The organism is Xanthomonas axonopodis pv. maculifoliigardeniae (genome assembly GCF_041519315.1).
Lineage (GTDB): Bacteria > Pseudomonadota > Gammaproteobacteria > Xanthomonadales > Xanthomonadaceae > Xanthomonas > Xanthomonas euvesicatoria.
The window spans coordinates 3040246-3501618 of record NZ_CP167998.1 but is presented as its reverse complement, the minus strand read 5'-3'; the positions used below and the strand labels follow the sequence as shown (position 1 = coordinate 3501618).

374 protein-coding genes, 1 tRNA gene, 1 other RNA gene, 7 pseudogenes and 1 riboswitch (2 of these 384 cut by a window edge) are annotated in these 461373 nt (G+C 65.6%); of the genes and pseudogenes, 198 read left to right on the top strand and 185 right to left on the bottom strand.

Annotated features, from left to right (window positions below):
• Together ACDH77_RS15080 and ACDH77_RS15075 are read right to left on the bottom strand one after the other, a co-directional pair.
• Nucleotides 1–185, bottom strand: the 5' end (the start) of a protein-coding gene (locus tag ACDH77_RS15080; RefSeq protein ID WP_057681846.1) for a TonB-dependent receptor domain-containing protein. It extends 2272 nt beyond the left edge of the window; 185 of the gene's 2457 nt are visible here — the first part of the coding sequence; its start codon is at nucleotides 183–185; its stop codon lies beyond the left edge, outside the window.
• 405 nt (nucleotides 186–590) lie between these two features.
• Entirely contained in the window at nucleotides 591–1829 is a 1239-nt protein-coding gene (locus ACDH77_RS15075) for an MFS transporter (RefSeq protein WP_372353528.1), read from the bottom strand.
• Nucleotides 1830–2300: 471 nt separating this feature from the next.
• Between ACDH77_RS15075 and ACDH77_RS15070 the strand changes: the two genes are divergently transcribed.
• Nucleotides 2301–2594, top strand: coding sequence for an FmdB family zinc ribbon protein (locus tag ACDH77_RS15070; protein WP_008578079.1), 294 nt, complete (start codon nucleotides 2301–2303; stop codon nucleotides 2592–2594).
• 468 nt (nucleotides 2595–3062) lie between these two features.
• Here the strand turns inward: ACDH77_RS15070 and ACDH77_RS15065 are convergent, their stop codons facing one another.
• The gene (locus ACDH77_RS15065; RefSeq protein ID WP_014090810.1) at nucleotides 3063–3830 is read right to left on the bottom strand and encodes a DUF3011 domain-containing protein; all 768 of its coding nucleotides are present in this window, start codon (nucleotides 3828–3830) and stop codon (nucleotides 3063–3065) included.
• A 157-nt stretch (nucleotides 3831–3987) separates the two neighbouring features.
• On the opposite strand from ACDH77_RS15065, the gene aspS reads away from it, so the two are divergent.
• From aspS to ACDH77_RS15050, 3 genes are all read left to right on the top strand, one after another.
• Nucleotides 3988–5754 (top strand): aspartate--tRNA ligase, encoded by a 1767-nt coding sequence (gene aspS, locus ACDH77_RS15060; RefSeq protein WP_008578077.1) that lies wholly within the window; start codon nucleotides 3988–3990, stop codon nucleotides 5752–5754.
• A gap of 437 nt (nucleotides 5755–6191) precedes the next feature.
• A complete protein-coding gene (locus ACDH77_RS15055) occupies nucleotides 6192–6719 on the top strand; it encodes a GNAT family N-acetyltransferase (protein ID WP_031423781.1) in 528 nt (175 codons plus the stop codon).
• 11 nt (nucleotides 6720–6730) lie between these two features.
• Nucleotides 6731–7402, top strand: coding sequence for an esterase/lipase family protein (locus ACDH77_RS15050; protein ID WP_031423779.1), 672 nt, complete (start codon nucleotides 6731–6733; stop codon nucleotides 7400–7402).
• A gap of 645 nt (nucleotides 7403–8047) precedes the next feature.
• Here ACDH77_RS15050 and ACDH77_RS15045 read toward each other — a convergent pair.
• Nucleotides 8048–10240, bottom strand: a complete 2193-nt coding sequence (locus ACDH77_RS15045) for a ricin-type beta-trefoil lectin domain protein (protein ID WP_031423777.1) — start codon at nucleotides 10238–10240, stop codon at nucleotides 8048–8050.
• Nucleotides 10241–10975: 735 nt separating this feature from the next.
• On the opposite strand from ACDH77_RS15045, the gene ACDH77_RS15040 reads away from it, so the two are divergent.
• From ACDH77_RS15040 to queE, 14 genes are all read left to right on the top strand, one after another.
• Entirely contained in the window at nucleotides 10976–11704 is a 729-nt protein-coding gene (locus tag ACDH77_RS15040; protein WP_218558952.1) for a YebC/PmpR family DNA-binding transcriptional regulator, read from the top strand.
• A 113-nt stretch (nucleotides 11705–11817) separates the two neighbouring features.
• Nucleotides 11818–12342, top strand: coding sequence for a crossover junction endodeoxyribonuclease RuvC (gene ruvC, locus ACDH77_RS15035; RefSeq protein WP_011348275.1), 525 nt, complete (start codon nucleotides 11818–11820; stop codon nucleotides 12340–12342).
• 157 nt (nucleotides 12343–12499) lie between these two features.
• Nucleotides 12500–13084, top strand: a complete 585-nt coding sequence (ruvA, locus tag ACDH77_RS15030) for a Holliday junction branch migration protein RuvA (protein WP_008578070.1) — start codon at nucleotides 12500–12502, stop codon at nucleotides 13082–13084.
• Between the two features lie 196 nt (nucleotides 13085–13280).
• Nucleotides 13281–15185 carry a potassium transporter Kup gene (locus tag ACDH77_RS15025; protein WP_008578069.1) on the top strand — a complete coding sequence of 635 codons (1905 nt, stop codon included), beginning with the start codon at nucleotides 13281–13283 and terminating at the stop codon, nucleotides 15183–15185.
• Nucleotides 15186–15187: 2 nt separating this feature from the next.
• Entirely contained in the window at nucleotides 15188–16306 is a 1119-nt protein-coding gene (locus ACDH77_RS15020; protein ID WP_372353527.1) for an SMI1/KNR4 family protein, read from the top strand.
• Nucleotides 16307–16345: 39 nt separating this feature from the next.
• Entirely contained in the window at nucleotides 16346–17386 is a 1041-nt protein-coding gene (gene ruvB / locus ACDH77_RS15015; protein WP_031423772.1) for a Holliday junction branch migration DNA helicase RuvB, read from the top strand.
• A 52-nt stretch (nucleotides 17387–17438) separates the two neighbouring features.
• Complete coding sequence (gene ybgC / locus ACDH77_RS15010; protein ID WP_008578064.1) at nucleotides 17439–17897, top strand: tol-pal system-associated acyl-CoA thioesterase; 459 nt, start codon at nucleotides 17439–17441, stop codon at nucleotides 17895–17897.
• 11 nt (nucleotides 17898–17908) lie between these two features.
• Entirely contained in the window at nucleotides 17909–18688 is a 780-nt protein-coding gene (gene tolQ, locus ACDH77_RS15005) for a protein TolQ (RefSeq protein ID WP_008578063.1), read from the top strand.
• 157 nt (nucleotides 18689–18845) lie between these two features.
• Nucleotides 18846–19295 (top strand): protein TolR, encoded by a 450-nt coding sequence (gene tolR, locus ACDH77_RS15000; protein ID WP_005913652.1) that lies wholly within the window; start codon nucleotides 18846–18848, stop codon nucleotides 19293–19295.
• On the top strand, nucleotides 19285–20325 hold the full coding sequence (tolA, locus tag ACDH77_RS14995; RefSeq protein WP_008578062.1) for a cell envelope integrity protein TolA: 1041 nt from the start codon (nucleotides 19285–19287) through the stop codon (nucleotides 20323–20325). The genes tolR and tolA overlap by 11 nt, the downstream gene beginning before the upstream one ends.
• A 188-nt stretch (nucleotides 20326–20513) precedes the next feature.
• On the top strand, nucleotides 20514–21833 hold the full coding sequence (gene tolB / locus ACDH77_RS14990) for a Tol-Pal system beta propeller repeat protein TolB (protein WP_003482565.1): 1320 nt from the start codon (nucleotides 20514–20516) through the stop codon (nucleotides 21831–21833).
• Nucleotides 21834–21890: 57 nt separating this feature from the next.
• Entirely contained in the window at nucleotides 21891–22409 is a 519-nt protein-coding gene (gene pal, locus ACDH77_RS14985) for a peptidoglycan-associated lipoprotein Pal (RefSeq protein WP_003482562.1), read from the top strand.
• Nucleotides 22410–22415: 6 nt separating this feature from the next.
• Entirely contained in the window at nucleotides 22416–23234 is an 819-nt protein-coding gene (gene ybgF / locus ACDH77_RS14980; protein WP_007971751.1) for a tol-pal system protein YbgF, read from the top strand.
• 41 nt (nucleotides 23235–23275) lie between these two features.
• Nucleotides 23276–23959: a 7-carboxy-7-deazaguanine synthase QueE gene (gene queE / locus ACDH77_RS14975; RefSeq protein ID WP_008578060.1), complete on the top strand. Its 684-nt coding sequence runs from the start codon at nucleotides 23276–23278 to the stop codon at nucleotides 23957–23959.
• Between the two features lie 249 nt (nucleotides 23960–24208).
• Here queE and ACDH77_RS14970 read toward each other — a convergent pair.
• Both ACDH77_RS14970 and queC read right to left on the bottom strand, forming a co-directional pair.
• Nucleotides 24209–24284 (bottom strand) — tRNA-Lys (locus ACDH77_RS14970).
• A 48-nt stretch (nucleotides 24285–24332) separates the two neighbouring features.
• The gene (queC, locus tag ACDH77_RS14965; protein ID WP_008578058.1) at nucleotides 24333–25007 is read right to left on the bottom strand and encodes a 7-cyano-7-deazaguanine synthase QueC; all 675 of its coding nucleotides are present in this window, start codon (nucleotides 25005–25007) and stop codon (nucleotides 24333–24335) included.
• Between the two features lie 276 nt (nucleotides 25008–25283).
• Here queC and ACDH77_RS14960 point away from each other — a divergent pair, with 276 nt between their 5' ends.
• Both ACDH77_RS14960 and ACDH77_RS14955 read left to right on the top strand, forming a co-directional pair.
• Entirely contained in the window at nucleotides 25284–26291 is a 1008-nt protein-coding gene (locus ACDH77_RS14960; RefSeq protein ID WP_031423766.1) for a sensor histidine kinase, read from the top strand.
• A complete protein-coding gene (locus ACDH77_RS14955; protein ID WP_218488489.1) occupies nucleotides 26288–26647 on the top strand; it encodes a response regulator in 360 nt (119 codons plus the stop codon). Before ACDH77_RS14960 ends, ACDH77_RS14955 begins: the two co-directional genes overlap by 4 nt.
• Before the next feature lie 270 nt (nucleotides 26648–26917).
• On the opposite strand, the gene ACDH77_RS14950 is transcribed toward ACDH77_RS14955, so the two are convergent.
• On the bottom strand, nucleotides 26918–27820 hold the full coding sequence (locus ACDH77_RS14950) for a LysR family transcriptional regulator ArgP (RefSeq protein ID WP_372353526.1): 903 nt from the start codon (nucleotides 27818–27820) through the stop codon (nucleotides 26918–26920).
• A gap of 101 nt (nucleotides 27821–27921) precedes the next feature.
• Here ACDH77_RS14950 and ACDH77_RS14945 point away from each other — a divergent pair, with 101 nt between their 5' ends.
• Nucleotides 27922–28548 (top strand): LysE/ArgO family amino acid transporter, encoded by a 627-nt coding sequence (locus ACDH77_RS14945; protein WP_033479514.1) that lies wholly within the window; start codon nucleotides 27922–27924, stop codon nucleotides 28546–28548.
• Between the two features lie 358 nt (nucleotides 28549–28906).
• Here the strand turns inward: ACDH77_RS14945 and ACDH77_RS14940 are convergent, their stop codons facing one another.
• Both ACDH77_RS14940 and ACDH77_RS14935 read right to left on the bottom strand, forming a co-directional pair.
• Nucleotides 28907–31075: a methyl-accepting chemotaxis protein gene (locus ACDH77_RS14940; protein WP_372353525.1), complete on the bottom strand. Its 2169-nt coding sequence runs from the start codon at nucleotides 31073–31075 to the stop codon at nucleotides 28907–28909.
• Nucleotides 31076–31590: 515 nt separating this feature from the next.
• Nucleotides 31591–31797 carry a hypothetical protein gene (locus ACDH77_RS14935; RefSeq protein ID WP_008578051.1) on the bottom strand — a complete coding sequence of 69 codons (207 nt, stop codon included), beginning with the start codon at nucleotides 31795–31797 and terminating at the stop codon, nucleotides 31591–31593.
• A gap of 231 nt (nucleotides 31798–32028) precedes the next feature.
• Here ACDH77_RS14935 and ACDH77_RS14930 point away from each other — a divergent pair, with 231 nt between their 5' ends.
• A complete protein-coding gene (locus tag ACDH77_RS14930; protein ID WP_372353524.1) occupies nucleotides 32029–32739 on the top strand; it encodes an rRNA pseudouridine synthase in 711 nt (236 codons plus the stop codon).
• An 895-nt stretch (nucleotides 32740–33634) separates the two neighbouring features.
• Here the strand turns inward: ACDH77_RS14930 and ACDH77_RS14925 are convergent.
• From ACDH77_RS14925 to ACDH77_RS14900, 6 genes are all read right to left on the bottom strand, one after another.
• Nucleotides 33635–34030, bottom strand: a complete 396-nt coding sequence (locus ACDH77_RS14925) for a hypothetical protein (protein ID WP_244669578.1) — start codon at nucleotides 34028–34030, stop codon at nucleotides 33635–33637.
• Complete coding sequence (locus tag ACDH77_RS14920) at nucleotides 33993–34340, bottom strand: hypothetical protein (RefSeq protein ID WP_235658039.1); 348 nt, start codon at nucleotides 34338–34340, stop codon at nucleotides 33993–33995. Before ACDH77_RS14920 ends, ACDH77_RS14925 begins: the two co-directional genes overlap by 38 nt.
• Nucleotides 34341–34558: 218 nt before the next feature.
• Nucleotides 34559–34963 carry a response regulator gene (locus ACDH77_RS14915; protein WP_008578047.1) on the bottom strand — a complete coding sequence of 135 codons (405 nt, stop codon included), beginning with the start codon at nucleotides 34961–34963 and terminating at the stop codon, nucleotides 34559–34561.
• Between the two features lie 78 nt (nucleotides 34964–35041).
• Nucleotides 35042–35539 (bottom strand): hypothetical protein, encoded by a 498-nt coding sequence (locus ACDH77_RS14910; protein WP_008578046.1) that lies wholly within the window; start codon nucleotides 35537–35539, stop codon nucleotides 35042–35044.
• Nucleotides 35540–35677: 138 nt separating this feature from the next.
• Nucleotides 35678–37474, bottom strand: coding sequence for a DNA helicase RecQ (recQ, locus tag ACDH77_RS14905; RefSeq protein WP_372353523.1), 1797 nt, complete (start codon nucleotides 37472–37474; stop codon nucleotides 35678–35680).
• 223 nt (nucleotides 37475–37697) lie between these two features.
• A complete protein-coding gene (locus tag ACDH77_RS14900) occupies nucleotides 37698–38246 on the bottom strand; it encodes a Dps family protein (protein WP_218504460.1) in 549 nt (182 codons plus the stop codon).
• A 102-nt stretch (nucleotides 38247–38348) separates the two neighbouring features.
• Here ACDH77_RS14900 and hrpA point away from each other — a divergent pair, with 102 nt between their 5' ends.
• Nucleotides 38349–42470: an ATP-dependent RNA helicase HrpA gene (hrpA, locus tag ACDH77_RS14895; protein WP_218488492.1), complete on the top strand. Its 4122-nt coding sequence runs from the start codon at nucleotides 38349–38351 to the stop codon at nucleotides 42468–42470.
• Nucleotides 42471–42685: 215 nt separating this feature from the next.
• On the opposite strand, the gene ACDH77_RS14890 is transcribed toward hrpA, so the two are convergent.
• From ACDH77_RS14890 to pqqA, 9 genes are all read right to left on the bottom strand, one after another.
• Nucleotides 42686–45322 carry a TonB-dependent receptor gene (locus ACDH77_RS14890; RefSeq protein ID WP_031423749.1) on the bottom strand — a complete coding sequence of 879 codons (2637 nt, stop codon included), beginning with the start codon at nucleotides 45320–45322 and terminating at the stop codon, nucleotides 42686–42688.
• A 102-nt stretch (nucleotides 45323–45424) separates the two neighbouring features.
• Nucleotides 45425–46459: a glucokinase family protein gene (locus ACDH77_RS14885; RefSeq protein ID WP_031423747.1), complete on the bottom strand. Its 1035-nt coding sequence runs from the start codon at nucleotides 46457–46459 to the stop codon at nucleotides 45425–45427.
• 292 nt (nucleotides 46460–46751) lie between these two features.
• Complete coding sequence (locus tag ACDH77_RS14880) at nucleotides 46752–48266, bottom strand: PhoPQ-activated pathogenicity-related family protein (RefSeq protein ID WP_008575228.1); 1515 nt, start codon at nucleotides 48264–48266, stop codon at nucleotides 46752–46754.
• Nucleotides 48267–48694: 428 nt separating this feature from the next.
• Nucleotides 48695–49207, bottom strand: a complete 513-nt coding sequence (locus tag ACDH77_RS14875; protein ID WP_014090790.1) for a hypothetical protein — start codon at nucleotides 49205–49207, stop codon at nucleotides 48695–48697.
• Nucleotides 49208–49268: 61 nt separating this feature from the next.
• A complete protein-coding gene (pqqE, locus tag ACDH77_RS14870) occupies nucleotides 49269–50387 on the bottom strand; it encodes a pyrroloquinoline quinone biosynthesis protein PqqE (protein ID WP_008575225.1) in 1119 nt (372 codons plus the stop codon).
• Nucleotides 50384–50662 carry a pyrroloquinoline quinone biosynthesis peptide chaperone PqqD gene (pqqD, locus tag ACDH77_RS14865; protein ID WP_008575224.1) on the bottom strand — a complete coding sequence of 93 codons (279 nt, stop codon included), beginning with the start codon at nucleotides 50660–50662 and terminating at the stop codon, nucleotides 50384–50386. Before pqqD ends, pqqE begins: the two co-directional genes overlap by 4 nt.
• Nucleotides 50659–51411, bottom strand: coding sequence for a pyrroloquinoline-quinone synthase PqqC (gene pqqC, locus ACDH77_RS14860; RefSeq protein ID WP_008575222.1), 753 nt, complete (start codon nucleotides 51409–51411; stop codon nucleotides 50659–50661). Before pqqC ends, pqqD begins: the two co-directional genes overlap by 4 nt.
• On the bottom strand, nucleotides 51408–52307 hold the full coding sequence (pqqB, locus tag ACDH77_RS14855; RefSeq protein ID WP_008575220.1) for a pyrroloquinoline quinone biosynthesis protein PqqB: 900 nt from the start codon (nucleotides 52305–52307) through the stop codon (nucleotides 51408–51410). Before pqqB ends, pqqC begins: the two co-directional genes overlap by 4 nt.
• An 81-nt stretch (nucleotides 52308–52388) precedes the next feature.
• A complete protein-coding gene (gene pqqA, locus ACDH77_RS14850; RefSeq protein ID WP_002812057.1) occupies nucleotides 52389–52469 on the bottom strand; it encodes a pyrroloquinoline quinone precursor peptide PqqA in 81 nt (26 codons plus the stop codon).
• Nucleotides 52470–52760: 291 nt separating this feature from the next.
• Here pqqA and ACDH77_RS14845 point away from each other — a divergent pair, with 291 nt between their 5' ends.
• Together ACDH77_RS14845 and ACDH77_RS14840 are read left to right on the top strand one after the other, a co-directional pair.
• Nucleotides 52761–54947, top strand: a complete 2187-nt coding sequence (locus ACDH77_RS14845) for a RelA/SpoT family protein (RefSeq protein ID WP_014090786.1) — start codon at nucleotides 52761–52763, stop codon at nucleotides 54945–54947.
• Nucleotides 54948–55235: 288 nt separating this feature from the next.
• A complete protein-coding gene (locus tag ACDH77_RS14840; RefSeq protein ID WP_218196398.1) occupies nucleotides 55236–56678 on the top strand; it encodes a hypothetical protein in 1443 nt (480 codons plus the stop codon).
• A 355-nt stretch (nucleotides 56679–57033) separates the two neighbouring features.
• Here the strand turns inward: ACDH77_RS14840 and ACDH77_RS14835 are convergent, their stop codons facing one another.
• Entirely contained in the window at nucleotides 57034–59136 is a 2103-nt protein-coding gene (locus ACDH77_RS14835; RefSeq protein ID WP_031423740.1) for a glycosyltransferase, read from the bottom strand.
• A 237-nt stretch (nucleotides 59137–59373) separates the two neighbouring features.
• Between ACDH77_RS14835 and mrcB the strand changes: the two genes are divergently transcribed.
• The 6 genes and pseudogenes from mrcB to ACDH77_RS14805 form a co-directional block, all read left to right on the top strand.
• The gene (gene mrcB / locus ACDH77_RS14830) at nucleotides 59374–61818 is read left to right on the top strand and encodes a penicillin-binding protein 1B (protein WP_008575205.1); all 2445 of its coding nucleotides are present in this window, start codon (nucleotides 59374–59376) and stop codon (nucleotides 61816–61818) included.
• Between the two features lie 13 nt (nucleotides 61819–61831).
• Nucleotides 61832–62356, top strand: a complete 525-nt coding sequence (locus ACDH77_RS14825; RefSeq protein ID WP_008575203.1) for a hypothetical protein — start codon at nucleotides 61832–61834, stop codon at nucleotides 62354–62356.
• Between the two features lie 270 nt (nucleotides 62357–62626).
• Nucleotides 62627–64615 (top strand): ATP-dependent DNA helicase, encoded by a 1989-nt coding sequence (locus ACDH77_RS14820; protein ID WP_372353522.1) that lies wholly within the window; start codon nucleotides 62627–62629, stop codon nucleotides 64613–64615.
• A gap of 164 nt (nucleotides 64616–64779) precedes the next feature.
• Nucleotides 64780–65499: a tRNA (adenosine(37)-N6)-threonylcarbamoyltransferase complex dimerization subunit type 1 TsaB gene (gene tsaB / locus ACDH77_RS14815; protein WP_031423735.1), complete on the top strand. Its 720-nt coding sequence runs from the start codon at nucleotides 64780–64782 to the stop codon at nucleotides 65497–65499.
• A pseudogene (locus ACDH77_RS14810) lies at nucleotides 65496–65852 on the top strand (ADP-ribosylglycohydrolase family protein); the annotation flags it as partial. The gene tsaB and the pseudogene ACDH77_RS14810, both read left to right, overlap by 4 nt.
• Nucleotides 65853–66122: 270 nt before the next feature.
• Nucleotides 66123–66680, top strand: a pseudogene (locus ACDH77_RS14805) (ADP-ribosylglycohydrolase family protein); the annotation flags it as partial.
• A gap of 342 nt (nucleotides 66681–67022) precedes the next feature.
• On the opposite strand, the gene ACDH77_RS14800 reads toward ACDH77_RS14805, so the two are convergent.
• A complete protein-coding gene (locus ACDH77_RS14800; RefSeq protein ID WP_005913700.1) occupies nucleotides 67023–67898 on the bottom strand; it encodes a cell envelope integrity protein TolA in 876 nt (291 codons plus the stop codon).
• Nucleotides 67895–68845, bottom strand: coding sequence for a glutathione synthase (gshB, locus tag ACDH77_RS14795; protein WP_008575184.1), 951 nt, complete (start codon nucleotides 68843–68845; stop codon nucleotides 67895–67897). Before gshB ends, ACDH77_RS14800 begins: the two co-directional genes overlap by 4 nt.
• Nucleotides 68846–69081: 236 nt before the next feature.
• Between gshB and pilG the strand changes: the two genes are divergently transcribed.
• From pilG to ACDH77_RS14745, 10 genes are all read left to right on the top strand, one after another.
• On the top strand, nucleotides 69082–69483 hold the full coding sequence (gene pilG / locus ACDH77_RS14790; protein ID WP_005913706.1) for a twitching motility response regulator PilG: 402 nt from the start codon (nucleotides 69082–69084) through the stop codon (nucleotides 69481–69483).
• A gap of 17 nt (nucleotides 69484–69500) precedes the next feature.
• Nucleotides 69501–69863, top strand: coding sequence for a PleD family two-component system response regulator (locus tag ACDH77_RS14785; RefSeq protein WP_005913708.1), 363 nt, complete (start codon nucleotides 69501–69503; stop codon nucleotides 69861–69863).
• Nucleotides 69863–70393, top strand: coding sequence for a chemotaxis protein CheW (locus ACDH77_RS14780; RefSeq protein WP_003482487.1), 531 nt, complete (start codon nucleotides 69863–69865; stop codon nucleotides 70391–70393). Before ACDH77_RS14785 ends, ACDH77_RS14780 begins: the two co-directional genes overlap by 1 nt.
• A gap of 39 nt (nucleotides 70394–70432) precedes the next feature.
• Nucleotides 70433–72469 carry a methyl-accepting chemotaxis protein gene (locus ACDH77_RS14775; RefSeq protein ID WP_008575181.1) on the top strand — a complete coding sequence of 679 codons (2037 nt, stop codon included), beginning with the start codon at nucleotides 70433–70435 and terminating at the stop codon, nucleotides 72467–72469.
• 113 nt (nucleotides 72470–72582) lie between these two features.
• Nucleotides 72583–79755: an Hpt domain-containing protein gene (locus ACDH77_RS14770; protein ID WP_372353521.1), complete on the top strand. Its 7173-nt coding sequence runs from the start codon at nucleotides 72583–72585 to the stop codon at nucleotides 79753–79755.
• A gap of 7 nt (nucleotides 79756–79762) precedes the next feature.
• The gene (locus ACDH77_RS14765; RefSeq protein WP_277574824.1) at nucleotides 79763–80950 is read left to right on the top strand and encodes a chemotaxis protein CheB; all 1188 of its coding nucleotides are present in this window, start codon (nucleotides 79763–79765) and stop codon (nucleotides 80948–80950) included.
• 33 nt (nucleotides 80951–80983) lie between these two features.
• A complete protein-coding gene (locus ACDH77_RS14760) occupies nucleotides 80984–81460 on the top strand; it encodes a chemotaxis protein CheW (RefSeq protein WP_008575177.1) in 477 nt (158 codons plus the stop codon).
• 229 nt (nucleotides 81461–81689) lie between these two features.
• A complete protein-coding gene (locus ACDH77_RS14755) occupies nucleotides 81690–82313 on the top strand; it encodes a GNAT family N-acetyltransferase (protein ID WP_008575175.1) in 624 nt (207 codons plus the stop codon).
• Between the two features lie 452 nt (nucleotides 82314–82765).
• Nucleotides 82766–83830 (top strand): N(4)-(beta-N-acetylglucosaminyl)-L-asparaginase, encoded by a 1065-nt coding sequence (locus ACDH77_RS14750; protein WP_011348236.1) that lies wholly within the window; start codon nucleotides 82766–82768, stop codon nucleotides 83828–83830.
• On the top strand, nucleotides 83827–84558 hold the full coding sequence (locus ACDH77_RS14745) for a copper homeostasis protein CutC (RefSeq protein ID WP_014090772.1): 732 nt from the start codon (nucleotides 83827–83829) through the stop codon (nucleotides 84556–84558). The genes ACDH77_RS14750 and ACDH77_RS14745 overlap by 4 nt, the downstream gene beginning before the upstream one ends.
• A gap of 101 nt (nucleotides 84559–84659) precedes the next feature.
• Here ACDH77_RS14745 and xopL read toward each other — a convergent pair whose 3' ends face one another.
• Together xopL and ACDH77_RS14735 are read right to left on the bottom strand one after the other, a co-directional pair.
• Nucleotides 84660–86342, bottom strand: coding sequence for a type III secretion system leucine-rich repeat domain-containing effector XopL (xopL, locus tag ACDH77_RS14740; RefSeq protein ID WP_218498620.1), 1683 nt, complete (start codon nucleotides 86340–86342; stop codon nucleotides 84660–84662).
• A 385-nt stretch (nucleotides 86343–86727) separates the two neighbouring features.
• Complete coding sequence (locus tag ACDH77_RS14735) at nucleotides 86728–87888, bottom strand: exo-alpha-sialidase (protein ID WP_372353520.1); 1161 nt, start codon at nucleotides 87886–87888, stop codon at nucleotides 86728–86730.
• A gap of 394 nt (nucleotides 87889–88282) precedes the next feature.
• Here ACDH77_RS14735 and ACDH77_RS14730 point away from each other — a divergent pair, with 394 nt between their 5' ends.
• A complete protein-coding gene (locus tag ACDH77_RS14730) occupies nucleotides 88283–88612 on the top strand; it encodes a RebB family R body protein (protein WP_031423716.1) in 330 nt (109 codons plus the stop codon).
• 57 nt (nucleotides 88613–88669) lie between these two features.
• Here the strand turns inward: ACDH77_RS14730 and ACDH77_RS14725 are convergent, their stop codons facing one another.
• Nucleotides 88670–88870 (bottom strand): hypothetical protein, encoded by a 201-nt coding sequence (locus ACDH77_RS14725; protein ID WP_008572048.1) that lies wholly within the window; start codon nucleotides 88868–88870, stop codon nucleotides 88670–88672.
• 506 nt (nucleotides 88871–89376) lie between these two features.
• Here ACDH77_RS14725 and xopK point away from each other — a divergent pair.
• The gene (xopK, locus tag ACDH77_RS14720; protein WP_268258118.1) at nucleotides 89377–92028 is read left to right on the top strand and encodes a type III secretion system effector XopK; all 2652 of its coding nucleotides are present in this window, start codon (nucleotides 89377–89379) and stop codon (nucleotides 92026–92028) included.
• 46 nt (nucleotides 92029–92074) lie between these two features.
• Here the strand turns inward: xopK and ACDH77_RS14715 are convergent, their stop codons facing one another.
• From ACDH77_RS14715 to ACDH77_RS14675, 9 genes are all read right to left on the bottom strand, one after another.
• A complete protein-coding gene (locus tag ACDH77_RS14715; RefSeq protein ID WP_031423712.1) occupies nucleotides 92075–93910 on the bottom strand; it encodes a glycoside hydrolase family 35 protein in 1836 nt (611 codons plus the stop codon).
• A 282-nt stretch (nucleotides 93911–94192) separates the two neighbouring features.
• On the bottom strand, nucleotides 94193–96535 hold the full coding sequence (locus tag ACDH77_RS14710) for a GH92 family glycosyl hydrolase (protein WP_031423710.1): 2343 nt from the start codon (nucleotides 96533–96535) through the stop codon (nucleotides 94193–94195).
• A gap of 106 nt (nucleotides 96536–96641) precedes the next feature.
• Nucleotides 96642–98105, bottom strand: a complete 1464-nt coding sequence (locus tag ACDH77_RS14705; protein ID WP_008572053.1) for a glycoside hydrolase family 125 protein — start codon at nucleotides 98103–98105, stop codon at nucleotides 96642–96644.
• A 476-nt stretch (nucleotides 98106–98581) separates the two neighbouring features.
• Nucleotides 98582–101251, bottom strand: a complete 2670-nt coding sequence (locus ACDH77_RS14700; protein ID WP_031423707.1) for a glycoside hydrolase family 3 C-terminal domain-containing protein — start codon at nucleotides 101249–101251, stop codon at nucleotides 98582–98584.
• A gap of 208 nt (nucleotides 101252–101459) precedes the next feature.
• The gene (locus tag ACDH77_RS14695) at nucleotides 101460–104141 is read right to left on the bottom strand and encodes a glycosyl hydrolase 2 galactose-binding domain-containing protein (RefSeq protein ID WP_372353519.1); all 2682 of its coding nucleotides are present in this window, start codon (nucleotides 104139–104141) and stop codon (nucleotides 101460–101462) included.
• 21 nt (nucleotides 104142–104162) lie between these two features.
• Nucleotides 104163–106613 carry a family 20 glycosylhydrolase gene (locus ACDH77_RS14690; protein WP_372353518.1) on the bottom strand — a complete coding sequence of 817 codons (2451 nt, stop codon included), beginning with the start codon at nucleotides 106611–106613 and terminating at the stop codon, nucleotides 104163–104165.
• A gap of 257 nt (nucleotides 106614–106870) precedes the next feature.
• Nucleotides 106871–107938: a glycosyl hydrolase family 18 protein gene (locus tag ACDH77_RS14685; RefSeq protein ID WP_014090759.1), complete on the bottom strand. Its 1068-nt coding sequence runs from the start codon at nucleotides 107936–107938 to the stop codon at nucleotides 106871–106873.
• 3 nt (nucleotides 107939–107941) lie between these two features.
• A complete protein-coding gene (locus ACDH77_RS14680; protein WP_031423701.1) occupies nucleotides 107942–109627 on the bottom strand; it encodes an alpha-L-fucosidase in 1686 nt (561 codons plus the stop codon).
• Between the two features lie 206 nt (nucleotides 109628–109833).
• Complete coding sequence (locus ACDH77_RS14675) at nucleotides 109834–112506, bottom strand: TonB-dependent receptor (RefSeq protein ID WP_031423700.1); 2673 nt, start codon at nucleotides 112504–112506, stop codon at nucleotides 109834–109836.
• Between the two features lie 729 nt (nucleotides 112507–113235).
• Between ACDH77_RS14675 and ACDH77_RS14670 the strand changes: the two genes are divergently transcribed.
• Nucleotides 113236–114234, top strand: a complete 999-nt coding sequence (locus ACDH77_RS14670) for a glucokinase family protein (protein WP_029819962.1) — start codon at nucleotides 113236–113238, stop codon at nucleotides 114232–114234.
• Nucleotides 114235–114534: 300 nt separating this feature from the next.
• On the opposite strand, the gene ACDH77_RS14665 is transcribed toward ACDH77_RS14670, so the two are convergent.
• Together ACDH77_RS14665 and bioA are read right to left on the bottom strand one after the other, a co-directional pair.
• Nucleotides 114535–115269, bottom strand: a complete 735-nt coding sequence (locus ACDH77_RS14665; protein WP_031423698.1) for a 16S rRNA (uracil(1498)-N(3))-methyltransferase — start codon at nucleotides 115267–115269, stop codon at nucleotides 114535–114537.
• Complete coding sequence (gene bioA, locus ACDH77_RS14660; RefSeq protein ID WP_031423696.1) at nucleotides 115260–116678, bottom strand: adenosylmethionine--8-amino-7-oxononanoate transaminase; 1419 nt, start codon at nucleotides 116676–116678, stop codon at nucleotides 115260–115262. The genes ACDH77_RS14665 and bioA overlap by 10 nt, the downstream gene beginning before the upstream one ends.
• 41 nt (nucleotides 116679–116719) lie before the next feature.
• Here bioA and nudE point away from each other — a divergent pair, with 41 nt between their 5' ends.
• From nudE to gcvH, 8 genes and pseudogenes are all read left to right on the top strand, one after another.
• Nucleotides 116720–117268: an ADP compounds hydrolase NudE gene (gene nudE / locus ACDH77_RS14655; protein ID WP_031423695.1), complete on the top strand. Its 549-nt coding sequence runs from the start codon at nucleotides 116720–116722 to the stop codon at nucleotides 117266–117268.
• The gene (gene cysQ / locus ACDH77_RS14650; protein ID WP_008572065.1) at nucleotides 117265–118065 is read left to right on the top strand and encodes a 3'(2'),5'-bisphosphate nucleotidase CysQ; all 801 of its coding nucleotides are present in this window, start codon (nucleotides 117265–117267) and stop codon (nucleotides 118063–118065) included. Before nudE ends, cysQ begins: the two co-directional genes overlap by 4 nt.
• Before the next feature lie 189 nt (nucleotides 118066–118254).
• Complete coding sequence (gene mazG, locus ACDH77_RS14645) at nucleotides 118255–119259, top strand: nucleoside triphosphate pyrophosphohydrolase (protein WP_029819958.1); 1005 nt, start codon at nucleotides 118255–118257, stop codon at nucleotides 119257–119259.
• Nucleotides 119256–119591: a YnfA family protein gene (locus tag ACDH77_RS14640; protein ID WP_008572067.1), complete on the top strand. Its 336-nt coding sequence runs from the start codon at nucleotides 119256–119258 to the stop codon at nucleotides 119589–119591. The genes mazG and ACDH77_RS14640 overlap by 4 nt, the downstream gene beginning before the upstream one ends.
• A gap of 124 nt (nucleotides 119592–119715) precedes the next feature.
• Nucleotides 119716–120021 (top strand): annotated as a pseudogene (locus ACDH77_RS14635) (SPFH/Band 7/PHB domain protein); the annotation flags it as partial.
• Between the two features lie 6 nt (nucleotides 120022–120027).
• Nucleotides 120028–120461, top strand: a pseudogene (locus tag ACDH77_RS14630) (NfeD family protein).
• A gap of 170 nt (nucleotides 120462–120631) precedes the next feature.
• On the top strand, nucleotides 120632–121741 hold the full coding sequence (gcvT, locus tag ACDH77_RS14625) for a glycine cleavage system aminomethyltransferase GcvT (protein ID WP_008572070.1): 1110 nt from the start codon (nucleotides 120632–120634) through the stop codon (nucleotides 121739–121741).
• A 147-nt stretch (nucleotides 121742–121888) separates the two neighbouring features.
• On the top strand, nucleotides 121889–122284 hold the full coding sequence (gene gcvH, locus ACDH77_RS14620) for a glycine cleavage system protein GcvH (protein WP_003482419.1): 396 nt from the start codon (nucleotides 121889–121891) through the stop codon (nucleotides 122282–122284).
• On the opposite strand, the gene ACDH77_RS14615 is transcribed toward gcvH, so the two are convergent.
• Nucleotides 122278–122655 (bottom strand): hypothetical protein, encoded by a 378-nt coding sequence (locus tag ACDH77_RS14615; protein ID WP_109290802.1) that lies wholly within the window; start codon nucleotides 122653–122655, stop codon nucleotides 122278–122280. The two genes, gcvH and ACDH77_RS14615, sit on opposite strands and share 7 nt — an antisense overlap.
• Before the next feature lie 639 nt (nucleotides 122656–123294).
• Between ACDH77_RS14615 and ACDH77_RS14610 the strand changes: the two genes are divergently transcribed.
• Entirely contained in the window at nucleotides 123295–123762 is a 468-nt protein-coding gene (locus ACDH77_RS14610) for a hypothetical protein (protein ID WP_008572071.1), read from the top strand.
• 622 nt (nucleotides 123763–124384) lie between these two features.
• On the opposite strand, the gene ACDH77_RS14605 is transcribed toward ACDH77_RS14610, so the two are convergent.
• Entirely contained in the window at nucleotides 124385–125728 is a 1344-nt protein-coding gene (locus ACDH77_RS14605) for a serine hydrolase domain-containing protein (protein WP_014090748.1), read from the bottom strand.
• 369 nt (nucleotides 125729–126097) lie between these two features.
• Here ACDH77_RS14605 and ACDH77_RS14600 point away from each other — a divergent pair, with 369 nt between their 5' ends.
• Nucleotides 126098–127459, top strand: a complete 1362-nt coding sequence (locus ACDH77_RS14600; protein WP_031423689.1) for an NTP/NDP exchange transporter — start codon at nucleotides 126098–126100, stop codon at nucleotides 127457–127459.
• 179 nt (nucleotides 127460–127638) lie between these two features.
• Nucleotides 127639–127992, top strand: coding sequence for a DUF1304 domain-containing protein (locus tag ACDH77_RS14595; protein ID WP_008572074.1), 354 nt, complete (start codon nucleotides 127639–127641; stop codon nucleotides 127990–127992).
• Between the two features lie 290 nt (nucleotides 127993–128282).
• Here ACDH77_RS14595 and ACDH77_RS14590 read toward each other — a convergent pair whose 3' ends face one another.
• Nucleotides 128283–130757: an acyl-CoA dehydrogenase gene (locus tag ACDH77_RS14590; protein WP_008572075.1), complete on the bottom strand. Its 2475-nt coding sequence runs from the start codon at nucleotides 130755–130757 to the stop codon at nucleotides 128283–128285.
• Nucleotides 130754–131677, bottom strand: coding sequence for an alpha/beta fold hydrolase (locus ACDH77_RS14585; RefSeq protein ID WP_218488502.1), 924 nt, complete (start codon nucleotides 131675–131677; stop codon nucleotides 130754–130756). The genes ACDH77_RS14590 and ACDH77_RS14585 overlap by 4 nt, the downstream gene beginning before the upstream one ends.
• A 136-nt stretch (nucleotides 131678–131813) precedes the next feature.
• On the opposite strand from ACDH77_RS14585, the gene ACDH77_RS14580 reads away from it, so the two are divergent.
• Entirely contained in the window at nucleotides 131814–132422 is a 609-nt protein-coding gene (locus tag ACDH77_RS14580; protein ID WP_003482399.1) for a TetR/AcrR family transcriptional regulator, read from the top strand.
• A 114-nt stretch (nucleotides 132423–132536) separates the two neighbouring features.
• Here ACDH77_RS14580 and ACDH77_RS14575 read toward each other — a convergent pair whose 3' ends face one another.
• The 3 genes from ACDH77_RS14575 to ACDH77_RS14565 all read right to left on the bottom strand — a co-directional run bounded on the left by ACDH77_RS14575 (nucleotide 132537) and on the right by ACDH77_RS14565 (nucleotide 137509).
• Nucleotides 132537–135389 carry a TonB-dependent receptor domain-containing protein gene (locus ACDH77_RS14575; RefSeq protein ID WP_071118557.1) on the bottom strand — a complete coding sequence of 951 codons (2853 nt, stop codon included), beginning with the start codon at nucleotides 135387–135389 and terminating at the stop codon, nucleotides 132537–132539.
• A gap of 242 nt (nucleotides 135390–135631) precedes the next feature.
• Entirely contained in the window at nucleotides 135632–136465 is an 834-nt protein-coding gene (locus ACDH77_RS14570; protein ID WP_029819951.1) for a hypothetical protein, read from the bottom strand.
• Nucleotides 136466–136618: 153 nt separating this feature from the next.
• Nucleotides 136619–137509: an Hsp33 family molecular chaperone HslO gene (locus tag ACDH77_RS14565; RefSeq protein ID WP_109290808.1), complete on the bottom strand. Its 891-nt coding sequence runs from the start codon at nucleotides 137507–137509 to the stop codon at nucleotides 136619–136621.
• Nucleotides 137510–137583: 74 nt separating this feature from the next.
• Between ACDH77_RS14565 and mtgA the strand changes: the two genes are divergently transcribed.
• From mtgA to ACDH77_RS14550, 3 genes are read left to right on the top strand one after another with little or no spacing between them, the layout of a single operon-like run.
• Nucleotides 137584–138330, top strand: a complete 747-nt coding sequence (gene mtgA, locus ACDH77_RS14560) for a monofunctional biosynthetic peptidoglycan transglycosylase (RefSeq protein WP_109290810.1) — start codon at nucleotides 137584–137586, stop codon at nucleotides 138328–138330.
• Nucleotides 138327–139373, top strand: a complete 1047-nt coding sequence (locus ACDH77_RS14555) for a glycosyltransferase family 2 protein (RefSeq protein WP_372353517.1) — start codon at nucleotides 138327–138329, stop codon at nucleotides 139371–139373. The genes mtgA and ACDH77_RS14555 overlap by 4 nt, the downstream gene beginning before the upstream one ends.
• Nucleotides 139333–139761, top strand: a complete 429-nt coding sequence (locus ACDH77_RS14550; RefSeq protein WP_109290815.1) for a CBS domain-containing protein — start codon at nucleotides 139333–139335, stop codon at nucleotides 139759–139761. The genes ACDH77_RS14555 and ACDH77_RS14550 overlap by 41 nt, the downstream gene beginning before the upstream one ends.
• Nucleotides 139762–139773: 12 nt before the next feature.
• On the opposite strand, the gene ACDH77_RS14545 is transcribed toward ACDH77_RS14550, so the two are convergent.
• The 4 genes from ACDH77_RS14545 to ACDH77_RS14530 all read right to left on the bottom strand — a co-directional run bounded on the left by ACDH77_RS14545 (nucleotide 139774) and on the right by ACDH77_RS14530 (nucleotide 145156).
• A complete protein-coding gene (locus ACDH77_RS14545; protein ID WP_372353516.1) occupies nucleotides 139774–141729 on the bottom strand; it encodes an AsmA family protein in 1956 nt (651 codons plus the stop codon).
• 58 nt (nucleotides 141730–141787) lie between these two features.
• Nucleotides 141788–142432 carry a PAQR family membrane homeostasis protein TrhA gene (trhA, locus tag ACDH77_RS14540; RefSeq protein WP_008572085.1) on the bottom strand — a complete coding sequence of 215 codons (645 nt, stop codon included), beginning with the start codon at nucleotides 142430–142432 and terminating at the stop codon, nucleotides 141788–141790.
• Between the two features lie 75 nt (nucleotides 142433–142507).
• Nucleotides 142508–144112, bottom strand: a complete 1605-nt coding sequence (locus ACDH77_RS14535; protein WP_008572087.1) for a peptide chain release factor 3 — start codon at nucleotides 144110–144112, stop codon at nucleotides 142508–142510.
• Between the two features lie 138 nt (nucleotides 144113–144250).
• Nucleotides 144251–145156 (bottom strand): M23 family metallopeptidase, encoded by a 906-nt coding sequence (locus tag ACDH77_RS14530; RefSeq protein ID WP_109290817.1) that lies wholly within the window; start codon nucleotides 145154–145156, stop codon nucleotides 144251–144253.
• A gap of 127 nt (nucleotides 145157–145283) precedes the next feature.
• A riboswitch (SAM riboswitch) is annotated at nucleotides 145284–145404 on the top strand.
• Nucleotides 145405–145473: 69 nt separating this feature from the next.
• On the opposite strand from ACDH77_RS14530, the gene ACDH77_RS14525 reads away from it, so the two are divergent.
• From ACDH77_RS14525 to ACDH77_RS14515, 3 genes are read left to right on the top strand one after another with little or no spacing between them, the layout of a single operon-like run.
• Nucleotides 145474–146505 carry a homoserine O-succinyltransferase gene (locus tag ACDH77_RS14525; RefSeq protein ID WP_011348198.1) on the top strand — a complete coding sequence of 344 codons (1032 nt, stop codon included), beginning with the start codon at nucleotides 145474–145476 and terminating at the stop codon, nucleotides 146503–146505.
• Nucleotides 146502–147719 carry an O-succinylhomoserine (thiol)-lyase gene (locus tag ACDH77_RS14520; RefSeq protein ID WP_029819947.1) on the top strand — a complete coding sequence of 406 codons (1218 nt, stop codon included), beginning with the start codon at nucleotides 146502–146504 and terminating at the stop codon, nucleotides 147717–147719. The genes ACDH77_RS14525 and ACDH77_RS14520 overlap by 4 nt, the downstream gene beginning before the upstream one ends.
• Nucleotides 147716–148804: a homoserine dehydrogenase gene (locus ACDH77_RS14515; protein WP_181388251.1), complete on the top strand. Its 1089-nt coding sequence runs from the start codon at nucleotides 147716–147718 to the stop codon at nucleotides 148802–148804. Before ACDH77_RS14520 ends, ACDH77_RS14515 begins: the two co-directional genes overlap by 4 nt.
• A 152-nt stretch (nucleotides 148805–148956) precedes the next feature.
• On the opposite strand, the gene ACDH77_RS14510 is transcribed toward ACDH77_RS14515, so the two are convergent.
• Both ACDH77_RS14510 and ACDH77_RS14505 read right to left on the bottom strand, forming a co-directional pair.
• The gene (locus ACDH77_RS14510; RefSeq protein WP_109290823.1) at nucleotides 148957–149964 is read right to left on the bottom strand and encodes an alpha/beta fold hydrolase; all 1008 of its coding nucleotides are present in this window, start codon (nucleotides 149962–149964) and stop codon (nucleotides 148957–148959) included.
• 331 nt (nucleotides 149965–150295) lie between these two features.
• Nucleotides 150296–151678: an L-serine ammonia-lyase gene (locus ACDH77_RS14505; protein WP_011348195.1), complete on the bottom strand. Its 1383-nt coding sequence runs from the start codon at nucleotides 151676–151678 to the stop codon at nucleotides 150296–150298.
• A gap of 87 nt (nucleotides 151679–151765) precedes the next feature.
• Between ACDH77_RS14505 and ACDH77_RS14500 the strand changes: the two genes are divergently transcribed.
• On the top strand, nucleotides 151766–152005 hold the full coding sequence (locus ACDH77_RS14500; RefSeq protein WP_029819944.1) for a glutaredoxin family protein: 240 nt from the start codon (nucleotides 151766–151768) through the stop codon (nucleotides 152003–152005).
• Nucleotides 152006–152151: 146 nt separating this feature from the next.
• On the opposite strand, the gene ACDH77_RS14495 is transcribed toward ACDH77_RS14500, so the two are convergent.
• From ACDH77_RS14495 to ACDH77_RS14485, 3 genes are read right to left on the bottom strand one after another with little or no spacing between them, the layout of a single operon-like run.
• Complete coding sequence (locus ACDH77_RS14495; protein ID WP_011348193.1) at nucleotides 152152–152721, bottom strand: YceI family protein; 570 nt, start codon at nucleotides 152719–152721, stop codon at nucleotides 152152–152154.
• A 9-nt stretch (nucleotides 152722–152730) separates the two neighbouring features.
• Nucleotides 152731–153294: a cytochrome b gene (locus ACDH77_RS14490; protein WP_008575305.1), complete on the bottom strand. Its 564-nt coding sequence runs from the start codon at nucleotides 153292–153294 to the stop codon at nucleotides 152731–152733.
• Nucleotides 153291–153953, bottom strand: coding sequence for a YceI family protein (locus ACDH77_RS14485; RefSeq protein WP_031423663.1), 663 nt, complete (start codon nucleotides 153951–153953; stop codon nucleotides 153291–153293). The genes ACDH77_RS14490 and ACDH77_RS14485 overlap by 4 nt, the downstream gene beginning before the upstream one ends.
• Before the next feature lie 96 nt (nucleotides 153954–154049).
• Here ACDH77_RS14485 and ACDH77_RS14480 point away from each other — a divergent pair, with 96 nt between their 5' ends.
• From ACDH77_RS14480 to ACDH77_RS14465, 4 genes are all read left to right on the top strand, one after another.
• Nucleotides 154050–157625 (top strand): hybrid sensor histidine kinase/response regulator, encoded by a 3576-nt coding sequence (locus ACDH77_RS14480; RefSeq protein ID WP_109290825.1) that lies wholly within the window; start codon nucleotides 154050–154052, stop codon nucleotides 157623–157625.
• 301 nt (nucleotides 157626–157926) lie between these two features.
• Complete coding sequence (locus ACDH77_RS14475; protein ID WP_218488532.1) at nucleotides 157927–161454, top strand: hybrid sensor histidine kinase/response regulator; 3528 nt, start codon at nucleotides 157927–157929, stop codon at nucleotides 161452–161454.
• 204 nt (nucleotides 161455–161658) lie between these two features.
• Nucleotides 161659–165228: a two-component regulator propeller domain-containing protein gene (locus ACDH77_RS14470; protein WP_014090728.1), complete on the top strand. Its 3570-nt coding sequence runs from the start codon at nucleotides 161659–161661 to the stop codon at nucleotides 165226–165228.
• 393 nt (nucleotides 165229–165621) lie between these two features.
• Entirely contained in the window at nucleotides 165622–169167 is a 3546-nt protein-coding gene (locus tag ACDH77_RS14465; RefSeq protein ID WP_218488505.1) for an ATP-binding protein, read from the top strand.
• Between the two features lie 34 nt (nucleotides 169168–169201).
• On the opposite strand, the gene mdtD is transcribed toward ACDH77_RS14465, so the two are convergent.
• From mdtD to ACDH77_RS14440, 5 genes are all read right to left on the bottom strand, one after another.
• Nucleotides 169202–170623 (bottom strand): multidrug transporter subunit MdtD, encoded by a 1422-nt coding sequence (mdtD, locus tag ACDH77_RS14460; protein WP_218488506.1) that lies wholly within the window; start codon nucleotides 170621–170623, stop codon nucleotides 169202–169204.
• A gap of 363 nt (nucleotides 170624–170986) precedes the next feature.
• The gene (gene hemE / locus ACDH77_RS14455; RefSeq protein ID WP_008571718.1) at nucleotides 170987–172051 is read right to left on the bottom strand and encodes a uroporphyrinogen decarboxylase; all 1065 of its coding nucleotides are present in this window, start codon (nucleotides 172049–172051) and stop codon (nucleotides 170987–170989) included.
• Between the two features lie 14 nt (nucleotides 172052–172065).
• On the bottom strand, nucleotides 172066–172320 hold the full coding sequence (locus tag ACDH77_RS14450) for a WGR domain-containing protein (protein ID WP_014090725.1): 255 nt from the start codon (nucleotides 172318–172320) through the stop codon (nucleotides 172066–172068).
• 292 nt (nucleotides 172321–172612) lie between these two features.
• Nucleotides 172613–173725 carry a 3-dehydroquinate synthase gene (gene aroB, locus ACDH77_RS14445; RefSeq protein ID WP_033478539.1) on the bottom strand — a complete coding sequence of 371 codons (1113 nt, stop codon included), beginning with the start codon at nucleotides 173723–173725 and terminating at the stop codon, nucleotides 172613–172615.
• Nucleotides 173722–174264, bottom strand: coding sequence for a shikimate kinase (locus ACDH77_RS14440; protein WP_109290835.1), 543 nt, complete (start codon nucleotides 174262–174264; stop codon nucleotides 173722–173724). The genes aroB and ACDH77_RS14440 overlap by 4 nt, the downstream gene beginning before the upstream one ends.
• Nucleotides 174265–174431: 167 nt before the next feature.
• Between ACDH77_RS14440 and pdxH the strand changes: the two genes are divergently transcribed.
• The 8 genes from pdxH (at nucleotide 174432) to ACDH77_RS14400 (ending at nucleotide 180390) form a co-directional block, all read left to right on the top strand.
• Nucleotides 174432–175031, top strand: a complete 600-nt coding sequence (gene pdxH / locus ACDH77_RS14435; RefSeq protein WP_008571714.1) for a pyridoxamine 5'-phosphate oxidase — start codon at nucleotides 174432–174434, stop codon at nucleotides 175029–175031.
• 179 nt (nucleotides 175032–175210) lie between these two features.
• Nucleotides 175211–175627 carry a YjfI family protein gene (locus ACDH77_RS14430; RefSeq protein WP_041469747.1) on the top strand — a complete coding sequence of 139 codons (417 nt, stop codon included), beginning with the start codon at nucleotides 175211–175213 and terminating at the stop codon, nucleotides 175625–175627.
• Nucleotides 175628–175639: 12 nt separating this feature from the next.
• On the top strand, nucleotides 175640–176413 hold the full coding sequence (locus ACDH77_RS14425) for a PspA/IM30 family protein (RefSeq protein ID WP_011348181.1): 774 nt from the start codon (nucleotides 175640–175642) through the stop codon (nucleotides 176411–176413).
• Between the two features lie 25 nt (nucleotides 176414–176438).
• Nucleotides 176439–177521, top strand: a complete 1083-nt coding sequence (locus ACDH77_RS14420; protein WP_046931902.1) for a potassium channel family protein — start codon at nucleotides 176439–176441, stop codon at nucleotides 177519–177521.
• The gene (locus ACDH77_RS14415; protein WP_171309888.1) at nucleotides 177518–178195 is read left to right on the top strand and encodes a YjfK family protein; all 678 of its coding nucleotides are present in this window, start codon (nucleotides 177518–177520) and stop codon (nucleotides 178193–178195) included. The genes ACDH77_RS14420 and ACDH77_RS14415 overlap by 4 nt, the downstream gene beginning before the upstream one ends.
• Before the next feature lie 37 nt (nucleotides 178196–178232).
• Nucleotides 178233–178637 (top strand): DUF350 domain-containing protein, encoded by a 405-nt coding sequence (locus ACDH77_RS14410; RefSeq protein WP_003489536.1) that lies wholly within the window; start codon nucleotides 178233–178235, stop codon nucleotides 178635–178637.
• A 12-nt stretch (nucleotides 178638–178649) separates the two neighbouring features.
• Nucleotides 178650–179222: a DUF1190 domain-containing protein gene (locus ACDH77_RS14405; RefSeq protein WP_008573065.1), complete on the top strand. Its 573-nt coding sequence runs from the start codon at nucleotides 178650–178652 to the stop codon at nucleotides 179220–179222.
• Nucleotide 179223: 1 nt separating this feature from the next.
• Nucleotides 179224–180390: a glutathionylspermidine synthase family protein gene (locus tag ACDH77_RS14400; RefSeq protein WP_109290838.1), complete on the top strand. Its 1167-nt coding sequence runs from the start codon at nucleotides 179224–179226 to the stop codon at nucleotides 180388–180390.
• 566 nt (nucleotides 180391–180956) lie between these two features.
• Here ACDH77_RS14400 and ACDH77_RS14395 read toward each other — a convergent pair.
• Nucleotides 180957–182330 carry an MFS transporter gene (locus ACDH77_RS14395; protein WP_031423644.1) on the bottom strand — a complete coding sequence of 458 codons (1374 nt, stop codon included), beginning with the start codon at nucleotides 182328–182330 and terminating at the stop codon, nucleotides 180957–180959.
• Nucleotides 182331–182429: 99 nt separating this feature from the next.
• Between ACDH77_RS14395 and soxR the strand changes: the two genes are divergently transcribed.
• The 6 genes from soxR to ACDH77_RS14365 all read left to right on the top strand — a co-directional run bounded on the left by soxR (nucleotide 182430) and on the right by ACDH77_RS14365 (nucleotide 192999).
• The gene (gene soxR, locus ACDH77_RS14390; protein ID WP_031423642.1) at nucleotides 182430–182876 is read left to right on the top strand and encodes a redox-sensitive transcriptional activator SoxR; all 447 of its coding nucleotides are present in this window, start codon (nucleotides 182430–182432) and stop codon (nucleotides 182874–182876) included.
• 230 nt (nucleotides 182877–183106) lie between these two features.
• Nucleotides 183107–185116, top strand: a complete 2010-nt coding sequence (locus ACDH77_RS14385; protein WP_031423640.1) for a M1 family metallopeptidase — start codon at nucleotides 183107–183109, stop codon at nucleotides 185114–185116.
• A 1030-nt stretch (nucleotides 185117–186146) separates the two neighbouring features.
• Nucleotides 186147–189305, top strand: coding sequence for a TonB-dependent receptor (locus ACDH77_RS14380; protein WP_008573056.1), 3159 nt, complete (start codon nucleotides 186147–186149; stop codon nucleotides 189303–189305).
• Nucleotides 189306–189631: 326 nt separating this feature from the next.
• Complete coding sequence (locus ACDH77_RS14375) at nucleotides 189632–190390, top strand: SapC family protein (protein ID WP_011348172.1); 759 nt, start codon at nucleotides 189632–189634, stop codon at nucleotides 190388–190390.
• 4 nt (nucleotides 190391–190394) lie between these two features.
• Nucleotides 190395–191441: a cupin-like domain-containing protein gene (locus tag ACDH77_RS14370; RefSeq protein WP_031423634.1), complete on the top strand. Its 1047-nt coding sequence runs from the start codon at nucleotides 190395–190397 to the stop codon at nucleotides 191439–191441.
• A 40-nt stretch (nucleotides 191442–191481) separates the two neighbouring features.
• Entirely contained in the window at nucleotides 191482–192999 is a 1518-nt protein-coding gene (locus tag ACDH77_RS14365) for a tryptophan halogenase family protein (protein WP_031423632.1), read from the top strand.
• 302 nt (nucleotides 193000–193301) lie between these two features.
• Here ACDH77_RS14365 and ACDH77_RS14360 read toward each other — a convergent pair whose 3' ends face one another.
• The 3 genes from ACDH77_RS14360 to ACDH77_RS14350 form a co-directional block, all read right to left on the bottom strand.
• Complete coding sequence (locus tag ACDH77_RS14360) at nucleotides 193302–194309, bottom strand: MBL fold metallo-hydrolase (RefSeq protein ID WP_031423631.1); 1008 nt, start codon at nucleotides 194307–194309, stop codon at nucleotides 193302–193304.
• 136 nt (nucleotides 194310–194445) lie between these two features.
• Nucleotides 194446–194844 carry a hypothetical protein gene (locus tag ACDH77_RS14355; RefSeq protein ID WP_031423629.1) on the bottom strand — a complete coding sequence of 133 codons (399 nt, stop codon included), beginning with the start codon at nucleotides 194842–194844 and terminating at the stop codon, nucleotides 194446–194448.
• Between the two features lie 412 nt (nucleotides 194845–195256).
• Complete coding sequence (locus tag ACDH77_RS14350; RefSeq protein WP_372353515.1) at nucleotides 195257–196654, bottom strand: serine protease; 1398 nt, start codon at nucleotides 196652–196654, stop codon at nucleotides 195257–195259.
• A gap of 475 nt (nucleotides 196655–197129) precedes the next feature.
• Here ACDH77_RS14350 and xopAP point away from each other — a divergent pair, with 475 nt between their 5' ends.
• Nucleotides 197130–198410: a XopAP family type III secretion system effector gene (gene xopAP / locus ACDH77_RS14345; RefSeq protein WP_372353514.1), complete on the top strand. Its 1281-nt coding sequence runs from the start codon at nucleotides 197130–197132 to the stop codon at nucleotides 198408–198410.
• Between the two features lie 101 nt (nucleotides 198411–198511).
• Here xopAP and ACDH77_RS14340 read toward each other — a convergent pair whose 3' ends face one another.
• The gene (locus ACDH77_RS14340; RefSeq protein ID WP_228729601.1) at nucleotides 198512–198685 is read right to left on the bottom strand and encodes a hypothetical protein; all 174 of its coding nucleotides are present in this window, start codon (nucleotides 198683–198685) and stop codon (nucleotides 198512–198514) included.
• 76 nt (nucleotides 198686–198761) lie between these two features.
• On the bottom strand, nucleotides 198762–200144 hold the full coding sequence (locus tag ACDH77_RS14335; RefSeq protein ID WP_031423623.1) for an APC family permease: 1383 nt from the start codon (nucleotides 200142–200144) through the stop codon (nucleotides 198762–198764).
• Nucleotides 200145–200336: 192 nt separating this feature from the next.
• On the opposite strand from ACDH77_RS14335, the gene ACDH77_RS14330 reads away from it, so the two are divergent.
• Together ACDH77_RS14330 and ACDH77_RS14325 are read left to right on the top strand one after the other, a co-directional pair.
• Nucleotides 200337–201101, top strand: a complete 765-nt coding sequence (locus ACDH77_RS14330) for a LuxR family transcriptional regulator (protein ID WP_008573033.1) — start codon at nucleotides 200337–200339, stop codon at nucleotides 201099–201101.
• 381 nt (nucleotides 201102–201482) lie between these two features.
• On the top strand, nucleotides 201483–202424 hold the full coding sequence (locus ACDH77_RS14325) for a proline iminopeptidase-family hydrolase (protein ID WP_008573030.1): 942 nt from the start codon (nucleotides 201483–201485) through the stop codon (nucleotides 202422–202424).
• A gap of 342 nt (nucleotides 202425–202766) precedes the next feature.
• Here ACDH77_RS14325 and ACDH77_RS14320 read toward each other — a convergent pair.
• Nucleotides 202767–202978, bottom strand: a pseudogene (locus tag ACDH77_RS14320) (hypothetical protein).
• 240 nt (nucleotides 202979–203218) lie between these two features.
• On the opposite strand from ACDH77_RS14320, the gene ACDH77_RS14315 reads away from it, so the two are divergent.
• From ACDH77_RS14315 to cydB, 5 genes are all read left to right on the top strand, one after another.
• Nucleotides 203219–204280 (top strand): polysaccharide lyase family 1 protein, encoded by a 1062-nt coding sequence (locus ACDH77_RS14315; RefSeq protein ID WP_008573029.1) that lies wholly within the window; start codon nucleotides 203219–203221, stop codon nucleotides 204278–204280.
• A 411-nt stretch (nucleotides 204281–204691) separates the two neighbouring features.
• Nucleotides 204692–206080 carry an amino acid permease gene (locus ACDH77_RS14310; protein ID WP_014090703.1) on the top strand — a complete coding sequence of 463 codons (1389 nt, stop codon included), beginning with the start codon at nucleotides 204692–204694 and terminating at the stop codon, nucleotides 206078–206080.
• Between the two features lie 596 nt (nucleotides 206081–206676).
• Nucleotides 206677–207906 (top strand): dipeptidase, encoded by a 1230-nt coding sequence (locus ACDH77_RS14305; RefSeq protein WP_372353513.1) that lies wholly within the window; start codon nucleotides 206677–206679, stop codon nucleotides 207904–207906.
• Nucleotides 207907–208183: 277 nt separating this feature from the next.
• On the top strand, nucleotides 208184–209584 hold the full coding sequence (locus ACDH77_RS14300) for a cytochrome ubiquinol oxidase subunit I (RefSeq protein WP_122272505.1): 1401 nt from the start codon (nucleotides 208184–208186) through the stop codon (nucleotides 209582–209584).
• The gene (cydB, locus tag ACDH77_RS14295; RefSeq protein WP_209261411.1) at nucleotides 209584–210600 is read left to right on the top strand and encodes a cytochrome d ubiquinol oxidase subunit II; all 1017 of its coding nucleotides are present in this window, start codon (nucleotides 209584–209586) and stop codon (nucleotides 210598–210600) included. The genes ACDH77_RS14300 and cydB overlap by 1 nt, the downstream gene beginning before the upstream one ends.
• A gap of 60 nt (nucleotides 210601–210660) precedes the next feature.
• On the opposite strand, the gene ACDH77_RS14290 is transcribed toward cydB, so the two are convergent.
• The 15 genes from ACDH77_RS14290 to ACDH77_RS14220 all read right to left on the bottom strand — a co-directional run bounded on the left by ACDH77_RS14290 (nucleotide 210661) and on the right by ACDH77_RS14220 (nucleotide 223944).
• Entirely contained in the window at nucleotides 210661–211398 is a 738-nt protein-coding gene (locus tag ACDH77_RS14290) for a prolyl oligopeptidase family serine peptidase (RefSeq protein ID WP_228729624.1), read from the bottom strand.
• A gap of 201 nt (nucleotides 211399–211599) precedes the next feature.
• On the bottom strand, nucleotides 211600–212961 hold the full coding sequence (gene mgtE / locus ACDH77_RS14285) for a magnesium transporter (protein WP_003487859.1): 1362 nt from the start codon (nucleotides 212959–212961) through the stop codon (nucleotides 211600–211602).
• Between the two features lie 407 nt (nucleotides 212962–213368).
• The gene (gene ptsP / locus ACDH77_RS14280; RefSeq protein WP_014090700.1) at nucleotides 213369–215099 is read right to left on the bottom strand and encodes a phosphoenolpyruvate--protein phosphotransferase; all 1731 of its coding nucleotides are present in this window, start codon (nucleotides 215097–215099) and stop codon (nucleotides 213369–213371) included.
• Between the two features lie 58 nt (nucleotides 215100–215157).
• Nucleotides 215158–215427, bottom strand: coding sequence for an HPr family phosphocarrier protein (locus tag ACDH77_RS14275; protein ID WP_005913389.1), 270 nt, complete (start codon nucleotides 215425–215427; stop codon nucleotides 215158–215160).
• Nucleotides 215420–215812 (bottom strand): PTS sugar transporter subunit IIA, encoded by a 393-nt coding sequence (locus ACDH77_RS14270; RefSeq protein WP_003487850.1) that lies wholly within the window; start codon nucleotides 215810–215812, stop codon nucleotides 215420–215422. Before ACDH77_RS14270 ends, ACDH77_RS14275 begins: the two co-directional genes overlap by 8 nt.
• A 523-nt stretch (nucleotides 215813–216335) precedes the next feature.
• Nucleotides 216336–217208 carry an RNase adapter RapZ gene (rapZ, locus tag ACDH77_RS14265; RefSeq protein WP_008572674.1) on the bottom strand — a complete coding sequence of 291 codons (873 nt, stop codon included), beginning with the start codon at nucleotides 217206–217208 and terminating at the stop codon, nucleotides 216336–216338.
• Nucleotides 217205–218155: an HPr(Ser) kinase/phosphatase gene (hprK, locus tag ACDH77_RS14260; protein ID WP_003487845.1), complete on the bottom strand. Its 951-nt coding sequence runs from the start codon at nucleotides 218153–218155 to the stop codon at nucleotides 217205–217207. The genes rapZ and hprK overlap by 4 nt, the downstream gene beginning before the upstream one ends.
• Nucleotides 218152–218610: a PTS sugar transporter subunit IIA gene (locus ACDH77_RS14255; RefSeq protein WP_122272508.1), complete on the bottom strand. Its 459-nt coding sequence runs from the start codon at nucleotides 218608–218610 to the stop codon at nucleotides 218152–218154. Before ACDH77_RS14255 ends, hprK begins: the two co-directional genes overlap by 4 nt.
• 21 nt (nucleotides 218611–218631) lie before the next feature.
• Complete coding sequence (gene hpf / locus ACDH77_RS14250) at nucleotides 218632–218949, bottom strand: ribosome hibernation-promoting factor, HPF/YfiA family (protein WP_005913379.1); 318 nt, start codon at nucleotides 218947–218949, stop codon at nucleotides 218632–218634.
• 87 nt (nucleotides 218950–219036) lie between these two features.
• On the bottom strand, nucleotides 219037–220434 hold the full coding sequence (locus ACDH77_RS14245) for an RNA polymerase factor sigma-54 (RefSeq protein WP_372353512.1): 1398 nt from the start codon (nucleotides 220432–220434) through the stop codon (nucleotides 219037–219039).
• 82 nt (nucleotides 220435–220516) lie between these two features.
• Entirely contained in the window at nucleotides 220517–221236 is a 720-nt protein-coding gene (gene lptB / locus ACDH77_RS14240) for an LPS export ABC transporter ATP-binding protein (protein WP_008572666.1), read from the bottom strand.
• Nucleotides 221236–221796 (bottom strand): lipopolysaccharide transport periplasmic protein LptA, encoded by a 561-nt coding sequence (gene lptA, locus ACDH77_RS14235; protein WP_011348149.1) that lies wholly within the window; start codon nucleotides 221794–221796, stop codon nucleotides 221236–221238. The genes lptB and lptA overlap by 1 nt, the downstream gene beginning before the upstream one ends.
• A complete protein-coding gene (lptC, locus tag ACDH77_RS14230; RefSeq protein WP_008572662.1) occupies nucleotides 221774–222349 on the bottom strand; it encodes an LPS export ABC transporter periplasmic protein LptC in 576 nt (191 codons plus the stop codon). Before lptC ends, lptA begins: the two co-directional genes overlap by 23 nt.
• The gene (locus ACDH77_RS14225; RefSeq protein WP_008572659.1) at nucleotides 222346–222894 is read right to left on the bottom strand and encodes a KdsC family phosphatase; all 549 of its coding nucleotides are present in this window, start codon (nucleotides 222892–222894) and stop codon (nucleotides 222346–222348) included. Before ACDH77_RS14225 ends, lptC begins: the two co-directional genes overlap by 4 nt.
• A 48-nt stretch (nucleotides 222895–222942) precedes the next feature.
• On the bottom strand, nucleotides 222943–223944 hold the full coding sequence (locus ACDH77_RS14220; protein WP_008572656.1) for a KpsF/GutQ family sugar-phosphate isomerase: 1002 nt from the start codon (nucleotides 223942–223944) through the stop codon (nucleotides 222943–222945).
• Between the two features lie 53 nt (nucleotides 223945–223997).
• Between ACDH77_RS14220 and ACDH77_RS14215 the strand changes: the two genes are divergently transcribed.
• The 3 genes from ACDH77_RS14215 to ACDH77_RS14205 all read left to right on the top strand — a co-directional run bounded on the left by ACDH77_RS14215 (nucleotide 223998) and on the right by ACDH77_RS14205 (nucleotide 226061).
• The gene (locus tag ACDH77_RS14215; protein ID WP_014090695.1) at nucleotides 223998–224225 is read left to right on the top strand and encodes a BolA family protein; all 228 of its coding nucleotides are present in this window, start codon (nucleotides 223998–224000) and stop codon (nucleotides 224223–224225) included.
• Nucleotides 224226–224466: 241 nt separating this feature from the next.
• Complete coding sequence (gene murA / locus ACDH77_RS14210) at nucleotides 224467–225741, top strand: UDP-N-acetylglucosamine 1-carboxyvinyltransferase (protein ID WP_031423607.1); 1275 nt, start codon at nucleotides 224467–224469, stop codon at nucleotides 225739–225741.
• On the top strand, nucleotides 225738–226061 hold the full coding sequence (locus tag ACDH77_RS14205) for a hypothetical protein (protein ID WP_031423605.1): 324 nt from the start codon (nucleotides 225738–225740) through the stop codon (nucleotides 226059–226061). Before murA ends, ACDH77_RS14205 begins: the two co-directional genes overlap by 4 nt.
• 563 nt (nucleotides 226062–226624) lie before the next feature.
• On the opposite strand, the gene ACDH77_RS14200 is transcribed toward ACDH77_RS14205, so the two are convergent.
• The 5 genes from ACDH77_RS14200 to purM all read right to left on the bottom strand — a co-directional run bounded on the left by ACDH77_RS14200 (nucleotide 226625) and on the right by purM (nucleotide 230520).
• Nucleotides 226625–227308 (bottom strand): DUF3108 domain-containing protein, encoded by a 684-nt coding sequence (locus tag ACDH77_RS14200; RefSeq protein WP_008572650.1) that lies wholly within the window; start codon nucleotides 227306–227308, stop codon nucleotides 226625–226627.
• Between the two features lie 3 nt (nucleotides 227309–227311).
• Nucleotides 227312–228139 (bottom strand): DUF3108 domain-containing protein, encoded by an 828-nt coding sequence (locus ACDH77_RS14195; protein WP_008572646.1) that lies wholly within the window; start codon nucleotides 228137–228139, stop codon nucleotides 227312–227314.
• Between the two features lie 66 nt (nucleotides 228140–228205).
• Complete coding sequence (gene purN, locus ACDH77_RS14190; protein WP_031423600.1) at nucleotides 228206–228874, bottom strand: phosphoribosylglycinamide formyltransferase; 669 nt, start codon at nucleotides 228872–228874, stop codon at nucleotides 228206–228208.
• A gap of 23 nt (nucleotides 228875–228897) precedes the next feature.
• Nucleotides 228898–229374, bottom strand: coding sequence for a hypothetical protein (locus ACDH77_RS14185; RefSeq protein ID WP_372353511.1), 477 nt, complete (start codon nucleotides 229372–229374; stop codon nucleotides 228898–228900).
• A 12-nt stretch (nucleotides 229375–229386) separates the two neighbouring features.
• Nucleotides 229387–230520 carry a phosphoribosylformylglycinamidine cyclo-ligase gene (gene purM / locus ACDH77_RS14180; RefSeq protein WP_031423598.1) on the bottom strand — a complete coding sequence of 378 codons (1134 nt, stop codon included), beginning with the start codon at nucleotides 230518–230520 and terminating at the stop codon, nucleotides 229387–229389.
• Nucleotides 230521–230542: 22 nt separating this feature from the next.
• Here purM and ACDH77_RS14175 point away from each other — a divergent pair, with 22 nt between their 5' ends.
• The 3 genes from ACDH77_RS14175 to hda are packed head-to-tail and all read left to right on the top strand — an operon-like array spanning nucleotide 230543 to nucleotide 233522.
• Entirely contained in the window at nucleotides 230543–231655 is a 1113-nt protein-coding gene (locus tag ACDH77_RS14175) for a DUF2066 domain-containing protein (RefSeq protein WP_031423596.1), read from the top strand.
• Nucleotides 231652–232818 carry an AI-2E family transporter gene (locus ACDH77_RS14170; RefSeq protein WP_014090688.1) on the top strand — a complete coding sequence of 389 codons (1167 nt, stop codon included), beginning with the start codon at nucleotides 231652–231654 and terminating at the stop codon, nucleotides 232816–232818. Before ACDH77_RS14175 ends, ACDH77_RS14170 begins: the two co-directional genes overlap by 4 nt.
• Nucleotides 232815–233522 (top strand): DnaA regulatory inactivator Hda, encoded by a 708-nt coding sequence (hda, locus tag ACDH77_RS14165; RefSeq protein WP_005913349.1) that lies wholly within the window; start codon nucleotides 232815–232817, stop codon nucleotides 233520–233522. Before ACDH77_RS14170 ends, hda begins: the two co-directional genes overlap by 4 nt.
• 91 nt (nucleotides 233523–233613) lie before the next feature.
• Here hda and murU read toward each other — a convergent pair whose 3' ends face one another.
• The 4 genes from murU to ACDH77_RS14145 form a co-directional block, all read right to left on the bottom strand.
• On the bottom strand, nucleotides 233614–234327 hold the full coding sequence (murU, locus tag ACDH77_RS14160) for an N-acetylmuramate alpha-1-phosphate uridylyltransferase MurU (protein WP_031423594.1): 714 nt from the start codon (nucleotides 234325–234327) through the stop codon (nucleotides 233614–233616).
• Complete coding sequence (locus ACDH77_RS14155) at nucleotides 234324–235343, bottom strand: aminoglycoside phosphotransferase family protein (RefSeq protein ID WP_031423592.1); 1020 nt, start codon at nucleotides 235341–235343, stop codon at nucleotides 234324–234326. The genes murU and ACDH77_RS14155 overlap by 4 nt, the downstream gene beginning before the upstream one ends.
• A gap of 57 nt (nucleotides 235344–235400) precedes the next feature.
• The gene (locus ACDH77_RS14150) at nucleotides 235401–235673 is read right to left on the bottom strand and encodes a GlsB/YeaQ/YmgE family stress response membrane protein (protein ID WP_005913344.1); all 273 of its coding nucleotides are present in this window, start codon (nucleotides 235671–235673) and stop codon (nucleotides 235401–235403) included.
• A gap of 507 nt (nucleotides 235674–236180) precedes the next feature.
• Nucleotides 236181–237674 (bottom strand): M20 family metallopeptidase, encoded by a 1494-nt coding sequence (locus ACDH77_RS14145; RefSeq protein ID WP_008572625.1) that lies wholly within the window; start codon nucleotides 237672–237674, stop codon nucleotides 236181–236183.
• Nucleotides 237675–237831: 157 nt separating this feature from the next.
• Between ACDH77_RS14145 and ACDH77_RS14140 the strand changes: the two genes are divergently transcribed.
• The 3 genes from ACDH77_RS14140 (at nucleotide 237832) to xopAW (ending at nucleotide 240315) form a co-directional block, all read left to right on the top strand.
• Nucleotides 237832–238206 (top strand): ComEA family DNA-binding protein, encoded by a 375-nt coding sequence (locus ACDH77_RS14140; protein ID WP_008572623.1) that lies wholly within the window; start codon nucleotides 237832–237834, stop codon nucleotides 238204–238206.
• 426 nt (nucleotides 238207–238632) lie between these two features.
• A complete protein-coding gene (locus ACDH77_RS14135) occupies nucleotides 238633–239496 on the top strand; it encodes a HutD family protein (RefSeq protein ID WP_372353510.1) in 864 nt (287 codons plus the stop codon).
• Between the two features lie 153 nt (nucleotides 239497–239649).
• Entirely contained in the window at nucleotides 239650–240315 is a 666-nt protein-coding gene (gene xopAW / locus ACDH77_RS14130) for an EF-hand domain-containing protein (protein ID WP_008572619.1), read from the top strand.
• A gap of 170 nt (nucleotides 240316–240485) precedes the next feature.
• Here the strand turns inward: xopAW and ACDH77_RS14125 are convergent, their stop codons facing one another.
• The 15 genes from ACDH77_RS14125 to ACDH77_RS14055 form a co-directional block, all read right to left on the bottom strand.
• Nucleotides 240486–242306, bottom strand: a complete 1821-nt coding sequence (locus tag ACDH77_RS14125; protein WP_372353509.1) for a flavodoxin domain-containing protein — start codon at nucleotides 242304–242306, stop codon at nucleotides 240486–240488.
• Nucleotides 242303–243277 carry an FAD:protein FMN transferase gene (locus tag ACDH77_RS14120; RefSeq protein WP_031423584.1) on the bottom strand — a complete coding sequence of 325 codons (975 nt, stop codon included), beginning with the start codon at nucleotides 243275–243277 and terminating at the stop codon, nucleotides 242303–242305. The genes ACDH77_RS14125 and ACDH77_RS14120 overlap by 4 nt, the downstream gene beginning before the upstream one ends.
• Before the next feature lie 67 nt (nucleotides 243278–243344).
• Nucleotides 243345–244148, bottom strand: coding sequence for a DUF4198 domain-containing protein (locus ACDH77_RS14115; protein ID WP_372353508.1), 804 nt, complete (start codon nucleotides 244146–244148; stop codon nucleotides 243345–243347).
• Between the two features lie 181 nt (nucleotides 244149–244329).
• Nucleotides 244330–244845 (bottom strand): DUF2271 domain-containing protein, encoded by a 516-nt coding sequence (locus ACDH77_RS14110; RefSeq protein ID WP_014090678.1) that lies wholly within the window; start codon nucleotides 244843–244845, stop codon nucleotides 244330–244332.
• A gap of 21 nt (nucleotides 244846–244866) precedes the next feature.
• The gene (locus tag ACDH77_RS14105; RefSeq protein ID WP_031423580.1) at nucleotides 244867–245508 is read right to left on the bottom strand and encodes a PepSY-associated TM helix domain-containing protein; all 642 of its coding nucleotides are present in this window, start codon (nucleotides 245506–245508) and stop codon (nucleotides 244867–244869) included.
• A 7-nt stretch (nucleotides 245509–245515) separates the two neighbouring features.
• On the bottom strand, nucleotides 245516–246274 hold the full coding sequence (locus ACDH77_RS14100; protein WP_031423578.1) for a tetratricopeptide repeat protein: 759 nt from the start codon (nucleotides 246272–246274) through the stop codon (nucleotides 245516–245518).
• Nucleotides 246267–246953 (bottom strand): Fe2+-dependent dioxygenase, encoded by a 687-nt coding sequence (locus tag ACDH77_RS14095; protein WP_008571846.1) that lies wholly within the window; start codon nucleotides 246951–246953, stop codon nucleotides 246267–246269. Before ACDH77_RS14095 ends, ACDH77_RS14100 begins: the two co-directional genes overlap by 8 nt.
• A gap of 48 nt (nucleotides 246954–247001) precedes the next feature.
• Nucleotides 247002–249320, bottom strand: a complete 2319-nt coding sequence (locus tag ACDH77_RS14090; protein WP_372353507.1) for a TonB-dependent receptor — start codon at nucleotides 249318–249320, stop codon at nucleotides 247002–247004.
• A 348-nt stretch (nucleotides 249321–249668) separates the two neighbouring features.
• Nucleotides 249669–249998, bottom strand: coding sequence for a non-heme iron oxygenase ferredoxin subunit (locus tag ACDH77_RS14085; RefSeq protein ID WP_031423573.1), 330 nt, complete (start codon nucleotides 249996–249998; stop codon nucleotides 249669–249671).
• On the bottom strand, nucleotides 249995–250534 hold the full coding sequence (locus ACDH77_RS14080) for a GNAT family N-acetyltransferase (RefSeq protein ID WP_008571841.1): 540 nt from the start codon (nucleotides 250532–250534) through the stop codon (nucleotides 249995–249997). The genes ACDH77_RS14085 and ACDH77_RS14080 overlap by 4 nt, the downstream gene beginning before the upstream one ends.
• A 150-nt stretch (nucleotides 250535–250684) precedes the next feature.
• Nucleotides 250685–251929 (bottom strand): cysteine desulfurase, encoded by a 1245-nt coding sequence (locus ACDH77_RS14075; protein ID WP_005913317.1) that lies wholly within the window; start codon nucleotides 251927–251929, stop codon nucleotides 250685–250687.
• Nucleotides 251926–253188, bottom strand: coding sequence for a Fe-S cluster assembly protein SufD (gene sufD, locus ACDH77_RS14070; protein WP_031423569.1), 1263 nt, complete (start codon nucleotides 253186–253188; stop codon nucleotides 251926–251928). The genes ACDH77_RS14075 and sufD overlap by 4 nt, the downstream gene beginning before the upstream one ends.
• Entirely contained in the window at nucleotides 253188–253952 is a 765-nt protein-coding gene (sufC, locus tag ACDH77_RS14065; protein WP_008571840.1) for a Fe-S cluster assembly ATPase SufC, read from the bottom strand. Before sufC ends, sufD begins: the two co-directional genes overlap by 1 nt.
• A gap of 155 nt (nucleotides 253953–254107) precedes the next feature.
• Complete coding sequence (gene sufB, locus ACDH77_RS14060) at nucleotides 254108–255565, bottom strand: Fe-S cluster assembly protein SufB (protein WP_372353506.1); 1458 nt, start codon at nucleotides 255563–255565, stop codon at nucleotides 254108–254110.
• Nucleotides 255566–255580: 15 nt separating this feature from the next.
• Nucleotides 255581–256039 (bottom strand): SUF system Fe-S cluster assembly regulator, encoded by a 459-nt coding sequence (locus ACDH77_RS14055; protein WP_011348117.1) that lies wholly within the window; start codon nucleotides 256037–256039, stop codon nucleotides 255581–255583.
• A 172-nt stretch (nucleotides 256040–256211) separates the two neighbouring features.
• Between ACDH77_RS14055 and ACDH77_RS14050 the strand changes: the two genes are divergently transcribed.
• Entirely contained in the window at nucleotides 256212–256679 is a 468-nt protein-coding gene (locus tag ACDH77_RS14050; RefSeq protein ID WP_003487757.1) for an SET domain-containing protein, read from the top strand.
• A gap of 102 nt (nucleotides 256680–256781) precedes the next feature.
• On the top strand, nucleotides 256782–257324 hold the full coding sequence (locus ACDH77_RS14045) for a type 1 glutamine amidotransferase domain-containing protein (protein ID WP_008571835.1): 543 nt from the start codon (nucleotides 256782–256784) through the stop codon (nucleotides 257322–257324).
• A 112-nt stretch (nucleotides 257325–257436) separates the two neighbouring features.
• Here ACDH77_RS14045 and ACDH77_RS14040 read toward each other — a convergent pair whose 3' ends face one another.
• From ACDH77_RS14040 to ACDH77_RS14010, 7 genes are all read right to left on the bottom strand, one after another.
• Nucleotides 257437–258033: a DUF1439 domain-containing protein gene (locus tag ACDH77_RS14040; protein ID WP_008571834.1), complete on the bottom strand. Its 597-nt coding sequence runs from the start codon at nucleotides 258031–258033 to the stop codon at nucleotides 257437–257439.
• Nucleotides 258034–258088: 55 nt separating this feature from the next.
• Nucleotides 258089–258631: a hypothetical protein gene (locus ACDH77_RS14035; RefSeq protein WP_014090670.1), complete on the bottom strand. Its 543-nt coding sequence runs from the start codon at nucleotides 258629–258631 to the stop codon at nucleotides 258089–258091.
• A 55-nt stretch (nucleotides 258632–258686) separates the two neighbouring features.
• Nucleotides 258687–259028, bottom strand: coding sequence for a DUF3861 family protein (locus ACDH77_RS14030; RefSeq protein WP_003489901.1), 342 nt, complete (start codon nucleotides 259026–259028; stop codon nucleotides 258687–258689).
• Nucleotides 259029–259085: 57 nt separating this feature from the next.
• Nucleotides 259086–259727, bottom strand: a complete 642-nt coding sequence (locus ACDH77_RS14025; RefSeq protein WP_014090668.1) for a M23 family metallopeptidase — start codon at nucleotides 259725–259727, stop codon at nucleotides 259086–259088.
• Between the two features lie 106 nt (nucleotides 259728–259833).
• Nucleotides 259834–260259: an HU family DNA-binding protein gene (locus ACDH77_RS14020; RefSeq protein WP_008571830.1), complete on the bottom strand. Its 426-nt coding sequence runs from the start codon at nucleotides 260257–260259 to the stop codon at nucleotides 259834–259836.
• Between the two features lie 559 nt (nucleotides 260260–260818).
• Nucleotides 260819–261673, bottom strand: coding sequence for a pyrroline-5-carboxylate reductase (gene proC / locus ACDH77_RS14015; protein WP_011348110.1), 855 nt, complete (start codon nucleotides 261671–261673; stop codon nucleotides 260819–260821).
• A gap of 43 nt (nucleotides 261674–261716) precedes the next feature.
• The gene (locus tag ACDH77_RS14010; RefSeq protein WP_008571828.1) at nucleotides 261717–262409 is read right to left on the bottom strand and encodes a YggS family pyridoxal phosphate-dependent enzyme; all 693 of its coding nucleotides are present in this window, start codon (nucleotides 262407–262409) and stop codon (nucleotides 261717–261719) included.
• Nucleotides 262410–262826: 417 nt separating this feature from the next.
• Between ACDH77_RS14010 and ACDH77_RS14005 the strand changes: the two genes are divergently transcribed.
• From ACDH77_RS14005 to ACDH77_RS13995, 3 genes are all read left to right on the top strand, one after another.
• Nucleotides 262827–263864 (top strand): type IV pilus twitching motility protein PilT, encoded by a 1038-nt coding sequence (locus ACDH77_RS14005; protein WP_003489919.1) that lies wholly within the window; start codon nucleotides 262827–262829, stop codon nucleotides 263862–263864.
• A gap of 112 nt (nucleotides 263865–263976) precedes the next feature.
• Nucleotides 263977–265107, top strand: a complete 1131-nt coding sequence (locus ACDH77_RS14000) for a PilT/PilU family type 4a pilus ATPase (RefSeq protein ID WP_008571827.1) — start codon at nucleotides 263977–263979, stop codon at nucleotides 265105–265107.
• 503 nt (nucleotides 265108–265610) lie between these two features.
• Nucleotides 265611–266285 (top strand): YitT family protein, encoded by a 675-nt coding sequence (locus ACDH77_RS13995; protein ID WP_008571826.1) that lies wholly within the window; start codon nucleotides 265611–265613, stop codon nucleotides 266283–266285.
• 173 nt (nucleotides 266286–266458) lie between these two features.
• On the opposite strand, the gene ACDH77_RS13990 is transcribed toward ACDH77_RS13995, so the two are convergent.
• Nucleotides 266459–267385 carry a DUF72 domain-containing protein gene (locus tag ACDH77_RS13990; RefSeq protein ID WP_014090666.1) on the bottom strand — a complete coding sequence of 309 codons (927 nt, stop codon included), beginning with the start codon at nucleotides 267383–267385 and terminating at the stop codon, nucleotides 266459–266461.
• A 7-nt stretch (nucleotides 267386–267392) separates the two neighbouring features.
• The gene (locus tag ACDH77_RS13985; RefSeq protein ID WP_184419895.1) at nucleotides 267393–267965 is read right to left on the bottom strand and encodes a DNA-3-methyladenine glycosylase I; all 573 of its coding nucleotides are present in this window, start codon (nucleotides 267963–267965) and stop codon (nucleotides 267393–267395) included.
• A gap of 276 nt (nucleotides 267966–268241) precedes the next feature.
• Between ACDH77_RS13985 and ACDH77_RS13980 the strand changes: the two genes are divergently transcribed.
• From ACDH77_RS13980 to ACDH77_RS13960, 5 genes are all read left to right on the top strand, one after another.
• Complete coding sequence (locus ACDH77_RS13980) at nucleotides 268242–268808, top strand: YqgE/AlgH family protein (RefSeq protein ID WP_003489930.1); 567 nt, start codon at nucleotides 268242–268244, stop codon at nucleotides 268806–268808.
• A complete protein-coding gene (gene ruvX, locus ACDH77_RS13975) occupies nucleotides 268801–269268 on the top strand; it encodes a Holliday junction resolvase RuvX (protein ID WP_218488519.1) in 468 nt (155 codons plus the stop codon). Before ACDH77_RS13980 ends, ruvX begins: the two co-directional genes overlap by 8 nt.
• Before the next feature lie 13 nt (nucleotides 269269–269281).
• Complete coding sequence (locus ACDH77_RS13970) at nucleotides 269282–270229, top strand: aspartate carbamoyltransferase catalytic subunit (RefSeq protein WP_008571822.1); 948 nt, start codon at nucleotides 269282–269284, stop codon at nucleotides 270227–270229.
• Between the two features lie 304 nt (nucleotides 270230–270533).
• Nucleotides 270534–270968: an OsmC family protein gene (locus ACDH77_RS13965; RefSeq protein WP_005913281.1), complete on the top strand. Its 435-nt coding sequence runs from the start codon at nucleotides 270534–270536 to the stop codon at nucleotides 270966–270968.
• 152 nt (nucleotides 270969–271120) lie between these two features.
• Nucleotides 271121–271720, top strand: coding sequence for a glycine zipper 2TM domain-containing protein (locus ACDH77_RS13960; protein ID WP_008571821.1), 600 nt, complete (start codon nucleotides 271121–271123; stop codon nucleotides 271718–271720).
• 263 nt (nucleotides 271721–271983) lie between these two features.
• Here the strand turns inward: ACDH77_RS13960 and ACDH77_RS13955 are convergent, their stop codons facing one another.
• Complete coding sequence (locus tag ACDH77_RS13955; RefSeq protein WP_218488520.1) at nucleotides 271984–272865, bottom strand: PhzF family phenazine biosynthesis protein; 882 nt, start codon at nucleotides 272863–272865, stop codon at nucleotides 271984–271986.
• Nucleotides 272866–272896: 31 nt separating this feature from the next.
• On the bottom strand, nucleotides 272897–273775 hold the full coding sequence (locus ACDH77_RS13950; RefSeq protein WP_008571818.1) for a PhzF family phenazine biosynthesis protein: 879 nt from the start codon (nucleotides 273773–273775) through the stop codon (nucleotides 272897–272899).
• Between the two features lie 211 nt (nucleotides 273776–273986).
• On the opposite strand from ACDH77_RS13950, the gene ACDH77_RS13945 reads away from it, so the two are divergent.
• From ACDH77_RS13945 to ACDH77_RS13925, 5 genes are all read left to right on the top strand, one after another.
• On the top strand, nucleotides 273987–276596 hold the full coding sequence (locus ACDH77_RS13945) for a bifunctional aspartate kinase/diaminopimelate decarboxylase (protein WP_046931898.1): 2610 nt from the start codon (nucleotides 273987–273989) through the stop codon (nucleotides 276594–276596).
• Nucleotides 276580–277038, top strand: a complete 459-nt coding sequence (locus tag ACDH77_RS13940; RefSeq protein ID WP_218488521.1) for a hypothetical protein — start codon at nucleotides 276580–276582, stop codon at nucleotides 277036–277038. The genes ACDH77_RS13945 and ACDH77_RS13940 overlap by 17 nt, the downstream gene beginning before the upstream one ends.
• The gene (gene murL, locus ACDH77_RS13935) at nucleotides 277035–278390 is read left to right on the top strand and encodes a UDP-N-acetyl-alpha-D-muramoyl-L-alanyl-L-glutamate epimerase (protein ID WP_218488523.1); all 1356 of its coding nucleotides are present in this window, start codon (nucleotides 277035–277037) and stop codon (nucleotides 278388–278390) included. The genes ACDH77_RS13940 and murL overlap by 4 nt, the downstream gene beginning before the upstream one ends.
• Nucleotides 278371–279777 carry a UDP-N-acetylmuramoyl-L-alanine--D-glutamate ligase gene (murD, locus tag ACDH77_RS13930; protein WP_372353505.1) on the top strand — a complete coding sequence of 469 codons (1407 nt, stop codon included), beginning with the start codon at nucleotides 278371–278373 and terminating at the stop codon, nucleotides 279775–279777. Before murL ends, murD begins: the two co-directional genes overlap by 20 nt.
• 321 nt (nucleotides 279778–280098) lie before the next feature.
• A complete protein-coding gene (locus ACDH77_RS13925; RefSeq protein ID WP_008572408.1) occupies nucleotides 280099–280899 on the top strand; it encodes a dienelactone hydrolase family protein in 801 nt (266 codons plus the stop codon).
• A gap of 204 nt (nucleotides 280900–281103) precedes the next feature.
• On the opposite strand, the gene ACDH77_RS13920 is transcribed toward ACDH77_RS13925, so the two are convergent.
• On the bottom strand, nucleotides 281104–282102 hold the full coding sequence (locus ACDH77_RS13920; RefSeq protein ID WP_011348098.1) for a polyprenyl synthetase family protein: 999 nt from the start codon (nucleotides 282100–282102) through the stop codon (nucleotides 281104–281106).
• Between the two features lie 275 nt (nucleotides 282103–282377).
• Here ACDH77_RS13920 and ACDH77_RS13915 point away from each other — a divergent pair, with 275 nt between their 5' ends.
• A complete protein-coding gene (locus ACDH77_RS13915) occupies nucleotides 282378–282911 on the top strand; it encodes a single-stranded DNA-binding protein (RefSeq protein WP_008572410.1) in 534 nt (177 codons plus the stop codon).
• A 285-nt stretch (nucleotides 282912–283196) separates the two neighbouring features.
• Here ACDH77_RS13915 and ACDH77_RS13910 read toward each other — a convergent pair whose 3' ends face one another.
• Entirely contained in the window at nucleotides 283197–284744 is a 1548-nt protein-coding gene (locus ACDH77_RS13910) for a sensor domain-containing diguanylate cyclase (RefSeq protein WP_218560231.1), read from the bottom strand.
• 224 nt (nucleotides 284745–284968) lie between these two features.
• Between ACDH77_RS13910 and ACDH77_RS13905 the strand changes: the two genes are divergently transcribed.
• From ACDH77_RS13905 to ACDH77_RS13870, 8 genes are all read left to right on the top strand, one after another.
• A complete protein-coding gene (locus ACDH77_RS13905; protein WP_372353504.1) occupies nucleotides 284969–285976 on the top strand; it encodes an NAD(P)-dependent alcohol dehydrogenase in 1008 nt (335 codons plus the stop codon).
• Nucleotides 285977–286404: 428 nt separating this feature from the next.
• Nucleotides 286405–287055, top strand: a complete 651-nt coding sequence (paoA, locus tag ACDH77_RS13900; RefSeq protein ID WP_372353503.1) for an aldehyde dehydrogenase iron-sulfur subunit PaoA — start codon at nucleotides 286405–286407, stop codon at nucleotides 287053–287055.
• Nucleotides 287052–288002: an FAD binding domain-containing protein gene (locus tag ACDH77_RS13895; protein ID WP_071117639.1), complete on the top strand. Its 951-nt coding sequence runs from the start codon at nucleotides 287052–287054 to the stop codon at nucleotides 288000–288002. The genes paoA and ACDH77_RS13895 overlap by 4 nt, the downstream gene beginning before the upstream one ends.
• Before the next feature lies 1 nt (nucleotide 288003).
• Nucleotides 288004–290211: an aldehyde oxidoreductase molybdenum-binding subunit PaoC gene (gene paoC / locus ACDH77_RS13890; RefSeq protein WP_126952683.1), complete on the top strand. Its 2208-nt coding sequence runs from the start codon at nucleotides 288004–288006 to the stop codon at nucleotides 290209–290211.
• On the top strand, nucleotides 290208–291212 hold the full coding sequence (locus ACDH77_RS13885; RefSeq protein WP_109291352.1) for an XdhC family protein: 1005 nt from the start codon (nucleotides 290208–290210) through the stop codon (nucleotides 291210–291212). Before paoC ends, ACDH77_RS13885 begins: the two co-directional genes overlap by 4 nt.
• A 402-nt stretch (nucleotides 291213–291614) precedes the next feature.
• Nucleotides 291615–292223 carry a nucleotidyltransferase family protein gene (locus ACDH77_RS13880; protein ID WP_057681453.1) on the top strand — a complete coding sequence of 203 codons (609 nt, stop codon included), beginning with the start codon at nucleotides 291615–291617 and terminating at the stop codon, nucleotides 292221–292223.
• 667 nt (nucleotides 292224–292890) lie between these two features.
• A complete protein-coding gene (locus ACDH77_RS13875) occupies nucleotides 292891–293106 on the top strand; it encodes a hypothetical protein (RefSeq protein ID WP_372353502.1) in 216 nt (71 codons plus the stop codon).
• Nucleotides 293107–293273: 167 nt separating this feature from the next.
• Nucleotides 293274–294524: a DUF819 domain-containing protein gene (locus tag ACDH77_RS13870; RefSeq protein WP_011348089.1), complete on the top strand. Its 1251-nt coding sequence runs from the start codon at nucleotides 293274–293276 to the stop codon at nucleotides 294522–294524.
• A gap of 331 nt (nucleotides 294525–294855) precedes the next feature.
• Here the strand turns inward: ACDH77_RS13870 and ACDH77_RS13865 are convergent, their stop codons facing one another.
• Complete coding sequence (locus ACDH77_RS13865) at nucleotides 294856–296040, bottom strand: XVIPCD domain-containing protein (RefSeq protein ID WP_184419907.1); 1185 nt, start codon at nucleotides 296038–296040, stop codon at nucleotides 294856–294858.
• Nucleotides 296041–296076: 36 nt separating this feature from the next.
• The gene (locus ACDH77_RS13860; protein ID WP_029819871.1) at nucleotides 296077–296886 is read right to left on the bottom strand and encodes an ankyrin repeat domain-containing protein; all 810 of its coding nucleotides are present in this window, start codon (nucleotides 296884–296886) and stop codon (nucleotides 296077–296079) included.
• A gap of 223 nt (nucleotides 296887–297109) precedes the next feature.
• On the opposite strand from ACDH77_RS13860, the gene ACDH77_RS13855 reads away from it, so the two are divergent.
• Nucleotides 297110–297814, top strand: coding sequence for an HAD family hydrolase (locus tag ACDH77_RS13855; RefSeq protein WP_008572438.1), 705 nt, complete (start codon nucleotides 297110–297112; stop codon nucleotides 297812–297814).
• Nucleotides 297815–298424: 610 nt separating this feature from the next.
• Here ACDH77_RS13855 and ACDH77_RS13850 read toward each other — a convergent pair.
• Together ACDH77_RS13850 and ACDH77_RS13845 are read right to left on the bottom strand one after the other, a co-directional pair.
• Entirely contained in the window at nucleotides 298425–298649 is a 225-nt protein-coding gene (locus tag ACDH77_RS13850; RefSeq protein WP_003488133.1) for a YbdD/YjiX family protein, read from the bottom strand.
• Nucleotides 298649–300721: a carbon starvation CstA family protein gene (locus ACDH77_RS13845; RefSeq protein WP_008572442.1), complete on the bottom strand. Its 2073-nt coding sequence runs from the start codon at nucleotides 300719–300721 to the stop codon at nucleotides 298649–298651. Before ACDH77_RS13845 ends, ACDH77_RS13850 begins: the two co-directional genes overlap by 1 nt.
• Before the next feature lie 230 nt (nucleotides 300722–300951).
• On the opposite strand from ACDH77_RS13845, the gene ACDH77_RS13840 reads away from it, so the two are divergent.
• Both ACDH77_RS13840 and ACDH77_RS13835 read left to right on the top strand, forming a co-directional pair.
• Nucleotides 300952–301809 carry a pirin family protein gene (locus tag ACDH77_RS13840; protein WP_014090644.1) on the top strand — a complete coding sequence of 286 codons (858 nt, stop codon included), beginning with the start codon at nucleotides 300952–300954 and terminating at the stop codon, nucleotides 301807–301809.
• A gap of 31 nt (nucleotides 301810–301840) precedes the next feature.
• A complete protein-coding gene (locus ACDH77_RS13835; RefSeq protein WP_218488732.1) occupies nucleotides 301841–302275 on the top strand; it encodes an OsmC family protein in 435 nt (144 codons plus the stop codon).
• A 408-nt stretch (nucleotides 302276–302683) separates the two neighbouring features.
• On the opposite strand, the gene ACDH77_RS13830 is transcribed toward ACDH77_RS13835, so the two are convergent.
• Both ACDH77_RS13830 and ACDH77_RS13825 read right to left on the bottom strand, forming a co-directional pair.
• Nucleotides 302684–303145 (bottom strand): hypothetical protein, encoded by a 462-nt coding sequence (locus ACDH77_RS13830; protein ID WP_031423535.1) that lies wholly within the window; start codon nucleotides 303143–303145, stop codon nucleotides 302684–302686.
• A 247-nt stretch (nucleotides 303146–303392) separates the two neighbouring features.
• Complete coding sequence (locus ACDH77_RS13825; RefSeq protein WP_372353501.1) at nucleotides 303393–304283, bottom strand: pirin family protein; 891 nt, start codon at nucleotides 304281–304283, stop codon at nucleotides 303393–303395.
• A 715-nt stretch (nucleotides 304284–304998) separates the two neighbouring features.
• On the opposite strand from ACDH77_RS13825, the gene ACDH77_RS13820 reads away from it, so the two are divergent.
• On the top strand, nucleotides 304999–305379 hold the full coding sequence (locus ACDH77_RS13820) for a hypothetical protein (RefSeq protein WP_031423533.1): 381 nt from the start codon (nucleotides 304999–305001) through the stop codon (nucleotides 305377–305379).
• A gap of 70 nt (nucleotides 305380–305449) precedes the next feature.
• Here the strand turns inward: ACDH77_RS13820 and nfi are convergent, their stop codons facing one another.
• Nucleotides 305450–306163, bottom strand: coding sequence for a deoxyribonuclease V (gene nfi / locus ACDH77_RS13815; RefSeq protein ID WP_031423532.1), 714 nt, complete (start codon nucleotides 306161–306163; stop codon nucleotides 305450–305452).
• Between the two features lie 102 nt (nucleotides 306164–306265).
• On the opposite strand from nfi, the gene gpmA reads away from it, so the two are divergent.
• The 4 genes from gpmA (at nucleotide 306266) to ACDH77_RS13795 (ending at nucleotide 311660) form a co-directional block, all read left to right on the top strand.
• Nucleotides 306266–307015: a 2,3-diphosphoglycerate-dependent phosphoglycerate mutase gene (gpmA, locus tag ACDH77_RS13810; RefSeq protein ID WP_008572455.1), complete on the top strand. Its 750-nt coding sequence runs from the start codon at nucleotides 306266–306268 to the stop codon at nucleotides 307013–307015.
• 146 nt (nucleotides 307016–307161) lie between these two features.
• Nucleotides 307162–307476, top strand: a complete 315-nt coding sequence (locus ACDH77_RS13805; protein ID WP_029819865.1) for a hypothetical protein — start codon at nucleotides 307162–307164, stop codon at nucleotides 307474–307476.
• A 283-nt stretch (nucleotides 307477–307759) separates the two neighbouring features.
• Entirely contained in the window at nucleotides 307760–309862 is a 2103-nt protein-coding gene (locus tag ACDH77_RS13800) for a M13 family metallopeptidase (RefSeq protein ID WP_218488730.1), read from the top strand.
• 235 nt (nucleotides 309863–310097) lie between these two features.
• A complete protein-coding gene (locus tag ACDH77_RS13795) occupies nucleotides 310098–311660 on the top strand; it encodes a phospholipase D family protein (protein WP_122272534.1) in 1563 nt (520 codons plus the stop codon).
• A gap of 291 nt (nucleotides 311661–311951) precedes the next feature.
• On the opposite strand, the gene ACDH77_RS13790 is transcribed toward ACDH77_RS13795, so the two are convergent.
• The 7 genes from ACDH77_RS13790 to ACDH77_RS13760 all read right to left on the bottom strand — a co-directional run bounded on the left by ACDH77_RS13790 (nucleotide 311952) and on the right by ACDH77_RS13760 (nucleotide 320302).
• Nucleotides 311952–313079, bottom strand: a complete 1128-nt coding sequence (locus ACDH77_RS13790; RefSeq protein ID WP_029819861.1) for a chemotaxis response regulator protein-glutamate methylesterase — start codon at nucleotides 313077–313079, stop codon at nucleotides 311952–311954.
• Entirely contained in the window at nucleotides 313076–313882 is an 807-nt protein-coding gene (locus ACDH77_RS13785; protein ID WP_039417054.1) for a protein-glutamate O-methyltransferase CheR, read from the bottom strand. Before ACDH77_RS13785 ends, ACDH77_RS13790 begins: the two co-directional genes overlap by 4 nt.
• Before the next feature lie 4 nt (nucleotides 313883–313886).
• Complete coding sequence (locus ACDH77_RS13780; protein ID WP_031423523.1) at nucleotides 313887–315170, bottom strand: EAL domain-containing protein; 1284 nt, start codon at nucleotides 315168–315170, stop codon at nucleotides 313887–313889.
• A 26-nt stretch (nucleotides 315171–315196) separates the two neighbouring features.
• Entirely contained in the window at nucleotides 315197–315712 is a 516-nt protein-coding gene (locus tag ACDH77_RS13775; protein ID WP_011348073.1) for a chemotaxis protein CheW, read from the bottom strand.
• Between the two features lie 10 nt (nucleotides 315713–315722).
• Entirely contained in the window at nucleotides 315723–317879 is a 2157-nt protein-coding gene (locus tag ACDH77_RS13770) for a methyl-accepting chemotaxis protein (protein ID WP_031423520.1), read from the bottom strand.
• Between the two features lie 65 nt (nucleotides 317880–317944).
• Nucleotides 317945–319954: a chemotaxis protein CheA gene (locus ACDH77_RS13765; RefSeq protein WP_029819857.1), complete on the bottom strand. Its 2010-nt coding sequence runs from the start codon at nucleotides 319952–319954 to the stop codon at nucleotides 317945–317947.
• A gap of 18 nt (nucleotides 319955–319972) precedes the next feature.
• Entirely contained in the window at nucleotides 319973–320302 is a 330-nt protein-coding gene (locus ACDH77_RS13760) for a lipid asymmetry maintenance protein MlaB (protein WP_003488096.1), read from the bottom strand.
• A gap of 39 nt (nucleotides 320303–320341) precedes the next feature.
• On the opposite strand from ACDH77_RS13760, the gene ACDH77_RS13755 reads away from it, so the two are divergent.
• Nucleotides 320342–320533, top strand: a complete 192-nt coding sequence (locus tag ACDH77_RS13755; RefSeq protein WP_143030764.1) for a hypothetical protein — start codon at nucleotides 320342–320344, stop codon at nucleotides 320531–320533.
• 238 nt (nucleotides 320534–320771) lie between these two features.
• Here the strand turns inward: ACDH77_RS13755 and mfd are convergent, their stop codons facing one another.
• The 3 genes from mfd to ACDH77_RS13740 all read right to left on the bottom strand — a co-directional run bounded on the left by mfd (nucleotide 320772) and on the right by ACDH77_RS13740 (nucleotide 326710).
• Complete coding sequence (gene mfd, locus ACDH77_RS13750; RefSeq protein WP_031423516.1) at nucleotides 320772–324236, bottom strand: transcription-repair coupling factor; 3465 nt, start codon at nucleotides 324234–324236, stop codon at nucleotides 320772–320774.
• Nucleotides 324237–324888: 652 nt separating this feature from the next.
• The gene (locus ACDH77_RS13745) at nucleotides 324889–325431 is read right to left on the bottom strand and encodes a GNAT family N-acetyltransferase (protein ID WP_003488532.1); all 543 of its coding nucleotides are present in this window, start codon (nucleotides 325429–325431) and stop codon (nucleotides 324889–324891) included.
• Nucleotides 325432–325801: 370 nt separating this feature from the next.
• Entirely contained in the window at nucleotides 325802–326710 is a 909-nt protein-coding gene (locus ACDH77_RS13740; protein WP_042774112.1) for a 23S rRNA (adenine(2030)-N(6))-methyltransferase RlmJ, read from the bottom strand.
• Between the two features lie 178 nt (nucleotides 326711–326888).
• On the opposite strand from ACDH77_RS13740, the gene creB reads away from it, so the two are divergent.
• The gene (gene creB, locus ACDH77_RS13735) at nucleotides 326889–327593 is read left to right on the top strand and encodes a two-component system response regulator CreB (protein WP_008576101.1); all 705 of its coding nucleotides are present in this window, start codon (nucleotides 326889–326891) and stop codon (nucleotides 327591–327593) included.
• 48 nt (nucleotides 327594–327641) lie between these two features.
• Nucleotides 327642–329090 (top strand): two-component system sensor histidine kinase CreC, encoded by a 1449-nt coding sequence (creC, locus tag ACDH77_RS13730; protein ID WP_031423511.1) that lies wholly within the window; start codon nucleotides 327642–327644, stop codon nucleotides 329088–329090.
• 124 nt (nucleotides 329091–329214) lie between these two features.
• On the opposite strand, the gene ACDH77_RS13725 is transcribed toward creC, so the two are convergent.
• Nucleotides 329215–330027 (bottom strand): C1 family peptidase, encoded by an 813-nt coding sequence (locus ACDH77_RS13725; protein WP_011348066.1) that lies wholly within the window; start codon nucleotides 330025–330027, stop codon nucleotides 329215–329217.
• Between the two features lie 420 nt (nucleotides 330028–330447).
• Here ACDH77_RS13725 and creD point away from each other — a divergent pair, with 420 nt between their 5' ends.
• From creD to ACDH77_RS13690, 7 genes are all read left to right on the top strand, one after another.
• Entirely contained in the window at nucleotides 330448–331767 is a 1320-nt protein-coding gene (gene creD / locus ACDH77_RS13720) for a cell envelope integrity protein CreD (RefSeq protein WP_011348065.1), read from the top strand.
• A gap of 7 nt (nucleotides 331768–331774) precedes the next feature.
• Nucleotides 331775–332197: a hypothetical protein gene (locus ACDH77_RS13715; RefSeq protein ID WP_031423506.1), complete on the top strand. Its 423-nt coding sequence runs from the start codon at nucleotides 331775–331777 to the stop codon at nucleotides 332195–332197.
• A 43-nt stretch (nucleotides 332198–332240) separates the two neighbouring features.
• Nucleotides 332241–332843, top strand: coding sequence for a GNAT family N-acetyltransferase (locus ACDH77_RS13710; RefSeq protein ID WP_029819849.1), 603 nt, complete (start codon nucleotides 332241–332243; stop codon nucleotides 332841–332843).
• A gap of 124 nt (nucleotides 332844–332967) precedes the next feature.
• Nucleotides 332968–333852, top strand: coding sequence for a carbon-nitrogen hydrolase family protein (locus ACDH77_RS13705; RefSeq protein WP_011348062.1), 885 nt, complete (start codon nucleotides 332968–332970; stop codon nucleotides 333850–333852).
• 21 nt (nucleotides 333853–333873) lie between these two features.
• Nucleotides 333874–334965 carry a DUF3616 domain-containing protein gene (locus ACDH77_RS13700; RefSeq protein WP_372353500.1) on the top strand — a complete coding sequence of 364 codons (1092 nt, stop codon included), beginning with the start codon at nucleotides 333874–333876 and terminating at the stop codon, nucleotides 334963–334965.
• Nucleotides 334966–335032: 67 nt separating this feature from the next.
• Nucleotides 335033–336436 carry a glutamate--tRNA ligase gene (gene gltX, locus ACDH77_RS13695; protein ID WP_372353499.1) on the top strand — a complete coding sequence of 468 codons (1404 nt, stop codon included), beginning with the start codon at nucleotides 335033–335035 and terminating at the stop codon, nucleotides 336434–336436.
• Nucleotides 336437–336449: 13 nt separating this feature from the next.
• Nucleotides 336450–336956 carry a transcriptional repressor gene (locus tag ACDH77_RS13690; protein ID WP_005912830.1) on the top strand — a complete coding sequence of 169 codons (507 nt, stop codon included), beginning with the start codon at nucleotides 336450–336452 and terminating at the stop codon, nucleotides 336954–336956.
• A gap of 313 nt (nucleotides 336957–337269) precedes the next feature.
• Here the strand turns inward: ACDH77_RS13690 and ACDH77_RS13685 are convergent, their stop codons facing one another.
• Nucleotides 337270–337911: a TetR/AcrR family transcriptional regulator C-terminal domain-containing protein gene (locus tag ACDH77_RS13685; RefSeq protein ID WP_372353911.1), complete on the bottom strand. Its 642-nt coding sequence runs from the start codon at nucleotides 337909–337911 to the stop codon at nucleotides 337270–337272.
• 106 nt (nucleotides 337912–338017) lie between these two features.
• Between ACDH77_RS13685 and ACDH77_RS13680 the strand changes: the two genes are divergently transcribed.
• The 5 genes and pseudogenes from ACDH77_RS13680 to ACDH77_RS13660 all read left to right on the top strand — a co-directional run.
• Nucleotides 338018–339232 carry an efflux RND transporter periplasmic adaptor subunit gene (locus tag ACDH77_RS13680; RefSeq protein WP_184419930.1) on the top strand — a complete coding sequence of 405 codons (1215 nt, stop codon included), beginning with the start codon at nucleotides 338018–338020 and terminating at the stop codon, nucleotides 339230–339232.
• Between the two features lie 16 nt (nucleotides 339233–339248).
• Entirely contained in the window at nucleotides 339249–342392 is a 3144-nt protein-coding gene (locus tag ACDH77_RS13675) for an efflux RND transporter permease subunit (protein ID WP_218488720.1), read from the top strand.
• Nucleotide 342393: 1 nt separating this feature from the next.
• On the top strand, nucleotides 342394–343899 hold the full coding sequence (locus tag ACDH77_RS13670; protein WP_218488719.1) for an efflux transporter outer membrane subunit: 1506 nt from the start codon (nucleotides 342394–342396) through the stop codon (nucleotides 343897–343899).
• A complete protein-coding gene (locus tag ACDH77_RS13665) occupies nucleotides 343892–344575 on the top strand; it encodes a TetR/AcrR family transcriptional regulator (protein ID WP_031423495.1) in 684 nt (227 codons plus the stop codon). Before ACDH77_RS13670 ends, ACDH77_RS13665 begins: the two co-directional genes overlap by 8 nt.
• A 1-nt stretch (nucleotide 344576) precedes the next feature.
• A pseudogene (locus ACDH77_RS13660) lies at nucleotides 344577–344687 on the top strand (aldo/keto reductase); the annotation flags it as partial.
• A 60-nt stretch (nucleotides 344688–344747) separates the two neighbouring features.
• On the opposite strand, the gene ACDH77_RS13655 reads toward ACDH77_RS13660, so the two are convergent.
• A complete protein-coding gene (locus tag ACDH77_RS13655; RefSeq protein WP_218488717.1) occupies nucleotides 344748–345647 on the bottom strand; it encodes a LysR family transcriptional regulator in 900 nt (299 codons plus the stop codon).
• Nucleotides 345648–345847: 200 nt separating this feature from the next.
• Between ACDH77_RS13655 and ACDH77_RS13650 the strand changes: the two genes are divergently transcribed.
• The gene (locus tag ACDH77_RS13650; protein WP_039417041.1) at nucleotides 345848–346318 is read left to right on the top strand and encodes a cupin domain-containing protein; all 471 of its coding nucleotides are present in this window, start codon (nucleotides 345848–345850) and stop codon (nucleotides 346316–346318) included.
• Between the two features lie 108 nt (nucleotides 346319–346426).
• Here the strand turns inward: ACDH77_RS13650 and ACDH77_RS13645 are convergent, their stop codons facing one another.
• Nucleotides 346427–347335 carry an AraC family transcriptional regulator gene (locus ACDH77_RS13645; protein WP_011348053.1) on the bottom strand — a complete coding sequence of 303 codons (909 nt, stop codon included), beginning with the start codon at nucleotides 347333–347335 and terminating at the stop codon, nucleotides 346427–346429.
• Nucleotides 347336–347559: 224 nt separating this feature from the next.
• Between ACDH77_RS13645 and ACDH77_RS13640 the strand changes: the two genes are divergently transcribed.
• Entirely contained in the window at nucleotides 347560–347763 is a 204-nt protein-coding gene (locus tag ACDH77_RS13640) for a hypothetical protein (protein ID WP_014090619.1), read from the top strand.
• Nucleotides 347764–348077: 314 nt separating this feature from the next.
• Here ACDH77_RS13640 and ACDH77_RS13635 read toward each other — a convergent pair whose 3' ends face one another.
• On the bottom strand, nucleotides 348078–348992 hold the full coding sequence (locus tag ACDH77_RS13635) for a LysR family transcriptional regulator (RefSeq protein WP_008571887.1): 915 nt from the start codon (nucleotides 348990–348992) through the stop codon (nucleotides 348078–348080).
• Between the two features lie 99 nt (nucleotides 348993–349091).
• On the opposite strand from ACDH77_RS13635, the gene ACDH77_RS13630 reads away from it, so the two are divergent.
• Entirely contained in the window at nucleotides 349092–350309 is a 1218-nt protein-coding gene (locus ACDH77_RS13630) for an MFS transporter (RefSeq protein ID WP_031423484.1), read from the top strand.
• A 156-nt stretch (nucleotides 350310–350465) separates the two neighbouring features.
• Nucleotides 350466–351497, top strand: coding sequence for an aldo/keto reductase (locus tag ACDH77_RS13625; RefSeq protein ID WP_031423482.1), 1032 nt, complete (start codon nucleotides 350466–350468; stop codon nucleotides 351495–351497).
• An 82-nt stretch (nucleotides 351498–351579) separates the two neighbouring features.
• Here ACDH77_RS13625 and ACDH77_RS13620 read toward each other — a convergent pair whose 3' ends face one another.
• From ACDH77_RS13620 to ACDH77_RS13595, 6 genes are all read right to left on the bottom strand, one after another.
• On the bottom strand, nucleotides 351580–352176 hold the full coding sequence (locus tag ACDH77_RS13620; protein ID WP_372353498.1) for a hypothetical protein: 597 nt from the start codon (nucleotides 352174–352176) through the stop codon (nucleotides 351580–351582).
• Nucleotide 352177: 1 nt separating this feature from the next.
• Nucleotides 352178–353998, bottom strand: a complete 1821-nt coding sequence (locus ACDH77_RS13615; RefSeq protein ID WP_008571882.1) for a S8 family serine peptidase — start codon at nucleotides 353996–353998, stop codon at nucleotides 352178–352180.
• A gap of 109 nt (nucleotides 353999–354107) precedes the next feature.
• Nucleotides 354108–354716, bottom strand: coding sequence for a hypothetical protein (locus tag ACDH77_RS13610; protein WP_029819832.1), 609 nt, complete (start codon nucleotides 354714–354716; stop codon nucleotides 354108–354110).
• A 1-nt stretch (nucleotide 354717) separates the two neighbouring features.
• Nucleotides 354718–356520, bottom strand: a complete 1803-nt coding sequence (locus tag ACDH77_RS13605) for a S8 family peptidase (RefSeq protein ID WP_031423476.1) — start codon at nucleotides 356518–356520, stop codon at nucleotides 354718–354720.
• Nucleotides 356521–357376: 856 nt separating this feature from the next.
• The gene (locus ACDH77_RS13600; protein WP_218488714.1) at nucleotides 357377–359758 is read right to left on the bottom strand and encodes a TonB-dependent receptor; all 2382 of its coding nucleotides are present in this window, start codon (nucleotides 359756–359758) and stop codon (nucleotides 357377–357379) included.
• A 392-nt stretch (nucleotides 359759–360150) separates the two neighbouring features.
• On the bottom strand, nucleotides 360151–362214 hold the full coding sequence (locus ACDH77_RS13595) for a TonB-dependent receptor (RefSeq protein ID WP_031423473.1): 2064 nt from the start codon (nucleotides 362212–362214) through the stop codon (nucleotides 360151–360153).
• Nucleotides 362215–362376: 162 nt separating this feature from the next.
• On the opposite strand from ACDH77_RS13595, the gene ACDH77_RS13590 reads away from it, so the two are divergent.
• From ACDH77_RS13590 to ACDH77_RS13580, 3 genes are all read left to right on the top strand, one after another.
• Nucleotides 362377–362793, top strand: coding sequence for a MerC domain-containing protein (locus ACDH77_RS13590; protein WP_008571877.1), 417 nt, complete (start codon nucleotides 362377–362379; stop codon nucleotides 362791–362793).
• Between the two features lie 61 nt (nucleotides 362794–362854).
• Nucleotides 362855–362931, top strand: a non-coding RNA gene (locus ACDH77_RS13585) — sX9 sRNA.
• 306 nt (nucleotides 362932–363237) lie between these two features.
• Nucleotides 363238–363420: a 30S ribosomal protein THX gene (locus ACDH77_RS13580; RefSeq protein ID WP_008571876.1), complete on the top strand. Its 183-nt coding sequence runs from the start codon at nucleotides 363238–363240 to the stop codon at nucleotides 363418–363420.
• A 299-nt stretch (nucleotides 363421–363719) separates the two neighbouring features.
• On the opposite strand, the gene ACDH77_RS13575 is transcribed toward ACDH77_RS13580, so the two are convergent.
• From ACDH77_RS13575 to ACDH77_RS13560, 4 genes are all read right to left on the bottom strand, one after another.
• Entirely contained in the window at nucleotides 363720–365111 is a 1392-nt protein-coding gene (locus tag ACDH77_RS13575; protein ID WP_372353497.1) for a chloride channel protein, read from the bottom strand.
• 124 nt (nucleotides 365112–365235) lie between these two features.
• Nucleotides 365236–366534, bottom strand: a complete 1299-nt coding sequence (locus ACDH77_RS13570; RefSeq protein WP_372353496.1) for an ectonucleotide pyrophosphatase/phosphodiesterase — start codon at nucleotides 366532–366534, stop codon at nucleotides 365236–365238.
• Between the two features lie 36 nt (nucleotides 366535–366570).
• Nucleotides 366571–367116, bottom strand: coding sequence for a methylated-DNA--[protein]-cysteine S-methyltransferase (locus tag ACDH77_RS13565; protein ID WP_031423466.1), 546 nt, complete (start codon nucleotides 367114–367116; stop codon nucleotides 366571–366573).
• The gene (locus ACDH77_RS13560; protein ID WP_008575644.1) at nucleotides 367113–368576 is read right to left on the bottom strand and encodes an AlkA N-terminal domain-containing protein; all 1464 of its coding nucleotides are present in this window, start codon (nucleotides 368574–368576) and stop codon (nucleotides 367113–367115) included. Before ACDH77_RS13560 ends, ACDH77_RS13565 begins: the two co-directional genes overlap by 4 nt.
• A 147-nt stretch (nucleotides 368577–368723) precedes the next feature.
• Here ACDH77_RS13560 and ACDH77_RS13555 point away from each other — a divergent pair, with 147 nt between their 5' ends.
• The 4 genes from ACDH77_RS13555 to ACDH77_RS13540 all read left to right on the top strand — a co-directional run bounded on the left by ACDH77_RS13555 (nucleotide 368724) and on the right by ACDH77_RS13540 (nucleotide 371647).
• Nucleotides 368724–369950: a hypothetical protein gene (locus ACDH77_RS13555; RefSeq protein ID WP_031423464.1), complete on the top strand. Its 1227-nt coding sequence runs from the start codon at nucleotides 368724–368726 to the stop codon at nucleotides 369948–369950.
• Between the two features lie 76 nt (nucleotides 369951–370026).
• Entirely contained in the window at nucleotides 370027–370281 is a 255-nt protein-coding gene (locus ACDH77_RS13550; protein WP_005912872.1) for a hypothetical protein, read from the top strand.
• Between the two features lie 402 nt (nucleotides 370282–370683).
• Entirely contained in the window at nucleotides 370684–371220 is a 537-nt protein-coding gene (locus ACDH77_RS13545) for a DUF4019 domain-containing protein (protein WP_011348040.1), read from the top strand.
• Nucleotides 371221–371245: 25 nt separating this feature from the next.
• Entirely contained in the window at nucleotides 371246–371647 is a 402-nt protein-coding gene (locus ACDH77_RS13540; RefSeq protein ID WP_017155823.1) for an MAPEG family protein, read from the top strand.
• A gap of 26 nt (nucleotides 371648–371673) precedes the next feature.
• On the opposite strand, the pseudogene ACDH77_RS13535 reads toward ACDH77_RS13540, so the two are convergent.
• The 4 genes and pseudogenes from ACDH77_RS13535 to ACDH77_RS13520 form a co-directional block, all read right to left on the bottom strand.
• Nucleotides 371674–371993, bottom strand: a pseudogene (locus ACDH77_RS13535) (hypothetical protein).
• Nucleotides 371990–372232 (bottom strand): RNA-binding S4 domain-containing protein, encoded by a 243-nt coding sequence (locus tag ACDH77_RS13530; protein WP_005912879.1) that lies wholly within the window; start codon nucleotides 372230–372232, stop codon nucleotides 371990–371992. Before ACDH77_RS13530 ends, ACDH77_RS13535 begins: the two are co-directional and overlap by 4 nt.
• Nucleotides 372233–372268: 36 nt before the next feature.
• Complete coding sequence (locus tag ACDH77_RS13525; protein WP_031423461.1) at nucleotides 372269–372916, bottom strand: hypothetical protein; 648 nt, start codon at nucleotides 372914–372916, stop codon at nucleotides 372269–372271.
• 29 nt (nucleotides 372917–372945) lie between these two features.
• Entirely contained in the window at nucleotides 372946–373464 is a 519-nt protein-coding gene (locus tag ACDH77_RS13520) for a sigma-70 family RNA polymerase sigma factor (RefSeq protein ID WP_008576880.1), read from the bottom strand.
• A 148-nt stretch (nucleotides 373465–373612) separates the two neighbouring features.
• Between ACDH77_RS13520 and ACDH77_RS13515 the strand changes: the two genes are divergently transcribed.
• The 4 genes from ACDH77_RS13515 (at nucleotide 373613) to ACDH77_RS13500 (ending at nucleotide 380374) form a co-directional block, all read left to right on the top strand.
• Nucleotides 373613–375511, top strand: coding sequence for a DEAD/DEAH box helicase (locus ACDH77_RS13515; protein ID WP_031423459.1), 1899 nt, complete (start codon nucleotides 373613–373615; stop codon nucleotides 375509–375511).
• Between the two features lie 261 nt (nucleotides 375512–375772).
• Nucleotides 375773–378178 carry a bifunctional diguanylate cyclase/phosphodiesterase gene (locus ACDH77_RS13510; RefSeq protein ID WP_145589940.1) on the top strand — a complete coding sequence of 802 codons (2406 nt, stop codon included), beginning with the start codon at nucleotides 375773–375775 and terminating at the stop codon, nucleotides 378176–378178.
• A gap of 139 nt (nucleotides 378179–378317) precedes the next feature.
• A complete protein-coding gene (locus ACDH77_RS13505; protein WP_014090599.1) occupies nucleotides 378318–379040 on the top strand; it encodes a pseudouridine synthase in 723 nt (240 codons plus the stop codon).
• 206 nt (nucleotides 379041–379246) lie between these two features.
• Nucleotides 379247–380374 carry a diguanylate cyclase gene (locus ACDH77_RS13500; protein ID WP_031423454.1) on the top strand — a complete coding sequence of 376 codons (1128 nt, stop codon included), beginning with the start codon at nucleotides 379247–379249 and terminating at the stop codon, nucleotides 380372–380374.
• Between the two features lie 164 nt (nucleotides 380375–380538).
• Here the strand turns inward: ACDH77_RS13500 and ACDH77_RS13495 are convergent, their stop codons facing one another.
• Nucleotides 380539–381486 carry a DMT family transporter gene (locus ACDH77_RS13495; RefSeq protein ID WP_003487571.1) on the bottom strand — a complete coding sequence of 316 codons (948 nt, stop codon included), beginning with the start codon at nucleotides 381484–381486 and terminating at the stop codon, nucleotides 380539–380541.
• Between the two features lie 376 nt (nucleotides 381487–381862).
• On the bottom strand, nucleotides 381863–382705 hold the full coding sequence (locus tag ACDH77_RS13490; RefSeq protein ID WP_031423452.1) for a DUF72 domain-containing protein: 843 nt from the start codon (nucleotides 382703–382705) through the stop codon (nucleotides 381863–381865).
• 532 nt (nucleotides 382706–383237) lie between these two features.
• Between ACDH77_RS13490 and rraA the strand changes: the two genes are divergently transcribed.
• The 3 genes from rraA to ACDH77_RS13475 all read left to right on the top strand — a co-directional run bounded on the left by rraA (nucleotide 383238) and on the right by ACDH77_RS13475 (nucleotide 386767).
• Nucleotides 383238–383738 carry a ribonuclease E activity regulator RraA gene (gene rraA / locus ACDH77_RS13485; RefSeq protein ID WP_031423448.1) on the top strand — a complete coding sequence of 167 codons (501 nt, stop codon included), beginning with the start codon at nucleotides 383238–383240 and terminating at the stop codon, nucleotides 383736–383738.
• The gene (locus ACDH77_RS13480; protein WP_031423447.1) at nucleotides 383680–385356 is read left to right on the top strand and encodes a serine hydrolase; all 1677 of its coding nucleotides are present in this window, start codon (nucleotides 383680–383682) and stop codon (nucleotides 385354–385356) included. The genes rraA and ACDH77_RS13480 overlap by 59 nt, the downstream gene beginning before the upstream one ends.
• Nucleotides 385357–385501: 145 nt before the next feature.
• Entirely contained in the window at nucleotides 385502–386767 is a 1266-nt protein-coding gene (locus tag ACDH77_RS13475) for a cation:proton antiporter (protein ID WP_031423445.1), read from the top strand.
• Between the two features lie 63 nt (nucleotides 386768–386830).
• Here the strand turns inward: ACDH77_RS13475 and ACDH77_RS13470 are convergent, their stop codons facing one another.
• Nucleotides 386831–388024, bottom strand: coding sequence for a cell wall metabolism sensor histidine kinase WalK (locus ACDH77_RS13470; RefSeq protein ID WP_031423443.1), 1194 nt, complete (start codon nucleotides 388022–388024; stop codon nucleotides 386831–386833).
• A complete protein-coding gene (locus tag ACDH77_RS13465) occupies nucleotides 388021–388710 on the bottom strand; it encodes a response regulator (RefSeq protein WP_005912893.1) in 690 nt (229 codons plus the stop codon). Before ACDH77_RS13465 ends, ACDH77_RS13470 begins: the two co-directional genes overlap by 4 nt.
• Nucleotides 388711–388815: 105 nt before the next feature.
• Here ACDH77_RS13465 and ACDH77_RS13460 point away from each other — a divergent pair, with 105 nt between their 5' ends.
• The 6 genes from ACDH77_RS13460 to ACDH77_RS13435 all read left to right on the top strand — a co-directional run bounded on the left by ACDH77_RS13460 (nucleotide 388816) and on the right by ACDH77_RS13435 (nucleotide 398131).
• Entirely contained in the window at nucleotides 388816–390285 is a 1470-nt protein-coding gene (locus ACDH77_RS13460) for an efflux transporter outer membrane subunit (protein WP_071118638.1), read from the top strand.
• A 19-nt stretch (nucleotides 390286–390304) separates the two neighbouring features.
• Nucleotides 390305–391141 carry a MipA/OmpV family protein gene (locus tag ACDH77_RS13455; RefSeq protein WP_029819811.1) on the top strand — a complete coding sequence of 279 codons (837 nt, stop codon included), beginning with the start codon at nucleotides 390305–390307 and terminating at the stop codon, nucleotides 391139–391141.
• A 22-nt stretch (nucleotides 391142–391163) separates the two neighbouring features.
• Nucleotides 391164–392270 carry an efflux RND transporter periplasmic adaptor subunit gene (locus tag ACDH77_RS13450; RefSeq protein ID WP_109291377.1) on the top strand — a complete coding sequence of 369 codons (1107 nt, stop codon included), beginning with the start codon at nucleotides 391164–391166 and terminating at the stop codon, nucleotides 392268–392270.
• Nucleotides 392267–395326 (top strand): efflux RND transporter permease subunit, encoded by a 3060-nt coding sequence (locus ACDH77_RS13445; RefSeq protein ID WP_031423436.1) that lies wholly within the window; start codon nucleotides 392267–392269, stop codon nucleotides 395324–395326. The genes ACDH77_RS13450 and ACDH77_RS13445 overlap by 4 nt, the downstream gene beginning before the upstream one ends.
• A 204-nt stretch (nucleotides 395327–395530) precedes the next feature.
• Entirely contained in the window at nucleotides 395531–396130 is a 600-nt protein-coding gene (locus ACDH77_RS13440; protein WP_008578182.1) for a plasmid pRiA4b ORF-3 family protein, read from the top strand.
• A 168-nt stretch (nucleotides 396131–396298) separates the two neighbouring features.
• A complete protein-coding gene (locus ACDH77_RS13435) occupies nucleotides 396299–398131 on the top strand; it encodes an ABC transporter ATP-binding protein (protein WP_031423433.1) in 1833 nt (610 codons plus the stop codon).
• Nucleotides 398132–398404: 273 nt separating this feature from the next.
• Here ACDH77_RS13435 and ACDH77_RS13430 read toward each other — a convergent pair whose 3' ends face one another.
• Nucleotides 398405–400210: a DUF885 domain-containing protein gene (locus ACDH77_RS13430; RefSeq protein ID WP_031423431.1), complete on the bottom strand. Its 1806-nt coding sequence runs from the start codon at nucleotides 400208–400210 to the stop codon at nucleotides 398405–398407.
• A gap of 341 nt (nucleotides 400211–400551) precedes the next feature.
• Between ACDH77_RS13430 and ACDH77_RS13425 the strand changes: the two genes are divergently transcribed.
• Together ACDH77_RS13425 and ACDH77_RS13420 are read left to right on the top strand one after the other, a co-directional pair.
• Nucleotides 400552–400950 (top strand): GFA family protein, encoded by a 399-nt coding sequence (locus tag ACDH77_RS13425; protein WP_031423429.1) that lies wholly within the window; start codon nucleotides 400552–400554, stop codon nucleotides 400948–400950.
• Nucleotides 400947–401750 (top strand): DUF4349 domain-containing protein, encoded by an 804-nt coding sequence (locus ACDH77_RS13420; protein ID WP_372353495.1) that lies wholly within the window; start codon nucleotides 400947–400949, stop codon nucleotides 401748–401750. The genes ACDH77_RS13425 and ACDH77_RS13420 overlap by 4 nt, the downstream gene beginning before the upstream one ends.
• Nucleotides 401751–401946: 196 nt before the next feature.
• On the opposite strand, the gene ACDH77_RS13415 is transcribed toward ACDH77_RS13420, so the two are convergent.
• The 3 genes from ACDH77_RS13415 to ACDH77_RS13405 form a co-directional block, all read right to left on the bottom strand.
• Nucleotides 401947–402240 (bottom strand): hypothetical protein, encoded by a 294-nt coding sequence (locus ACDH77_RS13415; protein ID WP_005912915.1) that lies wholly within the window; start codon nucleotides 402238–402240, stop codon nucleotides 401947–401949.
• A gap of 76 nt (nucleotides 402241–402316) precedes the next feature.
• Nucleotides 402317–402580 carry a DUF2867 domain-containing protein gene (locus ACDH77_RS13410; protein WP_057681463.1) on the bottom strand — a complete coding sequence of 88 codons (264 nt, stop codon included), beginning with the start codon at nucleotides 402578–402580 and terminating at the stop codon, nucleotides 402317–402319.
• Nucleotides 402581–402636: 56 nt separating this feature from the next.
• On the bottom strand, nucleotides 402637–403629 hold the full coding sequence (locus tag ACDH77_RS13405) for a LysR substrate-binding domain-containing protein (RefSeq protein WP_317718928.1): 993 nt from the start codon (nucleotides 403627–403629) through the stop codon (nucleotides 402637–402639).
• A gap of 170 nt (nucleotides 403630–403799) precedes the next feature.
• On the opposite strand from ACDH77_RS13405, the gene ACDH77_RS13400 reads away from it, so the two are divergent.
• On the top strand, nucleotides 403800–404687 hold the full coding sequence (locus ACDH77_RS13400) for a DMT family transporter (RefSeq protein WP_014090584.1): 888 nt from the start codon (nucleotides 403800–403802) through the stop codon (nucleotides 404685–404687).
• A 52-nt stretch (nucleotides 404688–404739) separates the two neighbouring features.
• Here ACDH77_RS13400 and ACDH77_RS13395 read toward each other — a convergent pair whose 3' ends face one another.
• Together ACDH77_RS13395 and ACDH77_RS13390 are read right to left on the bottom strand one after the other, a co-directional pair.
• Nucleotides 404740–405711, bottom strand: coding sequence for a peptidylprolyl isomerase (locus ACDH77_RS13395; protein ID WP_008573185.1), 972 nt, complete (start codon nucleotides 405709–405711; stop codon nucleotides 404740–404742).
• 69 nt (nucleotides 405712–405780) lie between these two features.
• Nucleotides 405781–406023: a DUF378 domain-containing protein gene (locus tag ACDH77_RS13390; protein WP_011348011.1), complete on the bottom strand. Its 243-nt coding sequence runs from the start codon at nucleotides 406021–406023 to the stop codon at nucleotides 405781–405783.
• Nucleotides 406024–406116: 93 nt separating this feature from the next.
• Between ACDH77_RS13390 and ACDH77_RS13385 the strand changes: the two genes are divergently transcribed.
• Nucleotides 406117–406320 (top strand): hypothetical protein, encoded by a 204-nt coding sequence (locus tag ACDH77_RS13385; RefSeq protein ID WP_164738715.1) that lies wholly within the window; start codon nucleotides 406117–406119, stop codon nucleotides 406318–406320.
• Between the two features lie 146 nt (nucleotides 406321–406466).
• Here ACDH77_RS13385 and xopN read toward each other — a convergent pair whose 3' ends face one another.
• Entirely contained in the window at nucleotides 406467–408668 is a 2202-nt protein-coding gene (gene xopN / locus ACDH77_RS13380; protein ID WP_372353910.1) for a type III secretion system effector XopN, read from the bottom strand.
• Nucleotides 408669–409359: 691 nt separating this feature from the next.
• On the opposite strand from xopN, the gene hap3 reads away from it, so the two are divergent.
• Complete coding sequence (gene hap3 / locus ACDH77_RS13375) at nucleotides 409360–409806, top strand: Hpa3 family type III secretion system protein (RefSeq protein ID WP_057681414.1); 447 nt, start codon at nucleotides 409360–409362, stop codon at nucleotides 409804–409806.
• Nucleotides 409803–411806, top strand: coding sequence for a type III secretion system effector XopF1 (gene xopF1 / locus ACDH77_RS13370; protein WP_372353494.1), 2004 nt, complete (start codon nucleotides 409803–409805; stop codon nucleotides 411804–411806). The genes hap3 and xopF1 overlap by 4 nt, the downstream gene beginning before the upstream one ends.
• A gap of 404 nt (nucleotides 411807–412210) precedes the next feature.
• Here xopF1 and ACDH77_RS13365 read toward each other — a convergent pair whose 3' ends face one another.
• Together ACDH77_RS13365 and trxA are read right to left on the bottom strand one after the other, a co-directional pair.
• Nucleotides 412211–412660 carry a DUF4442 domain-containing protein gene (locus tag ACDH77_RS13365; protein ID WP_029819795.1) on the bottom strand — a complete coding sequence of 150 codons (450 nt, stop codon included), beginning with the start codon at nucleotides 412658–412660 and terminating at the stop codon, nucleotides 412211–412213.
• A 267-nt stretch (nucleotides 412661–412927) separates the two neighbouring features.
• The gene (gene trxA / locus ACDH77_RS13360; RefSeq protein WP_029819793.1) at nucleotides 412928–413785 is read right to left on the bottom strand and encodes a thioredoxin; all 858 of its coding nucleotides are present in this window, start codon (nucleotides 413783–413785) and stop codon (nucleotides 412928–412930) included.
• A gap of 206 nt (nucleotides 413786–413991) precedes the next feature.
• Between trxA and ACDH77_RS13355 the strand changes: the two genes are divergently transcribed.
• From ACDH77_RS13355 to rsfS, 7 genes are all read left to right on the top strand, one after another.
• The gene (locus tag ACDH77_RS13355) at nucleotides 413992–414609 is read left to right on the top strand and encodes a DUF998 domain-containing protein (protein ID WP_008573173.1); all 618 of its coding nucleotides are present in this window, start codon (nucleotides 413992–413994) and stop codon (nucleotides 414607–414609) included.
• Nucleotides 414610–414676: 67 nt separating this feature from the next.
• Nucleotides 414677–417319 (top strand): leucine--tRNA ligase, encoded by a 2643-nt coding sequence (gene leuS / locus ACDH77_RS13350; protein WP_029819792.1) that lies wholly within the window; start codon nucleotides 414677–414679, stop codon nucleotides 417317–417319.
• Between the two features lie 166 nt (nucleotides 417320–417485).
• Nucleotides 417486–417701: a hypothetical protein gene (locus ACDH77_RS13345; RefSeq protein WP_071118627.1), complete on the top strand. Its 216-nt coding sequence runs from the start codon at nucleotides 417486–417488 to the stop codon at nucleotides 417699–417701.
• 168 nt (nucleotides 417702–417869) lie between these two features.
• Complete coding sequence (gene lptE, locus ACDH77_RS13340; protein ID WP_008573172.1) at nucleotides 417870–418514, top strand: LPS assembly lipoprotein LptE; 645 nt, start codon at nucleotides 417870–417872, stop codon at nucleotides 418512–418514.
• Between the two features lie 22 nt (nucleotides 418515–418536).
• Nucleotides 418537–419565, top strand: coding sequence for a DNA polymerase III subunit delta (gene holA / locus ACDH77_RS13335; RefSeq protein ID WP_014090574.1), 1029 nt, complete (start codon nucleotides 418537–418539; stop codon nucleotides 419563–419565).
• Nucleotides 419562–420431, top strand: a complete 870-nt coding sequence (gene nadD / locus ACDH77_RS13330) for a nicotinate-nucleotide adenylyltransferase (RefSeq protein ID WP_372353493.1) — start codon at nucleotides 419562–419564, stop codon at nucleotides 420429–420431. The genes holA and nadD overlap by 4 nt, the downstream gene beginning before the upstream one ends.
• A gap of 56 nt (nucleotides 420432–420487) precedes the next feature.
• Entirely contained in the window at nucleotides 420488–420901 is a 414-nt protein-coding gene (gene rsfS / locus ACDH77_RS13325) for a ribosome silencing factor (RefSeq protein ID WP_005912943.1), read from the top strand.
• Between the two features lie 157 nt (nucleotides 420902–421058).
• On the opposite strand, the gene ACDH77_RS13320 is transcribed toward rsfS, so the two are convergent.
• A complete protein-coding gene (locus tag ACDH77_RS13320; protein ID WP_014090572.1) occupies nucleotides 421059–422594 on the bottom strand; it encodes an alkaline phosphatase PhoX in 1536 nt (511 codons plus the stop codon).
• A 121-nt stretch (nucleotides 422595–422715) separates the two neighbouring features.
• Between ACDH77_RS13320 and rlmH the strand changes: the two genes are divergently transcribed.
• Entirely contained in the window at nucleotides 422716–423186 is a 471-nt protein-coding gene (gene rlmH / locus ACDH77_RS13315) for a 23S rRNA (pseudouridine(1915)-N(3))-methyltransferase RlmH (RefSeq protein ID WP_031423404.1), read from the top strand.
• A 78-nt stretch (nucleotides 423187–423264) separates the two neighbouring features.
• Here rlmH and ACDH77_RS13310 read toward each other — a convergent pair whose 3' ends face one another.
• From ACDH77_RS13310 to ACDH77_RS13300, 3 genes are all read right to left on the bottom strand, one after another.
• A complete protein-coding gene (locus ACDH77_RS13310) occupies nucleotides 423265–423939 on the bottom strand; it encodes an energy transducer TonB (RefSeq protein WP_372353909.1) in 675 nt (224 codons plus the stop codon).
• 310 nt (nucleotides 423940–424249) lie between these two features.
• A complete protein-coding gene (locus tag ACDH77_RS13305) occupies nucleotides 424250–427360 on the bottom strand; it encodes a TonB-dependent receptor (protein WP_031423400.1) in 3111 nt (1036 codons plus the stop codon).
• Between the two features lie 339 nt (nucleotides 427361–427699).
• Nucleotides 427700–428434, bottom strand: a complete 735-nt coding sequence (locus ACDH77_RS13300; RefSeq protein ID WP_008573166.1) for an SIMPL domain-containing protein — start codon at nucleotides 428432–428434, stop codon at nucleotides 427700–427702.
• 138 nt (nucleotides 428435–428572) lie between these two features.
• Here ACDH77_RS13300 and ACDH77_RS13295 point away from each other — a divergent pair, with 138 nt between their 5' ends.
• The 3 genes from ACDH77_RS13295 (at nucleotide 428573) to ACDH77_RS13285 (ending at nucleotide 434705) form a co-directional block, all read left to right on the top strand.
• On the top strand, nucleotides 428573–429145 hold the full coding sequence (locus tag ACDH77_RS13295; protein WP_031423398.1) for a Maf-like protein: 573 nt from the start codon (nucleotides 428573–428575) through the stop codon (nucleotides 429143–429145).
• Entirely contained in the window at nucleotides 429145–430644 is a 1500-nt protein-coding gene (rng, locus tag ACDH77_RS13290; protein WP_031423396.1) for a ribonuclease G, read from the top strand. The genes ACDH77_RS13295 and rng overlap by 1 nt, the downstream gene beginning before the upstream one ends.
• Nucleotides 430645–430784: 140 nt before the next feature.
• Nucleotides 430785–434705, top strand: a complete 3921-nt coding sequence (locus ACDH77_RS13285; RefSeq protein ID WP_372353492.1) for a YhdP family protein — start codon at nucleotides 430785–430787, stop codon at nucleotides 434703–434705.
• A gap of 15 nt (nucleotides 434706–434720) precedes the next feature.
• Here ACDH77_RS13285 and ACDH77_RS13280 read toward each other — a convergent pair whose 3' ends face one another.
• Complete coding sequence (locus ACDH77_RS13280) at nucleotides 434721–435473, bottom strand: DUF6065 family protein (protein WP_218488738.1); 753 nt, start codon at nucleotides 435471–435473, stop codon at nucleotides 434721–434723.
• A 98-nt stretch (nucleotides 435474–435571) separates the two neighbouring features.
• Between ACDH77_RS13280 and tldD the strand changes: the two genes are divergently transcribed.
• Entirely contained in the window at nucleotides 435572–437017 is a 1446-nt protein-coding gene (tldD, locus tag ACDH77_RS13275; protein ID WP_011347993.1) for a metalloprotease TldD, read from the top strand.
• 256 nt (nucleotides 437018–437273) lie between these two features.
• Here the strand turns inward: tldD and yjgA are convergent, their stop codons facing one another.
• Complete coding sequence (gene yjgA / locus ACDH77_RS13270) at nucleotides 437274–437855, bottom strand: ribosome biogenesis factor YjgA (protein ID WP_008573162.1); 582 nt, start codon at nucleotides 437853–437855, stop codon at nucleotides 437274–437276.
• Nucleotides 437856–438002: 147 nt separating this feature from the next.
• Here yjgA and pmbA point away from each other — a divergent pair, with 147 nt between their 5' ends.
• Both pmbA and ACDH77_RS13260 read left to right on the top strand, forming a co-directional pair.
• Entirely contained in the window at nucleotides 438003–439370 is a 1368-nt protein-coding gene (pmbA, locus tag ACDH77_RS13265) for a metalloprotease PmbA (RefSeq protein ID WP_209261214.1), read from the top strand.
• Between the two features lie 326 nt (nucleotides 439371–439696).
• Nucleotides 439697–440158 (top strand): DUF4870 domain-containing protein, encoded by a 462-nt coding sequence (locus ACDH77_RS13260; RefSeq protein ID WP_031423388.1) that lies wholly within the window; start codon nucleotides 439697–439699, stop codon nucleotides 440156–440158.
• Between the two features lie 69 nt (nucleotides 440159–440227).
• Here ACDH77_RS13260 and ACDH77_RS13255 read toward each other — a convergent pair whose 3' ends face one another.
• From ACDH77_RS13255 to ACDH77_RS13235, 5 genes are all read right to left on the bottom strand, one after another.
• On the bottom strand, nucleotides 440228–441316 hold the full coding sequence (locus ACDH77_RS13255; protein WP_011347989.1) for a M35 family metallo-endopeptidase: 1089 nt from the start codon (nucleotides 441314–441316) through the stop codon (nucleotides 440228–440230).
• A 460-nt stretch (nucleotides 441317–441776) separates the two neighbouring features.
• Complete coding sequence (locus ACDH77_RS13250) at nucleotides 441777–442652, bottom strand: polyprenyl synthetase family protein (protein ID WP_014090564.1); 876 nt, start codon at nucleotides 442650–442652, stop codon at nucleotides 441777–441779.
• 1 nt (nucleotide 442653) lies between these two features.
• Nucleotides 442654–442914: an exodeoxyribonuclease VII small subunit gene (locus tag ACDH77_RS13245; RefSeq protein ID WP_003486852.1), complete on the bottom strand. Its 261-nt coding sequence runs from the start codon at nucleotides 442912–442914 to the stop codon at nucleotides 442654–442656.
• Nucleotides 442915–442945: 31 nt separating this feature from the next.
• Entirely contained in the window at nucleotides 442946–444250 is a 1305-nt protein-coding gene (tilS, locus tag ACDH77_RS13240; protein ID WP_209261213.1) for a tRNA lysidine(34) synthetase TilS, read from the bottom strand.
• Between the two features lie 369 nt (nucleotides 444251–444619).
• Nucleotides 444620–446326 carry an alkaline phosphatase gene (locus tag ACDH77_RS13235; protein WP_071117675.1) on the bottom strand — a complete coding sequence of 569 codons (1707 nt, stop codon included), beginning with the start codon at nucleotides 446324–446326 and terminating at the stop codon, nucleotides 444620–444622.
• 143 nt (nucleotides 446327–446469) lie between these two features.
• Between ACDH77_RS13235 and ACDH77_RS13230 the strand changes: the two genes are divergently transcribed.
• From ACDH77_RS13230 to ACDH77_RS13220, 3 genes are all read left to right on the top strand, one after another.
• Nucleotides 446470–447810 carry a dicarboxylate/amino acid:cation symporter gene (locus tag ACDH77_RS13230; RefSeq protein WP_014090560.1) on the top strand — a complete coding sequence of 447 codons (1341 nt, stop codon included), beginning with the start codon at nucleotides 446470–446472 and terminating at the stop codon, nucleotides 447808–447810.
• Between the two features lie 9 nt (nucleotides 447811–447819).
• Nucleotides 447820–448656: a bifunctional 2-polyprenyl-6-hydroxyphenol methylase/3-demethylubiquinol 3-O-methyltransferase UbiG gene (locus ACDH77_RS13225; protein ID WP_031423376.1), complete on the top strand. Its 837-nt coding sequence runs from the start codon at nucleotides 447820–447822 to the stop codon at nucleotides 448654–448656.
• A gap of 248 nt (nucleotides 448657–448904) precedes the next feature.
• On the top strand, nucleotides 448905–449396 hold the full coding sequence (locus ACDH77_RS13220) for an acyl-CoA thioesterase (RefSeq protein ID WP_014090559.1): 492 nt from the start codon (nucleotides 448905–448907) through the stop codon (nucleotides 449394–449396).
• A 199-nt stretch (nucleotides 449397–449595) separates the two neighbouring features.
• Here the strand turns inward: ACDH77_RS13220 and ACDH77_RS13215 are convergent, their stop codons facing one another.
• Both ACDH77_RS13215 and ACDH77_RS13210 read right to left on the bottom strand, forming a co-directional pair.
• Nucleotides 449596–450345: a C40 family peptidase gene (locus tag ACDH77_RS13215; RefSeq protein WP_011347979.1), complete on the bottom strand. Its 750-nt coding sequence runs from the start codon at nucleotides 450343–450345 to the stop codon at nucleotides 449596–449598.
• Nucleotides 450346–450454: 109 nt separating this feature from the next.
• Nucleotides 450455–450997 (bottom strand): C40 family peptidase, encoded by a 543-nt coding sequence (locus tag ACDH77_RS13210; RefSeq protein ID WP_011347978.1) that lies wholly within the window; start codon nucleotides 450995–450997, stop codon nucleotides 450455–450457.
• A 109-nt stretch (nucleotides 450998–451106) separates the two neighbouring features.
• Here ACDH77_RS13210 and ACDH77_RS13205 point away from each other — a divergent pair, with 109 nt between their 5' ends.
• The 6 genes from ACDH77_RS13205 (at nucleotide 451107) to ACDH77_RS13180 (ending at nucleotide 457236) form a co-directional block, all read left to right on the top strand.
• The gene (locus ACDH77_RS13205; RefSeq protein ID WP_014090558.1) at nucleotides 451107–451586 is read left to right on the top strand and encodes a peptidylprolyl isomerase; all 480 of its coding nucleotides are present in this window, start codon (nucleotides 451107–451109) and stop codon (nucleotides 451584–451586) included.
• A gap of 228 nt (nucleotides 451587–451814) precedes the next feature.
• The gene (locus ACDH77_RS13200) at nucleotides 451815–453059 is read left to right on the top strand and encodes a DUF418 domain-containing protein (RefSeq protein WP_031423373.1); all 1245 of its coding nucleotides are present in this window, start codon (nucleotides 451815–451817) and stop codon (nucleotides 453057–453059) included.
• Nucleotides 453037–454317 carry an NAD(P)/FAD-dependent oxidoreductase gene (locus ACDH77_RS13195; protein ID WP_031423371.1) on the top strand — a complete coding sequence of 427 codons (1281 nt, stop codon included), beginning with the start codon at nucleotides 453037–453039 and terminating at the stop codon, nucleotides 454315–454317. The genes ACDH77_RS13200 and ACDH77_RS13195 overlap by 23 nt, the downstream gene beginning before the upstream one ends.
• Entirely contained in the window at nucleotides 454314–455684 is a 1371-nt protein-coding gene (gene gorA / locus ACDH77_RS13190) for a glutathione-disulfide reductase (RefSeq protein WP_031423369.1), read from the top strand. The genes ACDH77_RS13195 and gorA overlap by 4 nt, the downstream gene beginning before the upstream one ends.
• A 408-nt stretch (nucleotides 455685–456092) precedes the next feature.
• Nucleotides 456093–456500 carry an MGMT family protein gene (locus ACDH77_RS13185; RefSeq protein ID WP_042773918.1) on the top strand — a complete coding sequence of 136 codons (408 nt, stop codon included), beginning with the start codon at nucleotides 456093–456095 and terminating at the stop codon, nucleotides 456498–456500.
• 40 nt (nucleotides 456501–456540) lie between these two features.
• Nucleotides 456541–457236 (top strand): rhomboid family intramembrane serine protease, encoded by a 696-nt coding sequence (locus ACDH77_RS13180; RefSeq protein ID WP_014090553.1) that lies wholly within the window; start codon nucleotides 456541–456543, stop codon nucleotides 457234–457236.
• A 208-nt stretch (nucleotides 457237–457444) separates the two neighbouring features.
• On the opposite strand, the gene ACDH77_RS13175 is transcribed toward ACDH77_RS13180, so the two are convergent.
• Both ACDH77_RS13175 and ACDH77_RS13170 read right to left on the bottom strand, forming a co-directional pair.
• Nucleotides 457445–459460, bottom strand: a complete 2016-nt coding sequence (locus ACDH77_RS13175; RefSeq protein ID WP_218488695.1) for a M13 family metallopeptidase — start codon at nucleotides 459458–459460, stop codon at nucleotides 457445–457447.
• A 184-nt stretch (nucleotides 459461–459644) separates the two neighbouring features.
• A protein-coding gene (locus ACDH77_RS13170; RefSeq protein ID WP_218488694.1) for a M13 family metallopeptidase crosses the window boundary here: on the bottom strand, nucleotides 459645–461373 show its 3' portion. It continues 368 nt past the right edge of the window; only the last 1729 of its 2097 coding nucleotides appear in the window; its start codon lies off the right edge, out of view; it ends in the stop codon at nucleotides 459645–459647.

The window sequence follows — 461373 nt, the reverse complement described above, 5'->3', positions numbered from 1 at the left end:
GTGACGGCCGGGTCGGACGTTGCGCCGTCGGGAACCTGCTGTGCATACGCCGGTAGGGTGAGCGAAACCAGCAGTAACGCCAGCGTGGCAGGACGGCGCACGCGCAAGGAGGACATCGAATCCATTGAAATCCACAGCGGGGGAGGGGGTCTGGAAAGACTGCCGCGCTTGCGTTGCGTGATCATGACCGCGCTACAGGCGAGGTCGCGATCACGCGCCGGATGTATGCAACCTCATGGCCAGAGCGAAGACTTGGTTAGCTTGGTTAGCGGCGTTCGGATGCTTCCAGCCGAGCTGACGAGATCTTGGGCCAAGCGGGATGTGGGCTGGTCAACGGGCTGGGTCAAACGCGGAGTCGGTCGATAGCGCGATGCCTCACCGCTTCTGGACACGCCGTGAGCCCATCCCTTGGGGACTCGATGGCGGCATCCATGCCGCCAACGGTCCCGCAATTGGCGAGGCCACCGCACCAGGCAGCGAGCGAAGTTTCGAGATCCAGCACAACCGCGCTGGCCGCAGTCGCAGGTGTGCAGTCCGCTGATCGAATTGTTCGACCATCCTAAAGCCAGCGCGAGAGAGCACGGTCAGCGTTACTTGGTTCGCGGTGGCGTTTCGGTCTGCTGTGTTTCCGGCATCAACTCCAGTGCCGACGGCGTGGTGCGCAGCATCGGGCGGAAGGCGATCGGATGGGGGCGGCGGCGGGTGAAGCGCAGCAGCCGCGACAACGTGAAGCCCGCCAGGGCCAACAACATCACCGCGAAGTACACCGGCAACGCGGCCGGGCCGAACTTCTGCATCGCGCCGCCGGCCAATGCAGGGCCGATCGCCGCACCCACGCCATGCACCAGCAACAAGCTGCTGCTGCCGGAAAGCAGGTCTTCGCGCGGCAGGTAATCGAGCATGTGCGCCACCGCGAACGGGTACAGCGAAAACGCCAACCCGCCATAGACGAAGAACAGCACGAACAGCACGGTGGTCTGTGTCTGCACCATCGGCAACGCGGCAGCGATCGCGATGCCGGCGGCCAGCACGCTCACGGTCACCAGGCCGATGCGGCGGTCATGCCCGTCGCTGATGCGCCCGATCGGCCACTGCAGCACCGCACCGCCCACGATGGCGGTGAGCATGAACATCGCCACGCCGTCGGAATTCAGCCCGATGCGGTTGGCATATACCGGCAGCAAGCCCCAGAACGCACCCATCGCCAGGCCGGAAAGGCCGGCGCCAATCGTGGCCACCGGCGCCAGGGCATACAGCGTGACCAACCGCAGGCGCGATACATGCGGCACCTCGGGCGGGATCAGCCGCGTGGTCATCACCGGCATCACCGCTGCACAGAACAGGATCGCCGTCAGCGTGAACATCGCCGGTGCGCCTGCATCGCCGATGGTGAGCAGGACCTGGCCCAGTGCCAGCGCCGACAGATTGATCGCCATGTAGACCGAAAACACCCGGCTACGCCGGCGCGCGTCGGGCTCGGCGTTGAGCCAGCTTTCGATCACGGTGTACAGGCCGACCAACGCCGCGCCAGTCACCAGGCGCAGCACGCCCCAGCCCCAGGCGTTCAACCAGATCGGATGCAGCAACACCGCAATGGCTGCCAGCGCCGCATAAAACGCAAACGCGCGGATATGCCCGATGCGGCGAATCAGCGGCGGTGCGAAGAAGGTGCCCAGAAAGAAGCCGGCGAAGTAGCCGGACATGATCAACCCCAATGCCCGCGCATCGAAGCCGGCCTGATCGCCACGCACGGCGAGCAGCGTGCCGAGCAACCCGCTACCGGTGAGTAGCAGGGCAACGCCCAGCAGTAAGGCAGTCAACCGCAACATGGATGCGGCCCTCGTGGGGGAAAAGGCGCGTCGATCACGTGTTCGAGTGTAACAGCCTGGTCGGTGCGGCTCGATCGGCGCCGTTGGCGCGTGCGCGGTTTTCGGCGATTGTGCGTGAGGATGTGATTGCCGCGGGGGGTGTTTTGCGATTGCTCGTGCGTTGCTTGGATACGCAACCCATGCATGTGTCGATCGCATGGCGTGCACGCGGAGGTGTTGTGCGCTGCGCTCGCCCCACGCTGCCGACAGCCACGCCTGCGCAGGGTGGGGCGGCATTGCGCCGGTGCGCGCAGCCCATCGGCATGTGCCGGGCGTCGAAGCGGCCACTGCACATTGCCGCCGTCGCCTGGCGCCGGCCATGTAGACGCATCACCGGCCGCCTGCTGCCCGTCGCAGGTGGCGCGCTGCCCTTGCCTGCCCGCATGCGTCTAGAATTTGCGCCCCTTGCAACGTCTTCAGCTGATCCCTGCCATGCCCATCTACGGTTTCCAGTGCACTACCTGCGGCCACGCATTCGACCGCCTGCAGAAAATGGCCGACCCCGATCCGCAAACCTGCCCGGCCTGCGCCGCTGCCACGATCAAGCGCCAGGTCACCGCGCCGTCGTTCCGCCTGTCCGGCAGCGGCTGGTACGAGACCGACTTCAAATCGGCCGGCGAGAAAAAGAAGAACCTCACCGAAAGCAGCAGCGCCGGCGGCGATGCCAAACCGGCGGCAACCGCGGAGAGCAAGCCGGCCGCCAAGCCCGCGTCCGATCCGGCATAAGTGGCCGCGGCGTGCAGGTTGCGCCGCACAGCGCGGTTGCGCGTTGCAACGACTCCACGTCGAGCACCGTGCTGCCGGCTGTGTCGCGGAGGATTGCATGGGTGCTTGCCGCCAACCCGGACGGCTGTGCCATCCCACCGCCGTTCGCCGCGGCCAGGACTGCGTTTCCCGGTAGCGCCCGGCATGCGCGGTGGACGATCTCGCTGGCCGGGCCGGTGTCGATACACCCACGTCAGCCGGGCCAAGTGCAGTCCCGGCAAACTGTGGTGAAGCATGGCGGGTAGCCGCGAGGCTGCAAGGCCCTGACGCACGCGTTGCGCGTGCGGTTTGCCGCCCTTCTATGGATCGCCCCGACTGAGTTGACAGCCGCATCCGCCTGGATGCGTGCCGTGGTCCAGAACGCTGGCGCCGGTGTCTCGCCGACGCGCGCAGGCCTATCTCACCCAGCCAGCCTGCGCGGCCAGTGCATCAACGCGCCTCGAAACGCGCCCGGCAGCCGTCGTTGACCCACACCGTGGCGCGACGATCGTCGTAGCCCCAGGTGCGACCTTCCTCACAGCGGGTGTCCGACAGCTGGCGGGTCAGCACCGGGCGGCCATAGCGGCCATCCCAGGCGCAGGTGCGCAGGCGCCGGTCGTCGCTGGCGCAGGTGATCGCATAGTCGTTGCCGGGGCGGTCATCGCGGCCGGCATAGCCGCCGTCCCAGCCACCGCCACCGCGGGCCTGCGCGAATTCGCCCCGGCAGCCGTCGTCCACCCAGATCCGGCCGCCTTCCTGGCGCCAGTTGCGGCCTTCCACGCAGGGCGTGTTGGAGAGTTGGCGCACCAACATGGCGCGGCGCCAGCCGGTATCGCAGATGTTCTGGCGCTGATCGTTGCTCTCGCAGCGCACCGTTCCAGCGACCCCGCCGACGCCGCCGGGGCCATAGCCGCCGCCCCAGCCGCCACCGCTGCGGGCGTCGACGAAACGGCCGCGACAGCCATTGTCCACCCAGATCCGGCCGCGCTCGCTGCCCCAGTTGCGGCCTTCGATGCAGCGCGTGCCGGAGATGTTTTCCACCAGCACCGCGCGGCCGCGGAACGGCGTATCGCACTCGCGGCGGCGGTTGTCGTTGCTGGAACAGGTGATGCTGGGGCCATTCCAGCCGCGCTCCTGGGCGCTGGCAGTGACGCTGGCAAATGCGCCGGTCAGGGTGATCAGGCCGAAGCCGGAGAGCAGCAGGGCAGTGCGCAGCATCGTGTCGTCCTTGGTGCAGGAGGGGCGTGGCGCCTATTCAGCCGGGCACTGACTTAAGCGCCCATGAGCGCCCGCGCATTTGCTCCTGCCGCTCGCCGGCCCCAGAATATCCGGCTTTCCGGCGCTGTCCTGCGTCGGGTTTTCAGCGGAGCTTTCGATGCGTACCCACTTCTGCGGCCTGGTCGATGAGACCTTGATCGGCCAAACCGTCACTCTCGCCGGCTGGACCGACGTGGCCCGCAACCTGGGCGGGGTGTGCTTCATCGACCTGCGCGACCACGAAGGCATCGTGCAGGTGACGGTGGAGCCGGTGGCCGGCGACGACGCCAGCGCAGAGCTGTTCAAGGTGGCCGCCAGCCTGGGCTACGAGGACGTGTTGCAGGTGGAAGGTGTGGTGCGCGCGCGTCATGCGGTCAACGACAAGCTGCGCAGCGGCAAGGTGGAAGTGATCGCCACGCGCATCAGCATCCTCAACAAGGCCGCGCCACTGCCGTTCCACGCGCACGAAAACCCGGGCGAAGAAACCCGCCTGAAGTACCGCTACCTGGACCTGCGCCGGCCGGAAATGCAGCGCATGCAGCGCACCCGCATCAAGCTGGTGCAGGCGCTGCGGCGGCATCTGGATGCGCGCGATTTCCAGGACATCGAAACCCCGATCCTGACCAAGGCCACCCCGGAAGGCGCGCGCGACTTCCTGGTGCCGGCGCGCATGCATCCGGGCGAGTTCTACGCCTTGCCGCAGAGCCCGCAGCTGTTCAAGCAGATCCTGATGGTGGCCGGCTTCGACCGTTACTATCAGATCGCGCGCTGCTTCCGCGACGAAGCGCTGCGTGCCGACCGCCAGCTGGAATTCACCCAGCTCGACATGGAATTCGCCTTCGTGCGCGAGCGCGACGTGCAGGATTTCGTCGAAGACATGATCCGCGCCATTTTTAAGGAAGTGGTGGATGTCGACCTGGCGGCGCAGTTCCCGCGCATGACCTGGGCCGAGGCGATGCGCCGCTTTGGGTCGGACAAGCCGGACCTGCGTATCGCGCTGGAACTGGTCGACGTGGCCGAGCTGGTCAAGGCCAGCCAATTCCCGGTGTTCACCGCTGCCGCCGACGATGCCGATGGCCGCGTTGCCGCGCTGCGCATTCCCGGTGGCGCCAGCCTGTCGCGCAAGCAGATCGACGAATACGCAGCGCACGCCGCCAAATACGGCGCCAAGGGCCTGGCCTACATCAAGCTGTCGGAGACCGGCGAGGTCAGTTCGCCGATCGCCAAGTTCTTCAGCGAAGAATCCTTCGCCGCGCTGCTCAAGCATGTCGGCGCCGGCAATGGCGACATCGTGTTCTTCGGTGCCGGCGGCTACACCAAGGTGTCCGACTTCATGGGCGCGCTGCGCCTGAAGGCCGGCAAGGACTTCAACCTGGTCGCCGACGGCTGGGCGCCGCTGTGGGTCACCGACTTCCCGATGTTCGAATGGGACGAGGAGGCGCAGCGTTACGTCGCGTTGCATCACCCCTTCACCGCACCGGCGGTGGACGATATTGCCGACCTGCGCGCCAACGCCCGCACCGCGGTCTCGCGCGGTTACGACATGGTGCTCAACGGCAACGAAATCGGCGGCGGCTCGATCCGTATCCACCGCCCGGACATGCAGAGCGCCGTGTTCGAACTGCTCGGCATCGGCGCCGAAGAAGCGCGCGCCAAGTTCGGCTTCCTGCTGGACGCGTTGAACTACGGCGCGCCGCCGCATGGCGGCATTGCCTTCGGTATCGACCGCATCGCCGCGCTGATGGCCGGTACCGAGTCCATCCGCGACGTGATCCCGTTCCCCAAGACCACCGGCGCGCAGGATCTGATGACCGACGCCCCGTCGCCGATCGCTGCCGACCAGCTCGCCGAAGTGCACGTGCAGGTGCGCCCGAAGCAGGTCTGACCCGTCATCGCACACACGGCCACGCCCATTGCGTGGCCGTGCTGTTCATGCGCAGCGGGCAGCTGGCGCAAGGCGTTGCTGGCCGATCTGCGCTGCACGCAACGCGCGTATCGAACCACTGCATGCGCAGCGTGGCGTGCGTAACTAACTGCCAAGCAATCGCGCACCGCGATTTTCCGTCACCCTGAGTGCTTGTCAGCAACTGCACCCAAGCTCTAGCGGGTGACGCAGCGCGTTTTTTGCATGCCGCTCCGATACGCGCGGCAATTCCAACGCACGCGGCAACCAGGCCTCTGGGTGGTAAGACCACCAGCCGAGCAGAAGCATCTGGTGCCCGACTCGCAGGGCGCTCGCCCATTCCCCATTCCCGATTCCCCACTTGCAGCAACGCCGCAGCATGCGAGAAGCTGCCGCGTCGACTTGCCAGAGGGGCCCGCATGACTCGCATTCGCCGCGCCACGCCGGACGATGCCGAAGCGCTGTCGCTTCTGGCCGCGCAGACCTTTACCGAAACCTTCGGGCATCTGTATCCGGAAGAGGACCTGCGCGGTTTTCTGGAAGAGACCTATGCCGTGGAGCGCGCGCGCACCGTGCTGTCGCATCCGGATTACGCGATCTGGCTGCTGGAGATGGACAACCTGCTGGTCGGCCATGCGGCCGCCGGCCCCTGCGGGCTGCCGCACGATCAGGTGCGTCCCGGCGATGGGGAGCTGAAGCGGTTGTATCTGCTGAAGGACTATCAGAACAGCGGCTGGGGCAGCCGATTGTTCGAAACTGCGCTGCAATGGTTGGAGCGCGATGGCCCACGCACGTTGTGGATCGGCGTGTGGTCGGAGAATTTCGGCGCGCAGCGCTTCTACGCCCGCTATGGTTTCGAAAAGGTGGGCGAATACGATTTTCCGGTGGGCAAGATCGTTGACCGCGAATACATCCTGCGGCGGGAACCGAGCCCGTCGCCGCACTGAACGTCCTTCGGATGCCGTCTCCGCCTGCCGTGCCCACGCGCGTGGCTGCATCAGCAGACGCCAGTAGCGGAACGCTGGCCGATGTCCTGCTGGTGCACGGCATCTGGAATTCCCCGCTTTGGTTGCTGCCACTGGCGCGTCGGTTGCGGCAGGGCGGGTATCGACCGGCGCTGTTCGGCTACGCCAGCGTCCTGGGTGGCCCGGCGCAGGCAGTGCCGCAGTTGATCGCCCGCCTGCGCGCGACTGGCGTGCAGGCGCTGGTGTGCCATAGCCTTGGCGGCTTGATCGCCGCGCAGGCCTTGCGTAGTGCGCCTGATCTGCCGGTGCGACGGGTGGTCTGCCTGGGCAGCCCGTTGGCCGGCAGTAGTGTGGCGCGTGGGCTGGCCAGACGCGGCCTGCCACGGGCGATGGGGCGCAGCGCCGACTTGCTGCAACAGGGCCTGGGGTGCTGGGACGGCGCGGCCGAGATCGGCCAGGTGGCCGGCTGCGTGCCGCGCGGACTGGGGCGCTGGTTGGCCCCGCTCGGCGAGGTGTCGGACGGAACCGTGAGCCTGGCCGAAACGCAGCTGCCGGGCCTGCGTGACCACTGCGTGGTCCGCGCCAGCCATAGTGGTCTGCTGCTGTCGCCTGCCGCCGCGCGGCAGACCTTGGCTTTCTTGGATACGGGGCGGTTTCAGCGCTGAGGCCGCCACCGCGTAAGGTGGCGGCAATCAGTCTGTGCGCGGTCTTCAGCGAGCTTGGACACGTCCAAATCTGCTTAGGATCCAGTCGGTCGAGCGCGCAACTCATGCTCGGCTATCCAAGCCATCTGACTAACTGATGAAGCGAAAGGAGCTGCCATCGGCGCATGACGCCACTCTTGCGGCCTCTCGCGTAGCGGCATTCGTCGGGGTGCGCCAGCGCCGCTGTATCCGATAGGCTGGGCCAGCGCTGCGGCTGGCGTAGTGGCGTGTTTTAGATCGCGCCGCAGCGGCTGGGGCGTCAGGTCCCCACTCAGTGGATTGGCGCGTGGCCGGAAACCTCGGCGACCTGTGCTGCTAAGCGCTCAATGGAGTCGTGCAGCTCAACGGCAATCCGCATGACCTTAGCTGCGTGCTGCTGTGCAAGGCTTTCATGGACGCTTGAGCGTCGAAGTAGCTTGATGGGGCATGTCCATGCAGGCGCCGGCAGTTCGGCGTTCGGTGGCCGCGCACACGTTGCGTGGGCCAGTGTAATCGCCTGAAAAGCCGCGGGGCGTACCGTTGCTTCCTGCCAGTATTCGTGTGGATGCACGAAAAAACGGCAATGGAACCAGCGGCACGCCCCTCGGTGTCATCTAACTGGACTAATTAGTTGGGCTGTACTTCCCAGGTTTGGTTGGGATTGCCCAGGCATTCCCACATCTGCACACGAGCGCCGTTGGTCGCGCCACCCGCTGAGTCGTCCAGGCACTTGTTGTTGAGATCACTGCGGATCTGCCCGCGGATACGCCAGGCTTGCGCCGCACTTCCATTGCACGTCGCCATCCGTATGGTATTGCCGTTCGCGCCCGTGGTGCCGCTCGCCTCAAGGCAGTTGCCGCCGTAGCCGATGATCGAGCCGTTCTTGCCCAGTGTCCACTTCTGGAACTTGTTGCCCAAGCAGTCATACAGCTGCACTGCAGTGCCGCTATTCACGCCTCCAGCCATCACGTCTAGGCATCGCCCGCTGGACACCTGGATCGCTCCGGTGGTGGGATTGAAATTCCAGCGCTGGTTTGCGCCACCAAGGTTGTCCCAGGTCTGCAGGCGCGCACCGTTGGCAGAGCTTCCGTTGGTCACGTCCAGGACCTTGCCGCCCGTGGCGATGATGGCGGCCGAGCGGAAGTTCCAGCGTTGGTTTGCAGAGTTCATAGTTTGGTAGAGCTGGATGCTGGCGCCGTTGTTGCTATTTACCCCGGCGATATCCAGCACCTTGTCGGTGCCATTGCTGCGCAGCGAACGGCTGACGTTTTGCCACTGCCACTTCTGCTGCCGCATGCCATTGCATGCCCAGACCTGGGTCTGGGCGCCATTGCCGGTACTGCCGCCCACCACGTCTAAGCACTTGCCGGAAGGTCCGACGATTTGCCCAGGAGAACTGGAGTCATCGAACGGCACGACAGTTGCGCGGAACTGGGTGATGTTGGGAACGGTGAAAATGAAGGCAGTTGCATTGTCGGCTTGGCCGATCACGCCGCAGGCCTGGCCGTAACAAGACATGCTGGCGGGAGTCGAATAGATGTTCACTTCACGCTGGCCATTGATGCCATAGGCCATGACGGTGTGGAAGCTGCCCACATCGCTGCGATGGCCGAAGTTGTAACCCGTCTCGTTTCCGGTTTCCCGCTGGTGCTGCGATCCGAGCAGATGTCCGAGCTCGTGTCCAAGCGTGGTCGAAGGGCAGTAGTAACTGCCGTCGACACCATCGGAAACAATCGCGTACGCATAACGAGAGTCTGTCTGGCCGTTGACCCAGGCGACGCCACAGTTGCCCTGGCTGGTAGCGTCAAAGCGGCGGACCAGACCCACCAGGTCGGCGCCATAGTTCTCGCGAATCTGGCGAATCGGGCGGAAGGCGTCGTTATAGGCCGTTACCCAGGTGAGCTCGTCCAGCGCTTGGGAATTGTCGCTGTTGTTGACGTAGCCGACTTCGATGGTGCCGACCAAGCGATAGCGCGCCTGCACGTTCGCATTGGCAAACGCCTGGTTGGCGACTTCGACCAGATTGGTCAGAACGGTCTCGATGGCCGCTTCGCCACCCCGATACGTCTTGTACTCTGGGGTATAGCCGAGCACGACGTCGATGGTATTGGTCGAGGTCGTACCCGCAGCAGCATTCACCTGATTCAAGCTGGTGAAGTTCGGGACGATGCCAGTGGAAGGTAGGGACGCCAGCGATGAAGCGTTAGCGGTCGGTGGGACCTGCTTGGCGTCGTGGCGCCTGCTGGGGGCAGCCGAGCGAAGGGCTACTTCCGCAGCAGCCATCACATAGGGCTGTCCGTTGACGGTGGAGATTCGATAAACCCGGCCGCCGCTGCTGCCGAGCGAGCCGAAGACCGCTTTCTTGCCGAACGTGATGACCGACTCTTCGCCGACCTGCGCGCCGGGCAAGCGGCCAACCCAGGTCCAATTGCCGTTCTTGCCCTCGGTATGACGGACATAATCCATCTCCAGGCGGGTGCCATCCGGCGCGACGACCGTCATTTTGCCTTCGATCGCGGCCCGCAGCGCGTAGCTTTCGCTGATGCGCGCAGGGTAGAGAGCGAAGGGACCTTCCTTGGTCGGGGTCGCATGTTCGACGTAGGAGACCAGGGTGCCTTGGTCCGGGGCGTCGAAATAGCTCGATGCTGCCGCAGCAAGCTTCGCTGGCGTGGGCTGAGATGTTTTCGAGGGGCCATGGCGCGCTGCGCCGGCGGCGGTGGGTATAGCAGCCGCAGATGCATGATCCCACGCGTGACTTCCAAGCCAGGCACCTGCCGCGACGGCGACGCAGGATGCCAGGACGATTCCCTTTTTATACATGTAACGATTCCCCTTGCTGGCTGCATGACCTGCTTTGCTTCCACTCTTTCGCCAACCGCTGATTTGGCCTCGGCGGGATCCGGAGTTAGTGCTCGCTGGTTTTTGAGCGGTTGTGTGATTGAATTACTTCGCTTCCTGCCGATCCCGCGCGCCCTCTCAGGGCGACCGGAGCAATTGGGCCGAAGAAGGCGCCGTCGATGCGCGCAAGCGCAAAGACAGCCATCTTGCTTAGCGGCTACGGATGAGCTTTCTTAAAAGGACAAACGGACGGCAAAAGAAAATTGTGATATCAATCAAAATAAAACACAATTCTAACAACTAGCCTGCGGCAGCGCGGCCGAGGCCGCATTGCAGGATGGTGGCGGTGAGCGCTGGGCACGCGGCCGTGCCCGCAAGCTATCGGACGGGGTAAGGTCGACGGGGAATGTGCTCCGGGGATGGACGTGGGAGCTGATGCGGTTCTGGCGAGCTTTCGGGTATGGCCATGGACGAGCGAGGGCGCAGTGCGATCGATCTGGTCCACGCCAGCACTCTTGAACAACATCCGGTCGCAAGCTCGTGCACGTGGCGGCTACGTTGACGTCTACCGGCGTGGCTATGGGCTGCGACCGCCGGGACGCGCCAGGCGCTGGCCTACTGGCTAGTCGCGGTTCCAGCAAGGCGACCGCCGCCACGTAATAGGGCGGCATCAGGTAAAATCCGCGCCCTGTCATTGAAGCCAGTCTGGAACCACCCATGGGTAGAGGTCCCTCGATCGAAGGCCGCAAGAACGCCTCCGACGCCAAGCGCGGCAAGATGTTTACCAAGATCATCCGCGAGATCAGCGTGGCGGCCCGCGCCGGCGGCGGCGACCCGTCCAATAATCCGCGTCTGCGGACGGCCATGGACAAGGGCCTGTCGTCGAACATGTCCAAGGACGTGATGGAGCGCGCCATCAAGAAGTCCACCGGCGAGCTGGAAGGGGTGGAATACGAAGAAGTGCGCTACGAGGGCTACGCGCCCGGCGGCGTGGCGGTGATCGTGGACTGCCTGACCGACAACCGCGTGCGCACCGTGGCCGACGTGCGCCATGCCTTCAGCAAATGCGGCGGCAACATGGGCACCGAGGGCTCGGTGGCCTTCATGTTCAAGCGCCTGGGCGTGCTGAGCTTCGCTGCCGGCATCGATGAAGACACCCTCACCGATGCCGCCATTGAAGCCGGCGCCGACGATGTGGTGGTGTACCCGGAAGACGGCGCCATCGATGTGCTGACCGCCCCGGACGCCTTCGCCCAGGTCAGGGACGCCCTGGTCGGTGCCGGGCTGGAACCGGCGCACGCCGAAATCACCTTCCGCGCCGACAACGACATCGCCGTGGACGGCGAGACCGCCGTGCAGGTCCGCAAGCTGCTGGACATGCTCGAAGACCTGGACGACGTACAGGACGTGTATTCGAACGTCGATCAAGCGGCGCTTGGCGCGTAAATGAAGATGGGGATGGCGGGATTGGGCATTCGGGATTCGCAACAGCGAAGCGACCGCTGCATTGTGTGCGTTGCGCCAATCCCCAATCCCCAATCCCCAATCCCGGCTTCCAGATGACCCGCATCCTGGGCATCGATCCCGGTTCGCAGCGCACCGGCATCGGCATCATCGATATCGACGAGGACGGTCGCAGCCGGCATGTGCACCACGCGCCGCTGATGCTGCTGGGGGAGGGTGATTTCTCCCAACGGCTCAAGCGGCTGCTGCAGGGGCTGGGCGAGCTGATCGAGACCTACCGGCCGGATGAGGTGGCGATCGAAAGGGTGTTCATGGGCAAGAGCGCCGCTTCGGCGCTCAAGCTCGGCCACGCGCGCGGCGCGGCGATCTGCGCGGTGGTCATGCGCGACCTGCCGGTGCACGAGTACGCTGCCACCGAAGTCAAGCTGGCGTTGGTCGGCAAGGGCGGCGCGGACAAGGTGCAGGTCCAGCACATGGTCGGCATCATGCTCAACCTGAAAGGCAAGCTGCAGCCCGACGCCGCCGACGCATTGGCGGTCGCCATCACTCACGCCCACGTGCGCGCCACCGCGCAACGCCTGGGCGTCAATACCCAACAGGCCTGGAGCCGCAAGAAATGACAATCGGGATTCGGGATTTGGGATTGGGGATTCGCAACCGCGAGTTCGCGTGCGCTGTACCGCTTCGGCGGTGCGCAGCCGTCGTCAACGGCAGCGAGGGAGTTCGCCAATCCCCAATCTCGAATCCCCAATCCCGGCACCACAACGGCGGTGCCCAATGATCGGCCGTCTGCGCGGGATCCTGGCCTACAAGCAGCCGCCGTGGCTGGTGATCGACGTGGGTGGGGTGGGGTATGAGCTGGAGGCGCCGATGAGCACCTTCTACGATCTGCCCGATGTCGGTCGCGACGTGATCCTGTTCACCCATTACGCGCAGAAGGAAGACAGCGTCGCGCTGTACGGTTTCCTGCGCGAAGGCGAGCGGCGGTTGTTCCGCGATGTGCAGAAGGTCACCGGTATCGGCGCCAAGATTGCGCTGGCGGTGTTGTCCGGGGTCAGCGTGGACGAGTTCGCCCGCCTGATCACCAGCGGCGACATCACCGCGCTGACGCGCATTCCCGGCATCGGCAAGAAGACCGCCGAGCGCATGGTGGTGGAACTGCGCGACCGCGCGGCCGATTTCAGCAGCGGCGCCCCGATCACCGGCCAGTTGGGGCCCGACGCCGTTTCCGAAGCCACCGTGGCCTTGCAACAGCTGGGCTACAAGCCGGCCGAGGCCGCCCGCATGGCGCGCGACGCCGGTGCAGAAGGCGACGAGGTCGCCACGGTCATCCGCAAGGCACTGCAAGCCGCGCTGCGCTGAGCGCGGCCACGAACCATCGCCTGGCCGCAAAGCGGGCGCGGCCGGCACTCGGCATCGACAGGGGCGGCCCGTACACTGCGCATCCTTGCCCGCGGCCAGCCCGTACCTTGGGTGTCTGTGACGTCAGTGCAGGCACCTTCGACAGGTGCTGGCTCCCTCATCATCTTCACGCTGTCTGGCGAAAACTGCCCACCTCATGTCCCACACCCCCAAATCAGCCGGCTCCAGCCACGCGCCCGCCAACAGCCAGACCGCCCTGGTCATCGGCGCGATCGGCGTCGTCTTCGGCGATATCGGTACCAGCCCGCTGTATACGCTCAAGGAAGCGTTTTCGCCGCACTACGGGCTGACCCCGGACCACGACACCGTGCTGGGCATCCTGTCGCTGGTGTTCTGGGCGCTGATGCTGGTGGTCACGCTCAAGTACGTCACCGTGATCATGCGCGCCGACAACGACGGCGAGGGCGGCATCATGGCGCTGACCGCGCTGGCGCAACGCACCCTGCCGGGCGGTTCGCGTTCGATGTACGTGGTCGGCATCCTCGGCATCTTCGGTGCCTCGCTGTTCTTTGGCGACGGCGTCATCACCCCGGCGATTTCGGTGCTGTCGGCGGTGGAGGGCCTGGAGGTGGCTGCGCCCAGGCTGGAGCCGTTCGTGGTGCCGATCACCTTGGTGGTACTGGGCATGCTGTTCCTTGCGCAGCGCTTCGGTACCGAACGTGTCGGCAAGGCATTCGGGCCGATCACACTGCTCTGGTTCTTCGCGTTGGGCGCGATCGGCGTCTACAACATGGCCCGCGCACCGGAAGTGCTGCATGCGCTGAATCCGTGGTGGGGCGTGCGCTTCTTCGCGCAACACAACTGGCATGCGGTGTTCGTGCTGGGCGCAGTGGTGCTGGCAGTGACCGGTGGCGAAGCGCTGTACGCGGACATGGGCCATTTCGGCGCCAAGGCGATCCGCCGCTCGTGGCAGTTCGTGGTCCTGCCGATGCTGACCTTGACCTACCTGGGGCAGGGCGCGCTGATGCTGCGCAACCCGGCCGCGGTCAGCAACCCGTTCTACGAGGCGGTGCCCGAGTGGGCGCTGTACCCCATGATCGTGCTCGCCACTGCAGCCACGGTGATCGCCTCGCAGGCGCTGATCACCGGCGCCTATTCGGTGGCCAGCCAGGCCATGCAGCTCGGCTACATCCCGCGCATGCACATTCGCCATACCTCGCACTCCACCATCGGCCAGATCTATGTGCCGGCGGTGAACTGGTGCCTGCTGGCGCTGGTGGCGGTGGCCGTGATCGGTTTCGGCGACTCGGCCTCGTTGGCCACCGCGTACGGCGTTTCGGTGACCGGCACCATGCTGATCACCACCGTGTTGATGATCATCTACGCGCGTGCCAACCCGCGCGTGCCGGCGCCGCTGCTGTGGTTGTTCGCGCTGGTGTTCCTGGCCGTGGACTGCGCGTTCTTCTACGCCAACATCATCAAGTTCCTGGACGGCGCCTGGTTCCCGTTGTTGCTGGGCCTGATCCTGTTCACCCTGATGCGTACCTGGCGCCGCGGCCGCAAGCTGCTGCACGACGAGATCCGCAAGGACGGTATCAAGCTGGACACCTTCCTGCCCGGGTTGATGCTGGCGCCGCCGGTGCGCGTGCCCGGCACGGCGGTGTTCCTGACCGCCGACCCGATGGTGGTGCCGCACGCGCTGATGCATAACCTCAAGCACAACAAGGTGCTGCACGAGCGCAACGTGTTCCTGACCGTGGAAACCCTGCAGGTGCCGTACGCGGCCGCCGGGAAACGGCTCAAGATCGACGCGATCGGCGACGAGTTCTACCGCGTGCATGTGCGCTTCGGTTTCATGGAGACCCCGGACGTGCCGCTGGCGCTGATGCGCTCCTGCGATCAGGGCGGGATCTATTTCGATCCGATGGACACCACCTATTTCGCCAGCCGCGAAACCATCGTGGCCAGCGCCAATCGCGGCATGCCGATCTGGCGCGACAAGCTGTTCGCCCTGATGCATCGCAATGCCGCTCCGGCCACCGGATTCTTCCGCATCCCCGGTAACCGCCTGGTCGAGTTGGGCGCGCAAGTGGAGATCTGAGCGTGGCCGCGCTCAAGTGGATGGTCTACGGGCGCGCACCGAGCCTGGACACCTTCTGGGATGACGCACTCAACCTCGGGCGCGTGCCGGCCACCGAGGCCGCGATCGCGGCGGCGCAAGCGCGGCTCGGTGTCCGCCTGCCGGCCTGGCTGCGTGAGTTGTACGCACGCTACGACGGCGGCGCGGTGCAGATGGCGCGTGGTCAGTCCCTGGATGAGCCTGGCAACTGGCTCAAGGCCGAATGGCTGTTCCCGCGCGCGCGCCTGCTCGGCAGTGCGGAGCTGTTTTCCTTTGCGCAAGTGCGTGCCCGCGAGGAGTACCGCGACGACGCGTTTGCCGGGCTTGCTGCCGGTGGCGATGATCGCCATCTGATCGTCATCGCGGCCGATGACCGTTCGCCGAGCCGGGCGCTGTGCCTGGACTACTCCGCATCCGGTGCCGAGCCCACACTGGTCTACGTCGATGCAGGCGACAAGCGCCGGTTGGCGGTGTTCGCCAACGTGGAGGACCTGCTGGCGCAGTTGGTCGATGTCCACTATTGGTCCCCCGCGTTGCAGGCCAAGCACGGCGCAGATGTGGTGCAGTGGCAGCCGCAGCCGCCGGCATTGACCACGTTCTGGAGCGGCGCCGATGGGCGGAACGACGGCGGAGCCGCAGCGGACGCCGATGCCTTCGCTGAGGCCGAAGCACGCCTGGGCGTGCGCCTGCCGGCATTGTTCAAGCGTCTCTACAGTGTCCAGGACGGGGGCGATACCGGCTGGTGCTGGGTGCCGCGTACCCGTTTTCCGTCCGATCACTACGTGGATTGGGAATGCGTGCTGGTGGATCGCGATCTATCGCCGCTGGCGCAGATCCGCAGCGTGCTGGATTTTGCCGATGCCTTCGAAGACCGGAGTGACTTCCGCGCTGCGGCCTGCCTGCACGCCGGCCTGGATCAGGTGCTGGTGCTGTCTTGCCATAACGTCGATAGCCTGCTGTGCCTGGACTACCGCGCGCGCGGCCCGCAATGCGAGCCGGAGGTCGTCTATTTCGAGAACTGGGAAGGGCTGGTGCCGACCTGGCGCGCCGCGCGCTTCGATGCCTTCTTCGCAGTGCTGCGCCAGGCCGAGCTTGATGTCTAGATGTTGGGCCATCCGCGCGCGGCATGAGAAGATGGCCGGATGACTGAGCAGCGCATCATCGCCAGCAGCTCCACCCGCGAAGACGACGCCGCCGATGCGAGCATTCGTCCCAAGCGCCTGGCCGATTATCTCGGTCAGCAGCCGGTGCGCGAGCAGATGGAGATCTACATCCAGGCGGCCAAGGCGCGTGGCGAGGCGATGGATCATGTGCTGATCTTCGGCCCGCCCGGGCTCGGCAAGACCACGCTGAGTCACGTCATCGCCAACGAGCTGGGCGTGAGCCTGCGCGTGACCTCTGGCCCGGTGATCGAAAAGGCCGGCGATCTGGCGGCGTTGCTTACCAACCTGCAGCCGCACGATGTGTTGTTCATCGACGAAATCCATCGCCTTTCGCCGGTGGTGGAAGAAGTGCTGTACCCGGCGATGGAAGATTTTCAGATCGACATCATGATCGGCGACGGCCCGGCCGCGCGCTCGATCAAGATCGACCTGCCGCCGTTCACCCTGATCGGTGCCACCACCCGTGCCGGCCTGCTCACCGCGCCCTTGCGCGACCGCTTCGGCATCGTGCAGCGGCTGGAATTCTATTCCCCGCAGGAATTGACCCGCATCGTGATTCGCTCGGCGGCCATTCTGGGCATCGACTGCACGCCCGAAGGCGCGGCGGAAATCGCACGCCGCGCGCGCGGCACCCCGCGTATCGCCAACCGGCTGCTGCGTCGCGTGCGCGACTACGCCCAGGTCAAGGCGGCCGGGCATATCGATCTGCCGGTGGCGCAGGCGGCCATGCAGATGCTGAAAGTGGATCCGGAAGGCTTTGACGAGCTCGACCGTCGCATGTTGCGCACCATCGTAGAACACTTCGATGGCGGCCCGGTCGGCGTGGAATCGCTGGCCGCCTCGCTGTCGGAGGAGCGCGGCACGCTGGAAGACGTCATCGAGCCGTACCTGATCCAGCAGGGCTTTCTGATCCGCACGGCGCGCGGCCGCATGGTCACGCCCAAGGCCTATCTGCATCTGGGCCTGAAGGTGCCGCGCGAGCGCACCCCGGGCATCGGCGAACCGGGAGACCTGTTTTGACGACGCTCTGCTGGTCGCCAACCTGGGTCGTCACGACCGAAATTCCGTGCCCATGACCATCGAATCCCCATTCTCCAATCCCCAATCCCTGCCGGTATTCAGTTGGCCGACACGCGTCTACTGGGAAGATACCGACGCTGGCGGGGTGGTCTACCACGCGCGCTACGTGGCCTTCATGGAACGCGCGCGCACGGAGTGGATGCGTGCGCTCGGCTACGGGCAGGAGCGTATGCGCCAGGAGCACGACCTGGTGTTTGCGGTCCGCGCGATGCAACTGGATTTCCTCAAGCCGGCCCGGCTCGACGACGCGCTGTCAGTGTCGGCGGTATTGCTGCGATGCAGACGGGCCAGCCTGCTGTTCGCGCAATCGGTCCGTCGCGAAGGCGAAGTGCTGCTGACCGCCGAGGTGCGTATTGCCGCGCTCGGTACCAGCGACTTCCGTCCGCGTGGCATGGACGATGCGCTGTATGACGTGTTGAAAGCTCTAGAAACCCCAGAATCCGATTACTGAGGAACGAACGGATGTCGATTGCATTGCTCCTGGCCCTGCAGGACACGGTAGTGGAAGCACTGCCGCAGGACGTCGCCGCTGCCGCGGCGCAGACCGCCAGCGTGGCGCACAACAGCAGCATCAACTATGTAGACCTGATCCTGCGCGCCAGTATCCCGGTCAAGATCATCGTGTTGCTGCTGCTGATCGGCTCGTTCATCAGCTGGGTGATCATTTTCCGCAAGGCGCGTGCGTTCAAGCTGGCCAATCGCGAGGCCGACGAGTTCGAGAACCGCTTCTGGTCCGGTGCGGACCTGGCCAAGCTGTACGCCTCGGCCACCGACCGCAACCGCACCGTAGGCGGTCTGGAATCGATGTTCGAAAGCGGCTTCCGCGAGTTCTCGCGTCTACGCGACCGCCGCCGTCTGGATGCGCGCGTGCAGCTGGAAGGCGCGCAGCGTGCCATGCGCACCGCGTTCACGCGCGAAGTCGACCAGCTCGAGCGCAACCTCGAACTGCTGGCCAACATCGGCTCCACTGCGCCGTACGTCGGCCTGGTCGGCACCGTGTTCGGCATCATGGTGACCATGCACGACATGGTCAGCAGCGGCGAGCAGGCCGGTATCGCCGCGGTGGCGCCGGGTATCTCCGAAGCGTTGTTCGCCACCGCCATCGGTCTGTTCGTGGCGATTCCGGCCGTGTGGGCCTACAACCGCTTCACCACCCGCGTGGAACGGCTGTCGGTGCGCTATGAGACCTTCGCCGACGAGTTCAGCTCCATCCTGCAGCGCCAGGCCGGCGCGGACGAGTGATGCGCGCTGCCGGCATGCCCCCGCATGGCGTGACGCGGGAAGTGTCCGGCAGGGCCAGTCGCGTCGGTGCGCAGTGCCACGTGCAGGTGTCCCTTTTCGGGGCACCGTGCAAGCGCACTGCCAGCCGGCGCCGAGGACTAATTAGGAACGTTTCGCGATGATCTCCGGTATTTCCCGTCGTAAGAAGCGCAAGCTCAAATCCGACATCAACGTCGTGCCGTATATCGACGTGATGCTGGTGCTGCTGATCATCTTCATGGTCACCGCACCGTTGCTGACCCTGAGTACCGACGTCAGCCTGCCCAGCTCGCGCGCCAAGGCGCTGGAAAGCAAGCAGGACCCGGTGGTGGTGGTGGTCGCTGCCGATGGCAAATTGGCGCTGCAGCTGCCCAAGGGCAAGCCGCAGGCGATGGACGTGGCTGCTCTGCAGGCACAGCTGGCTGCCATCGTGGCGCAGGACAAGGACGCACGTGTGGTGGTGGCCGGCGATCGCGCCGCGCCGTACCAGAAGATCATGGATGCCATCGACGTGCTCAAGCAGGCCAAGGTCGAGAAAGTGGGCCTGATTTCCGACTCCGGCGGCACCGCAGGCAGCGATGCACGCTGACGCACTCCCCACGCAGACGGCGCGCGATGACGGCTGGTTTCGACCGGTCGTCCTGGCATTGGTCGTGCACGTCCTGGTCGCGCTGGTGTTTATCGCCGGCTGGCTGTGGTCGCCCGAACGCTCGGTGGAGCCGGCGGCCGGCGACCCCAGCATGGAGGCCTCGCTGGACGTGTCGGCTGCCGAGGCGCGGGTTGCGCGCCAGGCACTGAAGGCCACGCCGGTCGAAACGCCGCCCCCGCCTGCGCCGTTGCCCGAACCCGCGCCGGAAGACAGCGTGCCACCGCCGCAGCCGATCCCCGAGCCGCGCCCGCAGGATGCGCCCACGCCGCAGCAGGCGCAGGCACAGGAGCGCATAGCCCAGCCCGACAAGGTCGACCAGGAGCGCGTGGATGCACTGGCCATTTCCGCCGAAAAGGCCAAGCAGGAACAGGAAGCCAAGCGTCGCCAGGAGCAGATCGACCTGACCGAGCGGAAACGCCAGGAAGAGGCCGAGCAGAAATTGCGCCTTGCCAAGCAGCAGGAAGAGGCCGACGCCAAGAAGAAACAGGCGGCCGCACAGCAGGCGGCGGAAGAAGCCGAACGCCAGAAGAAGATCGCCGACATCCGTCGTCAGCGCGCGCAAGCCGATAAGGAGATGGCGCTGGCCGAACAGAAGTTGCGCCAGGTCGCCGCCGCACGTGCGCAGCAGGCCTCCGCGGCCGCGGCGACCAGCGCGCAACCGACAGCAGGGCAGGGCGGTACCAGTACCGACCTGTCGGCCAAGTACGCCGCGGCGATTCAACAGAAAGTGTTGGCGCAGTGGGTGCGTCCGCCGTCGGTGCCGCCAGGCCAGAAATGCACCATCAACATCCGCCAGTTGCCGGGCGGCAGCGTGATGGAGGCCAAGGTGGCGCCGGGCTGCCCCTACGACGAGGCTGGCCAGCGTTCGATCGAAGCAGCCGTGTTGAGCGCCCAGCCATTGCCTTACCGCGGGTTCGAGTCGGTGTTCCAGCGCAACCTGACCTTTGTGTTCACTGCGCAGGATCAGTAATCGTTGTCGGGCTGCGGCGGCCACTGGCGCCGCAGCCTGGTGCCACCCCGCGTGATCGCCCATGGGGCTGTCCATGTCGCTACACCATCGCTCGCTCCGTTTTCACGTCAACTCATTCACGATTGCGAGTATGTTCACTCGTTGATTGCTATCCCTTGCACACTTTTCCTGCCCGATCCGAGCCGTCCATGAAAAAACCGCTGCGTTGGCTAGCCGCCTTGACCGCCCTGTTGTTGCCGCTGAGCGCACTCGCGCAGCAGCAAGGTCTCACCATCGATATCGTCGGCGGTAGCGCGTCTGCCACGCCGATCGCTGTCATTCCGATGCCGTATCAGGGCTCGGGCACCGCGCCGCAGACCGACGTGTCCGCCGTGGTCGGCGCCGACCTGGATCGTTCCGGGCAGTTCCGCACGTTGCCGGCCGCGCAGATCGTCGAAAAGCCGACCCGTGGCACCGAGGTGCAGTTCCAGACCTGGCGCACCCTCAAGCAGAACTACATCGTGGTCGGCCGTGTCATGGACGCCGGCGAAGGCGCATACCGGGTTGAATACGAGTTGTTCGACGTGGCCAAGGGCGAGCGCATGCTGGGCCTGGCGATGACGGCGCGTGCCAACGCAATGCGCGATGTTTCGCACCAGATGGCCGATGCCATCTACGAGAAAATCACAGGCGTACGCGGTGCCTTCTGGACCCGCATTGCCTATGTGACTGCCAGCGGCAAGGGCGGCGCCATGCGTTATGCGCTGATGGTGGCCGACTCGGACGGCTACAACCCGCAGACCATCGTGCGTTCGGCCGAGCCGCTGCTGTCGCCCAACTGGAGCCCGGACGGCAAGAAGCTGGCGTATGTGAGCTTCGAGCGCGGCAACTCGTCGATCTACCTGCAGGACATCGCCACCGGTGCACGCGAACTGGTGTCCAGCTTCCGTGGCATCAACGGCGCGCCGTCGTTCTCGCCGGACGGACGTCGCCTGGCGCTGGCGCTGTCGCGCAGCGGTAACCCGGAAATTTACGTGATGGACCTGGGGAGCAAGCAGCTCACCCAGCTCACCAACCACTTCGGCATCGACACCGAGCCGACCTGGGCGCCGGATGGCGGCAGCATCTACTTCACCTCCGATCGCGGTGGTCGTCCGCAGATCTACCAGGTGGCAGCCAGCGGCGGCAGCGCCAACCGTGTGACCTTCCAGGGCAACTACAACGCCACCGCCAGCGTGTCGTTCGACGGCAAGAAGATTGCCGTGGCTCAGGGCAGCGGCAACACCTACCGCATCGCGATGATGGACCGCAGCCTGGGTTCGCCCAGCTGGAGCACGCTGTCGCCGGGGTCGCTGGACGAATCGCCGAGCTTTGCGCCTAACGCCAGTATGGTGTTGTACGCCGCACGCGAAGGCGGCCGTGGCGTGCTGTACGCGGTCTCCTCCGACGCTCGGGTCCGCCAGCGCCTGGTGCTGGCCGACGGCGATGTGAGAGAACCCGCATGGGGGCCTTACCGAACCGCGCATTAATGTTAATATTTCGCTGCGTTAAACCACTCATTGGCCCAGAGCCTCCATAGGTACCCCATGAACAAGTCCACCCGCGTCTTGCTTGTCTCCCTGCTGTCCGTTGCTGTGCTGGCTGGTTGCTCGAAGAAGGTGAAGGAAACTCCGCCTCCTGCGACCGATACCACCGCTGGTTCCTCGGTTCCCACCGGCCCGTCCACCTCTGGCCTGTACGGCCCGGGCGACCTGGATACCGATGCCTGCCTGCGTCAGCGCGTTGTTTACTTCGATCTGGATCAGGACTCCCTGAAGCCGGAATTCCAGGCCATCATGGCTTGCCACGCCAAGTACCTGCGTGACCGTCCTTCCTCGCGCATCACCCTGCAGGGCAATGCGGACGAGCGTGGTTCGCGTGAGTACAACATGGGTCTGGGCGAGCGTCGCGGCAATGCCGTGTCGTCCTCGCTGCAGGCTGCCGGCGGCTCGGCCAGCCAGCTGACCGTCGTCAGCTACGGCGAAGAGCGTCCGGTCTGCACCGAGTCGAACGAGTCCTGCTGGTCGCAGAACCGCCGCGTCGAAATCGTGTACACGGCTCAGTAAGAAGCGATGCGCTTTCGAGTGACATCCCTGTTCGTCGCGGCGGCCCTCGTGGTCGCCGCGCCGGCATACGCCCAGCGAGCCAGTCTCGCTGATCGTGTGGCCGTGCTCGAGCAGCAGCAGGCCAATAGTCAGGCCAACAACGATCTCCTCAATCAGCTGCAGCAGGCGCGTTCGGACCTGCAGGCATTGCGGTCGACCGTCGAACAGCTGCAGCACGACAATGAGCAACTCAAGCAGCAGTCCAAGGACCAATATCTGGACCTGGATGGACGCTTGAACCGGTTGGAAGGCGCAGGTGGCGCAACACCGCCATTGCCCCCAGCGACCGGCAGCGTGACCCCGGCCCCGGCACCTGCCGCGCGGCCCGCAGCGGCGGCAACTTCCGAGAAGCCGCCAACCGTCCATGGCGACCCAGGCACCCTGGCCGTCAGCAACGACGAACGTACGGCCTACAACGTGGCCTTCGATGCATTGAAGAACGGCAAGTACGACGATGCGTCGCAGCTGTTCCTGAGCTTTCTGGAGCTCTATCCCAACGGCGTGTATACCCCCAATGCCTTGTATTGGCTGGGCGAGAGCTATTACGCCACCCGTAATTTCCAGCTTGCCGAGGCGCAGTTCCGTGATCTCGTCAGCCGCTATCCCACGCATGACAAGGCCGCCGGCGGCTTGTTGAAGCTTGGCCTGTCGCAGTACGGCGAAGGCAAGAACAACGAGGCCCAGCAGACCTTGCAGCAGGTTGCTTCGCAGTACCCCGGCTCCGACGCGGCACGCGTTGCGCAGGAGCGCCTGCAGTCCATCCGTCTCGGCCAGCAACTGCGCTGAGCCTCGCGTTCGTGCCTGCCGGCACGGCGCATACTTTGCCCATGAATGCCGCCGCCGTCCCCAGCGAGATCGTCCAGTCGCCATTGCCGCGATTGAAGATCACCGAAATCTTTTTGTCCTTGCAAGGCGAGGCCGAAGCAGCTGGCTGGCCTACGGTATTCGTGCGCCTGACCGGCTGCCCGTTGCGCTGCCTGTACTGCGACACCGCCTACGCGTTCCATGGCGGGCAGTGGCATGACATTGACGCAATCGTTGCCGAAGTCGCCAGTCACGGCGTGCGCCATGTCTGCGTGACCGGCGGCGAGCCGTTGGCGCAGAAGCGTTGCCTGGTTCTGCTGGAGAAGCTCTGCGACGCCGGTTACGACGTCTCGTTGGAGACCTCCGGTGCGCTGGACGTGTCTGCCGTCGATCCGCGCGTCTCGCGCGTGGTCGACATCAAGACGCCCGCATCCGGCGAGGAGGCACGCAATCGCTGGGAAAACCTGCCGCTGCTGACCGCGCGCGACCAGATCAAGTTCGTGATCTGCAGCCGCGCCGACTACGAATGGTCGCGCGAGATCGTCGCCGCGCATGCACTGGATCGCCGCTGCACGGTGTGGTTTTCGCCCAGCAAAAGCGAGGTGAGCCCGCGGCAATTGGCCGACTGGATCGTGGCAGACCGCTTGCCGGTGCGCTTCCAGATGCAGCTGCACAAGCTGCTGTGGAACGACGAGCCTGGGCGGTGAGGATCAGGCGCGTAGCGCAGTGCATCAGGCGACTGCCTTGCGCTGGCAAAAAGTCCGGACGGTGTTTTGATTTGCTCAGGCAGCCGGTGATCCCACAAAGTGGCAAAGACCTGTAGCCGCTATGCGGTGATGCGTTAGCGTAACGGCGCACCGGTGTCCGCGCGCTCGTACGGGCGCGCGAATACTGCGCAATTGCCGAGCCGATGCCTTCTGCGGAGCGATGAAGTTCGCTGAAAGCCTTGCTGGAGATGGTGGGCCGTGATGGATTCGAACCATCGACCAAAAGATTAAAAGTCTTCTGCTCTACCGACTGAGCTAACGGCCCACTGACCCCGACATTGCGTCGGGGTGCGCATTCTACCCTACGCGGGCGTCAAGACAAAATGGCGTAGTGCGTGGGGTCGGGAACGCCGGCATCGGCGAAGCCGGCCGCGCGCAGGCGGCAGGCGTCGCAGTGGCCGCAGGCGCGTCCATCGGCATCGGCGCGGTAGCAGGAGACGGTGAGGCCGAAGTCCACACCCAGGCGCACGCCTTCACGGACGATGTCGGCCTTGCTGAGGAACTGCAGCGGTGCGTGCACGCGCAGCCCTGCACCTTCCACGCCTGCCTTGGTGGCCAAGTTGGCCAGCACCTCGAAAGCGCGCACGAACTCGGGACGGCAATCGGGGTAGCCGGAGTAGTCCACCGCATTGACGCCACAGAACAGGTCGTTGGCGCCGACGACCTCGGCCCAACCGAGCGCCAGCGACAGCATGATGGTGTTGCGCGCGGGCACGTAGGTGACGGGGATGCCGTCGCCGCCAGCGTCGGGGACGTCGATGTCGTCGGTCAATGCCGAGCCGCCGATGCTGCGCAGGTCCACGTCGACCACCTTGTGCGCAACGACGCCCTGCGCGGCAGCGACGCGCGCTGCGGCGTCCAGTTCGGACGTATGGCGTTGGCCATAGCGCACGCTCAGCGCGTAGACGGCAAAGCCCTGCTCCTGCGCGAGTGCGATGACGGCGGCGGAATCCATGCCACCGGACAACAGAACAACGGCTTTTTTCATGGCGAATCGGCGATCACTGCGGAATAAGCCCGAAGGCTATCAGGGACGATGGCGCAGGGCGACCAGGGACCGGTCTTCGATCCGGCTCCGGTTGGCGCGGGGTTGGCCGGTGCAGGCACGAAACAGTGGAATGCGCTTACGGTATTGGTCGATCGCAACCGCTTTGTCCGGCGACGGCGCGCGTCTTTGTTGAGCTGGATCCGACGTCAAATACGCATGATCAGGCGTTCACGTAAGTCCATTTATCGTTCGCTTCAATTTTGGAACCATGACGCAATGGCCGAGCATCAGGAAGACGCAGCGAAATCGCGCATTTACGAGGCCCTGCTACAGGCGACACCGGATCTTTTGTATGTGTTCGATATCCAGCATCGCTTCGTCTACGCCAATCAGGCGTTGTTGACGATGTGGGGCATGCGCTGGGAAGACGCCTGCGGCAAAACCTGCCTGGAACTGGGCTACGAGCCCTGGCATGCGGCCATGCACGATGAAGAGATCGAACAGGTGATCGCAACAGGCCAGCCAGTGCGCGGCGAAGTGCCATTCCCGCATACGACCAAGGGCCTGCGCATCTACGACTACATTTTTACCCCGGTGTTCGGACCCGACGGCAAAGTCGAGGCGATCGCCGGCGCCACGCGCGACATCACCGAACACAAGCAGCATGAGCAGCATCTGCAGCTGTTGATCAACGAGCTCAACCACCGGGTCAAGAACTCGTTGGTGATGGTGCAATCGTTGGCGCGGCAGTCGTTCACCAACGCCGGTGGCCTGGCCGACGCACAGGAAAAGCTCGACGCGCGTTTGCTGGCGCTGTCGCGGGCACACGACACGCTGACGCGCGAAAACTGGGTCAGCGCCGACATCCTGGAACTGACCCGCGACGCTGCCGCGCTGTATGAGTCGCACGACAGCCAGCGCTTCACGTTGCAGGGTGATTCCTGTCGGCTTGATCCGCGGCGGGCATTGGCGCTGTCGATGGCGCTGCATGAGCTGTGCACCAACGCGCTCAAGCACGGCGCCTTATCCTTGCCAGCTGGCAATGTGCTGGTTTCGTGGGAGCGCAGCACGCGTGGCGAGCAGGAGCTGCTTGAATTGATCTGGCGGGAAACCGGCGGGCCGCCCGTGCAGCCACCCACGCGCAAGGGGTTCGGCACGCGTCTTCTGGAGCGTGGCTTGAAGCACGACCTCAAGGGCGACGTTGAGCTGTCCTTCGATCCGGCTGGCGTGTGCTTCCGCGTTTCCATCCCGTTGCCGCCCGAGCATGCCGAGGCACGGCCATGACCATGCGCGTACTTTTGGTCGAAGACGAATCGTTGGTGGCGATGCTCTTGGAGGATTGCCTGGCGGAACTGGGCTACGAGGTGGTGGCAACCGTGGCCGACGTGGACGCTGCGTTGCAAGCGGTGCAGGCAGGCAACCTCGACCTGGCACTGCTGGATATCAATCTTGGCGGCACCTTGTCGTTTCCGATTGCGGAAGAACTGGATGCGCGCGGTGTTCCGTATATCTTCGTGACCGGCTATGCGCGGGGTGGGATTCCCGAAAAGTACCGGCACCGGCATGGCCTGCAGAAACCCTTCCATTTTCGTGATCTAAAACATGCGCTATCGCTGTTGCAGCAGCGCAGCGCCGAGTGATCAGCGCGGGTCTTGTTGCAGTTGAACGACATGGGGGCGCTGAGAAGTTCGATATCGCCGACCGCCGCAATGCTCCGACGTGCATGGCACCCCATGCATTCAACCGGTGCGGACAGTGATTGGAATCGGCACTTGGGCCTGCCTGCGCAGCGATTATCCGGCTAGCGTGGCAGGTGTAGCCAATGTGGCGATGGGTGCCGGAATTCGCAGCGTATGCAGATGCATGGCATCCCGGCGACGGGCAGGCGGTGAGAACGATGGCCGTGGTGTCTATCTGCTGCCACGCAAGCTGGTGGCAGCGGCCTCGCGCAGTGCCTGGTTGAGTTGCTGCAACACGTTCGAGCGCACAGCGGCGTACTGCCAGTACAGCGGAACATCGAGCCAGCGGGTGGGGTTGACGATGACGACCTGCTTGTTGCGCACCGCAGGCAGCACCATCGCTTCGGGCGCCAGGCACCAGCCCAGCCCGCGTGCAGCGGCTTCGACAAAACCGGTGGAGGTGGGCAGGTAATGCGTGGGCGGGCTCAGCGGGCTACGCGTGACCCGCCTGACGAAACGCGCCTGCAAGGTGTCCTTGCGATTGAACACCAGCATCGGCGCCTTTCCCAGCGCGTCGGCAGTGAAGCCACCCTGGAAATGCGCAGCGACGAACGCCGCCGATGCGATCGCGTGGTAACGCATCACGCCCAACGCCTGGACATTGCAACCCTGCAGTGGCGCGCGCTCGGAGGTGACTGCGCCCAGCACGCTGCCAGCGCGCAGCAACTCCAGGGTGTGGTCCTGGTCGTCCATCTGCACATCGAACAAGAAGCCGTGCGCCTGGTGGAGCGAAGACAGCGCCTGCAGGAACCAGGTCTGCAACGAGTCGTCATTGACCGCGATGGCGAGGGTACGTGGATGCCCGGCGATGCCATCGCCAGGCAGCAAGTCGGCGATCGCTTCGGCTTCGAGGACCTGCATGGGCTTGAGCCGGCGCAGCAGCCGTTCGCCGGCCGGCGTGGGCCGGCAAGGCGCCGTGCGCATGACCAGTACCTGCCCGAGTCGGTCTTCGAGCGCCTTGATGCGTTGCGAGATTGCCGAGGGCGTCAGTGCAAGACGCTGCGCGGCGGCGTCGAAGCTGCCTTCGTCCAGCACGGCTGCGAAGGCGGCCAATTGCGGATGCAGAAGATCCATGCGTTCACCTGCATTAGAAATGCTAATCAGCATACAGATTATTTAGTTTTCCTAATTCGATGTAAGGGCACACGATGCGCGCCTGCCTCGGAGACACCACCATGATCGTTCAAGCAACAGTGGCCGGTTTTCTTGCCGGTGCCGGTCTCATCGTCGCGATCGGCGCGCAGAATGCGTTCGTGCTGCGGCAAGGGCTCAAGCGCCAGCACGTGGGATTGGTGGTGGCGATCTGTGCACTTGGCGATATCGCGCTGATCCTGCTCGGCGTTGCTGGAATCGGCGCGTTGGCGCAGCAATACGCGGGCCTGCTGCAGCTGTTGCGCTACGCGGGGGCCGCATTTCTGGCAGTGTATGGGTGGATGGCCGCATGCCGTGCCTGGCGCGGAGATGGCGCAATGTCGCCGGCAGAACACGGCGAAGACCGCTGGCAACGCGCCATGCTCACCTGCCTGGGGTTTACCTTCCTCAACCCGCACGTCTATCTCGATACGATGCTCTTGCTCGGCAGCCTGGCCACGCATTACCCCGGCGCGTTGCGCTGGGCATTTGCACTGGGTGCGTGTATCGCCAGCGTGAGCTGGTTCTCTGGCCTGGGCTATGGGGCCCGCTTGTTGCAGCCGGTGTTCCGGCATCCGCGTGCGTGGCGGATACTGGATGGACTGATCGCGGTCTTCATGCTGCTGCTGTGTGTGCTGTTGCTGCTACCCGAGCACGCGGCGCTGCGCTAATCGCTCTGGCTGGACGGTGTGATGCAGTATCGCGCATGACTTGCGACGCATCAGAGCTGGGTATCCCGATCCATCGTGATCTGTTGCCGTACACCGCCAGGCCAGGGCCACCGGATCGTCGCTGACGCTGCGATTGCGCGCCACTTCGCGGTGTTTGGGCCGTTTCATCGGCAGCGAACAGGCGGCATTGCCGTGGATGGTGCCCCTGGGATGTGGACGGCGCCGTTGCAACATCCAGGCGCGCCTCCCAGGGCGCGCTTGGGACGAGGTCAGTGGCGTGTTGCGATTGCCGCCGGCAACCGCTTCGGTGCGCTCACGCCAGCTGCGCCTCTGCAGGGCAGCCAGCGGGCCATGCCACTCAGGCGTGGCGTACCTTGTCCAACAGATGCGCGACCGGCGCGGTAGCGCGGGTGTCTGCGCGGCGCGCGTGCCGTGCATCGATCTTGAAGATGGCGACCGCGTCGGTGAGGTGCACGGCTTGTTCTTCCATGGAGCGGGCCGCGGCAGTGGCTTCTTCCACCAGCGCCGCATTCTGTTGCGTGGTCTCGTCCATGTGCGTGATGGTGTGATTGACCTGTTCGATGCCGGCAGATTGCTCCTGCGAGGCCGCCGAAATTTCGCCCATGATGTCGGTGACGCGCTGGACGCTGGCCACAACCTCGCACATGGTCTTGCCGGCGCTGTGCACCAGTGCCGAGCCTTCGGCCACGCGTTGGACGGAATCGTCGATCAGGTCCTTGATCTCCTTGGCTGCGCCGGAGGAGCGTTGCGCCAGCGTGCGCACTTCCGAGGCGACAACCGCAAAACCACGGCCCTGCTCGCCTGCCCGGGCAGCTTCCACCGCGGCGTTCAGCGCCAGGATGTTGGTCTGGAAGGCAATGCCGTCGATGACGGAGATGATGTCGGCGATCTTCTTGGACGAGGCTTCGATACCACTCATCGTGTCCACGACCTTGCCGACCACATTGCCCCCCTCCGAGGCCACGCGTGCGGCGCCGATCGCCAGTTGATTGGCCTGGCGCGCACTCTCGGCATTCTGCTTGACGGTGGAGGTCAGCTCTTCCATCGAAGCGGCGGTCTCTTCCAGGTTGGCCGCCTGCTGCTCGGTCCGCTGGGACAGATCCTGATTGCCCGCGGCGATCTCGCTGGCCGCCGCGTTGATCGACACGGCCGATTGCTGGATGTTGCCGACGATCTGCGCCAGCTGGCTCGCCGTTGCGTTGGCGTCATCGCGCATCTGTGCGAACACGCCGCGGAAGTCGCCGCTCATGCGTGCGGTGAGGTCGCCCGCTGCGATCGACTGCAGCAGTGCCGACAGCGATTGCAGATTGCCGTCCGCGGTGGACATCAATTGGTTCAGGCTCTCCACCATGATGCGGAAATCGAACTGGAAGCGTTCGACATCGCCACGGGCGCTGAAGTCGCCATTGGCAGCCGCCTGTGCCAGGTGCCTGATTTGGTGATTCATCGCCGAAAGGTTGAGCTTGACCTGCGACATGGTGTTGCTGAAGGCGGCTTTTTCGCCCGGCAGGGGCTGCATGTCTTCGGAGAGTTCGCCGATGGCATAGCGCCCCATGATGCGCGCCAGATCGTTTTGCACGGCGACGTGCGAGGCCACCAACGCGTTGGTGTCGTTGGCCATGCGGCCGTAGTCGCCCGGAAACACGGTTGCGTCGATGCGGAAGCTGATCTGGCCGTTGTCGTGATGCTTGGCCATGTCGGTCTGCGCCGCGATGAGGTTGCGCAGCTGCAGTTGCATCTTGTCCATGGCCTGCAACAGACGACCGGTTTCATCCGTTGCGGTGGTGTGCACATCGTTGCGCAGATTGCCTGCGGCGATGGCTTCGGCAGTGCGCGTGGCCTGGCTCAACGGCGTGGTGAGGCTGCGCGTGATCAACCATGCGAGCAGCGCACTGATCACCAGCGCAGCGATGCCGCCGCTGGCCAGGATGATCTTGCCGTTGTGCATCGATGCAACCGCTGCCGCGTATGCGTCTTTGCTGAGGCGGCGCTCCAAGGCCGCATTTGCAGCAATTGCGGCTTGTTGCTCGTCCATCGCCGCAGCGGCAGCGCCTTGCAACAAGGCCTGCGCTTGCTGATTCTGGTCGCGCATGCCGTAGTCGAGAATCTGGTTGTTGAACTTGACCGAGATGTCGCGCTTTTCCTGCACCAGTGCGAGCGCGCTTTTCTCGAGTTCGCTACTTGGCATCGCAGCCAAGGCATCGTGGGCTTGCTTGTAGCGCGCACGACTCTTTTCGATGATGTCCAGTGCGCGCCGGTTGGCCGCATCGCCGGACACCATCACCACGTCGCGCAAGCCAATCGCCACGTTGGTATTGGCGTCGAGCATTTCGGAGGACAGCCGGATCCTTTCCATGTTGTTGTTGACGATGGTGTCCAGCTCATAACGCGCATTGGACATGGTGATCAGGCCGGTCGCCACCAGCAGGCCCGACAGCAGAATCAAAATGCCGAAGGCCATTCCGAGGCGACGGCCGACATTGAGGCGTTGCAGAAAGTCATTCATGACCGCTTCCAGGTAGTACAGCTGAGCAGCTCGGTGGATGCGGGGTGCATCGACTCAAGCGTCTTGCCCAGCTAGCGGCCGGATTTGAGGGAGCTAAAGACCGTCGATCGAAAATACTTACCGCTGATTCATTACAGATCGGAAGTTTCCTGACAGCAGTTTCCCGCGTCCTGACACGGGCGCCCCAGGGCGCAAATTCGGATGTGTCTGGCCGGATCGAAGCGTGCCAGGAATGCAGCGATTTTCCGACGTCTTGCCGACATGTGCGCTGACCGACAGACGCGTATGACCGGCCGCCGGATTGCATGCAGGGCCCAGTGCTGCATCGAACGCTGGGCAACGATCTGCCGCGAGCCCGTGGGCGGATAGGTCGTGCGAGCTACTTCATTGGAGGTGCGCCACGCCGTATGCCGAGCGGATTGCCGCGCCGCAGCATGCATGCCAGTAAGCACCGCGTGCTGCAGCGTGAGCCATCGCGCGCGCAGCGGCGCGACGCGATGGCGATCACTCTTTGCTCAGGCTTCCAGCGCAGCGACCACGTCTGCGTGCAGTTGCTTGGCGCCACTCTCGCTGTTGAAGCGCGCAAAGACTTCTTCGCCGGAGATCAGCCCGACCCGAACCGAGTGGCAATACGACCCAAAGCTTTCGCCAGCATTGAATGGGTCGCTGATGACAGAGATATGGTTGAGGCGGACCCGGGCGGTGCCGAACTGGATAAACATCTGCGATCTCCTGTGTGAGCTTCGAGTTTCCCACGTTGTCGTGCGGTGCAGAAGCGTTTGCCGGTGCCTGCGTGCACACGGCGTTTGCCGTTGCGTTGGTGGCGGGCAATGCGCAACTTGCGCAGGCGCACCGTCCAATGCATTGGGCAACGCTCATCGCTGCCGTGCAACGACTCACGCGGGCGAGCAGCCAGCACGTACACTGCTGTCCCCTGATGCTGAGCTCGCCCGATGTCCGATCCGATCCGTCTCGATAAATGTGTAGCTGCCGCGATCGGCTGCTCGCGTGGCGAGGCCCAGCAGTACATCGAGGGTGGGTGGGTCAGCGTGGACGGCGTGGTGGTCGAAGAACCGCAGACGCTGGCTACCGCGGCGCAGGTCACCCTGGCCGAAAATGCGGTACTGGCGTCTGCCGAGCCCGCCACCTTGTTGCTGCACAAGCCGGCAGGCATCTGCGTCGATGCCGCGCTGGCGCTGGCCACCCCGGCAACGCGCAGCGCACTGGATCAGGCGGAAGTACGTGTGCTGAAACGGCACTTCCTACGCTTGCACGCACCGCTGCCGCTGGAAGACGCCGCAAGCGGCCTGCTGATCCTGAGCCAGGATGGCCGCGTGCTGCGCCGGTTGAGCGCTGACGCCAGCGCGATCGAGCAGGAATTTCTGGTCGAAGTGCGCGGTGAATTGCGCCCTTACGGCATGGCGCGGCTGGCGCATGGCTTGGTCTATCAGCAGCGCAGTCTGTCGCCCTGCAAGGTGAGCTGGCAAAACGAAGACCGCCTGCGGTTTGCGATCAAGCACGTGCAGCCGGGCCAATTGCGCTACATGTGCGGCGAAGTGGGCCTGGAGGTCGTGAGCATTCGCCGCCTGCGCGTGGGCCGGGTGTCGCTGGGCAAGCTGGCGATCGGCGAATGGCGCTACCTGCCGGCAGGTGAGCGGTTCTGACTGCAGCACGGAGTATGCGGCTGCAGCCGCTGGAATCACGTCGCGCTGTGTGCAAGCGTACTCAGTCACGGCCAGCAGCGCATGCAGCGATTATTTCTTGTTGCGCTTTTTCTTGGCACGCGTGACCAGAAACAGCACAACGGCAATCACACCGATGACCAGGATGATGAAGGCCGGAGATAAAAACGAATTGTCGCCCATGCGGAACTCCTGACAGTCTTGCGCAGCACAGCGCTGCGATGACGTTAGCCTAGCGAGCGGCCTGCTTGATCGCGTGAAATGCATGGCTTGCCGCAGAAGCAAGCACATATTTCTGCCGCATCGATGATCAGCGCATCGACGTAAGTGGCGCGGAAGCTGGCGTTGCCTTGCATCGATCCATGCAGCAATCAATCAGCCACCTGGCACGTGTGGGAGCGTGCCTGTGCAGCGTGATTCGGGAAAGGATGGCCCGGTGCATGAGCGGGTAGCCAAGCAGGCGCTTGCGCAATGATGCGCTCATCGGCATGCCGCGCGGATTGAGTGCCATGAAAGTGATGCGCAATCCCAACGACGGTAGAGCTGCGGTCAATCGCAGGACGGGGCAGGTCTTCCAGGCATCGAACCTGGCGCCAATTCTTTGGTGCTAAGCGACTGCACGGACGAACGCACGCGCAGATCGCAGGGAAGGCTCGGCCGTTCTGTCGCGCCTTTTCATCCGTGTCCCGGCAGGGGCGTGCTCTGCGCCCCGCGAGTTGAGCGGCCCAACAGGCCTCGCGTCCGGTAGCTGCAGTTTAAATGCGACATCTATCACGTAAATCGGGAGCGAGCCGACACGCTGTCGGGGCGTACCCGACAGCCGTCGCGACGATCTGCGCATGACCGTGGGCTTGTGCCCACAGCCCAGCTCACTGCATCACTGAAACGTAGAGGTGCAGCGGAAGCCGGAACAATCGATCTGCACCGTATTGCCGCTGCTGCAGACCGCGCTGAAGCGCGTGGCGCTGGTGGCCTGCATGGTGCCGCATTGCAGGCCATTGCTGATGCCCTGGGCGCGACTTGCCGCCGACGCGGTCGACATCGCCGGGCTTGCAGGCCCAGCGTTGCCCCCGACACTGGCAGACGCTGCCGCAACGTCTGCCTGCTCGGCGGCTGCCGGTTCGCTCGCCAATGGCAGGGTGACCGCCGACCCGTGCGCGGAGTTGCCTGAACTGGGATTGCCTGCAACCACCACACCGTGCGCGTTCTCGCCCTGCAACGGTTGGCCCCGGTCTTCACGATGGCGGTCGAAGCTCAGCGTCTGCCCGAACACCAACTGGATCCGGGTAGGTATAGCCGGTGCCCTTGCTGTGATCGACGATGGCGCCAATCGCCCCGCCGATCAGAATGTTGCCCCAAATGCCCATGTTGGCGCGCGAGATGGAACGGCCGGCGGCATCACGTTGGCCGGGCAGCACACAGGTCACCTCCAGATCGCGCGCGGAACGATGCACTTGTGCGGTCTGGCCGGACTTCACCGTGACGCGGCCCTTGTCGTTGCTGATGGCGCAGTCGGCGCCGGAAACCAGTTGCCCATCGGCCGTCTTGGTGTCGATGCGAATTGGCTGGGTCGCGTCGTTCATGACCGTGGCGCAACCGCTTAGCGCAACCATGGCAATGGCTGCGGTCACTAGATGTCTCATGTTTTCCCCTGGCGTAGGACACGGTACGGCCAGCCGGGCGTTACGCCGCGTCTGTGGTACTACCGTGGTGTGGTCGATCCCCGTTGCCGCCGCATCGCGCGAGGGCTGGCATTTAATACCGGGATTGTGGGCGGCCGTCCAGTCGCGGCCGCTCGTGTTTACGCGACCGGGGTGGCCAGCACGCGGTGCTTGGCCATCACGCTGCGGATCGCACTGAGCAGTTGCTCAGGGGTATACGGCTTTTCCAGAAAGGCCACGCCGTCGGGCAGGATCTCTTCCACGTATTCGACCGCCAGGCCCGAAGTCAGCAGCACCGGCAGGTTGTACGGCGCATGTGCAGTCTTGAGCGCCAGATCCACACCGGTCAGGCCGCCGGGGAAATGGATATCGGAAAACAGCACGTCCACCCGCGGGTCGCTTTCGATCAAGGCCAAGGCTTCTTCGACCGAGCCGGCGCTACGGCAGGTGAACCCATAGCTCTCCAGCACAAGGCAGCTGAGCTGTCGGGTTCCGTCGCCGTCTTCGACAACGAAGACAACCGGCCGTTCCTTGTTCTGTGGCATGAGCTGGTCTCGTAAGGCAGGCCACATTCTCAGCGATGCGGCAGTGAACCCTCTGTCAACGCACACCTCGCCGTATGGTTACCAGCCGAACGGGCCCGGACCATAGCCACCGGGTGCATAACGCGGGCCAAAAATGGAGCCCTCACCACGTCCGACGCTGATGCTGACGCCAATCTGGTGCGCCTTCCCGTCGTCGTCGTAATAGGTCTTGCAGGAATTCAAATTCACCGCCTGCCAGTTGCTGTTGCCGCCGCGGCTGGAGTAGCCCAGGCCGGTTTCGACAGCACCATGCAGCTTGCCCTGGCATTGCTCGGCGCGCTCGGCAGCGATGGAAGCGGCACTTGGCCGGGCCAGCGCCGGCTTGGGGCCGCTCTTGTCGCCGTAGAAGGTGCCCGGCGGGTCGTTGCTGTATTCCGGGTCGGAGCGGAGCTGCACCGGGGCTTGCGGAATGCTCAGGTCCAGCGAACGTGCGCTCGCCGTTTCGGGATTGCCGTCGCTGGCTTGGGCCAACGCACTTCCAGCGGCGACGCTGCCGGTGGCAAACAGAGTGACCAGGACAAGCAGGCTGCGTTTCATCGGTTGGACTCTACGAAGAGGGGCTGGCAGCGCGTGCCGGCTCGCTTTGTGAAACTAGCAACGGCTGATTGAATGCGCGCTGTCGATCCTGCGGATTTTTGTGCCGTCTGCGGTGTTGTGTTGACACATGCTGCTGCATCAGCCCTGTTCGCGCACGATCTCGATCAATTGCGCGCCATAACGCGCCAGCTTGCCGCCGCCGATGCCGCCCACCCGCGACAGCGCATCGATGCTGGTTGGCCGTTGTTCGGCGATGTTGCGCAAGGTGCTGTCGTGGAAGATCACGAAAGCCGGCACGTTCTGTTCCTTGGCCAGATCCGCGCGCAGGCCACGCAAGGCGTTGAACAACGCCAGATCCTGCGGCTGCACCGGCAGGCCGGTGCGCTGCGCGCTGCGCTCGCGCCCGGCAGCCGGGTTTTCGCGGCGCATCATGACCTGGCGCTCGCCCTTGAGCACCTGGCGGCTGGCATCGGTGAGGCGTAGGCCGCCATGACCTTCGCTATCCACCTCCAGCAGGCTGGCGGCCACCAGCTGGCGAAATACGCCGCGCCAGGTGCGTTCGTCCAGGTCGCGGCCGATGCCGTAGGTGCTCAGCTGGTCGTGACCCAGCTGTTTGATACGTTCATTTTCGCTACCGCGCAGGATGTCGATCAGATGGCCCACGCCAAAGCGCTGCCCGCTGCGATACACGCAACTGAGCGCCTTCTGCGAGGCTACCGTGGCGTCCCAGGCGGCGGCCGGGGTCAGGCAGTTGTCGCAATTGCCGCAGGGTTTGGCATAGGTCTCGCCGAAGCCGGCCAGCAGCACCTGGCGGCGGCATTGCATGGATTCGCAATAGCCCAGCAGGTGGTCGAGCTTGGCGCGCTCCAGACGCTTGCGCTCTTCGGCGGCTTCGCCTTGCTCGATCATCTGCTTGAGCAGCACCACATCGCCCAGGCCGTAACACAGCCAGGCTTCGGCGGGGTCGCCGTCGCGGCCGGCGCGTCCGGTTTCCTGGTAGTAGCCCTCCAGCGATTTGGGCAGATCCACGTGCGCCACAAAGCGCACGTCCGGCTTGTCGATGCCCATGCCGAAAGCGATCGTGGCGGCCATGATGATGCCGTCCTCGCGCAGGAAGCGGCGCTGGTTTTCTGCACGCACCTCTGCCGGCAGGCCAGCGTGATAGGGCAGTGCATTGAAGCCTTGCGCGCACAGTTGCTGCGCGGTTTCTTCCACCTTGCGCCGCGACATCGCATACACGATGCCGGCCGAGCCACGATGACGGCCCAGGAATTCCTGCAGCTGTTTGCGCGCGTTGTCCTTCTGCACCACCGTGTAGCGGATGTTGGGGCGGTCGAAGGAACTGACGAAGTGGCGCGCGTCCACCAGATCCAGGCGCTCTGCGATTTCGCGCTGGGTCGGCGGGTCGGCGGTGGCCGTCAGCGCCATGCGCGGAATATGCGGCCAGCGCTCGTGCAGCACGGTGAGCTGGCGGTATTCCGGGCGGAAATCGTGGCCCCATTGCGAGACGCAATGGGCTTCGTCGATGGCGAACAGCGCAATGCGGCTACGTTCCAGCAACGAGAGGAAGCGCTGGGTCAGCAAGCGCTCGGGCGCAACGTAGAGCAGATCCAGGTCGCCGGACAACAGGGCGCGTTCCACGCGCTGGGCGTTTTCTGCATCCAGGGTGGAATTGAGGAACTCGGCGCGTACGCCGAGCTGGCGCAGGGCCTCGACCTGATCCTGCATCAGCGCGATCAGCGGCGAGACCACGATGCCGATGCCGTCGCGTAGCAGCGCCGGCACCTGGTAGCACAGCGACTTGCCGCCACCGGTGGGCATCAGGACCAGGGCATCGTTGCCGGCAGCGACGTGTTCGACAATGGCCTGCTGCGGGCCGCGGAAGTCGTCGTAGCCGAAGACGCGGCTGAGCAGTTCGTGAGCGGGGGAAGACATCGACCTAGGATACCGCGCGGGTCAAGCCCTGGCCGGATGGCATGGGAGCAGCTGCGCGCAATGGCAGATCGGAGATTGCCGCGATGTGCTGTATGTCGGCGCGCAGGGGACGCACTGAAGCCTTATGCGGTTGGGATGACGTGGGCTTCGCACCGTACCCTCACCCCAACCCCTCTCCCGGCGGGAGAGGGGCTCAAACCCGAAGGGGCGAAGCCCAGAGGGTTTACTGCAGCAGCGAGCGCAGCATCCAGGCGTACTTTTCGTGGGTCTGCAGACGCTGGGTCAGCAGGTCCACGGTCGGGTCGTCGCCGGCGTCGTCGGCGGTGCCCAGCACCTTGCGTGCGGTGCGGCAGACGGCTTCGTTGCCGCTGACCAGCTGACGCACCATTTCACGCCAGTCGGCGCTGTCGCTCAGGCCCGGCTCTTCCGGGATCGAGGTCAACGCGACGAATTCGCGGTACGAGCCCGGCGCGTTGTAGCCCAGGGCGCGGATGCGCTCGGCCACCTCGTCCAGCGCCGCCCACTGCTCGGTGTACTGGGTTTCGAACATGGTGTGAAGCGAGTTGAACATCGACCCGGTGACGTTCCAGTGGAAGTTGTGGGTCTTCAGATACAAGGTGAAGGCGTCAGCCATGTAGCGGGCCAGACCGTCGGAGATCTGCTTGCGATCGCTGTCCTTGATCCCGATATCGATATGTTGTGCCGACGCAGCAGCGACCGGCAGGGCATCACTGACGACGACGGGCTTATTGGCGTTTTTTTTCTTGGACATGGGATGGTCCTTGCAGGGTGGATGTCTTGGGGAACTGATATGGCGTCACAATAGACAGGCTAAAGGATCAAACGTCATTCAATTTTTCACATTTTTCCATCGATGAGCGCTATCGACTCCACCCTTGCCGACACCTTGCGTGAGCGCCGCCGTGCCGTGGATGGTGCGATGAGCCGCGACCGTGGCCGCTTGCTGGGCCTATGGTCGCGCTGGCAGGGCAAGCCGGGCAACCCGCAGGTGCGCGATGCGTTCGAGCAGGCGCTGGCGGCATCGCAGGCGCAACGCCAGGCGCGGGCCGAGCAGCAGCCGGCCATCACGCTGGACGACCAGTTGCCGATCGCACGCGAGGCCGAGCGCATCATCGCGCTGATCCGCGACCATCAGGTGGTGGTCATCGCCGGCGAAACCGGCTCGGGCAAGACCACCCAGCTGCCCAAGCTGTGCCTGGCGGCCGGACGCGGAGCCGCCGGGATGATCGGCTGCACCCAACCACGCCGGATCGCCGCGCGTGCAGTGGCCGCGCGCGTGGCCGACGAGCTGAAGACGCCATTGGGCACGACGGTGGGCTTCCAGGTGCGCTTCACCGATCGCGTCAGCGATCAGTCGCGCATCAAGTTCATGACCGACGGCATCCTGCTGGCGGAAATCGCCAGCGACCGTTGGCTGTCGTCCTACGACACCATCATCGTGGACGAGGCGCACGAGCGCAGCCTCAACATCGATTTCCTGCTCGGCTATCTCAAGCAGTTGCTGCGCAAGCGCTCCGACCTCAAGTTGATCGTCACCTCGGCCACCATCGATACCGAGCGCTTTGCCCAGCATTTCGACAACGCGCCGGTGATCAGCGTGGAAGGCCGCACCTTCCCAGTCGAGGTGCGTTATCGCCCGCTGGAAGGCGATACGGGCGACAGCGACGATGGCGAACACGGCAGCGGCCGCGACGGCGAGCGCAGTGTCAACGATGCGATCGTGGCGGCCATCGACGAAATTACCCGCATCGACCCGCGCGGCGATGTGCTGATGTTCCTGCCGGGCGAGCGCGAGATTCGCGATGCGCACCAGTCGCTGGAACGGCGCAAATACCGTGAAACCGAAGTGGTGCCGCTGTACGCGCGGCTGTCGGCGGCCGATCAGGATCGCGTGTTCAACCCGGGGCCGCGCCGGCGCCTGGTACTGGCCACCAACGTCGCCGAGACCTCGCTGACGGTACCGCGCATCCGCTATGTGGTGGATCCGGGGCTTGCCCGCGTCAAGCGCTACAGCCCGCGCCAGAAGCTGGACCGGCTGCATATCGAGCCGATCTCGCAGGCCAGCGCCAACCAGCGCATGGGCCGTTGCGGGCGCATTGCAGAGGGTATCTGCTACCGGCTGTATGCCGAAGCGGACTTTGCCGCGCGTCCGGCGTTCACCGATCCGGAAATCCGACGTTCCTCGTTGTCCGGGGTGATCTTGCGCATGCTGCAGTTGGGGCTGGGCAGGATCGAAGACTTCCCGTTCCTGGAGGCACCCGACGAACGTGCGGTGGCCGATGGCTGGCAACAGCTGCTGGAGCTGGGCGCCATCGATGCGCAGCGGCGTCTGACCGCCACCGGGCGCCAGATGGCGCGCCTGCCAGTGGACGTCAAGCTGGCGCGCATGCTGGTGGCCGCGCAGCAACATGGGTGCCTGCGCGAGATGATCATCATCGCCGCATTCCTGGGCATCCAGGATCCGCGCGAGCGCCCGCCGGAAGCGCGCGAGGCCGCCGATAACGCGCATGCGCTGTTTGCCGACGCGCGCTCTGAATTCGTCGGCATCCTGCGCTTGTGGGATGCGTACCGGCAGGTGCATGAAGATCTCACCCAATCCAAGCTGCGCGACTGGTGCAACCGGCATTTCCTCGGTTTCCTGCGCATGCGCGAGTGGCGCGAGCTGCACCGGCAGCTGCGGTTGCTGTGCGAAGAACTGGGTTGGAGCGAAGAGCCGGCCAATGTGATGCTGGCGCCGTTGCTGGCCGGTGCCAGCGCGCCCGCCCGCGAGGACGGCCACAACGTCAACCGGCCCACGCGTGGCCAACTGCACCGTGCTGCGCGGCTGGCGCGCGAAGGCAAGCCGGATCCGAATGCAGCACCTGCGCAACCTGCGCCTGCTGCGACGAACAAGCAGGCCGAGGCTGCCGAAGCCTCGGCGCGGACCACCGAGCGCGAGCGTGCGGCGGCGTATCAGGCGCTGCATCGTGCCCTGCTGGCGGGCCTGCCGACGCAGATCGGCCATCGCACCGAAAAAGGCGACTATCTGGCCGCGCGGCAACGCCGCTTCGTGCCGTTTCCGGGTTCCGCATTGGCGCGCAAACCGCCGCCGTGGATTCTGGCGGCCACGCTGCTGGACACGCAGAAAGTGTGGGGCATGACCAATGCCGCGATCGAGCCGGATTGGGCGATTGCCGAGCTGCCGCATCTGCTGGCGCGCAAGCATTTCGATGCGCACTGGTCGCGTGCGCAGGGGCAGGTGGTCGCTTCGGAACAGATCAGCCTGTTCGGGCTGGTGCTGGCGCCGAAAAAGCCCGTGCACTTCGGCAAGATCGATCCGGCCGCAGCGCATGACCTGTTCGTGCGCCAAGGCCTGGTGACGGGCGAAATCAATACGCGGGCCGCATTCGTGGCCGACAATCTCAAGGTGCTCGAGCAGGCGCGCGAAGAAGAGGCCAAGCTGCGTCGTGCCGGTATCGTTGCCGACGAAGGCTGGCAGGCGCGCTGGTATCTGGATCGCATTCCGGCCGAGCTGCATTCGGCCAGCGGTCTGGATGCGTGGTGGAAGACCTTGCCGCCGGACAAGCGCCGCAGCCTGCATTGGTCGTTGAACGATCTGCTGCCGGGCGAAGGCAGCGAAGCCGATCGCTTTCCGAAATATTTCCCAATCGGCGATGCGCGCTTGCCGTTGCATTACCGCTTCGAGCCGGGGGCCATCGACGACGGCGTGACGCTGGAGGTGCCGTTGCACCTGCTCAATGCGCTGGATCCGGCGCGCCTGTCGTGGCTGGCGCCGGGCTTCGTCGCCGACAAGGCGTCTGCGTTGATTCGTAGCCTGCCCAAGGCGCAACGCCGCAACTATGTGCCGGCACCGGATTTCGGACGTGCGTTTTACGAGGCATTTAGCATTGCCTCGGCCGACGATATCCGCGGCGAACTGGCGCGCTTTCTGACCAAGGCCACCGGGACGCAAGTGGCAGCGCTGGATTTCGATGAGCAGGCGCTGGACACGCATTTGCTGATGAACCTGCGCCTGCGCGATGACGACGGCAAGGTGCTGGCCGAGTCGCGCGATCTGGACGGGCTGCGTGCGCGCTTCGGCGAGCGCGCGGGGCAGGCATTCGCCGCACGGGCCGGGCGCGCGCTGGCCGCCGAAGGCCTGCGCGACTTTCCGAGTGCGCCGATTCCCGAACAGGTGGCCGGCGAGGCCGGCGTGCCGGCATACCCGGCGCTGGTGGATCAGGGCGACAATGCGGCGCTGCGTATCTTTGCAGACCGCAACGACGCTGCGCGGGCGCATCCGCGCGGCGTGCGGCGCTTGCTGGAAATCGCATTGGCCGACAAGATCAAGCAGGCGCGCAAGCAACTGCCGGTATCGCCCAAGACCGGTCTGCTGTATGCGGCGATTGAATCGCAGGAACGCCTGCGTGGCGATCTGGTCGATGCGGCGCTCAATGCCGTGCTGGCCGATGGCCTGGGCGCCATTCGCGACCCCGGCGCGTTTGCGCAGCGCCGCGACGATGCGGGCAAGCGGCTGTTCGGCGAAGCGATGGAGCGTTTGAAGTTGGCCGAAAGCATCCTGGGCGCCGTGGCCGAACTCAAGCCACTGCTGGAGGCGCCGTTGATGGGCTGGGCACGCGGCAATCTGGACGACATGGAGCAGCAACTGCGCGCGCTGGTGCATGCAGGCTTCCTGCGCGACACGCCGGCCGATGCATTGGCCAATTATCCGCGCTACCTCAGGGCGATGATCCTGCGTACCGAGCGCGCAAAGCGCGATCCTGCGCGCGACCAGGCGCGCATGCTCGAGCTCAAACCGTTCGTGGATGCAGTGGAAGCCGCCGCTGCGCACGGTTTGCAAGACCGCCAAGAGTGGCAGGCGCTGCGTTGGGATCTGGAAGAACTGCGCGTGTCGGTCTTTGCGCAGGAGCTGGGTGCCAAATCCGGCGTTTCGGCGAAGAAACTGTCGCAACGGGTCGCTGCACTGCGCAGTTGAGCCTTCGGTCGGGCATGTATCCGAACAAAGCCGCGTGCGTCTTTATAAGGCACGCGGCGTGCGCCTCCGATGCTGAGAACGGCCCGTATATCGTCGCGAGCAGTCGGCAGATCGGCGCAGACGGTGCGCTCGAAGCCGGGGCGTACAAGCGGTACGCCCGGCTACGAGCACCGACCGCGCCCGCCTGGCGGTGAGCGCAGTCGTTGCTAGCTGCGCTAGAACTTCAGGTGCAGGCTGGCCATGTAGCGGCGTCCGCTCTTGTAGCGTCCGGCCAGGTGGTCCTTGTCGCCCAGATACTGCAGGTATTGCTCGTCCAGCAGGTTCTGCGCATCGACCTGCAGCGACCAGTTCGGGCTGAAGGCATAGCCGATACTGGCGCCGAGTTCGGCGTAATCGTCCACGCTTGCCGGTGCCGCACCGGCCACATAACCGCCGGCCAGATAGCTGTCGCGCCAGTTGTAGGTCAGCCGGGCATTGAGTGGGCCTTTTTCGTAGTAGGGGCTGAAGGCGAGGCTGTTGCGCGATTGGTAGGGCAGGGCATCGCCGGTGTTGTTTTCGCCGGCGGCATAGGTGTAGTTGGCGGTCAGGCCGAAGCCGCTGTCGCCGAACGGTTGCTGGAAGGAGATGTTGAAGCCCTTGACCTTGCCATCGCCGGCGTTGCGCGGCCGCTGGATGCTGTAGTCGCAATAGCCATCGGCGGTACAGCCGTTGCTGCCGAGCAATTGCGCCCAGCTCTGCGGCGCAGTGTCGCGCAGTGCGTTGTACTGGCGCTCCACGCTGGCGCTGGTGTCGATGTAGTTGTCGATCTTCTTGTAGAACACCGACCACGCCACCACCGCTTGCTGCGCGAAATAATATTCGGCAGAGAGATTGAAGTTCCAGGATTCATACGGCGACAGGTCTGCATTGCCGCCGCTGCCGGTCAAGGTGGTGTCGTTGAGGAAGGTGTTGTTGACCATCTGGTTGTACGGTGCCCAGGCGATGACCTTGGCCGCAGCGAAGCGGAATACCCAGTCGTCGCTGGTGTCGTACGACAGCGTCAGCGAAGGCAGCAGAAAGTCTTCCTTGCGGGTGCGGGTCTGCCACAGGCTGCCGGCCTCGGCGAGGGAGGGCGTGCCGCTGTAGACGAAGCCACTGCCTTCGGTCTTGGAATCCACGTAGCGCACGCCGAGATTGCCGCGCAGACCGCCGCCGGAAAAATTCAGCTGCGCGTAGGCCGCATTGTTGGTCTGCTCCAGCGCCCAGCTGTTGTTGAGGTAGCTGGCCGGATCCGGCGCGCCGTAATCGACCGGGCTGTTGCGGATCCAGTTCAGCACGTTGTTGCGACCTGCCTGTATATGTCGGCCGTGATCGGGATAGAACCCCTGCAGATCGGTGAGCCCGATCGTGCCCACGTCGGCCAGGGTGCCGGGGGTGACACCACCATAGACATTGAGCTCGAAGCGCTCGTCATGCTTGCCGTGGCGCACGCCCAACAGCAGTTGATTGAACACGCCATCGAACTGCAGATTGAAATCCAGCTGGCCGTAGGTGTCTTTGCTTTCGGTAGAGAAGATGCCGTTGTTGCCGAACCAGCCGCCGGCCGAACCCCAGTTGGCGGGATTACGTGCCGCTGCGGAATCGTCGAAGCGGATGCCGCGGCGGGTGTCCCAGCTGAAGCCGCCGTTGTAGAACGGCTCGATGAAGTATTGCGAGAGATCGTTGTTCTCGGACTTGCTCTGGCCCACCTGTCCGTTCAAGCCCCAACCCTCGCCGCGGAAGGCGCCGCGCAGGTCCAGTCCTTTGGTGGTCACCTCCGATTCGCGCACGTTGTTGTCGTAGATCACCGTGCCGCCGAGCGGGATCGCATTGGCGCTGGAGTGGCCACTGGTGACCACGCCGTTACGGACGCCGCCAAGTTGGTCCACCGCCGCCACGGTGCCGGCATTCCAGGTCAAAAAGCTGTACATCGACTGGTTGTAGTTGTCGAAGTTCTCATTGATGTACAGGCCGCTCAGATTGAACTCCAGCGCCTCGCTGGGCTTGAGTTGCAGGTTGACCACGGCGCTGTCGCGCTCGCGATCCTGCTGGAACCAGGCCGCGTTGATCGAGTTGGGTACATCCGCATCGGCAGGCACGCCGCCTGCGGCATTGGCGAAAGTGCTGGCCGGTGCGTAGCCGAACACTTCCATGCCGCGGCGGTCGACGCGTTCTTCGTAGTGCTGCGCCGACACCGCAATGCCGAAGGTCTGCGCCGCGTTCTTCCAGCTGTAGAGCAGTGCCGCGTTGGGTTTGCCCTGGCTGGCCTGGTCGCTGTAGCTATAGCCGATGGACGCAGCCACTTCGTTGGCCTTCAGATCCAGCGGCTGCCGCGTGTGCATTAGCACCGTGCCGCCCAGGCTGCCTTCGGTCAGGCGCGCTTCGGAGGATTTGAGAATTTCCGCACGGCCCAGGATCTGCGGGGCCAGCAGGGTGTAATCGAACCCGCGGCTGGGCTGTTCGCCATAAAGCCAGATCGCCTGCGCAACCGGATGCCCGTCCAGGAACGACAGATTGAGGCTGGGGTCGGTGCCGTCGATACTCACGCGCTCGCCTTGTCCGAAGCGCCGGTCCAGGGTGACGCCGGGAATCTGCGAGAGCGCTTCGGCCACGTTGGTGCTTGGGAATTTACCGATGTCTTCGGCGGTGATCGCCTCGGAGATGCCGGTGTTGTTGCGTTTGGTATCGAGCGATTTTTCCAGGCTGGCGCGGATGCCGACCACCTGGACGGCATCCAGGTCGGTGGCTTGCGTGCCAGCGCCGTCCTGGGCTTGCGCAGCGAATGCCAGCGATAGTGCAATGGCGCTGGACAGCAGGGTGGTGCTGTATTTCATGATGTCTCTCCTCATCACGCACAGGGATGGACGGCGGGCTGCCGCTCGCCGGATGCGGGGTCTTGCAGACGCGCGCTCGGGGTGGAACGCGTGGTAGATCGCTTACGACAGCTCGGTGTGGTGTTGCAGATACCAGTTGGCCGCGCCGAGCACGCCCAGTTGCCCGTGCTCGACCAATTTGACCGGGATGCGTTCGAGCACCGCGCGCATGTTTCCCTTGTCCAGGAAGCGCTCGGCGAATGTGCTGCCAGCCAGGAACTGGCCGATCGTCGGCAGGAAGCCCCCGGCCAGATAGATGCCACCGGCAGCGCCGTAGGCCAGTGCCATGTCGCCGACCGCGCTCCCCAGCAGGCCGCAAAAAATTTGCAGGCACTCGCGCACAAGCGCATCGTTTTCGTGCAGCGCTGCGTGCGTCACGGCGGCGGGCAGGCGATGGAGCGGCGTTGCGCCATGCAGCTCGCACACCGCGTGGTAGAGATGCAGTAAGCCCGGGCCGGAAAGCACGTGCTCGAGCGGCAGATAGTGCCGGCCACGCAACAGGCGTTGCAGCAAGGCGTATTCGTGCGGGTGGGTGCTGGCCAGCGCGACCTGGCCGGCTTCGGTAGCCAGCACGATTGCGCGTGGCTTGGCATCGATCCACAGTGCTGCACCCAGACCGGTGCCGGGGCCGACCACCAGAATCGGACCGTTGGCGCGCGCATGGCGCGGCGTGGGCCCGCTCAGCTGCAGCACGGCGCGTTGTTCCATCTGCGGCGCTGCGTAGGCCACCGCCTCGAAATCGTTGACCAGGTGCACGTTGCGCACCGCCAGTGCGGTACCGATGCGGCTGGGCGAAATCGTCCAGGGCAGGTTGTTGCTGATGAAGCTGCCATCGTCCAGCGCTACGCCGGCACTGGCGATGACCACCGCATCGACGCGGCGCCGCTGTTGCAGGAAGTCCTCGAGGATGGCCTGGAGACTGGCGTGTTCGGCGCAGCGATAGGTGCGGTAATGCGAAAGCTCGATGGCTGCATCGCGCGTCTGCAGCATGTGCCCGACACGCACATGCGTGCCACCGACATCGGCAGCGACGAAGCTGGTGGCAACGGGGACATCGGGCGAGGCAGAGGCGTAAGCGGAACGCGAAATCGCAGCCACATTCAGTCCTTTGGTCCGTCTGACCGGCCGATGCCGTCAGCGAGTAGGGGCCTGTGTAGGAGTTAGTGACAACGATGTCAATGGATCAGTCGGGTTGGATCGATCTTGGTGGCGTGCTCAAGTGCAAAACCGTGCCATTTGGCATTGTCTGTGCGGACTTCATTGCGCAACGTGGACAAATGCGTCCAACGTGGCGCGGTGGTTGCCGAAAAGCCGACCCGGCAACTGGCGCATGGCGCTCAATTGCCCGCGAGGTGCTTCAGCCGGCGATCGCCATCGTTCAAGAACTGCGTCAGCGCACGGCGGCAGCGGTGGGCACGCCGGGCAATGTGCTGCAGGCCGCGTTATCGGTGGGCGGTGCCTGGGTGGGGTAACGCTGCTTGCCGAGTACATAGGTCTGGCTGGTGGCAACGAATCCGTCCGCGTAAGTGGCTTCGACGAAATACGCGCTCCAGCCGTTCTCCGGAATCTGCACCGGTACCCGGACCGGGCCGCCGCCGGCAAGCGCAATGGGCGTGGCGCTGTAGCGTATGCCGCAGGCGTAGCGGAAATCGCGCGCGTGCGGATTATGTGCACTCCATAGCTGCACCTGCGTTGGCCGCTCGGAGGAGCGGAAGCGGATCTGCGGCGCTTGGCCCATACGCAACACATCGCTTACCTGCGGTAACGGGCGCTGCTGCTGCAGGCGCGTGATAAACGGCACCAGGGTATCGACGACGGAGGCGCGGATATTGTGCGCACTGTTGGGCAGGACGCGCAGCGCCTTGCTGCCGGGTAGTGCGTCATAGAAGAACTGGGTGTTGTCCGGCAAAAAGAAGTCGTCGCCGCTGGCGTTGACGATGTACTTGGGCACCGCCAGCCGCGTGCGGTACGGCGTGTGCAAATAGCTCAGCGGATCTTGCAGCTGCACCAACTGCGCGAAGGCGGGGGTCTGCAGTTGTGAGGTGATACCCTGCTTTGCATAGGCGTTGAAGGCGATCGGCCAGTTGCCGCCATAGGTGCGGGACATATGCTCCAGCACGGCCGGCATGTTGAGGATGTCGATCACCAATGGCGCCACCGCCTCCACGCGCCGGTCTGCGATGGTGGCGTGCCAGCTGGCCCATCCGCGTTTGGAGGCGCCGGCAAGGACGAAGCGATGGATTCGCAGTGGGGCCAGTTCGCGCTCGGCCAGGCTCATGGTGCGCGCAATCGCGGCCGCCATCGGCACATGCAGCGGCAGTGTCTTGCGCTGCTGCGGCGCCTTGAGAAACAGCGACCAGCTATAGGCCACGCTGTCGTCTTCGCGGCGCGGGGTGGCATCGCCCTGGTAGATCAGCGCCTGGTTGGGGATGTCGCTGAGCGCGATCACCACCGTGCGGGTGCGTTGCGCCAAGGCGGCCAGCGCTTCGGGCGCCAACTCGCTGGCCGGCTGCGCCGCACTGCCATCCGCCGGGTGACGCGTGCCATTGGTTGAGATCAACACCGCGCGCGTGGGCAAGGCCTCTGTCGGCACGTAGATCGCCACGTCATGCTGCCAGCGCGCCGGCGTGACCAGTCCCTCGGGCGACCAGTCCTGCGAGGTCAGCAGGTAGTCGCGCCGCTCGACACCGGCCACGCTGCTGGTGCCAACGCGCGTATAGGTCAGCGGTTGTTGTTCGATGGCATCGTGGTAACACACCAGGGCTTGCCCGAAGCCAACGTCCGGTGCATTGGCGCAGCGCTCCGCCGGCGACGCAGCGGACGCGATGGGATCAGCGGGCGCGACGCCTGCAAAGAGTGTCAGGGACGATAGCAGTGCAAGGCTGCAATAGGTCTTCGAGCGCATGCAGGTTCTCCAGAGTCCGTGCGTGTGGCCAGCGATTGCTGCGACCAATTGCGTGGGAAAAACGCGGTTAGCAGTGGCGTCAGCGACGGGTGGGGGGCGCGGTGTGTGCAGGAGTGTACGCGTGGTCGGAATCGGTCAGTAGGACGGCACCTATCGCTACCGCCAATGGCTGCGTGTGCGCGATGCTGAGTACGATGATTCGGCGCGCCAACGTTGGCTGCGCCTGGGCATGGCGGGTGCGCACTGACGCTTGCGCTCTGTCTGCCGCACCGGCGCCGCCTTGCGCATGCGTTGCTCTACGGCGAGCACATTGCAGCGGCTGGTTGCAATGTCGCATGCGCAACGCGCAGCGGCGGGATACGCGCGGCGCATGCCGATGCCGTGGGTGGCAACCGCTTTCGGCAGCCGCGCAAGCTCGGCGGAGGCGCTTACTTGATCCGCCGCACCTTGGCCGGGGTGTTGTAACCCTCGATCTGCAGATACCACACGCCGACCAGACCCGGCTTGATCTTGACCTTGGGTGCGTCCTTGCGCACGCCAGACAGGCTGGCGGCATCGGTCTGTTCCCACTCCTGACCGTTGGCCAGCGTGTAAACGCGGCCCTTGGCGAAGCCCTTGAATTCGCCAACCATGGTGCTCTCGATCGGCTCCTTGCTGCCGAAGTCGAAGAAGCCGCGGTTCTTGACGATCACTTCCTGGCGGCCGGCTTCCTTGGCCTGTTCGACCACCACTGCGGCCTCCTTGGCGACCTTGCCCTGCAGCCAATCATTGAGCGCAGCCAGTTCGCTCGCATTGAGTTTGTCCAGGCCGGCGGCCTTGAACTGTTCGGCACTCATCTGCGACTGCAGGTCGCCTTGCACCGCGCGTTGCGCCAGGGCAGGGGCGGCATGCAGCGCCAAGGTCAGGCAAACCAGCAAGGGAATGCGGCGCGCGAGCGACATGGAAGCCATCCGAAGAAGAGGAGAGGCTAGTGTAGACGCTGTTGGCGCATGCCGGCGCTGCCTATTCCAGCGGGTCTGCGGTGGCTGCTGCGGGGCGTTCTGGGCGGCGATAGATGAAGGCCGGTGCCGGCGATGCCGACTCCTGCTCGGCGGTTGCGCGCACCTGCGCATGGATGGGCGAACGTTCGCAGACCGGGTCCAGCGTGGCGGCATCGCCGCTGAGCGCCAGCGCCTGGCAGCGGCAGCCACCCCAATCGATCTCGCGCTTGGGGCAGCCCTGGCACACCTCCGGCATCCATGCGGTGCCGCGAAAGCGCACGAATGCCTCGCCGTTGTTCCAGATATCGGCCAGCGAACGCTCGCGCAGATTGTCAAAGCGCAGGCCGTCGATGGTTTCGGCCGCGTGGCAGGGCAGCACGTCGCCGCGCGGGGAGATATTGACGAAGCGTTGGCCCCAGCCGCCCATGCAGGGTTTGGGCTGGCGCGCGTAGTAATCGGGCGTGACGAAATCGATCGCCAGGCGGTCGCCGAGCTGGCGTCGCGCGGTTTCCACCGCGTCGATGGTGGCCAGCAGTTGCTCGCGGCTGGGCATCAGCGCAGCGCGGTTGCGCAGGCCCCAGCCGTAGTACTGGGTGTGCGCCACCTCGATGCGCTCGGCCTGCCATTCCAGCGCCAGCGCGATCATCCCGGGCACGCGTTCGGCGTTATGGCGGTGCAGTACCGCGTTGATCGTCAGCGGCAGGCCGCGGGCGCGGACCGCGGCGGCGAATTCGCGCTTTTTGGACAAGCTGTTGCGGTAGCCGGCGATGCGGTCGGCGCCGGCCGCATCCACGTCCTGCACGCTCAACTGCACATGTTCCAGCCCGGCCGCCTGCAGTTGGTCCAGCATTGGCTCGCCGCCGGCGACGCCGGAGGTGATCAGGTTGCTGTACAGCCCGAGTGCGCGCGCATGTGCGACCAGTTCGGGCAGGTCTTTGCGCAACATGGGCTCGCCACCGGAAAAATGCGCCTGCAGCACGCCCATGTCGGCGGCCTGCTGCAGCAGCGAGCGCCAGCCTGCGGTGTCCATTTCCTCGCGCAGCGCTGCCAGCGCGATCGGGTTGGAGCAATACGGGCACGCCAACGGGCAGCGGTGGGTCAATTCCAACAACACCGATAGCGGTGGCGGCGCGATGCTCATAGCCGCAGCAAACGCTTCTGATGCAGGGTATCGGTGAGTTCGATCACGTCCGCTTCGATTTGGGCCGCGTCCGCATCGAATTCTGCAGCCAGCTCCTGCGCGATCTGCGCCAGCGAGCGCGTGCCGTCGTAGCGCTGCGCGACCACCAAGGCGATGTCGTCCAGCTCGACCACGCGTTCGGGCGCCAGCAATACCCACTGGTCGCGCGCACGGTCATGTTGCAGGCGCACGCCTGCACGCAGGGCCGGCTGGCTATGGCGGGTAATGCCGCTCATGCCGCGACCCGGCCGGCGTCGCGGTCCGGCACGAAGGCATCCGGCCAAACGATGCCTGGCGTCACGTAGGCCACATGCAATGCATCCAGCTGCGCCCACAGCACCGAGCACTTGAAATGCAATGCGGCCTTGACCAGCGCCTGTTTTTCGACCGTATCGGCATGCTGCTTGACGTAATCCAGCGCGAAATCCGAATCGCGTGGCGCCTCGGTCAGGCGATGCTCGAAATAGGCCAACGCTTCGGACGACACGAAGTCGTAATGCTTGAGCATGCCGGCCACGCGCTGGCCGATGATGTTGGGCGCGAACAATTCGGTCAGCGACGAGGCGATCGCTTCGAGCAGGCTTTTTTCGCGCACGAAGTGCAGGTACGCCTGCACCGCAAAGCGCGTGCCGGGCAGCAGCGCGCGCCCGGACTCCACCAGCGTGCGGTCCAGGCCCAGCGCGTCGGTGAGATGCAGCCAGCGTGCGATGCCGCCGTCGCTGGCGCTATTGCCGTCGTGGTCGAGGATGCGTTGCCTCCAGATCCGCCGCAGCGCGGGGTCTTCCATGCGCGCCAGAATCGCCGCGTCCTTCAGCGGAATGCAGCGCTGGTACTCGAAGCGATTCAACGCCCAGGCCTGTACCTGGCCTCGGTCGAGCTTGCCGTGGTGCAACAGCGCGTGAAACGGATGCTGGTCGTGATACAGGCGCGCGCCGATGGCACGCAGGTCTGCTTCCAGTTGGTCGGGGCTGAGCAGCGCAGTCACAGGGCGATCTCCAGGCCGTCATGGGCAACTTCCCAACCGCTGGCGCGCGCGCTGGCGAACTCGGGCGAGAGGGTGTTGAGCACGGGATTGGTGGTGTTGAGATGGATGAAGATCTTGCGCGCCACGTTCAACGGCGCGAACGCGGCGATGGTGCCATCTGGGCCATCGATGCTCATGTGGCCCATGCGTTGGCCGGTCTTCTGGCTGACGCCCAGCTGCACCATCTCGTCATCGCGCCACAACGTGCCGTCGAAGAACACCAATTCGGCGCTTTGCAGGCGCGCACGCAAGGCGTCGGTCATCGCAGCGCAGCCGGGAATGTAATGCATGCGGTGGCGGCCATCGTCGATGGTGAGCCCGAGGGTTTCTTCATCGGACCCCGCCAGGTCGCCGCCGCTGCGCGACTCCATGAACAAGGGCACCTTGCCGGGCACCGAGAAGGGCGTGAGCTGTAATCCGCACAGCACCAGCGGAGTGTCCAGCGCGAACGGCTGCCGGCTCACGTACTGCGGATTGACGGCGTCGAAAATGGGGTTCTGCGCGAGCAGGCCCAACACGCGGTTGCTGGCATGCAACGAGAACCGCTGGCTTTCGCGCATCGAGAGCAGCCCGGCGATGTGGTCGATCTCGCCGCTGGTCAGCAGCACCGCCTCGATCGGCGAATGTCGCAGCCCGTGCTGCGGCCACAAGGCCGGTGTCGCAAGAATTTGTTGGCGGAAATCTGGCGAGGCATTGATCAGCACCCAGCGCTCGCCATCGGCGCTGACTGCGATGCTGGCCTGGGTACGACGCTGGGCACCGTCTGTTTGCTGCCACGCCCGCAGGCTCGCGGGGGTGTGGCAATTCCACTGCGGGTGCCCACCGCCGGCCGCCGATCCCAAGACGATGATACGCATGGAGAACTGGACCTAATCTGCCGGCAACTGCCGGTCATGCATCAAGAGGAAAGCGGCAAGGTAAGCGTGAAACGTACAGGATCAAAACTCGCCGGAGACGTAGCAGTTGATTTCGGCGCCACAATTGACTTCACGAACGACAGGCTTCTTCCAGGTCTTCATACGGCTACCTCAGCAGTTGGGAAAAACGTCGCTGGCTGCAGGATGCAACGCACGACGTGCCCCGAGCATAGGCAGGCGGTCTGGCGCAGTTGTAAAGGGCACGTAAAAAGGTGCGTAGGTTCCGATTCCCGTGCGCAGCGCCGTGCCGCTTTTCGCGCCCGGCGGTTACGAATCAAGACGTTGCGGGGTGAACCTGGCCTAAGCACGCGCGTCCTCCCGCACGGCGAGCGCCGCGGTAAAACGCGTTGTGGAGAAGGTGACGCGCACGTTACCGTAGTCGTCAGCCTCCCGTTGTTGCCCGCCGCCGTGTCCACCGCTGTGACCAGTTCCTCATTTGATCGTCTGCAGGCGCTGCTGCAGCGGCCTGCCGTGGCCTCGATCGCGCCGGCAGTGCGCGACGCGCTGGCGCAGGCCTGGCAGGACCTGCCGCCTACGCAGACCGATCGCGTGCCGTGGGCATTGCTCGGCGACACCCTGGATGCATTGGCGCTGCTGGCCGCCGACGAAGCCACCCTGATTGCGGCGTTGCTGTTCGACTTGCCTGCCTTGCGCGGCGCGATCGCGGGCCTGCCGTGGCAACCGGCGGAGCGGCGGGTGGCGGTGGAAGGCCTGTTGGACGGCCTGGATGCAGCCGATCAGGTCTGGGCGCTGCATGCCGGACGCGAGGCCGGGCGCAACAGCGAAGGGTTGCGGCGTCTGCTGCTTTCCATCATCCACGACCTGCGCGTGGTGCCGATCCTGCTGGCACGGCAGCTGGCGCGCATGCGCGTGGCCGATCGTCTGAGCGAAGATGAGCGCCGCGCGCTGGCCCAGCTCACGCGCGACATCCACGCGCCGCTGGCCAACCGGCTGGGCATCTGGCAGGTGAAGTGGGAGTTGGAGGACCTGGCATTCCGGCATCTGGAGCCGGAGACCTATCGCCGCATCGCCCGCGAAGTGGACGAAACCCGCGTGGCGCGCGAGCGCTACCTGGAAGCGGTCAAGCGCACCCTGTCGGCAGCGCTTGCCCAGCAGGGCCTGCGCGCAGAGGTGAGCGGACGGCCGAAGCACATCTACAGCATCTGGCGAAAGATGCAGAAGAAGCGGCTGTCGTTCGATCAGCTGTACGACATCCGCGCGGTGCGGGTCATGGTCGAGGACGTGGCGGCGTGCTATGCCGCGCTGGGGGCGGTGCATTCGTTGTGGGCGCCGGTGCCGAGCGAGTTCGACGATTACATCGCCCGGCCCAAGGCCAACGACTACCGCTCGTTGCATACCGCGGTGGTCGGCCCGGAAGGGCGCACGATCGAAATCCAGATCCGTACCTTCGAAATGCACGCCCAGGCCGAACTCGGCGTGGCTGCGCACTGGAAATACAAGGAAGGCGGCAAGGGCGGCGAAAAAGCGTTCGATCGCAAGATTTTGTGGATGCGCCAGCTGCTGGAGCAGGTGCAGGAGGGCGAGCATGGCGAACTGGCCGGCGCGCTGGATGCCGAGCTGATCGAAGACCGCGTGTATGCGCTCACCCCCAAGGGCGAGGTGATCGATCTGCCGCAAGGTGCCACGCCGCTGGATTTTGCGTATCACGTGCACACCATGGTCGGGCATCGCTGCCGTGGCGCACGCGTCAACGACCGCATCGTGCCGCTGACCTACCGGCTGCGCAGCGGCGACCGCGTGGAAATCATGACCGCCAAGGAAGCGGACCCGCGCCGCGATTGGCTGCTGGCCTCCAACGGCTTTCTGGCCAGCGGGCGCTCGCGCGACAAGGTACGCGCCTGGTTCCACAAGCTGGACCGCGCGCGCAATGTGCAGGCGGGCAAGGACTTGCTCGATCGCGAGCTCAAGCGCCTGGGCCTGCAGCATGCGGATCTGAGCGTGGCCGCGCGCAAATTCCACGCCGAAAACGTCGACGAGCTGTATATCCAGGTCGCCCTGGGCGATACCGGCCCGAACCAGGTCAGCCGTGCGTTGCTGGAAGCCGAACGTGCCGCGTCCCAGCCGGCGGTACCGGCGCCCCCGCGGCCGACCGCGCGGCGCGATGGATTGGGGAAATCCAAATTCACCGTCGAGGGAGTGGGCAATTTGCTGGTGCAGTTGGCGCGTTGCTGCCAGCCGGTGGCCGGCGAACCGATTGCCGGCTATCTCACCCGCGGTCGCGGCATCACCGTGCACCGCACCGACTGTGCGGCACTGGCGCGCCTGGCCGCCGCCCACCCGCAGCGCGTGTTGCCGGTGGAGTGGGGCAAGGCCGGCAGCGGCTACGAAGTGGATGTGCAGGTGCGCGCGGTGGACCGCCGCTGGCTGCTCAAGGACATCACCAACCTGATCGCCCAGGAAGACGCGCACGTGCTGGAAATCAACAGCGACAACGTGCGCGATACCGGCAGGGCGCAGCTACGGCTGCGCTTGAAGGTCAGCGATTACGACCAGCTGTCCGGCCTGCTCGGCAAGCTGGATGCGCTGCCCGGCGTGAGCGAGGTGCGGCGGCTGGGCTGAGGACGCCGCGCACCTGGCAAGAGCACGCGGTTGAAAACAGACAGCACATGAAAGAGGTGAGCTGTGCTTGCCTGACGATTCCCGATTCCCGATTCCCGATTCCCGATTCCCGATTCCCGATTCCCGAAGAGCCCACACCGCCTTCGCAGCCTCCACCGCTACCATAATGCGGTGAACGCGTCCCCGTCAGGTCGCGCCAAGGATGGACGCCACCGTATGTCTCCGCTCCCGCGCTGGGCCAGATCGCCCCGCCTCTGGGCGCCACTGCGCAGCCGTGCGCTCTGGCGCATGGTGTTGGCGCTGTGCGCCTGCCTGCTGCTCACCGTGGTCGTGCTGCGCAAGCCGCTGGCCGATTGGCTGTGGCCGGACACGCGCATCCAGCAATTGTTGCAGCGGGGCGATGCGGCCCTGGCGCGCGGCCAGCTCAGCGCTGCCAATGGCAGTGGTGCGCGCGAACTGTTCGCCGCCGCGCTTGCACTGGACAGCGACCGTGGGGAAGCCCGTACCGGGCTGGCGCGGACCGGCGCTGCTGCGGTAGTGCAGGCACGTGCAGCGGTTGCAGCAGGCGATGCCGCAGGAGCGCAGCGCGCGCTGGCGCTGGCCACCGCCCTGGAGACGCCGCAGGCGCAGATCGCCCCGGTTGCGGCGCGGCTGCGCGCGCTGCAGGCGCGTCGGGTGGGGCTGGATGCCTTGCTGGCGCAGGCCGCGCTCGCGCAGCAGCAGGGTCGCCTTGACGGCACGCCGGAGAGTGCGTTGCCGCTCTATCAACGCATCCTGACCCTGGCGCCCGACCGCACCGACGCACTGGAAGGCCGCGAGGACGCCCTGACCGATCTGTTGGCGCAGGCACGCCACGCACTGGCGCGCGATGCGCTCGGCGAGGCGTCGGCGTTGCTGGCCGCGGCCAAGCGTTACGACCCCGGGCATGTCGACATGCCGCTGACCGAAGGCCAGTACCACCGCCTGCTGGAACAGCGACGTCAGCGCGCGCAGGCCTTGCTGCGACGTGGCCGCCTGGCCCCGGCTGCGCGCGATTTCAACGCGGTGCTGGCCGCCGAACCGGACGATGCAATCGCCCAGCGCGGCCGCGATCAGGTCGCGGACGAGTACGCCGCACAGGCCAGCCGGCAGGCGGCGGATTTCCACTTCGACGATGCGCTGCAATCCCTGCGTCAGGCACAGCTCCTGGTGCCTGGCGCCGCATCGATCGTGCAGGCCGAGCAAGCGATTGCGCGCGCGCGCGACGCCCAGCGCGGCCCGGACGCGAGCCTGTCGCGGGGCACGCGCGAGCGCCGCCTGCGGGCATTGCTGCAGCGCGTTGCCGATGCCGAAGCGCAGCAACGCTGGATGACACCGCCTGGCGCCAGCGCCTATGACGCCGTGCGTGCCGCGCAGGCGCTGGCGCCACGCGATCCGCGTGTGCTGCAGGCCGCGGCGCGCGTGGTACCGGCCAGCCAACGTTGTTTCGAGGACGAACTGCGCAACAACCGCCTGCGCGCCGCGCGCGGGTGCCTGGATGCCTGGCAGGCGCTGACGCCCAATGCCGATGCATTGGCCGGTGCGCGACGCCGCCTTGCACAGCGCTGGGTGGCGGTCGGGAGCGAACGGCTGGGCCAGGAGGACGCAGCCTTCGCCCGCCGTGCGCAGGACGAGGCGCATCAGCTGGATCCGGGTTTGCCGGAACTTGCCGAATTCACGCGACGGGTCAAGGCGGTGGCCGAACAGCGGTGAGCAGTTGCTGGTGATGTGGGTAACGTGGAAGCCCGCCGAGCGTGTGTCGTCCCACGGTCTGGGGCCCGTGTTGCATCAGGTACAGGCACAGTCCCACGCTCCAAGCCCCCCTATTTGCATCAGATGCAATGCGTGCTGCAGACGCAGGTGAACCAAGCTGTGCAGCCTTTCAACCGGTACGCGATCAAGCTGCGATGCACACTCCCTTCTCCACCGGGAGAAGATGCCGCGAGGGGCAGATGAGGGTGCGAGCGCAGCAGCGTGATGCGGCGCTAGCGGATCAATCGCCCATCATTGCGTGTACTGCGGCGTTTGGTGATGCAAACGATTCAGACGCCAATCCCTAGCCACCTGCTCACCCCGCAATGAACAACTCGCGCACCGTCGCCCGTGCTGCGTCCAGCGAAAAATGTTCGGCCACGTTGCGCAAGCCGTTGTCGGCCAGGCGTTGCCACAGTGCTGCGTCCTGATACAGCCGCACGATTGCAGCGGCGAAGGCGTCCGCATCGTCGGCGACGCACACATCCTCGCCGTCGCGCAAGTGCATGCCTTCCACCGCGCAGGTGGTGCCGACCACCGGCTGGCCGTGCGCCATGCTCAGATTGATCTTGCCTTTCACGCCCGCGCCAAAACGCAGCGGTGCCACTGCGATACGCGCACTGTCCATGAACGGAACCAGATCCGGGACATGACCATGCAACTGCACGCCGGGGCACTCATCGGCCAGCAATTTCAGGGCGTCAGGCAGGTCGGCACCGATGCAGTGGAAGAGCACCTCGGGCAGCTGCGCACGGACCTGCGGAAAGATGGCGCTGATGAACCATTGCACCGCATCCACATTCGGCGGATGACGAAAGCCGCCGACGAAGACCAGGTCGCGGCGTTGCGCAAAGCGATGGCCGCTGCCGGCGACTTCATGCAGGTTGGACAGCAGCGCGGTGCGGATGTGCGGCGCATCTGCGCGCAGTTGCGCCTGTTCTGCGGCCGACACCAGCACGGTGACATCGGTGGCCGCCATGATCTCCAGCTCGCGCAGGCGGGTGCGTTCTGCGCTGCGCAGCAGATTGGCATCGCGGGCCAGCTCGGCACCGCGGCGTTCGCGCAGGTAATGCAGGTCGACGGTGTCGAACAAGGTGCGCGCCTGAGGCGCGTATTGCCTGAGCAATGGCAGGCAGGCATGCGCCACGTGGTGGCGTACCAGCAGCACCACCGCAAACCGCGCACCATGGCTGCGCAGCCAGCTGCCGATGCCTTCGAGAAACGGCGCGTACCAGACTTCGACACCGAGTTGCTGCAATGCCTGGGTGTGGCGCCCGGCGTGTTCGCGGCGTGTCGGCACGAAGACGACATGCGCGCCTTCCTCGCGCAGCAGGCGGATCAGGTTGAACTGCCGCAGCGAGCCTGAGTCGCGGTCCGGCTGCGGCACGCACTCGTCCAGGATCAACACCTGTCGCTGGTGGCGGTGCAGCAGTGCAGGCCCGGGCACGGTGCCGACCGGCAACTGCGTTTTCAGCGGCTGCTGCCATTTTTCGGCGAAGACGCCCTGATTGCGCACCTGGTAGGCCTTCACCCCGGTACGCGTATCGGTGCCGTTGCTGGTGCCCTCGTCATGCACCACCACGCTGGCCGGCTGCACCAGCACCTGATATCCGGCCGCGCGGACGGCAAACGCCAGATCGGTGTCTTCGTAATACGCCGGCATGTAGCGCCGGTCCAGCCCGCCCAGTGTCTGCAACAGCGCGCGCGGCAGCGCGATGGCCGCGCCCGAGCAGTAGTCCATCGCGCGGACATACGCATAGCGCGGGTCCTCGGACGATTCGAAGCGGCCGTAGCTCCAGGCGCTGCCATCGGCGAAGACCACGCCGCCGGATTCCTGCAGGCGCCCGTCCGGATACACCAGTTGCGCGCCGACCAGACCGGCGGCCGGATACCGGGCAAAGGTGTCGATCAACCGGTCCAGCCAGCCAGGCTGCGGAATGGTGTCGTTGTTGAGCAGCACCACGAACTCGCCGCGCGCCAGCGCGATGCCGTCGTTGCAGGCCGCGATGAAACCGCCGTTGCTCGCACGCACGTGGTAGTGCAGGCCGGCGATCTGCGGCAACTGTTCAGCGGTGGCGTCGCTGCTGCCGTCGTCCACGACGATGATGTCCACACTCAGCAGCGGCGGATGCGCCGCCAGCGCGCGCAGGCAGGCCAAGGTGTGCGCAATGTGGTTGTAGACCGGAATCACCACCGTCACCCGCGAGGTAGCGCTGTGCGGCAGTGCGAACGCCGCAAACGGGGCGGCCTGCGGCAGCCACAGCGGCGTGCCCAGGGCGACCGGAGGCGCCTGTGTGTGTACGCGAATGCGCTGCCAGGTGGCGCGCCAGCCGCGCGTGCGCATGCTGGCCACGCTGCGGTGGATCAGGCCGAGGACGCGATTGAACAGATAGCGCGCATCGGCCAAAGACATCGACATTGCGTTGGAACTCCAGCGTGGTATGGCAGTGAACGGTGCGAGCAGCGCGCGGGTCGAGGCAATCGTTGCATCTGCCCGCGCAGTGTACGAACCATGCCTGCTGCTGCCGAGAACACGTCGCGCTTGGCGAAGCGGCGTCGGGCGTTTTGTTAGCCGCTCTTAACGGCCGACGGGGCCGGCAGGTCACAGCCATGACAGCGCTGCTAGACTCGCCGGACTCTACATTCTCGCATTCCTGTGCCCCGACGCCACGACAACGACGCTCCCGACGATTTCGAGGACGACACCAACGCGCAAGGCTCCCGCTGGCAACGCAGACTCATCGTCTGGGGATTTGCCGCGTTCGCGCTGGCGCTCGGTTTCCTGATTCCCTATACGATGTATCTGAACAAGCAGGTCACCCAGCGCTTTGGCGAACTGCGTTGGCAGATCCCGACCCGCGTATACGGCCGGCCGCTGGTGCTCGTGCCGGGCAACGCACTGGATGCGGCCACCCTGAAGACCGAGCTGGACGCGGCGTCGTACCGCGACGACGGTCAGGCGAAGCTGGCCGGCACCTACCAGCAGGACGGCAGCCGCTTCACCATCGCCAGCCGCGGCTACATCGATGTGGATGGACGCGTGCCGCCGCGCCGGGTCGAAGTCAGCCTGGCCGGTGGGCGCGTGGCCAGCCTGCGCGACGCCGGCGATCGCAAGGCGCTCAAAAGCGCACGCCTGGACCCGGCGCGCATCGCCACCCTGTACGGCCAGAAGCAGGAAGAGCGCCGCCTGGTGCGCATGGAAGAAGTGCCCGAGCTGCTGGTCACCGGCCTGCAGGCAGTGGAAGACCGCGACTTCAACAGCCACCACGGCATCGACCTGAGCGGCATGGTGCGCGCGGCCTGGATCATGGCGCGCTCCGGCGGCCAGGTTCGCCAGGGCGCCAGCACCCTGACCCAGCAGCTGGCCCGCAGCGGCCTGCTCGGCATCGGCAAGGAACAGACGCTCACGCGCAAGTTCAACGAGATCCTGTATGCGGTGATCATGGAGGCGCGCTACGACAAGCGCACCATCCTGGAGGCCTATCTCAACCAGGTCTATCTGGGCCAGCGCGGCGGCCAGGCGATCCACGGCGTTTCCTCGGGCGCAGAGCTGTGGTTCGGCCGCGACCTCAATTCAATGACCACCGAGCAGATCGCATTGTTGATCGGGCTGGTCAAGGGGCCCTCGTACTACGACCCGCGGCGTAACCCGGAACGCGCGCTGGACCGGCGCAATTTCGTGCTCGGCAAGCTGCACGAAAACAACCTGATCAACGACGCCGAATACAAGCGCGCACTGGCTGCGCCGTTGGGTGTGCCGACCGAGCCCGGCCTGGTCGCCGCCAACCGCTTCCCGGCGTATGTGGACCTGGTGCGACGCCAGCTGGCGCACGACTATCCGGAAGGCGTGCTGCAGGGCGCCGGCATGAGCGTGCTCACCGGCATGTCGCCGTCTGCGCAGGCGTATGCCGAAGGTGCAGTGACCGGCACCATCAAGCGGCTGGACAACAAGAAGCGACCGCCGCTGCAGGCGGGATTGGTGCTCACCGACGTGCACAACGGCGATGTGCTGGCCGTGGTCGGCAGCCGCGATGTGGCCAAGCCGGGTTTCAATCGTGCGGTGGAAGCGCAGCGGCAGGTGGGCTCGTTGCTCAAGCCGTTCGTCTACATGCTGGCCTTGGCTTCGCCGGACCGCTGGGCGCTGTCCAGCTGGGTCGACGACTCGCCGGTGACCGTGCAGCTCAGCCGCGGCAAGACCTGGTCGCCGGGCAATTCCGACAACCGCAGCCACGGCACGGTGCGCCTGGTCGATGCGCTGGCGCATTCCTACAACCAGGCCACGGTGCGGGTGGGCATGCAGGTCGGCGCGGACCGCATCGCGCAGCTGATCCAGGTCTTGGCCGGTATCAAGGCCGAGCCCAATCCGGCGCTGATCCTGGGTACCACCGACCAGAGCCCGTATGGCATGGCGCAGCTGTACCAATTCCTGGCAGCCGGCGGCGAGATCCAGCCACTGCATGCGGTGCGCGGTGTGCTCGACCCGCAAGGCAAGCTGCTCAAGCGCTACGACAAGACCCCGGCCCCGGCCCAGGAAGGCGACTCGGTGGCCGCCAACCTCATCAGCATCGGCCTGCAGCAGGTGGTCAGCGGCGGCACCGCGCGGCAGTTGCTGAGCGATGGCCTGGGGCGCCTGGCGTCGGCCGGCAAGACCGGCACCTCCAACGACGGTCGCGACAGCTGGTATGCCGGCTACACCGGCGACCATCTGGCGGTGATCTGGATGGGCAACGACCAGAACGCAGAGACCGGCCTGTATGGCGCCACCGGCGCGATGCGGGTGTGGTCGAGCATCTTTGCCCGCCTGCCGAGTGCGCCATTGAAAGTCAGTGGGAAAGGCCTGGATTGGCAGTGGGTGGACGCCAGCGGCACCGGCGTGACCGACCCGGGCTGCCCGGGCGCGCGCCAGTTCCCGTTCGTGGTCGGCTTCACGCCGGCCTACGCGCCGTGCGCGGGCAATGCGCCGTCGATCGAAGCTGCGCCCAGCGAAGCGGCCGCTCCTGCCGAACAATCCAGCGGCGGCGGCTGGCGCCGCTTCTTCGGCCTGGAAAAGAAGCCCGAAGACCCTGCCGCCGCCCCCGCCGCGGCTCCACCCACGCGTTGATTGGAATGACCCCATGAACCGACTGCACCGTTTGCTCGCCCTGATCGGCGTCCTGGCCGCACTCACTGCCTGCATCAGCGCACCGCCCGCGCCGCCGCCGACCCCGGTGGACCCGACCACTCCGACCCAGCGGCTGTTGCTGATCGAACGCGAGGCCGGCGCAGACGACACCGAACTGTCGGTGCAGCCACTGCGCGACCCGCAGGTGGATGATTTGCGCGACACCGCCAAGAGCAAACGCCAAGCCGGCGATCTGGCCGGCGCCGCTGCGGCCCTGGATCAGGCGCTGGGCCTGGTGTCGGGCGACCCGGCGATTCTGCAGGAACGTGCCGAAGTGTCCGTGTTGCAGGCCGACTGGCCGGCAGCCGAACGCTTCGCCAAGCAGGCGATCGACCTGGGGTCCAGGACCGGGCCGTTGTGCCGTCGGCATTGGGCGACCATCGAGCAGTCGCGTCTGGCGCGTGGCGAAAAGGAAAACGCGGCCTCTGCCAAGGCGCAGATTGCCGGTTGCACCGTGCCAGGCGTGAAGCGGTACTGAGGCCGGCGATCGGAGCGACTGCGCATGCCGCAAGGCGGGCACGGTGGATGCCTGGTGTGGCCGTGTCGTCGCGCGCTTTGGATGCCCGAGCACGTCGCGGCCAAGCTGACGAGGTACTCCTGGCTGCGTGGTGCGGTTTCAGCAAGCACAGGCAGGGCGCCCGACGGTTGCTGGCGCAGCCGTAGGGATGTGCGCACAAGCCCAACCCAGGCAGCGTCATCGCGCACGCGCTAGGCTGTCGTGCTTCCTGCCCGCTTTTCGTTCGGTCCCATGTCCCAACTTGCCACTGCCAGCATCGAAGCGCTCAGCGAGGGCGGGGTGCTTGCGCGCCAGCTCGACGCGTTCGCGCCACGCGCTGCGCAGTTGCGGCTGACTGGAGCCATCGCCGAAGCGTTCGAACAACGCGATGTGCTGTTGGCAGAGGCCGGCACCGGCACCGGCAAGACTTACGCCTACCTGGTGCCGGCCTTGCTGTCCGGGCTCAAGACCATCGTCTCCACCGGCACGCGCGCGCTGCAGGATCAGCTGTTCCATCGCGACCTGCCGCGCGTGCGCGCCGCGCTGGGCGTGGGGCTGCGCAGTGCGTTGTTGAAGGGGCGCGCCAACTACCTGTGCAAGTACCGCACCCAGCAGGCGCGTGGCGAACCGCGCTTTGCCACGCCCGAACAGGTCTCGCAGTTCCAGCGCATCGTGACCTGGAGCGGGCGCACCCAGTTCGGCGACATGGCCGAGCTGGAAGCCTTGCCCGACGACTCGCCGCTGCTGCCGATGGTGACCTCCACCGTCGACAACTGCCTGGGCACCGACTGCCCGTTCTACGGCGAATGCTTCGTGGTGCAGGCGCGCCAGCGTGCCCAGGCGGCCGATCTGGTGGTGGTCAATCACCACCTGCTGCTGGCCGATCTGGCGCTCAAACAGGAAGGTTTCGGCGAAATCCTGCCCGGTGCGCAGGCCTTCGTCATCGACGAGGCGCATCAGTTGCCGGAACTGGCGGCCAATTTCTTCGGCGAAAGTTTCGGCATGCGGCCATGGCAGGAGCTGGCGCGCGACTGCATGGTCGAAGCGCGCCTGGTGGCCGGCGCGCAGGCCAGCCTGCAGGCACCGATCCTGGCGCTGGACGAAGCCTTGCGCAGCCTGCGTGCCGGCATGGAAGGGCTGCCGCCGCGCGGCACGCAATGGCGTGCGCTGGCCAAGCCGCAGGTGCGCGAAGGGTTCGACGCCGTGCTGTCGTCGCTGGCACGGCTGGGTGAATCCCTGCTGCCGTTGCGTGAGGCCTCACCGGGTTTCGACGGCTGCACGGCACGTGCGCAGGAAGCGTTGAACCGCCTGTCGCGCTGGCTCGGCGAAGACCAGCCGGTGGCCGATTTCGCGCAGGACCCGCCGGAAGAGGTGGTCGACAACGATGTGCTCTGGTACGAACTCAGCCCGCGCGGCTTCCGTTGCCAGCGCACGCCGCTGGATGTGTCCGGCCCGCTGCGCGAACACCGCGAAAAATCGCAGGCGGCCTGGGTATTCACCTCGGCCACGCTGGCGGTGGGCGGCGAGTTCGACCACATCGCGCAGCGGCTGGGCTTGAGCGATCCGGTGACATTGCTGCAACCCAGCCCCTTCGATTGGGCGCGCCAGGCCTTGTGCTACCTGCCGCCGAACCTGCCCGATCCGGCCGCACGCGGGTTCGGCACTGCCTTGATCGGCGCGCTGACGCCGGTGCTGGAAGCCTCCAACGGCCGTGCGTTCTTGTTGTTCGCCTCGCACCGCGCGCTGCGTGAAGCCGCCGAAGCCCTGCGCGGCGCGCCGTGGCCGTTGTTCGTGCAGGGCGAGGCGCCGCGCGCGACCTTGCTGCAGCGCTTCCGCGATTCCGGCAATGGCGTGCTGCTGGGCTCGGCCAGTTTCCGCGAGGGCGTGGACGTGGTGGGCGATGCCTTGAGCGTGGTCGTGATCGACAAGCTGCCATTCGCCGCACCCGACGACCCGGTGTTCGAAGCGCGCCTGGATGCGATCCGTCGCGAGGGTGGCAACCCATTCCGCGACGAGCAGTTGCCGCAGGCGGTGATCGCGCTCAAGCAGGGCGTGGGCCGGCTGATTCGCAGCGAAACCGACCGTGGCATGCTGGTGCTGTGCGACCCGCGGCTGGTGAACAAGAGCTACGGCCGCACCTTCATGAAATCGCTGCCGCCGTTTGCGCGCACGCATGCCATTGCCGATGTGCAGGCGTTTTTCGCGCCGGAACCGGGGGCCCGGGACCGGGCACCCGGGTAGACGCGTGCGTACCGCTTCCGGCACCCGGGTGGGCGTCGTTGCCGGTTGGTTGGCGGGTGTGCAGCAGTTGTCATCCCAGGTCCGTGCCGGCCACTCGGATCGATCAGTTAAACTTTGCGCCCTCCCGGGTCCCCAGTCCCGGGTCCCCGGTCCCGGCTCCCCCAATGAACGTCCTCGCCTTCGAGACATCCACCGAAGCCTGTTCCGTCGCCTTGCAGGTCGACGGGCGCGTGATCGAGCGCTTCGAACTGGCGCCGCGCCGCCACGCCGAACTGGCGCTACCGTGGGCCGAACAATTGCTGGCCGAGGCAGGCATCACCCGTCGCCAGCTCGATGCGATTGCGGTCGGCCGCGGCCCCGGCGCGTTCACCGGCGTGCGTCTGGCGATCGGCATTGCGCAGGGCATCGCGCTGGCGCTGGATCTGCCGGTGCTGGCCGTTTCCACGCTGCAGGTGCTGGCCTTGCGTGCGCCTGCCGAGGCGAGCCAGGTGCTGGCCTGCATCGATGCACGCATGGGCGAGGTCTATACCGGGGTATTCGCGCGTAACGAGGATGGGTTGCTGGAACTTGCCCCGGAGCGCGTGTGCACGCCCGATGCGGTGGTCATGCCCGAGACGGCGCAGCGCGTGGCTGGGGTGGGAACCGGATTTGCGGCCGCCGACGGACTGCTGCAGCAGCGCCTAGCCACACAACTGAGCAGCGTTGATGCCAGCGCCTTGCCGCATGCCGCCGATCTGCTCACGCTTGCGGTGCCGGCGGTGCAGCGGGGCGAAGGGTTGGCGCCAGAGCGTGTGGAACCGGCGTACCTGCGCGACAACGTTGCACTCACCCTGGTCGAGCAGCAGGCCGCCCGCGCAGCGAAGGCGGCCACCGCCGCGCCATGACACACGGCGATCTCGAACGCGCGCGGTTTCGCGGCTGTCTGCTCGGTCTGGCGGTCGGCGATGCGCTGGGCACCACGCTGGAATTCCAGGCGCCCGGCAGCTTCACGCCGATCGACGACATGCACGGCGGTGGTCCGTTCGCCCTGCGTGCAGGGCAGTGGACCGACGACACCTCGATGGCGCTGTGCCTGGCGCACAGCCTGCTGCATCGGCAAGGCTTCGACCCCGCCGACCAGATGAATCGCTATTGCAACTGGTATCAGCACGGCTACCTCAGCAGCACCGGCCACTGTTTCGATATCGGCAACACAGTCCGCCAGGCGCTGGAGCGCTATCTCGATGGCGGCCCCGCCTAGAGCGTGTCATCCACTTTGAGATGAGTGCGAAGCGGCCTGTGGCGCGTTGAAACAAGGCGTGCGCTGCGGCCCAGGCTGGCTGCCTGGGCAAAGCGCGCAACGCAGTATCGGCGCGCCACAGGCCACTTCCCGGAGGGTTGGCCGTCAGCGGCACGGAGCGGGCGCCGCGCGGCTTGCCTTGGCGGCCAGCCAAGCCGGCGCCACGCAACACCCGCTCCGCACCGCTGACGACCAACGCACCTCATCTCAAAGTGGATGACGTGCTCTAGCGGCAGCGCCGATCCGCGCGCGGCCGGCAATGGATCCCTGATGCGGTTGGCGCCGGTGGCGATGTACTACGCGCATCGCCCCGACGAGCTGGGCGATCGTGCCGCCGACAGCTCGCGCACCACCCATGCCGCCGCCGAGGCGCTGGACGCCTGCCGGTTGTTCGCGGCCCAGGTGCGGGCCGCCTTGCTCGGCGCAACGCGCGAGCAGGTGCTGCGCACGTCTTGCGACGGAATGGTCTCCCCGGCGGTGCATGTCCTGGCCGCGCGCGACCATGCAGCGGTGCCGGCAGTGCAGATTCGCGGCACCGGCTACGTGGTCGACGCGCTGTCGGCCGCACTGTGGTGCTTCGCCACCACCGACACATTCGCCGATGCGGTGTTGCGCGCGGCCAACCTGGGCGACGATGCCGACACCACCGCGGCGATCTGCGGCCAGCTTGCTGGCGCGTTCTACGGTGTCCAGGGCATTCCGGCCGCCTGGCGCGAACGCGTGCAGGATGCAGCCGAGATCATGGCGTTGGCCGACCGGTTGCACGCCGCGGCGCAGGTGGCCTGAGACACTGGCCACCGCGGACCTGCCGCGCCGTCTGCTGCACGCAGCAGATGGCGCAACCGGCCATGTCGTCGCGCGGTCCAGGTTTGTGCGCCAGCCGATCGCAGGTCGTCATTGCCGGCTTGCTGCATGTCCGCGCCGCTATGGCGGGTTGCTGTCGCGCAGGCGTGCAAGAGGGTGACCAGGCTGCGCAGGAGTGCCCGCCTGGCGTCCACGCTCAGGCCGCTGGCATCACGGCACGAGGCGCGCGCGCCGCAGCGCCGCTGATCCTGCGCGTCTGTCTTCTTTCAGGCCTGTGCCACTCGGCTGTGGCGCAGTGCATGGGGCAGTACACGCCTAGGGGGCTCAGCGATCGTCGTGCAGCTCGCCGCCGGGCAGGAACAGCCAGGTGCGCGTGACCTGCAGGATGTCCACGTCGTCCTTGGTCTTGGGCAGTGGCGGAAACGGCTGCGCCAGTTGCACCACGCGCAACGCGGCATCGTCCAGCAACGGAACCCCGCTGGAGACCAGCACGCGGCTGCTTTCCACGCTGCCGTCGCGGCGCACGCCCACGCTGATGACCACCTTGCCGCCCAGCCGGCGGCGGCGCGCGTCGTCCGGATAATTCAGGTTGCCCACGCGCTCGGCGCGGTCCACCCAGGCACGCAGATAGTTCGCGTACGCGTATTCGCGGGTACTGGCCGAGACGAACTTGCGGTTCGGGCGCTTGGCGTACTGCTCCGAGCGCAGATGCACTTCGGCGGCGAGCCGGGCCATTTCGGCATCGCGCTGGATGCGCTGCGCCTCGGCCGGGGTGAGCGGGTCGGTCTGCGGATTGGGCTGCGGCGTCGGCACGGCCTGCTCGCCACGACGGCTGGTCACCACGCGGGTCTGGGTGGGCTCGGGTGCGTTCACGCTGGTGGCGCGTTGCGCCTGTGGCGCCAGCCCGGTGCGGTCCTGCGGCACCACGCCCGGCTGGCTGTCCCGAGGGCGTTGCGCGGTGGCGTGATCGCCGCCGCCCTGCTGGTTGGCCTGGGCCAGGAAGTCGGCCTGCTTGGGCGTCAACGGCGTGCTGGTCTGGCTGAAGATCACATCCAGCGTCGGCACTAACGGTGCGTCCTCGCTGACCGCAAAGCCTACCCCCAGGATCAGCACGCCATGCAGCAGCAGCGAGATCACCAGCGTCATCATCAGCCGGCGACCGTCGTCCATCGGTGCCGGCAGGGCCGCGGCCGTGCTCATTGCGCGGTGCCGGCCTCGATCGCGTCGAACAGCAGTCCGGCGATGTTCAGGCCGAACTGCGCATCCAGCTCGCGCACGCAGGTGGGGCTGGTGACGTTGACCTCGGTCAGGTAATCGCCGATCACGTCCAGGCCGACGAAGCGCATGCCGCGCCGGCGCATTTCCGGACCCACCTGCGCGGCGATCCAGCGGTCGCGTTCGGACAATGGCCGGCCTTCGCCGCGCCCGCCGGCGGCCAGGTTGCCGCGGAATTCGTCGCCCTGCGGAATCCGCGCCAGGCAGTAATCGACCGGCTCGCCGTCCACCAGCAGGATGCGCTTGTCGCCGGCCGTGATGTCGGGGATGAAGCGCTGCGCCAGGGTCAGCTTGCGGTTGCCGTCGGTCAGCGTTTCCAGGATCACGTTGAGGTTGGGGTCGCCGCTGCCGCTACGGAAGATCGAGCGTCCGCCCATGCCGTCCAGCGGCTTGAGTACCGCCTGGCCATGCTCCAGCACGAAGGCCTTGAGCGCGGCGGCATCGCGGCTGACCAGGGTCGGCGGGCAGCATTGCGGAAACAGCAGTGCGGCCAGCTTCTCGTTGTAGTCGCGCAGGCCCTGCGGGTCGTTGACGATCTGCGCGCCGGCGCGCTGCGCCACGCTCAGCACCTGGGTGTCGTAGACGAACTCCGCATCCACCGGCGGGTCCTTGCGCATCAGCACCACCTGGCCGGGCCCGAACGCCCGTTCGGCGAACTCGCCCAGCGTGAACCAGCCGGTCTTGTCCTCGCGCACGCTCAGCGGCGCCACCTGCGCCACCGCGCGCCCTTCGCGCAGGCTGAGCCCGCCGGGGCGCACGTAGTGCAGACGGTGGCCACGGCGCTGGGCTTCCAGCAACATGGCAAACGTAGTGTCTTTGGCGATCTTGATGGAGGCGATGGGATCCATCACCACAACGACGTCGAGCGACATGGGGCTAAACCTTTCGAACAAGCTGCCGATGGTAACTTCAAGCGATGGGCGATGGCGCGCCCGGTGGGTCGTAGTGCGCGACTTGCCGGCCGGGACGCACCCAGACGTGGTCGGAACGTCCGCCTGGCGGGGCCCCGGCAACGCACCCTTGACAGTCGATGCGGGTCTTGGGATATACATGCAGTTTCGTAGCGACGTCGGAAGGGATGAAGCGTCGCGCGCCCGGGGATATTTGCATGAGTGAAAACATTGCTGCGGGTGGGGAACTCGCAGGACTGAAGGTGATGGTGATCGATGATTCGAAAACCATTCGCCGCACCGCCGAAACGCTGCTGAAGCGGGAAGGTTGTGAAGTAGTGACAGCAACGGATGGTTTCGAGGCACTGGCCAAAATTGCGGACCAGCAACCTCAGATCATTTTCGTCGACATCATGATGCCGCGCCTGGATGGGTACCAGACGTGCGCGTTGATCAAGGGCAACCAGCTCTTCAAATCGACGCCGGTGATCATGTTGTCGTCCAAGGACGGCCTGTTCGACAAGGCTCGCGGCCGCATCGTCGGTTCCGAGCAATATCTGACCAAGCCGTTCACCCGTGAAGAACTACTGAGCGCGATCCGCACGTACGTCCACGCCTGACCAGGGGGAAAGGCAACATGGCTCGAATTATATTGATCGAGGACTCGCCCACCGACAGGGCAGTCTTCAGTCAATGGCTGGAAAAAGCAGGCCATACGGTCGTCGCCACCGATAATGCAGAAGAGGGGCTTGAGCTGGTTCGCAGCCAGGCGCCTGATCTTGTGTTGATGGATGTGGTGTTGCCCGGCATGAGCGGCTTCCAGGCAACCCGTGCTCTCGCACGCGACCAGGCAACCAAGGACATTCCCGTGCTGCTGGTCAGCACCAAGGGCATGGAAACCGACAGGGCCTGGGGTCTGCGACAAGGTGCCAGCGACTACATCGTCAAGCCGCCGCGCGAAGACGATCTGATCGCGCGCATCAGACAATTGGTGCGTTGATGCGCTCTCCATTCGACATTCTCGAAGACTACGAGCGTCGTAGTCTGGCGCACGCCACGCCGCTGCCGGAACGCCAGTTCTCGGCCGATATCTGGCGCGGCGTGGGGTATCGCGTCGGGACCCGGCGACTGGTCTCGGACTTCCGCGAAGTTGCGGAAATCGTGCCGATGCCGCCGGTCACTCCAGTGCCGGGCGCACAGCCCTGGCTGCTGGGCGTGGGCAACCTGCGCGGCAATCTGTTCCCGGTGATCGATCTGAAGCAGTTCCTGGAGGGCCGTCGCACGGTGCTGCAGGAAGGCCAACGAGTGCTGATCATGCGTCAGAGCGGCGGCGACGTCGCGCTGACCATCGATGAGCTGTACGGCCAACGCAGCTTCGAGCAGGTCCAGGCGGTGGAACCCGGCGAGCTGGCGCAAGGCCGCTACGCCCATTTCATCGACCGTGCCTTCCGCAACGAGACGCAGGACTGGGGTGTGTTTTCCCTGGCGTTGCTGTCGCGCACTCCTGAATTCCGGCAGGCCGCGGCCTAATCCGCGACCCCGCCACGTCATACAGATCGAGGTCGAACCATGAGTACCGCCCCGGACGCCCGCAAGACCAACAAGCTCGGCAGCGTCAGCACCAGCTTCTGGCTTGGCTTGCTGGTGTTGTCGATGATCGTGTTTGGCGCCAATACCGGCGTCGCGACCTGGCAGGGCAGTCGTCTTGCCGGTGCCGGCACCGGCGCGGCCGACTTGCAGGTGCTCTCGCAGCAGCTGGCCAACCAGGGCCGCGAAGCGGTGTCCGGCGATGCCAAGGCGTTTGCCGCATTCAAGGAAACCAAGGGCCGTATCGACAGCACGGTCAGCGAGCTGGATGGCCGTTACGGCCAGGAAAGCTCGATCGCAAGCTCGATGGCGCAACTCAAGGCGACCTGGGTACCGCTGAGCAAAAACGCCGATCAGGTCATCGCCAGCGAACCGGCGGTGCTCGGTCTGGCCGGCAACGCCGAACGCTTCTCCGGCAGCGTGCCGCAGCTGCAGGCGCAGTTGAACGAAGTGGTGCGCGCGATGACGGTCAGCGGCGCGCCTGCCTCGCAGATCTACAACACGCTGCAGCAGGTGGTGGTCGCCGGCACCATGGCACGCCGGGTCACGGAAATGCGCGCCGGTGGCGCCAATGCGGCCGCCTCGGGCGACGCACTGGCACGCGACTCGGTGGTGTTCACGCAGATGCTGGAAGGCCTGCGCACGGGCAACGAAGAACTCGGCATCGCCGCGGTGCGCAACCCGGCCGCGTTGTCGGCGCTGGAGCAGTCGCAGGCGCAGTGGACGACGATGAAGAAAGACGTCGACGCCATCCTCGCCAGCTCGCGCAACCTGTTCGCCGCACAGTCCTCGGCCGCCGCGCTGACGGCTGGCTCCGGCAAGATGCTCGAAGACAGCAAGAAGCTGTTCGATGCGTTTTCGGCGTTCGGTTCGGTGCGCGACACGCGCCTGTTCCCGAACTTCTGGCTGGGCGTGGTGTCCGGCCTGGTCGCGCTGCTGGCGATCATCGGCTTCGTGTGGAGCTCGGTGCGCGTGCGGACCCGCGAGCAGGACGTGCGCTACCAGTCGCAGGTGGAATTCAACAGCCGCAACCAGCAGGCGATTATGCGATTGCTGGACGAAATCAGCTCGCTCGGTGAGGGCGACCTGACCGTGAAGGCCTCGGTGACCGAGGACATGACCGGCGCCATCGCGGACGCGATCAATTACGCCGTGGACGAACTGCGCCACCTGGTGACCACCATCAACGACACCTCCGCGAAGGTGGCCGTGTCGACCCAGGAAACCCAGGCCACGGCCATGCAACTGGCCGAAGCGGCCGGCCAGCAGGCCAACCAGATCACCACTGCCTCCGAGCGCATCAGCGAAATCGCGGCCAGCATCGAACAGGTGTCGCGCAACTCCACCGAGTCGGCCGAAGTGGCGCAGCGCTCGGTGGTCATCGCCGCCGAGGGTGCCGGCGTGGTGCGCGAGACGATTCAGGGCATGGACCAGATCCGCGACCAGATCCAGGAAACCTCCAAGCGCATCAAGCGACTGGGCGAATCCTCGCAGGAGATCGGCTCGATCGTGGAACTGATCAACGACATTTCCGAGCAGACCAACATCCTGGCGCTCAACGCCGCGGTGCAGGCAGCGTCGGCCGGCGAAGCCGGTCGCGGTTTCGCTGTGGTGGCCGACGAAGTGCAGCGCCTGGCAGAACGCACCTCCAGTGCGACCCGACGCATCGAAGGTCTGGTGCAGACCATTCAGGCCGATACCAACGAAGCGGTCAGTTCGATGGAACAGACCACCTCTGAAGTGGTGTCCGGTGCGCGCCTGGCCGAAGACGCCGGCACCGCGCTGACCGAAATCGAGCGCGTGTCCAACGCCTTGAACAACCTGATCAAGAACATCTCCATCGCTGCGCACCAGCAGTCGGCCGCGGCGACGGATATCACACAGACCATGGGCGTGATCCGTCAGATCACCAGCCAGACATCGCAGGGTGCGGAGCAGACGGCCGAATCGATCGGCAACCTGGCTCAGCTCGCTGCCGATCTGCGCCGTTCGGTCGCCGACTTCAAGCTGCCGGCGTGACCACGACGCGGAACGGGAAAGGATCAGCAGATGGCGCGTAGTAGCGTTACGTCGATGCAGGAAGTGACCGGTTGCCGCGCTGGCGGCGAGTCGGTCGTAGTCAGGGGGCTGCAATGAGCGCGCTTCGCGATGCGATGAGTCACGCCGCACTGGGCTGGGTCAAGCCAGAGCTGGACGAGACGTTGCGCCAGGCGCGCAACGAGATCGAGTACTTTGCCGAAGAACCGTCCGACACCAGTCGGATGCGGTTCTGCGCCGGCTACCTGCACCAGGTGCAGGGCACGCTGCGCATGGTCGAGTTGTATGCGCCGGCGATGGTGGCCGAAGAGCTCGAGCTGCTGGCCCAGGCCGTGCAAGCAGGGGAGGTCGCCGACCGCGATGAGGCCTGCGCGATGCTGATGCGCGGCACCGTGCTGCTGCCCGATTACCTGGAGCGCTTGCAGAACGGGCATCGCGACATTCCGATCGTGTTGCTGCCGCTGCTCAATGAAATCCGTGCCACCCGTGGCCAGCCGGGTCTGAGCGAAAGCGTGCTGTTCGCGTTCGACCCGCAGGCCGGTGTTGCCACCGAGGCCGAGCTGGATCATGCGCGCGGCAGTCTGAGCGGGCGCAATCGCGAGTTGCTCGACACCGTCGGCAATGCGGTCAAGGAAGAATTGCTGCGCGTGAAAGACGCGCTGGACCTGCATCTGCGCACCGGCGGCGAGATCGGCGAGCTGCAGACCCAGGTCAACGATCTGGGCAGCGTTGCCGACACCCTCGGCATGATGGGCCTGGGCGTGGCGCGCAGCGTCGTCGTGCAGCAGCGCGATGCGTTGGCGCGTGTGGTCGATGGCCAGACCCAGATGGACGAAAGCGTGCTGCTGGATATTGCCGGCGCGCTGCTGTACGTGGATGCCTCGCTGGACGATCAGGTCGCCAGCCTGGGCGCCGACCCGGGCGACGGTACCGAAGTCAGCAACAGTGCCAACTCCTCGGAAGTACGCCGCACGGTCGATGTGCTGGCGCAGGAGGCGATCGCCAACTTCGGTGCGGCGCGCGAACATTTCGTCGCCTTCATCGAAACCAACTGGGACCACGCGCGTCTGGCCGAGGTGCCACACCTGCTCGGCGAAGTCGGCGGTGCGTTGCGCATTCTCGAGCTGCCGCAGGCCGCCGATTATCTGGAAGGCGTGCGTCGCTACGTCGATCTGGAATTGATCGGCAAGCAGCGCGTGCCCAGCGGACGCCAGCTGGATACCCTGGCCGATGCGATGGCCAGCCTGGAGTACTACCTGGAAGCCCTGCGCGAGCGCCGTCCCGGCCGCGAAGAGATTCTGGATATCACCCGCAACAGCCTGGAAACGTTGCGTTACTGGCCGCTGCCGTCGGGCCAGCCGTCCGATTTGCCGGTCGGCACGGACCAGCCGGGCAGCGCGGCCGAGCCGCAGCCGGTGGCCGCCCCGCCGTTGCAGCACGCCGACACGCCGCAGGCCGCCAACGATGCGTCTTTGCCGTCGCTGGAATGGGCGAACGAAACCGTCGTCGAGACGCCGTTCGCTGCCAGCGTGGTGCACGACACCGGCGCTGCCGCGACCGATACGGTGTTCTCCTTCGACCCGGTCGCCGCCGAAGAAACCGTGTCCGGCCAGTCGCATGTGCCGTTCACCGTGGCGCCGCTGGATCTTTCGGACGACGGCGCGCAGGCACCTGGCGACTGGCATCTGGAAACCACGGAGCAGGCCGCGCCGATCGCCACCTCTGCGTTCGACCCGGTGTCGGCCGAGCAGGATGGCAACGAGGTCGCGCAGGTCAGCTACACGGTGGATCTGAGCGCGCTGGAGCAGGAGCACGCCGCCGAGCCGGTGCCTGCCGAGGACGCGCCGCTGCAGATCGAGCAGATCGACCTGCCGGGCGATGCCGATCAGACCGAAGCGCCGTTGGAGTTCATCGCCGAGAACGCAACGCGTCGCGCGCAGACCAGCATCGAAGACGCCTTCTCGCCGCCGCCGAGTCCGCCGCAGGAATTGGACGACCCGTTCGTCGAGCCGGTGCAGGAGCCGCAGGACGTCCCGTCCGAAGCGGCATCCGAGCCGGTCGCCCCGCGCGTGCAACAGGCAGTGGTCAGCGAATTCGAGCTGGACGACGCCTCCGCTGCGTTCCTGGCCCAGCTCGATGCAGCAGCCGCGCAGTTCGACGTGGAGCGCCCGCAGGCGCCGGCACCTGCCGCCGATGCGCACACCGCGCAGGCAAGCTCTGAATCGGTGTCCAGCGAACGCGCTCAGGAGGCTGCCGATGCCGGCATTTTCGGCGGCTTCGGCGACAGCGATATCGACGACGATATCCGCGACGTGTTCCTGGAAGAATTCGACGAAGAGTTGGTCAACCTGGGGCAGCTGTTGCCGGTGTGGCGCGCCGCGCCCACCAACCCGGAAGCCCTGCGCCCGATCCGCCGCGTCTTCCACACCCTGAAGGGCAGTGGGCGTCTGGTTGGCGCCAGCGTGCTCGGCGAGTTCAGCTGGAAGATCGAGAGCATGCTTAACCGCGTGCTCGATAATTCGCGGCCGGCCAGCCCGGCGGTCGTGTCGATGGTCGAACTGGCCTACGAGGTGTTGCCGCAATTCAACGCCGCGCTGCGCGACCAGGGCCGCATCAGCGCCGATCTGCCTGAAATCCAGGGCATTGCCGAACGCGTTGCTGCTGGCGAAGAGGTCTATTACGTGCCCGCAGCCGCGGCACCGGTGGCCGAGGCCGTGGCGATTCCGGCGGCAGCCGCAGGCGTGTTTGTCGCCAGCGGCGGAACGCCGGCTTCGGTGGACAGCGTGCTGCGCGAGATCCTGGAAGCCGAGGTCGCCACGCATCTGGACACGGTGAACGGGTGGCTGCAGGCCAGCCAGGCCGAGCCGCAGTTGGCGACCGAAGACGTGCTGCGCGCCGTGCACACGATGAGTGGCGCGTTCGCGATGACCGACGTGCCGGAAATCACCTTGGTGACGACGCCGGCCGAAAGCTACGTCAAGCGCTTGCTGGCCGCCTCGGTCACACCGTCGGCGGAAGGGCTCGAAGCACTCACCGCCACCGCTGCTGCGATTGCCACCACGGTGACCGCGCTGCGTGCCGATGCGCCGTTGATTCCGTCGTTCGCACCGTTGACCGAGCGCTTGCGCACGCTGGTGGACAGCTTGCCGGAAGCGCAGTGGCCGCCGCAGGTGTTCCTGGACGAGTTGGACGATGTCGACGCCCCGAGCGCCACGGTAGACGGCAGCGATGCCTCGGTCGAACTGACCGGTGCGCAGGATTTGTCGCAGTACCTGGATGCCGGCGCGCTACCGTCCGACGCCCCCGCATCGGCGCAAGATGCCGAAGACGCGCAGCCGCAGCCGGACGATGCGCCGATTGCCGTGGACGAGCTGGCCGAAGCCGAAGCCGAGCATGAGTCGGCACTCGCACTGGACGCGCCTGCACCGCATGCGGTCGACGATGCCGGTCATGCCGCCGTGCACGAAGATGTCCACGCCTCTGCCGAGTCCGTGCCTGCATCGAGCGACGACGCGCTGGTACCGGTTGGTGATTCCGAGCTTGCCGATGCGCTGCACGACGATGCTGCGCCAGCCGAAGAGGCAGACCGGGCCGCATCGCAGGGCATCGACGCACACGACCTGCCGGCCGACGAGCCGCTGGTTGAAGCCGAGGCCTGGGATGCCACTGAACTGCAGCATGCGCAGACCGCACCGCACGATCACGCTTCCGGCGAGCACGCGGCAGAGGTGCCCAGTGAGGCATCTGCTGAGCGTGTGTCCGGCGAGCACGACGCCGACGCCACCAGCACGCACGCCGACAGCATTGCGGTAGATGAGCTGGCCGATGCGGAAGCTGCCTTGGGCGATGCGCAGACGCTGGCTGCAGCCGATGCCGAGCAGGCAGTGGACGGGCAGGCACAGCAGGCGCCCGCGCACGACGAGCAAGTTGCAGCAGGCGCTGACGAGGCGGTCGAGAGCATCGAAGCGCTGGAGGCCGTGCACGCCGACGCAGCGTTGGCTGATGACGCCAATGCAACGACCGCGGAAGACTGGACCCCGGAAACCGCGGCGCTGGACAGCGTGTCGTCCGATCAGTCTGGCCATGCCGACACGCAGGAACACGCGGGCGAGCAGTCGGTAGACCAGGCGGTGCAGCACGGCGAGGCAGCGTTGCCGCATGCCGGCGAGCCGTATGCGGGCGAACAGCAACCGCTGGAAGAAGCCGCGCAGCTGGGCGAGCATGCAGAGCTGGAAGCGCACGCATCTTCGAATCAGCAGATGGATTCGAACGACGACGCGCCTGCCGATGCGCAGCCGCACGTCCACGAGCAGGTGCCGTCTGACCAGTACGTCGACGCCGGTGAACAGCTGCAAACGTACGCGCGTTCCGACGAACATGCTAGCGACGCAGAGCACGTGGCCGAACACCTGGACGCCGAAGCCACGCATACCGAAGCGCAGCATTCCGATGCCGAGCATGCAGACGCCGACCGAGTTGACGCCGCACAGGCCGGTGCCGACGTCCTGCCCGATCACACTGTCGAATCGGTGCAGGCATTCGAAATGGCGCATGCGGCCGATCAGGTGGAAGAGGCCGGCGATCCGCAATCGGATACCGCGCCGGAGCTGCACGACACGCAGGCTGTCACCTCCGACGACGCGGCGCAGGCCGATGAGCAGGCCGCAGGCGATGCGTTTGCCGTGGCCGATCACGCCGATCATGCCGCGCGCGCAGAACAGTTCGAAAGCGCAGGACACGCCGCGCACGCGGAACCAACGCAAGCCAGCGACCACGCCGGTGCCGATCAGCATGCCGACGACTCCGCAGATCAGCACGCAACCGACCGCAGCGCCGACGAGCCGGAAGACACCACCACCGCTGCGTTCAGCGCCCCGGTCGAAGATGCGACGCGTGCCGGTGCGGCCAGCAACGATATCGGCGCGGCATTCGATGCCGGCCCGCTGAACTTCGATCAACTCGACGGCGAGCTGGTCGACATCTTCGTCGAAGAAGGGCGCGACCTGCTGGACCATTGCGACGGCCTGATCGCCCGCATGCGCGAAGTGCCGGGAGACCGCGATGTCCTCAATGGACTGCAGCGCGATCTGCACACGCTCAAGGGCGGTGCGCGCATGGCCGGCATCAACGCCATCGGCGATCTGGGGCATGCAATCGAATCGCTGCTCGAAGCCGTGGCGGCCAACCGCACCGACATCGATCGCGACGACGTGCGTCTGTTCGAGCGTGGCTTCGACCGCCTGCATCAGTTGCTGACCCGCACCGGCATGCACCGTGCGGTGACGATGCCGACCGATCTGGTGGAAGCCTTCGAAACCCGTACCCGTGGCCGCAATGCCGCACCGCCTAGCGACGCAGATGTCCGCGCGATCGCCAAGGCGTCGGTGGAACCGGCGCCGCTGTCCGCCCCGGTTCCGGTGGAAGGCCAGGCCGAAGAAGACTTCCTGCCGCGCGTGCAGCAGGAGCAGGTGCGCGTGCGCGCCGACCTGCTCGACCGCCTGGTCAACCACGCCGGCGAAGTGGCGATCTACCGCTCGCGCCTGGAGCAGCAGCTGGGCGCGTTCCGCGGCGCCATGGGCGAACTGGATCGCACCAACGCCCGTCTGCGCGACCAGTTGCGACGTCTGGATCTGGAAACCGAAGCGCAGATCGTGGCGCGTTATCAGCGCGAACAGGACCAGGGCGATCGCACCTTCGATCCGCTGGAACTGGACCGCTTCTCCACCCTGCAGCAGCTCAGCCGCGCGCTGAACGAATCGGCAGCCGACTTGGGCGGCTTGCAGGGTGTGCTGGAAGATCTGTCGCGTCAGTACGACGGCTTGCTGCAACAGCAGTCGCGCGTCAGTTCGGAGCTGCAGGACGGCCTGATGCGCGCGCGCATGGTGCCGTTCGACGGTCTGGTGCCGCGTTTGCGTCGTGTGGTGCGTCAGGCAGCCAGCGACACCGGCAAGCAGGTGCACCTGGTGCTGGAAGGCACCCAGGGCGAACTGGATCGCAACGTGCTCGATCGCATGGTCGCGCCGCTGGAACACATGCTGCGCAACTCGGTGGCGCACGGGCTGGAAACGCCCGAGCAACGCCGCGACGCAGGCAAGCCGGAAGAAGGCAGCATTGCGATCCGTCTGCGCCGCGAAGGCTCGGAAATCGTGCTGGAAGTGGCCGACGACGGCGCCGGGCTGGATCGCGAGGCGATCCGTCGGCGCGGCGAGGAGCGCGGCCTGATCGAACCGGGCCAGGAGCTGAGCGAGGCCGAACTCGATAACCTGATTTTCGCTTCCGGCTTCAGCACTTCCGAGCAGGTCAGCCAGTTGGCCGGCCGTGGCGTGGGCATGGACGTGGTGCGCAACGAAGTGCGTCAGCTCGGCGGCTCGGTGGATATCCACTCGGTACGCGGGCAGGGCGCCACCTTCACCTTGCGTCTGCCGCAAACGCTTGCGGTCACCCAGGCGGTGTTCGTGCGCATCGGCGAAACGACGTTCGCGGTGCCGGTGGGCTCGGTCAGCGGTATCGGCCGCATCTCGCGCGCCCGTTACGAGTCGGGCGAGGGCGGGTATCACTACGCCGGCGAAGAGTACGTGCTGCACGACCTCGGCTCGTTGGTCGGCCAGGCCGCCGCGCGTGCCGATGGCCAGGCGCAGGTGCCGTTGCTGTTGGTGCGGGCGGGCGACCTGCGTGCCGCAGTGGCTATCGATCAGGTGCTGGGCAATCGCGAAGTCGTGGTCAAGCCGGTGGGCCTGCAGATCGCCTCGGTGCCGGGCATCTACGGCGCCACCATCACCGGCGATGGCCGCGTGGTGGTGATCCTGGACGTCGCCCCGCTGGTGCGTCGTTTCCTGGCCCAGCCGGCGCGGCCGTCGCTGGAAACACAGGCCGAAGCACAGCGCCAGGTGCCATTGGTGATGGTGGTCGACGATTCGCTGACCATGCGCAAGGTCACCAGCCGTGTGCTGGAACGCCACAACCTGGACGTCACGACCGCACGCGACGGTGTCGAGGCGCTGGAACTGCTCGAAGAGCGCGTGCCCGACCTGATGCTGCTGGATATCGAAATGCCGCGCATGGACGGCTACGAGCTGGCCACCGCGATGCGGGCCGACCCGCGCTTCAAGGCGGTGCCGATCGTGATGATCACCTCGCGCAGTGGCGAGAAGCATCGCCAGCGCGCCTTCGAGATCGGCGTGCAGCGTTACCTGGGCAAGCCTTACCAAGAGTTGGATCTGATGCGAAACGTGTATGACCTGCTGGGGATCGCCCGTGTCCGAGACTAATGGCGCAATGGGAACTCCGGTTGCTTTGCTGGGTCGTCCCGGTCAGGCGCGCGAGCGCCTGCGCGAGGCGCTTGGCCTGGCCGGCGCGCAGGTGGTGCTGGAAGACGAGCCAGCGGCGGTCGACGTGCAGATGCTGCGCGACGCCGAGCCGGTGGCCGTGCTGGTCGCACTCGAACCGTCGATCGAAGACGCGCTCGAAGCGCTGGAGCCGGCCTTCAACATGCCCGGCGTCACCGTGATCTTCGACGAGGCCGAACTGACGGTGCGCCGCGAGGGCTGGGAAGCGCAGCGCTGGGTGCGCCATCTGGCCGCCAAGCTACACGGCCACGCCGACGTGCTGCCGCCGGGCACCGAAAGCGAGCCCTCGCTGCAGCCCGAGCCCGGCCTGACGCTGGCACCGCAGCAGCATTCGGACCTGCAACTGGATCAACACCTGGAAGCGGCCGCGCACGCGTTCGACAGCGTGCCCGGCGATGCCTTGTTCGCGCATGCCTCCATGCAGGAGGCGGCACCGGCCGCTGTGGAAAAGCCGGGGCTGGCGCTGGGCGATTCCAGCACCTGGGGCCTGGTGGACGAGGTGGCCGTGGTGGTGCGCCCGCGCGCCGAACCCGATGTGGCGGCCCTGTCCACCGGCGGCTTGTCGCTGGTGGATCTGGAGCACAACGGCAGCGTCACCGGCGCTGTGCTGGTCGTCGCTGGCATCGGTGGGCCGGATGCGATCCGTCGCCTGCTGGCCGCCTTGCCGCCGGAATTCCCGCGTGCGGTGCTGGTGCGCATGACCCTGGATGGCGGCCAGTACGGCAACCTGGTGCGGCAGATGGGGCGCGTGTCTGCGTTGCCGGTCGAACTGGGTGAAGCGGGGCAGGTGGTCGCACCAGGCAAGGTGTATGTGCTCTCCGACGAGGTCGGCGTGCAACAGCATGCCGGCGCGCTGGCGTTCGTGGCACCGGCCGATCCGGCCGGGCTGATCGCTGCGCTGCCGCCGGCCGACAGTGCAGTGCTGATGCTCAGCGGTGCCAACGAGGCGCTGGTGGAGGCATCGCTGGCGTTGGCCGAGCAAGGCGGCTGGTTGGCCGGGCAATCCACCGACGGCTGTTACGACCCGGCCGCCGCCGCGCGTCTGGCGCGGCAAGGCATTCTGACCGGCGACCCTGCGCAGTTGGCGCAGGCGCTGGCGCAGCGTTGGCCGGCATAAGCCGGGCGCTCCCATTCGAATCGGAATCATGCGATGAGCTACGCCAATAACGACGAAATCCGCGGCGTCCTGATCCAGGCCGGTAGCGAGCGCGTGCTGCTGCCGAACGCAACGGTGGCCGAGGTGATGTCGCGGGTGGCGGTCGAGCCGCTGCCCGACATGCCGCGCTGGGTGGTCGGGCGCATCGACTGGTACGGCTGGAAGGTGCCGCTGCTGTCGTTCGCGCGCCTCAGCGGCATGGGCGATGAACCCACCGCGGTCAACAACAAGGTCATCGTGTTGAAGGCGCTGGGTGGCAACCCGGCATTGCCGTATTTCGCGCTGCTGACCGCCTCGTTCCCGCAGCTGATTTCGGTGCCGCGCGATGGCCTGCTGGCCGATGCCTCGGAAGATGCGCTGCCCGACGGTGTGCACATGCGCGTGCTGCTGGGCGAGCAAAGCGCGCTGTTGCCGAACCTGGACGCCATCGAAGCGCAGGTCGGCCAGGCGCTTGCGGTCGCTGCCGCCTGAGAGCGGGAGGCCGCCTGCTGCGCTTGCCGTCAGGCGGGTGCAGTGGCCCCGTGCAGCGTGCTGCCGCGCACTGAGCGATGCACAGGGAGGATGTTGCTGACTGTCGGGCGTTCCATCTCACGCACTGGATGACGCCCTGCTTTGGAGACGGCTTGCGGAGCATGATCGGTATGCATCAGCCGGATGCACCTGGCAGCAAGATGACACGCGTGGTTGAGGCGTGGCTGCCATGAGTCCTCCGCTGTTTGCGCCGATCCGCCGCGCCGACGGCGTGGTGCTGTGCGATCTGGCCGTGGTCGATCCGGCTGCAATGGCCGACTACCACACGCGCAACCGCGCTCATCTGGCCGATGCGATGCCGCTGCGGCCGCCCGCGTTCTACACCGTCGAAGGCTGGCGCCGTCTGTGCATGGCATACCGCGGCGCGATCCCTGGCGAGCGCGAGTTGCAACTGGTCTTGTTGCAGGGCGAGCAGGTGATCGGCACCACCGGGTTCACGCAGATCCAGCGCGGCGCCTTCCAGGCGTGCCACATGGGCTATGGCCTGGACGCGGCGCAGCAGGGACGGGGTTTGATCCAGTGGGCAGCCACGCAAGGGATCGCTTTTGCCTTCGGCCAGCTCGGCCTGCACCGGGTGATGGCGCAATACGTTCCGGAGAATCTGCGCAGTGCGCGCGTGCTGCGGCGGCTGGGTTTTCAGATCGAAGGCTATGCGCGGCGCTATCTGCAGTTGAATGGCCACTGGCGCGATCACGTGCTCACCAGCAGATTGCGCGACGACGGCACGCCTGGCGAAGGCGCGGTGGATGATGAGCCGGGTTCAGGGCGCAGCGCTCGAGAGCTCAAGCCGTAATTCATCGGCGGCTAGCGTGCTGTCTTGCGCAAGCTCGATCTGCGTTGGCCGGCCACGTTGTTTGAGTTGATTGCGCAACTGCGCCGCCCAGGTCTGTACGGCCGCTACATTCGGCGTGGCAGCCATGATGCGGATCGTTATCTCGCTCCGACGGAGCTGGCGCGAAGCGCGGATGCTGGGCGACGAAGGGGAAGGCCCAGGCTGGCTCGTCCGTTGGTCCAGCCCCGAGCCAAGCGTGGCTGCGCATCGCATCGTCCGTCGCTTGCCGCCAGCCACATCCATGCATCGGATGCGCAGCGGCCGAGACAGGGTTAGCCCAGCCAAGCAAGGGTTGTGCACGGATCCGCATGCGACAACACCGCAAGAAGGTTTATCCGCACGTCATGCTGTCGCATGATGGAAGGCTGGTACCGCACTGCGCGGCCGCCCGTTTCCGTCATGGAGTCATCCGCATGCTTCAACGTCGTCACTTCCTCAAGAGCGCCACGCTGGGCGCGATTGCGTCCGGGTTGGCCGGCTGGGGCGCCCGCGCGCAAGCCGCGGCAGGCGCCACGCCGGGCGCGCGGCCGACGGCGCTGCCGCGTGGAGCGGCGCGGGTGATTTCCACCTGGGATTTTGGCGTTGCCGCCAATCAGGAAGCCTGGAAGATTCTCAGCAGCGGCGGTCTTGCGCTGGATGCGGTGGAGGCCGGCGTGCGAGTGCCGGAAGCGGACCCGAGCAATCCCACCGTCGGCCTGGGCGGTTATCCGGACCGCGATGGCCGGGTCACCCTGGACGCCTGCATCATGGACCACCTGGGCAATTGCGGCGCGGTGGCATCGCTGGAAGACGTGGTGCACGCCATTTCGGTGGCGCGTGCGGTGATGGAGAAAACGCCGCACGTGATGTTGGTAGGCGATGGTGCGCGTCAATTCGCCTTCGAACAGGGGTTTCCGAAAACCAAGCTGTTGACCCCAAGCTCCGAAGCGGCCTGGAAAGAGTGGTTGAAGACTTCCAAGTATTCGCCAGAAGCCAATGTCGAAAATCGTGCCTGGCGCGATGCCAAGTTGCCCGGCGGCAAGGACAATCACGACACCATCGGCATGCTGGCGCTGGATACGCACGGCAACCTATCCGGTGCATGCACCACCAGCGGCATGGCGTGGAAAATGCACGGCCGCGTGGGCGACAGCCCGATCATTGGTGCGGGCCTGTACGTGGACAACGAAGTGGGCGGTGCGACCTCGACTGGTGTGGGCGAGGAGGTGATCCGCAACGTCGGCAGTTTTGCGGTGGTGGAAATGATGCGGCAGGGCAAGTCGCCGGCCGATGCCTGCCGCGAGGTGGTGATGCGGCTGATCCGTCGCAAGCCGGAGCTGACGCGCACATTGCAGGTCGGCTTTCTGGCAATGAACAAGCGCGGCGAAGTGGGTGCGTTCGCGATCCAGAAGGGCTTCAGTTACGCGGTGTGCGACGCGCAGCGGCAGGATCTGCTGGTGCCTGGGCAGAGCCATTACACCAGCGAGCCGGCGGCATGAGCGGGTTCGGGTTGGAGGTGGCTGCCGATTCGGTGGCCTCGGCATTGGCCGCGCAAGCAGGCGGTGCAATGCGCGTGGAGCTGTGCGGCGGGCTGGATGGCGGTGGGCTGACACCATCGTTCGGCACGTTGGCGGTGGTGCGCGAGCGTTTGCGGATTCCGTTGTATGTGCTGATTCGTCCGCGCGTGGGCGACTTCGTGTTCGACGCCGCAGAAGTCGAGGTGATGCGCCGCGATGTGGAGCAGTGCGTGCGGCTTGGTTGCGATGGCGTGGTCCTTGGCGCGCTGGACCGGCATGGGCAGGTCGATCTGGCGACAATGCGCGTGTTGATGCAGGCAGCAGGGCCGTTGGGGGTGACGTTTCATCGTGCGATCGATGTCAGTGCCGATCCGTCGCGTGTGCTGGAGGATGCGATCGCGCTGGGGTGCGAGCGGGTGCTGACCTCGGGTGCACGTGCGAGTGCGCTGGAGGGAATCGACACCATTGCCGCGTTGGTGCGGCAGGCAGCCGGGCGCATCGGCATCATGCCCGGTGCCGGGCTTTCCGAGCACAACATCCGCACCCTGCGGCAGCACACCGGCGCCCACGAATTCCATGCGTCGGCGCGTGGCGTGATCGCCGCCCAGGTGCCGTCGCCGCACCCGTATATCCGCGATCTGGGCGGCGACTACCAACGGACCGATACCGCGCGGGTACAACGGATGGTAGACGCGTTGCAACAGGCGTGAAACGCGCGCAACGCCCCGTTCGCCAGGGAGGCGCTGCCCGCGTTGCGCAGGCACGCTGAGGGCGATGCTCGATGGGCTGCTGCGCCTGTCGCGTTGGCTCTCTACTGATGGCCTGAAGGTTCCGGGCTTGTCTGCTGTTCGCTATCAGAGTCGTCGCTGACCTGCTCGGGAATGTGCACAGCGAGCTCGGGAAAGCGCGCGCGGTCTTGCGGGTGTGCGTGGACGATCAGCTCACGGGTCTTCCACATCTGCACTGCCTTGGCCAATGTCGCTACGTCGAGCGGGCTTCCTTCGTGATAAACGAACTGCCCGAGATGATCGACGATGCCCAGGTGTGCGCTCTTCTGCGCCTTCCAGTTGCTGACGTTCGTGTAGTGGCGGGCGAGGCCTTCCTCGCTCGGGTCTTCGATTCTGGGGGATGGGCCTGCCATGTCGCTTACCCGTTGCAGGAACTCAAGATCCCTGCTTTCTGCCAGCATGTCCCGCAATGCCGGAACTTGGCCGAAGGTGGTGACATCGGTAGGGCGTTTTCCTGGGAGATAGGATGGAGCACCTTCCAGAAAGGGATTTCTTTCTTCATCGATGACCGTGCTCAGCATGGCCTGTGCGGTGTCTTCGATGCGTTCGAGCGCAGCGGTACGAAGCAGTTCGCTGGCGGTCGCCGAAGAGGATGGCCCGGCGCGGTCGCCGGCAGCAGAGGGCGAGAGAGCTGGGGTGGTCGGTCCGGTCCGCCCTGGTTCGGCGGGGCGCGCAACTGGACGATGCTGGTCGAGCTGCGCTTGGAGATGCGGCGGCACCAGGATGATGCAATTGGCAGGTAATTGGGCGATCAACGAGGGCAGTCTGGAAAGGTTGACGCAACCTCGCAGATCGAGTTTTTCCAGCTGCGTCAGGCGGTGAATGTCCAGTGGCAGCGTGAGCAGGTTGCTGCAGTCTTTCAGAATCAGTCGCTTCAGTGGCGCACGGCCGCCGAAAATCGGCGGATAGTTGCGCAGCGCGGTACAGCCCCGCAAATCAAGCTCCTCCAACTTTGGCAGGTGATGGATGGCCGGGCCAAGGGCGGACAGCGGCGAGTTGCGTATCTTCAGGCTTTTCAGATTTTGCAGGTTGGCGATGGACGCCGGAAGCGATCTGATCCCGGTCCATTCCAGCCGTAGGCTCTGCAGGTTGACCAAGCCCTGGTGCTCGCCGGATGCATCGGTGCTTGCCAGGGGTTCGGGAAGTTCCGTCAATTCCGGGCAGGCGCGGATGGAGAGCTCGCGTAATCGGTTGAGGCTTGCGATGGATGCCGGTAGCGCGCGAAGCGGATTGCGTGCGAGCGTGAGTGTTTCCAGGCCCGCAAATTGCTGCATGGTGTCCGGGAGCTCCATCAACCCTGCCGCGTCGATCGTCATGTGCTGCAGATGCGAAAGACGGAATGCCTGGTCGGGAAATTGCGGCAGCGGAACTGAGCGCAGCTCCAGCGCGACCCGGCCCGGTTGGGTTGCGTCCTCCAGCAGGTCGGCTGTCGCCTTCAGCGCCCGGCCTGTGCGAGTCTCGATCTGCGGGTTGTTGCTGTTGGCCTGGCGCCATGCGCTGTGCCAGCGATTGCGATCTGCGTTGTAGTGGCGTTGCCATTGCGACAGGACGTCGTGGTACGGGCGCAGCGCTGTGGAGCGCCGTAAGGGTGAAGCGCCCACGGGCGGTGGCATACGGGGGCGCACCGGCCGCAAGTGTTGCGAGTCGGTGGTGACGGAGTGGAAGCGAGCGCGTTCTATGTCGCTGAGCTGTGGCAATTGCGGCATCCGCAAAGGATGTCCAGCCGCCTCGTTCATCCGCGCGGCGCTGCCGGATCCGCCGTAGGGAAGCGGGCGGGCGGAGGTGGTTGGCCGGCGAGAGGTCTCGGCAGCGGCAGGCATTGCTGGCGGTCGCCCGGACCGGTCGCCAGGCACATATCTGGTCAGTCCGCCGAGCATGCCGGTAGGGCGCTCGGGCGCGGGGTGTGCGGGTGGGGCAGTGCGCGCGGGCGCATCCGCATTGGACGTAGTCTGCTCCCGCAGTCCGAAAGGCGTGCCCGGCGGGCGTGGTTGATCGACGCGTCGCATCGCATTCCTCGTCTTGGCTGTCGCTCGATGACGATGATTGGCACGCAACGCGATGGGCGAATCCCGAGGCGCGAAGCCATCGTCATCATGGCGAAGGATCAGCCGCGTGGCCGCATGCCGTTGTGCAGCGCTCAGACAGCGTTGCGGGGGCGGGCGCCTGGCAGGGGCTGCATGCGCCGAACCGCGTGGGATCGAGCACCACATGCTTGATCCGTCGCCGCTTCCAGGTGTAGCTGACATGCACCAACCCATCGCGGGTCTGGATCACAGCCGGATAAGAAAATTCATCATGGGCGCTGTCTTCCAGCGTCAGCACGCGTTGCCAGTGCACGCCATCGTTGGAGACGGCAACGGCCAGGGTACCGCGGCCGTCCCACCAGTCCTTGCCGGCAATGGCGGGGTTGTAGACCAGTAACGCACGGCCGTCACGCAGCATCACCGCGTCGGTGCCCGAGTTCGGGTTTTCCACGTCCAGCAAGTGCATGGGCTGCCAATGCAGGCCGCCATCGAGCGAGAACGTGCTGAAAAGCTTGTTTTGCTGGCTGCGGCCCAACGCCTGCAGACGGCCATCCGGATATAGCAGCAGGCTGGGCTGGATCGCACCGATCGCCTTCGCATCGTTGAGCGGCATGCCGCGTTGCCAGTGCGCGCCGTCGTCGTCGCTCCATTCCAGGTGCGCGCGCCAGCCGCGGTCTTCGCTGCTGCTGGGCGCCAGGATGCGGCCGTTCGGCAATTGCACCGGCTTGTTCTTGATCGGCCCGAGAATGCCGTCGGGCAACCGCTGCGGTGGCGACCAGTGCGCGCCATCGTCGGTGGAAAGCAGACGCAGCCCCCACCATTGGCGCGGAGTGGGTCCGAGCTTGTAGTACAGCTGCACCGGCCCGGTGGTCGATTGGAACAACACCGGATTCCATGCCGGCACTGCAACGCCATCCACGCCTGCGTGCGCGCCATCGGCAATGCGGCGTGGTGTCTGCCATTGCTGCGGGCCGCGCTGAGCCAGCCAGATGCCGACATTGGCCGCACCTTCGTGCTCGCCGCCGAACCAGGCGGCCAACAGGCGACCATCGCGCGTTTCCAGCAAGGTGGACGCGTGTGCTTGCGGGGTAGGAGCCGGGTCGGCGATGAACTCGCTGAGCACGATCGGCGAGGGCGGCGACGCAGGCGATTGGGCTTGGGCAGCAACTACACCCAGGCTTGCAGCAAGGCTCGCAACGAGGCGGCTCAGCAGGCGTGGCGGATGCATCGTGGTCCGGTCCTGTGCGAAGTTTGAAAGACCTTTTTATTATCTCTTAAATACCACGTGGTCCGTCCTTCGGGCGGCTTGGTCGAATTGCACTGCCAGACATACAGCGATGTGGCCGCTCTGCGTCGGCCTCTACTGGCTGGTGGCACTTGGCCTGACTGGGCGCGACTGTGCGCACGCGCGCACGATCACACAGATGTTGCGACGTGCGCTGAAGCGTGGCGATGCGAGGGTCGAGTTGCGCGCGGGCCGGCCGCTATCGAGATGGCATCGCGAGCGTGGTGTGGCGGTTTGTCAGCGGGGCGTTGCGGTGACATGACCGCGATGCGCTGTTAGCCCCGCTGGGCCGGTACAACGCAGACCGCCGTGCATCCATTCACTCAGGAGTGCATTGATGGCTTTTCCAACCGCAGTCAATCCGCAGATCACCGATGCCGTCAGCCAGGCCAACGTCAAGGTCGTTGGCGAAGCGCCAGCGTTTGCGATGGGTTCGATTTACCAAAGCGTGGCCCATTCGGCCGGCATCCTGTTTCAGAATGCCCTCGCTGCACAACAGCAGCAAACCCCCTTGGCGCAGGCGGCCAACAACCAAGGCGTGATGCAGACCTACGGTGTCGATACCGGCGCTTGCGCGGCAGATGTCGAGAACGTTGCGCAAGGCGGTGCCGCAGAGAATCTGAACAGTCTGCTCACCGTGCTCACCTCGTTCGACACTGCAAAGTAACCGCCGATGGCGACAGCGTCACAGCTGTCGCCATGCTTGCCTGCGCAAATACCTCGCTCAGGCCGCGTTCTCGTCGCGCGCTTGCGGCGGCAGCAGCGTTTGCGGCTTCTTGGCCGATTCGGTCTGGCACAGGAACGTCATCAGGTGTGCGGCTTCGGCACTGCCCATGGGCTTGCTGTGGATCTGCTCGGCGAAGGCGTTCTGGGTGTGCTCGGCAACGGCGGGAACGGACTCTTGTGCAACGGTGGACGACGACATGCAACGCTCCTGGAACCTGCAATCAAGCCGTCTACGTCGCAAGCAAGCGCATCCGTAACGGAGTCAGCCGGTGATATTGCCTGGAATCTGTGCCGTCCGATACCTCGACGGTATGCGGGCGGCGCAGCGGCACCGGACGTTCTGATAACGGCGGCCGCGGCCAGGTCTAAAGCGCCATCGGCAGAAAACTGTTCCGGCGGTTATTTCTGATTGCGCAACAGGGCCCAAGGCGATGGGGGCGTTGTGCAAGAACGCGGCAGATCAACAGCAGGATCCGTGCCCGCGCCTGTGTGGCGCAGTAGCAACTCCGCCAGCCCATCGGTGCGACGTCTTGCATCTTGCCCATCCGGCGTGGAGGTACCCAATGGCCGGCTTTCTCCGGGATAAATCGCGCCACGCGTGGTTGGGCCGGAGAGTTCGTTTACGGAATCGCGTGTTCGTCGCAACAAGACTGGCTTGAGAGGACAGGCGCACCATCGCCGCTTCGCACCGGTTGGAGTTTGCTCATGCGTGTCCAACGATCCACTGCACAGCACCTTGTCACAGGCGATTCCGCTGCGGCCGTTGAAACGCCGCCCGCAGCGGAATCGCCGCAAGATCGACAGGGTTGGCCACTTGGGTTGAAAGTGCTGCAGACCCGGCCACTGCCCAGACGCACACACCGCGATGAGAGCGAGCGACGAGCGCACCACGGAGACGCCAATGCCCGGGTTGCCGAAGCGGAGACCGCCTATGACGTCTTCGTGGTCGCCAAGTACGTGGCCGACCCCTTGCATGGAACCGCGGACAAAACGGCCGAATTGATCAACGACATTCCCCGCCGCGGCGAACCCGAGCAGTCCGCGGACGCTGGGGATTCGGCGCATCCACCCGAGCACTCACCGGCCGAGCATGCAGCGGCACCGGATGGCCACCATCCGCCGCATCCCGCACAGCCGCACGCTGCAGATGCCCCGCATGCGCCGACGCCTGAAGGGCACCATGGGCCACACGCCGACGCCGGGCATCCGGCGGATCCGCACGTGGTTGGGCATGCAGCGGAGGACGGCGTCCTGCACGCCCTTGCCGAGGAAGGCGCGCCGGCAGGCACATTCGATCTGGCGATGAGCCTGGGCATCAGCGGCGCGATGCTGCCGCTGTCGAGTCTTGCGATCTATGCCGCGTACAAGGAAACCCGCGAAGTTGCCGAGCAGCGCACGCACTTGCGGCAGCAGGAACGCCGCCTGCGCGCGGAGCAGGCGACACTGCAATCCGCCTTGGGCACGACAGCGCCTGCAGGCGCTGCCAATGCTTACGCGCATGCACTGAGCGAGGCGATCGAGACCAACGCCTACCTGCAGCGGCGAAATACGCGGGACGGCGCCATTGCCGCAACCTCCATGGCCTCGGCCGGGGTGATCTTCACCAAGGCAGCGAGCGAACTCGGCATCCAGGGCGGGCTGGCAATCGCCAGCAAGAGCGCAAATGCGGCGGGCCTGGTGGGCCACAGTGCCGCGGCCGCAGGTGCGGCCTCTGCGGCGGGCATCGCCGGCAGCTTCGTGCTCGCGCCGTTGGCGAGCGTGGCGGCCACCGCATTGGGGGGCACCTTCCTGCACCAGTCGCGTCGGGAAAGGACGCGTGTTGCCGTGGATGTCGGCAGGGTCCAGCGCTTCCTGCAAGATCTCGAACCTGGCGAACTCAGTCCTGGCGCACAGCGCTACCAGCACTTTGTTAACACCAAGTTGGGCAAGTACGACCGCTTTGCGCATCGGTTCAACCAGTGGAACAAGGGCTTTGTCGTGGGTGGAGTCACCTACACCGCCAGTACGTTGACCAAGGTCGGCGTCAGCGCGGCCGTCGTTGCCGGCGCCACGGTGGCCGCCCCGGTGGGCACCGGCCTGATCATCGGCGCAGGCCTGCTCGGTGCGGCCACGATGGGGGTCGGCAGCCATCAGTTCCTGCTGGCGCACGGCAAGCAGAAGCGCTATCGCAGGTACCAGACCGAGGACATGCCCGGCGTCGATCGCGCGCTGCTGGCGGTGGCGGATCTGTTGCCTGCACGCGAGGCGGAGGGTGCGCCATCCCGGGAAGCGCCCAACGTCGCCGACCAGTTGCCGCCAACCGCGGTGGACGTTGCACTGACGCCAGTGGCGGAGGAAGCGGAGGGGAGCGATGAAGACGATATCGTTGCAGAACCCGATCCCGGCCTGGAGCCGAAGCATCGCCAAGGCGCCTCTGCCGCAGGTGATGCGCAACCGGCAATGCCGGAACCCGCCGCTTCGACTGCCGACAGGTCGGGCGCAACAGCAGCAGATGACGTGGTGCCCCACCATGGATTCGAGTTGCGGAGCGCGCTCTACGCCTGCATCGACGGGCAGGAAAAGGCGCTGGACGCGTTTGTGCAGGCCGGTGCCGACGACCTGCAGAAATTGCATCCGGCCAAGCCGCGCTCGACGGATCAGGGCAAGGGCTCGGGTCGACCGGCACCTGCGGCGCCGCTGGGTCGGCGCATCAATGCAGCCCTGCGCGCTGCAGCGAACTATGGACGCGCGGTATTGACCGGCAAGCCGCAGGAGGCGCGAGGCAAGGCGATGCGCAGCCATGCCAAGCACAGCGCGGTGCTGACCGAAACCGCGCTTGCGCAGTGGCTGCAAACGCCCGGCTCGGTGAAGTCGCAGATTGCCTACATGCAATGCTGCCTTGAACTGCAAAAGAAGTATCTCGACGCCAAGCTCAGCGCGCAGGCGGACCTTCCGCAGCCCGACGTGCACGATGATCCGCATTCTCATGACCAAACGCCGGTGGCGACGGTCGATCAGGCTTCGGAACGTTTACTGGCGCAATTGCACCAGGTGCGCACGCGCGACGCCACCCAACAGCGCGCGATCAGCCTGATGCTGCAGGAACTGGAGATGGCCGAGCAGGAACTGGCGAGCCCAGATGTGCGAAGCCAGGCGCGCGCCGCCGCCAGGATGCCCGGTTTGCAGCAGCGCCTGATCCGGGTGCTGACCTCGAACGCGATCGTGCCGCAAGAAGGTGTTGCAGGGTTCGCCCGGTTCTGCATGAAACAGGCCCGTCAGCACACCACCCATGTGCGCGGCACGCTGCTGGCGACCGAAGTCCAGGCAGCACGCATCCGCGAACAGGCGGCTGCCGTAGCCCCTGCGTCCACCACCTGATGGCGGCTGTGCGAGCGAGCACGCGTCTGCAGCCGCCTTGCAAGACTCACTCTTTCGGCGTGAGCCACACCTGCTGCTTCAGGCCGCGCACGCTGGGGGTGGCGACATCGTCCAGGTCGAAGACCACCACCGTGTTGTCACCCTTGCGCTGGAACGGCGCGGGGAAATACAGCGCGGTCTGCGGGCCGATGTTCCAATGGCGGCCCAGGTTGACGCCGTTGGCCCAGGCAAAGCCCTTGCCGAAGGCGCGCATGTCCAGATAGGTGTCGGTCGGCGTGCCGATGCGCAGGGCGCCGCGGTGAAACGCCGGGCCTTGCACTGCCTTGCGGGTCCAGCCGCGGATGCTGTCGGGCGTGCGCATCGGCAGCGGGAAGGCCTGCCAGCCGGTGAGCTGCTGGTTGTCCAGTAGCACCGGGTCCACCAGCCCGGCGCGGCCGTCGGCCATGCGCGTGCCGTAGTTGATGCGGCCGCTGTTTTCGACCAGCACATCCAGGGTGTGCTGGCCTGCAGGAATCTCTACCTCAAGCGACACCTGCTGCAAACGCCGCTCAACGCTGCCGACCGGCCGTTGATCCACGTACACGCGTGCCACATCGCGCACGTCGCCCAGATACAGCGGGCCCTTGCGCGGGCCAGTGACCGTGGTGCGGTAGAGGATGTAGCCATAATCCTGGCCGAACTGTTCCATCGGCTGCGGGGTGTCGATGGCGATCGGCGCGGGCAGGTTGTCCCAGAGCGAGGCCGATTCGCGCAGCGGCGTGGCCGGCAGCGTGGCGGTGGCGATCGGTGCCGGTAATGCGGGCGGTTGCACGCCGGTCACGCGGGCGATGGCATCGCGCATCAACGCGAATTTGGGCGTGGGGTGGCCGGCTTCGTCGAGGATGGCGTCGTAGTCGTAACTGGTGGTCTGCGGCGCGTAGTGGTCGCTGGGATTGTTCTGGAAATTGGCGCCATTCATGAAGCCGAAACTGGTGCCGCCGATGAACATGTAGAGATTGGCCGAGTGGCCCTGGCGCAGGATCCACTCGAACTCGTCGGCCTGTTGCCTGGCATCGGTTGCGGCATGCGGCTTGCCCCAATGGTCGAACCACCCGGCCCAGTATTCGCCAACCATGCGCGGTTGATCGGGGCGGAACTTGATCAGTTTGTCGAATGCGCTCTTGGCCTCGCCGGGTGCGAAGTTCACCACCGCCAGGGTGTCGGGCAAGGTGCCGTTGGCGAGCATGTCGGCGCCATCGGAGGTGAACAGCAAGGCCTTGTCGAAGCCAGCCTTGACGTACATGGCGCGGTTGTCGGCCATGTAGGCGTGATCGTCGGCGTAGGAGCCGTATTCGTTCTCGACCTGCACGGCGATGATCGGCCCGCCGTTATGGTTGAGCAGCGGCTGCACCTGTTTGGCCAACGCATCCAGATAGGACTGGCTGGCGGCGAGAAAGCGCGGATCGCGGCTGCGGACGCGAATATTGCCCTTGCCGAACAACCAGGCCGGGTAGCCGCCGGCTTCCCACTCTGCGCAGGCGTAAGGGCCGGGCCGCAGGATGACGTTGAGGCCCTGCGCGGCGGCTTCGCGCACGAACGCGGCCACATCGTTGTTGCCGGAAAAATCGAACTGGCCTTGCTGCGGTTCCACCAGGTTCCAGAACACGTAGGTCTCTACGGTGTTCAAGCCCAGGGCACGCGCTTTTTGCAGGCGGTCTTTCCAGTAGGCGCGCGGAATGCGCTGGAAATGGATGGCGCCGGAGAGCACTTGATACGGCTTGCCGTCGCGCACGAACTGCGTGCCCTGCGTGCCGAAGGCGGGCCAGGGCTCGGGTGTGGCAGCGGCGACGGGAAGCGCGAGCGCCAGGGCCAGAACCAGGGGAGCAAGAGTGGTACGCAGCATGGAGGTCTCGATGTAGGTGGGCCGGTGGTGCGGGTGGATGGCAGGCGGCGGTGCTCGCGTTCTGCCCTCATCCGCCCTGCGGGCACCTTCTCCCGCTTGCGGGAGAAGGAAGAGCAATGCCCGCTTGCGGGAGAAGGGAAGAGCAATCCCCGCCTGCGGAATGAGAAAGCAACTTCCACTGGCAAATGAACAAGCGATCCCTGTTTGCGTACACGGGAAAGGGCGTTCCCCATTCGCGCAGCAAGCACCGAACGCGCCGCTTGTGCAAGCGACGTACTGGCATTACGCGAACGACGGTGGCAGATCCTTCTTGTCTGCGCCGAAGGCCGGGTTAGGCTTGGGCCCCATCGCAAACTCCAGCGTGCCGCCGGCGGCCAGCTCGGTGTGACGTAGCCAGGCGCGGGTGAGCGATTTGCCGTTGAAGGTCAGCGACTGCACGTAAACGTTCTGCGCGCTGTTGTCCTTGGCCACGATGCGCAGCGTGCGGCCATTGCCCACGTCCAGCGTGGCACGCTTGAACAAGGGGCTGCCCACGATGTAGTTGCCGCTGACCGGATCCACCGCATACAGCCCCAGTGCACTGAGCACGAACCAGGCGCTCATCTGCCCGCAGTCTTCGTTGCCGGACAGGCCGTTGCGCGCGTCGTGATACTGCTCGCGCAGCAACCGGCGCACCATCGCTTGGGTCTTGTACGGCTGGCCGGCATAGGCGAACAGATACGCCACATGGTGGCTGGGCTCGTTGCCATGCGCGTACTGGCCGACCATGCCGTCGATATCCGGCGGTGCATCGGCGGGCAGTTCGGAACTGGTGGAAAACAGCTCGTCCAGCTTGGCGACGAAACCGTCGCGGCCGCCGTACAAATCCATGTAGCCGTACAGATCGTGCTGGTTGAGGAAGGTGGCCTGCCAGGCGTTGGATTCGGTGAAATCGCGCCACTTGGCGATGTGGCCCATTCCGCGCGGGTCGAACGGTGTGGCCCAGCTGCCGTCGGCAAGCCGTGCCTGCACGAAGCCGCTGTCGCGATTGAACACGTTGCGGTAGTTGCGCGAGCGTTTGCGCAATGCGCGTGCATCGGCGCTGGCGCCGGCGGCCTGCGCCAGGTGTGCGCAGGCCCAGTCGTCGTAGGCGTATTCGAGCGTGCGGCTGACCGATTCGTCCACTTTGTCTGCGGGGATGTAACCGAGCCTGCGGTACTCGCCCAGGCCGTGGGTGGTGTCGTCCATCGCACGCTTGCGGTACGCCGGCCAGGCGGCCTTGTAGTCGATCCCGGTAAAGCCCTTGGCATGCGCCTCGGCCAGCACCACGGCGGAGTGATAGCCGATCATGCAGCCGGTCTCCACGCCCTGCAGCGGCCAGATGCCCACGCCGTCCGGGCATTCGTTGGCGCCGCGCACCAGGCATTGCACCAGGTCCGGCACGCGCTCGGGCTGGACCAGCGTGAGCAGTGGATGGGCGGCGCGGTAGGTGTCCCACAGCGAGTAGGTGCTGTAGTTGTTGTAGCCCTTCGGCGCGGTGTGGATCTGCAGGTCCATGCCGCGGTAGCGGTTGTCCACATCGGAGAACAGCGTGGGCGCCAGCAGGCTGTGATACAGGCCGGTGTAGAAGATGCGCCGTTGCGCGTCGTCATCGCGGTCGATGCGCACGCGGGCCAGTTCCTTTTCCCAGGCGGCGACCGCTTGCGCATGCACGCGCGCGAAGTCGAAGTCCGGCAATTCGGCGTCCAGATTGGCCAATGCATTGTCGGCGCTGACGGCCGAGATGCCGACCTTGATCAGCAGCGGGGCATCGGCGGCATCGGGGTAATGCAACGCGGCCTTGAGGTGGGTGCCGTCGGTGCTGCGCGTGCCGGCGGGCAGCGGTTGGTCTTCGTTGTACAGCTGCACGTGCTTGAACGGGCGCGACAGGCGCATGGCGAAATAGATGTAGCGGCCCTTGGCCCATTGGTAGACGCGGCGTCCGCCGGTGAGGGTGCGTTCGTCGACCACGCGCAGCTGCGCATCGCTCACGCGGGTGGCAATTTCCGGCTTGTCCTGCATGCCGTGGCACAGGTCCAGCAACACGTGCGCGGGTTTGCCCTTGGGGAAGTGATAGCGGTGCAGGCCGGCCCGCGCGGTGGCGGTGAGTTCGGCATGCACGCCGCTGTCCTTGAGGCGCACGCGGTAGTAACCGGGCGATGCGGCTTCGTCGGCGTGGTCGTAGCGCGAGCGGTAGCCGGCATCCGGGTTGTCGAGCGGGCCGGGCACCAGTTTGACCTCGCCGGTGGCGGGCACCAGCAGGACGTCCAGCATGTCGCCGATGCCGGTGCCGGACAGGTGCGTGTGCGAGAAGCCCATGATCGAGCCATCGGACTCGTGATACCCCGAGCACGAATCCCACACCGCGTTATAGGTGTCCGGGCTGAGCTGCACCATGCCGAACGGCAGCGTGGCGCCGGGGAAGGTATGGCCGTGGCCGCCGGTGCCGATGAACACATCCACATGCCGGGTGAGGTCGGCGCGGGCACGCGCGTCGGCCGGAAGCGCGTAATTGCCGGCGCGCGCGCGCGCCAGGCCGGGCAGACCGACGCTGCCAAACAGGGCTGCGGCGATGGCGCCTTGGAGAAAACCGCGTCGTGTTGCCATGTGTGTGATCTCTGATGTCGCGAGGTGGGTGCGCCGTACCCTCATCCGCCCTTCGGGCACTTTCTCCCCATGAAGGGGACCGAGGTCCCGATGGGAGAGGGGAAGGTCAGGCGCTACGCAGCAGCTGGGGTTTGCGTTGATGCAGGTCGATGATCAGTTCGCCGAACAAGGTATTGGCCCAGGCGAACCAGTCGCGGGTGAAGGTGCTCGGGTTGTCCTTGTCGAAGGCCTCGTGCATGAAGCCGGTGCCGGCGTGGGTGGTTTTCAACCATTGCAGGCATTGGCGCAGTTGCGCGTCGTCGTCGCTGACCAGCGCGTACTGAATGATCGACATCGGCCAGATCGTGCCCATGCCGCTGTGCGGGCTGCCGACGCCTTCGGCCGCTTTGCCGCGCGAGAAATACGGGTTGCGTTCGCTCCAGGCCAGCTGGCGCGTGCGCAGGAACACCGGGTCGGCGCGATCGCAGCAGCCCAGGTAGGCCAGGCTGAGCAGACCGGGTGCATTGGCGTCGTCAATGAATAACTGGTTACCGAAGCCGTCCACTTCAAACGCCCAGTACGCCTGCCCGTCGGCATCGCGCTGCTGGCCGAACCGGCGGGTGGCGGTTTCCACTTCGTCGGCCAGCGCGGTGCACTCGGCGGCGAAGGCGGTGTCGCGATGCAAGGCCGTGCTCATCGTGGCCAGCTGCCGCAGCGAGGTGACTGCGAACAGGTTGGCCGGCACGAACAATGGAAACACGCAGGCATCGTCGGAGGGGCGGAACATCGAGTGGATCATGCCGTTGGGCTTGGTCGGCTGGCCGTAGCCTTCCAGCACCAGGGTTTCGGTGGCCAGTGGCGAGGGCCGCTGGAACACGTACGGGCCGCGGTTGTCCTTGCGCTGCTGCTCGCGGAAGGTCTTGACCACCACGTGCATTGCCGCGCGCCAGTCGTCGTCGAACGGTGCGGTGTCGCCGGTGGCGCGCCAGTATTCGTGCGCAATGCGGATGGGGTAGCACAACGAATCCACTTCCCACTTGCGCTCGCCCACGCCCGGCTTCATTTCGGTGATGTCGTTGAGCGACCACTTCAGGCGCTGGGTCTGGCCGTCGGGCAGGAACGCGTTGGCATAGGGGTCGAGCGTGATGCACGCAGCCTGGCGCTGGATCAGGCCATGGAACATGCGCCGCAACGCCGGGTCGCGCCTGGCCAGCGGCACGTACGGGTGCACCTGTGCGGACGAGTCGCGCAGCCACATCGCGTGGATGTCGCCGGTGATGACGAAGGTGTCCGGCTTGCCGTTGCGGGTGCCGGTTTCCACGGTGGTGTCGAGCGTGTTGGGGTAGCAGTTCTCGAACAGCCAGGCCAGTTCGGGGTCGGCGATGCGCGCCTTGATCTGCGCGATCTGCTGCTCGACCGCCTTGCTGACGAAGCGGCGCTGCGCCCTGGGCGGACGCTTGCTGACAAAGCGGCCGGTTGCACTGGACGCGCCGGTGGCGGGCGCGGCCGCGAACGCGGGCAGGGCGCTGGCCAGCAAGCCGGCACCAGCGCTAGCGCCGAGCAACTGAAGGATGTCGCGGCGGGTATGCATGACCTGGAACTCCTTGGATGTCGACAGCAGGCCCGCACGCCAGTGCCGCTCCAGAGCCGCGCGACCTGCCGGCTGAGGATGAGACCTATGCATGACCAATTCCCGATGACCATACAACGTGTGCGCCGAATGTGCATAGTGCGGTCGCACAATTCGTTGCCGCATGTGGACTATTCGATGGCGCAGTCGCGGGCCGGTCCGCGGTCTGCCCTTCTGGATGCGGGCCGCAAACCGCCTTCGACAACGCCACGCTGGGCACCACGACCTCCGGCCTGCAGCCCGCACGTCGGCACTCGTCCGGCCGCCCTCCAGCGGCATCGTCAGTGCCAATCAACACGCCGACAAGGGCGCGTAGGCATGCACGTCGCTGCCTCCGGCAGCATGGTGCCTCGTCGACACGCCATCGACACCCGCGCCGCTGTTGTCCACCTGCTCCGGCATGGCCGGCGACTGCGTGCGTCAGCGCGATGCGGCGCCTACTTCGGCAACGGCGAACGCCCCTGGATCGAAAACGGCGCGGTATTGCCGGCCGCGCCGGTACCCGGCTGCCCGCCGCCGACGAACAACGTGTAGTTGCCGGCTTCCACCGCGCGCTGCCCGCTGCGATCCACGTCGCTCAACGCGCGTGCATCCAGGTTGAAGGTCAGCGTGCGTTGCTCGCCCGCTGCAAGATGCACGCGCTGAAAACCGACCAGGCTGCGCAACGGGGACTGCGGACGGTCCGGATATTGCAGATACACCTGCGCCACTTCGTCGCCGGCACGTGCACCGGTATTGCGCACGGTCGTGGTTACCTGCAGCGAACTGCCGGCTTGCAGCGTGGTGGTGGACAGCTGCGGCGCGTCATAGGCAAAGCGGGTGTAGCTCAGGCCATAGCCGAACGCAAACAGCGGCTCGCCCTTGAAGTAACGGTAGGTGCGGCCCTTCATGTCGTAGCTGACGTAGGCCGGCAGGTCCTTGGTGGAGCGGTAGAAGGTCACCGGCAGGCGACCGCCGGGATTGTCGTCGCCGGCCAGCATGCGCGCGATCGCGGTGCCGCCGGACTGGCCCGGGTACCACGCGGCCACGATCGCATCGGCATGCGTCTTGGCCCAGTTCAAGGCCACCGCGCTGCCGCTCATCAGCACCACCACCAGCGGTTTGCCGGACGCCTTTGCCCGTTCGAGCAGCGCTTGCTGCGGGGCGGGCAGGGCGATGTCGTTGCGGTCGCCACCGTCGAAGCCGGGAACATCGATCCGCAACTCTTCGCCTTCCACATCCGGCGACAGGCCAACGAAGGCGACCACAGCGTCTGCCTGTGCCACGGCCTGCTCGGCTTCGGCCAGTTGCGCGGCGGCAGGAGCCAGCCATTCCAGGCGCACGCCCTGATCCTGGCCGCGATGCTCCATTTCCAGGCGAATCTTGCGTGGGCGGGTGTCGTCGAAATGCAGCACGGTTTCCACGCTCCGGCCGTCGGCGTTGTGCATGCCGGCCGGCACGTGCTTGTCTTCGGCGTTGCCGGCAACCACCAGCTTGTCGTCGATATACAGGCGTACCGGGTCGTGCCCGCTGCAGTCGAAGCAACGCGCCACGCGCACTGCCAGGGTGTAATCGCCAGCGCTGGGTGGCAGCAGCTCGCCGCTCCAGCGCACGGCATAGCGGTCGGCCGGTACGCCCTTTGCCGGGGCGACCTGATCCCAGTTGAAGCTCACCGTGCGGTCCTGCCGCACCACGCGTGCAGCACCGCTCATGTCGACGTTGTCGAAATATTCGCCACGCAGTCCCGGCTTGCCATCGCTGCGCAGTGCCGTCTCCGGGATCATGCCGGGCACGCCGGCAGCCAACGGTGCGCCTTGTGCGTAGCTCACCTGCTGCGCACCGAAGCGCTGACGAAGGCCCAGCAGCGGCGTCACCGGCGCGGACGAGGTACCCTGATAGTTGGCCTCCAATGCAGCCAGTGCGTCCGCATTCGGGCCGATCACCGCCAGCCGCGTGCCGGCCTTGAGCGGCAACGTGTTGGCATCGTTCTTCAGCAGCACGATCGACTCGGCGGCCGCCTGCAAGGCCAGCGCACGATGCGCTGCGTTGTCCACGTCCTTCGCGCCGAGCCGCGCGTACGGGTCCTTGCGCGGGGCCTCCAGCTCGCCCAGGCGGTAGCGGGCGGCAAACAGGCGCACCAGCGATTGGTCGAGCAAGGCTTCGTCCACTTCGCCGCGCGCGATCGCCGTGCCGAGTTCGCGATAGGCATGCCCGCAGTTGAGATCGTGCCCGGCCTTGAGCACGGCGGCCGACGAGCCGGCGTTGTCCGGGCGGAAATAATGGAACTGGGTCATGTCGTCGACCGCATCGCAATCGGACACCACAAAGCCCTTGAAGCCCCAGTCGCCGCGCACGCGGCCGTTGAGCAACCAGTCGGCCGCGCACGCCGGGGTGCCGTGCAGCGAGTTGTACGCACACATCACCGAGCCGGCCTGTCCTTCGACGATGGCAGCGCGGAAGGCCGGCGTATAGGTCGCTTCCACATCGCGTGGCGAGACATCCACATCGAAGCCATGCCGGCCCGGCTCGGGGCCGCTGTGCACCGCGATGTGCTTGGGCGTGGCGATCGTGCGTGGATGGTTGAGGTCCTCGCCCTGCAGGCCGCGGATAAAGCCCACCGCCATCTGCCCGGTGAGAAACGGATCTTCGCCGTAGGTTTCCATGCCACGGCCCCAGCGCGGGTCGCGGAAGATGTTGATGTTGGGCGACCAGATGGTAAGACCGGCGTAGCGTTTATGGTCCTTGCCCGGACCACCGGCCTGGTTAAACTTGGCGCGCGCTTCGGTGGACACCACCGTGCCCACCTGCTGCATCAGGCGGGTATTCCAGCTCGCCGCCAGGCCAATCGACTGCGGAAACACCGTGGCGTAGCCGTTGCGCGCGATGCCGTGCAGGCCTTCGCTCCACCACTCGTAGGCGGGGATGCCCAGGCGCGGAATCGCCGGTGCATCGTTCATGGCCTGGGCCACTTTTTCTTCGCGGCTCATTTGCGCGACCAGGGCGGCGGCGCGCTGTTCGGGCGTTGCATCGGTGTTTTTTGCGGCCACTGCCGGTGCAGCGATGAGCGGCAGGGCCAGGCTCACACTGAGTGCAGCGGCAAGACGGCACGGAAAGACGGACAACGACATCGGTTCACTCCTGCGCGGCGGCCATGGCCGTCACGCGTTGCGCTTGGGTCGCCCGCAGTGATGCTGCGGGCAGTGGTCATTACAAATCGCTGACTGCCTTGCGTGCGATGCATTGCATGGAGCCGTCAGCGCTACATGCGGTCTTCGCGGATAAAGCAGCGTGCTTACGCGCGTGCTGCGTCGTCTGCTGAGACCTGTTCCTGGCGGTTTACTTTGCTTCGGCAGGCTCCGGCGGCGCGCCAGCCAGCGTGGCGGCCAGGTCGCGCACCTGCAGCGTGGATTGCAACTGCGCCAGTGCCGCCTTGCTGCTCACCCGCACGGTCAGTGGCTCACCCGGCAGCAGGTCGAAGGCGTTGTCCGACAGCGTGGCATCCACATCGCCGAACGACAGCCACACCTCGCGCGCCAGCGTGTTGCTGGTCAGGGTGAGTGCGTAGCCATCGCCATCGGCACGCCACTGGCTGTCGATCTTCGCGGCCGGCAATGCAAGCTGCTTGGCCGGCGCGAAGAACACCACCTCGCGCGAGAGCAACGTGTCGCCGTCGAGCAGCTCGAACACCGCGTAGGTGCGCTTGGGATCGGCGCTGCCCAGCAATTGCTTGTCGCTGAAGTTGCCCACCTGCAGGCTGCTCAGCGGTTTGACGCTGGCTTTTTCTTCGCGCTTGCTCAGCACCTTGCCATCCATGCCCATCACTCGCATGCGCCAGCGCGCTGCCAGCGGGGTGGTGCGGTCGGAGACCAGCGACACCTCGGTCTGGCCCTTGTCGTTGCGCAATGCGGCGATCATTTCCGGCGCGTAGAAGCGCCGTGCGTGGTAATGCAGCGCCTTCCAGCGGCCGTAGTAATCCACGCTGGACCACGACGCGCCCGGCCACACATCGTTGAGCTGCCAGTACAGCGAACCCATCGACTGCGGGCGAGAGGCACGCAGATGCGAAGCGGCGATGTTGATGCCTTCGGCCTGCATCAGCTGGCTCAGGTAGACGAAACTGTCGAAATCCTTGGGCTCGCCGAATTCGCGGCGGATGTACAGCATCAGCCGCTTGTTGCCGTTGCCCTTGTCGAACTTCTGATGCACGCGCATCACCGGCGATTCCGGATCCATGTCGCCGGGCTCGGCAAACGCCCGCACGGTGCGCATATCGGGGAACGACTGCAGGCCGTACTCGGACATGAAGCGCGGGGTGACGTTGAGGTATTCGGTGACCGGCAGGGCAGGGCCGCCCCACACCTTCCAGTAATGCATGTCGCCATCGTTGGTCTGGTCGGCCGCGCCATCGAAATCGGTGCCCGGCGAGGTGGCCCAGTACGGCGCGTCGTTATCGTAGGTGGCCACCACTTCACGGAATACGGTGCCGAACAAGGTGGTCATGCCGCGTTCGATGCGGGCGCGTTCTTCCGGGTCCACCGACTGCTTGAACTTGACCCGGTCGCCCCAGTTTTCCCAGCCGGTCTGCACTTCGTTGTTGCCGCACCACAACACGATGCTGGGGTGATCGCGCAGCCGCTTGACCTGTTCGATCGCCTCCTGCCGGGTGTTCTCGCGGAACTCCACGTCGTACGGCGGCACCGCGCCGCCGAACATGAAGTCCTGCCAGATCATGATGCCAAGCTCGTCGGCGACGTCGTAAAAATAGTCGTCCTGGTAATGCCCGCCGCCCCACATGCGCAGCATGTTCATGTTGGCATCGCGCGCGTCCTGCAAGGTGCTGCGCATGCGCGCGTGCGTGACACGTGCGGGGAAGGCATCCAGCGGAATCAGGTTGGCCCCCTTGGCGAAGATCGGGATGCCGTTGATCACGATCTCCATGCTCTTGCCGTACTGGTCTTTTTCGCGGCGCAGCTCCACCGACCGCAGGCCGGTGACCCGCTTGATCTGCTGGCTGTCGCCATCGGCATCGCGCACGTTGGCCACGAAGGTGTAGCGGTCCTGCGCGCCGTAGCCGGTCGGGAACCAGCGCTTGGGCTTGGCGATGCGCACCGCCAGGTCGATGCGGTTCTGGCCCGGGTCGACGACCGCGTCCTGGGTGAACTGGCCGACTTTTTGCCCATCCGGGCCCAGTACATCCAGCGTCACCTGCACCGGCCCGCTGCGGCCGGCCTGCAGTTCCAGCTGCGCCTGCAATTGCGCGCTATCGGCATCCACGCGTTGCTGGGCGATATGCAGCCCATCCACCCGCACGGCGTCCCACGCTTCCACGCGCACATCCTTCCAGATGCCGGCATTGACCATGCGCGGGCCCCAATCCCAACCGAAGTTGTACGGCGCCTTGCGCACGTAGGTAGAGCTGTGGCGTGCCTCCGGCTCGTCCCCGAACGCCGAATCGTAGGCGCCCGGCAGCGCATACGGTTGCTTGGCCAGCCACGGCTGGATCTTCTTGATCGGCGAATACAGCTTGACCTCGAGCACGTTATCGCCACGCTTGAGCAAGGATTTCGCATCCACGCGCCACTGCCGGAACATGTTGTCGGCGCTGAGCAGCTGCTTGCCATTGAGGGTGACCTCGGCAAACGTGTCCAGGCCGTCGAACACCAGCTCGACATGTTCGCGCTTGAGTGTGGCCGCATCGACATTGAAACGGGTCTGGTACTGCCAATCGCTCAGGCCCGCCCACTGGATCTTGCCTTCGTTATCGCGATAGAACGGGTCGGGCACGATCTTGGCGGCGATCAGGTCGGTCTGCACCGCACCGGGCACCTGCGCCGGCAGCCACGCCGCTGCCTTCGGATACGTCTTGCCCTGCTCCTGACCCGGCACCAGCCGCACCTGCCAGCCGCTGTCCAGATTCACTGCCGTCGGCGGTGCTGCCCAGGCCTGCGAGATAGCGAAGGCCAGGGCAAGCCCGAGACGGGCGGGGGCGGGAACAAAACGATGACGGGACAGGGGCATGCGTGACTCTCCTAGGGTGGCTCAGCGCGTGGCGGCGGGGGGCGCCTGCGCAGTGGTTTCAATCAGTTGGACGGCGCCGATGGCATACAGGGGGCCGCGGATCGGCGCGGTGAAGCGCAGGCAGAGATCGTGGATGCCGGTGCGTGCAGGCAGTGCGGTTTCCAGGGTGAATTGTTCGCCCAGGGTGTCGCTGCGCGGCAGCTGCACGCTGGCGATCAGATCGCCGTCGCAGCCCAGACGCACTTCCAGCTCACCGCCGCGGGTTTTGGCCGGGTATTGCACGACCTTGGATTGCTCGTGCGCCAGGCCGAAGTTGTTGGGCAGGCGTGCGGCGTCGATGCGGATTGCGCCGATACCGTCCAGCCGTGCCTGCGGATACAGGCGGCAGGCATGGAACAGGTCGACGTTGTACACCGGCGTGTCGGCGCCGGTCATCTCCGGCAGCAGCGGCAGCCGCAAGCCGAGCGCGCCGGTTTCGACGCAGTGCTGCAGTCCCTGCGTATCCACCCGCAACAAACTGGCGCGATCGAAGGTACGGCTGCGCGTGGCCGCCAGCGGCGTGCCGTTCGCATCGAACGCCGTGGCCTTGACCGTGGTCGGCAAGCGAATCGTCAACGGCGCGCTGTAGCGCGGCGATGCCGGCGTGGGCTCGCTGCCGTCGATGGTGTAGTGCAGCGTGCCCGCGCCGGCTTGCGTGCTCAGTGTCACCTTGGCCGGCCCGCCGGCGAGCACCGGATTGGGTCCGCCTTCCAGCGCGATATCGGCAGCGAAGGCGCCGTCGCTGTAATCGATGCCCAGCGCCTTGTAGCGCTGCAGCTGCGCCGGCATGCGGGCCAGAAAGCTGTTCCAGTTGCGCGCTGCCGGCGGCGACCAGGTCACTTCCGCTATTGCAGATAACCGCGGGAACGAGGCGTGATCCACATGCCACTGCGAGGGGATGTATTCGGACCACAACGCGCCTTGTGCGCCCAGTACATGCCTGGCCTGTTCGGCGCTGAGCTCGGCCGGTACCGGGTCGAATGCGTAGACCTTCGACAGCGGCAACACCGTGAGGCGACCGTTCGGTTCGTCACTGCGCGTGGTCTGCAGGTTGTCCAGATACAGCCAGTCGCCCGGCGCCAGCACCACATCATGGCCTTGCTGTGCTGCAATCACCGCGCCTTCGATGCCGCGCCACGACATCACCGACGCACTGGCCGGCACGCCGCCTTCCAGAATTTCATCCCAGCCGATCATGCGCCGGCCGTGCTGGGTGAGGTAGGCCGCCAGCTGTTCGTTGAACCAGCCCTGCATCGCATGCGCGTCCTTGACCCCGAGCTTGCGCATCTGCGCGCGCACCGCCGGCGAGGCTTCCCATTGATCCTTCACCGCCTCATCGCCACCGATGTGGATGTAGGTCGATGGGAACAAGGTCAGCACTTCGTCCAGCACGTTGGTGATGAAGGTCAGGCTACGTTCGCTGGTGTTGAACAGGTACGGGTTGACGCCCCAGTCCACGCCCACCTGCGTGCGTGCGCCGGGTACGCCCACTTCTTCGGGGTAGGCGGCAACGGCTGCCTGTGCATGGCCGGGCATGTCCAGTTCCGGCAGCACGGTGATATGCAGGCGCGCCGCATAGGCGACGATCTCGCTGATCTGTTCCTGGGTGTAGAAGCCGCCATAACGCTGCGGCGTGCCGTGCTGGCCGGCGCCGGGCGGTGTGCGCCATGCGCCTACCTCGGTGAGCTTGGGATAGCGCTTGATCTCGATGCGCCAGCCCTGGTCATCGGTGAGATGCCAATGCAGCACGTTGAGCTTGTGCAGGGCCATCGTATCGAGCACATGCTTGACCGTGTCCACATCATGGAAATGCCGGGCCACATCCAGGTGCTGGCCGCGCCAGCTGAAACGCGGCCAGTCGCGAATCGTCACCGCCGGCAGCCGGACCTCGCCCTTGCGTGCATCCGGTGTCATCAATTGCCAGGCGCTGATTGCGCCGTACAACAAGCCGGCGCCATCGCGCGCGGCGATGCGCACGCCCCTGGCGTCGGCCTCCAGGCTGTAGCCTTCCTTGTGCGCTACCGGCGCCTGCGCGCTGCGCTCCAGGCGGATGCTGCCCGGCGATGCGCTGGTTTCGGCGCGCACTTCCAACCGCAGCCCGCGTGTGCGTTGCAGCAAATCGGCCAGATGTTCGGCACTGCGGCGTGCATCGGCATCGCCGGGTACGATCGAGATCACCGTGCCGGCGCCCACCGTGAAGCTGCCGCTACCGCGTTTGACCTCGACTGCTGCGGGAATCAGTGGCAACGGGGTACCCGCAGTGTCTGCGGTTGCGGCAGCAGGTGCGCCGGCGGTGGCAGCGGCCGGCGAGGTGCCTGGCGCACGTTGACCGCAGCCGGCCAGCGACACTGCTGCGAACGCAAGCGCAAGCAGGCGCGAGGAGAACGGCGCGACGGCTGTCAGGCGTGCGGTGGGTGCGGAGTTCGACGTCATGCAATCACATCCCGGTATGGCGGCGGTACACGGCAGCCACGCACAGTAGCAAAGCCGTGTCGGAAGACGCAGTGACTGGCGCACGCTTGGTCCCGCTGCGCAGCGTGGGCACCGCGTGGTCATGCGATCACGTCAGGGGCGTCGGTCGCTGCAAAACGGGCGCGGGCAACGCTGGAATCGGAATGCAGCCACGCAGTCCGATTCCTTGCACCAGCTGCGCCCGCCTGATCACTGTGCCATCGTAGCGTCGGCTGCGCTTAGCGCTGCGCGGTCGGTAGCTCGTCCCACACCTTCGGGTCTTCGGCGCCCAGCACCCAGCAGCTGAAGCCTTCCAGGCCGTATTGCTTGGTCAGCTCGTAACGTGCCTTGAAGCTGCGCGCGTCCGGGCGGAACACCCACTCGCGCATGTCGTCGCGATAGAAGTAGAACCACGATTCCTGCTCGACCGGATCCCACTGCACGGTGGCGTTCTGTTCCTGCGCCAGCGGGAATGACTCGTCTGCATCGATATACGTTGCGGAAATGTTCGATGCCTCGGTGCCGTCTTCCTTCACCGGGTTGCCGGTGTACCAGCGGTAGCCGTAGGTGGCGATGCCCAGCGATAGCTTGTCCTTCGGCACCTGGGTGATGGCGTAATCCAGGTGCTTCTTCATCCACACCATGCCATCGACCGGGCCCGGCGTGGTCCAGCGCGTATGCTGGTCGTAGGTCATCAGGCTGACCAGATCCACCGCCTGGCCCAGCGCCTTGAGGTCGTACGCACCGCGCCAGTATTCCCACATCCACTTGGAGAACTGGCCGCCTTCGGCATGACCCGGTGCATTCGGCACCACGGCGACCGACATCTTGAAACCGGCCTTGTGCAGCGCATCTGCGGTCTGCTTGACCATCAGCGTGTAGGCGTCGCGGTCGGTCCAGGCGATGTTTTCGAAATCGAACTGGAAGCCGTAGTACTTGTGCTGCTTGCCGTGGATGAGCAGCGATTCGATCATGCGCTTCTTGGCGGCTTCGTCATGCATCAGCTTGTGGAAGCCTTCGCGACCGGTCGTCATCGACAGGATCGGCATCACCCGCAGCTTGTGCTGCTTGGCGATGTCGTACAGGTACATGTTGGGGGTGCCGTTGACCAGGCCGTTCTGGTCCACGCCGTACCAGGTGGGCACCACCACATCGATCTTGTCGACGTTGGCAATGAACGAGTTGGTCGATTTCTGCGTGTTCATCAGATAGAACAACGCCGTGGGGTTTTTGGCCAAGGCCGGGGCGCAGGCAAATGCCAGCGCGAGCAACATCCAGGTCAATCGCTTGCTCATGAAAGACAACATCCGTCAGGGAGTGGGGGAGGAGAGGTCGATGCGGAACACATAGGCACTTTCGCCAACCGGCTTGGCCGGCAGGCGCAGATGCAGGCCGTCGGCCCGTTGTTCGAACGGGATCTTCTTGCCGTTTGCCAGCAAGGTCACCGCGCGCACGCCGTCGGCGGCCTTGAGCGAGCGGATCACCGCCTCGCCATTGCTGGGCCAGCCGAGTTCGATCGCATACAGCGCGCCATCGCGGGTGGTGAAGCGGAAATCCTCGGCCGTGTACGGCTTGGTCTTGATGTCCTGGAAAGTGCCGCCCACCACTTCGGTGGGGCCTTCGCCATACACGCGCCACGGCTTGCTGTCGTAGATCGCGCCGCCGTTGGTCTTGAGCCACTTGCCGATCGCCAGCAGGATGCCGCGCTCGGTCTCCGGAATCGAACCATCGGCGCGCGGGCCGATGTTGAGCATCAGGTTGCCGTTCTTGGCCACCACGTCGGCCAGCATGTGGATGATGAAGGTGGGCGACTTGTAGGTGTCGTTTTCGATATAGCCCCACGAGGCGTTGCTCACCGAGGTGTCGGTCTGCCAATGCGTGGGGTGGATGCCGGTGAGCTGGCCGCGCTCGATATCCAGCGTGCCTGCACCTTCGGGGAAGGCGCCCAGCTTGTAGTTCACCACCACGCCGCGGTCTGCTTCGGTACGCGCCGCGCCCTGGTTGTAGTAATACGCCAGCATCGTCGGCAGGCTGCGGCGGAAGGTGGGGTGGGCGATCCACCAATCGAAATAGATCAGGTCCGGTTGATAGGTGTCGATCAACTCGGTGGTGCGTGCCAGCCAATCGTCCAGCCAGGCCTGCGAGACCGGTGTCCAGTCGTTGGCCACATCGGCATCGTCCTTGCCCGGCAGGCGCACCTGCGCCGGACCATACAGCGCGGCGTAACGCGGATCGTTGACGTCCGAATCGAAGGTGCGCCCGCCATCGAAGAACCAGTTGTGTTCGGCACGGTGCGATGACAGCCCGAAATGCAGCCCCTGTGCGCGGATGGCCTTGGACAACTCGCCCAGCAGGTCGCGCTTGGGCCCCATCTTCATTGCGGTCCAGTCGGACAACTTGGAGTCGTACAGCGCAAAACCGTCGTGGTGCTCGGCCACCGGCACTACATAGCGCGCGCCGGATTGCCGGAACAGCTTGGCCCAGCCATTCGGGTCGAACTTGGGCGCGGTGAACTTGGGAATCAGATCCTTGTAGCCGGAACTCGCCTGCGGCCCGTAGGTCGCCACGTGATGGGCGAATTCCTTGGAGCCTTGCAGATACATGTTGCGCGAATACCACTCGCTGCCGAACGCCGGTACCGAGAACACGCCCCAGTGGATGAAGATGCCGAACTTGGCGTTGTCGTACCACGCCGGCGATTGATACGCCTTCAGAGCGGCCCAGTCGGGACGGAACGGGCCCTTGCGCGCGCCGGCTTCGGCTTCGCGCACCAGACGTTCGCGTTCGGGCGCATAGGCAGCGGTGGCATCGAGCCACTGCTGGTCGATCGCCTCGGGGCTGAGCGTGGTGGCGGTAGGGGCGGTGGGCGATTGCGCCGCGTTGACGTGCAGCGCGGGCAGCGCGAGCAACAGAGCGAACGCGAGCATTCGGCTCCTGGGTGCAGCTCCGGCGTGGCGGCGGGATGGAGCCGCGAACTGGCGGCTATCGGTCGTCATGGGAACTGCACTCCTGTAAGCGAAACGCGTCGGTCATGCTGCGGCCGCGCGTAGATGGCGAAAGCGGGCCTGGCCACGCCCCCTCGGCGGCGAAGGGGCGTGGCCAGTACCACTCCTTGTTGCGACATCGACCTGCCGCTGCGGACAGCGACAGGTCCAAAAAAAAGCGCGCCACCGTGGAGGGTCGGTGGCGCGCCGGGACTACATCAGAACTTGAAGTTCAGCTGGGCCTGGTAGCCGCGGCCGTTCTTGTAGAACGCTGTCGGGGTGTCCCTGGTTCCGCTGTACAAGCGGTAGGTGGAATCCAGCAGGTTGGTGGCGCCGAAGGTGAGGCCCATGTAGTCGGTGATCTGATACGAGGCGGTCAAATCCAGCTGCTTGTAGCTGTCTGCGAAGTCTTCCGAGCCCAGGCGTCCGATCTGGGTGAAGTACTTCGAGCGGTAGCTGTAGTTCACACGCACCGTCCAGTCGCCGTGTTCCCAATACGGGATCACGTTGTAGGTGTCGCGCGACAAGTAGGGCAGGTTCAAGCCGGTGCTCGCATCGGATTTGGCAAACGTGTAGTTCGCCTGCAATCCGAAGCCGAGGCCGAACGCCTGCTGATAGTTGATCGATGCGCCCTTGACCTTCGCATCGGAAACGTTGACCGGCGTGGTCACCTGGTAGACGCCCGCCACCGCCGGCGGCGCCGGATTGAGCTGCTGGCTGACCGTGGTATTGACGATGTAGGAGCTGATATCGCGATAGAAGACTTCACCGGACAACATGCTGGACGGCGCGAAATACCATTCGGCAGCCAGATCGTAGTTGGTGGATTCGTACGGTTTCAGATCCGGGTTGCCACCGTTGGCGGTCAGGTTGCCGTTGCCGCTGTTGATGGTGAACGAACCGGCCAGATCGGCATAACGCGGACGTGCGATGACCTTGGCAGCCGAGAAGCGCAGCACGGTGTCGTCGGTGACGTCATAGGCGATGTTGAAGCTCGGCAGCGCCTTGCGGTAGTCGTTGGTTTCGGCAACACGGCTGAAGGTGGTGCCACCGTCCTGGCTCTGCCAGTACTCGGACTTGTCGGTGGTGTCGACCAGGCGCACGCCAACGTTACCGCGCCACTTGCCGGTCTCGTAGTTCAACTGCGTGTAGAAGTTCTGCGTGATTTCCTTCACGTCGAACGAGGAGCCGAAGTCGGTACGGTACGGGCCCTGCGGCTGCGACAGCAGATAGTTGCGGATCGAGCTCAGGCTGGCGGTCGGCCAGGTGGTCAGATCGCCACTTGCACCCAGACCGTCATACAGACCGCTCGGGGTGGTGCCCGGGTTGAACTGGGTCAGCGACACCGGATCGGTGGTGTTGATGCGGTTGCCGCGTGCGTCGACACCATTGTTATGGTTGATGTACTTGTAGCCGAACAGCAGTTTGGTGAACGGGCCAACCGCCAGGTCACGTGCTGCATCCCACTGGAAATATTTCTCTTCATCCTTGCTCTTCTGATAGAAGATGCCGCCAGCCTGCGTGGCGCTGGCATCCTGCGAACCCGGAGCAAGGCCTGCCGGCGAGCCGGGCAGCGTCCAGTTCGATGCACCGCCATTGGCGTAATTGACTGCGGTGTGCGAACCGTCGAAGTCGTAGTTATAGCCGCCATCGGTCATCAGGAACTTCATCAGGTATTCGGGGTTCTTGCCGCCCGTTGCCTGGGTGTCGCCAACCTGGGTGGTGAACACCCACTTTTCACCCGACCAGTCGTGACGCAGGTTCAGGCTCTTGGTCGTGACGGTGCTCTCGCGATAGTTCGCATCCAGCTGCGCGTATGGCTGATCGTTGACGCCACCGCGGGTGTTGTCCGATACCGTGGCCGAGGAGACCACGCCGTTCTCGACGTTGGCGCTGGTGATCTTCTGGATGTCGTTGTTACAGGCCGGGCAGACGTAACGCGATTCGCTGAAGTTGTTGTACTTGCCCTTGATGTACAGGCCGGTCAGGTTGAACTCGTTCTGCTCGTCGGGCTTCCACTGCAACGCACCTTGCACGCCGCTGCGTTCGCGGGTCTGCTGGAAGAATGCGCTGTTGATGCCGGCCGGCACGCGCGCGGTGGCCACATCGCTGCCGTCGCCGGTGATGGTGGCGGTCGGCGGAATGTTGGCACCGGTGGTGTAGCCGAAGTATTCGATACCGGCGCGTGCCAGGTCCTGCTTGTCGTGCGTGGCGGAGATCAACGCGCCGAAGGTTTCGTCGTCGTTCTTCCAGCTCCACAGCGCCGAACCGCGCGGATTGCCCTCTTCGGAGCGGTCGTTGTAGTTGTACCCGACCGAGCCGCGGATGGTGTTCTTGGGCAGGTCCAGCGGCTTGCGGGTGTGCACGATCACCGTGCCGCCGATCGAGCCTTCGTCGATGCGCGCTTCAGGGGTCTTGTAGACCTCCATCAGGCCGATGATTTCCGGCGACAGCAGCGTGTAGTTGAAGGTACGGCCGCTGGTATCGGTCGGGTTGCCGCCCCAGTCGCCCGAGGCGATGGTCTGGCCATTGAGCAGCACGCGGTTCAAGGCCGGGTCGGTGCCGTTGATGCTGACCTTTTCGCCTTCGCCGAACTGGCGGTCGACGCTGATACCCGGAAGATGCGACAGCGATTCGGCCGCATTGACGTCCGGGAACTTGCCGATGTCTTCGGCGCTGATCGCATCGACGATGGAGTTGGCCGAGCGCTTGACTGCCTGGCTCTTCTCCAGCGACGCGCGGTAGCCGGTGACGGTGATGGTATCCAGCTCGGTGGTGGCCGACGGCGTGCTGGCCGGGGCTTGTTGTTCTTGTCCGGCAGCCATTGCAGAGCCGGAGCAGTACAGAGCGGCGGTGATACAGAGTGCTAACGTCGTGGTGCGGCTGTGCATGGCTAAACCTCATTGGTTAGTGCTGTGAGCGTGCTGCCCTGCAATAGGACACAACGCGCTCGGCGTGGCCGGCAAAACAACACGCCCTGACCGATCGCGATGATTGCGCTGGCACGCTTGTTTCGAAGCAGGGTGCAGGCGATTCGCGTGGTGAAGGAGGTGTCCCCCGTGTGGTGAAGCGGTGGAGCTAAACGCACATCAGCGAGCGGGAACGTCGGGCGACGCACGACTCGCGAATCTGGAATGCCAGGCGAGGGAATGCCCGTTCTTCAGTACCGAACAGTCCATGGCCCCTCCTGCCAGAACTCCGATTTGAATCGAGTCTCGCGTAGCCCTGACAGCGTTGTCAACACGTCGTCACAGATCTCTGATGTGGCTGCGATTGCGCTGCAATGCAGCATTTTCAGGCGAAAGCCGACTTTGCCTCGCAGCGGTTTGCGCAATACGCTTTGCGAGCGCGACTGCTACCATCGGCGCATACGATCGAAAATGTCGCAGCTGCCCCGGTTCGCCCTGGGGTTGTGCAGTAATCGCCGTTGCGCCTGCGTATTTTTGGCGAATGACGCGCGCCGTCCCGTCCGGGACGCGTCGCGGTTGCCACGGTTGCCACGGTTGCGTTACAGGGCGATTGCTGACAACGTTGTCTACCCGTTGGCCGTTCGTCGGACAACGCGCGACGACGCCAGCCGCCGCCACTGATCAGGAGAATGCGTGAGCGCAAGCAGTCCAATGGAAGCGGTGGCCTTTCCGCGCCACGAAACCTTCGTTGCCGCCGATGTGGGCGGGACGCACGTGCGCCTGGCGCTGGTGTGCGAAAGCGATGACGCAGGCAAGCCGGTCACGGTGCTGGACTACCGCAAGTACCGCTGCGCCGAGTATCCGGGTCTGGCCGACATCATGACCACGTTCTTCGCGGAACTGGGATGTGCACCAGTCCGCCGGGGCGTGATCGCCAGCGCCGGCTACGCGCTGGAAGACGGCAGCGTGATCACCACCAATCTGCCCTGGGTGCTGGCACCCGAGCAGATCCGCCGCCAGCTCGGCATGCAGGCCCTGCATCTGGTCAATGATTTCGAAGCGGTCGCCTACGCGGCCAATTACATGATCGGCAACCAGGTCATGCAGTTGTCTGGCCCGGCGCAAGGTGCCGCGGGCCCGGCCTTGGTGCTTGGTCCGGGCACGGGCCTGGGCGCGGCGCTGTGGATCCCCAACGGTGCCCATCCGGTGGTGCTGCCCACCGAAGCCGGCCACGCGGCACTGGCGCCGGCCAGCGATCTGGAAATGGCGTTGCTGCAGGAACTGCGGCGCACGCGCACTCACGTGGCTACCGAAACGCTGTTGTCCGGCCCGGGCCTGTTGAATCTGTACACCGCGCTGGCCGCCTTGCGCGGCGACAGCGTGTTGCATGCCACCCCGGCCGACATCACCGCGGCCGCAATGGCCGGCAACGATGGATTGGCGCACGACGCGCTGCAGGCGTTTTGCGGATTTATGGGCAGCGTGGTCGGCGACCTGATGTTGCTGTATGGCGTGCGCAGTGGCGTCTATCTGGCCGGCGGTTTCCTGCCGCAAATCGCCAGCTTCATCGCCGAGAGCGATTTTGTCGCGCGCCTGCTCGACAAGGGCGCCTTGCGTCCCGCGTTGGAGCAGGTGCCGGTGAGCATCGTCGAGCACGGCCAGCTCGGCGTCATCGGTGCTGCCAGCTGGTTCCTGCAGCACGGCCGCTGAGCGCTCGCACATCGGCAGGTGCAGCAATCCGGCTGCACCAGATCAATCACCTCCGCATCCCGCAGGAGCGCACCCGGCGCGATGAGGGGTTACCGATAAACGCCCTGTCGCGCCCAGGTGCGCTCCTACGAGACTGCGCGGGTGTCAGGTCGGGACGCGGTGGACGGAGCCGTCAACATACAAGAGACGACGCCATGCCGAGCAAATTCCCGCATCCCCGTAGGAGCGCACCCGGGCGCGATGAGGCGTTACCGATAAACGCCCTGTCGCGCACCGGTGCGCTCCTACAGTGCCATGGTGCTACAGGTCCCCGAACCGCGACTGCAGCGCCGCAATCGCCGCCAGTCCCGCCGTTTCGGTGCGCAGGATGCGTGGCCCCAGCTGCAGGCCGCTGAAGCCCGCCTCGGCAAGTAGCGCGCGATCGCGCGGCGACCAGCCGCCTTCCGGCCCGATCGCCACGACGACGTGTTGCTGGATGCTCGATGCCAACGTGCCCAGGCGATGCTCGCCCTGTGGGTCCAGCGTCAGCCGGAGCGCATGCGCGTCGCTAGCCTGCGCCGCGTCCTGCAGACCCTGCGGCGCGGCCACGCTGGGAAGACGTGCGCGCCCGGATTGCTCGCAGGCCGACACCACCACGCTGCGCCAGTGCGCCACGCGTTTTTCGGTGCGCGCCGCATCGAGCTTGACCTCGGTGCGCTCGGCGATCACCGGTACGATCGCCGCAACGCCCAGCTCGGTGGCCTTCTGCAGGATCAGATCCATCTTTTCCCCGCGCGCGATGCCTTGCATCAAGGTGATGCGCAGCGGCGATTCGTTGGAGAGCGGCTCGGCGCGTTCCACCAGCGCACGTGCATCGCGCTTGCCCGCCATGGTGATGCGTGCGTGGTAGTCGCTGCCGTCGCCGTTGAACAGGATGCAGGCATCGCCCTCGCGCAGCCGCAGTACCCGCATCAGGTGATTGGCTGACTCTTCCGGCAACGTCACTTCCTGGTCGCAGTGCAGCGGCAGCGCGACATGCGAACGGGTCAGGCGCATGCGACCGCCTCGGTGATGGCATGGCTGGTGGTGTCGGCCAACAACGCAAGCTGCGCCTCGTCCACGCAATACGGCGGCATCCAGTACAGCACGTCGCCGAGCGGGCGCAGCACCACGCCTTTCTCGAGCGCCGCGCGATACGCCTTCAGGCCGACGCGCGCGGCGGACGCAAACGGCGTGCGCTTGTCGCCGCCCTGGGTCAGCTCGAACGCCACGATCATGCCGGCCTGGCGCACGTCCGCCACGGCCGGGTGTGCGCCGATCTGCGCAGCGAGCTCGCGCATGCGCGCGGCGATGGGTTGGTTGCGCGCAATCACGTCGTCGTCTGCGAAGATCTTCAAGGTCGCCAACGCCGCCGCACATGCCAGCGGATTGCCGGTGTAGCTGTGCGAATGCAGAAACGCACGCTCGCGCGAATCGTCCAGGAACGCGTCGTACAACTGCTGCGTGGCCAGCACCGCCGACAGCGGCAGGAAGCCGCCGGTCAGCCCCTTCGACAGGCACAACAGGTCGGGCATCACGCCGGCCTGTTCGCAGGCGAACAGGGTGCCGGTACGGCCGAAGCCGGTGGCGATCTCGTCGGCGATCAAGAATGCGCCATGGGCATCGCACAATTCGCGTGCGCGGCGCAGATACGCCGGGTGGTACATGCGCATCCCGCCCGCGCATTGCACGCGCGGCTCCAGAATCAGCGCACAGATTTCGCCGGGCGAGCGTTCGAACAGTGCTTGCAACGCATCGGCTGCCTGCAGCGCATAGTCTTCGGCGCTTTGCCCCGGTTCGGCCAGGTAGGCATCGGGCGAGGGCGTGAACATTGCCTCCAGCAACAGCGGCGCATACACGCGCCGGTACAGCGGAATATCGCCCACCGATAGCGCGCCGATGGTTTCGCCGTGGTAGCCATTCTCCAGTGCAATGAACCGCGTCCGCCGGTGGTCGCCGCGATTGTGGAAGTAATGAAAGGCCATCTTCAGCGCCACCTCCACGCCCGCCGATCCGTTGTCGGCGTAGAACACCTTGGACAACGGCGCGCGCCCGGCCTGGCGTGGCGCGATCGCCAGCAACTGCTCGGCCAGTTGCACGGCCGGCGTATGCGTGAAGCCGGCCAGCATCACCTGTTCCAGTTCGCCGGCCTGGCGCGCGATGGCCGCGCCGATGCGCGGTTCGGTATGACCGAACAGGTTGGTCCACCAGCTGCTCACCGCGTCCAGATAGCGGCGGCCGTCATGGCCGACCAGCCATGCGCCTTCGCCACGCGCGATCGGCACCAGCGGCAGCGTGTGCGGGTGCTCACGCATCTGCGTGCAGGGGTGCCACACCACGCCGAGATCGCGTTGTCGCCAATGTTCGGCAGTTTGTGCGGCTGCAGGGTCTGCTAGGATTTCGGGTTCATGGACATGTCGATGCATCCGCCTATTCTATCGGCCCGCTTTGCGGCTGCGTGCGACGCATGAGCTCGCGTCTGCCGATCATCCACAAGATCACCGATCTGGGCGACGGGCCGTTCCGTCGGCAGCAGCTGGATCTGGAATTTTCCAACGGGCAGCGCCGCATCTACGAACGCCAACTCAGCCAGGGCCACGGCGCCGTGGTGGTGGTGCCGATGCTCGATGCGCAAACCGTGCTGCTGGTGCGCGAATATGCCGCCGGCGTGCATCGCTACGAGCTCGGTCTGGTCAAGGGCCGCATCGACGCCGGCGAAACACCCGAGCAGGCCGCCGACCGCGAGCTCAAGGAAGAAGCCGGCTATGGCGCACGCCAGGTACGGGTGCTGCGCGCAATGACGCTTGCTCCTACTTATATGAGTCACCAATCCTGGTTGGTGCTGGCATGCGACCTCTACCCCGAGCGCCTGGTGGGCGACGAGCCGGAAGAGATGGACGTGGTGCCGTGGCCGATCGCACGTCTGGACGAATTGATGCTGCGCGAAGATTTCTCCGAAGGCCGCTCGCTGGCCGCCTTGTTCATTGCGCGCGAGTGGCTGGAGCGCAATCCATGATCCGCATCCCGATGGAGCTGCGCGAAACCGTGATCGCCATCGCGCGCGATGCCGGCGCGGCAATCATGGAGGTCTACGCCCAGGACTTTTCGGTGGAGATCAAGGACGACGCCAGCCCGCTGACCCAGGCCGACCTGGCAGCCAACCGCGTCATCGTCGAAGGCCTGCGCCGTGTCACCCCAGATGTGCCGGTGCTGTCGGAAGAGTCTGCGCATGTGGCCTGGGAACAACGCCAGTACTGGACCAGTTACTGGTTGGTCGATCCGCTCGATGGCACCCGCGAATTCGTCAAGCGCAATGGCGAGTTCAGCGTCAACATCGCACTCATCCATATGGGTGCACCGGTGCTCGGGGTGGTGCAGGCGCCGGTCGACGGGCGGGTCTGGTATGCCGCGCGTGGCGAGAATGCCTTCCGCCGCGATGGCGACCGCGACGAAATGCTGCACACGCGCACCCCGGCCGCCACGCCATTGCGGGTGGCGGCCAGCCGTTCGCATCGCGACGCGCGTACTGCCGCCGCACTGGAGCGGATGGGCGAGATCGACGTGGTCGCGCAAGGGTCGTCGTTGAAGTTCTGCCGCATCGCCGAAGGCGATCTGGACGTGTATCCCCGCTTCGGCCCCACCTCCGAGTGGGATACCGCCGCCGGCCAGTGCGTGCTGCATGCGGCCGGTGGCGTGTTGCTGGCCGGCGCCAGCGGCAAACCGTTCCGCTACAACCGCCGCGACACCTTGCTCAACGGCGACTTCATCGCACTGGGCGACCCCAATCTGCCCTGGCGCGATTGGCTGGCCTGAGCGGCATGCGTGCCGTCTTGGCGACGGCATGGCTGCGCAAGGTCCTGACGCCCTGAAAGGTACACTCCGGTATCCCCGCACGCGCTTGCACGCGGCGGCCGTTGCGGTGTGCAACGGCCGCGTACGTCGCTTGCCTCGCGTGGGACATGCGCTGGCGGCGCACTCACTCAGAGGTTCCAGGAATACACGATGTCTCAGACCCCTTCCACCGGCGATATCCAGCAGCTGTTGCACTTGATGGCGCGTCTGCGCGATCGCGAACACGGCTGTCCCTGGGATGTACAGCAGACCTTCGCCAGCATCGCGCCGTACACCATCGAAGAAGCCTACGAGGTGGCCGATGCGATCGATCGCAACGACCTGGCTGGCCTGCGCGACGAGTTGGGCGACCTGTTGCTGCAGGTGGTCTTCCATTCGCAAATGGCGGCCGAGCAGGGAGCGTTCGGCTTCGCCGACGTGGTCGCCACGCTCAGCGACAAGCTCATACGTCGCCACCCGCATGTGTTCGCCGCGCAACCGGCGCCCGATGCGCAGGCGGTGAGCGCCAACTGGGAGCAGATCAAGCGCGAAGAGCGTCGTGCCGCTGGCAACCAGGACGACTCCGCACTTTCCGGCATCGCGCGCGGGCTGCCGGAATGGCAGCGCTCCACCAAACTGCAGTCGCGCGCGGCGCGCGTGGGTTTCGATTGGCCTGGCCCGGTGCCGGTGTTGGAAAAACTGCAGGAAGAAATCGAAGAGTTGCGCGTGGAATTCGCACGCGGCCCGGTGGCCGACAATCAGGCCCGGCTGGAAGACGAATTGGGCGATGTATTGTTTGTCTGCGCCAATCTGGCGCGCCATGCCAAGGTGGATGTCGGCGCCGCGTTGCGGCACGCCAACCTGAAATTCGAACGTCGCTTTCGTGCGATGGAAGCGCGGGCGCGTGCTGCCGGCACGTCGTTGAACGCGTTGTCGCTGGGCGAACAGGAAGCGTTATGGCAACAGGTCAAACGCGAGGAGCGCAGCGGCGATGTGCCGGCCATCGACGGTTCCGCGGGCGACGCATCGGCCTTGCACGCCCCGCTGTCCCACGCACCGCCTGTAGACAGCGCTGCCGGCAGTGACCCGTCCGTTGGCGGTGAGGCTTCCCGCAGCGCACCGGGGTATCAAACCGGCCCTGATGGCGCCGCCTCCGATACGCCCCGGCCGGCATGACGATCGCGCCGACCACGCTACTGCTGTTTGCCGCGACGGCGCTCGCCGAGTTGGTCGGTTGCTACCTGCCTTATCTCTGGCTGCGCAAAGGGGGCAGCGTGTGGCTGCTGCTGCCCACTGCGCTGAGCCTTGCCGTCTTCGTCTGGCTGTTGAGCTTGCATCCGGAAGCGAGCGGTCGCGTGTACGCGGCCTATGGCGGGGTCTACATCGCCAGCGCGTTGCTGTGGTTGTGGTGGGTGGACGGCGTGACGCCGACGCGCTGGGATCTGCTCGGCGCTGCCTGTTGCCTGCTCGGCATGGCGGTGATCATGTTCTCGCCGCGTAGCGCCTGAGCGCGTTTGCATGTGCGCGCACACGCTGATTGCCTTGCGACAGCGGCCGGGTGCAGCGGCTGCGCCCGGGCCTGCCCCGCACGTGGCCGGCGTTGGTTGCCGGGAGCGCTGAGCCATACTCACGGAAGCCGCCTTCCGCGACGCAGAAGCGCGCGAACGTCTGGCCGAAGCCGAAGCACGCACGACGCAGATGGTGTCCGGCGCCATCGCCATCGCCAGCGTGCAGGCGATCAACTATTTCGTCGCACAGAAGTATGTGGAAGCGTCCACGGCGCTGGCCACCGCGCCCAACCAGAAATTGGTGCTGATGCCGATGGAATCCAGCGGCATCATCGGTTCGATCGCCGGCGTTGCCGAGCTGGCCAAGGAGGCGGCCGGCAAGCCCGACGCGCCCGTGCGCGTACCGCCGATGCCGCCGCGCGCGGGAGCCTGTGCCATGCGCTGGGACGTGGAGGTCTGGGCAATGCTGGCGCTGCTGCTGATTGCGGCCGAGACCCTGGTGCCGGGTGCCTTCCTGCTGTGGATGGGGATCGCTGCCGCAGCGGTGTGCGTATTGGTGCTGGTGTTGCCGAACATCGCGTTGCTGTGGCAGATCGTGGCATTCGTGCTGCTCAGCATCGTCTCAGTGCAGGTGTATCGCGCCTGGTTCCGCGGCAATGGCCGCCAGAGTGATCGCCGCTGCACAATCGGCGTGCCGAGCAGTTGATCGGCCGCTGCGTGCTGCTCGATCAGGCCATCCACGATGGTCGCGGCCGCGCCAAGGTCGATGATGCGTTCTGGGTGGTGGCCGGCCCGGATCTGCCGGCCGGCACGCCGGTGCGCATCGTCGGCGCCGATGGCATGGGCTTGCTGGTGCAGCCGGCCGGTTGATGTATGCGGGCAGGGCAGGGCATTGCGGTGCCGACCTCGGCGTTGTTGCAGCGCGGCGTAGCGTCGCGCTGCGTTCGCGCCCGCAGGCGGCGCAACCACACAGCGGTATGCCGTTCCCCCAAGCGTGACAGGACGGCGATAATGGCCGTCTTTCCTTTGGAACGGCGCACATGACCCAGAAGACCATCCTCAACGACACCCATCGTGCGCTTGGCGCCAAGATGGTCGACTTCGGCGGCTGGGACATGCCGATCCACTACGGCTCGCAACTGGACGAGCACCACCAGGTGCGCCGCGACGCCGGCATGTTCGACGTCAGCCACATGACGGTGGTCGACCTGCACGGTGCGCGCGTGCGCGAGTTTCTGCGCTACCTGCTCGCCAACTCGGTGGACAAGCTCAAGGTCTCCGGCAAGGCGCTGTACACCTGCATGCTCAATCCGCAGGGCGGGGTGATCGACGACCTCATCGTCTACTACATGACGGAAGACTTCTTCCGTCTGGTGGTCAACGCCGCCACCCGCGAAAAGGACCTGCAGTGGATCGGCGAGCAGGCCGCACGCTTCGACGTGCGGGTGGAAGAGCGCAGCGACTTCGCCATGATTGCCGTGCAAGGTCCCAGCGCGCGCACCAAGGTCATCGACCTGCTCGACCCGGCCGACACCGCAGCGGCGAGCAAGCTCGGCCGTTTCGCCGCGCTGCAGACGCGTTCGCGCGATGGCATTGATTTGTTCCTTGCGCGCACTGGCTACACCGGCGAAGACGGTTTCGAGATCGTATTGCCGCAAGAGGCTGCCGTCGCATTCTGGAATGCGTTGCTCGCGCAGGGCGTCAAACCCGCAGGCCTGGGTGCACGCGACACCCTGCGTCTGGAAGCGGGCATGAATCTCTATGGGCAGGACATGGACGATGGCGTTACCCCTTACGAGGCCGGGCTGGCCTGGACGATCGCCCTGGACGAAGGACGCGACTTCATCGGTCGCAGCGTGCTCGAATATCAAAAGGCGCAGGGCGCACCGCGTCAGCTGATCGGTGTGGTGATGGACGAGAAGGGCGTGTTGCGGCATGGCCAGACCGTGCTCACCGCCAGTGGCGAAGGCGAGATCCTGTCCGGCACGTTCTCGCCCACGCTGGGCAAGGCGATCGCCTTCGCGCGCGTGCCGGCCGGCAGCATCGAGCAGCTGCGGGTGGACATCCGCGGCAAGCAGGTGCCGCTGCGCGCAGTGAAGTTTCCGTTCGTGCGCGATGGCCAGGCACAGCCCGGCGTGCTCGGCGACTGACTCGTGTAGCGCCGCGTATTGCGCGCGGCGCTGCGCCCGGGTCCGTATCCATATCGCCATCGCCCCACCGCCGTGCGTGCACCTGTCTTGTCGCGCGGTCTAAACTAGCCACCTGTCCCCAACCATCATCTTTCCCGGAGCACACCCATGAGCGAGATCCCTGGCGACCTCAAGTTCCTCAAATCCCACGAGTGGGCCCGCGTCGAAAGCAACGGTCGCGTGACCGTCGGCATTTCCGACCACGCGCAGGGCTTGCTGGGTGACCTGGTTTACGTCGAACTGCCGGGCGTCGGCGACACCGTGCAGGTCGGCAACGGCGCTGCGGTGGTGGAATCGGTCAAGGCCGCCTCCGACGTCTACAGCCCGGTCAGCGGCACCGTTGTCGAGGTCAACAGCGCGTTGAGCGACAAGCCGGAAACCATCAACGAAGACGCCTATGGCGAAGGCTGGATCTTCGTCGTCGAGATCGACGACAAGGAACAGCTCAACGACCTGCTGGACCCGGACGACTATGCCGAGCTGCTCGAAGACGACGATCACTGATCAGGTGTCGTTGCAGCCGGTATCCGATGGCCGCTCATGGAGCGGCCATTTTTTTTGAGCGCGCCTGCGTCGGTGATGCGTGCCTTGGTGCAGCGATGCGGCGCGAGCCGGCGTGCAATCGCAGTGAGGGAAGCGTCGGTCGGCCGACCGCCGACCGCGACGCCGTCGGTGGCATGTCGATGCGGTGGCTCGGCAACGATCCAACGTGCATCCGCTGCTGGCCCACCTGCACTGCGCCGGATTTCTGACGTGAGTCGTTCGTGAGGGTTTGGCGTGTGCCCGGTGAAAAAATTCTGCGCCATGGCGCCTGTCTCGATCATCGGTTGGTGCACGCGATGGATGCGGTCGTCGGTGCGCGCGGGTGCGTGCATGACGCTCTAGGCGCTCAATAAGTTTGCGCATTTCTGCTCATGCGACGCCGGAAGTGCAGCCGTTGGATAAAAAATTTTCAGCTGGCGGACAGGCGGCAAGCAATGCCATCGCATCGGCTTGACCGCCGTGCCGTCCAAGCGCCCAGGCAGGCACGCAAACGCGCGACACAAAAAAAACAGCGGAAAAGAAGCGCTTTTTTGACAACGCTGTTGGGTGAGCGCGCTTCTCGCTTGGACGAGTATGTGCAGACGCGGGGTGATTGGCTGGCGTGGACATGGCACGCAGCGATGGTGGGCAAAAAAAAAATTGCAAAAGAGTGTTGACAGTAAAAAAAAGCGTGATTAGGTTTCGCCCAGCAGACATTGCTGCGGAAGAGAGTGAGCAGAATCGACATCGCGCCGACAAGCTTGTTCCGGATGTCCACCGAAGCGCTAATCACGGTGGAGTCGGGTCCGCTTCTCTCCAAGAAAGCAGTTGTCGTTCCGACTACGCACCCGTGTCGCCGTTCGATGCGGGTGTTTCTGTATCCGTTCCGTCGCGCATCATCTGCGGACGGTTCCCGACGACGGCATGCCGTCGCGGGGTTTGGTTCAACTGGGCGTTTCACCTCCATAGTTCACTGACGAGGAGCCAATTACATGGCCACTGCAAAAGCTGCGAAAAAGAAACCCACTGCCAAAAAGGCAGTGAAGAAGACTGCCGCCAAGAAGGCAGTCAAGAAGGTCGCCAAAAAGGCAACCGCCAAGAAGGCAGTGAAGAAGACTGCTGCCAAGAAGGCCGTCAAGAAGACTGCAAAGAAGGCAACCGCCAAGAAGGCAGTCAAGAAGACTGCGAAGAAGGCAACCAAGAAGACTGCCGCCAAGAAGGCAGTGAAGAAGACTGCAAAGAAGGCGACCAAGAAGACGGCCGCCAAGAAGACCGCCAAGAAGGCCGTCAAGAAGACCGCCAAAAAGGCAGTCGCGAAGAAGGCGACCAAGAAGTCCGCCACTAAGAAGAGCGCTGCCAAGAAGCCTGCCGTGAAGAAGGTCGCCAAGAAGAAGCCGGCCGTTCGCAAGAAGAAGGCCGCTCCGGTCGCGCTGCCCGCAACCCCGGCACCGCTGATCTGATCTTGTAATACCCGATCGCCGTAAACATCGAGCTCTCTCCCCGACGCCCAGCGGGGAGGGAGCTTTTTTATGTGCCTGGCACTGGCGTGGTCGGTGCCAGGCTGCGCGTTGCCAGTCTGCAAACGGTGTAGCTGTTGCGGCCGAGCAACGTCGCTGATTCAAGTTCGCGGCATCGAGGCGCCAGACGCGCATGCCGGTCGGCAGTGCAGACGTCGCCGCGCGATCATTCTGGCTCTGCCGGCCAACCTGGACAGTTGTCGGTCCTTCGCGCGAGGGCACGACAGCACGCCGCCGCTGCCTGACTTGATGGTGGGCCGGCAATGCAGCAGGTCGCAGAGCAAGATCATGCGGCGGACCAAGCCAGGAGATTCCAGAGCCAACCGTTCGGGCTCGCCACGTCGGCACGCCGAACAGATCGGCTCAGTCTCAGCGTTGGTGGCAATGGGCGTTACGCCAGCCAAAGAATTCGGGCATAGCGTGCAATCACGGCCTTGCTCTTGCGCGCCCGGCAGGCATGCCATCGGCGAGCCGCCCAACGCGCATTGGAAACACAGAAACAGCAAAGGCGGCCGAAGCCGCCTTTGCCTACGTCACCGACACGAGGTCAGTGCACGACGTCCACTCAGCGCGGCGAGGCCACCGACTTGCCGGAAGACGCGCCCTTGCCAGCCGGGTCGGGCTTTTCTGCCAGCATGTTTTCGCTGCCGAAGTCGCCATCCACATCGATGTCCAGCCAGCGCTTGGCCGGCAGGCCAAGCGCGCGGTCCAGGATGGTCGGCAGCATGCCCGAGGGCAGGCCGCTTTCGCCGTTCCACAGGATCGCAACACCCAGGTCGCGCTCCGGCAGCAGTGCGACCAAGCCGCGATAACCCTGCACCGCGCCGGCATGGAACACCACTTGATGGCCGGCGTAGTCGAACACGCGCCAGCCCAGCGCATAGCTGGCCGCATCCACGCGCTCGTGGCGCCAGCCCGAACGCATTTCGCCCGGCGTGGAGATCAGCGGCGCGTGCAGCGTCGCCAGCAGCGGTGCAGGCAGCACGTCGGTGCGATGGCCGGTGTGCGCGAGCAGCCACTGCGCCATGTCACTGGCGCTGGCGTTGACGCCCGCAGCGGGCGCCAGACGGTAGTAGGTGGGCTTGGGCGTCAGCGAGACCCAGCCATTGCGGCTGCGCACATGCGGACGTGCCCAGTGCGGGCTCGCCTGGATACCGGCCAGCCCCATGCTGGCGTCGTTCATGCCCAGCGGCTTGAAGATGCGACGCTCTACCGATTGCTCGTAGAAGCTGCCCGATGCGGCGAACACCACATCGCCAACCAGGCTGAAGGCGACGTTTTGATACGCGTAGCAATCGCCCGGTGCGCAACGCAGCGGCGCAGCAGCCAGCTTATGGCTGAGCGAGTAGTAATCGACGTTGGATTCGATATCGCGGTCGTAGGCGTTGCGGGTCAGGCCGACGCGATGGCTGAGCACTTCGGCCACGGTGAGTTGACGGGTGGCGGCGTTGTCGCTGAGCTGGAAGCCCGGCACATAGTCGACCACCTTGCTGTCCCAGCGCAGCACGCCATCGTTGACCAGTAGGCCGGCCATGGTGCCGGCGAAGGCTTTGGACAGCGAAGCCAGGCGAAACACCGTGTGGCCATCGACCGGCTGCGGATGATTGACATCGGTGACGCCATAGCCGCGCGCGCTGAGCACCTTGCCGCCCTGCACGATGGCCATCGCCATGCCGGGCACCCGGTTGCCGTAGGTCAGCTGGTCCGCCATCGATTCGAATGCCGCCACATCGAAACCGGCAGCAGGTGCCAACACTTGGTTGGCCGGCAGCGAGGTGCGATAGGGCAGCGGTGCGGTGGGCGACTGCGCCACAGTGGCCGCCTGCAATGCAGTAGCGGTGAGCGCGGGTGTCTGCGCGGTGGAAGAGAGGGCCAGGGGCAACAACGCCCCGAACAGCCCGATAGCCAACGGTCGGAACCGTCGGCGCGTGCGCATTTCTGTCATGGTTGTCCCGCCTGTTCCGCTGCCTCCGGCGATTCTAGCGCCGCGCTTTGCAATAGCACAAACTGCCGGAAGATGAATGGGCATCACATTGATCCTATTGATGATTTTAGATTCAGAATTCGAGTATTCCGGTGCCGCCGACGCGTTGCCACGCGCTGGTGCGATACAAGAAGCAAGCAGCGTGCTGGCGCGGAGGGCACCCGGGCCGCAGGCTCCTGCGACTGGTCGCTGGTGGCGCTGCCTCGCATCGGCTAACTTGCGCGCTTCTTTCACAGGTGCTGCCGTTGCCATGTTTTTTCTGTCGGGCCCGCCTGTGCGAGCGGCCGTTACCCCATGACCAGCCCCTCTGCGCCGCGATCTGCGGCTGGCCGTTTGAGCGCGGCACTGCGTAGCTCGCCACCATTGGCATGGTCGTTTCTTTACTTTTTCTGTCTGCTCAGCGGTTACTACGTGTTGCGCCCGGTGCGCGAAGCGATGGGCGCCTCGGCCGACGTAGAGGCGCTCTTTCCCACTGGCATGATCGGGTTCTTCGCCGCGCACGGTGTGCCCTTGAAGGAGTTCACGCTGCAGGTGCTGTTTACCTGCACCTTCCTGATCATGGTGCTGCTGCAACCGGTCTACGGCGCTTTGGTCAGCCGCTATCCGCGGCGGGTGTTCCTGCCGGGGGTGTATGGCTTCTTCATCGCCACCCTGCTGCTGTTCTACGTGCTGTTCGACACCGGCGTGCCGGGCCGTGGCATGGCGTTCTTTTTGTGGGTGACCGTCTTCAACCTGTTTGCGGTGGCGGTGTTCTGGAGTTTCATGGCCGATGTCTTCAGCAATGCCCAAGCGCGCAGCTACTACGGCTATATCGGCGCGGCAGGCACGCTGGGTGCGTTTCTGGGCCCGGTCCTGACGCGCGTACTGGTCGAACGTATCGGCATCGCACATCTGATGTTGGTGTCGGCCGGGTTCCTGGCGGTATGCGTGCTCTGCGTGCTGCGCTTGCGGCTGTGGGCCGTTGCGCGCGAACAGGAGGGCCAGCTGAGCTCCGGCGAAGTGCCCATGGGCGGCGATGTGCTCGGCGGCCTCAAGCTGATCGTGCGTGAACCGCTGTTGCGCTGGCTGGCCTTCATGGTGTTGTTCGGCGTGGGCGTGGGGACCTTGCTCTACAACGAACAGGCGGCGCTGGTGCGGCGGCTTTACACCGATGCAGCGGCGGCCACCGCCTATTACTCCAGCATCGACCTGGCGATCAATGCGCTCGCGCTGGTGCTGCAGCTGCTGGTGACGCGCGCGTTGCTGTCGCGCTTTGGTATCGCGCCGGCGTTGTTGATCCCGGGTGTGGCCATCATGCTGGGCTATGCGGCGTTGGCGGCGTCGCCGTTGCCACTAATGATTGCGATCGTGCAGGTGATTACCCGCTCCAGCGAATTCGCACTGGCCAAGCCCGCGCGCGAAACGCTGTACACACGGGTAAATCGCGAGTGGCGCTACAAGGCCGGCGCCGCGATCGATACGGTGGTTTATCGCGGTGGCGATCTCACCTTCGTTTGGGTGCACAAGCTGGTCTCTGCGTTCGGCTCCAGCGCGGTGTTCGGCGTCGGCCTGGTCGTGGCGACCGGCATGACGGTCGGTGCGTTCGGCCTGTTGCGGCAAGCGCGCAAGCTACCCGCCGAGCGCGACGTGGAGACGGACAAGCGCGTTTCCGACTAAGCACCGCGACAGCACATGCGCAGATGCAGCTTGGCGCTCGGCATCGACCAGGCAGGGGGCCTGCGTCTCACACTGGCAGCGCCAGAAGCGCAGGCGCCAGCCCGGTAGTGCAGGTGTGCCGAACAGAACGACCGCAATCGCGGCTATGCTGGCGGCACCATTTTCCGAGGCGGTCTGCCATGTCCCTGTTCGCCATCATTGCCGGCCTGTGCATCGCACTGCTGCACGTCTACATCCTGGTATTGGAAATGGTGCTGTGGACGCACCCGCTGGGTTTGAAGACCTTCCGCAATAGCTTTGAGAAGGCGCAGGCCACCCGCGTGCTCGCGGCCAACCAGGGGCTTTACAACGGCTTTCTGGCCGCTGGCCTGTTTTGGGGCGCACTGGCCGCCCGCGCCGACGTGCTGAGCTTCTTCCTGGTCTGCGTGGTCGTGGCAGGTTGCTACGGCGCCTACAGCGTCAACCGCCGCATCTTCTTCGTGCAGGCGCTGCCGGCGTTGATCGCCTTGGCGCTGGTGTGGCTGCCGTTCTGATCCGGTTGCGGTAGTTGTCCGCTGCACGCAGGAGTGGGGCACTGCTGCGATGAGCTCTTCGTAGCCTCAGCGCCTGACTGCCTCAAGTGCACGACTTGCGCGCGCGTTCGGCCCCTGACACCCGCTCATTCGATGGCCGCCAACTGCGCGGCGTCGCTCACACATGCGTGCTGTCGAAAACTGCATCTGATCAGGTCTGCAGGCAGCATGCCGGAGACAACACCCATCTCCACAAACAACAACGGCGGGCCGAAGCCCGCCGTCGTCCATTCTCGCCCAAGCTTGACGCCTTACGCGGCTTCGCGCGGCTGTTGCGCCTGCGGCTTGTCGTAGAAACTGGCCGCACGCAACTCATGCGGATCGAAGTCGTCCACGGTGATGGTGTCCATCATGATCTCGCGCAGCTCTTCCAGCAGCTTGCGCTCTTCCAAGCTGATCACGCCTTCGGCCACGGCTTCGTCCAGCTGCGCCGGGAAATCCAGCGCTTCGATGCCCTTGGTCTTGAGCGCCTTCAGGAACTTGCGCTCCACCGGCTCGGCCATCACCGCCTTGGTCAGGTAGCTGGCAATACGACCGCCCGGATTGTTGGCGCACGGCGTCAGGAACACGCCCTTGGCCAGACGGTCACGCGCCTCGTTGGGCGTCATCAACAGCGAAGCAACGCGATGGCCGAGGCGATCGCCAGGCGCTTCGGCGCGACGGCCGAGCGGGAAGATCAACACCCACATCAACCAGCCCACCGGGCGGATCGGGAAGTTGCGTAGCGCCGCCGACAGCGCGGTTTCGATCTTGTGCACGCTGTCGTGGAAAGCCCAGGCCAGCAGCGGCTGGTCGCTCGCCGGCGCGCCTTCGTCGTGATAACGCTTGAGGATCGCGCTGGTCATGTAGATATGGCTCAGCACATCGCCCAGGCGACCGGACAGCGACTCCTTGAACTTCAACTTGCCGCCCAGCATCAGCATCGACACGTCTGCCATCAAGGCCAGATTGGCCGAATAGCGATCCAGCTTGCGGAAGAACCGACGGGTATACGCATCGCCCGGCGCCGCACCGATGCGCGCACCGGTCAGACCGAACCAGAACGAGCGCACGGCGTTGGAAATACCGAAGCGGATATGACCGAACAGGCTCTGGTCGAACTGCTCCAGGCCACGACGGGTATCGGGATCCTGTGCGGCCTGCATCTCCTTCAACACCCACGGATGGCACAGGATGGCGCCCTGGCCGAAGATCAGCAGGCTGCGGGTCATGATGTTGGCGCCTTCCACGGTCACGCCGATCGGCGCGGCCTGCCAGGCGCGGCCTGCAAAGTTGCGCGGCCCCAGGATGATGCCCTTGCCGCCGATCACGTCCATCATGTCGCTGACCACTTCGCGGCCCATGGTGGTGCAGTGGTACTTGGCGATCGCCGACGGCACCGACGGCACGTCGCCGCGATCCACCGCCGCGGCCGTGGCCTGCGACAGCGCACTGATCGCATAGGCCTTGCCGCCGATCCGGGCCAGCGCTTCTTCCACGCCCTCGAAACGACCCACCGACAATCCGAACTGCTTGCGGATCCGCGCATACGCACCGGTGACCACCGCCGCGGCCTTGCTACCGCCGCTGGCGGTGGAGGGCAGGGTGATCGAGCGACCGACAGCCAGACACTCGTTGAGCATGTTCCAGCCCTTGCCCACCATCTCCACGCCACCAATCAGCTGGCTCAGCGGGATGAACACCTCTTCGCCATGGATCGGGCCGTTCTGGAACGGCGAATTCAACGGGAAGTGGCGACGGCCGATTTCCACGCCCGGGGTTTCGCGCGGCAGCAGCGCCAGGGTGATGCCGATATCCTTCTTGTCGCCGATCAGACCATCCGGATCGTAGGCGCGGAACGCCAGGCCGATCAGCGAGGCGACCGGTGCCAGGGTGATATAGCGCTTGTCGAAGGTCAGCTTGACGCCCAGCACATTGGCGCCATTCCACTCGCCCTTGCAGACGATGCCGTAGTCCGGAATCGAGGTGGCATCGGAGCCGGCGAACGGACCGGTCAGGCCGAAGCACGGCACTTCCGCACCGACCGCCAACCGCGGCAGGTAATAGTCCTTCTGTTCCGGGGTGCCGTAGTGCAGCAGCAGCTCACCGGGGCCGAGCGAGTTGGGCACGCCCACGGTGGAGCTGACCACGCTGGAGATCGAGGACAGCTTCTGGATCACCTTGTGGTGCGCCAGCGCGCTGAAACCCAGGCCGCCGTATTGCTTGGGAATGATCATGCCGAAGAACTTGTTCTTCTTGATGAAATCCCACAGCTCCGGCGGCAGGTCGGCGTGGACGTGGGTGATTTCCCAGTCGTTGATCATCTTGCACAACTCTTCCACCGGGCCATCCAGGAAGGCCTGCTCTTCGGCGGTGAGTTGCGGCTTGGGATAGTTCAGCAGCTTCTGCCAATCCGGGTCACCGGTGAACAGCTCGCCTTCGAAACCGACCGAGCCGGTCTCCAGTGCAATGCGCTCGGTCTGCGACAGCGGCGGCAGCACCTTACGGAAGAAGCCCATCAGCGGCGTGGTCAGCAGCGGCTTGCGCAGGAACGGCAGCAGCACCGGTGCGGACACCAGCACCACCAGCGCGGCGGCCACGAGGGTGGCGGTGAGATTGGCACCCAGCAGCCAGCACGCCACCAGCACACAGGCGCTGATCGCAACCCACGTGGCAAGGCGCATCCGGTGATAGGCAGCGATACCCGCCGCCAGGATGACGAGGAGGAACGGTGCAATGATGCTCATGGTCTTGCTCCAGTGACATGCTCGGTAGTGTTGGACGCTGCGATGGTGCAAGCCGCCGGCAGTGCGTCCAGATAATGCAACACGGTGGCGGTAAACGTGGTGTTGTCGTCGCCTGCCAGCATGTGCGTGGCATCAGGCAGATGCACATGCTGCGCATGCGGCGCGATGGAGAGGAATTCGGCGATGTTGGCTGGCGTCACAAGATCGCTGCGTCCGCCGCTGATGAGCAGCATCGGGCAACGCACCTGTGCTGCCGCCTCCAGCAATGCATGCTGCTGGAGCTGGGCGTCCTGGCCGGCCAGCTCGTCGACCAGGCGCGGATCCCAGTGCCAATGCCAACGCCCGTCGGCACGTTGCCGCAGCAATGCCTGCAGTTGGCCCGGCGTTTTGCGCGCCCGATGCGGCAGGTAGACGGCAATCGCATCTGCGGCCGCATCCAGCGATGCAAAGCCGTCCGGATGCGCGGTCATGAAGCGCAGGATGCGCTCCACACCCGTAGTGTCCCAGCGTGGCGTGATGTCGACCAGCACGATGGCACGAAACAGGCCGGGCCAGCGCGCTTCGGCCAGTAGCCCGAACAAGCCCCCCATCGACGCAGCAACCAGCACCGGTGGCTCGGGCTGCTCGCCGGCCATCACGATCAGATCGTCGGTGAACTGCGTTGCCGAGTAGGGGTGATCCGCCGCATTGGCGCTGGAATCGCCATGCCCGCGCGCGTCGTACGACAGGGTGCGGTAGCCCCTGTCAGCCAGCGTCGCGGCAGTGGCGTCCCAGGCATGTCGGGTCTGTCCAAAGCCATGTGCGAACAGTACCGACGGCGCGTGTTCGGCACCCCGCATCGACACCGCGAGCACTGCGTCGCCAGCGTTGACGCTGGACAGGGACGCAGTGGAGGCGAGGCTAGCGGGTGAGATGACCATACTTAATGGTATGGATGCACGATGGCGACTGTCAATACTCAATCGTATGGACGGTTAAGCCACTGAATCATGGCGCTGATATGTCAATTTCGTGATGCATACTGCAACTGACACAAGCGTATGGTTAAATCGCGGCATGAACGACACCATCGACTCCAGCCTCACCACGCCCCGCGCCAGCTCCGGTCGCGGCAATCGCCTCAGCGCGGACGATTGGGCACAGGCCGCGCTCGACCTGATCGCCGAACAAGGGGTGGGCGCGGTTGCAGTCGAGCCGCTGGCGCGCCGGCTCGGCGTCACCAAAGGCAGCTTCTACTGGCACTTCCCCTCGCGCGACGCTCTGCTGCAGGCGGCCCTTGAGCGCTGGGAAATCTTCGAGCAAAAAGAAGTGTTCGGCAGCCTGGAAGACGTACCCGACCCCAGCGCTCGCCTGCGCGCGTTGTTTCAGCTGGTTGCCCACGAAGTCAAACCGCACGTCATCTATAGCGAACTGCTCAAGGCACTCGACCACCCGGCCGTGCGCCCGGTCATCGACCGCGTTTCGCAACGTCGCCTCGATTACCTGATCGCCTCGTTCCGCCAAGCCGGCCTGACCCGCACCGACGCCCAGCACCGCGCTCGCCTGGCCTACGCCGCCTATGTCGGCTTCCTGCAACTCTCGCTGCAATTGCAACAGCCCAAGCCGGCCCGGGAAGATTTCGAAGCCTACGTCGAGCATGTGATCCAGACGTTGATTCCGGGGTGAGCTATTGGGCGTGCGTAGCAGCGCCAGCGAGATGTCTGACAGTGAGGACTAACGAAAAGGCCGCGATTCTTTCGAATCGCGGCCTTTTGATACTGACTTTTTCTAAACCAATTATCAGAACTTCTGGGTGTAGCGCATGTAATAGAAGCGACCCGGGATTTCGTACTGCGGATCGAAGCTATTTGCAAACGCCGTAGCAGATTGCGGCGGATCCCGATCAAACGCGTTGTTGACGCCGACCGTGACACGCGCATTCCATGGCGCCTTCCAGTACGCACTGATATCGGTATAGGTCACGCTCGGGATGTGGTTGCGAGGTGCTGCACCTGCACTGGTGACACGATTCGGATCCGAGCAGAGCAGGCCAATGTTGACCGGGTTGCTGACGTTGGCGCCGATGCAGTTTTCGACCTGCGAGCTGTAGTAACGCATCGCCACAGAGCTGCCGATGTCGCCCAATTCCCAGTTGGCCATCAGGTTAGAGCGGATGCGCCAGTTATTGTCCTGCGCCGAGCCGCCCCGATACAGGCCAACGCGGGTTTCCGGATCCTGGAGCGGCTTCTCAACCACGAACTTGCTGAGGTAGGTCGAATCCCACACGAAACTGAAATTGCCCCAGGCCGTATCAGGCAGGCGGTAACCAATCGTCAGGTCGTAGCCTTCTGCTTCGATCCTGGCGATGTTGTTCGGGACCGCCAGCAGGTTCGAAATTTCACCGGTGGCTTCACGCTGGATGAGAGAGCAGGCGTTCGCCACGCCAGCCAAGTAGCAGCTGTTGAGCGTTTCCTGCACGGTTTGAGTGTCGATCGCATCTTCGATCTGAATGTTCCACCAATCGAGCGAAACATCCAGGCCGGTCACCCAGCCCGGGCTGAAAACGAAGCCCAACGTCTTGGAGGTGGACGTTTCAGGCTTCAAACGCTGGTTGCCACCCGTCGCGGTACGGACCTGCGGGTTCGCCTGCGCGTAGGCCGGCACCGAGCCGCAAGACCCAGGACGCGAGGTATTCACTGCGCCAGTATCGTACGAGCCTGCGCAAGGATCGCGGACGTCCTCGAACGTATCGCTGACGCCCTGGAACAGTTCGCTGATCGAAGGTGCACGGAAGCCTTGCGACCAGTTACCGCGGATCATCAAGTCAGTGATCGGCTTCCAGCGGAAACCGAACTTGCTGTTGGTGGTGTCGCCGAAGTTGCTGTAGTCCGAATAACGGGTAGCCAGGCTGAAATCCAGCAGCTGAGCGCCCGGCAGATCGGCGAGAAGCGGCACGGCCAATTCAAGATAGGCTTCGTCGAGCTTGTAACCACCACTGGTGGCGGTGCGCGCGTTGCCGGTGGTATCGCCGGAATTGATCAGCGCATCCGGATCGTCGAAACCGGATTCTTCGCGGTGCTCGACACCCAGCGAGAAAGCGAACGCGCCTCCCTGCATATCGAAGAGTTCGCCGCCGACGTTGCCGTAGTAGGTCTTCTGCTCGTAGCCATAAAGGTCATGGGCATTGAAGCCGGCATACCGCAGCATTTCCGGAGTGAGCGACCCGGGCCCGTGGAGCATGTCCATCGGGACGCAGCCATCGATGGTGTTTGCTGCAGTGCCGCAGCGCGCTGCACCGGAGGCGTCGATGAACGACGGACCGAGGGCGTTACGCAGCGCAGAAATATTGAACAGGCCGGTGGTGCGCTCGGTCTGGTCGTTCTTGCCGTAGAACATGCCTGCTTCCCAACTGAAGAAGCGCTGGCCAACTTCAAAGTCGCCTTCGAATGCACCGTTGAAGCCGAACGTTTTTACGTTCTGGGTGAAGATACGGCCGCCGGTTTCCTCGGCGCGATACTGGATGTAGTCGATATCGCGGCCGGTGTTGTTGTAGATGTTTGCAGCCGAAATGACGATGTCAGCACCGTTGGTGCCGGGCGCCGAACGACCGAGAACGATCGGCATCGGTGCAAGCACCTGCGTCGATTCGCGTTCGTTATAAGTAACAGTCGTCTTGAAACGGACATTGTCGGTGATCGACAGGCCAGCGTCAGCGAAGACCGACTTGCGCTCCTGCGGCGTCACCAAGTAGTTCGCGGGTGCGAAGTTGTAGCTGTCGGCCGCGGTGTAGTTGCGCGAGGTGGTGCCACCATCGGTGGTGATCGAGAAGCCGGGCGTGCCATTGAAGCGGGTTGAGCCGAATGTCGGTGCGCCGGTAGTCGGGTCCGGACCAGTCGATCCGAAAATGCCAAAACGTCCACCCGGAATGGTCGTGCTGTTGCCGGTACGGGGCACAGCGCCAAACACCGGGACGGAGGAGATCTCGCGATTGCCTGCCCAAACCGGCTCTTCCTTGACGTAACCCACGCCCAGGGTGGCGTGCCAACGGTCGCCAGTCGAGCCGATCGTGAAGTCGTAGGATTCGCGGCTGCCATCACCCTTGTCGTACTGACCAAAATAGGCGTTGGCTTCCGCGCCATCGAAATTCTGGCGCAGGATGATGTTGACGACGCCGGCGATGGCGTCCGAACCATAGATGGTGGAGGCGCCGTCCTTCAGGACTTCGATGCGCTCGACGGCAGCAGTCGGAATCGTGTTGAGGTCGACCGCGCCGCCCAGGCCCGTGCCACCAACCCAGCGGCGACCATTGACCAGCACCAGGGTGCGGTTGGAGCCGAGGTTGCGCAGGTTGACGCGGGTTTCGCCGTTGCCACCATTGTTGACGTTAGTGTTGAGCGCGGAACCATTGGTTGCGATGTTCTGGATCACATCGCCGATCGAGGTCAAGCCCTGCGACTCGATCTGCTGACGGCTCATGCTGAAGACCGGCTGCGATGTTTCGACGTCGGCGCGCTTAATGCGCGAACCCGTCACTTCGATCTTGTCGAGGTTGGTGGTGCCGGCTTCCTGGGCGATGGCGGTGCCGGTACCGCCCACACCCACGACGAGCGCGAGGACAACTGCATCGCGCAGCTTGTTGGACTTGCAATTCATTAGCTCTCTCTCCAAGTGATCTTGGGTACTGCCAAGGGTTGTTTGCCTGCCGGGGGTTCCGAAAAAAGCGGATCCAAAACGTCAGGGTGAACCGATGGTATATGCGTTGCGAGAGAAATTAAAGTCCCGTTAACGAAAAAGAAGAAGGCTGTGAAAGTGGCAGCCGGGCGCGTGATCCGCAACGAAAAACGCCACCGGCTGCGGGCCGATGGCGTTATGAGAATTGCTATGGAATCAGTGGGTTACAGATCCTGCTCGTATCTGACGTACGGAACCGTACCGTCGCTGTTGCTCTCGTTACTCGGTGCGAACGGGTTCTTGCCGCGGGAAATGACGTTCTCGGCGCCAACGGTGAGCTGGCCGCTCCAGGGGGTGCGCCACGTCAGGCCCAGGCCCAGGCCTTCCCACTTTTCGGGCTGGCCGGGGACATCGACGACGCGACCAATGACATTTGCGCTAAAGGCACCGTAGCCGCCGCCAACGCTCAAGGTCTTGCTGTCCCACTGGTCGGCAATGGCCGGGGACACATCGGCCAGCGGGACCAGGCGTGCGCGAGCATATGTGCCGCCGATCGAAACAAAGCCTTCGCGGCCGATGTTCTTCTGCCCGAAGACGGTTAGGTCGTTTTGCTCGACACGCGTCAACGGGGCCTTGCCTGCACCGATCAGCCAGGCGGGCAGGGTGTCGCGGCCAGTGCCGGCAGTGACGCCCACCCGGCCAGTGCCGCGATTGAAGCCCAGCGTGCCGGACACGCGGCGCGAGGCAGCCGCGCTGTCTTCTTCGTCATCGCCGATGCCTGCGAGCAGGCAATGGCTGGCAAGACCGCTGATGTTGGTGCCGCGGCTGCTGTTGCAGAGCAGGCCAAGCGAGTCGCCGGAGCTCAGGCCAAACGCCGCATCGAGCGAGTTGCGGCCGAAATGCCAGCGTGCACCGGCTTTCTGCTCACCGGTCGGCTCCAGGTACAGAAAGGCTTCCACCTTGCCGCTGCCCTTGTTCCACACCGGCAGGATCGTGCTTTCGCGCAACTGTTGCGCCGACTGCGCATGCACGCCTGTGGCCGCCGCGAGGGCAACCATCAAAGCTAGCGGGAGGCGCAGGAGGTATCGCATACCAGAGGTCAGACCCAGGGGCAGTTGTTAAGTTCCCGAGAGCGGGCAAGTAGGATGCTAGGGTGTTTATGATTATTTAACAAGTGGTCGCGTGCCCCCAGAACGCAACCGTCATCCTATCTATTGCAACCTTTCCGGCGCTTCCTGCGAGGGCTGCGCCGCGTTGAAAAGTACGTCCAGCGCGGTCAACGGAAAGTGATACTCACGACCGCAGAATTCGCAGCGCACCTCGACTTCGCCAGTGGCCTCGGCGGCCGCACGCGCCTCCTCTTCGCCCAGCGATTGCAGCATCGAGGCAACCCGCTCGCGCGAACAGGAGCAGCCGAAGCTGAGTGGCTTGCTGCCGAGCAACTGCGGCGCTTCTTCGTGGAACAGGCGATGCAGCAGGTCCTGGCCGGCGACCGAGAGCAGCTCCGGTGCGCCCAGGGTGTCGAACAGGGCCCCGATGCGGGTCCAGCCATCGTTATCGCCTTCATCGCCGGGGAGCTTCTGCAGCAGCAGGCCGGCGGCCTGATCCGGGCCAGCGGCCAGCAGCAAGCGCGTCGGCAACTGCTCGGACTGCTGGAAATAGGTTTCGAAGGCTTCGGCCAGATCAGGTGCCTGCATGCCGACCAGACTCTGGTAGCGCTGCGGCTCGCGCGGGTCCAGGCCGGGGTTCTCGATGGTGATCGCCAGCAGCGCGGCCTCGCCCAGTTCGCGCAGGTCGGTCGGCGCATCCGCATCCTCGGCCAGCTGCACGATGCCGCGCAAGGTGCCGGCGGCGGTGCATTCGGCAAACAGGGTGCGCAAGATGTCGTTGCCGCGCAGTTGCACCGACAGGCGCCCGTCGACCTTGGTGTGGCCGGTGAACAGTGCAGCGGCCACCGCAGCTTCGCCGAGCAGCTGGCGCGCGGCGGGTGGGTAGGCGGCGGCACCCTGGATGTCGTGCCAGGCCTTGGTCAGGCGCACATGGACGCCGCGCACGCCGGCGGCGGGCAGCAGGAAACGGGAAAGCTGATCGTGATCGGTCATGGAAACATCGGGCGTAAGGGACGCGGGTTGCCGGATAATGCGGCAGGCATCGGGATTGAAGGTCGTAGCGAACAATGGGGACGGATGCATGGGATGGCAAGCAGGCGACGCCACCGCGGCGCGCGCGGCGCTGGTTGCGCTGGCTGATGGCGGCACCGCTGCTGTTTGCAGCGGCGAGCGTGCTGCAGGTGCTGATCTTGCGGGTGGTCGATCCGCCGATCAGCAGCATGATGGTGGGGCGTTACCTGGAAGCCTGGGGCGAGGGCGACTGGCGTTTTTCGCTGCATCAGCAGTGGCGTGATTACGACAAGATCGCCGCAAGCCTGCCGATTTCGGTGGTGGCTGCGGAGGATCAGCAGTTTCCGATGCACCACGGTTTTGACTTGCAGGCGATCGAGAAGGCGCGCGATCACAATGCCCGCGGTGGACGCGTGCGCGGCGCCAGCACCATCAGTCAGCAGGTCGCCAAGAATGTGTTCCTGTGGCAGGGCCGCAGCTGGGTGCGCAAGGGTCTGGAAGCCTGGTACACGGTGTTGATCGAGCTGTTCTGGCCGAAGCAACGCATCCTGGAGATGTATCTCAACGTGGCCGAGTTCGGCGACGGGGTGTATGGCGCGCAGGCGGCTGCACAGCAGTTCTGGAGCAAGGATGCGGCAGGCTTGTCGCCAAGCGAATCGGCACGCCTGGCAGCGGTGTTGCCATCGCCACGGCGCTATGACGCGCGTCGTCCTGGTGCATTCGTGCAGCGGCGTGCGACGTGGATCCAGCGGCAGGCGCGCCAGTTGGGCGGCCCTGCCTATCTGCAGGGGCCATCACGGTGAGCACGATCGAGACTGCGCAACTGCTGCCGGCACCCGAACGCCTGACGGTGCTCATCGCGGCCTTCAATGAAGAAACCAGCATTCCGCTGCTGCATCCGCGCCTGTGCGCGGTGTTGGCGCAGCTGCCCAGACTTCAGACGCACGTGCTGTATGTCGACGACGGCAGCACCGATGGCACCTGGGAGGTGTTGCATGCGCTGACCGAAGCGGATGCGCAGGTGAGTGCGGTGCGGTTGTCGCGCAATTTCGGCAAGGAAGCGGCGATTTCTGCCGGACTGGACCACGTGCTCCCGGGTGCGGTGGTGTTGCTCGATGCCGATGGCCAGGATCCGCCAGAGCTGATCCCGGAATTCGTTGCGCTATGGCGTGGCGGCTACGACAACATCTTCGGTACGCGGGTCATTCGCGAGGGCGAGAGTTGGCTCAAGCGTAGCGCTGCGCACGCGTTTTATCGGGTGATCCGGCGCTTGTCGCGTACCCCGATTCCTGCCGATACCGGCGATTTCCGCTTGCTGTCACCGCGTGTCGTGCAAGCCTTGCAGCAGCTGCGCGAGCGCCACCGTTTCATGAAGGGGCTCTTCGGCTGGGTCGGGTTTCGCCAAGTAGCGCTGCCGTATCGGCGTGAGCCGCGTCTGTCTGGGCACAGCAAGTTCACGGTATGGCGGCTGTGGAATTTCGCGCTCGATGGCATTACCAGTTTTTCCACGGTGCCGCTGCGCGCGGCAACATATCTGGGCCTGCTGACCGCGGTGCTGGCGTTCCTGTTCGGCGCGTGGGTCGTCATCAAGGCTGCGCTGATGGGCGACCCAGTGGCCGGGTGGCCGACGCTGATGTCGGTGATCCTGTTTCTGGGGGGCGTTCAGCTGATTGCCCTGGGCCTGATTGGCGAATACCTGGGCCGCCTGTACGACGAGGCCAAGCAGCGCCCGCTGTATCTGGTCGATACCCACCGCGGCGCGGTGGGAGTAGTCTGCGATCACCAGACCAAGCGCGGAGCGAGCCATGCAGACCGTACGACAGCTGTTGGGGACCAAGCAGGTTGAGGTATTTGCGGTTGCCGCCGATGCCGCGGTGATCGAGGCGATTCGCCTGATGGCCGAAAAGGCTATCGGCGCGGTCCTGGTGATGGAAGGACCGCGCTTGGTCGGTATCGTTTCCGAGCGCGATTACGCACGCAAGGTGGTACTGCGCGATCGCGCGTCTTCCACGACCAGCGTCGCCGAGATCATGAGCGCCGAGGTGGTGACAGTGACGCCGTCGGACACGGTGGAGCGCTGCATGCAACTCATGACCGACGGACGCTTTCGCCATCTGCCGGTGGTCGAAAACGGCCGCGTGCAAGGCGTGATTTCGATCGGCGACCTGGTCAAGGCGGTGATCGAAGCGCAGCGGCAGGATATCGACCAGCTGCAGCGTTACATCGCCAGCTGACGCTGCGCTGCCTTACTGCGCGTACTTGCCGCCGCAATCGCTGTCCTTGCCCGGGCCTGGTTCGAAGGTCGCAAGCAGGGCAGCGGGCGGTGCGATGCTGCCGAGCGCGACCGCGATCGCGCCGCGCACGCCCAACGCCTTGAAGTCGGGGCGGAAGCTTGGGTCCTTGAAGGTGCCGCCGATCCGCAGCGGCGAGCGCAGGCTGAGGATGCTGCGATCTTTCGGGCGCGGACGCAGCAGCAGATGGAGCGTTTCGTTCTTGAGGCTGATGTTGCCTTCGCCGACGATGATGGTGTCGGTGCTATCGAAGGCCAGTGCCCGCGACTGCATCAGCCCGTCCTGCACGCCGAAGTCGCCGAAGATGCAGCGCACGGGGATCTGCCGGTCCTTGGTGAGCAGGTATTTCAGCGATTCTGCGATGTCCAGGCCAGCCAGCTCCATGATCAGGTTGCCGACATGGCCGCGGCCCATGCCGACGCCGATGCTGCCATCGGCGCTGCCGAGCATCGCGGCGATGGAGTTGCCGCGGCCACGCAGATCCAGCTCGCCGCCGATCGCACCCGAGGCCTGCTTGGCGAGCGCGGCATCGGGAAACAGCTGATCCAGACGAATGCCGCGAATGCTGGCCTTCAGTTGGGTGGTGATGACTGCATTGCGCGCATCCATGCCGATGGTGGAGCGGATGTCGCCGCCGGCAACGCCGAAGTTCAATGGGTCCAACCGCAGCAAGCCGTCTTTCAAAGTCAGCGCGGCATCCATGTCGTCCAGTGGCCAGGACGGCGCGTTGATGCGCTGCGCACGCCAACGGACCTGGGCATCCATCGCACGTAACTTGGACAAGTCGTAAGGCGTTGCCGGTAGAACGCGAGGGCTGGCGGCAAGCTGCGCGGCCTGCCTTTTCTGCTCGGCGTTTGCCGATTCGTTGGTTCCGGTCTTTGGGGGCGCGCCGACGAACCCGGCCAGATCGTCGAAATCCAGCCGCTTGGACGCCAGGTCTGCGCGCAGGAACGGGCGCTTGTTGCGCAGGTCGATCTCTGCAGTGCCGGAAAGATCGCTGTCACCGGCAGTGCCGGTGAACTTTTCATAGCGCCAGACATCGCCGTCGCGGCGCAGGCGGCCGTCCAGCTTGTAAGGCGGCGTGGAGGGCATCGCGACGCCGATCAGCGGGTACAGGTCTTCCATATCCTGCCCGCTGAGCGCCATCTGCAGGTCGAACACCCGGAACTGAAACGGATTGGTCAAGGTGCCGCGCACGTGCGTCCGCGTGGCGCCGGCGCTGCCGCGCAGATCGATGCGGAAGGGGTGTTCGGTCTGGCTCAATTCCAGTGGCGAGGCGGTATTGCCCTTGAGCGAGAACGGGTAGCCTTTCCAGCGACCCTTGCCATCGATGCCGATCGGCGCAGCGCGCTGGTCGCTGCTGGGCGGCGCCAGGCTGTTGATCGCCACATCCACGTCCGAGCGGCTGGCATCGTCGATATATTGCAGCCGCCCGTTGTTCACCAACAGGCGGCCCAGGCGCGGCATGCTGCCGTCGCCATCGCTCTGGTCGAAGACCCAGTTACCCGGATGGCTGTCGTTGCCGGCTTCCAGCAACAGGGTGGGGTGCTCCAGCCGGATCTCCGGCAGCCGCAGACTGCCGCGCAGCAATGGCCAGAATTCGACATCGATCTCGGCCGCGTTCATTTCTGCCATCGCGCCGCGCTTGGACCAAAGCGCATTGCCCAAGCTCAATCGCTCGCCGCGCACCGTGGTGATACGGCCCAGATCGACATCCAGATGGCCCAGATGAAATTCGCGCCCGGTCTTCGCGCTGACCGCGCGTTCGACCGGCCCGCGTAACCAGTTCCAGTCGAACAGCAGGACGAAGATCGTTATGAGGACAGCAACGATGCCGAGCCCGATCCACCAGCGGCGACGGCGCGAGACGCGGGCGGGCGAATGAGCGGGAGAGGAGGGCACGTTGTTCACGTGCGCAATGGTTGGCGATGGCTCGTGCACGGCGCGCGAACGCGCTGTCGGTCACAGATCACATCACCTGCGCGGTCACCGCAACGAAGTGGCAAGCGCTACCGGCGAGCACGAACAGATGCCAGATGGCATGGAAGTAACGCTGGGTGTCGCGCTGATAGAAATACGTGCCCAAGGTGTAGAAGAGCCCGCCAGCCAGCAGCCAGCACAGCGACCAGGTGTCGACAGAGCGCAGCAGCGGCTCGATGGCCACGATGATCAGCCAGCCCATCGCCAGATACAGCACCGTCGAGAGCAATCGAAAGCGACCGGTAAAAAACAGTTTGAAGATCACCCCGGCGGCGGCGATCGTCCAGATGGCGGCGAATAATCCCCAGCCCCAGGGGCCGCGCAGATTGATCAACGTAAACGGTGTGTAGGTGCCGGCGATCAGCAGATAGATCGCGCAATGATCGAGCACCTGCAGGCGCGCCTTGGCGCCCGGATGCGGAATGGCATGGAACAGCGTGGAGGCGACGTAGAGCAATACCAGCGTGGCACTGAACACGATGGCAGTGGCCAGTTGCCAGCCATCGCCATAGATGGCGGCCAGCGTGATCAGCACCGAACCACCAGCCAGTGCGGCAACCGCACCCAGGCCGTGCGTGACGGCACTGGCGATTTCGTCGCGCAGGTCGGTCGAGGGGGAGGCGTCTGCGTTCATGCCAAAAAGGTACCGCAATTGCGAGCAATTCGCATCGCCAGCGGTACCGCACGCTTGCCGCAGGTCATGTGCAGGTCAATCGATCGCCTTGACATGCGCATGTTCGCGGGTGGCCGAAAAGCGCACATCCGGCGCGCGTTCCTGTGCCAGCTGCAGATTCACGCGAGTCGGTGCCAGGTACACCAGCTGGCCGGCCGCGTCGATGCCCAGGTTGCCGGCATTTTTTTCGCGAAATTCTTCCAGCTTCTTGGGATTGTCGCAGTGCACCCAGCGTGCAGTGGTGACGCTCACCGGCTCGAAGATCGCATCCACGCCGTATTCGTCCTTGAGCCGGTACGCGACCACGTCGAACTGCAGTACACCGACCGCGCCCAGGATCAGGTCGTTGCTCATCAACGGGCGGAAGAATTGCGTGGCGCCCTCTTCGGACAGCTGCGCCAGGCCCTTCTGCAATTGCTTGAGCTTGAGCGGATCGCGCAGGCGCGCGCGGCGGAACAGTTCCGGCGCGAAGTTGGGAATGCCGGTGAACGACAGCGATTCGCCTTCGGTGAAGGTGTCGCCGATGGAAATGGTGCCGTGGTTATGGATGCCGATGACATCGCCCGGCCACGCTTCTGCGGCGATCTCGCGATCGGACGCCATGAAGGTCAGTGCATTGGCCAATTTGACGTCCTTGCCGCTGCGCACATGCAGCGTCTTCATGCCGGCAGTGAACTTGCCAGAGCACACGCGCATGAAGGCCACGCGGTCGCGATGCTGCGGATCCATGTTGGCCTGAATCTTGAACACGAAGCCGCTCAATTTGGCTTCGGTCGGCTCCACGCGGCGGCCGGTGGTTTCGCGCGCCTGCGGCGGCGGTGCGTGTTCGACGAAGAAATCCAGCAACGGTTGCACGCCGAAATTGTTGACGCCCGAACCGAAGAACACCGGGGTCTGCTGGCCGGCGCGGTACGCGTCAAGATCGAACGGGTTGCTGGCACCTTGCACCAGTTCCAGCTCCTCGCGCAGCTCGGCCAGCATCTGCTCGCCGATCTTTTCGACCAGGCCGGGCGCCTCCAGCGAGGGGAAGATGGTGGAATCCTGACGGGTGAAATTGCGCCCCTGTTCGTACAGATGCACTTCGCCGGAGATCAGGTGCACCACGCCCTTGAGGCGCTGGCCCATGCCGATCGGCCAGGTGACCGGCGCGCACTGGATGCCGAGCACGGTTTCCACTTCATCCAGCAGATCGATCGGGTTCTTGCCCTCGCGATCGAGCTTGTTGATGAAGGTCATGATGGGCGTGTCGCGCAGCCGGCAGACTTCCATCAGTTTGATGGTGCGTTCTTCCACGCCCTTGGCCACGTCGATGACCATCAGCGCCGAGTCCACCGCGGTGAGCACGCGGTAGGTATCCTCGCCGAAGTCGGCGTGGCCGGGCGTGTCGAGCAGGTTGACGATCTTGCCCTCGTACGGGAACTGCATCACCGAGGAGGTCACCGAGATGCCGCGCTCTTTTTCCAGCGCCATCCAGTCCGAGGTGGCATGGCGTGCGGCCTTGCGGCCCTTCACCGAGCCGGCCATCTGGATCGCGCCGCCGAACAGCAACAGCTTTTCGGTCAGCGTGGTCTTGCCGGCATCTGGATGGGAAATGATGGCGAAGGTGCGCCGGCGCGCGGCTTCGTTGGAGACTTCGGACATGGGCGGGGCGCGCGCCCGGTCGGACGCCTGCGGAAACTGAGGAAGCCGACGATTATAGCGGCTTCGCTGCGGCACGCTTTTGCGGCAGGGGTTGGGCTCGGCGATTTGGGCGGCGGACGTCGGTCAAGCCTGTGGCGGTCAGGGCGCTGGCGAGGGAAACCGCAGCTCGCCCTGCGGGCCGAGCATGCGGAACGGCAACGAGAGCAACTGCATGTCGGCATTGCGCTGGATTGCAAAATGCAGATGCGGCGCGGTGCTGAAGCCGGTATTGCCTGAGGCGCCAAGCCGTTCGCCGGTGCGCACCGCCTGGCCAGGTCGCACCGCCACGCCGTCGGGCGCCAAGTGGGCGTACAGGGCCATGCTGCCGTCGGCATGCAGGACGCGCACCAGGTTGCCGCCGCCAGCGGCGGGGTCGCTTGGGGTGCTGTCGAGGACATCGCGCTGCACTTCCATGACCACGCCCTCGCGCGCTGCCAGCACCGGCGTGCCCTGCGGCATGGCGAAGTCCACCGCATACCAGTTGGGCGGATCGGCGTGGCTGAACTGCCCGCCAAAGCCCTGCGCCACCTGCACCGGCATGTTGTGGAATGGCAATTGATAGCGCACAGGCTGCGGGGCGGCCCTCGGATCGCCCGGCACCACCTCGAGCGTGAGGCCGAAACCGCCCAGGGTGCGCTGATTGCTGGCTGGATACAGCCGGGTCACGAGGCGGCGCTCGTGTGCGGCCAACTCGAGCGTCAGCGGTAATTGCGGCACGGCGCGGTAATCCTCGCTGGGCGGTGCGCTCAGGCGTAGTTGCGCAGGCCCGGCCAGTGGATTGGTGACCCAGGCCAGATACACCGGTGCCTGCCATTCCAGTTGCAGCGAGGCGCCAGTGCCTGTGGCTGCCGTCGCGGGGTGTGCGCCAGGTGCCTGGGGCGAGTGCTTGGCAGCGCCGGGCCAGTGCCAAGGCTGTTGTGCGTGTGCCGCAGGTACCCAGGCCGGCAGCAAGACGCATGCCGCGATCAGGGCGGGCAGGGCAGTACGAGACACGTGGTAGGGCACGCCATCGACTCGAGCAAGGGGGCGCAAGTATGCGGCCCAGCATCGACCCGAGTGGTATCGGATGAAAATATATCTTTCCATCCGCATGAAGAGATTGACATCGCAAGAATCCGGTGGCATCTTTGCCTCACCATCGAGACCGGCGGAGGGACAGGCCCTTTGATGCCGGGGCAGCCAGCGGAGCGCGCAAGCGTCCGCGTTTGGTGCCAAATCCTGCGGGGACCTCCGCGTCCGCCGAAAGATGGTTCGAATCGTGCTTTGCGCACGTCGAACGCGAGCTCCGCGAAGCTCGATGGCCGATCCACCTGGATACCGCCATGAGCCTCGTGAACACAGCATCGCCGTCTACCAACGATTTCGTTGACACCCCCGCCAGCAGCGATGACGGCATCACTGCCGTTCGCGGCGAACGCGTCATCGCCCTGCCGATGCGGCATGCCGGCATGCGCGAGCTGCGGCTGCGCTATGAACTGATCGGCGCGGCCAATGCGCCGGTGGTGTTCGTGGCCGGCGGGATTTCCGCGCACCGCCATCTGGCCGCCAGCGACCTGTTCCCCGAAAAGGGCTGGGTGGATGGGCTGGTCGGCGATGGCCGCGCACTGGATCCTGCCGCGCGTCGCCTGCTGGCATTCGACTTTCTCGGTGCCGACGGCAACCTGGACGCGCCGATCGATACCGCCGATCAGGCCGATGCGATTGCCGCCTTGCTGGACGCGCTGGGCATCGGACGCTTGCATGGCTTTGTCGGCTATTCCTACGGTGCGCTGGTGGGATTGCAATTTGCAATTCGCCATGCGGCCCGTGTCGGCACCCTGGTCGCGGTGAGCGGCGCGCACCGCGCGCATCCGTATGCGGCGGCCTGGCGTGCCCTGCAGCGCCGCGCGGTGGCGCTGGGCCAGCTGCAGTGCGCGGAGCAGCATGGCCTGGCGCTGGCGCGTCAGTTCGCCATGCTCAGCTACCGCACGCCGGAAGAATTCAGCGAGCGCTTCGATGCGCCGCCGGAGGTCATCAACGGCCGCGTGCGTGTGGCCGCCGAGGACTATCTGGACGCCGCCGGTGCGCAGTACGTGGCGCGCACGCCGGTGAACGCGTATCTGCGCCTGTCCGAATCGATCGACCTGCATCGCATCGACCCCGCGCAAGTGCGCGTGCCCACCGTGGTGGTGGCGGTGGAGGGCGACCGCCTGGTACCGCTGGCCGACATGGTCAGCCTGGTCGAAGGCCTCGGCCCGCGCGGCAGCCTGCGCGTGTTGCGCTCGCCGTATGGGCACGACGCCTTCCTGAAAGAAATCGATCGCATCGACGCAATCCTCACTACCGCCCTTCGCAGCACCGGAGAAACCGCATGAGCTTTCGTGACCCCACCGACGCCCCCTGTACTGCTGCCACCGCCGCCGTGCGTGCCGGTATCGATCGCGACACCGCCTACGGGGCAGTGACCCCGCCGATCGTGCTGTCGTCGAATTTCTCGTTCGATGGTTTCGGCAACAAGCGCCAGTACGACTACACCCGCAGCGGCAATCCGACCCGCGACCTGTTAGGCGAAGCGCTGGCCGAATTGGAAGGCGGCGCGGGCGGCGTGATCACCTCCACCGGCATGGGCGCGATCAATCTGGTGCTCAACGCGGTGCTGCAACCCGGCGATACGCTGGTGGTGCCGCACGATGCGTACGGCGGCAGCTGGCGCCTGTTCAATGCATTGGCCAAGAAAGGCCACTTCGCGCTGATCACCGCGGATCTGACCGATCCGCGTTCGCTGGCCGACGCATTGGCGCAGTCGCCCAAGCTGGTGCTGATCGAAACCCCGTCCAACCCGCTGCTGCGCATCACCGATCTGCGCTTTGTCATCGAAGCTGCAAGGAAGGTCGGCGCATTGACGGTGGTGGACAACACGTTCCTGTCGCCGGCGCTGCAGAAGCCGCTGGATTTCGGTGCCGATCTGGTCCTGCACTCCACCACCAAATACATCAACGGCCATAGCGATGTGGTGGGCGGTGCGGTGGTGGCACGCGATGCCCAACTGCATCAGCAACTGGTGTGGTGGGCCAATGCGTTGGGCCTGACCGGCTCGCCGTTCGATGCCTTCCTTACCTTGCGCGGTCTGCGCACGCTGGATGCCCGGCTGCGCGTGCATCAGGAAAACGCCGATGCGATCGCTGCGTTGCTGGACGGCCATGCGGCGGTGAATCGGGTGTATTTTCCGGGGCTGGCCTCGCATCCGGGCCATGCACTGGCCGCGCGTCAGCAGAAGGGCTTCGGGGCGATGATGAGTTTCGAGCTGGAAGGCGGCGAAGCGGCCGTGCGTGCGTTCGTCGATGGCTTGCGTTACTTCACCCTGGCCGAATCGTTGGGCGGCGTGGAAAGCCTGATCGCGCATCCGGCCTCGATGACGCACGCGGCAATGACCGCCGAAGCGCGTGCGGCAGCCGGTATTTCCGATGGCTTGCTGCGCTTGTCGATCGGGATCGAATCGGCCGACGATCTGCTGATCGATCTGCGCGCCGGCCTGGCCCGTGCCGAAGCGACCCTGACCACCGCCAGCCGCAAACAGGTCGACGCGTGAGCAATGTCCTGCCCGTTTCGCGCCGCGCTCCGGTCGCTGCAGTGACGCCCACACCGCGCCTGGCCTTGCTGGGGACCGGCACCGTGGGGCGCGCGTTCGTGACGCGCTACACCGCGCTGCAGCAGCGCCAACTGCGCTTGCCGCGCTTCGATTGGCTGGCCAATTCGCGTATTGCGCAGGATTGTGGCGTCAGCGCCGAGCAGGCCCTGCAGCACGCCAATGCGGCGCCGCGCGGGCAAACGCTCTTGCAGCCCTGGGCAGAAACCACCGCACTGGGTGCCGGCGATGTACTGGTGGATGCGACTGCCAGCGATGTCGTGGCCGATTGGCATGTCGAATGGTTGCAGCGCGGTGTGCATGTGGTCACCGCCAACAAACTGGGCCAGGGCACCGCGTTGTCGCGTGCGCAGGCGCTGCATGCGGCCCGCCATGCCAGCGGCGCGTATTACGGCGACAGCGCCACTGTGGGCGCCGGGCTACCGGTGTTGAGCAGCGTGCGCGCCTTGGTCGCCGGCGGGGATCGCATTCATTCGATCGAAGGCGTGTTGTCCGGATCGTTGGCGTGGCTGTTTCATCGCTACGACGGCAGTGGCGCGTTTTCTGCCTGTGTGCGCGAAGCGATGGCGGCTGGTTATACCGAGCCGGATCCACGCATCGATCTCTCTGGCGAGGATGTGCGGCGCAAGCTGCTGATCCTGGCGCGTGCCGCGGGGTGGCAACTGGAAGCCGAGCAGGTGCATGTGGAATCGCTGGTGCCTGCCGTCATTGCCAAGGCGCCGCTTGCTGAACTGGATGCGCAGTTGGGCGCGCTGGATGCGGTGGTGGGCGCGCGTTGGCAACAAGCGCGTGCGGCAGGGCGTTGCCTGCGCTTTGTCGGCCGTGTGGACGCGCATGGTGCAAGCGTGGGATTGCGTGAGCTGGCGCTGGACCACCCCCTGGCCGGCGGTGCCGGGACCGACAACCGCGTGGCGATCAGCAGTGACCGCTATCGCGCGCAGCCGCTGCTGATCCAGGGCCCGGGCGCGGGCGCCGAGGTGACTGCAGCGGCGTTGCTGGATGACGTGCTGCGGATCGTGGCCGGCTGATGGCGCGACCGAGCTGACGCCGGTGCGTTGCCGTGCGCCTTGCGGCGCTGGAGTGTGCGATCTGCCCATCGGTGCTGGCTGCAGCCGGTTTCGACCGGCCGCGGTGAAGATGCGAGGGCGACCGACCGTTGCCCTCGCATAGACCCACAGCATTACTGCGCGATCGCCTTCAACAGCGCAGCATTGAAGCGGGCCGGGTCCTGCACCTGTGGCGAATGGCCCAGATCGGCGAACTCGATCAGTTTCGCATTCGGAATCGCGGCTGCCGCGCGCTTGCCCAGCTTGGTGTAATCGCCCACACGTGCCTTGACCTCGGGCGGTGCGGTGTCCTTGCCGATGGCGGTGCGGTCCTTGAGGCCGATGAACAGCGTGGTCGGCACCGCAAGTCTGGGCAGCTCGTAGACCACCGGCTGGTTGAACACCATGTCGTAGGTCAGCGCCTGATTCCACGCCACGGCCTGCTTGCCCTTGCCCAGCGACATACCGGCCTGCATGCGCGCCCAGCGTTCGAATGCCGGCTTCCATTGACCGGCGTAGTACACATCCATCTGGTACTTCTTGATCCGTTCGAAGCTGGTCTTCAGCTCGTTGTCGTACCACGCATCCACGCTGCGCCAGGGGACGCCTTCGGCCTTCCAGTCTTCCAGCCCGATGGGGTCCACCAGCGCCAGATGCTCGGTGGCTTGCGGGTGCATCAGCGCATAGCGAATGGCCAGCATGCCGCCCATCGAATGGCCGACCACCACCGCACGTTCGATGCCGAGCGTCTTCAACAACGCATGCGTATTGTCTGCCAGTTGCGCGAACGAAAACTGATAGGCGGCCGGCTTGCTGGACTTGCAGAAACCGATCTGGTCTGGCGCGATGACGCGGTAGCCGGCCTTGCTTAGCGCGGCGATGCTGTCTTCCCAGGTGGCGGCGCAGAAGTTCTTGCCATGCAACAGCACCGCAGTGTGGCCATTGGGCGTGCCGGTTGGCGCAACATCCAGATAGGCCATTTCCAGCGGCTGCTGTTGCGAGGTGAATGCATAAGTCTTGACTGGATGTGGGTAGTCGAAGCCTTCCAGCCGCGGGCCATAACTGGCTTCCTGCGCCAGGAGCGGACTACTGGCCAGGGCGAGCATGAGGGTGCAAACGCGCTTTCGCATCGTGATCTCCATCAATCCAGCCCTGACGGTACAGCGGCGAATGTGGTGGGAACGTACAGCCGGGTGACGGTTGGCGGGCGCTGCAGGCGCGTTGCTGACGATGACTGGCGACCCGGCTCCGATGCGTGCGCCGACCTCTATTGCCCTCATCCGCGCTTCGCGCACCTTCTCCCGCGTGCGGGAGCAGGGCAGCGCGTCCCCGCGGCTGGTGCGTCCCTTGTCTGCATTTCGCGCATCTTCTTCCTGCGTGCACGAGAACGGCAATGCAAGGGCATGCATCCGTGGAGCGGGTTTTTTCGTCGCTGCGCGCGCTGGGTTGAGCAGCACTCCGCCTACGATTGGCTCAGCATTCGATGACGTTCACCGCCAGCCCGCCGCGGCTGGTTTCCTTGTACTTATCCTGCATGTCGCGGCCGGTGTCGCGCATGGTCTTGATGACCTTGTCCAGCGAGACCTTGTGCTTGCCGTCGCCACGCATGGCCATGCGGCTGGCGTTGATGGCCTTCACCGCGCCCATGGCGTTGCGTTCGATGCACGGAATCTGTACCAGCCCGCCGATCGGGTCGCAGGTCAGGCCCAGGTTGTGTTCCATGCCGATTTCCGCGGCGTTTTCGATCTGCCCGGGGTTGCCGCCGAGTGCGGCAACCAGGCCGCCGGCGGCCATCGAGCAGGCCACGCCCACTTCGCCCTGGCAGCCGACTTCGGCACCGGAAATCGAGGCGTTTTCCTTGTAGAGAATGCCGATGGCCGCTGCGGTGAGCAGGAAATCGAAGATGCGTTGTTCGGATGCGCCTGCGCAGAAGCGGTCGAAATAATGCAGCACCGCCGGAATGATGCCGGCCGCGCCGTTGGTCGGCGCGGTGACCACGCGGCCGCCTGCGGCGTTTTCTTCGTTGACGGCCAGTGCGTACAGGTTGACCCAATCCAGCGTGGTCAACGGGTCGCGCATGGCCGCCTCCGGCTTGGAGGACAGTTCGCGGTACAGCGCTGGTGCGCGACGGGAGACATTCAGGCCGCCCGGTAGCGTGCCTTCTTCGCGGATGCCGCGCTTCACGCAGGACTGCATCGCATTCCACAGTTCGCGCAGGCCCGCACGGATCTCCTCTTCGCTGCGCCAGCTCTTTTCGTTCTCGAACATCAGCGCGGCAATGCTCAGGCCGCTGCGCGCGCACTGCGCCAGCAGTTCGTCGCCGCTGAGGAACGGGTAGGGCAGCGGCGTTTCGTCGGCCACGATGCGGTCGTCTGCGGCGTCGTCCTGATTGACCACGAAGCCGCCGCCGACCGAATAGTAATCGCGTGTGGCGATGACGGCTTCATCGGCATCGTAGGCGGTAAAGCGCATGCCGTTGGTGTGGTACGGCAGCTTCTGCCGCTTGTTCATCGGAAGGTCGCGCTTTTCGTCGAAGACGATGGCGTGCTGGCCCATCAAGGTGATGCGCTTGCTGGTACGAATGCGCTCCAGCGTGGCGGGGATGATGTCCGGGTCGATCAGGTTGGGGCGGTGGCCCTCCAGCCCGAGCAGCACCGCCTTGTCGGTGCCATGGCCGCGGCCGGTCAGGGCGAGCGAGCCGAAGACTTCGGCGCGGATGCGCACCACGTCCTGCAGGCGCCCGGCATCGAGCAGCCAGCGATGCACGAAGCGCTCGGCGGCGCGCATCGGCCCCACGGTGTGGGAGGAACTCGGGCCGATACCGATCTTGAACAGGTCGAACGTGCTGACAGCCATGCGTGCCGGAGAGGTGAGCGTAAAGGCGGCTATTCTAGTCGTTCGGCGCTTGCGGCACGGCTGCAGCGCAGCATGAGAGCCCGGCCGATGCCCCTGACCCTGTACCAGCGCGACGATTGCCACCTGTGCGACCAGGCCTTGGAAGTGCTGGCGCAGGCGCGTGCAGGCGATTTCGACAGCGTGTTCATCGACGACGACGCGGCGCTTGAGGTCGTTTACGGCGCGCGCGTGCCGGTGCTGCGCGATGCGCGTGGACGCGAGCTGGATTGGCCGTTCGATCGCGTGCGCTTGCGTGCATGGCTGGACGACGACGTCGCCGAGCGGTAGGAGCGGCACGACAACGCGCCGGCTCCGCAATCTATTGCAGCCGGTGAGCACCGGCTCGCTGTTCCACGCCATGTGGGCACAAAAAAGCGGCGGACCCGACGAGTAGTCCGCCGCTCAGTGGCTGCGTCCGGTTGCAGCCTGTGGCGTTACTTCGCCTTCAACACGACCTTGGTGCTGATCGCGGTTTCGTTGGGAATGGTCTTGGTGTCGGCCCAGTCGCCGCCGCCCACGCCAAAGTCCAGCCGCTTGACGACGGCCTTGCCGGACAGCACCGGCTGCGCGCCGGGCGTCCAGGTAAAGGTCAGCGTCACCGGCTTGCTGACACCGCGCAGTTCCAAGGTGCCATCGGCAGCGTACTGGTTGCCGCCCAGGGCGCGGAACTTGTCGGCGCGGTAGCGCGCAGTGGCGAACTTGGCGACATTGAAGAAATCCGGACCCTGCAGGGTGGAATCGCGATCGTTGTTGCCGCTGACCGCGCTGGCCAGTGGGATGCGCACGTCGAGCTTGGCCCCGGCAAGGTTGGCCGGATCGAAACTCAGCGTGGTGTCGAAGCCGGGGAACTTGCCGGTGAACACTTCACCGTCGTACTTGCTGGCAAATACCAGGCTGGAGCCGGGCGCCTGCACGTAATCGGCGGCCAGCACCGGGGCGGCGGCGAACGTGGCAACCAGCGAGGCCGCGACCAGCATCGGAGAGACAAACAACTTGGACGACATGGGAAATCCTTATGGTTTGGGAGCCAGCCAGCCACGCGGCAACATCCGCGCCAGGGTGGCGTCGCGCTGGAACAGGTGGTGGTAAAACGCAGCGCCGGCATGCGCCAATACCACGGCAATCAGCAACCAGAAACCCCATTCGTGGACGAAGTGCGCAATGGCGCGCAATTGTTCGTCCGGGGGGCTGAGCTTGGGCACATTGAACAGGCCGAACCAGCGAAACGGCCGCAGGCCGCTGGTGGAGTCGTACAACCAGCCCGACAGCGGCATGGCGAAGATCATGGCGTACAGCAGCCAGTGGGTGAACCCGGCGATGCGCTCCTGCCAGCGCGGCGTACCGGCCACCGGCGGCGGTGCGCCGGCGTAAATGCGCCACCCAAGCCGCACGATCACCAAGGCCAGGACAGTCAGCCCCACCGATTTGTGCGCCGTGTACACCCAGAAGTATTTCGGGGTCTTGGGCAGCTCGCCCATGGTCAGGCCGACGATGCCCAGCACCAGGATCAGCAGTGCGATCAACCAGTGCAGGGTCTGGCTCACACCGCCCCAGCGCTCGAGGTTCTTCATGCTCATGTGCCCGATTCCTGGGTGGCGGCGGCGTCCGCAGGCGTGGGTGCGGCTTGCGGCTCGGGGGTCTCGTCGTCGGCGCGCCCTTCGCGCACGGCTTCGGCTTCGATGCGCAACTCCACGCTGTCGCCGATCATCGATTTCCAGGCATCAATCCCGAACTCGGAACGGCTCAGCGTGGCGGTGGCGGAGAAACCGGCCGTACGGCGGAACGGCGGGAGCGGATGGCGCTTGAGCGCGTTGAGGGTGACGTCCAGGGTGACCGGGCGGGTGACCCCGTGCAGGGTCAGGTTACCGCTGACCTTGGCGTGGTTTTCGCCGCTGGCCTCGACGTGCGTGGAGACGAAATGCGCGTCGGGAAAGCGCTCGGCGTCGAGTAGGTTGCGTGCCAGGGTGGCCTGGTTCCACTTGGCATCGCCCAGGTCTGCGCGGTGCAGCGGCACGGTGACATCCAGCCGGGCGGCGGCCCAGTCGTCCGGGTCGAAGACCAAGGTGCCGCTACTTCCGGAAACGGTGCCCAATGCCTTGGAAAAGCCGGCATGTTCCACCGCGAACAACACGCGGGTATGCACCGGATCCAGCGCATACCGCACAGGCGCAGCGGTGGCGGCGAGGCTGGTTGCAACCAGGGCAGAGGACACCAATAGGCGGGCGAGGATTGTCATGGGCGGATTCTAGACATATCCCGGCAACGCGCGCTCGGCTTGCGCTCGCAACGATCCGTTGCGAGCATGCCGGCTGGACGAGGAAAGGATTCCCCCATGCGTGTACTCATCGTGGTGCTGGCCGTGCTGTTGGCGATCTGGCCGTGCGCGGCAAAGATTCCGGAAGTGCCACGCTTTCGGATCGTGGGACCCAGCGAAGGATTGCCTTCGACGATGGTGGTTGCCATCAGCCAGGATCGCGCCGGCTATCTATGGCTTGGAACGCTCGACGGTCTGGTGCGGTACGACGGCGCGGGCTTCAGGACCTGGCGGCACGATCCGGCCGACCCTGGGTCGTTGCCCTGCAACGCGGTGCAGGCATTGCATATCGATGCGCTGGACCGGGTCTGGGTGGGCTGCGGCAAGACGCTGAGCGTGCTGGATGCCGGCCGCAGGCGCTTTGTTCACTATCGCGCTGCAGACTATCCATTGCTGAAGGACGGCGAGATCTTCAGCATCGCCGCATTCGATGGCGGCATCTGGGCCGGCACGACCACCGGTGCGCTGGTGCGCATCGGTGCCGACGGAGGGATGTCGTCGGTGAACCTGGGCGGGATCGAAGGCGCGCTGGATCACGCCATGGTCATGAACCTGGCGGTGGACAACCAGCACCGCCTGTGGATCGGCACCAGCAATGGCCTGGCCTATTACGACGGCACGCAACTGCACCGCCAATACGTCGCGGACGAGCCAAACCGGGAAGCGGCCATCTTCGGTTTGCAGTGGGCCGGGGACCGTTTGTGGCTGGGAAGCGAGTCGGGATTGCACGTGCTGCGCGCCGACGGTCGCTGGCAGCCGCTTGCCTGGTCAACGATGTTCGGCAACGGTAATGAGTTCTGGGGCGCAGTCGCGACGCCGGATGGCGAATTCTGGCTGGGCAGCGGACGTGGTCTTTGGCGCACGCGCGGAGAGCGTCCACCGGTGCCCGCCCTGAGCGGGGAGGGGCCGCTGTCGCGTCGTAACGTGATCGGCTTGATGGGGGCGGCCGATGGCGGCCTGTGGGTGCCCATGCATGGCACCGGGCTCGGGTATCTGCCAGCCGACTGGAAACGCAGTGCCGTGCTCAAGCCCGCGGTGCCGATGGGCGATGCGATCTATTGCAACCTGGCGCCTGCCAAGCGCTCAGGGGGCTTATGGCAGGTCGATGCGCAGGGGCGTCTGTTGCGCGTGGATCCGAGCACCGGCGATTCGTTCCAGACAGGCCTGCAGTCGCCGCAGCTCAAAGGGATGGAGTTGGTGTCGGCATTGGAAGATCGCCTGCAACGGGTGTGGCTGGGGAATTTGACCTTTGGCCTTTCGCGGATGGACCTGCGTACCGGTGACTTCGTGCACTGGCCGTCCGATGGGCCCGAGCCGTCATCGGCGTTGTCGGCGCCGGAATGGATCATGGAGCATGGCGACACCGTCTGGATGGCCTTCATCGACATGGTGCAGCAGCGCGATCTACGCACCGGCAAGGTCTTGCAGCGGATGACCCAACAAGACCTGCATGGCCTACGCGCGATCGACATCCAACAACTGGACCAGGGCCCCGACGGACGCGTCTGGGTGGCCGGCGAGGGCGGCATGTTCGCATGGGACGACGCGACAGGCCGCTTCGTGCCGGTGGCAGGGCTTGAGGGGACGCCGATCCAGGCATTCGCCAGCCAGTCTGCGGACACACTTTGGGTATATCGCGCCTCCGGTGCAGAGCAGTGGCAAAAGCGCGCCGCCGGCTGGAAGCGCGTGCGTCAGGTAGGCGAAGCGGATGGACTGAGTGGGTTCGATGCCTCTGCCATGCAGATCGACCCGCGTGGGCGTGTCTGGATTTCCAGTCTGCGCGGGCTTTGGCGGATCGATCCCTCGGTGAATCCGGCACGGGTCCGCAATATCGGCACGCGCGATGGCCTCACCAGTCAGGAGTTCATCCAGCATTGCCTGTTGACTTCGGGCGACACCTTGATCGGGGCAACCAGCGATGGCTCTACCGTGCTGCTGGATACCGCAATGCCGGATGTTGCCCCGTTCGTGCCGGCACTGCAGCTGGAACACGTCAGCGTGCTGCGCAATGGCGCACGCATCGCCTTGCCGATGGACCGCCCGTTCCAGCTGGGCCCGGAGGACCGCCAGCTGCAGATCGTCAGCCGCCTGCTGTCGTACAGCGACCCGCTGTCCAATCGGTATCGCAGCTTCCTGAAAGGCTTCGATACGGACTGGCAGACCATAGGCAACACCGGCATCCGTGAATTCGCCAGCCTGCCTGCCGGCAACTACGCGCTTGCGCTGCAGGGCATCGACCCGCTGGGCAATCGCTCGCAGGTGCGTTCGCTGCAATTTTCGGTCAGGCCGCCCTGGTGGCGTAGCGAGATCGGGATTGCGGCGATTGGGTTTTCTGGATTGCTGTTGAGCGCCTTGCTGGCCGCCGCATATCGGCGACGTATCCGCATGCGCGCGCAGTGGCAGCTGGCGCAACACAAGCGCGAGTTGGCCGAGCAGGCATCGCTGGCCAAGACGCGCTTTCTGGCAACGTTGGGTCACGAGGTGCGCACGCCGATGACCGGTGTGCTGGGCATGAGCGAGTTGCTGCTGCAGACCCCATTGGATGGCCGTCAGCAAGGCTATGCAAGCGCGATCCAGCTGGCCGGCAAGCACCTGCTGCGTCTGGTCAACGATGCACTGGATCTGGCCCGGATCGAAGCGGGCAAATTGCCGCTGGATTACCGCGATTTCGATCTGCGCCAGTTGGTCGGCCAGGTGGTGGAACTGGTGCGCCCGAGTGCCGAGCAGAAGCAGCTGGCCTTCCAGTGCGAGCTCGACGAGGCATTGCCGCCGGCATTGCATGGCGATGCCAGTCGCGTGCAGCAGATCCTGCTGAATCTGCTGTTCAATGCGGTCAAGTTCACCGAGCGCGGTAGCGTGCACCTGCGCCTTACCACATTGCCGCAGTACACCCGGCAGGGTCTGCGCGTGGAAGTGCGCGACACCGGGCCGGGCATGAGCGCCGAGCAGCGCGGACGGCTGTTCCAGCGGTTTGAACAGGCCGAAGGCGCGCTCACGCTGGCACGGCACGGCGGCAGTGGGCTGGGGCTGGCGATCTGCCGCGAACTTGCCGCGGCGATGGGCGGCGCGGTGACGGTCACCAGTGAATTGGGGCAGGGCGCGTGTTTTGTGGTCGAGCTGCCGTTGCACTGGGTGTCCACGTTGCCTGCGGTCACGCCGCCTGCAGTGCGCGCTCCGTCGCTGCGTGAGCAAGCGCCGTTGCAGCTGCTGCTGGTCGAGGACGATGCGACCGTGGCGCAGGTGATCGTGGGCCTGCTGCAGACGCGTGGGCATCACGTCACGCATGTGCTGCATGGTCTTGCCGCGCTGGCAGAGGTGAGCACGCGCAGTTTCGATGCGGGATTGTGCGATCTGGATCTTCCCGGCCTCGATGGTGCGGCGCTGGTGGCGCAGTTGCGCGCGCGCGGTGTGCGCTTCCCGATCGTGGCCGTGACCGCACGTGCCGACACGGATGCCGAACCGCAGGCGATGGCCGCCGGCTGCAATGGCTTTCTGCGCAAACCGGTCACGGGCGATTTGCTGGCGCAGGCCTTGGCGCGGGTGCTTGCCGATGTCGATGATGGCCAGCGCGATCGCGAGGCCGGCGACGCGTAGGTCCAGGTGCAAGCCAGGCGAGGACGCGACAGCAGCCTCGCGCCGGCGCTGTCTTGGTTCCATGGCAGACAGCAAACCGGCAGTGCGTTCGCCACGACCAGTGCCATGCGCAGCAGATACCTGCTGCACTGGCCGGCCAAGCATTTGGTCGCATGCCGGGTCAGTCGCAGCGGGCAGCAGAACGGCAACTCGGCCAGGGAGCGAGCCAGTTCCTGGGACCAAGAACTGCGGCGTAGCGGGTAAAGTGCAGTCCCAACAAGGAACGCCGGGCGCACACGCGGCGATGGGGACACGGATGACGATGAAGAACGTGCTGATGTCGGTGCTGGCCGTGCTCTTGCTGTTGAGCGGGCTGGATGCGGCGGCGGTGAATCAGATCGAGACCCCGCGCATGCGCCGCTTCGGTAGTGCCGAAGGCCTGCCTTCGCGCATGGTGCTGGCCTTGGCCCAGGATCGGCAAGGCTATGTCTGGGCGGCGACCAGCGATGGCCTTGCGCGCTATGACGGCATCGGTTTGCAGGTATGGCAGCACGATCCGCATGTCGCCAGTTCGATTCCGGGCAACGAAGTGGAAACGCTGTTCGTCGATGATCGCGACCGGATATGGGTTGGCATCAACGGCTCGCCACCGAGCATGCTGGATGCGGCGCGCTCGGCGTTTACGACATTTCCCGACGTTGGCAGCGCATGCGATGGGCAGGTCTGGGCACTGGCCCAGGCACAAGATGCGATCTGGGTAGGAACCAGCAGTGCCGGGCTGTGCCGGCGCGAAGAAAATGGTCGGGTGACGGCGTTCCGTGCCACACCGGATGCGGCGGATGGACTGCCCAGCAACACCATCATGAGCCTGCTGACCGATGCGCGCGGCCGGCTATGGATCGGCACCGACAGCGGGTTGGTGATGCGCGACGGCGAGCGCTTCGTGCGCATCGCGCCAGACCGACTGAGCACGACGGTTTTCAAGCTCAGCAAGGATGCCGACGGTACGGTGTGGGTCGGGACCAGCAATGGCGTGTACAGGGTGACGCCTGCTGGTGCGCTGGAACGTGCGTCCTGGAGCGGGGCCGATGCCCTGCGTGCCGCGACCGTGGTACACGATGTGCACGGTGGCTACTGGATTGGTGCAGCCGACGGATTTTTCCGGGTGGCGCCGGGAGAAACCGCGCTGCGCCTGATGGAAGGCGATCGCGGCAGCGGCTTCCTCACCGCACATAGCGGCGTGCTCGATGTGATGCAGGACCGGCAGGGCGGGCTATGGCTCGGACTGATTTCGCAGGGCGTGGCGTATTTGCCGCCGGACTGGCGGCGGTTCTCCACCATTTTCCAGACCCAGGGCAAGCCGCTGGAGAGCCTGTATCTGGTCAACGCTGCGGCCGATGGCGACAGCTTTCTGGTGACGACCGGCGAAGGCGTCTACCGGCTCGGCAATGACGGTGAGCTGGTGCCGGTCCTGCATAGCGACGCATTGGGCGGCGGCACCGTGCAGTCGGTGCTGCCGGCCGGCGGCGGCAGTTTGTGGATCGCGCTGCGCGATGGCGTGACGCGCTATACCCCGGCGACCGGCCAGCAGCAGAAGCTCGCAATGCAGATCGGTGTTTCCGAAACGCATCGGGTGGAACTGATGACACCCGGCATCGATGGCGAATTCTGGGTTTCGATCGTGGAAGGTGGCGTACAGCGACGTGCCGCGGATGGACGGCTGCTGGCCACGTTCCGCTTCGGCACCGATCTCAGTGAAGTCGGCGGCATGGTGCAGCAACTGACGGTGCGGCCGGATGGCACCGCCTGGGTCGCAGCCGGGGATGGTGTGTGGGTCTGGCAGGGCGAACGCTTTCGCGCAGTGATCGAGGACGCCGACCATGAAGTCTATGCGCTGGCCTTCGTGTCGCCGCGCGAGTTCTGGGTTGGGCGTTCCGGTGCGCTGGAACGCTACGGCTGGGACGGGCGGCAGGCGCGCCTGCTGGAGCGGGTCGGGCACGAACACGGCCTGCCTCCTACCGAGATACGCGGCCTGGCGCTGGGCGGCGACGACACGGTCTGGGCCACCACCTCGCGGGGCCTGTTCGCTTACAAGCGCGGCCAGCCGCAGGTCCGCCGGTTCGGTCCACGCGACGGCCTGCCAGATAGCGAGTTTTCGATGCGTCCGCCGGCGATTGGTCCCAACGGCCAGGTGCTGGCGCTGACGACCAGCGGCATCGTGTTGTTCGATCCGTCGCGGCCATTTGCGCCTGCGCCGCTGGCCCGCCTGGTGATCGAATCGGTGCAGGTGCGGCGCAACGATGCCGAGCGCCCGCAGACGGTTGCCCACAACGCGCCGGTGATCCTGCAGGCGCGCGATCGCGATCTGCGCATCAGCGCACGGCTGTTGTCGTTTGTCGATCCGGCCTCCGCGCATTACCGCTACCGTGTCAATGGCTACGACGAACGCTGGGTGGAGCAGGGTGCCAGCGGCGAGCGCGTGATCTCGCGATTGCCGCCTGGCGACTACCGCATCGAAGTCCAGGCGCGTGCCGGCGATGGCGATTGGGTCGCTGCGCCGGTGTTGCAACTGGAGGTGCGGCCGCCGTGGTGGTTGAGCACGGCCGCGCAATTGGCGGCGGCAGCGCTCTGCATGCTGCTGCTGTACTTAAGTGTTTGGGCCTGGCGAAAGCGCGTGCGGCGGCAGCAGGAGTGGGTGCTGACACAGCAGCGGCAACAGCTGGCCGAGCAGGCATCGATCGCCAAATCGCATTTCCTGGCGACGCTTGGCCACGAAGTGCGTACACCCATGACCGGCGTGCTGGGCATGAGCGAGTTGCTGCTGGCCACGCCGCTGAATGCCAAGCAGCGCGGGTATGTCGATGCGATCCGCAAGGCCGGCACGCATCTGCTGCGCTTGGTCAACGATGCACTGGATCTGGCACGCATCGAGGCCGGCAAGCTGGAGTTGGTACAGCAGCCCTTCGATCCCGCGCAGCTCACCCAGGAACTGGCCGATTTCATGCATCCCATCGCTGACGCGCGCGGCCTGCGCTTGGAGTACCGCAATCAGCTTCCCCCGCATGTGGTGGTCGTGGGCGATGCAACGCGGGTGCGTCAGATCCTGATCAACCTGCTGGGCAATGCGATCAAGTTTGCCGAACGCGGCGAGGTGTCGCTCACCGTCAGCCAGCACGGCGATGCCCTGCGCTTCAAGGTGCGCGATACGGGTCCTGGCATCGGGTCGGAACAGCAGAAGCGACTGTTCCAGCGCTTCGAACAAGGCGAGGGCGCGCGCACCAGTTCGCGCTACGGCGGCAGCGGGCTTGGGCTGGCGATCTGCCAGGAACTCACCGTGGCGATGAAGGGCCGAATCCGCGTGCGCAGCCGGCTTGGCGTCGGCACCCAGTTCACCGTGGATCTGCCCTTGCCGATCGACCGCTCCGGCACACGTATCGCCACCGGCCAGGTGCAGGTGCCTGCAGGCGAGCCGCTGCGCATCCTGCTGGTGGAAGACGACCCGACCGTGGCGGAGGTGATCAGCGGCTTGTTGACCAATCGAGGTCACCGCGTGGTGCATGCCGCGCATGGGCTGGCTGCATTGTCGGAAACGGTGGATGGCAGGTTCGACATCGCGCTGCTGGATCTGGACCTCCCCGGGCTGGACGGCTTTGCCCTGGCATCGCAGCTGCGCCAGCTTGGCCATCGCTTCCCGCTGCTGGCAGTCACAGCACGCGCTGACAGCGCCGCGCAGACCCAGGCCAAGGCCGCAGGTTTCGACGGATTCCTGCGCAAACCGGTCACTGCCGATCTGCTGGTGGAAGCGATGACGGCTGCGCGCGCAGCCGCCGGCATGCAGGCCACGACCTAGCGTGGGTGCACGGCCCCGATGCGTTGACGATGCCGGTGCTCATCGGGCATCGCATCGCGTAAAGACGGCCGTACGATGCCTGCCTGCTGTAACGATCACCGTTGGCGCGCTTCTGTGTGTTGCCAGCATCAGGCAAGGTCCGCACTATGCGTGCAAAGGACACGCGAGCGCATGCTGCTACCACCACAACACCCCAGTCGTCGCATGCCGCTGAAAGCCTTGATGACGCGGGCTCTATTACTGCTTTGCCTGGCCGTCGTGTCAGGCTGGCCGAGTCTTACGCTGGCCGGCGTGCCGGTACTGCCGCAGCCGCGGCAGCTGACCGTGGCCGACGGGCTGCCATCCAACGTGGTGTACGGCTTCGATGAGGATGCCAATGGATATTTGTGGCTGGCCAGCAGCGATGGGTTAGCGCGTTACGACGGGCGAAACTTCCGTATCTGGCGCATCGAAGACGGTTTGCGCGACAACCAGATCTGGGCGGTTCACGTCGACAAGCGCAACCGGGTCTGGATCGGGACCGGCATGGCAGGCCTTGCGATGCTGGACCCCGCACGCCATCAATTCACTTTCTATGATGGTGCGCGCTATCCGGAACTTCGCGGCGCTGCGATCTGGAACATCAAGTCTACCGACGACGGCAGCATATGGTTCGGCACTGAAATGAGTGGGCTATACCGGCTGCGGCCGGATGGTTCGCTGGAGCATTTCGCACATCGTGCCGACGATCCGCGCAGCTTGCCCGACAACGCGATCTATCGGCTCGATGTCGATACCCGCGGCACACTATGGATCGGGACCGCCGATGGTGCTGCGCATTGGACGGGTAATGACTTCGAGCGGCAGGCATTTCCGGATGGCACCGCACAGATCATCACCCGGCTAACTGCCGATGCCGATGGCAGCATCTGGATCGGGACCAGCGACGACAAGCTGTTTCGGCGCGATCCAAGTGGTCATCTCAGTCCGCACCGTTGGCAGGCACCTGCAGAATATCCGGTATTGGGCGTGTTGTTGCGCGACCAGGACGGCAGCTATTGGCTGGACACTCTGGCCGGCCTAGGCCATACGACTGGTGCGGAGGTGCGCAATGTCCCCCTGTACAGTCTGTCTGCGCACGGGCGCATCCGTCCCAACTGGGAATCGGCATATCAGGATCGCGAGGGCGGTGTATGGTTTGCCAGCCCCAACGGCGGGCTCTGGCATCTCCCCTCGAATTGGCATCGTTTCGCGGTTGTTTTCAACTACATGGACGACGGTGGCCAAGGTGGCAACCTGGCGATCCAGGGCACTGCAAAATCGCGCGATGGTCGGATGTGGTTGGTGGGCACCTCGGGCGTGCTCGAACGCGTAGATCCTGCCACCGGCAAAATCGAGCGTGTATTGCCCACCCTGGGGTCTGCCAGCTGGTCCAATAGCGTGCTGGAGGATCGCAAGGGTAACGTCTGGGTCGGGCAGTTTGCCGAGCTGGTGCGCTTTGATCCCGCTACTGGCCAGGTGCAGCACTGGAAGGCTGCAGCAAGCGGCTCGGACGCGGCTGCACAGGACGCGACACTGGACGCTTCCTTGGAAGCGCTGCAGCAGACCGCCGATGGTCACATCTGGGTCCATGCCACGCTTGGGCTACAAGAGCGGGACGAACAAGGTCGCTTGCTGCGCACCATGTTGCGCGGGACCCACGGCCTTGCAGCAGATCTGGTGGTTTACGACCTGCAGGCTGGGCCGGACGGAGCGCTCTGGCTGGCCAGTAATCGTGGTCTGCAGCGCTGGAACGCGTCGGTTGCGCGCTTCGAGCGCATTGCCGGCGCACCCGACGAACCTATCTTCACTTTTCGCTTCAGCGACAACCAGATCGCCTGGTTTGCCGGGCTAGGGAAGCTCCGCCGCTATTTGTGGAAGAACGGCACCCTGCAACATCTAGATACAGTGGGCCCCGAGCAGAACTTCCCTGCGCTTGCGCCACAGGGACTGGTGATCGACCACGACGGTGTTGCCTGGATGTCCAGTATGCGTGGCCTGATTCGCGTTGACCCGGCCACGCGGGGCGTGCGCGTGTTCGGAGTTCATGACGGCCTGCCCAATCCGCAATTCGTTGCGCGTTCTTTGGTGCAATCGTCCAAGGGCATGATCGTCGGCGCGACGCCGGATGGGCTGGTGATCTTCGATCCTGCCGAACTCAAGCCGAATGATCATCGGGTGCCGTTGGTGATCGAACGTGTGGGGCTACGTCGCGGCGAGAGCGGGCTGGATCTGAGTCATGTCACGCCTTTGGTCATGCAGGACGGCGATCGCGACTTGCATATCGTCGCCCGCCTGCTCAGCTTCGCCGACTCCGAATCCAACAGCTACCGCTTCCGCCTGAGCGGCTACGACCCGGACTGGATCGATGTCGGGCCCAGTGGCGAGCGCCTGTTTTCGCGTCTGCCTTCAGGCCGTTACACGCTGGAAGTGCAGGGGCGCACTGCAGACGGGATCTGGTCGGCGAGCCAGACCTTGCGTTTTCAGGTGTTGCCGCCATGGTGGCTGTCGCCGTGGGGCTTGAGCCTGCTGGCCCTGCTGACCGTGTGCGTGATTGCTGCAGCGATCTTGTTGTACCGCCGTCGGTTGCGTCGCTTGAATGCCTGGCAGCTTGCGGTGCACAAACAGGAAGTGGCCGAGCAGGCGTCCCTGGCCAAGACGCGTTTTTTGGCGACCCTGGGCCACGAAGTGCGTACGCCGATGACGGGCGTCTTGGGCATGAGTGAGCTGCTGCTCAAGACCTCGCTGGATCTCAAACAGCGCAGTTACACCGAGTCGATCCGCCGCGCAGGCGCGCATTTGTTGCGGCTGGTCAACGATGCGCTGGATCTTGCGCGCATCGAATCCGGGCGGCTGGAGCTGGATGTGGAGCCGTTTTCGGTGCGTCAGCTGGTGGCCGAAGTGGAGGCGTTGATGGCGCCGCTGGCGCAGGAGCGTGGCCTGCGCTTCAGCCTGGAGATCGGGCTGCTCGGCGATATCACTGCCAGTGGCGATTGCACCCGCATCCGGCAGATCCTGCTCAACCTGCTCAATAACGCGATCAAATTCACCGAGCGCGGCGTGGTCGGGTTGAAGTTGACCACGCTGGGTTCCTATCAAGGCCTGCGCTTTGAAGTGGCCGACACGGGGCCGGGCATCAACGCCGAACAGAAAGCGCGGCTGTTCCAGCGCTTCGAGCAGGGTGATGGTGCCAGAACCACCTCGCGCTACGGCGGCAGTGGTCTGGGCTTGGCGATCTGCCAGGAGCTGGCAATCGCCATGGGCGGGCAGATCGAGGTGATCAGCCGACTCGGTGCGGGGACGCGCTTCGTGGTGGATCTGCCGCTGCGCTGGGTGGCTTCCAACGCCGCGCTCGGTGGCGAGACCGCGCATGCCGAGACGGCTATCGAACCGCAGCGCATCCTGCTGGTGGAAGACGACCCGACCATCGCCGAGGTCATCGTCGGCCTGCTGCAAGCGCAAGGGCATTCGGTCGTGCATGCCCCGCATGGCCTGGCGGCGCTGACCGAAGCGGCCGACAACACGTTCGATCTGGCATTGCTGGATCTGGACCTGCCCGGGCTGGATGGTTTTGCGCTGGCGCGGCAGTTGCGCGTCTTCGGCTACGACATGCCGTTGATCGCCGTGACTGCACGCGCCGACGAGGTCGCCGAACCAAGCGCGCAGGAAGCCGGCTTCGACAGCTTCCTACGCAAGCCGCTCACTGGCGACATGCTGGCCGCCACCATTGCCGAAGCGTTACGCAGCAAGCGCTGACAAGCGCTGCGGATGCTCTGTCACCGGAGCAGGCATCCAAGTATCACGCGGCGTGTTCGTCCGCTCTTGGGCCGCTCGAACAGCGATGCGGGTCGCGATGGTCTGGCCAGGCGGAAGGGCGCTGCAGGTGCCCTGCCACCCGGGGCGCGGCAAGCGGTTGCGTCGCAAGCAAGTGTCGGCGGAAAGAATTGTCGGGCCCGCTTTTCGCAAGCCCTGCAACGTGCAACGGACTGACCAATGACGCTGCCGCGCGGGCGCCTTGCAGCCTGAGCGCGTGCGCGCAACGGGCAGAGCGCGCTTGCCCGCACCGCGCGTGGCCCGCACTATGCGCCGACTTGTCGTGAAGTTGATCCGGTGCGCTTTCTATCCTGCTTGCCCCATCGGCTGCTCGCTGTGCTCTGGGTATGCCTGTGTCTGGCAGTGTTTCCGGTGCAGGCGCGGACGCCTGCAACACCGGTGCCTATCCAGCTGACGATCGCCGACGGGCTGCCGTCGGACACGATCAATCAGTTGGCCGAGGACAGACAGGGATATCTGTGGCTTGCCAGCGATGACGGCCTGGCCAGATTCGATGGCCGCAACTACCGGATCTGGCGGATGGAAGATGGCCTGACCAGCAACGTGGTCTGGACCATCTGTGTCGATGCCAACGATCGGGTGTGGATGGGCTTCGAGGACGGCGGCGTCGGCTATCTGGAAGCGAACACGCGCACGTTCAAACGACTGGAAGATCCGCGGTTCCCGGAATTGCGCGATGCCACCCTGTGGTCGTTGGCACAAACGCTGGACGGGGATATCTGGATCGGCACCGCCAAGCAGGGCCTCTATCGTTATCGCCCCGACGGGCGCATGCAGCACTTTTCTGCCAAGGCGGGCGATGCCGCTAGCTTGCCGTCCGACAATATCGTTGGTCTGGAAGTCGCGCCCGACGGCGGCCTGTGGATCGGCACCTGGGGCGGGCTTGTGCACTGGGATGGTCGGCGCCTGGAGCGCGTGCCGCTTCCGGGCCCGTCCCAGTCGGTCAACCGAATGTACAAGGAGCCCGACGGCAAGGTGCTCTGGGTTGCCGATTTCGACGGCAACCCCGTCCAGTTCAACACGGTCGGGCGGCCCGTGGCCCGCCGCTGGCAAAGCGGTAAGGACACCGCGCAGGTCCGGGGCGTCCTGCTCCGTGACCGGCTCGGGCGCTACTGGCTGGATACCGCCACCGGCCTGGGCATGAGTTCCAGCGACGGTGGCGTCGAACGCGTGCCGGTCTACAGTTTTTCAGCGCACGGTCTGGTCAACCGGAACTGGATCACCGCCTACCAGGACCGCGAAGGAGGTCTGTGGTTCGCCAGCCTGGAGGGCGGGTTGTGGCACCTGCCTCCGCGCTGGGACACCTTCGCGTTGTTTTCGCATCGCGCAGATGATCCGCACTCGCTCGCCAATCCCTCGGTTGTTGCCACAGCGCCTTCGGTCACCGGCGGCATCTGGCTGGTCGGCACGCGTGGAACGCTTGAGCATTTCGATCCCGTCACCGGCCGCGTGGAGCCACGCCTGGCTCCGGTCGATCCGGAACGCATTCCCGATACGGTCATCGAAAGCAGGCAGGGAATGGTCTGGATCGGCGTGCAGGAACGGCTGGTTCGGTACAACCCGAAGACGGGCGAGGCCAGGCGTTGGCCACTGCTCGGGCACCAGGATTCCGCAGCCGATCTCGAAGATGTCGGCAGGCCTGGCAGGATGGCCGAAGATGCACAGGGTCGCATCTGGGTGGCGCTGCTGACGCACGGGGTGCAGCTGTGGAGCAGCGAGGGCCAACTGCTCAGGACGCTCGACTACGGAAGCCACGGGCTGAAGGCGCTGACTGTCCTGGATATGCGGATCGGGCCGGATGGGCAGATCTGGCTGAGCAACAATGCCGGGCTGTGGCGATGGGATCCGCTTGCCGACCAGTTCGTTCCGGTACGCGGCGCGCCGTCCCTGCCAACCTATGTGTTTCGCCAGGGAGATGGTGGCATCGTCTGGATCGGATTGGCCGGACAATTGCGGCGCTATCTCTGGGACGGCAAGCAGCTCACGCATCTGGATACGGTGGGAAAGGACCAGGAATTTCCGATGGTCTCGCCGACCGGCCTGGTGATCGATGCCGGTGGCGTGGCCTGGGTCTCCAGTCATCGTGGGCTGATCCGGGTCGACCCCGGCAGCAAGCTGGTGCGTGTGTACGACGTGCACGACGGACTTCCCAGTTCGCCCATGCAGGTGGCCACGCTGGTGCAGGCAAGCACGGGGCAGATCCTGGGCGGCACATCCGATGGCATCGTGGTGTTCGATCCGGCCACGATGCGTCCGAATCTGCGCCGACCGCAGCTGTTGATCGAACGTGTCAGCCTGCGACGCGGCGAGCGCGAACTGGATGTCACCGGCAAGGCGCCGCTGCAGGTGCAAGACGGCGATCGCGACCTGCATATCGTGGCGCGGATGCCCACGTTCACCAATCCCGAATCCACCAGTTACCGCTTCCGCCTCAGTGGCTACGATCCGGACTGGATCGACGTGGGCTCCACCGGCGAACGCCTATTTTCGCGCCTGCCCTCCGGGCATTACACGCTGGAAGTGCAGGGGCGCACGGCAGATGGCATCTGGTCGGCCAGCCAGATCGTCCGTTTCCAGGTATTGCCGCCGTGGTGGCTGTCACCGTGGGGTCTGGGCCTGTTGGCGGTGCTGAGCGTGTGCGTGATCGCCGCGGCCATCTTGTTGTATCGCCGTCGGCTGCGGCGCCTGAATGCCTGGCAGCTGGCCGTGCACAAACAGGAGCTGGCCGAACAGGCGTCCTTGGCCAAGACCCGGTTTCTGGCGACGCTGGGCCATGAAGTGCGCACGCCGATGACGGGTGTGTTGGGCATGAGCGAATTGCTGCTCAAGACCACGCAGGACGCCACGCAGCGCAGCTACACCGAGTCGATCCGTCGTGCGGGTGCGCATCTGTTGCGGCTGGTCAACGATGCGCTGGATCTGGCGCGCATCGAATCGGGCCGGCTTGAACTGGATTTCCAGCCATTTTCGGTGCGTCAGCTCGTGGCCGAAGTCGAAGCGCTGATGGCGCCATTGGCGCAAGAGCGCGGGTTGCGTTTCAGCCTGGAGATCGGGCTGCTGGGCGACATCACCGCCAGCGGCGATTCAACCCGTATCCGGCAGATCCTGCTCAACCTGCTCAATAACGCGATCAAATTCACCGAGCGCGGCGTGGTCGCGCTGAAGCTGACCACGCTCGGTTCCTATCAAGGCCTGCGCTTCGAAGTGGCCGACACGGGCCCGGGCATCAATGCCGAACAGAAGGCGCGCTTGTTCCAGCGCTTCGAGCAGGGCGACGGTGCCAAGACCACCTCACGTTATGGCGGCAGTGGCCTGGGCCTGGCCATCTGTCAGGAGCTGGCGATGGCGATGGGTGGGCATATCGAGGTGATCAGCCGGCTCGGCGCCGGGACGCGCTTTGTGGTGGATCTGCCGCTGCGCTGGGTGGCGTCGGATGCAACGCTGGACGGCGAGGTGGCACATGCCGCCAGCCCCGTCGAGCCGCAGCGCATCCTGCTGGTGGAAGACGACCCGACCATCGCCGAGGTCATCATCGGCCTGCTGCGCGCGCAGGGGCACTCGGTGGTGCATGCGCCGCACGGGCTGGCGGCGTTGACCGAAGCGGCCGACAACACGTTCGATCTGGCATTGCTGGATCTGGACCTGCCCGGGCTGGATGGTTTTGCGTTGGCGCGGCAGTTGCGCGTCTTCGGCTACGAGATGCCGTTGATCGCAGTGACCGCACGCTCCGATGAAGCCGCCGAACCGAACGCGCAGGAAGCGGGCTTCGACCGTTTCCTGCGCAAGCCGCTCACCGGCGAGATGTTGGCCAATACCATCGCCGAGGCGTTGCGGCATGCCCGCGCGCGCGATGGGGCGTAGCCGCGGCGGAAGTGACAGTGCGCCAGCGCAGCACCTACTCGGCAATCGCTTCCACTTCCTTGGGGTGGGGGCGCGTCTCGGCCAGCTGCCAGAAGATCAACGTCGACGACAAGGTGATGCCGCCCACACACAGGAAGGTGGCATGCAAGGCGGCGGTAGCGCCATGCGTATCGCCCAGATGGGTATTGAATGCCGCCAACAGGCTGCCCGCTGCCGCAGCGCCGAAACCGGTGGCCAACATCATCACCATCGACAGCAGACTGTTGCCGGGGCTGGCCTGGTCGCGGTCCAGATCGCGCAGGGTCACGGTGTTCATGACCGTAAACTGCAGTGAATTCACCGCGCCAAAGCAGGCCAGTTGCACCAGGCGCAGCCACAGCGGCTGGCCGATATCGATGAGCGCAAAGCTGGCCATGGCCACGCCGACCAACACGGTGTTGAGCATCAGCACGCGCCGGTAGCCGAAGCGCCCCACCAGCTTGACCGCCGCGCGTTTGGCGGCCATACCGGCCAGTGCCACCGGCACCATCATCAGCCCGGCATTCATCGGGCTCATGCCCAGGCCCACCTGCAACAGCAACGGGATCAAGAATGGCATCGAGCCGCTGCCCACGCGCGCGAACAAGTTGCCCAAAATGCCGATGCGGTAGCTCGCCACCTTGAACAGCGCCAGCGGAAACAGCGCGTTGGCGGTGTTGCCCGCATGCAGCCAGTAGCCGGCCAGTGCAGCCAGTCCGCCGATGGCCAGCAACATCACGAACGCATGACGCAGGCCGAGTTCCGAGATGCCATCCAGCGCCAGCGACAAGGCCACCATGCCGAACGCCAGCATCAGGTAGCCGACCAGATCGAAGCGCCTGCGTGCATCGCCATAGTGGTCGGGCATGATCTTCAGCGCGGCAATAAACCCGAGCACCCCGATCGGCAGGTTGATCAGGAACACCCAGTGCCACGAGGCGACTTCGACCAGCCAGCCGCCCAGGGTGGGGCCGATCAGCGGGCCGATCAGGGCGGGAATGGCGATAAAGCTCATCGCGCGCAGGAAGTCTGCGCGTGCCACCGTCTTGAGCACCGCCAGCCGCCCGACCGGCAGCAGCATCGCGCCGCCGATGCCTTGCACCACGCGTGCGGCCACCAACTGCGGCAGGTGCTGGGCTGCCGCGCACAGCAGCGAGCCCAAGGTGAACACGATGATCGCGGCGAGGAAGGTGCGCCGCGTACCGAAGCGGTCCGCGATCCAGCCCGAGGCAGGGATGAACATCGCCACTGCCAGCGCATAACTGAAGACCACCGACTGCATCTGCAGCGGGCTTTCGCGCAGGCTGCGCGCCATCGACGGCAACGCCGTGTTGACGATGGTCGCATCCAGCATCTGCATGAAGATGGCCAGCGACACCAGCCACAGCAGCGGCTTGATGGTGGCGTAGGCGCGCAAGGTGGGGACGGGCTGAGACATGGGGGCTTGGCCGGGGGAACGCTGCATTATCGTCTCCCTGCTGTGCACGGCACGGAACGCTGTGTGCGACTCCCGGGAATGCCTGCGTTGGCAGCCTGCGCCGCGTGCACGCGTAAGGCCCCCCGCTGCACGTTCAGGCAGATCGCGTCATCGCATTGGCGGTTTGGGTGCAGGAGTGAATCGCGCGACGCGTTTCATGACACAACGCGTCCGGCACCGATATATCTGGCGGCGGAGTGAACGCGCAGAGCCAGTGGGTCGGTTCAGTTGCGAACTAGCTGGCTCGGCAGTGCCTACATGCACGCGGGAACTGGCACTGGCACGGGCCGGGTCCGTGCGACCCGGTCCGCTCGCCGCGGCGGCTTAGCGCTTGCTCAGGCTCTGCACCGCGTCCACCAGCACACCCACGTGCTCGGGATTCATATCCGGCGACATGCCATGGCCGAGGTTGAAGACGTGCCCTTCGCGTGAGCCGCCATTGCCTTGGGCGTAGCTGTCCAGGGTCTTGGCGACTTCGCTACGGATCGCGTCGGGCGAGCCGTACAGCGTGGCCGGGTCGAGATTGCCCTGCAGGGCAACGCGGCCGCCCGCCCGTTGAGCGGCGTCAGCCAGCGAGATGGTCCAGTCCACGCCCACGGCTTCGGCGCCGCTGGCGGCCAGATCCGCCACGTAGGCGCCGTTGCCCTTGCCGAACAGCACCAGCGGGGTGCGCTCGGCCCCGGTGCCGCGCTCCAGTTCACGCGCGATGCGGGTCAGGTAGGGCAGCGAGAATTCGCGGTACATCGCCGGCGAGAGCACGCCGCCCCAGGTGTCGAATACCTGCAGCGCCTGCGCGCCTGCCGCGCGCTGGGCGGCCAGGTAGGCGATCACCGCGTCGGTGACGGTGCCGAGCAGGTGATGCAGCAGCTCTGGCGCGTTGAAGGCCATGGCCTTGATGCGTGCGTATTCCTTGCTGCCGCCGCCTTCGATCATGTAGCAGGCCAGCGTCCACGGGCTGCCGGAGAAACCGATCAAGGGTACCGAACCATCCAGTTCGCGGCGGATCACCCGCACCGCATCCATCACGTAGCGCAGCTCGGTTTCCATGTCCGGCACGCCCAGGCGGTGGATTGCGGCGGCATCGCGCACCGGGTGGCGGAACTTGGGGCCTTCGCCTTCGACAAAGTACAGCTCCAGGCCCATCGCATCGGGGATGGTGAGGATGTCGGAGAACAGGATGGCCGCATCCAGCGGGAAGCGCTGCAGCGGCTGCAGGGTCACTTCGCAGGCGATGTCCGGATTCTTGGCCATGCCCAGGAAACTGCCGGCACGCGCGCGGGTGGCGCGGTACTCCGGCAAATAGCGGCCGGCCTGGCGCATCAACCACACAGGGGTGCGGTCCACGGGCTGACGGTTGAGCGCGCGCAGCAGACGATCGTTCTTGAGCATGGGAAAGTATGTCCTCAGCGCGGCGCGTCGTCGGCGCCGCCGGTGATGAGTTGGAAACCGCGTTTGAGTTGGGTGTCGCGCGCCTTGTCGAAGGCGCGGTCCGCTTCCTCCTGTTGCAGGTACTGGTCGCGTCGCAGTTGCGTGCGTCCGCCGATCTCGCCGGTTTCGCGCAGCAGTTCCCAGCCACCGAACAGATCCGGTTGCAGGGTCAGCTGGACGTAGCGGAGCGGCGCGTTACCGCCGGGATCGTGTTGTAGAAGGATGCGCATGCGGCCGATTGTAGCCGGGCGCTGCTGAAGGCTGAGAGCAGTGGCGCGTCCGGGTGTTCTGGTTGCGCCGGGAGCGTCGTTGGGCGTCCACGCTTGCCGGTGCGCTCCTGCGCGAGGTTCCGACCGCCGTGCAGACGGCGGCAGGCAGTGCGTAGGAGCGCACCTGGGCGCGGTAGGGATTGTCGGGAAGGCCCCATCGCGCCGGGGACGCTCCTACAAAGAGTGAGCGTCGTGGCGATCGACGGCAGCTGGGTGCCGGCGTCCAGCGTTCCGTGCCTTCGGCCGGCTGGCCTTATCCCGCCAGGATCTCCAGCACCGCTGCCTCTTCCACATCCGGCACGATCTCGGCCTTGCCGATGCCGCGCCACAACACCAGGCGCAGGCGGCCGGCGATGTTTTTCTTGTCCAGGCGCATGCGTGCGAGCAGGGCCTGAGGGGTCAGGCCGGGCGGGATCTCGGTGGGCAGATCGAAGTCGTGCAGCAGCGTGCGCAAGGCCTCGGTGTCCTGGGCATCGCTCATGCCCAGCGCGGCCGACAGGCGCGCCGCCAGCACCATGCCCACTGCGACGGCCTCGCCATGGTTGAGGTTGTCGTTGCCGGGCGCGCCGTAGCCTTGCTCGGTTTCGATGGCGTGACCGAAGGTGTGGCCCAGGTTGAGCAGGGCGCGCTCGCCTTTTTCCAGCGGGTCGCGCGCCACGATCTCGGCCTTGTGCTCGCAGCTGCGGGCGATGGCCTGCGCCAGCGCCGCTGCATCGCCATCGAGCAGGGCGCGGCGCTCGGCGTGCAGCCACTGGAAGAACAGCGGGTCGCGGATGGCGCCGTACTTGATCACCTCGGCCAGGCCGGCGCGCAGTTCGCGCGGCGGTAGCGTGCGCAAGGTGTCGGTGTCGGCGATCACCGCACGCGGCGGATGGAAGGCGCCGACCAGGTTCTTGCCCTGCGGGATGTCCACTGCGGTCTTGCCGCCGACCGATGAATCCACCATCGCCAGCAGGCTGGTGGGCAGCTGCACGCAGTCCACGCCGCGCATCCAGCACGCTGCCGCAAAGCCGGCCAGGTCGCCGACCACGCCGCCGCCCAGCGCGAACACGCAGGCGTCGCGGGTGGCACCGAGTTCGGCCAGCGCGGTGATCGCAGAGCCAAAGGTCTCCAAGGTTTTGGAGGCTTCGCCGGCGGCAATGACCAGCTCGCCGACCTGCAGGTCCGGCCGCGCGTTCAACAAGGCGGTGCGTACGCCGGCCGCGTAATGCGGAGCCACCTGCGAGTCGCTGAGCAGCAGCGCGTGGCGGCCACGCACATGGCCGGCCAGGCGCGCGCCGTCGGCCAGCAGGCCCGGGGCGATGGTGATGGTGTAAGGCTGCGCACCGTCGACATCGACGCTGCGCGAGGAACGGGGAAGTGTCATGCGGGGGTACTCGACATGCGCCATTGCGCGGCCAGGCGCAGCACCAGCTGCGCGGTGGCCTCGGCGGGGGAAAGATGATCGGTTTCCAGGCTGAGATCGGCGACCTGGCGGTAGAGCGGCGTGCGGTGCGCGGCCATCGCATGCAGCACCTGCTCGCGGTCGGCACGTTGCAGCAGCGGGCGATTGCGATCGCGCGCCAGCCGCGTCAGTTGCGCCGGCACGCTGACATGCAGGTACACCACGAAGCCACGCGCGCAGATGCGCTCGCGGTTGCGCGGATCCAGCACGGCGCCGCCGCCGGTGGAAATCAGTTTGTTGTCCTGTTCCAGCAGCGCCTGCAGGGTCTGGGCCTCGTACTGCCGAAACCTGGCTTCGCCATGCTGCTCGAAGATGGCCGGGATGCTGCTGCCCACCTGGTCGACGATGGCCTGGTCCACATCGACGAATTCCAGCCCGAAGCGCTCGGCCAGGCGACGGCCGATGCAGCTTTTTCCGGCGCCCATCGGGCCGACCATCACGAGATTGGGTGCGGGGTTCATGCGCAGGGATCGTAGCATTCACGCCATCGGGCCGGGCCGATGGCACGGCGCAATTGCCGTCTCCAATCCCGCCAACCCGCGCCGTTTCGGCGATTGGATCGCGGTGCATAGGCGAAGCGCGGGCGATGCGCCCACAATAGGCGTCCATCTGGCTGCCACGCACCGTCATGACCGATCTGTACGCAGAAGCTCTTGCCACCTTCGCCGCGCTGTATGCCGAGGCGCAGAACAGCGCCGAACCCGAAGCCAGCGCGATGACCGTGGCCACCGCCAACGTGGATGGCCGGCCGAGCGCGCGCACCGTGTTGCTCAAGGCCTTCGACGCGCGCGGGTTCGTGTTCTACACCCATCTGGACAGCGCAAAGGGCCGCGACCTGCAGACCCACCCGCAGGCGGCGCTGCTGTTCCTATGGCGCAGCCTGCGCGAAGCCGGCATCCAGGTGCGCATCGAAGGCGGCGTGCAGCTGGTGAGCGCGGACGAATCCGATGCGTACTTCGCCTCGCGCCCGCGCATGAGCCAGATCGGCGCGTGGGCCTCGCGGCAGTCGCAGACGCTGGGTTCGCGCGAAGAGTTCGATGCGGCCATTGCCAAGGTCGAAGCGACGTTCGAAGGGCGCGAGGTGCCGCGCCCGGATGGTTGGGGCGGGTTCCGGGTGGTGCCGCAGGCGTTCGAGTTTTGGTACGGCGCCAAGTTCCGCCTGCACGAGCGCTGGCGCTACGAGGCCGACGCGGCCAGCCATTGGAGCAAGCGGATGCTGTATCCGTGAGGCAGCCGCCCGGCAGGGGGCGACAAGCCAGCTGAACGGGCGGTTTGCTCGCCTGCCGCGCGCCTGACCAGCTGACTTCCGGCCCTTTCTGCCGGTCACGGGCAGTCTGTAGTATGTCCGGTCGCTGCAGGACATTCGCTGCATCACCACCACGGCATGACCAAAGGACAGGACATCGTATGACGCAGTACACCACCGTCGAATTGCACGGCCTGCTGGCCGAGCGCTACCGTGGCCAGTCAATCCAGGTCGAACTGATCGACGGCCTGGAGCCGGCCATCAATCTCACCCTGGCCGACCACGGCGACATGCAGATCCAGGTTGCCGCTTCCGGCTCGCAGGTTTTCGTGTCCACGCTGCTGGCCCATGCCGAGCACGTCAACGACCGCGCCGCCTTCAACGACGCCTGCCTGCGCCTGAATCCGCTCAACCCCTTGTCCAACCTGGGCCTGGTCCAGGTCGACGGCAAGGACCGTTACGTGGTGTTTGGCGAACTGTCGGCGTCCTCGACGCTCGACCAGATCGACGAAGAAATCCAGACCCTGGCGGCCAATACGTTGGATGCCGCCGAATCTCTCAAGCCGTTCTTTTCCTAAAGGCGTGTTGTCATGAGTATCTTTTCCAAGCTGATCACGCTGCTGCGTGGTACCGCACACGAAACCGGCCAGAAGGCCGTCGACGCCAATGCGCTGCGCATCCTGGATCAGGAAATGCGCGATGCCGGCGCCCAGCTCACGCGCTCGCGCGAAGAGCTCACCAAGCTGATGGCGCAGAGCAAGCTGGCCCAGCAGAAGATCGACGCACGCGCCGGCAAGATGGCCGAATACACGCGCTACATCGAAGGCGCGCTGGCCAAGAACGATGAAGCGCTGGCACACGATGTGGCGGTCAAGCTGGCCGCCCTGGAAAGCGAGGATGCCGGCGACAAGGCCTCCAAGACCGCGCTGGACCAGTCGGTGGTGACGCTCAAGGCCACCATCCAGAAGACCGAGAACCAGCTGCGCGGCATGCGCCAGCAGATCGATACGGTCAAGGCCACCGACGCGGTGCAGAAGGCGCAGGCCGCCATTGCCGCGCGCCACTCCGGCGCCAGCAGCAAGATGGGCTCGGCGCTGGAATCGCTGGAGCGCATCAAGGCGCGCCAGGCCGAAACCTCGGCGCGCATCGAATCGGCCGAAGAACTCGAAGCGTCCACCGGCGATGGCGATCTCAATCGGCGCCTGGCTGCGGCCGGCCTGATGGAAGGCGAATCCAACGCCGCTGCGGTGCTGGCACGCTTCAAGAAGCCGGCCGCGCAGCTGGGTCACGAGAACGCCGGCGGCACCGCGCCGCTGATTGGCCAGGTGCGCGACGTGCAGCAGGTTCCGCGCAGCGACAGCTGATCCATCGCACGGCACAGGATGCGCCATGATCATCGTTGGACGGCTGTTGCGGGTCCTGCGGCGCCACGTGCGCCGCGTCAGCTGGGGCATGGTGGCGCTGGCACTGCTGGCGCACATGGGGCTGAGCTGGTTGCTGCTGCTGTGGGCCGGCGAGCACAAGCTCGTCGGCCTGGACGCATTTCCGTACTACTACATGACCACTGCCACCACCATCGGCTACGGCGACCTGTCGCCGGGTTCGGTGGCCGGGCGCTATATCGCCGCGTTCGTGTTGATGCCGGGCGCGGTGGCGTTGTTCGCCACGGTGCTGGCCAAGACCAGCGGCGTGCTCATCACTTTCTGGAGGCGCCACCACATGGGCAAGATGGCCTATGCAGACCTGCGCGGGCACACCATTCTGATCGGCTGGCAGGGCGCCGCCTCCACGCGCCTGCTGGAATTGCTGCTGTCCGACACCGCCACCGATGACGAAGGCGTGGTGCTGATCGCCGAGGGCGTGGCGGAAAATCCGATGCCCGACCACATGCGCTTCATCGCCGCCGAGTCGTACACGCACACCGAGGTGTACCTGCGTGCCGGCATTGCCGGCGCGGCGCGGGTGATCGTCAACCCGCCCTCCGACGACCAGACCCTGGCGGCGGTGTTCGCGTTGATGGCGCATGCGCCGGCCGCGCATGTCGTGGCGCACTTCGATTCGGCCAGCGCGGCCCGATTGGTCAACTGCCATTACCCGGCCATCGAGTGCACGCGGCCGATGACCGCCGAGATCCTGGCACGTGCGGCGCAGGATCCGGGCAGTGCGGCGCTCACCGCCGAGCTGCTGTCGGTGGACGATGGTCCCACCCAGTTCAGTCTTGTTGTGCCTGCGAATGTGCAACCGCTGGATTACAGCCGGCTTGCGGCCGATTTTGGCCAGCGTGGCGCATTGCTGCTGGGCCTGCGCGCGCCCGACGGCGCGTTGCGCTTGAACCCGCCAGCACGCACCGCCGTCGCCGCCGGTGCCATGCTGTATTACCTGTCCGAGCAGCGCGTGCCGGCGCACGCCATCGCCTGGCAGGCCATGCGCAGCGAGGCAGCTTCCCTTCCCCCATCGCCACAAGGTGTCTGACGATGAGTTTTTTCAGCAAGTTGTTCGGTCAACCGCAACCGCCGCCGCTGCCCACTTCCGGAAGTGGCGCGATCGGTCACGCGCTGCCCCTGGGGCTGCGTGTCGGTGGTCAGGTGGAGATCGACACCACCCTGTACCGCATGGCGCCGGAGGCCATGACCGCCGAGTTGCCGGGCGGGCACCAGGGCATTCCCTGCTACGGTCACGTCAATCTGGGCGATGGCTATGCGCTGCATCGCTTCTACCTGGACGACGATGCGTTCCTGCAGGTCACCACCGTGGGGGGCGATCTGGAAGCGATGAAGGCCTTCGTGTATTGCGAAACGGTGAACCCGCCCAGCAAGCAGGCGTTTCAGGAGTTCGTGATGCAGCACCCGCACCTGGGCGCGGCGCAGATCGAGTACGCCGGCAGACAGTGGCAGCGCGCAACGCAATCCACCGATGACGCGTCACGGATTCCGCCGATCGCCTACGACGAAGTGCTGTACCGCTACCAGCCGCCGCGCCGCGATGGCGATCTGACCCATTACGCCATGCTCTACAGCCGCGATGTGCCGGAGCTGCAGCGCGAAGAATTCCTGCTGGTGACCGGCGAAGATTCCGGCCCCAACGAATTCTGCGTCACCTATGCGGTCGGTATCGATGTCACCGTTGCCGATCTGGATATCACCTGAGCGCGCCCGCGCGTCTTCCACCCACCTTGGTCCTGTCATGAATCCGATCAATCTGCAGAGTTTTCTCGCGTTTCTTTCCTATTTCGGTACCGGCCTGGGTGTGCTGATCGTCTCGGTGGTGCTGGTGACCCTGGTCACCCCGCATAAGGATTTCACCTTGCTGCGGCAGGGCAATGTGGCAGCGGCCACCGCGCTGGCCGGCAACCTGATCGGCGTGGCGCTGCCGCTGCACTCGGCCATCACCCACTCGGTGAGCCTGATCGACGCCCTGATCTGGGGCCTGGTGGCCTGCGGCATCCAGGTGGTGGCCTACCTGCTGGCCAATCTGGTGGCTGGGCGCATCTCGCGGCAGATCACCGACAACATCACCGCCGCCGGTATCTTTTCGGCCGGCGTGTCGATCGCGGTGGGGCTGATCAATGCCGCCGCGATCACGCCGTAACGGAGCGCGGGCATGAAGCGATCACGCAATCTCAAACTCACCCTGATGGCTGCGCTGCCGGCCGCCTTCGTCACCGGCTGCGGCTCGGAGCCGGAGACCGGTGTGGTGCTGCAATCGGCGTCGGACTGTTACCAGATCAAGCAGGAACAGTCCGATATCCAGCAATGCCTCAAGGCCTACGACGAGGCGGTGGCCAAGCATCAGCAGGCCGCGCCGCGCTTCACCACGCGCTACGAGTGCGATGAACAGTTCGGCAGCTGCACGGCGATCACCAATCCGCAGGGGCAGCAGAGCTGGATCCCGCCGATGGGCGGTTTTTTGCTGGGCTATGCGCTGGGCAATATGAGCGGCGGCGGTTACCGCTATGGCGGCTCGATTCCGCTGTACCGCGATTACCGTAGCGGCGGTTACTACAAGCCCAACGGCGATCTGGCCAGCAACCGCATTGGCACGGTGCGTGGGCGCAGCGGCGCCATCGACATGCCCACGCGCGCCATCACCGTGTCGCGTTCGGGCTTCGGTTCCAGCGCGGCGGCGCGCAGTTCGTTCGGCAGCGGCGGGCGCAGCTCGGGCTTCGGCGGCTGACATGCAACGCATCCTGATCCCCGAACGCGCGGACTGGCGCACGCAGGCCGAATCGCTGGGCTTTCACTTCCACACCATCGACGGCGAACCGTATTGGGACGAAAGCGCCTACTACGCGTTTTCGCTGCGTCAGATCGAAGATGACATCGAAGCGCCCACGCAAGAGTTGCACGACATGGCGATGCAGCTGGTGGACGAGGTGGTGGGCTCGGAAGCGCTGATGACCCAGCTGGCCATCCCGGCGTTCTACTGGGACTGGATCGCCAACTCCTGGAAAGGGCGCGACCCGCATCTGTATGGCCGCATGGACCTGGCGTATTCGGGCGATGGCCCGGCCAAGCTGTACGAACTCAATTACGACACGCCAACATCGCTTTACGAATCGGCCTACTTCCAGTGGCTGTGGCTGGAACAGCAGATCGCCAGCGGTGCGCTGCCCAAGGGAACCGATCAGTACAACCTGATCCAGGACCTGCTGTGCGAAACCCTAGGCGCGCTGGCCGTGGATGGCGCGATCGGCGCGCAGATGCATTTTGCGGCGGTGCGCGATTCGCTGGAGGATCGCGCCACCGTGCGTTACCTGCGCGACTGTGCGCACCAGGTGGGCATCAGCACCGAGGAAGTGGCCATCGAAGACATCGGCCTGAGTGCCGAGGGCTGGTTCACCGACGAACAGGACCGGGTGATCCACACGCTGTTCAAGCTGTATCCGCTGGAATTCATGATGGAAGAACGCTTCGGGCCGGCATTGATCGCCGACCGGGTGCGCCTGATCGAGCCGGCATGGAAATCGGTGTTGAGCAACAAGGGCATCCTGCCGCTGCTGTGGGACCGCCATCAGGGTCATCCGAATCTGCTGCCTGCCCGCTTTGCGCAGGCCGGTGAGGCACCAACCGCAGGCTGGGTGCGCAAGCCGCTGCTGTCGCGCGAGGGCGCCAACATCGCGCTGGTGACGGCGCAAGGCGAGGCCGCGCACACCGATGGCCCGTACGTGGACGGCCCGGCGATTCTGCAGGCGCATCACCCGCTGCCGGTGTTCGACGGGCGCCATGCGTTGGTGGGCAGCTGGGTTGTGGCGGATCGTCCTGCCGGATTGGGCATGCGCGACGACGCTGGCCCGATCACCCGCGACACCTCGCGCTTCGTGCCGCACGTCATCACCGATTGATGTGTATCGGCGGGTGCATCGCCAGTGCGAAGTGGCGGTGTCGCTAATTGGAGCAGGCCGTCCTTTGCGGCACACCTGCAGACGGGTGTGGGGAGGCATGCCCAGGGGGGGGCGGCGGCGACAACGCCACCGCGTTGGCTCCGCCGGTCGCGCATGACAGATGCGCCAGCGCCGCGCAAGGCCTCAGGCGCATGCAAGGCGACGCATCTTTTCCACATCCCCTGTGGATGGAAGTTGCACAAGGCTGTGGACAAGTGCGTGCAGGCCCCGGCCTGCAACGCTGTCAAGATGGGTGGCGAAAAAATGACCAGCGGTTCGAGGGGGGCTTTTTTCGTGTGCGGGTCCATGCGATCCCGGCAGGATCGGCAAAGTGGTCGGCGCTGCTAACGCTGTGGTCTCGGGCCGGCATCGAGCGACCCTCTCCATGTGGTGAACCTGGAGATCACCTCGGTCGTTGCGACCCGCCAAGCCTTGGGGCTCATTCGCGTGCTGCCATCGACCGGCCACGTTGCCTCGGCAATGTGGTATGGCGTTACGTCGATGCCGCGTAGTCGCCGCGGACGCCATCACACCCGCCGCGCCACAAAAAAGCTCGCCACCGCCAGCAACCACGCCAACGCGAACACGCTCAGGTAGGCGGCGCGCGTGGCCGATGTCAGCAGCGCGGCGAACACTGCGCCCGCCAGCGCCAGCATGGCCGCCACCGCGATGGCTTCGCTCAGTTGCAAGGCAGAGCTGTTGGCGCCTTGCTGGGCCGGTGGCGACAGCGACAGCATCACCACCGACAGGCTGGGATACAGCAGGCCCATGCCCAGGCCGGTCAGCGCCCAGCCGGCAATTGCCAACGGCACAGGAATCGGCGGCCACACCGCACCCGCGCTGATCGCAATGCCCAGCGTCATCAACAGCGCGCCGCTCTTGAGCAGGCGAGGGCGCGACCAACCGGCGCGGCTGTGGCCCTGGTACCACGAACCACCAAACCAGCCCAACGCACCCACGCTCAGTGCCACGCCGGCCAGCAGCGGCGAAAGCCCGCGTTCGCGCGACAGCAGCAGCGGCAAAAAGGCTTCAAAGCCGAAGAAGGCGGCCGCCGCAATGCCACGCAGCGCGATCACGCTCGGCAAGCCGCGCGCAAGCCGCAACGTACCAGCCGGCAGCAGGCGCCAGGCGCAATACGCGGTGAGCAACACGGCCGGCAGCATTGCGCCCGGCGCCAGCATGCCGTGCAGTTGCCCGCCCAGATACACGCCAAGCACGCCCATCGCCGCTCCGATAGCCCTCCCCATCGAGGCGGTTGGCGCCTCGGACCCGTCGCGTGTCCAGGCCTGTCCGCGCAGCGCCGGCCACAGCAGTAATCCAGCCGGAATCGCCAACAGCGGCACCGACAAAAATACCCAGCGCCAGCCCAGGTGCTGCACGATCAATCCGCTGATGCCCGGCCCGATCAACGAGGGCACCACCCACCCCGCCGAAAACGCGGCAAACACGCGTGGGCGCAAGACCTCCGGGTACAGCCGCCCCACGATGACGTATAGGGCCACCGAATAGGCGCCGGCCCCCAGCCCCTGCAGCAAGCGCCCGGCGATCAACATCGGCATGCTCGGTGCCAGGCCGGCGACCAGCAGGCCGACCACAAAGCACAACAGGCCGGCAGCCAATGCACCGCCAGGACCGGCACGGTCGCTCCAGCGTCCGGCCGCCGTCATCCCGATCACGCTGGTGGCCAGCGCGCCGCCGAACGCCAACGCATACAGCGGCAGCCCGTTCAACTCGCGCGCCACCGTTGGCATGGCGGCGGCAACCGCCAGCGACTCGAACGCGTTGAGCGACACTAGCGCCACCATGCCCAGCGTCGCCGCGCGGTAAGGCGCGGCCAGGATGGAGGTGGGCTGCGTTTGGATGGACAGCACTGCGGCAGGGATCGGTCTTTCGGTAGGCATCGAACATCCAGGAAGGAAACGTATATCGAGCCTTCGCCGGTACTTGCACCGGTGAAGGCCGCGCAGCATCCTGCCTCAACCTAAGTTGAGGTCAAGGCAATGCAACGTGAGTTGTCCGTGGGCGAGGTCGCCAAGCGCAGTGGTGTTGCGGTGTCGGCGCTGCACTTCTACGAGCGCAAAGGCTTGATCAGCAGCCTGCGCACCGCCGGCAACCAGCGTCGTTATGCGCGCGATGTGCTGCGGCGCATCGCGGTGATCCGCGTGGCGCAACGCCTGGGTGTGCCGTTGCAGCAGGTGCTCGATGCCTTCTCGGTGTTGCCGGATCAACGCACACCGACGCGTGCGGAGTGGGCGCGCATGTCGGCGCGTTGGCGGAGCCAGCTGGACGCGCGCATCAATGAACTGCAGGCCTTGCGCGACCAGCTCACCGACTGCATCGGCTGCGGCTGCCTGTCGCTGCGCCGCTGCCGCCTGAGCAATCCGGACGATGCCATGGGCCGCAGTGGTGAGGGGGCGTTGCGATTGGGTGGCCTGATGGCGGAGTAAGTCAGCCTGGCCAGCCGGCCCGGCGCATCGGGCCGAGCGGTAAGGGCCGAGCGGGGAGGGCCGGCGTCGCGCGGGCGCTCTGCGCGTGCGGCGCGTGCCTGGGCCTCCACCAGAGCAGCCATCGGCGGCTACCTCCCAAACCTCAGGCAGCCGCAACCGGGACCAATGGCATTCCCGCGCGCGGCAAACTGCGCCGTAGGATGGGAATTCCCTCCGCCGCAGGATTTCGCATGACCCCCACCGTGCGCCGATCACTCACCGTTGCATTGTCGCTGGCCTGCGTCGCTGCGGCGGCGCTTGCCGCTGCCGCGCCAGCCCGCGCCGCTCCCGCTGCCACGCCTGCGCCGGCGAGCGTGTTCGATCCGCTGGCCTTGTTCGCGCCCCTGCAATTGCCCGACGCTCCGAATAGCTACCGCAGCGGCAGCGGCGTACCTGGCCCGGCGTTCTGGCAGAACCGCGCCGATTACGATCTCAACGCGAGCATCGACCCGGCAACGCATTCCCTCAGCGGCGAGGCCGCCATCACCTACACCAACCACAGCCCCGACACGCTGGACGTGCTGTGGCTGCAACTGGACCAGAACATCTACCGCGCCGACGCGCGCGCTGCCGCCAGCCGGCCGCTCAAGCGCAAGGAGTTCACCGATGGCATGCAGATCGCCAGCGTCGAGATCGATCAAGGCGGGCGCCGCCAGCCGGCGCGCTTCATCGTCGACGACACCCGCATGCGGGTGGATCTGCCGCAACCGCTGGCCGGGCAGGGCAAGGCGCTCACCGTGCACATCCGTTACCGCTACACGATTCCCGGCACCTGGGGCGGGCGCACGGCGGTCAGTGCCAGCAAGCAAGGCGAGATCTACGAGATTGCGCAGTGGTATCCGCGCATGGCGGTGTACGACGATCTGCGTGGCTGGGACACGCAACCGTATCTGGGATCGGAGTTCTACCTGGAGTACGGCAATTTCGACTATGCCGTGACCGTGCCGGTGGGCTTTCTGGTCGCCGGCTCCGGCGCGCTGACCAATCCGCAGGACGTACTCAGCCGCACCGAACAGCAACGCCTGGAACACGCCCGCAGCAGCGACCGCACCGTGCTGATCCGCACGCCTGCCGAGGTAACCGCAGGTACGGCCAAACCGGCGGGCAAGGGCACGCAAACCTGGCGCTTCCACATGGATCACACCCGCGACGTCGCATTTGCCGCATCGCCGGCGTTCGTCTGGGATGCGGCGCGCATCAATTTGCCGGGCGGCAAGCACGCGCTTGCGATGTCGGTGTACCCGGTGGAAGGCGTGGGCGCAGACAAGTGGAACCGCTCTACCGAATACGTCAAAGGCGCCATCGAGCATTTTTCGCAGTGGTATCCGTATCCGTGGCCGGCAGCGATCAACCTGGGCGGCTATGGGGCCGGCATGGAATATCCGGGCATCGTCTTCGATGGTTTCGAAGACGGCGGCAAGGACCTGTTCTGGATCACCGCACACGAAATCGGCCACACCTGGTTCCCGATGATCGTCGGCTCCAACGAGCGCCGGCATGCGTTCATGGATGAAGGTTTCAATACCTTCATCGACGTGTATGCATCGGATGCGTTCAACAAGGGCGAATACGCGCCCAAGCGCGATTCGGAATATGCGCCCAAAGGTGGCAACCCGGTCGACGAAATCCTGCCGTTACTGGCCGACACCCACGCGCCGACGTTGATGGACAACGCAGATTCCACCAGCGAGACCTATCGCCATCCGCTGACCTACTTCAAGGGTGCTCTCGGCCTGGTGCTGTTGCGCGAGCAGATCCTGGGACCGGCGCGTTTCGATCCTGCATTTCGCAAATACATCGCCACCTGGGCTTACAAGCATCCCACGCCCTCGGACTTCTTCCGGCTGATGGAAAGCGAAAGCGGTGAGGACCTGTCCTGGTGGTGGCGCGGCTGGTACCTAAAAAATTGGCAGCTGGACATGGGCATCGCCGACGCGCATTACGTCGACCACGACCCGGCCAAGGGAGTGCAAGTCACATTGCGCAGCCGGCAGAAGTTGGTGATGCCGGCGACCCTGCGTGCGGACCTGGCCGATGGCAGCCATCTGGACCGACGCATTCCGGTGGAAACATGGCTGCAGACCACTACCCCCACAGTCACCGTGCCGACCACCCAGAGAGTGCTGCACGTCACTTTGGACCCGGACCATGTGCTGCCAGATGCCGACCGCAGCGACGCGCGTGTTGACATCACCGGCTGAGCATTGCGCTAGCGGGGGTGCCGACGTGGCCGCAGCGCGGTCGCGTCGGTGGCTGCGTGCGGCAACCGCCGACGAAAACGGAAACAAGCGCCTGCGTTGATCACCGGGCGAGCGCAGCAGTTGCCCGGCATCGATCGGCAGCAGACGACGTGGCTCCTGTGCGATGAGGATGGGTTCGCCCGACGACAAATTAGTGCGCTCGTTGTCTGCCCGGACGCGGCGCAATCGATTGCGAAGCGTGCACCGTCTCCTTCGCGCGCAATGCATGTCGCTGCACTGACACACAGGCGACGTGCAATCGGCAGGCGCATGCAGTGCGTTGCCGCGTCCTGTGCAGCGCCGACTTCGACATGCGCAATCCAGACGCGCGGCACTGCTCGTAAACCCAGATTTGCGCAATCGCCGTATTCGACTCCATTGCGACACGTTCATTGTGCAAATTTCACCGTTCGACCCGACGGTTTTTGCGTAATGCCGTGATAACGCTTACAGCCCCGCCAGTATTGAAAACCGCATGCGGGCTCAAGCGACTGCGGTATCGGCTGTAACAGTGCACAGCCATCACTATGCTGCAACGCACGGTGACAAGCCCTTTATGCCCTGACTAGGCTGCGCGGCATGTTAGCGCTATCACTGGCTGACACGTCGTGCAAAGAACCTGCAACAAACGCAACAATGGCGTGGCAACGCCTTTGCTGCGGCGGGTAGACGTGCACGCACATCGCAGGTCGACGGTCGAAGGGGCGATCGGCAGCCTGCGTGCTAGGGGACAGATCGAGGGCAACTGAGACAACGTCAAGCGGTTGTTGCGTGGTGCGTGTGGCGCGGTGCAAGGATGGAGATGCCATCAGGACATGTCCGATCCAGGCGCCGGCTGCGCCCGCACGACAAATGCATGGCGTTGGATTGGTGGCTCCAGCAGTTGCAGCAGCGTTGGCCACGGCCTGTCGGGCAGTGGCCACGATTCCGCCGTATCGCATGCCGCGATACCGGCCGTTGGCGGTTGGACTCCACTCCCGAGGACACATCGATGCGTCGTACGTTGAACAGCTTCAAGTCGAAGGCCATGTTCACCTTCGTTGGTGGCCTGTTGGTCATCAATCCCGCTTTTGCGCAGGATGTCGCTCCGCCGCCTGCACCGGCGCCGCAATCCAGCAGTGATTCCGCCACCACCCTGGATGCCGTCAACGTGACCGGTATCCGCAACAGTCTCAACCAATCGATGGGCATCAAGCGCGATGCCGCCGGCGTGGTTGATGCGATCAGCGCCGAAGACATCGGCAAGTTTCCGGACACCAACCTGGCCGAATCGCTCCAGCGCATCACTGGCATTTCCATCGAGCGCCGTGATGGCGAGGGCGCGCAGGTCACCGCACGCGGCTTCGGCCCGCAGTTCAACACCGTCACCCTCAACGGCCGCCTGATTCCCGGTGCCGATGCGTTCGGTGCGCCCGGCCAGACGCCGATCGGCGGCGTGGATGTCGGCACGCGCGCGTTCAACTTCGCCCAGCTCGCCTCCGAAGCCATTACCGGCATCGAGGTGTTCAAGACCAGCCGCGCAACGGCGCCCAGCGGCGGTATCGGTGCGACGATCAATATCCAGACCGACAAGCCGTTCAATCACGATGGCGTGGTGGCCAACGCCGGTGCCAAGATGGTGTCCGACCGCTCCGAGCCCTTCGGCGATTCGCTCACCCCGGAAGTGTCGGGCATCTTCAGCTATACCAACCCGGACAAGACCTTCGGTATCGGCCTGAGCGCCAGCTACCAGAAGCGCCATGGCGGTTCGGTCCAAGCCACCGAAAACACCTGGAACATCCAGCGTTGGACCGGTACCGACCCGGCACTGCGCCCGGACGCGGTGGTGACCAATGCCCCGGCGATCGGCCAGTTGTATGGCATGCCCAACGATCTGCGCTACGCATTCGCCGATTTCCAGCGCGAACGCATGAACGGCCAGGCGGTGATGCAGTTCGCACCGACCGACAGCCTGACCCTGACCCTGGATTACACCTACTCGGCCAACGAAATTCGCGAAGAGCGCGGCGAGCAGGGCATCTGGCTGCAGCGCGCCAACAGCTTTACCGATCTGACCTTCGATACCGGCCAGGCCGTGGCCACGCCGGTCTATCTGCGCGATGTGCCTAATGGCGCGAAGGACTTCGGCATGGAACAACAGCGCAACGAGCAGAAGTACACGCTCGGCTCGCTGGGCTTCAATGCCGACTGGCAAGTGAGCGACCGCTTTCAGTTGAGCTTCGATGCGCATAACTCCAAGACGCAAAGCTTGCCCAACGACCCGACCACGGGCGGCAGCGCGACCTACTTCAGTTTCGCCGGCACCAACAACTGCACCAATGGGCCGTACTGCGGCGGCCAATGGGGGCAGGAATTGTGGTTCAACAATTCCTTGCCGATCGGCGCACGCACCTGGTATCCCACTGCGGCCGATTCGCTGGCAAACACCAATGGCGTGGTCAATCCCGCATTCACGCCCGCCGAGCTCGGCTCGCAGGTGCTGCGCATTTTCTATCAGAAGCAGGTGACCGAAACCAAGGAAGGACGCCTGGACGGCAAGTTCGACTTCGACGACGGGCGCTTCCAGTTTGGCGTGAGTTCGACCAACACCACCATGCAACGCCGGGTCAGCGAGACCAACTCGCCGCTGGGCGATTGGGGCGTGGCCAATGCAGGCAACGAGCCGGGCATGGTCGCATTGCTGCAACCGGTGAGCATCACCGGCATGTTCAAGGATTTCAATCCCAGCGGCGCGGCGTCCAGTGCATGGCGTGGCGATGCCGATCAGCTGGCGCTGTGGGGCGGAAGCCAGTACGGCGCAACCACGCGCTACAACCCGCAATACACCGCAGACAACCGGGTGGAAGAAAAGACCCGTGCCGCCTACGTGCAGTTGGAACTTGCCGGTGCCATCGCCGGGATGACCACCAATACGCGGCTGGGTCTGCGCTACGAGCGCACCGACGTGGAGTCCACCTCGCAGGTGGCCACGCCCACCGCGCTACTGTGGCTGTCCAACAACGACTTCCAGTTGATCCGGTCTACCGACCAGCAGCCTTTCAGCGAGAAGACCAGCTACAACTACGTCCTCCCCAACATGGACTTCAGCATCGATTTCACCGATTCGCTGAAAGGCCGTGCCTCGTTCGGCCAGACCATTGCGCGCGCACCGTACAACAATCTCATCGCCGGACCCACGCCCAACACGCCCAACGGCTCGATCCTGATCAACCCGTCCAACCGCGCCGGCGGCGACTCGCAGACGCCCACGCTCGATCCGTTGGAATCGGACAACCTCGATCTGGCATTGGAGTGGTATTTCGCCGACGCCAGCTATGTGTCGGCGACGTTTTGGAACAAGCGCGTGAGCAATTTCATCGGTAATACCGTCACGCGTGAATCGCTGTACGGACTGACCGACCCCACTTCGGGGCCGGATGCCCAGGCCGCGCTGGCGTTCCTGCAAAGCGGTGCCTGCGCCGCACAGGTGGGCGCGGCCGGCAACGATGTCGCGGGCGCGTGTTCGGCCAACGACACCTCGCTGTTTGCGGCCATGGCACTGCTGCGCAATGCTGCTGCCACCGGCGGGCTGAGCGCCTACAACGGCAGTTCGGCGCAAAGCCTTGCGTTGGAGAATGCCTACGATATCGCCGGCAATGCCTCCGACCCGCTTTATCAGTTCGATGTGTCGCGGCCGATCAACCAGAACAAGGCCAACATCCACGGCTGGGAACTCGGCGGCCAGTACTTCTTCGGTAGCACCGGCTTCGGCATCTACGCCAACTACACCATCGTGGAAGGGGATGTGGCGTTCGATAACACCGTGATCGATCGCGATCAGTTTGCCTTGCTCGGTTTGAGCGACACCGCCAACGTCATGCTGATGTACGAGAAGTATGGCTGGAGCGCACGCCTGGCCTGGAACTGGCGTGACGAATACCTGATCGCTGCCAACCAGGACAATGCCAACCGCAACCCGTACTACGTCGAGCCGTATCAGCAGTTCGACCTCAGCGTCAGCTACGCCTTCAACAAGCAGCTGTCGGTGGGCTTCGAGGCGATCAACCTGACCGGTGAAGACGTCCGTTGGCACGGCCGCTCGGAGAAGCAGATCATCCGCCTGATCGACCAGCAACCGCGTTACACGCTGGGCGTGCGGTACGCGTTCTGATCCATCACGCGTTGTTAGCCGTCAATCCTGCGGCCGCCATCGTGTGATGGCGGCCGCAACCGGTTATTGCGCCGTTGCGCGCGTGCGGTCTGCAGCCGCGTATTGCCGCGGTGCTCGCTCGGTCGGTGTGTGGGCGAACGGCCGTGCAATGCGCACGCATGCGCCACGCGCCGGTCTTCGGCGCCATGCAGCGCGTTGCTGCCCTGCGGCTTGCCGGCGCACGCATTTTTGGCAATGCTCAGCATCGATAAGCACGCGGGGAATGCGTGCGCCCGAATTCCCTCATGACTGCAGCGCTCCGCGATGGACGGCTGCTGGAGTTTCAGATGACGCGATACGCAGTGCTCAACAACGTGGCGCATCACGACCTGCGCGTGATCCTGCGCTTTGGTGCGCAATTCGGCGACGCGGTCGGCGTGGTGCCGGCCTTCGTCACCGAATATGCCGAGCTGCAGCGCGAGTACCCGCTGTTCTTCCGCAAGGATCCGGCCGGGAGTGGTTACCAGCCGGTGGCGCTGCTGGGCTTCGCACAGGATGAAAACCTGTTCCTGCAGGACGGGCGCTGGAATGCCAGCTATCTGCCGGGCATCGTTGCCAAGGGGCCGTTCCTGATCGGCTTCCAGGAGCAACACGTCGATGGGGCCCTGGTGCAGGAGCCGGTGATCCATGTCGACCTGGAACATCCGCGTATCAGCCGCAGCGAGGGCGAGGCGGTGTTCCTGCCGCAAGGCGGCCATAGCCCGTATCTGGAACACATCATCGGCGTGTTGCGCGGCATCCGCGATGGCGTGGACGCGGGACAGGCGATGGCGGCCGCCTTCGACGCGCTCGGCCTGATCCAGCCGGTGCGGCTGGACGTTGCGCTGGATGCCAGCCATGCCACGCAGTTGCAGGGCTTGTTCGCGATCGACCGCGAGCGGCTGGCCGCCCTGGATGCACAAGCGCTGCAGCAGTTGCATCAGGCCGGCTATCTGGAAGGTGCCTTCCTGATGCTGGCATCGCTGCACAACGTGCGCCGGCTGATGGCCGAGAAGCAGCGCCGCCTGCAGCAGTCGCACAGCGCCCCTGTTGCCGCGTACGCCTGAGCGTATGGCCGCACGTGCTACCGATCTGTCCGTCGCTGCAGGCGCCGCCATCGCCGAGCGTAGCGACTGCGATCCTGAGGTATTGCCGCTGCCCGCACTTTGCCAGGCCGCCGAGCCGGTGGTGCTGCGTGGCGTTGCGCGGCACTGGTCGCTGGTGCAGGCCGGGCTGCGCGGCGCCGATGAGGCCATGGCGCTGTTGCGCGCGCACGATACCGGCCGCCCCCTGCAGTATTCCTATGGCGGCCCGGAGATCGGCAGCCGCCCGTTTTATCGCGACGATTGCAGCGCGCTCAACTTCCAGGTGCAGTGCGGCAGCGTGAGTACCTTGCTGGATGCCATTGCGGCACATCGTGACGACCCGCAGCCGCCCACCTATTACCTGGCCTCGTTGCCGGTGGACGCCAATCTGCCAGGGTTGCGCGCCCACAACGATCTGGATGTGGCTGCCAACGGCAGCCCCGTGCAGCCCAGCATCTGGATCGGTAACCGGGTGATCGCTTCGTGCCACTACGATGCGCTGGACAACCTGGCGTGCTGCGCGGTCGGGCAACGGCGCTTTACGCTGTTTCCGCCGGAGCAGGTCGCCAATCTGTATCCGGGTCCGCTCGATCCTACGCCGGGCGGGCAGGTGGTGAGCATGGTCGATTTCGCCGATCCGGACCTGCAACGCTTTCCGCGTTTTGCCGATGCCTTGCCGCATGCGCGCAGCGTGGTGCTGGAGCCGGGCGATGCGTTGTTCATTCCCAGCATGTGGTGGCACCACGTCCAATCGCTGCAGCCGTTCAACGTGCTGATCAATTACTGGTGGAGCAGTGCGCCAGCGCACTTGCCCGCCGCGATGCCGGCGCTGTATCACGCGCTGTGGGCAATTCGCGACCGTCCGGCAGCCGAAAAACAGGCATGGCGCGCGTTGTTCGATCACTACGTGTTCGGCCCTGCCGAGCAGGCCGGCGAGCATCTGCCCGAACCGGCGCGCCATGCGCTCGGCCCCATCGACCCCATGCTGTCGCGGCAGCTGCGCGCCATGCTGATCGGCAAGTTGAACCGCTGATGTGCAGCACCGCCCTCAACCCATGCCACAGGAGTGCGCAGTGACTCAGGCTCAGATTCGCAAGGTGGTGATCGCCGGTGGTGGAACGGCCGGCTGGATCGCTGCCTGTGCGCTTTCGCATCAATTCCGCAATTTGCTTGACATCACCCTGGTCGAGTCCGAGCAGATCGGCACCGTCGGCGTGGGCGAATCCACGGTGCCGCCCATCCGCACCTTCCACCGATTCCTGCAGATCGACGAGCAGGAATTCCTGCGTGCGGTGGCAGGTACCTTCAAGCTGTCGATCTCGTTCGAGCATTGGCGCCGCCAGGGCGAGCGCTACATCCATCCATTCGGCATCACCGGGCAGAGCACCCTGGTGTGCGCGTTTCATCACCTGTGGCTGGAAAGCCAGCGCCGCGGCATGCCGGGCAGCTTCGGCGATTACTGCCTGGAAACGGTGGCCTCGCGCGTGGACCGCTTTGCGCTGCATGGCGAGCCGGCGGTCAATTACGCCTATCACCTGGATGCGGCGCTGTATGCCAAGTTCCTGCGCGCGCGCAGCGAGGCATGCGGCGTCAAGCGTGTCGAAGGCAGGATTCAGCAGGTGACCGTGCAGCCGCACAGCGGCGATGTCGCCAGCCTGGTGCTGGAAGACGGGCACGTGATCGAAGGCGATTTGTTCATCGATTGCAGCGGCTTCCGCGGTCTGCTGATCGAGCAGACCCTGCACACCGGCTACGAAGACTGGAGCCATTGGTTGCCGTGCGACCGTGCGGTAGCGGTGCAGACCGAAGCCCTCGGCCTACCGGTGCCCTACACCCGCGCCATCGCGCACGAAGCCGGCTGGCGCTGGCATATTCCGTTGCAGCATCGCGTCGGCAACGGCCTGGTGTTTTCGAGCAAGCACCTGTCCGATGACGAAGCGCACGCCAAGCTGCTGCGCGATGTGGCTGCGCCTGCCGTCAAGGAGCCGTGGATGGTGCCGTTTCGCACCGGCCGCCGGCTCAGGGCCTGGAACAAGAATGTGGTCTCGCTCGGTCTGGCCAGCGGCTTTATCGAGCCGCTGGAATCCACCAGCATCCATCTCACCATCTCTGCAGTGGTGCGGCTGCTGGCGCTGTTTCCGGCCGACGGCATTGCGCCCTCGCAGGTGCAACTGTTCAACGACGTCAGCCGCGCTGAAATGGAGCACGTGCGCGACTTCGTCACCTTGCACTACCACGCCACCCAGCGCGACGAACCGCTATGGCAGCAGTGCCGGCAGATGGAACTGCCCGAGTCGCTCGCGCTGCGCTTGCGTGCCTGGCGCGAACGCGCGCACGCCTGGCAGGGTGCCGATGAACTGTTTCGTGTCGATTCCTGGACGCACGTGCTGATGGGGCAGGGCATTGCGCCCGAGCAGCATCACCCGTTGACGCGCGCATTTTCCGACCACGACCTGCGCCGCCTGCTCGACGGTATCGCCCAGCCGATCCAGCACGCCGTGCAGCAGATGCCCTCGCAGCAGGACTTCATCGAGCGCTACTGCAAGGCAGGCGAACAGGTGTGGGGGATGCGTAGCCCGGTGCCTGCCTAGAGCGGGTCATGCACCTTGAGATGAGGTGCATTGCCCATCAGCGGAGGCGTGCGGCGTCGCGGTGCTTGGCGGCTTGGCTGTGGCGTCAAGGCAAGCCGCGCGGCGCGCACTCCGTGCTGCTGGCGGCCAATCCTCCGGGAAGCGCCCTGTGGCGCACCGAGACCGCGTTGCACGCCTTGCCCAGGCGGCCAGCCTGGACAAGGCGCACGCCTTACTCGACGCGCTACACGACGCCTCGCACTCCCTCAACGTACATAACACGCTCTGGGGCCGGCATTGGATCGCGGCGGGCGGGCGCAGTGCTACAGCCGCATCAGATCCTTGCCCACCACGATCGGCCCGGTGTAATGCTTGCGCGCGCCTTCGCTCCACATCGCATCGGTGATGGACGCATCGCCGCCGGGGACGAAGTGATTGAGCACGAGCATCTTCGCGTTGGCCGCAGCCGCAATCATGCCGACCTCTTCGCTGGTGGAGTGGCTCTTGAGCAGATGGTCGAGCAATGTGGGTGCGTTGTCGTTGGCCTTCAGCATCGTCTGCAACGCCGGCAGATACATCACCTCGTGCACCAGGACGTCGGTGTTCTTGGCGAACTCGGCCAGCGCGGGCAGGTAGCGCGTATCGCCGGAAAACACCACGCTGCGGTCGGGCGCCTCGAACCGATAGGCGAAGGCCGGCTTGAGCGTGTAATGGTCCACCAAGGTGGCGGTGACGGTGACCTGATCGTTCTTCAGAACGGTGCCGGGCTGGTCGAACTCATGCACATGGATGAGTGCTTCGAACGGCGGGCGGCCTTCCTCACGGATGCGTGCCTGGATGTCGATGGCATTCATGGCGACAAACGCGTCCACCATCCTGGCGATGCCGGGTGGGCCATACAGATGCACCGGCGTCTGCAGGCCGCTGGCCCAGGCCAGCCACACCACGTTGAGCAGATCGGCGTTGTGGTCGGAATGGTGGTGGGTCAGAAAGATATCGCGCAGCATGGGCAGTCGCATGCCGGCCTTGACCAGTTGCTGCGCCACGCCGTTGCCGCAATCGATGAGATACGGTTGCCCGTCGATGACCAGGGCATTTGCGGCCGCGGCCCGCAATGGCGAAGGTGTCGGGCCACCCTTGGTGCCCAGCAGCACCAGCACGCTGCCCTTGGCCGGAAAGGGTGCAGGCGGCGCGGAGTCGGGCTTGGCGGATGTTCGTCGTGTCGGCGGACGCACAGCAGCACCGAGCTGCCCCACCGCAGTCAGCGAACTCGCAGCTAATGCAGTGCGTAGCAGCGTGCGGCGGGAGCGGAAGGGATGGGATGCGGTCATTGCGGCTCGTGCCGATGTGCGTGGGTTGGGTGTCGATGCAAGTTTGCGTGCTGTACACACCATACGGCAGGCGTCGCTGGCAGCAATCCGCAACAGCGGTTGGGGCGCTATTTTTTCGCTGCGCCTGCTGCCATTCTCAAAATTCGCGTGCAATGAATTCATCCAAGGCCGGCGAACGATAGAACGCCATGCATTGGGCGAAGATGCGATTGAACGGGCCGCGGCGCGCTTCGTCCTTCATCGGGATTTCGCGCTTGTCAAACCCCGCCGTGTTGGCGTCGACAAAGCGATGCAGGCGGTCGGTCGCGCCGACCTTGGCGTTGTCCATCGCATAGGTGGTCAGCAGATACGAGCGGTCGCGTAGCTGATCGGGTGCGTACTTGCCGCTACGCGTGTAGTTGTTATCCAGGCACCGCTGCAGCGCATAGGCCTTGATGTCCTCGCGATCAGCCGGCTTGCCGGCCGCCAGGGCGGGGGCTTGCAGCGCCAAGGCAACAAGGGTGATGACCAGCAGTGGGGCACGTGCGCGAACCATGGGCGACCGTTGTGAAGGAACAGGCCCCATCAGTCTGCATCATTGCGCCGCTCGCCGCCGCTCGCCGCCGCTAGTGCGCCGTTGGTGCAGTCGACGTCAATCAGGCATTGCCCGATTGGCCGAAGTGGATCTGGTACACCCATCGCGCCGGCAACCGCACACCGATCAATGTGTTGAGCGAGGCTGCAAAAAACAGCCGTGGAGCGATGTCTCGCGCGAGCACGTCACGCCGTTGCCGTCAGTGCGTAGCAAGAAGATGGTGGTGGCATTGGACAGCCTGCGGACACTTCAGTGCACGGATCAACGCATGCACGGTCGCTGAGTCGAAGACGCATCGCCCGGCAAACGGATTGCCCGGCGATGCGCGATCAAGCGTGGCAGGCACAAGGTCGCCTGCCACGCGGCTTACCGCTTACTGGCCGAAGTAGGTGGAAATGGTGGAATACACGTCCGAGAAACGCGAGTAGTAATCCGGATCGGTCTGCGCGCTACAGAACGAATAGCCGCCATACAGGCCGCCACGCAGCTGGTAGGCGCCACCGCTGGCAACGGTGAACAGGCCCGAGCCGGACGAGCCGCCTTCGGTCACACCGTCGCTCCACACCACGCGATAGAGCGGGCTCTTGCCATCGATGGAGCTGCTCAGTGCATTCACCGTGCCCAGCGAATACTTCTTGACGTCGCCCGATGGGTGATGGATGCCGACAATCGAGGTGCCGGTGGAACCGATCGCCGCGCTATTCCACGCTGCATAGAACGCGCCGCTTGGCGGTGCGGTCTTCAGCTCCAGCAATGCGGTGTCGCGCGTGGTGTTGGCATGCCGCAGGAACGCGCCGCCCGTCAATGTGGTTGCCTGCGAGCTGACCGTACTGCCATTGCAGCTGGCCGCATCGTAGAACCAGTAGGTCTGCAGCGTGTTGGCCACCGTCTGCGTGCTGATGCAATGCGCCGCGGTCCAGAACAGGTTGCGCTTGGGCGAATTGGTATTGTTGAGCAGCGTGCCGGTGCACAGGAACGAGCCCTGGCTGGTGGTGAACACCATGCGTGCCACCGCCTTTGCGGCGCTGGTGAAGCCGGTCGTGGGGTTGGCACGGCAGACGATGTCGTTCTGACAGGAATCGCTTTCGCCGATGGCAATGGTCATCATGTCGCGCGGGCTGGCAGTGGGGCTGATATCCAGATGCGACAGCTGCGGAATGCTGAGGCTGAAGTTTTCCGGATACAACCCGGCCGGCAGCGACAGCTCGACCAGCAGATCCTCGCCACTCACCGTCGGCGACCAACCGATATCGTTGCCGCTGGCAGCAAAGCTGGCGCCGGATTGCTCGAACACGCGACCATCGTTGCCGGCAAAGCGCAGCGTCACCTTGGATGGGTCGCCAGGCGTTGCACCGGCGCCACGCAGTACCAGCGATGCACGCAGCGACGCCGCCTGTGCGGAGCTGACTTTGAGACTGGCCACGCGCGAGCCATCGGGAGCCATCTGCCAATCCAGCTTGGACAGGTTCACCGTCGGCTGTGTCACCGCACGCGAAAAACCGATCTGCAACGGCTGCCCATGCTTGACCTGTGCAATACGACGTTCGCGCACACGACCCATTTCGGCGCTGGTAGGTGCGGTGAGCTGCACCACGCGCGTGGGCAGAACGCCGCCGCGTAAACTTGCCGACTGCAATGTGGCCGCACCAAGCTTGGCCGCCTGCGGCGCGGTGGCGACCGGCGCTGCATCCATCTCGGTCGGCGGGGCGGCCGCTGCGGTGCCGGAAACAGCGGAAAACAACGCCAGATACATCGCGTTCTTGCGATTCATGGGTAGTCCTTCTCGTCAGGGATCGTCAGGCTGCAGCGGGGGCTGCAACAAGCGGGCGCCATCGTTGGCGCCGAACGAGCCTAGCGAAACTTCAAAGCTGAATATGTGCTGAAAATCTCGTTCGGGAATGAAAGGTCGTGATCGATACAGTACCCGCGCGCGTCTGTCATCCACTGGGCCGTCATGCCGTCGGCCCCGGGGCTCCCAGGGCGGCCATGTTGGTTCTAGTCAGCAGGTGCAAGTCCAGCATATAGCTGCGCAGTGGCAGCTTGGTGTGTTCAATCCACGTCATGGTCGTGGTAGCGATCAGCGCTCCTAGGGCCTCGGGCGACCTCACCCCGGCCTTGAGGGATGCACAGCGATGGTGGAGCCAGTGAATCCTTCGTTCGTTTTTACGGCGGTGGACGACATCTCTGGCTGCGTGCCAGGTGGGGATGTAAACAGAATCTCTGCGCACTCACCTGGAGCATGTCGCATGCGACCCACTTCAACTTCTTTTCCAAGTCTGCCGCACGCGCAATCGCGCGACGGCGATAGCGACATGCCTGCCTCCGCGACCGCTTTCCCCTGGCACGCGCGCGACAGCGCCAGTGCGTTTCCCGGTCTCAGTGCTGCGCCGGTCAAACGCGGACGTAACGCGACACGATCAATCACGGCAGGTGCCTGGCGGTCATCTGGCATGTGTCTGCCGCAGGTAGATACCCAGGCATGCGATCTCGTCAGCGCGATTGCCCAAGTGGATCGTGCATCGGCGCAGCCGCACGGACAGGATCCGCAATGGGAAATGCGCTGCCGCACTGTGCTCGAAAGCATGCGCGCATGCGCAGGCGAATCCTACAAGGGCGATCCGGCGACGGTGGCTGACATCGATGGGTTGCATCTGAATGTGCCGATGTCCACGCGGCGGTTGAAACTCTGGGAGCGAGAGACCGACGATGTGATTGTGGCGGTGCTGGGTTTTTCCGGCACATGCCTGAATGCGACCGACGATCTGTTATGCGATATGAAAAGCCAGATCGCACAGGTACACGTCAACATATTTGACGAGCGCCTTCCGACCTTGGGCAAGGTTGGAGCAGGCTGGCAGGAATGGTGGCAGTCCGAAGCTCAGTTGCCGCGCGCCGACGGAACCGTCATGAAGGACGTGTTGAAACGCTACACGAATCGCGCGCGGGAGAGCGGCAAGGCGTTGTCGATGTCGTTGACGGGACACAGTCTGGGCGCAGCAGCGGCCACGCTCGCCGGCTTCGACATCACGCACTTTCTGCGCGCGGCCGGAGCCCCGGGCAAGATCAGCATTTATTCATTCAATCCACCGCGCCTCGGGCCAGCGGGCGCCGACACACACTATATGCAAAGCTTAAGATCGAACGACAGCGAACTGCGATTCACGCTGCGCCAGTTTACGCGCGCCCTGGATCCGATCCAGTCGGTGCCCTTTTTCATGCATCACCCGCACTGGGATCACCCCGGGGCTGCTGACGAGCGCGCCGGCAGCACCAGCGGTGATCGCTTCGCTCAGTTCATCACCGTGACGGACGGCCCGGCCAGCACTGTCAACCTGGCGGACAATCACGAATTGACGTTGTGGCGCTCTTATTTCCTGTGCAAGATCGAGCCGGGCGATCTGCAGCGCATCTTTTCTCCCATGGAAGTGTCGCAGGGAACATCCGAAGACCGGCGTCTTTCCCGCAGGCAATTGTTCACCTCGTGGCTGCCGTACCGCCAGCCGCCGGCCACTCGCCGGCCGGATTAGATAGCCGGCAATAAATTGCGAATGAGTTTTCCAGGCCAAGAGAGAGTTTCTAAATTTTTGATTGATCCTGACTCCTGGCCACGAAGATCGCTCGCTGCACGTCAAACCGGCTCCAGGCACTGCTTGGACTGCAACATGCCCGTGGCAAGTCGTGGCAGCGCATCGTGAAGCGGATCGACGGTGAGCGATCGTCCATCTCCGCAAGTCAAGCCCTGCGTATTTGCGCTGATGGCGTGATGCACCACCTTGATGACGTGTTTGAGGTTGCCCAGCACGAGATTGATCCATCGCACACCGCAGCACGGGTGGGCCAGGAGCACGCCGGCACAACAGACGGTGCTGCTGTTGAGGCTATTCCAGCGCGTCGCTGGCGCGCAATTCGGTGGAGCGTCCGCTGAGTTTCAGAAACGCCAGTACCGTCAGCCCCACCGCCATCCACGCAGCGCCGCCCAGTTGTGCATGCAGGTCGGCATTGAGCAGGACGTAGGCCAGGATGACGATCCCGATCAGGGGCACCATGCCATGCAGCACACGCCGGCCGTGGGTGCGGAAGTGCCACAGCACTGCGATATGCAGCAACACGAAGGCGGTCAGTGCGCCGACGTTGCACAGCGACGACAGCAGCGCGATCTGCCCGACGAAGACTTCGCCCAATACCAGACTCAGGCCCGCCACCAGCAGGATCGCACGCTGCGGTACGCCGGTGCGCGGGTGGATGTAGCGCAGAAAGCCCGGCAATTGCCGGTCGCGCGCCATGGCGAACAACAGTCGCGACGTGGCCGCCTGTGCAACCAATGAATTGGCGATTGCCGCGCTGATCGCCACCGTGAGCGCAATGACAATTTGCAGCCATGGTCCGGCGATCAACCGCCCGATCTCGAAGAACGCATCGTTGGATGCCTGCGCGCTTGGGTAGCGCTGCAGGGTAGGCTGCAGCAATGCCGCCAGCCAGGTTTGCAGGATGAACAAGCCTGCCACGATCAGCAAGGCCAGCAAGGTTGCGCGCCCCACCACGCGGTTGCCGCCGCGCGCTTCCTCGGACATGGTGGAGATCGCATCGAAGCCGAGGAACGACACCACCGCCACCGACAACGCGCTGAAGATCAGCTGCGGAGAAAACGCCTGCGGGTTATACAGGGGGCGCCAGCTCCAGTGCGCGCCATTGACGCCGCGCTGGATCGCCAGCGTCGCCAGCACCACGAACACCGCCAGGACCAGCAACTGCGCAAGCAGGAAAAAGCGATTGGCGCGTGCGGTGGTTTCGATGCCACGCAGGTTCACCACCGTGTTGAGCACCACGAAGAACCCAATCCACGCCGGCTGTGGTATCGCCGGCAATACGGTCTGCATCGCATTGGCGCCGACCACGTACAACAGGGTCGGCACCAGCAGGTAGTCGAGCAGAATCGCCCAGCCAGCCAGAAACCCCATGCCGCTGCTCAGCCCGCGCCCGACATAGGCATATACCGAACCGGCCACCGGAAATGCCTGCGACATCTGCTGGTAGCTCAGTGCGGTGAACAGCATTGCCACGAAGCCGACCAGGTAGGTCAGCGGCACCATCCCGGCACTGATGTCGAAGACGCCGCCGAAGATCGAGAACGGCGCCGTGGGCACCATGCACACCAGCCCGTAGATCAACAGATCCTTCAGCGTGAGCTGCCGCTTGAGCTCCTGTGCGTAGCCGAAGCGTTGCAGCGTGGCCGCATCGTCGCGGCGGGGCGTGTCGGTCATGCAGGTGTCCGTTGCAAGGAATGCCGGCACGCAGCGCAAGCGCCCGGACGACCTGAACGCCCGTCGCGTGCTGCCGCCATGTGACCGGCATTGTGACGATAATGTGGCCGACAAGCCCATCCATTGGTAAAAGTGCTAGGTTTTCCATGCTGGATGTCATCTGCTGGCAACCACCGGTACCGAAGGAGCACCATGTTCGACATTCTGGCCAGCCTGGGCTGCGATCTGCAGGCGTTGCAGACGCTCGATAGCTGCCTGGACCGGGTATTTCGCGATGTCTGCGCGCTCGGTTTCCAGTCGCTGGTGTACGACTATGCGCCGGTGCCCCTGAGTCTGGAGGGAGCGCTGATCACGCCAACGGTGTTCATGCAGCGCAATGCGCCGGGCGATATGCAGCATGTGTGGTGCGAGCACGGCTACTACCAACATGACCCTGTTCAGCAGCGTGCAACGCGGCGTACCACGCCATTCGTATGGTCGTACCGCACCGACGGCCACTGCGCGGGCGTGGAATATGTGGGGGGCCAGCACCGGCAAGTGACGCGCTATCTCTGCGATAGCGGCATGGGCACCGGTGTCACCGTGCCGCTGCATTTGCCTGGTGGCGCATTTGCCACCTTCAGCGGCGCGATCGATGCCGCCGCTGCACAAGCGCCGCGGTTGGCCGAAGCGCAGGTGCTGCCGTTCCTGTTGCTGGCGCACGCCTTCCAGGCGCGCGCGCAGGAGTTGCTGGAACCGCAGGAACGCCGCTGCCACCACATCGCGCTGACCCGTCGCGAGCGCGAATGCCTGCAGTATTCGGCAAAAGGCCTGACGTCCAAACGGATTGCCGCGGCACTCAACCGTTCAACCGCCACGGTGAACCTGCATCTGAATTCAGCCGCGCGCAAGCTGGGCGCCCGCAACCGCGTGGAAGCGGTGGTGCGTGGTATGCACTATCGGTTGCTGGAGCCATAATTTTTTTTCGAGCGTGCCTGCGCGCTGCGGTACGCGCGGCTTCGCGGGTTTCGGAGCGGCAGAGCGCACATGCCATGTCGTTTCCTTGGCGCGACCCACCTGTGTTCTGAACGCTGATCTGTTGTCGGTCCGAATGGAGTCCAGTGGCGCTGACAGATGCGATAGATGTGCTGATTCGAACTAGCTATTTCGATCCAGGAGCGATGTCGAGTCGCGCGATACCCAGCGCATTCGGCGATGCGAGGCGTTCGATCGAACCGGCTATCGGCCAGCGCCAACCGCGCATCCGGGCGCGTTCAAACCTGTGAAATTTGCCAGTTAACGCCGCTCGGCGTGCTCGCTAGGCTCGGGGCTCATCATTGCCGTAGGCAGGCGCAGGTCATGCAGTGCACCGAGGGTTACGTCGAATTCCGCGGCTACCGTACCTGGTACCGCATTACCGGCGACCTGTGCGCAGATGCCTGCCCGCTGTTGGTGCTGCACGGCGGCCCCGGATGCACGCACGACTACGTGGACAGCTTCAAGGACCTGGCGGCCAACGGCCGCGCGGTGATCCACTACGACCAGCTGGGCAACGGAAACTCCACCCATCTGCGCAATGCCGAGCCAGGCTTCTGGACAGTGGGGCTGTTTCTGGACGAGCTGCAGACGCTGATCGCGCATCTGGGGCTGTCGCAGTACGCATTGCTGGGCCAGTCCTGGGGCGGAATGCTGGCCGCCGAGCACGCCGTGCGCCGGCCGGCCGGCCTGCGAGCGCTGGTCATCGCCAATTCGCCCGCCTCGATGGGGTTGTGGCGCGCGGCTGCGCTGCGTCTGCGCGCGCGCCTGCCTGACGATATCCAGGCCGCATTGGACGAGCACGAAGCCGCCGGTACGCTGGACCATCCGGCCTACCGCGCAGCCAGTCAGGTGTTCTATGCGCAGCACGTATGTCGCGTGCTGCCGTGGCCTGCCGAGGTCGCGCGGACGTTTGCCGCCATCGACGCCGACCCCACCGTGTATCACGCCATGAACGGCCCGACCGAATTCCACGTGGTGGGCAGCTTGCGCAACTGGAGCATCATCGAGCGCCTGCACCGCATCACCGCACCCACGCTGGTGCTCTCTGGCAAGTACGACGAAGCCACGCCGGAAACCGTCGAGCCCTATGCGCGGTTGATCCCGGATGCGCGCTGGCACGTGTTCGCCAACTCCAGCCACATGCCGCACGTGGAAGAACGCGCGGCGTGCATGCGCCTGGTCGGCAATTTCCTGGACGATCAGACACCGTGGCCCGGTGGACAAATGCTGCGCTCCTCAGCACTGGCCAATCGCGCTGTCTGAGCGTGCAGTGTGGTGTGGCGGTGGCCAGCGGGCCGATCAACTGCACTGCGTTTGGCTGCCTGCCTGCCGCGATGATGTCGCTGTGGGTGCACACCATCAATCCGTGCCTGCGATAGCGGCCCTGCAGCGCTTGCGTGCTTGCATCGCTGCACGCGTGGCGCTGCGCGCGTTGTTCCGGGCAGCTGTGTCGATGGAGGTTCGCGCTTTGACGCAAGCCCGTTTCGGGCCGCCGGCGCACGATGATGCGCGAGCGTCGCAGTGCACACGCCGCAGCGTGGGAGATAACCCAGCTATCGGCAGGCAGGCACGTCAGCGCTCTGATGCACCGCGACGGCGCTGGCGCTACAGCTTGCGTTTGCATCTTCGTGCCGATGTAGATGCAGTGCTGCAATGCATGACTGCATTGCAGTTGGCCAGCTGCCATCGCCAGGCATGCACTGAGTGCGCCCATGCCTGTCGCTGCGTCGGCACGTGGATCGTCACGGTTGCAGGCGCAATCGCTCTGCACGCCCGAACGCCTGCGCATCGCCGGCGTCTGCAGCACATGCACACATGCGTCGATCAACACAGGGCTATCGCATGGCATTGGCGTGTCCTGTCCCGGCTGTCCTTGGCTGTCCCTTTTGCATGTCCCGGAAAGAGAACACCGCGGTGTGTCTAAGTTTCGAAGATGAATAATTGTTTTATGTTTTAAATCGCGCGAAGAATGCAGCCCCCCACGCATCGCCTTGCCGTTGTCGTCGCCACTGCGCAGGCGGCCGGCATTGCTTGTCGACTTCATTGGGAGAGGCTCCATGATCATCAAGACGCTACACGGCGCACTCGCGCTTGCACTGTCCGCTTGCGCCGCGGGCGCGATTGCCGGCCCGGTCGGTTACGGTGCGGCCACTACCGGCGGCGGCAACAAGACGCCAGTCAACGTGGCGACGTTCGAAGCAGTGCAGGCCGCCATCGACAACTATTCCGGTAGCGGCGGACTGGTGCTCAACTACACCGGCCAGTTCGACTTCGGCACCATCAAGGACGTGTGCGCGCAATGGAAGCTGCCGGCCAAGACCGTGCAGATCAAGAACAAGAGCGATGTCACCATCAAGGGCGCCAATGGTTCGTCGGCGAACTTCGGCGTGCGTGTGGTAGGCAATGCGCACAACGTGATCATCCAGAACATGACCATCGGCTTGCTGCAAGGTGGCGAAGATGCCGATTCGATTTCGCTGGAAGGCAACTCCAGCGGCGAGCCGTCCAAGATCTGGATCGACCACAACACCATCTTCGCCTCGCTCACCAAGTGCTCCGGTGCAGGCGATGCCTCCTTCGATGGCGGCATCGACATGAAGAAGGGCGTGCACCACGTCACCGTGTCCTACAACTATGTCTACAACTATCAAAAGGTCGCGCTCAATGGCTACAGCGACAGCGACACCAAGAACTCGGCTGCGCGCACCACGTATCACCACAACCGCTTCGAGAACGTGGAATCGCGCTTGCCATTGCAGCGCCGCGGCTTGAGCCACATCTACAACAACTACTTCAACAATGTGTTTACCTCGGGCATCAACGTGCGCATGGGTGGGGTGGCCAAGATCGAGTCCAACTACTTCGAGAACATCAAGAACCCGGTGACTTCGCGCGACAGCAGCGAGATCGGCTACTGGGACCTGATCAACAACTACGTTGGCAGCGGCATCACCTGGAGCACGCCGGACGGCAGCAAGCCCTACGCCAATGCCACCAACTGGGTGAGCTCCAAGGTGTTCCCGGAGTCGCTGGGCTACATCTACACCGTGACGCCGGCAGCACAGGTCAAGGCCAAGGTGATCGCCACCGCGGGCGCGGGCAAGAACCTGGCGGAGTGACCGGTAGCGCCCGGAGTCGTGAATGAGCTGTAGAAAGCGCTGGTCAGGAGGGCCTGGGCGGCGCACAGCAAGCGTAGCGTGTCCGGGGGACAAGCCGATGACGAGTAGCGGCCGTCCATCCGGAAGCTGCGCACATGATGGCTCTTGGCTCTTGGCGGCATCGAGACACGTCCCCGGCTTGTTCGGGGATGTGCTTTGCCCGCTTCTTGGAGACGACAGGTGACAGGCGCACGCTGCATCGGCCGTCAGGTGGCGGCGCGCACCGGCAGGTTGCCGGGCGTGGCTGCTGCACACCCGCGCGCAAGGCGCGATCGCGCGAGGTCGCCACTCCTTCCCCGGGCTGGCGTCAAGAGGCGCGGCAGGCGCTGCGACGCGGTATCGTGTCGCGATTCCATCCATGCAAGCCTGTCCATGCCGCTTCCGACCGATTCCGTTGCTGAGACCGCTGCGCCCGCCGCGCCTGCATTGCGCCATGCGCTGAAGCCGCGGCAATTGATGATGATGGGCCTGGGCACGGCGATCGGCGCCGGGCTGTTTCTGGGTTCCGGTGTGGGCATCCACGCGGCCGGGCCGGCGGTACTGATCTCGTATCTGATTGCCGGGGCGTTGGTCATCATCGTGATGAACGCGCTGGGCGAAATGGCCGCCGCCAAGCCGGCCAGCGGGGCATTCTCGGTGTACGCCGCCGATGCGATGGGCCCGACGGCCGGCGCCACCGTGGGCTGGCTGTGGTGGTTTCAGGTAGTGGTGGTGATTGCGGCCGAAGCGGTAGGTGCCGCCGGGCTGCTGGCCACGGTCTGGCCGGCGTTGCCGGTGCCGTTGCTGGCGTTGCTGTTCATGGCCACGTTCACTGCGATCAATCTGCTCGGCGTGCGCAACTTTGGCGAGTTCGAATTCTGGTTCGCCATTCTGAAAGTGCTGGCGATCGTGGTGTTCCTGCTGATCGGCGTGGCGTTGCTGGCGGGCTGGTTGCCCGGAGTGGCATCGCCCGGGCTGTCCAACTTCACCCAGAACGGCGGCTTTGCGCCCAAGGGCCTGGCCGGTATCGGCTCGGCGTTGCTGGTGGTGGTGTTTGCCTTCGGCGGCACCGAAATCGTGGCGGTGGCCGCCGCGGAAACCGCCGACCCGGGACGTAGCCTGGCGCGCACCATTCGCACTGTCGCCTGGCGCATCCTGGTGTTCTATATCGGGTCGATCAGCGTGATCGTGGCGGTGGTGCCGTGGACCAGCGCCGCGCTCAGCTCGCCGTTCGCGGCCGTGCTGGACGTGGCACGCATTCCCGGTGCCGCCACGGCGATCACCCTGGTGGCGGTGGTCGCGCTGCTGTCGGCGCTCAACGCTAATCTGTACGGTGCCTCGCGGATGATCTTCTCGCTGGCCCAGCGCGGCGAAGCGCCGCGGTTGCTGGCCAGGACCAGCGGCGAGCAAGTGCCGCTGGTGGCGGTGATCGCCAGCGTGTTGTTCGGCTTCGCCGCCGCAGCGCTGGAGTTGCTGTATCCGAACAAGGTGTTGCCAATGCTGCTCAACATCGTCGGCGCCACCTGTCTGCTGGTGTGGACGATCTCGCTGGTATCGCAACTGATCTTGCGCGCCCGCGCGGACCGTGCCGGCCTTGCGTTGCCGTTCCGCATGCGCGGCTATCCGTTTCTGACCGTGCTGGCGCTGGTCATCCTGTGCGTGATCTTCGTGTTGTTGGCCTCTTCGGCCGATACGCGCGCGCAATTCCTCTCGATGGTCGCGCTGACCGCAGTCATCGCAGCGGTCAGCGAAGTTGCGCGGCGCCTGCGTGCGCGGATGTGAGGAATTGGAAGCGTGGCAGTGTGTTGGTGCGTTGTGTGCGCTGGCGGGCGTGTCAGCTGTAACCGGCGGCCAGCGCTCATGACGCGAGTGCAACCGGCAATTGCCCCCGTCGTTGCTGGCGACATTGATGTGTTCAGGCGTCGGCCTGGCCACGGACCACGGCATCAGCGCAGTGCGTCCGCAATCTCGCACGCACACTAACCCACCTGTCCAGGAGCCGCTGCGGTTGCGCAGCAGTTCTGTCAGCTGCTCTTAGCCGATATCAGCGGGCTCCCCATCCCGGCATGCGGCATCGTCGCCAAAAGCCTCCGGGACCCGTCGATTCCTGGTGAGACAACGGCCGGTCCAATAACGAAAAAACCCCCGCACCGACGCGGTGCGCTGCGAAACGAGAAACGAGAAACGCGTCAGCAGTCCTGCGCTTTCCTCTCGGGCCGGGCACTCGCCCCGGGGATCTGACGGTCCAGTTCGGTTATTCTCCTTTGGACGCACATGCTCCACCCATCAGGGCGCTCGAAGAATAGCGACCGGATCTTCAACGCGGAACACGCGCTTTTATTGGCGACGTCGTCAGACGTCATTGCCGGGGTTCGCCCATGCATGCAGTTTCCTCCGACAATCTGGCCGACGTGGCCCCGCCGCTCACGCTGGAAGCAGTGCATGCGTTGGCGTGTCCGGTCGATACGCATCTGGATTCGCTGTATCTGTCGCGGCTAGGCGGCTTCGATTTCTGGAAGGGCGATTGGAAAGCACATCGGCGTTCTCCGATCCTCTGGTTGATGTCCAAGACCTCGCCGCGAGGTCGCAACCAACCGCTGATGTACCACGTGAGCGGCCCGGACTTTCTCGCGGGCGGCTATGGCGGTGCGTGTTTCAGCGCCCATGCACTCTGGGAAAACCTCATCGGCGTGCCTTTTCTCGACCCCTGGAAACACTGGGTGGAGCATCGGCGCTATGTCCAGGAGATGGTGGCGGCCAGCGGCGGGCGAATGCGGCTGGCACGCAGCGCCGCCGAGCTCCGCGCGATTCGCGCAGCGGGTCTGTGCAGCGCCATCCTGTCGTTGGAGGGGGCGCACATGCTTGGGCCACGCGGGCACCGCAGCCAGGCGCTGCGGCTGGCGCGTCTGGACAGTGCGGCCAAGGACGGCGCCGCCTATCTGACGCTCAATCATTTCAGCCATACCGACATCTCCCAGGCCGGCTATGCATCGCTCAATCCGTGGCGCGAGAAGAAGGGCGCGGGGCTGACGGCGTTTGGCCGGCAGGTGGTGGAGCGCTGCATCGATGCCGGGCTTCTGGTGGATCTTTCGCATACCTCGAGCCAGGGGATCCTTGACGCTTGCGGCATCTGCATCCGTCGCGACGTGCCGGCCTTCGTCTCGCATGGCGCATCGCGCAGCGTCACGCGTGGTGTGGAAACGCGGCCCTCACGTCACCTGGACCGGGCGCTCGACGATGCGGCGATCCGTGCCATCGTGCAGACCGGTGGCTGCATCAGCGTCATCCTGGCGCCGTACTTCTTGCAACACGCCTATCTGGCCGATGGCACGCCGGACATGGATGCCGATCTTGCCTTTGTCGTTGGGTATTACGAAGCGTTTGCCCGGCAGATTGCCGCCATGGGGATCGTCGAAGATCCATGGAAACACCTGAGTTTCGGCAGCGATTTCGATGGCGGCATTTCCAGTGTGCCGACCGGGATGCGCAGCGGGGCGGATCTGCCCAAGCTCACGCAGGCGATGCTGGATGCCGGTTGGCCCACGCAACGCATCGTGGATGTGTATAGCGGCAATTTTCTGCGGATCTGGGAGCGGGTGCGGCCATAGCGTTGCTACGGCCTGGCTCTGGGACGCTCGGCATGGCCGGTCTTGCACCGCCTGTCGACGCGCACTGACCAGCAGAGGCGGGCGGTGTGGCGTACCGCAGTACAAGGGCGGCAATTTGTCGCAGATGCGACGCCGTGTCGCATCGGGAACGGGCGCGACCGTCCCTATCATGATCGCGTAGCGCAGCAGCGCGCGCGCGATCGCTCGATGCAATGCATTCCGGCGATCGCGCTGCGACCTGCACGCCGACGATCACTTTTTTCCTGGAGGGTTCTCCATGGACGCACTGCTGTTATCGCGGATCCAGTTCGGATTCGTCATTGCGTTCCACGTGTTGTTTCCGGCATTCACCATCGGGCTTTCCAGCCTGCTGGCGTTTCTGGAATGGCGCTGGTTGCGCACGCGTCTGCCGGTCTGGCGCGAGCTGTATTTCTTCTGGCAGAAGATCTTTGCCGTGTCCTTCGGCATGGGCGTGGTCAGCGGCATCGTGATGGCCTTCCAATTTGGGGCCAACTGGCCGGAATTGAGCCGCGTGGCTGGTGGCGTGATCGGGCCACTGCTGAGCTATGAAGTGCTCACCGCGTTCTTTCTGGAAGCCAGTTTCCTGGGCGTGATGATGTTCGGCTGGGGTCGAATTTCCGAGCGCCTGCATTTCCTGGCCACCTGCATGGTGGCGCTGGGCACGCTGTTTTCCACGTTCTGGATTCTTTCGTCCAATAGCTGGTTGCAGACCCCAGCCGGCTATGAGGTCATCGGCGGCGTCGTGCATCCGGTGGACTGGTTGCAGATCATCTTCAATCCCTCGTTCCCGTACCGGCTTGCGCACATGGCGCTTGGCTCGTTCATCACCACCTGCTTCGTGGTGGGTGCAGTGGGCGCGTGGTATCTGCATCGTGGCGTACATCGCCAGGCAGGGCTGCGCATGCTGAAGCTGGCCGTGGTGTTTGCCGCGATCGCCGTACCGCTGCAGATCGTCGTCGGCGACATGCATGGCTTGAACACGCTCAAGCATCAGCCGATGAAGATCGCCGCGATGGAAGCGCACTGGCATGCCGAACAGCCGGGCGAGGGATTCCCGCTGGTGGTGTTTGCCTTGCCCAACGCACAGGCTGAGCGCAACGACTATGAGGTGGCGATTCCGCGCCTGGGTAGCCTGATCCTGACCCATCGCCCGGATGGCAGCATCGCGCCACTGACGTCGGTGCCGGCAAGCGAGCGCCCGCCGGTGACGCCGGTGTTCTTCGCCTTCCGCATCATGGTGGGGATCGGCTCATTGATGCTGCTGGTGGCCTGGGTGTCTGCCTTCGCGTTATGGCGCGGCAAGCTGGTGCAATGGCGCTGGTTGCTGGCGGTCTGGCGCTGGATGTTGCCGAGCGGCTTCATCGCGCTGATTTCCGGCTGGTTCGTCACCGAAATCGGCCGGCAGCCCTATGTGGTCTACGGCTTGTTGCGCACCGCCGATGCGGTGGGCCCGCAGTCTGCGCTGATGACCGCCATCTCGCTGGCGGTGTATGTGGCCGGCTACGCGTTCGTGTTCGGCTGGGGCATCTGGTACCTGGTCAAGATCGGCAAGCAAGGCCCCACCCCACATGCCGACGCGCCGCATCTGGACCATGGCGAACACACGCCCGCACGCCCGCTGTCGGCAGCGGATGCACCGATCGACGGAGCTGCATGATGGAGATGAACAGCGTATTGCCGGTGGCGTGGTTTGCGGTGATCGGCTTCGGGGTGCTGATGTACGTGGTGCTGGACGGCTTCGTGCTCGGCATCGGCATCCTGGCGCCGTTCCGCAAGGACGAAGCGCAGCTGGATCTGATGATGAACACCGCCGCGCCGATCTGGGACGGCAACGAAACCTGGCTGGTGCTTGGCGGGGCAGGGCTGCTGGCCGCATTTCCCAAGGCATATGCGGTGATCTTGTCGGCGCTGTATCTGCCGGTGCTGTTGATGGTGATGGCCTTGGTGTTCCGCGGCGTTGCATTCGAATTCCGTTTCAAGGCGCATCGCTCGCGGCGCTTGTGGAGTAATGCGTTTGCTGCGGGTTCGATCCTGGCCACCTTCGCGCAGGGCGTGATCCTGGGGGCGCTGGTGCAGGGCCTGCCGATCGACAACGACCGCTATGTCGGCGGCATCTGGGGCTGGTTCAGCCCGTTCGCGATGCTGACGGGCGCCGCCTTGGTGTTCGGCTATGCGCTGCTCGGCAGTACTTGGCTGATTCTCAAGACAGAAGGCCACGTGCAGCAGTTGGCGCGGCAGTTGAGCCGACCGTTGACCATCAGCGTGTTGATCTTCATCGGCCTGGTCAGCGCCTGGTTGCCCTCGCTGCAGTCGCATGTGATGGAGCGCTGGTTCAGTGGCACGCACTATCTGTGGCTGATGCCGGTGCCGCTGCTGGTCGCCATCGTGGGAGGGGCGCTATGGCGTGCGAGCGAGGCCGCGCGCTTGGATGCGCTGCCATTCCTGCTGGCGATGGGCCTGTTCGTGCTGGGCTTCTTGGGTCTGGTGCTGGGCATGTGGCCGTATCTGGTGCCGCCGGTCTACACCATCTGGCAGGCTGCCGCGCCGCCGTCTTCGCAACTGTTCGCGATGGTGGGACTGGTCATGCTGCTGCCGCTGATCCTGGGCTACACGGTATGGTCGTACCGCGTATTCCGCGGCAAGATCACCGCTGACACCGGGTATCACCACTGAGGCGCACCGGCCATGTCATGCCGCCATGCCGGCGCAGGGCCGGCGTGGCGCTGCACAACATCAGCGCAGGCGCTGCTTGAACATCCATTCCCACATCGCCGGGTCCGCATAGGTTGCGTCCCAGGCGTTGTGGTTGCCTTGCGGATATTCGCTGTAGCGCACATTGGCCCCGACGCCCTTGGCGGCGCGGTACAGCGCGCGGTCGTCGTGCGGCGGCACCGAATCGTCCTTGGCGCCATGGAACATCCAGATCGGCACGTGCTTGAGTTGCGTCACTGCCGCGGTGTACGGGTCCGCTTCCTTCGCCACCAGGCTCACGTACAAGGTGCGGCGCTCATCGCGCGGTGCCTTGAGTGCGCCGCAGATCGGCACGATCGCCGCAAATCGTTGCGGCTGCATCAGCCCGATTTCCCAGGCGCCATAGCCGCCCATCGAAATGCCGGTGAGGTAGGTGCGCTGCGGGTCGGCAGCGAACTCGGCGCTGGCCGCATCCAGCGCCGCGATTGCCATGCGCGCATTGACGCCCATCCACTCTTCGTCATTGGGCACTTGCGGCAATACGACAAGCGCGGGGAAATCGGCAGTGTGTTCGCTCAAGTAAGGGCCCAGGCCGACTTCGGCCTGATCGCGCCCGTTATCGCCGCGCTCGCCCGAGCCATGCAGGAACAGCACGATGGGCCGCGGCTGCGGCACCTTGGACGCGGGCACGAACACTTGATAGCGGTACAGGCGCCCTTCCAGTTTCAGCGTGCGGGTGACGAAGTGGCCGCGGCGTTCGTCGTGGCGGCGCTCAGCCATGCTGGAACAGCCGGCCAGCAGTAGCGCAAAGGCAATGACAACAAGACAACGACGAATCACGCAGCTCTCCCGACCGATCACATGGGTGCAGTATTACCGCATGCCGGTGCGCTGGCGTGTCGAGGCGAGGCGATTCCTGTCGAATATTCATCTGCTTGTCGTCATCGCATGCATGACACGCTCCAGGCCAGACACCGAAGGTCAGGGCAGCAGGATCAACGTGGCCAGGCCCAGGAAGCTCAAAAAGCCCATCACGTCGGTCAAGGTGGTCAGGATCACGCCACCGGCCAACGCCGGATCGAAGCCCAACCGTTTCAGCGTCACCGGCACCAGCACTCCGCCGAAGGCGGCAGTGAGCATGTTCACCGTCAATGCGGTGCCGATCACCAGCGATAGCATCGGTTGCCGGAACCAGGCCAGCACGATCAAGCCAAGCCCGATGCCCAGGCACAGCCCGTTGATCAGCGCGACGGTGAGCTCTTTCTTGAGCAAGGTCATCACGTTGGACGAGCCGATCTGGCCCAGCGCCAGGCCGCGCACCATCAGGGCCAGCACCTGGGTGCCGGCATTGCCGCCCATGCCGGCAACGATCGGCATCAGCGCCGCAAGCGCCACCAGTTTCTCGATGGTGCCCTCGAACCTGCTGACTACGCTGGACGCCAGAAACGCGGTGCACAGATTGATGCTCAGCCAGATCAGGCGGCGCCGGAATGCGCGCCGTGCCGGGCTGAACATGTCTTCGTCTTCGTCCAGACCGGCCGCGCTCATGGCCTGGTGCTCGGCCTGCTCGCGGATGATGTCGACCACGTCGTCGATGGTGATGCGGCCCAGCAGGATGTTGTTGTCGTCCACCACCGGCGCGGAGATCCAGTCGTGGTCGGAGAAGCGCCGCGCCACTTCGTCCGAACCGTCGCCGACATCGATGGCCGGTTGCTCGTCGTCGATCAGCCGGTTGACCGGCGTGCTGTCTTCGTGGGTGACCAGCGCCGCCAGCGGCACGCGGCCCAGGTATTGGTGGCGCCGGCTCACCACGTACAGATGATCGGTGTGGTCGGGCAGTTCGCCGCGCAGGCGCAGATAGCGCAGCACCACGTCCACATTGACGTCGGCGCGCACGGTGACCACGTCCGGGTTCATCAGACGCCCGGCGGTGTCTTCCGGATACGACAGCACCTGCTCGAGCCGCTCGCGGTTTTCGCGGTCCATCGACTTGAGCACTTCATCGATGACGGTGTCGGGCAGGTCTTCGACCAGGTTGGCCAGATCGTCGATGTCCAGGTCTTCGACCGCCGCCACGATCTCGTCCGGGTCCATGTCGGCCAGCAGGCTTTCGCGCACTTCGTCGCCGACATGCAGCAGCACCTCGCCATCGTCTTCCGGATCGACCAGCCCCCACACCACTTCGCGCTTGCCCGGTGGCAGCGATTCGAGCAGGTTGCCGATTTCCGCCGGCGCCAGCGTATTGACCAACCGGCGTACCGGCCCCAGGCGTCCGCTATCCAGCGCGTCGGACAGCAGGCGTAGCTGGCGCGCGGTTTTGTCGTGGCGAACGGCTTCGGCCATGCGCGGCTTCCCGGAAGAGTGGACGCGCCATCAGTAAAGGACGCGGTGCTGGGCCAGCAAGGCATTATCGCTTGCGCATGGTGACGAAACATACAGGGCCGCTGCGGCGCGTTTGCGCAGGACGTGCGCCGTGGACGCAGCCAAGCCGAGAGAGCTGCTCAAGGTGCATGGAGCGGGACGCGATTGACGATGCAGGCGGCATCTTCGGCGCTTTTCGACAAGGAGGCGATCAACGCGGTGCGAGCGGGCGTGACTGGTGCGCGCAGCAATCGCACTGCCCAAGCGGTGCATGCCGATTCGCGCCACCGTCTGGGCCTGCCTCAGGACTGCGAGCGTGTCGAACGCCGTGCTGAAGGAAACCCAGGTCTTCAAGCATCGGCGGCGCGGCCGGGCGCTGCGTGCCGCAATTACCGCAGCAGCCCCTGCGCATGGCCAGCCAGCCATTTTTCGATGCCCTTGCGATCGCGGGCGCGCAGCAATTTTTCGCCGTGCACGCGCAACTCGCCCAGATGGGTGTCGCGCACCGCGCGGCGCACTTCCAGCAATGTGGCCGGATGCAGGCTGAACTCGGTGAGCCCCAGCGCCAGCAGCATCGGTACGAAACGCGGATCGCCGGCGATTTCACCGCACACCGCGACCGGCTTGCCGTAGGTGCGCCCGGTGGCGATGACCTGCGCGATCAGCCGAAGGACGGCCGGATGCAGGGGCGAGTACAGCTCGCCCAACGCCTCGTTGTTGCGATCCACCGCCAGCAGGTATTGCACCAGGTCGTTGGTGCCGATGGACAGGAAATCGATATCGTCGATGAAGCAGTCCAGCGCCAATGCCGCAGCCGGCACTTCGATCATCGCACCCAGCGGGATGTGCTCGGCGATCTCGTGGCCTTCGGCGCGCAGCTGTGCGGTGAGCTTCTTCAACTGCTTGCGCAGCTGCAGGATTTCTTCGCGGCCGCTGACCATCGGCACCAGGATGCGCACCGGCCCGTAGCCGGACGCACGCAGGATCGCGCGCAATTGCGCCTGCGCCACCGCCGGCCGCGCCAGCGACAGGCGCACGCCGCGCAGACCCAGCGCCGGGTTGTCCTCATCGCTGAGTGTCAGGCCGGTGCGGTCGGCCTTGTCGGCGCCAAGATCCAGGGTGCGGATGGTGACCGGGCGGCCGCTCATGCCCAGCACGGTGTCGCGGTAGGTGTGGAACTGTTCGTCTTCGTCCGGCAGTTCGTTGCGCTGCAGGAACAGGAATTCGGTGCGGTACAAGCCCAGGCCGCTGGCCCCGAGCGCATGCGCGTTGGCCACGTCTTCCAGCGATTCGGCGTTGGCCAGCAGAGTGATATCGACGTTGTCGCGCGTACGCGTGGGCTTGGAGCGTAGCCGGCCCAGCTCGCGCTGTTCCTTGGCAAGCGCACGCAGGCGCTCGCGATAGTCGCGCAGATGTTCGGGCTTGGGGTCGACGATGACCTGGCCCGAGCCGGCATCGACAATCAGCACATCGCCATCTTCGATGCGCTGCAGCGCGTCGCTGACGCCCACCACCAACGGCAGGTGCAGGCTGCGCGCCAGGATCGCGCTGTGCGACAGCGTGCTGCCGGCGGTGGTGACGATGCCGACCACGCCTTGCGCCTGCAGCTGCGCCAGCTCGGAAGGTGCCACGTTGTCGCACACCAGGATTTCGCCGGCCACACCCTTGAGGTCGGGAGCGCGCTTGTGCAAGAACGCATGGATGCGGCCGATCACGTGATCCAGATCGTCCATGCGGCTCTTGAGATACGCATCCTCCATCCCGTCGAACACCGCCGCCAGGCGGTCGCGCTGTACGCGCAAGGCATAGTCGGCGCTGTAACGGTGGGTGCGGATCAGTTCATCCAGGCCTTGCAGCAGCTCGGGGTCATCGAGCAGCAATGCATGCAGCTCGAGAAATTCGCCGACTTCGCGCGCCAGTGCGCCGTGCAGGCGGTCGCGCAGCTGCTGCATCTCGACCCGTGCCGACGCGATGGCGGCATGCAGGCGCTGCAGCTGCGTTTCCACCTGATTGGCGGGCACGCGTTGTTCGGCCACTTCCAGGGTATGGCTCTGGCGCACGCGTGCGCGGCCAAGCGCGTTGCCGCGTGCAGCGCCATGTCCGCGCAGGCGCAGGCTCATGCGCGGCCCTGGCGCAGCGGCGCCGTGTCGGTCGCAACGGCACCGACGCCGCACATGCTCAGCTGTCCTCGTCGAAACGACGCTCGAACAGGTCCACCAGCGCCTGCAAGGCCTCGGCTTCGTCTTCGCCATCCAGCCGCACCACCACGCTGGTGCCCTGGCCTGCGGCCAGCAGCATCACGCCCATGATGCTCTTGGCATTCACCTCGCGCCCCTTGGCCGCCAGGGTGGCGTTGCTGCGATACGACGACAGCGTCTGCACCAGCTTGGCGGTGGCCCGCGCATGCAGTCCGAGTCGGTTGGAAACTATGAGTTCGCGTTCAAGCATCGTCGATGATCGCTCCGTTGCGGGTACCGGCCGCCGCAGTGGCGGGCAGCTCCTGCAATCCTTGTTCGGGGTAGTTCATCACGCGCAGCAGCATCGGCAGGCTCAGTGCGGACACCCGGCGAACCGGGGTGCCCAGCTTGGCCAGACGGTTGGCCAGATTGCTGGGGCTGGCGCCGTACAGGTCGGTCATGACCAGCACGCCGTCGCCGCTGTCGACCCGGCGCATCGCCGACGACGCCTGGGGCAGCAACGCGTCCAGGTCTGCATCGAACGGCACGTCGAATGCTTCGGTCTTCAACGGCAATTGCCGCAACAGCCCCGTCGCCACGTTCAACAACGCTGCGCCGATGCCGGGATGAGTAATGAGGAGAATGCCACAGGCCATGCCGAAACGTTAACAGGTCGGCATGACTGCGCGATAGCGTCTGCCTGCACAGATGCGTTGCGAACTGAATAGCCGTTTAGGACCGCTGCGGCGACGTGGCGGCAGCATGGGTCGCCATCGTGCGCTGCCGACGTGGCGCGATCCGTGGCTTGCGCAGCGTCAGCAGTGCGGCCTGCATGGCAAGCGGGCGCTGCCGTTTCCCTGCAGCGCGCAGGGGCATGTCGCCATGCGTGGCGGAATACCACCGACGCATTGGTGGTGACGGCGCCAACGTGTTGGTGGTGCAGCGTTGCATGGCGCATCGAACGAGAACGCCACGCGATTTTCGGGACGTCGGCGAGCCAGTCGCATCAGCGACAGCGTCGTCGGCCTGTGTAGCGTCCGCCCACGCCAGCCACCGCGCAAGCACTCCAACCTAAGAATAAGGCCAGCGAGCGTGTCGCCCTCAACGTAGGTACAGCACGCTCACCTCGCGGATGCCGCTGCAACGATTCCCGAATCCCGAATCCCGAATCCCAGCCCCTCAGTCCTGCTCGCGATGAAACGTTGCCACTTCCGGCCAGCCTTGTTCGCGCGCATGGCGGGCCATGCGCTCGGCCATGTAGACCGAGCGGTGTTTGCCGCCCGTGCAACCGAAGGCGATGGTCACGTAGCTGCGGGTGTCGTTGCGCAGTCGCGGCAGCCAGGTATCGAGCAGGTCCACGATCTGCGCGCTGTAGCGCTGCACGTCCGCCTCGTTGTCCAGGTAGTCGCGCACGCCGGCATCGCGGCCGGTGAGTGGGCGCAGTTCCGGATCCCAATGCGGATTGGGCAGCACGCGCGCGTCGAACACGAAGTCGGCTTCGGCCGGCACGCCGCGCTTGTAGGCAAACGATTCGAACAGCAGCGACAGCCGGTCATGGGAACCAAGCGCGAACTCGGTGACCACGCGGCGGCGCAATTGATGCACGTTGAGCGTGCTGGTGTCGATGACGGCATCGGCCTGCGTACGCAACGGTTCGGTCAACTGGCGCTCGCGGGTGATCGCTTCCGGCAATGCCAGGCCGAGATGGCTGAGCGGGTGGCGGCGGCGGGTATCGGCATACCGCTTGATCAACGCCTCGTCGCTGGCCTCGAAAAACAGCAATCGCGCCTCGATGCCGTATTCCTGCGCGGCCTGGCGCCACTGCGCCAGCTGGGTCAGGTCGCTGCGGCTGCGCACATCGATGCCCACCGCCAGGCGCTGGTCGCCGATCGGGTTGCCACGCAGACGGCTTTTGACGAAGTCCGGCAGCAGCTCGACCGGCAGATTGTCCGAGCAGTAGTAATCCAGGTCTTCGAAGGTCTTCAGCGCGACCGATTTGCCCGAGCCGGACAGCCCGCTCACGATCATCAGCGTGGAGGGCGCGACACTCATGGCGTACGTCGCTCCAGCAGGTTGCTGTGGCGAGCGATGAACATCGCTGCCGGGTCGATGCCTTTGGTGCGCAGGATGTGCAGCCGGGTCGCTGCTTCGGTCAGCACGGCCAGATTGCGGCCGGGCATCACCGGCAGGGTGATCAGCGGCACGTCCAGGTCCAGCACATGGCGGCTGCCCGAATCGCCGGTCAGACGCTCGTAGCCGGACGGCGTGGGCTCGGTCATCGGCCGGGTCAGGTGCACGATCAGGCGCAGGTACTTGTTTTTCTTCACCGCGGTGTCGCCGAACATGTCGCGCACGTTCAAGACGCCCAGGCCGCGTACTTCCAGCAAATCCTGGAGCAGTTCGGGGCAGGTGCCGTCGAGCACATCGGGCGCGATCTGGGTGAACTCGGGCGCATCGTCGGCCACCAGCCGGTGGCCGCGGCTGAGCAGTTCCAGCGCCAGTTCGCTCTTGCCCGAGCCGGCTTCGCCGGTGATCAGCACGCCGATCGAGTAGATCTCCATGAACACGCCATGCAACGTGACCCGCGGCGCCAGCGTGCGTGCCAGATGGTAGGAGAGATGGTTGAGCAGCTCGTGGCCGCGCTTGGACGAGATCCACAGCGGCGTATTGGATTCGTCCGCCGCCGCACGCAGATCTTCCGGGCATGACTGGTTCTTGCTGATCGCCAGCGCCAGCGGTTGCACCTGGATGATCTTTTCGATGGTTTCCCAGCGCTGCCGCGCATCCAGCGAGTCCAGCCAGGCCAGTTCCTCGGTGCCCAGGATCTGCACCTTGTTGGGATAGATCACATTGAGGTACCCAGCCAGCGACGGGCGCCGCGCGTTGTTGCTGCCGGCCTGGATCTCGCGGTGCTCGCCCTTGGGGCCGGCGACCCAGCGCAGGGCCAGCTTGTCGCGCTGCTGGTCGAACAGTTCGCGTGCGGTGATGCTGGTATTCATGCCGCGCTCGCCTGCGCGGGCGGCATGTCGGCGAGCAGCGCCATCAGGGCATCGGCGTTGGGTGCGGCGCGCAAGTTCCGACGGAAGTCGGCATCGGAAAACCGTTCGGCCAGCTCGGACAGCAGCATCAGGTGCTGGTGGGTGTAGTGCGCCGGCACGGCCATGGCGAAGACCAGGTCCACCGGCTCGTCACCACCGAAGGACACCGGCGTGTCCAGCCGCAGCAAGGCCCCGCGTGGCTCGGTGAGGTTGGGGCAGCGCCCATGCGGAATGGCGATGCCATGGCCAATGGCGGTACTGCCCAGGGCCTCGCGCTCGCACAGGTTGGCGTAGAGCTCGTCGGCGCCGGCCTGACGACAGGAGAGCAGGTCGGCGGCGGCATGCAGGACGGTGTCGCGATCGGCGGCCGGCGACACCACGGTGCGCACGGCCGCCATCAGATCGGTTAAGGGCATGAGGGCATCAAGCGGGAAGCGTCATGCGGGATTGTCGCGCACCTCGCGGGCGTGGTGGTTACATTTCTTCTCTTTGTGCTTGAGGACCAGGCGGTCGAGCTTGTCGACCAGCAGGTCGATGGCCGCATACATGGTGGAGCCGCTGGCATCTGCGTGCAGGGTGCGACCGGGCAGGTTGACGGTGGCGACCACGTGGTGGTCCGGCTTGCGGACGGCCAGCTGCGTTCGGACTTCGCAGTGCTGGTCGAAATGGCGCTGCAGTCGCTGCAGCTTGCTTGCCACGTACTCCCTCAGGGCGGGGGTCACTTCAAGCTGGTGGCCATACGTCTCGATACGCATCGGATACCTCCATTGGTCGGTGGGCCAATGAACCGTTCCGGTGATCCGACAAGCCCGGCGCATGCCGGCGTTGCGGTGGTTGCAACGTCAGGCGATGCGCACGCGTTCGTGGGAGGCGGAAATGTTCATGGCCTCACGATACTTCGCAACGGTGCGCCGCGCCACTGGTACGCCGGATGTTTTCAGCAGATCGGCCAGCTTGGCGTCGGAGAGCGGTTTGCGCGGGTTTTCCGCATCGATCAGGCGCCGGATCATGGCCTGGATGGCGGTGCTGGAGGCCTCGCCGCCGCTGTCGGTGTCGATGCCGGAGGCGAAGAACGAACGCAGCGCGATGGTGCCGCGCGGGGTGCGCACGTATTTGCGGGCGATCGCGCGGGAAATGGTGGATTCGTGCAGCCCGAGCTCGCCCGCGATCTCGCGCAGTGTCAACGGGCGCAAGGCCTGCGCACCGAACTCCAGGAACCCGGCCTGGTGTTCCAGCAGGCAGCGCACCACCCGCAACAGGGTCTCGCCGCGCGCCTCCAGGCTCTTGAGCAGCCAGCGCGCCTCCTGCAACTGGCCACGCAGATAGCCGGCATCGGATTCGCCGCAGCTGCGGATCAGGTTCTCGTAGCCGCGGTGGATGGTGACCTTGGGCTGCGCGCGGCCGGCCAGTGCGGCCCGCCAGACCCCGCGCTGGCGCCAGATCACGCAGTCCGGCACGACATAGGTGTCCTGCGACAGGTCGCCGATCTGTTTGCCCGGGCGCGGGTCCAGCGAACGCACCAGCTGCACCGCCTGTTCCACGTCGGCAGTGGAACGCTTGAGCTCGTGCGCCAGCCCGGCCACACCGCTGCGCGGCAGCCGTTCCAGCGGGCCGGCAACGATCTGCAGCGCCAGCTCGCGGCCGGGGGTGTCCGCATCGAGCACCCCCAGCTGCAGCGCCAGGCATTCGCCCAGCGTGCGCGCGCCCACGCCCACCGGGTCGAAGCGCTGGATCTGATGCAGGACGGTGAGTACGTCGGCCTCGTCGACCGCGGCGCCCAGCGCCAGGGTCTCGAGAATGGCCGACAGCGGTTCGCGCAGGTAGCCGTCTTCGTCGAGCGCGTCGATCAGCATCGCGCCGATCTGGCGGTCGCGCGGCGACAGCGGCGACAGATGCAGCTGCCACAAGAGGTGGTCGGCCAGTGTTTCGGATTCGGCCACGCGCTCTGCCGCGTCGCCGGACTCGTCGTCGTCAAAGCTGCCGCCGCTGCCCGAGCCGGTCCACTGCAGTTCGTCCTGCGACCAATCCTCGTCGCGCTCGGCAGGCGCGACTTCTTCGCGCTGGGGCTGTTCGGTGGACGCGGACGGCGAGGAGTCCACCGCGATGTCGTTGGCCGCATGCGCAGCTTCGTCGGCCCATTCCAGCAGCGGATTGGTTTCCACTGCCTCGGCGATTTCCACTTCCAGCTCGGTGGTGGACATCTGCAATAGCTTGATCGCCTGACGCAATTGCGGCGTCATGACCAACTGCTGTCCTAGCGATGTCTGGAGCCGGGCTTTCATGCGGGCACTGACTGGAAAAAGCGTTGGCGCGGCGACGCGCTCAAAGGCGGAAAGTTTCCCCCAGATACACGCGACGGACGTCGGGATTGGCTAGTAACGTGTCTGGTGCCCCCTGCGCCAGCACGCCTCCCTCGGCGAGGATATACGCGCGGTCGCAGATTCCCAAGGTTTCGCGCACGTTGTGGTCGGTGATCAGGACACCGATGCCGCGCTCCTTGAGGTGGATGATGATGCGCTGGATCTCGCCGACCGAAATCGGGTCCACGCCGGCGAAGGGTTCGTCCAGCAGCATCATGCGCGGCTTGGCCGCCAGCGCGCGTGCGATCTCGCAACGGCGCCGCTCGCCGCCGGAGAGGCTGGCGCCGAGCTGATCGGCCACATGGGTGATCTGCAGTTCTTCCAGCAGCGAGACCAGTTCCTTCTCACGGCCGGCGTTGTCCAGTTCCTCGCGCAGCTCCAGCACCAGGCGGATGTTGTCGGCCACGGTGAGCTTGCGGAAGATCGAGGGCTCCTGCGGCAGGTAGCCGACGCCCAGCTTGGCGCGTGCGTACATCGGCTCGGCAGTGAGGTCGCGGCCATCCAATTCGATACGGCCGGCATCGGCTTCGACCAGGCCCACGATCATGTAGAAGCAGGTGGTCTTGCCGGCGCCGTTGGGGCCGAGCAGGCCCACCACCTCGCCGGCCTCCAGCGTGAGGCCGAACTCCTTGACCACTTCGCGTTGCTTGTACTTCTTGCGCAGACCGGTGGCGACCAGCATTACTTCTTCCCCTGCGGCTTGGCAGCGGGCTTGGCGGCCGGTGTCGGAGCGGGCGTTGCCGCGGCAGGCGCCGGGTTCTTCGGCTGGATGATGGTGCGCACGCGGCTGCCATCGCCGCCGCTCTGCATGTTGCCGGTCTTGGTGTTGTAGACCATGCGCTGGCCGGCGTTGGTGCCCTTGGGCGAATCCACCTTGTAATTGCCGGTCAGGATGATGATCTCATCGGCGACCTTGTATTCGATGTTGTCGGCCTGGCCGTGCATCATGGCGCCGTCGTCCATCTCCTGCTTGAGCGTGGCCTGCTTGCCGTTGAGCACCACGCGATCGGTCTGGCCGTTCTTCTGGAAGATATCGGCGGTGTCGGCGTGGATTTCCAGCGTACCCTGCGTGATCACCACATTGCCGCTGAAACGGCACTTGCCGCTGTCGTCGAGCATGTTGCAATCGTTGGCATTGGAGTCGATCGCCATCGGCTGGTTGCGATCGCTGGTCTTGGCCATTGCCAACGCAGGCAGCAGCAGTGCGGCAAAAGCCAGTTTAGCGGGCAGCATTCGGTTCATATCGGGTCTTGACCTGAGAGAGGAGCTTGTACTGGCGTGATTTGAGGTCGGCTTCGAAGCCGACGCCGCTCTGCATGATACCCGGGCGGGTCATGGTCACTGGCGCGTCGGTCTTGGCAATATTCTGTTGCGGGAACACGTCCAGGCTTTGGGTGCGGAACGTGGTGGGCGGCGTGGCGCCGCCGGTCGGGCTGTCGCCCTCGACATCGCCGCGCAGGCGCAGCTGGGTGCCGTCCGGATTGACCCAGCCGGTCTTGGCGCGCAGGGTCCACGGCAGATTGGCGTTATCGGGCATCAGGAACACCGGTGTGGTGATGTCAGCGGTCTGGTCGGCCCGGTTGCGATGCATCTCCGGCGCGCGCAGCGTCATCGACTCCTTGCCGCTCTGCTTGTCCAGGGCAATCAGCTCGAAGTCGCGCAGGATGTAGTCGGCGCCGGACTCCTGCACGGCCGCGGCGGCTGGGCGCGCGCGCTGTTTCCAGGCCGACCAGCCGGAAATCACGGCGGCGACGAACAGCACCACGCCCAGGGTGGTGCGCCAGTTCCAATTCATGCCGAAAACCCTTCGATGATGCGTTCGACCTGGCCTTGTGCGGCCAGCACCACATCGCAGACTTCGCGCGCGGCGCCTTCGCCGCCACGGGCGCGGGTCTGCCACTGCACGCGCTCGGCAATCCATGGATGCGCGTTGGCCGGCGCCACCGGCAGGCCGACCGCGAGCAGGGCGGGCAGGTCGGGCAGGTCATCGCCCATGAACAGCACCTGGTCCAGCGACAGGCCGTGCTCCTGGCACAGCGCCAGCACTGCCAGGCGCTTGTTCTTCACCCCAATCTGCACATGCAGGCCCAGATCCTGGCCGCGCTTTTCCGCCGACAGGCTGGCGCGCGCGGTGATCAGCGCGACCTGGATGCCGGCGTGGTCGAGCTGCTTCAGACCCTGGCCGTCGAGCACGTTGAAGGCTTTGCTCTCGTTGCCGGCATGGTCGTAGTACAGGCGACCGTCGGTCAGGGTGCCGTCGACGTCGAAACAGGCCAGGCGGACGCGCGCGGCGCGCTCGATCAGCTCGGCGGGAAGGTGCTGCAAAGGGGAATAGGGCATCGGCACGAATCGGTGAGAACGGGGTCCGGCGGTTGAAAACTGAACCTGTTAAACCACCTTGGCGCGCAACAGGTCGTGAATGTTCAATGCGCCCACCGCGCGGTGCTGCGCATCGACCACGATCAGGCCGTTGATCTTGTAGTCCTCCATCAGCCGCGCGGCCTCGGCGGCCAGCTGGTCGGCGCCGATGGTGCGCGGGTTGCGCGTCATCACCTGCGCGATGCCGGCGCTGCGCACGTCGATGTCGCTGTCCAGCGCGCGGCGCAGGTCGCCGTCGGTGAACAGGCCGATCAGACGGTCGTCGGCGTCCACCACGGCAGTCATGCCCAGCCGCTTGCGGCTCATTTCCATCAACGCCTCGCTCAGGCTGGCGTCTTCGCGCACACGCGGCAGGTCCTCGCCAGCGTGCATCACATCGGTGATGTGCAGCAGCAGGCGCCGTCCCAGGCTGCCGGCAGGATGCGAGCGCGCGAAGTCGTCGGCGGTGAAGCCGCGCGCATCCAGCAGCGCGACTGCGAGCGCATCGCCCATCGCCAACGAGGCGGTGGTGCTGGAGGTGGGGGCCAGATGCAGCGGGCAGGCTTCGGCCGACACGCTGACGTCCAGGTGCACGTCGGCGGCCTGGGCCAGGGTGGAACCGGTGCGGCCGGTCATGGCGATGATCGGGTTGCCCTGGCGCTTGAGCACCGGCAGCAGCATGCGCACCTCGTCCGATTCCCCGGAGTACGACAGCGCCAGCACGATGTCGGCCTCGGTGATCATGCCCAGGTCGCCGTGTCCGGCTTCGCCCGGGTGCACGAAGAATGCCGGCGTGCCGGTCGAGGCGAGGGTGGCGGCGATCTTGCGCGCCACATGGCCGGACTTGCCCATTCCGGTGGCGACCACCCGTCCGCGCGAGGCCAGCACCAGCCGGCAGGCCGCGGCGAACTCGCTGCCGATGCGTGCGCCCACGCTGGCCAGCGCCTCGCGCTCGATCTGCAGCACGCGCTGGCCGCTGGCGACCAGGCTGGCGTCGCTGACGGTGGCGGAGGGCAGGGGCGAGACAGCCATGCAGGACTCGGGTGAAGAGTAGAATGTGCGCTCATTTTATGAGGAAACGCCCTTTGGACGCCGAAACCATCCGTAAACTCATCGAATCCGGCTTGCCCGAAGCCCGCGTCGACGTGCACGGCGACGACGGCGTGCACTTCGAGGCCACCGTGGTCAGCCCTGCATTCGTCGGCAAGCCACCACTGGCGCGGCACCGCATGGTCTATGCGACCCTGGGCGAGCTGATGGGCGGGGCGATCCACGCGCTGCAGCTGAAGACGCTGACGCCCGAAGAAGGCTGAACGCAGCCGCCGAGCGGGCTGGGCCGGAGCGGTGCGCAGCACGGGGGCGGGAAGCAGGATGCACCTGCATCGCCTCGGCCGGCGTCGTCCACGCCCACGCAATGATTGCGTCCAGCGCGTCCCGGGCCATATCCGGCGCGGCTCGATCCCCCGGTTCCACCGCGCGCCGCGTGCGCCACGATCGATACGCGCCTTATTTCATTCCCGACATCCCTTCTACTTTCGGATTTCTCAGATTCCCATGGCAAAAATCGTAGTGACCGGCGGCCAAGCGCTGCATGGCGAAGTCAATATTTCCGGCGCCAAGAACGCAGTGCTGCCGATCCTGTGCGCGACCCTGCTGGCCGACGCGCCGGTGGAAATCAGCAACGTGCCGCACCTGCACGACGTGATCACCACGGTGAAGCTGCTCAGCGAGCTTGGCGCGGAGGTCACCATCGACGAAGGCACGCTGGCCAAGGGCCGTTCGATCCTGGTCGACCCGCGCTCGGTCACCCATCAGGTTGCGCCGTACGAGCTGGTCAAGACCATGCGTGCCTCGATTCTGGTGTTGGGCCCGCTGCTGGCGCGCTACGGCACTGCCGAAGTGTCGCTGCCCGGCGGTTGCGCGATCGGTTCGCGCCCGGTGGACCAGCACATCAAGGGCCTGCAGGCACTGGGTGCCGACATCAGCGTGGAAAATGGCTACATCAAGGCCACCAGCCACGGGCGCCTGAAGGGCGGCCGCTATGTGTTCGATATGGTCAGCGTCACCGGCACCGAGAACGTGCTGATGGCCGCGGTGCTCGCCGAGGGCACCACGGTGCTGGAAAACGCGGCGATGGAGCCGGAAGTCACCGACCTGGCCGACTGTCTGATCGCACTCGGTGCGCAGATCGAAGGCGCCGGCACTCCACGCATCGTGGTGCAGGGCGTCGAGCGGCTGGGCGGCGGGCACCATGCGGTGCTGCCGGACCGCATCGAAACCGGCACCTTCCTGGTCGCCGCGGCGATGACCGGCGGCAGCGTCACCGTGCGCCGCGCGCGCCCGGAAACGCTGGATGCAGTGCTGGACAAGCTGACCGAGGCCGGCGCCACCATCACCACCACCGCCGACAGCATCACGCTGGACATGCAGGGCAAGCGTCCGCGCGCAGTCAGCCTGACCACTGCGCCGTACCCGGCGTTTCCCACCGACATGCAGGCGCAATTCATGGCGCTCAACTGCGTGGCCGATGGGGTGGGCGTGATCAACGAAACCATCTTCGAAAACCGCTTCATGCACGTCAACGAGCTGCTGCGCCTGGGCGCGGATATCCAGGTCGAAGGCCACACTGCCATCGTGCGCGGTTCCGAACGCCTGAGCGGCGCGCCAGTGATGGCGACCGACCTGCGCGCATCGGCGTCGCTGATCCTGGCAGGCCTGGTCGCCGATGGCGACACCACCATCGATCGCATCTACCACCTGGACCGTGGCTACGAAAACATCGAGGAGAAGCTGGGGGCGCTGGGCGCGACCATCCAGCGCACCGCATGATCCTGCGCGGCCGTTTCACCACCCGGCGCAAGATCCTGCTCGGCGTGATCGTGCTGATCCTGGCGTGGCTGGCCTATGCCTGGAGCGTGGGCATGGCCATCACCCAGGGCGTGGAGTTCAAGGACATGGACTGGAACAACGACGGCACTGCCAGCCGCGAAGAGATCGCGCAGTCGTTCTACGCGGTGGCGGTAAAGAAGACTGTCGAAGGCAAGCGCCATTGCGACCTGTTCTATTGGCGCAGCACCGGCGAGCAGATCCGCGTGGACTGCCGCACGGTGTTCAGCACCGGCGATGGCAAGGCCGCGGGTAAGCCCTGAGAGGTCGCAGCTCGGCCTGGCTCCGACCGGTGCATGAAGAGCGGCTGAGCTGCGGCTTGGCTGCAGGGTCCTCGCCCGCCCACCATCGCGGGACACGCCGCAAGTACGTCCGTGTAGGCTCTTATGCGGCATCCATGCCGCATAAGGTCCCGCGACGGTAGGCGGGCAAGGACCAGTCACGATGGTCGGGGTGCGCAGTCTCAACCAAACAACACTCAGCGCGCTGGCGTGGCGTCTTGGTTCTTCAATCGAGGCGCACGCAAGAGGTTTGAGGCGGTGTCCTCACCGTGCCTTCAACCGGCCGTTGCTGCTCTCGCTTTCAACAGAGCAGCCCGCGAACTGCCTGGTGCGGTGTCCTCGCCGCTTGCGGGACCGTGTGGCGGCATGGATGCCGCCACCGAGCCTCCACGGACGGATTCACGGCGTGTCCCGCGAGCGGTGAGGGCACCGCGCATTCGGTTCACCACGCTTCAGAATGGCTATTGGCGGGTTGCCGGCTCAATAGTGGCTCCCAGTAGCGCACCGCAGCGCATTCCTGGGCACGCTCGATCAGGCACAAACGCTCAGCGCAGCGACTTGATGGTCAGGTCCAGCGCATCCTGGCCCTTTTCCTTCTGCAGCAGGCGCGCCGGTACCGGCAGGTCCTTGACCACCCACGCAATCAATTCCTTGTCGCCGTCCACGCGCGAGACCTTGGTGGCCTGCTCCTGCTTGCCGTTGACGGTGATGGTTTCCTTGCCGACCACCTTATAGCTCATCGGCTTGATGCGGCCTTCGTCCACCATGCGGTAGTTCAGTGGTTTGCCGGCGGCCAGATCGCGGGTGATGGCCAGGTTGATCAGCAGCGCGTCCATGTCGCCGGGCTGCAGTTTCACCGGCCCGCGGCGGTCCGGCTTGATGTCGCCGCCCCAGGTCGCCTGACTGGTCTTCCAGTCGTAGTTGGCGGTGACATTACGGCGCTTGACCATCATCGATGAGGTGTCGTTGCTGCTGACCGGGCGCAGTTGGCCATTTGCTTCTTCGAACACCGTGCTCTGGGTCAGGTTGGCCAGCTGGTTCTGGATGGTCAGCGTATAGCGCCACTGGTTGGCGCCGGCAGCGGCCAGGGTCATGGTGCCATTGGCTTGCATGCCCATATAGTTGGCCGAGTAGTCGGCCTGGAATGGCTGCATGGCCAAGGCAGGCAGACTGGCCAAGGCCAATGCGGCGGCGGCAACGATGGCGCTGGGACGGGGGAGGGTTTTCATCGATCAGGCTCCTTGGTATTCGACCAGGCGTAGATCGACCTGATCCTCACCTTTGTCACGTTGGAGGATGCGCACCGGGGTGGGGACCCCGTTGGCGATCCAGAGGATGGTTTCGTTGTCGCCACCGTTGACGCGGTACACGCGCAACGCGTCGTAGCTCAGATCGCCCACCTGCACCACCTCGGTGGCGTCGGCTGCGCGGTAGTCGTATTTGCGCACCTTGCCTACGTCGACATAGCGATAGCTGAGGTTGCGCCCGGGTTGCGCGTCGCGCATCAGCGACAGGTTCAGCGACAACGCGCTTTGGTCGCCGTGCTGCAAGGGGATCGGCTGCTGGCGATCTTCCTTCAGATCACCGTTCCACTGCGCTGTGCCGGCCTGCCAGTTGTAGACGCCGGTGACCTTCTTGCCGAAGAACACTGCCTTGCGCACCGTGCTCTGGCTTAGCGGCACATATGTGTCGCCGTCCACGCGGAACACCGTGCTCTGCTCCAGGTTCAGGCCCAGGATGCTGGCGAAGCCCTTGCGGCCACGCACCGACATGTCGATGCGCCACTGGCTACCCTCGCCGTGGCTGACCTGCATGGTGGCATCGCCTGCTTCCTTGCCACGGTAGAACGCCTGGTAGGTCGCCACGAACGGTTCCAGTGGCGGCGGTGTCCAGGTGCTGGCGGGCAGGGCTGCGGGCGGTGTCGGCGCGGCGCCTGGAGTTGTGACCGGAACGGGCGCCGCTGGCACAGGCGCGGCGGGCGCCTGCTGCGCACGGCCGGGGCCGGCCTCGGTCAGCAAGGCGACAGTTAACAGCGCGGCGGCGATCGGGATGACGTTCATGCGCTGGTGGCGGGCACGGAGGCCGCAAGGATGTCCGAGACGGGATGAGGGGGATGTCTTCCGCATTCAGGCGAGTGCGGTGTTTGCGGACTCTAGTCGCAGTGGCGTAAACAGGCACTGACCGTCGATAAGTACGGTGTCGCCGTGCACCGCGACGCGGCCACTGGCAAGCAGCTCCAGCGTGGCCAGGAGCAGCGGGTGCTCGCGCGCCAGCACCCGCGTGGCCAGTTGTTCGGCACTGTCGCCGGGCAGGACCGGCACGCGTGCCTGCGCGATCACCGCGCCGGCATCCAGCTCCGGCACCACCAGATGCACGCTGGCGCCATGCTCTGCATCGCCGGCTTCCAGCGCGCGCGCGTGCGTGTGCAGGCCGCGGTATTTGGGTAGCAGCGAGGGGTGGATGTTGAGCATGCGCCCGGCGAAACGGCGCACCAACGGCTCACCCAGGATGCGCATATAGCCGGCGCAGATCACCCAGTCCGGCTGCGTGGCGGCGATGGCATCGCCCAGCGCGGCATCGAAGGCGGCGCGGTCGGCGAAATCGCGCGGGCTGGCGCTCCAGCGACGCGCCGGCTCGACTTTCTGCAAGGCCGGCGCCTGCGGGCGATCGGAAAATACGCCGACCACCTCGGCATGCAGGCGTCCGCTGGCGATCGCATCCAGGATGGCCTGCAGGTTGCTGCCGCGGCCGGAGGCCAGCACGGCCAGGCGCAATGGGGCCTCAGGTGCGGGCATTGGAGAGTAGGCTCACAAACGTCTCAAACCGCAGCGTTGCCGGCACCGAACAGAGCCTTCACCTGCGGACGCAGCAGCACCACCAGCGTAAACACACCGACGACGGTGCCGAACGGCATGAACGAGCAGGAGATGCCGGCCACGATCAGGCACAACAGATGCCGCCTGCGCTGGGCGATGCAACGGCCGGCATAGGCGATGAACCCCGCCAGCGTCAGGCCGCAGCAGATAAATGCTGCCGCGAACACCACGAAAAACCAGCCGAACCAGCGTGGGTCCATTGGCGGCGCGTCTGGGCTGGCGCTCTCCATGGGCAGATGGCCAGTCACGATGGCAAGGCCCATGAACAGATGGATCAACGGAAACAACGAAAACAACCCGGTGATGCCGGCCAGCACGTAGTGGAAGATCGACAGCAGCTTGAGCTGCTGCAGATCTTCAGCGCTGGCAGTGGCAGTGGCAGTGGCAGTGGCAGGGCTGGCGATCGGGGACGCGTCCATGCAGGTCTTCTCTCAGCCGATCCGCACGCGCTCGTCGCCATGCGCCGTCACCACCTGGCCGATGCGCCAATGCGCCAGCGACTGCGCATCCAGCGCCTGCTCCAGCGTGGCGGCCTGCTCGGGCGAGGCGATCAGCACGAAGCCGATGCCGCAGTTGAAGGTGCGCCACATTTCGGCATCGGCCACCGCACCTTCGCGCTGCAGCCAGGCAAAGACCGGCGGCAGCGTCCAGGCAGTGGCGTCGATGTCCAGACCCAGCCCTTGGGGTATCACGCGGATGATGTTTTCGGTCAGGCCACCACCGGTGATATGCGCCATGGCGTGGATCGCCTCGCCATGCGCCTTGAGCAGGGCCAGCACCGGCTTGACGTATAGCGCGGTCGGCGCCATCAGTGCGTCGATCAGCTTGGTGCCATCGTCCAGCACGTGTTCGGCCGGCGCACCGGCGCGCTCGTAGATCTTGCGGATCAGCGAATAGCCGTTGGAATGCGGGCCGGAGGAGGCAATGCCGATCAGCAGGTCGCCGTCGCGCACCTGCTCGCCATCCAGCAGCTGCGATTTTTCCACCGCGCCCACGGTGAAACCGGCCAGGTCGTATTCGCCCGGCGGGTACATGTCGGGCATTTCGGCAGTTTCGCCGCCGATCAGTGCGCAACCGGAGAGCTCGCAGCCACGCGCGATGCCGCCCACCACCGCCGCGGCGGTGTCCACATCCAGCTTGCCGGTGGCGAAGTAATCCAGGAAGAACAGCGGCTCGGCGCCCTGCACCAGCACGTCGTTGACGCACATGCCGACCAGGTCGATGCCGATGGTGTCGTGCCGTCCCAATTGCTGAGCCAGCTTGAGCTTGGTGCCCACGCCGTCGGTGCCAGAGACCAGCACCGGCTCCTTGTACTTGCCGGACAGGTCGAACAGCGCGCCGAAGCCACCCAGGCCGCCCATGACCTCGGGCCGGAAGCTGCGCTTGACCAGCGGCTTGATGCGTTCGACCAATGCGTTGCCGGCATCGATGTCGACCCCCGCGTCGCGGTAGGTCATGGGCGAGGGGCTGGAAGGCGTCTGGCTGGTCACGGGCGGGGGTGGCTCGGCGGTAAAGGCGGCGATTTTAGCAGCCACGTTGGCGCTAGCGCCCCATTCGGGCAACAATTCACCCGGATACGCTTATGTCATGGAACCGTCGATGCGCTGCAGTCTCGCTTTCTTTCTCGCCCTCGTGGTCGCCATGCCCGTCGCTCCGGCCTTTGCGCAAGCAGATCTGCGCACCGAAGGCGACGTTGCCAAGGCGCAAAGTGCCTACGACGCCGAAGTGCCGGTCAACAGCCAGAGCGAATCCGATCGCCCCGGCGCACTGGCACGTGCGCTCGGCGCCGTGCTGGGCAAGGTCTCCGGCGACCGCGCCGTGATGAGCCGCCCCGGCGTGCCGCAGGCGCTGCGCAACGCGCCGAACTACGTCGAGCACTACGACTACCGCCAGGATCAGGGCACCTCGCGCACTGGCGCGCCGACCTTCCGTACGACCCTGGTGGCACGTTTCCGGCAATCGGATGTGGATGGCCTGATCGCCGCGCTGGGCTTGCCGGTGTGGCCCTTGCCGCGGCCCAAGCCGGTGCTGTGGTTGGCCATCGACGACGGCAGCGGCCCACGCCTGGTTGGCGTGGCACAGGCCAATGCCGCGCGCAGCGTGCTGGACCGTGCGATCGAACGTGGCTACCGCCTCGGGCTGCCGAGCGGCGCCGCCGCCGAGCAGGCGCTGGCTGGCGCGATCTGGCGCAAGGACACCGCCGCGGTGTCGCGCGCCTCGGCCAAGTACAGCCCACCAATGCAGTTGATCGGCAAGCTCTACCGCAACGCTGCCGGCTGGACTGCCGATTGGGTCTTCGTGGACAACGGCAATGTGCTGTCCAGCTGGACCAGCAGCGACGGCGATGCACGCCGCGCCATGGCGGCCGGCGCCGACGGCGCCGCCGATGCGCTGGTCAAGCGCTACGCCAAGCGGGTGGATTCGGGCGTGCCCGGTGTCTACCGCGTGGTGATCACCGGCATCAGCAGCGCCGACGACTACCTGCGCGTGTCGGCCGCGCTGCAGGGCGTCTCGGTGGTACGCAGCATCCGCCCGGTCAGCGCCAATGGCGACCGGATGGAATTGGACCTGGAATTGCTCACGGGTATTTCCGGCCTCAACCGTATGCTCGGCGACAACAGCCCGCTGGTCTCGGTCTCGGTACCGACCGAAGGCCCGATCATTCTCGAAAACGAGCACGCCGAGTACCGTCTGAAATGACTTTGACTCCCGAAGCCGAAATTGCCCTGTTCCTGCGTCGCCTCAAGTGGGCGGCGGTGATTGTCGGTGTGTTGTGGGTGGTCTCGCTGCTGGCGCCGATCCTGACCCCGTTCGTGCTGGCGCTGTTGCTGGCCTGGCTGGGCGACCCGCTGGTGGATCGCATCGAACGTGCCGGACGCTCGCGGAATGTCGCGGTGATGCTGGTCTTCGTGCTGGCGACGCTGCTGTTCGTGCTGGCGCTGATGATTCTGGTGCCGATGATCGAGCGCCAGATCATGACCTTGATCGATGCGCTGCCGCAGATGCGCAACTGGGCGATTGGCACGGCCATCCCGTGGCTGGAAGCCAAGACCGGCATGCAGCTGATGGCCTGGCTGGATCCGGAGCGCTTGATCGACTGGATCCGCAGCCATTGGGAACAGGCCGGTGGCGCCGCCAAGACGCTCTTCGGCTACGTGTCGCGCTCGGGCTTTGCGATGGTGACCTGGGTGATCAACCTGGCGCTGCTGCCGATCCTGGCGTTCTACTTCCTGCGCGACTGGGATCGCCTGGTCGAACGCGTGGCTGCCGTCATCCCGCGCGCCTACATTGGTACCGTGAGTCGCCTGGCACAGGAATCCAACGACGTGCTCGGTGGCTTCATCCGTGGCCAGTTCCTGGTGATGCTGGCGCTGGGTGCGATTTACGCCACCGGTATGTCCATCATCGGGCTCAACCTGGGCCTGTTGATCGGCATCATCGCGGGCTTGATCAGCTTCATTCCGTACCTGGGCGCGACCACAGGCATCGTGCTGGCGCTACTGGCAGCCATCGTGCAGGCACAAGGGCTGGATCTGAAATTGCTGGTCGGCGTGGGTGTCGTGTTCACGGTGGGCCAGCTGCTGGAAAGCTACGTGCTCACGCCGCGTATCGTCGGCGACAAGATCGGCCTGCACCCGGTGGCGGTGATCTTCGCGGTGATGGCCGGCGGCCAGTTGTTCGGCTTTCTCGGCATGTTGCTGGCATTGCCGGTCGCGGCAGTGGCCAACGTGCTGTTGCGCTATGCGCATGAGCAGTACACGCGCAGCGATCTGTATGCGGGCGAGCGCGCCGGCATCGTGCTGCAGTCCACGCCCGAGCGCAGCGTGATCATCGACCCCAGCAAGGACCCGGACCGGTTGTGAGTGTTCCGCAGTTGCCGCTGGCGTTGCGCGCGCCACCCGATCAGCGTTTCGACAGTTACATCGCCGCGCCCGACGGCCTGCTTGCGCAGTTGCAGGCGCTGGCTGCGGGGCATGTGAGCGATTGGTTGTATCTCTCCGGCCCCGCCGGCACCGGCAAGACGCATCTGGCGCTGTCACTGTGCGCCGCCGCCGAGCAGGCCGGGCGCACTCCCGCGTATCTGCCGCTGCAGGCGGCCGCCGGCCGCTTGCGCGATGCGCTCGAAGCGCTGGAAGGCCGCGGCGTGGTCGCTCTGGATGGCGTGGAAAGTATCGCCGGCCGACGCGACGACGAAGTGGCGTTGTTCGATTTCCACAATCGCGCGCGCGCGGCCGGCATCACGCTGTTGTACACCGCGCGACAGATGCCCGATGGGCTGGCGTTGGTGTTGCCGGACCTGCGTTCGCGGCTGTCGCAATGCATTCGGATCGGGTTGCCCGTGCTCGACGATGCGGCACGCGCGGCAGTACTGCGCGACCGCGCGCAGCGTCGCGGCCTGGCGCTGGACGAAGCGGCGATCGACTGGCTGCTGACCCACAGCGAGCGCGAACTGGCGGGGCTGGTGGCCTTGCTGGATCGTCTGGATCGCGAATCGTTGGCCGCAAAACGCCGCATCACCGTGCCATTTCTGCGGCGTGTGGTAGCGGGGATGCCGGGACCCGGATAACGCAGAAGCGAAGCGGATCGCGCTGCAGTTGTGCCGTGTGTTGGATACGCTGCGGTGGATCGGCGGCAGGTAATGCCCACGCCCTGGCGCGTCAGCTTTTCTCCGGTCCCGCCAGTTCCCCCTGCAGCGCGGCCAGCCGCTGCGGCGTGCCGACATCGGTCCAGCGTCCGGGGTGGTGGATGCCATCGATCAGGCCCTCCGCCATCTTTGCGCGCAAGATCGGCGCCAGCGCAAAGCGCGGCGCAGTACCAGTCTGTTCCGGCAACTGGCCAATGACCGATTGCCAATCGCGCAGCAGCGCTGGTCGATACATGCCAATGCCGGAATAGGTGAGCGTCGCGGGCAGATCTGCGCGCACCTTGCCATCCGCATCCAGCGCGAAGTCGGCGCGCGCTGCGTAGCTGGGGCGGTCGACCAGTACCAGCTGTGCAAGTCCTGCGGGTGCCTGCGGCAAACGGGAAAAATCGAAATCCGTCCAGATGTCGCCGTTGATCAGCAAAAAGGGCGCATCGCCTAACAGCGGCAGCGCATGCAACATGCCGCCGCCGGTTTCCAGTGGCGTGGTCCCTTCGTAGGAATAGGTCAGCCGTAGACCGTAGGCGCTGCCGTCTCCCAACAGCTGCGGAAACTGCTCGGCCAGCCACGAGGTATTGATCACCGCCTCGTCCACGCCCAGCGCCGCCAACTTGCGCAGATGCCACACGATCAACGGCGCACCACCGACGGACAGCAGTGGCTTGGGCGTGTGCTCTGTCAGCGGGCGCATGCGCTCGCCGAATCCTGCCGCAAAGATCAGCGCCTTCATGCCGTGGCCTGCTGGGCACGCGCAGCCAGCGCGGGCTTGATCACCGCGTCAAGCAGGCCGATTAACGGCGCAAGCTCGGCGTAGCGCGGCAGTACTTCGTCCAGATACGCCATGAAACGCGGCACATTGTCCAGATACCAATGCTTGCCATCGCGATGACTCAGGCGCGAGAAAATCCCCAGGTTTTTCAGGTGGCGCTGCACGCCCATCCAGTCCGCATCGCGCAGGAACTGCGCCAACGGCGGTACCGGTAATCCAGCCGCTGCGGCACGTGCGTGATAGTGCTGCAGCCAGCTGTCTACGCGAGCGATCGGCCAGCTCACCGAAGTGTCCTTGAACAGGCTGATCGGGTCGTAGGCAATCGGGCCGATCACGCAATCCTGGAAGTCCAGCACCGCCGGGCCATCGGGCACCGGCATCAGATTGCGCGGCATGAAATCGCGGTGGGTGAACACGCGCGGCTGGGCCAGCGCGTTGTCCATCAGACGGCGCTGCACCAATTGCAACTGCTCGGCATGGGCGCAGTCCAGCTGCACGCCCAGGTGGCGGCCTAAAAACCACTCTTCGAACAAGCCGGCATCGCGTTGGAGCAGCGCCTCGCCAAACACGCCACTATCGGCAGGTGGGGGAATTCTTTGCAGCAGCAGCAGCTGGGCAATCGCGCCATCCAGCAAGTCGTCGGCGTTGGCGTCGGTGAGCACCTGTGCCAGCGTCGGAACGCCCAGATCCTCTAGCAGTAAAAAGCCCGTTTCCAGATCCTGCGCAAGCACCTGAGGCACGCGTACCCCATGGGCGCCCAGAAGTGCATGCATGCGCAGCCAGGGCGCCACGTTTTCCAGCTGTGGCGGCGCATCCATCAAGATGCGATCCACGCCACGCCCGCGCGTGCGCCAGTAGCTGCGAAACCCCGCATCGACCGATGCGCGCTGCAGCGAAGCGTGTGGATCGTCGAGCGCTTGTTGTGCCCAATGCAGGCGAAGCGCGTCGCGCGCAGGATCCGGATGAAGTGACGTCATGAAGAGAGAAGGCGTAGTGGAGTGATGGATAGACGCGGAAGAGACGCGTTGAAACGCTCAGCGCTTGCTGCCACTGAACAACCGCAACAACGCCAGGATGGCAATCGCGCCGAGCAGCGCGCCAAGGAAACCGGCCGGCTCGCCCGCGCGGTACCACCCCATGTAGCGGCCAAACCAGCTGGCGACCACGGCACCGGCAATGCCCAGCACGATCGTCAGCAGGCAGCCCAGACGTTGGGTACCCGGCGTAATGAAACGCGCCAGCAGCCCAACCACAAAACCGACCAGCAGAATGTAGAGCCAGCTGTCGCTACCAAACAGATGATTCATCGCAGCACCGAAGGTGGACGGGATCGGCAGACTAGCATTTCGGATGTCGCTGCCTCACGCAGCGAGCATTGGAGCGCGCGGGCCGATGCACTGCCTTCAGCATGACATGGTCATCGGCTCCTGCTACCAAGCGCTCATGGTTCGGGCAGTGACTCCCGGGAAGTTGTCTTCCTTCAGAAAGAAGCCGTCTTTCGATAAACAAACCCCTGCGGGAACCCTTGCCGACTTGGGTGTGCAAAGAACGCCAGTTCTGCGCTGGGCAATGCGCGCCAGGCACGTCCCGAAGAAGAGCAACCGATCTCCCCTCTGCCAGCGGCAGAGGGAATCGGGTAAGGATGCGGTCCAGGCAGTACGTGGAGCCCGGCGGCCAGGTTGCGCCAGCAAGCCTGAGCGCCAAAGCGGGTCAGCCCGACGACCACGGCGCACCCGCTCATCCCCACTTAAAGCGCAGCCCCACCTTTCATGAAATCGATGCGCGCCAACCGCACGCATCGATGAAGCCACAACTCAACAGCAACCATGCCCACCATGACGGGTGCCGCTATCGGCCGCCACCGGCGAGCCGCTGGTTTCGCCGCGCAGGCAGGCGGCGTGATGGTCGGCAATCACCTGCGAGACGCAGGCAGTCACGCGCTTGCCCATCGGGATGTGCAGGAACTCGTTGGGGCCATGCGCATTGGAATGCGGGCCGAGCACGCCGGTGATCATGAACTGCGCGCCGGGAAACTTCTCGCCAAGCATGCCCATGAACGGGATCGAGCCGCCTTCGCCCATGTACATCGCCGGCTTGTCGAAAAAAGCCTGGCTGGCGTCGTCGATCGCCTTCTCCAGCCATGGTGCCATCGCCGGTGCATTCCAGCCGGACGAGGCCTTTTCCAGCTCGAGCGTCACCTGCGCGCCATTGGGCGGGTCGCGCAGTAGTGCGGCCTTGAGCAACTCGCCGCAGGCCTTGCCGTCAGCCGTTGGCGGCAGTCGCAGCGACAGTTTCACCGCGGTCTGCGGACGCAGCACGTTGCCGGCCGACGCCAGCGGCGGCATGCCATCCACACCGGTAATCGACAGGGCCGGGCGCCAGGTGCGGTTCAACACCAATTCGGTGAGGTCCTCGTGCATCGGCACCAAGCCATCGACCATCGGGAACTTGTCGAAAATCGCGGTATCCAATGTGGCAGCGGCGGCCTTCGCTTGGGTCAGCCGCTCGGCGGGCACCTCCACATGCAGGCCATCGAGCAGGATGCGGCCGGTGGTTTCGTCTTCGATGCGGGACAGAAGCTGGCGCAGCAGGCGGAAGCTGGACGGCACCACGCCCGACGCATCGCCCGAGTGCACGCCTTCTTCCAGCACCTTGACCATCAGGTTGCCGCCGGTCAGCCCGCGCAACGAAGTCGTGCACCACAGCTGTTCGTAATTGCCGCAGCCCGAGTCCAGGCACACCACCAGCGACGGCTTGCCGATGCGCTCGGCCAGATGGTCCACATAGGCCGGCAGATCGTAGCTGCCCGATTCCTCGCAGGCCTCGATCAACACCACGCAGCGCGCATGCGGCAGGCCCTGGTTGCGCAGTGCCAGAATCGCGGCCAGCGACCCGAAGATGGCATAGCCGTCGTCGGCGCCACCACGCCCGTACAACTTGTCGTCGCGCAACACCGGCTCCCAGGGGCCCAGGTCCGGGTCCCAGCCGGTCATCTCCGGCTGCTTATCCAGATGACCGTACAGCAGCACGGTGTCCTCGCCCGATTCGGGGCCGGTGGCCGGAATCTCGATGAAGATCAATGGTGTGCGGCCTTCCAGGCGCACCACCTCGACTTGCATGCCGTCGATGGCCTGCGCACGCGCCCAGGTCTCCATCAACACGACCGCCTGCTCCATGTAGCCGTGGGCCACCCAATCGGCATCGAACATCGGCGACTTGTTGGGAATACGGATGTAATCGACCAGCTGCGGGACGATCTCGCGGTCCCAGGTGTCGCTGAGGAATTGGTCGATCTTGGCGCTGTCCATGGAGGCTCCGAATGCGTGACGTAGCCGCACATTCTACGCCCGCCTCGGGGGGTAGGTATTTCCCTACAAGGCGGCGCGCAGTTCACCGGCTGTGTGAAAAGTTCGTTGGCGATAGGATTGCTGCATGTGGCGCGGGACACTGGCTCCGCCGGCAGGAATGCTGGCTAGGACCATCACCCAAGCCACAAGGAGCGTTGCAATGAAGTCATTTACCGTAGTCCTGAAGTCCCTGCTACTGGCGTTGTTGTTGTCCTCGAATGCGTATGCGCTCGACAAGGTCGATATCAACACCGCGTCTGCTGAGGAATTGGACAAGGTGCTGATGAATGTCGGGCGATCAAAAGCCGAGGCAATCGTCGAGCACCGTCAGGCAAACGGTCCCTTCAAAAGTGCCGAGGAACTGGCACTGGTCAAGGGCATCGGACTCAAGACGGTCGAACGGAATCGCGACCTGATCGAAGTTGGAGCCACGATGGCTCCAGCCAAGAAGGCTGCCAAGGGGGCGGCGGTGAAACCGGTGGGACGGCGTTAAGGGGAAGGGATCCGAGATACGGTTCGACGCGAGGATGCGTGGCCGCAACCTAACTGGACAGGATGTCTGGGGGATGGCTGGAAGCCGACAAGGACGTGGAATCGCCCGGTGTTGCACTTGGATGTGCAGCCGGGCGTTTTTCGTTTTGGCCTGTGAAGATCTTGGGATCGCGCATCGCCAAGGTGTGATGAAGTGGACAGCAAAACATGGTGGGCAGTCTTCAGGCTGAGTGACTGCTTCAAAGCCTCCAAGTGTTCGAGTGACTCATGCGTACCAAGTATTGGTAGAGCCCGCCTTGCGATGGGTCGTGGCGTCAGCCCGCCGCTTGATGTTCAGGTCACTGGCTATGCGTCTTGCCGATAAAGACAGACGAAGCGGCAAGATACAGCCTGATCTCGGGGCGTGAGCTTGAGGCACAATGCGCCGATGCAGCTGACAGACCTGAGCAGCCGGGTGATTCCGGCCAATGAGTACCGCCGTGAGCGGTGGCGCAATCAGTTGGGTTGGACGCGGGAGATCCTGCGTGTGGGCGATACAGCGCAATGGGCATTGCGGCTGTCGATTGCCGAAATCGAGCAGGATGCCGCGTTCTCGGCATTCCCGGGCATCGATCGTGAGTTGGTGCTGCTTCGGGGTCATGGCATGCGTTTGACGTTCGGCGGTGGCGATACTGATGTCCAAGCCGCAACCAAAGCCAAACCCAAAGCCGAAACCCATATCCATACCGGTGCTAGTGAGATTGCCAGCGCTCGTGTGACCGTCAGCGCCGAGAATGCCGGAGCCGAAACCGAAACCGAAACCGAAACCGAAACCGCTGCGGGTGCCTGGAAGGGTGTTGGTTTAGACGCGAGTGGCGCAGAGAGTGTTGGCGAGCATGCTGCTGTCGATGGATCTTTGAGCGCTGGTGAGCGCCTTGCTGCAAACGCTTCGGGCAGCAGGCGATGGGTGGACTTAGTACCGCCCTATCAACGCGTGCGATTTGCCGGCGAAGAGGCGGTTGAGGCAGTGCTGCTGGACGGACCTACCCAGGATTTCAACCTGATGTGGCGGCGCGATGTGCTGCAGACCGAGCTGCTGCATCGTCCTCTGGTCGGCACCATGTTGTTCTTTGCCGACCCAGGTAGCGCCTGGGCGATTCATCTGCTTGCCGGCCAGGCCAGTTTCGGGCGCGACAGCGGTTTGCCGCCGTTGGCGGCTGGCGATACCGCGTGGTTGAGTGCAGCGACGCGCACCCGTTACGTACTCGACGGTGGCGGCGAACTGTTGGCGATCCGGGTAAGCCCGGTCTAGGGCCTTCTTCACGTATCTGCGAGCAGGGCGCGCTCTTGGCACGCGCCCGGATGCATTCGTGTCAACGCAGACAAGCGACGGCATCGCTGTGCCACCTGGCTAGGGAACAGTGCAGGCGCCGGGAGTGGTTCCGGCAATTCCAGGGGGAAACCAATGAGTACCATCAGCTCGGTCGGAGCCGGCTACGCCGCCTACACGTCCTATGCAAGCCGCAGTGCGACCACCGGCAACGCCGCATCCGCCGCACAGGCGGAAAAAACCAATCCGCTGACGCAGTTGTTCAAATCCATCGATAGTGACAGCGATGGCAGCCTGACCGCGTCCGAGCTGTCGACCGCGCTGTCGTCCAATAGCAATGACGACAGCAAGATCGACATCGACGGGCTGCTGAGCATGCTCGATCAGGATGGTGGCGGCACCGTCAGCGAGAGCGAACTGGCGCAGGCCTTGCCGCCGCCTCCGCCACCGCCGGGTGAGCAAGGACAGGATGTGCAGTCGTTGTTTGCCGGCCTGGACAGCGATGGCGACGACAGTGTCAGCAGCGGTGAATTGAGCACGCTGGTCAATGGCGACAGTGCGTCGAGCACGCAGCTGCTGGACCTGCTCGACAGCGACAAGAGCGGGGCGCTGAGTCTGCAGGAACTGCAGGAAGCGATGCAGCCACGCGATCCGCCGCCGCGACCGCCGTCATCGGCCGATGCATCCAGCAGCGACGGCACACAGCAGGCCTATGCAGCGTTGATGCAGATGGCCGTGGGGCAGTACCGCAGCATTGGCGGCAGCGCGACAACGAGCAATCTGGTCGATCTGGCAGCGTAATGCGGTGATCGAGAGAGAATGGGGAAGCCGGAGCGCGGTCCTGGATCAGCCGGCGCGTCTAGCGCGCAGCCACCGCAAGCAGGGATGTTGCGGATTTCAGCAGCAGACGCGCTGCGGGTATCTGCGTAATCGCTTTGTTGAGCGCTTTTGGCGGTGCCGCGTGCGGTGGTTCAGTACACGTCGCGGCGATAGCGCCCGCTGCCCAGCAGTTCCTGGCTGACATCGGCTCCGAGGATGCAATCCAACGTGCGGTCGAGTTCGGGTGCCATGCCGCGCAGGCTGCCGCAGACGTAGATACAGGCATCTTGATCGATCCAATGACGCAGGCGGTCGGCGGCTGCGGCAAGTGCGTGTTGGACGTAATGCGGTGGCTGCGGTTGATCGCGCGAGTAGACAAGCTCCAGGCGTTCGATCCAGCCGTCCTGGTGCCACTGCTGCAACTCGTCGGCATACAGCGCGTCGTGCGCGGCATTGCGTTCGCCGAACAGCAGCCAGTTGCGCCGCGCGCCGGCTGCGATGCGTGCACGTAGATGCGCGCGCAGACCGGCGATGCCGGTGCCGTTGCCGATCAGCAGCATCGGCTGGTCGGGTGCGGGCGGGTGGAAGCCGGGGTTGCTGCGCAAGCGCAGCGCGATGGGCGCGCCTATCTGTGCATGGACGCAGAGCCAGCCGCTACCCAGCCCCAGGCTGCCGTCGGCGTGCCGATGCTCGCGCACCAGCAGTTCGGCATGGCCTTCCTCGGGGATGGAGGCAAGCGAATAGTCGCGATGGGGCAGGGTGACCAAACTGCGCACCAACGCATCTGCGTCCAGTGGTGAAGTTGTGCCTGTTGCTGTTCCCGTAGCTGTATCAGTGCCTTTACCTGTGCCCGTAGTTGGGTCGATTCTGACTTCGGCATCGGCATCGGCATCGGCATCGGCATCGGCATCGGCATCGGCATCGGCATCGGCGCCAGCCATAGCACTAGCACTAGCACTAGCACTAGCACTAGCTCTGAGGCTGGCACCGGCATCCACATCGGTACCGAGAGCGGCATCGGTATCGACGGGAAGTTGCGCGCCGCCGAGCCAGTCGCGCAGGGGGCGGCCGTCGATCTGCTGCGCGCCATCGTAGTGGTTACGCCGCAGCCAGGACTCGACCGCATCCGGGGTGTGACGCGGTGCGATCTCCGCGATATCGCCTGCGCTCCACTGCGGCAACGCGCCATCGCATGGCGTCAGGCGCAGTCGGTAAATCGGCGCACCCGCACTGCCGGGATTGACGTGGACACGTTCGCGTAGCTTCCAGGTGGTGTAGGTGGGCAGGCTCCAGTCGGGTTGCGTTGCCATTGCGGGCGCCAGTTCCGCCAGACGGCGTTGCCAGTGCTGCAGGGCGTTCGGGTCAGCGTTATCGACCTCGATGCGTTCGAACAGGCGAGTGGCGCCGCGCGCCTGCAGGCGATCGTCGAGGCGTCGGCCGAACGCGCAGTAGTGCGCGTAACCACGGTCGCCAAGCGCCAGCACTGCGTACTGCACCGCCGTCAGATCCTGCGCGTGGTCGGCACGCCAGGCGCGCTCGGCGGCCTGCGCATGGTCGGGCGCATCGCCTTCGCCGGTGGTGCTGACGATGCACAGCAGCCGCGGCACGCGTGCGAGTTGATCGCTATCGACGGCTTCGATCGGCAGCGCATGCGCGCCGACGCCAGCCGATTGCAGCGCGGCAACGCTGCGTTGCGCCAGCTCACGCGCAAATCCGGTCTGGCTTGCCCAGACGATCAACACGCCGCTGGCGTCTGCGCGTTGTGCGCGGACGCGCTTGCGGGCACGCAGCAGCACGACCGCACACAGGCCGAGATACAGCGCCAGGCCGAGTGTGGCCAGTTGCCAACGATGCGGCGTGGGTGGGCTCCACCATGCGCCCTCATGCAGGCCGGCCAGCCAGCCGACGATGACCGCAAGCGCCAGCAGAACCAGCCCGTTGCCCAGCCACACGCGTGAGGTGGCGCTGCTCATGACGCGGGCAGGTGGCGTTCGAATGCCGGGCTCATGGATTCGAGCAGGATGCCGTCCTTGCGTGCCAGGAATCGCACGGCCAGTTCCGCCTTGCGTGCATGGGCAAGACCGGCATCGACGCCAAGCACGGTCATCGCGGTGGCCCAGGCATCGGCCTGCATCGCATCGGGCGCGAGTACGGTGACCGCCGCAGGGGCATGCGGAACGGGCGCGCCGGTGCGTGGATCGAAGGTGTGCGTATAGCGTGTGCCGTCGGCATCGAAGCGGTGCCAGCGATCGCCGGAGGTGGCGACCGCCAGGCCGTCCAGCGCCAGCACGCGTGGTGGTAGTGCGCTGCCGGCGTCTTCGTCGGGGGCGGATTCGACCAGCACGCGCCACACGCTGGTATCGGGCTTGCGTCCGTAGCCGAACAATTCGCCGCCGACCTCGATCAATGCACTGTCGATACCCGACTGCAGCAATGCGCGATGCACACAGTCCACACCGAAGCCCTTGGCGATGCCGGACAGATCCAGTGCCACTGCGCCTGGCTGCAGCACACGCTTGCCATCCAGCTGCAGGCGTTGCCAGCCGCAACGCAGGCTCGCCAATGCGATCGCCTGCGCTTCCGGCACACGCCGGCGCGCGCCGGCGGCGCCGAAGCCCCATAGCTCGACCATCGGACCGACGGTGGGGTCGAAGGCACCCTCGCTGGCCTGTGCGATCTTCAATGCTGCGCTCAGCACTGCGTGGAATTCGTCGGGCAGGTGATGCCAGCTGCCCGCCGGTGCGCGGTTGTAACGGCTGATATCCGAATCGACCTCCCAGGTACTCATCTGCGCGACCACGCGATCCAGCGCGGCCTGGATGCACGCATGCAAGGGGTGCAGATCGCGTCCGCGCGGCGCCACCAGCTTCACGCTCCAGGTGGTGCCCATGCTGCGGCCGCCGAGCGTGGCAATGGCGTGGTCGGCGGAAGACGATGCGGGCATGGACGGGTCTTATGAAGATGGGGCGGCAGGATGCACGTTGCGTGCGCTCCTGCCGCGTGCCGGCAGATTACTGCGGCAGCACTTCCAGCGTGGCGACATAGCCCAGGCGACGTTGCTTGGCCTGCGGCAGCGAGGTCGTTGTGTCTTCGCTGGTGGTTTCCAGCCAATACATGCAGGCTTCCGGCCAGGTCACGCTGAAGCCACCCTTGGCATCGGTCTTGAGCTTGATCTCGTTTTGCGCATTCCGGTAACGGGTGCCGCCGCGCACGATCTCGATCTCCAGCCCGGCGGCCGGTTTGCCATCCAGCTGCAGGGTGAACTGCGCGGGTTCGCCGGCAACCAGATCGTTGGGATGGGTCACCGGAATCAACTCGATGCCCTTGCCGGCGGGCTTGAAGACCGTGGTGGTCGGCGCACCGCGGGTGACGAAGGTTTCCACCCGATTGAAGGACTGCGAGACCTGTAAATCCTGCGCGTTCTTCGGCACCTCGGTGGCGAAGCGGGTTTCGTTGCCGCGCCAGCGCTTGGGTTTGCCGTCTTCCTTCCAGCTGGCGAACAGGCCCGCATTGACGATGGCCAGCTTGTAGGTGCCGGGCTGGGTGAGCTGCAGGTCGAACACGCTGCGGTACTTGCCGGTCGCCGGGTTCTCCGGCGTGAGCGCACTACCATCGGGGGCGGTGATGCTCAGGTTATCCAGTCGCAGCGGCACGTGGTTGAAGTAGAACAGATCGTTGGACACTGCAGCATCCACGGTGATCCACGGCGCGTCGCCAGCGATGACGGTCTGCGACGGCAGCAACCAGGCCTTATGAGCAAGTGCGCTGAGCGGCAGGCTGGCAAGCAGGCTAATCAGGACGAGCGAGCGTTTCATGACGACTCCTTGAAAGACGATGACAACGATGGGACGCATGTGGGATCAGGGCGAGACTGCAACGCTGTCTACATGCGTGGAAAGCGCCGGGTGTGAAGCAACACGCCTTGCCGCCATGCGGCAGGTGTGACCTGCGGAAACATCGACGTGCTGGAGAGCACCGTCAACGCCAGCGCAGCGTTCAGGGCTTTGCAACCAGGCTGATCGCACCGAGCTCGCTGCTGCCGCTGGCTTTGGCTGTCTGCGCGGAGGTCGCCGGCCAGGTGAAAGGCACCTTGACCAGCTCGCGGCCGCCAACTTCGCGTGCGGCTTCCACCACCAGCGTGTATTGCCCAGCCGGCAGCGACTTCAATGCGCCCTTGGTGTCGGAAAACGATAGCGCATGCGCGCCGGCCGGCCGGGTGGGGCCGGTGACGCCGTCGACCGGTACGCTCAGGGTGCGTCCGCTCTTGCGCCACCACTGGCGCAGATCCGGCAGCCATTTGGTGCCGTGGCCTTCGGCGGTGTCCCTGGATTGATACCAGACCGCCAGATTGGCGGCGACCTTCTGATCGGCACCTTCCAGCCAGACCGCGACATACGGGCGGTGGTATTCGGCGACGTTGAGCTTGGGGATTTCGATGTTGATGTCGAGCGTGGCCGCATATGCCGGCATGGCGAGCAGGCCGCTCAGGGCGATGGTCAATGTGGCGCGCATGATCGTCTCCGGTAGAAGGATTCAGTGGACCAACAGCAGGGCAAGCAACAGCGGAATCAGCAGGCCCAGGCCGACCAGCGGCCAGGTCATGTGCCGCTGCCGTGCATGCAAGTGAAGAAGAAACAGGCCGGTGATGCAGAACACCAGGCAGGCGATCGCAAAGACATCGATGAACCAGCCCCAGGCCGGCCCGGCGTTGCGACCTTTATGCAGGTCGTTGAGATAGGCGACCCAGCCACGCGATGTGCGCTCGTATTCGATTGCACCCGTCGTACGGTCCAGGCTCAGCCACGCATCGCCGCCTGGGCGGGGCAGTGCGACATACACCTCGTCGGCCGACCATTCTCCGTTGCGCGCGCCGATGCTGATGTCGAGCTGGCGCCCCAACCATTGCGCCACACGGGGCGGCAGCGGTGCATTGCCGTCCTGCCGCTTGCCCAGCGTGTGCAGCAGGGCAGGCGGCAGCGTCAGCGTGCGTTGCTCGGCCGATGGGCTGGCTTCGATGCGCGCGGCGTGATTCAAGGTCAGCCCGGTGACCGTAAACAGCAGCATGCCGATCAGGCACAACGCCGAGCTGATCCAGTGCCACTGATGCAGCATGCGCAGCCAGAAACCGCGACGTTGCTGCGCGCTGGCGAGGTGAGCGTGGTCTGAGGTGGACATGCTGCGCTCAGGCCATAACGTCAGACACGCGAGGCTGCAACTGCCGCTGCCGTGCAGCCACCTCGTGCAGCAAGGCGCGCAGGCGCGGATGGCGCGCGCCGGCCAGCAGCGGGGCGAGCTGTTGCAGAAAACCGGCGTGGCCACCTGCGATGGCGCGGCGCATCCACTGTTCTGCGTCATCCAGCTCGCCGCTGTCGGCGAGCAGGGTGGCGTAGCCGGCCTGACCGCGGAAATCGCCCGCTTCGGCAGAGCGCCGGTACCACACACATGCGGCCAGGGGATCTGCAGCGCAGGCCAGGCCCTGGTCGAGATAGCGCGCCAGGAAGTTCATCGACTTGGCATGACCGGCTTCGGCCGCGCGGCGGTACAGCGCCAATGCCTGCGTGTGGTCCTGCGCTACGCCGCGCCCGGAGGCGTACATGTGCGCCAGGTTGTACATGCCCCAGACCAGGCCCTGTTCGGCGGCGTGGCGATACCACAGCACGGCCAGCACATCGTTGCTGGCCGTGCCGAACCCGAGCTCATGGCAGCGGCCCAGCTGGTTCATCGCCTCCGCACACCCTGCGTTGGCGGCCACTTCGTACCACAGCATCGCTGCAGCCGGATCTGCGGCAATGCCGCGTCCTTCGGCGTACATCTGCGCGAGCAGCACTTGTGCACTTACGTCATGGTTCGCAGCGGCTTTGTGCAAGAGCGCACGTGCCTGTTCCGGCTGCGTGCGCAGCAACGCGCTCAGCTGCGTGATGTCCAGCGCCGGCTCAGACATCGGCCCATTGCCGCAACAGGTTGTGATACACGCCAGTGAGCTGGATCAATGAGGGATGCCCGGGCGTGTCCTGGGTGAGGCGGCGGATCGAGACATCCAGTTCGAACAACAGGCGGCGCTGCGCAGCGTCACGCAGCATGCTTTGAGTCCAGAAAAAGCAAGCCACGCGCGCGCCACGCGTGACCGGCATGACCCTGTGCAGACTCGTGCCCGGATAGATCACCAGATGTCCGGCCGGCAGCTTGACCGACTGCGTGCCGTAGGTGTCTTCGATGACCAACTCGCCGCCGTCGTAGCTGTCCGGGTCGCTGAGAAACAAGGTAGCGGAGACATCGGTGCGCACGGGATCTGCGCCGCCGCGACTGCGGTCGTAGCGGATCGCATTGTCGACGTGATAGCCGAACGACTGCCCGCCGCTGTAGCGATTGAACAGCGGCGGATAGATCCTGCGCGGCAGCACTGCGGAAAAGAACGTGCTGCTGCGCGCCAGTGCCTCCAGCACCAGCGCGCCGGCCTCGCGTGCAACGGCGCTGTCTTCGGGCAACTGTGCGTTGTCCTTGGCCTGTGCCGACTGGTGGCCGGCGGTGATGCGGCCGTCTGCCCAGTCGGCCGCGTCCAGCTGTGCGCGCAGCTGGCTGAGCTGCGCGTGATTGAGCACATCGGGAATGGGCAGCAACATGCGGTGGTCTCCACGTCGCCCGCGCAGCGCGCACGGCGTGCCTGAGGGTTAGAAGCTGAAGGTGGCGTTCAACACTGCCGAGCGGCCGTCCCCCGGCAATGCCCAACCGCTACCCGCCGTGACGGTTCCTGCGGCATTGACAGTGAGGTTGTTGCGGATGCTGGTGTAATAGACCTTGTCGAACAGGTTGTTGACGTTCAACTGCAGGCTGAGCCACGTGTTGACGCGCAGGCCGACCATGGCGCGATGCACCCAATAGGCGTCGGTCTTGCGGTAGACCGCGGTCGAGGTGTTGTTCGGGTAGAAGCTGCCCTGATAGTTGACGCCGTAACCGAAGGTCCACTGGTTGAGCTGGTAGGTGGTCCACAGATTGCCGGCGTTGCGCGGGGTCTGCACCAGCTCGCGCCCGGCGATGGGGTCGCCTGTCAGGCTGGCGGTGCGGTTGGACACGCTCTGCAGCACTTCGCTGTCCAGGAAGGTGTAGTTGGCGAAGATGGACCAGCGCTCGGTCAGGTAGCCGGCCGCACCGAGCGCAATGCCGTCCACGCGCGCCTTGCCGTCCAGCACCTGCTCGGGGACCAGCGGGTCGCCGCTGTTGACCTTGTAGTTCTCGCGTTCGTTGCGGAACACCGCGGCGGTCAGCGCCAGGCGCTCGTCCAGCGCATCCCACTTGCCGCCCAGTTCGATATTGACCGCGGTTTCCGGTTCGACATTGCAGTTGGCACCCACGGTGGAGGTGGCAATCGGCGTGCACGAGCCGTTGACCGAGGCCTTGGAAGGCGTCTTCGCATTTGCATAGGACAGGTACAGGCTGGCGTTGTCGACCGGCTTGAACACCAGACCGGCGCGATAGGAAAACAGATCATCCTTGCTGCCGGCGGGGAAGCCCGCAGTCACGCCGGTGATGCCGCCGGTGGCGTTGACGGTATAGGTGGTGGTGTCGCCCTCGTTGTGCTCGTAGCGGCCGCCCAGGTTGAGCATCCATTGCTCGTTGAATTGCAGCGTGTCGAACAGGTACACCGCCTGGTTAGTCAGGCTGCCCTTGCTGCGGCCGGTGCGGAAATAGTTCTGCGGGCCGGTCCAGATGTTGTACGGGTTGTCGAACGACTGCAGCGGGTAGGTGATGCCGGTGGTGGAGCCGTCGGCATTGCGGAACAGCGAACCGCTATCCAGCTCGAAGTCTTCCTTGCTGAAGGCGACGCCGGCGACGACGCGATGTTCGATTGCACCGGTGTGCAGCGTGGCGGTCAGGTCGGTCTGGCTGTGCGCGATGAAGTTTTCGGTATCGCGCACCAGTCCGCGCGGCCCGCTGTTGGGGTTCCAGGTGGACGGCGGCTGGCCCACGCACGCGCGGCCGGTGTAGGCGTTGGTGTTGTCGGGCAGGCACCAGGTGCCCTCCGGAGCAGTGGCGGTGGTGCGCTGATCCACGCGCTGCAAGCGCGCCAGGCTGCGCAGTTTGACGTTGTCGTCGAAGTCCATTTCCAGCACGCCGGTGAGCATGTCCACGTCGATCTCCTGACGCGCCACATTGCGATAACCGTAGTAGGTTTCGCGGTCCACGCCCGGCAGCGGGCCATCGTTGAACGGGCTGAGCGCGAAGGGCACGCCGTACTGCAGCAGGTTGTTGTCGTGCTGGTGCAGATAGCTCAACGTGAAACGCGTGTCCGAGCCCAGGCCGAACGCCACCGACGGCGCAAACCCCCAGCGGTGACGGAATTCTTCATCGCGGCCCGGCACGTCCTGGGTGTGGCCCATCGCATTCAAGCGCACGGCAGTGCCGTTTTCGAAATCGTAATTGCTGTCGGCAGTGAGGCGGCCGTAACGGTCGCTGCCGCCGCCGATCATGACGTTGGTGAAGTTGCCCTGGCCGGCAGTCTTGGTGACCAGATTGATGTTGCCACCGACCGAGCCGGCGCCGGACATGGCCGAGTTGGCACCGTTGATGAGCTCGACGGATTCGAGGTTGAAGGTGTCGCTGCGGCTGTACTGCGCGCTGTCGCGCACGCCGTCGGTGGTGATGTCGCTGCTGGCGGTGAAGCCGCGCAGGTTGATGCTGTCGCCATAGCCGCCGCCGCCTTCGCCCGCGCCGAAGGTGATGCCGGGCAGGGTGCTGAGCACATCGCGCAGCGACAGCAGATTCTGCTGGTCCATGGTCTGCTTGGTGACCACGGTAATGGTCTGCGGCGTGTCGCGCAGCGCTTCTGTGTACTTGGGCGAAGAGGGCTTCTGCGCACGTTCCTGCTGCACCCGGATCGCATCCAGATCCACCGCCCCTGGAGGCGCCGACACATCGTCGGGCTGGGCGAAAGCGGGGGCGGACAGCGTCAGCAGCACGGCCGAAGCGAGCGGGGAAATGCTAGGCGTCATGGAAGGTCTCAAAGAGGAGGCGAGGCTCCCACCTGGCGATGGCTCGGCGGATGCGGGATGGAATGCGTGGACGCTGCGCCGGCTAACCCGAAGCGCTGCGCCGACAGTCGCCGAAGCCAGGCAAGCTGAAGCGCTGCGCGAGGGCGCGCAGGCGCAGCGAACGAGCGGGGCGGGTGTCGAGCAGGACTGGTTGCATGGGGTCGCAGACAGGCCAGTTGTTAAGAAGGCCTTAAGGATGCGATCTTAAATGCAAATCATTCTTCTTTGCAATATTTACCGATCGATGGCAGACGCTGCAACGCGTGGCGCCCTAGCGCCCTGGAGCGCTGGCCGCCGCAATGCACCGCGTCAGCGATCGTCGCGGGTCCAGATACCGTTGTGTTCGCGCTTGACCGGGAACTTGGGCACGGCCGTGTAGGCAGGCGCGCACAAGGGGCGGCCGTCGCGGACATCGAAGCGCGCGCTATGCAACTGGCATTCGATGGTGCCGGCAACCGGATCGAAGCTGCCGGGCGACAATTCGTAGTCTTCGTGGCTGCAGCGGTCTTCCAGCGCATACAAGGCGCCATCGAGGTTGAACACCACGATCGGCGTGTCGGTGACCTCGTCCCAGACGGTCTGCATTTCACCGGGCAGCAGCGCATCGCTGGCACAGACGAAGGTCCAGGTGTCGCTCACGGGGTTGGCCCGCCCAACTGCTTTTCCAGCACTTCAAAACGCAGATCCTGGCGCAGCGGAATGCCGAAGCGCTCGTCGCCGTACGGGAAGGGTTTGACGATGCCGGTGCGGCGATACCCGCGGCGTTCGTAGAACGCGATGAGTTCATCGCGCACATCGATGACGGTCATGCGCATGACCGGCAGCTGCCACTGGCTATGTGCCAGGCGCTCGGCTTCGGCCAACAGCGTCTTGCCGAGCCCGCTGCCCTGCAACGAAGGATCCACCGCGAACATCCCGAAGTACCCGGCGCCATGGTCATCGGCGATATGCGCACAGGCCACCAGCCGCTCATCCTGTTCGACCACCAGCACCAGGCTGCGTTCGCGCAGGAGATCGTCGCGCAGCACGGCCGGATCGATACGCGCACCCTCGAGAATATCGGCCTCGGTGGTCCAGCCCACGCGGCTGCTATCGCCGCGATAGGCCGAGGTCACCAGCAGGACAAGGGCGTCGATGTCAGCGACGGTGGCGGTGCGGAAAGTGGTGGTCTGCATGGAGGCAGTTTAATCGGGAATCGGGAATCGGGAATGGGGAAAAGCACGTGCTGCTCGATGAGCCATGTTCCATGCATCGAGCGTTACCGGCGTTACCAGCGTTCGGGAGAACCGCTCTTCCGATTCTCCATTCCCGATTCCCGATTCCCATCAGCCCAACAGTCGACGCACCTTCACCAACGCGGCGACAAAGCGCTCGATTTCGTCGTGCGTGTTGTAGAACGCCAGCGACGCGCGGCAGGTGGCGGCGACACCGTAGTACTGCAGCAGCGGATGCGCGCAGTGTTGGCCCGAGCGCACCGCGACGCCTTCCAGGTCGAGCAGGGTGGCCAGGTCGTGCGAGTGCGCACCTTCGATCAGGAACGACACCACCGCGGCCTTGTCGGGCGTGGTGCCGAAGATGCGCAGGCCATCGATGCGTTGCAGCTCTTCAGTGAAATGGGCGAGCAGTTCGGCTTCGCGTGCTTCCACGTGCGCCAGCCCGAGCGACTCCAGGTAATCCACCGCCGCACCCAGGCCGACGAAACCGGCGATATTGGGCGTGCCGGCTTCGAACTTGTGCGGCGCATCGTTGAAGACCGTGTTCTCGAAGCTGACTTCCTTGATCATCTCGCCGCCGCCCAGAAACGGCGGCATCGCCTGCAGATGCTCGCGACGTGCCCACAGTGCGCCGGTGCCGGTAGGGCCGCACATCTTGTGCCCGGTGATGGCGTAGAAATCGCAGCCGATGCTGGCCACGTCGATGCGTCGATGCGGTGCCGCCTGCGAGCCGTCCACCATGGTGACGATGCCGCGCTTGCGCGCTTCGCGGCAGATCTCGCGTACCGGGTTGACCGTGCCGAGCACGTTGGACACGTGGGTGATTGCCAGCAGCTTGACGTCCGGGGTCATCGCCTTGCGCAAGGCATCCAGATCCAGCGCGCCATCGGGCGTGATTTCGGCCACGCGAATGGTGGCGCCGGTGCGCTGGGCCACCAACTGCCACGGCACGATGTTGGCATGGTGTTCCATGCGCGAAATCAGGATCACATCGCCGGCGCCCAGCCGCGGCAATGCCCACGAATACGCCACCAGATTGATTGCAAAGGTGGTGCCGCTGCACAGCACCAGCTCATCGGCGCGGACGTTGAGAAAGCGCGCCAGCTTGCTGCGCGCGCCCTCGAACGCGTCCGTCGCCTCGCTGCCGAGCGCATGCACGGCACGGCTCACGTTGGCATTCTGGCGCCGGTAGAACTCGTCGGTGGCGGCAATCACCTGCAGCGGCTTCTGCCCGGTGTTGGCGTTGTCGAAATAGATCAGCGGCTTGCCATGCACCTGCCGCATCAGCAGCGGGAAATCCAGGCGCACACGGTCCCAATCGGGCGCTGCGCTGGGCGGAATGGCCGGCATGTTCATGCCACGCCTGCCGAATTCAATGCACGGTCCAATTGCAGTGCCAGCACGGCACTCAGGGCGGCTGGCAGCACGCGCAAGGGCTCATGACAGAACGCGGCGCTCAGCAGGCGCTGCGCTTCTTCCTGCGGCAAGCCGCGCGAGCGCAAGTAGAACAAGGCGTTGTCGTCGAGCTGGCCCACCGTGGCACCATGCGCGGCCTGTACCTCGTCGGCATCGATCACCAGCACCGGCTGGGTGTCGATTTCGGCGTTGGACGACAGCAGCAGATTCTTGTTGGACAACCGTGCATCGGTGCCGTCGGCACCTGCGCGGATGCGGATGCCCCCATGGAATACCACGCGGCTGCGGTCCGCGCCCACACCGCGCCACACCAGCTCGCAGGCGGTGTCGCGCGCGATGTGCTCAATGCCCAGGCGCGTGTCCACATGCCGGCGGCCGTTGCCGAGCAGCACGCCATTGGCGGTGAGGTGGGCGTTGTTGCCTTCCAGCCGCACGTTGAGCTCGTGCCGCGACAGCCCGGCACCCAACTCCAGGTCCACACGCTGGTAGCGGGCGTCGCGCGCCAGCACCGCGTCGGTGCGCAGCAGCGACGTCGCCTGTGCGCTGCCGGCTTGCACGCGCGCGTGCGACAGTGCTGCACCCTGGGCCAGATGCACATGCATCACGCTGTTGGCCAGATGCGCGGCATCGCCCACGTGCAGATGATGCTCGACCACCTGCAATGCGGCGCCGGCACGCAATGCGATCAGATGGCGGTGATGCCACGACAGATCCTGCTCGCCGGCCACGCCGACGAACACCAGATGCAGCGGCAGCGCGATCTGCGCGCCGGCCTGCACGCGCACCAGCACGCCTTCGTCGGCAAGCGCGGCATTCAGGCGCGCAAAGACCTCATCGCTGCCGTCGAAGCGGCGGCCCAGCAACTGCTGCGCCTCGTCGCTTGCAGCCAACGATGCAGACAGGGTGTCCAACTGCACGCCTTCCGGCAACGTGGACAGATCGCTGAGCGCCTCGGATGGGCGGCCATTGACGAAGACCAGGCGTGGCGACGGAATGTCGTCCAGCGCGGCGGCATCCACCAGCGTGGGCACCAGCGGGGCAGGCTGAAAGCTGCGCCGTTCCAGCTGCCGCAACGAGGTGTATTTCCAGGCCTCGGCACGCGGGCCGGGCAGGCCGGTCTGCAGGGCGGCATCGAGCTCGGCGCGGCGTGCGTCACTGCCGCAGAAACCGCGCGCCAGGGAATCGAGCAGGGCGCTCATCAGGCGGCAACCTCAGGCACGACGCGGTCCTTCAGGAAGTGGTAGCCGTGCTTTTCCAGCTCCAGCGCCAGTTCCGGGCCACCGCTCTGCACGATGCGGCCCTCGGCCAGCACATGCACCACGTCCGGCTTGATGTAGTCGAGCAGGCGCTGATAGTGGGTGATGACCAGGAACGAACGCTCGGGCGAACGCAGCGCGTTGACGCCGTCGGCCACGCTCTTGAGCGCATCGATATCCAGGCCCGAATCGGTCTCGTCCAGGATGGCGAGCTTGGGCTCGAGCACTGCCAGCTGGAAGATCTCGTTGCGCTTCTTTTCGCCGCCGGAGAACCCTTCATTGACACCGCGATGCAGCAGCTCGTCCTTCAGATGCAGCACGGCCAGCTTCTGCCGCACCAGCTTGAGGAACTGCATCGAATCCAGCTCGTCTTCGCCGCGCGCCTTGCGCTGCGCATTGAGCGCGGCGCGCAGGAAATAGGTGTTGTTGACGCCGGGAATTTCCACCGGGTACTGGAAGGCCAGGAACAGGCCGGCGGCGGCGCGTTCTTCCGGTGGAAGGTCGAGAAGATCCTTGCCGTCGAACTGCACGCTGCCTGCGCCGACCTCATAGCCATCGCGACCGGCCAGCACATTGCCCAGCGTGGATTTACCCGCGCCATTGGGACCCATGATGGCGTGCACCTGGCCGGGCTGGATGTCCAGCGACAGGCCTTTGAGGATGTCTTTGCCGGCGATGCTGGCGTGGAGGTTTTGAATGTTGAGCATAGTCTTATCCAGTGATTGAGCCCCTCTCCCGCCGGGAGAGGGGTTGGGGTGAGGGTTAGTGCGAAGCATCGTGCTGTTTGAGTGCACTTGGCTTCGCTCGTACCCTCATCCGGCGCTGCGCGCCATCTTCTCCCGAGGGGAGAAGGAAAGATGTGTCAGCCGACGCTGCCTTCCAACGAGACTTCCAGCAGCTTCTTGGCTTCCACTGCGAACTCCATCGGCAGCTCGCGGAACACCTGCTTGCAGAAGCCGTCGACGATCAACGACACCGCATCTTCCTGGCTGATGCCACGCGCGCGGCAATAGAAGAGTTGGTCGTCGCTGATCTTGGAGGTGGTGGCCTCGTGTTCGACGGTGGCACCCGGGTTCTTCACCTCGATATAGGGAAAGGTGTGGGCGCCGCACTGCTTGCCGATCAACAGCGAATCGCACTGCGTGTAGTTGCGTGCGCCATCGGCATTGCGGTCCACCTTGACCTGGCCGCGATAGGTATTTTGGCCGCGTCCGGCACTGATGCCCTTGCTGACGATCTTGCTTTTGGTGCGCTTGCCGATGTGGATCATCTTGGTGCCGGTGTCGGCCTGCTGACGGTGGTGGGTCAGCGCGACCGAATGGAATTCGCCCACCGAATCGTCGCCGATCAGCACGCACGACGGATACTTCCAGGTGATCGCCGAGCCCGTTTCGACCTGGGTCCAGGTCACCTTGCTGCGCGCGCCACGGCATTCGGCGCGCTTGGTGACGAAGTTGTAGATGCCGCCCCGGCCCTCCTCGTCGCCCGGGTACCAGTTCTGCACGGTGGAATACTTGATTTCTGCATCTTCCAGCGTCACCAGCTCGACGACCGCCGCATGCAGCTGGTTCTCGTCGCGCATGGGCGCCGTGCAGCCTTCCAGATACGAGACGTAGGCCTTGTCTTCGCACACGATCAAGGTGCGCTCGAACTGGCCGGTATGGCCGGCATTGATGCGGAAGTAGGTGCTCAATTCCATCGGGCAACGCACACCCGCAGGGATGAACACGAAACTGCCGTCGGAGAACACGGCCGAGTTGAGCGCGGCGAAGTAGTTATCGCCCACCGGCACCACGCTGCCCAGATACTGCCTGACGATCTCCGGGTGTTCCTTGATGGCCTCGGACATCGAACAGAAGATCACGCCTTTTTCGGCCAGCTCCTTGCGGAAGGTGGTACCGACCGAGACCGAATCGAACACCGCATCGACTGCGACGCCGGCCAGCTTGGCGCGCTCGTGCAGCGGCACGCCAAGCTTGTCGTAGGTGTCCAGCAATTCCTTGGGCACCTCTCCCAGCGAGGCGTACTTCGGGCCCTTGGGTGCGGAGTAATAGCTCAGCGCCTGGAAATCGATCGGCGAGATCTGCAGTTTCGCCCACTCCGGCATCGGCATCTTCAGCCAATGGCGATAGGCCTCAAGACGCCAGTCGGTCATCCATTGCGGCTCGTCTTTCTTGGCCGACAACGCACGGATGACGTCTTCGTCCAGGCCGGGCGGCAATGAGTCCGATTCGATTTCGGTGATGAAGCCGGCGTCGTAACGTCGACCCAGCCGTTCGAGGATCTGCGCATTCTGCGGAGGAGCAAGTTCGGTGGCCATTGGGCTGCCTACAGGTCAGGTGGTCGCGACGCGTGCGGCGATCGAACGCCGACGGCTGTCGCCAGGGAGAGAGAGGGGCTGCAACATCTGCGCGAGCGTGACGCGGCGCAAGGCATCGCCGACCACGTCGTTGATCAGGCGCCAGTTCGACCGCACGCCGCAGCGCTGCGCGATACCGCACTGGCTGTGGTCCTGGCTGCATTCGGTGATCGCCAACGGACCTTCCATCGCTTCGACGATCTCCACCAGGGTGATGTCGCTGGCGGCGCGCGCAAGCCGGTAGCCGCCGTGCACGCCGCGCAAGCCTTCGACCAGGCCTGCCTGCGACAACGGCTTGAGAATCTTGCTGACAGTCGGTGCTTCCAGACCGGCCTGTTCGGCCAATTCGCTTGCGCTGAGCACCTGATCGCAGCGTGCCGCCAGGACGGTCAGCACCACGGTGGCGTAATCGGTGAGTTTGGTGACGCGCAACATGGTGAAGGCGGAATCCGAAAGCGGACCGAAATTGTACTCTTTCCGGCAGGGCAGGGCCAACGGCGCGGTTCAGCCGCCGGCAAGTGTGGCCCGTTGCGGCGCACGCTGCGCTTGTGCTTGGCGCAGTGGCGCGCTGCAGTCACAATGAGCGGCCCCATCACTGGACCCTTACATGTCGCGCAAAGTTGCCGCCCGCAAGTCTCGTATCCACGGCAATGGCATGTTCGCCCTCGCCCCGCTCCGCAAGGGCGAGCGCATCATTCAATACAAGGGGCGGCTGCGCACGCATGCCGAAGTGGATGCCGACGACACCGGCGACGTGGAAAGCGGGCATACCTTTTTGTTCACGCTCAGCGACGACTACGTGCTGGATGCCAACTACGAAGGCAATGTCGCGCGCTGGATCAACCACAGCTGCGATCCCAATTGCGAGGCGGTGATCGAAGAAGCCGAGGGCGACGACCGCCGCAAGGACAAGATCTTCATCGAGGCCAAGCGCGACATCAAACCCGGCGAAGAGCTCACCTATAACTACGGCATCACCCTTGCCGAGCGTCATACGCCACGCCTGAAGAAAATTTGGGAATGCCGGTGCGGCTCGAAGAATTGCACCGGAACGATGCTGCAACCCAAGCGCTGAGCACGCAGCCATGTGGCGCGTACTGACGCCGCGCACACATCGGTTCACGGATGCGCAACGGCGTGATTCCTAGGGTCTGGGCTTCTTTTCAAGGAGCCTCCCATGTCTTATTCGCTCTCTGGCAAAACCGTCGCCGTGCTGGCCACCGATGGCTTCGAGCAATCCGAACTGACCGAACCCAAGCGCCTGCTGGAAGGCTGGGGTGCCAAGGTCGAGGTGATCGCGCCCGGCGACGGCGCGCAAATTCGCGGCTGGAATCACACAGAGTGGGGCGATTCGGTAACGGTCGATCGGCAGCTAGATCAGGCAACGGCGGAATCCTACGACGCACTGGTGTTGCCTGGCGGTGTGCTCAATCCCGACACACTGCGCACCGATGAGCAGGCAATCGCGTTCATTCGCGCGTTTTCGAACGCACAAAAACCGGTGGCGGCGATCTGTCACGGGCCGTGGTTGCTGCTCGAAAGCGACTTGGTCCGCGACCGCAAGGTCACTTCATGGCCATCGGTCAAGACGGACCTGATCAATGCCGGTGCGCGCTGGCAGGATGCCGAAGTGGTGGTCGACGGCCAACTGATTACCAGCCGCAAGCCGGACGACATTCCTGCATTCGCCGCAGCCGTGGCCAAGGCCTTGGCTGCATAGGTTCTTCACTGGCCAGTGTCAGCTCGAAACACCAAGGCCCGGCGCAGATGCGTCGGGCCTTGATGTGTAGCCTTGCGTGGATTGTCGCCATCCACGCCAATACCACGCGGACCTACTTCCCGGACAGCGCTGCCGCGGGCACCAGTTGCTCGATGTTCTGGTTGAAGTTGACCGCAACCCGCCCGTTCTGGATGCCGACCGATTCCACCTGCACCGCACCCATCACGGATGCAATGGCCGGGTCGATCCGATAGATCGGCTCCTTGCGCGCATAGTCGGCCAGCCAGGTATTGAGCAGCTGCCGCGTGCTGTGGTCGAGCTTTGCGCCTGCATGGGCGGGGCGGAAGTCGTCGATGCTGGGTTGATCCAGATAAAAGCCCTGTTTGGCCACGTCGTAGCGCAGTGCGCTGGTCAAGGTCACATTGCCGACCGGTGCAGGAGCGCCGCCTGCGGTCGCCACGGCAAGATCGAAGGCCATCTTGAGCCGATCGCCTGGCGGCAACGATAGCGCCGGGTTGCTGACCGTCATCGCGATCAGCCCGCCCAGCGTGTCATGTGTCTGCGGGAAGCGACCACCCAGATAGTGCTGCAGGTCGCTGGCCTGCACGCTGATTTGTTTTCCCTGGATCTGCGGCGCAGCCCAGGCGCTGGTGATGGGCATTGCCAAGGCGAGGGCGAGCATGGAACCGGCAAGCGAACGCAGTTTCATCGGGTGACTCCGGCAACAGGTGACATCACCTTAGTCGGCGCCGGTGAACCACGGGTTAGCGCAACACCGGCTGCAGCGTGGCCGAATAGATTTCCCAGCCATCGCTGCCGGCCCGGGGTTGCAGCCGGTATGCCCCGACCAGGCGTTGCGTGCCGGTGGTGGTGCGTACCGTCAATTGCACCGGTACTTCGATACGCTGTGGCGGCTGCGCCTGATCCAGTGCAAAGGGCGGATCGTTGTTGATGCGCATCGACTGGATATTGGGGATGGCACGCAAGGCCGCATCGTCCGGTACCGGGGGAGGGCGACCGCCGGCCCATAAGGCATCGGCCTGCGCGCGCGCCGCTCCCGGCAACGCGCCGAGGTAGCGTTGAACGGTGGCGCTTGCTTGGGCGTAGTTGGCCAACGCAATGGCATCGGTGGGATCAGCCGCAGGGGCGGGTGATGCGGTCGCGGTGCCGGTAGCGGCGTTATCGAGCGGGCGCGATGCGCTCGCAGCGTGCGTCGCCGAGGCGACGTTTGCCTGCGGATCGCCAGTGCGATGACAGCTGCAACCGGAAAGTGCGGCTGCGATAACGAGCATTCCCATCCAGCGCATGGCGCGTCCCATCCCCGAGGTGCGCAGTGTAGCGGGTACGTGTGGCGATGCGTCTTCAGGCGCCGGTGGCGGGGTGTACGCGCTGCAGGCGTTCCAGCAGCAGCTGCAGTTTGGGACGCAATGCGTCCAGCGCATCGCTGGGCTGGGCGCGTGGGCGGGCCGCCAGGTCTTCCAGCAACTGCGAGCCTACGGTCAGTGCCGCGCATTCGTCGCTGCTCAGGTCGCGGCGCAGGTGCAGTTCTTCGAGCAGCCGCATCCAGTCGGCGCGCGAGCGTTGTTCGAATTCGATGGTGCAGCGGTCGTCACAAGGGCGGCCGTCGTTTTCGATCGGCGTGACCGTGATGCGATAGCGTTTGCGGGACATATGGGTCGCGTCGTTCTGGGCTGTGCTCACCATAGGCGTAGGACGCAACCGTCTCGATAGGGTGGCCCATGACGCAGTGTTCCAACGTGCTCAGTTTGCTGGCCGAGCGGCAGGTTTGCGCAGGAGTGGCAGCGGATCGTACGCACCGTTGCGTCCATAGACACCATAGTGCAGGTGTGGCGGCGTGCCGCGCGCATTGCCGGTGCTGCCGACCTTGCCGAGCAGGGTGCCGGGCTCGACCACATCGCCTACTGCGAGGCCGGCAGCCCAATCGTCAAGATGCGCGTAGTAATGCCGTTCCATCGCTGGACCCAGCAGCCAGACCTGTTTTCCGCCCAGGCCCTGGTCGCGGATGGCGCTGACCACGCCGCGCGTTGCCGCCACCACCGGTGTACCGCGTGGCGCGAAGATATCCACGCCCGCATGCGTACGGTCGCGGCCACGCGGTGCACCAAAGGTGTCGGCAATCTGTCGCGCACGCACGCCTTCCACCGGCACATGCAACTGCGCAGGCGGCGGCATTTGCGACAGCTCCCAGCTGGTACGGAGCTGATGGGCGATCGGCAGCTGCCAGGCCCAGCGCGCGGCCACCGCCAGCACGCACAACAGCGCAATGGAGACAACAATGCTGCGCAGGCGACGTGCCGGGCTACGGGTGGCAACTCGGCGTGGCGACGATGGCGGGGTGTTCGACGGACCGGTCACAGGCACCTGCAGATGGCGAACCAGCATGCAGGGTAGGGCAGTGCCGATGAGCGGTATGTGCTGCTCTCTGCGGAGCGAGCGCAAAAAAAAGACGGCCCGCAGGCCGTCTTCGTGATACAGGATGCGTGCTCGATTAGAGCGCCGCGTCCTTCAACTTCTTCAGTGGACGTGACTTGAGCTTGGTGGTCGCAGGCTTGGCGGCGAACATCTGCTCTTCCTTGGTGAACGGGTTGATGCCCTTGCGCTTCGGCTTGGCCGGCACGTGCACGGTGGTCAGCTTGAGCATGCCCGGGATGGTGAAGCTGCCGACGCCCTTCTTGCTCAGCGAGGCGTGTGCGGTGGCTTCCAGCGAAGCCAGCACGGCGCGGACGTCCTTCGGGGCCAACTGGGTGCTTTCGGCAATGTGCGCGACCAGGCCGGTCTTGCTCAGTGCTTCCTTGATCGGCTTGGGCGCAGCGGACTTGGCAGCAGCGGCCTTGGCCGGCTTTGCGGTCTTGGTCGCGGCGACCTTTTTCACTGCCTTCTTGGGGGCAGCCTTCTTAGCGGCGGTTTTTGCCATGAGTGATGTGTTCCGTATTCGTTGGTGGTGTTGGGTCTGCCGACCCAGTCGGCAACGCGAAATGTAGGGCAACTGCTGCGCGCCGCCAATAGGCAAACGATGAAACAGCACGAAAAAAGCATCTTTCGACGGGGATTCGTTCACCAGCGGCAGAAAAAGCGCACAAAACGCATCGGCTTGCCCGTGCCATGCGCGCGTTGGCTGCATGTCTGACGCACAGCAGCAGATCGTTTGCGCGAGCAAACGCCGCAACACGCATCCGGGGCGACGATGCAACGAGCCGATAAGGCCAGCCTTTTGGGGGATGCATGTAACGGGGCCACGCGCCGACAAGATGGCTGCCATCGATTGCAAACGTGAACGCACGTTCCATGTGCGGCAAATGGAGCGGTTATTGGGCGCTATGCAGCCTTCGGCCTTGTATTGCCCTGCATCCACCTTCCGGTGATCAGGCGCTGGCGCGGCGGTTTGCGCAGATGTTCGAATCGTTTTCGGCGTGCCATGCGCGCCACGCGAAGGCACCGCGCGATACGCGACATGCAGACCCGCCGCGTTTCAATCAGTCATTGGCCGCGGACAGGCTGCGGCCGCGTTCGGTCGCTGCGGCAATGGCCTGGGCGGTGAGGGCTTCAAAGCCGCCGGCCTGGAACGTCTCGATGGCGGCGTGGGTCGTGCCGTTGGGCGAGGTCACGCGGCGACGCAGGACCTCCGGTGGTTCGCCCGATTCGGTGAGCATGCGTGCGGCGCCGAGCAGCGTTTGCAACACCAAGGTACGCGCGGTTGCGGCGGGCAGGCCCTGCGCTTGCGCGGCAGCTTCCATCGCTTCTGCCAAGAGAAACACATAGGCCGGTCCACTGCCGGAGACCGCGGTCACCGCATCCATCTGCGCTTCGTTGTCGATCCAGACGGTGACGCCGGCGCTGTCCAGCAGTTGGGTCGCCTGTTGGCGTTGCGCCGCCGACACGCGCGCGTTGGCGTACAGCCCGGTGACACCGGCGCCGAGCAGGGCGGGTGTGTTGGGCATCGCACGAACCACCGCGATATCGCCGCCCGACCAGCGCTGCAGCTGCGTGGCGGTGATGCCGGCAGCGATGGAAACCAGCAGCGGTTGTTGTGCCTGCGCCAGATCTGCCAGTTGCGCGCACACCATTGGCAAGACCTGCGGCTTGACCGCCAAGACCCAGGTCGTGGCCGCATCGACAGCGGCGCGCGCATCCTCGACCACCTGCACGCCGAAGTCGCGCGCCAAGGCGTCGCGCAGCTCGGCCACCGGCTCGGCCACGCGGATGCTGGCAGCCGGCGTGCCCTGCCGGATCAGCCCGGCAATCAGGCTGCGCGCCATGTTGCCGCCGCCGACGAAAGCGATGGACGTGGCAGCGGAAGACGAGGGCGATGACGAGGCAGGTGTGTTCATTGCGGCACCTTCATAAGACGAATCGATGTGGGAGGCGAGGCGATCAGGCAGAGGCGGCCGGCGCCTGATCGCGCGCACCGAACAACGCCGTGCCCACCCGCACCATGGTGGCGCCGGCCGCGATCGCTTCGGCGAAATCCGAGCTCATGCCCATCGACAAGGTGTCCACCTGCCGATGGCGGGCTTGCAGCTGCTCGAACAGCGCCTGCATGCGCATGAACGCGGCCTGGCGTCGTGCCTGATCCGGAAACGGGGCAGGGATGGCCATCAGTCCGCGTAGCTGCAAACGCGGTTGCAGGGCGATCGCTTCGGCCAGGCTGTCGATCGCTTCGGGTGCGCATCCATGCTTGCTGTCCTCGTCGTCGATGTTGACCTGGATCAACACATTCAACGGCGCGCGGTCGGCAGGGCGATGGCGTGCCAGCAGCGGAATCAATTTGGCGCGGTCCACCGTCTGCACCCAATCGAAGCACTGGCTCGCCAGTTCGGCCTTGTTGGATTGCAGGTGGCCGATCAGATGCCATTCCAAACCCAACGCACGCAACTGGGCAATCTTGGCATCGGCTTCCTGCACGTAATTTTCGCCGAAGGCGCGCTGGCCCTGCGCGGCCAGGGCGGCGACGGCGTCGGCCGGCTTGGTCTTGGAGACCGCCAGCAGCCGCACGTCGGCACGCGCGTGTGCGGCCGCCGCGGCGTGGATGGCATCGAGAATCTGCTGCAGCGACGAAGCCGGCACGTGGCATTCCGAAGAAGGGCGGGAACGCTATAGTGCCGGCCGCAGACGCTTCCATCCAGTTGGGGGCTGCCGGGCGCCTGTATCGGCGCGCCGGCGCTGCGTGTATTTAGAGGAGTGTCTGGAAGCAAGGTGGGAGACCTTCCCCAGATCCGATCAAGGCCCGGCGCGATACGCACTGACGGCAGCGCGACCGGCTACGCTCGGGCCAGCGCTGCGCTCGCCAGCATTCCTTGAAGCCACCGAGCAGCAGCCGTTCGGCCTTGGGCGGTTCCGCACCCGGGCGCAAGGCAACGGTTTCAGCCAGGCGCGTTGCGGCCGACCTGAACCGGCGACAGGGCTGCTTCCCGCCGGCAGCCAGAACGCTATACTGCCGGCCGGGGAGTACCTTCCAATCGCAGCCTAGGGGAAAAGCAGCGCATGGATATCGCTGAACTATTGGCGTTTTCTGTCAAGAACAAGGCATCGGACCTGCACCTGTCTGCAGGGCTGCCGCCGATGATCCGTGTCGATGGCGATGTCCGTCGCATCAATATTCCGGCGTTGGACCACAAGCAGGTGCACGCGCTGGTGTACGACATCATGTCGGACAAGCAGCGGCGCGATTACGAGGAATTTCTCGAGGTCGACTTTTCGTTCGAAATTCCATCGCTGGCGCGTTTCCGCGTCAATGCGTTCAACCAGAACCGCGGCGCCGGCGCGGTGTTCCGTACCATTCCGTCCGAAGTGCTGACGCTGGAAGACCTGGGCTGCCCGCCGATCTTCCGCCAGCTGATCGACCAGCCGCAGGGCCTGATCCTGGTCACCGGCCCGACCGGCTCGGGCAAGTCGACCACGCTGGCAGGCATGATCGACTACATCAACAAGAATGAGTACGGGCACATCCTCACCGTCGAGGACCCGATCGAATTCGTGCACACCTCGCAGAAGTGCTTGATCAACCAGCGCGAGGTGCATCGCGACACCCACGGTTTCAACGAGGCGCTGCGCTCGGCACTGCGCGAAGACCCGGACATCATCCTGGTCGGCGAATTGCGCGACCTGGAAACCATTCGCCTGGCGCTCACCGCCGCGGAAACCGGCCACCTGGTGTTCGGCACCTTGCACACCAGCTCGGCGGCCAAGACCATCGACCGCATCATCGACGTGTTCCCGGCCGGCGAAAAGCCGATGGTGCGCTCGATGCTGTCCGAATCGCTGCGCGCAGTGATTTCGCAGGCACTGCTGAAGAAGGTCGGCGGCGGCCGCACGGCGGCGTGGGAAATCATGGTCGGCACCCCGGCCATCCGCAACCTGATCCGCGAGGACAAGGTGGCGCAGATGTATTCCTCGATCCAGACCGGCCAGCAATACGGCATGCAGACGCTGGATCAGCATCTGCAGGACCTGGTCAAGCGCAGCCTGATCACGCGCAACCAGGCCCGCGAGTACGCCAAGGACAAGCGGATATTCGAGTAGCCGGGATTCGGGATTCGGGATTGGGGATTCGCAACTGCGATTTCCCGTGCCGGACCCGCTCTTGCCAATCCCGAATCTCCACTCCCGAATCCCTGCTCCAGAGGAGCACGCCATGAGCACCATCGACTTCACCTCCTTCCTCAAGCTGATGGCGCATCAGAAGGCCTCGGACCTGTTCATCACCTCGGGCATGCCGCCGGCGATCAAGGTGCACGGCAAGATCAGCCCGATTACCCAGACCCCGCTGACTGCGCAGCAGAGCCGCGACCTGGTGTTGAACGTGATGACGCCGTCGCAGCGCGAGGAATTCGAAAAGACCCACGAGTGCAATTTCGCCATCGGCGTATCCGGGGTCGGGCGTTTCCGTGTGAGCTGCTTCTATCAGCGTAATCAGGTGGGCATGGTGCTGCGCCGGATCGAAACGCGCATCCCCACCGTGGACGAGCTGAGCTTGCCGCCGGTGATCAAGACGCTGTCGATGACCAAGCGCGGCATCATCATCTTTGTCGGCGCCACCGGAACCGGTAAATCGACTTCGCTGGCGGCGATGATCGGCTACCGCAACCAGAATTCCACCGGGCACATCATCACCATCGAAGACCCGATCGAATTCGTGCACAAGCACGAGGGCTGCATCATCACCCAGCGCGAGGTCGGCATCGACACCGACAGCTGGGAAAATGCGCTGAAGAACACCCTGCGCCAGGCGCCGGACGTGATCATGATCGGCGAGGTGCGCACCCGCGAAGGCATGGACCATGCGATCGCCTTCGCCGAAACCGGCCACCTGGTGCTGTGCACGCTGCACGCCAACAACGCCAACCAGGCGATGGACCGCATCATCAACTTCTTCCCAGAGGATCGGCGCAACCAGCTATTGATGGACCTGTCGCTTAACCTCAAGGGCGTGGTCGCGCAGCAGCTGATTCCGACCCCGGACGGCCGCGGCCGACGCGTGGCGATGGAAATCATGCTGGGCACGCCGCTGGTGCAGGACTACATCCGCGATGGCGAGATCCACAAGCTCAAGGAGATCATGAAGGAGTCCACCAACCTGGGCATGCGCACCTTCGACCAGAGCCTGTTCGAGCTCTACCAGGCCGGCGAAATCAGTTACGAAGATGCGCTGCGCTACGCCGACTCGCAGAACGAAGTACGCCTGCGCATCAAGCTCTCGCAGGGTGGCGATGCCAAGACCTTGTCGCAGGGCCTGGACGGTGTGGAAATTTCCGAAGTGCGCTGAGTGCAGCACGCTTCGGTGCCCGCGTGCACGGGTGCCAGTGTCGACGGATAACAAACGCGGATACCTGCCCGGGCGTGCACGGAACTGACCTGCTGGCGCCGCGGCGACGCCAGCCCGTCTGCGTGCCGCTGCCATTTCGTGCCGGGCGTGGCGACCAGCGTTGCGCCAGGATCGTACCGACGACGCGGCCCGGGCCGCCGCGTGGAGGAATCGCCTGAGCGCGCCAAAGAAGAAGACGGCCCGGCTCGAATCGTCCGCGCATCTGCCGACGATCGAGAAGCCCGGCCATACCGTTGCCGCGCCGTCCCGGCATGCCCGGGTGCTGCGGAGGAGGCGGCGGTCGACGGCCGGCCGAGGCGCCCCTGTCACGCAGCGAGCTGGCGAGGCGTCGTCCCGGTTTCAGATGTAACCGGGTAGGTCGATAGTGTCTAATATCGCACCCCACTGCAGTGCCCAAGCCCGTGAGCCTTCCCGATTCCGATCTGCGACCGGAGCAAGAACCCTTGCCCGACGATGGTGCCGTGGTCACCGCCGGCCCGCTCACTCCTCCGCCGGATTCGGCCGGGACTGCCGCCGACGACCACGCCTTCCATCATTCGGTGGCTGAGGATGCGCAAGGCATGGTGCTGGCGACCCTGGTTGCATCCCTCGGTCTGGCCATCTTTGCCAAGGGCGGACTGATGATCGGCGGCATGGCCGGCGTGGCCTTCCTGTTGCACTACGCGCTGCACTGGAATTTCGGCCTGGTGTTCGTGCTGGTCAATCTGCCGTTCTATTGGCTGAGCGTGCGCCGGATGGGGTGGGAATTCACCCTGAAGACCTTCGCGGCAGTCGGCGCGTGCGGCGTGCTGACCAACCTGCTGCCGCGCTGGGCCGACTACGCGCACATGAGTACGGCATTTTCGGCAATCGCCGGCGGCGCGCTGTCTGGCCTGGGAATCTTGTTCTTCATTCGCCACCGCGGCAGCCTGGGCGGCATCGGCATCCTGGCGGTGTACCTGCAGCGCGAGCGTGGCTGGAGCGCGGGCAAGGTGCAAATGAGCTTCGACGCGATGCTCATGCTGGTCGCCTTCTTCGTGCTGACCCCGGATAAGGTGCTGTATTCGGCCATCGGCGCCTTGATGCTGAGTCTGGTGCTGATGTTCAATCACCGCCCGCACCGCTATATGGGCGTGTGATACGTGCCGAAGATCGCTCGCATGCGTCCGGGAGCGGCTAGCACGATGTCGCGGGCAGACGGTTAGCGGGCGCGGCTGGCGCGGCCAGAACCGCAGCGTGCCAGCGATGCATGCCGCTTTCCGTGTAACGGCCAGGCCCGCCTGGCGACAAGCGCCGTCGTTTGTCAGCAGTTCTAGGTGGTTTCGCGTGCCGGGCAATCGGTAGGCAACTGCAGCCGTTGCATCAACCCGCGCGCATCGAACGGTGCATGCACCTTCATGTCGTTGTCGAAATAACAGTACACATCGCGCATTGCGCGCTTGCGGGCGCGTGCGCCGACCCGGGCTGCATCGTCCGGTTCGGCTCCGCTGGCCCACGCGGCGATGCGTGCTGCCCAGCGATCCAGTGCGGTATCGCTGTAGCCGCTGGCGTACAACTGCGCATCGCCATGCAGACGCACATAGACAAAATCGGCGCTGACGTCCTCCAGGTACGGGAATTTGCCTGCGGTGTCGGCGACCACCACCGCGACATTGTGACGCCGCAGCAGGCGCATGCAGGCTGGATCGCAGAAGCTGTCGTGACGCACTTCCAATGCGTGACGGATCGGCCGATTGCGATCGATTGCCAGGGCGCTGCGGCCCTGCATCAGCGCGGTGTCGCGCTTGCGCGCCCGCGCCAACGCGGCCTCGCTGTCGCGCGGCAGGCTGCCTAGAAATGCGTCCAGCAGCTCGGCATCGAACCGGAGTGTCGGCGGTAGCTGCCACAGGACCGGGCCCAGTTTGGCGCCCAGCCGCAAGATTCCCGAAGCGAAGAAGTTGGCCAGCGCCTGCTCGCAATCGCGCAGGCGCTTCATGTGGGTGATGAAGCGCGGGCCCTTGACCGAAAAGACGAAGTCCTCGGGCGTTTCGTCATGCCAGCGCTGGAAGCTGTCCGGGCGCTGCAGCGAATAAAAGGAGCCATTGATTTCCACGCTGGGAAAGCATCCCGCGGCGTATTCGAGCTCACGCCGCTGGGCCAGGCCAGCCGGATAGAACGTGCCGCGCCAGCGTGCGTAACGCCAACCGGAAATGCCGATGCGAATAGCCATGACCCCGAGCATTTCGCGTGCGCCGTGCAAGAGGTGTCTAGCCGCGCTGGACCGTGCGCGTTTTCGCCGGCGTCTGCGCCTGCAGCCAGGGCGGCGCCAGTGCCCGGATCTGCGCAAACACCGGGCACCGGGCATGGTGTGCGCCGGGCAGGTAGCCCAGGCTCATCAGGAACTCGCCGGTGATTTCGCCGCCGGTGAAGCGGAAGGTCTTCTTGAACAGCTTGACCCAGGCCGGTTTGTCGAGCGGGTGGTGGGCGTCCAGCCACTGCGCGAAGCTGCCGTGCGTGGCGCGTAGCGCCTGGATGACCTGTGCATTGTGGATGGCCGCCAGCACCTTGAGGCGATTGCGGATGATGCCGGCATCGCCCATCAACCTGCTGATGTCCTGGTCGCCATATGCCGCAACAGCGTCCACGTCGAAGCCGTCGTAAGCCCGCTGGAAATTGACGCGCTTGCGCAGGATGGTTTCCCAGCTCAGTCCGGCCTGGTTGATCTCCAGCACCAGCCGTTCGAACAACTCGCGTTCGTCGCGCTGCGGAAAGCCATACTCGTGATCGTGGTAGTGGCCATGGACCGGATGGCCTGGGGCGATGCTGCAGTAACCGCTCATGTGGATGCCTGTGGTTGTGGGGCGAGGCTTGCCAGTCGCGCGCCGGTCGCTGCCGTGGCGGGCGAGCGGCAGTAGCGCAGAGGCCGGGAGGCCGTTTGCGCCGCTGCAGCGCTGCAACTCGCACGCATCGCGGTCAAGCTGAACGTGTCGGTCAGGCGCCGCATGCGGTCTGCCGCGAAGGCTGCCGCATCGGCGGCATCGCACGTTTCCGGCGCCGGCAAGGCCCAGTATGGCAGCGGCTCTGCGCGCGGCGAAGCGAACGGCTAGAATGCGGCCATGTCTGTTTTGCCCACGCCTCTGGCCAACCAACTGCTGATTGCGCTTCCGGCGCTGTCCGACCCCACCTTCTCGCGCAGCGTCGCGCTGATCTGTCAGCACGACGAGAACGGCGCCATGGGCGTGCTGGTCAACCGGCCTTCCGAATACACCCTGGGCGAAGTGTTGTCGCAGATGGGCATCGACACCGACGATGAGCCGCTGCGCGAGCAGGTCGTGCTCAGCGGCGGGCCGGTGCACCCTGAGCGCGGTTTTGTGATCCATGACGATGCGCGCGAATGGGATTCCAGCCTGGAAGTGGGGCAGGGCGTGTTCCTGACCACCTCGCGCGACATCCTCGAGGCGATGGCGGCCGGCAACGGCCCGCGCAATGCGCTGGTCGCGCTGGGCTGCGCGGGTTGGGGTGCCGGCCAGCTGGAATTCGAGCTGGGCGAAAACAGCTGGCTCACCGCGCCCTCGGATGCCAACGTGCTGTTTGCGACCGCGCTGGAAGATCGCTGGCAGACCGCTGCCGGGCGTATCGGCGTAGACCTGTTCCGGCTCACGGATTATTCCGGGCATGCCTGAGGCGGGCGCGATTCGCCCCGATGGCACGGTGCTGGGCTTCGACGTGGGGTCGCGCCGGATCGGCGTGGCGGTCGGAACCGCGCTCGGTGCCGGCGCGCGCGCGGTGGCCGTCATCAATGTGCATGCCAACGGCCCGGACTGGGTCGCGTTGGACCGCGTGTACAAGCAGTGGCGACCGGACGGCCTGGTGATTGGCGACCCGCTCACGCTGGACGACAAAGACCAACCCGCCCGCAAGCGCGCACACGCGTTCGGCCGCCAGCTGCGCGAGCGCTATGCGCTGCCGGTTGTCCTGATCGACGAGCGCTCCAGTTCGGTCGAGGCTGCGCAGCGTTTCGCGCGCGAGCGCGCGGATGGGCGCAAGCGCCGCCGCGACGCCGAAGCACTCGATGCGATGGCCGCCGCAGTGATCGTCGAACGCTGGTTGGCCGCGCCCGACCAAGCCACCTCTCTTCCTTGACTCCCGACCTGCGATGACCACCATGCAACTCGATTCGGACGGACGCCTGCGCCACCTGCTCACCCTGGAAGGACTGCCGCGCACCACGCTGCTGCAATTGCTCGACCGCGCCGGCCAGATCCGCGATGCGGCGGTGGGGCGCGTGGGCAAGCGCAGCGTGCTGGCGGGCACGGCGGTGTGCACGCTGTTCTTCGAACCCTCCACGCGCACGCGCAGCTCCTTCCATCTGGCGGCGCAGCGGCTGGGCGCGGACGTGCTCAATTTCGATGCATCCACCTCATCCACCCGCAAGGGCGAAACCGCGCGCGACACCTTGAAGAATCTCGAAGCGATGGGCGTGCGCGGCTTCGTGGTGCGTCACCCCGACGACGGCGCGGTGGAAGCACTGGCGGCCGCCGCGGGCGAGGGCACCGCGTTGATCAATGCCGGCGACGGACGCAGCGCGCATCCTACCCAGGGCCTGCTCGACATGCTCACCCTGCGCCAGGCCAAGGGCACCGATTTTTCCAAGCTCAAGGTCGTCATCGTCGGCGACGTCAAGCATTCGCGTGTGGCGCGCTCGGACCTGCATGCCTTGCGCACGCTGGGTGCTGGCGAGATCCGCGTCTGCGGCCCGGCCAGCTTGCTGCCGGACGACGGCATACTGGAGGGCTGCGTGGTCGGCCAGGATTTCGATGCCATGCTCGAAGGCGCCGACGCGCTGATGATGCTGCGCCTGCAGCGCGAGCGCATGGAAGAAGGCCTGGTGCCCTCGCTGGAGCAGTACCATGCCGAATATGGTCTGACCCGCGAGCGTCTGGCGCGTGCTGGCCGCGACGCCGCGGTGCTGCACCCGGGCCCGATCAACCGCGGCGTTGAAATCACCGATGAAGTGGCCGACGGCGCGCAATCCTGCGTGCTGCGTCAGGTTGCCAATGGCGTTGCCGTACGCATGGCCGTGCTGGAAACCCTGCTCGGCTAAGCGCGGCTGCGCCGTCATATCGTGAGTCGCTCCAGGAGCGGCGCCCCCACTGCGCAACCAACGCGCGGTGGCCTTTGATCCATGAAGCGTCGACTGCGAAGAGGCAGCCGCTTCTCGCCGAACGTACACCGTGGTCGGTCGCGCGGTGGCGTTCGATGCGCAACATCATGCGTGCAGACAAACGTCGCTTGCTGCCCGAGGTGCCCGCGATCTGCTCTTGCGATTCCCGATTCCCGATTCCCCGCACCACCAGCTAACACCCTCTCACCTATCGTGAGCGCTCCTTTCAGCGCAGGAGATCGCAATGGGTATTTCACGTCACGCCACCGCCCACTGGGAAGGCGACCTCAAGACCGGCAAGGGCCAGCTCAGCACGCCGCAGAGCGGCTTGATGGACAACACCCGTTATGCCTTCAGCAGCCGCTTCGGCGACGAGAAGGGCACCAATCCGGAAGAACTCATCGCCGCCGCGCATGCCGGCTGTTTCACCATGGCGTTGTCTGCGCAGTTGACCGAAGCCGGTTTTCCGCCGGCCTCGCTGGACACGCGCGCCGATGTGGATCTGTCGATGGAAGGCGGCCCGCAGTTGTCGCAGATTCGCCTCAAGCTCAAGGCCGTGGTGCCCGGCATCGACGAGGCCAAGTTCCGCGAGCTGGCCGACGCCGCCAAGAAGAATTGCCCGGTCTCCAAGGCACTGAGCGCGGTGCCGATCAGCCTGGAAACCGAGTTTTCCAGCTAACGCCAATACCGCTACGACGCGTCGGCGCAAGCGCCCGGCGCGTGCAGCTGGCGGCAACCTGAATAGGGCTTTTTACGGCCGGTTTGGTTCAGTGCGGTTTCACTGGCGCAGGACGAGCATCGGCAGCGTGTCCTCCCTATGAAGCTGCCGCAATGAAAACTCTCGTGCTTGGTGCTCTGGTGATGGGTCTGGCCGTGGCGGGCAATGCCACGGCGCAGCGCTATGACAGCGGCTACCGCGATTACGGCCGCAGCGGCTACGAGGATGGCCGTTACGAATATGCGCGCGTCGTGCGCGTGGATCCGATCATCGTTGCCGACTCGTACAACGAACGCACCAGCGAACGTTGCTACGATCGTCCCGCCGACGGTTATTACACGAGCAACGACGGGTATTACCGCGACGGCGGCTATACCCAAGCCGGTGTGTCCAATCGTGGCGTGGCCAGTGTCATCGGTGGTATTGCGGGTGCCGTGCTCGGCAGCCAGGTCGGCGGCGGCAATGGTCGTCTGGTCGGTACCGCCGTGGGCACCATGGCGGGCGTCGCGGCGGGCCGTTCGATCTATGAAGCCAATCACCGCACCTACCAGGGCAACGTGAGGGTCTGCGAGCCGGTGTCCTACCGCCGTGAACGCGACCGCGTGGATGGCTACGACGTCACCTACGAATACGCCGGCCGCATGTACCACACGCGTAGCGATTACAACCCGGGCGACCGAATCCGTGTGCGCGTCGACGTGCGCCCCGACTGATCAGTGCCGGATGCATGCGGTGCCGCTGGTGGTTCCGGCATCGGGCTAAACAGAACGCTGCGGGCAACCGCAGCGTTTTTGCGTTTGGCGGAGCGATTGCCGGCAGCAATGGCGCGTCAACCAGGCGTGGGCGCTGATCGATGCGAGGCGCCTTGCTGTTTCACACAAGCGCCGATGCGCGGTGCACCGGCGGTGATCAGAAATTGGCAGCACCTGCAGGCCACCCGCTGCGTTGAATCCAGCGCAGCAGCGCTGCTGCCGCCCTAAGCCCAGTCCAGCGTGCCGCGAATCACCGTCTGCACCTGGCCACCCGACCACACGTCGCCGTCGGCATCGATATGCAGTTCCAACAGGGCATCGAAGCCGATTTCGCGGCCCTGGCTGACCGTGTAGCGACGGTCGGTGCCGGGCAATGCGTCACGGCTGTCCAGCCATGCGGCCAGGACCGCATTGGCCGCGCCGGACGCCGCATCTTCGAAGCGCCGGCCATTGCCGACGAAGGCACGTACTGCCAGATCGTAGGCGCCCGGTGCGCCGGCGCGTGCATACGCAAACACGCCCATGCTGCCGGTGGATTCTGCCAACCCGGCAATCGCGTCCCAGTCCGGCTGCAGGCCGCGCAGCGCGGCTTCGCTTGCCAGTTCCACCACCCACCAGGTGCGGCCGCCGTCCATCAGCGCAGGCGGCAGCGTCCCCAGCGGCCAGCCCTGCAAGGCATCGCGCAGGCGCGGATCGTTGGCATCCACCTGCTCGGCCACGCGTGCGCGTGGCGTGCGGATCGCGATGCTGCGGTGGCCGCCGCGCTGCTCCACACGCAGCGGCAACCGGCCGGCGATGCCGTCCTGCACCAGGACGCCATCCTGTGGTGCGGCCAGGCCGGCCTCGAGCACGGCATGCGCAGTGCCCACACTGGGATGGCCGGCAAACGGCACCTCCTTCTGCGGCGAAAACATGCGCAGCCGGTAGCTGCTGTGCGTGCTTTCGGCGGGAAAGACGAAGGTGGTCTCCGGCAGTTTGGTCCAGCGTGCGATGGCCTGCATCGCCGCATCGTCCAGACCCTGCGCATCCAGCACCACCGCCAGCGGATTGCCGCTGCCGGGGCGGGCGGAGAACACATCCAGTTGCAGGAAACGGCGAGTGGTCATGGGCGTCGATCCGCAGTAAAGGCGCGGCAGCTTACCAATCGATGCGGCCGTCGATCACCTGCAGCGTCGCTCCGCCAATCCAGACTTCGCCTTCCGCGTCCACCTCCACCTGGACGCGGCCGTCGCGGCCAACCTCGCGGCCCTGACTGGCGACGTAGCGCGACTGCGCTCCGGGCAGGCGGCCCTCGCCATGCAGGCGGGCGGCAATACAGGCATTGGCGCTGCCGGTGACCGGGTCTTCCGCAATGCCATCGCCCGGGCAGAACGCGCGGACGGCCAAGTCGGCATCGCCATCGTGCACGGGCGCGTAGATGGCCAGGCCAACGGCGGCGCTGGCCTGGGTCAGGCGCGCAATGGCGGCAAGCTCCGGGACTGCCTGCCGTATCGCCTGCGCGTCGGCCAATTCCAGCAACCACCAGTTCGGGCCGTTGTTCCAGAGTGCGGCCGGCTGCGCGCTGACGCGCAGGCCAGTGCAGGCGCCACGCAGCGCCTCGGCGTACGTGTCGCCCGTGTCGATGGGGCGTGCGCGCGGGGCGCGCAGCCGCACCAGCAAGGCGCCGTGCCGCTCGAACACGTCCACCGGCAGCACGCCAGCCGCGCATTGCTGGCGCAGCCGGCCGTCGGGCTTGTACGCGGTCACGCCGTGGGTCACCGCCGCCCACGCGGCACCGACGCTGGGGTGGCCGGCAAACGGTAGCTCGGCACGTGGGGTGAAGATGCGGATGTGGTAATCGGCATCGGGCACGCTGACCGGCAGGAAGAAGACCGTCTCGGACAGATTCAGCCACGCGGCGATCTGCTGCATCTGCGCAGACGACAACGTCTCTGCATTGAAGACCACGCCCAGCGGGTTGCCGCTGCCGGCCCGGGCGGCGAAAACATCCAGTTGCAGATAGCGGTGCTTGCTCATGGTGGGGACATCTCGATCGAAGGAGGGCGCGGCGATGGTTGCAGTGCAAACCGATACGGCAGTGGACGTGGCGACCGGAGCGCTGTGATCGCACGCGGGGTCATGTCAGCGGCATTGGCAGTAGAATCAGAGGTTCCGCTCGGCATCCCGGGCATCTTCCCCCCCCCCCCCCCCCCCCCCCCCCCCCCCCCCATCCTAAACGCCTATCTCAATGTCAGCTCCCCACTCTACCGATCGTTGGATCGTCCTCAAGTTCGGCGGCACTTCGGTGTCGCGTCGTCATCGCTGGGACACGATTGGAAAACTGGCGGGCAAACGGGCGAACCAGACCGGCGGTCGCGTGCTGGTGGTGGTGTCTGCATTGTCGGGCGTGACCAACGAGCTCACCGCCATTGCCGACGGCGCCGCCGATAGCGCACAGCGCATGGCGGCACTGGACCAACGCCATCGTGAGTTTCTGGCCGAGCTCGAACTGGACGCCGATGCGGTGCTGGGCGAGCGACTGGCCGCACTGCATGCGTTGCTGGGCGACGCGCGCGCTGCAATGCGCACGCTGGACTGGCAGGCCGAGGTGCTGGGGCAGGGCGAGTTGCTGTCGTCCACCATCGGTGCGGCGTACCTGCATGCCAGCGGCCTGGACATGGGCTGGCTGGATGCGCGCCAATGGCTGTCGGCGCTGCCCCCGCAGCCGAATCAGAGCGAGTGGTCCAAGCGGCTGTCGGTGTCGTGCCAGTGGCAGTCCGATGCCGATTGGCGCACGCGTTTCGCCGCGCAACCGACACGCTTGCTGATCACGCAAGGCTTCATTTCGCGTCATGCCGATGGCGGCACCGCGATTCTGGGCCGTGGCGGTTCGGATACCTCGGCGGCGTACTTCGGTGCGCTGCTCGGCGCCAGCCGCGTGGAAATCTGGACCGATGTGCCCGGCATGTTCAGCGCCAACCCGAAGGAAGTGCCGGACGCGCGGCTGCTGACCCGGCTGGACTATTACGAAGCGCAGGAAATCGCCACCACCGGCGCCAAGGTGCTGCATCCGCGTTCGATCAAGCCGTGCCGCGATTCCGGCGTGCCGATGGCGATCCTGGACACCGAGCGCCCCGATCTGCCGGGCACCAGCATCGACGGCAATGCCGAACCGGTGTTGGGCGTCAAGGCGATCAGCCGCCGCAACGGCATCGTGCTGGTGTCGATGGAAGGTATCGGCATGTGGCAGCAGGTCGGCTTCCTGGCCGACGTGTTCACGCTGTTCAAGAAGCATGGCCTGTCGGTGGATCTGATCGGTTCGGCCGAGACCAACGTCACCGTGTCGCTGGATCCTTCGGAAAACCTGGTCAACACCGACGTGCTGGCGGCGTTGTCGGCCGATCTGTCGCAGATCTGCAAGGTCAAGATCATCGTTCCTTGCGCGGCCATCACCCTGGTCGGGCGCGGCATGCGTTCGCTGCTGCACAAGCTCTCCGACGTGTGGGCCACGTTCGGGCAGGAGCGCGTGCACATGATTTCGCAGTCGTCCAACGACTTGAACCTGACCTTCGTCATCGACGAAGCCGATGCCGACGGTTTGCTGCCGATCCTGCATGCCGAACTGATCGACAGCGGTGCAATGCCGGTCAGCGAGGGCGAGGTGTTCGGCCCGCGCTGGCGGCAGATCATCGGCTCGGTACGTCCGCGTCCCACGCCGTGGTGGCATGCCGAGCGCGCGCATCTGCTGTCGCTGTCCAAGGCCGGGACGCCGCGTTACGCGTACCACCTGCCCACGGTGCGTGCGCGTGCGCATGCGCTGGCGCAGATTGCCGCGGTGGATCAGCGCTATTACGCGATCAAGGCCAACGCGCATCCGGCCATCTTGATGGCGCTGGAACAGGCCGGCTTCGGGCTGGAGTGCGTTTCGCAGGGCGAATTGCGCCGCGTCTTCCAGGCGCTGCCGGAGTTGTCGCCGCGGCGCGTGCTGTTCACGCCGAGCTTTGCGCCCAAGGCCGAATACGAAGCGGCCTTCGCGCTGGGCGTGACGGTGACCGTGGACAACGTCGAAGCGCTGCGCAACTGGCCCGAGGTGTTCCGTGGCCGCACGATCTGGCTGCGCATCGACCTGGGGCACGGCGACGGCCATCACGAGAAGGTCAACACCGGCGGCAAGGCGTCCAAGTTCGGCCTGTCGTCCACGCGCGTTGATGAATTCGTCGATGTGGCGCGCACGCTCGAGGTCACCATCACCGGCGTGCATGCGCATCTGGGCAGTGGCGTGGAGACCGGCGAGCACTGGCGGATGATGTACGACGAGTTGGCCGGCTTCGCGCGTCGCATCGGCACGGTAGAGACCATCGACATCGGCGGCGGCCTGCCGATTCCGTACAGCGCCGAAGACGAGCCGTTCGATCTGGAGGTGTGGGCCAAGGGCCTGGCCGAGGTCAAGGCGGTGCATCCTGGCTACCGCCTGGCGATCGAGCCGGGCCGCTATCTGGTGGCCGAAGCCGGCGTCTTGCTGGCCAGCGTCACCCAGGTGATCGAGAAGGACGGCGTGCACCGCGTGGGCCTGGATGCGGGCATGAACACCTTGATTCGCCCGGCGTTGTACGACGCCTGGCACGACATCGAAAACCTCAGCCAACTCGACGCGCCGGCCGATGGCATGTTCGATATCGTCGGGCCGATCTGCGAATCGTCGGACGTGTTCGGCAAGCGTCGCCGGCTGCCAGCGGCCACTGCACCGGGCGATGTGGTGCTGGTCGCCGATGCCGGTGCCTACGGCTACACGATGGCCAGCACCTACAATCAGCGCGAATTGCCGCGCGAAGAGGTGATCGATGCGTCCACTGGCTGAGTTCGTCGCACTCAGCACGTTGGCCGGTGGCGTGGCGATGGTGTTTTCCACCGCCATCGATATCGCCGGGCAACCGACCCCGTGGACCGACAGCTTGAAGTGGGCAATCCCCGCATTGGTCGCTGCCGGCCTCGGCGCGTGGAGCGCAGCGTTCTGGCAACGTCGGCGTGCCCGGCAGGCACGCGCGCAGCGCGCCGGCGGCATGGCATTGCGCACCGTGGTGTTGAGTGCGCTTGGCTATCTGCCGGCGTTGCTGCTGTATCTGCTGGTCGCGTTGGCCATCACCGGCGACGCAACGGTAATTCGCCCGGATGTGATGCTGCTGTTGTTCGTGATCGGTTGCCTGCCGTTGCTTTGGGCGGCGGTGCCGTTTTCCATGATTGAATATGTCCTGTGCCGACGTTATCTGCGTCGTGTACGTGTTTCTGCAGGTAGTCCATGAGCGCTTTCGACAAACATCAGATGTCCACCTTCCGTTTCGTGCGTTGCGCACTCGACGCGCAGACCGGCGTGGCGACGCTGGTGTATGCCTTCGATCAAGGCCCGGAGCTGGTCGAGACCGTTGCGGTGCCGGGCGCTCCGTTCGTGCTGGAGGGCGCGCAGGCGACTGCCGTGCAACAGGCGCTGCGGCTGCTGCATCTCATTGCAGGGGTCAGTTATTTCAAGGCCGCGGTGCCGCCGAACATCGCCATCGACAGCTACGGCATCGATGCCGAGACGGCCGCGCTGGTGGAAAGCGTGTATCTGCACGGCCTGGGCGAATTTGCCTACCGCAATGGCTTGGATCTGCACGGCAAGATCCACTTTCCGGTGGCGGCGCAGGCCACTGCCGCCGCGCCGGCAGTGGGGTTGCGCGAGCATGCGCTGGTGGCGATCGGCGGCGGTAAGGATTCGCTGGTCAGCATCGAGGCGCTGCGCCAGGCCGGCCTGGCGCAGACCGTGAGCTGGATCGGCGGTTCGCAACTCATCCGTGCCTGCGCAGAGCGCACCGGGTTGCCGGTACTCAACATCGGCCGCGTGCTGGCACCGGAATTGTTCGAACTCAACCGCCAGGGCGCGTGGAACGGGCATATCCCGGTGACCGCGGTGAACTCGGCCATTCTGGTGCTCGCAGCGCTGCTCACTGGTGTTGACCAGGTGGTGTTCTCCAACGAACGCTCGGCCAGTTACGGCAGCCAGATTCCCGGCACCGGCGAGGTCAATCACCAGTGGTCCAAGGGCTGGGCCTTCGAACAGGCGTTCGGCGAGTACGTGCAGCGGCACGTGGCAGCCGATCTGCGCTATTACTCGTTGCTGCGGCCGCTCTCGGAGTTGGCGGTGGCGCGGCAGTTCGCCAAGACCGATCACTACGACGCGCATTTTTCCAGCTGCAACCGCAACTTCCACATCATGGGCGAGCGCCCCGTGCATCGCTGGTGCGGCGTGTGCCCGAAGTGCCATTTCGTGTTCCTGGCGCTGGCGCCGTTCATGCCCAAGACACGGCTGGTCAACATCTTCGGGCGCAATCTGCTCGACGATGCGACCCAGGCCGGCGGCTACGACGCGTTGCTGGAATTCCAGGACCACAAGCCGTTCGAATGCGTGGGCGAAGGCCGTGAATCGCGCGCGGCGATGGCGGTGCTGGCCAGCCGCGCGGAGTGGAAGGAGGACGCGTTGGTGAAGCGCTTCATCCGCGACATCCAGCCGCAGCTCGACCCAAATGATCTGCAGGTCGAGCCACTCATGGCCATCGATGGCGAGCACCGGATTCCGCCGGCGCTGTGGGAGCGCGTGCATGCGAATTTCGCAGCTTGAAGGCAAGACCGTTGCGTTGTGGGGCTGGGGGCGTGAAGGACGCGCGGCGTACCGTGCGCTGCGGGCGCGCCTGCCGACGCAAGCGCTGACGGTGTTCTGCAACGCCGAAGAGGCGCGCGAGATCGATGCGCTGGAAGATGCGGCCTTGCAGGTGGAAACCGCTGCCAGCGCGCAGGCGCTGGGGCGATTCGAGATCGTCGTGAAGTCGCCCGGCATCAGCCCGTATCGCGCCGAGGCATTGGTCGCCGCCGCGCAGGGCACGTGCTTCATCGGCGGCACCGCGCTGTGGTTTGCCGAACACGCGCAGGCGGACGGCAGCGTGCCCGGTGTCATCTGCGTCACCGGCACCAAGGGCAAGAGCACCACCACGGCGCTGCTGGCGCACCTGCTGCGCGCGGCCGGGCATCGCACCGCGTTGGTCGGCAATATCGGCCAGCCCTTGCTGGAAGTGCTGGCACCGCAGCCGCCGCCGGCGTATTGGGCGATCGAGTTGTCCAGCTACCAGACCGGTGATGTCGGGCGCAGCGGCGCGCGCCCGGAACTGGCACTGGTGTTGAATCTGTTTCCCGAGCATCTGGACTGGCACGGCGATGAGGCACGCTATGTGCGCGACAAGCTGTCGCTGGTGACCGAAGGCCGGCCGCGGATCGCCTTGCTCAACGCTGCCGACCCGCTGCTTGCCGGCCTGCTGTTGCCGGATAGCCAGGTGCGTTGGTTCAATCATTCCGCCGGTTGGCATCTGCGTGGCGACGTGGTCTATCGCGGCGAACAGGCCATTTTCGATACCGCCGATGTGCCGCTGCCGGGCGAGCACAACCGCCGCAACCTGTGCGCGGTGCTGGCGGCGGTAGAGGCCTTGGGCCTGGATGCGGCGGCACTTGCGCCGGCGGCAGCGAGCTTTCGTCCATTGCCCAACCGCCTGCAGTTGCTCGGCAGCGTGGACGGCATCAGCTACGTCAACGATTCCATCAGCACCACGCCGCATGCATCGCTGGCTGCCCTGGCGTGCTTTGCGCAGCGACGCGTGGCACTACTGGTCGGTGGCCATGATCGCGGGCTGGATTGGCACGATTTCGCCCAGCAGATGGCGCGGCAGGCGCCGCTGGAAATCGTGACCATGGGCGCCAACGGCCCACGCATCCATGCATTGCTGGCGCCGCTGGCCGAGGCGGGGCACTTCGGCCTGCATGCGGCCAACGATCTCGAACACGCCATGGGACTGGCGCGCGCTGCGCTGGGCCAGCAGGGCGGTGTGGTGCTGCTCTCGCCCGGGGCGCCCAGCTTCGGCGCCTACAGCGACTATGTTGCGCGCGGCCGCCACTTCGCGCAGCTGGCAGGGTTCGACCCGGCGGCAATCAGCGCGATTGACGGACTGGGTGTGCACTGAAGGCGGCTAACGCACCGGCTGCACTCATCGGCTGGTGGGCATGGCCGATGCTCGGCAATGGTATGTGCCGCTCGCACACCGCTGTGCCTGCGCGCTGTTCTCCTACCACCGATGGGTGCTCGTTGCCTGTTGGTCGCCGCGCCAACGCCAGCGCCGCCGCGGTGGCGCGATCGCCTCGAAAGCACGCATGCGCAGCGCATGCGAACGCGCAGGTGCGATCGGACTGACTGCCTGCCGCCACCGTGGCCGGCAGCGGCGACGATGACCTCTCCTGCACGGCAGCAGCGCCTACACTCGCCGCACCATCCTGGGAGCAAGCACATGTACAAGCAACGGACATGGCGTGGCATTGGGTTGATCGGTGTTCTGGCTTCGCTGGCCTTCCCCGCAGCAGCGGCGATGCAGGCCAAGCCGCTGGAATGGAAGATCGGCAAGGACACCTATAGCGGCGTGCTGGTGTACGACGATGCCGGCGATGCCAAGCGCCCGGGGCTGGTCATGGTGCCCAACTGGCGCGGTGTCAACGACTCGGCGGTGACCAAGGCCAAGCAGCTGGCCGGCGACGATTACGTGGTGCTGGTGGCCGACGTGTATGGCAAGGGCAAGCGCCCGGCCAACGACAGCGAGGCTGGGCAGTTCGCCGGCGCCCTGAAGAAGGATCCGCCGGAGTTGCGCGCACGCGCGCTGAAAGCGGTAGAGGTGCTCAAGGCGCAGGCCGGCAAGGCGCCGCTGGACGCAGCGCGCATCGGTGCGGTGGGCTTCTGCTTCGGCGGCACCACGGTGCTGGAGCTGGTGCGCTCAGGCGCGCAGCTGGCCGGCGTGGTGAGCCTGCATGGTGGCATCGCGACTCCCAGCCCGGCCGCCGCCGGCTCGGCCAAGACACCGCTGCTGGTGCTCAACGGTGCCGACGACAAGAGCGTGAGCAAGGCGGATATCGCCGCGTTCGAAACCGAAATGAATGCAGCCGGCGCGGATTGGCAATTCGTCAATTTCAGCGGCGCGGTGCATTGCTTTGCCGAGGCCGATGCCAACAGCCCGCCGGGCTGCCTGTACAACCCGCGTGCGGCCAAGCGGGCGTATCGCATGCTCGGCGATTTCTTCGACGAGCGCTTTGGGCAGTAACCGGGATTGGTGATTTGGGATTGGCATTCGCAAGAGCGAAGTCCCGTCCTTCAGCGAATCAAACCCCCGAGTTTTTGCTCGGGCGTTGCGCTGATCAATCATTCGGCTAACCGATGTCGGGACGCGCAAAACCGCGATCAAGCCGCCTTTGTGAATCCCTAATCTCCAATCTCAAATCCCGGCCGGCGCGCGCTGCGCGCCGGATCAGTGCGTGCGCTCGACCGCGTAGCGCGCCAGGCCGCGCAACGCCGCCACGGCAGGGCTGTGCGGCAGGGTTTCCAGCGCCTGTTCGGCGGCAGCGGCGTATTCGGCCGCGCGTTGACGGCTGTAGTCCAACCCGCCGGTGGCATGGATGGCGGCCAGCACTTCCGGCATCGCCGCCGCATCGCCTTGCTCGACGATCTGTCGCAGGCGCTCACGGGTGGTGGCATCCGAGTGCGCCATCGCGTGGATCAGCGGCAGGGTGGCCTTGCCTTCGGCCAGGTCGTCGCCCAGGTTCTTGCCCAGGTCCGCGGCCTCGGCGGCGTAGTCGAGCACGTCGTCGGCGATCTGGAAGGCAAAGCCCAGCTGCATGCCGTAGTCGTACAACTGCTGCTGCACCTGCGCGCTGGCGCCGGAGGCAAGCGCACCCAGACGCGTGCCGGCGGCGAACAGCACCGCGGTCTTGCGCTCGATCACGCGCAGGTAGGCCGCTTCGTCGGTGTCGGGGTTATGCACGTGCAGCAGCTGCAGCACTTCGCCCTCGGCGATGCGGTTGGTGGTGTCGGCCAGGATCTGCATGACTTCCATGCGGTCCAGTTCGACCATCAGCTGGAAGCTGCGCGAATACAGGAAGTCGCCCACCAGCACGCTGGGAGCGTTGCCCCATAGCGCGTTGGCAGTGCTGCGTCCGCGGCGCAGGTCCGATTCGTCCACCACGTCGTCGTGCAGCAGGGTCGAGGTGTGGATGAATTCGATGATTGCCGCCAGTTGGTGGTGCTCCGGGCCGGAGCCGCCAGCGGCGTGACCGGCCAGCATCACCAGCATCGGGCGCAGGCGTTTGCCGCCGGCAGAGATGATGTGATCGGCAATCTGGTTGATCAGCACGACGTCCGAGGCCAGACGGCGGCGGATCAGTGCGTCGACCGCGGCCATGTCGGGCGCGGCGAGGGACTGGATCTGGGGCAGGCCCAGCACGGTGGGGAGGTCTTCGGCGATGGTCATGCGCAGGCATTCGTGATGTGGGCCGATTATAGGTGCCCCGGCCGGATCCGTCCCGCCGGGCACATCCGGCGTCTTCACATTTGCCGCCCTGCGCAGCTGGGCCGTTACCCGCAAAGGTCTGTACGGGCTGGATTTCCGACCCTTGGCAAGGCACTTGCCCGGCAGCGCCGCGCGGCAACCCGCCAGGACCGCCGAGCGGCAGGTGCGGTAACATTGCCGCACAGACATTCATCGTTGCGCGCTCCCGGCGCCAGCGCATCATCTCGGAAGCACCTATGGCCCGCGGCATCAACAAAGTCATCCTCGTCGGCAACCTCGGCAACGATCCCGACACCAAGTACACCCAGGCCGGCATGGCAATCACGCGCGTGAGCCTGGCCACCACCAGCATGCGCAAGGACCGCGACGGCAATAACCAGGAACGCACCGAGTGGCACCGCGTGGTGTTTTTCGGAAAGCTGGGCGAAATCGCCGGCGAGTACCTGCGCAAGGGTTCGCAGGTCTACGTCGAAGGCGAACTGCGCTACGACAAGTACACCGGCCAGGACGGCGTGGAAAAGTACAGCACCGACATCGTCGCCAACGAGATGCAGATGCTCGGCGGCCGTGGTGAAGGCGGCGGTGGCGGGATGGGCGGCGATCGCCCGCAGCGCTCGGCGCCGCGTCAGCAGGGCGGCGGCGGTGGGCAGGGTGGTGGATACGGCGGCGGTGGCGGTGGTCAGGACTATGCGCCGCGCCGTCAGCAGCCGGCCCAGCAGCAGTCGGCACCGCCGATGGACGATTTCGCAGACGACGATATCCCGTTCTGAGGGCAGCTCGTCGTTGCCTCATCCAGGAAGGCCCGCATTGCGCGGGCCTTCCGCGTTATGGGAAGTCCGCGCAGGCATTGGCCGGTTTCGGCAGAACGGCGGCAAGAGCCACGCGTGTGTCACGCGTGCTCGGAGGCGCGGGTCGTACGTGCAGCGCCCCTCCATCGCAGGCGTGCGCGCAACGCATGGAGTGGGTGCGCCGTCCATGCGTTGCTTCCGGCTCGCGACATCCACCTTACGACAGCAGCGTGACCTCTACGGCAGGTTGTCGGCATCCCGGCAGCGCTAGGCTGATGTGCGATTGCGTCCCTTCTGCTTGGCGCGATACAGCGCCGAATCGGCATCGTGCACGATGGCGTTGGGGCTCAGCGGCGCTTCGCCCGGCTCGAAGGTGGCTGCGCCGATGCTGACGGTGACGTGCGCGCTGGTGGGGCTGGACAGGTGCATCAGGCCGAGCTCGGCGACCGCATTGCGCACGGCGTCGGCCAGGCGCAGCGCGCCGGCGGCATCGGTATGCGGCAGGATCATGCCGAACTCTTCGCCGCCGTAGCGCGCGGCGAGGTCTTCGCTGCGGCGCGAGCAGCCGGCAATGGCGCCTGCGATCAAACGCAGGCAGGCATCGCCGTTCACGTGGCCATAGGTGTCGTTGTAGAGCTTGAAGTGGTCGACGTCGATCATCAGCACCGACAATGGCGCCTCCAGGCGAACCGCGTCCTGCAACGCACGCGATAATCGGTGGTCGAAGGCGCGCCGGTTGGCGATGCCGGTCAATGCGTCTACCCAGGCTTCGGTGCTCAGCTTGGCTTCGTTGCGATGCATGCGGCGCAGTTGCAAATCCAGCCAGATCCCCACGCCCAGCAGCAGGGTGCAGCCCAGCGCGGCCACCACGATGCGCTGGCGCGCGGCTTCCCGCCAGTTCGCCAACGCATCGTCGACCGAAACGCCGGTGAGCACGGTCAGCGGATAGGGGCGCGCCGGTGCAAAGCTGGAGATGCGCTCCACGCCGTCGATCGGCGAGCGATAGGTGGCGGTGCCGTGCTTGCGTGCGCGCATGGTCACGTAGATCGACGTCCCCGCGATCGAGGTGCCGATCACGCCCTGTTTGTCTGGCCGGCGCACCATCACGATGCCATCGTCGTTGGTCATGCCGATGGTGCCGTGCGGGCCAACTTCGAAGGTGCTGTAGTAGCTGTGGAAATACTTCAGCTGCAGGGTGACCAGCACCACGCCGGCGAACTCGCCGCCGGGGGCGTTGAGACGGCGGCTCAAGGTCAGCACCCAGGAGCCGTCCGAGCGGCTTTGCACGGGCGGGCCGACCAGCGACAAGGCGTCGCGATGGTCGCGGTGGTATTTGAAATAGGCGCGGTCGGCGTTGTTGTGGGTCCTGGGGGTGCTGTCCAGCGACGAGCTCACCCAACTGCCGTCCGCGGCATAGATGAAGATGCCATGCAGGCGATCGGAGCGGCGCGCTTCGCGCACCAGAAACTCATGCATCGCAGAACGCGCCGCGCTGGAGCCCTGGTCGTGTTCGACCCGCGACACCAACCCGGACAGCACTGCGTCGGCAATGGACAGGGTGTCGCTGGCATGCTGCGCCAGCGAATTGGCCAGATTCAACGACTGCGCCTGTGCGCTACGCAGCGCGGTCGCGCGTTCTTCGTGGATGGACCAATACTCCGAGCCGAGCAACAACATCCAAGACACAGTCAGTACGAAATGCAGCGCGATGCGCTGAGCACGTTGCCGCCGCCGCTTGCTTGTTGACGTCACTGTGGCTACCTGTCTGGATACCAGGGCGATGCAACCGCCGTGCCAGCCTACGCGTCGCGGCACGCGTGCCTAGGTGCAGCAACACGTGCAATGACAGATCTGTGATTGCTGCCTCACGTTGTATGCAACAGCCCGCTTGCCCGCATCGTTATGCGCGTTGGCCGCTGCAGCAGCGCTCGCTGCAGCGCTTCACCACGCACCGCGACAGATGTCAGAGCCAGCTCGACTGCGTTTGCGTAACGGGCAGCATGCTATCCCGGGTACTGAATCACGCTCAGGAGTTCCCCATGCACGCCATTCGTCTTCGCCATCCCGCCGCCATCGCATCGCTGCAGTCGGTTGCACTGCCCGATCCGGGGCAGCCTGCACGCGATCAGATCCGCGTCCGCCTGCATGCCAGTTCGCTCAATTTTCATGATCTGGGCGTTGTGCTCGGGCAGATGCCGACCGCAGACGGGCGTATTCCGATGTCCGATGGCGCCGGCGTGGTGGAAGCAGTGGGGCCGGAGGTCGACGAGTTCGCAGTGGGCGATCATGTGGTGTCCACCTTCTTCCCGCAGTGGCTGGACGGCGAGCCCTTGCATGCCGGTTTTGCCACCACCCCAGGCGATGGCGTCGATGGCTATGCGCGCTCGGCGGTCGTCGCCGACGCGCAGGCATTCACCCATGCGCCCCGCGGTTACAGCCATGCCGAGGCTGCGACGCTGACCACTGCCGGCGTTACCGCGTGGCGCGCGCTTGCGGTCAATGGCGGGCTCAAGGCCGGCGACAGCGTATTGGTACTAGGCACCGGCGGCGTGTCGATTTTCGCGCTGCAATTTGCCAAGGCGATGGGTGCGCGCGTGATCGCCACTTCCTCATCCGACGAGAAACTGGAGAAGGTGCGAGCGCTCGGCGCCGACCATCTCATCAACTATCGGCAGCATCCCGAATGGGCGGCGCAGGTCCTGGACATCACCGAAGGGCGTGGGGTGGACCATGTGGTCGAGGTCGGTGGCCCGGGCACGCTGACGCAATCGATCCGTGCAGCGCGCGTAGGTGGGCATATCGCCTTGATCGGTGTGTTGACCGGTGCCGCTGGCCCGGTTCCGACTGCCGAAATGATGGGGCGCCAGCAACGCCTGCAGGGGTTGGTCGTTGGCAGCCGCAGGCATCAACAGGACCTGGTGCGCGCACTCGACAGCTTGCCGCTGCGGCCGGTGATCGATCGCAGCTTTGCGCTGGATGAGATCGGTGAAGCGTTCGCGCTGCAGAAGGCCGGTGGGCATCTCGGCAAGATCGCGCTGGAGTTCTGATCCAGCCCGCGGTACTGAGCGCGGGCGATGCGTCCGCAGCGCCGGCGCGTGAATTCCGTAGTTCGACGTGTGCAAGGGCCGCCGCCTGCATGACGCTGCTGGCGAGCGCAACCAATACTTCTCGAGTTTCGTTCGTTCGCAGCCCACGGCGGCCAACCAACGTGCTGCACGTGCACATTCCAAGAACTGTTCGGCCGGCCCGTCCGTCTCCAACGTCATCGGCGCATGGGCCTGGTTACTCGCAGTGATGAGCGTCTTTCATAGGCGCATGCAGCACCCAGCGCTAATGCGGGCAAAGGCGGCTACTAGAATCGGGCAATACACCGCTTCACGCCCGCAGGCGCCACCGCGCACTCACGCGCTTGTGACCGGCAGCGCTGCACATTGATTGAGAACTGTAAAAGCCAGCATTGTTGGAGATGCCAGCCATGAGAGACATCAAGATGACCCGTCGCGAGGTATTGATCGCAGGAACGGCATCGGCAGCCAGCGTTGCCGCAACCCAGTCGATGGCCGCCACCGCCGCCACTGCGATCTCGCAGCGGCCGGCAACCGAGCCTGCCAATGCATCCAGCCAGGTCGCTTTCGAGGTGAACGGCAAGCCGGTCGCTCTGACGCTGGATAACCGCACCACCTTGCTGGATGCGCTGCGCGAACATCTGCATCTCACCGGCACCAAGAAGGGCTGCGATCACGGCCAGTGCGGCGCCTGTACGGTCATCGTCGACGGGCAACGCATGAACGCATGCCTGTCGCTGGCAGTGATGCACGAGGGCGCCAAGTTCACCACGATCGAAGGGTTGGGCACGCCGGACAAGCTGCATCCCATGCAGGCGGCGTTCGTCAAGCACGATGGCTACCAATGCGGGTATTGCACGCCCGGGCAGATCTGTTCGGCAGTGGCGGTGCTGGACGAGGTGAGGCGCGGGATCCCCAGCCATGTCACCGAAGACCTCACCGGAAAGACCAAGCTCACCACACCCGAATTGCAGGAGCGCATGAGCGGCAATATTTGCCGCTGCGGTGCGTATTCCAACATCGTTGAAGCCATCAACGACGTTGCCGGAGGCCGCGCATGAAGGCCTTTAGCTACGAGCGGGCCACCTCGCCAGCAGATGCGGCAGCCAAGGCCGCGCGCCAGCCCGGTGCCAAGTTCATCGCAGGCGGGACCAACCTGCTCGATCTGATGAAGCTGCAGATCGAAACGCCGTCGCACCTGATCGATGTCAACGGCCTGAGCCTGGATACCATCGAGGCCACGCCTGAGGGCGGCCTGCGCATCGGTGCATTGGTGCGCAACACCGATCTGGCGGCCGACCAGCGCGTGCGCCGCGATTACGCCGTGCTGTCGCGCGCATTGCTGGCCGGTGCCTCGGGACAACTGCGCAATCGCGCCACCACGGCCGGCAACCTGCTGCAACGGACGCGGTGTCCCTATTTCTACGACACCAATCAGCCGTGCAACAAGCGACTGCCTGGCAGTGGCTGCGCGGCCATCGGTGGCTATAACCGTCAACTGGCAGTCATCGGTGCCAGCGATGCGTGCATTGCCACCCATCCCAGCGATATGGCCATTGCCATGCGCCTGCTTGATGCCGTGGTGGAAACGGTGCGCCCGGATGGGCAGACGCGCGCCGTGGCCCTGTCCGAGTTCTATCGCGCACCGGGAACGACGCCGCACCTGGAAACCGTGCTGGAGCGCGGCGAATTGATCACTGCCGTCACCTTGCCCAAGCCGCTGGGTGGTACGCACGTGTACCGCAAGGTGCGCGACCGTGCCTCGTATGCTTTCGCCCTGGTGTCGGTGGCCGCCGTCGTCCAGCGCGATGGCAGTACACGCGTCGCAGTCGGCGGCGTCGCGCACAAGCCATGGCGCAGCGAAGCTGCCGAAGCCAGAGCGAAAGAGGGTGCCCGCGCCATTGCGTCCGTGTTGCTCGACGGCGCACAGCCCACCGAACACAACGCATTCAAGGTGCCGCTGGTCGAGCGCACCTTGACCGCGATCCTGGCCGACACGAGGGCCTGATATGAAATTCGACACTCCCGCCGGCACCAATCCCATCGATCAGCTCACTGTCGTCGGCAAGCCCGTCGACCGTATCGACGGGCCACTCAAGACCACCGGGCAGGCACCGTATGCCTACGAACATCACGACTTGCCGGGCCAGCCCGCTTACGGGCATGTGGTGGGCGCAGGCATCGCCAAGGGCACCATCCGCAGCATCGATCTGAGCGCGGCGCGCAAGGCGCCGGGCGTGCTGGGCATCGTGACCGCGCAGAACGCAGGCAAGTTGCAAAAGGGCAAGTTCAACACCGCCAAGCTGTTGGGCGGCCCCGAGATCGCGCATTACCACCAGGCCATTGCCGTGGTGGTGGCGGAAACCTTCGAGCAGGCGCGTGCGGCCGGCCAGTTGATCAAGGTCGATTACGGCCGGCACGTTGGCGCCTACGATCTGGAAAAGGCCCGTGCCGGCGCCAAGGTGACCAAGAAGGGCGACGCGCCCAACAGCAATGTCGGCAACTTCGACGCTGCCTTCGCTACAGCGCCGGTGCAACTGGATGCCCAATACACCACACCGGATCATTCGCACGCGATGATGGAGCCGCACGCATCGATTGCCATGTGGGATGGCGACAAGCTCAGCGTGTGGACATCCAATCAGATGATCAATTGGGGTGCCGGAGATCTGGCCAGGACGCTGGGCCTCCCGCGCGAAAACGTGCGGATCATGTCGCCGTACGTCGGCGGCGGTTTCGGCGGCAAGCTGTTCCTGCGTGCCGATGTAGTCCTGGCATCGCTGGCCGCGCGTCAGGTGGGACGTCCGGTCAAGGTGATGTTGCCGCGGCCGCTGATCGCCAATAACACCACCCACCGCCCGGCCACGGTGCAACGCATCCGGCTTGGGGCCGGGCGCGACGGCAAGCTCACGGCGATTGCGCATGAAAGCTGGTCGGGCGACTTGCCCGACGGCAGCCCGGAAAACGCCGCTGCACAAACGCAATTGCTCTACGCCGGTGCTAACCGCCTGATTACGACCCGTCTGGCAGTGCTCGATCTGCCCGAAGGCAATGCCATGCGCGCGCCGGGCGAGGCGCCGGGATTGATGGCGTTGGAGATCGCCATGGACGAGATGGCCGAAAAGCTCGACATGGATCCGGTCAAGTTCCGCATCGTCAACGACACCCAGGTGGACCCGGAAAATCCGCAACGCCCGTTCTCGCAGCGTCAGCTGGTCAAGTGCCTGGAAGATGGCGCAAAGCGATTCGAGTGGTCCAAGCGCAAGGCCAGGCCGGGCAGCACGCGCGACGGTCGTTGGCTGGTCGGCATGGGCGTGGCGGCGGCATTTCGCAACGCGCCGGTCACGACCTCCGGCGCGCGCATGCGGCTGGAGCAGGGCGGGCGCGTGGTGGTGGAAACCGACATGACCGATATCGGGACCGGCTCCTATACCATCATTGCGCAGACCGCTGCGGAAATGCTCGGGGTCCCGCTGAACTGGGTGGATGTGCGCCTGGGCGATTCGAGCTTTCCGGCCTCTGCAGGCTCCGGTGGGCAGTGGGGCGCGAACAGTTCCACCGCAGGCGTCTATGCGGCCGCAGTCAAGTTGCGTGAAGCGGTGGCCAGGCAATTGGGCCTGGATCCGGCCGCTGCCGAGTTTGCCGATGGCTATGTGCGCGCCGGTGGCAAGCGCATTGCGCTCGGCGATGCCGCGGCCAGTGGCGCGCTGGTGGTGGAAGACAAGATCGAGTTCGGCGACCTCAGCAAGACGCATCAACTCTCCACGTTCGGCGCGCATTTCGTCGAGGTGGGCGTGGATGTGGCCACCGCCGAAGTGCGCATCCGGCGCATGCTTGCCGTATGCGCCGCAGGACGCATCCTCAATCCCAAATCCGCACGCAGCCAGGTCATCGGCGGCATGACCATGGGTGCCGGCGCGGCACTGATGGAAGAGCTGGCAGTGGACAAACGCCTGGGCTTTTTCGTCAACCACGACCTGGCCGGCTATGAAGTGCCGGTGCATGCGGACATCCCGCATCAGGACGTGGTGTTCCTGGAAGAAAGCGACCCGCTATCGTCGCCGATGAAGGCCAAGGGCGTGGGTGAGTTGGGCATCTGCGGCGTGGCAGCAGCCATCGCAAATGCGGTGTACAACGCAACCGGCGTGCGTGTGCGCGACTATCCGGTGACCCTGGACAAATTGCTGCCGCACCTGCCCGAGATGCTGCGCGCGTGAGCGCGGTGGTTGCCCCGGTCGCGCATGCGCCGCCGGCGTGGCCGGCATGGCCGGGCTACGCGTTGCTCGACGATTTGTTGCCAACGTTGAGCGCATGGCAGCGTGCAGGGCAGCGCGTGGCGATGGCGACCTTGATCGATGTGCAAGGCTCCTCCCCACGGCCGTTGGGAAGCGAGATGGCCATCAGCGCCGATGGGAGCGTGGCAGGCTATGTCTCAGGCGGCTGCGTCGAGGCGGCGGTGGCACATGAAGCCATGGCAGCGCTGCGCGATGGTCAGCCGCGCTGGCTGGATTATGGCGAAGGCAGCCAGGTGCTGGACATCCAGCTCAGCTGCGGCGGGCGCATCGGCGTGCTGGTGTGGCCGGTGCCGGATCTGGGCGAGCACCTCGCACGTTGGCGTAACGCGCGCCAGCATCGGCGTGCATTTCATGTGGCCTTGGATCGTGCGTCCGGCACGGTGCGTTACCTGGCAAATGCACAGGACGCGCGCGCGGGCGAATTCGTGCGCAGCCATCGTCCGCCGTTGCGGCTGGTGCTGGTCGGCGCCGACCCATCGCTGCTGGCGCTGGTGTCGTTGGCCAGCCAGATGGGCATCGACGTGCGCGTGTTGCGGCCGCATGGTCCGGGCGAACCGCCGCCGGGCTTGGCGCCCGAGCACTACGACCGACGTGCGTTGGGCGATGCGCTGCAGGACCTGCACCTGGATGCCGACACCGCGCTGTATAGCCTGGCCCACGATGCCGAGATCGACATGCAGGTTGCGCAGCGCGGCTTGGCGTCCCCTGTCGCCTGCATCGGCATCCTTGGCAGCCGGCAGAAGCGCGAAGGTCGCTTGCAGGCCTTGCGGGCGCTTGGGTATGGCGATGCCGCGCTCGCACGCCTGCGTATGCCGGCGGGCTGGCGCATGGGGCGCTCGTCACCGCACACCATCGCGCTCGGCATCATCGCCGAAGCCACGCAAGCGGTGGTAGATCTACAGGCCGTTACCGCAAGCCGATAAGTCGCTGGCTGCTCCTGCCGCGTGCGTGAGTCATCAAGGCGCATCGCAGCCGGTCGGGTCGAACACAGCTGCTTTCGAGCACTATCGTGGCAGGCCTCCGACAGCACGCTGTCATCTGCATCGCCATGGGCAGGCCTTGGCCAATGCATCCACAGCGCACGCCAAGGGTAGTCACCTTGCACGCACAGCCGGCGCTCTAGGCTGCAGCTGTCTTCCATTCAAGCAGCACGTCGCCATGACCCTTGCTCCGGATCGCCACGTCGACGTATCGCGCGATGCTGTTCGCGTTAGCTTCTTCGCCACCCACCATTCCGCACGTGGTGACGACGTCGGAAAGCGCCACGCTCCCGCCGTCTGGCAACCAGCGCCGCACGCTGCCGCCACGCCGGCAGCGTGCGGCGCATGAGTGGCGATCACGCCGCACTGGTGCTGGGCGCCGGGGCAGGGCGCCGGCTTGGCCGCTCGAAGCAATTGCTGATGCGCGATGGCGAGCCGTTGCTGCATCGCGCCGCTCGCATTGCGTTACTGACTGCGCCACGCCGCTGCGTGGTCGTGCTGGGTGCCGATGCTGATGCGTTGAGCGAGGTATTGCAGGATCTGGATGTCGAAATACTGCGGCACCCCGATTGGTCCGAGGGCATGGGCTCCAGCCTGGCCGCGTTGCGCCGGCATGTGCAGGGCGACCCGGCATTGCGACGCAGCCTGATCCTGGGGTGCGATCAGCCTGCGCTGGATGCCCCGCATCTGCGCTCCCTGCTGGAAGAAGCCGATCGCGCCGTCTCCGGGTGTGCAACCAGTGGCTACAGCGGCGTGCGCGGCATTCCCGCGGTGGTCACGCATGCGGCCTGGGCGGATGTGCCATTGCAGGCCGATAGCGGCTTGCGGGGCCTGTTCGCCAGCCTGGACATGCAGAGCCTGGGGTGCGTAAGCGCCCCGGCGTTGGCATTGGATATCGACACGCCGACGGATCTGGCCGCCGCGCAGCAGCGCGGCTGGGTCGATGCGGACTGAGACGCCGTGACGGGTACGCACGCAAATCTCTGGCAGCCTGGGTCCTGACACGATCGGCGCCGGCCGCACCGTCAGCGGCAGGCACCGTCACTGCACGCACGCTGACGTGACCGGTGCCGATCACCGACACCGGTCCAGGCGCGTTACCTCTTTTTTGCAGCCCGCCAACCGACATGCCTGGCCGACGCGCTCAACCGTGCAACAGCCTTACGACCACAGCACGACCGCTTCCCTGATCACCAACACATAGCCAATGACCATGGCGGTCTTGACCGAAAACTGGAATTTCCTAAGCAGATGCATGCAACCCCTCCCCAGAGGCAGTCTTCAAGAGCGACTGATCACCCACTGCGCACCGTCCACGCCCGTCTGACGGTTGCTGATGACGCGGCGTTCACCAGTCCTGACCGAATGTAGCGCTGGACGTGATGTGTGTCACGTAAGAATTTTCCTACCGACCTGCCAGTGTCAGCCCGACGGCATTGGCATGCATAAAAGAACATCCTGGCTATGCCGGACGCGGGGCCATTGGCTACTCTCCCGCGGCCCCTTGAGTAAGGGCACGCCGGCATACCGGACGGGAGAAGGCGTTCCCATTCCTCGCGCATCGCGGCCCCACGCCCCATGCGCCTTTGCTCGACCGCTAGACGCACTGGCCGGAGGCCTGATGGACGAGTCTCGTTATGTCGTACGCATCCACCCCGCACAGGGCGGCTGGTGGGTAACCCGCCCGCACTGGTCGCCGCTGCGGTATTTGCGCGAGCAGGGCGCCCTGGACTTTGCCGAATGGATGGCAAAACTGCACTGCCTGACCACCGGCCAGCCCAGCGGCGTGGTGGTCAACACCGGCGGCGGCGATCAGGTGGTGCGGCGTTACGGCTGAGGCCGTACGCAACGCAGTCGCTTGCTGCAGTAAACCATTGCCCACGGTGGTGGCTGTCCGCAGCTGTGCGGGGTTTGCGCAGACGTCCGGGTCGGCTAGATTCGAGGTATCGGCCACCTGGGTCCGGTCCGCGCTCTGGCGGCTACTTCTCTGGATGTCCGCCTGTCGTGAATGCTGCCGGTGCTGCGCTGATTCGAAACGATATCGTCGTGTTCGGCCTGATCGCCGCCACCCTGGGCGCGGTGTTCTGGACGTCTGCACGGGAGCAGGGGTTCTGGCGGCGTTTCTACGCGGTGGTGCCGGCCTTGTTGCTGTGTTATCTGCTGCCCGGCATCTACAACACGGTCGGTTTGATCGATGGTGCCAACACCCGGTTGTACAACCCGATCGCCCGTGACGTGCTGCTGCCTGCGGCATTGATCCTGCTGACCTTGAGCATCGATCTGCGCGCGATCCTGCGGCTCGGCCCCAAGCTGGTGGCGATGTATCTGGGCGCATCGCTGAGCATCATGCTGGGTGCGGTGGTGGCGTTCTGGGTGATGCGCTGGCTGCATCCGGCCACCGTGGCCGGCGATACCTGGGCCGGCATGGCAGCGCTGGCGGGCAGCTGGATCGGCGGTGGCGCCAACATGCTGGCGATGCGCGAAGTGTTCGATGTGGACGCAACCACGTTCGGGCAGTTCGCGGTGGTCGATGTCGGCGTGGGCTATGTGTGGATGGCGGCGCTGATCTTCCTGGCCGGCCGCGCGCGCAAGATCGATGCACGCAGCGGTGCCGACACCCGGGCGCTGGATGCCTTGCAGGAGCGCATGGCGCGCTTCCAGGCCGAGCATGCGCGCATTCCCAGCTTGGCCGACTTGATGGTGATCGTGGCGGTGGCATTCGGCGGTGTCGGCCTTGCGCATGCCCTGGCCAATCCCCTTGCCGCGTGGTGCAAGGCGCAGTTGGATTGGGCCAGCCAGTTCAGCCTGGACACGCCGTTCGTGTGGGTGGTGGTGCTGGCGACCAGCCTGGGCCTGCTGCTGAGCTTTACCCGTGCGCGCACGCTGGAGGGCGCGGGCGCGTCCAGGATCGGCACCTTGCTGCTGTATTTCCTGATCGCATGCATCGGCATGCAGATGGATCTGCTGGCGCTGCTGGACCGGCCATGGTTGTTCCTGCTCGGCCTGATCTGGATTGCCGTGCACATTGCCGTGTTATGGGGGCTTGGCCGGTTGTTGCGGGTGCCGTTCTTTTATTTTGCGATCGGCTCGCAATCCAATATCGGCGGCCCGGCCTCCGCGCCGGTGGTTGCCGCGGCATTTCACCCGGCTCTGGCGCCGGTCGGTGTGCTGCTGGGCACGATGGGCTACGCCACCGGCACCTATCTAGCCTATCTGGTCGGCATTACCTTGCGGGCGATGGCAGGCGCTGGATAACTCGCGCCGCAATCTGCAACGCCACGATGAAGCGACCGAGCGAGGTATCACACCGCTGTGCAATCGCCAGTGCGGCTGGGCTGGGCGATGCTCGGCGTTGCGCCATGTGCCGCGCCTGGCATGCCGCTTCTGCGCACCGTGCGCGATTGGCTGACGACTCCGATGACACGGTGTCGGCCATGTCGCGCCGCGGTTCGAATACGCGCGCTAGTCTCAAAGACACGCTGCACTGCGCGAAGCCGACAGCGATCGCGCGCAAGACCTTGACGCGCTGCTGCCAGCCGCGTGCAGGCGAAGAGTGGCCCGCGACATTGCGCGGGCCACTGGCGCCTTACTGCTGAATCACCCGGCGCTGCTCTTCCTGCTGCTGCGGCGGCTGCTGGGTGTGTTGCTGATTGTGCTGGTGCAGCTGGCTGACATTGGTCTGCGCCGGCTCGTTGGCTGCCGATGCCGTCTGCACATGGCTGCGCAGATGGGCCGGGTCGTCCATGCGCCCCTGCACCGCGATCAGGCTGTCGCCGTCACGGTTGGGCACCAGGTGATCGATACGTTGCAAGCCATCGTTGCCTGCACGCGCGGCCACGCTGGCAGCGGTATTGAGAAACGCGGTGTCGTCGCGCAGCCCCAGGCGGTCGCGTTGCCCATCCAACTGCACCACCGCGTCGTTGAATAGCTGGCTGCCGGGCTGCAATGCGGTGCCGCGCGCCTGGTCCTGCAACTGCATGTCCTGCGCCTTCATCACCGAATCGATGCCGTGCAGATCCAGCCGATGCTTGAGCATCATGCCCGGCACCAGACGCTGGCCGAAGGACAACGGGTCCGGTTCGGGCAGTTCGATCTGATGACCGGCCGCATTGGGCATGGCCCATTTGAGCGGGATGCTGTCTTCCTGCAGATGGGTCAGGATTTCGTTCTTGACGTGGTAGCCGCGGATCAATTCGCTGTTGGCGTAATCCTTGGCCGCCGATGCATCCAGACCTTGGCGCTCCAGCGTGCGGTCGTTGACGCCGGCGGCGTTATAGGTCACCGCCGGAATGTCGTTGACCATTGCCGATGCCGCGGCCAGACCGCCGCCCAGCGAATGCCCGCTGATCACCACCTGGTCGCCGAACGCCTGTTTGGCCTGGCTACCGAGCTGGATCGCTGAAGCGTATTGCGCATCGTCGAAGCCCAGGCCCTGGCCGATGTTGTGCTTCCAGTCCTTGCCTTCGTCGGTGCCGCAGAAGCCCAGCACCACCTGCCCCTGATCATTGCGATAGAACGCGGCATCGAAGCCGCTCTTGGCGTCGTGCAGCAGGGCAGGGTCGATGCCTGCCTGCTGCAGCGCGCGGTCGTCCATGCGCGACCAGCCATTGGGCAGGGCGGCAAAGGTTTCGGCACCGCCTTCGCGTCGCTGCGCGGCGGTGGCGTAAAGGTCCTGCAGCATCGCTGGAAGCTGGCGGTCTTCCGGATGCGGTTGTTGCCCGCGCATCGATTCTGCGAACGGGGTGGAAGAAGAGGATTCTGACGGGCTCATGCGCGGCTCCTTGCGTTCGTCATGCGAAAAGCGCGCTTAGCGGCTGCTTTCCACGGGAATGTTATGGGCGTTCAACCACGCGCGTACGTCCGACCTGACCTGCTGGCCGCTGGCGTTGAGCAGGCGGTCCGGCGTGGTGAAGAAATACGCCTGGAAGGTCTTCTGCTGGGCATTACGCACGGTGGGATCGACACCGGCCTTGAGCAGGGTGAGCACTGCAGGGCTGGCTGCGCCACTTTGCGCCGCAAGGTGCAGCAGGCTGTTGCCGGTGTGGTCGACGCGCTGTACATCTGCACCGGCCTTGATCAGCAAATCGATCTGCGCATCGCGCTTGCTCTGCACCGCGCGAAACAGCGGCGTCCAGCCCGCCCGCGCGCTGACGACATCGATCGGCGCCTTGTGCTGCAGCAGGATCTGCAGATACTGCGGGTCTTGCGCCATGGCGGCCATGTGCACGACCGTTTCCTGGTCCATGCCGGGGAGCGATGGGTCTGCACCTGCATCGAGCAATGCGGCCAGCGCGCGCGGTTGTTCGTTCCAGATTGCCCATTCGAGCAAGGTGACGTTTTGATCGCCATGCGCGGCGAGATCGACAGTGGGGGCGAGTGCCTTGATCCGGGCCACATCACCGTGCGCAATGGCCTGGGCGATGTCGGTCAGGGCGGGGTCGCGGAAGGCGACGGTGTGGTCCTGCAGCGTAGCTGACATGGTGGTTTGCTCCTTGGCACCGGGCGAGGCGGTGCATGAGACCGCGAAAAACGAGGTCGCAAGAACGAGCAGGGCGGGGAATCGCGGTTGCATCGAAATCTCCTTCTCCTGATCGCATTCCTGATGACGCTGCAGCAAGTCCCGCCGCAGCGGGGCAGATCCTAGCAGCTGGAAAAATCGCTTGCGGTAAGATTTCGTGACATGGCTTTTTGTGACATGACGGTACGGCTTGTGACATGACGGTGCTGCGGGCCGCATGCTCGGGGCCGCCTGTCCTGATGGTGCGCGTGCTGCAAGCGGCGAAGTGTCCATCGCCACAGCCTGCTGCCCCACAGCCGACGGTCACACCCGGGCCGGCATAATGGCGCTTTGTGAGCAGATGGGTGCGATGGCGTACGAGCTACTGATCAGTGACTGTGATGGCGTTCTTGTCGACAGCGAGATACTGGCCGACCGGGTAATGCGTGAGGCGCTGGCATCTTTCGTGCCAAGCGAGCCGCTGGAACAGCTGCTGGAAACCACCTTCGGGCAGACCACGCGCGAGGTGCTGCGGCGGGTGGAAGAGCGCTTTGCATTGCAGTTGCCAGAGACTCTGCTCGCGCAGATCCAGGCGCGTAGCGAGGCCTTGATCCAGTCGCAGGTGCAGCCGATCGCAGGCGTACGCGAGGCGTTGGAGCAGATTCCACTGCCGTTGGCGGTGGCCTCCAATAGCCGGCGCCACAATGTGATTGCCTCGGTGGAACGGGCCGGGCTCACCGCACGCGCGGCGGGACGTATTTTCAGCGCCGACATGGTGGAGCGGCCCAAGCCGGCACCGGACGTGTATCTGCTGGCGGCACGCACCGCCGGAGTCGCGCCGCAGCGTTGTGTGGTCATCGAAGACAGCCCCACCGGTGCAACCGCGGCCGTGACGGCCGGCATGCAGGTGCTGGGGTTTACCGGTGCAAGCCACATTCCACCGGGGCATGGCGACACCCTGCGCCGCATTGGTGTGCTTGAAGTGTTCGACGACATGCGCGATTTGCCTGCGCTGTTCGCGCGGTTGGCGCAAAAGCGGGCTGGGTAAGGCGGCAGCTTGGTGAGGGGGGGCGGTGTCATGGGTACGCAGTGGACCCGTCCCGCAAGCGGCGAGGACACCGCGCCGCAAGGTGTTCGGTTGTCTTGTCGAAACATGCGTAACGACCAACGTGAGAGGGCCCGCAGCCAACGCGCGGGTAGTGTCCTGCAATTGATGGATTGGACGTTGCGATCCGTCCGAGTGATCGCGATTCGGGTCGTCGCCCAATCTTGACGCATTCAAAAGCTGGGTCGTCGAGTGCGCGGTGTCCTCGCCGCTTGCGGGACACGCCGTGAACCCGTCCATGGGAGTCGTTGGCGGCATCCATGCCGCCAACGGTCCCGCAAGTGGCGAGGACACCGCACTAGACAGTTGACTGACGCCTGGTGAAAGCAGCTCGCTGCCGCGAACAGGTTCCTGCAGGCGTCGATTGGGTCTTTGCTGTGGATCGATCGGCCATCACATCGACAGGCGCTGCGACGAGCGAATGCGCCATTACGTGATTCGTTTTATCGAGTTGCGGTCGAGCCAACGCAACAGGGCGCGATTCGCATCGCGCCCTGCTGCGGTTCTACCTCTTGATCAGCCGACGACCGGCCAGGCAATCAACCGTCACCGATCAACAACAGCGAAACCCACTCTTGCCGCCATAGCGCGCATCCTGGCGCTCGCGGAAGAAGGCGGGGTAGTCCATCACCGGTTTGTCGGGATGCTTTTCCAGCATGTGGCGCACGTAGTTGTCGTAGTCGGGGATGCCGCAGCACAGCCGCGCGGTCTGGATCAGACGCCGCCAGATGCGGCGATGCGCCTGATAGTGACTGGCCAGGACGAGTTGCGTGCCCATTACAGGTCTGCCATCTGATGCGGCTGCAACGCCACGTACGGGGTTTCGCGGTCGGTGCGCTGCGGGTTGCGGCGTGCTGCCACGATCGTCTTGATCGAATAGATCAGGATCGAGCCGACCACGAACAGGAACAGCACGGTCAGCCCGGTGTTGACATAGGCATTGGTGACGATCTGCTGCATCTGCGGCACCGTCTTGGCCGGCGCGGTGATGGTGTTGCTGGCGATGGCCGCCTGGAACTTGTGCGCCTGCGCCAGGAAGCCCTGCGCCGGGTTGCTGTCGAAGATCTTGATCAACCCCGCGTACGTGGTGCACAACAACAGCCACAGCGCCGGCACGATGGTGACCCAGGCGTAGCGGTCGCGCTTCATCTTGAACAACACCACCGTACCCAGCATCAACGCGATCCCGGCCAGCATCTGGTTGGAGATGCCGAACAACGGCCACAAGGTCTGGATGCCGCCGAACGGATCGATCACGCCGGTGTAGAGCAGGTAGCCCCACAGCGCCACGCAACCGGCGGTGGCGATGATGTTGGCGGTCCACGACTCGGTCTTCTTCAACGCCGGGATGAAGTTGCCCAGCAGGTCCTGCAGCATGAAGCGGCCGGCGCGCGTGCCGGCGTCCACCGCGGTCAGGATGAACAGGGCTTCGAACAGGATGGCGAAGTGATACCAGAACGCCATGGTGTCCTCGCCCGGCAGCAACTGGTGCAGGATCTGCGCGATGCCCACCGCCAGCGTAGGGGCGCCGCCGGCGCGCGCCAGGATGCTGTGCTCGCCGATATCGCGTGCCGTGGCCTCGAGCACCTGCGGTGTGATCGAGAAGCCCCACTCGCTGATCTTGGCAGCTACTGCGACAGTGTCGGTGCCCACCAGCGAGGCGGGGCTGTTCATGGCGAAGTAGATGCCCGGCTCGATGATCGACGCGGCCACCAGCGCCATGATCGCCACGAACGATTCCATCAGCATGCCGCCGTAGCCGATGTAGCGCATGTGGCCTTCGTTGGCGAGCAGCTTGGGCGTCGTGCCGGACGCGATCAACGCATGGAAGCCGGAGACCGCGCCGCAGGCAATGGTGATGAACAGGAACGGGAAGATGCCGCCCTTCCAGACCGGGCCATCGCCGGTGGAGGCGAATTGCGTGAGCGCCGGCATCTTCAGGTCCGGCATGACAACCAGGATGCCGATCGCCAGGGCCAGGATGGTGCCGATCTTGAGGAAGGTGGACAGGTAGTCGCGCGGTGCCAGCAGCAGCCACACCGGCAGCACCGAGGCGACGAAGCCGTAGCCGATCAGCATCCAGGTGATCTGCTTGGCGGTGAAGGTGAAGGCCGGGCCCCAGGTCGGGTCCGCGGCCACCTTGCCGCCTAGCCAGATCGCCCCCAGCAGCAGGATCAACCCCACCACCGAGATCTCGCCGATCTTGCCGACGCGGATGTAGCGCATGTACACGCCCATCATGATCGCGATGGGCATTGTGGCGATGACGGTGAACATGCCCCATGGGCTTTCCGCTAGCGCCTTGACCACCACCATCGCCAGCACCGCCAGGATGATGATCATGATTAGGAAGGCGCCGAACAGGGCGATGGTGCCGGGCACCTGGCCCATTTCCTCGCGCACCAGATCGCCCAGCGAGCGGCCGTTGCGACGGCTGGACAGGAACAGCACCACGAAGTCCTGCACCGCACCGGCGAACACTACGCCCACCACCAGCCACAGCAGGCCGGGCAGGTAGCCCATCTGTGCGGCGAGCACCGGACCGACCAAGGGCCCGGCGCCGGCGATGGCGGCGAAGTGATGGCCGAACAGCACGTGCTTGTTGGTGGGCACGTAATCCAGGCCGTCGTTGTTGGCGACCGCCGGGGTGGCGCGGGTGATGTCCAGCTGCATCACCTTGTCGGCGATGAACAGGCTGTAGAACCGGTAGGCGATCAGATAGATCGACACCGCGGCCACCACGATCCATAACGCGTTGATGTGCTCGCCACGCCGCAGCGCAACGGTACCCAGGCAGAACGCGGCCAGCAGCGCCAACGCGCCCCAGGCCAGCTTGGAGAACCCTTTCATGCATGCCCCTCAGGAACGATTCGTTCAAGGGTCCCCCCACGCCCGGCTGCGGTCAATGCCAGGCGGGCGCAACGGGTTAAAACTTTGGTCGTAGGGTGCTGCGGTCATAGATCGGTTAGAGCGCTGGCACGCTGGCGGCGTTTGGAACGATCGGTTGCAATGGTCGCGGTTGGGCGGCGGCCCGCGCGCACCCATCATTGGCGCTTCGCCACAGGGCACAGGGACAAGCGATGAGCACCACGACCACCACAGCAGCGCACGTACTGCGCACCATTCGCGGCATGCCGACCTCCGACGGGGCCGGGGTCAAACTGACCCGCGTCATCGGCACCCAGCAGCTGCCGGAGCTGGACCCGTTCCTGATGCTGGACGAATTCGGCACCGACAAGGCCGAAGACTATCTGGCCGGTTTCCCCAGCCACCCGCATCGCGGTTTCGAGACCGTGACCTACATGCTCGACGGGTGCATGCGCCACAAGGACAACCACGGCAACGAAGGCCTGCTGACGCCGGGCAGCGTGCAATGGATGACCGCCGGTCGCGGGCTGATCCATTCGGAAATGCCGGAGCAGGAATCCGGGCGCATGCGCGGCTTTCAGTTGTGGGTAAACCTGCCGGCGCGCGAGAAGATGACCGATCCCAAGTACCAGGAGTACGCACCCGACCACATTCCGGTGGCGCATCCGGCGCCCGGCGTGACGGTCAAGGTGATTGCCGGTGCGGTCGGCGAGGTGGTCGGGCCGATCGTGCAACCTGCAACGAGCCCGGTGTACCTGGATATCGCGTTGGAGCCGAACGTGGAATGGGAGTATCAGCTGCCCAGCGGACATAACGCGTTCGCGTATGCCTTCGAGGGCGCGCTGACGGTGGGCGAGAGCGACACCGCGCGCGTGTTGCCGGCGCAGCAGCTGGCCGTGCTGGGTGGCGGACAGCGCCTGCGCCTGCACGCCGGTGCCGACGGTGCGCAGCTGATCCTGGTCGCGGGCCGCCCGCTCAACGAGCCGGTGATGCGGCATGGCCCGTTCGTGATGAACACCAAGCAGGAGCTGATGCAGGCGTTCGTCGATTTCCAGGAAGGCCGGTTTTGAACCGGCCCGCGTACGACAACAGGAGCCGGCAATGAGTGACCGGCCGGTCAGCGTGCGCACCGGCACGGTGCCGTACACGGTCAGCATCCACGACGGGCTGCACACCTGGAGCGGCGATACGCAGCCGGCCAATGGTGGCAGCGACGCCGGGCCGGATCCCGAATCGCAGGTGTTGGGCGCACTGGGTGCGTGCACCGCCATCACGGTGTCGATGGTGGCCGCGCGCAAGCAGTGGCCGCTGACGGCGGTGCACGTGCATCTGCGTTACACGCAGCGCGGCGCTGCCGGCACGGCGATCGCCCGCGCGGTGGTGCTTGACGGTGCGCTCGACGACGAGCAACGCGCACGGTTGATGGAGGTGGCCGACAAATGCCCGATCCATCGCCTGCTGACCGGCGAGGTGCGCATCGAGACTCAGTTGCAGGCGGCTGGCGGCGGTGGAGACACGGTGATTCGAGCCGACTGACAGACGCTTGCCGGCAGTCGTTGGGTTCGGTGAGTGCGGAATCGGAATCGGAACGAGCGATCGGTCCACGCCGATTCCGGGCGTATGCCGACATGGCATGCGCCACTGCTCCAACGTTTGCAACCGTGAGCGTTCTCCAGCCCATCGCCGCCGCACGTGGTGGCCGCCGGGATCAAAATCGTTGAGCGGCTGGACGCACCGGCGCGCTTGGTGCATGCGCAAGCCGCTCGGGCGTCGCCTCATGCGCGTCGGCGCGACACGCGAGGGCACGAGCATCAGTGCGCAATGGTGATCTGCGGCGACACGCTCGCGGCAGATATCGTCAGATACTGTCTGCAGCGTGCCGGCAAACCCGCGCGCTGCAAGACAGGTGCAGCAGCAGTGCGCGGGGCTGTGACGCGCGCTGCGTCAGCGCTGCAGCGCCAGGCTGGCCGGCTGCAGATCCATGTTCTGCACCATCGACTGCATCGAGGCGAGTTCTTCGGTGCTGCCGCCGTCGATCCACAGCTGGGCGTAGCGCTTCTTGCCCAGTTCGACCACGGTGACACGGCGCGATTCCGTGCCCGGCATGTCGCGGCCGCCCAGATCGAGCTTGTACCAGTAGAAGTCTTCCTGCTGGATCTGGCCCTTTTCGGCGCGCCGCTCGCGTGCCAGTGTCATCGCCGGGTCGCGGGTAGTGAGCATCACGCCGACCACCTGCCGGCCATCGGCAGTCATGGCCTTGCAGACCAGGTAATCGGCACCGGCGAGCTCGTTCCACTGCAGGCCGGAGGCCGGTGGCAACGGCGGGCAGACCGGCGAGGTCTGGGCATGGGCGGTGGCAGCGGCCAGCAGCAAGCTCAGGCCAACAAGGCAGGATGCAGACTTCATACACGATTCCCCGGCATTGGATGACGATGCGGGCGCGCCGATTTCGTGCCGTTGCAGTGCCTCGAACTCCCCGTCCAAGGACTGCCGTCTACGCAACGCGCTCCGTCTACAGGGCCATCACTACCACAGTTTTGCGAGTCAGCTCAAGTGGTGTCGCACCTGTGCCTGGCATCGCATGTGCAGCGTGGCACTTCCGGTAAGAGACCTGGTGATCGCGCGTGTTGGTCCACCCGCGCAGCGCACGGTTTCAAGGGTAATTAACCGGTTTCGGGGCCGGTGACTCGGGCAGCGGAATGAACTCCTCGTCGTCGCCGGGAATGCTGCCGAAGCGGCCGGCCTGCCAGTCGTCCTTGGCCTGCTCGACGCGTTCCTTGGAACTGGACACGAAGTTCCACCATAGATGACGCGGCCCATCCAGCGGCTCGCCGCCAAGCAGCATCGCCTTGAGCGGGGTCTTGGCGCGCAAGCGGCCACGGGCGCCGGGCGAGGGTACGATCAGGTGGCGAGCTGGCACGTCGGCACCATCCAGCTGCGCTTCGCCTTCCAGGATGTACAGGGCGCGCTCGGTGTGCCCGGTGTCCAGATCGAGTTCGGCGTCGGGCGCCAGATCCAGCGCCACATTCAGCGTGCCGCTGAACACCTGCACCGGCGATTCCTCACCGTACGCGCGGCCGGCAATCACGCGCAGCCACACGCCGTCGCGGCGCTGCTGCGGCAAGCTTGCCGCCGCGTGGTGATGGAAGGCTGGCGCGGTTTCTTCGGCCGAGCGCGGCAAGGCGATCCAGGTCTGCATGCCGTGCAAGGCGTGTTCGCGTGCGCGCTCCGGGCCTGGCGTGCGTTCGGAATGGGCGATGCCGCGGCCGGCCGTCATCCAGTTGACGTCGCCTGGGCGGATCACCTGATCCGAGCCCAGCGTGTCGCGGTGGCCGATTTCGCCGGCCCACAGGAACGTGACCGTGGCCAGGCCGATGTGCGGATGTGGGCGTACATCGATGCCGTGATCCGGCTCCAGTACGGCTGGGCCCATGTCGTCGACGAACACGAATGGACCGACGCTGCGCGCCTGCAGGGTGGGCACGGCGCGGCGCACTTCCAGTCCGCCGATGTCATGGACGCGTGGAGCGATCAGGGTGGTCATGCGCGGTCTCGTGGAGTGATGACGTAGGCACGAGCTTGGCATGCGCGATGGCCGAGGCGGGCGCGTGGCGTAAAACGCAGTGTCCGAGTCATGGCGCTTCATGCGCGTCGGGGAATGCGCGATCGGCGCGAGCTGGCACCGCACCGCGAACACCATCCGGGCATGGCATGGCATGGCGTAGCAGCGGTTCGTGGCGAGAACGCCCTGGTCCCTTGCAGGCAGATGCGTTGCCAACGTGGACATTGTTGCCAGCGAAGACGACTCATCCAGCGCTGCGGTCCGGGATCAGGCAGGCCGCAACATTGAGGCGTAGGCGCGGGCGCCATTCCCTTCCGCATGTCCAATCGGCAAGGCCGGAGGCGCTTGTGGCCAGCATGGCTGGCCTGATCTTCCACCGCAAGCGGCCGTGTCCAGACCTCGCCGCCGTTGCTGCCGCGAAGCATCGGTTGGCAGGTTCTGGCAGCGGCGAAGTTTCAACACGAGCGAAGTTGCATTGCGGGAAGCGTACCGGCGCAACCTAAATGCGTGGTGCCAAGTCACGTGTGTCATCGCGCCATGAATAATGGCGGCCCTTGCACGATCCACGGCTGCCGGATCGGCAACGGTCGCTCGCGGCGCAGAGTCCGCGGTGCGCACCTGGCGGCAAGCCGCTCGCGCTCTAACGTTTTACTCGATGCGTTTGAGATTCTCATTCCCAATCTGAGGAATTACCTTCATGGTCTCATCGATCTCAGGAAAGAAAACCAAATCGCTGCTCTTCTTGGTAATGGCGGCGTCGGTGCCAGCCCTTGGTACTGCCCAGAGCGTCCAGCATGCCGTCTCCAGCCGCATTATCAGTGTGGCCGCTGGTGTCCGCTCGCTGGCCTTCTCGGCGAATGGAAAGACGGTTGCCTGCTATGCGGTCTATGCCAACAGGAGCGTTGCAGGGCCGACCCTCAACAGTGCGGTCAACTATCAGGTGGTTTCTTCGTCTTCCTCATGCAGGGATCAGCCCTACGCAGTCGGGTATTCCGTGAACTTCCAGCCCCCATCCAACAAGAACATGGTTTTCTTCCGGGTCGACGGTGCCGGTCGCATCGCCATCACTGAAAACTGATTGATCGCCTCAGCGCCGCGTCAGTGCGTCCGCCCGTGCATGCGGCGCCTGACGCGGCTTGAACGTCTGCTCACAGCAGGTGGCCGGAATAGCCTGCCGGCACCGTCACCTCGCCGCGGCGCGAGGCCAGCCGGTCGGCCAGGCGCGTGGGCTCGGGCAGGCGATAGGCGCGCAACGTGCGCAGGGTCCAGTCGAGTGCGCCTTGCATCGACACGCGATGGCCGGGCGAGACGATCAAGGGATTGCAGCGCGGTTTGCTGCGCAGCGCCCAGCCGATCTGCGAGCCGCCCAGCAGGATCGGCGTGTGGTCGCCGCGCTCGGGCCCAGGCTCGGCGAAGCTGCCGGCCAGGCGCTGCTTGGCGATGCCGATGCACGGCAGGCCGGTGACCACGCCGAAGTGCGCTGCGATGCCCAGCCTGCGCGGATGCGCGATGCCCTGGCCATCGATGAACACCAGATCCGGCGTACGCGACAGCAGCGCCAGGGCCTGCAGCAATGCGGGCAATTCGCGAAAACTGAGCAGGCCGGGGACATAGGGCATCGAGGTCGGCACGCGCGCGACGTGCGTTTCCAGCGGGAGCAGCGTCTGCGCATCCAGCAACACGGCAGCCGCGCGGGTGATCTGGCCATCGTCTTCGAAACCGACATCGAACCCTGCAAGCAACTGCGGCGTTGCGCTCACCGCGTCATCGAGCACCACGCGCCGTGCCAGTTGCTGCTGCAACTGTCGCGCCTGAATCACGCTGCCGTCCCAACCGGCGAATACGGGATCGTTGGTCTGCATTGCGAAAGCATCGCGCGCCGCCTGTGGCGATCTCGTGCACGCCTGCGATGCACGCGCTGCCGCTACAATCGCAGGCTGATCGGCCCCAATCGGAGAACCGTAGTGACCCGCAAACTCGTACTGCTGCGCCATGGCCAGAGCCAATGGAATCTGGACAACCGTTTCACCGGCTGGGTGGATGTGGAACTCACCGACCAGGGCCGCCAGGAAGCTGTGGCGGCCGGCAAGCTGATGAAGGACGAAGGGCTGCAGTTCGATGTCGCCCACACCTCGGTGCTCAAGCGCGCCATCCACACGCTGCAGGGCGCATTGAAGGAACTGGACCAGGACTGGTTGCCGGTGTCCAAGAGCTGGCGCCTCAACGAGCGCCACTACGGTGGCCTGCAAGGCCTGGACAAGGCCGAAACCGCGGCCAAGCACGGCGAGGAGCAGGTCAAGATCTGGCGCCGTTCCTACGACATCCCGCCGCCGGCGATGGACGTCAACGACCCGGGCCACCCGTGCCATGACCGGCGCTACGCCACCCTGGACCGCAATGCGCTGCCGGGGACCGAGTCGTTGGCAACCACGCTGGTACGCGTGTTGCCGTATTGGCACGACGCGATTGCGCCGCAGTTGAAGGCCGGGCAGACCGTGCTGGTGACCGCGCACGGTAATTCGCTGCGCGCGCTGTACAAGTACCTCAACGATGTCTCCAACGAGCAGATCCTCGAGCTCAACATCCCCACCGGCATCCCGTTGCTGTTCGAGCTGGACGACAACCTGCAGGTGCGCAGCTTCCGTTACCTGGGCGACCCGGAAGCGGCCAAGCGCGCGGCCGAAGCGGTGGCCAACCAGGGCAAGGCGAAGTAATCGCCGCCGGCGGTTGCAGCGCTGCGTGCGGTGCGCGCAGCGCGCGTTCTTGTGCGCATGAGGCTGCAAGCGGCTACGTGCGGTGATGAATGGAAGCGGTGCGAGAGGGTAATACGCGCTCGGCACCGAGGCGCAGGCGAGACACGATGTCCGGCAAACGGAGAACCCGGCAGATGACTGCCGTTTACTGTCGCGCGTATCTGGTGACGCTCGGCATGCTGGTGGCCGGCGGGGCTGCGTTTGTCGCCTTGGCTGCTGGCGACATCTCAGGCGCGGGGCTGGCGCTGGCACTGCTGATCTGCGCGATGGGGGCGCTGTTGCTGGGGTTTGGCGTGGCTGGGCCGGCGCCACAGATGGAAGCGTGGGCCGATGCGGCGTCGGGGCACGAGGTCGCCCTGGCGCTGATGGTGCTGGCGTATCCGGTGTATCTGGTGATGGCGCCGTTTTACGCGCGGCGTTGAGCGCATGCGATGGCGCGCGTTGCGCCGGCATGCAGGTGGAGTGGAAGCAGTGCGTGGCGGTGCCGATGACGGACGCCCACGTGCTGTACAGATGCAATGGACTTTCATGGCGCACGGCATCGACTTCATGTTGCGGTGCCGCTGCACGGATGTGGTCTGGCCGGTTGCAGAGCGACTGACGAAGAGGCGGGCGCCTGCGCTGCGCGGTTCTTCGCCGGCGCTTGCCGACCGGATGTCGACTTTTTTTCGATCGCGCCTGCGCGGTCATGCCCTGGAGAATTCAATGAAGTTGCGCAAGTTAGCTCCGCTGTCGCTTGCGGTCGCCATCGTGGTCGCGCTGTCTGCGTGCGGCGCCTCCGATGACACCGCCAAGGTGGCGCCTGCCGCGCCGCAGGCGGTATCGACCAAGGTGGATGTGTCCAAGCTCGATGCGCCGATCGTGGCATTCAGCAGCAGCGACCTGGACCCGAGCATCGCTGCGTGTCAGGACCTCAACGGGTTCGTCAACGCCAAGTGGCTCAAGGCCAATCCGGTGCCGTCCGATCGCACCAGCTGGGGCAGCTTTGAGGTGCTGGCCGAGCGCTCGCTGACCATCCAGCACGCGTTGGTGGAGCAACTGGCGCGCGGCAATCTGTCGGCCGGTTCGGTGGATGCCAAGATCGCCGACCTGTGGCGGACCGGCTCGGATGAAGCGGCGATCGACAAAGCGGGCATTACGCCGCTGCAGCCGCAGTTGAAGGACATCGACGCATTGACCGATGCGCCGTCCATCGCCGCCTGGTTGCGCAACAGTTATGCGCAAGGCCAGGGCTTGGTGTTTTCGTTCGGTGCCAATGCCGACTACAAGAATTCCGAGCAGATGATCGCCTACGCAGGGCAGGGCGGTCTGGGCTTGCCCGAAAAGGGCTATTACACCGATCCGGCGCAGGCAAAGATCCGCGAGCAGTACGTGGCCTACATCGCGCGGATGCTGGAGCTGTCGGGTATCCCGGCAGCGCAGACGGCCGCGCAGGCCAAGGCGGTGATGGCGTTCGAGACGCGCCTGGCCAATGCGTCGTTGTCGCGTATCGAACTGCGCGACCCGGCCAAGCGCTACAACCCGGTCGATGTGGCCGGCGCCAACGCCATCACGCCGCACTTCGACTGGAAGGCGTTTTTCGCAGCGCTCAAGGTGCCGGCCGGCACCTTCTCGCTGAGCCAGCCGGGCTATTTCGCCGAGCTCGATGCGATGCTGGCCGATACGCCGATCGCTACCTGGAAGGCGTATCTGCGCTTCCATACGGTGGACGAAGCGGCGCCGTATCTGGCCAAGCCGTTCGAGCAGGCCAATTTCGATTTCTACGCAAAGACCCTGCGCGGCCAGCAGGACATGCTGCCGCGCTGGAAGCGCACCTTGAATGCGGTCAACGAGGCGATGGGCGAGGCCCTGGGCCAGCTGTACGTGCAATCTGCATTCCCGGCCGAATCGAAGGAGCAGATGCAGCAACTGGTGCAAAACCTGTCGGCGGCGCTCAAGGCGCGGTTGGAAAAGCTCGACTGGATGAGCGCGGACACCAAACAGCGCGCACTGGAGAAATGGGCCAGCTTCACTCCCAAGATCGGTTACCCGGACCAGTGGCGCGATTGGTCGGGCCTTCAGACGCGTGGCGACGGCTTTCTTGCCAACATGCAGGCCGCGCAGGCATTCAACTACCGCGACATGCTGGACAAGATCGGCAAGCCGGTCGACAAGCGCGAGTGGCACATGACCCCGCAGACGGTGAATGCGTACTACAACGCCACACGCAACGAGATCGTGTTTCCGGCCGCCATCCTGCAGCCGCCGTTCTTCGACCCCAAGGCCGATCCGGCCTTGAACTACGGTGGCATCGGTGCGGTGATCGGGCACGAAATGATGCACGGCTACGACGATTCCGGCAGCCAGTTCGATGCCAAGGGCAACTTCGACAGCTGGTGGACCGATGCAGACCGCAAGTTGTTCACCGAGCGCACCGACCGGCTGGTGGCACAGTTCGATGGCTATGAAGCGATCAAGGGCGTGCACGTCAAGGGCAAGCTGACGCTGGGCGAGAACATCGGCGATCTGGGCGGCCTGACCGTGGCGTACGATGCCTTGCAAATGGCGTTGCAGGAGCAGCCGGCCGCCAACACGCAGATCGATGGGTATTCGCAGGACCAGCGGTTCTTCATGAACTGGGCCACTGTCTGGCGCCGCAACTTCACCGATGGCGAATTGCGCGTGCGCCTGAACACCGACCCGCACGCACCGGCGAGTTTCCGTGCCAACGGTGCGCCGTCGAACATGCCGGCGTTTGCGCAGGCGTTCCAGTGCAAGCCCGGCGATGCGATGGTACGTGGCGACAAGGAGCGGGTGACCATCTGGTAAGCGCCGCGGGCGCGCGCTGGTGCTTCGGCAGCTGGCGCGCCATACCGCTGATGACGCCGTAACCACCACGTTCGCCCTGTGCGGCACGCGGTGCTGCGAGTACTCGCGTCCACGGCACTTCCACGACACCCGTCTGTTTCTCGCGGGAATTGTCGAGGTTGCTTGTGGCGGCGTCTGCACACCGGCCTGCCCGCATGGGCTCTACACTGCCGCGCTGCGCATCGCGGAATCGGCAGTGACAAAGCGGAAATTTTTCAAATGGTTCGGCATTGCGCTGCTGGTACTGGTGCTGGCCAGCGCGTTATCGCTGTACGGCTACGGGCGCTTTGCCGACCGCCAACGCGGGCCGGTCAGTCACGTGCTGCCTGCCACGGCGGTCGCGACGCCCATCGACAAGGTGGTGGCGCCACTGCAACAGGCGCACGCCGATCAGACCGGCATGGTGATCCTGCCGGATAACGTCGATGCGTTTGCGGTACGTGCGCTCACCGCGCGTGCGGCCGGGCGCAGCCTGGATCTGCAGTACTACATCTGGCATGCCGATTTCACCGGCAACCTGCTGCATAACGAATTGCTGCGCGCGGCCGATCGCGGCGTACGCGTGCGGTTGTTGCTGGACGACATGAATATCCATGGCAGCGATTCGGTGCTGGCTGCCCTGGATAGCCATCCGCTGATCGAGATTCGCCTGTTCAACCCGACACGCGCGCGCGAAGGCACCTTGATGCGCGGCGTGGAGATGGTGCTGCGCATGTTCAGCATCAATCGCCGCATGCACAACAAGGCCTGGATTGCCGATGGCCGCATCGCGGTGGTGGGTGGGCGCAACGTGGGCGACGAATATTTCGATGCGGCGCGCGACACCAACTTCATGGATATGGATGCGGCGCTGATGGGGCCGGCGGTGGGCCAGGCCGAGCAGGTGTTCGACGCGTACTGGAACAGCCCCAATGCCTTGCCGCTGTCTGCGCTGGTCACCGCAAAGCCGCAGGCACTGGAGGCCTTGCGTGGCAGCCTGGACGCGGGCATGGCATCGGTGCGCGCGCATCCGTACGTGGAGCGGCTCAAGCGCTCGCCAAGCGTGCGTGAACTGATGCAGGGCGACCGACCGGTGCACTGGGTGTCGCAGGCGCGCATCGTCTCCGACCCGCCGGAAAAAGCCGAAGGTGCGCCGCCGCAAGCCGACTGGATGACGCCGGTGCTGATCGGCGAAATGGCGCACGCACAGCGCGAGCTCAAAGTGATCTCGCCGTATTTCGTGCCGGGCGACGAGGGCATGCGCTGGATCGGCAACCTACGCCAGCGCGATGTGCGCGTGAGCATTCTGACCAACTCGCTGGCGGCCAACGACGTGGTGGCCGTGCACAGCGGCTATGCCGGCTATCGCGTGCCGCTCCTGCAGCAGGGCGTGCGCCTGCATGAGCTCAAGCCGATGGGCAAGCCGGACGGCAGCCTGTTCGGTTCCAGCGGCGCCAGCCTGCATACCAAGGCGTTTGTCGTGGACGACAGCAGCGGTTTCATCGGCTCGTTCAACCTGGACCCGCGTTCGATGAACCTCAATACCGAAATGGGCCTGCTGTTCAACGACCTCCTGGTCACCGCGGAGCTGGAGCGGCTGTACAACCACAAGATCAGTGCGCCGGTGAGTTACCGCGTGACCCTGGAGCAGGGCGAGCTGCGTTGGCACGACGATGCCGCGCAGCCGCCCGAGGTGTGGTCGCGCGAGCCGGCGGCGAGCGTGTGGCGACGTGGCGCAGCAGCGGTAATGGGCTGGTTGCCGCTGGAGTCGCAGCTGTAGCTGGCTGGTTAGCGTGTTGCCCTCATCCGCCCTTCGGGCACCTTCTCCCGCTGGCGGGAGAAGGGAATGTGGCGGTCTTTCATGGACAGGAGAATGCGCGCGTCGATGCGGCGCAGACGCAGTGGCTGCGTTGGAGCAGACGCAATGGCTGCATTGGAGCATGGGCAATGGCTGTGTCCAGCAGGTGCACAGGCTCTGTCCAGCAGGTGCAGTGGGTCTGTCGCGCGGAAGACGCGGTAGACGCGGTGGCTCTGTCAGAGCGTTGAGCGCGTGACGTGGACGTCCGTCGCGTTACTGCAGCTGCGTCACGATCTCGCGCGCCATCGCGCCCAGCGGCAGGATACGGTCTGCGCCGCCGCGCTTGATCGCTTCCTTGGGCATGCCGAACACAATGCTGGTGTGTTCGTCCTGTGCCACCGTGCGTGCGCCGGCCTGGCGCATTTCCAGCAGGCCGGCGGCGCCATCGTCGCCCATGCCGGTCATGATGATGCCCAGCGCATTGCTGCCGGCCGCGCGCGCGGCCGAGCGGAACAGCACATCGACCGACGGGCGATGCCGGTTGACCGGTGGGCCTTCCAGCACTTCGACGAAATACTGCGCGCCGCTACGACGCAGCAGCAGATGTTTGCCGCCCGGTGCGATCAATGCACGGCCCGGCATCACCCGGTCGTTGTTGGCGGCCTCCTTGACGGCGATCTGGCAAAGACCGTTCAGGCGCGCGGCGAAGGCAGCGGTGAATTTCTCCGGCATGTGCTGCACGATCACGATGCCGGGGCAGACGCGCGGCAGCGCGGTGAGCACTTCTTCCAGGGCCTGGGTGCCGCCGGTGGAGGTGCCGATGGCGACGATGCGTTCGGTGGTCTGCGCCAGCGCACGTCCGCTTTGTGCCGGCAGGATGACATCGGCGGTGTGCTTGACCTCCGCTTCCAGCGGCGCGGCAGTCACGCGCGCCGCCAGCCGCTTGACGTTGGCGCGCGCTGCGCTGCGCACGGTCGCCACCAGTTCGTCGGCAGAGTCGGTGAGAAATTGCTTCAGACCCAGGCGGGGTTTGGTCACCACCGCCACCGCGCCGGCGGCCAGTGCATCCATGGTGACGCGCGCGCCTTTTTCGGTAAGCGTGGAGCAGATCACCACCGGCGTGGGCCGCTCGCTCATGATCTTGCGCAGAAAGGTGATGCCGTCCATGCGCGGCATTTCCACGTCCAGCACGATCACATCCGGCCAGTGCTGGCGCATTTTTTCGATCGCCAGCAGCGGGTCGGCGGCAGTGGCGATGACGTCGATGCCCGGCGCGTCGTTGAGCACGCCCACCAGCACCTGGCGTACCACTGCCGAATCGTCGACCACCATGGCCTTGATGGTCGTAGGGTTGGCGGCGGGGCGATGGAGCGCTGTGGACACGGTGAATCCTTGGGTCATGCCTTGCGGAAGATCGAGGGTGCCACCTGGACCAGATCGATGTCGAGTTCGCTCAGGCTTTCCGAATGGCCGATGCAGAAGTGCCCGCCCGGCTTGAGGTTGGACAGCACGCGCAGGATCACTTCGCGCTTGGTCTGGCCGTTGAAATAGATCATCACATTGCGCAGGAAGATCGCATCGAAGCTGCCCAGTGCCGGCAGCGCGGCATTGAGGTTGGCGTGCACGAACTGCACGCGCTCGCGCAGCCGCCGCTCCACCAGCAAGGTGCCGTCGTACTCGCCCTGGCCACGCAGGCAATAGCGTTTGAGATAGGCCTGCGGGATGCCGTCGATACGTTGCAGCGCGTAATGGCCGGTGCGCGCCTTGGCCAGCACGCGCGTGCTGATGTCGGTGCCCACCACCTCGAACGGGCGGCCCTGCAAGGTGTCGTCCAGCACCATGGCCATGCTGTAGGCCTCTTCGCCGCTGGAACTGGCCGCGCTCCAGCAGCGGAACGGCAGCCCGCCACGGTGTTCGCCGGCCAGCCTGCGCAGCAGCTCGAAATGCTTGGGCTCGCGGAAGAAATAGGTTTCGTTGGTGGTGAGCAGGTCGATCGCGGTCTGGATTTCCCTGCGGTCCTGGCGGCTTTCCAGCAGCTGCAGGTACTGCGTATAGGTGCTGAACTGATGTTCGCGCAGGCGCTTGCCCAGGCGGCCGCACAGCATCGCCTTCTTGCCGGAGGAAATGGTGATGCCGGCCGCTTCGAAGATGAAGCGCTGGAAACGGCCGAACTCCTGTTCGGTGATGGCGGTCGCGGTGCTCATCGGCTCAGGCCACGTCCGCATCGCTGTGGAACGTGCTGTCGCTCAGGCGTGCGATGCGCATGGCGTGTTCGCGCCACCACTCCGACAGCATCGGCCCGGGCATCGGCGAGGCCATCAGATAGCCTTGTGCCAGGTCACAGCCAAGTTCGCGCAGCAGCCGCCAGTCGTCGGGCGTTTCCACGCCTTCGGCCACGGCGGTGAGTTCGAGCCGATGCGCCAGCTCCAGCGTCGATTCGAGCACGGTGCGCTGGCTGCGGCTGCGATGCGCTGCATGCACGAAGCTGCGGTCCAGCTTGAGTTCGGTGAAGGGAATGCTGGCCAGCCGCTGCAGCGAGGAGAAGCCGGTGCCGTAGTCGTCGATGGACAGGCCGAACCCGTGCAGGCGCAAACGCGCCAGCATGCTCAGCGCATTGGCCGGCTCCACGATGGCGCTTTCGGTGAGTTCCAGCACCAGGTCGGCCGGGCTCAGGCCGTTCTCGCCCAGCTTGGCGCACAGCTCTTCGAGAAAATGGTCTTCGCCCAAGAGCCGGGGCGAGAGGTTCAATGCCAGGCTCAGGTCGAAGCCTTCGGCGCGCCAGTCCACCAATTGCGCGATGGCCTTGTCGATGACCTGCTGCGTCAACGCGTGGATCAAGCCTTCGCGTTCGGCCAGCGGAATGAAACGGTCCGGGCCGATCATGTCGCCTTGCGGGCGGCGCCAACGTGCGAGCGCTTCCACGCCACGCAGGCGGCCGTCCTTCAGGTCTAGCTTGGGTTGGTAGGCCACACGGATCTCCCCGCGGCGCATGGCACGGTCCAGCCGCGAGGCGGCGGCACCACCGCTGGACATCAGCGGCGAGATCGCCACCGGCGCGAATGCCGGTGCATCGGCGGCCGGCTCCGGTTCGCAATCCAGCACGGTGGCCAGATCTTGCAGGTTCATCGGCTTTTCGATGCCGCCGAGCACGCGCACGCCGGCACTGCGGCTGAGTTGCATCACTGCATCGATCAAGGCACCGCCGCGTTGCGAGACCACTACCACCGGCACGCTGTATTTGCCCCGCGCCAGGGCGTCGAGCAACTGCACGCCGTCCATGCCCGGCATTTCCAGATCCACCAGCAACAACGATGGCGCCTGGGCGCGCGTCAGCCATTCCAGTGCCGCGTTTCCGTCGACGGCACCGTCGACCACGCTTGCGCCGAGCTGGCGACACAGCGCCATGGCGTGTTCGCGCTGGACCACGCTGTCGTCCACGACCAGGACCGGGCCGGCCAGCGTGCAGTTGCAGGAGAGAAGGGCGGGGCGCATGGGAGTCCTTGAGTGCATGCGTGAGGTCAGGCCGCCAGCTCGGCGGCCGGCAGCTGGGCGAGCGTGTCGTTGCCCAGCACGGCATCGGCATCGAGCAGGATCACGAAGCGCTCGCCGATCTTGCCCATGGCGTGGATGAAGTCGCGCGCGATGCCGGCGCCGAAGCTGGGCGTGTCGACGATGTCGGAAGGCGCGATTTCCAGCACTTCGCTGACCGCATCCACCAGGAGCCCGAGCACCTGATGCAGCTGGCCATGCGCGATCTCCACGATCACGATGCAGCTGCGCTTGGTGATCGCGCTGGCGTTGCGGCCGAAGCGTTGCTGCAGATCCACCACCGGTACCACCGCTCCACGCAGATTGATCACCCCGCGCAGTGCCGGCGGCATCATCGGCACGTCGGTGGGGATGCGGTATTCGATGATTTCCTTGATGCCCAGGATGCCCAGGCCGAACATTTCCCCACCCAGCAAAAACGTGAGGTATTGCTGCGGTGCCGTCGAAGACGGCACTTGGCGGTCGGTTGCAGGAAGCGCTTGCATCGTCGGCTCCTCAGAAGCTGGCGAATTGCGATTCGTCGATCGCATCAGCGGTGGCGGCCACCGCACTGAGCTGGCGCACGTTGGTGCGTCGTGGCTGCGCGCTGCTCACCGTGGCAGGCGCATGCGCGGCGATCCTGCGCGGACCCTGCCTGTTGCTGCCCGACGCGGCGCCGCGGCCGCCATTGCCCAGCCGGAAGAAGCCCATCAGCTGCTGCAGCTGTTCGGCCTGCGCGCTCATCTCTTCCGAGGTGGCGGCCAGTTCTTCGGCATTGGCGGCGGCCGATTGGGTGGTCTGGTTCAATTGCCCCACGGCGGTGTTGATCTGGCTGACACCGGCGGTCTGTTCTTCGGAAGCGGCGGCGATTTCCTGCACCAGGTCGGAGGTGCGGCGGATCGAAGGCACCATCTCGCCGAGCACGCGGCCGGCGCTTTCGGCCAGTTCCACGCTGGATTCGGCCACTTCGCCGATTTCCTGCGCAGCGATCTGGCTGCGCTCGGCCAGTTTGCGCACTTCGGCGGCGACCACCGCAAAGCCCTTGCCGTGTTCGCCGGCGCGCGCGGCTTCGATGGCGGCATTGAGCGCCAGCAGGTTGGTCTGATACGCGATGTCGTCGATGATGCCGATCTTCTTGGCGATGTCCTTCATCGCCACCACGGTGGCGCGCACGGTGTCTCCACCGTCGGCCGCTTCGCTGGCCGCCTTGGCCGCCATGCTGTCGGTGACGCGCGCGTTTTCGGTGTTCTGTGCGATGGAGGCGGTCATCTGCTCCAGCGAGGCGCTGGTTTCTTCCACGCCGGCCGCCTGTTCGCTGGCGGCCTGGGCCAGCGCCTGCGCGGTGGCGCTGACCTCTTCCGACGCACTGGCCAGGTTTTCGGCGTTGCGGTTGACCTCATCGACGATCTCGGTGAGGCGGCTCATGGTGGTGTTGACGTAGCGCTGCATGTCGGCGAAGGCGCCTTCGTAGCGGCCTTCCACGGTGTGGGTGAGGTCGCCTTCGGCCATCGCGCCCATGACCTGGATCACTTCGGAAATGCTGCGCAGGTTGCCGCGCGCGCGCTCCACGGTGTCGTTGATGAAAGCCTTCTTGCCCGGCAGCTGCGCCAGCGGGGCATCGAAGTTACCGCGGCCGAATTCGGCCACCACGCCCATCGCCAGCTTCTTGACCGCGATATGCGCGCCCACCATCTGGTTGATGCCCAGCGCCATGCTGCGGAAGTCGCCATCGAAGCGGCTGCTGTCGATGACCACGTCGATATCGCCGGCTTCATGTTCGGCCGACATGTGGTTGATCTCGGCGATCAGGCCGGTGAGGTTGCCGCGTACCTGTTCGATGGTGTCGTTGATGAAGCGCTTCTTGCCCGGCAGCAATGGCAGCTGTGCGGTGAAGTTGCCGCGGCCGAATTCGCTGACGCAGGCAATGGCTTGCTTCTTGACCGCGATATGGCTGGCCACCATTGCGTTGATGCCTTCGGCCATGCGACGGAAATCGCCGGTGAAGCGCTGGGTGTCGATGACCACATCGATATCGCCGGCATCGTGCTCGGCCGACATGCGATTGACCTCGGCGACCATGCCGGTGAGGTTGCCGCGGATCTGGTCGACGATCTCGTTGATGAAGGCCTTCTTGCCCGGCAACCGTTCCAGTTCGGCGGAGAAGTTCCCGCGACCGAACTCGGCCACACAGGCCATCGCCTGCTTTTTCACCGCGATATGGCTGGCCACCATGCGGTTGATGCCGTCGCCCATTGCGCGGAAATCGCCTTCGAAGCGCGCCACGTCGATGCGCGCGTCGATCTCGCCGGCATCGTGTTCGCGCGAAACGCGATTGATTTCCTCGTTGACATGGCGGATGCCGCTCTGCACCTTGCGCAGCCCGCGCAGGACATCGCTGGCCTGGTCCTCGCGCACCTGCGGCAGCGCCACATCGAAGTTGCCGCGCGAGAACGCGTCCAGCGTGGTGGTGGCCATCTCCAGCGACGCGCTGGCGATACGGATTGCCCAGACCAGCAAGGCGCCGCTGATCAATGCTGCAACCAGGCTGGTGCCCAGCAAGGCTGCGTGCGAGAGCGCCAGCGCCACGCCGGCAACGACCACGACAACGGGCAGGGCGATTGCAAGCGCGGCGGTGAACCACAACTGCGTAGCGATCGGTAGACGGTGTGACATGACGGTAGCTTCCTGGGGTCAGGTAACGACAAACGACGGTTCGGACGGAGCGATGGCGCGGGCGTTCAGGCCGCCAACGCGTCCTGGTTGGGATGCAACTGCTGAATCAGGCTGGGCACATCCAGAATCAGTGCGACATCGCCGCTTCCCAGAATGCTCGAGCCGCTGATGCCTTTGACCTGCGCGAACACCTTGGACAGCGGCTTGATCACCGTCTGCCATTCGCCGAGCAGGGTGTCCACCACCAGGCCGAAGCGCTGTGCGCCCTGCCGGATCACCACGATGCTTTCGCGCGAGGGCGTCTTGCCGCCCAGCGCGAACAGTTCGCGCAGGCGCACGTAGGGCAACACGCTGCCGCGCAGGTCGATGTAGTCGCTGGCGTAGTCAGGGGTGAACTCCACGCACTCTTCGACCACGTCCAGCGGCACCACGAAGACCGATTTGCCCACGCCGACCTGGAAGCCGTTGATGATGGCCAGCGTCAGCGGCAGGCGCACCGAGATGGTGGTGCCCACGCCGGCGGCGCTGTCGATCTCGACCGTGCCGCGCAGTGCGGTGATGTTGCGCTTGACCACGTCCATGCCCACGCCGCGCCCGGACAGATTGGTGACCTTTTCCGCCGTGGAGAAACCCGGTTCGAAGATCATCGCGAATACGTCGCGGTCGCTGAGTTGGCGGCCTGGTTCGATCAGGCCACGTTCGAGTGCCTTGGCCAGGATGCGGTCGCGGTTCAAGCCGCCACCGTCGTCGGTGATCTGGATGACGATGCTGCCGGAGTCGTGATACGCGTTGAGCCCGACGGTGCCGCGCGCAGGCTTGCCGCGCGCCACGCGCACCTCGGCCGGTTCGATCCCGTGGTCCATCGCGTTGCGCACCAGATGGGTGAGCGGGTCGCCGATCTTTTCCACCACCGACTTGTCCAGTTCGGTGTCTTCGCCGGCCACCACCAGCGCGATGTCCTTGCCCAGTTCGCGCGCCACGTCGTGCACCACGCGCTGGAAGCGGCTGAATGTGCCGCCGATCTTGACCATGCGCAGCTGCAACGCGCTTTCGCGCACGTCTTCGACCAGGCCAGCCAGGATCGAGGCCGATTCAAGCAACTGCGCATCGCCGGTGCGTTGCGCATTGGCACTCGTGCTGGACACGGCGATGATGAGTTCGCCGACCAGATCGATCATGCGATCGAGCTTGTCGGCATCCACGCGGATGGAACGCGCGTCGGCGCTGCGCGCGGCAGCGTCCGGCGCGGCACGGCCTGGGGCCGAAGCGGCGCTGGGTACTGCAGCAAGCGGCTTGTTCGGCGTGGGGCTGGCTGCCGCTTCGGCGCTGAGCAATTCAGCGGCGTCGGATGGCGCCGGAACCGACACGATCTCCAGATCGCAATCTTCGCGGACGAATTCGAACACCTCTTCGATGGCCGCGCGGTCGGCATCGCTGCGCAGCAGGATCTGGAAGCCCAGGTAGTTGGCTTCCGGATCGAGGTCGTCGAATGCCGGCAGCTGGCTGATATCGGTGGTGATCGATTCGACCGAGCCCAGGCTGCGCAGGTTGCGAATCAGCTTGAGCGGCGAATTGCCGAAGCGCAGTGCGTCGGCGAACAGTTTCAGGGTGATCCGCCAGTAGCCACTCTGCTTTTCCGGTGCGCCTTGCGCAACCGCGGCTGCAGTGACGCCGCAGGCGCTGCGTTGCAGATACGTCTGCAATTGCGCAAGCAGCGGTTCGGCTTCGGCGGCCAGCGCGACCGGGTCGGCGTGGCTCGGGTCTGCGGCGGTTTCCACCAAGGCATGGATATGGTCGCAGCACACCAGCAGCAGCCCGATCAGTTCCGAGCTCAAGCTCAGCGCTTCGTCGCGTACCAGATCCAGCACGCTCTCCACCACATGGGTGAAGCCGACCAGCTGCGGCAGGTCGAACAGGCCGCCGGAGCCCTTGATGGTGTGCGCGGCGCGGAAGATGGCATTGACCGCATCCGGCGACGGTTCGCCGCGCTCGGCTTCGAGCAGATGACGTTCCATGTCTTCGAGCAGGTCCCGGCTCTCGGCCAGGAAGGTCTGCATCAGCTGGTTCATGTCCATGCGCGCGTCACCAGTCCGTTAGTGAATTCGTTCGCCCAGGCCTGCAACCGCATGCGGGTACAGGGCCTCGAGCAGGCCGAGCAGCTCGATGACATCGACCACCGCACGGCTGGAATCGGTCAGCGAAAACGGCCGGCCATCGGCCTGGATCGCCTGCTTGGTGGCCAGCAACAATTGCAGGCCGGTGGTATCGATCTCGCTGACGGCGGCCAGGTCCAGATGCAATCCACCCGGATGCAGCAAGGCCGGCTGCAGCAACGGCTTGAGCTCGGCCGCGCGACGAATGGTCATCTCGCCCTCCAGGGCAAGGGTCAGCGGCGCGGGTAGATCGGACAGTGGCGTGTTCATTGGTGCCTCAAGCGGTGCGATGGCGCACGGGTGCGTACCATGGCCTGGGAAGGTCGCAACGGCCTGGACGGGTGTGAGCAGCGCTGCACACGGGCCATGCCGGTCTATGCAGGTATCGGCGCCTTTTGGAAATATTTAGGCAAAATTCAGCGCAATGACGGATTTGCGAAACCCGTCACCGCCTGTGGATTAATTGCTCAGCTTTGTCGGCAGCAGGCTCAGGGGGACTGATCGAGCCTGTCACGTCGGACAGTTCGCCCCGTTCCGGCACGGCGTTGCAGGTGACGCCCCGGCTTGCGCGCGTGAAGCACCGGCGGGCGCTTTTATCCAAACCGGATGCGCGGCGCGCGGGCTGCGGTAGTCATGACGGGCAAATGCGACCAGGCAGTGGACTGCCCGCCTGCCTGGTCGCGTTTTATACGTGGTGATCGTGCTCGGTGCGGTCGCCGCTTGCCGGCGCCGCAGCGCTTCAGCCCGGTGACAATGCTGCCAACAGGCCGCGTGCCGCATTGAAACGGTCGGCGCCTTCGGGCATCGGCAACTTGATGCGCAGCTTGTCCGGGCCATCCATCGTGTAGATCTTCGGCTGTTTCTGGATCATCTGGATGATGGTCATCGGGTCGATCGCCGGCTTGGCCTCGAACACCAGCCGCCCGCCGTTTTCGCCCAGGTCCAGCTTGCGCACGCCCAGCGCATTGGCCTGCAGCTTGAGCTCGGCGATGGCGAACAGATGCTTGACCGGGTCCGGCAGCAAGCCGAAGCGGTCGATCATCTCCACCTGCAGTTCGCGCAGCGCATCGGGGTCGCGTGCGCTGGAAATGCGCTTGTACAAGGTCAGGCGTGTGTGCACGTCGGGCAGATAATCCTCGGGAATCAGCGAGGCCACGTGCAGTTCGACGTCGGCACCGCGCACTTCTTCGCCGGCATCCAGGTCGGGCAGCTTGCCCTGGCGGATGCTGCGCACTGCGCGCTCGAGCAGTTCGGTGTAGAGGCTGAAACCGACTTCGGCCATCTGGCCGCTCTGGTCTTCGCCCAGCAATTCGCCGGCGCCGCGGATTTCCAGGTCGTGCGTGGCCAGGGTGAAGCCGGCGCCGAGCTCGTCCATCGAGGCAATCGCTTCCAGGCGCTTTTCTGCATCTGAGGTCATCGAGCGGCGATCCGGCACCACCAGGTACGCGTAGGCGCGGTGATGCGAGCGGCCCACGCGGCCGCGCAACTGGTGCAACTGCGCCAGGCCAAAGCGGTCGGCGCGGTTGATGATGATGGTGTTGGCATTGGGAATGTCGATGCCCGATTCGATGATCGTGGTCGACAGCAACACGTTGAAGCGCTGCTTCTGGAAATCCAGCATCACCCGTTCCAGCTCGCGCTCGGGCATCTGCCCATGCGCGATACCGATGCGCGCTTCCGGCACCAGTTCCGACAGATCGCGCTGCATGCGCACGATGCTTTCCACATCGTTATGCAGGAAATACAGCTGACCACCGCGACTGAGTTCGCGCTGGAAGGCTTCGCGCAGCAGCGTGTTGTCCCAGGCAGTAATGAAGGTCTGCACCGCCAGGCGGTTCGGCGGCGGGGTGGCGATGATCGACAGATCGCGCAGGCCGGCCATGGCCATGTTGAGCGTGCGCGGGATGGGCGTGGCGGTGAGCGTGAGCAGGTGCACATTGGCACGCATCGCCTTGAGCGCTTCCTTCTGGCGCACGCCAAAGCGCTGTTCTTCGTCGACCACGACCAGGCCGAGATCCTTGAACTTCACATCCGGCTGCAACAAGCGGTGCGTGCCGATAATCACGTCGATCTCGCCGCTGGCGACCTTCTCCAGTTCGGCCTTGATTTCCTTGGTGCTCTTGAAGCGCGACAGCACTTCCACCTTCATCGGGTAATCGGCGAAGCGGTCGCGGAAATTGCGGTAGTGCTGCTCGGCCAGCAACGTGGTGGGCACCAGCACGGCGACCTGTTTGCCGGCGCTGGCGGCGGCAAACGCCGCACGCACCGCAACTTCGGTCTTGCCGAAGCCCACGTCGCCGCACACCACGCGGTCCATCGGTTGGCTGCTGCCCAGATCGCGCAGCGTCGCATCGATGGCGGCCAACTGGTCGCCGGTTTCCTCGAACGGAAATCCGGCCGCGAACGGCTCGTACATTGCGCGGTCCACCTGCAACGCCAGGCCGGCGCGCGCACGGCGACGTGCCTGGATCTCCAGCAGTTCGGCAGCCACGTCGCGCACCTTCTCGGCAGCCTTGCGCTTGGCACGGGTCCACTGCTCGCCGCCCAACGAATGCAGCGGCGCGGTCTCGGCCGAGGCGCCGGAATAACGGCTGATCAGGTGCAACTGCGCCACCGGCACATACAGCCGGTCGCCCTTGGCGTATTCGATCTCCAGGAACTCGCCGGGCATGCCGCCGGCATCGAGCACGATCAGCCCGCGGTAACGGCCCACGCCGTGATCCTCGTGCACAATCGGCGCGCCTTCGGACAGTTCGCCCAGGTCGCGGATGATCGCTTCCGGCTCGCGTCCGACCCGACGCGTGCGGCGCGGCTGATTGGCCCGCTCCGGGAACAGCTGGCGCTCGGTCAGCAGCGCAATCTGCGGTTGATCCAGCGCAAAGCCGTCCTCCAGCGGCGCCACGGTGATGGCAAAACGCAGCGTGCCCGCCAGGAACGCCGGCACATCGGCGACCAGCTCCGGTTTCAACTGCGCGGCGGCCAGCACTTCCATCAAGGCTTCGCGGCGGCCGGCCGAATCGGCAGCGATCAGCACGCGGCCCGGATAATGGCTCAGGAACGTCGCCAGCGCCTGGCCGGCCGGCGCGTCCTTTGCGGCCACCGGCAGCGGCGGCAACGGTTGGTCGCCGAGCGGGGCGGCCTCATCGATGCGCGCATGATCGCTGGCCCATACTTCGATACGCGCCAGCTTGTTGAGCCGCTCGCGCAGTGCATCCGGCGATTGGTATAGCTCGTCCGGCGGCAGCAGCGGGCGCTCCACATCGTGGCGGCGCTGTTCGTAGCGGTTCTGCGCCTGGGCCCAGAAGGCGTCGGCGGCGTTGGACACGCCGGTGGCGATCACCGGCAGCACGCGCTTGTCCAGGTAATCGAACAGCGTTGCGGTCTTGGCGAAGAACATCGGCAGGTAATACTCGATGCCCGATGGCGCCAGCCCGGATTTCAGGTCCTGGTACAGCGCGCTGCGCCGGGTATCCACGTCGAAGCGTTCGCGCAGGCAGGCCAGCACGCGCTCCACACTGGCATCGTCCATCGGCACTTCGCGGCCCGGCAGCATCTTGACCGCGTCCACCTTGTCCAGCGAGCGCTGCGATTCCGGGTCGAACACGCGGATCGAATCGATGTCCTCATCCAGCAGCTCGACGCGCAATGGCGTGTCCGCGCCCATCGGAAACACATCCAGCAGGCCCCCGCGCACCGCGAAATCGCCCGGGTCCATCACCTGCGGCACATTGCGGTAGCCGGCGCTTTCCAGGCGACGCTTTTCCGCATCCAGATCCAGCCGCTGGCCAACGGTGAGATCGAAGCTGCCGCCGACGATGTAGCTCAGCGGCGCCAGCTGCTGCAGCAAGGTCTGCACCGGCACGATCACCACGCCGCGGGTCAGGCCGGGCAGGCGGTGAAGGGCGGCCAGCCGCTGGCTGATGATTTCCGGATGCGGGCTGAACTGGTCGTAGGGCAGGGTTTCCCAATCGGGAAACGGCACCACCGGCAGCGCCGCCTGTTCGCTGAGCAAGGCGTGCAGATCGGCTTCGATCTGGTGCGCGCTCTGGTTATCGCGTGCGATGACCAGCAACGGGCCGGCATGCGCTTCGGCTGCCCGCGCAATCGACCAGGCCAGCGCAGTCGGAGAGGACGGAGCGCGCCAGTAGGCGCGGAGCTGGCCGGACTTGGGCAGCGGCGGGGAGGGGAAGGTAGGCGACGGCATCAGCCGGCGATTTTATCAGAGCCCCCGCTGCGGCCGGTCCATCTGGTGTGAAAGCTGGTGGTGGGCCACCCGCCCGGATGTGCACTGCGGGTCATGGGGTTGGGTACGCGGGTGCAAGTCATGCGCACGCTCGCGAGGCAAAGACCCCACTCGGTCGAGTGCGCGCGACCCTTACCGCTTGCGGGACACGCCATGAATCTGTATCTGCAGGCTCGGTGGCGGCATCCATGCCGCCACACGGTCCCGCAAGCGGCGAGGACACCACAGCAGACGGTTTTACGTGGCGCCTGGGTATGGGCCAGACACAGCGCTCCCGTCCGCACGGCAACACTCTCGACGGTTGTGGCAGCTTTCAATGGCGAAACGTCGGGCTGTCTACCTTCGGGAAGCGGCGTGCGCGGATGAAGCGTGGCACCCATGCCACCCCAGGATCCTGCAAGCGGCGAGGGGAAGGATCCGTAAGTGGCCTTAGGTGTCAGCCAGTGTGCCGATCCTTTCGGGGGTCTTGCAGCTTACCGTCGAGAACATCAGGCCGCCGCGCAACGGTGGCTCTCCGTGATGAAGCAAGACCCAAGCCCCGATCACGCAAAGCAGCCGCGATCTGCTTTTACGAATCCCAAATCCCGTATCCCGTATCCCGTATCCCGGCCCCTCAAGCATCCAGCTCCAACACCATCCGTACCAGTTCCGGCGACTCCGGATGCGCCTGCGGCTTGAAGCCCAGCGATTCTGCCAACTGCAGCATCGGCACATTGCTTTGCAGCACATCGCCGAACAGGCAGTCCAGGTACTTGCGCCGTGCCCACTTGACCAACTTGCGCATCAGCTGCCGTCCCAGCCCCTGGCCGGCGACGAAGCTGCTGACCAGGATGGTGTATTCGGCCTGGCGGGTGCCCGGCACCAGTGCGGCGCGCGCGACCGCGCCGACCAGCGCTTCGCCGGGCGGCAGTTGCTCGGCGGCGACCAGCACGATCTCGCTCTTGGGGTTGGGATGGGTCAGGCGCTGCACCATCTCCGGGGTGATTTCGGTGGAGGAGCGCACAAAGCGCGCGCGAATTTCCTCCGGTCCCAACAGGCTGAAGGCTCCCTGCAGCGGCGGACCATCCTCGGGACGGATCGGGCGAAGCAGAAGGGTGCGGCCATTGGGCAGGCTGAAGTTTTCATGCCAGGGAGGCATGCGATTGCGAATGGCCATGACCGGTGTTCCTTAAAGATCGGAAGATTCTGGCACCAGCCCGGCGCGCAACCGTGAATGAATCCGGTGTGCCGCCGGGGGCCGACAGGAGGTGGCAGTGCTTCTCACACAACTGTAACGAGCGGAGCCGTGAGCCGGTCGTGAGCGTGATGGGGTGCGCACTGTGGCAGCCGAGTGGACGCCGCGGGGCCGCCGGAAGGCATTGGTCGCCCGGCTCGACCTTGCTGGGACATGGGCATCCGGCGCAGCGCCCGTTTGTTTACGCTGCGCTGAAGGTGCTCGCGGCACCTGCCATGCCGCCGACGCGGTGCGCGTGGTGCGCTGCCGCCTGCCTACCCACCGCGACGGGTAGGCGAACGCGCCTGCCGGCTCAGCCGTCCTGGCGCAGCCACTCCAGCCGGGTCGAGGCGCCGGGCTCGCCCAGATGCTGCTTGAGCACCGGCAACGCCGGCGCCAGCATCTGGTCGAACTGCCAGGGCGCGTTGACGATCAGCAGCCCGCTGCCGGTCAGACGCAGCGGCGAGTCGTCCGGGCGCACCTGCAGCTCGGCGACCAGCACCGACTTGGCCGGCAACGCGGCGGCCTTGCGCATGAACGGCTGCAGGCTGCGGCGCAGCTTGATCGGGTACCACACCATGCAGATCGCCTGCGGCCAGCGCGCCAACGCTTCGCGCACGCTATGGATGATCTGCGGGTATTCGGCGTCCTGCAATTCGTAGGGCGGGTCGATCAACACCAGCCCACGGCCGATCTTGGTTTCGCCAGCCCGTGGCGGCAGGAAGGCGCGGATGGCCGCGTAGCCGTCGCCGGCGTGCACGCGTACCCGGCTGTCCCTGGCGAACAGGGCCTTGAGCGCCTCGGCTTCGTCGGGCTGCAGTTCGCAACATGCCATGCGGTCGTGCTCGCGTAGTGCTTGCGCAGCCAGCAGCGGCGAGCCGGGGTAGTGGTTGAGCTGGATGCCGGCGGTCGGGCGGGTGGGCTTCTGGCCGGGCGTGGCGGGGCGGGCGACGGCTTGGTTGTCGGCCTGTACCGCGCGCAGATAGCGCTCGACCACCTCGGGCAAGCTGGCCTCTGCCATCAGCCGCATCACGCCGGCATCGGCCTCGTTGGTCTTGCGGCTCTCTTCGCCCCCGAGTTGGTAGCGGCCGCGCCCGGCGTGCGTGTCGAGCACGAAGAACGGGGTGTCCTTGCGCTTGAGGGTGTCGATCAGGGCAAGCAGGGCGATGTGCTTGAGCACGTCGGCATGGTTGCCGGCATGGAAGGCGTGGCGATAGTTCATCGCGGCAGTGTAGAGGCTGCGGCGCGATTTGTTGCCGCCCATTGCGGGCGGCCCAGCGCAAGCGCACGGTGGCGACATCCAGAGGCTGCGCGATGCCGCGAGCAATGCGGCGTGTGCACCCGTCGTGCCACGCCATGCGTGGACCACCTCGACCTGTAGGCCGTGCCCGCATGCCGGTATGCTGCGCGGCATGTCAGAGTCTGCCGCCCGCGTGCTCGTCGTCGAAGACGAAGCCGCCATTGCCGATACCGTGCTCTACGCACTACGCAGCGAGGGCTATGCGCCTGAGCATTGCCTGCTGGGCCGCGATGCGCTGACGCGTCTGCGCGCCGACCCGGCCGATGTGGTGGTCCTCGATGTGGGCCTGCCGGACATCAACGGGTTCGAGGTGTGCCGCACGTTGCGCAGTTTCAGCCAGGTGCCGGTGATCTTTCTGACCGCGCGCAACGACGAGATCGACCGCGTGCTCGGCCTGGAGCTGGGCGCCGACGATTACATGGCCAAGCCGTTCTCGCCGCGCGAGCTGGTGGCGCGCGTGCGTGCGCGCCTGCGCCGACGCCATGCAGGCGCGCCGGCCGAATCGGGCTGGCAGCCGCACGGCGCGTTTGCGATCGATCGCGAGGGCAGCCGCATCCGCTATGGCGAGACCCTGCTGCCGCTGACACGTTACGAATACGCGCTGCTGGCAGCGTTGCTGCAGCGCCCCGGTGCGATCCTGAGCCGTGCGCAGCTGATGGACCGCGGTTGGGACGCCAGCGCCGACAGTGCCGATCGCACCGTCGACACCCATATCAAGACGCTGCGCGGCAAGCTGCGCCTGGCCGGCGTGCCGGCCGACCCGATCCGCACCCACCGTGGCCTTGGCTACGCGCTGGAGGTATAGGCATGCGCCGGCACGCATGTGGTGAACTGAGCGAGGCCGCGGGCTGACATGCGGCTTGGTCTCAAGCTGTTCCTGGGCTTCTTCCTGATCGTGGGCCTGGCCGCGTTCTTCGTGATGCGCGTGTTCGTCAACGAGGTCAAGCCAGGGGTGCGCCAGGCGATGGAATCCACGCTGGTGGATGCGGCCAATGTGCTGGCGGAAATGGCCAGTGGCGAGTTGGCTGCCGGCACGCTTGCCGATGGCCGCTTCGCGCGCAACGTGGCCAGGGCCCAGCAGCGCGACCCCAAGGCGTGGGTATGGCGCTTTCGCAAGAACACGGTGGATTACCGCGTGACCGTCACCGATGCGCGCGGCGTGGTGGTGTTCGATTCGCAGGGCCGCGACGTGGGCCGCGACAACTCGCGCTGGAACGATGTCTACCGCACGCTGCGCGGCGAATATGGCGCGCGTTCCAGCCCGGACATCGATGGCGACCCTGCCGCCACGGTGATGCATGTGGCCGCGCCGATCTACGCACCGGACGACCCCGGCAACCTGATCGGCGTGCTGACCCTGGCGCAACCCAATCGCAGCATCGACCCGTTTATCGAAGCCAGCCAGCGCAACATCCTGCAGCGCGGCGCCTGGTTGATCGGCATTTCCGCGTTGATCGGCATCTTGATGACCTGGTGGTTGATGCGTGGCATCGGCCGGCTCAATCGCTATGCGCAGGCGGTGAGCGCCGGCATCCCGGTACCGCCGCCCAAACCGCGTGGCGATGAAATCGGCGATCTGGGCCAGGCGCTGGAAAGCATGCGTCGCAAGCTGGAAGGCAAGGCCTACGTGGAGCAGTACGTGCAGTCGCTGACGCACGAGATGAAAAGCCCGCTGGCGGCCATTCGCGGTGCCTCGGAGTTGTTGACCGAGCCACTGCCGGAGGCCGACCGCCAGCACTTCGTTGCCACCATCCGCGCGCAGGAACACCGGCTCACCGAAACCATCGACAAGCTGCTGGCACTGGCCGAGGTGGAGCAGCACGGCTGGCTGCAGAAGCGCGAGCCCATCGGTATTGATGGGCTGCTGCAGGCTGCGGCGGACGCGGTGGCGCTGCGTGCAGCGGCGGCGGGCATCACCGTGGAGGTGGACGCAGGGGCTGGCGCGCCAGGCGATCACCACGTACTGGGCGATGGGTTTCTGCTCAGGCAGGCACTGATCAATCTGCTCGAAAACGCCATCGCGTTTTCGACGCAAGACAGCCATGTGCGCCTGCAGGCGCGGCTGCGCGACGGACACTGGGAGTTGCTGGTTGAAGACCGCGGCAGTGGCGTGCCGGATTACGCGCTCGAGCGCGTCTTCGAGCGGTTCTATTCGCTGGCACGCCCGCAGACCGGCCAGCGCAGCTCCGGTCTCGGCTTGCCGTTCGTGCGCGAGGTTGCGCGCCTGCATGGCGGGGACGTGATGCTGGGCAACCGCGATGGTGGCGGTGCGCGTGCGGTGTTGCGCCTGCCGATCGGCTGAGTCGCTGCAGGCCGTTGTCGCGGCTGGTTGGCGCCGGTGGCAGCCGCGCGTTCAAGGCTGCGGCATGCGCCAGGGCACATGCCGCGCCTGCATCACTCAGCGTACGGCGCGTGGCCGCGTCGTGCTAGTACACCACGTCGGCGCCGATCACATCCTTGGCGACCACCGACCAGGACAGTTTGCCGAAGCCTTTGTTGCCCCATGCGGTGCCCCAGCTGTTTTCCACGATCAGTCCTTCGCTGTCGTAGCCCAGCGCGATGACCGCATGCCCGCCCAGGATCGGCGTCGTGGTGTCGTAATCGACCTGATTTTGGGCTGTCAGGTCTTCAAAGCCCTGGCGCACATAGAAGCCGATCGCCACCGGCGTGGAAGAGGCAAGGGCGAGCTTGATCTGTTGGATCAGGGCGCTTCCCCCATTCCCCCTGCCCGAATACAGCACGGTGTAATGGCGATACGGCGTCGGGTTCCTGGCAGCGTTGGCCCTGTCGGCGGCAGTGGGTTGGTGTTTCCAATCGTAGTTGCCCCACGAATAGTGCTGCTCGGTGTCGATGCCCTGCGCAAGCGCGATCTGCAGCGGCGCTTCCAGGGTAGAGCCTTCATCCACGCCGCCGTTGACCTGGCTGTACAGGTACATCGGGGCAAAGCGCGTCTGGGCCTGTCTGTTGGCGTTGGCATACCAACCGGTCAGGGTGTGAGCGGTCGCCCATGACACGCAGGCATCGACCTGGCCCTGGTCGCCCGGCGTGATCGCCCATGCAGTCAGGTCGACTCTGGCAGGCAGCGGTGTGCTCACGCTCGCGGTACCGAACAGCGGGGTGACCGGCTGCATCAACGACGAAGGCTTCAGGCCCATGCCGTGCACTGCCGCCTGCGCGGTGGCGGCGGTCAGGCTCAGGGCGGCGAGCAGGCAAAGGGCGAGCGAACGGTGCGAGTTCATGGAAGGCAGCTCCAGGTTAAGAAAGGAATGCAGTCGTGCGCAGTTGCCAAATCACTGCCGAGTGGGCGTGCGGCCAGGGCAGCGCTGATGCAATGCCTGCGGCTCGAGACCTCATCGAAGCGCAGCGAACTGGAAGCTGCGATCAGATGAAAGGAGGGATTCGGGGCTGCGCACCTGCCCGTGCATCGTTACGCGTGAAGTCGCTGCGTGCGGCGGCCAGGCGAAGTGCTGCCGATCAAACGGAAGCCCGTCTTGGGAACGGGTGGCACTTTGGAGCGTTGAAAGCCGTATTTCGTCAATGCGTCACAGTGCCGGCCGCCGGATGTCCGGGTTGCCCACTTCACATTCGCTTCAAATTCGCCTCAAACCGCCGACACCGGCGCAGCGCACCCTGGCCACCTCCCAAGATGAGGATGGCCGATGAAATCCCTGAAACTGTTGTTGCGGTTCGCCACCATCGGCGGGCTGATCCTGCTGTTGTTGATTCCGCTGCTCCTGATCCGTGGCGCGGTGCAGGACCGCGCGCGCTACCGCGACGAGGCGGTGGAGCGGGTGGCGCAGAGCAAGGCCGGCGAGCAGCAGTTCATCGCGCCGGTGCGGGTGCTGCCGTATACCGAAGACGTGCAGGTCACCGAGCCGGACGAGCAGGGCAACCAGCGCAAGGTCTGGCGCAAGCGCGAAGGTACGCTGCTGCAAACGCCGCGTCGCCTGAAACTCAGCGGCGAAATGGTGCCCTCGGTGCGCGAGGTGGGCTTGTACCGCGTGCAGGTGTATTCCTGGAAGGCCACCTTGCATGCCGAATACGACCCCTTCGACTACGCGGCTGCGCCGACCCGTGTGTATGGCCAGCCGTATCTGGCAATCGGTATTTCCGACGTGCGCGGCTTGGTCGGCACGCCGCGCTTGCAGGTCGATGGCCGCGCACTGGCGCTGGAGAGCGGCGCAGGCGCACTGGCCGACCGTTCGGCCGGCATCCACGCCCAACTGGGTCCGCTGGCCGACCCGCTCGCCGGCCGGCTGCAGGACGGCAACGTGGTGGACATGCAGTTCGTGCTGGACGGCACGCGCCGGCTGGCCATCGCGCCGATCGCCGACAACAACGACATCGCCCTGCGCTCGGACTGGCAGCACCCGTCCTTCGGCGGCCGCTTCCTGCCGAATGCGCCGAGCATCGGGCCGAAGGGCTTCGATGCGAGCTGGTCGCTGTCGTCGCTGGCCACCGGTGCGCAGACCCAGTTGCAGTCCAGCCATGCGGCGCTGGATACGCTGGAAGTGCGCCTGGTCGACCCGGTGGACGTGTATACCCAGGCCGACCGCGCCAGCAAGTACGGCATCTTGTTCGTGGTGCTGACCTTCGTGGCCTTCGTGCTGTTCGAGCTGATCAAGCGCCTGCCCATCCATCCGTTGCAGTACCTGCTGGTGGGCCTGGCGCTGGCGATCTTCTTCCTGCTGTTGCTCAGCCTTTCCGAACACATCGCGTTCTGGCAGGCCTATCTGGTGTCGGCGGCGGCGTGTATCGGCCTGCAGTTCTTCTATCTGTCCGGCGTGTTGCGCAGTTGGGTCCGTGCGGCTGGCTTCTCGGTGATGCTCACCGCCTTGTACGCGGTGCTTTACAGTCTGTTGATCTCCGAGGACAACGCGCTGCTGATGGGATCGTTGCTGCTGTTCGGCATCCTGGCCAGCATCATGTGGGTCACCCGCAAGCTCGATTGGTACGAGCTTGGCAATAGCCTGCGCTGAGCCCTGCATGCTGACGCAGGCACACTTGCACCGGCGCGCGCAGCGTTTGCTGCCCGCCGGTATCGACACGGTGGCGCTGCTTCCCGCAGCGCTGCCGCACGTTTGGGAGAGCTCGGCGCTGTCGGCCTTGCCGCTGAACCGCGACAGGCGCCGCGGGGTGGTGGGCCTGCAGCTGCACGCACGCACCGCGCAGCAACTGCGCAGCGGCGGGCATGCGTTCTTGCAGGCGGCAGCGCAGCAGCACACCCGCACCGGCCACGCCCGGGCACCCAGCTATGGGCCGTGGCAACGGCTGAGCAATGGCAGCTACTGGGCACGCAGCACCGATGCGCTGCTCGGGGTACTGCTGGCCACCGACGAAGCGGCGGTGTGGTTGCTGTGGCAACAACCGCAGACCTGCGGTTCGAACCATGGTCATTGGCTGCGTTGAAGCATCGCATTGCAGCCACGCCTTGCTGGCTTACCATGGCGGCATGGCTGGCTCCTCGTTAATGGTGGAAACGGTGCGCGGCACGCAGGTGCTGCCGCATCTGGATGCAGTGGCGCAGCTGCGCATCAGCGTGTTCGGCGCATGGCCGTATCTGTACCAAGGCGATGCCGCGTACGAGCGCGACTATCTGGCGGCCTACGCGGCATCGCCGGACAGCGTCTTCGTGCTGGCGCGCGATGGCGATGCGGTAATCGGTGCATCGACCGGTTTGCCGCTGCTCGATGACAGCGACGCGTTCCACGCACCGTTCCGTGCGGCAGGCATCGATCCGGCCGGCGTGTTCTATTTCGGCGAATCGGTGCTGCTGCCGGCGTATCGCGGGCAGGGTATCGGTCATGCATTTTTCGACCGGCGCGAAGCGCATGCACGCGCGTTGGGCCGCTTTGCATCGACCGCGTTCTGTTCGGTGGAACGCGCGCCCGACGACCCGCGCCAACCAGCCGATTACCGTCCCAACGATGCGTTCTGGCGCAAACGTGGCTACGCCCCGCAGCCGGGCATGCGCGTGCACCTGCAGTGGGCGGAGTTGCAACATGGCGAGATCGACCACAGCTTGGTTGTGTGGACACGTGCGTTGTCGCAATGAGTGCGGCCAGCGCCCTACAGCCACCGACAAGCATCACGAACGGTCTGCAAAATCGCTGCACAATGCGTTGGCGAGCTGGTCTGATTGCTTCGCCGCTTCGATCCAACACCCCAAAGGCCACCAGATGAAAATTGCCGTTGCCAAATACCCCATCGGCAAGCCAGTCGACTTCGCCGCGTTTGCGGCGCGCCAGTCGGCCCTGATCGCCGAAGCCGCCGCTGCCGGTGCGCGGGTGGTGGTGCTGCCCGAATATCTGTCGCTGGAACTGGGCGCAACGTTCGACACGCAGATTTCTGCCGGCCTGCCCGAATCGCTGGCGGCCATCCAGGCGCTGCGCGCGCCGTGGCTGGAACTGTTTGCCGGCCTGGCGCGGGAACATCGGCTGCACCTGATTGCCGGCAGTTTTCTGCTGGATCTGGGGCAGGGGCGCTACCGCAATCGCAGCGACTGGTTCACCCCGGAGGGCCTGCACGGCTGGCAGGACAAGTTGCAGCTCACCGGCTTCGAAAAGGCCACCGGGCTGATCGAGCCGGGCGAGGAACTGAAGGTGTTCGAACTGGACGGCATTCGCGCCGCGATCGCGATCTGCTACGACAGCGAGTTCCCGCTGCCGGTGCGTGCGCAATACGAGGCCGGTGCACGGTTGTTGATCGTGCCCAGCTGCACCGACACCGCCGCCGGCGCCATGCGCGTGCGCATCGGCTGCCTGGCGCGCGCGCTGGAAAACCGCGTGTTCGTCGCGCAATCGGTGACTGCAGGCCAAGCGCCGTGGAGCCCGGCGTTGGACATCAATACCGGCGACGCGGCGGTGTTTGCGCCAATGGATGTCGGCTTCCCCGCCGACGGCGTGCTGGCGCAGACCCAGGGCGAGACGGTGTGGGCACTGGCCGAGTTGGACTTTGCGGCGTTCGAGGCCAGCCGCGCGCAGGCGCAGGTGGCCAACGACCGCGATTGGCCGGGGCAGTTGGCGGCCGATGTGGTGCGTGCCAAGCTGGCCGCGTTCGGTTGATTCATCACCCACAGGTTCCCAATGGCCAAGAAAACCCTGATTCCGCATAGCGTCCGGCTCGAATTCGCGCCCGGTGCGCTGGTGCACAGCAATCTGTCCGGCGCCGCCTTCACCGACGACTGGCTGTGGGTGGCCGGCGACGAAGCCTGCGCGGTGGATCGGCTGCGCAAGCTCGATCCGGTACAGCGCGAGACGCTGCGCTTCGGCGAAGGGCAGAGCTTTCCGTTGGCGGACCTGCTGGATCTGCCGGGCGAAGACGGCGAGGAAGCCGACCTGGAAGGCATGGGCCTGTCGGACGGATTCTTGTGGGTCGTCGGTTCGCACGGCAGCAAGCGCAAGAACGCCAAGCGCGGCCGCGACGACGCTGAAAACGCCAAACGCCTGACCAAGTTGAAGCTCGATGGCAACCGCCGCTTGCTTGCCTGCCTGCCGATCGAGCAGGCGCAAGACGGCAGCCCGCAGCTGGTACGCCAAGCCGCCGACGGCCGCCGCGCACTTCGCCTCAAGGGCGATGCCAAGCACAACCAACTCACCGACCTGCTGGCCGACGACCCGCATTTCGGCCCGTTCCTGAAGATTCCCGGCAAGGACAACGGCTTCGATATCGAAGGCATCGTGGTCGATGGCCAGCGCTTGCTGCTGGGCCTGCGTGGGCCGGTGCTGCGTGGCTGGTCGGCAATGCTGGAGATCCAGGTGGAAGCGCATGGCGACCATCTGCGCCTGGCACCGCTGGACGAAGACGGCACCCTGCTGCGCAAGCACTTCCTGCAATTGGGCGGGCTGGGCATTCGCGACCTGCATTATTCCGGCGACGATCTGTACCTGCTCGCCGGGCCGACAATGGTGCTGAATGGCGAGATTCGCCTGTTCAAATGGCCGGATGCGCGCATCGTGCTGGCCGCCAACCGCGCATCGGTGCGCTTCCAGCACGACCTGCTGGAATCGGCAGTGCTGCCGCATGGCAAGGACTGCGACCGCGCCGAGGCCATCTGCAACCTGCCCAGGCACCTGGCCGGCAAGATTCCCACCTGGCTGGTGCTGTACGACGCCCCGGGCAAGGCACGCAGCGGCGGCGATTGCGTGGTGTACGGCGACCTGCTGCACAACCGCTGAGCCACGGGCCGGGCAGGGCCACGCCGCGCAAGGTAAAATCGGCCGACTCCCGTCCGCCGAGCGCTCCATGACCTGCCGCACCCGTTTCGCCCCCAGCCCCACCGGTTACCTGCACATCGGCGGCGCCCGCACCGCCCTGTATTGCTGGCTGGAGGCGCGCCACCGCGGCGGGCAGTTCGTGCTGCGCATCGAAGACACCGACCGCGAGCGCAGCACCCAGGCGGCCATCGACGCCATCCTGGAAGCGATGGACTGGCTGGGCCTGGGCTACGACGAAGGCCCGATCTACCAGACCCAGCGCATCGCGCGCTACCAGGAGGCTGCCGAGCAGTTGCTCGCGCAGGGCAAGGCGTATTACGCCTACGAAACCCGCGAAGAGCTCGACGCCATGCGCGAGGCCGCCATGGCCAAGCAGGAAAAGCCGCGTTACAACGGCGCTGCCCGCGAGCAGAACCTGCCGTATCGCGACGACCCCAACCGGGTCATCCGCTTCAAGAATCCCATCGGCGGCACGGTAGTGTTCGAGGACCTGATCAAGGGGCGCATCGAGATCGCCAACAGCGAGCTCGACGACATGGTGATCTTCCGCCCGGACGGCTTCCCCACCTACAACTTCGCAGTGGTGGTGGACGACTGGGACATGGGCATCACCGAGGTGATCCGCGGCGACGACCACATCAACAACACTCCGCGCCAGATCAATATCTACGAAGCACTGGGCGCACCGGTGCCCAGGTTCGCGCACATGCCGATGATCCTGGACGAGCAGGGCGCCAAGCTGTCCAAGCGCACCGGCGCGGCCGACGTCATGCAGTACAAGGACGCCGGCTATCTGCCGCATGCGCTGATCAATTACCTGGCGCGCCTGGGCTGGTCGCACGGCGACCAGGAGCTGTTCACCCGGCAGGAATTGCTGGACCTGTTCGACGTCAAGGACGTCAATTCCAAGGCCGCGCGCCTGGACATGGCCAAGCTCGGCTGGGTCAATCAGCACTACCTGAAGACCGACGACCCGGCCAGCATCGCCCCGCAGTTGGAATACCAGCTTGCCAAGCTCGGTGTGGACATCGCCGCCGGCCCGGCCGCCGCCGATGTGGTGGTGGCCTTGCGCGAGCGCGTGCAGACCTTGAAGGAAATGGCCGAAAAAGCCGTGGTCTGGTACCAGCCGCTGGAAACCTATGACGAAGCGGCGGTGATGAAACACCTCAAGCTTGGCGCCGAGGTGCCGCTGGGCAAGGCGCGCGAGCTGCTGGCTGCCGTGGATGCGTGGAGCGTCGAAAGCGTCTCGGCTGCGCTGCACGACGCTGCTGCCGCGCTGGAACTGGGCATGGGCAAGGTCGCCCAGCCGCTGCGCGTGGCCATCACCGGCACCCAGGTCAGCCCGGATATTTCGCAAACGGTGTACCTGGCCGGACGCGAGGGTGCCTTGAAACGCATCGATGCGGCACTCATCAAGATTGGAGCGGCCTGACGCCGGAGCCTGTATGACCAAGCACACCCACGCACCAGACCTCGCCTGCACTGCACCGCATCACCACGTCGACGACGCCAACGGTTTCGTGCGCGCGGTGGAGCGTGCCTGCAGCGAGCGCGGCCTGCGGCTGACGCCGATCCGCGCGAACGTGCTGCGGCTGATCGCCGACGCCGGCAAGCCGGTCAAGGCCTATGAACTGCTGGACTGGGTGCGCGAAGGCAAGGGCGTCGGCGCCGACGCCCCGCCCACGGTGTACCGCGCGCTGGATTTCCTGATGGCCAACGGCTTCGTGCACAAGCTCGAATCGGTCAATGCGTTCGTCGCCTGCCACCACCCCAACAGCGCCCAGCATTCGGTGCCGTTCCTGATCTGCGACCGCTGCCACAGCGCGGTGGAGCTGGAAGATCGCGACGTGGTGTCGCAACTGGAAGCCCGCGCCAAGGCGCTGGGTTTCCAGCCGCAGGCACAGACGCTGGAAGTGCATGGCCTGTGCGCGAAATGCGCAGTGGCGGAGTAACCAGCCGCTAGGTCGTGCCTGGACGCGGCCTGTTCCAAGGCGCTGGTGGCGCAATGCCCGAGCGGCAACATGCGTGCGATGGCAACGTGTTCAAGCGCAAGCGCAACACCGTTCAATCGCTGCAGCAGCATTCCTGTGCCGGCCGTACAGCGCAGCCTCGCTGCCCGGTTGCGTCATGCGGTGATGATGCTGCTGCGCTCAAGCCAGCGGCGCGGCAAGGCAGTTAGACGCCTGAGTGGACTGCAGGCCTGGCGTCCGTACGCGCGCACTGCGCCTCGTCGCGCAGTGCAATGCAGTGAAGTCGCAAAGGGCGTCACGCCGCCTTGCCTGCCTTGCCGCCATACGCGGCCAGAAACGTCTGCACCGCACGTCGCGTCGCGTCGCGCAGAAACTCGGGCGTGGGGTCTTTGAGTGCGCCAAACAGGCAGGGCATCAAGGTTTCCGATTCCAGCAAGGCCGCGTACTGGTGGGCGGCAAGCAGGGTGTCTTGGCAATGGAGCAGGCCGCAATCCACCTGTGCCTGCAGGTATTCGGCGAAGCGCTGTATGCCTTCTTCCTGGCCGGCGCTGAAATATATTGCGCCGACCGCCGATCTGCCGGATACCCCGATGATGGTCTGCCAGCTGGTGATGTTGGGCGGGGCGCACAGGAAGGTCAGCACATCCTCGCCGAAGCGCTGCAGAGCCTCATCGACCGGGCCGCTGCTTTGCGAAAGCGCATGCAGCAATGGGTCGAAATAGCGGTCGGACATGTCCTTGGCAACGGCCACGAACAGCTCTTCCTTTGACGGAAAGTAGCCATACAGCGTGCGCTTGGAGCCGCCTACGCGGGCGGCGATCTGCGACATCGACGCGCCCTCGAAGCCCAGCTCGAGGAAGACCTCGCTGGCTGCCTGGACGATGGCCTCGCGTTTTTCTTCGGTTCTGACCCGCATCAGGTTCTCCCAATAATTCATAAGTATACCGACTGGGCAGAAATGCTTGACGGCCACGGATGTGCTTATTAGGATACCGAACCGTACCGTTTAGATTTAATCATCACACCTCCTGCGGAGACTGCCCGTGCGTGCTCATGCCTCGTTTCGCTTGTCGTTGCTTGCTGTTGCTGTTGCCGCCACCGCCCTGCTCAGTGCCTGCGGCAGCCCACCGGGAGGCCCGCCGCCGCAGGAAGGCACTCCGGAAATGGGCGTGCTGACCGTCAAGCAGCAACCGGTGACGCTCACCACCGAATTGCCGGGGCGCACCGTTCCGTACCTGATCTCCGAAATTCGTCCGCAGGTGGGCGGCATCATCCAGTCGCGCCAGTTCACCGAAGGCGGCGACGTCAAGGCTGGCCAGACCCTGTACCAGATCGATCCGGCCCAGTACCGCGCCAGCTATGCCAGCGCGCAGGCGTCCCTGGCCAAGGCCGAGGCGACCCTGCGCACCGCGCAGCTCAAGGCCGAGCGCTACAAGGAACTGGCGCAGATCAAGGCGATCAGCCAGCAGGAAGGCGACGACACCGATGCCGCGCTAGGCCAGGCCAAGGCCGACGTGGCAGCCGGCAAGGCGAGCGTGGAAACCGCGCGCATCAACCTGGCGTTTGCGCGGCTCGACGCACCGATCTCCGGACGCATCGGCCGCTCCAGCGTGACCCCGGGTGCGCTGGTGACCGCCAACCAGGCCACGGCGCTGACCACCATCCAGCAGCTGGACCCGATCTACATTGACGTCACCCAGCCCAGCAGTGCGGTGTTGCGCCTGCGGCAGGCGATGGCACGCGGCGATCTGGAACAGGCCGGCGACGGTGCGGCCAAGGTGTCGCTGTTGCTGGAAGACGGCAGCACCTACCCGCTGCAGGGGCACCTGGCGTTCTCCGACGTGACCGTCGACCAGAACACCGGCTCGATCACCCTGCGCGCGGTCTTCCCCAACCCGAACGCCGAGCTGTTGCCAGGCATGTACGTGCGCGCGGTGCTGCAGGAAGGCGTCAAGGAGCAGGGCATGCTGGTGCCGCAACAGGCGGTCTCGCGCAACGGCGCGGGCAAACCCACCGCCTTTGTCGTCGGCGCCGACCACAAGCTGCAGTTGCGGGTGCTGGAGACCGATCGCGCGGTGGGCGACCAGTGGCTGGTGCGCAGCGGCCTGAAGCCCGGCGAACAGGTGGTCGTCGAAGGCGCATCGCGCGCACGCGATGGCATCGTGGTCAAGACCGTGCCGTGGCAGCCCAAGGCCACACCCGCCGCCGGCAATGCTGCCGGTCCTGCCGCCCCGACCGCACCGCGTGCGGCCAACTAAGGCGGGATCACACGTCATGGCACGTTTCTTCATCGATCGTCCGATCTTCGCCTGGGTGTTGGCCATCATCGTAATGCTGGCCGGCATCCTGTCCATCGCCACCTTGCCGATTGCGCAATACCCCAGCATCGCACCGCCGGCAGTCGCTATCACCGCCAACTACCCGGGCGCCTCGGCGCAGACGCTGGAAGACACCGTCACCCAGGTCATCGAGCAGAAGATGAAGGGGCTGGACCACCTCAGCTACATGGCGTCCACCAGCGAATCCAGCGGGGCGGTGACCATCACCCTGACCTTCGAAAACGGCACCGACCCGGACACCGCGCAGGTGCAGGTGCAGAACAAATTGTCGCTGGCCACGCCGTTGTTGCCGCAGGAAGTGCAGCAGCAGGGCGTGACGGTGACCAAGTCGGCCACCAACTTCCTCAACGTGCTGGCCTTTACGTCCGAAGACGGCAGCATGAGCGATTCGGACCTGTCCGATTACGTGGCTGCCAACGTGCAGGAAACCATCAGCCGCGTCGAAGGCGTGGGCGACACCACCTTGTTCGGTTCGCAGTACGCGATGCGGGTGTGGATGGACCCCAACAAGCTGAACAATTTCAGCCTCACGCCCGTGGATGTGCGCAACGCGATCCAGGCGCAGAACGCGCAGATTTCCGCCGGCCAGTTGGGCGCGTTGCCGGCGGTGGCCAACCAGCAGCTCAACGCCACCATCACTGCACAGACCCGGCTGAAGACCGCCGAGCAATTCGAAAACATCCTGCTGCGCACGCAGTCCGATGGCTCGCAGGTGCGCTTGGGCGATGTGGCGCGCATCGAGCTGGGCAGCGAAAGCTACAACACGGTGGGCCGCTACAACGGCAAGCCGGCGGCCGGTCTGGCGATCAAGCTGGCGACCGGCGCCAATGCGCTGGACACGGTGCGCGCAATCGACAAGAGCCTGGAAGAGCAGGAAAAGTTCTTCCCGCCCGGCATGAAGGTGCAAAAGCCGTACGACACCACGCCGTTCGTGCGCATCTCCATCGAACAGGTGGTGCACACGCTGGTGGAAGCGGTGGTGCTGGTGTTCCTGGTGATGTACCTGTTCCTGCAGAACTTCCGCGCCACCCTGATCCCGACCATTGCGGTGCCGGTGGTGCTGCTGGGCACCTTCGGCGTGCTTGCGGCGTTCGGTTTCACCATCAATACCCTGACCATGTTCGCGATGGTGCTGGCGATCGGTTTGCTGGTGGACGATGCCATCGTGGTGGTGGAAAACGTCGAACGCGTGATGAGCGAGGAGCAGTTGTCGCCCAAGAACGCCACGCGGAAATCGATGGACCAGATTTCCGGCGCGTTGATCGGCGTGGCGCTGGTGCTGGCGGCGGTGTTCGTCCCGATGGCGTTTTTCAGCGGATCCACCGGTGTGATCTACCGGCAGTTCTCGATCACGATCGTCTCGGCGATGACCTTGTCGGTGCTGGTGGCGATGATCCTGACCCCGGCCTTGTGCGCCACCTTGCTCAAGCCGGTGCACAAGGGCCACGGCCTGGCGACTACCGGGTTCTTCGGTTGGTTCAACCGCCTGTTCGATCGCGGCAACACCGGCTACCAGGGCGTGGTGAGGCACATGCTTGGCAAGGGCTGGCGCTACATGCTCGCCTACGCGGCGTTGCTGGCCTTGGTGGTGTTCGGGTTCATGAAATTGCCGGTGGGATTCCTGCCGGACGAAGACCAGGGCACCTTGTTCGTGCTGGTGCAGTTGCCGCCCGGTGCCACCAACGCGCGCACCAGCGAGGTGCTCAAGCAGGTGGAGCATCATTTCCTGGTCGACCAGAAGGATTCGGTTGCCGGTGTCTTCGCCGTGACCGGTTTCAGTTTTGCCGGTAGCGGCCAGAACGTGGGCTTTGCCTTCGTCAAGTTGCGGCCGTGGGACGAGCGCACCGGCAAGGGCCAGAGCGTCACCGACGTGGCGGCCAGGGCCGGGGCATTTTTTGCCGGTATCCGCGATGCCAAGGTGTTTGCGTTCGCGCCGCCTGCGGTGTCGGAGTTGGGCAATGCCACCGGCTTCGATCTGATGCTGCAGGACCGCGCCAACCTGGGTCACGCAGCGCTGATGCAGGCGCGCAATCAATTGCTGGCCGAACTGTCGCAAGACAAGCGCCTGGTGGCGGTGCGCCCGAATGGCCAGGAAGACACGCCGGAGTTCAAGCTGGAAATCGACCCGCATAAAGCGCAGGCGATGGGCGTGTCGATCTCCGACATCAACGATACCTTTTCCAGCGCATGGGGCAGCACCTACGTCAACGACTTCATCGACAAGGGCCGGGTCAAGAAGGTGATGCTGCAGGCCGATGCGCCCTACCGCATGAACCCGCAGGACATCGACCATTGGTTCGTGCGCAACAGCGCCGGCACCATGGTGCCGTTCAACGCCTTCGCCACGGCAAGCTGGCAATCCGGCTCGCCGCGCCTGGAGCGCTACAACAGCGTGCCGTCGATGGAGATCCTGGGCATGGCGTTGCCGGGTGCGGCCTCCAGCGGCGAGGCGATGCAGATCGTCGAAGCCGCAGCCGCCAAGCTGCCTCCGGGCATCGGTTTCGAGTGGACCGGGTTGTCGCGGCAGGAAAAAGCCTCGTCCGGTCAGACCGGGCTGTTGTACAGCGTCTCGATCCTGATCGTGTTCCTGTGCCTGGCCGCGTTGTACGAAAGCTGGGCGATTCCGTTCTCGGTGATTCTGGTGGTGCCGCTGGGCGTGTTCGGCACGCTGCTGGCAGCGATGCTGACCTGGAAAATGAACGATGTGTACTTCCAGGTGGGCTTGCTCACCACCATTGGCCTAGCATCGAAGAACGCGATCTTGATCGTGGAGTTCGCAAGGGAATTGCACGAGGGCGGCAAGAGCCTGGTGGCTGCGGCATTGGAAGCGGCGCGCATGCGCTTGCGGCCGATCCTCATGACCTCGCTGGCCTTCATCCTCGGCGTGGTGCCGCTGGTGTTGACCAGTGGCGCCGGCGCCGGCGCGCAGCACGCGCTGGGCACGGCCGTGATCGGCGGCATGCTCTCCGGCACGGTGCTGGCGATCTTCTTCGTGCCGCTGTTCTTCGTGCTGGTGTGCGGCCTGTTCCAGCGCCGTCCACAGCCTGCCTCGCCCGCACCGCAACCGACAGGACACTGACATGACCACGATTCGCACGACACTCTGCGCGCTTGGCGTGGCCAGCGTGCTGTCCGGTTGCACGCTGATGCCGCGCTACACACGGCCCGACGCACCGGTGCCAGCGCAATTTGCCGGCACCGACGTGTCGGCAGCCCCTCCGGCTGCCACTGCCGATAGCGGCAGCGCCGCCGACGCCGCGTACATTGCCGATATCGGCTGGCGCCAGGTCTTCACCGACCCGGCGCTGCAGCAGGTGATTGCGCTAGCCTTGGACAATAACCGCGACCTGCGCGTGGCCGCGCTCAATATCGAGGTGGCACGCGCGCAATATCGGGTGGACCGCGCCGCGCTGCTGCCCGCCATCGAGGGCACCGGCACCGCCAACAATGCGCGCACGCCCTCGGAGCTTGCCATTCCCGGCCAGCCGAAGGTGTTCCGCACCTACAGCGCCAATATCGGCGTCAGTGCCTATGAGCTGGACCTGTTCGGCCGCGTGCGCAGCCTGAAGGAACAGGCGTTGCAGCAATTCCTGTCCACCGCCGAGGCACGCCGCAGTACGCATATCAGCCTGGTGGCAGAAGTGGCCACCGCCTATCTGACCTTGGCGGCCGACCAGCAGTTGCTGCAGCTGGCGCAATCCACCCTGGCCAGCCAGAGCGACAGTTATCGCCTGCAGCAGCGCAGCTTCGAACTGGGTGCGGCCTCGCAACTGACCTTGCGTCAGGCGCAGACCACGGTGGAAACCGCACGCGTGGATGTGGAGCGCTACACCGCGCAGGTGGCGCAGGATCGCAATGCCCTGGTGCTGCTGGTCGGCACGCAAGTGCCGGTGGAATTGCTGCCGCATGCACTGCCCGACAACGCGAGCGTGGAAGGCAATGTGTTGGCCAGCGTGCCGGCCGGCTTGCCGTCTCAGTTGCTGCAACGTCGCCCCGACATTCTGGAAGCCGAGCGCAACTTGCGTGCGGCCAACGCCAATATCGGTGCGGCGCGGGCAGCGTTCTTCCCCAGCATCAGCCTGACCGCATCGACCGGTTCGTCCAGCAGTAGCCTGTCCAGGCTATTCGATGCCGGGACGCGTGCCTGGAGCTTCGTGCCCACGCTGACCTTGCCGATCTTCAATGCCGGGCGCAATCGCGCCAATCTGGACATGGCCAAGGCCAACCGCGATATCGAGGTGGCGCGCTACGAAAAGTCGATCCAAAGCGCGTTCCGCGAGGTCTCCGACGCGTTGGCGCAGCGCGACACGCTGGGCAGGCAACTGCAGGCCCAGCAAGCGCTGGTGGATGCCACCGCCGATAGCTACCGATTGTCGCAGGCGCGTTTCGAACGCGGCATCGACAGCTATCTGCAGGCGCTGGATGCGCAGCGTTCGCTGTACAGCGCGCAGCAGACCTTGATCAACACCCAGCTGTCGCGCTTCACCAACCTGGTGACGTTCTACAAGGCCATGGGCGGGGGCTGGCTGCAAAGCGCAGCGCCCACTGCCGCCGCGGCCCCGGCAACGGAGCCGCCGCGTGGATGACGACGCACCGTCGGTTGCGCCCAGGCGTGCGCCGCACGACAAGCGTGGCGCCATCCTGGCGGCGGCACGCGTGCTGTTTCAGCAGCACGGCTTCGACAGGACCAGCATGGACACCATCGCCGAGCGCGCGATGGTGTCCAAGGCCACGGTATATGCGCATTTCGCGTCCAAGGAGGTGCTGTTCCGCACCACCCTGGAAGCGCTGGCGCAGGCCTCGCCCAATCGCTGGACGGCCTTGCTGGAGCTGCAGGGGCCGCTGGAGCAACGCCTGACTGCGGTAGCCGATGCAGTGCTGCGCGTGTCTGCCAGCAGCATGCGGGATGATGCCGCGTATGGCCTGGTACGCCCGCCACTGCTGCCTGGCCAGGTGCGCGAGGAAATGTGGACGCTGTGCTTCGAGCGCTACGACACCATGATGCGCACGCTGTTGGCGCGCGAGGTGCAACGCGGCGCATTGGTGATCGACAACGTGCCCGATGCATCGGTGCATTTCTTCGGATTGATGACCGGGCGGCCGGCTACCGCTGCCGCGCGCGGCGATACGCCAGAGGCGCAATCGGTGCAGCTGGATGCGTATGTCAGCGGCGCGGTGGCATTGTTCCTGCGGGCGTATCGTGCGAACCCGACGGCTCCGACAACGCAAGGCAGGCGCGAAGTACCGAGTGGTTTTTACTGAGGGCTTGACCTTGAGCGACGAGGATCTTGCGCGTCTCCAGCAGGCGCTGGATGCGGTGGCGATTGTCGGTGCGCGTTACAGCCCGGAGCGGCAGAAACTGGTCGGCAAATAACGTCAGCGGTCATGCCTGCCGCACGCGTCATCGCGCCCTGGCAGGCTCTGTACGAGCGTGTCAACGCACCAGATCGTGCCGCAATGCATCGATCACGACCTTGAGCGCGCTGGAGGATTGGCGGCGGCTGGGGTAGTAGGCGTAATAGCCTGCAAACGGCTCGCACCAGTCTTCCAGCACGCGGCGCAGCCGGCCGGCGGCCACGTGCTCCAGCACCATGGTCTCCGGCAGAAAGGCCAGGCCGCCGCCTGCCAGTGCAGCGCGCAGGATGGCGCTGCTGCCATTGAAGGTCCATTGCCCATCCACGCGCACCTTCACTTCACGCCCGTCCTTGTCGAAATCCCACGGCAGCAAACCGCCGTGGGTGGGCAGGCGTAGACCGATGCAATTGTGCTGCGCCAGATCGGCCGGTACTGCCGGGATGGTGTGGTGCACGAAATACCCCGGCACTGCCACCACAGCCATGCGCTGCATCGGGCTGATCGGTACCGCGATCATGTCCTTGGCGACCTGATCGCCGAGCCGGATGCCGATGTCGTAGCGTTCGGCAACGATGTCGGCCAGGCCGTAGTCGACGGTCATTTCGACCTTGAGGTCCGGGTAGTCTGGCAGCACCTTCGACAATGCCGGCCAGATGTAGGCATCGGCGGCATGGCCGGCGGTGGTGATGCGGATGGTGCCGGCCGGCTTATCGCGGAAGTCGGTGAGCGCGGACAACTGCGCGTCGATCTCTTCCAGGCGCGGTGCCACGGTTTCGAACAGGCGTGCCCCGGCTTCGGTCATCGCCACGCTGCGCGTGGTGCGGGTCAACAGGCGAATGCCCAGCCGCGTCTCCAGTGCGCGCACGGTGTGGCTGAGTGCCGACTGCGAGAGGCCCAGTTGCGCGGCGGCACGGGTGAAGCTGCCTTCGCGCGCTACCGTGACGAACACCTGCAGGTCATTGAGATTTTCCCGTGCCATTGCCACCAATGCCCGCGTCAGGCATGCCATTCATGCGGCTGCATCATGCGCGAATGTGCGTGATGGCTTCAATGCAGCAGCAGGCACTCCGCGGCGCTGCGGATTGATGCGCCGTGTTTCTAGGAGCATGCGCGGTTAGCCGGTTAGTGGCCTCGGACAAGCGCGCTACAGTTCGAACACTCGAATCAAGGAGCACTGCAATGAATCTGTTCGCGACTGCAATGTCGTTGTCGATGATGGCCGCCGTGGTTCCTGATGAGGCCGCGAGACCGATCAGGGTGAGCAAGGCGGGTGGGGCGCCGTCGGCAGTGGGGTCGGCCGCGTATTTCACCGGCAAGGTGCGCATCGATGCACCGTTCCAGGCCGACGCACCGGCACGCGTCGGCGGCGCTACCGTCACCTTCGAGCCGGGCGCGCGCACCGCATGGCATACCCATCCGCTGGGCCAGACGCTGATCGTGACCGCCGGCGCCGGGCGCGTGCAGGAGTGGGGCAAGCCGGCGCAGCAGATCCGCCCGGGCGATATCGTGTGGATTCCGCCCGGCGTCAAGCATTGGCACGGCGCCAATGCCAACGTGGCGATGACGCATATCGCCATTGCCGAATCGCAGGACGGTACGCCCGTCAGCTGGCTGGAGCAGGTGAGCGAGGCGCAATATGCGGCTGAGTAGACAGCGGTGATGCCGATGCTGGCGCGGTGATGATGCCGTCTCGGCGTGAGTGGACGCTGCGGCGGATTGCCGGGGCTGCTGCGCGGCCCGCGCTGCGCCCGGCAGACCTCACGCCGCTTCGGTGGCGTCCTGCGCGTTGGCACGCAGCCGTTGCGCATCGCGCGCGGGCGAGATGCCGAGGATGCGTGCATAGTCGCGACTGAACTGCGATGCGCTCTCATAGCCAACCCGGAAGCCGGCGTCGGCAGCGGTCAGCGCCTCGGCGACCATCAGGCGGCGCGCTTCGTGCACGCGCAGCTGCGAGCGGTATTCCAGTGGCGTCATCGTGGTCACCGCCTTGAAATGCGCATGGAAGGTGGAGCGGCTCATCGCCGAGAGATCGGCGATCTGCTCGATGCTGAAGCGCTGCGCATAGTGCTCGCGCAACCACACGATGGCCCTGGAAATCTGGTTGAGCCGGCTGTCGGCGATGGCCATCTGGCGCACTGCCGCATTGGCCGGGTCGGCCATCAGGCGGTACAACAGTTCGCGCACGATCAGGGGAGCGAGCGCGGCAATTTCATGCGGTCGATCGAGCAGGCGCGCCAGCCGTAACGCTGCGTCCTGCAACTGCGGCGTGCTGCGATTGAGCAGCAGCCCGGCCGATGCCGCATCGCGCTGCGTGTCCACCAGTTCCGGATGATTGATCGCCAGCTCGCTGAGCACCGCGGTGTCCAGGTCCAGGCAGAAACACAGATACGGTTGCGCGCTGCTGGCTTGGATCACCGAGCCGACGATGGGCAGATCCACCGACGCCACCAGGTACATCTGCGGGTGATAGACATACGCCTGCGCGCCCAGCATTGCCTGCTTGCGGCCTTGCGCCACCAGACACAGCATGGGTGTATAGACAGTGGGCATGGCCACTGTCGGCGCTGCGCTACGCATGATCTGCAATCGGGCGATCTGCGTGGGATGCATGCCGTCGCCAGGCGCATGACGCAGCAAGATCGTGCTCAATTCGGTCAGCGAAGACATGCGAAAACCCGTCGACGATGCGATGCGGCCCGGCCGCGAGGGCACCGATCGTACAAGAGTGCAGGTGGTGTGGGCGGCAAGGTCCATCGCGCGGGCGGTGGGCTTGCGCCCGATGGACAGCGCGGCAGCAGTCGTGGCCGCCTGCGCGTGAACTGCGTCGGCCCTGATAGGGCGATCACAGGCCGGCCGTATCATGGCGAGGTCTCTCGCATTCACTTGCTGCCATGCCCGCAAAACGTTCCAGCTTTCCAACGCCGACCAGCCCGGCAGAGTGGAAGCGGCTCCAAGCCGCTGCCGCCACCGAATTGGCGCGGCGCACCGCACAGGCGCATCTGCAGATCCTGGGGCTGTTGCGGACGCATGGACATCTATTGAGCGATGCGCAGCGGCGTAGCCTGCACAAACGCCTGCTGCGCGGCGGGCGTTGATCTGCGGGAGCGATTGCCTCGGCGGTTGCGCACGCTGCCGGCCTCAGCTTGTGGTCGTGCACGGTCATGCCGATAGCACGATCCAGCAGCTCGCCAGTCACCTCATGCGACCGAAGGCTGCGCGTTCGGGCCGCCAGCCAGTCGCGCAGTCGGGGCGCGTGAGACGCAGCGACCATGCATCGATGCCGCCGTTTCCGATGGTGACTGGCATGCCGCAGACGGCGCCCTACGCGGGCTCGCAGTCGCGGCAGGCGCGTTTCGCTGCAGTGCCATCCGCACGGCAACCGCCGGTGCCGGCCGTCCCATGCGCGGCGTTATGTCGCCAGGTCCCAAGGCGGCTGCTCGCCCAGCCGCTCCAGCAGGAAATCCACGAACGCACGCACGCGCGGCGGTTGCAGCTGGCGCGCCGGCGTCACTGCGCTGATGTGCGAGGTGGGCGGGGGGTAGTCGCGCATCACTTCGACCAGGCGGCCGCTGCGCAATTCGTCGGCGATGTGCCAGTACGAATGCACCGCGATGCCCTGGCCGGCGACCACGGCGTCGCGCACCAGCTCGCCGAAGTTGCTTTCGAAGCGGCTCTGCATGCGCACGCGCACCAGCCCACCGTCGGGCGTTTGCAATGTCCACACGTCCTGGCGGCCGTCACGGCCCATCAGCAACACGCCGGCGTGCTGTGCAAGTTCGTCCGGCGTGCGCGGTGTGCCGTGACGCTGCAGATAGGCGGGCGAGGCCGCCAGGGTACGGCGGTTGTCGGCAATGCGCCGGGCCACCAGCCCGGAGTCTTCCAGCGGTCCGATCCGGATCGCCAGATCGAAGCCCTGTTTGACCAGGTCCACCAGGTCGTCGCTCAGGTGCGCGCTGATGCGCAGGCGCGGATGGCGGGCCTGGAATTCCGGCAGCAGCGGCGACACGTATTGCCGCCCGAATGAGGCGGACATGGTCATGCGCAGCACGCCACCCACGTCGTGCGCGCTTTCGCGCAGATCCTCGGCCAGCGCGTCCAGATCTTCCACCAGCACGCGGCCACGTTCGGCCAGCCGCTGCCCTTCGGCAGTGGGATGCAGGCGGCGCGTGGTCCGGTGCAGCAGGCGCACGCCCAATTCGCGTTCCAGGCGCTTGAGACGCTGGCTGGCCACCGCCACCGACAGATCCAGGCTGCGTGCGCCTGCGGTGATCGAGCCCAGGTCGAGCACGCGCAGGAACAGGGCAATGTCGCCAAGACGGTCCATGCGATTGTCAATGATTGCTTGAAAGTGAATCAGGATAGCAGGGGTTTCTGTAAGTAAACGCAGGGCGCAGGCTGTGCGCAGTCCTCCCTGGCCATGCCCATGTCCAATCTCACCTCTGCGCGTGCGTCGCGCTTTCCGCCGGCATTGCTGGCATTGACCATCGGTGCCTTCGGCATTGGCACGACCGAGTTCGTGATCATGGGGCTGCTGCAGCAGGTGGCCGCCGATCTGGGCGTTTCGCTCAGCGCGGCGGGCCTGTTGATCAGCGGTTATGCGCTGGGCGTGTTCGTCGGTGCGCCGGTGCTGACCCTGGCCAGCGCACGCCTGCCGCGCAAGGCGGTGCTGATCGGGCTGATGCTGATCTTCACCGTCGGCAACGTGGCCTGCGCGCTGGCGCCGGACTACACCAGCCTGATGGTCGCGCGGGTGCTCACGTCGCTGGCCCACGGCACGTTTTTCGGCGTCGGCGCCGTGGTGGCGACGTCGCTGGTGCCGGCCGAACGCCGTGCATCGGCCATCTCGCTGATGTTCGCCGGGCTGACCGTGGCCACCTTGCTCGGGGTGCCGGCCGGTGCCTGGCTGGGCCTGCAACTGGGCTGGCGCGCGACCTTCTGGGCGGTGGCAGCGATCGGCGTGCTGGCCACTGCCGCGGTCGCGGTGTGGGTGCCGGCCACGGCAGGTGCTGCCACGCCGGTGTCGTGGCGGCAGGAAGTGGCGGTGTTGCAGCGGGGGCAGGTGCTGCTGGCACTGGCGATCACGGTGGTGGGCTACGCCGGCGTGTTCGCGGTGTTCACCTACATCCAGCCGCTGCTGCTGCAGGTCACCGGCCTTGCGCAATCGGCGGTGTCGCCGGTGCTGCTGGTGTTCGGCGTGGGCATGATCGTCGGCAATCTGCTCGGTGGCCGGCTGGCAGATCGTCGCCCCACCGCGGCCCTGCTGGGTAGCCTGGCCGCCCTGGTGGTGGTGCTCGGCGCGCTAGGGTGTGTCCTGCACAGCAAGGCCGCCATGGTGGCCTTTGTCGGGCTATTGGGCGTGGCCGCCTTTGCCACCGTGGCGCCACTGCAGTTGCGCGTGCTGGAACACGCGCGTGGCGCCGGCCAGAACCTGGCCTCCAGCCTCAACATCGCCGCCTTCAACCTGGGCAATGCGCTGGGCGCATGGCTGGGTGGCGTGGTGATCGCCACGCAGGCGGGCCTGGCCGCAACGCCCTGGGTGGCCGCGCTGTTGAGTGCCATCGGGCTGGGCATGGCGCTATCGAGCGTACAGCTGCAACGTCGCCGCGCGACTGCGCCACTGGCCTGTACGCAGATGGGTTGAGGTGATCGCGCGCTGGTCATTCGCCGGGTTGGCGCAGTGCGCCTCAGGCGGCGTTCGAGGCGCATAAACATTGGTTTCGCGCCCAGCATTCCACAAGCGCGAGCGGCCAGCGGTCACCCAACGCATCTCTCATTCAACGTTACCAAGGAATTCTCAATGGAAACCCGTCTACTGGGCCGTTCCGATTTCAAGCTGCCCGTGCTTGGCCTGGGGGCCGGCACGTTCGGCGGCAAGGGGCCGCTGTTTTCTGCATGGGGCGATACCGATGTGGCGCAGGCGCGGCGCATGATCGAGCTGTGCCTGGATGCGGGGCTCAACCTGTTCGATACCGCCGATGTGTATTCCGATGGCGCATCCGAAGACATCCTTGGCCAGTCCCTGCAGGGCCGCCGCGATCAGGTGATTCTCTCGACCAAGACCGGCCTGCGCCTGGGCGATGGCCCCAACGATGCCGGCGCCTCGCGTTTCCGTTTGCTGCGTGCGGTGGAGGCCTCCTTGCGGCGTTTGCGCACCGACTACATCGATCTGCTGCAGCTGCACGCCTTCGATGCGATGACGCCGATGGAAGAGACCCTGTCCACGCTGGATGGCTTGGTGCGCGCGGGAAAGGTGCGCTATCTGGGCGCGTCCAATTATTCCGGGTGGCAGCTGATGAAGTCGCAGGCGGTGGCCGATGCGCACGGCTGGAGCCGCTTCGTCGCCAACCAGGCCTATTACTCGCTGGCCGGCCGCGACTACGAGTGGGAACTGATGCCGCTGGGCATCGATCAAGGTATTGGTGCCGTGGTGTGGAGCCCGCTCGGTTGGGGGCGGCTGACCGGCAAGCTGCGGCGTGGGCAGCCATTGCCACAACACAGCCGTCTGCACACCACCGCCGCGGCCGGCCCGGCAATCGACGATACGCGCTTGTTCGACATCGTCGATGCGCTCGATGCCGTTGCCGCAGAGACCGGCCGCAGCGTGCCGCAGATCGCCATCAACTGGCTGCTGCAGCGGCCGACCGTGAGCACGGTGCTGATTGGTGCACGCAACGAGGCGCAACTGCGCGAAAACCTCGGTGCGGTGGGGTGGTCGTTGACCGAGGACCAGCGTGCCCGCCTGGATCAGGCCAGCGCAGTGGAGCCGCCGTACCCGTACTACCCCTATTGGCGCGGGCAGTTTGCAGAGCGCAGCCCGCTGCCGCTGTAAGGCGGGCTGCGCCAACGCGCCACGCTGCAACACACTGCAGCAGCGTGGCACGCGTGACTGCCGCGGTTCTCGCGCAGTGGCGTCACAACGGCCGTGCCGCCGGAACGATCACTTCCGGCTTGATCGCGCCCACGCCGTTGCTGCCTTGCAGCTGGCGGCAATTATCCAATGCGGTCATCGCCGAGGCATAGCCGATCATCGCGCTGCCGTCGGTGGCGGAGGCATAGATCAGCCTGCCGCCCGTACGCGTGGCCAGTGCGCGCGCGATGGCTGGCGTGGTCTCGAACAATTTGATCGAAGCGCCGAGCAATGCCAGCTGGCCGCTCCGCATTTCCAGCGCGGCAACGACGGTCGCCGGTGGTTCGCTGCGCACGGTGCGAGCGACCGCGTTCGCCGCGCCGCTGGTGTCCAGGTAGATCGCGTAGCGATCGACGCGGGCAACCGGTGCGTTCGCGCTGGCCTGCGTGCTTGCTAGCGTTTGCGTGGCGGCCGTACCGCGCGCGGTGTCGGCCAGCTGTACCACTGCTGCTGGGATCAGCCGGAAACTGGCACGGTCCACCACAACGGTTTGCCCGGTTGCGGCAGCCCGCAGGCGGGCGCGATCGAATACCTGTGCCGAGGCGGGTGCAGACATGCTGGCGGCAACGACGCACAGCAATGTGATCAGAGAAGTTTTCATGTCAGTGGCCCACCACGCGCATTTCGAATTGCTGCAGTTGTTCCTTGCCGTTATCGGCGAGCATGTCGTCCACCTCCAATGTCCAGCGACCGGCGGCCGCCTCATCCAGGAAGGCATTGCTGGAGGTCAGGAAGACCACGAAGCCATCGCCCGGATCGAGCGTGGAAAACGGCGTCATCACGGTGCTGCGGGTGCCGCTGGGCGAGACCAGCACGGCGCGCAGTTGACGAGGATTCTTGTGCGTCCCCGCGAAGTACAGCTGTACGCTTTCCACCTTGAAGGACTGCTTGATGTCGATCGCCAATCGCGCTGGCGAACCGATGCCGCCGATGGTGCTGCTCTTGCCGTCATAGACGGTCCACTCGGTGTCTTGCATTGCAGGCAGCGGAGTGAAATGCATCGCACGCTCCACCGCCGCGGCTGCATCCACCAAGCCGAAGCCATACCAGTTGCTGAAACGGTGGCCGGCCGCGTTGGTGATCCAGGCGGGCTCGATCACGGCGTCCTTGTAGAACGCCTTGGCTTGATGGGGATCGACCTGCACCGCCGTCGTCGCCAGGATGTATTTGACATCGCGCAGCGTCAGTTGCGGGTTGGCGCCCAGCATCAGCGCTGCGACGCCTGCAACCGTCGGTGTGGCGGCAGAGGTGCCGTTCATGCGTGCGCTGTAGTTGCACGAGGCATCGATCTTTGAGTGGCTGGTATCCAGCGCGTTCTGCGGCGCACGCGTGCGATCGCGGTTATTGCCTGCCGCGCATCCGCTCAGATCGGTCGTCACGATCGCCGGTGAGAAGAATGGTTGCGGTCCCTGTGCAGCGAGCAGTGTATAGAACGGACTGTAAGTCTCAGGATGCGGGTCGAAGCGACGCTGGAACCCAAATTCGCCGGAGAGACCGGATACCCACACTGCGGATCCGGGCGAGGAATAACTCGCACGCACACCGTCGGCGTTGACCGCACCGACCACAATCATGGTGGTCAGGCTGTTGAGGTTGTCGATATTGGCGCTGCTGCAGGCGACGCCAAGCTGCCGGGTCTGGTCGCTGCAGCGATCGATCAGCTTGCCCTGTGCATCCACATCAAGCAGCGTATTGAAATCATTGCCGGCTGCCTTGACGTAGATGCCGCCCTTGCCGCCACGCTGGGCACGCATCATTTTTTCCAGAGAGCGCTGCTCGTCGAGATCGCTGAATGGATAGACCGCTGTCGAGATGCCGAAGCTGTTGTTGAACACGTCCATCGCACGGGCTTCCGGGCCATCACCCCAGGAGTAACGGATATCGACGTACTGCTTGCTGCCATCGACTATGGAAAGTGCATTGAAGCCAGCTACATTCGCCTCCGGCGCAACACCGCGTCCACCCAGCCCGTTCCATCCGCGTGCCGCGATGATGCCGGCGACCGCGGTGCCGTGGTCATTGTCGATTTCATCCGCAGGCGGCGTCGGATCGTTGGAACCATTCAAGAAGTTATGCGAGCCGCCGGCAACGATGTTGTCGACGAGATCCTCATGCGCAATCTCAAGCCCGCCATCGATGACCGCCACCTTGACTCCGGCTCCGCGAATGCCAAGCGTGTGCAGGATGTCCACATCCAGATCGACGCCTGGCCGTGGACGCTGGTCGCCGAACACCGGCTGGCCTTGATTGAGCAGATGCCATTGGTAGCGGAACAACGGGTCGCTGGCATTGTTTGTGTTCTGGGTGGTCTTGATCGGCGCGTCAACGCCGGTTGCTGCAGCATCGGCTGTCAGCGAGAAGGGCCCGAGCGCCAGCAGGCACGCGCAAAGCAGCGGCAATCGCCGCAGGGGAGACAGTGTCATGGCATGGTATCGGTCATGGGGGCGCACGCCAGATGCAGGTGCCGGCCAAACCGGCCGGCAGGCTGCCTGACGTGAAACGGCCGCAGGGATCGGCCTGCGGCCGATGTACTTACATCGGTTGCATCACCGCCTGCATGACCACCAGCGCCGCCTGCGCGACACCGCTGCTGCGCTGCAGGCCGGGCAGTGCGCGCTGGGCCTGGTCCACCGATGCATAGGTGATCACCGCGCTGCCGTCCACCGTCGAGGTGTATGCAATGGTTCCGCCGGTGCTGGCAGCCAGCGATTTCGCAGTGGCGGGCGTGATACCGGTGAGTTTCACCTGCGGGTTGACCAGCACGACACGCCCGTTGCGCTCATTCACCGCAGCGGCGATGGGGCGTTCGGTGTTCGTGGCAAGACTGCGTGCGGCACCCGCAGGCGCATCCAGCACGACCGCATACGGCCCGATGCGCGCGGCGACCTTGTCGCTGGGGGCCACCGCACCCGTAATGCCGGCTTTGGCTGCCGACCGCTGCGCCGATATCGCGTTCCGTGGCGGCTTGTGCTCGCTCACCACCGTGGCCGGCAGCATGCGGAACATGTCCGGTCCGGACTTGAAACGCACGCCGGTCGCTGCCGCACGCAGGGTGTTGGCGTCCATGTATTGCACTGCCTGGGCAGCACCGGTTGCGGCGAGTGACAGCGTCAATAGGCAAGCAACAATCATCGGTTTCATATCAGTGCCCCACGATGCGAAGTTTGAAAGCGTTGAGTGCGACAGTGCTCCTGGGATCGCTCATGTCGGTCACTTCCAGGGTCCAGATGCCGCGCGATTTCTCGTCCAGAAACGCATTGCTGGAGGTCAGGTCGATATAGAACCCGGTCTGCGCATAAGCAGCCGGATCCAGGACGGAAAACGGCGTGGCGACAACGCTGCGCGTCCCGCTCGGCGACACCAGCACCACACGCAGGTTGGACGGCGTCTTGTGCGCCGACTGCAGTGACAGCTGCACCGCTTCCACCTTCATCGCCTGCTGCACACGGATGCGCAGTTTGCCCGGGCGCGCCGGGCCGCCGATCTGGCTGGCGGCATCGGTGGAGCTGATCCATTGGGTATCGCGCATGGGCGGCAGGGGCGTGAAGTAGCGCGCCTTGTAGACCGCGGCCGCGGCATCGGCCAGGCCGAAGCCGTACCAATTGCTGAAGCGGTGCCCGGCTGCGTTGGTGATCCAGCCCGGATCGATCACGCTGCCCTGGTAGACCGCCTGCGGCTGCCATGGGTCGATCTGGCGCGCGGTTGTCGCAAGGATATATTTGACGTCGCGTGCGCTCAGGCTCGCATTGGCACCGAGAATCAACGCAGCCACGCCAGACACCGTGGGCGCTGCAGCCGAGGTGCCGTTCATGACGGCGTTGTAGTTGCACGATGCGTCGATCTTCGACTTGCTGCCGTCCAATGCGTTGTAGACCACGTCGGGAGCTTCGACGTTGTCGCCAGCTGCGCAGCCGCTGAGATCGGTGGTGACAATCGCCGGATCGTAGGCATAGGGCGCCGAATCCGGGAAAAAGGTGGACGCTGCGTCGGGATAGAACTTGCGTTGACGGCCGAACTCGCCGCCAAGACCAGAAACCCACAATGCAGAGCCTGTGGACGAATACGAGGCACGGGTGCCCTTGGCATTCAGGCTGGCCACGACGATGGTTCCAGGCAGATTTGCCAACGGATCGATGTTGGCCAGCGAGCAGCCGACTTTCAATGCACGCGATTGTTCGCTGCAGATATTGACGGGGTTTCCGTTCTCGTCGGGCGCAAGGAAGCGCAGGAAGCTATTGCCCGCAGATTTGACGTAAATGCCGCCAAGGCCTCCGCGTGTCGAAGCCATCAATGCTTCCCAGCTGCGCTGGTCTTCCAGCGGAAAATCCTGGTAGAACGGGGTAGTGGAACCCCAGCTGTTGTTGAAGACATCGATGTTGCGCGCCTCCGGCCCATCGCCCCATGCATAACGGACGCTGGCATCGGTGATCGAAGAATCGCGCGCAAACATGTCGAATCCTGCCAGTTGCACTTCTGGCGCCACGCCGCGTCCGCCGCGGCCATTCCAGCCCACCGCACCGATGATGCCGGCGACGGACGTGCCGTGACCATTGTTCGGGTCGATCGGCGTGGTGTCGTGTGACCCGTCGCCGAAATTGTGCGACCCGTTTGGCAGGATGTTGTCTGCCAGATCTTCATGGCCCAATTCCAGCCCATCGTCCACTACGCCGACCCGCACGCCGCGGCCGCGAATGCCCAGGGCATGCAGGATGTCGACATCCATGTCCACGCCGGCGACCGGACGGCTGTCGCCGATCACGGCCTGCCCCTGATTGGAGATATGCCACTGGTACCGCAGCAATGGGTCGTTGCCAGTGGCTTTCGCTGTGGCGCTATTGCTGGCGCTGGCGCTGGCGCTGGCAGTGGCCGGGGTGGCGGCAGCCGTTGCCTGGGTGGCAGCAAGTACCGACGGCGGCGTACTGCCGCTCAGGAGGACAACGATCAACAGCGCGAGAGGTCGCCTGCGAAGAGAGTTCATTCCGTTTGATTCCAGTCAAATGGGGGGCGCCGTCGAGTGACACACTCCTCCGTCAGGCCAACCGCGCGATCGGCCTTTGCAACTGCTCCACTCCACGAAGCTCGCGCCTGTGAAGCCGGTGTTGGTGGAGCCGGAAAGAGGAATGCGAGTGAAGGACCCAACAGGTGCCAGCCGGGTCCGGAAAGCCCGTCAGGCAGTGCGATCCGAAAGCCGAGCTGCACCGCAGGCAGTCAGATGCCGCGTGTCGATGCCCGGGGTGTGCGACATCGATGCAAAGGAGGCTGCAACAAGAGCCATGTGCGTTTATCCCAGTTGAGTTACCAAGCGCATGTCTGCCGATGGACGCTGCGGTCAGGTCCGGCGTCGGCTCCCCTGTGCGTGTCGACGCAGCCGATGTTGTCGATGCGTGTGCATCAAGAACGCCTGGATTACAAATGGGGGCAGCATTGTCTGCAAGGCATGCCAGCGACGACATCTTCGTGACACATCGCGCAATTTACGGCTGGCGTGTCGGGTGATGCGTTGCATGCGAAGTTCTGCCGACGAAAATTGCAGAAAAATTTGGCAGTGGCAGTCACTTCGATCGAAATAAGCGATCACGATGCGTCGTCGTGCTTCGCATGCGGCGCTGTTCGGCTCCGCCCTGTCATCACCGTGTTACACCGTCTGCCGCGCATCGGAAAACGCATGGGGCCCGCAGCGTCTGGCTACGTCGGCCATGGCCCGGGCATGCCAGTGCCACCAGGCTGCGCATCGAGACATGCGGTAGCGAGGTGCCGCGCAGCAGTCTGCGCTGCTGCGCGGCTCAGCGTGTGGCGGCGAACTACCAGCGGTACGCCACCGACATCTGGTACTGCCGCCCGGCGATGGGGCGGCCCATGAAGACACCACCGGTGGCTGCGCCAGGCACGCGCACGTTGCCTTCGGTCAGGCCCAGCGTGTCGGTGACGTTGCTGCCGCTGGCCGTCACTTCCCAATGTTCGCCCACATGCAGGTTGGCGCCGATATCCAGCATGTCGTACGAAGGCAGGCGCTGGCTGTTGGCCAGGTCCGCAAAGCGCTCGCCGATGTACGAATAGGTAGCAAACACCTTGAGGTCGCCGAACGGCAGCATCCAGTAATAGCTGGGCGTGATGCGGAACTGGCGCTTGGGTTGGCGCATCACCTGGTTGCCGGTGAACTCGCGATAATTGCGGTACTTGGCGTCCAGCCACACCCCGGTGCCAGCCAGCTCGAACCCGCCGAACGGCCGGATCGCACCCTCCACCTCCAGGCCACGTGCGCGCGAATCGCCCACGGCGGTGAAGTTCTCGCCATTGGCCAAAAATGCCTGGAACGGCGAGTTCTTGAAGGTGTTGTAGAACGCGGTGAGATACAGGTCGTAGACGCTTGTGCCGGACTTCAAACCCAGCTCGTATTGATCCACGTCCTGCACGCGGGTCTGTCCATCGCGCAGGTTGTCGAAGCCGGGAAACTTCACCCCGGAGTTGACCCGCGCAAACAGGCTGTTGTGCTGGTCCAGCGTGAAGTTCAGACCGGCTGTCCACGACAACGCTTCATCGTTCTGATCGATGCGCCGGGTGGTCGCCAGCGCCAGCGAGGTGGCGTTGTCGTACAACGTGGCCGGGTTGCCATCCAGATCCACGGTCGTAGTGTCGTGCACATCGCCGGTGACGCTCTGGCGCTCGTAGCGTGCGCCCAGGTCCAGGCGCAGGCGTTCGCTCAGCTCCCACTCGTCGGCAACGAATGCGGCGATGTTTTCGCCGTCGTACTTGGCGCGCAGGTTCAAGAACGCGGTACTGGTGAACCCCTGGCGCGTGGCCTGGCGGCCATCGTCCAACGCCACATCGATGCGGCGCGCGTTGTTTTGCGCGGTGAGCAACATGGTATTGCCCAGGTACCAGGTGTCGGCAGAGGAATACTTGGCGTAATACGCGCCCACCGTCAGCGTGTTGCCGGCAAACAGCTCGCGGCTCAGACGCAGGTCGTTGGTAAAGGAATTCAGGCGTTTGTCCACCGACCACCATCCGGCTTCGAGCACCTGCTGATTCGCATCCACCACGCTGCCCCCATTGGTGTAGCTGGCGCTACCACTGCTGCCGTAGCTGGCGATGAAATCGCCCAGGCGTTGTGGCGCATCGCCGGTAAACAGCGCGTAGGTCGGTGCGCTGCCGCTGATCACATTGAAGCGGTCTGCAACGGTCCAGCCGCCGCTCTCCCAGTTCCATTCGCCGCCGAACACGTCGATGTTGACGCCGCGCCCGTCGGCCAGGTCGCGCCGCAGCGTCTGGCCATCGGGTCCGACCAACAGATCCACATTGCGGAAATCGCGGCCGAGCAGGGTGCCGGTCTGCGCGTTCAAGCCGGGGAAACTGGAAAGATCGTTGCCGTTGTTGCGCGAGAGCAACGGGATCGCGGTGTAGAACGCGTTGTTATCGTCGGTGTGGCGCGCGTAGAACGACAGCTCGCCGTTGTCCCAGCGCTTGCTCAAGGTGGCGCTGAACTGGCCGCCCTTGTCGGCGGAGAACTGCGGGTCGCGCACGCCGTCGGTTTCGCGAAAAAAACCGCCTACGCTGTAGTACCAGCCATTACCCATCGGTCCGCTGTTGAACACATCGATGCGGCGCAAGGCGTTGTTGCCGCCGGTCAGGCGCACGCTGCCTTCGGGTTCGTCCTGGCCTTTTTTCTGGATGAAATTGACGGTCAATCCGGGCTGGCCGTTGGAGAAGATCGGGCTGGAGCCGCCGCGCAGCACTTCCATGCGTTCGACGGTGTCATCGACACGGAACAGCGTGGAATTCTCCAGGAACGACAAGGTCGGCGGCGGAAACAGCGGCGAACCATCCAGTTGCATGGTCACGAACGGCGCATCGCCTTCCGATGGCATGCCGCGCACGAAGATGTTGGCGCCGGTGCCGCCGCCGCTGGGCTCGGCCCACACGCCGGGCACGATCTTGAGCAGGTCGGCGGTGCTTTGCGGCACCGCCTGCTGGATCTGCTCCGGGCTGGCCGTGGTGATCGAAAAACTGGCGTCGCGCTTGGCCAGGCCCTTGAAGCGCGCGGTGCCGCTGACGATGACCGCATCCAGCGTCGTGGCCTCCTGATTGCCTGATGCAGGCGTGGCGGTCTGCGTGCGGCCATCCGGTGCCAGCAGCGCGGCAGCGACGGCAAGCGAAAGGGTGTAGCGGGGCGATGAAAAACGCATGCGCAAGGCTCCTTGTCTTAAAGTGCAAGAACGCTGCCGAGCCACGCCGCGTGTGCAGGCATCGGCAGCCAGTGCACGCGCGCGCCCGCGCTATCGCGTCGCTTGCGCCCCCTGTCAGCGCAGTGCTAATGAAGTTTTAACCCTAGATGCGCCGCAGCGTGTTGTGCGACGCAGCAGCCGTGGGCTGCGCTTCCACGTTGGGAAGAAGGTCGTGCTGGCGTGTCGCGCGTCGGTGCTCCCGTCCTGAGTGCCGTGCAAATCCACGCGCTGGCGAACGCGACTGCAGGCGCAGTGCAGTGCGCGCAAGCCGGCGCCGATAGCTCGGCAATGCACATAAAAAAGGCCGCCCGAAGGCGGCCTTCCTTCCAGTCAGCAGGGGAGAGAGTCTGCCGTCAGAAGAACAGGCGCACGCCGAACGAGGCGCTGCGGCCAGGAAGCATCACATCGTCCTTGAGGAAGGAGGTGTGCACGCGTGCGTCCTGGTTGGTCAGGTTGTTGCCGTCCAGGAACACTTCCCACGCCGTGCTGCCGTGGTCCACGTGATACGCCAGATGTGCATCGACGAAGGTGTAGCCGTCGGTCGGCGTTTCGTTCACTGCCACCTTGTCCTGCTTCATGGTGCGGGTGGCACCGAGCGATGCGCGCCACTGCTGCGCATCCCAGCGCAGCTGCGCACCGAAGCGGCCCGGTGCGATCCGCGGCAGGTTGCCGCCATCGTTCAGGCGCGCCCGCACGGTATCCCCGAACACGCGCAGGTCCCACGCACCGTTCTCGTTGTTGGCCAGGTGGACGGTGGCCTCGCCTTCGAAACCGTGGAAGATCGCATCGGCCTGCGTCCACTGGCGAATCGGCAGGAAGTCGTTGTCTTCTTCGTTGAACCACTGGCCGCCGGTGTCGACGATGTAGACGAAGTCGTTGTAGCGGTTGTAGTAAGCCGCCACCTTGGCATCCACCCATTCGTTCTGGAAATTCAATCCCAGCTCGGCCTGGTTGGCCTTCTCGGTCTTCAGGTTGGCGTCGCCGATTTCGAAGGCGAGGGTGGCGATGTGCGGGCCGTTGGCGAACAGTTCTTCTTCGGCCGGCGCGCGCTCGGCGTGGTCCAGGTTGGCGGTCAGACGCCATTGTTCGTTGAAGCGGAACCCGCCGCTGGCCGAGAAGCTGGTCGGCGTGAAATCTCGATCCACGCCGACATCGGTCTGGTACTTGACCTTGTCCACGCGCGCGCCGACTTCGGCGGTGACCCGCTCCCAACTGTTGCGCGCAACGGCAAATGCGCCGAGCGAGCGTGTATCGGTCTTGGGCACGAAGGATTCTTCGCCGATCGCCTGGAAGGTGCTGTCGCTGCCTTGCAGACCGAATGCAGTCTGCCAGCCGCCGCCAAACGTGAACGAGGCTTCCACGCGGCCTTCGTTGGCCCGCTTGGTGAACACGGTGCCGACTTCGGCGCCTTCGAATTCGGTATGTGCGTAATCGGTATGGCCGAAGCTGTAACGCAACGCGCTGCCTTCGCCCCACGGATCGGTCAGCCCGCCCTTGAGGTCGTAGCGGTCCTGCTGCAGTTTCAGCGACACGCCGCGCTCGCCGATGGACGGGTCGCCCGGCTCGCCCGGGTTGCCGTAGTTGTCGCGGAAACGCGATGCCGACAGGCCGACAAACCCCCAGTCGCCGGACAGCGATGCACCGATCGAGCCCACCTTGGAATCGATCCAGCTGTTGAGCTGGCGACCTTTCGGCGTGTCGTAGTCGTTCTGGTTGCGATACACGCCATCGGCGTGGATCGACAGCCCGCTGCCATTACCGGCATCGACGCGGAACATGTCGGTGTTGCCGTCCTTGTCGCCGCCGTCCAAGCGCACTTCGGCGCGCCCGCTGAAGCCGTCCACCGGGGTCTCGGCGATGCGCCCGTCGACCACGTTGACCACGCCGCCGATGGCGCCGGAGCCGTACAGCAAGGTCGAAGGACCCTTCAGCACTTCGATCTGGTTGGCCAGGAACGGCTCGATCGCCGGGGAATGGTCCTGGCTGACGGTGGATACGTCCTGGGTGGACAGGCCGTCGCGCAGCACTGCCACGCGCGGGCCGTCCAGGCCGCGGATGATCGGCCGGCCCACGCCGGGTCCGAAGTTGGAACTCTGCACGCCGGGCAGGCTGGCCACGGTTTCGCCCAGGCTGGAACTGCGCACCTCGTCCAGACGCTCGCCGGCCAGCACTTCCACCGGGCGGCTCAACTCACCGGCCGCATCGCGCAGCGGGCTGGCGGTGACCACCACCTTGTCCAGATCCTTGATATGACGCCCACTGGAGGGGCTGGCATCGTGGCGCGTGTCCGAACTGGGCGGGGTCTGCCCATCGGCAGCGACCGGAGCGTCCTCGGCCATGGCCAGGGCAGGGGTCAGCAGGCTGGTCAGGGCCAGCGAGAGCGCAGAACGGCGGAAAGAGGGAGCAAAAGAGGGCATGGTGGACCGGACTCTGTAATTGTTACTGTGTATCAGTGGTAAGGCGCAGCTTTCCTGCTGCGCCGGCGGCGAGCCCGCATGACTGCGCGATGCACTGATGCGGGGCTGGAACAGTAAGATGTTATATTATTCCACGTCGCCGCGAGTACCCTGCTGGACGTCATGCCTCTACCAACCCTTCGCCATCTTCTTGACCGCTTCGGCGCAACCGGCTCGCTGCTGTGCGCGGTGCACTGTGCGGTATTGCCGCTGGTGCTGGCGCTGGCGCCTTCGCTGGGCCTGTCGTTCTGGCTGGGCGACGGGGTGGAACGGGCCATCGTGGTGTTCGTGACGCTGCTGGGCCTTTTCAGCCTAGTACTCGGGTATCGCCGGCACAAAGCGCTGCATGCACTGGCGTTGCTGCTGCCCGGCCTGGGGCTGCTGTGGCTGGGCCTGCTGTACGACCCGCTCCATCATTCGGTGGTGCCGCACGCGGTGGTGATGACGCTGGGCGGCGCCCTGGTCGGTATCGCCCACCTGGTCAATCTGCGCCTGAATCACGGGCATGGGCATGTGCACGACGCCAGCTGCGCGCACTAAGGGCGGCTAACAAAACGACTGCGCAGCCGCCAGGCGGTCGCGGCCAGTGCTCGGAATCGGCATGTACCACGCGTACGCTAAGGTTCTGAGCGCGCCGTCCGTGCCCACCTGATAGCTGCTCGCTACGTTTTGTCAGCCGCACTAAGCCTTTGTCGTCGTGCGGTTGCGCCGCCGCCAGGCCGGTGTGGACAGCGGAGTTCCTCCACGTCTGCCCCCCCGCATTTTCTGGCTGCTCTGCTGCTCCAACCGCGGCCGCGCACAGTCCTCGACTGCATGCATCGTTCTTGGATTGATCAGTGCCGCAAGGCGGCCGGGCGCTGCCCAGCTACGCGCGCCGGGGCCGCCGTGGTAGGCTTGTCGGCCTTGCGCGAGGGCGCCGCCGGTGAAACCTCGCCAGACCTGTGCCAGCACGGGAATTTGTATTCACATTCAGGAGTCGACGAAATGGGTAAGGGTGACCGTAAGACCGCCAAGGGCAAGCGCTACAACGCCAGCTACGGCAATTCGCGTTCGCACGCGGTGAGCAAGGTTGTCGTGGGTGCAGCTGCCCCGGTTGCCAAGAAGGGCGTGGTCAAGGCCCCGGCCAAGAAGGCCGTCGCCAAGAAGACCGTCGCCAAGGCCGGCTGATCCCGGCCAGCTTCGCGACACCAGAACGCGGCGCTTGCGCCGCGTTTTTTATGTCCGCTGTCCGGCATTGCCCGGCCGGCATCGTGAAGGCGCCGGCTGGCCAGGCGATGCCCGATCAGGTCGCGGCAACGTCTTTTCCCCGGCACGTTCATGGACCTGGCGTACGTGTGCGCGCTGGCTTACGCCTGGCGCCACCCGATCAACGCCGGGACATGTGGTCGATCACCAGGCGACCCGGCACTGAATCGTTGCTGTCGCAGCCGGCCGCGCTGCGCACTGCTGGCCGGCCGCATCCAGCGTCAGTGACCAGGCGCGGAAGTCGTCGGTGCCACGGTAGCGCCACCCGGTGCCAGCAACTGCTCGGCCAGGCCACGATAGATCGGCGTCTTGCAGACCAGCCCGGAGACTGCGCGCGCGATCAGCACGGTGGCCAGGATCGGCAGCAGCATCTGGCTGGTGTCGGTGAGTTCCAGCGAAATCACCGCCGAGGTCAGCGGCGCCTGGGTCACGCCGGTGAGATAGGCGCACATGCCCAACAGCACGAAGGTGCGCGGATCCACGCTGGGCATCAGCACCGAGAGGTTGTGGCCGATGCCGGCACCCACTGCCAGCGCCGGCGAAAACAGGCCACCTGGAATGCCGGCCAGATACGAGACCAGGTTGGCGATGAGTTTCATCATGCCGAACTCGTGGCCGACCACCGCATGCCCCTGCACCAGGCTGCGCGCCTGTTCGTAGCCGGTGCCGAAGGCGCCTTGTCCGAACACCAGCGCCAGCCCGACCAGTGCAACGCCGCACAATGCGGCCAGCAGCACCGGATGCCGTTGGCGCAGCGCGCCCAACCAGCGCGGTTTGCCGCTGACGCTGGCCAGCACCATCCGCGCGAAGATGCCGCCGAGTAACCCGGCCACGCTGCCGCACAAGGCGATCGCCAGCCAGGCCTGGCCCAAGGGCAAGGCCACGGCCACCTTGCCGAAATAGGTGTAGTTGCCCAGCAGGCCCAGCGACACCACCCCACCGACGATCACCGCGGTGAGCAGGGTGCCGGAAAAGCGGTGCTCGAAACGCCCGCTCAGCTCTTCAATCGCAAAGACCACGCCCGCAAGCGGGGTATTGAATGCGGCCGCGATACCGGCGGCGCCGCCGGCGAGCAGGAAATGCGAGAGCTCGCGTGGGTCGCGAAAACCGAACCAGCGCCCGAACACATGCATCAGGCTGGCGCCGACATGCACGGTGGGTCCTTCGCGTCCCACCGATGCGCCGCCGAGCAGCGACAAGGTGGTCAACGCGAGCTTGCCAACCGACACGCGCAACGAGAGGTTGCTGTCGCGAAACGCCGGCTCCGGGTGCTCCAGCGCGGCTATCACCTGCGGGATGCCGCTGCCGCGCGTGGGCCGCAGCGCACCGGAGGTGAGCCAGGCGAGCAGCGCGAGGATGCCCGGCGTCAGCAGCAGTGCCCACCAGATCGAGTGTGCGGTGATGCGTTGAAATAGATGAAAGGCCGCGTCGCTGGCCTTGGCGAATACGATCGCCACCAGCGCCACCGCAATGGCGCCGCCCCACAGTGCAGCGCGACGACGCCAGCCTTCGCTGGACAACAACGGCCGCAAGCGACGCGACGGGGGATTGGAACCAGACATTGCGTCATTGTCGCACTGCTGGGCCGCAGCGGTGTCTACAGCGAGCCACATTCCTGCGCTGTCGCCGACCTGAGCCGCGCGGCCACGACGTAGCGCGGCGTCTTGCCTGCGTGCGCGTTTTCGGCGTGGATGCTGCGCGCGCGCATGGCGGCGTTGCTGCGGGTGCCGGTCGCGTCTATTTGGCGTCGGCTGCCGGCGGCACGCGCAAGGCCGGCAGCAAGGTTGCCGGGTTGCCATCGTTGGGTGCGGCCGGAATACCCAGCAGCCGGGTCATCAGCGCATAGACATCCACGTTGTCGAAGCCTGGCAGTGTCTTGCCTTGCGCCAGGTCCGGGCCTTGCGCCAGGAACACCGCCCGCATCGATGGCAATGCCGGATCGAAGCCATGCGAGCCACGTGTGCCCCGCTGCGCGCGTTTGGCAAGCTTGTCCGGGAAGAGTGCATCCCAACCTTCGTGCATCTGGCACACGATCGACGGAATGCGCGGGTGGCTGCCGTACTGCCAGCGTGCCGGCAGCTCCGCCTTGCGCCAGCAGTCGTAGTGGTCGTGCGCACCGAGCACGCTGGCCTCGGCAGCGTCCTGTTGCCCAGGCAATGGCTGCAAGCCGATCACCTGGCCATCGGTGATTGCGGTGGCGATCCGCGGCGGCGCGATGTCTTCCACGCTGATCGCATGCCCCGGCGCAACCTCGGCCATGCCATGGTCGGAGACCACGATGATGTTGGTGCGCGCACGCGTGCCATCGCGTTGCATGTCTGTCAGCAGCCGGCCGATGGCCGCATCCACCGCGCGCACGGCGTCGGCGTATTCGCGCGATTCCGGGCCGTGGTCGTGGCCGGCTTCGTCCACATGTTCGAAGTAGAGCGTGACGAGGCGATTGTGCCGGGCGCCGTCGGTTTTCAGCCAGCCCCGCACTGCGTCCACGCGCGTGTCCAGGCGCACGCCTTTTTGATAATGGCGCCACTGCGACGGGCGTACGCCCTTGATTGCCGCCTCGCTGCCTGGCCACGACCAGGTGGCCGCATGCGGGCCGCTGTTTTCCACGCCCACCCACACCGGTTCGCCGCCCCACCAGCGCGCATCGCCCACCGCCTCGGACTTGCTCAACCAGAAACCCCCAAGCGTCGGGTCGCGCATGCTGTTGTGCACGATGCCGTGGTGGTCCGGGCGCAGCCCGGTGACCAGGGTGTAGTGATTGGGAAACGTCAGCGACGGATACGAGGGCGTCATCCAGCGCGCACGTACGCCTTCGCGTGCCAGTTGCGACAGGTTCGGCGTGATGCCGCGATCGAGCATGTCCGCGCGCAGGCCGTCGATGGAGATGAGCAGCAGTGTGTGCGGGGTGCTGGCCGATGCGGTCTTGGGCGCTGCAGTCGGCACCTGCGTGGGCGCGCTGCGCGCAGATGGCTGGCTGCTACAGGCCGCAAGCAAGGCAAGCGCCGCTGCGGCAACTCCAAAACGTCGGTCGATCATGGCGTCAGTTTACGGCGCAGCGATGACGCCGCGAAGTCAGCCAGTGCGCACTGCCGAGGCAGGTGCAAACAGATCGTCGGCGCGCGCGGCGCCACGCGGGGACCAGCCTTCCAACTGCAACAGGGCCTGCTTGGTCGGCAGGCCGCCGCCGAAGCCGGTCAACGTGCCATTGGCGCCGATCACGCGATGGCAGGGCAGCACGATCGGCAGCGGATTGCGTCCGTTGGCAGCGCCCACCGCGCGGCTCGCGGCCGGCTTGCCGACCGCCTGCGCAAGTTGCGCGTAGCTCCAGGTCTGCCCGAACGGAATCTGCGCCAGCGTGCGCCAGACCGTCAGCTGAAACGGTGTGCCGACCGGCGCCAGCGGCAGATCGAAACTGCGTCGCCCGCCATGCAGGTAATCGAGCAACTGTTCGCGTGCTTCGCGCACCAGCGGCGCATCGGGGTCGTGCAACCAGCGCGCACGGCCGATGGCGTCGTAGCGGTTCTGCGCGAACAGGATGTGGTGCACGCCGCTGTCGTCGGCGGCCACGCTCAGTGCGCCGATCGGCGAGGGAAAGGTGTCGTAGTGCAGTGTGCTCATGCGCGGGTGTCCTTGCGGTCGTTGGCCAGATGCCACAGGTGCAGCACGGCGTAGGCGCGCCACGGTCGCCACGCCTGCGAACGGGCCTCGGTGGCGCGTTCGCTCAGGCGCCCGGGAGCGCCGAGCACCTGCTGCAGGATCAGGTCGCCGGCCGGAAACGCGTCCGGATGCGACAACGCACGCATGGCCACGTAATGCGCGGTCCACGGCCCGATTCCGGGCAGCGCGGTGCAGGCGGCGATGAAATCAGGCAGGCGCTGCCCGGCACCGAAGTGCAGCTGGCCTTGCGCGCAGGCCGATGCCAGCGCACGCAGCGTGGCGGCGCGCGCACGCGGCAGCCCGAGTTGTTCCAGCGGCGCGTCGGCCAGCTGTTCGGGCGTGGGGAAACTGCGATCCAGTCCGGGTGGCATGTCGGCATGATGACCGCCATGACGGTTCACCAGCCGCGCTGCCAGCGTTGCTGCGCCGGCCACGCTGATCTGCTGGCCCAGCACCGCACGCACCGCCACTTCGAAGCCGTCCCAGCCGCCGGGCACGCGCAGACCGGGGCGGCGCGCGAGCGCCTCGGCCAGCAGTGGTTCCGGCGCGAGCGTGGCGTGCACGGCCTGCAGGTCTGCATCCAGATCGAATAGCCGGCGCACGCGCCGCACGATCTGCGGAATCTGGCGCGGGTCGGTGGCGCCGATGCGCAGCAGCAGTTCCGCGCGCTGCGGTGCTGCGCTGACCTCGATCACGCTGGCCTTGCCCGGCGGGCCGATGACGCGCCGGTAGCCGTTGGCATCGACCTGCTCGATGCCCGGGATCGCGCGGCGCTGCAAGAAGGCCAGCATCGCCGGCAGATCCAGTGGCGGGCGATAGCCCAGGCGCAATGTCAGTTCGCCGCCGGGGACCTCGGTACGCTGCTTGCGCAATGCAGAGGGCGGCATGCCGCAGCCGTGCAGGAAGGCCGCATTGAAGCGGCGCAGGCTGTTGAAGCCGGCCGCGAGTGCGACCTCGGTGACCGGCAGGGCGGTTTCGGTCAGCAATTGCTTGGCCAGCAGTAGCCGATGCGTGCCGTGCACCTGGATCGGCGTGGCGCCCAACTGCTGCACGAATTGCCGCTGCAGTTGGCGCGCGCTCAAGCCCACCGCATCGGCCAGCGTCTGCACCGGCTGCTCCTGCAGCGCGCCGTCGGCAATCATCGCCAGCGCACGCTGCACGCTTTCTTCGCCCAGATGCTGCTGCGCCTGCGGCGACAGCTCCGGCCTGCAGCGCAGGCACGGCCGGTAGCCGGCGGCGCTGGCTGCCGCGGCAGTGGGGTAGTAACTGACATTGGCTGGCTTCGGCGGCGGCGCCGGACACACCGGGCGGCAATAGATGCCGGTGCTGCGCACGGCGGTGAAAAACAGCCCGTCGAAGCGTGCATCGCGTGCCAGGCGGGCGCGGTCGCATTGGGTTCGGTCGGGCGTTGCGGTCTGCATGGCGCCAGTCTATGCGCTCGCCCCAGCGCCGGCTGGCCGTTTTCGGACAGGGTTGCAGCGAGCCGGCGTGTTCATGGCCGGGTCAACCCATCGACCCATTCAGCCATAGACTGCGGGTGATCTCCGTCGCGCTCCGTGCCCCACATCATGCTGAAATCGGTTTGTCTGTCATTTGCCTGTTTGCTCTTGCTGGCCGCCTGCGATCGGTCGGCGACCTCCGCCGATGCTGCGGTTGCGCAGCAGAGTGGTGCAGGGCAGGCAAGCGATGGCGATCACATGGTGTCGGTGGATACGCCCGACCCGGTCCCGCCACCGCGCCCGCGCACGCAGGCGGGCGAGGCCGGCTGGCCGCAGGCAGAACTGGAATCGGGCCAGGCCTGGATCAGCTGCGCGACCGATTACAGCCGCGAGGCCGGCGACGGCACCCTGTTGCCGGCACTGGACCGGGCCAGCGTGGAAGCGGCGCTGGCGCCGTGCCGCGAGACCGGGCTGGTGCGGGTGCGCTACGCCGGCAAGATCAATGCGGGTTTTGCGGCGCTGGTGTGGCGGCTGGCCTCGGTCGCGGAGCAGTGGAAGTTGCCGCATCGCATCCTGGACCTGGATTCCAGTGGCGGGCAGGTGGAGGCGGCGATCCGCGCCGGCAATACCATCGGCGAGTCCAACTGGACCATCTGGGTGCGCGAAGGCTCGATCTGCCACAGCGCCTGCGTGTTCGTGCTGGCGGCCGGCGACAACCGCCTGGTCGCCGGCAAGGTCGGCATTCACCGCATGATGCGGATCAGCTCCAAGGCCACTTCGCGCGCCGAGCTCAATCGCGAACTGCGCGAGGTCTACGGCAACGTCAAGGATTACCTGGAGCGCAACGGAGTGGCGGTGGCGGTGGCCGACTTGATGATGACCGTGCCCAACCGCAGCCTGCGCCTGCTCAGCGTGGAAGAGTTGCGCGAATACGGGCTGGACGGCACCAACGCCGTGCAGGACGATCTGGAACGCATCCGCCAGATGCGCAAGTGCGGCGATGCCTTCGTACGCCGCAAGGACGCGTTTCTGGTCGCCTTCGACCAGAAGTGCAAGGGCGAGGGTGCAGACCTGGACGCGGTCAATGCCTGCGGCCTGGCCTTGAAGCAGCGCTTCGGCTTTCCGGATGCGGCCTGCCCGGAAGAAAGCCCGCTGGCCGAAACCGATGCCGCGGCGCTGCCGGCCACCCCGACGTCCGAGACGCAGACCGGTGAGGCGCAGGCCGGCCAGACGCAAAACGACCAAGCCCAGCGCGATGCCGCAGGTGCGGCGACACCTGCAGCCGAGCCAGACTCCGCGCCAGCGCAGGACGCGGCCCAGGCCGGCCCGTCGCCCGCGACGCACCCCGACGGTTGAGCGCAGTGATGGGCTTCACGCGTATCGCACTGCGCGCTGCCTATCGTCGCTGCATCACAACCGAGCCGGGGGGCGTATGCGAGGCAAGACCAAGGGTGTGTTACTGGCCTACCTACCTTCAGCCCTGTTGGTGCTGGTTGGCTTCGGTGTGGCCGAGCTGCTGCGTCTGGCCGCTGCGGCCATGCACGAACAATGGCCGGCGACGCTGGCCACCTGGCTGAGTCTGGCGGCGCTGATTGCCGCAATCGCGCGTGCCTTCTGGGTCAGTTGGCGTCTGTGGCGGCCGCGTGGCGTGGCGGCCGTACCGCCGGCTCCCGGGAGCGAGGTCTAGATCGCGTTGACAACGGCAATGGGAATTCAAGGTTGGTGCGTGCCTGTGCGGAATGCGCGCCTGGTCACTTCACGTGATTGCGGCACGCGTCCGCGCACCCAGCCGAGCCCGACATCTGCAGCATGCCTGCCACTCCAGACAGAAGGATGAAACGCCGCTGCCAGACCTGATGACTTCCAATGCGCGCATCCGTGGCCGGAGGTCTCTGCTCGCCGCTTGCGCGCTCGAGAAGTGTGTTTTCCAAAAGGCCCGCGTCAGCGCTTGCTTTGTCGCCCTCAGCGCCGTCCCCGGACCTGCAGCCGCAGACTTGTGTTGCGCATGACGCGCTCTAGACTGCGCTACCCACTAAAAGGTGGGTGGCGCCTCTCCCTTTCCACCCGATCCGTACAAGGTCCCCATCCAATGCTTCGTTCTCGTCTGGTTATCGTGTTGGCACTGGCTCCAGCGCTGGCGTTCGCTCAACAACCGCAGGCGGCCGGTCGCCCTGCCAGCCCGGCGGCAGCGCAACCGGCCGCTGCAGCGCCCGCAGGGCAGCCGGCGCTCAGCCCGGCGCAGCAGGCGCAGCTGACCAAGCAGAACACCGAGATGACTCAGGCCGCCTTGCGCGTGGCGCAGATGGTGGACGGCAACCAAGTCGCGTCCTTGTGGGATGGCGCGTCCAAGGTGGCCAAGACCGCAGTCAAGCGCGACGTCTTCGTTAGCCAGATCGGCACCGAACGCGCGCGGCTGGGTGCGGTGGTGGGGCGCGGGCAGGGCTCGGTCACGCGGGTCAAGTACGGTCCCGGCGCGCAGGTGCCCGAAGGCCTGTATGTCAACGTCAGCTTCCCGACCCGTTTCGCCAAGGCGCAGCAACCGGTCCGCGAGCTGGTGTCGTTCCGTCTGGACGAAGACAAGACCTGGCGGTTGGCCGGTTACAGCCTGCGCACGGCGGTGAAGTGATGTTTCCATCGGCCGGGAGAAACGTATGCAACTGACGATCGAGCTGCAGATGCTGGGCTGGGCGATGGTGCTCGGGCTGGTGCAATTACTGGCCGCCTCGGCCAGCATGACCGCCCAGCGCGGCACCAAGTGGAATGCCAGCGCACGCGATGGCGAGGCCAAGCCGCTCACCGGCGTGGCGGCGCGGCTGGACCGTGCGTTTCGCAATTATCTCGAGACCTTTCCGATCTTCGCGGCCGCCGTGCTGGCGGTGAGCGTGGCCGGGCGCACCAGCGCAGAAACAGCACTCGCCGTGCAGCTCTACCTGTGGGCGCGCGTGGCGTATGTGCCGGTGTATGCCGCGGGTATTCCGTACCTGCGCAGCGCCATCTGGGTGGTGTCGTTCTGGGGCATCATCAAACTGGTGCGCGCGCTGCTGGGCATTTGATGCAGCGTCGCCGGCGGGTGTGAGCTTCAATCAGTCGCTTGCACCCGCGCCAGGATTGCATCGATGGCCGCCTGCGTATCGCCGGTATGCAGGGCTTGCTCCAGCAGTGGAATCACCCAGGCGCAACCGGCCCTGGTCACCTCTGCACGCCAGTCGCCGCGCAGGCATCCAGTTCGTGCAAGGCCAGCATGCTGCAGCCGCCTCGCTCGGCATGGCCGCCGCGGATGGACTGCTCCAGCCAGAACGGCTGGTCCGAGTCGATGGCGATCGAAAAAACACAGACGTCGTGGGTTGGATCGTCGGCCGAAGGTGCGTTGTTGCGCCGGCCGATCTCCACCACCTTCATGCGTCAGGCTCGGCGTCCGGGTTCCATGCCAATACGCGAATTTCCACATCGTCCAGCTGCACCAGCTGACCGGGACGGATCTTGGCGGTCTTGCGCAGCTCCTGCACGCCGTCGACGCTGACCGCGCCGCTGGCGACGATCGCCTTGCCCTGGCCGCCGCTGTCGGCAATGCCGGCCAGCTTGAGCAACTGGTTGAGTTCGATGTAGTCGCCGTCCAGGTCGAATTCCAGGTATTGCATGGTGTGCTCGGTGGCAGGGAGGCCGCGATTATCCGCCTACTCGCGCTGGAAGCGCGCGATCTGTTCCAGCAGGGTTTCGGTGCGGGCGACGCTGCGGCCGGCATGCGCGGCGTCCAGGCGTTCCAGCCAGGGGTGACCGCTGCGCTGCAGCCGTCGATAGCCCAGCCAGGTGCCGATGCCGCCGAGGACGCCCACCAGCAGGTTGCATAACAGCCAGGCGTACGGCAACGAAACGCCCGTGAAGGTCCGCCACGCAGCGTCTGCCACTGCCACCCACAGCACCCAGAACGCCACGCCCAGCCACGGCGCCACGCGCGTGCGCCAGCGCCGCAGCTGTGCAAGCGCGCGCTGTGTCTGCAGCAGTGGCCTGGCGAAATCCAACTGCGACAACAGCCACAGTTGACGGGCCGCAGACGCTGACAGCGCAACGCACCACGCCTGCAGCAACACGCCGCCGACGACGGCAGCGGCCTGTTCGGCGAAACTGAGCCAACTGTGGGCAACGATGCCACTCACTGCGATGGCGCACAGCAGTTGCGCCGACTGGCTCAGCCACAACGGGCGCAGATGCGCGCGCGCTGCGTGGCTGCGCAGGTCGCCGAGCACCTGGTCGGTGAGTGCAGCGTGTTGGTCCAGCCGTTGTTCCAGGGAACGCCAGGCCAGGGCGATGTCGTCCAGTTCCATGTCTTGCTCCGGTTGCGGATCGGTGGGGTTCACAGCTCGGCGCGAATGCGCGTTTTCAGTCGGCTGAGTTTGGTGGCGACATTGGTTTCGCTGATGCCGAGCACTTCGCCGATTTCGCGATAGCTGTGCTCGTCCAGATAGAGCAACAGCAGCGCGCGTTCCAGCGGCGGTTGCTGTGCGATGAAGGCATACAGCGCGGCCACCTGTTGCGCGCGTACAGGGTCGTGCGCCTGTGGATCGGCGATGCGCTCCATCACCGCATCCAGCGCGATCGGCTCGCCGGCCGCGCGGCGGCCGCGCAGATCGCTGATCGCCACGTTCAGGGCGATGCGGTACATCCAGGTGGAAAAGCGCCGACCCGGGTCGTAGCCGGGAAATGCCCGCCACAGTTGCGTGGCGATTTCCTGCGCCAGTTCGTCGCGGTCGTCGCGTCCGCGGCAATAGCTGGCCGCCACCTTCAGCACGATGCCGCGATGCTGCTGCAGCAGGGCGCTGAAGCGGGTGTGCAGGTCTGTGTCCAGGGGCGTGGCTCCGGTCGGGCAGGTCAAGGGACGACACGGGGGATGATTCGCGCAGCAGCGCAATTCCTCACAACCTGAATGGACTGTCACGAAAATTTCGACAGCAAGGGGGCTGAAGAGGCACACTATGCTGCTTTGCGCCTGCCGGCTCCGTGCGGCGCCTCCGGAGTTACCCATGACCCAAGAATCTTCCGCGCCGCTGCTGTTTGCAGATCTCGGCCTCTCGGACGCTGTGATGAAGGCCGTTGCCAATGTCGGCTACGAGTCGCCGTCGCCGATCCAGGCTGCCACCATCCCCGCGTTGCTGGCCGGTCGCGATGTGCTCGGCCAGGCCCAGACCGGTACCGGCAAGACCGCCGCGTTCGCGCTGCCGGTGCTGTCCAACGCCGATCTCCACCAGGTCAAGCCGCAGGCATTGGTGCTGGCCCCGACCCGCGAACTGGCCATCCAGGTCGCCGAGGCGTTCCAGAAATATGCCGAAGCCATTCCCGGCTTCCGCGTGCTGCCGGTCTACGGCGGCCAGCCGTATGCCCAGCAGCTGAGCGCGCTCAAGCGCGGCGTGCATGTGGTGGTCGGTACCCCGGGCCGGGTGATCGATCACCTGGACCGCGGCACCCTGGATCTGTCGCAGCTCAAGACGCTGGTGCTGGACGAAGCCGACGAAATGCTGCGCATGGGCTTCATCGACGACGTCGAAGCGGTGCTGAAGAAGTTGCCGGAGCAGCGCCAGGTGGCCTTGTTCTCGGCCACCATGCCGCCGGCCATCCGCCGTATCGCGCAGACCTATCTGAAGGACCCGGCCGAAGTCACCATCGCGGCCAAGACCACCACCTCGGCCAACATCCGCCAGCGCTACTGGTGGGTGAGCGGGCTGCACAAGCTGGACGCGTTGACCCGCATTCTAGAGGTCGAGCCGTTCGACGGCATGATCATCTTCGCGCGCACCAAGGCGGCCACCGAAGAGCTGGCGCAGAAGCTGCAGGCGCGCGGCATGGCGGCAGCGGCCATCAACGGCGACATGCAGCAGGCCGCACGCGAGAAGACCATCGCCCAGCTCAAGGACGGCAAGCTGGACATCCTGGTGGCCACCGACGTGGCCGCTCGCGGTCTGGACGTGGAGCGCATCAGCCACGTGCTGAACTACGACATTCCCTACGACACCGAAAGCTACGTGCACCGCATCGGTCGTACCGGCCGTGCCGGGCGTAACGGCGACGCGATCCTGTTCGTGACGCCGCGCGAGAAGGGCATGCTGCGCTCCATCGAACGCGCCACCCGTCAGCCGATCGAAGAGATGCAGCTGCCGAGCGTGGACGCGGTCAACGACACCCGCGTCGCGCGTTTCATGAGCCGCATCACCGAGACCCTGGCCGGTGGCCAGATCGACATGTACCGCGACCTGCTGCAGCGCTACGAGGCCGAAAACAACGTGCCGGCGATCGATATCGCCGCCGCGCTGGCCAAGCTGCTGCAGGGCGATGCCCCGTTCCTGCTGACCCCGCCGGTGCGCGGTGCGCGCGAGGACACTGCGCCGCGCGAACGTCATGAGCGTGCCGACCGCGGCGATCGCCCCCGCTTCGAGCCGAAGTTCGAACGTGGCCCGCGTGCCGACGGCGAGCGCACTGCACGCCCGCCGCGCGGTGACGATGCCGGCGAGCGTCCACGCCGCGAGCCGGCCCCACGTGGCGAGCCGGAGTTCGGCATGGAGAGCTACCGCATCGAAGTGGGCCACAGCCACGGCGTGAAGCCGGCCAACATCGTCGGCGCGATCGCCAACGAAGCCGGGCTGGAAAGCCGCTATATCGGTCGTATCGACATCCAGGACGATTACTCGATTCTGGATCTGCCGGCCGACATGCCGCGCGAACTGCTGCAGCACCTCAAGAAGGTCTGGGTGTCCGGCCAGCAGCTCAACATGCGCAAGCTGGAAGACGGCGAAGCGGCCGCAGCGGCGTCCAAGCCGCGCTTCCCGCGTGGCGGCAAGCCGTCCGGTCGCCCGAACGGCCCGGGCCGTCCGATGGACCGCGCCGGCGCGCCGCACCGCAAGGGTCCGCCGAAGCCGCGCGGCGAGTAAGGCTGCCCGGCCCTGCTTGCAGGGATCCTGCAGACGGTCGGGTTGCCCAGTATTGCTATGCATCCAAGAGCATAGCGAGCGGGTAAGGCGTTACGGCGCCTCGAGGCGGCGGCGATCAGGCTGATCTCGTCAGCGTCGCTAACCCCGGTCGCATCACGCCAAGCGGGCATAGCCATACAGACTCGGCCGTTGCGGCCGTTACTGCCTTCAGGCGCCCAGTGGGCGCCTGAATCGCATTGGGGCGGCGAAGGACGGACGGCGATGGCGCAAGCAGTACGCGGCAAGGGCGGTGGGCAGACCATGCACCTGGTGCGTGGCTGGCTGACGCTTCCTCTTGCGCTGTTGATCGGCATCGCCGTCTGCATGACGGTGGTGTCGGCGCTGGTGATCGAAGTGCAGTCCGGCGCGACCGCCTGGATCGTTGGCCAAAGCCATTGGTCCAACGCCCAGCAGGAATCGGTGTACTGGATGGAGCGCTACCTGGGCAGCGGGGATACGGCCGATCTGCAGGCCGCCTGCCGCGCGCTGGAAGTGCCGCTGGGCGACCGCGCCGCACGCGTGGCGATCGAACAGCCGGTGATCGATTGGGACGCGGTCTACGCCGGTCTGACCGCTGGGCGTAATGCCCATGAAGACATGCCGCAAATGGTGCGGCTGTATCGCTACGGGCACCAATTTCCGTATCTCGGCGACGCCATCGCACTGTGGAAGCGCACCGACGCCGGCATCCTGCAACTGAGCGATCTGGCCGACCGCGCCGCTTCGGTGCAGGCCGCCAACCGGCCCGACCCGCGTGCGCTGCAGGCACTGCGCGATGAACTGCATCTGCTGGACGGCCGCATGCGTCACGACGCGTCCGAATTTCTGGCCTACCTGACCCGCTGCGCGCGGCTGCTGCACGATGTGATGGTGGTCTGCAGCCTGGCCACCTTGCTGCTGGTGTTGATCACCTGCGTACTGGCGATGCGGCGCATTCGCGATTATCTGCTGTCGCATGAAGGCCGCTTCCGTACTGCGTTTCAGCAGGCGGCGCTGGGCATGGTCAAGTTCGATCTGCGCGGCAACGTGCTGGATGCCAACGCGTCGATGGCCAACGTGCTGCTCTACCGGCCCGAAGAGTTGCAGGCCTGCACCCTGGCCGAGGTGATGCATCCGGAAGACATCAAGCTGGACAGCCGCGGCATGCTCGATTGGCCCAAGCTGCTGCAGTCCGGCGAATTGCGCTTCGTGCGTGCCGACGGCGGGGTGATGTGGGGCCGCTGGAGCGCGTCGTTGGTCGAGCCGGGGCCGGAAGAGCCGACCCTGGTGCTGGCGGTGATCGAAGATGTCTCGCACGCGCACGAGCTGGCCGACGAAGTGGCCTTCCATGCGCGCCACGACGCGATGACCGGGCTGATCAACCGGCATGAAATCGAACGCCGGCTGCTGCGCCTGATCGAGCTGCCGCAATCGCCGCAGATGTGCCACGCGCTGTGCTTTGTCGACCTGGATCATTTCAAGCTGGTCAACGACACCTTCGGGCATGCGGTCGGCGACAAGTTCCTGTGCCACTTCGCCGACGTGATCACCATGCAGCTGCGTTCTGGCGATTGGTTGGGGCGTCTGGGCGGCGATGAGTTCGCCATCCTGCTGGCCAATACCGACCTGGCGCAGGCGCAGGCCGTGCTGGAACGCATGCACGGCGTGCTCGGTCAACCGTGGAGCCATCAAGGCGGGCGACCGCTGACGCCCAGTTGCAGTTTTGGCGTGGTGGAGATTCGCCACGGCGTCAGCGACCTCACTACCTTGATGACCGCCGCCGATCTGGCTTGTCATGCGGCCAAGGAAGAAGGGCGCAACCGCATTCGCTGCTTCAACGAGAACGATCTGGCACTGGCGCAGCGCCGCCACGATGGTGGCTGGATCAGTGCGGTGCAACAGGCGATCGCCGAAGAGCGTTTGCTGTTGTACGCGCAGAAAATCCAGGTGCTGAACGACCCGGGGCGCCTGCAGTACGAGGTGCTGGTGCGCATGCGCGCCAGCGACGGACGGGTGCTGAGCCCGGGTGAATTCTTGCCGGCAGTGGAGCGTTACGGCCTGGGGCGCATGGTCGATACCTATGTGCTGGAAGCGCTGTGCGCGCAGTTGGCGGCCAATCCGATGCATGTGGCGATGCTGGACCTGTGTCACGTCAATCTGTCTGCGCAATCGATCGCGCAGCCGGATTTTCTCGACGTCGTCTGCGCCCTGTTCGAGCGCTACCCGGCACTGGTGCCGAAGCTGTGCATGGAGATCACCGAGACCGCGGTCATCGGCGATCTGGAACACGCGCAGCGTTTTGTGCAGAGCGTGCGCGCACGCGGGTGCCACGTGGCGCTGGACGATTTCGGCAGCGGCCTGGCCTCGTTCGGCTATCTCAAGCAATTCACCGTGGACGTGTTGAAGATCGATTGCGGCTTCGTCCGCAACTATGCGCACGATGCAGTGGATCGCGCGGCGGTGCATTCGATCGCCCAGGTCGGGCTGGCGCTGGGCATCGAGGTGGTCGCCGAAGGCGTGGAATCGGAGGCCGACATCCCCGGGCTGCGTGAGGCCGGCGTGGGCCAGGTGCAGGGTTTCAGCCTGCATCGTCCATGCCCGCTGGAAGAACTGTTGCACACACCGCAGCTGGTGGCCGTCTCCGGGTAGCGCGCTTGACCCGGGCGATGTCGGGCAGCGTCAGGCCGGTGCTGCGTGTACAACGCGGCTGGCGACTGCCTGCTGCCGATTGCTGGCCCGGTCAGCCGGCATGGCGCACGGCCTGCTCCAAATCGCCGATAATTGGCAGATGACGATCCGACTCAACAAATACATCGCCGAAACCGGCTTCTGCTCACGCCGCGAGGCCGATCGCCTGATCGGCGAACGAAGGGTCACCGTCAATGGCGTACCCGCCGGCACCGGCGCGGTGGTCGGCGCGGAAGATACCGTGCTGGTGGATGGCCAGCCGCTACGCATACGCGAGGCCAAGAAGCTCGGTGGTCGCAAGCACGTCTACATCGCGCTCAACAAACCGGTGGGCATCACCTGCACCACCGAGAGTTCGGTCAAGGGCAATATCGTCGAATTCGTCGGTCACGAGCAGCGCATCTTCCCGATCGGCCGGCTCGACAAGGACTCCGAAGGGCTGATCCTGATGACCAGCAACGGCAACATCGTCAACGAGATCCTGCGCGCGGAAAATCGCCACCAGAAGGAATATCTGGTCGCGGTCAACAAACCGGTCACCGATGAATTCCTGCGCGGCATGGCACGCGGGGTGCGCATCCACAACGAAACCACATTGCCGTGCCGCACCGCACGCATTGCCAAATTCGGCTTCCGCATCGTGCTGGAGCAGGGCCTGAATCGGCAGATTCGCCTGATGGCTGCCGAGTTCGGCTACCGGGTGACGCAACTGCGCCGGGTGCGCATCGACAACATCAAGCTGGCTGCGCTCAAGCCGGGGCAGTGGCGCAACCTCAGCGACGCGGAATTGCGCGGCCTGCTGCCGCAACGCACCGACTGGTAAGCGCCTGTGCCGGGCCGGCTGCATCGCAGTCAGGTCAGCGCAGCCGGCGTTTCGGACACGGCACATGCCCGCGCTGTAGTGCCGTGCTGCCGCACCAAATGTGCAAAGTCGTGCCGGGTGCTTGCGCCCGCTGTATGGATCGCGCTTCGAAATATCCGATGCCGGCCGGGGCGGCGCTTACGGCGCTGCAGCGTAGGGTGCGCCCGATGGTGGCACTTGCTGGGCTCCGGCATACTTTCACAGATAACAGCCAGGGGGCGGCAGTGATCAAACCGGAATTGCCGAGCAACGAGGCCGAGCGGCTGGCCGCGCTGCGCCAGTACGACGTGCTGGATACGCCAGCCGAACGTGCATTCGACGACCTGACCATGATTGCCTCCACGCTGTGCGAGACGCAGATGGCGGCGGTGGTGCTGGTGGACGAAGACCGGCAGTGGTTCAAGTCTGCGCACGGTGCGCCACGCAGCGAAGCACCACGCGATATCTCGTTCTGCGCGCACGCGATCCTGCGCCCGGACGAAGTGCTGATGGTGGACGACACCTTGCTGGACCCACGCTTCCACGATAACCCGATGGTGGTCGGTAGCGGCGGGGTGCGCTTCTATGCCGGCGCGCCGATGGTGACCAGCCAGGGCCTGGCGCTGGGCTCGCTGTGCGTGTTCGACCAGACCCCGGCGCATCTGCGCGAAGACCAGCGCGAGGCCTTGCAGGCATTGTCGCGGCAGGCCTCGCAGCTGCTTGAGTTGCGGCTGGCCGGCAGGCAGTTGCGCCAGCAGTTGCACGAGCGCGAGTGGTACGAACAGCAGATGGCTGGCTATTACGCGCAGATGGATGCGTTGAACGCTGACCTGGTCGAACAGACCCGCACCGATCCGTTGACCGGCCTGCCCAACCGGCGCGCGTTCGCGGTGGCGTTGGCGGCGGCCACCGAACAGACGCGTGCGGTGGGCCAGCCGCTGTCGGTCGCGCTGCTGGACGTGGACCACTTCAAGACCGTCAACGACGTGCATGGGCACGATCAGGGCGATGCAGTGCTGCGCGAATTGTCCGCATTGTTGCGTGCGCATATGGCCGGTGCCGGCACCATCGCCCGGTATGGCGGCGAGGAATTCGTATTGCTGCTCCCCAATACGGATCTGCTGCAGGCACGCGTGCAATGCGAATACCTGCGCCAGAGCGTGGCGGCGATGACGATCGCGCTGCCGGTGACGGTGAGTATCGGTGTGGCGACCTTGTACCCGCAGGAAAGCGTGGAGGCAGTGATCAAGCGCGCCGACCAGGCCCTGTATGCGGCCAAGCGCGGTGGGCGCGATCAGGTGGTCGCACTGGAGTAGGGGCGCGTGGTTGCGCGCCTGCCGATGCAGATCGCCTGGCCAGCGCATGGGACGTCGATTGCCGTATGCCGGGCGGCGCGGACGCCGCGCGATGCAGCGTGAACGCCGGTGTGCTTCAACGCGGCGGTCGCTGTGGACAAGCGCGATCTTGCAGCGCTGTGCAATCAGTCGACGATATTTTTCGCTTCGGCAGTGCCGAGCAATTCCGGGTGCGCCACCGTGCGCCGACGCTCCAGGACCGGATGCAGGAACACCGCGCCGAGAATGATCGCCACGCCGAGATAGAACTGCAGGGTCAGTTCGCGTTGTTCGCCCAGCAGCGCGATCGCCAGCACGATGGCGTACACCGGTTCGAGATTGGTCACCAATTGCACCGAATAGGCGCTCAGATGCCGCAAGGCGACCAGCGCCAGCGCAAATGGCAGCAAGGTGCAGGCCAGCGATAACGCCAGCAGCAACACGCCATCGTGCAGGCTGGGCACCACCAGCAGATCGCCATGCAAGGCCGGCAGCAGCAGCGGCATCGCCGGTGCAAGCAGGGTCAGGGTCAGCGTGCCGGCGCCCAGTTCCAGCGCGGTGACGGTGAGCGGGTCGGCATGCGCCACCATGCGCTTGTTGAGCGAGCCGAATAGCCCGACGAACACCGCCGAAATCGCGCCCACCACCACGCCGGCCCGCATGCCGTCCGGCACCCCGCCGACGACCAGCGCCACGCCGGGCAACACGGCCAGCCCGAACAGCAGCTCGCGCGGACGGAACGGGCGATGCGTGACCAATGGCTCGATGACCGCCGTGAAAACCGGCGCCAGTGCGATACAGGTCGCCGCCACCGATGCATTGGCCAGCTTGATCGCGCCGTAGAAGGTAAGCCAGTGCAAGGCAACCAGCGCGCCGATGCCGCAATAGCCCAGCACCACACGCCCGGACAAGCCACGCAACCCACGCCACACGCGTGGCCACAAGGCCAGTGCCACCACCACGATCAACATGCGCCACCACACCAGCGGCAGTGCCTGCAGCGTGATCAGCTTGCCCAGGATCGCGGTGATGCCCCAAAGCAGGACGCAGAAGTGGATTTGCAGTTGCGCCTTGCGCAGGTCGGTCGTGGGCATGCGCCATTGTCGCCGAAAACTGCGTGATGTTGCGCTGCAAGGGACGCGGCGCCGGCGTGCAGCGGCGGGGTGGAGGGATGGCTGGCCAGGCTGTCGCGCAGCAATCGTGCGACCCGCCAGCCATCGGCCGACCTGGATCACGGCAGGATGGCCGAGGAGCGATGCACCAGCCCACGCCGCGATCGATCGTGGCACCTCAGCGCTCAGCGCTGTGCGCAAGAGACGGCCGCGTCAACCATCGCGGATTGCCCTCATGTGCGGACCAAGGGCGGCTGATAAAACGGCAAGCCGTCGTCAGATGGGCTGCCGACGCCGCACGCAGAATCGAACGTACGCATGGAACCTGCCGATCCGAAGCGGCGGCGCTGTCGTGTTGCTAGCTGCCCTGACGCGCCGACACTTCTTTCAACAACGCCATCGCCGCTGCCGGGTTGCGTTCCTTCGCCGCACTGATGAAAAACACGAAGACCTCGCGCGGCTGCCGTGCCGGCGCTGCCGAAGCGTCCACGTGCGGCAGATCGGCCGGGTCTTCGCCGCGGCGCCAGGCCTGGATGCGCTCTGCCCAACGCGCCAGTGCCGGCGCCGGATACCCTGCATGCAGGCGCGCCTGGCTGCGCATCAGACGCGCATAGACGAAATCCGTGGAGAGATCGGCGAACGAGGGGTGCTCATCCGAATCGGTGAACACCGTGGCCACGCCATGGCTGCGCACCAATGCGAGCAGCGAGGCATCTACCGCATCGTGGTCGCGGATCTCCAGCACATGGCGCAGCGCACGCGGACCTGCACGCTTGGGCAGCAACGACAAAAACGCGTCCAGATCGTCGGCCTGCAACCGGTGCCCTTGTTCGAATTGCCACACCAGCGGCCCAAGCGTATCGCCTAGCTCGACAATGCCGCCGATGAAATCTTCCACCTGCGCCCTGGTGCCAGCCAGCTTGCGCGACTGGGTAATGCGGCGCGGCGCCTTAGCCGAGAACACGAAGCCGGGCGGCACTTCATCGCGCCACTTCGCGTAAGTGGCCGGCTTCTGCGTGCCGTAATAGGTTCCGTTGATTTCGATGGCGGTGACGTGGCGGCTTGCGTATTCCAGCTCGCGGCGCTGCACCAGGCCTTCCGGGTAGAACATGCCTGCGCGCCACGGCGCATACACCCAGCCACCAATGCCGATGTGGATACCTTCGAGGGCGGGCGGGGCGGAAGCGAACAGATCGGTCATTGCATGGAGACTCGCTGGCGAGGTCGTGCGTCATTGCGGATGCGTCGATGGGTGCGACGCGTGCCGGCCGATCATAGCCGTGGCGCAGGTGGCGCGATGAGAAAATGCGTTGCCAATGGGCGCCGCGGGGCAGTGCAATGGTTGAGCCCGTACGACGCAACGTTGCATGGCAGGCTGGCGGTCGTGCCGAAGGTGGGTTGTGCCTGCACTGGCCTGCCGCGCTGGCGTTGCACGCTGCTGGAGATGGGCTGCGCAAGCCGCAGACGGCGTAGCTGGCGGAAACCCACGCCTTCTGCGCTGCGCGCCTCGGCGGAGACCATACGCGGCAACCGCCGCATGGCGACTGCCTTGCAGCGACCATCACGACGCGGCGAACGCAGCGTTGTCCGCGTGCGCGCACCTTCGCTGCGCGTGCGTGCCTGCATGGCGCGTAATCGGGTGTCGGTCATCGGGTATCGGTCATCCGTCACCCATCGCCCGCGCGCGGCCACAGGCGGCTACCATGCCAACTCTGCCGCGCGAGATCGCCCCGATGACCTGGACCACGCCTGATCTGTGTGACCGCTACCCCGACGTGACGATCGCCGAACCGCTGTTCCGCCACTTCGGCGGGCGCACGGCATTCGCCGGGCCCATGGTCACGGTGCGCTGTTTCGAAGACAACTCGCGGGTGCGCGAGCTGGCCGCCATGCCGGGCGACGGCCGCGTGCTGGTGGTGGACGGGCAGGGCTCGCTCAAGCATGCGCTGCTGGGCGACCAGATCGCGGCCAATGCGGTGGCGAACGGCTGGGCCGGCGTGCTGATCCACGGCTGCGTGCGCGATGTCGAGATTCTTGCCACGTTGCCGCTGGGGGTGCTGGCGCTGGCGGCTTGCCCGCGCCGCACCGAGCAACGCGATCTGGGCGATGTGGATGTGCCGGTGAATTTTGCCGGCGTGCCCTTCGTTCCGGGCCACTGGCTGTACGCCGATGCCAATGGCGTGCTGGTGGCGCCGCAACCGTTGGCGCTGGATGGCGCCGGCGGATCGATCTGACCGACAACCTGAAGGTGATGCAGTGACCTTGAACCGATGGCTGAGTGGGGGCGTGCTGATGGTGGCAAGCTTGGTGACGACAACGCACGCGGCCGAACTTCCCGCCGGCATGCAGCAGTTCGATGCGCAGATGGAACGCGTGCGCAAACAGTTCGACGTGCCCGGTATTGCGGTGGCCATCGTCAAGGACGGCCAGGTGGTGCTGGAGCGCGGCTACGGCGTGCGCGAGACCGGCAAGCCTGCGCCCGTGCAGGCCGACACGTTGTTTGCGATTGCCTCCAATACCAAGGCGTTCACTGCCGCATCACTGTCGATCCTGGCCGATGAAGGCAAGCTCTCGCTCGATGACAAGGTCATCGACCATCTGCCGTGGTTCCGCATGTCCGATCCGTATGTGAGCGGGCAAATGCGCATCCGCGATCTGCTGGCGCACCGCAGCGGCCTGAGCCTGGGTGCAGGCGATTTATTGTTCTGGCCCAGCACCAGCTACACCACCGAAGAGGTCGTGCAGCGCCTGGCCAAGGTGCCGCTGAAGGGCGGTTTTCGCGACCGCTATGCGTACGACAACATCCTGTACGCAGTCGCTCAGAAGGTGATCGAGCAGGTCTCCGGGCAGAGTTACGCGGCATTTCTGCAGCAACGTATCTTCGACCCGGTGGGCATGCGCGGCACGCGCTTCAACGCCGACCATCTGCAGCCCGGCGATCACGCGGCAGTCGGGCATGCCAAGTACGACTTCACCGAGCTGCGCACGGTGGCGCCGCTGACCTGGTCCAACAACTCCGGTGCCGGCGGCATCTATTCCAGCGTGCACGACATGGCGCTGTGGATGAACGTGCAACTGGCCGGCGGCATCCTGCCCGATGGCAAACCCCTGTTCAGCGCCAAGCGCCAGCAGGAAATGTGGTCGATGATCACGCCGATCCCGATCGGCGAGGTGCAGGTGCCCGAGCTTGCCGCGGCGCGGCCGAACTTCGCCGGCTACGGTGAGGGCTGGAGCCTGAGCGATTACCGCGGCCATCGCCTGGTCTGGCACACCGGCGGCTGGCCCGGCATGGTGTCGCGCCTGACGCTGCTGCCGGATCAGAAGCTGGGCGTGGTGGTGTTGACCAATCAGGAGGTGGGCGCTGCGTTCAACGCCGTGACCTTCCAGGTGCTGGATGCCTTCTTGCAGGTGCCGCCCACCGATTGGACCGCCGCGTACGCCAAGCTGGTGGAGAAGGCCGACAGCGAGGCGGACGCAAGTTGGAAGAAGCACCAGGACGCGCGCGCGGCGCGGTCCACGCCGTCGTTGCCGCTGCGCAGTTACGCGGCCACCTATCGCGACCCCTGGTACGGCGATGTGGTGATCGTCCAGGACGGCAAGCGACTGCGCCTGCAGTTCGCCAGGACTGCCCAGTTGGTGGGCACGCTGGAGCATTGGCAGCACGACAGCTTCATCGTGCGCTGGGACGACCGCTCCTTGAATGCCGATGCCTTCGTCAATTTTGCGCTGACCCCGGACGGCGCGGTGCACGAGATGCGCATGGAGCCGATTTCGCCGCTGACCGATTTCAGCTTCGATTTCCAGGACCTGGTGCTGACCCCGGTGCCGACGCAGACCGCTGCGGGCAAATGATGCAGGCAAGCGCGGATGACCTGCGCGCTGCGCCTGGCGGGCCCAAGCGCGCAGGTGGCTCAGATCGCCATCGGCCGCCGCACGCTATCGAAGTGCGGCAGGTCCGGTTACGATCTGCGCACTTTTCAGGGATGTCGCCGCACGCATGACCACTCCGCAGATGTCGGTGTATTTCTTTTTGCAGGCTGCCGCGATTTTGTTGGTGTGCCGGCTGGTCGGCATGCTGGCCAAGCGCCTCGGGCAACCGCAGGTGGTGGGCGAAATGATTGCCGGCGTGATGCTGGGGCCCTCGTTGTTCGGCTTGCTGGCGCCGGGCGCGCAGGCGGCCCTGTTCCCCAAGCAGACCATGGACGTGCTGTATGTGTTCGCGCAGTTCGGCGTGGGCCTGTACATGTTCCTGGTCGGAACCGATTTCCGCGGCGACCACTTTCGCGCGCGCTATCGCAGTGCCATGAGCGTGTCGATGGCGGGCATCGCGGTGCCGTTCCTGCTGGCATTTGCCATGTGCCCATGGTTGATCAACGTGCAGGGCCTGTTTTCGGAAAAGGCCAAGCTGGCCGAAGCGTCGCTGTTCCTGGGCGCGGCCATTGCGATCACCGCCTTCCCGATGCTGGCGCGCATCATCCACGAACGCGGTCTGACCAATAGCCCCTTAGGCACCTTGGCGCTGACCGCTGGCGCGTTCGACGATGCCGCAGCGTGGTGCATTTTGGCCGTGGTGCTGGCCAGTTTCGGCGGCAGTTGGGGCAGTGCCTACCTGGCCATCGGCGGCGGCATCGGCTATGCGGTCTTCATGATTTTCGTCGGCCGGCATCTGCTCAAGCGGCTGGCCGATCATGTGGTGCCCGGCCAGCCGCTGAGCAACAGTGTCCTGGCGGTGGTGCTGATCCTGTTCTGCATCAGCGCCTGGGCGATGGATGCGATCGGCATCCATGCGGTGTTCGGCGGTTTCCTGCTCGGTGTCTGCCTGCCCAGGGGCGCACTGACCGAGAAGCTGCGCGAGATGATGCAGCCGTTCGTCGTGGTGTTGCTGCTGCCGATGTTCTTCACTTATTCGGGCTTGAAAACCCAGCTCAGCGTATTGCTGCAGCCGCAGATCATGCTGGCGGGCGTGGCGATCCTGGCCGCGTCGTTCATCGGCAAGGGCGTGGCCTGCTGGGCCGCGGCGCGTGCGACCGGCGAGAACAACCGCGACGCGATGGCGATCGGTTCGCTGATGAATGCACGCGGGCTGATGGAGCTGATCATCATCAATATCGGCTTGCAGGCGGGTGTGATCGAACAGGGCCTGTTCTCGGTGCTGGTGCTGATGGCGATCCTGTCCACGCTGATGGCCACGCCGTTGTTCAACTGGATCATGCGCCGCCACGCCCATGTGAGCGACGCGGTGCCGAGCCTGCAGTCGCGGTGATCGGCGCGCGACTGCCCGCAGGTGCGGGCAGTGCACTGGCGGCGTGCGCGGCCGGGCGTTGCGTCAACGCCCCAGCGGCAACTGCACGCTGGCCAGCAGGCCACCGCCGGGGCGGTTGCTGACGACCAGTTGGCCATCGTGCGCCTGGCAGATGGCCGAGGCGATCGCCAGGCCCAGGCCGCTGCCGCCGGAATGCCGCGCGCGCGAGCTGTCGGCGCGCCAGAAGCGGTCCAGCAAGTGCGGCAGTTGCGCAGGCGCCACGCCGGGACCGCGGTCGCCGACGGTGAGCTGCACGCTGTTGCCGTCGCGGCGCACCTCGATTTCCAGCAACTTGCCGGCTGCGGCGTAGCGCAACGCGTTATCGATCAGGATCGACAGCACCTGGCCCAGCCGGTGCCGGTCGGCATGCAGGCGCAGCGCCGGAGCCGTGGGGTAGTGAATGGTCATGTGCGCCTCGCGCAGCGCCGGGCCTGCCCACTCGATGCGCTCGGCGACGAGCTCCCGCAGCTCGACGCTTTCCGGCTCCAGCACCAGCTGGCCGGCACGCGCCAGCGACACCAGGTGCAGGTCGCCGATCAGCCGATTGATCTGCTCCAGCTGGCGATGCACCAGCCGCAGTTGCTCCGGTTCGCGCGGGAAGACGTCATCCAGCATGCCTTGCACGCGTCCCATCGCGGCATTGAGCGGGGTGCGCAGTTCATGCGCCAGCATCGCGCTGGAGTCGCGTAATTCGCGCTCGTATTGCTGCAGCCTGCCGCTCATCGTATTGAAGTCGTCGGCCAGGGCGGTGAGCTCGTCCGGCGCGCCGCGCACCACTTGCGCGCGTGCGCCGAAATCGCCATCGCTGACCCGGTGCGCGGCGAAAGCCACCTGCGAAAATTGCCGCGACAGCGGCCGCGACGCAAGCAGGCCGCAGAACAGGATGACCGGGACCGAGATGGTCATCATGGCGCCCAGCATCCACCAGTCCGGATTGGCCAGCCCGGGCAGGAAATTTTCGATGTCGTAATAGCGCTGGAACAGCTCCCACAGGCGCGCCTGGTTGGCCCGGGGCTGCTCGATCAGCTGGGAGATCTCGGCACGCGGCTCGGCCGGCACGTTGCTCAGGATCAGGCTGTAGCGCAGGTTGAAATAGCACCACATGCCGAACGCGATGACCATCATGGTGACCACCGCCAGCGCGCTCATGCGCAGTCCCACCCACCACCACAGGGGCGCCTGGTTGCGCCAAGCATGAAACCGCCGCAGCACCTTCATTGAAAGCGATACCCCACTGCACGCACGGTGACCAGCACACCGGTGATGCCATGCACTTCGAGTTTGCGGCGCAGGTTGTGGATGTGCGAATCCACCACCCGTTCCAATGCATCGCTGTCGGGCAGGCAGGCGTCGAGCAGTTCGCTGCGCGTAAAGGCCTTGAATGGGGTCTTGAGCAGCAGCGCGAGCAGGTTGAATTCGGTCGGCGTCAGATCCAGCGCCACGCTGTCGCCGTTTTCGTGTTGCACGCTGGCGACCACGGCGGCCGGATCCACGCTCAGCCGACCGTGCTGCAATGGCTCGCCCGGCGCGCGCACTGCCACGCTCCGGCGTAGCACCGCATGCACACGCGCCACCACCTCCTTGGGGCTGTATGGCTTGACCACGTAATCGTCGGCGCCGTAGCGCAGGGCGCCGAGCTTTTCCGGCTCGTCGCCAATGGCGGTGACCATGATCACCGGCGTGTCGCCGGCGCGGCGGATCGTCGACAGCACCTCGATGCCGCTGAGCTTGGGCAGCATCACGTCCAGCAGCACCAGATCCGGTGCCCATTGCCGGTGGAGCTGGATGGCGCGTTCGCCATCGCCGGCCACCGCCACATCGAAGCCGTCGCGGCGTAGATAGGCCTCCAGAATGCTGGCGCTATCGCTGTCGTCTTCCACCAGCAGAACCTTTTTGCCTGTCATGACGTGTTGCCCTGTCGTCTCGATCAAATCTGGATAATTCCCGAAAACAACCTGGACGCTGCGGGTCGAGGATGTCGGTCGAGATTGGCTCTGTGCTCCGACATCATGATTCCACAAATTATTCCGCATCGTTGGTCCTGCGTGTGCCTGGTTGCCGCCAGTGCGGTGCTGTCGGTTGGCTGCTCGCTGACGCCGGCCTACCAGCGCCCGGTGGTCGGCGTGCCGGCCACGTTCGGCAGCCCGCAGGCGGCATCGGCGCCGGCATCCGGCCAGCCCGACGCCGATGCGGCCGCCGCCGTCACTCTGAACGAGCAAGAGCGCGCGTTTCTGCAGGCCTTCGCGCCAGACCGCGACCTGCGGCCCCTGGTCGAACGTGCCTTGGCGCACAACGGCGATTTCCGCCGTGCGGCGTTGCAGGTAGAACAGGCACGTGCACAGTACGGCATTGCGCGGGCGTCGCGCCTGCCGACGCTCGCCGTCGGCGCGCAGCAGCTGCGGCAACATTTCGACAACCCGACGCTGGATGCGCGGTACCAGCAGGATCTGGTGATTGCCAATGCGGGAATCGGCAATTTCGAAGTGGACTTTTTCGGCAAGCTGCAGGCGATGTCCGAGGCCGCACGCCAGCGCTACCTGGCCAGCGCCTATGGCCGCGACGCGGCGCGTGGCGCCCTGATTGCAGAGGTGCTGCGTGCCTACACCGCCGAGCGCACCACCGCGCAGGCGCTGCAGCAGCTGCAATCGCTGGATGCCGACAGCGCTGCGCTGCTTGCCATCGCCGAGCGGCAATATCAGGTAGGGCTGATTGCGCGCGACGAGCGCGATGCGCAGCAGCGACAGGCCGACCAAGCCCATGTGGCGGCCCTGCAGGGCAACGACAATCACGCTGCGGCGCTGCGTGCGCTGCAGTTGCTGGCCGGCTACGACAGCACTCCGGTACCCGGCGACCTGCAGGGTCTGATCGCCGCTGATACGCCTGCCAGTGCGTGGCGCGCCCTGGATTCGTCGCTGTTGCTGCAACGCCCGGACATCCAGCAGGCCGAGCTGGAATTGCGCGCGGCCAATGCCGACATCGGCGCGGCGCGCGCGGCGTTTTTTCCATCCATCACCTTGAGCAGCAGCGTGGGCACGGCCAGCGACGGATTGAACGGCCTGTTTTCTGCAGGCCACGGCGTATGGAGCTTCATGCCGCAACTGAACCTGCCGTTGTTCGATGGCGGCCGCAATCGCGCCAACCTGGACCTGGCGCAAATACGCAAACGTGCCGATGTCATTGCCTACGAGCAGGCGATCGAGTCTGCATTCCGCGAGGTCGCCAATGCGCTCGACGCGCACGCCACCTTGTCGCAGGCCGAGCCGCGCTCGCGCGAGCAGGTCGAACGCGAGCAACTGCGTCTTGCTCGAATGCATGAACGCGTGGATGCCGGTCTGGAAGACCGCAGCGCGCTGCTGGCCGAGCGGACCCGCATCGCTCAGACCGAACTCGATTACCTGGATACCGCACGCCAACGCGTGCTGAGCCGTATTGCGCTGTTTCAAGCCTTCTATGGCGTGCGCCTGCCCACCGCTTCCTGACTTCCGACGGAGACTTTCGATGCACCTATCGTCCTTCAATCGCCTGCGTGGCCACCATGCCGTTCGCGCCAGCGTGCTTGCCTGCATGAGCGCCATTCCGTGCATTGCGCACGCACAAACCGATCTGACCGGGAGTTCGCGCCTGCTGGGAGACCGTACTGAAATCACGGCCGGCGCGGCAGCGGTTGCTACGCCGGAGTATGCCGGTGCCGAGCGCGCGCGCGTGCAATTCAACCCGGTGCTGGTGGTGCAGCGCGGCGTCCTGTTCTTCGACACCTCCCGCGGCGGCGGCCTGCAATTCCAGAGCAAGTCCGGCTTCTACGTATCGCAATCGTTGTATTACGACCTGGGCCGACTGCAAAGCGACAGCAACTGGCGGCCGGGCTCGCGCCTGCTGGCCGGCATGGGCGATGTGCCTGGCTCGGTGACCGCACGCACGCTGGTGATGCAGCAAGTGACGCCCTACATGAACGTCAATGCGGAGGCCGAATTCACGCTCAAGGATGCTGCGCGCCGCAACCGCTATCGCGCCGGGATGGAGTTCACCCTGCTGCATAGCGCCAACGACACGGTCACCCTGGACCTGGACGTGCATGGCGGCGACCGCCGCTTCAATCAGGCTTACTTCGGCGTCACCGATGCGCAAGCCGCGCGCACCCGCTTTGCCGCCTTCAATGCCGGGTCCGGTGCGTATGCCGCCGCGGTAGGTGGCAGTTGGACGCACTCGTTGGGCGACCACTGGGCCACCACGTTGGGGGTCACCGGAACGCGCTACCTGGACAACGCCGAAGACAGCCCGCTGGTGGCACGCCGCAGCGTGGTTAGCGGCAACCTCGCACTGACCTACAGCCGCTGAGCGGCATACACCGGGGGATCCAATGATGACGATGTTTTATCGCGGCCTGGTGTGCGGCGCGTTGCTGCTGGGACTGGCCGCATGCAGCGGGCCGGAGGCGCCGGCCACCGAGACGCCGCGCGCGGTGAAGCTGGAGCGCTTCGGCAACGGGAGCGATAACCCACTGCAGGTGCCGGCGCTGGTGCGCCAGGAACAACGCGCCGAGCTGGGGTTCGAAGGAGCAGGCCGTCTGTCTGCGGTGCTGGTGGATGTCGGCGACCGGGTGACCCGCGGGCAACTGCTGGCACGGCTGGACGATGAGCCGCTGCGCCTGCGCGAACAGCAGGCCGATGCCAACGTGCGCGCGGCACTGGCGCAATCGGGCGAACGGCAACTGCAATTGCGCCAGCAACAGGCAATGTTCGATGACGGTGCCAGTTCCAGCGCCACCTTGACTGCCGCGCGGGTGGCGGCAGATGCGGCCGCCGCGCAGCTGCAGGTGGCCAGGGCCGACCTGGCCATGGCGCGCCGCGGCGCGCGTCTGGGCGAGCTCCGCGCGCCCTTCGATGGCAGCGTGGTGGCGCGCCTGCAACAGCCGCAGGCCGATGTGGCGGCGGGGCAGGCGGTGCTGCAGGTGGAGGGGCAGGGCCATGTGCAACTGGTCGCCACGCTGCCGGCAACTGCCGGTGCCGGTCTGGTGCCGGGGCAAACCGTGCATGCCCGCGTGGTGGATGCGGGCGGCGCGCCGATCGAACTGCGTCTGCGCAGTCTTTCCAGCCGCCTGGACAATGCCACGACGGTGCAGGCGTTACTGGAACCGCTCGCCGCCGCGCCTTCGCTGCGCAGCGGCGACAGCGTGATGCTGACGCTGCCGCCTGCTGCCGCGTCCACGCCGAGCGTGCCGTTGTCGGCGGTATTGCCCCGACTCAACCGGCAACAGGCCAGCGTGTTCGTTTACCAGCCGGCCACGCGGGCCGTGATCGAACGCGCGGTCGACCTGGGAACGATCGTCGGCGAGCGCGTCCAGATTCTGCGCGGGCTGCGGGCAGGCGAGCAGGTGGTGAGCGCCGGTGTGGGCTTCTTGGTGAACGGCCAGCCGGTGACGCCACTGCAGGCGCAGACGCAGCTGAGCGGAGGTCGCACGCCATGAAGCTGACCCAGATGGCGATGCGCTCGAGCCGGCTGACGTTGTTTGCCGCAGCGATGATCCTGATCGGCGGCATCGTGGCGTTTCTCGGTTTCCCATCGCAGGAAGAACCGTCGGTGACCGTACGCGACACGCTGGTGTCGGTGGCCTATCCCGGCATGCCCAGCGAGCAGGTGGAAAACCTGCTGGCGCGTCCGGTGGAGGAGCGCTTGCGCGAGCTGGCCGGCATCAAGCGCATCGTCACCACGGTGCATCCGGGCAGCGCGATCGTGCAGCTGACCGCCTATGACGATGTGCAGGATCTGCCGGCGCTGTGGCAGCGGGTGCGCGCCAAGGCCGCGGAGGCCGGCGCGCAATTGCCTGCGGGCACGCTTGGTCCCTTTGTCGACGACGACTTCGGGCGCGTGTCGGTGGCGTCGATCGCGGTGACCGCACCGGGCTTTTCGATGAGCGAAATGCGCGGCCCGTTGCGGCGCATGCGCGAGCAGCTGTACGCCTTGCCCGGCGTGGAGCAGGTGAAGTTATATGGCCTGCAGGACGAATCGGTGTATGTGTCGTTTGATCGCGCACGGTTGCTGGCGAGCGGCTTGACGCCGTCCAGCGTGATGGCGCAGTTGCGCGCGCAGAATGTGGTGGGTTCCGGTGGGCAGGTCGCGGTGTCGGGGCTGGCGCTGACCGTGGCCACGTCCGGCGAAATCCGCACGCCCGAGCAGTTGCGCGCTGTTCTGCTGAGCGTGCCCGGCGCACCTGCGGGCGGTGCCCGCGAGGTGACCCTGGGCGAGCTGGCGCAGGTGCAGGTGATGCCGGCCGACCCGCCGCAAAGCGCGGCCGTTTACCAGGGCCAGCCGGCGGTGGTGGTCTCGGTCTCGATGCAGCCGGGCACCAATATCGCCGACTTCGGCAAGGCGCTGCGCGCCAAGCTCGACGACACCGCGCACGAGCTGCCTGTCGGCTTCACCCAGCACGTGGTGAGCTTCCAGGCCGATGTGGTCGAGCGCGAGATGGGCAAGATGCATCACGTCATGGGCGAGACCATTGTCATCGTCATGGCGGTGGTGATGCTGTTTCTGGGCTGGCGTACCGGGTTGATCGTCGGCGCGATCGTGCCGTTGACCATCTTCGCCTCGCTGATCGTCATGCGTGTGCTGAACGTGGAGCTGCAGACGGTCTCCATTGCCGCCATCATTCTTGCGCTGGGCTTGTTGGTGGACAACGGCATCGTGATTGCCGAAGACATCGAGCGCCGCCTGGTGGCCGGCGAGGAACGCCGCCAGGCCTGCATCGATGCGGGCCGGACGTTGGCGACACCTTTGCTGACCTCGTCGTTGGTCATCGTGCTGGCGTTCTCGCCGTTCTTCTTCGGCCAGACCAGCACCAATGAATATCTGCGCTCGCTGGCCACCGTGCTTGGCGTGACGCTGCTGGGTTCGTGGTTGCTGAGCATCACGGTGACGCCGCTGCTGTGCATGTACTTCGCCAAGGTGCATGTCACCAAGACCAGCGATGCAGCCGAATCGCGGTTCTATCGCGGCTACCGCCGTGTGATCGAACGCCTGCTGCAGCACAAGGTGCTGTTCATCGGCGCGATGACGGCGATGCTGGCAGTGGCGGTCACCGTGCTGGTGTCCATTCCATACGACTTCCTGCCCAAGTCCGACCGCCTGCAGTTCCAGATGCCGGTGACCTTGCAGGCGGGCAGCGATGCACGCCAAACGCTGCGCACGGTGAGTGAACTCAGCCGCTGGTTGGGCGACCGCCGCGCCAACCCCGAGGTGGTGGACAGCATCGGGTATGTTGCCGATGGCGGGCCGCGCATCGTGCTGGGCCTGAACCCGCCGCTGCCGGCGGCCAACCAGGCCTACTTCACGGTCAGCGTGCGGCCGGGGACCGACATCGATGCGGTGATCGCACGGGTGCGCTCGCATGTGCGCAGCCACTTCCCCGCGCTGCGCGCCGAGCCCAAGCGTTTTTCGCTGGGCGCCACCGAAGCCGGGATGGCGGTGTATCGCGTGGTGGGTCCGGACGAGGCGATCCTGCGCAGCAGCGCTGCTGCGATTGCCAGGGCCTTGCGGGCGGTGCCGGGCACCGTGGACGTGCAGGACGACTGGCAGGCGCGCATTCCGCGCTATGTGGTGCAGGTGGACCAGCTCAAGGCCCGCCGCGCCGGTGTCAGCAGCGAGGACATTGCGCAGGCATTGCAGGGGCGCTACAGCGGCGTGGATGCCACGTTGATCCGCGACGATGGCACCGATGTGCCGGTTGTCGTGCGCGGCAGCACCGACGAGCGTGCCGCCAACGGCAACCCGGCCGATACGTTGGTGTACCCGCAGGCAGGCGGCGCACCGGTACCGTTGGCGGCGGTCGCCACGGTGCTGCGCGACAGCGAGCCGTCGGCGATCCAGCGGCGCAACCTCAGCCGTGCGATCACCGTGACCGCGCGCAACCCGCAACTGACCGCGACCGAGATCGTCGAGCGGCTGTCCGCGCCAATTGCCGCGCTCAAGCTGCCGCCCGGCTACCGCGTGGAGATTGGCGGCGAGCTGGAAGATTCGGCCGAAGCCAATCAGGCCCTGCTGCACTACATGCCGCATGCCTTGGGCGCGATCCTGCTGCTGTTCGTGTGGCAGTTCAACTCGTTCCGCAAGTTGTTCATCGTGCTGTCGGCGGTGCCGTTCGTGCTGATCGGTGCGGCACTGGCGCTGGTGATGACCGGCTATCCGTTCGGCTTCATGGCGACCTTCGGCCTGCTGGCGCTGGCCGGCATCATCGTCAACAACGCGGTGTTGCTGCTGGAGCGCATCGAAGCCGAACTTGCCGATGGCCTGCCGCGCCGCGAAGCGGTGGTGGCGGCCGCGGTCAAGCGGCTGCGCCCGATCGTCATGACCAAGCTCACCTGCATCGTCGGCCTGGTGCCGCTGATGCTGTTTGCAGGCCCGCTGTGGACGGGGATGGCGATCACCATGATCGGTGGGCTGGCGTTGGGCACGCTGGTGACGCTGGGCCTGATTCCGATCCTGTATGACCTGCTGTTCGGTTTGCGCCTGCGCCGCAGTGCTTGAGCGTGGCCGCCAAGCCGTGACGCGTGGCGGTCGGATGGGTGTGGACGGGGCGCTCAGAGGCGGGATGGACAAGTGCTACATCCCGACCCGGGCACCGGCCGCGCCCGCCTGGCGGTTGCGCAGTGATTCAATCGCCGATCTGGACAGCGTCTGCATTCGCCTGCCTGGCACGCCATACTGGTAACAGGCAGGCACACGCATCGCATGATGACCAAGGCAAAAAAGAAATCCGCGCAGCAAGCGCTGCAGGCACCTGCGCCGGTGTATCAACTGCATGTGGCATTGATCGGCAGTGCGCCGCTGATCTGGCGGCGCCTGCTGGTGTCGGGCGCAGTACGCCTGGCCACCTTGCATCGCGTATTGCAGCCGGTGATGGGCTGGAATGGCGCCCATCCCTACGAATTCGACCTCGGCGGCGGGCGTTACGGCGAATCCGGGCTGGATGTGCCCGAGCGTCCCCGGCTCAAGCACGCCGGGCGTGTCACGCTGGAAAGCGCGGTGGGCGAACTGGAAGGCTTCGAGTATTTCTACGGTGCCGGCCCTGGCTGGCAGCATCGGCTGCAAGTGGAAGCGCTCTTGCCGGCCGATGCCGGCCTGCGCGTGGCGCGCTGTGTGGACGGTGCCAATGCCTGCCCGCCGAATAGCAGTGGCGGCATTGCCGATTACCAGGCGCTGTTGCACGTCATCGCCGACCCGGACCACCCGCAGCATGTGCAGGAATTGGCGAGCTTGGGTGGGCGCTTGGAACCTGGGCATTTCGATCTGGCAGAGGTCAATCGCCTGCTCGCGCGCGTGCGCGAGTGACAGCGGTGGCGCCTCATGGGCGAAGGCGCTGCAAACCTCGTCTCTTGTTCTCCTGGCGACGGCGTTGACGCAGTGCATGGGCTGATCAAGCCGCGTGCCGACCAGCGCCACTGCGGCTTGACGCCCGATCGGCTAGCCTGAGATCCCGGTGTTTCCGAAGTCTGCGCAATGTTCCGCTGGTTCGAGTCCCTGATCGATATCTTCCCGCCCATCGAGCGGGAGATGCCGCCACGCAGCGTGTGGCGCTTTTATCTGCATTATCTGCGGCCGTTGTGGCCGATCCTGCTGGCCACCTTGATCGCCGGGCTGCTGCTGGCGCTGGTGGAAGTGGCGATGTTCGACTTCCTCGGCCGCATCGTCGACATGCTTGCCGGCAAACCTGTGCCGGACTTCTTCCGGCAGCATGCGGGCGAACTGATCTGGATGGCGGTCATCACGCTGGTGGCAAGGCCGTTCTTCACCGGCCTGCACAATCTGCTAGTCAATCAGGCGATCGTGCCGGGTCTTAGCAACCGTTCGCGCTGGCTGATGCACAACTACGTGGTGCGCCAGAGCCTGGGCTTCTTCAACAACGATTTTGCCGGGCGCATCGCCAATCGGGTGATGCAGACCGGCACCTCGCTGCGCGAATCGGCCGTGCAGATGGTGGATGCGCTGTGGTACATCGTGGTCTACACCGGCAGTGCCCTGTGGCTGTTCGCGCAGGCAGACCCCTGGCTGATGGCGCCGCTGCTGCTCTGGCTGGTGGTGTACGTCGCGCTGATGGCGTTTTTCGTGCCGCGCATGAAGGCGCGCGCATGGGTTGCCTCCGATGCGCGCTCCAAGGCGACCGGCCGCATCGTCGATGGCTATACCAATATTTCCACGCTCAAGTTGTTCGCCCATGCCGGCCGCGAACAGGCGTATGTGCGCGATGCCATCGACGAACTGGCGGTGAAACACCGCCGGCAGACCCGGGTGACCACCGCGATGGACACCGCCATCGCAGTGGCCAACGGCTTTTTGATCGTGGGGACCTGCGCGCTGGCGCTGTGGTTGTGGAGCCGCGGCCAGATCAGCGTGGGCGCGATCACCCTGGCCACCGGTCTGGTGATCCGTATCCACAACATGTCCGGCTGGATCATGTGGACGGTCAACGGCATCTTCGAGGACATCGGCACCGTGCAGGACGGCATGCAGACCATCTCGCAACCGGTGCAGGTGCAGGATGCAGCCGATGCGGTGCCGCTGCAGGTAACGCAGGGGCAGGTGCAGTTCGAGCACATCCATTTCCATTACGGCAAGCGCGGTGGGGTGATCGCCGGGCTGGATCTGCAGGTGCGTGCCGGCGAGAAGATCGGCCTGGTCGGGCCGTCCGGTGCCGGCAAATCCACCCTGGTCAACGTGTTGCTGCGGCTGTACGACCTGGAGCAGGGCCGCATCCTGATCGACGGACAGGACATCGCAACCGTGACGCAGGAAAGCCTGCGCGGGCAGATCGGCCTGGTCACCCAGGACACCTCGCTGTTGCATCGCTCGATCCGCGATAACCTGCTGTATGGGCGGCCGCAGGCCAGCGAGGCGCAGATTCTCGATGCCGTGCGCAAGGCACGCGCCGACAGTTTCATCGACACGCTGATCGATGGCGAAGGCCGCCGCGGTTTCGATGCGCATGTGGGCGAGCGCGGGGTCAAGCTCTCCGGCGGTCAGCGCCAGCGCATCGCGATTGCGCGGGTGCTGCTGAAGGACGCGCCGATCCTGATCCTGGACGAAGCGACCTCGGCGCTGGATTCGGAAGTGGAGGCCGCCATCCAGGACAGCCTGGACGCGCTGATGGGCAACAAGACCGTGATTGCCATCGCGCACCGCCTTTCGACCATCGCGCGCATGGACCGGCTGGTGGTGATGGATGCCGGCAAGATCGTCGAGACAGGCACGCATGCGCAATTGATTGCGCATGGCGGCTTGTATGCACGGCTTTGGGCGCGGCAGACCGGAGGGTTTGTTGCTGCGGATGCGTGACGGAAAGCTACGTGTAAGGACACGGGACTGGGGTAACGCGGGTTGGAAACTGGCCAATAGACATTGGCAACGACCTAAGCCCCTCTCCCGGCGGGAGAGGGGTTGGGGTGAGGGTCCGGGGCGAAGCCACTTGCTAGTTTTGGATGACACAAGGCTTCATGGTCGATTGAATTCGCACCAGGAAAATGCGTCCTCTATGAGGCACGCGAGGCTTCGCCCGTACCCTCATCCGCCCCTGCGGGGCACCTTCTCCCGCGGGGAGAAGGGAAATGCTCACTCGATCGGTTGATCCAGCATCAGCTCGCGGGCGAAGCGTACCGGCGGTGCACCGTAGGACAGCATCTTGTCGTGATAGGCCTTCAGGTTGAAGGTCTCGCCGAGCTTGTCCTGTACCGCCTTGCGGGTGTCCAGATGTTCCTGCACGCCGACGAAGTAGGTCGGGAGCTGTGCGGAGGAGAGCTGCGCACGCACCCACTTGCCCGAGGCTTCGCTTTCCTGCTGGAAGGTGTCGTGGGTCATCAGGTGCATCGCCTTGTCGCGATCCCATCCGTCCACATGCACACCCTGGTCGAGAATGGCATTGGCAATGGTGCGCAGGTAGAACTTGAGCTGCACCAGGTGGAACAGCGGGTCGTTATCCAGGTAACCCTGCTCCTGCATCATGCGCTCGGTGTACACCGCCCAGCCTTCGGCGAACATGCCCGAGCGCAGCACCGCGCGTAGCGTGGAGGGGAACTTGGCCGAATGCCAGCCTTCCAGGTAGTGACCCGGCGTGCCCTCATGGATGCTGAGCAGCTGGATCATGCGGGTGTTGTATTCGCGCAGGAACGAATCGACCTGCTTGTCGTTCCAGTCGTCGGGAATCGGCGACACCGCGTAGAACGTCTTGAGATTCTTGTCGAGCGGGCCGGGCGAATCGCAATACGCGACCGCCACGCCACGCTGGAACTCCGGCATCAGGATGATGTCCACCGGCGAATCGGGTAGCGTCATCAAGTCCTTCTGGCGCACGAATTCGGTGGATTGGGCCAGCGCTGCCTTGGCCGCGTCCACCACCTTGTCGCGCGCCGGCTTGTCGGCATACGCCAGTTCCAGCGCCGCTTCGATCGCCGCCTGCTGCTGGTCTTCGGTGGGCGATTCGGGCAATTGGGGAGCGCCGGGCTTGTTCTTGAGTACCGTGCGCGCAATCCCGTACATGTCGCTGCGCACGCGCTTGAGCTCGGATTCGGCGCGCTGCTTGATGTCGGCACGCGACAGCGACGACAGCAGCGCGAATTTCAGCTTCTGATCGTATTTTTCCGCACCGATGCGGAAGTCGCCCTTGGCATTGGGGACCAGCACGGTGTCCAGCCAGGTCTGCTGCTCGGCCACTGCCTTGCGCAGGTTGTCGATGGCCGCCTGCGCACGCGCCGCCTCGATCGGGCCAAGCTGGCTGATGTTGGGCGCGATGAAGCTGTCGACGATGCTCAGGATGCCCTTGTTCTGCTTGGCCACCGTTTCGGCATGGATCTTCGGCACGCGCGCCGGGTCCAGGTTCTCGCGTGCCTGTGCAAAGATGCTCGGGATCTTTTCCATGCGCTGGGTGGCCGCGGTCAGGCGCTCGGGCAGCGGCGCGAATTCGCGCGCCATCAGGCTGTACAGCGCGCTGCCGGCCAGCCCGTTGTAGACCTGCGGGTCCCAGGCCCAGCTTTGCAGCACCTCGGTATTCCAGATCTCCGATTGCAGCTGATTGCGCAGGATGGCCGCATCCACCTGGTTCTCGCGCGAAAGCTTGGCCACCTCGATTGCATCCAGGGTGGCCAGCAGCTTCTTGCCCGCATCCACGCTGCGCTGACGGCCGCCGGCGCTCAGGTCGTCGATTTGCGCATCGAAGCGATGGTCGCCGGTCTGGGTGGCGGTCACCGGCGACAGCTGCATCCAGGTGTCCAGGGCCTGTTTGGATAATGCGGCAAAGCGCGCATCCGGGGTCTGTGCCTGGTTGGCGGCAGGCGCGGCTGCATCGGCGCGCGGTGATTCGGGCTGTTGCTGGCAGGCGCTGAGGCCGGTGAGCAGGGCGAGGACAAGCAGGCGTTGACGCATCGTGGGTCCTGGTGGAATCAAACCGCCAGCATAGGCATCTGCGCCCACGTGCGCATCCGCCATTGGTGTAGGGCAGCCAAGAAATCGACGGCGCTCACCGCCAGGCGGGCGCGGCCGAGGCTTGGACCAGCGTGTGCCGCCTGACCCTGCGGATCGTGCGCGCCCTCCATGTGCCCTGACAGATGCGCACCACGTGTGGGTGAGCGCCCCGATCCTGCCGGCCGTGCAGCGGCGCAATCGCCCGGGGGCACACGACGGCTGCACGTTGCGGGCGCGATCGCTCGTACACTCCGGTTCCCGGGCGCCGCCTCGCTACCCAGGCGGCGCGTACACGCAACATCATGCTTGCCACCCGCACGGTGGCCTGTTCCAAGGAGGATCACATGCACTATGCCGGTAGCTGTCATTGCGGACGCATCGCGTTCGATCTGCAGACCGAAGCGCCCATCACCGAGGTCTACGACTGCAACTGTTCGCTGTGTCGCCGCCGCGGCGGTTTGCTCTGGTTCGGCGCGCGCACGCAGCTGCAGCTTCAGGCCGCGCCGGAAGCTGTGGGCAGCTACCGCTTCAATCAGCAGCACATCGATCACCACTATTGCACGCAGTGCGGGATCGCGCCCTTCAGTGAGGGCCTCAACCCCAAGACCGGCGAAATGGGCGTCGCGGTCAATGTGCGTTGCCTGCCGGCAGTGGATCTTGCCGGGCTGCAGGTGCATGCAATCGATGGAGCCAGCCGATGAGCCGTGCCATGCAGCGGTATGCCGCGGCCATGCTGCTGGGATGGGCGCTGTGCGGGTGTGCGAAGCATCACGCGGAGATGGCGGCCGACGGCGGGGCTGCGGCGCCGGCACCGCCTGCCGCGCAGGGCAATGCCCTGGCCTACGAGCACGATGTGCGCATCGAGCTGCCTGCCGACCAGATCGGCCAGCGCATCGCCGTGATACGCACTGCCTGCCAGGACGCGCAGTTCGGCGACTGCGCCTTGCTGGCGGTCGAGCAGGAAGGCGGGCGCGATCCCAGTGGGCGCGTCAGCGTACGGCTGGCACCGGAAGGGATCGAACCCATGGTGCAGTTGGCCGGCCAGCATGGCGATGTCGCCGCGCGTAGCACGCGGGCCGAAGATCTGGCCCAGCAGATTGCCGACACCGGCCTGGCGCAGGCGCGGCTGCAAAAAGAGCATGCGCGCCTGCTGGAATTGCAGCAGCGCCGCGATCTGGCGGTGACCGATCTGTTGGCCTTGTCCAAGCGGCTGGCCGAGATCGAAGCCGAGGCGCAGCAGACCCAACAGCAGGCCGCGCAGCAGCAGCGCCGGGTGCGCACGCAGTTGCTGACGCTCAATTTCCGCAGTACCGGTGGCGAGCAGGGCAGGGGCGAGATCGCGCAAGCCGCTGCCGAGTTCGGCGAGGTATTTTCCAGCAGCGTGGCGTTCGTCATCCGCGCAGTGGCAGCGCTACTGCCGGTGGCTGCGGTTGCACTGATCGCCGGCTGGTTGTTGTTGCAGGCGTGGCGCTGGCGCGTACGTCGGCGCCGGATGTCCTGATGTACCGCAGCTGCGCGGGACTGCCGTGCAGCTGCGGGGTCATCCGACCGATCAGTGCATGCGGCGTGCGCTGTCAGCGCTCGGTCGCACGCGGCTTGAGCGCGCAGCGGCATGCCCAAGCGCCGCAGGACGCGTCATGGCGTCGCGTGCGATCCAGCAATGCAGCACTGTCGCCACAGGTAGGGCTGAGCCCGGCTCAACCTTCGTCCACTTCGTATTCCACAAACACGTCCAGCTGCAGTGCCAGCTCTTGCACCGCGTCGCGGACCTTCTGCGCGGTGGCCTCGTTGCCGGCTTCCACTTCGAACTCGTGGCTGCCCGGACCTTCGTCGTCCGACAGGCCTGCCGAGCTGGAATCTTCGTCGTCCAGGTGCGGCATCAGATCGTCCACTTCTTCCACGTGCTCGATGCCGTCGATGCTTTGCAGCAGGTTGGCAATGGCACGCGCGTCGTCGTCGGTGCCGGTGATGCGCATGCGGAGGGTAGGCATGGGAGTGTCCTGTGGATTGGGGACATCAAGCCTAGGCATCGCCAGGACAAAACGAGGTGACGGCGCGCTGCTCACATCACGCGGGCCGTGCCGGCCATGCCTGGCTGGTAACGGGGTCGGACTGCATCACGCGGCCTACTGCGGCGCGCAGCATCGTGGGCATGACGTAGTGGTGATGCACATGATGGATACAGGCCATGTAGACTCGGCCAAACCCGTTGCGGCAGCTCACTCGGGTGGCCATGGTCAGCTCGATCTCGTGCGTGCCGACCCGGCGCAACGCCACCGACGAGCGGAAGCGCAGATGTTTGTCGTCGGCGTTGTTGCGTTGTGCCAGCATCGGGAAGCGCCCTGGATAGCCCAAATTTTTCGACAAATGCCAGCCTGCCGCTTGGTTCATTCCGCCGCCGATGCGCTACGCAAACGCCGCCTTGCACGCGGCTCCTGCACGCCTTCGCTCAGCGGCAACGCCACCAATTCGGCGGGCAGTGCCGGCATCGGGGTGCGTTCGTCCTGTGCTTCGCGCTTGAGCCAGTCGATGAACAATGCCGCGGCCGGGCTGAGTTCGCGGTGGCTGGGGTGCACGATGTAGTACGCGTGACGCGCCTTGAGCGTGGGGCCGGGCAGGCGTACCAGTTCGTAACGCTGCAGGTAGGGCTGGGCGATGTGCTTGCGCGCCAGCACCGCGCCCAGGCCATACACGGCGGCGCGCATCGCGTCGGTGCTGTCGTTGAAGGTGTGCATCGGCGGCACGGTGGTACCGCGGACCTGGGCTGCGCGGAACCAGTCGCGCCACCCCTGCGGCGACATGTCGGTCAGTAGCGGTAATTGCGCGATCTGCGCCGGCGTGCGCAGGGCAGCCACTTCCGGCAACGACGGTGAGGCCACCGGGAACAGTTCGTCGTCCATCAGGTGATGCGAGGTCAGTCCGGGCCAGGCGCCTTGGCCATAACGAATACCCAGGTCCGGGCCGCCTTCTTCGAAACGCGAAAAGGCCGTATCCGATTGCAGGTCCATACGGATATGCGGATAGGCGCGGCAAAAGCGCGGCAGCCGCGGCAACAACCAGCAGTACGACAGCGAGCGCAACGTGGTGACGCGCAGTGGAATGGCGTCTTCGCGCGGATGCAGGTTGCCGGCTACCGCCGCGATCTCGGCCAGCGCGGCGGTGGCCGCATCTGCCAGCTGGCGGCCTTCGGCGGTGAGTTTGACGCCACGCGGTAGCCGCTGGAACAAGGTCGCACCCAGCAGCGCTTCGAGCTTGCGCACATGGTGGCTAACCGCGCTGGCGGTGAGGTGCAGTTCTTCGGCGGCGTGGGCGAAATTCTGGTGGCGGGCGGCAGCGGCGAACACGCCCAGCGCAGGTAACAGGGTAGGGCGCAGATTCATCGAGGCATGAGTGAGATTTGTGGCTCGCCCCGATACTACGCGCTTGTCGCGCCCCTGGTGGCAACCGATGCTGCATCATCCCTTCGCGACGATCGTGCCATGTCTCTTAGTCTGCCTGCTGCCGTCTTCTGCCGTTTCATCCCCGCATGGCACGGTTCGGGAGCACGGCCATGAGCGCCCAACCGTCGGTGCAGTCCGAGCTTGCGGTACGTCAATGGCGTACGCCGCTTGAGCTTGGTTTTCTGGGCGTGGTGTGGGGCTGCTCGTTTTTGTTCATGCGCGTGGCCGCGCCCAAGTTCGGCACCGTGGTGCTGGTGGAAATTCGCCTGGCGCTGGGTGCGTTGGTGCTGCTGCCATTCCTGTGGCTGGCACGCGAACGTTTCCCGTTGCATCGCTGGCCGATGCTGGCGGCAATCGGCGTGCTCAACTCGGCGTTGCCGTTCCTGCTGTTCGCCTGGGGCGCGCAACATGCACCGGCGGCAGTCGGGGCGATCTGCAATGCGATGACGGTGCTGTTTACCGCGCTGATCGCCTTCCTGTTTTTCGGCGAACGGATCGGCACGCGTCGCGCACTGGCCTTGCTGGTGGGGTTTATCGGCGTGCTGGTGCTGGCCACCGGCAAATCCGCCGGCTTGAGCGTCGGGCCGGCAGCGCTGGCTGGTGCAACTGCCTCGCTGCTGTACGGCATCGGCTACAACCTGGTGAAGCGCCATATGGGCGATTTGCCGCCTGCTGCGTCGGCGGCGTCGACGCTGGGTTGCAGTGCGCTCTTGCTGGCGCCCTTGGCCTGGTGGCAATGGCCGACCACGCCGGTGCCGGCGGTGGCGTGGGCCTGCGCCACCGCGTTGGGTGTGGTGTGCACCGGGTTGGCGTTCTTGATGTACTACCGCCTGATCCAGCGCATCGGCCCGGCGCGTGCGTCCACGGTGACCTATCTGGTGCCGGTGTTCGGCGCGCTGCTGGCATGGTCGCTGCTGGGCGAACCGCTCACCTGGACCATGCTGGTGGCCGCGGTGCTGATCCTCGGCAGCGTCGCCTTCAGCCAGCGCGCCCGCTGACGGGGCGCGGCTCGCTCTTGCGATTCCCGATTTCCGATTTCCGATTTCCGATTCAACCAGCCGGCGGCACACGCACCGGCAACGGCACATTGCACAGGTCGATGTGCCCGGCCGGGCGCTTGTAGAAATCGTCCTTGCGGTTGCGGCGCGCCTCGACCACATCGCGGAAGGTCTGGCTGTCGGTACGCAGCAATTGCAGTGGCGTGCGCTCTGGCGCAGGCACTTCGCTGGCCAGCCGGATCGCGCGGATCGGTGCGCGTTGCGCGGGGTCTTCGTAGAAGCCCATCGGGTCGGGGCCGCGCGGCGTCACGCTGAGCAATTCCATGCCCTTGACCACACGCCCGACCACGGTGATGTTGCGATCCAACTGGCGCGGCGATTGCCCGGTGACCACGTACAGTTCGGCGCCGATGCTGCTGTCTTCGTCGTTGTTGCGGCCTGCGCCCAGGGTGCCGTAGCAGTGCGCCAGCCAGGTCTTGCCGGTGGCCGTGTCGCGGCCGACCGGGAAGCCGTCGACAAAGCCCACCTGCGGCGCCCAGCCATCGCTGTCGGGCAGGCGCTGGAAATCCAGGCCCTGCGATGCGCGTTCGAATTCGGCCGGCAGATGCGTCTTGGCCGAGCCAAGCGATTTGGCCTTGGCCGGCGTCTCGCCATCGGGGTCGCCGAACTGCACCACGAAATTGTCCTGCGAGCGATAGATGCTCAGCCCGTCCCAGAAGCGCTCATGCGCCAGCGTGCGAATGTTGGCGACGTGCTCCGGCGCAAATTGCGGCGCCAACTCGATGATGACCCGTCCGGCATCCAGCTCCAGGTACAGCGTGCGGTCCGGATCGAGCACGCGCCACGCGCTGGCCGGCGAGCTGTCGAGAATCTGTTGCGGGCTACGGTAAGCCGCGTTGGCGGCTACGGGTAACAGCAGGGCGAGCAGGCAGGCAGAAGCAACAGTGCGCAGGAGCATGAAGGCAGCCAGCAGGGAGGTGTCTGCGATTCTTGCCGACCACGCGCCCAGACGCAAAGCATGCATCGCATGGCATGACGCCGACGCAGTGCGCCGGCGTCATGCACAGATGCTAGACCTGCCGCGGGCAGGAGGTTACGGATTGTTGCGCACGTGCGGGCTGGTGTGATGCTCGGCAGTGCCATGGTTGTTGCGGAACAGCGGTACCAGCTGCCACAGCGCCGAGAACCCCACCAGCGTGTAAACCACACGCGACAGCAGTGCGTCCTGTCCGCCGAACAGTGCGGCAACCAGATCGAACTGGAACAGGCCGACCAGCCCCCAGTTCAATCCACCGACGATGAGAAGCACCAGAGTGATGACGTTGATCGCTTTCATGAAAGCATTCCATGTGGGTTGGGAAACCCCAGACTCCGCATGCCCCAGCGAGCAGGCCGTGAGCGTCGCCCGCTGGCGGCCCGCTTTGCACACATGTCGCTCACATCCGCCAGCCATGCGGGTGGTGTCTGCGCGCTTGGGCAGCGGTCGCCAGCCGCGCGATGGCCGGTGACCAATGCCTTGGCAGACAGGCGGCGACCCGACATGGATAGGAGCGATATCGCTTCGTTCACCGCCGAGGCGAACGATGCAGCGGCGTGCATCTTCGGCCTGATGCCGCCGCTGGTCCGGCACTGAGTCCGCTTCGGCATCCGCCTGCCGGCGCGGCTGCCGAGGAAGCAGCACACCCCGCGTCAATCGACGTCGGTAACGGACAAGGCAGCGTCCGGTGCGGCGGCCATGTTGCAGGGAAGCGACGCCCTGCAACATGCCGGATCATCACCTCACACCAGGTGCTTGGAGTGTTTGCCGGCCATGCGGGCGAACTCGTGCAGTTCCGTCCCCAAGTTCCGAGCGCTCTTGGACCGCGTTATCTCGTTGTTGGTCTGTTCCAGCCTCGATCGGTTCGGGCTACTCGGGGCCGAAACATGTTCCCGGCGCGGTGGTGCCGCCCTGGATGTCGATGGCAAATCCTGTGGCTGGCTGGAAGAGGTGCTTGCCTCCTGCACAGACAACGCTCTTGCCGTTGCCAGCAGCGCTTCAACATCATTGCCCTCCAACAAGGCGTTGATGGCCTTGCTGGCCTTGGTCCCACGTCGCTGGGAGAGCGTTTCATGCATGGCGCCCAGGATTCCGCGGCCTACCTGCTTCCCCAGCCCGATGTCGGTGCTTCCCTCGCGACGGTTGTTCTTGATGGTGATGGCGGTGTGCTGGTTCAGGGCGCCAACGGCGGCCATGCCCCCGGAGATCGCCGAGACCGCCAGGCTTTGCGGGAGCGGAACATTGCGGGTCCCGCCCTGGGAGGCCGAAACGAGTTTGCTGATTACCGACGATGCGGCGCTGCCCAGGAAGATCAGATGGAACATCTGGCCGATGCGCTGTGCGGTTTGCGCGGTGAACTCGAGATAGTTGTACTTCTTGGCGATATCGTTGAACAGCTGCTGCGACAGCACGGACTTTTCGGCGCCGATAAGCAGCTTGGATGCGGTGCCGTTCGGGTCGATTTCGTCGAGCCTGCCTTCGCGCAACGCCTCAAGGTCGTTGCGCACCAAGCGCAGTTCCTGCATCGCCTTGCTGGCGTCGCCGGCCTCGATGTCGCGGTCGTCTGCCGTGATTGCGCCTGGCTGCGTACCCTCTGCTGTCACTGCATCCGCCAGCAGCTTCTCCAACTCGGCGACCCCGGCGGTGACGCGCTTGACCAGCGCTTGGGTGGGCGACTGGATCAGGCTGCGTAGCTTGTCGGCCTTGATGTCCTCTGCGCTGACCGCCGCGCCGCTGGCCAGCTTCTGCTTGCCTGCGTCGGTCAGTACATCGGCGTACAAGAGGTTGAGCTTGTTGTTGGCTTCCTGCTTGGCTTGCTCGTCGAAGCCGGCGGCCACATGTTGCGCAGCCGTCATCAACATCGCGCCAACCGTCTGCGCCGTCGGCGACAGCGCACGCATCGCGCCTGTCTTGCTGAGCAGCCCCAGCGTGCTGGCCACCGGCGAACGCAAGATGCGTGGAACGGCCTGCCAGCGGTTGCCCTGCCACTGGCGATCGTGTGCGCCCTGGGTCATGACGAAATCATGCTGGGCCTGGTGCAGCTCCTTCTCTGCTGCCAGCAAGACGTCGGCTGCCGCCGCGCGTTCCTTACTTGAGGAATTCGGATCACTCTGAATCTCGCGAAACACGTCGCAGGCTCTGGCGAACGTTTCGATCTTTTCCTTGAGGGCGTGTGCCAGTTCGGGGAGCCAGTGCTTGTCGTTGATCTGCTTCTTGTCCGGCACGATGACGTGTGCGCCGTGTTCGCGAATCGACTCGCACAGGCTGACAACCGCCGATTGTTGGCCGGCATTCACAGGTGCGGCGACCAGCATGGTGGCCAGACCGAACCCTGCGCCGGCCCACGGTTGGCGTGTCGCATAGTTGATCCACGGCGAGACGATGTACTGCATGGCATTGGTGAGGAAGCTGCCGCTCGGGTTGGGCATGCCGGAAAGCAGTGCGGTGCGCCGCAGCGTGGCTACGTCGTTTTCGTTCAGCCCCTGCGCCTTGTACCAATCGATCACATCGTGTTCGCTGATGCGGCTGACCAGGTCCGCATGCGTGGCCGCGCGTGCCTGCGCACCCGTGGTGCCGGGCGATTTCATCGGCCTGAGCCTGCTGATCAGATCGGCCGCCAAGTCCGGTGCGATTGCGCGTGCATCGTCCGAAGCCAACTGCTGACGAAGCCGTGCCAGCGTCGCCTTCGTTGCATTCGATGAGGTTGCCGGTTGCGGGACGAGGGCCTGGGCGTCTTGCTCGGGCCTGGCTAGGAGCGCCCCTAGCGTGTTTGCGCCACTGCGCCTGACGGGCGCACGCCCAAGTGGGCTGAGTGCGGGGTCCGGCGCGGATTGGTGTGTGACGGCCGCAGAGGTGGAGGCAGTGGCGAGCTCTGTTTCCTGGATCTCAGGCAAGTGCGACCCCGCACTGCGGCTGGCCGAATCGACGGATGCGGATGACTTCATCGGGACATCTCCTGACGTGTATACGGCAGATAGATTGCGTGCGTACCGGACGATTGGTGCGCATCGCATGGGATTGCATCGCAGATGCCGTGGAACCTCCCTCCCGTAGCGAAGTTCCTGGTGCAATCCTGGGCCTGCCGGTATTGGTGGAGGCGAAGTGGTGAATGCACTGCGCGAAAATTGAACTACCAGACGCGTATGCCCGCTGTCGGTCCAGCAGATTTTCTATCGCCGTACGCGAACCAAATCAGGTTCCGAAGCGGCGCCTGGTATGCAATGGATGTGGAGCGTGACAGAGGGCAGTCTTTTCAAATGCACTGGCACTCTGCAGTCGGCCGGTCTCTGTCTCGTCAGCAACCTTCCAAAAATGCGCGTCCAGGGCGAGCAGGTCGTCGTGGGTGCATGCCAATGGTGCTGCGCGTCAGGACTGCCGCGCCGGACGGCGCGCCAGGCGATGGTCATTGGTGACGGGCATGGCCTGAGGTGCCGAAAAATCTGTGGCCACCACAGCCTTGATCGCTGACTTGAGCAAACAGGCAAAAGTGCGGATCGAACTATTTGCGTGAGGCTTCGCGCTTCGTGCGTTGCGCCGGTGATTCGCGCTTTTTTTGCGGTGACCGGGCGCTGACAGTGACACTGCCCAGGCAGAGCCAAGCGATGAAGCTCGCACTTTCATTGTGAGATACCTCAAATGACATCCGATCAGATCAATGTTGATTCCATGGTGGCTTCGTTCTTTTCCGGTCTTGGTCTTCGCCTGGGCCTGACCGATGCACTGGTGCAGCGCCTGCGTGAAGGCGAGACCGTTCTCGGGCCTGCGGGCATGCTGTGTCGCGTGCATGCGCAGCCCCGGAACGATGGCGTGTCGGGATTTCCGGAAGTCATCCTGCCGTTGGCCGCACGCGAACTCGAGGGCGACGAGGTCGTCACACTGCTTGCGCTGCAAGAGCAACTGCTGACCGAGTACGGGTGGCGGCTGACGATGTCCAACCTGGGCCTGCTGTGCATCTGCCCGTTGCTGCTCGCGCAGACGCCCGAAGACGTGGCAGCCACTCTCGAGCGGGGGCAGGTCGTCGCACGTGTCGTGCTGGATGCGCTGGTGACGCAGGCGGGCAGCGCGAGGGAGGCTGTCGTATGAAGCTCCAACGCCAGAACAGCGCTCCACCGTCCATCCCAAGTGGATCGTCCGCAAATCCCGGTGCCGCGCACGCAAGCGAACCATTCGTGCCAGAGCCGCAGACGCCGCGTTCGACGGTGCTAAAGGGGCTGGCGGAGCCGAGCCCGCGCTTGCGCGCGCGTGCAGGCAAGACCACAACGCTGCCGTCGGGTGAATTATCCCCCGCCAAGACCAGGCAGTGGCGTCCGGAAGCGGGTGAATCCTCCCGCGCTGCGTCTGAGCGCGCAGAGCGCCAGCATCGCGCTGGGCGGCATCCAGGCAACCAGCAGGCGGCTTCTTCTTCGGCGACGCAGGGGGCTTACGCGCAGCGTTGTGTCGCCGCTTGCGAACGCCTGAAGGCGCAACTGCGTGCAGGTCTGAAGGATCGCCCGTTTGCGGAGCCGTCGGACGAGCAGCTCGCATTGCAGGCGGAATACGTGCAGTGGGCCGATGCCCGCTTGCAGGAGCGTATTGAGGCGTTCGGTCCGGACGCTGCCTACAAAGTTGCCGGGGATATGAAGGCGGTCGGCAGGAAAGCGTCGCTGCCCATTGCGTATGAAAGTCTCAGATCGTTTTTCGTTGGCGCGTTGCGGACGCCGCTCGGCATTTCTGCAGCCACTGCCTACCAGAGCAGCCGCCCGCCCGCTTCCGAACCCTTGAGTACAGCGACCCTGGCTGGGGTGATCTCGGGAATGGGGTCGCATGCCTGCGACACGCTGTTGATTCCATCGATGGACAGGCGCGCGCGCGTTGCCAATCTGCCGCGTTTCCAGGCGATCGATCCCAAGATCCTGGTGCCGGACCCGCCGCCGGTCCTATTGGAAGTCACCCCTGAGGGAAACAAGCGCTTCGTGCGTCCCGGAGAAAACGGTACGCCGACCCGTGCCGAGCTCACGGCACAGGCCTATGACCGTCGGGCAGGAATCGCGCAGCGTCAGTCCATGCTGGACGATACGGCGCTGGACACCATGCTGCTCAGGCCGACCATCAGCGGCGGCTTTAACGCCGCGCGGCGCACCTCAGGCGACCCCTCCACCCGTACGGCGGTTGCCGAAGTTGGCCTGGCCGGGCTGGCGGTGGGTGGTGCAGGCGCTTTGCATAAGGCGTTGCTGGACACCGGCAAGGCAATGGGGCGCACTGGCCAGATGACGGTTCCCGATTTGCTCGGTGGGCATCAGCGCTTGAATCTGTTCGCTCTTGCATTGCCGGACAAGACACGACCTCCTGCCACGTGGTCCGATGCGGTGCATTTTCCCAGCTATCTGTTGCAGACAGGTCAGGAAGCGATGGCTTTAGCGAGACAGGCGTTCAGCACGGCGAACGCGGCAACGACGGCGCTGCGCGATGTGCTGGGACGCCATATGGTCGGCAATGTGTTGGCCAACATGGCTTCGTTGGGTGCCACCAGATTGATCGCTTCCCCGCTGAGAGGAGGGTATGGCGGCGGCAGCTTGCCCGGAGAGGCCGACAATTCTCCAGCATGGGTGTTGCAGCAAGGAGCGCAGATGTTCTTCAACGATGTGGTGTGGAATGCGCTGAAAGCCAAGAACGGCACAAATACCACCCAGGCCACGCGATTGGATCACGAGCGCGCCATTGCGGCGGCCGAGCAGGATAGAACGATTTCACGCACCTTGCAGACGCTCGCCGAGCCCTTGGACACAGCGCTTGGCTTGCTTCCCCCGCCAGCCCAGGGCGAAGTGGCGCGTGCCATGGAAGAAGGCACGGGCGTGACCGTGCCGCTCAGCGCTGACGTCGACCGATTGCGCAATGCGTTGCAGCAGCTAAGGAACCAGGTGGCTGCGCAAGCGGTCTCGATCGCGACCATCGACGATGCGCTTGGTCGGCTGGCCGATCTCCCCGTCGCGGGTGACGGCGAAGGCCGCGCGGTGATCGCAGAGTTGTCTGCGCAATTGCACGCGCTTGGCGCGGCCTTGCGTCAGAAGCAGGCGCTGCAGCAGTGGCAACAGGGTAGGCCTTGAGCGCCGCCCAGGCGCCGGCGCCTGGCCATGACCAAACGCACGCGCTACGAGTTGCAGCCAGGGCTGCGGCCCGTAGCGCTTGCGTCAGCCCGGCGTTACCTGCATGCCGGAACGCAGGCTTGTCAGTGAGCAACGGGTTCCAAGTCAATGCGCCCATGGCCTGATACAAAACCGATGCGCGTTGCGCGACAACTGCAGCAACGGGCGGCACGCTTGCGGCTGCGGTGGCCACACTCGCGTTGCGCCTATGGCAAAGTGCCTGCGCGTTTGCTGCTGCGGCATTAGCACCTGGTCAGGAGGGCGTGCAGCTGTTTCGCTCCGCCATCATCCGTTGCGTGGGCGGCGAGTCGAGCGAAACATGCATCGCCGTATCGGCTGGCGTGGCAGCGTCACTGCCGTCATCCTCAGCGTGCGGGTTTGCGTTTGACGTAGAGCTGCTTGCGGACATGTGCGACCACTTCGCCGTCGCGGTTGTAGACCGTGTTCTCGAACCAGCGCAGATGTTTCTCGCCGTTTGCAGTGGCCTGGCGCAATTGCGCCAGCACGCCGTCGTCGATGACGAAATCCGCCGTTACCGTGCCGCGCCCGGGCTTGACGAATTCGATGCTGCCGGCCTTGTCCCACACGTAATATTCGCGGCCCAGGTTGTGCATGGTCAGCAGCATCCAGAACGGGTCGGTCATCGCAAACAGGCTGCCGCCGAAATGGGTGCCGACATAGTTGCGATTCCATGGGCGCTGGCGCAGCTCCACCCGCGCAAAACGGTAGTCGGCCGAGAGCACGGTGACGTGGATGCCGGCAAACAAAAATGGCGGCCACAGATTGATGCCTAACTTGAACAGCGATGCGCGCATACGGGCCTGTTTCCTTGGCAAGGGAAAGTGCGCAGCATAACATTCGCATGCGTATGGATTAGGCCGGCTGCGCGTGGTCGGCACGGCGTCCGTCCGTTGCTGCCGACCGCGAGCTGGTGTCGTCATGGTCGTTGGCCCGGGTCAAAAAGCCATGCAGGCCCCCGAACGCAACACGCCGGGCACAGGCCCGGCGCGCATCCTGCGGTGAGCAGGGCGATCGGGTGACCGCCTCAACTCAGCGCAGGTGTCGCACGTCAACGCTGGGGCTTAAAACACCAGCGCCGACATCTTGCGACGATAGCGGCCGACCAGATCTTCGTCCTCGATCACGCGGAAGGCATCGATCAGGCTACGGCGCGGCAGGTTGTCGTCGAAGCTGCGGTCCTGCCGCAGCATTTCCAGGAACTGCTCCAGCGCCGCTTCGTCGTTGCCGTCGAGCAGATGGCGCACGCCGAGCAGGTGCCGTGCGCGCAGGTCGGCGCTGTTGGCATCCACGGCAGCCTGCAGGGTGCCGGCGTCCGGGGCGTCCTTGAGAACGTTGGCAAAGCTCAGCCGCGCCTTGGCGCGCACCGCGCGGTCGTCGGTGGCCAGGTTGGCGGGCAGGGCATCGATCAACTGCTCGGCCTCGGCGGTGTCGCCGGTCTTGAGCAGCGCCAGCGCCAGGTCCAGCTTGAGTTCGTCCTTGTCCGGTTCGGCGGCGACCGCTTCACGCAGCGCCGCGGCCTGCGCCTGCGGGTCGAGCGGCGCCAGCGGCACGTCTTCTGCCACCTGCGGCTCGGCCGGCAGCACGCCGTGCTGGGTCAGGAATTCGCGCACCTGGCCTTCCGGCATCGCGCCGGGGAAGCCGTCGACGATCTCCCCGCCCTTGACCAGGAAGACCGTCGGCACCGAGCGGATCTGGAACGCCGCAGCGATCTGCTGTTCCTTGTCCACGTCGACCTTGCCCAGCTCGAACGCACCGTTGTACTCGCCGGCCAGCTTTTCCAGGATCGGCGTCAGCGACTTGCAGGGGCCGCACCAGGTGGCCCAGAAGTCCACCAGGACCGGTGTCGTCAACGATTTCTGCAGGACCTCGGTCTCGAAGGTGTCGGTGGTGGCATCGAATACATGCGGCTTGTCGGACATGGGCTTCCAGAAGTTAAGTGCGGCAACAGTGGGAGGTAATGGTGGCAAACGCGGCTGACACAAGCCCAGCCGCAATGAGGCGCTCACGTGCCCGGTTCGGGCGCCTTCCGCATGGCCGTGGCAGCGTCAGGGGTTCACGCCGCGCCCGACCGGCACGACAATGCCGCGTTCTGGCGGCGCGTCGCGCCCCGTGTTGGAGCAAGCCAATGGCAACCACCGAGCGCGCGCAGCGCTACATGGGCCTGATCGCGGCAACGGTTTTCGTACTGGCGCTGGCCGGTTTCGGCGTCACGCTGCCGGGCTATCTGCAGGCCAGCCATCCGGTGGCGCTGTTGGGCGCGCAGGGCGTGCCGCATGCGCTGGGCTTCAATCTGGTCGCCTTCGTGCTGGTAGGCGCGCTGGGCATGGCCACCGGGGTCAGCCTGCTGGCGCGCATGCCGCCCAAGGCCAGCTGGAGTCTGCGCGTGGGCGGACAGTTGATCGTGCTGGCCGGCCTGGCCTTCCTGGGCATGGGCATGCTGCCGCTGGATCCCACCGATCTGGATGGCCGTGCCAGCCAGGCCCATGCCACCGCCTGGTTGTTGTGGGCCGTGGCGTTCGTGCCCGGCATGTTGTTGATTGCCGCCGCGCTGCTCAACGATGCCACGACCCGCAGGCTGGCCTGGTTGAGCCTGGCGGCCGGATTGCTGGTGGCAGTGCTGGCGTTCGGCCCGCCGGGCCTGGTGCGCCAGGCCATTGCGCAACGGCTGGCGTTCCTGGCCTGGGTCGGCTGGCTGGCGGTCGCGGGCTGGATCTGGCCGCCGAAGCCGGCCGCGCTGCGGTAACGGTTTGGTCCACCTGCTGCACTGCGGTACCCTGTACCGCTTTGCACCGCCCGAGCATCCGCTCCCAATGTCCACCGTCGAACCGAACGTCTACGACCCGCAGCAGGTCGAAACCTCCGCCCAGCAGTTCTGGGATGCCACCCGCGCCTTCCAGGTCGACGAGAACTCGGAGAAACCCAAGTTCTATTGCCTGTCGATGCTGCCGTACCCGTCCGGGGCGCTGCACATGGGCCATGTGCGCAACTACACCATCTCCGACGTGGTCAGCCGCTACAAGCGCATGACCGGCCATAACGTGCTGCAGCCGATGGGCTGGGATGCGTTCGGGTTGCCGGCCGAAAATGCCGCCATCAAGAATAAGACCGCGCCGGCCAAGTGGACCTACGCCAACATCGAGCACATGCGCGCGCAGCTGAAATCGCTGGGCTACGCCATCGACTGGTCGCGCGAGTTCGCCACCTGCACGCCGGACTATTACGTGCACGAGCAGCGCATGTTCACCCGCTTGATGCGCAAGGGCCTGGCCTACCGCCGCAACGCGGTGGTGAACTGGGACCCGATCGACCAGACCGTGCTGGCCAACGAGCAGGTCATCGACGGCCGCGGCTGGCGCTCCGGCGCGCTGGTGGAAAAGCGCGAGATCCCGCAGTGGTTCCTGCGCATCACCGATTACGCCCAGGAACTGCTGGACGGCCTGGATCAACTGGACGGCTGGCCGGATTCGGTCAAGACCATGCAGCGCAACTGGATCGGCCGCTCGGAAGGGCTGGAAATCCAGTTCGACGTGCGCGACATCGACGGCGCACCGCTGGACCCGCTGCGCGTGTTCACCACCCGCCCGGACACGCTGATGGGCGTGACCTTCGTGTCGATCGCCGCCGAGCATCCGCTGGCGTTGCATGCCGCCAAGTCCAACCCGGAACTGGCCGCGCTGCTGGAAACGCTCAAGCATGGCGGCGTCTCCGAAGCCGAGCTGGAAACCCAGGAAAAACGCGGCATGGCCACTGGCCTGACCGCGGTCCACCCGATCAGCGGCGAGCAGGTGCCGGTGTGGGTGGCCAACTTCGTGCTGATGGGCTACGGCACCGGCGCGGTGATGGCCGTTCCGGGCCACGACCAGCGCGATTTCGAGTTCGCCAACAAGTACGGCCTGCCGATCGTGCAGGTGGTCAAGCTGCGCGAGCCGCGCAACGAAGAAGAGCAGACCTGGGACGCCACCCACTGGCGCGATTGGTACACCGACAAGAGCCGCGAGCTGGAACTGATCAATTCGGCCGAGTTCGATGGACTGGATTTCGGCGGTGCCTTCGAAGCACTGGCCGAGCGCTTCGAGCGCAAGGGCCAGGGCCAGCGTCGGGTCAATTACCGCCTGCGTGACTGGGGCGTGAGCCGTCAGCGTTACTGGGGCTGCCCGATTCCGGTGATCTATTGCGCCAAGTGCGGCGCGGTGCCGGTGCCGGAAGACCAACTGCCGGTGGTGCTGCCGGAGAACGTGGAATTTTCCGGCACCGGTTCGCCGATCAAGACCGACCCGAGCTGGCGCCAGACTACCTGCCCGGACTGCGGCGGCCCGGCCGAGCGCGAGACCGATACCTTCGACACCTTCATGGAATCGAGCTGGTACGTGGCGCGCTACACCAGCCCCAACGCACGCGACATGGTCGACCGCCGCGCCAATTACTGGATGCCGGCCGACCTGTACGTGGGCGGCATCGAGCACGCGATCCTGCACCTGATGTACTTCCGCTTCTATCACAAGCTCATGCGCGACGCGCGGCTGGTGGACAGCGATGAGCCGGTGACCAATCTGCTCACCCAGGGCATGGTCATCGCCGAGACCTTCTATCGCGATGCCGACAACGGCGGCAAGGACTGGATCAACCCGGCCGATGTCGAAATCCAGCGCGACGAGCGTGGCCGCGTCACCGGCGCGGTGCTGATCGCCGACGGCCAGCCGGTGCACATCGGCGGCACCGAGAAGATGTCCAAGTCCAAGAACAACGGCGTGGACCCGCAGTCGATGGTGGCCAAGTACGGCGCCGACACCGTGCGGCTGTTCTCGATGTTCGCCGCGCCGCCGGAGCAGTCGCTGGAGTGGAACGAGGCCGGCGTCGACGGCATGGCGCGCTTCATGCGCCGGTTGTGGGTGCAGGTGCACAAGCATGTGGGCGAGGGTGCTGCCGTCGCGCTGGACGTCGCCGTGTTGAGCGCCGAGCAGAAAGCGATCCGCCGCAAGACCCACGAAACCATCGGCAAGGTCAGCGACGACTACGGCCGCCGCCACAGCTTCAACACCGCCATTGCCGCAGTGATGGAACTGTCCAACGCGCTGGCCAAGTTCGACGACGCCAGCGAACAGGGCCGCGCGGTGCGCCAGGAAGCGCTGGAGGCGATGGTGCTGCTGCTCAATCCGATCACCCCGCACGCCAGCCACGCGTTGTGGCAGGTCCTGGGCCGCGGCGAGACACTGCTGGAAAACGTGGCGTTCCCGCAGGCCGATGCCAGCGCGCTGGTGCGCGATGCGTTGACACTGGCAGTGCAGATCAACGGCAAGTTGCGCGGCACGATCGACGTCGCTGCCGATGCGACCCGCGAACAGATCGAAGCGCTGGCGCAGGCCGAGCCGAACGCCGCCAAGTTCCTCGAAGGCCTGAGCGTGCGCAAGATCATCATCGTGCCGGGCAAGATCGTGAACATCGTCGCCGGCTAAGCCGTGCTGGTCCGGCGGGTTGCCCTCGCCGGTCCGGGCAGTGCGCCGGATCGGCGTGGCAACGCGCTTGCACGGTGGCGGGGACGTCCAATGCGGTCAGGCGCGTGGGTAACGTTGCAGCTGCCGCTCACTGCACCGGCGTGCGATGTGCGGATGTGGTGCTGCGATGGATCTTGCGATGCATGGCATGGGCGCGCGGCAACACGAAAAGGCGAGGCCGATCGGCGAGAAGCGCCAGGTGTCTTGGGCGACCATTCCATCGGTGCGTGACGACGTGCTGCTGGGTTTTCAGGCAAATCACCGCGGCGGCGCGTGGCGTGGCTTACGTGGGCACTTTCGTTTTCGACACCGCATTTCACTGGCGCGCACGACGCGTGGGTGAGTTTTGGCAGTGGTTGCCGACGATGCGTTTCACTGGCGCGTGGCGACGCGTTTTTTCATTCCTGGGGCGCCGCAGTGCTTCGCGGCGCCCTCTCAAGCCCCGTTCACGCGGTCTCGGGCAGGCTAGCCGCCTGTTGCCGCCGCCGGGGCGCTCATCCAGACTGTGCCCATGATTCGATTTCCTACTGCCTTCGCTGCGTCCCTCGTGCTCGTCTCGAGCCTCACCGCCTGCGGCTTCCATTTGCGCAATTCGCTGGCGTTGCCGCCCGACACACCGGCGGTGAAGGTGCAGTCCGCCGTGCAGTACAGCGAGCTGGCCAAGCTGTTGCGGCGGGGTCTCAAGGCCTCCGGCGCCACGCTGGCCGACGAGGATGCCAAGACCGGCTTTGCGCAGTTGCAGGTGTTGTCCGAGCGTTGGGGCGATCTGCCGATCGCCATCGACAGCCAGGGCCGTGCACAGGAATACAGCCTGCGCTACGCGGCCATTTTCACCGTCACCACCGCCAATGGCTCGGTGCTGGTGCCGCAGCAGGTGATCGAGCTCTCGCGCGACTACGTGTCGCCACCGGTGGATGCCACCGGTACGGCAACCGAGCGCGAAATCCTTGCCGACGAACTGCGCAAGGACATGTCGGCCTCGATCCTGCGTCGTATCGACAGCGTGGTGCGGGCACGCCTGCAGCGCGGCGAAGGTCTGGAGAGCACGCCGACCGCGCCATTGCCGCCGGCCCCGACGGCGCCAGCGCAGCCGACCACGACACCCGAATCCAGCGTGCCGGCCTCGTTGCCGCCCGCGCCCACGTCGGGCAACTGAGCCGCGCCCCGCGTTTTCGGTGATGGAACTTCGCCCAGAGCAGCTGGCCGGCCAGTCCAGCCAGCCCTTGCAGCCGGTGTATCTGATCGCCGGCCCCGAGACCTTGCGTGTGCTTGAGGCCGCCGATGCGGTGCGCGCACGCGCGCGCGCCGAAGGCATCGGCGAACGCGAAGTATTCGATGCCGATGGCCGCGAGTTCGACTGGAACCAGCTTGACGCCAGCTTCAATGCGCCCAGCCTGTTCAGTCCGCGCCGCCTGGTCGAAGTGCGCCTGCCCAGCGGCAAGCCTGGCAAGGACGGGGCCGAGGTCATCACCCGCTTCTGCGCCAACCCGCCGCCGGACGTGGTGCTGCTGATCACCGCCAACGACTGGAGCAAGGCGCATCACGGCAAGTGGGCGGAGGCGGTCGGTCGCATCGGCACCATCGCGGTGGCCTGGGCGATCAAACCGCACGAACTGTCCGACTGGATCGAGCGCCGCCTGCGCGCGCACGGCCTGCGCGCCGATGCCGCTGCCGTGCAGCGCCTGAGCGAGCGGGTGGAAGGCAACCTGCTCGCCGCCGCGCAGGAAATCGACAAGCTCGCCCTGTTGGCCGACGGCAAGACGCTGGATCTGGAGGCGATGGAATCGCTGGTTGCCGATGCCGCGCGCTACGACGTGTTCCGGCTGGCCGAAACCACGTTGTCCGGGCAGCCGGCCGCGGTGATCCGCATGCTTGCCGGCCTGCGCGGCGAAGGCGAGGCGGTCGCCGCGCTGATGCCGATCCTGATCAAGGAACTGCTGCGCACCGCGTCGCTGGCGAAGGTGCAGGCCAACGGCGGCAACCTGGCCGCCGAAATGAAGGCGCAAGGGCTGTGGGAATCGCGCCAGGCGCCCTTCAAGCGCGCGCTGCAGCGTCACCCCGAACCGCACCGCTGGGAACGCTTCGTCGCCGAAGCCGGGCTGGTCGATCGCATGGCCAAGGGCCGCGCCGACGGCGATGCCTGGGTTGGTCTGGAACGCCTGCTGGTGGCCGTGGCCGAAGCCCGCGCGGTGAGATTGTTGGCGTGAAGGCCAGGGACGCCGGGACCCGGGACCCGGGACCGGGGAGCCGGGAAGGGCAGGGTGACCGGCAGCGAGCCCATTCCGACCAGCTTGCGCAGGCCAGCCCTGCAAGCAGCTCTTCCGGATCGCAGGAACAGCAACGCTCCCATCCCGACCACGTTGCAGACCCCGGCTCTTCCGGTTCCCGAATCCCGAATCCCGATTCCCAGCTCCATCTTTACTACGGCGGCACCTTCGACCCGATCCACCTGGGCCATCTGGCCATCGCCTGCGCGGCGCGCGACGAACTGGGCGCGTGCGTGCAACTGGTGCCGGCGGCCGACCCGCCGCATCGCCCTGCACCCGGTGCCACCGCTGCGCAGCGTGCGCAGATGCTGCAACTGGCGCTGGCCAACTCTCCAGGCCTGCAACTGGATACCCGCGAACTGCAGCGCGCCGCGCAGTGCGATGCGCCGTCCTATACGGTCGATACCTTGCGCGAGCTGCGTGCCGAACTTGGCCCTACGGTGCCGATCGCCTGGTTGCTCGGCGCCGATGCCTTCGTCGGGCTGCACCATTGGCATCAGTGGGAGGCGTTGTTCGGGCTGACGCATTTCGTGGTTGCCGCCCGTCCGGGCACACCCTTGGCGTTGGCCGACGCACCGCAGCTGGCCGCGATGGTGCAGGGCCGCTGGGTCGCACGCGCGGACGAGCTGGTCAGTGCGCCGGCCGGCCGCCTGTATCTGCTGCATCAGCCACTGCGCGGCGAATCGGCCAGTGCGGTGCGGTCACGCATCGCCACCGGCGCGCAATGGCAGCGTCTGGTGCCGCCCCCGGTGGCCGCAATGATCCAGCGTGAAGGCCTGTACCGCAGCGTCCGCCCGGCTACCTGAACACGCGTGCTGCCGGACCGGCCTATAATTCACGCCAATTCCATCGAGTTGCCGCTTTGACCAGCCAAGCCCAAGTCATCAAGACCTCCCTTCCGAACCCGCCGCCGTCCGTGCCGGCCCTGTTGGCTACCGTGCGCGAGGCTGTCGAAGAACTCAAGGCCAAGGACGTGGTCGAGATCGATGTGCGCGGCAAGTCCAGCGTCTGCGACTACATGGTGGTGGTCTCCGGCACCTCGACCCGCCACGTCAAATCGATCGCCGACGAAGTGGTCAAGTTCGCCAAGCGTCTGGACGTGATGCCGCTGGGCGTGGAAGGCGAGCGCGAAGCCGAATGGGTGCTGGTCGATCTGGGCGATGTGGTGGTGCATGTGATGCTGCCGCGCGTGCGCGAGTTCTATGCACTGGAGCGTCTGTGGACCGTGGGCGATCAACGCCCGTCCGACGAAGACGAGTCCGACGAACTGCGCTGAGTCTGCGCAGGTGCGCCGCAGGCGCGCAGAGACAACAACGGCGCCCTTGGGCGCCGTTGTTGTCTGGGACGTTCGCTGCGCAATCGGTCGGCGTCGTGCATTCCTTGGCCACGCGCTGTTCGGGACATGCATACCGCAGGTGCGCAGCGCCACGCGCTTACAGCGGTCCGCGTTCCCACGGCCCGGTGATGGCCAGGGTAATGCCCGGCGTCTGGATGTTGACGAACAAGGTGCGCGCCAACGGGTCCCAGCACGCGCCGCAGAACTCGGTGTCGCGGTAGTCGCCTTCGGCGATCGTCTTGCCGGCATCGGCAATCTGCTGCGAGGTCAGCTGCACGTTGTTCTTGGCCAGATAGAACGAGGCGCCGTTGCGCGTCAGCCCGAGCAGACGCGCGCCGGGGCCGTATTGGTCCGGGCTTTCGCCGCCGTCTTCGCACAACACCACGCCGCCGCGCGCACTCACCGTCACGTTATCCGGGTTGTGCGCAGCCAGCTGATTGCCGCTGACGAACAGCGCGCTCAGGCGTTGGGTAAACAGGTCCAGCACCCACACCGCACCGTTGCCGTACCCACGGCGCCCCTGCGCATCCACGCCGGTGCTGGTGTCGACGATGAACATCTTGCCGTAGCTGTACCAGATGCCTTCGCCGCGGCTCATGCGCAGCGCGCCATCGGCCCAGGCCTGCGCGAACGGGCCGCTCAGGGTGTCGTTGGCGCCAATATCGGCAAAGCCGGCCGGCGCAGCGATGCTGTCCAGGTCGGGCTCGGAGATATCCACCCATTCCAGCTGGAATTGCTGGCCGATGCTGGCCACGGTGAGATCGGCATTGCGGCGCCCGCGCACGCGCGCGGCTTGCAATCGCCCGCCGTTTTCCAGCGAGCCATTGCGGCCGCGGCGGTCGTTGGGGATGAAGCGGTACAGGCCGGCCTTGTTGCGGTCGTCTTCGGTGAGATAGACGATGCCAGTGCGCGGATCGATCGCCACCGCTTCATGGCTGAAACGGCCCAGGCCCACCAGCGGGCGGCCGGTGGTGCGGTGGCTGTCCGGGTCCACCTCGAACACATAGCCATGCTTGCGGCCGGTGCTGGAGACCGCATTGGTCTTGATCTCTTCGCAGCTCAGCCAGGTGCCCCACGGCGTGGGGCCACCGGCGCAGTTGACCAGCGTGCCGCCCAGGCTCGGCTCCAGGCTGCCCCAGCCGCGCCGGCCGTAACTGAGCGTGGTGGTGCCGCCGCCGGCCTGCTGGGTGCCGCTGACGATGCCGGTGTCGTACATCGCCGGTGCGCGGAACGGGTTGCCTGCGCCGCGTTCGTGGTTGCGGATCAGCACATATTCCAGACCGCGTAGCGGGTCGCTGCCGGGGCGCCAGTCGGGTCGGCGCAGGCCGACCACGGCCATGCCGTCGTGGCGGTCGGGGCAGGGCTGGCCGTCGTCCATGCGGTCGCCGCTCCAGCCGAACGAGCGATAGCTGAAACCCTGTGGCAGCTGCAGCAGCGGCAAACCGGTGCTCTGGTCGGCGACCGGGGCGAGCGGGCCGTACCGGCTCGGGACCGGTGCAAGCTGCGTGGAGGGCGAGGTGGCGGCCTGGGCCTGGCGCGACTGCAGCGCGCTCAAGCTGCCAAGGGCGCCGGCGGCCATGACGGCAGCACTGCCCTTGAGAACCTGGCGGCGGGCGGGATCGAAAATCGGCATCGAACGACTCCTGCGTGGCTGGGTGGTCGAGCGACACTAATTGCCAGCTGTAACCACACCATGACACGCGGTGACAAATCGCCGCGGGCTGCCCGGGCTGTGACGCGGATATCATGTGGTCATGAAATGCCGACTCATCGCTACCGGCGAGCGCGCACCAAGCTGGGTGGCGCAAGGTTTTGCCGAATATCAAAAACGTCTTTCGCACTGGATGCCGCTGGAGCTGGTCGAGATCGAGCCCGGCCTGCGCGGCAAGGGCCGCGATGCGCAGCGCGCGACCGACGACGAAGGCCGTCGCGTGCTCTCGGCGCTGCCAAAAAATGCCTACGTGGTGGCGCTTGATGTCCCCGGGCGCCCGCTCAGTTCCGAACAGCTCGCCCAGCGCATGGAGCATTGGCGCGGACAGGGCCGCGACCTGGCGTTTCTCATCGGCGGACCGGAAGGCCACGCGGCGGAGGTGCTCAAGAGCGCCAGCGAAAGCTGGTCGATCGGCCCGCTCACCCTGCCGCACATGCTGGTGCGCCTGATCGTCGCCGAGCAGCTGTATCGCGCCGCGGCGATGCTGGCCAACCATCCGTATCACCGCGCATAAGAGCGCCTAACGGAACTGGTGTGCAGAGCCACATCGATGCGGCGGCTGCGGTTGCAGGCCGCCGCATCCAGTCGCCACTTAGTTCAGCGAGAAGCTCACCGGCACCAGACCATAGGCCTGCACGGCCTGGCCGTTCTGCATCGCCGGCTGGAAGCGCCAGCTGCGCAGCACCTGGCTACGCGCGGCCAGGTCGAGCACGCGATGACCACTGCTGGTCTGCACGCTCACCTCGGCCGGACGCCCATCGGTGCCAACCAGTACGCGCAGTACCACCGTGCCTTGCTGCCCTGCACGCAGTGCAGCCGCCGGATAGCTCGGCGCGGGCGAACTCAGATACTGCAATTGCCCTGCTTCGACTGGGCCGCTGGGTGCGGTGGTTGTCGGAGCGCTGTCTGCAACAGCGTCGGAGACCGTTGCGGCAACGGCAGCCGGTGCGCTGTCGACAACGGAGGGTTCACTGACCACCGGGGTCTGTACCGGCACCGGCAGCGTCTTGGTCGGTGAATGCGTTTTCGGCGTGAACTTTACTTCGACTGGAAACACCAGCGGCGGTGGCGGCGTCGGGATGCTGACCGGCATGAGCCAACGCTCTTTTGGCGCGGTCTGCTGCGGAATGGCCCGGTGCGAGAGCGGAATCAGCAACAACCCGCCGGCCAGCAGGTGCAATGCCACGGCCGTGCTCATCGCCAGAACGCGGGAGGGGTCGATGCCAAGGGGACGGGAAGAAACCTTCGATTGCGTGCGAACCATCATCCACCTCCAGAACGGAACTGCGGAAAGGACCAGCGCGAGCCGGACGCACATCACCATCCGGTGGCGTAGGTTTACCGCAGTGGTGGCAACCGCACAAGCGCCGCGCAAATGCGCGGGGTTGCATCGAGCCGTCAACGCGGCACGCGTCGTTTTCATGGTGCTTGGGGATGCGTTGCGGCTCACGCATATCGCATGGACCAGCCGCGGCACTCATCCGCGCAAGCAAAACGCCCAGCCGAAGCTGGGCGTGGATCGAAGAAAAGCCCAGCCCTTCGCAGGGCTGGGGAAGCGACGCTGACGGGAGAGTGCGTCAGTAGTCGTACGACACGGACAGCACGGCGTAGCGGGGCTGAGTAAAATAGACCCCCATGCCATAGGTGTTGGACAGGGTGTAGGGGCTGTCTTCCCAGGTGGAGTCCACTTGCAGCGGCTTGCGTTCGTTGAAGATGTTGAAGCCTTGCAGGGTAACGGCCAGTTTTTTGTCGGCAAATGCCGGGCGGTAGGTCAGGCCCAGGTCGACGATCTTGGTCCACGGCAACCGGCCGGCGTCGCCAGGACGCGATGGCTGGCCGTTGCAGATGTGATAAGCCGAGCCGTAACCGACCGGGTCGCCCGCATCGGAAGACTCATCAGTGCCGTTGGTGCTGACATAGCCCAGGCAGGACCGCGGCGTTCCGGACAGGACGCGGATATTGCCCGCGATCAGCCATTCCGATGCGATCTGGTATGAGCCGTAAATCTTGATCTGGTGGCGCCGATCGTTGGCCAGGTAGCCGCCGGAATACCACATCAGCGCAGCGGCATCCCAGTCCTGGGTTTTGGACACGTCGGTCTGCCCGATATCGGATTTCACCTGGCCCTCTGTGTTCCCAAAGTTGCGCGACAGGGTGTAATCGATGCGGCCTTCCCACTTGCCGTCGAACGGATGCTGCAGGAACAGATCCAGTGCCAGGTACTTGCGCTTGGCCTTCTTGTCGAAGCCCCAATCGGCCGACGACATCGAAACCGCGGTGCGGCCGGAACCATCCAGGTTGGCCAGGCTGAAGGAATTGGTTTCGCCCGGGTTGAAGATGACGCAGCCGGGAACATTGACGGTGCTGGGGTCAACGCCGATCGCAGTCAGCTTGGTGCGCATCTTGTCCGAATCGCAGACATCGTCGATGGTGGTGCCCAAGTTGCGGTAGGTGAACTTGGCGCCGGTAACCCAGTCGCTGCCGAGCGTCTTGTCGAAGCCGACCATGAACTCATCCTGGTACATCGACTTGAGATCCCGGGCGGCAACGCTGGCCGAGTCGGTCGGCTGGCCGCATTCCTGATTGGAGGAGACCACGTTGCCCCCGCAGGAGAAACCCACGCTTGGGTCGACTGCGATCGGGGTCAGGCCGGTGGGATTGCCTTGCGCGTCGATGCCCGTGTAATTGAAGTACTCGCGGGTGTAGGTTGATGGTGATGCACCGCGGATGGCGACGCTGTTGGGCAGGGCCAGATAGTAGCGGCCAGCGTTACCGTAGACTTTCAATGACGAATCGCCAAAGACGTCCCAACTCAGGCCCAGGCGCGGCGCCCACTGGTCGCCGCTTTCGACATATGGCGTGCCGGCATCGTTGAAGTTAGTGAACTTGTCGTTGCGTACGCCCAGTGTCAGCAACAGGTTGTTGGTCACCTGCCACTTGTCTTCCAGAAAGTAAGCCTTCTGTCGGACCGACATGCTGGTAGACGTGTTGTAAACGCCTCGATACACGTAGTAACCGTTGCCGCCTGCCGGACCAACGCCTAGCGAACCGCTGATCGGCAAATCCGGACGCGACGAATTACCGTAGGTCCAGGTATAACCCGGTCCGGTCGTGACCACGCCCTCGTTGTCGGCGTTGAAGTACATATTGTCGACGCCCGCGGCCAGCGTATGGGCGCCCAGCACGTATTCCAGATCCAGGCGCAGACCGTGCGTGCGGTTTTCGCCGTCGCGTCCTTGAGACGAAGTCTGATTGTTACGGATCTCGGTACCTCCAGTGACGGCGGGGTCCTGCAGGTTGGCGGAATACAGATACGGATTTGTGCTCGGGTTGTTGCGATAGTCGCTCTGCTGGCTTTTGCCGTAGGTCGCGCTGAAGGTCAGTGCGTCGGTGATGTAGCTGGTGTACTTGCCAATGTAGTAACGGTCGTTGACCTTCACGGTGTCGGCGAATGCATCGTCTGCATCCGAGGTGATGCCGTCGTAGCCATTGAAAGCGCTATAGACACCGCTCTCGCGGTAATTGTTTTTTACGCCAGTGAATTCAAGGACGTTGCTGTCGTTGATATTCCAGTCGATCTTGGCGTAGACCTTCGGCTCATCAATGCGGTAGTTGTTGCGGCCGATGACCGGGCTGTCGCGGCTGGCGGTCGACGCGCCTTCGGTGCGTTCCTGTTCGGCGGCGATGAAAACGAAGAGCCGATCCTCGATCAGCGGGCCGCCCGCGTAGGCGCTGTAGACCGTATTCCATGCCTGGTCGTCCTTGCGGCTGCGGTACAAGGTGCCGGGCAGGCTTTCATCGCTGTACTCATAGCCGGCAGGCGGTGCGGTATTCGGATAAAAGACATTCTTGTAGTCGCTGGACAGGCTCTTCGGCCGCCACAGCATCTGGCCGCCAAAATGCCACTCGTTGGTGCCGCGCTTGCCGACCTGGCTGAGCACGCCGCCTGCCGAACGGCCGTAGCGGGCGCTGTAGCCGCCGGTATAGGTTTCCTGCTGGTCGATGGCGCCGTAGGGCAGGGTGACGCCGCCGATGTTGGTCAGCGGATTGGAGCTGAGATAGCCGTTGAGGTAGTAGGCGTTCTCGGTCACGCCGGCGCCGCCAAAGGAAATGGCGTTGCCGAAATAGCCGCTGCCCTGTACCGCGCCAGGCGACAACAGCGCAATCGCTTCGCCCGAGCGTGCCAGCGGCAAGCGTTGCAGTTGCTCGGCCGTGATGACGGTGCGCGAAGCAGTGGCGGAGACGTCCACCGGCGAGATGTTTTTGCCGGTCACCGTGATGGTGCCCAGGGTGGCTGTGTCGTCGGACGCATTGCCGCTGCCAAAGGACACATCGGTGCCGGCGCCAACGCGCAGTGCGATGTTCTTGCGGGTCTCGGCGGCCTGGCCTTCGCGTTGCAGGGTGACGGTATAGGTGCCCACCGGGAGGTTGCCGATGGCATAACGGCCATTGGCATCGACCGTTGCCGTGCGCGTCAAACCGGTGTCGCTCTGCGCGGTGACCGTTGCACCTGCACTGGCCGGCGCGCTTCCGTAGATGCCGGCAGTGGTGCTTTGCGCGGCTGCAGTGCCGGTCGCGAGCATGCCGACGGCGCCGCTCAGGGCAAGCGCAAGCATGCTGATGCGGCCATAGCGCGCAGGCGACGTGGAACGAAACGGGCGGCGTTGCCGCGCGGCGTGGCTGGTCATCTCTATCGCTCTCCAGATGGGCGCCGTCACGAAGATGACGGTGCGCTGACAATCGATGCTAGAGAGCGGTCGCGCTTGCTTAAAGAATGATTTCGCTAAATTTCATGTTTTTTTAAGCACAAACAGCCGAAAACGCGCATTCAGGATAAGTCGTTGTGACTGTGGGCACTTGCACCTAAGTAGTGCCTTTGTTTTAGAGAGGTAGCTAGTCGCTAGTGACTGGTCACCATCAGCGACTGCCAACGGTCGGAGGTGCGGTGCGCTTTACCGAGCGTACAAACGACACTGCCCTCCGAGGAGGGCAGTGCAAACGCAGTGGCTTGACGGTGGTCTGCCTTGTCAACGCCCCAGCTCGAACGTCACATCCAGGTTGATCGACAAGGTGCTCTCGCCGGGGGCGACCGGGGTGTCCATCTCGGCCTTTGCCGAGCGCATCGAGGCGGCCATCATCATCGGGCGGACTGCGCCGCCGCTGCGGCCTTCGGAAATGCTGACGATGCGGCGCACCTTCAGCCCCAGCGACTTGGCGTAAGTTTCGGCGCGCGCCTGGGCCTTCTTCAGTGCGGCAACGCGGGCTTCGTCGTAGACCGGCTCGGGCTGGTCGATCGAAAAGCTGGGGCCGTTGATGTCGTTGGCGCCTTGCGCGACCAGGGCGTCGAGCACCTTGCCCAGGCGGGTGATGTCGCGCACCTTGAGGCTGACCGTGTTGCTGGCCTGGTAGCCGTTGATCTTGGGCGCTTCGTTTTCCTTGTAGGTGTACTGCGGGCTCAGATTGATGCCGCTGGTCTGTACGTCTTTGTCGGCGATGCCGGCAGCTTTAACCGCGGCCATGACCTTGCTCATCTGTTCGGCGTTCTGGCGCATGGCGGCGTTGCCGTCGGCGGCCTGGGTGACCACCCCGGCAGACAGCGTGGCGATGTCCGGCACACGCTTGGCTTCGGCCTCGGCCGAGACATTGAGCAGGGTGCCGTCGCTGGGAATGGTGTAGCTGGACGCGGGTTGGGCGTGGGCAGTCATGGCGGTTCCGGCAGCGATGGACAGGGCCAGCAACAACGGCTTGAGATGGGTACGCATGAGATCTCCTTGTCTGTGTGGCGAGCGTGTTGGCAGCTCGATGAATATGTTGTGAGTCGAGCACGACAGCGCCGTCGGCAACGGTGTGTGCGTTCACCAGGCAAGCGGGCGAGTGCGGGCAACAGGTATGCTGGACGGATGCTCTATCTCGCTTCCCGTTCGCCGCGCCGACAAGAACTCCTGCAACGCCTGGATGTGCCGTTCCAGACGCTGCAACTGGATGTGCCCGAGCTGCGCGCAGCCGATGAATCGCCCGACCAGTACGTGCAGCGCGTTGCGTTGGAAAAGGCGCATGCCGGGCTGGCGCTGGTACAGGCCGCCGACCCCGACGCCATCGTGCTGGGCTCCGATACCGAGGTGGTGCTGGGCGAGCGGGTGTTCGGCAAACCGGTCGATGTGGACGATGCCGTTGCCATGCTGCGCGCGTTGTCCGGGCGCACCCACCAGGTGCTCACGGCGGTGGTTCTAGTCTGCGCACAGCGCGCGCCGGCCCAGGCATTGGTGGTGTCGGAGGTCACCTTCGACACGCTCGATGATGCGCAGATCGTCGCCTACGCCGCCTGCGGCGAGCCGATGGGCAAGGCTGGCGCTTATGCGATCCAGGGCCGCGCCGAACGCTTCATCCGCCATCTGTCCGGAAGCTATTCCGGCGTGATGGGATTGCCGCTGTACCACACCTCGCAGTTGCTCACAGCCTTCGGAGCGCATTGATGTCGGAAGAGATTTTGGTCAACGTCACCCCGCGCGAGACCCGTGTGGCGGTGATCGAGAACGGCATGCTGCAGGAACTGCACATCGAGCGCGGCTGGCGCCGGGGCGTGGTGGGCAATATCTACAAGGGCAAGGTGCAGCGGGTGATGCCGGGCATGCAGGCTGCCTTCGTCGAAGTGGGGCTGGAGCGTGCCGCGTTCCTGCACGCCAACGACGTGGTCCGTCTGGCACCGGCACCAGCCAGCGTGGTCGATACCGAAGAAACCCCGATCCCGCCGCCGCCGCCGGCCTCGGTGCCGATCGTGGAGCTGCTGCGCGACGGCCAGGAGATCGTGGTGCAGGTGGTCAAGGATCCGATCGGCACCAAGGGTGCGCGGTTGACCACGCAGATCAGCATCCCTTCGCGCTATCTGGTGCTGCTGCCGCAGTCCAAGGTGGTTGGGGTGTCGGCGCGCATTGAAGACGAGGCCGAGCGGCTGCGCCTGAAGACCATCGTCAGCGAGGTCTCGGCCCAGCATGGCGGCTTCGGCTACATCATCCGCACCAATGCCGAAGGCCAGCCGGCCGAGGCGCTGGCCGAGGACATCGCCTACCTGTCGCGGGTCTGGAACGTGGTCGAGCGCCGCGGCCGCGAAGCGCCGCCGTGCAGCATCATCTACGAAGACCTGAGCCTGCCGCTGCGCGCGGTGCGCGACCTGATCCGCCGCGACGTGGAAAAGGTCAAGGTCGATTCCAACGAGACCTTCGTGCAGCTGCAGGCGTTCGTGGCCAAGTACATGCCGGTGCTGGCCGAGCGGCTGGAGCTGTACACCGGCGACCGCCCGATCTTCGACCTGTACGGGGTTGAAGACGAGATCGGGCGCGCGCTGAACAAGCAGGTGCCGCTCAAATCCGGCGGCTATCTGGTGATCGACCAGACCGAGGCGATGACCACCATCGACGTCAATACCGGCTCGTTCGTCGGTCAGCGCAACCTCGAAGAAACCGTCTTCCGCACCAACCTGGAAGCCGCGCAGGCGGTGGCGCGGCAACTGCGCCTGCGCAACCTGGGCGGCATCATCATCATCGACTTCATCGACATGGACGATGCGGAGCACCGCCGGCAGGTGCTGCGCACCCTGGAAAAAGCGCTGGCGCGCGATCATGCCAAGACCACGGTGTATGAGTTCTCGCCGTTGGGCCTGGTGGAGATGACCCGCAAGCGCACCGTCGAAAGCCTGGAGCGCCAGCTCTCGGAAACCTGCAGCCAGTGCGGCGGGCGCGGCACCATCAAGACCGCCGAAACGGTGACCTACGAAATTTTCCGCGAGATCACCCGCGCCGTGCGCCAGTTCGATGCCGCGCGCCTGTTGGTGATCGCCTCGTCGAAAGTGGTCGCCCGCATCACCGAGGAAGAGTCCGCCGCCGTGGCCGAACTGGAAGAGTTCCTCGGCAAGAGCATCCGCTTTCAGTCCGACGACCAGTACCTGCAGGAGCAGTTCGATGTGGTGCTGCTGTGAGTTCGGGATTGGGGATCCGGGATTCGGGATTTGTAAAAGCCGGCCCCGTCATGATGTGCGGCCAGCAGGAGCGTTGACGTTACCGTGCTTGGACACGCTGTAACCAATCCCGAATGCCCAATGCCCAATCCCCGCTCCTGATGCCCACCCCGCTGCGCCGCCGTCTTCGTCTGTTTCGCCGCTATGCGATCACTGCCTGCGCGCTTGCGCTGGTGGCGGTCGCGTTGTTGGTGGGCGCGGCCAGCCAGGCGCTGCCGTTGGCCGAGGAACATCCGCAGCAGATTGCGCAGTGGCTGAGCCAGCGTGCCGGTCAGCCGATTGCGTTCGACCGGCTGCAGACCGAATGGACCCGGCGCGGTCCGCTGCTGCGGCTGGATGGGCTGCGTATCGGTCCGCACGGCGAGGTGCGCGTCGGCCAGGCCGAGGTGCTGTTGGCGATGTACGCCGGGTTGCTGCCGGGCCATTCGCTGACCGAAATACGCCTGCGCGGCCTGGCGCTGACCTTGCAGCGCAGCGACGACGGTGTGTGGTCGGTCCAGGGCATGCCCAGCGGCGGAAACTCCGATCCGTTGGATGCGCTGCGCCGGCTGGGCGAGATCCAGCTGGCCGAAGCCCGACTGCATGTGGCCGCGCCCTCGATCGGCCTGGACACCACGCTGCCGCGCATCGACCTGCGCCTGCGCGTCAGCGGCTCGACGGTGAAGGTGGGCAGCCGTAGCTGGATCGATCTCACGCGCGCGCCGCTGACGGCGGTGCTGGAATTCGATCGCGACAGCGGCGACGGCAGCGCTTATGTGCAAGCCGATCCGGCCGACCTGTCCGCATGGGCGTCGTTGCTGCAGTTCGGCGGCATGCGCGTGGAGGGCGGTGGTGGGCGCTTGCAGGCCTGGGCGCAATTGCGCGCACGCCGGATCGCTGCAGTGAGCGTGGATGTCGACCTGCAGCAGCTCCGCCTGTCCGGGGCCGCGCTGCCGGACGAGACCGCGCGGCGCACGCTCACCTGGGAACGGCTGCAGGCGCGTGCGCGCTGGCAGACCATCGATGGCGGCTGGCGCGTGGACGCGCCGCTGCTGCGCCTGGGCCCGGCAGCGCAACTGCAGCACCTGGACGGGCTGAGCATTGCCGGCGGGCGCCGCTATGCGGTGGTGGGCAAGCATGTGGATGTCTCGGGCCTGATTGCAGCTGCCGCCTTGAGCGAGCAGTTGTCGCCCGCCTTGCGGCGTTGGCTGAGCCTGTCCAAACCGCAGCTGCGCGTGGCCGACCTGCAGGTCGCCGGCGAGCGAGGCGGCGCGCTGCGCGCGCGGGGCCAGATCGAAGCGTTGGGGTTTCTGCCGGTGGGCAATGCGCCTGGCATCAGTGGCCTGCGCGGCACCTTCGATGGCGATGCGCAGGGCGTCGAGCTGGATCCCGCGCCCGACGCCACGCTGCGTTTCGACTGGCCGACCGGCTTCGGCGTGGTGCACGAGATCCAGCTGGCCGGCAAGATCGTCGGTTGGCGCGAAGGCGCGGGCTGGCAGGTCGCCACGCCGGCGCTGCGCGTGCAGGGCAGGGATTACGGCGCCAACGTGCGTGGCGGGCTGTGGTTCCAGGGCGATGGCAGCCGCCCGCGCATGCAGCTGGCGGCCCAATTGGACGATGTGGCGCTGCCGGTGGCGCGCAAGTTCTGGATCCGCTCCAAGATGAGCGAGGCCGCCATCGACTGGCTCGACATGGCCGTGGCCGGCGGCACCGTCACCGGCGGCACTGGCCTGGTCAGCGGCGATCTGGACGATTGGCCGTTCGACAACAACGACGGGCGCTTCGAAGCGTTCGGGCAGATCCGCGATGGCGTGATCCGCTTCCAGCCGGACTGGCCGGCGATGGAGCAGGTCCAGGCCAACCTGAGCTTCATCGGCAACGGCTTCTCGCTGCAGGGGCAGGGTGATCTGGCCGGTACCCCGGTCGCGCAGCTGGAAGCGGGTATTCCCAGCTTTGCCACCTCCGAACTGTACGTGCGCGCCGCCACGCAGGCCGATGCGGCGCAACTGCTCGGCATGTTGCGCAAGAGTCCGCTGGAGCGGCGCTATGGCGACACCTTGCGCAATCTCACCGTGTCCGGGCCGGCCGCCGTGACCTTCGACCTGCTGCGCCCCTTGCGGACGCACGGTGCCGGCGGCCATCTGCAGGGCACGGTGGCCCTGCAGGGCGCCAAGCTGGCCGACGCGCGTTGGGACCTGGCCTTCGACCAGGTCAGCGGGCAGGCCGAGTATCGCGACACCGGCTTTGCCGCCGAGCGGCTGAGCGTGCAGCACGAAGGCCGCAGCGGCGAATTGTCGTTGCGCGCCGGCGGGTTGGTGCAGGACCCCAGGCAAGCTTTCGAAGCACGTCTGGGCGCCACCCTAGATGCCAGGGAACTGTTCGACCGTGCACCCCAGATGGAATGGCTGCGCCCGTACGTGCATGGCAGTGCGCCATGGCAGGTGGGCGTGGATGTGCCACTGCCGCCGCCGGGGCAGACCGATGCGAACGCGGTGCTGACGCTGCGCTCCAATCTGGTCGGCACCACGCTGGATCTGCCCGCGCCGTTGGACAAGGCAGCCAGCGAGCCATTGGACACCCGGGTCAGGGTCGCGCTGCCGCTGGGCGATGGCGACATCGATGTGGGGTTCGGCAAGCTGGTGGCGCTCAAGGCCAGCAGCCATGGCGCGCAGACCGGCGTGCGTGTGGTGATGGGCACCGATACCGTCACCGAACGGCCACCCGCCAACGGGCTGGTGGTCACCGGCCGCGCCGCCTCGCTGGATGCGATCGACTGGATCAGCCTGGCGCGCGGCAGCAGCGGCGACGCCGACATGCCACCGTTGCCCGGCCAGCCGGCCGTGCCCGCCAAAGACCCGATGCCGTTGCAGCAGGTGGATGTGCAGGCAGACCGGTTGCTGATGATCGGTGGGGTGTTCCCGCAGACGCGTCTGCGGCTGCGCCCCACCCGCGACACGGTGGCGGTGACGCTGGACGGCCCCTCGCTGGCCGGCCAGCTCACCGTGCCCAATGCCGACGGCGCAACGGTGCAGGGCACGTTGAAGACCGTGCACTGGCAGCCGGTGGAGGCGCCTGCCGAGCCGGCCGCGCCCGAGCCCGGCGACCCGTTGGCAGGCGCGTTGCCGGAGCCCGCGCGTCGTGCCGTGGCCGAATTCGACCCAGTGTCGATCCCGCCGCTGGCGCTGGATATCGACGATCTGCAGATCGGCAAGATGACCTTCGGCGCAGCCACCCTGCGCAGCAGCCGGCTCACCGATGGCATGCAGGTGGATCAGCTGCAACTGCGCTCGGACGATCAGAACATCGGCCTCACCGGGGCCTGGCGCGGCAAGGGCGAGGCGGCCAGCACGCGGTTGTCGGCGCGCGTGGACAGCCGCAACCTGGGCAATCTGCTGCAAAACCTCACCCTGGGCGGCCAATTGCGCGGCGGCGAAGGGCAACTGGAGCTCAATGCCGGCTGGCAGGGCTCACCAACCGGTTTCGCGCTCGGCTCGCTGGACGGCAACCTCAAGGTCGATGTGCGCAATGGCCAATTGCTGGAAGTGGACCCGGGCGCCGGCCGCGTGCTCGGCCTGCTGAGCGTGGCGCAGCTGCCACGCCGGTTGATGTTCGACTTCCGCGATTTCTTCTCCAAGGGGCTGGCCTTCAACAAGCTGGCCGGCGAGGTGCGCTTCGGCGAGGGCTTCGCGCGGACCGATGCCATCCGCATCGAAGGCCCGGCTGCCGACATCGCGATCCGAGGCCAGACCGACCTGCGCGCGCAGACCTTCGACCAGACCGTGGACGTGAACCCCAAGGCCGGCAACCTGCTGACCGTGGTCGGCGCAGTGGCCGGCGGCCCGGTGGGGGCCGCTGTCGGCGCAGCGGCCAACGCGGTGCTCGGCAAACCGCTGGGTGCGATCGGTGCCAAGACCTATCACGTCACCGGGCCGTGGAAAGACCCGCAGGTGGACGTGGTGGAGCGCGAGGCGCGCGAGCGGGCGCCGAGCAAACCGGCCGCCCCCTCCGGCAGGTCCGGCAAGCCAGATCCGACGCAGCGCTGATGGACTCCGTCGGCCTCACTCCGCGGGCGCGTCCTCGCTGCCGGCACGGGTAAACATCGGCAGGCGCAGCCGCGACCGATGCCCCGGCACCGGCGGCTGCCCGGGTGCGGCCACACCAAGAAAATAGCCACGCTGCCATTTTTCGCGTGCCGCCGCCGTTTGCGCATCGGGCAGTTCGTCCAGGAAGCGCGTGCGGCTGGATGTCCAGTCGGCGTGTTGCTGCGCCAGCTGCGGCGCTTCGGAAAGCGGCTTCCACTGCGGCTGCACCTGCTCGATCAACTGCCGCTGCAGCGGGAACAGATGACAGAACGGTTCGCCCGCCTCGAAGCGCACCCGCCCGGGCCGGGTGAAGCGCCAGTTCATGGTGAAGGTATGCGGGCTCCAGTCGGTTTCCACCATGCCGCTCAGCGCGCCGATGCCGTCCTTGGGGCGGTTCAGCGGCCCGGTAACGAACAGGTCGATGCCGGTGTCGGTGCGGAACAGGCACGGTACGTGGAAGGTCAGCACGCCATAGCCGAAGTGGCTGATCGCCGGTGCCTGCGTGTTGGCATCGGCGCTGATGCTGATCGCCGCCAGTGCGTCGCTGCCGTCCCAACTGGCCTCGAAACCGGACTGGCACAGCAGCTCCCAGCCATGCGCATTGGCGATCGCCAGCGGCAGGCAGCGGTAGGCGTAGCGCTGGTCGGTGGCATCCATCCACGCGCGCTCGTGCGGGGCAGGGCGGATGTCCAGCGTATGGCCATCCAGGACGTAGGCGATGAGCTTCATGCGCGGGCGACCGGTGAAGAACTGGCCAGCGATGATAGCCGTGCGCATGTTCAGCCGAACGACTTGTCTCCCCGGCGCGCGGGCCCCATCCTGACCACATGACCGATAACGCTCTCACTCTGGCCGAAACCCGGCTGCTGCTTCCTTCCGGCCTGGACGCCGGCCATCTTGACCGCACCTTCGGCGCCCTGCTGGGCCCGGGCATCGACTTCGGCGATCTGTATTTCCAGCATTCGCGGCGCGAGAGCTGGAGCGTGGAAGACGGCATCGTCAAGGACGGCGCGCATTCCATCGAACAAGGCGTGGGCGTGCGCGCAATCGCCGGCGAAAAAACCGGCTTCGCCTATTCCGACGACATCCACCGCGATGCCCTGCTCGAAGCGGCACAATCCGCGCGCGCGATCTCGCGCGAGGGCGGGGCGCAATCCACCCGCGCGCTGGTACGCGGCAATGGCCGTGCGCTGTACCCGGCCACCGATCCCATCGACGACATGGACAGCGCCACCAAGGTGGACCTGCTGCGCCGGATCGACCAGTTCCTGCGCGCTGCCGACCCGCGCGTCAAGCAGGTGATGGTGAGCCTGTCCGGCGGCGTGGACACGGTGCTGATCGCCCGCAGCGACGGCGTGCTGGCAGCAGACGTGCGGCCGCTGGTGCGCTTGAACGTGCAGGTGATCGTCGAACAGGGCGGCCGGCGCGAATCCGGTTATTCCGGCGGCGGCGGCCGCTATGGCTATGCCGAACTGTTCGCCGACGGCCGCCCGGAAGGGTTTGCGCGCGAAGCGCTGCGCCAGGCACTGGTGAATCTGGACGCGATCCCGGCGCCGGCCGGGGTGATGCCGGTGGTGCTCGGCCCGGGCTGGCCCGGCGTGCTGCTGCACGAAGCGGTGGGGCACGGCCTGGAAGGCGATTTCAACCGCAAGGGCACCAGCGTCTACGCCGGCCGCATCGGCGAGCGCGTGGCCTCGCCGGGCGTGACCATCGTCGATGACGGCACCCTGGACGGGCGCCGCGGCTCGCTCAATATCGATGACGAAGGCACGCCCAGCCAGTGCACCACGCTGATCGAAGACGGCGTGCTGGTGGGCTACATGCAGGACAGCCACAACGCGCGCCTGATGGGCGTGGCGCCCACCGGCAACGGCCGCCGCGAATCGTTCGCGCACCTGACCATGCCGCGCATGACCAACACCTACATGCGCGCCGGCCAGCACGACCCGGAAGAGATGATCCGCTCGGTCAAGAAGGGCATCTACGCGGTGAACTTCGGTGGCGGCCAGGTCGACATCACCAGCGGCAAATACGTATTTTCGGCCACCGAGGCCTACCTGATCGAAGACGGCAAGGTCACCGCACCGGTCAAGGGCGCCACCCTGATCGGCAACGGCCCGGAAACCATGCAGAAGGTGCGCATGATCGGCAACGACCTGGCGCTGGACGAAGGCGTGGGCGTGTGCGGCAAGGACGGGCAGAGCGTGCCGGTCGGCGTCGGCCAGCCGTCGCTGCTGATCGACGGCATCACGGTCGGCGGAACGCAGGCCTGAGATGCGGGGAATCGGGAATCGGGATTTGGGAATCGTAGCGGCAGGAGCGCAAAGCAGTGCGTCAGGCCTTTGCGATGCACTGGTCCCGATGCGCTTGCGGCATCGGGATTTGGAGGTCGTCGCAGCGGCAGTCCGTTGCCGTGTGTCTGGCGCTTACGGCGCGTCGACCTCGATGCGTCGCAGCAGGAATTGGCGGTGGAAGTCGGGCCGGTCTGCGATCACTGCCGGGCGACTGCGCCGCCGCTTCCGTGAATCCTTACTCGTCGCCTTCCGCCGCCGACTCGTCGTCTTCCAATCCCGAATCCCCACGCTCCAATCCCTGCTCTTGAGACAGCTCCCGCAGCACCTGGAACAGCTCGCGGTAGGCGCGCGGCGGCTTGTTCTTGGCACGTTCGTGGATCGCGTTGCGCACCAGTTGACGCAGTTGCTGGCGGTCGGCGGCCGGGTAGGCTTCCAGCAGTTCGGCCAGCGCCACGTCGCCTTCGGCCAGCAGGCGTTCGCGCCAGCGTTCGACCCGGTGGATCGCCGCCACTTCGCGGCGCGCGGTATCGCTGTTGGCGTCCAGCGCATCGCGGATCGCGGCCAGGGTCTGCTCGTCCTCGCGGCGCATGTGCTTGGCCAGAAACGCCAGCTGCCGCTTGTGCGCAATATGCGAGGTGATGCGCTTGCTCTCTTCGATATGCGGGATCAGCGATTCGGGCACCGGCAACTTGGCCAGCTGCGCCGGGGTCAGCGCCACCAGCTTTTCGCCCAGGTCGAAAATCTCCAGCGCCTCGCGCCGCTGCTGGCTGCGGCTGGCGCCACGAAATTCACCGGTCTCTTCATCGCGTCCGCGCATTGCCACCACATCCCGAAACTTGGTTGATAAACATCTGCGGCCTCGAACGGCCGGGCGTCGGCGGAATAACTCCGCACCGAATTCAAACATTCCGGTCATGGATGGCCGGGCTTTCGCGGACGGATCCGCGTTTCCAAGGATAAAGCATTGAACGCACTCTCCTCCGAAATCCGCGTCACCGACGACAGCCTGCAGCGCCTGGATGCGCTCACCGACATCTCCCAGCGCCTGCTCGAGCGCGCGCGCGCCGCCGGCGCCACGCAGGCCGAAGTCAGCTGCAGCGAAGAGCGCGGCCTGGACGTCAATGTGCGGCTGGGCGATGTGGAGACGGTCGAATCCACGCGCGATCGTGGCATTGCGGTCACGGTCTACTTCGGCAAGCGCAAGGGCAGTGCCAGCACTGCCGACCTGCAGGATTCAAGCCTGGAATCTACCGTGGCGCAGGCCTGCGCGATCGCCCGCTTCACCGAAGACGACGTGGCCGCCGGCCTGGCCGACCCGGAGTTGATGGCGCGCGAGTTCCCCGAGCTGGACAGCTGGCATCCGTGGGCGCTGGACGCCGATACCGCCGTGGATCTGGCGCTGGCCTGCGAAACCGCCGGCCGCGACGCCGACGCGCGCATCAGCAACTCCGACGGCGCCTCGGCCAGCACCGGGCTCAGCCTGTCGGTGTACGCCAATTCGCATGGTTTCATCGGCCGCGAGCGCGGTACCCATCATTCGATCAGCTGCGCGCTGATCGCCGGGCAGGGCGACGGCATGCAGCGCGATGGCTGGTACAGCAGTGCACTGGCACGCGAGGACCTGGAAGCGCCCGACGCCATCGGCCGCCATGCCGCCGCGCGTACCGTGGCGCGCTTGCAGCCGCGTTCGCTGCCCACCGGTCAGTTGCCGGTGCTGTTCGCTCCGGAAGTGGCGCGCTCGCTGGTCGGCCACCTGCTCGGCGCGGTGTCCGGCGGCGCGCTGTATCGCCGTGCCAGCTTCCTGCTCGACAGCGTCGGCAGCACGTTGTTCCCGGACTGGTTCAACATCGAAGAGCTGCCGCACCTGCGCCGCGGTTTGCGCTCGGCCGCCTTCGACGGCGAAGGCGTGGCGACGCGGCGTTCGGCGCTGATCAGCGACGGTGTGCTGCAGCGCTATGTGCTGGGCAGCTATTCGGCGCGCAAGCTGGGCCTGCAGACCACCGCCAACGCCGGTGGCGTCCACAACCTGCAGGTCACCGCCAATGCGGGCGATCTGGCGTCGATGATTGCCGGCATGTCGCGCGGCCTGCTGGTCACCGAACTGATGGGCAACGGCGTCAATCCCGTCACCGGCGACTATTCGCGCGGGGCCGGCGGCTTCTGGATCGAAAACGGCGTGATTGCCTACCCGGTCGATGGCCTGACCATCGCCGGCAATCTGCGCGACATGTTCGCCGGCATCGAAGCGGTGGGCAGCGATGTCGACCCGCGCTCGCACGTCAAGATCGGCTCGGTGCTGATCAACCGCATGACGGTGGCAGGCGACAGCTGAGCGGTACCGCTGTGTCGGCTTCCCCGGTTTCCGGGCGGCTTGTCGTGTAGGCGCACGCCTCACGAGCCGCCGCTCGCACCTGACGATGCATCTGCGTAACGCCGAAGCGGGCAGGTCACGGTCACCGCCGCTGTCTCCGATGCGATATGCGCAATGGGGTATGGATCTTGCGGCGGCGCGCGCGACGTGCGAGCGCTACCTACGCACCTTGCGACGCGCGTGAATAAGCCCTCTGCGTCTTGTGGGCGGCACCCGCTCGCACTAAGGCAGGGTGGTCTTTTTCGCCATGGCGCGGCCGATTGCAGCCATGGCCGGGCCGCGCACCCATGTCTTTCCGCACTGGTGGCTGGCTGAATCGTTGCTATAGTCCGCCGCACCACAACCATGCACGGGGAGACATGATGAGCGAATTCGAATCGCACGCCGCACCGCCACCGCCACCGGTCAGCACCAGTCCGTCGGAGGAGCGTACGCTCGCGCTGGCCGCGCATCTGCTCGGCATCGTGACCTCGTTCGTCGGTGCGTTGGTGATCTGGTTGATCAGCAAGGACGCCAGCCCGTCCAAGCCGTTCGCGACCGATCAAGCCAAGGAAGCGCTGAATTTCCAGATCACCGTGCTCATTGCCACCGTGGCAGCGATCATTCTGACCATTGTCTCGTTCGGCATCCTGTTCTTCTTGCCGACGCTGGTGTGGATTGCCAACCTGGTGCTGTGCATCCTGGCCGCTGTCAAGGCCAACAACGGCGAGCATTACCGTTACCCGTTCGCGCTGCGCCTGATCAAGTAACCGGCGCGGTGGAAGCGACAAAGGCCCGGCAGCGATGCCGGGCCTTTGTCGTATCAGGCGATGGAGCGATCAGTTCTGCGCCGGGGTGTTTTCGGCGAAATACTCATGGCTGTCGGCGTTGGTGATGGCCTGCGCCGGGTTGCTGATCGCCAGGCTGCGCGCGCCGGACTGGCCATAGACGCGATCCTGGGTGCCGGCAACGACCGTGAAGTGACTCATCTCGTGTACCAGCGTGCCGGCCTTGGAGTCGGTGCCGGTGGTCGATGCACTCCAGAACGCATTGCAGACATAGATTTCGTAAGGTGCATTGGCGTAGACGTACGCGAAGGCACTGTCGGTGCAACCGCAATTGATGGTGATCTGGCCGTTGTTCTGGTCCAGCGCATTGTCGATGTTGACGAAGTTCGAGCTGACCCGGCTGTAGCGCGAGGCGTTATAGGCACCAAACCAGGTGGTGTAGCGCGCGCCGGTGCTGCCGGCATTGAGGTAGTTGCGCGCGTTCTGCGAGTAGTTGCGCGCGGCAGTGACGGCACTGGCGATCTGGCTGGTGCGGGTGGTGCTGCAGTTGAGGTAATTGATGCCGTTGACCACGGCGGTCGGGCCGACTGCGAGCTGGCGCTGTACGCCACGGTTGACGCCGTCCAGCCACACGGTGAGCGGGGTGCTGGTGGCCACGGCCGGCTCGCCGCTGGCGGCTTTCATCAGGCTGCCGTCGGAAAAGGAGGCGTACTGCAGCGCCGAGCGCACCTGGATGGTGTAGTTGCCGCTGGTGGACAGATCGTAGGCGCCGGCCAGATCGACCTCGCCCTTCACGCTCTGGCCTGGCTGCAGGATGGTGAAATCGGCGGCCTTGGGCAGGCCGCGCTTGACCAGGCGCCCGGTGTAGTCCACCGGCTTGCCGTCGCGGCTCACTTCCAGAATGCCGTTATCCAGCGACTTCAGCGGCAGCTGGTACGTCGGCACGCGTGCGGTCTGGCTGCCGTTATTGGTGACGGTGACGGCGATCTTGCCCTGATGACGCCCAGCCTGGTCGGCCACTGGCGACAGTTCGATGGTCAACGGAACCGGGCCGCGCACGGACTGCGCCTGGGCCGATCCGAGGACGCCAACAACGGCCAGCGTGCCTGCTGCAAACGATGCGAGAAAAACGTTCTTCACCAGTGACTCTCCGTGTGATCGGGGGATGTCCGCGGATGCGGGCAAGCCAAACCTAGGCAGGACGAGCGGACGCGACAAGTATTCAATTGCGAATATTTTTGTTCGTAGCGAACTTATGAACGCCGCTGAAATAGCACGGATGTCGACAATTCAGCTTTAAAATGTGCGATCGGTCATGTGCTGCAACTCCGAATGTGTCAACGCATGACACAAACGCAGCCAAGAAAAGTTGCAATGTGTGACCCAGTTCGCCGCTTGCACGCCCCCGATGCAGACGTTGACCGTGCGCTGGCGCACGGAGTGCGCAAATCGTGTCCGGCGCGTCCGCTTTATGTCGCAAATCGTCCAGATGTGGCTGCGCGAGCCACCGGCGCGCCATTGCGGCACGCGGGAAACTTCAGATCGATTCGGGCATCGGCCGTTCCTGCTCGCTGCGGTGTAGCGGCGTTGGCAACTGCGCCTAGTGCGCGCGGTTCACCGCAAACCGGCCCAAGGTGGCCAACGTCTCGCCTGGTTGCCCATAGGGCTGCAGGACGTCGTGCATGCGCGCGGCCAGCTCGGCCAGCTTCGCCTTGGCGCCATCCATCCCCAGCAGGGCGGGGTAGGTGGATTTGGCTTGCGCCGCGTCCTTGCCGGCGGTCTTGCCCAGCTGCGCCGAGCTCGATTCCACATCCAGGATGTCGTCGCGCACCTGGAAGGCCAGGCCCAAGGCGTCGGCAAATTCGTCCAGACGCTGCTGGTCGGCCGCCGCGGCACCTCCGGTGAGTGCGCCCATCCGGACCGCCGCACGGATCAACGCGCCGGTCTTGAGCGCATGCATACGTTGCAGATCCTGCAGCGACTGCAGTTGCCCGGTCGCATCGATATCCAGCGCCTGGCCGCCGCACATGCCGGCCGCGCCCGCAGCAGTGGCCAGGCTCTGCATCCAGCTGACGCGCAGTTCGGCGCTGGCAGAGGCAGTGGCGAGTAATTCGAACGCGCGCGTCTGCAAGGCGTCGCCGGCCAGAATCGCGGTGGCCTCATCGAAGGCGATATGCACGGTGGGCTGGCCGCGCCGCAGCGCGTCGTCGTCCATCGCCGGCAAGTCGTCGTGCACCAGCGAATAGGCGTGAATCAGCTCTACCGCCACCGCGGGCGTGTCGAGCTGATCCTCAGCAGCGCCGAACAAAGCGCCGCTTGCGTAGACCAGCAGCGGACGCATGCGCTTGCCCCCGCCCAGCACGGCATGGCGCATCGCTGCATGCAGGCGCTGCGGTGCATGCGTGGCGCGCGGCAGGCCGGCCTCCAGGCTGCGTTCGGTGCGGGCGATCCAGTGGTCGAACAGCGCCGAGCTCACCTCAGCCGTCCAGCGACGGCGGTTCGAAGGCTTCGGCAAGCTCGGGGCGGGCGGGGTCGGTCAACAAGCGCACGCGCAGTTCGGCCTGTTCCAGCGCCTGCTGGCAATCACGGTACAACCCGATGCCGCGCTCGTAGGCCGTGAGCGATTGCTCCAGGCTCAGATCGCCGACTTCCATCTTCTGCACCAGTTGCTCGAGTTCTTCCAGCGACTGTTCGAAGCGGGCAACCGGGGACGTTTCGTTCAAAGACTTCTTGGCCATCGCTAAAGTGTGCGGCGCGCGCGCAGGCGGGTCAATTCGCGTCGGCAGCTGCGCGCCATTGCAGCGCGGCGGCATTGGTCTGCAACCATGCGTCCAAGGTGGCGGAAATGATGCAGTCGCCGGCGGCGAGCACCTGCGTGCCGTCCCACAGGATTGGCAGGCGCCCGCGCTCCCACGGCGGTAGATCCAGCGCCTGCAGCAGGTGTTTGAGTTGGTGCGAGTGCGTGCGCTGCGGCAGCACGATGCGCTCGCCGCCCTGGCGTGCGCGCACCAGCAGCGGTTGCGCAAAGCGCAGCCCGGGTGCGCCGAGCAACCGCAACTGCGCACCGTCGGGCAGGTGCAGGGGCGCTGCGCCGTCCCACTGCGCGTGCCAGTCCGACGGCCAGGCCGCAGCGTGGCGATGCAGAAACAGGTACTGGCGCCAGCGGCGTACTTCTACCTGTTGCCAGGCAAAGCAGGCCTGCCGATCTGCAGCGTGATTGTCGATTTCCCGTTCCAGTGCGGCCACGCCTTGCGCAGGCAGCGGCGGCGCGTGCGCCGCACTCACCCAGGCGCGCAACAGCCGTGCCCTTCGTTCCACGGGGTGCGCGCGCAATGCCTGCAGATCCAGCGCGCCGCTTGCGGTCCGCACACTCGGCAACAACGCCATGTCCTGCTGCAGCAGTAATGCGCTGGCATCGGCGCTCAGTTGCGCACTGCGCGCCAACGCGTCGGGTGCTTGCGGCCAGCGTTGCTGCAGCAACGGCACGACCTGGCTGCGCAGAAAATTGCGGTCATGGCGTAGGTCGGCATTGCTGGGGTCTTCGATCCAGCGCACGCCTTGCGCATGCGCGTAGGCGAGCAGATCGGCGCGGGCGTGCGCCAGCATCGGGCGCCACAGCGTGCCGCTGGCGAATGGGCGCTGCGGCCGCATCGCCGCCAGGCCTTCGGGGCCGGACGCACGCAGCGCACGCAGCAGGAAGGTTTCCGCCTGGTCGTCGCGATGGTGCGCCAGCGCCAGCCATTCGCCAGCAGTGAGCGCCTGCGCGAACGCCGCATGGCGCGCGTGGCGTGCTGCCGCTTCCAACCCAAGACCGCTGTCGCGTGCCACCTGCACCCGCACGATCTGCAACGGCACCTGCAGCGTGTCGCAGGTGCGTTGGCAATGCGCGGCCCAGGCATCGGCATCGGCATGCAGCCCATGATGCACATGCAGCGCGCGAAATCCTGCGTGCCGATAGCGTGGCGTCGCCGCCAGCAGATGCAGCAGCACGCTGGAATCCATCCCGCCGCTATAGGCCAGCAGCACCGGGCCGGGCGGGGTGGCTGGCAACAGGAGCGGGGTGCCGGTCAGCATAGGCGCAATCTCGCAGCGGCTCCTGCGCGCTCGGCGAGCAGATGCCATCCCTGCTGCGTGATTGCGTGTCGGCCGCCTGCCCGGGGTGTTCTCTGCCTGGGACCCATCGACGATTCCGTCGTTCCCGGCGCCCCGTAGCGCGAACAACCGTGCGCAGCTGCAGTCTGGGCTGCAACGTGCTGCCGTGCGCGGTCACCGCATCGTTCCGCTACGGCCCATCCGAGCACCACACCAACGGCTGGGGACTGCGGCTGTTCGCAGGCGCGATTGCACATGGCGGTGGCGACGCCAGGCGGGCAGGTCGAGCGGCGATGCGGCAACCGCATCACGCGCCAGCTCGCCCGCCATCGCCGCAGCGCCGCCCGCGCATCAGCGCTTGACCGCAGCCTCGAAGGTGGCCGGCCTGGGCAATTCCACCGGCACGCCGGCGGCATCGCAGGTGCCTGCCTTGCACAGGCGCTCGCGCAAGCGCGGGGTGGCCTGGACGATGACGTGGTAGATCACGTTCTCTTCCAGCGTGCCGCGGAATGCCGCGCTGCCGGGGCCGGTGGCCCAGATGCCGACATCTTCGCCGCCGTGGCTTTCGGATTTGGTCGGCACCAGCGCTTCCTGCATGTAGCTGGGGGCCTCGGTGTCGACGTGGGTCAGGTCCGGGCGGCCGGCAGCCGGCTCGCTGCTGCTGGGTTCGTGCGGATATTTCTTGGGGCCGGCCGGCTGCGCATTGCTGGCACCGGTGTAGCCGGGACCGTTGGCGTAGCTGAGCGTGGTGTATGGCTGGCCGGCCAGGTCGGTGGCCAGCTGGCTGCGGTCGCCTTCTTCGCCGCCGGTGCCGCGCACCTTGCCCAGGATCGGGTTGCCGCGCACCGGGTAGCCAACAAAGTTGAGCGTGTGCGAATGGTCGGCAGTCACGATGATCAGCGTGTCCGCTGGCGCAGTCTGCACGGCAGCGCGTACGGCATCGGACAGCGACACGGTTTCGTCGAGTGCGCGGTAGGCATTGCCGGCGTGGTTGGCGTGATCGATACGGCCGCCTTCGACCATCAGGACGAAGCCATTCGGGTCGCGCGACAGCGACTGGATCGCGGTGCGGGTCATTTCGGTCAGGCTGGGCTCGCCCTGCGGGGTGCGGTTGCGGTCGTGGTCGAACTGCATGTGGTCCGGCTCGAACAAGCCCAGCAGCGCCGGTGCACCGGACGCTGCCTGCAACTGCTGCTCGTTCCAGACATAAGCGCCCTGCGGGTGCGCCTGTTTCCATTCGGACACCAGATCGCGGCCGTCCAGGCGCAGGCCCACCTTGTCGTCGTATTCCGGGTCGCGCTCCTGCACGCTCTGGAACTGGCTGCGTCCTCCGCCCAGTACCACTTGCGGGCCTCGGCCGTAGCGGGCGGTGGAGAGCAATTGCTGGGCGATGTCCTGGCAGCCGGCAGCACGGGCCGATTCGGGAAGGTCGGTGTCGTTTTCCCAATTGCGGTCCGGCGAATGCGCATAGGTTGCCGCCGGCGTGGCGTGGGTCAGGCGCGTGGTGGTGACGATGCCGGTGGCCATGCCGGCGCTGTCGGCCAGCTGCAGCCAGCTCAGCAGGCCCTTGTTCAAGCTGTCGGCACAGTCGCTGCGGTTGCCGCTGCTGACCCCGATCGCGCCCATGTGCGACTTCACGCCGGTGGTGATCGCGGTCATGGTGCCGGCCGAATCCGGCGTCTGCGAGTCGGTGTTGTAGGTCTTGCTGAAAGCGGTGGCGGGGAATTGTTCCCACGACAACAGGTTTTCTTCGCCCGGCCCGCCCTTGCGCTGGCCGTCCAGGATGCGGGCGGCGGCGACCGTGGTCAGGCTCATGCCATCGCCCAGGAACAGGATCACGTTGCGCGCCTTGCCGGCCATGGCGCCGTTGCCGGCGGCACGGGCGGCGCCCGAGCGGTACCACCACTGCGGGGTTTCGCCCGCCGGGTGCGCCACCGGCGGTACCTCCACGCGGACCGACGCGGGTGCGGAGGTGCTGCTGCCGGTCGTGGAGGCGCAGGCGGCGACGCACAGCGTGGTCAGGGCGGCGAGGGTAGGCAGGCGGTAACGCATCGGCATCGAACTCGTGGCTGAATCAATCCCCATTATGCCGCGCTGGGTGGTGTCACACCGATGACACAGCGCTGTTCCAGCGGTGGTCTCGCGGGCAGGGCAGCCCTGGGCTATGGTGCATGCACTTTCCCCCCGGAAGATTCGACGACATGAAACTGGTTGCGGCCTGGTTGCGCATTCCGTTCTGGCAGCGCGTGGTGGCCGGCTTCGTCCTCGGCGCGCTGGTCGGCTGGGCCATGGGTCCGGCGGCCGATGTGTGGTTCGGTCCGCTGGGTGACCTGTACGTCACGCTGATCAAGATGATCGCCATCCCGCTGGTGTTCTTCGCGGTGATCAATGCGATCTCGTCCTTGCACGGGCAAAAGTCGGTTGCCGCACTCGGTGGACGCACGTTTTTATGGTTTGTCATCACCGCAGCATTGGCGGTGGGCGTGGGCCTGGCGGTCGGCACGATCATGCAGCCGGGCGCCGGCCATTTCAGTCTGAGCGTGGATTCGGCCTGGAAGCCGCGCGATGTGCCAAGCCCGGTCCAGGTGCTGCTGGATGTGGTGCCGTCCAATCCGTTCTACGCACTGACCGGCATCGGCACCAAGACCAACGCGGCCGGCGAAACGGTGCTGGCGGCGGGGCGTGGCTCGATCCTGCCGGTGATCTTCTTCGCCGCGTTGCTGGGCTTTGCAATGGTCAAGCTCGGCGAGCGGGTGGCCGAGGCGCGCAAGCTCACCGGGCAGATGAGCGACATCATGATCCAGGTGACGCGCTTCGTGCTGGAAATGACTCCGCTCGGCACCTTTGGCCTGATCGCTGGCCTGGTCGGCAGCTACGGCTTTTCGAAACTGCTGCCGTTCGGCAATTTCGTCCTGGCGCTGTATGTGGCCTGCGCGATCCACATTGTGGTGGTCTACAGCAGCCTGTTGCTCGCACATGGGCTGAACCCGTGGAAGTTTTTCCGCGGTGCCGCGCCTGGCATGCAGGTGGCGTTCGTCAGTTCGTCGAGCTTTGCGGCAATGCCGGTGGCAATGCGTTCGATCACGCATAACCTGGGGGTCAGCAAGGATTACGCCGCATTCGCGGTACCGCTGGGCGCCAGCATCAAGATGGATGGCTGCGGCGCGATCTTTCCGGCGTTATGCGCGGTGTTCATCGCGCAATACACCGGCGTGCCGCTGACCGCCAACCAGTATTTCGTGGTGCTGATCGCCTCGGTGCTCGGCAGCTTCGGCACGGCCGGCGTACCGGGCACGGCCGTCATCATGGCGACGGTGGTGCTGAGTGCGGCCAATCTGCCGCTGGAAGTGATTGGCTACCTGTATGCGATCGACCGCATCCTGGACATGATGCGCACCATGACCAATGTCACCGGGCAGATGCTGGTGCCGGTGCTGGTGGCCAAGGAGACCGGACTGCTCGACAAGCGCATCTACGACTCCGCCTCCACCAATGTGGGGCTGGAAGAACCGCCGGCCGACAGCGCCAGACCACTGCGCTGAGGCGGCTTGATGCGTGCCGGATCTCCACTCCTGCGCGAACGGCTGCAGCAGCTGCCCGAGCTGCAGCGCATGGATGGCGTGTTCGTGCAGCGCGGCTTGGCCGGCGACCCCTTCGAGACGCGCTATCTGGAGATCCGGCGCAAGGAAGGCCGGCTGTACACCGATGCGCAGGTGCGCAGCCTGCCGCGTCCGGGCGGAAAACTGGCGGCAACGCTGGAATGGCGCGTGCGCGCGCTGTCGAGCAGTTTGCTGGTGCAGCACCTGGGCACGCATGCCGGCGAGGGCGCCATCCTCGAACTCGGTTGCGGCAATGGCTGGCTATCGCACTTGCTGGCGCAGTCGCTGCAACGCGAGGTCTGCGGCATCGACGTCAATCGCACCGAGCTCACCCAGGCCGCACGCGTGTTCGGCCATGCAGCGCGCCTGAGTTTCATCGCTGGCGACATCCAGACCGTGGCACTGCCGCGCGACGTATTCGACATCATCGTGCTACCCGCCTGCGTGCAATATTTTGCTGATCCTGGCGCGTTGATCGAACGTTTGCTCGCGCATCTGCGCGAGGATGGCGAGCTGCATATTCTCGATAGCCCGCTCTACGCCACGCCGCAGCGCGGCCAGGAGAGTGCCACACGCAGCCTGCGCTACTTCACCGAGCTGGGCGTCCCGGAGCTGGCCGCGCATTACCACCAGCATACCTACGCGACGTTCGAGCGCTTTGCGGTGCAGTGGTTATTCGACCCGCGTTGTTGGAGTGCCCGTGCGCGAAAGGCGCTCAGCGTGTCGCAGCCGCATTTTCCATGGCTGTGTCTGCGCAAGCGGGACAACCCTGGGGTGCTTGGCGGTTGAGGGTGCTTGTGGGTGTTGTTTGATAAAGCCGGGCAGTGTGCGTCGGGCGATCTGGCGATGACCCTGCTCACGCTCGCATATGAATTTCAAGGCATCCGGCATTCGCTGATGGACAGCAATGGCAACGAGGAGTGTGCCGGCCGATGTTCGTAGGCGCTCACGTCGACCGGTATGGCCATCGCGTCGCGGGTACGACGAGCTTCAACCACATGGCACACTTCCAGCTCATCCATTGACGAGGGCGGGCGGTGATTGGCCAACAGCGTGATCTGACATTTCGTTTTCTGGCCGAGCCCAGCGACGTCAACTTCGGCGGCAAGGTGCATGGCGGCGTGGTGATGAAGTGGATCGACCAGGTTGGCTTTGCCGCCGCCAGCGGTTGGAGCGGGCATTACTGCGTCACCGTGGCGGTGGGCGGCATCCGGTTCGTGGCGCCGGTGCGCATCGGCGATCTGGTGGCGGTGTCGGCCAAGCTGGTCTACACCGGCCGCAGCAGCATGCATTTGGCCATCGACGTACGCGCGCGCAGTCCGATGGGAGGCGACTCGCGCCTGTGCACGCATTGCATCATCGTGTTCGTGGCGATGGACCCGGACGGGGTCACCCCGGTCGAAGTGCCGTCCTGGCGGCCCGACACCCCGGAAGATCAACGCCTGGCCGAATATGCGCTCAAGGTGATGGAGTTGAGCAAGGGCATCGAGGACACCATGGCACGGTACAAGGCCGACACGTCGCAGTAAGCCGCGTACGGGGTAGGTCGTCTGGCCCGATGAAAGCGCATGCGGTGCGGGCAGCGTGGCTCCTGGTGCGCCTGGCACGCGGGCCGGTAGGCGCCAAGAGGCTGCGCAGTCGCACACGGACGTCGCGGCCGGGTTCCGCACAACAAAAAGGCCGCGAGATCGTCGCGGCCTTGCTTGACTGAGTCCGGGCAACCGAGCGTTACAGCACGCGACGCGCCTGGATGAACTTTTCGCTCCAGTAGCCGCTCGCCAGCGAATCCACGCGCACGTCCTTGCCGCGGCTGGGCGCGTGCAGGAACTTGCCGTCGCCGACCACCAGGCCGACATGGTCGATACGACCGCGCTTGCCGAAGAACACCAGGTCGCCAGCCTTCAGCGCGCTCGGGTCCTTGATCAGTTCGGCCGATTCGTCGCGGGCGATGTCGCGCGAGACGCGCGGCAGGTCGATGCCGAGCGCAGTCTTGAACACATAGCCGACCAGGCCGCTGCAATCGAACCCTTCGGTGGACTCGCCGCCCCAGACATACGGGGTGCCGAGCAGGGCCATGGCGCGCTGCAGGATCACCTGCACGCGGCTGTCGGCCACGGCGTTCTGGGCCGCATTGGCTGCGCTCTGCGACACGTCGTAGTTGGCAAGCAGGCGGCTGAGATCGCCGGCGAACATTGCCGAGCGATCCATCAGCGGAATGGCGTCGTTGGCAGCCAGGTGCGGAAGCAGGGCGGCCAGTGTTGCAGTGGCAGCGGCGTCGGCGCGACTACGGGTTGCGGCTTTCTCGGCGGCGACGGCGCTGTCAGGCGTGGTCGTCTGCGAAGCGGATGGCGTGCTGCTGGCGGTCTGCGCGAATGCGGGAAGTGCTGCAATCAAGAGAGCGGTGGCGCATAGCAGGCGGAGCGGTTTCCGGGGCGGAAGCGGTGCGGCGCCAGTTTTGATCTGTTCGTCGTTCGTCACGCGGGAATCACAGTTCTGCTGTCGATGCGAGATGATGCCCTGGTGAAAGAATCGTTACGTTCAAAAAAAGTTAACTTTCCGTTTTATGACTTGTGATCTACGTCACATTTCAGTGTAAAACCCGCTTCGAACCTGAATAATGGTCACGCCAGTAAGCTCCATCAAGGAAATCCAGGCGGACCGTACCGCCCGTGGTAGGGGCATGCACGAAGCGGCCTTCACCGACATAAATGCCGACGTGGGTCACGTTGCCGCCGGAGCCAAAAAACACCAGATCGCCGGTGGCAAGTCGCTCGGGCGGGATGCGCGGGCCCTGAATTGCGGCCAGTTCGCGGGAGGTGCGCGGTAGCGCCAGGGCCAATACATCCCGGTAAACATAGGTGACCAGCCCGCTGCAGTCGAACCCGGTCTCTGGCGTGTTGCCGCCGAACCGGTACGGGGTGCCCACCAACCCCAGCGCGCGCATCAGGATGTTGTTGGCGGCGGCCGGGTCGGCTGGCGTTACCTGCGGCCACACGCGCGTTGTCGGCGGTGGCGCGGCCGGGCGCTGAACCGGCGTGTGCGACGAACAGCCCCCCAGGAGCAGCAGGCCCAGCAACAGGCTGGCCGCGGCGCAACGGGCGCGGGCGGCGAAAACTGGCGTGATATGCATGGAGCCGGGATAATGGGCGGTTCGAAAGGTCGCCATGATGGCGGCGCACCCGGCGGCCGACAAGCCGTCCTCAACCGTCTGCCACCGGGCAGCCCATTCAGAGCCAGGCATGAAGATCGAAAAAGACAGCGTCGTCCGCTTCCATTACACCGTTTCGGAGATCGGCCAGGAGCCGATCGAGAGCTCCAAGGAGCGTGACCCGTTGGCGATCATGATCGGCCACGGCAACATCATCCCGGGCCTGGAAGCGGCCATGATGGGGAAGGAGGCCGGCGAGAGCTTCGGCGTGGACGTCAAGGCCGCCGACGCCTACGGCGAATACCGCGAAGGCCTGAGCCAGCGCGTGCCCAAGAAGCATTTCGGCGCCACCAAGCTGGTGCCCGGCACCCAGGTCGTGCTGCAGACCAACTTCGGCCCGCGCGCAGTGACGGTGCAGAAAGTCGGCATGAGCGTGGTCGATGTGGACCTCAATCACCCCATGGCCGGCAAGGATCTGCATTTCGACGTGGAGATCGTCGAAGTGCGTGAAGCCACCGCAGAAGAACGCGACCACGGCCATGTGCACGGCGACGGCGGTCATCACCACTAAGGGTGGGGCACGCGCTCGCATGGCGGTTGGACGGGTGGGACGCCTGCGCGCCACTGACGTAGGCCGGTCATCCGGCGCTGCGCTGGCGCATGCAGTCCACGCGCATGTCGGCCCATCCGTGCGGTTTGCCGCGGCGCGTGCATGATTGCTGTTCCTGACGGCCCGCCCCATCGGCGGGCCGTTTGCATTCTGCGGCGCGCGCCGCCGTATCTGGTTGCCTGAGCCGTGATGACATCCCGCGACGTGCTGCTTCCCATTGCTGCGACCGAGCGCATCGTCGTGCTGGATGTCCTGCGCGGCGTGGCGCTGCTGGGCATTCTGCTGATGAACATCGAAGCCTTTGTCGGGCCACTCGATCTGGCCATGACCGGCGTGGAGCCGCATTGGCATGGCGCCGACCGGGTTGCCGATGCGCTGGTCTACGTGTTCGTGCAAGGCAAGTTCTACACGCTGTTTTCGCTGTTGTTCGGCATGGGCTTTGCGGTGATGGCGCAGCGCGCCGCGCAGGCCGGGCGCGCGTTCTTCGGCCTGTATCTGCGCCGCACCCTCGGGCTGTTGGCGATCGGGCTTGCCCACGCGCTGCTGGTGTGGTCCGGCGATGTCCTGGTGACCTATGCCCTGCTGGCGTTGCTGCTGCTCAGTGCGCGCAACGTGCCGACCGTGACGCTGCCGTGGTTCGCTGCGTTGGTGTACCTGTGCGCACCCGGGCTGACCCTGCTGTATGGGGTGGCAGGCGAGTTGGCGCAGGCCGATCCTGCCGCGACGGTGCAGTGGAAAGCGGCGATGGCCGACGCCGCGCAGCAGGCGCTGGCGAATGTGCAGGCGCAGCGCGCCGCATTCGGCAGCGGCACTTACCTGCAGGCGACGGTGCAGCGCTGGCATGACTTTCAGCAGGCGATGACCGGGCTCAGCATCAATGGCCCGGCCATGCTCGGCATGTTCCTGCTCGGCAGCTGGTTCGTGCGCAGCGGTGCGATCGCCGCGCCCGAGCGCTTCCCCCGTTTGTTTGCGACGCTGCGCCATGGCGTGTTGCCGCTCGGGCTGGGCGTGATGCTGGCAAGTTATGCATTGGAGCCGTGGATCGATCCGGCGCGGCTGGACCTGCGCCTGTCCGGCGCCTTCGCGCTGTCGCTGATTGCAGGGCCGTTGATGTGCCTGGGCTACGCCGCATGGGTGGTGCGCCTGGCGCCGCGTCTGGCATGGCTTGCGCCGGCGGGGCGGATGGCATTGAGCAATTATCTGCTGCAATCGCTGGTCTGCACCGGCATCTTCTACGGCTACGGGCTGGGCTATTTCGAACAGCTGCCGCGGGTGTGGCAGCTGCCGTTCGCGCTGGCACTGTTCGCGCTACAGGTGCAGCTGAGCCGGTGCTGGCTGCACTGGTTCCGCTTCGGGCCGATGGAATGGCTATGGCGCAGCGCGACCTATCTGCAGATGCCGCCGATGTGGCGTGGCGCTGGGCGCGCCGGGTAGCGCCTGCATGCACGGCAGCCGCGATGATGTGGTGGTGATCGGTGCGGGCGCGATTGGCCTGGCCACCGCGCTGGCACTGGTCGAAGCGGGCCGGCAGGTGCGCGTGCTCGATGCCGGTGCGCCCGGTGCGGCGACCTCCTACGGCAATTGCGGCACCATCACGCCAAGCCATGCACCGCCGCTGGCGGCGCCCGGCATGATTGCGCAGGCACTGAAATGGATGTTCACCCCGGACGCGCCGCTGTATATCCCGCCACGTCTGGATCCGGGGTTGTGGCGCTGGCTGCTGCGTTTTGCGCGGCGCTGCAATTCACGCGATTGGCAGGCCAGTGCACAGGCGCGCGCGGCGTTGTTGCACGACGCGCGGCAGCGCTTCGACGCGTGGGTGGCGCGGTACGGGTTGGAGTGCGAGTTTCGTAACGACGGGCTGGATTACGTGTTCGGCGATGCGCGCCGCTTTGCGCAATACCGCGACGAATGCGCGCTGCTGGCGCAGTGGGGGATCCGGGCCGAGGTCATCGATGGTGCGGACTACATACGCCAGGATCCCGCATTTCGCGATGGGATCGCCGGTGCGATCCACTTCCCGGGCGATGCCCATCTGCGCCCGGAGCAGTACACCGCAGAGCTTGCGAGGGTGCTGCGCGCACGTGGCGTGGTGATCGATGCGCACTGCCGCGTGCAGGCAATCGTGCCCGATGGAGCTGGCAGCTGCGTGCAGACCGAGCACGGCAAGCGCCCTGCGCGCGAAGTGGTGATCGCAACCGGGCCATGGTCGCCGGTGCTGGCGGCGCAACTTGGTTTGCGCCTGCCGGTGCAGGCCGGCAAGGGCTATTCGATTACCTACAGCGCGCCGCATCTGATGCCGCGCCGCCCGGTGGTGTTGAAGGACCGCTGGGTGTTTGTGGTGCCGTGGCGCGACCGCCTGCGCATCGGCAGCACGATGGAATTTTCCGGGCGCGATACGCAGCTCAATGCCACACGCCTGGCTGCGTTGGAGCGTGCAGCGGCCGAATATCTTCAGGCGCCATGCGGGCCTGCGGTGATCGAGCGCTGGTACGGATGGCGGCCGATGACCTGGGACGACGTGCCGGTCCTGGGCGCGGTGCCGGGCCATCCTCACGTCTGGCTCGCAGCCGGGCATGGCATGCTCGGCATCAGCATGAGCACTGCAAGCGGACAATTGATGGCCGACCTGATCACGGGCCGCGCACCCGCGCTGGACCCGCATCCTTACCGGGCGGAGCGTTTCGCATGAGTGCGCGTTACGACTACGACGTGGTGATTCTGGGTGGCGGCTCCGGCGGCCTCGCGGCTGGATTTCGCGCAGCAAAACATGGCGCGCGCGTGGCGATCATGGAGCCCGACGAACTGGGCGGCACCTGCGTCAATCTCGGTTGCGTGCCGAAGAAGGCGATGTGGCTGGCAGCCGATCTGGCCGGCAAGATCGAGTTGGCCAGCGCGCTGGGATTCGATGTGCCGCGCCCGACGCTGGCCTGGCAGGAGCTGGTCACGCATCGGCAGGGGTACATCTCCAACATCCACGCCAGCTATCGACGCCGCCTCAACGAAGATGGCGTGGTCCTGATCCCGCAGCGCGGCGTATTGCAGGACCGCCATACCGTCATGGGCAGCGACGGCGTACCGGTGACCGCCGAGCACATCGTGATCGCCACCGGTGCACACCCGTTACGCCCGGACGTGGAGGGCGCAGAACATGGCGAAGTCTCCGACGATTTCTTCAATCTCTGCCATGCGCCCGAGCAGGTCGCGATTGTCGGCGGTGGCTATATCGCGGTGGAAATCGCCGGGCTGCTGCAGGCCCTGGGAAGTCGCGTGCATCTGTTCGTGCAGGGCGAGCGTTTGCTGGAGCGCTTCGATGCGGAGCTGACCTTGCAGTTGGCCGACAACCTGCGCCATCTGGGCGTGCGGCTGCACTTCGGTTTCACCACCACCGCATTGGAGCGCGATCTGCATGGTGCGTTGCGCGTGCATGGTCATTGCGTGCATCCGCGCGAGCAGGGCAACGACGTCTTCGACAAGGTGTTTTTTGCGGTGGGTCGCCGCGCCAATACCGCCGGGCTGGGTCTGGAGGCGGTGGGCGTTGCGCTTGGCGACAAGGGCGAAGTGGTGGTGGACGACGGGCAGACCACCAACGTGCCGAATATTCACGCCATCGGCGATGTGGGCGGCAAGATCGGACTGACGCCGGTGGCGATTGCGGCAGGGCGCAAGCTGATGGATCGCCTGTTCGGTCACCAACCGGATGCGCGCATGGACTACGAAAACGTGCCCAGCGTGGTGTTTTCGCACCCGCCGCTTGGCAATGTCGGGCTCACCGAAGAGCAGGCGCGTGCACGGTACAACGGTGCGGTGCGCGTGTACCGCAGCAATTTCCGCCCGATGCTGCACGCGCTGGCCGACGCGCCGCAGCGCAGTCTGTTCAAGCTGGTGTGCGTGGGCGAGGAGGAACGTGTGGTCGGTGTCCATCTGCTGGGTGAGAGCGCCGACGAAATGCTGCAAGGCTTTGCGGTGGCGGTGAAGATGGGCGCGACCAAGCGGGACTTCGAGGAGACCGTGGCGATTCATCCCACTTCGTCTGAAGAGATTGTGTTGATGCATTGAGGGGGGCGCTGTCGCCATCGACGGTGGGTTGCCGCGTGGCGGCGCATGAGGCGATGCCTTGATCAATGCCAGACTGGGATAGCCAGTGGCAGCCGTAGCCTCATCCGGCGCTGCGCGCCACCTGGTCCCCCAGTGTCTCGATGGAAGAATGGACCGAGCTTCTGTCACTGTGGGAGAGGGTTGGGGTGAGGGTCTGGTACAAGCGACGCATCGATCCAACGCGACCTGATGTTCAAGGTTGGTTGTACCTTTATCCACGAACAAACGACGACTGATTGCGTGTCCCCGGCGGTTTGCTCTGCTGCGCCCGCACCTCAAGCCCTCTCCCGGGAGCAGAGGGCTTGCAACCTTCCCCTCGCGTGCAGGGCGATCCGCACACGCACGCTCATCAGCTGGCATGCTTGTGCGATGCCCACATCTCGCCATCCAACACCGCGCGGCACCGCCAGCCCGCCTGCGCGCGCAGGCTCCAAGAGCGCGTCACTGTCCGGCGAGCAGGCGCGGCTGCGGATTCTTCAGGCGATCGGCGCAATTCCCGTGGGCGAGGTCGCCGGTTATGGGGAAGTTGCCCGGCGCGCGGGCCTGCCGGGCCGTGCGCGACTGGTGGCACGCTTGCTCAGCGGCAACGACGACCCGCAGCTGCCCTGGCACCGCGTATTGCGCAGCGACGGCCGGATTGCCTTGCCCGAAGGCTCGGCAGGCTACCGCGAGCAATGCCAGCGCCTGCGCGACGAGGGCGTCCAGGTGGAACGTGGCCGTGTGCGCCGGGCCAGCGCCGCGCAGCGGCTGGATGCGGCCGTGTGGGGACCTTCATAAGCCTGCCGTTATCATCGGCAGCATTCCGAAGGAAGCCGCCATGCCTCAATTGCCGCCCGTCACCAAAGCATTACTGATCGCCAACATCGGCTTGTTCCTGCTGCAATGGGCGGTGGGCGACCTGGGCGCTGGCGTGTTGCCATCGGACAGCGTGTTGTCGTGGCTGATGTTGTGGCCGCTGTCCAACGGCTTCGATGCGTTTTCGCCGGGTGCCAGCTTCATGCCCTGGCAGCTGCTGACCTACGCATTCCTGCATGGCGGCTTCAACCATCTATTTTTCAACATGCTGGCGCTCTTCATGTTCGGCGCGCCGTTGGAACAGACCTGGGGCCAGAAGCGCTTTCTCACCTACTACCTCGTGTGCGTCGCCGGCGCCGGCCTGTGCCAGTTGCTGATGGCCTGGTTCACGCAAAGCGGTGCGCCGGTCGTCGGCGCATCGGGCGGCGTGTTCGGTTTGCTGCTGGCTTACGGAATGCTGTTCCCCAATCAGCGCGTGATGCTGCTGTTCCCGCCGATTCCAATGAAGGCGCGGACCTTCGTGATCGTGTTCGGCGCGATCGAGTTACTGCTCGGGGCGACCGGTTGGCAGCCTGGCGTGGCCCACTTCGCGCATCTGGGCGGCATGCTGTTCGGCTGGCTGATGATCCGCTACTGGCGCGGCCAGTCGCCATTCGGCGGCAGCGGCGGAAGGAAGGGCGGCGGGAAGCGCAAGCCGCCGTTGCGCGTGGTGCGTTGAGATCCACGCTGCTCCGTAGGAGCGACCCTGGCCGCGATGGGGTTTTACCGGCAAGGCTTCATCTCGGCCGGGCCGCCCCTACGAAGAGCGCGTTGAGGTAAGCAACGGATGGGCGAAATGCCAGGCACAAAAAAAGAGCGCGGAGTCCGCGCTCTTCTTTATTGCCTGCCACTGCGTGCTGATTGCCAGCGACTTGCTGGCGCCTGACTCAGCGCCAGATCTTCAACTGCTCGGCATCCACGCGCTGCATCGGCTGGCCGGCCTTGCAGCTGAACGCTGCACCGAACTCGGGCAGGTTCGAGAGCGGGCCATTGGTGCGCCACTGGCCCGGTGCGCGGATGTCGGCGCTTGCGCGCTGCACCGCCTCGTTGGGCGACAACTGCTGTGCCCACAGCCCGGCCCAGGCGGTGAAGAAGGCCTGCTTGTCGGCCTCGGTGGCTGCCGGCTGCGCCTTGCTGAACGCCTGCCAGGCCAATTCGACGCCGGCCAGATCGGCCAGGTTCTCTTCGGCGGTCTGCGCACCATTGACCTTGGCGTTGGGCACGCCCGGGTACGGGTAGGCGGAGAACTGCGCGGCGACCTTGTTGGTCAGCATGGTCCAGCTCGCCTTTTCGGCCGGCGTCCACCAGCTGCGCAATTCGCCCTTGGCATCGACCAGCGAGCCCTTGGCATCGATCGCACGGGTGATCTCGTGTGCGACCAGCGCACCGTAGGCACCGTACTGCGCGGCCTGGGTGCCGCCGGTGGTCAACACCGGCGCCTGCAACACGGCGGCAGTGACGATCAGGCGGTTCTGCGCAATGTCGTAGGCCACCGCCGGCTGTTGCGGCAGCACGTCCCAGCGACGGTCGGCGTTGCCCTTGCCGATGCGCTTCATCTCTTCGCGGTGGCGCCAGGTCGAGGCGATCAGCATATTGCCGCCGAAACTGCCGCGCCCCATCGGCTGCACGGTGTAATCCAGGTCGCGTCGCGGCGCGCCGACTTCGATCTTCATCGCGGCCAGCTTGGCCTTGGCTTCGGCCACCACCTCGCCGTTGCCCCAACCGGTGCGCTCCAGCGCGGCCAGCTGTGCATCGCGTACCTGGTCGGCGATGGCTTCGGCCTGGCGACGGGTGTCGCTGCTCAGATAACGCGCCACGTACTCGCGGCCGAGCATCGGGCCGGCGGCCACGTTGATCGCGTCCAGTACCTGCTGCCAACGCTGCGGCGGCACCGCATCGCCACGCAGCAGACGGCCACGGAACTGGTATTCGGCATCGTGGAAGCTCTTGGACAGGTACGGCGCCATCGCATCGCCCACGCGCCAGCGCAGGTAGGCCTTCCATTGGTCCGGCTTGATGCTGACGATCATGCTGTCGAGTTGCTTGAACATGGCCGGGTCGGCCATCGACACCAGGTCGTCCTTGACGCCCTGCGCCTCCAGAAAGTCGGCCAGGCGCAGGTTCTTGTACTGCTTGCCCAGTTCCTTGGTGGCGATCGGTGCGTAGTTGTTGAACGGGTTGTTGATGCCCTGCACCGACTGCGCGCTACGCGCCAGCGCGGTTTCGATCTGCAGCACGGAGGCGGCGTCGGCGTCGAGCTTGTCGGCAGCGGTGCCGGTCAGCGCCAGGATCTGCTTGACGTACGCGCGGTAGCGGCCCATCAGCGCCTGGGTGTCGGCGTCGGTGCGGGTGTAGAAGGCCGGGTCGGGCAGGCCCATGCCGCCCTGCATGAAGTAGCCGATATGGCGATCGAGCGCCTTCAGGTCCACGTCCGGGCCGAAATTGAAGCCGACCGGAATACCGACCTGATGCAACGCGGCGATGGAAGCGGGCACATCCTTGGCCTTCTTGATCGCGTCGATGCGCGAGAGCAGGGGAGCGATCGGGTTGGAGCCGTCCTTCTCCACAGCCGATTCGTCCAGGCCGCTGGCCCAGAAATCGCCGAGCAGCTTCTGCACGTTGCCCTGCGGGGACTTCATCGATGCATCGAGCAACTCGCGCTGTTGCTGCAGGGCGCGCTCGGACAATTGACCCAGCGCGGTGACGGCGCCGGCCTGCGGCACGGGGTTGGCCTTGAGCCAGCTGGCGTTGGCGTAGTCGTAGAAATTGGTGCAGGCCGCCGAGACGGCCGGAGCCTTGGGCGCTGCGGCCTTCTTCTTGCGAGCGGCGTCGGCGTCGGGGGCGGACAGCAGCGAGATCAGGCTGAAGCCAAGAGCGAGGGCAAGCGGACGAATGGTGGGCATCGAGAAGAAGGGTGGCCAGATTGAAGTCGGCGGAGTTTAGCAAGGCTGCGTGCCGCGCAGGCAGGCGCGCGCGCCGGTTCGTGTTCGGTGCCGGCCGCTTGCATGAATGCGACAGGCCCGCGCGTGCGGGCCTGTACCGGGTGCCACCGTGTTGGAAGCGCTTGCAGCCGTCGCCTGTGCAGGCTTACCAGATCACCACACGGTCTTTTTCTGGCCGCACCATCGCATCGCCGGCCTTGCAGGAAAATGCCTTGGCGAAGGAGGGCATGTTCGAGGGCGGGGCAATGGCGCGCAGGTTGTCGGGCGCATGGGGGTCGCTTGCCAGGTAGACCAGCTGCTGCTGTTCGCGCGTCTGCCCACGCCAGCTGCGTGCATAGTTCAGGAAGAAGCGTTGATCCGGGCTGTAGCCGTCGATCGCGACGGCGCGTTCCGGATGCGCGCGCAGATCTGCCTGCAACGCATCGTAGGCGACGTTGGTACCGCCCAGGTCGGCGATGTTTTCGCCCAGGCTGAGCCTGCCATTGACGTGCACCGTGGGGTGGTCGGGCAGCGGCACGTAGGCATCGAACTGTTTGACCAGTCGCTCGGCACGTTGCTCGAAGGCCTTGCGATCCTGCGGTGTCCACCAGTCGACATTGTTGCCGGCGCCGTCGAACTGGCGGCCCTCATCGTCGAAGCCGTGCGTGGCTTCGTGCCCGATCACTGCGCCGATGCCGCCGTAGTTCAAGGCGTCGTCCGCACTGGCGTCGAAGAACGGCGGCTGCAGAATTCCGGCAGGGAAATTGATGGAATTGGTGCTGGGGTCGTAATACGCATTGACCGTCTGCGGGGTCATCTGCCAGCGCATCCGGTCGGTGGGCTTACCGATCTGGGCGATGTCGTAGTGATAATTGAATTTCGCTGCTGCCTGCAGGTTGCGGTAATAGGCGCCAGGCACGATCTCCAGCCCCGACCAGTCGCGCCAGGTGTCGGGATAGCCGATTTTGGGCAGGAATGTTTGCCACTTGGCGATGGCCTTGGCCTTGGTTTCCGGGCTCATCCAGTCGACGTTCTCGATGCGCGCCTTGAGCGCAACACGCACGTTGTCCACCAAGTCGCTGGCACGCTGTTTGGCTTCCGGCGTGAACACCTTGGCGACGTAGAGCTGCCCCAGCCCTTCGCCCATTGCGCCGTTGACCGTGCGTAATACGCGCTTCCAACGCGGCTGCTGTTCGGGTTGCCCGGACAGCGTTTTGCCATAAAACGCGAAGTTGTTGTCGACGAAGGCCTTGCTGAGCTGCTTGGAGGCGTCGTCGATGGTGTGGAAGCGCAGATAGGCCTGCCATTGGGCGATCGGCGCGTTCGCCAGCTGACGATCGAATTCGGCGAAGAACCGCGGCTGCGACAGGGAAAAGCCGGCACCGCTGTCGATGCCTTGCACAGCGAAGAAATTGCTCCATGCAAAGTGCGGCGTGAGTTTGTCGGCCTCGGCCGTGCTGACGAAGTGATACTGGTTCCTGGGGTCACGCGCCTCGGTGCGTGTGAGCGAGGCCGCGGCCAGCCGTGTTTCGAGCGCGAGGACCTCGCTCGCCTGTGCCTTGGCGGCGTCTGCGGTGCTGCCGGTGAGCTCGAAGGATTTGGCGATGTAAGCCAGATATGCCTCGCGAATGGGCGCGTATTCGGGAGAGGTGTAGTACTCCTTGGTCGGCAGGCCCAGTCCACCTTCCTGCGCGAACGCGATCTGCCTGTCGGCATGTTTGAAGTCCGCACGTGCGCCGAAATCGAACACCTGCGCATCGCCTTCGGCAAAACGATGCGTGATGTAGTCGGCAACGTCCTTGCCTGAGGTCAGCGCGGCGATGGCGTCGAGCTGTGGCTTGATCGGCCGGTCGCCGGCCGCTTCGATGGCCGCTTCATCCATGCCCGAGGCATAC

What these genes read in the sequence shown, in the direction of transcription:
- ACDH77_RS15075 (WP_372353528.1), bottom strand. Translation starts at nt 1,829, where the DNA reads ATGTTGCGGTTGACTGCCTTACTGCTGGGCGTTGCCCTGCTACTCACC.
- ACDH77_RS15070 (WP_008578079.1), top strand. Translation starts at nt 2,301, where the DNA reads ATGCCCATCTACGGTTTCCAGTGCACTACCTGCGGCCACGCATTCGAC.
- ACDH77_RS15065 (WP_014090810.1), bottom strand. Translation starts at nt 3,830, where the DNA reads ATGCTGCGCACTGCCCTGCTGCTCTCCGGCTTCGGCCTGATCACCCTG.
- aspS (WP_008578077.1), top strand. Translation starts at nt 3,988, where the DNA reads ATGCGTACCCACTTCTGCGGCCTGGTCGATGAGACCTTGATCGGCCAA.
- ACDH77_RS15055 (WP_031423781.1), top strand. Translation starts at nt 6,192, where the DNA reads ATGACTCGCATTCGCCGCGCCACGCCGGACGATGCCGAAGCGCTGTCG.
- ACDH77_RS15050 (WP_031423779.1), top strand. Translation starts at nt 6,731, where the DNA reads ATGCCGTCTCCGCCTGCCGTGCCCACGCGCGTGGCTGCATCAGCAGAC.
- ACDH77_RS15045 (WP_031423777.1), bottom strand. Translation starts at nt 10,240, where the DNA reads ATGTATAAAAAGGGAATCGTCCTGGCATCCTGCGTCGCCGTCGCGGCA.
- ACDH77_RS15040 (WP_218558952.1), top strand. Translation starts at nt 10,976, where the DNA reads ATGGGTAGAGGTCCCTCGATCGAAGGCCGCAAGAACGCCTCCGACGCC.
- ruvC (WP_011348275.1), top strand. Translation starts at nt 11,818, where the DNA reads ATGACCCGCATCCTGGGCATCGATCCCGGTTCGCAGCGCACCGGCATC.
- ruvA (WP_008578070.1), top strand. Translation starts at nt 12,500, where the DNA reads ATGATCGGCCGTCTGCGCGGGATCCTGGCCTACAAGCAGCCGCCGTGG.
- ACDH77_RS15025 (WP_008578069.1), top strand. Translation starts at nt 13,281, where the DNA reads ATGTCCCACACCCCCAAATCAGCCGGCTCCAGCCACGCGCCCGCCAAC.
- ruvB (WP_031423772.1), top strand. Translation starts at nt 16,346, where the DNA reads ATGACTGAGCAGCGCATCATCGCCAGCAGCTCCACCCGCGAAGACGAC.
- ybgC (WP_008578064.1), top strand. Translation starts at nt 17,439, where the DNA reads ATGACCATCGAATCCCCATTCTCCAATCCCCAATCCCTGCCGGTATTC.
- tolQ (WP_008578063.1), top strand. Translation starts at nt 17,909, where the DNA reads ATGTCGATTGCATTGCTCCTGGCCCTGCAGGACACGGTAGTGGAAGCA.
- tolR (WP_005913652.1), top strand. Translation starts at nt 18,846, where the DNA reads ATGATCTCCGGTATTTCCCGTCGTAAGAAGCGCAAGCTCAAATCCGAC.
- tolA (WP_008578062.1), top strand. Translation starts at nt 19,285, where the DNA reads ATGCACGCTGACGCACTCCCCACGCAGACGGCGCGCGATGACGGCTGG.
- tolB (WP_003482565.1), top strand. Translation starts at nt 20,514, where the DNA reads ATGAAAAAACCGCTGCGTTGGCTAGCCGCCTTGACCGCCCTGTTGTTG.
- pal (WP_003482562.1), top strand. Translation starts at nt 21,891, where the DNA reads ATGAACAAGTCCACCCGCGTCTTGCTTGTCTCCCTGCTGTCCGTTGCT.
- ybgF (WP_007971751.1), top strand. Translation starts at nt 22,416, where the DNA reads ATGCGCTTTCGAGTGACATCCCTGTTCGTCGCGGCGGCCCTCGTGGTC.
- queE (WP_008578060.1), top strand. Translation starts at nt 23,276, where the DNA reads ATGAATGCCGCCGCCGTCCCCAGCGAGATCGTCCAGTCGCCATTGCCG.
- queC (WP_008578058.1), bottom strand. Translation starts at nt 25,007, where the DNA reads ATGAAAAAAGCCGTTGTTCTGTTGTCCGGTGGCATGGATTCCGCCGCC.
- ACDH77_RS14960 (WP_031423766.1), top strand. Translation starts at nt 25,284, where the DNA reads ATGGCCGAGCATCAGGAAGACGCAGCGAAATCGCGCATTTACGAGGCC.
- ACDH77_RS14955 (WP_218488489.1), top strand. Translation starts at nt 26,288, where the DNA reads ATGACCATGCGCGTACTTTTGGTCGAAGACGAATCGTTGGTGGCGATG.
- ACDH77_RS14950 (WP_372353526.1), bottom strand. Translation starts at nt 27,820, where the DNA reads ATGGATCTTCTGCATCCGCAATTGGCCGCCTTCGCAGCCGTGCTGGAC.
- ACDH77_RS14945 (WP_033479514.1), top strand. Translation starts at nt 27,922, where the DNA reads ATGATCGTTCAAGCAACAGTGGCCGGTTTTCTTGCCGGTGCCGGTCTC.
- ACDH77_RS14940 (WP_372353525.1), bottom strand. Translation starts at nt 31,075, where the DNA reads ATGAATGACTTTCTGCAACGCCTCAATGTCGGCCGTCGCCTCGGAATG.
- ACDH77_RS14935 (WP_008578051.1), bottom strand. Translation starts at nt 31,797, where the DNA reads ATGTTTATCCAGTTCGGCACCGCCCGGGTCCGCCTCAACCATATCTCT.
- ACDH77_RS14930 (WP_372353524.1), top strand. Translation starts at nt 32,029, where the DNA reads ATGTCCGATCCGATCCGTCTCGATAAATGTGTAGCTGCCGCGATCGGC.
- ACDH77_RS14920 (WP_235658039.1), bottom strand. Translation starts at nt 34,340, where the DNA reads ATGAACGACGCGACCCAGCCAATTCGCATCGACACCAAGACGGCCGAT.
- ACDH77_RS14915 (WP_008578047.1), bottom strand. Translation starts at nt 34,963, where the DNA reads ATGCCACAGAACAAGGAACGGCCGGTTGTCTTCGTTGTCGAAGACGGC.
- ACDH77_RS14910 (WP_008578046.1), bottom strand. Translation starts at nt 35,539, where the DNA reads ATGAAACGCAGCCTGCTTGTCCTGGTCACTCTGTTTGCCACCGGCAGC.
- recQ (WP_372353523.1), bottom strand. Translation starts at nt 37,474, where the DNA reads ATGTCTTCCCCCGCTCACGAACTGCTCAGCCGCGTCTTCGGCTACGAC.
- ACDH77_RS14900 (WP_218504460.1), bottom strand. Translation starts at nt 38,246, where the DNA reads ATGTCCAAGAAAAAAAACGCCAATAAGCCCGTCGTCGTCAGTGATGCC.
- hrpA (WP_218488492.1), top strand. Translation starts at nt 38,349, where the DNA reads ATGAGCGCTATCGACTCCACCCTTGCCGACACCTTGCGTGAGCGCCGC.
- ACDH77_RS14890 (WP_031423749.1), bottom strand. Translation starts at nt 45,322, where the DNA reads ATGAAATACAGCACCACCCTGCTGTCCAGCGCCATTGCACTATCGCTG.
- ACDH77_RS14880 (WP_008575228.1), bottom strand. Translation starts at nt 48,266, where the DNA reads ATGCGCTCGAAGACCTATTGCAGCCTTGCACTGCTATCGTCCCTGACA.
- ACDH77_RS14875 (WP_014090790.1), bottom strand. Translation starts at nt 49,207, where the DNA reads ATGTCGCTCGCGCGCCGCATTCCCTTGCTGGTTTGCCTGACCTTGGCG.
- pqqE (WP_008575225.1), bottom strand. Translation starts at nt 50,387, where the DNA reads ATGAGCATCGCGCCGCCACCGCTATCGGTGTTGTTGGAATTGACCCAC.
- pqqD (WP_008575224.1), bottom strand. Translation starts at nt 50,662, where the DNA reads ATGAGCGGCATTACCCGCCATAGCCAGCCGGCCCTGCGTGCAGGCGTG.
- pqqB (WP_008575220.1), bottom strand. Translation starts at nt 52,307, where the DNA reads ATGCGTATCATCGTCTTGGGATCGGCGGCCGGCGGTGGGCACCCGCAG.
- pqqA (WP_002812057.1), bottom strand. Translation starts at nt 52,469, where the DNA reads ATGAAGACCTGGAAGAAGCCTGTCGTTCGTGAAGTCAATTGTGGCGCC.
- ACDH77_RS14840 (WP_218196398.1), top strand. Translation starts at nt 55,236, where the DNA reads ATGGTGTTGGCGCTGTGCGCCTGCCTGCTGCTCACCGTGGTCGTGCTG.
- ACDH77_RS14835 (WP_031423740.1), bottom strand. Translation starts at nt 59,136, where the DNA reads ATGTCGATGTCTTTGGCCGATGCGCGCTATCTGTTCAATCGCGTCCTC.
- ACDH77_RS14825 (WP_008575203.1), top strand. Translation starts at nt 61,832, where the DNA reads ATGAACCGACTGCACCGTTTGCTCGCCCTGATCGGCGTCCTGGCCGCA.
- ACDH77_RS14820 (WP_372353522.1), top strand. Translation starts at nt 62,627, where the DNA reads ATGTCCCAACTTGCCACTGCCAGCATCGAAGCGCTCAGCGAGGGCGGG.
- tsaB (WP_031423735.1), top strand. Translation starts at nt 64,780, where the DNA reads ATGAACGTCCTCGCCTTCGAGACATCCACCGAAGCCTGTTCCGTCGCC.
- ACDH77_RS14800 (WP_005913700.1), bottom strand. Translation starts at nt 67,898, where the DNA reads ATGAGCACGGCCGCGGCCCTGCCGGCACCGATGGACGACGGTCGCCGG.
- gshB (WP_008575184.1), bottom strand. Translation starts at nt 68,845, where the DNA reads ATGTCGCTCGACGTCGTTGTGGTGATGGATCCCATCGCCTCCATCAAG.
- pilG (WP_005913706.1), top strand. Translation starts at nt 69,082, where the DNA reads ATGAGTGAAAACATTGCTGCGGGTGGGGAACTCGCAGGACTGAAGGTG.
- ACDH77_RS14785 (WP_005913708.1), top strand. Translation starts at nt 69,501, where the DNA reads ATGGCTCGAATTATATTGATCGAGGACTCGCCCACCGACAGGGCAGTC.
- ACDH77_RS14780 (WP_003482487.1), top strand. Translation starts at nt 69,863, where the DNA reads ATGCGCTCTCCATTCGACATTCTCGAAGACTACGAGCGTCGTAGTCTG.
- ACDH77_RS14775 (WP_008575181.1), top strand. Translation starts at nt 70,433, where the DNA reads ATGAGTACCGCCCCGGACGCCCGCAAGACCAACAAGCTCGGCAGCGTC.
- ACDH77_RS14770 (WP_372353521.1), top strand. Translation starts at nt 72,583, where the DNA reads ATGAGCGCGCTTCGCGATGCGATGAGTCACGCCGCACTGGGCTGGGTC.
- ACDH77_RS14765 (WP_277574824.1), top strand. Translation starts at nt 79,763, where the DNA reads ATGGGAACTCCGGTTGCTTTGCTGGGTCGTCCCGGTCAGGCGCGCGAG.
- ACDH77_RS14760 (WP_008575177.1), top strand. Translation starts at nt 80,984, where the DNA reads ATGAGCTACGCCAATAACGACGAAATCCGCGGCGTCCTGATCCAGGCC.
- ACDH77_RS14755 (WP_008575175.1), top strand. Translation starts at nt 81,690, where the DNA reads ATGAGTCCTCCGCTGTTTGCGCCGATCCGCCGCGCCGACGGCGTGGTG.
- ACDH77_RS14750 (WP_011348236.1), top strand. Translation starts at nt 82,766, where the DNA reads ATGCTTCAACGTCGTCACTTCCTCAAGAGCGCCACGCTGGGCGCGATT.
- ACDH77_RS14745 (WP_014090772.1), top strand. Translation starts at nt 83,827, where the DNA reads ATGAGCGGGTTCGGGTTGGAGGTGGCTGCCGATTCGGTGGCCTCGGCA.
- xopL (WP_218498620.1), bottom strand. Translation starts at nt 86,342, where the DNA reads ATGCCGCAATTGCCACAGCTCAGCGACATAGAACGCGCTCGCTTCCAC.
- ACDH77_RS14735 (WP_372353520.1), bottom strand. Translation starts at nt 87,888, where the DNA reads ATGCATCCGCCACGCCTGCTGAGCCGCCTCGTTGCGAGCCTTGCTGCA.
- ACDH77_RS14730 (WP_031423716.1), top strand. Translation starts at nt 88,283, where the DNA reads ATGGCTTTTCCAACCGCAGTCAATCCGCAGATCACCGATGCCGTCAGC.
- ACDH77_RS14725 (WP_008572048.1), bottom strand. Translation starts at nt 88,870, where the DNA reads ATGTCGTCGTCCACCGTTGCACAAGAGTCCGTTCCCGCCGTTGCCGAG.
- xopK (WP_268258118.1), top strand. Translation starts at nt 89,377, where the DNA reads ATGCGTGTCCAACGATCCACTGCACAGCACCTTGTCACAGGCGATTCC.
- ACDH77_RS14715 (WP_031423712.1), bottom strand. Translation starts at nt 93,910, where the DNA reads ATGCTGCGTACCACTCTTGCTCCCCTGGTTCTGGCCCTGGCGCTCGCG.
- ACDH77_RS14710 (WP_031423710.1), bottom strand. Translation starts at nt 96,535, where the DNA reads ATGGCAACACGACGCGGTTTTCTCCAAGGCGCCATCGCCGCAGCCCTG.
- ACDH77_RS14705 (WP_008572053.1), bottom strand. Translation starts at nt 98,105, where the DNA reads ATGCATACCCGCCGCGACATCCTTCAGTTGCTCGGCGCTAGCGCTGGT.
- ACDH77_RS14700 (WP_031423707.1), bottom strand. Translation starts at nt 101,251, where the DNA reads ATGTCGTTGTCCGTCTTTCCGTGCCGTCTTGCCGCTGCACTCAGTGTG.
- ACDH77_RS14695 (WP_372353519.1), bottom strand. Translation starts at nt 104,141, where the DNA reads ATGCCCCTGTCCCGTCATCGTTTTGTTCCCGCCCCCGCCCGTCTCGGG.
- ACDH77_RS14690 (WP_372353518.1), bottom strand. Translation starts at nt 106,613, where the DNA reads ATGACGTCGAACTCCGCACCCACCGCACGCCTGACAGCCGTCGCGCCG.
- ACDH77_RS14685 (WP_014090759.1), bottom strand. Translation starts at nt 107,938, where the DNA reads ATGTTGTCTTTCATGAGCAAGCGATTGACCTGGATGTTGCTCGCGCTG.
- ACDH77_RS14680 (WP_031423701.1), bottom strand. Translation starts at nt 109,627, where the DNA reads ATGACGACCGATAGCCGCCAGTTCGCGGCTCCATCCCGCCGCCACGCC.
- ACDH77_RS14675 (WP_031423700.1), bottom strand. Translation starts at nt 112,506, where the DNA reads ATGCACAGCCGCACCACGACGTTAGCACTCTGTATCACCGCCGCTCTG.
- ACDH77_RS14670 (WP_029819962.1), top strand. Translation starts at nt 113,236, where the DNA reads ATGGAAGCGGTGGCCTTTCCGCGCCACGAAACCTTCGTTGCCGCCGAT.
- ACDH77_RS14665 (WP_031423698.1), bottom strand. Translation starts at nt 115,269, where the DNA reads ATGCGCCTGACCCGTTCGCATGTCGCGCTGCCGCTGCACTGCGACCAG.
- bioA (WP_031423696.1), bottom strand. Translation starts at nt 116,678, where the DNA reads ATGCATCGACATGTCCATGAACCCGAAATCCTAGCAGACCCTGCAGCC.
- nudE (WP_031423695.1), top strand. Translation starts at nt 116,720, where the DNA reads ATGAGCTCGCGTCTGCCGATCATCCACAAGATCACCGATCTGGGCGAC.
- cysQ (WP_008572065.1), top strand. Translation starts at nt 117,265, where the DNA reads ATGATCCGCATCCCGATGGAGCTGCGCGAAACCGTGATCGCCATCGCG.
- mazG (WP_029819958.1), top strand. Translation starts at nt 118,255, where the DNA reads ATGTCTCAGACCCCTTCCACCGGCGATATCCAGCAGCTGTTGCACTTG.
- ACDH77_RS14640 (WP_008572067.1), top strand. Translation starts at nt 119,256, where the DNA reads ATGACGATCGCGCCGACCACGCTACTGCTGTTTGCCGCGACGGCGCTC.
- gcvT (WP_008572070.1), top strand. Translation starts at nt 120,632, where the DNA reads ATGACCCAGAAGACCATCCTCAACGACACCCATCGTGCGCTTGGCGCC.
- gcvH (WP_003482419.1), top strand. Translation starts at nt 121,889, where the DNA reads ATGAGCGAGATCCCTGGCGACCTCAAGTTCCTCAAATCCCACGAGTGG.
- ACDH77_RS14615 (WP_109290802.1), bottom strand. Translation starts at nt 122,655, where the DNA reads ATGCACGCACCCGCGCGCACCGACGACCGCATCCATCGCGTGCACCAA.
- ACDH77_RS14610 (WP_008572071.1), top strand. Translation starts at nt 123,295, where the DNA reads ATGGCCACTGCAAAAGCTGCGAAAAAGAAACCCACTGCCAAAAAGGCA.
- ACDH77_RS14600 (WP_031423689.1), top strand. Translation starts at nt 126,098, where the DNA reads ATGACCAGCCCCTCTGCGCCGCGATCTGCGGCTGGCCGTTTGAGCGCG.
- ACDH77_RS14595 (WP_008572074.1), top strand. Translation starts at nt 127,639, where the DNA reads ATGTCCCTGTTCGCCATCATTGCCGGCCTGTGCATCGCACTGCTGCAC.
- ACDH77_RS14590 (WP_008572075.1), bottom strand. Translation starts at nt 130,757, where the DNA reads ATGAGCATCATTGCACCGTTCCTCCTCGTCATCCTGGCGGCGGGTATC.
- ACDH77_RS14585 (WP_218488502.1), bottom strand. Translation starts at nt 131,677, where the DNA reads ATGGTCATCTCACCCGCTAGCCTCGCCTCCACTGCGTCCCTGTCCAGC.
- ACDH77_RS14580 (WP_003482399.1), top strand. Translation starts at nt 131,814, where the DNA reads ATGAACGACACCATCGACTCCAGCCTCACCACGCCCCGCGCCAGCTCC.
- ACDH77_RS14575 (WP_071118557.1), bottom strand. Translation starts at nt 135,389, where the DNA reads ATGAATTGCAAGTCCAACAAGCTGCGCGATGCAGTTGTCCTCGCGCTC.
- ACDH77_RS14570 (WP_029819951.1), bottom strand. Translation starts at nt 136,465, where the DNA reads ATGGTTGCCCTCGCGGCGGCCACAGGCGTGCATGCGCAGTCGGCGCAA.
- ACDH77_RS14565 (WP_109290808.1), bottom strand. Translation starts at nt 137,509, where the DNA reads ATGACCGATCACGATCAGCTTTCCCGTTTCCTGCTGCCCGCCGCCGGC.
- mtgA (WP_109290810.1), top strand. Translation starts at nt 137,584, where the DNA reads ATGGGGACGGATGCATGGGATGGCAAGCAGGCGACGCCACCGCGGCGC.
- ACDH77_RS14550 (WP_109290815.1), top strand. Translation starts at nt 139,333, where the DNA reads ATGCAGACCGTACGACAGCTGTTGGGGACCAAGCAGGTTGAGGTATTT.
- trhA (WP_008572085.1), bottom strand. Translation starts at nt 142,432, where the DNA reads ATGAACGCAGACGCCTCCCCCTCGACCGACCTGCGCGACGAAATCGCC.
- ACDH77_RS14535 (WP_008572087.1), bottom strand. Translation starts at nt 144,112, where the DNA reads ATGTCCGAAGTCTCCAACGAAGCCGCGCGCCGGCGCACCTTCGCCATC.
- ACDH77_RS14525 (WP_011348198.1), top strand. Translation starts at nt 145,474, where the DNA reads ATGAGCCTCGTGAACACAGCATCGCCGTCTACCAACGATTTCGTTGAC.
- ACDH77_RS14520 (WP_029819947.1), top strand. Translation starts at nt 146,502, where the DNA reads ATGAGCTTTCGTGACCCCACCGACGCCCCCTGTACTGCTGCCACCGCC.
- ACDH77_RS14510 (WP_109290823.1), bottom strand. Translation starts at nt 149,964, where the DNA reads ATGGAGATCACGATGCGAAAGCGCGTTTGCACCCTCATGCTCGCCCTG.
- ACDH77_RS14505 (WP_011348195.1), bottom strand. Translation starts at nt 151,678, where the DNA reads ATGGCTGTCAGCACGTTCGACCTGTTCAAGATCGGTATCGGCCCGAGT.
- ACDH77_RS14500 (WP_029819944.1), top strand. Translation starts at nt 151,766, where the DNA reads ATGCCCCTGACCCTGTACCAGCGCGACGATTGCCACCTGTGCGACCAG.
- ACDH77_RS14495 (WP_011348193.1), bottom strand. Translation starts at nt 152,721, where the DNA reads ATGTCGTCCAAGTTGTTTGTCTCTCCGATGCTGGTCGCGGCCTCGCTG.
- ACDH77_RS14490 (WP_008575305.1), bottom strand. Translation starts at nt 153,294, where the DNA reads ATGAGCATGAAGAACCTCGAGCGCTGGGGCGGTGTGAGCCAGACCCTG.
- ACDH77_RS14485 (WP_031423663.1), bottom strand. Translation starts at nt 153,953, where the DNA reads ATGACAATCCTCGCCCGCCTATTGGTGTCCTCTGCCCTGGTTGCAACC.
- ACDH77_RS14480 (WP_109290825.1), top strand. Translation starts at nt 154,050, where the DNA reads ATGCGTGTACTCATCGTGGTGCTGGCCGTGCTGTTGGCGATCTGGCCG.
- ACDH77_RS14475 (WP_218488532.1), top strand. Translation starts at nt 157,927, where the DNA reads ATGAAGAACGTGCTGATGTCGGTGCTGGCCGTGCTCTTGCTGTTGAGC.
- ACDH77_RS14470 (WP_014090728.1), top strand. Translation starts at nt 161,659, where the DNA reads ATGCCGCTGAAAGCCTTGATGACGCGGGCTCTATTACTGCTTTGCCTG.
- mdtD (WP_218488506.1), bottom strand. Translation starts at nt 170,623, where the DNA reads ATGTCTCAGCCCGTCCCCACCTTGCGCGCCTACGCCACCATCAAGCCG.
- hemE (WP_008571718.1), bottom strand. Translation starts at nt 172,051, where the DNA reads ATGCTCAAGAACGATCGTCTGCTGCGCGCGCTCAACCGTCAGCCCGTG.
- ACDH77_RS14450 (WP_014090725.1), bottom strand. Translation starts at nt 172,320, where the DNA reads ATGCGCATCCTTCTACAACACGATCCCGGCGGTAACGCGCCGCTCCGC.
- aroB (WP_033478539.1), bottom strand. Translation starts at nt 173,725, where the DNA reads ATGACACTTCCCCGTTCCTCGCGCAGCGTCGATGTCGACGGTGCGCAG.
- ACDH77_RS14440 (WP_109290835.1), bottom strand. Translation starts at nt 174,264, where the DNA reads ATGAACCCCGCACCCAATCTCGTGATGGTCGGCCCGATGGGCGCCGGA.
- pdxH (WP_008571714.1), top strand. Translation starts at nt 174,432, where the DNA reads ATGACCGATCTGTACGCAGAAGCTCTTGCCACCTTCGCCGCGCTGTAT.
- ACDH77_RS14430 (WP_041469747.1), top strand. Translation starts at nt 175,211, where the DNA reads ATGACGCAGTACACCACCGTCGAATTGCACGGCCTGCTGGCCGAGCGC.
- ACDH77_RS14425 (WP_011348181.1), top strand. Translation starts at nt 175,640, where the DNA reads ATGAGTATCTTTTCCAAGCTGATCACGCTGCTGCGTGGTACCGCACAC.
- ACDH77_RS14420 (WP_046931902.1), top strand. Translation starts at nt 176,439, where the DNA reads ATGATCATCGTTGGACGGCTGTTGCGGGTCCTGCGGCGCCACGTGCGC.
- ACDH77_RS14410 (WP_003489536.1), top strand. Translation starts at nt 178,233, where the DNA reads ATGAATCCGATCAATCTGCAGAGTTTTCTCGCGTTTCTTTCCTATTTC.
- ACDH77_RS14405 (WP_008573065.1), top strand. Translation starts at nt 178,650, where the DNA reads ATGAAGCGATCACGCAATCTCAAACTCACCCTGATGGCTGCGCTGCCG.
- ACDH77_RS14400 (WP_109290838.1), top strand. Translation starts at nt 179,224, where the DNA reads ATGCAACGCATCCTGATCCCCGAACGCGCGGACTGGCGCACGCAGGCC.
- ACDH77_RS14395 (WP_031423644.1), bottom strand. Translation starts at nt 182,330, where the DNA reads ATGCCTACCGAAAGACCGATCCCTGCCGCAGTGCTGTCCATCCAAACG.
- soxR (WP_031423642.1), top strand. Translation starts at nt 182,430, where the DNA reads ATGCAACGTGAGTTGTCCGTGGGCGAGGTCGCCAAGCGCAGTGGTGTT.
- ACDH77_RS14385 (WP_031423640.1), top strand. Translation starts at nt 183,107, where the DNA reads ATGACCCCCACCGTGCGCCGATCACTCACCGTTGCATTGTCGCTGGCC.
- ACDH77_RS14380 (WP_008573056.1), top strand. Translation starts at nt 186,147, where the DNA reads ATGCGTCGTACGTTGAACAGCTTCAAGTCGAAGGCCATGTTCACCTTC.
- ACDH77_RS14375 (WP_011348172.1), top strand. Translation starts at nt 189,632, where the DNA reads ATGACGCGATACGCAGTGCTCAACAACGTGGCGCATCACGACCTGCGC.
- ACDH77_RS14370 (WP_031423634.1), top strand. Translation starts at nt 190,395, where the DNA reads ATGGCCGCACGTGCTACCGATCTGTCCGTCGCTGCAGGCGCCGCCATC.
- ACDH77_RS14360 (WP_031423631.1), bottom strand. Translation starts at nt 194,309, where the DNA reads ATGACCGCATCCCATCCCTTCCGCTCCCGCCGCACGCTGCTACGCACT.
- ACDH77_RS14355 (WP_031423629.1), bottom strand. Translation starts at nt 194,844, where the DNA reads ATGGTTCGCGCACGTGCCCCACTGCTGGTCATCACCCTTGTTGCCTTG.
- ACDH77_RS14350 (WP_372353515.1), bottom strand. Translation starts at nt 196,654, where the DNA reads ATGAATCGCAAGAACGCGATGTATCTGGCGTTGTTTTCCGCTGTTTCC.
- xopAP (WP_372353514.1), top strand. Translation starts at nt 197,130, where the DNA reads ATGCGACCCACTTCAACTTCTTTTCCAAGTCTGCCGCACGCGCAATCG.
- ACDH77_RS14335 (WP_031423623.1), bottom strand. Translation starts at nt 200,144, where the DNA reads ATGACCGACACGCCCCGCCGCGACGATGCGGCCACGCTGCAACGCTTC.
- ACDH77_RS14330 (WP_008573033.1), top strand. Translation starts at nt 200,337, where the DNA reads ATGTTCGACATTCTGGCCAGCCTGGGCTGCGATCTGCAGGCGTTGCAG.
- ACDH77_RS14325 (WP_008573030.1), top strand. Translation starts at nt 201,483, where the DNA reads ATGCAGTGCACCGAGGGTTACGTCGAATTCCGCGGCTACCGTACCTGG.
- ACDH77_RS14315 (WP_008573029.1), top strand. Translation starts at nt 203,219, where the DNA reads ATGATCATCAAGACGCTACACGGCGCACTCGCGCTTGCACTGTCCGCT.
- ACDH77_RS14310 (WP_014090703.1), top strand. Translation starts at nt 204,692, where the DNA reads ATGCCGCTTCCGACCGATTCCGTTGCTGAGACCGCTGCGCCCGCCGCG.
- ACDH77_RS14305 (WP_372353513.1), top strand. Translation starts at nt 206,677, where the DNA reads ATGCATGCAGTTTCCTCCGACAATCTGGCCGACGTGGCCCCGCCGCTC.
- ACDH77_RS14300 (WP_122272505.1), top strand. Translation starts at nt 208,184, where the DNA reads ATGGACGCACTGCTGTTATCGCGGATCCAGTTCGGATTCGTCATTGCG.
- cydB (WP_209261411.1), top strand. Translation starts at nt 209,584, where the DNA reads ATGGAGATGAACAGCGTATTGCCGGTGGCGTGGTTTGCGGTGATCGGC.
- ACDH77_RS14290 (WP_228729624.1), bottom strand. Translation starts at nt 211,398, where the DNA reads ATGGCTGAGCGCCGCCACGACGAACGCCGCGGCCACTTCGTCACCCGC.
- mgtE (WP_003487859.1), bottom strand. Translation starts at nt 212,961, where the DNA reads ATGGCCGAAGCCGTTCGCCACGACAAAACCGCGCGCCAGCTACGCCTG.
- ptsP (WP_014090700.1), bottom strand. Translation starts at nt 215,099, where the DNA reads ATGAGCCTGCGCCTGCGCGGACATGGCGCTGCACGCGGCAACGCGCTT.
- ACDH77_RS14275 (WP_005913389.1), bottom strand. Translation starts at nt 215,427, where the DNA reads ATGCTTGAACGCGAACTCATAGTTTCCAACCGACTCGGACTGCATGCG.
- ACDH77_RS14270 (WP_003487850.1), bottom strand. Translation starts at nt 215,812, where the DNA reads ATGGCCTGTGGCATTCTCCTCATTACTCATCCCGGCATCGGCGCAGCG.
- rapZ (WP_008572674.1), bottom strand. Translation starts at nt 217,208, where the DNA reads ATGAGTGTCGCGCCCTCCACGCTGATGATCGTGAGCGGGCTGTCCGGC.
- hprK (WP_003487845.1), bottom strand. Translation starts at nt 218,155, where the DNA reads ATGAATACCAGCATCACCGCACGCGAACTGTTCGACCAGCAGCGCGAC.
- ACDH77_RS14255 (WP_122272508.1), bottom strand. Translation starts at nt 218,610, where the DNA reads ATGCCCTTAACCGATCTGATGGCGGCCGTGCGCACCGTGGTGTCGCCG.
- hpf (WP_005913379.1), bottom strand. Translation starts at nt 218,949, where the DNA reads ATGCGTATCGAGACGTATGGCCACCAGCTTGAAGTGACCCCCGCCCTG.
- ACDH77_RS14245 (WP_372353512.1), bottom strand. Translation starts at nt 220,434, where the DNA reads ATGACGCCGCAATTGCGTCAGGCGATCAAGCTATTGCAGATGTCCACC.
- lptB (WP_008572666.1), bottom strand. Translation starts at nt 221,236, where the DNA reads ATGCTGGTCGCCACCGGTCTGCGCAAGAAGTACAAGCAACGCGAAGTG.
- lptA (WP_011348149.1), bottom strand. Translation starts at nt 221,796, where the DNA reads ATGAACCGAATGCTGCCCGCTAAACTGGCTTTTGCCGCACTGCTGCTG.
- lptC (WP_008572662.1), bottom strand. Translation starts at nt 222,349, where the DNA reads ATGAATTGGAACTGGCGCACCACCCTGGGCGTGGTGCTGTTCGTCGCC.
- ACDH77_RS14225 (WP_008572659.1), bottom strand. Translation starts at nt 222,894, where the DNA reads ATGCCCTATTCCCCTTTGCAGCACCTTCCCGCCGAGCTGATCGAGCGC.
- ACDH77_RS14220 (WP_008572656.1), bottom strand. Translation starts at nt 223,944, where the DNA reads ATGGCTGTCTCGCCCCTGCCCTCCGCCACCGTCAGCGACGCCAGCCTG.
- murA (WP_031423607.1), top strand. Translation starts at nt 224,467, where the DNA reads ATGGCAAAAATCGTAGTGACCGGCGGCCAAGCGCTGCATGGCGAAGTC.
- ACDH77_RS14205 (WP_031423605.1), top strand. Translation starts at nt 225,738, where the DNA reads ATGATCCTGCGCGGCCGTTTCACCACCCGGCGCAAGATCCTGCTCGGC.
- ACDH77_RS14200 (WP_008572650.1), bottom strand. Translation starts at nt 227,308, where the DNA reads ATGAAAACCCTCCCCCGTCCCAGCGCCATCGTTGCCGCCGCCGCATTG.
- ACDH77_RS14195 (WP_008572646.1), bottom strand. Translation starts at nt 228,139, where the DNA reads ATGAACGTCATCCCGATCGCCGCCGCGCTGTTAACTGTCGCCTTGCTG.
- purN (WP_031423600.1), bottom strand. Translation starts at nt 228,874, where the DNA reads ATGCCCGCACCTGAGGCCCCATTGCGCCTGGCCGTGCTGGCCTCCGGC.
- ACDH77_RS14185 (WP_372353511.1), bottom strand. Translation starts at nt 229,374, where the DNA reads ATGGACGCGTCCCCGATCGCCAGCCCTGCCACTGCCACTGCCACTGCC.
- ACDH77_RS14175 (WP_031423596.1), top strand. Translation starts at nt 230,543, where the DNA reads ATGGAACCGTCGATGCGCTGCAGTCTCGCTTTCTTTCTCGCCCTCGTG.
- ACDH77_RS14170 (WP_014090688.1), top strand. Translation starts at nt 231,652, where the DNA reads ATGACTTTGACTCCCGAAGCCGAAATTGCCCTGTTCCTGCGTCGCCTC.
- murU (WP_031423594.1), bottom strand. Translation starts at nt 234,327, where the DNA reads ATGAAGGCGCTGATCTTTGCGGCAGGATTCGGCGAGCGCATGCGCCCG.
- ACDH77_RS14155 (WP_031423592.1), bottom strand. Translation starts at nt 235,343, where the DNA reads ATGACGTCACTTCATCCGGATCCTGCGCGCGACGCGCTTCGCCTGCAT.
- ACDH77_RS14150 (WP_005913344.1), bottom strand. Translation starts at nt 235,673, where the DNA reads ATGAATCATCTGTTTGGTAGCGACAGCTGGCTCTACATTCTGCTGGTC.
- ACDH77_RS14145 (WP_008572625.1), bottom strand. Translation starts at nt 237,674, where the DNA reads ATGGACAGCGCCAAGATCGACCAATTCCTCAGCGACACCTGGGACCGC.
- ACDH77_RS14140 (WP_008572623.1), top strand. Translation starts at nt 237,832, where the DNA reads ATGCTGGCTAGGACCATCACCCAAGCCACAAGGAGCGTTGCAATGAAG.
- ACDH77_RS14135 (WP_372353510.1), top strand. Translation starts at nt 238,633, where the DNA reads ATGCAGCTGACAGACCTGAGCAGCCGGGTGATTCCGGCCAATGAGTAC.
- xopAW (WP_008572619.1), top strand. Translation starts at nt 239,650, where the DNA reads ATGAGTACCATCAGCTCGGTCGGAGCCGGCTACGCCGCCTACACGTCC.
- ACDH77_RS14125 (WP_372353509.1), bottom strand. Translation starts at nt 242,306, where the DNA reads ATGAGCAGCGCCACCTCACGCGTGTGGCTGGGCAACGGGCTGGTTCTG.
- ACDH77_RS14120 (WP_031423584.1), bottom strand. Translation starts at nt 243,277, where the DNA reads ATGCCCGCATCGTCTTCCGCCGACCACGCCATTGCCACGCTCGGCGGC.
- ACDH77_RS14115 (WP_372353508.1), bottom strand. Translation starts at nt 244,148, where the DNA reads ATGAAACGCTCGCTCGTCCTGATTAGCCTGCTTGCCAGCCTGCCGCTC.
- ACDH77_RS14110 (WP_014090678.1), bottom strand. Translation starts at nt 244,845, where the DNA reads ATGCGCGCCACATTGACCATCGCCCTGAGCGGCCTGCTCGCCATGCCG.
- ACDH77_RS14105 (WP_031423580.1), bottom strand. Translation starts at nt 245,508, where the DNA reads ATGTCCACCTCAGACCACGCTCACCTCGCCAGCGCGCAGCAACGTCGC.
- ACDH77_RS14100 (WP_031423578.1), bottom strand. Translation starts at nt 246,274, where the DNA reads ATGTCTGAGCCGGCGCTGGACATCACGCAGCTGAGCGCGTTGCTGCGC.
- ACDH77_RS14095 (WP_008571846.1), bottom strand. Translation starts at nt 246,953, where the DNA reads ATGTTGCTGCCCATTCCCGATGTGCTCAATCACGCGCAGCTCAGCCAG.
- ACDH77_RS14090 (WP_372353507.1), bottom strand. Translation starts at nt 249,320, where the DNA reads ATGACGCCTAGCATTTCCCCGCTCGCTTCGGCCGTGCTGCTGACGCTG.
- ACDH77_RS14080 (WP_008571841.1), bottom strand. Translation starts at nt 250,534, where the DNA reads ATGCAGACCACCACTTTCCGCACCGCCACCGTCGCTGACATCGACGCC.
- ACDH77_RS14075 (WP_005913317.1), bottom strand. Translation starts at nt 251,929, where the DNA reads ATGAACATGCCGGCCATTCCGCCCAGCGCAGCGCCCGATTGGGACCGT.
- sufD (WP_031423569.1), bottom strand. Translation starts at nt 253,188, where the DNA reads ATGAGCGCCCTGCTCGATTCCCTGGCGCGCGGTTTCTGCGGCAGTGAC.
- sufC (WP_008571840.1), bottom strand. Translation starts at nt 253,952, where the DNA reads ATGCTCAACATTCAAAACCTCCACGCCAGCATCGCCGGCAAAGACATC.
- sufB (WP_372353506.1), bottom strand. Translation starts at nt 255,565, where the DNA reads ATGGCCACCGAACTTGCTCCTCCGCAGAATGCGCAGATCCTCGAACGG.
- ACDH77_RS14055 (WP_011348117.1), bottom strand. Translation starts at nt 256,039, where the DNA reads ATGTTGCGCGTCACCAAACTCACCGATTACGCCACCGTGGTGCTGACC.
- ACDH77_RS14050 (WP_003487757.1), top strand. Translation starts at nt 256,212, where the DNA reads ATGTCGCGCAAAGTTGCCGCCCGCAAGTCTCGTATCCACGGCAATGGC.
- ACDH77_RS14045 (WP_008571835.1), top strand. Translation starts at nt 256,782, where the DNA reads ATGTCTTATTCGCTCTCTGGCAAAACCGTCGCCGTGCTGGCCACCGAT.
- ACDH77_RS14040 (WP_008571834.1), bottom strand. Translation starts at nt 258,033, where the DNA reads ATGAAACTGCGTTCGCTTGCCGGTTCCATGCTCGCCCTCGCCTTGGCA.
- ACDH77_RS14035 (WP_014090670.1), bottom strand. Translation starts at nt 258,631, where the DNA reads ATGCGCTGGATGGGAATGCTCGTTATCGCAGCCGCACTTTCCGGTTGC.
- ACDH77_RS14030 (WP_003489901.1), bottom strand. Translation starts at nt 259,028, where the DNA reads ATGGTGAGCACAGCCCAGAACGACGCGACCCATATGTCCCGCAAACGC.
- ACDH77_RS14025 (WP_014090668.1), bottom strand. Translation starts at nt 259,727, where the DNA reads ATGCTGGTTCGCCATCTGCAGGTGCCTGTGACCGGTCCGTCGAACACC.
- ACDH77_RS14020 (WP_008571830.1), bottom strand. Translation starts at nt 260,259, where the DNA reads ATGGCAAAAACCGCCGCTAAGAAGGCTGCCCCCAAGAAGGCAGTGAAA.
- proC (WP_011348110.1), bottom strand. Translation starts at nt 261,673, where the DNA reads ATGAACACACCTGCCTCGTCATCGCCCTCGTCTTCCGCTGCCACGTCC.
- ACDH77_RS14005 (WP_003489919.1), top strand. Translation starts at nt 262,827, where the DNA reads ATGGATATCGCTGAACTATTGGCGTTTTCTGTCAAGAACAAGGCATCG.
- ACDH77_RS14000 (WP_008571827.1), top strand. Translation starts at nt 263,977, where the DNA reads ATGAGCACCATCGACTTCACCTCCTTCCTCAAGCTGATGGCGCATCAG.
- ACDH77_RS13985 (WP_184419895.1), bottom strand. Translation starts at nt 267,965, where the DNA reads ATGAGCGGTTACTGCAGCATCGCCCCAGGCCATCCGGTCCATGGCCAC.
- ACDH77_RS13980 (WP_003489930.1), top strand. Translation starts at nt 268,242, where the DNA reads ATGTCTGTTTTGCCCACGCCTCTGGCCAACCAACTGCTGATTGCGCTT.
- ruvX (WP_218488519.1), top strand. Translation starts at nt 268,801, where the DNA reads ATGCCTGAGGCGGGCGCGATTCGCCCCGATGGCACGGTGCTGGGCTTC.
- ACDH77_RS13970 (WP_008571822.1), top strand. Translation starts at nt 269,282, where the DNA reads ATGACCACCATGCAACTCGATTCGGACGGACGCCTGCGCCACCTGCTC.
- ACDH77_RS13965 (WP_005913281.1), top strand. Translation starts at nt 270,534, where the DNA reads ATGGGTATTTCACGTCACGCCACCGCCCACTGGGAAGGCGACCTCAAG.
- ACDH77_RS13960 (WP_008571821.1), top strand. Translation starts at nt 271,121, where the DNA reads ATGAAAACTCTCGTGCTTGGTGCTCTGGTGATGGGTCTGGCCGTGGCG.
- ACDH77_RS13955 (WP_218488520.1), bottom strand. Translation starts at nt 272,865, where the DNA reads ATGACCACTCGCCGTTTCCTGCAACTGGATGTGTTCTCCGCCCGCCCC.
- ACDH77_RS13950 (WP_008571818.1), bottom strand. Translation starts at nt 273,775, where the DNA reads ATGAGCAAGCACCGCTATCTGCAACTGGATGTTTTCGCCGCCCGGGCC.
- ACDH77_RS13945 (WP_046931898.1), top strand. Translation starts at nt 273,987, where the DNA reads ATGTCAGCTCCCCACTCTACCGATCGTTGGATCGTCCTCAAGTTCGGC.
- ACDH77_RS13940 (WP_218488521.1), top strand. Translation starts at nt 276,580, where the DNA reads ATGCGTCCACTGGCTGAGTTCGTCGCACTCAGCACGTTGGCCGGTGGC.
- murL (WP_218488523.1), top strand. Translation starts at nt 277,035, where the DNA reads ATGAGCGCTTTCGACAAACATCAGATGTCCACCTTCCGTTTCGTGCGT.
- murD (WP_372353505.1), top strand. Translation starts at nt 278,371, where the DNA reads ATGCGAATTTCGCAGCTTGAAGGCAAGACCGTTGCGTTGTGGGGCTGG.
- ACDH77_RS13925 (WP_008572408.1), top strand. Translation starts at nt 280,099, where the DNA reads ATGTACAAGCAACGGACATGGCGTGGCATTGGGTTGATCGGTGTTCTG.
- ACDH77_RS13920 (WP_011348098.1), bottom strand. Translation starts at nt 282,102, where the DNA reads ATGACCATCGCCGAAGACCTCCCCACCGTGCTGGGCCTGCCCCAGATC.
- ACDH77_RS13915 (WP_008572410.1), top strand. Translation starts at nt 282,378, where the DNA reads ATGGCCCGCGGCATCAACAAAGTCATCCTCGTCGGCAACCTCGGCAAC.
- ACDH77_RS13905 (WP_372353504.1), top strand. Translation starts at nt 284,969, where the DNA reads ATGCACGCCATTCGTCTTCGCCATCCCGCCGCCATCGCATCGCTGCAG.
- paoA (WP_372353503.1), top strand. Translation starts at nt 286,405, where the DNA reads ATGAGAGACATCAAGATGACCCGTCGCGAGGTATTGATCGCAGGAACG.
- ACDH77_RS13895 (WP_071117639.1), top strand. Translation starts at nt 287,052, where the DNA reads ATGAAGGCCTTTAGCTACGAGCGGGCCACCTCGCCAGCAGATGCGGCA.
- paoC (WP_126952683.1), top strand. Translation starts at nt 288,004, where the DNA reads ATGAAATTCGACACTCCCGCCGGCACCAATCCCATCGATCAGCTCACT.
- ACDH77_RS13880 (WP_057681453.1), top strand. Translation starts at nt 291,615, where the DNA reads ATGAGTGGCGATCACGCCGCACTGGTGCTGGGCGCCGGGGCAGGGCGC.
- ACDH77_RS13875 (WP_372353502.1), top strand. Translation starts at nt 292,891, where the DNA reads ATGGACGAGTCTCGTTATGTCGTACGCATCCACCCCGCACAGGGCGGC.
- ACDH77_RS13865 (WP_184419907.1), bottom strand. Translation starts at nt 296,040, where the DNA reads ATGAGCCCGTCAGAATCCTCTTCTTCCACCCCGTTCGCAGAATCGATG.
- ACDH77_RS13855 (WP_008572438.1), top strand. Translation starts at nt 297,110, where the DNA reads ATGGCGCTTTGTGAGCAGATGGGTGCGATGGCGTACGAGCTACTGATC.
- ACDH77_RS13850 (WP_003488133.1), bottom strand. Translation starts at nt 298,649, where the DNA reads ATGGGCACGCAACTCGTCCTGGCCAGTCACTATCAGGCGCATCGCCGC.
- ACDH77_RS13845 (WP_008572442.1), bottom strand. Translation starts at nt 300,721, where the DNA reads ATGAAAGGGTTCTCCAAGCTGGCCTGGGGCGCGTTGGCGCTGCTGGCC.
- ACDH77_RS13840 (WP_014090644.1), top strand. Translation starts at nt 300,952, where the DNA reads ATGAGCACCACGACCACCACAGCAGCGCACGTACTGCGCACCATTCGC.
- ACDH77_RS13835 (WP_218488732.1), top strand. Translation starts at nt 301,841, where the DNA reads ATGAGTGACCGGCCGGTCAGCGTGCGCACCGGCACGGTGCCGTACACG.
- ACDH77_RS13830 (WP_031423535.1), bottom strand. Translation starts at nt 303,145, where the DNA reads ATGAAGTCTGCATCCTGCCTTGTTGGCCTGAGCTTGCTGCTGGCCGCT.
- ACDH77_RS13825 (WP_372353501.1), bottom strand. Translation starts at nt 304,283, where the DNA reads ATGACCACCCTGATCGCTCCACGCGTCCATGACATCGGCGGACTGGAA.
- ACDH77_RS13820 (WP_031423533.1), top strand. Translation starts at nt 304,999, where the DNA reads ATGGTCTCATCGATCTCAGGAAAGAAAACCAAATCGCTGCTCTTCTTG.
- nfi (WP_031423532.1), bottom strand. Translation starts at nt 306,163, where the DNA reads ATGCAGACCAACGATCCCGTATTCGCCGGTTGGGACGGCAGCGTGATT.
- ACDH77_RS13805 (WP_029819865.1), top strand. Translation starts at nt 307,162, where the DNA reads ATGTCCGGCAAACGGAGAACCCGGCAGATGACTGCCGTTTACTGTCGC.
- ACDH77_RS13800 (WP_218488730.1), top strand. Translation starts at nt 307,760, where the DNA reads ATGAAGTTGCGCAAGTTAGCTCCGCTGTCGCTTGCGGTCGCCATCGTG.
- ACDH77_RS13790 (WP_029819861.1), bottom strand. Translation starts at nt 313,079, where the DNA reads ATGACCCAAGGATTCACCGTGTCCACAGCGCTCCATCGCCCCGCCGCC.
- ACDH77_RS13785 (WP_039417054.1), bottom strand. Translation starts at nt 313,882, where the DNA reads ATGAGCACCGCGACCGCCATCACCGAACAGGAGTTCGGCCGTTTCCAG.
- ACDH77_RS13780 (WP_031423523.1), bottom strand. Translation starts at nt 315,170, where the DNA reads ATGCGCCCCGCCCTTCTCTCCTGCAACTGCACGCTGGCCGGCCCGGTC.
- ACDH77_RS13775 (WP_011348073.1), bottom strand. Translation starts at nt 315,712, where the DNA reads ATGCAAGCGCTTCCTGCAACCGACCGCCAAGTGCCGTCTTCGACGGCA.
- ACDH77_RS13770 (WP_031423520.1), bottom strand. Translation starts at nt 317,879, where the DNA reads ATGTCACACCGTCTACCGATCGCTACGCAGTTGTGGTTCACCGCCGCG.
- ACDH77_RS13765 (WP_029819857.1), bottom strand. Translation starts at nt 319,954, where the DNA reads ATGGACATGAACCAGCTGATGCAGACCTTCCTGGCCGAGAGCCGGGAC.
- ACDH77_RS13760 (WP_003488096.1), bottom strand. Translation starts at nt 320,302, where the DNA reads ATGAACACGCCACTGTCCGATCTACCCGCGCCGCTGACCCTTGCCCTG.
- ACDH77_RS13755 (WP_143030764.1), top strand. Translation starts at nt 320,342, where the DNA reads ATGGCCTGGGAAGGTCGCAACGGCCTGGACGGGTGTGAGCAGCGCTGC.
- mfd (WP_031423516.1), bottom strand. Translation starts at nt 324,236, where the DNA reads ATGCCGTCGCCTACCTTCCCCTCCCCGCCGCTGCCCAAGTCCGGCCAG.
- ACDH77_RS13745 (WP_003488532.1), bottom strand. Translation starts at nt 325,431, where the DNA reads ATGGCCATTCGCAATCGCATGCCTCCCTGGCATGAAAACTTCAGCCTG.
- ACDH77_RS13740 (WP_042774112.1), bottom strand. Translation starts at nt 326,710, where the DNA reads ATGAACTATCGCCACGCCTTCCATGCCGGCAACCATGCCGACGTGCTC.
- creB (WP_008576101.1), top strand. Translation starts at nt 326,889, where the DNA reads ATGCTGCGCGGCATGTCAGAGTCTGCCGCCCGCGTGCTCGTCGTCGAA.
- creC (WP_031423511.1), top strand. Translation starts at nt 327,642, where the DNA reads ATGCGGCTTGGTCTCAAGCTGTTCCTGGGCTTCTTCCTGATCGTGGGC.
- ACDH77_RS13725 (WP_011348066.1), bottom strand. Translation starts at nt 330,027, where the DNA reads ATGAACTCGCACCGTTCGCTCGCCCTTTGCCTGCTCGCCGCCCTGAGC.
- creD (WP_011348065.1), top strand. Translation starts at nt 330,448, where the DNA reads ATGAAATCCCTGAAACTGTTGTTGCGGTTCGCCACCATCGGCGGGCTG.
- ACDH77_RS13715 (WP_031423506.1), top strand. Translation starts at nt 331,775, where the DNA reads ATGCTGACGCAGGCACACTTGCACCGGCGCGCGCAGCGTTTGCTGCCC.
- ACDH77_RS13710 (WP_029819849.1), top strand. Translation starts at nt 332,241, where the DNA reads ATGGCTGGCTCCTCGTTAATGGTGGAAACGGTGCGCGGCACGCAGGTG.
- ACDH77_RS13705 (WP_011348062.1), top strand. Translation starts at nt 332,968, where the DNA reads ATGAAAATTGCCGTTGCCAAATACCCCATCGGCAAGCCAGTCGACTTC.
- ACDH77_RS13700 (WP_372353500.1), top strand. Translation starts at nt 333,874, where the DNA reads ATGGCCAAGAAAACCCTGATTCCGCATAGCGTCCGGCTCGAATTCGCG.
- gltX (WP_372353499.1), top strand. Translation starts at nt 335,033, where the DNA reads ATGACCTGCCGCACCCGTTTCGCCCCCAGCCCCACCGGTTACCTGCAC.
- ACDH77_RS13690 (WP_005912830.1), top strand. Translation starts at nt 336,450, where the DNA reads ATGACCAAGCACACCCACGCACCAGACCTCGCCTGCACTGCACCGCAT.
- ACDH77_RS13685 (WP_372353911.1), bottom strand. Translation starts at nt 337,911, where the DNA reads ATGAATTATTGGGAGAACCTGATGCGGGTCAGAACCGAAGAAAAACGC.
- ACDH77_RS13675 (WP_218488720.1), top strand. Translation starts at nt 339,249, where the DNA reads ATGGCACGTTTCTTCATCGATCGTCCGATCTTCGCCTGGGTGTTGGCC.
- ACDH77_RS13670 (WP_218488719.1), top strand. Translation starts at nt 342,394, where the DNA reads ATGACCACGATTCGCACGACACTCTGCGCGCTTGGCGTGGCCAGCGTG.
- ACDH77_RS13655 (WP_218488717.1), bottom strand. Translation starts at nt 345,647, where the DNA reads ATGGCACGGGAAAATCTCAATGACCTGCAGGTGTTCGTCACGGTAGCG.
- ACDH77_RS13650 (WP_039417041.1), top strand. Translation starts at nt 345,848, where the DNA reads ATGAATCTGTTCGCGACTGCAATGTCGTTGTCGATGATGGCCGCCGTG.
- ACDH77_RS13645 (WP_011348053.1), bottom strand. Translation starts at nt 347,335, where the DNA reads ATGTCTTCGCTGACCGAATTGAGCACGATCTTGCTGCGTCATGCGCCT.
- ACDH77_RS13640 (WP_014090619.1), top strand. Translation starts at nt 347,560, where the DNA reads ATGCCCGCAAAACGTTCCAGCTTTCCAACGCCGACCAGCCCGGCAGAG.
- ACDH77_RS13635 (WP_008571887.1), bottom strand. Translation starts at nt 348,992, where the DNA reads ATGGACCGTCTTGGCGACATTGCCCTGTTCCTGCGCGTGCTCGACCTG.
- ACDH77_RS13630 (WP_031423484.1), top strand. Translation starts at nt 349,092, where the DNA reads ATGTCCAATCTCACCTCTGCGCGTGCGTCGCGCTTTCCGCCGGCATTG.
- ACDH77_RS13625 (WP_031423482.1), top strand. Translation starts at nt 350,466, where the DNA reads ATGGAAACCCGTCTACTGGGCCGTTCCGATTTCAAGCTGCCCGTGCTT.
- ACDH77_RS13620 (WP_372353498.1), bottom strand. Translation starts at nt 352,176, where the DNA reads ATGAAAACTTCTCTGATCACATTGCTGTGCGTCGTTGCCGCCAGCATG.
- ACDH77_RS13615 (WP_008571882.1), bottom strand. Translation starts at nt 353,998, where the DNA reads ATGACACTGTCTCCCCTGCGGCGATTGCCGCTGCTTTGCGCGTGCCTG.
- ACDH77_RS13610 (WP_029819832.1), bottom strand. Translation starts at nt 354,716, where the DNA reads ATGAAACCGATGATTGTTGCTTGCCTATTGACGCTGTCACTCGCCGCA.
- ACDH77_RS13600 (WP_218488714.1), bottom strand. Translation starts at nt 359,758, where the DNA reads ATGCGTTTTTCATCGCCCCGCTACACCCTTTCGCTTGCCGTCGCTGCC.
- ACDH77_RS13595 (WP_031423473.1), bottom strand. Translation starts at nt 362,214, where the DNA reads ATGCCCTCTTTTGCTCCCTCTTTCCGCCGTTCTGCGCTCTCGCTGGCC.
- ACDH77_RS13590 (WP_008571877.1), top strand. Translation starts at nt 362,377, where the DNA reads ATGCCTCTACCAACCCTTCGCCATCTTCTTGACCGCTTCGGCGCAACC.
- ACDH77_RS13580 (WP_008571876.1), top strand. Translation starts at nt 363,238, where the DNA reads ATGGGTAAGGGTGACCGTAAGACCGCCAAGGGCAAGCGCTACAACGCC.
- ACDH77_RS13575 (WP_372353497.1), bottom strand. Translation starts at nt 365,111, where the DNA reads ATGTGGCTCGCTGTAGACACCGCTGCGGCCCAGCAGTGCGACAATGAC.
- ACDH77_RS13570 (WP_372353496.1), bottom strand. Translation starts at nt 366,534, where the DNA reads ATGATCGACCGACGTTTTGGAGTTGCCGCAGCGGCGCTTGCCTTGCTT.
- ACDH77_RS13565 (WP_031423466.1), bottom strand. Translation starts at nt 367,116, where the DNA reads ATGAGCACACTGCACTACGACACCTTTCCCTCGCCGATCGGCGCACTG.
- ACDH77_RS13560 (WP_008575644.1), bottom strand. Translation starts at nt 368,576, where the DNA reads ATGCAGACCGCAACGCCCGACCGAACCCAATGCGACCGCGCCCGCCTG.
- ACDH77_RS13555 (WP_031423464.1), top strand. Translation starts at nt 368,724, where the DNA reads ATGCTGAAATCGGTTTGTCTGTCATTTGCCTGTTTGCTCTTGCTGGCC.
- ACDH77_RS13550 (WP_005912872.1), top strand. Translation starts at nt 370,027, where the DNA reads ATGCGAGGCAAGACCAAGGGTGTGTTACTGGCCTACCTACCTTCAGCC.
- ACDH77_RS13545 (WP_011348040.1), top strand. Translation starts at nt 370,684, where the DNA reads ATGCTTCGTTCTCGTCTGGTTATCGTGTTGGCACTGGCTCCAGCGCTG.
- ACDH77_RS13540 (WP_017155823.1), top strand. Translation starts at nt 371,246, where the DNA reads ATGCAACTGACGATCGAGCTGCAGATGCTGGGCTGGGCGATGGTGCTC.
- ACDH77_RS13530 (WP_005912879.1), bottom strand. Translation starts at nt 372,232, where the DNA reads ATGCAATACCTGGAATTCGACCTGGACGGCGACTACATCGAACTCAAC.
- ACDH77_RS13525 (WP_031423461.1), bottom strand. Translation starts at nt 372,916, where the DNA reads ATGGAACTGGACGACATCGCCCTGGCCTGGCGTTCCCTGGAACAACGG.
- ACDH77_RS13515 (WP_031423459.1), top strand. Translation starts at nt 373,613, where the DNA reads ATGACCCAAGAATCTTCCGCGCCGCTGCTGTTTGCAGATCTCGGCCTC.
- ACDH77_RS13510 (WP_145589940.1), top strand. Translation starts at nt 375,773, where the DNA reads ATGGCGCAAGCAGTACGCGGCAAGGGCGGTGGGCAGACCATGCACCTG.
- ACDH77_RS13505 (WP_014090599.1), top strand. Translation starts at nt 378,318, where the DNA reads ATGACGATCCGACTCAACAAATACATCGCCGAAACCGGCTTCTGCTCA.
- ACDH77_RS13500 (WP_031423454.1), top strand. Translation starts at nt 379,247, where the DNA reads ATGGTGGCACTTGCTGGGCTCCGGCATACTTTCACAGATAACAGCCAG.
- ACDH77_RS13495 (WP_003487571.1), bottom strand. Translation starts at nt 381,486, where the DNA reads ATGCCCACGACCGACCTGCGCAAGGCGCAACTGCAAATCCACTTCTGC.
- ACDH77_RS13490 (WP_031423452.1), bottom strand. Translation starts at nt 382,705, where the DNA reads ATGACCGATCTGTTCGCTTCCGCCCCGCCCGCCCTCGAAGGTATCCAC.
- rraA (WP_031423448.1), top strand. Translation starts at nt 383,238, where the DNA reads ATGACCTGGACCACGCCTGATCTGTGTGACCGCTACCCCGACGTGACG.
- ACDH77_RS13480 (WP_031423447.1), top strand. Translation starts at nt 383,680, where the DNA reads ATGGCGTGCTGGTGGCGCCGCAACCGTTGGCGCTGGATGGCGCCGGCG.
- ACDH77_RS13475 (WP_031423445.1), top strand. Translation starts at nt 385,502, where the DNA reads ATGACCACTCCGCAGATGTCGGTGTATTTCTTTTTGCAGGCTGCCGCG.
- ACDH77_RS13470 (WP_031423443.1), bottom strand. Translation starts at nt 388,024, where the DNA reads ATGAAGGTGCTGCGGCGGTTTCATGCTTGGCGCAACCAGGCGCCCCTG.
- ACDH77_RS13465 (WP_005912893.1), bottom strand. Translation starts at nt 388,710, where the DNA reads ATGACAGGCAAAAAGGTTCTGCTGGTGGAAGACGACAGCGATAGCGCC.
- ACDH77_RS13460 (WP_071118638.1), top strand. Translation starts at nt 388,816, where the DNA reads ATGATTCCACAAATTATTCCGCATCGTTGGTCCTGCGTGTGCCTGGTT.
- ACDH77_RS13455 (WP_029819811.1), top strand. Translation starts at nt 390,305, where the DNA reads ATGCACCTATCGTCCTTCAATCGCCTGCGTGGCCACCATGCCGTTCGC.
- ACDH77_RS13450 (WP_109291377.1), top strand. Translation starts at nt 391,164, where the DNA reads ATGATGACGATGTTTTATCGCGGCCTGGTGTGCGGCGCGTTGCTGCTG.
- ACDH77_RS13445 (WP_031423436.1), top strand. Translation starts at nt 392,267, where the DNA reads ATGAAGCTGACCCAGATGGCGATGCGCTCGAGCCGGCTGACGTTGTTT.
- ACDH77_RS13440 (WP_008578182.1), top strand. Translation starts at nt 395,531, where the DNA reads ATGATGACCAAGGCAAAAAAGAAATCCGCGCAGCAAGCGCTGCAGGCA.
- ACDH77_RS13435 (WP_031423433.1), top strand. Translation starts at nt 396,299, where the DNA reads ATGTTCCGCTGGTTCGAGTCCCTGATCGATATCTTCCCGCCCATCGAG.
- ACDH77_RS13430 (WP_031423431.1), bottom strand. Translation starts at nt 400,210, where the DNA reads ATGCGTCAACGCCTGCTTGTCCTCGCCCTGCTCACCGGCCTCAGCGCC.
- ACDH77_RS13425 (WP_031423429.1), top strand. Translation starts at nt 400,552, where the DNA reads ATGCTTGCCACCCGCACGGTGGCCTGTTCCAAGGAGGATCACATGCAC.
- ACDH77_RS13420 (WP_372353495.1), top strand. Translation starts at nt 400,947, where the DNA reads ATGAGCCGTGCCATGCAGCGGTATGCCGCGGCCATGCTGCTGGGATGG.
- ACDH77_RS13415 (WP_005912915.1), bottom strand. Translation starts at nt 402,240, where the DNA reads ATGCCTACCCTCCGCATGCGCATCACCGGCACCGACGACGACGCGCGT.
- ACDH77_RS13410 (WP_057681463.1), bottom strand. Translation starts at nt 402,580, where the DNA reads ATGCTGGCACAACGCAACAACGCCGACGACAAACATCTGCGCTTCCGC.
- ACDH77_RS13405 (WP_317718928.1), bottom strand. Translation starts at nt 403,629, where the DNA reads ATGAATCTGCGCCCTACCCTGTTACCTGCGCTGGGCGTGTTCGCCGCT.
- ACDH77_RS13400 (WP_014090584.1), top strand. Translation starts at nt 403,800, where the DNA reads ATGAGCGCCCAACCGTCGGTGCAGTCCGAGCTTGCGGTACGTCAATGG.
- ACDH77_RS13395 (WP_008573185.1), bottom strand. Translation starts at nt 405,711, where the DNA reads ATGCATGCTTTGCGTCTGGGCGCGTGGTCGGCAAGAATCGCAGACACC.
- ACDH77_RS13390 (WP_011348011.1), bottom strand. Translation starts at nt 406,023, where the DNA reads ATGAAAGCGATCAACGTCATCACTCTGGTGCTTCTCATCGTCGGTGGA.
- ACDH77_RS13385 (WP_164738715.1), top strand. Translation starts at nt 406,117, where the DNA reads ATGTCGCTCACATCCGCCAGCCATGCGGGTGGTGTCTGCGCGCTTGGG.
- xopN (WP_372353910.1), bottom strand. Translation starts at nt 408,668, where the DNA reads ATGAAGTCATCCGCATCCGTCGATTCGGCCAGCCGCAGTGCGGGGTCG.
- hap3 (WP_057681414.1), top strand. Translation starts at nt 409,360, where the DNA reads ATGACATCCGATCAGATCAATGTTGATTCCATGGTGGCTTCGTTCTTT.
- xopF1 (WP_372353494.1), top strand. Translation starts at nt 409,803, where the DNA reads ATGAAGCTCCAACGCCAGAACAGCGCTCCACCGTCCATCCCAAGTGGA.
- ACDH77_RS13365 (WP_029819795.1), bottom strand. Translation starts at nt 412,660, where the DNA reads ATGCGCGCATCGCTGTTCAAGTTAGGCATCAATCTGTGGCCGCCATTT.
- trxA (WP_029819793.1), bottom strand. Translation starts at nt 413,785, where the DNA reads ATGTCCGACAAGCCGCATGTATTCGATGCCACCACCGACACCTTCGAG.
- ACDH77_RS13355 (WP_008573173.1), top strand. Translation starts at nt 413,992, where the DNA reads ATGGCAACCACCGAGCGCGCGCAGCGCTACATGGGCCTGATCGCGGCA.
- leuS (WP_029819792.1), top strand. Translation starts at nt 414,677, where the DNA reads ATGTCCACCGTCGAACCGAACGTCTACGACCCGCAGCAGGTCGAAACC.
- ACDH77_RS13345 (WP_071118627.1), top strand. Translation starts at nt 417,486, where the DNA reads ATGGATCTTGCGATGCATGGCATGGGCGCGCGGCAACACGAAAAGGCG.
- lptE (WP_008573172.1), top strand. Translation starts at nt 417,870, where the DNA reads ATGATTCGATTTCCTACTGCCTTCGCTGCGTCCCTCGTGCTCGTCTCG.
- holA (WP_014090574.1), top strand. Translation starts at nt 418,537, where the DNA reads ATGGAACTTCGCCCAGAGCAGCTGGCCGGCCAGTCCAGCCAGCCCTTG.
- ACDH77_RS13320 (WP_014090572.1), bottom strand. Translation starts at nt 422,594, where the DNA reads ATGCCGATTTTCGATCCCGCCCGCCGCCAGGTTCTCAAGGGCAGTGCT.
- rlmH (WP_031423404.1), top strand. Translation starts at nt 422,716, where the DNA reads ATGAAATGCCGACTCATCGCTACCGGCGAGCGCGCACCAAGCTGGGTG.
- ACDH77_RS13310 (WP_372353909.1), bottom strand. Translation starts at nt 423,939, where the DNA reads ATGATGGTTCGCACGCAATCGAAGGTTTCTTCCCGTCCCCTTGGCATC.
- ACDH77_RS13305 (WP_031423400.1), bottom strand. Translation starts at nt 427,360, where the DNA reads ATGACCAGCCACGCCGCGCGGCAACGCCGCCCGTTTCGTTCCACGTCG.
- ACDH77_RS13300 (WP_008573166.1), bottom strand. Translation starts at nt 428,434, where the DNA reads ATGCGTACCCATCTCAAGCCGTTGTTGCTGGCCCTGTCCATCGCTGCC.
- ACDH77_RS13295 (WP_031423398.1), top strand. Translation starts at nt 428,573, where the DNA reads ATGCTCTATCTCGCTTCCCGTTCGCCGCGCCGACAAGAACTCCTGCAA.
- rng (WP_031423396.1), top strand. Translation starts at nt 429,145, where the DNA reads ATGTCGGAAGAGATTTTGGTCAACGTCACCCCGCGCGAGACCCGTGTG.
- ACDH77_RS13285 (WP_372353492.1), top strand. Translation starts at nt 430,785, where the DNA reads ATGCCCACCCCGCTGCGCCGCCGTCTTCGTCTGTTTCGCCGCTATGCG.
- ACDH77_RS13280 (WP_218488738.1), bottom strand. Translation starts at nt 435,473, where the DNA reads ATGAAGCTCATCGCCTACGTCCTGGATGGCCATACGCTGGACATCCGC.
- tldD (WP_011347993.1), top strand. Translation starts at nt 435,572, where the DNA reads ATGACCGATAACGCTCTCACTCTGGCCGAAACCCGGCTGCTGCTTCCT.
- yjgA (WP_008573162.1), bottom strand. Translation starts at nt 437,855, where the DNA reads ATGCGCGGACGCGATGAAGAGACCGGTGAATTTCGTGGCGCCAGCCGC.
- ACDH77_RS13260 (WP_031423388.1), top strand. Translation starts at nt 439,697, where the DNA reads ATGTCTTTCCGCACTGGTGGCTGGCTGAATCGTTGCTATAGTCCGCCG.
- ACDH77_RS13245 (WP_003486852.1), bottom strand. Translation starts at nt 442,914, where the DNA reads ATGGCCAAGAAGTCTTTGAACGAAACGTCCCCGGTTGCCCGCTTCGAA.
- tilS (WP_209261213.1), bottom strand. Translation starts at nt 444,250, where the DNA reads ATGCTGACCGGCACCCCGCTCCTGTTGCCAGCCACCCCGCCCGGCCCG.
- ACDH77_RS13235 (WP_071117675.1), bottom strand. Translation starts at nt 446,326, where the DNA reads ATGCCGATGCGTTACCGCCTGCCTACCCTCGCCGCCCTGACCACGCTG.
- ACDH77_RS13230 (WP_014090560.1), top strand. Translation starts at nt 446,470, where the DNA reads ATGAAACTGGTTGCGGCCTGGTTGCGCATTCCGTTCTGGCAGCGCGTG.
- ACDH77_RS13225 (WP_031423376.1), top strand. Translation starts at nt 447,820, where the DNA reads ATGCGTGCCGGATCTCCACTCCTGCGCGAACGGCTGCAGCAGCTGCCC.
- ACDH77_RS13210 (WP_011347978.1), bottom strand. Translation starts at nt 450,997, where the DNA reads ATGCATATCACGCCAGTTTTCGCCGCCCGCGCCCGTTGCGCCGCGGCC.
- ACDH77_RS13205 (WP_014090558.1), top strand. Translation starts at nt 451,107, where the DNA reads ATGAAGATCGAAAAAGACAGCGTCGTCCGCTTCCATTACACCGTTTCG.
- ACDH77_RS13200 (WP_031423373.1), top strand. Translation starts at nt 451,815, where the DNA reads ATGACATCCCGCGACGTGCTGCTTCCCATTGCTGCGACCGAGCGCATC.
- gorA (WP_031423369.1), top strand. Translation starts at nt 454,314, where the DNA reads ATGAGTGCGCGTTACGACTACGACGTGGTGATTCTGGGTGGCGGCTCC.
- ACDH77_RS13185 (WP_042773918.1), top strand. Translation starts at nt 456,093, where the DNA reads ATGCCCACATCTCGCCATCCAACACCGCGCGGCACCGCCAGCCCGCCT.
- ACDH77_RS13180 (WP_014090553.1), top strand. Translation starts at nt 456,541, where the DNA reads ATGCCTCAATTGCCGCCCGTCACCAAAGCATTACTGATCGCCAACATC.
- ACDH77_RS13175 (WP_218488695.1), bottom strand. Translation starts at nt 459,460, where the DNA reads ATGCCCACCATTCGTCCGCTTGCCCTCGCTCTTGGCTTCAGCCTGATC.